A 461,373-nucleotide genomic window follows, 5' to 3' on the forward strand; every position below is an offset into this window, starting at 1 on the left:
GTAAAAATTCATAAGCCTGAAAAGTCACCTTAGATATAAGGTTTTTAGATCTTTTTAATGTGTAAAACATTTTCTTTTCCAGAAATCGGTATTGTAATTTCTCAACAGTATAATTTTTAGCAATTGGTTCTCGGGTTAAATTATCACAAAATCCCGAGCACAAATATTTCTGAAAAATAAAAGGATTATATGGCTTAATATGAGAAAGATCGTCATAGAATCCTTCCCACATTAGAGGTGCGGATATCACAATAGCACCCCCTGGCTTACAGCATCTATCGAATTCCTTAAGTGTATCATATACTTCTTGAGGCTGCAAATGCTCAATAACATGACTCATATGAATTACATCGAAAAAGGTATCGTCAAATGGTAATTCAGGAAGTCGTCCTAAATAGACATTTTTATAATTTGCCTCTAAGGATTTAATACTGCTAGGATTTCCTTCAAATAAATATATATTTTTTTGATTACAAAAATCTGCGAAATTTCCATTACCCGCACCTACATCCAAAACAGTACTCTTTGGTCCAATTAGATCTTTTCCTATTTGAAAAAAAGGTTCTCTGCTATGCGTTACAAATTTCTCATTCATATTTTCTTCCAGTTTGCATCTTCAATTACGGGATAGCCATTTTTACTTGATATAGGACCGCCTTTTCTAATATTTCCTTCTTTAACTAACAAGTTAAAAACTTCTTGTTGAAAATCGTAAACTTGAACAGCTGTCCCAAGCCAAATATTAGCAGTATATAAACCCGAGGTCATCCTAAATTTATCTAATTTTCCAATTATCGTGTTTTTTCCTACCTTTAAATCAAAAATTTCTCCGCTATGCCCAGAATATATTTGATATAAAGGTTGTGATTCTTTTCCTTTTAAAGTAAACGAGAATTCAACTGATGTTTCTATTTTTGATTCTATTATAACTTCAAATTCAAAGCTCTTTCCAGTCGCAACTTCCGAAATGATTTGAAATGACCGCACATAAATATCTTTTTCTGATTCACTATTGCGGTACATTGTGTCCGGTATTAAATTCTGAGAATCCAGATAAAAATCTACAGTTTCAGATGGTTTTCCTTCAAAGACATTTCTACCATCTTCCAAATAAATTGCTTTTGTACAAAGGTTTTGTATTGCTACCATATTATGGCTAACAAAAAGCACGGTCCTCCCTTCCCCGGTAGAAAGGTCCTGCATTTTCCCAATGGCTTTTTTTTGAAATTCGGCGTCACCTACAGCCAACACTTCATCTACCACTAAGATCTCAGGTTCAAGATGAGCAGCAACTGCAAAACCCAATCTCACCGTCATCCCGCTGCTGTAACGCTTTACCGGCGTCTCAATATATTTTTCACAACCCGAGAAGGCGATGATCTCATCCAGTTTAGCTTTAATTTCAGCTTTGCTCATTCCAAGCACAGCTCCATTCATAAAGATATTTTCTTTACCGGTCAATTCTCCATGAAAGCCCGTTCCTACTTCCAATAAGGATGCTATTCTACCTTTAGTTTTTATACTGCCGGTGGTTGGTGCGGTTACCCTGGAAAGAATTTTTAACAGGGTAGATTTACCGGCTCCGTTTTTACCAATAATCCCTAGGACTTCTCCCTGCTTAACTTCAAAATTTATATCCCGTAAAGCCCAAACATAATCTTCGGTAGCTTTGGCGCTTCTATCATTCACGCCACCAACTTTTAAATAAGGATCTTCCTTGCCGCGCAGACTATGCCACCACCTATTTAGATCGTGCTGCAAACTACCGGTACCAACCGTACCCAGGCGATATTGTTTAGAAATATTTTCAGCTTTTAATATTACACCCATATTTCAGTTTGCAGGATTAAAGTAAGCAGTTAGCAGTTAAAAAATTATGGTGGAAAAATAAGAAAATTTTACGGGTTCTTCCGTTTTACAAGTTTCAGTTTTCCAACTCTGTAATTTCATTCATCTGTGCTTTACACCTTCTGAATTAACGCCTACCGACTATAGACTATCGCCTAATAACTAACTTAAACTGTATCAATAAAATTCTTCTCCGTCCGATTAAAAATAATTAAACCTATTAGAAATAGCACGATTGATACTCCTAAAGTATATAAAAAACCAGGCCAGGTGAAGGTCCCGGTATCTAATACCATATACCTAAAGCCTTCAATGATTTGAGTAAGCGGATTATATTTCACCAGCCAGGCCCAGTCCGGCATTTTTTCGGAAACTTCGCTTAAAGGATAAGGTACTGCCGAGATGTACATTAACAAAGTAGTAGCAAAACCTACTAAAACGGTTAGATCACGATATTTTGTAGTTAATGCCGAGATCGTCATTCCCGCACCAAGCCCCAGTAAGGCCATCATTAACACATAAACCGGGAACAAGATTAGATTAGAATTAGGACTTAACTCAGCACCATTAAATAGAAAATAGAAATAGAAAATAATTAATATCAGTAATTGAATTCCGAATTTAAACAAGTTGGAGATCACAGTTTTTAATGGCATAATCAACCGTGGAAAATAAACCTTTCCAAAAATACCCGCGTTGGCGGTAAAGGTATTAGAAGTTCCACTAAGACATTGATTAAAATAATTCCAGGCTGTAATCCCTGTTAGGTTAAAAAGAAACGAAGGTACATTACCCGTGGGAATACTTGCAATATTATTAAAAACCAGGGTAAAGATTATCGAGGTAAAAAGCGGTTGGATAAAATACCACAAAGGACCCAAAATAGTTTGCTTATAAACCGTGACTATATCCCTTTTCACAAAAAGGATCAACAAATCACGATACCGCCAAATCTCCTTAAAGTTAAGGTCTATCAGCTTTCGTTTCGGGGTGATTTCGTATAGCCAGTCGTCGTTTTCGGTCAAGGTGTTTTCGGGAAAAATTTTCTGCAACGAAATTAAGGATTTTTAATTAATAAAATAGTCTTTAGTCGGTAGGCCTTAGTCTTTAGAAATACGTCTTCTATAAATTTCTAACTCCCAATGACTACAAACTATTGACTATCTTCAAAAGATTAGCACGCTCCTGCGTCGCTCGTAAGGACCGGAGAAACAAAGGAAAAAACTGAACTTAGAGAATAGAAAAAAGAGACAAGAATAATTACAAAATATTCATGTATTCGTGGCGAAATTTTTAGAAAAGCGCCATTGCGATGGAGGCACGACTGAAGCAATCTCTTCAAGCTTAAAACTCCTATCTAAAGATTACCACGCTCCTGCGTCGTTCATAATGACGGAGAGAAACAAAAATAAAGACAAAGGAAAATATTCGTGTATTTGTGACGAAAGTATATTTGTTAGATCTTAGTTTTCAGATGCTTACTTAAAGCTTATCGTACCTTTTCAAAAACCACTTATAAGTCATCTTAAGCCCCTCTTCTAATTGTGTTTGAGCGCTCCAACCCAGAGCATTTAATTTTTGAATATCCAGTATTTTTCTTGGGGTGCCATCGGGTTTGGAGACATCCCAAACAATTTCGCCTTTATGCCCCGTGACTTTTTGAATAAGTAGCGCAAGGTCTTTGATGCTTAAATCCTCACCTACTCCCACATTGTACACCGGCTCCTCCAAATTATTTTCAAGCGCAAAGCATACCGCCGAGGCCAGGTCTTTTACATACATAAATTCCCTCATTGGGGTACCGGTACCCCATAACGTTACGCTAGCCTGATCATTGAGTTTAGCTTCGTGGAACTTTTTAATCATTGCAGGAATTACGTGTGAGGAATTTAAATCGAAATTATCCCACTCTCCATAAAGATTGGTAGGCATAAGCGACACAAAATCTTTATCAAATTGGTTTCGAAGTGCTTCACAAGCTTTTAAGCCCGCAATTTTTGCTATGGCATAGGACTCATTTGTTGGTTCAAGAGTACCCGTAAGTAAATAGTCTTCTTTTATGGGTTGCGCACAGAACTTTGGGTAGATACAGGAACTTCCAAGAAATATTAATTTTTGCACCCCAAAGCGGTGTGCATTCTCAATAAGATTATTTTGTATCAGCAGGTTTTTCATCAAAAAATCATAAGGCTGCTCAATATTGGCTAAAATCCCGCCCACCTTTGCCGCAGCAATTATTAATACTTCGGGCTTTTCAATATTGAAAAATTGCGCCACAGTTTTTTGATTTTCTAAATCTAAGGCTGCTGATGTGCGCCCAATTAAATTAGTGTAGCCTGCTTTTTCCAAATGTCGCCAAATAGCAGATCCCGCCATACCTGTGTGTCCCGCAATATATATCTTCTTACTCTTATTCATTCAATCAGTGTAATCTGTTTTAAATCCGTTTAATTTCCTTACTACTATTCGTAATAATTTAAAGTTTTATATCCTCCGTCGCGCAAATGCTGTTCTCTTTGCATGAGCAGTAAATCGCTTTTCACCATTTCTTTTACCAACTCCTGAAGTTCGTGTTGTGGCTTCCACCCAAGTTTTTGGTGAGCCTTGGTGGCATCGCCAATGAGTAAATCAACTTCTGTAGGCCTGAAATACTTAGAATCTATATTCAGAATTTCTTTTCCTTTTTCCAATTGAAATTGAGGATTAGCGCAAGCTTTTACAAAAGCTTTTTCATTTATTCCCTCTCCTTTAAATTCAAGTTCAATTCCCAGCTCCTCAAAAGCCATTTTAACCAAATCTCTAACACTTGTAGTGTTTCCCGTAGCAATAATCCAATCTTCAGCTTCTTCGGCCTGAAGAATCATCCACATCATTTTCACATAATCTTTGGCATGACCCCAATCCCTTTTCGCATCAAGGTTTCCGAGGTGAAATTTATCCTGCAACCCCAAAGCGATCCTGGCGGCTGCCCTGGTGATCTTCCGACTCACAAAAGTCTCTCCTCGCAAAGGAGATTCATGGTTAAAAAGAATTCCATTACAGGCAAAAATGCCGTATGCCTCCCGGTAATTGACGGTGATCCAGTATGCGTAAAGCTTTGCAACCCCGTAAGGACTGCGAGGATAAAATGGAGTCTTTTCGGTTTGCGGACTCTCCTGTGCCTTTCCAAATAATTCAGATGTGGATGCCTGATAAATCTTGGTTTTCTTTTCAAGACCAAGTAATCTTACAGCATCTAGAATTCTAAGAGCGCCGAGCCCATCGGTATTTCCCGTGTATTCAGGAATTTCAAATGAAACCTGCACATGGCTCATTGCAGCAAGGTTATAGATCTCATCGGGTTGAATTTCCTGAATTAACCGAATAAGATTAGAGCTATCGGTCATCTCGCCATAATGCAGAATAAAATTCCTATTTTTCTCGTGCGGGTCCTGGTAGAGGTGGTCTATCCTGGAAGTATTAAACTGTGAAGATCTGCGTTTAATACCATGCACCTCATAGCCCTTTTTAAGAAGAAATTCACTCAAATAAGCTCCATCCTGACCGGTGACGCCGGTTATCAATGCTTTTTTCATCCTTTTCATTTAGTCTCTCGAAGTTAACCGGGAAATTACCGGACGAAGTTAAAAGAATTTTTCTTTTTCTGAGTTTCGACTTCCAGTCAAATTATTTGAATGGATCTTTATAAATAATCAACTAACTTCGAGTTAGGAGTTTGTTTATGATTTTAGGGAGTTTTGTTTCGGTTTTTAATACCTATTTTATAAAGTCATTTTTTTGTTGGTCCCATTTAAAAAACCTACTGAAACGTTCCAGGGTTTCTACCGGGATTATTTTAACTTCCGTAAAAAACTTCTTTCCGACCTTTTCAAAATGAGAAGAACTAAAGCTTCTATCGGGATGAGGAGGATAGTTCTTTTTCCATTCTTTAAAAGCTTCTTTCTGAAATATAGAAGGGCGCTTACCTACAGGAATTTACCAACGAATATTATCCAATAACTTTTAACTTACAGTGGGCTCAAAAAAAAGGGCTTCCCAATCTTCTTTTAATAGTCAGGCGGTTTCTTTTAAAAACTTTTCTCCCACCGGTAATTCTAATGGTGCAAAAAAAGCTTTTCCTACCACAAAATCAAAACTATTTGACGGCAATTCGTTCTCCAGAAAATCACCACTCAAAAAGCGAATAGGATGTTCAAACTATAGGCTTCATTTAAGATTCAACGACCGAATTTCTATTGCGTATAGCACCGAATTAAGAGAACCATGCTAGATTATAGATTGGTTGAATTTGCTTTTTCACAACCAGAAGCATATAAGATATCAAATAGAGTGCAGAAATATTTAATTCGGGAAATTCTTAAAGAAATAGCTCTGAAAGATTTGAGTTATGCACCAAAACGCCCACTACAAACTCCACAAAGGGAATGGCTGGGTGAAGAATTAAAATATTTTACTAGTGAGAATTTAGAAAAGCTAAAATATTCCGAAATTTCACATTGGTTTGATTTTGATGAGATGAAAAAGGAATGGAAAAATTACAAAGCGGGAGATAACCAAAGTAGTTTTCATATATGGCAATGGATTAATGCCGGTTTGTTGCTGGGGGTTTAAGTAAAACAGAAATAAACAAGTTATTTAAAAATCTGTATTGATAAACTTTTGATTACATTAAGTTCGATTCCATATTGAAAGTTTATTTCAAACTATAAACTATAAGGAATTGACCATTGTTCAAAACACTCTAATTTGAGCTCTCTCGAAAGTTAAATTGTAGTGAGATCGATTTTATTTTCCAAAAATCAAAAGTTATAGTTCTATAAGGCTAAATAATAGATTAATAACGGTTAAGAACATTAATAATTCTATTTTAACACTATCCCATAAATTTCATCAAAGTTTATTTATAACCTTTAAAAATTTTCGACTAAAAACTTCATTAGTGAAATTAGTTTCTAAAAATTTTCTTCCCAGCTCACCCATAGCTATCCTTTTATCTTCATTTTTGTAGAGATATACCATTTTTTCAAATAGCTCCTCGTGTCCTCCTGAATACAATAAACCATTTTCCCCATGGTTAATCAATTCAGAAGTTGCTCCATCATCCCTACCAATCACTGGTATTCTCAAGGCCATAGACTCAAGTGCAACTCTTCCTAAACCTTCATTCGTAGAACAAACTAGAGATACATCTAATCGTAAAAATCCTTCAAAAGGATCGTTTAGGTGTCCTGTGAAAACAACATTATTTAATAAATTTAATTCTCGAATTATTTTTTTTAAACCACTTTGTTTTCCGGCTCCTATAATTAGGAGTTTACTTTTAGGGTATAATTTGTGAAAATTAGCAAAAGCTCTAACAGCAATTTCCTGTCCTTTTTCTGGATGGATTAAGCCTACTATCCCAAAAGTAAAAACTTTTTCATCTAACAAAGAGTGATTTCGTTTTCTTTTATCAAGATTTTCTAATTCCCTTTCACTTAATATTGCATTATAAAGTTGCTTTACATTCCATAAAGAGAATTCCTTAACTAAAAATTCTTTCAGAAAATGAGAAATAGCTATTACTACCTCCGATTCCTTTAGACTATTTTGAGTATATTCCTTCTGAAACCATTTAAAACTATAATGATCAGGGTGGGACCTTACAAACCATATATGTGGCTTATTATATTTTTGAGCATATAAAAAACCTATATTAAATATAGAAGTATTCGAACAAACTAAATCTGGTTGAAAATCACCAAGCTTTCTTTTAATTTTTGGAATCTGTTTTAAATTAAAATTTGTATTGCGATTTCCTCTAAAATTATCAATGCAGGAAAAAGATATCTTTGATTCCTTTCCTATCCACCCTTTAAATTTATGAATTTCCCAGGTTACCCCCATTTTTTGAAGCTCTCTTGAAAGCCCCCCTGGTTTGGGCATAATCACAAACAATTCTTTATCTTCTTTTAAACAAATTTCAAGAATTTTAATTAAAGAGCGGTTTGCTCCATATAATGCTGAATAGTGAGTAAAAAATAAAATACTTTTTATCATATAAGACTCTTAGAGTTACTTAATTAACTGCTCATCAAAAAATGAAATAATTTAAAAGCTTCTAAAATTTTATAGCTTCTTTAAAATTAATATGATTTTTTATCTATTAAAATATGGAATTACTCAAAATTCCGCATCGCCTTCTTCCACCAACGTTTAAATTTTCGGGTGGGATCAGATTTTTCTACGTAACCTTTGGAGTAGCGGTTATACCCGTAGCCATAACCATAGCCGTATCCGTAGCCATAGCCGTATCCATAACCATATTTTGCTCTATGTACAAAGTGGTTTAATACAAAACTGATGTTCTTTATTTCCCCTTTAGCGTATTTCTCGTTAATAGACTCCAGCATTCCGCGCTTTGTATAATCCTGACGCACCAGGTAAATGGTGGCATCGGCGTGTTTAACCAGGTTTAAAGCATCGGCAACCATCCCTATTGGTGGAGTATCGAGGATAATATAATCGTATTTCTGTTTTAATTCCTCCATCAGCTTATCCATTTGCTCGTTGATAAGCAACTCTGATGGATTTGGAGGCACCGGCCCGGCGGTGATTACATCTAGATATGGAATCTTACTTTTTTGAATAATCTCATCACTACTTGCCTGGTCTATTAAATAATTTACAACTCCCAGATCATTATTCAACTGGAAGTCATCGAAAATCTTCGGTTTTCTTAAATCGACCCCAACCAGCACCGTTTTCCGTTCACTTAAAGCGAAAACCGTTGCGAGGTTCATCGCACAAAAAGTTTTACCTTCTCCAGAAACAGAGGAGGTTACCAAAAGAGTTTTTGAACCGCTTACTCCCTGTTTTTTATACATGAACTGAAGACTGGAACGCAATCCCCTAAAACCTTCGGCAATAGATGATTTAGGATTATTAAAAACCACCAGGTTCGAGTCACTTTTACTTTTCCCAATCATCCCCAAAATAGGAATTGGCGATAAACGTGTCACTTCCTGGGCATTATGAATATTGGTATTCATAAAAACTAATAAGAATACAAAAGTTAAGGGAATTACGCCCCCAACCAGGACGGCCATTACATAATTTAATTGGGTATTCGGACCAATTTGTCCCCCGCCGGTATCTTTTGCCGAATCTATCACCATCACATCACTTACATTCGCCGCTTTTATTAAACCGGCCTCGCTCCTTTTCTCCAGAAACATATTGTAAGATTTTTCGTTTAAGCTATAACGCCGCTGAATTTTAAGTAAATCCTGTTCTTCCTGCGGCAGGGTGCTTATATCAGCTTCCAATCGCGAAATTTGGCTGTTAATATCCCTTTGCTCCTCCTGTAATAAGCCTTTGGAGGAACTTATATTCTCCAGCAAAATTGATTTCACCGAATTGATTTGCCGGTCTATATCGTCAAAAACCGGGGAGTTTTCTTTTAGCGAATACTGGTAGTTACTCCGTTCTTCTGCCAGGGTGATAATCCGGGAGACGCCGCTGGCGATACTCCCTTCTGAAATTCCCGCTACAGAAGGTGCGGGAACATTGGAGTAATCATTTCTGGTTTCCAGGTAATTTCTTAAGGTTTCATAATAAGAAAGTTGCCGCCTGATGTCTTCTTTTCTAAGATCTAAAGTTGAAAGCCGATTAGAGAGTTGGGAACTTTCCGCAGAAATATCCATAATTGCATTTTCATTCCTAAACTGGTTCAGCTCTGCTTCTACCATTTTTAAAGCTTCCGACTGTACCGCGAGACTGGAATCTATAAACCGAATGGTCTTGGTAGCAAAAAGGTTTTTCCGTGCCAGCATATTATCACTTAGCACTCTTACGGTTCCGTTCAGATAATCTACAATTCGGGCTTTATTCCCTCCCGTTTGACTCATCTTTAAAACCGAAGACCCCTGGGATTCGGGACTCACATTAACGTTTCTATATCTCCCTACCGCCGAGTCAAAATTCATAAAACTCACATAAAAAGGGGTGCCGGCTTGTAAGGGCTGATCTACTCTAAGTATAGTTCCATTGAAAAAAGGAAGTCGCACCTGTTCGCCTGATTTGTAATTTCTACTGAATTCTTTAGCTTCTACCTCACGATACGTTTTTTCTTTGGTTTTATAATTCTGAAGGTTTAAACTCGCCGGCACATTGGCTTTTAAATTGTAGGTTACCGAATCAAGAAATGTGATTGTGAGTGTTACATTATGTGCCTGAGCCATAGTGGTATCGGCAACTACTTTAAAAGGCGTACTTCCATAAGCATCTATGCGTTGATACTCCCCGTCTCTTAAATACTGTGTATAAAACTGAAGTTTTTCTACCACTTCCTCATTATGAGAACGAGATCTTAAGATCGTCATTGCGGTATTCACCTTATCTGAAGTCCCTCCCCAATTAAACGTTAAACTGGTATTACTGGTAAAAAACGGATTTTGATCGTCTTTTATAGAAATGGAATTTCCAAGATTGTAAACAGGCAATTTTCTTACGTTATTATAGTAAGCCACTGCCAAACTAATCCCCACCGAAAGCAATATTAACTTCCAGTAACTTATCACTTTTAGTACAAAACCTTTAAAATCAAAAGTTGAGCCTACATCTGATATGTGATCATCATCGTGCGCCATTTAAATCCTGCTAAATAATAAGATTGTTGTAGTAACGAAAGATAAAATTGTTACTCCCGTTCTAAATATTTCCAGTCCCGTTGAGCCCAATCCTAAAGACTTTTGAGGTAAGGCATTCACCAAAATAAGATCATTGGGTTGAATATAATAAAATTCACTTTTAGTCGCGTTGATATCGGTTAGGTCTATGTGATGTACCCTTTCACCTTCAGGATATTGCCGAATAATCTTTACTTCTTCCATATTACCATATTCGGAAATTCCCCCGGCATTGGCAACGGCTTCCATTATGGTAACTTTATCTTTGTAGATCACCTGGCTGCCGGTTCCTATCTCACCCAATGTAGTATAACGTATTCCAGCCAGTTTTACAGTCACAAAAATATTAGCTTCCTGCCTAAAATAATTTTCTAATAAAAGCTCCTCTATTTTCTCCCGCGCCTCTCTTTCGGTATAACCCAAAACATTTACTACTCCTAAAGTAGGCACGCGAATATTCCCGTGATCATCCACCGTAAACCCATCAAAAAACACGGCCTCTTCTGTAGTTGCATTTGGGTTTGCCTCTCCAACCGGATTAAACATCCCTACCAGTTCCTGATCCAGGGCTTTTACACGAATGCTTAATAAATCGCCGGTTTGAATACGATAAGGTTTTTTGAGTTGTTGAATTTGAATAATACTATCCAGTTCTGCATCATTTTCCTGTAGATAAGTGGTCTTTTTGGCAGAAATACAGGACGAGAAGCTCAAAACTCCCGCCAATAAGATTAGAATTAAATAGTATCTCTTCAGCATATTTTACTATTGATTCGGGACATCAGGATGAATAAGGTCGACAAATGCACTTTTGGGCATCCCATCGGCATCCTAATTTAGATAGTTTTAACAAATATAGTTTTTGTAGGCTAATAATAAAATTAAGTCGCAATTTTCCTTTTATTTTGCACAAAACTCAAGTCTGTGAATTATTTAAGTGTAGAGAATATTGCCAAAGCCTATGGCGAACATGTATTATTCGAAGATATTTCTTTCGGAATTAATGAAGGCCAAAAAGTAGGCTTCATTGCCAAAAATGGAACCGGGAAGACTTCCCTTCTTAATATCCTGGCCGGTTTCGATTCGCCAGATGCCGGCAAAGTGGTATATAGAAAAGATATTACTACGGCATTTCTTCCGCAGGAACCCAATTTAGACCCTAATTTAACGGTGGAAGAAACCATATTTTCTTCAGATAACGAGATCCTGAATATCATTAATCGTTACGAAAAAGCACTTATTAATCCCGATGATGCTGATGTTTATCAAAAAGCTTTTGAAGAAATGGATGCGGCCCAGGCCTGGGATTTTGAAACCCAATACAAACAGATTCTTTTTAAACTGAAGTTAGACGATCTTTCTAAAGAAGTGAAATACCTCTCTGGCGGACAGAAAAAGCGATTGGCGCTAACGGTAATGCTGCTGCAGAAACCAAATTTCATTATTATGGATGAGCCTACCAACCACCTGGATCTGGATATGATCGAGTGGCTGGAGGAATATTTCAAGAAGGAGAATTTCACCATTTTTATGGTCACTCACGATAGGTATTTTCTGGAACGGGTTTGTAATGAAATCGTTGAACTGGACCACGGCAATCTTTACACCTATAAAGGGAATTACGGCTATTACCTGGATAAAAAGGATGCCCGTATGGCCCAGGAGGCTACCAATACCGAAAAAGCCAAACAGCTTTACAAAAAAGAACTGGATTGGATGCGCCGTCAACCAAAAGCACGTACCACAAAATCTAAATCCAGGATAGACGATTTTCAGGATATCAAAGACCGGGCTCATAAGCGTCGCCAGGATCATGAAGTACAACTGGAATTAAATATGGAACGCCTGGGAAGTAAAATTGTAGAACTACATAATATCGGGAAATCGTTTGAGGACAAACAACTTCTGGAAAACTTCAGCTATAATTTTAAACGAGGCGAACGTATAGGAATAATTGGAAAAAACGGTACCGGAAAATCTACTTTTCTAAATATTCTTACCGGGGGAATAACGCCAGATTCCGGAAAAGTGGTCATTGGGGAAACCATAAAATTTGGCTACTACACCCAGGCGGGGATCAATATTAAACCCGGCCAGAAAGTTATTGAAGTAATTCGGGAGTTTGGCGATTATATTCCTTTGAAAAAGGGACGTCAAATTTCGGCACAGCAGCTTCTGGAGCGATTTTTATTCGATCGTAAAAAACAATACGATTTTGTTGAAAAGCTAAGCGGTGGCGAGCGGAAAAGGCTTTACCTGTGTACCGTTCTTATTCAAAATCCCAATTTCCTGATCCTGGATGAGCCTACGAACGATCTTGATATTGTTACGCTAAACGTGCTGGAAAGCTTTTTACTGGACTTCCCGGGTTGTTTGTTAGTGGTTTCTCACGACAGGTATTTTATGGATAAGATCGTAGATCATTTATTCGTGTTTCAGGGAAATGCAGAAGTTCAGGATTTCCCGGGGAATTATACTGATTATCGAGCTTATGAAGATAGCGCTTCCGCAGAACCTAAACAGGAAAACCAAACTACAACTCAGAAAGACAATAAAAAAGACTGGAAAAAAACCAGTTCGGGCAGTAAATTGAGTTACTCTGAACAAAAAGAATATGGAAAACTGGAAAAAGAAATTGCCAATCTGGAAAAGAAAAAAGAGAAACTTCAGCAGAAATTCTTAGAAGAACTGGATCCAGATGAAATTAAAGAAAACTCAATAAAACTCCAGGAAATAGATGACGCCATAGAAACCAAAACCGAACGCTGGTTTGAGCTGGGAGCGAAGATGGAGTAGTTTCAGTTGTGAGTTGTGAATTGTGAGTTGTGAGTTCTGAGTTCTGAGTTGTGAGTTGTGAGTTGTGAGTTGTGAGTTGTGAGTTGTGAGTTGTGAGTTGTGAGTTGTGAGTTGTGAGTTGTGAGTTGTGAGTTGTGAGTTGTGAGTTGTGAGTTAAAATTAATTTTTAAATATAACATATGAAAAGTTACCGGAACTTAGATATTTACAATCTTTCTTTTGAATACGCACTTGAAGTTCACAAAGTCTCACTCAAACTTCCAAAATTTGAATTGTATGAACAGGGCAGTCAGATAAGAAGGTCCTCAAAAAGTATCAAAGACAACATCGTTGAAGGATATGGAAGAAGGGTTTACAAACAAGATTTTATAAAATTTTTGATATACTCACACGCTTCACTTTTAGAATGTTTGTCACAATTGGAAATGATTGATGAGTTATATGAAATTGGAGAAATAAAAGCGTTAAGAGAAAAATATGATCTACTGGGCGGTAAAATTTATTCATTTATTCAATACGTAGAAAAGAACTGGAAATCCTGATTTTACAACCGGAAACTGAAAACCGAGAACCGAGAACTCATAACTGACAACAGCAGGCTTGCAACTAAAATCCTACATAAAATTCCTTCTAAAATCCCAAAATCAACACGGGCTGCATTCGCCTTTTGTTTACGAATTGGTAACGAATTGTTTTTATGATAGAAAGAGATATAAAGAATATAAGCTTCTAGCAAATTATAGAAAGCAGCTTTTAAAAAATAATAAAACTATTCACGTAACCGATTTTGGTGCTGGCAGTAGGGTTTTCACTTCTAGCAAGCGCACAATTTCGGCGGTTGCAAAAAATGTAGGGATTCCGAAGAAGAGAGCGAGGTTTTTATTCCGGTTGGTCAGTTATCTAAAATGTAAAAACATCCTCGAATTAGGCACTTCCCTTGGAATTGGTACTGCTGCACTCGCTGCAAACAAAAAAAGCAAAGTTCTAAGTATAGAAGGTTGCCCCCAAACTGCCAATGTAGCCAGGAATCAGTTAGAGAAATTTGGTTTAAATAATGTGGAACTCAAAGTTGGCGAATTTGAAGAAATTCTTTCAAAATTCGTGGTATTTTCTAATAAAACCACAGGCAATAAACATCAAAAACAGTACGATTTAATTTACTTTGATGGCCACCATATTAAAGAAGCTACCTTAAAATATTTTCAAAAATTATTGCCCACCGTTCATAATAATTCGGTTTTTGTTTTTGATGATATTCACTGGTCTGCTGGGATGGAGGAAGCCTGGGAAGAAATTAAAGCACACCCTCAAGTCCAGGTTACGATAGACACATTTTTTCTCGGACTTGTATTTTTTAGAAAAGAACAGGCGAAACAGCATTTTACGATTAGGTTGTAACAAAAAGTGCAAAGCAGCGTCCTATAATCACAAAATTAATTCTGCATGAGCAAAGTCATTGAAATCAGACAAATTACCCGGGATTTTCCATTAGGAAATGAAATAGTAAAGGTTTTAAAAGGTATAGATCTAGATATAAACCGCGGTGAATATGTTGCGATTATGGGACCATCGGGTTCGGGGAAATCTACTTTAATGAACTTATTGGGCTGCCTGGATACGCCAACTTCTGGAACTTATATACTAAACGGAAAAGATGCAAGCCAAATGGGTGACGATGAACTTGCTGAAATTAGAAATAAAGAGATAGGCTTTGTTTTTCAAACTTTTAACCTGCTTCCAAGGACCACGGCTTTAGAAAATGTTGCTTTACCAATGATCTATGCTGGTTACAGCAAAACCGACCGTAAAAAACGTGCGGAAGAAGTGCTTACGAATGTTGGATTAGGAGACCGAATGGACCATAAACCCAATCAACTTTCGGGAGGGCAACGCCAAAGAGTTGCTGTTGGTAGAGCCCTGGTTAACAAACCTTCCATAATTCTCGCCGATGAACCTACCGGAAACCTGGATTCAAAAACCTCGTTGGAAATCATGAATCTGTTTGATGAAATTCATGCTGCGGGAAATACAGTAATTTTAGTTACTCACGAAGAAGAAGTTGCTGAACACGCCCACCGGATAATTCGTTTACGTGATGGAATAATAGAAAGCGATGAACGAAAAGAGGTTTTTAGCAGCTAGCTAAACTTTTTTACAAATTTGGTTAAGATCACGATTTGCTGGCCATCAACCTTGCCTTCAATTTGTTCTGCATTATCGTGTACTAGAGAAACCCGGCGCACAGCAGTTCCGCGTTTAGCAGTTAAACTACTGCCTTTCACATTTAGATCTTTTGTAAGCACCACAGTGTCACCGGCTTCAATTACTGCGCCGTTACTATCTTTATGAATAACTTCTGCCGTAGTATTTTCTTCTGATGTTAACTGGGATTTAGCAAAAGCTTTTAGATCATCTTCCATATACATCATATCCAGTAAATCCTGTGGCCAGCCTTCAGCTTTAAGCCTGGTCAGCATTTGAAAAGCCGTTACCTGAACAGCAGGAACCGTGCTCCACATAGAATCGTTTAAACAACGCCAGTGATTTACCTCAACTTTATCAAAATCTTCCAGCTGCTCGGTACAAACCTGGCAAGCCATAAAACTTCCATCGGTAACTTCACCCGGAAAATTATCAAGGCTATAAACCTGCAAATTATCGGTAGCGCTGCAAAGTTCGCAGGTACTATCGCTGCGTTCCCTTAATTCCTTTTCTAAATTCATTCTTGATTTTTGGAGTCGCGAAGATAGGATATTATTCTAAACGCTTTGATAACTTGTCTGGATTTTGACGGCTATCCCAAATAGTCAGTATTGAAATTTGATCTTTCTCTACTTCATAAATGAGAAAATAGTCCCTAACAACTTTGATTCTAACATTTACTTCATCAGTAGGCTTTCCAATCTCAGGATAGTTGAAAATGAGTTTTATGGCTTCTTTAAATAGTCTTGCCAGTTTTATACTATAATTCTTAGATTTATTCCTATCAGTCCACTACTTGAGGATTTCCATCCTATCATTCTGCGCTCTTTTAGACCAAATTATTCTCTTAGCCATTCATCTACCACTTTATCGGCTTGTTCATTGGTCAAGTAATCCCCTTTTATAATTTGTTCCCGAGCTTCTGCTATTGCAGAGTTTTGTACGTTACTTAATTTATAAGTTTCCTGGGATTTATTCTCCTGATTTAGATAGCTGTACAATTCCTCCAACAAATTTCTATTTTCGGACAAATTTATTTCTTCAATTAATTTTTTTCTAATTTCTACGGTATTCATAGTGCTGATATTTATTAGAAAGAGAAGAAATTCCGGTTAAATCAAACTTTGTTTTTATATCAATCCTTTAAATTCAATTTAGCTTTTTCGGCAACTATACTGGTTTACGCAAATAATATTTTCCATAAAAAATCCAGTAACCAAACCAACATTACGAAAAAATTTTAATTCTATGTTTGTAGAATTAAATATTTATTCTACATTTGTAGAGAACAATCTAAACTTGTAGAAAATGAGTCTTTCAAAATCTGAAGAACAATTAATGCAAATACTCTGGAAACAGGAAAGGGCTTTTATGAAAGACCTTATAGAAGCCTACCCGGAACCTAAACCCGCACCTACAACTATTGCCACTCTTTTAAAAAGAATGCAGGACAAAAATTTTGTAGACTATAAACAATATGGCCGTTCCCGGGAATATTTTCCACTGGTAAAAAAGAAAGATTACTTCTCTAAACAGTTTAATGGAATTATCAAAAATTTTTTCAATGACTCTGCTTCTCAGTTTGCTTCATTTTTTACAAGGGAGACCAATTTAACTAAAGAAGAATTGGAGGATTTAAAGAAGTTAATAGATAACGAAATAAAAAATAAGTAGTTATGGAATGGTATATTTTAAAATCTGTAACGATCCTGGCTACTTTACTTCTTTTTTACAAGTTGCTTCTTGAGAAAGAGGATATGCATACGTTCAAGCGTTTTTATTTACTTTTTTCGGTAATAGCATCTATTGGAATTCCGCTTATTACCATTACTACCTATATTGAACCTGCTTCTCAAAATTTTAGTCCTACCATGCTTCAATCTTCCGAGGAAATCTCAATAGCAGAAGATCAATCTTTTATGGATTATCTGCCGTTCATTCTTTGGAGCATCTATGCATTGGGAGTGACTTTCTTCAGCATAAAATTTATAAGAAATCTAAGGGAATTATTGGTAAAGATTAGTATAAATCCAAAGGTAAAAAAGGAAGGATTCACGCGAATATTACTGCAAGAGGAAATTGATCCACATACTTTTTTGAATTATATCTTTCTAAACAAAAAGAAGTATGAGCAAAAACAAATCCCAAAGGAAGTAATTATTCACGAAGAAGCACACGCTAACCAAAGACAAAGTTTGGATATTCTTTTCGTGGAATTTCTGCAGATTATTTTCTGGATAAATCCGCTAATATTTTTCTTAAAAGATTTTATCAAACTCAACCACGAGTTCCTGGCCGACCGCGAGGTACTTAAAAAAGGAATCCAAAAAACCGAATATCAAACTACATTATTATCATTTTCATCGGGACATTTACATAGTGATTTTGTGAATCCCATCAATTATTCATCAATCAAAAAACGTTTTACAGTTATGAAAACACAAACATCAAAAAGAACCATCTGGGTACGGAGTTTATTAATCCTGCCTCTCGTCTCACTTTTATTCTTCAGTTTCAGTAATAGAGAACTAGTAGAAAAAGATATTAGTTCTTTTCAGGCTGAATCTTCAAATTCCAAGACTTTAGCGCTTGAAGTTAACGAGAGCGGAAAAGTCTTTTTCCAAAAGAATCAAACAGAGATGAGCGAATTACAAAAATTGATTGATACTGAAAGTTATTCCTCTTATCATGTTGAAGTACCTGAAAATTCTTCACCGGCCATTATAAAAAACTTAATTCAATTGATGGTAGACAATGAACTGAAAGGAAGTGTATCTAGCTGCATTTCTAAGAAAACTCAACAGGACAAAGCCACACCTGAGATGATTTCAGAGTATAATAAAATCATCAGGAATTTAAATGAGACTGGAATGATCAAGCAAAAAGATCTAAACCGGATTAAAAGAATATTAGGTGTAATGACCGCCGAGCAAAAGAAAAATGCTGTGCAATCAAAATATGACATTATTCCTTCTCCACCACCAGCTCCTGAAACTCCCCCTACTCCGCCGGCTCCACCAAGTTTTGAAAAACTATTAGCAGATGATGCAATCTTTTATTATAAAGGAAAAACTATTGAGCCGCAAAAAGCACGTGAATTGGTTGAAGACCAGAAAAAGGTAAATGTTCAAATTACTTATAACAACCAGGAAAAACCAATTGTGAGTTTAACCGATAAAGCGAATTAATAAGTATCATAAAAAATTAAAAAGCCCTCTTCGGTATTCGTACTGAAGAGGCTTAATGATTTAATCTTGTAATATAATTTCTCCTTTCTATTTCAAGTAAAACCATTAATCCCTTCATAAAAAACCGGAAAAAAAATAGTACATCACTGTTTACCCCCTTTTTTCGAATAAACTTTTTCATCAATTATTTTTAGAGAATTCACATCTTTAAAGCCTGGCTTTACGTAGATAAAGTATGAGAGAAACAATTATTTTTGCGTGTATACTATGGTTTGGATTTTCTTCCTATGCCCAAAAAATAGATCATACTTCTTCCTACCGAGAAATAAAAAGCAATTCATATTTTAGGTTTAATTACGATAATGACTTTTTCGCTTCAGCAGATAAAAATTATACTCAGGGATATCAGTTAGAGTTAGTTCTGCCTTTTTTAAAGAAGAATCCGATTAATCATCTTTTTTTTCAACCTAAAAATAACGAGTTTACTTATGGTTTAGCCTTAGAGCATATTGGATTTACACCAGGTGATTATGTAAGTAAAGAAATTCAAGTTGGGGATAGACCATTTGCTTCCGCGATTATGCTAAAAAGCTTTTTAGTCGCCAAAGATACAGTGAATTCTTCAAGAATGCATTCTGCATTAAGTTTAGGAATAATATGGCCTGCTGCTTTTGGCGGAGAAATGCAACGAAGTATTCATGAGGCAACAGGAAATAAAATCCCGTATGGTTGGAGAAACCAAATCAAAAACGATATTGTTCTAAATTATCAAATTGGTTACGAAAAACAATTGTTCCGATATGCAGACTTTTTCTCCTTGCAGGGACAGTCAGAAATCAATCTGGGTACCCTTTTCACCAATTTTTCCGTTGGGGCAAATGCCACTTTAGGAATTATAAATAATGGATTTTCTTCCGTAGAAAATAAAAATAAGTTTGAGGTATATGCTTTTGCGCAACCTGTTTTTAAAGTAGTTGGGTACGATGCAAGCATACAAGGCGGCCTTTTTAATAATGAAAGCGTCTATACAATATCATCTAACGATATAAATAGGTTCACGAGACAGACTCATATCGGGATTATTGTAAAAACACAAACGCTTTACTTTGAATATACAAGAACCACCCTCACTCCAGAATTTGAAGGCGGAAATACTGCCAATTGGGGCGGAATTAAAATTGGGTTCACATTTTAGTTTTCGTTATAAATCATAAATTTTACTGCGCTTGTTTAATATATTCCTTAATCCGTTCTTCTAAAATTGGCAGCGTAACCACACCCTGCTCTAAAATCACTTCGTGGAAATCACGAATATCAAAATCGGAACCAAGGGCTTCTTCTACTTTTTTACGCAATTCCCTGATTTTAATTTCTCCTATTTTATAGGAAACAGCCTGGCCAGGCCAGGAAATATAGCGATCTACCTCTGTATTGATATTATGCATAGAAAGCGCCGTATTTTTCTCGAAATATGCTACCGCTTCTTCCCTGCTCCAACCCATTGCGTGAATTCCGGTATCGATTACCAATCGGCAGGCACGCCATTGCTCGTAGGTGAGTTTTCCAAACAACTCGTAGGGCGTAGTATAAATTCCCATATCTTCAGCTAAGAACTCAGAATACAAGCCCCAACCTTCTCCATAAGCCGATAAATACATATTTCTGCGGAATTTTGGAATACTGTCACCCAATTCGGCATTCAAAGCATTCTGTAAATGATGTCCTGGTACTGCTTCGTGGGCGGTTAAAGAAGGCAAAACATATAGCGGACGATTGGATAAATTATAAGTATTCACCCAATAATAGCCCGGCTGGGTTTCATTGGAAGCGCCAATATAACGCCCCGTGGTATACTTTGGCGCTATAGCATCAGGTACTTTCGCCACGCCGTAAGGTTTTCTTGGTAAAGTTTTAAAATAAGCCGGCAGTTTGGCGTCAATTCGCTTAGCAATATCACGTGCTTCCATTAATAATTCTTCCCCGGTTTTAGCATAAAATTGCTCATCGGTTCTTAAGAAATGAATGAATTCTTCGAAACTACCGTCAAACTCAACTTCAGCTATTATTTTTTTCATTTCTGAATTAATTCGCGCTACTTCCTCTAAACCAATTTGATGAATTTCTTCTGCCGTCAAATCTAAAGTAGTATAATAATCCAGCCTGTTTTGATAATATTCCCTCCCATTTGGAATTTCAGAAACTCCCAAACTTGTTCGTGTATTTGGTAGATATTCAGTTTCGAAAAATGTCTTTATTCTTTTAAACTGCGGAATTACACTATTCCCAATTGCCTCTTCTGCGGCTTTTAAAACAGAATCTTTTTGTTTTTCCGAAAGCGTTTTTGGAAGATTTTCGAAAGGTTCATAGAAATAGCTTTCTTTTGGATCTTCCACGATCTGGTCGTTATAAGTAGATTCGTAACCCTCAAAAATCACCCGTGGCTGTGTATTCCCTTTCTTTAAACCTTCACGTAATAACACAAAATGCTGATCTACATAAGTAGGAATTGCATTTAATTTATTCAAATAGGCTTTCACCTGCTCGTAATTATTTAAATCTCTAACCTGGTAGGCAAGGCTTAAATGAAATCCCGAATCTGAAAGCAACGGATTTAAATAGGCTTCAAATTCGTAACGGTCTATAGTTTCCTGAAGCTTAAACTTTAGCATTTCCAGAGAAATCTGTTCGGTTTCGCTTAAAGAATCGGCTTTTATTTCCTGTAGTTGCTCCAACTGCTTCTCAGCAAATTCTGATTCTTCTTTGTAATATTTCCCGGTATATAATCCCAAAGGAAAATCTTCGCGATCGTAAGCCTTATGATCATCAATTTCCTGAATAATAGTTTTTAAATCTTCTGAAGCTTCCTGCGCAGTTAAGATAGAAATACATAAAAAAGCGAGGGTGAGAGTAAGTATTTGTTTCATAGAAAAATTGAAGTTTTGATAAAGATAAGGTTTCTGAAGAAGTTTGTATGGAATTTGGTTTGTCACGAATACACGAATCTCCTTGTATCGTATACTATTCGATCATCGTTTCTTCTCGTCATTACGAGCGACGAAGGAGCGTGGTAATCTTTCATTTCGAACTTTTATTGTGGTTAGAGATTGCTTCAGTCGTTCCTTCTTCGCAATGACGCGCGGCTGGCTGATTTTTTTTAAAATATCGATATTTTATTGAAAAATTGTGAAGTCTTGGTCTTGAATAATTTAATTCCCCAAAATCCTATTCCCCAGCTGAGATAATAATTCCTTTGCATCCCCTCGGGTTTTTTCAGTTTCTATGGCTTTAATTTCACCATTTTCTTCCACCAGTTTATAGCTAAATGCAAAGTCGGCATCTGCCCTGGCTATTGGGCTTAATGTGCCAAAACGAAGATCATTAAAATAAATTTCTCCATCTTTTTCTGAAATGGTATACCAACCTTCTGAAATATCGATGAGCCGTTTTACATTTCGCTTTTCGATCCAGTCACCAAGCAATTGATGGTTTTTAGGATGTGCTACAAACTCTATTGGTTGTGTATCAAAAATTGAATAGTTTCCAATTAAATATGCATCATCAACCTCCACATTAGCCGACCATAAAACAGCATTTAGCGGGGACGGTTTGGTTTCGATTTTGTAATAGGCAACATCCTGATCTTCCAAAGCTTCCGTAAACTTATCAAACGTGTAAAGTTTTAAGGCCGGGGTAATAACCAACAAATAAATACTACTTATTATAAGGCCAAGATTATTTAGTTTTCTCCTTTTTTTAGTTCCTCGTTCCTGTCGCATTGCCAGGATTAAGAACAACAAAAATGGTAGCGTATATAATGGATCTATTACAAAAATGTTCTTATACGCCAGGCGGACTTCTAAAGGCCAGAATAACTGTGTACCCCAGGTTGTATGAGAATCCAGAAGCGGATGCGTAAAAAAGCCCCAAAACATCAACCAGGACCAGTTTTGCCAGATTGCAATAGATTTCTTTTCAATCTTTGAAATGAGCCAACCAAAGATGGGTGCAAAAAGTATGGAAAACACAATGGAGTGTGTAAAGCCACGGTGAATTTCAATAGCGGTAATAGTATCGGTAAAAGCGCTTGCAAAAGTATCCAGATCGGGAATTGTGCCTGCAATGGCTCCATAAAGCATCGCTTTATTCCCCACTTTTTTGCCGAGAACTGCTTCGCCAACCGCCGCGCCTAATACTATTTGTGTTAGTGAATCCATTTATGACTTTTTTCTTCTCTGATTTGTAACTTCTACTTTTCCAAAAGAAAAACTAGATAGTAATAAAGTTTTTAATCACGTCATCCTGAACTTGTTTCAGGATCTAATGCGTTGATAAGATCAAGTTAGAAGCTGAAACAAGTTCAGCTTGACGAAAATAAGACATTCCATATAACCTCAACTAAAACTTAGAAAAGGTTCCAAAATCCTTAATTCTAGTATTTAATCATCAACAATCTCCATCTTCCTTAGAAGGAATGAGGCATTCATATTCTGGCAAATTCCGTCTTTAAATTTATAATCAAAATGCAGTTCGTCATTGATAATTTCCGCATCAAAATAATGGTTTTTCACCTGGCTTAATTCTGAAGTGATTTCGCATAAACTCAAATCATGTGTAGCAATGATTCCGGTTGAATTAGAGTTCACCAGTTTCCTAATAAACTTTTTAGAGCCTATAGCTTTATCGCTACTATTGGTTCCTTTTAAAATTTCATCAAGAATAATAAAATAACGATCGGTTTTAATTTCGTCTACTATAAATTTTAAGCGCTTTAATTCTGAAAAGAAATAAGATTCATCATCACTTAACGAATCGCTGGTACGCATACTGGTAATGAGTTTAATCGGCGAATACCTACAAGCTTCAGCACAAACCGGAAGCCCAATATTACTCATTAAAATTTGAAGGGAAACCGTTCTTAAAAAAGTACTTTTCCCAGCCATATTCGCGCCGGTAATGATAAAGAATTCTTCATCCCCAATCGCGAAATCATTAGCTACTCTCTTTTTAGGATCTAAAAGTGGATGTGCCAATTTTGTTGCTGAAATTCCTCTTTTCTCGTTTATGGTTTCAGGAAAAACATAGTTTGGATGATTAAATACAAAATTCCCCAGAGAATTATAAGCATCAGTAAGTTCGATTACCTCAAACCATTTTTCGACATTTTGGCGATATGCTGAAATCCATTTTTCTAATTTATAACTCTGGCGAAGATCCCAGAGTAAAAAACCGTTGCCAAAAATCCCAAAAATCATATTGTTTCGCTGGTCTAAGGCATCGATCGCTTTGGAAAATTCTTTAAAAATTGCCGATGCCTTTTTCTTTTCTGAATGAATAAGCGACTGATTTTTCTTTAAAATTTCTGAAGAAAAATCTTCTTTTTCAAGAAGTTCCAATAACAAATGATATTGATGAAAAGTATCCTGGATCTTACTCACGCTACCTGAAAGTAAATTGATTTTCTTCAGGTAAATTCCTGTAAAAAGTAAGCCGGCTAGAAACCACAGAAAAAGATGAATTCCCTTTAAATAATCAAAAGAATAACCCGCGATCACGAGAATGGAAATCACCGAAAAGACAGTAGGCAACCATTTCATATAATTTGGAACAAAATTCTTATAATTTTTAAACCATTTAATTACAGTTTTTGATGCGGTTTCAGTCTTTACCAACCTGGCCAATGCAGTAAACTCCTGTCTCCATTCAGCTTTAGTTGCAAGTTCTTTAACGGCTTCCTGTTTCTGCGAAATATCTTCTATGCTATTTTTAGTAAAAATACCGGCCAGTATTTTTGTACCTTCATAAAGCGCGGTTCGGTTGGAATACTGGAAAAACGAGCCTCGCCCAAATAAGTCGATATCCTGGCTATAAGGATGCATCGGATCTTCAAATTCGTTTCCATCAGGTAAATCCTGAAAATTCCGGGTTTTTAAAATATCAATTTCCAGCTCGTTTAGCTTGATGATTTCCTTTTGCTTATCACTCTTATCTTTAAGATTGCTGTGCCTGGAAACCAGGAATAAAAAAAGTGCAATCCCACCAATAATTACCGGAACGATCACATTCATATTTCCGAAGAAATAATAGATCGTAAAACATATTGCTAGAAAAATGAAAAGCCTGATTAAACTGGATACCAGCAATTTTTTGGAGATCTTGCTTAATTCCTGCTGGTGTATTTCTTTTTGCTTTGAATAAAATTCTAATGGGTTATTCATCTAAATCTTTAAGTTCTTGTTGTTGCTTTTTAGTTAATCCCGCTTCTACCAAATTATAAGAATCGTCTACTAATTGAAAAATAAAATCGGGTTTTAATTGACCATCCAGGATTACGGTGTTCCAATGCTGTTTGTTCATATGGTAACCGGGTAAAATATTATTCTCGTATTCTTCCCGCAATCTTATCGCTGTTTCAGGATCACATTTTAAATTTACACTAAGCGGAAGCGCATCAAGCCCGGCCAATGCAAACATCTTACCCATAACTTTAAAAACCAGGGTATCTGGACCAAAAGGAAGTTCCTCGGTTACGCCTTTTTTGCTAATGCAGTAATTTCTAAGCGTTTCTATGTCCATATGCAATTTTGTCATTTCCGCCCCTCGTAAAATCGGGATAAACTCCGGCGGAAATCTATTAATTAATTAACATGCTAGATCCTGACTTCTCGACTCCGCTCGAAGTGACCAGTTCAGGATAACGTACTTCCACAGGCTATTATTTCTCAATTTTCTTCTGATTTCTATCTTCTAAAGTCAGTGCTGTATAATCGAGTTTCCAACCAATGGTTTCCACAATTTTTTCCATCAATAAAATGGTATCCAGCGCCTCTTTTCGCGCCTGGTCTAGAAGTCCGCTTTGGGGAATCTTGTCAACTATATAATTTTTTGCGTCACGGTTAATATCCGTAAGATCTGAAGTTGTGAAAGGGTTTGCCCAACCTTCGCGCTTATCGTAATATTTAAAATCTGTCTCTACAGTAAGCAGTTCGGGCTGCGGAAAATTAGTGAGTACAATGGTTTTTTTTTCATTTTCGCTATTCATTCGCACTTTACTAAGATCAAAACCCACGTGCGCTTTGGCGTTTACCAAAACTATGGCCTTTTTCTTTCCCAGAAGTAAACTCAGGTATTTTTCCTTTAAATTTTCGTAATGATAAACCTCAGAAAAATCGCCTTCAACGGTTATAAATTTACAAACACTCCTTATTTTATCCATAATCACCAAGGACTGTTCATTGGTTTTAAGCTTTGATTTCTCCTTATTAAACCTGGCAAAAATAAAATAAGCCACGACCGCTCCCACGGCCAATCCGATAAATAAAAATTCCATATTAATTTCCTATTTCTCCCAAATGAGTGAATTTGAAGCCCTTTTCATACTTGAGCCCGTAGCCTAAAATACGATCAAAAGCCGCATGTGAAAACAAAATTACACCTATTAATTGAAATACTTCACTTTGCACATAAAATCCCAGGAACCATATTAAAAGTGCAAGCCCTTTATGATGAAAAAGATTATAAATAAAAGCTCCTGTTTTATTATTGAAGATATACCCCAACATTCCAAAATCTGGTGTAAAAAATAAAACTAAAAACCACCACCAGGCAAAGTCTAATCGGCTAAAAACGAAGATTCCCAATATTAACATTGCGAGCTCTTCAAGTGCGAGTGTTATTTTCATAAGAATTTATATAAAACAGGTTTTGAGGGGCTTGCATCGTTTTCAAAGGAAGCTATTTGTAGATTTAGTAAATAGTCCCCATCCTCAATAGCATTAGGAACATAAACTAGTTCGGTAATAGTAGCATCAAAACGAGTGTTTTTCGGGTAATTCCAAAAAGCTTTATGCGCCAATAACTTCCCGCCATCCTTCTCCTTATCTACTGAAGGTAAATCTATAAGCAAATGCTTGACACCAGAATTTCTAAGGTAAACCGAAGCTTCTTCACTAAGATAAGGCCAATTGGTATGCGAATATTTTTTCGTCTGCTTTTCCCTGAAATTGGGCAGTGTTCGTATAATTAAAGCATCAGTTTCGTTAGGCTGAATTTTCTCCCTCAAAATTGCTTCGGAAATCACACTATCATCTCCCCTAATTTCCGGTTCAACTGAAATCAATTTTGAAAAAAAGAAGAAAGTTTTCAGCGTTTGATTGATGCTATAAAATTCCCTGGAAATATGCCCCACACATTCGGTATGCGTGCCGTGAGCGTGCGGGTTAAACTGAATATTATTAAAATTAACCGAAGCTCCTTCTGAAACTTTCCCAATAAAGTCACCGTCTTTCACCGGTGTTATTTTAGGAGCATCTAAATACCACGCCACCGGATTTTTAGCATCGCCCCGCAAACCAATGGAAATATCGAGGGGTTTGGAAAGATCGGTAATATAATCTTTAGCTTTAAAATTAATAGTGGTTCGCATAAAATCTAATCGATTTTAATTTTGGAAGGATCCTGTCTGTTTGAAAAGAAAGATATTATTTCAATAGATTCATTATGTATTCTATAATATAGGCTGTTGAACTTTGCAACCACAGTTCTTCGAATATTTTTTCTTTTAAATGAAATTGGGAATATCTTGGGGTTTTTAGAAATTAATTCCAGCGTATGATCCAGTTCTTTGGCGAATTTTTCTAATTCCTGTGCGGTCCAGTTTTCTTCTAAATAAGCTATTGTTTCTTCAAGTTCAGAAAGTGCGTGAACGGTCCAAAAAATCTTATAACCATTTTTCATAGAGTTTTCTAACTTCAGATTGTGGTCTTAAGTTCCCGGAATTAGCATCTTCTATTCCATTTTCTATAGATTCTTTTTCGCCTTCACTTATCTCATTCCACCAATCAGCCTTCTCACTCTCTCTTAGTTTCATTAATTTATCTATAATGATTTCGTTATCCAAAGTGGATAACCATTGAATTAATTCTATTTTCTTGTTTTGAAGATCTATAGCCATAACTCAAATTTACGATTTTTGACTTTAATTTCGATATTTATTAATCCAGGAAAAACAAGTCGGCAGCAATACCATCACTTAAAAATTTTCCTTTAGAAGTAATATGAAAAACCCCATTTTTTTTCTGGAGCAAATCTTCCTTTTGCAATGGCTTAGCAAGTTTTACAAAGTGAGCTTTATAAGCTTCGCCAAATTTCCCGGAAATCTCAGCAAGCTCTACCCCAAATTTTGTCCGCAGCCGGGTCATCACATATTCGTTGTACTTATCTGAAAGCGATAAATCTTCCGTTTCCTGCGGAATCTTATCATTTTCCAGGGCTTTTATATATAAAGGATTATTGGAGATGTTCCATTTTCTGGAATTTCCATTGTAAGAATGTGCTGCCGGACCAATTCCTAAATAAGGTTTTCCCAGCCAATAGGCGGTGTTATTTTTTGAAAAATAACCGGGCTTTCCAAAGTTGGAAAACTCATAATGTTCAAAACCATTTCTTTTGAGGGTCTCCACAAGAATTTCGAAATGAAGTTTTGCGGCTTCATCATCTACCGGCTTAATTTTCCCTCTTTCAATAAATTTCTGAAGCGCGGTATTCGGCTCTACGGTAAGTGCATAACTGGAGATATGCGGTACACCCAATTCAAGTGAAATTTCGATATTTCGTTGCCATCGTTCTACACTCATTCCCGGAATTCCGTAAATAAGATCTATGGAAATGTTGTCAAAATATTCTTTGGCGAGATTGATACTTTTTAAGGCTTCCTCGGAATTATGCGCACGGTTCATCAGCTTTAAATCTTCTTCAAAAAAAGATTGAATTCCAATACTCAAGCGGTTGATTTTAGAAGCCTTGAGCATTTCCACCTTTTCTTCCGTCAAATCATCGGGATTTGCTTCCAGGGTGATTTCAGGATTTTCAGCAATTCTATAATTCGAGTAAATGGTCTCAAAAATTTGCTGAAGTTCCTCCGCTTCCAATAAACTGGGTGTTCCGCCCCCAAAATAGATCGTCTGGATTTCAGGGGAAGTGAGCTCATCCTTCCGCAGCACTAATTCCCTACATAGCATCTCCACGAGCTTAGCTTTCTTTTTTAAAGAGGTAGAGAAATGAAAATCACAATAGTGACAGGCCTGCTTGCAAAAGGGAATATGGATATAGATACCTGACATATAGTTGATTTGAAAATTGGAAGAAGATAAATTGAAACTATTTAATTTTCTTCGGGTTTTGCTTTACAAAAGCAGCCCATCCGGAATAACTTTTTCCCACTTCGGTACTACCTGAATTGTAAAAATGACAAACCGCGGCTGCAAGGCCGTCGGTTGAGTCGAGATTTTTTGGTAATGATTTCAAACCGAGTAAACTTTGTAACATTTTTGCCACCTGCTCTTTACTGGCATTTCCGTTACCGGTAATTGCCATTTTAATTTTCTTGGGTAAATATTCAGTAATTGGTATTTCTCTGGAAAGTCCGGCAGCCATTGCCACGCCCTGTGCCCTTCCCAGCTTAAGCATAGATTGTACGTTTTTACCAAAAAACGGGGCTTCAATCGCAATTTCATCTGGATGATAAGTGTCTATCAGTTCTATAGTTCGTTCAAAAATTAATTTAAGTTTCACGTAGGGATCGCTATATTTACTAAGCTGCAATTCATTCAGCTGTATAAATTTCATCTGCTTATTTTCCACTTTTATAAGTCCGAAGCCCATAATCGTAGTGCCGGGATCAATTCCTAAAATGATTCTTTCGCTCTTCAAAATAACTGTTTCTATTTAAAGCTTATCTAATTTCACGTAGCTTCGCAAAGCTAAGCAATTTCATTTCCTTACTCGCCAGGCAAGATTTCAAATACGCCACAGTTTAGATATTTTCTCTTTCTAGGGTTCTTGAATTTGCTGTGTTTTGGTTTACTTTACAGGGAAATTAAGAATTAAAAAACCGGATATGTTCATCTTTATTGTTATCTGTATTTTTTATTCGGTTTTAATGCTCATGCTGCTTTACGGCTGGAAAAAGATCCCTGAATTCTCTTCGGAAAATTTACCCGCGGAAATTCGGTTTTCTATTATAATCCCTTTTAGAAATGAAGCTGGAAATTTACCGATTCTATTGCATTCCCTGGCTGGGATAAATTATCCTGAATCTAAATATGAAATTATCCTGGTGAACGATGAATCTGAAGATAATTCAGCGGAAATCATCGAAGAATTTCAGCATAACCTTGAAAATTTCAATTTAAAAGTTCTGGAAAACAATCGTATTTCAAATTCCCCGAAGAAAGACGCTATTGCGACCGCAATTAATGCTGCCAATTTGGAATATATCATCACTACCGATGCTGATTGCCGGGTTCCTGTAAACTGGTTAAAAAGCTATAATAATTTTATTCTTAAAACCGAAAACAAACTCGTTGCCGGGCCGGTTGCTTTAAATTCTCTTCCAGCAACAAATACAAATAATAAGCGCAAAAATATCTTAAGGAATTTTGAAGAGTTGGATATTTTAAGTCTTCAGGCATCCACTGCCGGAGCTTTTGGAATTGAGCAAGCTTTTATGTGTAATGGCGCAAATTTATGTTATCAAAAAAATGCTTTTATAGAAGTTTCGGGGTTTTCGGGAAACGATAAAATTGCCAGCGGTGACGATGTTTTTTTACTTCAAAAATTTCAACAAAAGAAATATAAAATTGGCTTTTTAAAAAGTTGGGAAGCAATTGTATATACGAAAGCTCAACAAAGTTTTGGTGATCTGGTTTCGCAACGAATTCGTTGGGCTTCTAAAGCTCCGGCCTATAAAAGCTTATTTTCTAAATTTACCGGAATAACTGTCCTTTTAATGAATCTAAGTCTTGTGATCGCCGCCTTTTTAGTCTTCTTTCAGCTATTGCCATACCAACCTATTTTGATCATTTTCCTCATAAAATTCAACCTGGATTTCATCCTGATCTATAGCGCAGCTAAATTTTTTCAACGAGAAACAGTTTTGCGAAGTTATTTCTGGAGTAGCATCTTTTATCCTTTTTTTAGCACTTATGTAGCTGTTAAATCTCTATTTTCGGATTTTTACTGGAAAGGAAGACAATTTAAAAACTAGAGATGCATTATTATATTTTAGAGTATGTAACGGGAGAGAATTACCTTGAAGAAAGGATGAAATTTCGTAAAGAACACTTAAATCACGCAACCGAGTATTTTAATGAAGGCTATCTTAAACTTGGCGGTGCAATAGATTCGGCTAACGAAGCTGTACTTGTTTTTAAAGCGGATAGCGATAAAATTGCGAAAACTTTTGCCGAAAACGATCCGTATGTGAAAAACGGACTGGTAAAAGCCTGGACGGTGAAAAAGTGGAATGTAGTGATTGGGAATTAAATTGATACAGAAAGAAGATCTTCACCTAATTCGTGAATAGCTTTTTCTATTCTTCTTGCCCTTTCTTCTGAAGCATTTGCTTTTCCACTGGCATATTGTCTCATGAGCGAAGGATTGATACCGGATTTTTCGGCGATAGCAGAAATTTTTATTGGAAGAAGTTTGAAAAATGAAGCTATATCCAGCCTATATTCGAATTCAGTTAACCCTTTAATTTCATTTAACCATTCTTCATTAAGATCTTCTGCTACTTCTTTATAATCTTCAAACGCGACTTTGAGATTTTGTTTTAATTCATCTAATGAATTTCCAAAAGCACTTACTCCGCCCGGGAGGTTTTGAGTACTTCCCCAATAAGTCCCATCTTCGGCCTTTTCAACATACACACTAATCTTTTTCATTTTAATTTATTTAATTCCGGCTTGTTTTAAAATTGAATTCACCGTTCCCTTAGGAAGATCCTTTTTCGGATGCGGAATGGTAACAATTCCTTTCTTTTTGGGATGCTTAAAATGATGGTGGCTTCCTTTTGTTCTTACGAGGTACCAACCATCCTTTTTAATTGTTCTAATTAGGGAAACCGAATTCACATTTTAAATTTATAACAAAAATGTTATATAACAAAACTGTTAGGTCTCGAGTTATTACTCAGCTTTAATCAAAATAGGCATTTTAAACACGGTAGAAACCGGTACGCCGCGTTTACTGGCGGGATAAATTTTTGGTAAAGAATCTATACTTTGATCCAGCCACATTCGCAATTCAGGAAGTTGATTATTTAATGTAGAATCAATTTTAACCGAATCTATTTCGGGCCGGCCCGAACTATTTATTTCAAGATAGAGATAAAGCGTATCGTCTATAGATTCTGTAACTACGGGTTGTTGTTTAGAAAGGTAAGCGTAAATATTTTGGGCTACTTCCCTCTCAAAACATTCACGAGCGGCAAGTAGTTCGGTTTCATTCTGGCAATCTTCAAAAGCGGGGTATTCGTCTACCTCTTTCCAGTTTAGTGTTCGGGATTCTAACTCCAATACTTCTTCTGAAGAGATTTTTTTGGTCTCAAAATTACAGGAGAAAATAAGAAATGTAACAAACAGAAGTAAAGCTCTTTTCATTGGCAAACGCACTTGGACTTTGAGCAAAAGTAATGAAATTTAAGTGAAAGTTATGTCGGGATAAAAAGCTAGTTTTCTATGGCTTTAAGATTTAGCGACTTTATTTCCTGCTGCCAGTTTTCGTTATCCATTTCAACATCAGAATATCTTCAAATATTTTCTGGTGGTGATTATTCCAGATTAATAACCCGCCAACATTTTACGATTTACATCCATGATAAATCCGTGTTGCAGATTTTTATCACCATATATATATTAAAAATTACGCTGTCGTATTTTAGGGCCGGCTGATTATACACCAGTTCTTTTACTTCAGTTGAAAGCTCATTAAACTTAAGCTGTTGATCTTCTAAGTAAAAATTTTTTAGGCATCAACAAATACATTTACTTCAAAAGCTTGTTGGGAAAACCCTTGTATTAGCAAGGAGAAAAAGACTGAAGAGAAGTATAGTTGTTTTAAATCTCATAGGTGTTAAATTAAAGTTCTCTCAATATTTCCTAACGCTCGATGTGGGGAAATTAAATTAGTTCTCCGCTAAATGCATCTTTTTCTTCAAATCACTAATCCTGGTTTTTGCACGATAAAGCATCCCATCGTTTCCAATACTTTCATATTTATTAAAATAAGCCCGATAGTAGCCTATCGCGGTTTCGTCATCTGCAAAGTAATTATCGGCTGCCACAGCGCGTTCATACATGGCACGTTCATTATCGGGATTTTCTTCCAGGGCTTTATTAAAATAATCCAGCGCATCTTTATGCTTTTCCTGCATTTTATAGGTTAGTCCTAAGCTCAAATATTCGGCATCCACCGGTTGCTTCTTTATAAGAATAGACATTAATAAATGGGTTTCAGATTTATCTAAATCGCCGGTTAAGGCATACAATTTACCCAGGGTGTAATGCGTCGCTGAATTTTTATCTTCAAAATTAAGAGCTTCATTATACATTTCAATAGCTTTCAAATAATCTCCATCCTGGTAATATGCAAATCCGATTTTAGTATAGATAAATTCGGAATCCTGGCCAATTTGGATCAATTTCTTATAAGGAGGAATAGCTTCCCGATATAATTTTAAGGAAGAATAAGTTTGGGCGAGAATAGAAAGTAAAGATGGATTATTTGCATTTGCTCGCAAACCCTGCTTGCTGTAATGCTCGGCCATAGTGTACTGTCTATTTCTTAATTTATCTTTTGCGATTTTGTAAAGCGCTCCCTGGTGCGTCGTATCCAGTATCATGGTATGCATAAAATAACCCATTGCCGTGCTATCTTTTAGCTTTTCCCTGATTAAGCCCTGCTGAAATTTAAAATTGGCATTTTCAGGATATTTTTCGGTTAGCTCTTTAAAAACACTATCTGCAGCTTTTAGTTTTCCGGTTTTCACCAATAACTCTCCATAATCCACCGCGGTTAAAACACGATCGGGATTTTCATCTAAAACCTTTTTATAGTTATCCAGTGCGATTTCAGGCTGCCGATTAGCCGCGTAATTCTTCGCAAGTTTTAGATATACCTTATCTGTCTTTGGAGCTATTTCCTGCAGTTTGCCTATTGCCTCAGCATATTCTCCCACGGCATACAAACTATCAGAAACCGCCAAGGCCGAAGTTTGAGCTTCGGCTTTGAAGGCTAACATTAAAATGGTTATAAAACTTATTCTACTCACTTTCTCCCATTTGAAAAACTATTGGTAATGAATACATTACGCTAATTTCTTTACCATCCTGCTTGCCTGGTTGCATTTTAGGAAGTTCAGAAATAACTCTTATACCTTCCTCCTGTAACGCTGGATGCGAAGCTCGCGCTCTTACATCTACAACTTCTCCGGTTTCATCTATCCTAAATTGGGTAATTACGCGATTCACTCCCTTAAGGTTTAATTCTTTTCCTAGATTGGTGTTGAAATTTGTGTTTACAAATTGAGAAATTTTGCTCGACATACATTCCTTTCTTTCCTGGTTAGAATTTAAACCTTCACAACCTTCAAAAATGGGTACTTCTTCGATTACTGCAAAGGGAACAGCGTTTGAATTATCTCCAGAGTCTGCTGATTTTTCAAAAGGTGGCAGTGGCGGCGGAGTTGGACGATCTTCATTATCCATTACTACTTTCATTATTTCGAATAACTCTTCTTTCTCTTCAAGCGATAATTCTTTACCATCCTGGACAGCCAATTTAATTTCGGTCAATTGCTGATAGATCGGTTCTTCTTTTTCTATTCCTTCTCTATCATCTGAACATGACACATACGTAAGCATCATAAAAAGTAAGGGGAGTACAAAAAGGTACTTAACTTTTGCGATTGTTTTTGATCTTGATTTTTGTAACATAATAATTCGTTTTTTGATTAATGAATGATTAAAAAATTGATTGATGAATGAAATATTTTGCGTGTTAAACGCGGTGTTAAGCAACTGTTCATAATAGCTGCGTTTGGTTGTGGTTTTCACCACGTTTGCATCGGCGATGAACTCGTGCAAAGTGGCAATCCTGCTTTGGTAGATATATACCAGCGGATTAAACCAAAATAAGATCTTTAAAGCTTCAAAAAACACCAGGTCCAGGCTGTGTTTTTGCTTAACATGAACCAGTTCGTGTGATAAAATTTGTTGCTTTTCAGCTTCAGATAATTTATCGCCCAAAAACACGGTTTTAAAAAAAGTACAGGCAATATTTGAATTCGGAACTTCAATAATTCTAAGCTCTTTATCTTCTGAAATTCTTCGGAAACGAAATAAATGATTTAAATTCTGATACTTTTTTAGCAATAGAATTAAACTAAGCGCTACTCCTGAAATATAGGTGACTAACCACCAGTTTATTTGTAAACCCTGCTCTTGAGCGATATTCACGGCGGGCAACTGTTGAATATTTTCAGGTTCACCGCCAATATAAACTTCCGGAAGCCAAACCTGCGAAAGGGCCGAGATGGATTCTGCCGGCACCAAAGCCGATAAACTTTCGAATTTCAGCATAGGTAGTAAAAGCGAAACCAGCGGTGTCACTAACAAATACCAGCGATTTATTGTGAAAAATGTCTCTTTTTTTAGTAGTAGTTCATACATCAGTAAAAAACCGAGTTGGAACACAACTACCTGAAGTATATACGCTAACATTATTGTTCTTTTTTGTTTATTTCCTTTAAAATTGACTCTAAATCTTTGGTATCCATATCGTTCTTTTTCATAAAAAAGGAAACCATACTTTTAAAGGAGCCGTTAAAATAATTGTTCATCAATTTATTGATGCTTTGATTGCTGTAGGTTTCCCGCGCCAAAAGCGGAAAATACAAATAGCCTTTTCCTTTCTTTTCGTGGTCTACAAAACCTTTATCTTCCAGGATCCTCACAATAGTAGAAACCGTATTATAAGCCGGTTTTGGCTCCGGCATTTCTTCTATAATGGAAGCGACATTGGCTTTCTCCAGTTTCCAGAGAATTTGCATAATCTCTTCTTCGGCTTTGGTTAGTTGTTTCATAATTAATTTTTGTCATTTCCGTGCAGGCGGAAATCTTTTATTATATTCATTTGTCACTCCCATGCAGGCGGAAATCTATATCCAAACCTTTTATTCTTATTACACGTCAAGCTGAATTTATTTCAGCCCCAGGATGAATTGAAACTAGATCCTGAAACAAGTTCAGGATGACGTGAAATTCAAATTCAATACTGCTAATATAAACTAACATTTTAGTTTAACCTAATAATTTAGTTAAAAATTTCTTCGGAATTAATCTATCTTTGAAAAGCAATTTATACTAACACGTATATGGACTTAATATTATTTGGAATTGGAGCGGTTTTAATGATCCTTGGAATCCTGGGAAGTTTTTTACCGGTTTTGCCCGGTGTACCGCTTAGTTGGGTGGGCTTACTCCTACTCTACCTGGCGCCATCGGTGCCAATGAACTACTGGGTTTTAGGAATTGCTTTTGTTCTCGCCGCAATAATTTATGCTCTGCAACTTATTATCCCGGCAATGGGAACAAAAAAATACGGTGGCAGTAAAGCGGGAATGTGGGGCGCTACTATTGGATTGATTATTGGGATTTTTGTCCCAATTCCGCTGGGAATAATTATAGGGGCTTTTGCCGGTGCTTTTATTGGAGAGATAATCAACAAATCTGATTCTAAATCGGCATTGCGGGCGGCTTATGGATCTTTTATTGGCCTACTTGCTTCTACTTTTATGGAGATGGTGGTAGCAGTAGGGTTTTTAATTTTCTTTAGCTATAAAGCCTGGGAGTTTCGGGAGTTGATATTTTAAAAAAGAGACTGCCTAAAAATAGTTCGGGCTTCAAATAGGATAAATTGAGATGAGCCCAAAAGAATTGTAACACTTTTTATTTTCAAACAGTCTCTGCAAGCATCTTAATGTGCTGCGAAAACAGCTTTTCGTTTTTTGAGCTGCTGTTCCAGTTCGAAGACGGTTTTTTTTATGGCTAATTCAAAACTTTCTTCTGTAGAGGAAGCAAAAATCCTTGGTCCGGGCGCACTGAGCTCGATCTCACAAATCTTTGATTTTCCCGTAGGGTCATTTTCCTCTTTAAAGTAAACTTCGGCTCTTATGAGCCAGTCATATTTTTCTGATAGTTTATTTAAGCTTTCTGATACAAATTGAGTTAAAGCTTCACTTCCTTTTGTTTTTATAAATTGAATATTAATGAGCATAATAGTTGTGGTTTTTATGATTACTCAAAATTAAGTTTAAGTCAGTTTCCAGAATATGACGAGGGTCACTTTGCTTTAAATTCAGTGCGTTTACTCAATCATCAAGATATAATGCTCAGCGGTAGTTTACGCTCTAATTCAGGAAAGCGTAGAAAGTTTGTCAGTATCTTTTATATATTCCGTTATCTTAAAAAGTTCCAACCTGTTTAATCTGAAAGCTTTCACGAAACTTGCGATCTCATCTTCCAAATGTTCATGTTCTAACCTGAAAATCCTGGAGTCTTCGATTTTTTCAAGAATCATTTTTCCAATTTTCTCTCTATGCATATTGGTTTTTTCTAACAGATCTTCACAGCGCTCTTTAAGTCTTAAAAGTTCATTTTTCATTTTTAGAGCCACTTTATAATTTTCATCTATATCTATCCAAATAAAATAGCTATCCAAAAGTTTGTGTAAAAAACTGAGATCATCTTTAAAAAAGTGCAGGTCAGCATTCCAGTGTTTAGTGAGGATATAGAGCTGCTCCATATTGGCTTCGGCAATAAAATCGCCTTTTGGTCTTTTTCTTATAGTTTCCATAATTAAAATTTTTAAGTTCTCCTGAAATTAATATAAACCGAGCTCAAAAAGTATGATTTTAATCAGCCTGAGATAATATTAATTAGTTAATTTTAAAAGCTTTAGAAGTTGTGATAATAGTAATGAAGCAACACCAAAAACGATGATAATAGCAAAGTGATTTACCGAAAGAGGCACTAAAGACAAAGCTTCAGCCATCAACGGGATATGGTATACCACAACCATAATTAAAATTGAAAACCCTGATGCAGCCCAAACCCAGGGGTTTGTGGTTACTTCATTTTTCAGGAAAGAAATTTTTCGCCTTGGTAAATTAAAAACATTTAGAAGCTGACCCAGAATTAGCGTGTAAAAGGCAATATTGTTTACCACAATTGCACTTAGTCCTATTTTAAAATGTGTATAAACTACCACTCCAATAACAGATGCTGTAATACTTAATCCATATAAAATGGTGGCAGACCAAAGTTTTTTAGTTAGAATTGGTTCATGCGGATCCCTGGGAGGATCTTTCATAATATTAGGATCACCTTTTCCTACACCAAGAGCTAAGGCCGGGAAAACATCAGTAACGAGGTTTAGAAAAAGAATTTGCAGTGGAAGCAGTGGAAGCGGTAAATTACTCAAAGAAGCAAGCCCTACTGAAATTATTTCTGCCAGGTTACAGGACAGCAAGAAAATTACAAATTGCCTTATATTCTCGAATATAGTGCGACCCTGTCTTATGGCTAATTCTGTAGAGGTAAACTTATCGTCCATTAAGATTACATCGGCAACTTCTTTAGCTGCTTCGGTTCCCCTAATTCCCATCGCAATACCAATATCTGCTTTTTTAAGGGCCGGAGCATCGTTTACGCCATCGCCCAGCATCCCAATAATAGCTTTATTTTTCTGATAGAATTCTACCAAATTCAGTTTTTGACCGGGAACCATCCGGGCAAAAATTTGGGCTTCCAACAACGTTTTTTGCCTTTCTTCAGTTAAATTTTCAATTTCTTCAAAATCTTGACCGTGAACTACCATTTCCCCGGGAGCATCTTCAGACATAAGTCCGATTTCCTCCCCAATTTTTCTTGCGGTATCGGGATGATCTCCAGTAACCATCACTACCCTTATTCCTGCATTTTTATAGGTTTCAATCGCTTGTTTTATATCCTTTCGCGGCGGATCTAAAAATCCAAGAATTCCTACAAAAGTGAGATTATCCATCAAGCTTTCCTTATCTGGCTCTTGGTTACTTTCTCTGTAGGCGAAAGCCAGAACCCGCATTCCTTCGGCAGCGATTAGTTTTGCATGTTGCAGCCATTTTTCCTTATCCTGAAATTCTTTAAGGCCTTCTTTGGTTAAAACCAAATCACAGGAATTGAGCAAAGCTTCCAGTGCCCCTTTTACGCAGATTAAATAATCCCCTTCAAATTGATGTGAAGTTCCCATTTTTTTGATTTCTGCATCAAAAGGAACTTCCTGTATCCTGGGATATTTTTGCTGAATTTCTTTACAATCAAAACCCATTTCTGCAGCGAATTCTACCAGAGCGATCTCTACGGCGTCTCCGACCATTTCACCATTTTTCATTTTTGAATTGTTGCAGAGGCAACCAATATCTATCAACCTTTCAAAAGCAGGATCTTTTTTGAATTTTTCAGCTTCGGTAGCAGGAAATTCTGAAGAACCAAGCATTAAATGATGAACGCTCATTTTGTTTTCGGTAAGCGTACCGGTTTTATCGGTGCAAATTATCCCGGTCTCTCCAAGAGTTTGAACTGCCTCTAATTTTTTAATGATCACATTCCTTTTAGAAAGCCGAAGCATTCCTCTGGCCAGTGCAATAGTTGCCACAATAGGCAAACCTTCAGGAATCGCAGCTACCGCAAGGGCAATCCCGGTTTTTATCATCAGCATCAAGTCCTTGCCCTGGAAATAGCCGGTAACTATAATTAGAATGGCGAAAAATAAAGTGAGCCAAATAAGCCAACGGCTTAACCGCTTTAGCTTTTTCTCTAAGGGTGTAATTTCTTTTTTTGCACTGCTGGTTAGTTCACTAATGCGACCTATTTCTGTATTGACTCCTGTAGCGATGACAATAGCTTTTGCTTTTCCTCTCACCGCAATAGTGCCTTTGAAAAGCATATTTTTTCGATTTGCCAGGGGAATTTTATCTGGAAGGCTTTCAATGTTCTTTTCTACCTGATTACTTTCTCCTGTGAGAATGGCCTCTTTTACAGCAAAACTTTCGGTTTTCAACATACGGCAATCGGCAGGAATAACATCTCCACTTTCCAGAATTACGATATCGCCGGGTACTAAACCAACCGCTTTAATTTCTACCTCTTTTCCATCTCGCAAAACATTGGCCTGGGTCTCTACCATTTTCTGCAATGCCTCTACAGATCTTAGTGCCTGCCACTCCATAAAAAACCCTATAAGTGCGGTGATAAGTATCACGATTAAAACAGCCGTGCCTTCCAGCCATTCGCCAAAGAAATAAGCAACAGCCATCGCGGCTGCCAAAATATAAATTATAGGATCAAGAAATTGCTCTAAAAATGTGAGCCCTATATTCTTGGATTTCGCTTCTTTTAAACGATTTGGACCATATTTTTTTATCCCTTCATCAATTGCAATGGCAGTTAAACCTTTATCAGGATCTACCTTGAATTCTGAAAGGAGTTTTTCAACAGAAATGGCGTGCGGATCTTTCAACATTTTTTGATTTACCGCTCTGATTCGGCTTTATTAATATTCTCTATTCCTTTTAAAAGGGCATCTGGGTTAAAGGAAATACTGCTAATTTTTTCTTCTACCAGAAAAGAAGCAAACTCAGGAAAATCACTGGGAGCCTGCCCACAAAGTCCTATTTTCTTTCCTGCTTTTCGCGCTTTTTGAATTGCAGTAGCGATCATTTCTTTGGCAGATGCATTATTTTCATCAAAAGCATCTGCCATTAATTCTGAATCCCGATCTACCCCAAGCGTAAGCTGAGTAAGATCGTTAGAGCCAATTGAAAAACCGTCAAAATATTCAGCAAAATCCTCTAGTAGAATTACGTTAGATGGAATTTCTACCATCATATAGATTTCCAAGGAATTCTTACCGCGTTCCAGCCCAAATTCTTTCATTAATTCAATTACATTTTTTGCCTCGTTAATAGTTCTGCAAAATGGGATCATTACTTTTAAATTATCAAGGCCCATTTCTTCCCGCACCCTTTTTATCGCATTGCATTCTAACTCAAAAGCATCTTTATAGTTTGGGTGATAATAGCGCGCAGCACCTCTAAAACCTAACATAGGATTCTCTTCTAAAGGTTCAAACTGCCTACCACCAATAAGATTTGCATACTCGTTACTCTTAAAATCACTAAGTCTAACAATCACTTCTTTAGGCGAAAATGCTGCTGCTATTACGGCAATGCCCCGGGATAATTCCTCAACAAAAAAGTCGCTTTTATCTTTATACTGCCAGGTAAGTTCTTCTATACTTTTACGAGCCCCTATATCCTTTAGCTCATCATATTTTACCAAGGCCATAGGGTGAATTCTTATCTGATGAGTAATAATAAATTCCATTCTCAACAAACCCACGCCATTGTTCGGGTAAAAAGAAAGCTGAAATGCCCTATCCGGATCTGAAAGAATGAATTTAGCTTCGGTTTTTGGTAGGGAAATATTTCCGAAATCTATTTCTTTGGTATCATAATCCAAAGCGCCTTTATATACAAAACCAGTTTTCCCTTCACAGGAAACGGTAATCATTTCACCATCTTTAATTTTTTCGGTTGCATTGTTTGTTCCCACAATTGCCGGCACTCCCAGTTCGCGGGCTACAATTGCTGCGTGACTGGTTCTGCCACCTCGTTCGGTTATTACGGCAGCTGCCAGTTTTAAAAGAGGATCCCAATCTGGACTGGTATTATTAGTGACAAGAATTTCTCCATGGTTTAATTTATGCCCTTCGTCGGGAGATTTTAAAAACCGTGCTTTTCCTGTGGCAATGCTCGAACCAATGGCACTCCCGCTGGTTAAAACTTCACTTTTTTGCTTTAAATGATATTCAATATAAAAACGTTTATCCTCTTCCCGGTGAACCGTCTCAGGTCGCGCCTGGGTTATAAAAAGCTCGTTGGTTAAACCATCTTTTGCCCACTCCACATCCACAGGATGATTGTAATGCTTTTCTATAAGTAGGATCCATCGGGAAAGTTTAATAATTTCAACATCGGCAAGCACAAAACTATCCTGTTTCTCCAACGGCGTTTCAATATTCACTGTAGAAGAATGGCCGTTGGATTCGGCGTAAACCATGGAAAGTTCCTTATGCCCTAATTTCTTCTGAATAATGGGATTTTCAGCTTTATCAATATTTGGTTTAAAAACATCAAATTCGTCAGGATTCACAAGACCCTGAACAATATTTTCACCTAAGCCCCATACACCGGACAAATGAATAATATTCTTAAAACCCGATTCGGGTTCCAGGCTAAATCCAATTCCGGAGCAACTAATATCAGACCGCACCATCTTTTGGACTCCTACAGAAAGTGCAATTTCGTGATGTAGAAAATCTTTGTCTTCGCGATATTTTATAGCCCTATTGGTATAAAGTGAAGCGAAACAATTTTTAATAGCGCTAAGTAAAGCTTCAGCCCCTGTAATATTTAAAAAAGTGTCGTGTTGGCCGGCAAAACTCGCATTGGGTAAATCTTCAGCCGTGGCACTGCTTCTAACCGCTACCTGTATATTATCACCATTTCCTAAAGCTATGTATGCCGAAATAATTTCTTCGGAAAATTCTTTAGAAAATTCTCCTGCCAAAATTAATTTACGAGCTTCAGCCCCAACAATACTAAGGTTCTCAAAACTTTTACGATCAAGAGTTTTTAATAAGCCTTTTAACTTTTCTTCAATTTTATTGGTTTTCAAAAAGGTCCAGAAAGCTTCTGAGGTAGTCGCAAAACCATCCGGAACCAGCACCCCTTCCGAAGATAATTCATTGTACATTTCACCCAAAGAGGCATTTTTACCACCAACTTTAGCCACATCTTTTATAGAGATTTCCCTAAATTTTTTAATGAATTTCATATTTAAATTTTTAGTGTCTTCTTGGTTAATTTCAATACAATACGAGTTCGTAGCCCATATTGAGTAGGAAAATTCCTAAAAAAAAAAGCAAGACGTAAATGGTTTGCACGAATTTGAGGTTTAGTACAGTAAGTTTTCTGGTAGTAGATTGAGGGAAAACAAATAAGCCAAGACCAAAAAAAAGTGAACTCCAACCCAGGGCGGTAATTATAAATTTCCAGTTTAGTTCCCAGATATTGTGGAATAAAATATTGACTAAGCCTATAATTATTGCAGCAAAAGCGGCAAGTATCAAAAATTTTTGATCTTTTAAATCTTCAAATATTTGTTGTATTCGCCTGGGGTTGAAACTTAGTACAAAAAAGAAAATTAAGAGGTACCAACCCCAAAATTTAGCGAGAAATAAAGAAGTATCCATCTTAGAAAAGGCTTGGTTATCTCTCAAAGTTAGTCTGTATTTAAAATTTTTAATATGATAAATATCAGCTGTTTAGATATTACACTGGAAATAACTAATAAAACTAAGATGTTAGACTTATGTCAAAATTTAAAGCTCCTCATTCTGGATCAATTAAAATCTTTATTTTTATAAGCGTATGAAAGAACACTACTGGATTTTAGCGGGAATTGGTTTTACCACGCTTATTATGGCCTGGCTACCTTCAATTTCGAAGCGAATAAAAATTAGCGGTCCTATAATTTTACTCCTAATTGGTTTTTTATTATTCTCCCTGGGCTTGCCCATTGGGTGGCCAGATCCCTTGTGGGCCGATAAAGGTCTTATGTATTTTTCTGAAATGATCGTGATTATTTCCCTGATGGGAGCCGGGTTAAAAATTGGAAATAATTATAGCTTTAAAGCATGGAAAAGGCCTTTATTACTGGTTTTTGTCACGATGCCTATTTGTATGGTATCTGCCTATTTTTTAGGAAATAATTTTCTCTTTTTAAGTGTTCCTTCATCGCTTTTACTCGCCGCAATTCTTGCTCCTACAGATCCTGTATTGGCTGCCGAGACGCAGCTTGATGATCCCGAAAGAGAAAAAGAATATAAAGGAAAAATAAGATTCGCTCTTACCGCAGAGGCGGGATTAAATGATGGTTTAGCCTTTCCATTCACTTATATGGCGGTACTAGTAGCCCAGGCCGGAAGTTGGGCCGCCTTTGATTTCACCGATTGGATGTTGGATAAATTCTTTTTAAAAATTATTATTGGGACCATAGCAGGTTTTGCGATTGGAAATGCAATTGGTTTTATTTTAGACAAAGTACACAAGCACGCCGGAATCAATACTTTTGATGGTTTTCTTGCCCTATCACTTACTCTATTTAGTTATGGCGCGACAGAACTTATTCATGGTTATGGCTTTCTTGCAGTATTTTTCACTGGATTGAGCCTTCGGCATTATGAAAAAGTTAGTGGAGATTATAAAACCAAAATGCACGATTTTGTTCACGAAATAGAACGAATTTTACTGGTGGTATGGATTATTCTTTTTGGTGGTTCCATTATGAATGGTATGCTAAGCCTTACCGATTGGCGCGGAATTGTATTTGCTTTTGCTTTTGTACTAATTATTAGACCCCTGGCCGGAGTGATAAGTATGATAGGAATTAAGGACAATTTCAAAAACAAACTGGCAATTAGTTTCCTTGGAATTAAAGGAATTGGATCGGTATTTTATCTCTCCTGGGCATTTGTAGAATTTGACGGATTTGAATATAAGAATGAGCTTTACTCAATTACCGCTTATATTATTTTGATCTCGGTAGTGGTTCACGGACTTACCGCGCCATCAATTATTGAATATTTTAAAAATAAGACAGAAAAGGGTGAAAATGAATCAGGAGAAATTCCCCAAAAATAACTGAAGCAAATAAGGAGTGATTAGCGCTGTGATTATTCCGTTTACACACATAGCAAGGCCGCTGTAAACTCCTGCCAGTTTGCTTTCCTCAAAAGCGCGGGCAGTTCCTATGCCATGAGCCGCGGTTCCTAGTGCCGTGCCAATCGCAATTTTACTTTTAATGCCTAATCTTTTCAGAATAAAAGGGCCAAAAGCATTTCCAAAAATTCCGACGGCAATTACTATTCCGGCAGTAATTTCCGGAATTCCACCGGTAAGTTTCGTAATTTCAATAGCAATTGGTGTAGTAACCGATTTTGCTGCTAGCGATTGAACAATAAAATCGGGAACTTTTAAGAGCAAAAGGAAAATAATCACGGTTAAAATTCCGCTAACTCCACCGACCGCTACAGAAAGTAAAAACACTTTTAAATTCTGTTTTACTTCTTCATATTTCTCATAGAAGAAAACCCCAAGAGCAACTACCGAAGGCCCCAGGAAGAAACTAATAAACTTACCGCCCCGATTATAATCTTCAAAATCAATATTGAAAATTAACAAGAATAGAATTATAGCAACAATAGCTACCAAAACGGGATTCAGTAATACATAATCATATTTCTTGCGAAGTTGGCGCGCACCCGCAAAGGCGATAATGCTTATAAAAACTCCGAAAACTGGAAGTTGAAAGAATTCCTGCATCACTTCCCGAGTTTTTCAATAATTAATGCTGAAATATAAAGTGTGATTACAGTGCTGGCAATTACTGCTATAGAAATTGGCATCCAGTAATCGGCGATTATTTCAAAATACACCATAAGTCCTACGCCATAAGGAATAAAGAATAATACCAGGTATTTTATGAGTTTATCTGAGGCCGGTTTTACATCTTCAAGCTTTATTAGTTTTAAACGCAGCGCTATAAAAATCAAAAACATTCCAAGAATATTTCCCGCGATTGGAATTTCAAAAAAATAGGTTATTAATTCCCCCAAAAGTAAAAATCCAAAAATATACGCTAAAGCTTTAAGCATAGATTTTCCTATAATTAATGATACATATCTTTAAGATCTGCCGAATGTAATTCTACAAAGAAATCAGCGATCATATCGGTTGCTTTTTCAATGAAAATCTTTCCCTTTTCAGCTGTTGCAGCTTTTGGATTTCCTACACCTGTATCTTCTGTTACGCTTTTCCATTCTCGCTGTGCACTTGCCCAACCTTCTTTTAAAGCTTTTATTTTAAATGTTTTAGCCCTACCATCTCCGGCTTCTTCAAGAGGTAAAATCAACTCGGGCCGCAAATGCATAACCGCAGCGGTTTCCAGTTCCCCAGCGTGATCGCCGGGTTCATAAAAATAAGGCGTTGCATCTGTAGTTTGCCACCAGTTTACAGAACAGGCGAAAAGCTTAGGATATTCGAGGCTTAATTCCCTAATCATTTGCTTAAAATTATTTCCACCGTGAGCATTTAGAATCACCAGCTTATTGATCTCATGCTTCTGCAAAACCTGCGCTACATCTTTTAAAATAGCATACTGAGTACTGGGATTAAGATTCATACATAACTTCAAATCCATTTGGCCGGTATTAACCCCAAAAGGAATTGTAGGTAAGACCACTGCCTTAGCTTTCTTTTCCCAGGCTTTTCCCGCAGCACTTATCGCTGCTTCTTCGGCAAGAATATTATCGGTAGCATACGGCAAATGGTAGTTATGTGCTTCGGTTGCGCCCCAGGGCAAAACTGCTACACTAAAATCTTCATCTTTTACGTGCTTCCAGTTTGTTTCTGCCAGAACATAAGGCCTAATATTTCTTTCCATAAACTAAATTTCATTTAAAATTAGCAATTCTAAAGCTTTCCAACAGATTTAGTGGATAGAAATTAAAACTTACCTTTACAAAAAAACCGAATAAATGTTAGATTTTGTAATTGTTGGTGGTGCACAGGCCGGACTTTCTATGGCCTATTATCTTAACCAGCTTGGCAAAAATTATGTTATTGTAGATAAAGAAAATGAAGTTGGCGCTTCCTGGTTAAGTCGCTGGGATTCACTTAAACTCTTTACTCCTTCAGAATTCAATAATCTACCGGGAATGGATTTTCCTGCGGAAGAAGGCTATTATCCAACCAAGAAAGATGTAGCTGAATATTTTAAAAATTATATCGTCGAATTTAATATAGAAATTCGTTTAAACACTTTGGTAGAGCAGGTTAGCAAAGAAAATGATTACTTTATTCTGAAACATCGAAATGGCGAGATTAAATCTAGAAATGTAGTTATTGCTACCGGGCCTTTTCATATTCCATATACGCCATCTTTTTCAAAGAAAATAGCAACAGATGTTTTCCAAATTCATAGTAACTACTATAAAAATCCCAGTCAATTGCAGAAAGGACCTGCTATGGTTGTAGGAGCCGGAGATTCAGGTTTTCAAATTTTAGATGAAATTTCACAAACCGACAGGACTACTTATTTTTCCGGAACTACCGATGTTCGTGTACTTCCACAGGAAATTTTAGGAAAAACATTATGGTGGTGGTTCACCAAAATAGGTTTTCTAAATTTTAGCAGAAAAACCTGGCTAGGAAAAAAGCTGAGTCAGTCTAAGCAACCTATTATTGGAACCGATGTAAAGGGGATCCTAAAAAGAGATAATGTAATACCTGTAGGAAAAACCAAGAATGCAAAAGGCGAAATTATCATTACTGAAAATCGAAAGATTGAAAAACTAAGGAATATCGTATGGGCCACGGGCTATAGACCTAATTTTAGTTGGATAGAAGGTTTGGAACTCACTAAAGACGGATATCCCAAACATAATCGTGGCATTAGTAATATGGAAGGACTTTATTTTATTGGTCTTCCCTGGTTGCATACTCGAGGCTCAGCAACTTTAGGCGGAATTAAAAAAGACGCTCAATATCTTGCTAATTATATTGAGGCTGAAGAAAAAACTTTGGTTTGATTATACCGTAAAAAGGATTCTTTAATCGTCATCCATTTATTTCAAGATCTAAGCTTATATTGATTTATAAGCTGAAAGCAATCTCATAATCTCAGGAATAGTTTAAAGGGAATAAACCTTTTTTAGCGAGCTTTCAAATGTTTACGGCGCGAAGGGATTTAGTTATTCCGAATTTACTTCGAAAATCCCTGACCCTCCCGATAGAAAATCGAGATGCTCTGAACCAACTGAGCGAACTTTCTATAAAAGCGAAAAAGATCTTCAAAATATGGAAATCTTAATTTTGTGTGGGCGCGAAGGGATTCGAACCCCTGACCCCTTGGGTGTAAACCAAGTGCTCTGAACCAACTGAGCTACGCGCCCTAAAAATCAATAAAACTAAAGCTTTCAATAAGCTAAAAAAAGGCTTCCTTTTATAGAAGCCTTTTCAATTCTGTGGGCGCGAAGGGATTCGAACCCCTGACCCCTTGGGTGTAAACCAAGTGCTCTGAACCAACTGAGCTACGCGCCCTATTCCTGAATGCGGATGCAAATATAGATTAGTTTTTAATCTACACCAAGAAAAATTTCAAAAAAATTAAATTATTTCTGCTACGGTAAATGTACTACCTCCAACAAACACCAGGTCTTCGTCTAAGGCCGTTTCCAGCGCAGCTTCGTAGGCTTCTGAAATAGAATTATATACCCTCCCCTCTAACTCGAATTCTGCTGCTTTTTCCTTTAATATTTTAGCTTCAAGTCCGCGGGGGACTTCTGGTTTTGAAAAATAATAAATTGCTGTTTTTGGAAATAATGGAAGTATTTTTTCTAAATCTTTATCATTTACAACTCCCATAACAATATGTAAATGTTGAAATTTCTCTCTTTTTAATTGCTTAAATACCAAAGTTAAACCTTCTGCATTGTGAGCCGTATCACAAATAACCTTCGGTTTTTCTTTTAAAATATCCCAACGACCTTGCAGTGAAGTATGAAGTTTCACACTATTGAGTCCATTCTTCAAAGATTCTTCAGGGATCTCCCAGCCTCTTTCTCTTAACACTTTAACCGCAGCAAGTACACTTTTAATGTTTTTATTCTGGTAATCACCCTTAAGATCGGTATGATATTTTTCAAATTTAAGGGCTTCAGCAAAATAGATTTCTGAATTATTTTCTTTAGCTATTTTTTTAAAAATACCTGTAGTTTCCTTCTGTTTTTCACCAATAATTACCGGAATATTATTTTTAATAATCCCGGCTTTTTCAGCAGCAATTTCGGGAATTGAAGTTCCTAAAAACGCAGTATGGTCTAATCCTATATTAGTGATTACCGAGACTTCAGGCGTAATTATATTAGTAGAATCAAGGCGACCGCCCAATCCTACTTCAATAACCGCAATATCCACCTTTTCCTGGGCAAAATACTGAAATGCCATCCCTACGGTCATTTCAAAAAATGAAAGTTCATTTTCCGTTAGAAAATCTTTGTGTTGCTTAATAAAGTCTACTACAGATTTCTTCGAAATAAATTTTCCATTGATTTTAATTCGCTCCCGGAAATCTTTTAAATGTGGTGAAGTGTACAATCCAACTTTATAGCCCGCTTCCTGTAAAACTGAAGCCAGCATATGGCTGGTGGAACCTTTCCCGTTGGTACCGGCGATATGAACCGATTTGAATTTTTTATGCGGATTATCTAAATGCTCAGCTAACTTAATAGTGCGGGAGAGATCTTTTTTAAAAGCCTGAGCTCCTACGCGCTGAAACATAGGTAACTGCTGAAACATCCAATCGACAGTTATAGTATATGTCTCCACTTATTCTGAAAGTTGAAAATTATAAACGATGGTTCCCACCTGTCTTGAGGGTGCATTACTATCGCTATTGAACTTTGTGGCCATAGCCGCCCTTCTTGCTGGATCTGTGAGGCAGGAAGCACTATTGGTGGTTCCTTTTACTCCAGGTGTAGCATTAATCACCTGTCCGTTTTGGTTTACTTCTATACGCACCACCACAATACCTGATTCATTACAATTCTGAACAAATTTTTCTTTATTTAAGGCCCTTCTACCGCCTAAACGATAATTACCATCACCATCAAGACCAGAACCCGTTCCATAGTAAGAACTTGCATTAGGATCTCCGTCGGGGTCTCCTTTATCGCCAGCCTGGCTGTCATTTCCTTCGCCACCACTTTCGGTGCCAGAACGTTCGGGCCCGTTTAATATACTACTCATCGCATCGGTAGTAGATTGATCAGGCTTTGGTTTTGGTTTTTCTGCAGGTGGTTTTTCTACAGGTTTTTCCGGTTTCTTTTCTACTACTGGCTTTGGCTTCTGCTTTTCCTGAATTACCGGAGCTTCTTCAGTTTGCTGGGTTACCACTTCCTCTTCCACAACCGGTTCTGGTTGTGTTTGTGCTTCGGGCACGGTAGTTTGTTGTGGAGCCGATTTAACAGGCTCGGTAGGCTGCTCGTTTCCGGAGCCCACTTCAGAAGTACCAAAATTTATAGCAATACCACTCTCTGGTGGCGGATCTAAATATTTAAAGCCTAACAGAAATAGCAATGCAATTAACAGCACGTGTAATACTACCGTGATGGTAAAAGATTTTTTTTCGTGTTTGGTTTCTAACATGATTAGGTCTATTCGGGTTTAACCGCTAAAACGATTTTATAACTATTTCGGTTGGCAATATCCATAACATTAACCGCTTTCTCTATAGGCACTCCTTCTTCAGCCCTTAAAATAATGGTTGGCTTTTCTTTGCCAGATAATTTGGTTTTTAAAGTACTTTCTAATGCTGACTGCGTAATACGTTGATCGTCTACATAGAATTGAAGGTCTTTGGTGATACTCACCGCAACATTCTGAACACTGGTTGTTTTTCCTTTAGCTTTTGGAAGTATGAGGTCCAAAGCTTCTGGAGTAATTACCGGCGAGGTGAGCATAAAAAAGATCAACAACAGAAAGACAATATCTGTCATCGAGCTCATACTGAACTCGGGGCTTACTTTATTTCTTCCTCTTAAATTCATATTAAGCGGGCTCGTTTAACAGGTCAAGGAAATCTACCGCAGTAGCTTCCATTTGGTGTACTACTTTATCGGTTTTTACTACTAAGTGGTTATAACCAATATAGGCAATAATACCTACAATAAGTCCGGCAACGGTTGTGGTCATCGCGGTATAAATACCTTCGGCTAATGCTCCCATTTGCGCCTGCCCACTACTGGTGGCCAACTCATGAAAAGCAATTACCATACCGATTACGGTACCTAAAAACCCAATCATTGGGGCGGCTCCTGCGATGGTCGCCAGAACACTAACGTTCTTTTCTAATTTATAAACTTCTAAACGTCCCGCGTTTTCTATAGCAGTATTAATATCCTCTAAAGGGCTTCCAATTCTGGAAATTCCTTTTTCTGTTAATCTTGCCACCGGAGAATCACTTTGTGCACAACGCATCTTGGCCGATTCTATATTTCCGTTTACTACGTTATCCTTAATTTGAAGCATAAAATTCTTATCTACCTGGCTGGCCGATTTTATAGCAAAAAGCCTTTCGAAATAAATATAAACTGCTGCAAACAGCAGGATAAAAAGAATAAAGATAATGATTTGGCCTCCAAGGCCTCCACTAAGCATTAAATCGAATAAAGACAGGGTTTTTTCTTCCACTACCGGTTCTGCCTCCTGGGCGGCTTCGGCAACGCCGTCCTGCTGAAAAAAGTATAGCATAGGTTTCTATTAGGGTTTTTAATGTAACGTGATAAACCAGATTTAATTGTGAATCAAATTTAGTAAAATAATTAGCAGTGCAAACTGCTTTATCTTAATTGGGAGTTTTTTATTTTTTAGAGCGTAATTTCATTCAATTTTGGCCATAAAAAATCCCACTCGAGAGTGGGATCTTCAGAAATAATCTCAATCAACTAAAATTAAAAGATTAATCAGAAATTTATACCAATTGCTTTAACGCAACCTCAAAAGCGGTTTTACTAATATTGGTTTTACTGCTATTATTATCGTAAGTATTCTGAATAGCATTTTTAATGGTCATAGAAGTGTCATTAAAAATAGACTCATCGGTCATTTGTACTCTTCTTTCCATAAAATAAGCAAAAACTCTCGCCATTCCGCAGTTTCCTATAAAATCTGGAATTAGGCTTACTTTTTCATCTGTAGACTCCATAATAGAACCAAAGAAAATTTCTTTATCGGCAAAAGGGACATTGGCGCCACTGGTAATGACCTCTAATTTTCTTTCAATAAGACTATTAATTTGATCCTGGGTGATTAAACGAGAGGCAGCACAAGGTGCAAATATCTCGGCATCAAGTTCCCAAATTTTCTCATTGATTTCTTCAAAAGGAATTAAATTATCGTGCTTAAGGGTATTTCCTTCCTTATTAAGAAAAAGTGTTTTAATTTCTTCAAAAGTGAATCCTTCTTCATTAATTAAACCTCCAACACGGTCTATGATTCCAACTATCTTAACACCCATTTGCGAAAGGTAATAAGCTGCGGCTGAACCAACATTTCCAAAGCCCTGAACAATAGCTCTTTTACCTTTTATATCCCCTCCATAAATATCGTAGTAATGTTTAACAGATTCGGCTACGCCGTATCCGGTAATCATATCTGCGACGGTATATTTTCTGGTTACATCTGGAGAAAAACGAGTATTTTCCAAAACCTTGATCACCCCCTGACGCAACTGTCCAATTCTATTAATCTTATCGGCTTCTGTAGGTTTAAAATGCCCGTTAAAAACACCTTCTTGTGGGTGCCAAACTCCACAATCTTCAGTAATTGGAATTACTTCATTTATTTCATCAACATTAAGATCACCCCCGGTACCGTAGTAGCTTTTCAATAATGGCGAAACTGCCTTATACCAGCGTTCTAAAACTCCTTTTTTACGCGGATCTTTTGGATCGAAGTTTATTCCAGACTTTGCTCCTCCAATTGGAGGTCCTGAAACGGTAAATTTCACCTCCATGGTTTTAGCTAATGAAAGTACTTCATTTTGATCTAAACCTACACGCATCCTGGTTCCACCGCCGGCAGCACCACCGCGTAAAGAATTTATTACGGTCCAACCTTCAGCTTCAGTTTCAGAATCTTTCCAGTTGAAAACGATTTCGGGTTCTTTATTTTCGTATAATTTCAATAATTCCTTCATTAATACTCTAATTTTTCGCAAATATATAAACTAAGTAGTATATTTTTAGTTTTTCAGCAAAAATCTCAAATTTCATAAATCACTCCTGAGGAATGATCTTTTTTAGCACCGGTAACCGATTTTAATACATTTACCTCATCTCTAAGTTTTAAAACTCCCAGTAAACCGAAAATCAGAGCTTCTTTATAGTTAATAATTTCATCTGAAGGAATGGTGAAATGACATTGAGATTCATTTTTAAGCAGTCGCATCAAAAAATTATTAAAAGTACCGCCGCCGGTCATTAATACTTTAGATTCAGGACCATCGTCTAAAGTTTTGGCTATTTGCTGCGCCAGATGAAACGTAAATGTGTGTAGAATATTTGGGATATTCTCCTCGTATTTTTCCAGAATAGGAAAAACTTCAGATTTCACCCACTCAATTCCCAACGATTTTGGGGGTTTTTGAGCATAAAAAGGGAGTTTATTTAATTCTTTAAGTAAATTTTTATTCAATTCACCTGAAGATGCTAATTTCCCGCCTTCGTCAAATTCTTTTCCCAATTTTTGCGAATAGTAATTTAAAACAGTGTTTACGGCACAGATATCATAGGCCAGGCGTTGCCCATTTTTTTCCGTAGAAATATTTGCAAAACCGCCCAAATTCACACAATATTTATAATCTGAAAAAAGCAATTTATCTCCAATAGGCACCAGCGGAGCGCCCTGGCCACCCAATGCAACATCCTGTACTCTAAAATCGCAAATTACTTTTTGCCCAGATAGATAAGCCAATTCAGGTAAGTTTCCAATTTGTAAAGTATAATTATTTTCCGGTTCATGTTTAATAGTATGACCGTGACTGCAAACCGCATCAATATCTTTTATTTGGTGGGTTTCAATAAATCTAGAAATAATCCCAGCCAAAAAATTGGTATATTTCTTATTAAGATCGGTTAATCTTTCTTCGGAATAATTAATTGCACCAGCCAAAGTTTCCTGCCAGTTCAGGGGGTAAGGAACGGTTTCAGCTTTTAAGATCTTGTAACTCCACGAGTTCTTAAAATCAAAATTAACATAAACCAAATCGATGCCGTCCAGGGAGGTGCCAGACATTACTCCGATAACTTTGTAGTTCGCTTTTTTCATATTCGTAAAATTAATGAAACTAAATTGAAAATTACACACCAAAACTTTACCTTTGGTGACCAAAATTAGATTTTCCTAAATTAAAATAATAATATGGATTTCAAACTTACAGAAGAACATATAATGATTCGCGATGCCGCGCGTGATTTTGCAAAAACAGAGTTATTGCCGGGTGTGATTGAGAGAGATGAAAAACAGGAATTCCCTAGAGAGCTGGTAAAAAAGATGGGGGATCTTGGATTTCTTGGAATGATGGCTTCTCCGGAATATGGAGGAGGCGGAATGGATACCATCGCTTACATATTGGTAATGGAAGAGCTTTCTAAAATAGACGCATCTGCATCTGTGATGGTATCGGTAAACAACTCCCTGGTATGTTGGGGCCTTGATACCTACGGAAACGAAGAACAAAAGAAAAAATATCTCACAAAGCTTACTACGGGTGAAAAACTCGGCGCTTTCTGCCTTTCAGAACCTGAAGCTGGAAGTGATGCAACTTCTCAGCGTACCACAGCTATAGATAAAGGAGATCATTACGTTCTTAACGGAACTAAGAATTGGATTACAAACGGTAGTTCTGCCGATTATTTTTTAGTAATCGCACAAACCGACCGTGAGAAAAAACATAAAGGAATAAACGCCTTTATCGTAGAAAAAGGTTTGGAAGGTTTTGAAATAGGGCCAAAAGAACAAAAAATGGGAATTCGCGGAAGCGACACACATTCATTGAATTTTAATGATGTAAAAGTTCCAAAAGAAAATAGAATTGGAGAAGACGGTTTCGGATTTAAATTTGCCATGAAAACGCTTTCTGGCGGAAGAATTGGAATCGCGGCACAGGCTTTAGGAATTGCTTCCGGTGCTTACGAATTGGCTTTAGATTATTCAAAACAACGGAAAGCTTTTGGTACCGAAATTTGCAACCACCAGGCAATTGCTTTTAAACTTGCTGATATGTATACCTCTATTGAAGCTTCAAGGCATTTGGTAATGAAAGCTGCCTGGGACAAAGACCAGGGTGCAAATTATGACCTTACGGGGGCAATGGCAAAAGTATACGCTTCAAAAACAGCTATGGATGTTACTACTGAAGCCGTACAGGTTCACGGAGGAAATGGTTATGTAAAAGAATACCACGTAGAACGTTTAATGCGTGATGCTAAAATCACCCAGATCTATGAAGGAACTTCTGAAATTCAAAAAATAGTAATTTCAAGAGCTATTTTAAAAGACTAAAATTTTAGAATAAATTAGATTAAGCCTGGTTTTTAATAAAACCGGGCTTTTTTTATGTCCAAAATACGGCCCTATATTTTACAGAATTTACAATATATAAAGGGTCTAATTATATAATTAGCATTTATAACAAATTTAATTGTTTTTACTGAATTTCTTCTTACTTTAAGTTGAAAAGGCTTCATATTATTTATCTAATTAGGTAATTTTGAGACGATAACTTAAGGACGAAAAGGACATGAAATTAAAGAAACAGGGGCTCTATTCACCCGAATTTGAGCATGATAATTGCGGCGCAGGTTTTATATGTAATCTTAAAGGAAAAAGAACAAACGATATAATTCATAAAGCCTTAGATATTCTTATTCGCCTGGAGCATAGAGGCGCAGTAAGTGCAGATGGAAAAACAGGTGATGGTGCCGGTATTTTAATTGAAATTCCTCACGATTTTTTTAAGAAAAACTGTGATTTCCAACTTCCAGACTTTGGAGAATATGCTGTGGGAATGGTTTTTCTTCCTCAGTCAAATAATCAGCGTAAAATATGCCGGGAGATTTTTGAAGAAGAAATAATTGGGCAGGGGCTTAACCTAATTGGCTGGCGTGAAGTACCTGTAAACCGGTCATGCCTGGGAAGTATCGCTTCACTTTCTGAACCTAATGTACAACAGGTTTTTATTGGAAAAGGAGATGATGTTTCTGCTGAAAGTTTTAATGCAAAGCTTTTTGCCGCAAGAAAAATCGCAGAACATCGAATTGAAAAGTCAGAACTTTCTGAAGCTGAGTATTTTTATTTACCAAGTTTATCAACCAACACTATTATATATAAAGGCCTGTTGATGCCGCAAGATATCAACACCTATTATCGCGATCTTAATGAGGAAGATGTGGTAACCAAACTCGCACTGGTGCACCAGCGTTTTTCCACCAATACCTTCCCAACCTGGGATTTAGCACAGCCTTTTCGTTATATGTGCCATAATGGTGAAATAAACACGCTACGTGGAAATTTAAGCCGAATGAAAGCCAGGGAAGAGCTTTTTGAAAGCGAAAAATTTGGGGAAGATCTAAAAGAGATTATACCCATAGTTCCTGAAGGAAAATCAGATTCAGCCTCTATGGATATGGTGCTGGAACTGCTTCTACAAACAGGACGTTCACTGCCGGAAGCCATTATGATGATGGTGCCAGAAGCCTGGGAGAAAAACCCTTCCATGGTCGATAATAAAAAAGCATTTTACGAATATAACGCCTGTATTATGGAGCCTTGGGATGGCCCTGCCTCCATTCCTTTCACAGACGGTAAATATATAGGCGCCTTATTAGATAGAAATGGACTTCGCCCTTCAAGATACACGCTTACCAAAGATGGGTACGTAATTATGTCTTCTGAAACCGGAGTTTTAGAGATAAAACCAGAAAATGTAGAATTGCATGGAAGGCTGGAACCAGGAAGAATGTTCCTGGTAGATATGCAGGAAGGTAGAATTATAGGAGATGAAGAAGTAAAACAAAAAATTATTTCTGAAAGACCTTATAGAAAATGGATAGACGAAAATTTACTTAACTTATCTGAGGTTCCTTATACCGGTAACAAAACCCCGGTAGAAAAAATAGATATTAATACCCGGCAAAAACTCTTTGGATATACCCAGGAAGACATTAAAACGATAATTAGCCCAATGGCGCTTCAGGGCAAAGAAGCAATTGGCTCTATGGGTGCCGATATCCCTCTGGCAGTACTTTCAGATAAACCACAGCTTTTATTCAATTATTTCAAGCAATTATTTGCCCAGGTAACTAACCCGCCACTGGATGGTATTCGAGAGGAGATTGTAACCGACATAAGCCTATCTATAGGCGAAGACCGAAACTTATTTGATATTATTCCTGAGCAATCCAAAAAACTGAGGATTCAAAATCCTGTAATTTCAAATGAAGATTTAGATAAGATAAAGTACATAGAACACCCAGACTTTAAAACGGTTTCCATATCAATTTTATATGAAGCCGAAAAAGGGATTAACGGACTGGAAGCAAGACTTGATGAAATTATTCATGAAATTAATAACGCAGTAGATAAGGGTTGTAATGTAATTATTTTAACCGATAGAAATGCTGATCCTAAATTAGCACCTATTCCCTGCTTGCTGGCTTGTTCATTTGTTCATCACGGTGTAAAAAAACATAACCGCAGATCTTCCTTCGGAATTGTTATAGAATCAGCAGAACCCCGGGAACCACACCATTTTGCATTATTATTTGGTTATGGCGCAAGCGCTATAAATCCTTATATGGTTAACGAAATTATCTACAACCTGGTTGAAGAAAAAGAGATAGAAGTAGAAGATCCTGAAGTGGCGGTAGAGAATTTTAATGTAGCCATTGGAAAAGGAATTATAAAGATTATGAATAAGATTGGTATTTCTACATTACATTCATACCGTGGCGCCCAAATATTTGAAATTCTAGGTCTTAATCAAAAATTTGTAGACAAATATTTCACAAATACACCAACCCGAATTGAGGGTATTGGTTTGTATGAAATTGAAAAAGAAGTTCAAAAACGTTTCGAAAACGCTTTTAAAATTAAAAAAACTGATACTGATCTTGATTTGGAAATTGGCGGTGATTACCGCTGGAGAAGGACGGGTGAACGACATATGTTTAATCCCGCAAGTGTAGCTAAACTACAACAGGCGGTAAAACAAAATAGTACTAATGCTTACGAAGAATATGCAAAACTAATTAATGACCAAAGCGAGCGCTTAATGACGCTTCGTGGAATGTTTAAATTTCGTGATTTAAATCCTATTCCTGTTGAGGAGGTTGAGCCATGGACAGAGATCGTAAAACGCTTTAAAACCGGGGCAATGTCTTTTGGTTCTATAAGTAAAGAAGCTCACGAGAACCTTGCAGTTGCGATGAACCGTATGCAGGGAAAAAGTAACTCTGGAGAAGGCGGTGAAGACCCGCAGCGTTTTCACAAAGATCTTGACGGGAACTGGAGAAATTCAGCCATTAAGCAGGTAGCTTCTGGAAGGTTTGGGGTTTCCATTAATTATTTAAGTAATGCGAAAGAGATTCAAATTAAGATGGCCCAGGGTGCAAAACCCGGGGAAGGCGGTCAATTGCCGGGACCAAAAGTTAACCCCGATATTGCAAAAACTAGAAATTCCACTCCTTATGTAGGATTAATTTCACCACCACCTCACCACGATATATATTCTATAGAAGATTTAGCGCAATTGATCTTCGATCTTAAAAATGCAAATCGTGAGGCCAGAATCAATGTAAAGCTGGTGTCGAAAGTTGGAGTAGGAACCATTGCAGCCGGTGTGGCAAAAGCAAAAGCCGATGTAGTTTTAATTTCCGGATATGATGGTGGTACCGGAGCTTCTCCTCTTACCTCACTGCGTCACGCAGGTTTACCGTGGGAATTGGGAATCGCCGAGGCGCAACAAACTTTACTTATCAATAATCTTAGAAACAGGATTGTTGTGGAATGTGATGGCCAGTTAAAAACAGGTCGGGACGTGGCAATTGCCGCTCTACTTGGCGCTGAAGAATTTGGTTTTTCTACTGCACCGCTGGTAGCTTCAGGTTGCATCATGATGCGCGCATGCCATCTCAATACCTGCCCGGTAGGAATTGCCACGCAAGACCCTGAATTACGTAAGAAGTTTAAAGGAACTCCTGAAGATGTAATCAACTTTATGTATTTCATCGCCCAGGAATTAAGAAAAATAATGGCCGATCTTGGTTTTAGAACCCTCAACGAAATGGTGGGTCAAAGCCAGAAATTGGATATGAATAGGGCTATTGAGCATTATAAAGCCCAGGGAATAGATCTTTCTAACATTCTATATAAACCGAAGATCGATGAAGATATGCCGCTATATAATACCGAAACCCAGGATCACAATCTTGAAAACGTTCTGGATTTTGAAATCCTAAAACAAGCGCATCCGGCAATTTATCGAAAAGAAAAGATGAGCCTTGACTTTCCTATTAGCAACATCAATAGGACAACGGGAGCTATTTTAAGCAATGAAATTTCAAAAATTCACGGGGCCAAAGGTTTACCTGAAGGTACGTTAACTTTGAATTTCACAGGCTCTGGAGGACAAAGTTTTGGAGCTTTTGCCACCAAAGGTTTAACGATGAATATCAATGGAAATTCTAACGATTACTTTGGAAAAGGACTTTCTGGAGCAACTTTAAGTGTTAGAAAACCCAAAGAAGCTACGTTTAAATCTAATGAAAATATCATTATTGGTAATGTTGCGCTATATGGCGCTACAGATGGGGAAGCTTATATTAATGGAATTGGTGGTGAACGTTTTTGCGTTAGAAATTCTGGCTCTAAAGCCGTTATTGAAGGAATTGGAGATCATGGTTGTGAATATATGACCGGTGGGATCGCCGTTATCCTTGGGAAAATTGGAAGAAATTTCGCAGCAGGAATGAGCGGGGGAATCGCTTATATCTATAATGCCGATAATAGTTTAGACCATCATAATTTCAATATGGAGATGATTGGTTTAGAAGATCCTTCAGAAGAAAATAAAACAGAACTCAAAGAACTTATCGAAAATCATTATCGCTATACCGAAAGTGATGTGGCCAAAGATATTTTGGAAAACTGGAAAGAAAGTTCAGATAAATTCATAAAAGTAATGCCAACAGAATTCAAAAAAGCATTACAGAAAATGGAAGAAGAGAAAATGAAAAAGGAACAAAAAGAACTCAAAACAGCATAATTATGGGTAAGATAAGAGGATTTATGGAATACGACCGCAAGGTTGAAGAGACTGAAGCTGTTGAGAAACGAGTAAAAGAGTATACTGAATTTACCAAAGAAATGTCTCCCGAAGAATTGGGAGTACAGGGAGCGCGATGTATGGATTGCGGAATTCCATTCTGCCATAGTGGTTGTCCCCTTGGAAATTTAATTCCAGATTTTAATCACGCGGTTTATAAAAATGACTGGAAAAAAGCATTAAATATTTTACATGGCACGAATAACTTCCCGGAGTTTACAGGGAGATTGTGCCCTGCGCCCTGTGAGTCGGCTTGCGTTTTAGGAATTACAGATCCACCGGTTGCGATAGAACTTATTGAAAAATATATTGTAGAACGCGGATTCAAAGAAGGTTGGATTAAACCAAACCCACCGGCATCTAGAACTGGTAAAACGGCTGCAGTTGTAGGTTCAGGGCCGGCAGGTCTTGCCGCTGCACAACAACTTAACCGTGCCGGCCACGAAGTAACCGTGTTTGAACGTGACAACAAGATTGGCGGACTTCTTCGTTACGGTATTCCAGATTTTAAAATGGAAAAACAAGTGATAGACCGTAGGGTTGATTTAATGAAAGAGGAAGGAATTAAATTTGAAACCGGGGTTCACGTAGGCGAAAATTATGAAGCAGAAAAACTTAAGGAATTTGACGCAGTAGTGTTATGTGGAGGTGCTACTAAGAGCCGTAACCTTCCTATTGAAGGTGCAGAAGGCGAAGGTGTGATGCATGCCATGAATTTCCTTAAAAATAATAATGAAGTTGTTGACGGTTTAAAAGACCTGGCGCCAAAGTATTCTGCAGCTGGTAAAAATGTAATTGTGATTGGTGGTGGTGATACAGGATCAGATTGTGTGGGAACTTCTAATCGTCACGGAGCTAAATCGGTGACCAACTTTGAGATTATGCCAATGCCCACCGAAAACCGAAACCAGGATAATCCCTGGCCATATTGGCCTTTCACGCTAAAAACCACTTCTTCTCATGAAGAAGGTGTAGAGCGAAATTGGAGCATTAACACTAAAGAATTTATTCGGGATAAAGAAGGAAATTTAAAAGCTTTAAAAACGGTAAATATAGAATGGGTTAAAGGAGAAAATGGGCGACCCCAACTAAAAGAAGTTGAAGGCTCAGAAAAAGAGTGGCCTTGTGAACTGGTTCTTTTAGCTTTAGGTTTCACAGGACCGGAAAAAACACTAAGCGAACAACTAGGTCTTGAATTGGATAGCAGAACCAACATTAAAGGAGATGAAGCTTACCAAACCAATATTCCAAATATTTTTACTGCGGGAGATATGCGCCGTGGCCAATCATTAATTGTTTGGGCAATTTCTGAAGGTCGTGAAGCTGCCTATCACGTAGATAAATATTTAATGGGAAAATCTATGTTACCTCGCAAAGGGGAAGGAGATCTTCCTGCCGCTTAATCTATTTTTAAATAAATTGTTGCATTAAAAAAGCGCCCAAAATTCGGGCGCTTTTAATTTTTAAAATGAAAGCAAACAAAATTAATAAACCTGGATCTTCGAATAATTTTCCAAACAGGCTCTGAAATAAATTCAGGATGATCTTTAAAGTGTTTTAGCCACTTTATTTACTGCTTCAATAGTAGCATCAAGATCCTTATAAGAAAGTGCGTCGCTTATAAACCAGGTTTCATAGGCACTTGGTGCGATATAAATTCCGTTTTCCAACATTCCGTGGAAGAATTTATTGAAAGTACCAAGATTTGCAGATGTTGCCGCCGAAGCAAAATCGGTTACAGGTTCTTTCCCAAAGTGCACCGAGATCATAGAACCTACTCTATTTATCGTAAACTCAATATTGTTTTGAGCCAGCACTTTTTCCATTCCTTCATGAAGATATGCAGTCTTTTTATCTATACTTTCAAAAATATTTCGGTTTGTATTCAATTCTGTTAACATTGCAAGACCTGCGGCCATTGCCAAAGGATTTCCGCTTAGCGTTCCCGCCTGGTAAACCGGTCCTACGGGAGCCAGGTAGTCCATAATTTCATTCCTGGCCGCAAAAGCACCAACCGGCAAGCCACCACCAATTACTTTTCCGAAGCAAACAATATCGGCGTTTACTCCTAATCTTTCCTGCACACCTCCGGCAGCAAGTCTAAATCCAGTCATTACCTCATCAAAAACAAGTAGAATCCCTGTTTCATCACAGATCTTTCTCAATCCCTCCAGGAAACCTTCAGTAGGGGGAATACATCCCATATTTCCAGGAACCGGTTCGATAATAATACAAGCAATTTCTTCTTTATTCGCTTCAACCAAAGACTCTACATTCTCAAGATCATTATAATTGGCAAGTAAAGTGTCTTTTGCAGTGCCCTGGGTCACTCCGGGGCTGTTTGGTGCGCCAAAAGTAATAGCACCACTTCCAGCCTGAATAAGAAACGAATCACTATGCCCGTGATAGCAACCGGCAAACTTGATGATCTTTTCTTTTCCCGTAAAACCGCGTGCAAGTCTAACCGCACTCATGGTGGCTTCCGTACCCGAATTCACCATTCTAATTTTATCGATATTCGGCACCATTTTCACCGCTAATTCTGCGATTTTGGTTTCAATTTCTGTTGGGGTGCCAAAAGAGGTTCCTTTCCTGGCTTTTTCTACAACTGCCTCTACCACCGGTTTATGGGCGTGGCCCAAAATCATAGGACCCCAGGAATTAATGTAGTCTATTAATTTATTTCCGTCTTCATCAAATAAATAAGCACCTTCCGCTTTCTCAATAAAAATTGGATCGCCGCCAACTGCTTTAAATGCCCTTACGGGAGAATTCACCCCGCCCGGAATTACCTTTTGCGCTGCTGCAAATAGTTCACTACTTCTTTTATAAATCATATTTTTTTATTCTGGTGAGATAATAACCAATACCTGCCCTACGGCAATATTAGCATCTCTAAGATTATTAAATCGCTGTAAATCTTCTACAGTTGTATTATGTTGTTTTGCGATCCCGTAAAGAGTGTCACCCTTCCTAACCCGATAAGTAACCGATTCTGGTGATTCAGGAGTGTGGGTATAACTTGGGGATGGTCTCTTTAAAACATCGCCATCAAAACGATAAAGCTCGTAACGCTCAATTAAACTAATCAACTTATCTGGATAACGTCTATCGGTAGCATAACCGGCTTTTCTTAAACCGCGTGCCCAACCTTTATAATCATCTTTATCAAGATCGAAAAGTTCAGCATAACGCTTTCTTTCGCTTAAAAAAAGTGAATGGTCCCTGTAAGAATAACGTGCATCTTTATATTTTCGAAAGCACTCCCCACGCTCATCATCGTCGTGATAAACCTTAGCGCCTTTCCACTCATGACATTTTATTCCAAAATGATTATTCGCACGCATTGTTAAATCTCCTTTTCCCCCACCCGATTCCAGAATGCCCTGGGCTAGAGTGATACTTGCAGGAATATTATAAAGTCGCATTTCTTCCTGCGCAATGTCAGAAAAATCCCTGATATAATCTTCTACCGTGTAAAGACGCGGATTTACAGGTGGCAACTTTGGCTGGCCTTCAATAATTTTAACTCGCTCGTTTTCTCGCGGAGTTTCAGAAATTACGCCTCTTTTTTCTGCCTCCTTTTTGGTCGTGACTACTTTTTTCTTACCTCCGCAGGAAACTGCGAAAGCTGCCAAAAAAATTAAAATAAAAACCCGGTAAATTCTCATATTAATCAGTGATTAAGGGCAAATTTTTCTTTTCTAAAATCTTATTCATTCCAGTAATTCCCTGCAGACCGCCGGTATGAATAGCCAGAATCTTACTCCCTGAAGGAAAATACCCAGATTCTATTAGGTCAAAAATACCAAAAAGTAATTTTCCTGTATATATAGGATCTAACTGAATTTCATATTTTTTTTTGAAAGTATTAATAAAATTTATCAATTGGGCATTTACTTTAGCATAACCGCTAAAATGGTAGTTTAGTATTAAATCCCAGTTGTTTTTGCTACTGAATTTCCTGATTTCCTTAGAAAGAAAATCCCCTTTTAAAGCAGGAAATCCCAGTATTTTCTGATTTTCGGCAGAGGCGTTTATCAAGCCCGAAAGTGTTCCTCCTGTTCCTACCGAAGCGGCTATAAAGTCGAATTCTTTATCTTTCTCGCTTAAAATTTCCTCACAACCTTTTATCGCTAATTGGTTAGTGCCACCTTCGGGCACCAAATAAAATTCACCGAATTCTTCATTAAGTTTCTGCTGAAACTCTAATGTTTCTTTCTTCCGATACGCTTCCCTCGAAACAAAGCGGAATTGCATTCCGCAGGAATGAGCAAATTGAAGTGTTGAGTTTTGCGCTAAAGTATTTTCCAGGTTTTCACCCAATTCTTCTCCCCTAATAATTCCTATAGTTTTTAAACCCGAAATTTTTCCAGCCGCGGCTGTAGCTGCAATATGGTTAGAATAAGCGCCGCCAAAAGTTAACAAGGTCTTCTTTTCTTGTTTTTCAGCTTCAAGAATATTGTATTTAATCTTCCTGAATTTATTCCCGGAAACTTCTGGATGCAGCAAATCTTCCCGCTTTAGATGAAGGGAAATTCCATCCGAAAAATCAGCTATAAATTGATTTTCCGAAGAAATTTCAGCATTAAAATTTAAGGAATTTAGCATACTACAAAGGTCTTAATTCTGTGATTAATCACCTATACAAATTGCAAAAATGCCCAGAATTTACGCTCCTTTATATAATTCTCTTTCATTTCCTGGGAATAAGCTTCCCGCTCAAAACTAATATTTTTATAAGCCAAAAAACGATCTTTATAATAGATTAAACGAAGAAGATATTCAATCAAATACCAAATATAAAAAGGAAGAATAAGCAATTCTATTTGCTGCCTAAGATGAATTTTTTCGTGATTTATAAAAATTTCATCTTTCTTAAGTTCCGGGTTTTTTAATATCACAAAAGGCCATAAACTCACACCTTCAAAAGATTTCCCCAGGAGATATTTGTTAACGATTAGAATCACGGATGGAAGTTAAGAAATTGTATTTTTGCGATATGAGTTTTTTCAAAAAAAGAATTCCGTTAGAAGAAGGAGATTACTACACCACTCCTGAAGGTTATCGTTGTTTTACCGAGCAATATCACTTAAAACGTGGTTATTGCTGCGAAAGCGGTTGCCGGCATTGCCCCTACGGTTTTAATAAGAAAACCGGGAAACAATCATAATTTATTGGTTTTTGTAAGCCTATATTTTACTGCAGAATCACCCATTACTTTAGATTCATCCTTAAAAACCTGTAAGAGGTAATTTTCACTCACTTGAAAATAAAGCTTTTTTCGTTTTCCTAAACTAACGGTATTCCCCTGTTTATTCCATTCAAATTTTCCGGTTTCATTAAAGTTATTTTCTTCAGTATCATCTCTTCCCATGTAATGCTGCGAAAGCACATAATCTAAATTTTTCTTTAGCTGAATACTGGTTTCAATTCCCTCGCAATCTCCACACGGCAAAACTCCCTCGTAAACACCGTCCCAATCCAATGAGTTTTGTGAATTATGCGCACTATCTGGCTTGGTATTTATTTCCTCATCAGAACTTTCCAGCGAATTACTTTCTGCTGTTTTCTCCTGATCCTTACAGGAAATAAGACAAACAAGTGCAAAAAGAATTATAATAGATTTCATAATTTATTTCTTTAAAAGAGCGCTAAATTTATAGAAAATGTATTTTATAACTTCTTAATTTAACATTTCTTCCTAATATTGAAATCTATTGCAAACAGAAAATCAAATGGACTTTAAAGCGAAAATATTACAGGGAATTCCCAGTGAACTGCCTCCCAAAAAAGAATACGATACCTCGGTAAATCACGCCCCTAAACGAAAGGCTATTTTAAATACCGAAGAAAAACAATTAGCGCTTCAAAATGCTCTGCGTTATTTTGAAGAAAAACATCACCAGGAATTGCTACCTGAATTTAAGGACGAACTGGAAAAATACGGAAGGATTTATATGTATCGTCTGAAACCAGATTATGATATGTATGCCCGCAATATTGAAGAATATCCGGGAAATAGCACACAGGCGAAAGGAATCATGCTAATGATTCAAAACAACCTGGACCCCACGGTAGCGCAACATCCCGATGAATTGATTACTTACGGTGGCAATGGGGCGGTTTTTCAAAACTGGGCGCAATACCTGCTCACTATGCAATATTTAGCCGAAATGGAAAACGATCAGACTTTGGTGATGTATTCTGGCCATCCTATGGGCTTATTCCCTTCTCACGAAAATGCCCCAAGAGTAGTAGTTACTAACGGAATGATGGTCCCAAATTATTCGAAACCCGATGACTGGGAAAAATTTAATGCCCTTGGTGTAACTCAATATGGTCAAATGACGGCTGGAAGTTATATGTACATTGGCCCGCAAGGAATTGTTCACGGCACCACGATCACAGTTTTAAATGCCGGAAGAAAAATATCAAGATCGGGAGAAAGCCTGGCAGGAAAGTTATTTGTGACTTCCGGTCTTGGCGGAATGAGCGGCGCACAACCTAAAGCAGGAAATATTGCAGGTTGTATTACCGTTTGTGCCGAAGTAAATCCCAAAGCTACACAAACACGCCATAGCCAGGGTTGGATAGACGAAGTAATTTCTGATCTAGAAAAACTTGCTATAAGAGTGCAGGAAGCCAAAGCAAACAAGGAAATAGTTTCTATCGCTTTCCAGGGAAATATCGTAGATGTTTGGGAGTATTTTGAAAAGGAAAATATTTATATCGATTTGGGTAGTGACCAGACTTCCTTACACAATCCCTGGGCAGGCGGTTATTACCCGGTAGGCTTGAGTTTAGAAGAAGCCAATACAATGATGGCTGAGGAACCTGAAAAATTTAAAGAAAAAGTACAGGGAAGTTTAAAAAGACAAACTGCAGCGATTAATAAACATACTGCTAAAGGCACCTATTTCTTTGATTACGGAAACGCTTTCTTATTAGAAGCTTCACGGGCAGGAGCAGATATTCTTGCTGAAAACGGAAAAGATTTTAAATATCCGAGCTACGTGCAGGATATTATGGGCCCCATGTGTTTTGACTACGGTTTTGGGCCTTTTAGATGGGTTTGTGCCTCAGGAAAAGAAGAAGATCTTGATAAAACCGATAAGATCGCGACTCAGGTTTTAGAAGAGCTTAAAAAGAATTGCCCGGAGGAAATTCAGCAGCAAATGGCTGATAATATTCAGTGGATAAAGGGCGCAAGAGAAAATAAACTGGTGGTAGGATCTAAAGCCAGGATTCTCTATGCCGATGCCGAAGGCCGAATGAAAATTGCCAAAGCTTTCAATGATGCCATTGGAAATAGGGAAATAGGAACGGTTATTTTAGGGCGTGATCATCACGATGTTTCCGGAACGGATTCTCCCTATCGGGAAACCTCAAATATTTACGATGGGTCCCAGTTTACAGCTGATATGGCGATACAAAATGTAATTGGAGATAGCTTTAGAGGTGCCACCTGGGTGAGTATCCATAATGGCGGCGGAGTTGGTTGGGGTGAGGTGATTAACGGAGGATTTGGTATGATTCTTGAAGGAAATAACGCATCGGAGGAGCGTTTAAAGTCTATGCTTTTCTGGGATGTTAACAATGGAATTGCCCGCCGAAGCTGGGCCCGAAATAAAGAAGCAGTCTTCGCTGCAAAAAGGGCTATGCAAATGGAACCAAAACTAAAAGTGACACTCCCAAACCTGGTAGACCCGGCTCTTTTCGACACTAACACCTAAAACTATTTATTTATGAGAGTCCTAAAAATTACACCGGTCTTATTGCTGCTAGCAGTTTTAATAACTTCCTGCAGTAGCGTAAGAGTTGCTTCAGATTACGATAGAGAAGTTAATTTTGAGCAATATAGCAGTTATGCATTTTTTAAGCCGGGAATAGATAAAGCTGAAATTTCCGATTTAGACAAAAAACGAATTCTTCGTGCTATTGAGGCTGAAATGCAACGTAAAGGCTTTACAAAATCTGATGATCCAGATCTTTTGGTAAGCATCTTTACAAAAACCAATGAAAATATTAATATCTACCAGAACAATATGATGGGCTGGGGATATGGCTGGGGTTGGCACCCGTGGTATTGGGGATCAGGTTTCAATACGGTGAACCGCACCAGTGAAGGCACACTTTACATAGATCTAATTGATGCCGATGGAAAAGAACTGGTTTGGCAAGGAATGGGAACGGCTGCTTTAGCCAGTGATGTGAATAAAAAACAAAAAAGGATAAACGAAATTGTTTCTGAAATACTTGAAAAGTATCCGCCAGAAATCAAGAATTAGCCCCACAAATTTTTTAACTAAAATGCTCCTCTTACGGGAGCATTTTTATTTTTATACAGGTTTAGTTATCATTTTATGAATTTCGGCTTAATTTCTTATCTTTATATTGAATTTTAGTTAATCATAATTATGCTCGATAAAGTTGAATCTAATGCGATTTTAGACCGCTTGCCGGCCCATCTTCAGCAATATATAAAACCACAGAATTACGATGATTATTCCCCGGTAAACCACGCGGTTTGGCGCTATGTAATGCGTAAAAATGTAGATTACCTAAGTAAAGTTGCGCACGAGTCTTACCTTGATGGTTTAAAACAAACCGGGATTTCTATAGATCATATTCCTAATATGTATGGGATGAACCGAATTTTAAAAGAAATTGGATGGGCTGCTGTAGCTGTAGACGGATTCATTCCGCCGGCTGCTTTTATGGAATTCCAGGCTTTTAATGTTTTGGTAATTGCAAGTGATATTCGTCAGCTCGAGCATATAGAATATACTCCTGCACCCGATATTATTCACGAAGGTGCAGGCCACGCACCTATTATCGCTAATCCAGAATATGCAGAATATCTTAGACGCTTTGGCGAAATTGGCTGTAAAGCGATTTCCAGCGCTAAAGATTATGAAATGTACGAGGCTATAAGGCATCTTTCTATTATTAAGGAAGCTGAAGATACACCTCAGCAAGAAATTGAAGAAGCCGAAAAGAAAGTAGATTACCTGCAAAATAATATGGGGAAGCCCAGCGAAATGGCGCAAATTAGAAATTTGCACTGGTGGACCGTGGAATATGGATTGATAGGAAGTTTGGAAGACCCAAAAATCTATGGAGCCGGTTTACTCTCTTCTATTGGAGAAAGCGCCTGGTGTATGACAGATAAAGTAAAGAAAATTCCATATTCTATTGAAGCTTGCAAACAGGAATTTGATATCACAAAACCCCAGCCTCAACTTTATGTAACGCCAGATTTTGCTCATTTAAGCTCAGTTCTGGAGGAATTTGCTAATAAAATGGCTTTAAGAAAAGGCGGTTTGGAAGGAATTCAAAAATTGATAGATTCTAAAAATCTTGGCACTATAGAGTTAAGTACCGGTTTACAGATCTCGGGAGATTTTTCAAAAGTTATTGAACACGATGGTAAACCAATTTATATTCAAACGTCAGGGAAAACTGCCCTTTCCCATCGCGAAAAGGAACTGGTAGGTCACGGTGTGAAAAATCATCCTGAGGGATTTGGCTCGCCAATTGGCTCTTTAAAAGGAATCAATTTAGCGATAGAAGATATGAGTCCGCGAGATCTTAGAGCTTACGATATTTATGAAGCTGAAAAGATTGAATTTGAATTTGAAGGTGGAATAAAAGTAAAAGGAGAAATAATTACCGGCACCCGAAATCTGCAGGGGAAAATAATCCTTATCAGTCTGAAAGATTGTACGGTTACTTATGGAGAGGAAATTCTTTTTAAACCTGAATGGGGCAAATACGATATGGCGATTGGGAAAGAAATTATTTCAGCATTTGCCGGCCCGGCAGATAATCTTTCGTTTGATCTAATTACCCACAAAACCTCAACTACCACAATAAAAAGCAAAAGTACGCCAGAACGGGAAGAGCTGAACTCTCTTTATGATTCAGTTAGAAATATTAGAGAAGGAAAAAATGCCAAATTCTCTTTAGATGCTGCTTTGGATCTGGTAAAAAAACATCACCCAAAAGACTGGTTGCTTTCCGTGGAAATATATGAGCTAACAGTAGGGAAAGATGAAAAACTCGCTAAAGAGGCTCTAAACAATTTAGAAGAAGTAAAATCTCGTAGACCAGATATCTCACATTTAATTGATGGCGGAATTAGCCTTATAAACGGCCAACTGGTAAGCTAATACAGCAATCAAATTTCAAATCCTGAAAAAGCAGCCTAGAGTTTTATTTTTTCGAATTCTTCGGAATTATTAAAATTCTGGTCGTTGTATTGCAGCGTCCAACCCATAGAATTGGTTAAAATATAAATCTTCTGTAATTCGCTAATCAGCCTATTTTGCGCATTTGATTTTAGCGAGGAGGCTTCAACCTTTTCCCGAATAGATTTTTCAATTCGGCCTTTAATTTTATTGTGATCTTCAGCATCAAACTGGTTTAAATAATCCTGGGTAACATCGTAATATTTTATCTCGGGATTTATCGTTATTTCTTCTTTTGGAATAGAGATTATGCGTACAATTTTATTTTCTTCATCAATTTCGGTTTCTAATTTACTTAGATCGTAAGCCACCGTTGCCGTAGCATTTACAATGATAAGCGCTTTCTTTCTTGCCGAAAATATATCGAGATAAAACTTCTTTGAATTTTTATAAGAATAAACCTGAGAAAAAGTGCCTTCGGTAACCACGAGCTTACCAACATTTTTTATTTGTTGCTGTAATAAAGCGGTACTTTCTTCTAATTCATCCTCTTTCTGGTTTCTATTTTCACAAAAACGCACGCCAAAAACCACCAGTAACACCAAAAAGGCTCCAATAAGGAAATTTCTCATTCTTCAATTTTTTCTAAAGGTACAAAGATTGTGAGTTTTGAGGTTTTTTGAAGAAAACACTGGCGTCATAAAATACTTATGGACGGCCCCACCCGTCCATAAGCTTTTAAAATTTCTAAAATCTACCCCAACAAATTTTAGAAAACGAATTAAGACATTTGTCAAAACCTTTGGGCTTTTCAGCCTTTCGTTCTCAACGACTTATATCCCGAATTCTAATTTAAAAGTACGAAATAATTCTATACAAAGTCAAGATAAAAATTATATTAAAGATTATTTTACGCAAATTTAATTTAGAAATCCAGGTGAGGAAATCGCATCTTAAGTGCTGAAATTTGAGTTTCCAGTTTTTCTAAAAAGCGCAAATGCGCTTCAGAATCAGGATTAAACGGGCGATGCGCTAATCCTTTTTGAATATTTTCTACTTCATTTAAAACCAAAAGAGAGGCTTCTGAAAACCAGGCTTCTGTAAATCGTTTCCAAATATAATTTATGGCTGTTTGCGAAGGATGTAACATATCTTCACCATAAAACCGATAATCACGAAGCTCGTCCATCATCAATTCATAAGATGGAAAATAAAGCCCCCTAACCCCCAAAGGGGGAATTGATTTTCTATTTGTCAATAGATTATGAATTGCGGTAATTAAGTGCGCTTTGCTTCTTTGATTTTCAATAAACCCATCTTTGATATGCCGAACCGGAGAAACCGTGAAAATCACCGTAATTGTAGGATTAAATTCTTTGATGAATAATATAATATTACTCAAAGAGGCTTCTATTTCTTCCACTGACTGTAGTTCCTTTCTAAATTGCTTCTGCGGAACTTTATGACAGTTGGCTACGCTCTGCTTGTTTTCCAAATGATAATAACTCCAGGCAGTGCCCAAAGTGATTACCAAATGTGAGCTTTGCTGAAGAAACTCACGAGCGTTTTTTAATGCTGAATTAAGGTTCTCTAGCAAAACCTCAGCCTCAGGATCACTTAATGAAGAGTGCGCATCAAAACAATGCCAGCGCTCCTGGTGCTGAAAAATATCCTTTTCGGTATATAGCGTTTCTTCATTAAGTTTTCGAAAAAACTTTGCAATAGCTAAAGGATGAAAAAGAATTCCGAAGGGATTCTGCAAATTTTGCAACTTATAGAAATCCAGTTTATTCCCGATATTCTCTACAAAACAGGAACCAATAAGAAAAACCTTAGATTCATAATCTATCTTAGGTTCAGCCTCTTTTATAGGTATTTTGGTCCTGAATTCCATAAAATTATATACAAGCTGTCTGAAAAGGTTTTAAAACCGTCATCTTGAATTTATTTCAAAGCCTGTCCCGATTTTTTATCGGGGATCTAACGTACTGGTAATCAAAAAAACATGTTAGAAGCTGAAACAAGTTCAGCTTGACGAAAATAGACTTTTCAGACAGCCTCGTGCTTTATTTTAAATAAGTCTGCGCTTCTTGCAAAGCTTCGTTAATTCCTTCCGGTTTTTTACCACCGGCAGTTGCGAAAAACGGTTGGCCACCGCCACCACCCTGGATATATTTGCCCAGGTCTTTTACAATTTTTCCTGCGTGCAGGTCTTTTTCTTTTGCCAGGTCTTTAGAAATATAGCAGCTTAAAAGTGCTTTCCCATTTTGCTCGGTTCCGAATAATAAAAATAGGTTTTCAAATTCATCTCCAAGTTGAAAAGCAAGATCTTTTATTCCGCCGGCATCAAGATCAACATTCTTTGCAAGGAAATTCACTCCGTTTATTTCTGAAATTTCAGACTTTAATTCACTTTTTAGATTTTTGGCTTTATCCTTTAGTAAAGCTTCAACCTGCTTTTTTAAAGCTGCATTTTCGTCCTGCAAAGAATTCACCGCTTTTACCGGATCTTTGGCGTTTTTCAATTCGGCTTTTATTTGCTCTAGAACCTCATCCTGGTTAGCAAAATAATCTTTTACAGCTTCGCCGGTAATCGCTTCAATCCTTCTAATTCCAGAAGCAACAGCAGCTTCCGAAGTGATTTTAAAATGCCATATTTCTGAAGTATTTTTTACATGGATTCCACCACAAAGCTCCATAGATTCTCCAAAACGAATAGCACGAACAGCATCCCCGTATTTTTCACCAAAAAGCGCCAAAGCGCCCTGGTTCACAGCCTCTTTAAACGGTATACTTCGCTGCTCTTCTAAAGGCAATTGTTCATTAATTCGCTGATTTACCAGTTTTTCAACCTGCTCTAATTCCTCTTTATTTACTTTACTGAAGTGAGAAAAATCAAAGCGCAAATAATCTCCTTTAACCAGAGAACCTTTTTGTTCTACGTGAGTTCCCAAAACTTCCCGAAGCGCCTGGTGCAATAAGTGCGTGGCCGTATGATTAGCCGCAGTAGCCGAGCGATTTTTTGAGTTTACAACCGCTTTAAATTTATCTTTTGGATTCTTAGGAAGCGATTTAGCAAAATGAACAATTAAGTTATTTTCCTTTTTAGTATCGGTAATTTCTATTTTGTTGTTTTCGCTATCAACAAGAAAACCTTTATCTCCAACCTGTCCGCCACCTTCAGGGTAAAACGGGGTTTGTGAAAGCACAATCTGATATAATGCACCTTTTTTGCTTTCCACTTTTCGGTAACGGGCAATTTGGGTTTCAATCTCTAAATAATCGTAACCTACAAATGCTTCAGCATTTACCGGGTTTATTTCTTCCCAGTCTCCCGCCGTAACCTGGGTTGCCGCACGGGACCTGTCTTTTTGTTCCTTTAGCTGAACTTCAAATTCTTTTTGATCTAAATCGAATCCGCGTTCGCGTAATATCAAAGCGGTTAAATCTATTGGGAAACCAAAAGTATCGTACAGCTCAAATGCTTTTTTCCCTGAAACAGTTTTTCCTTTGGTTTCCGAAATTATATTTTCCAGCAAAATTAAGCCCTGATCCAATGTTCTTAAGAAAGATTGTTCTTCTTCCCTAATCACATTTTCACATAAAGTTTTTTGAGATTTAAGTTCAGGAAATGCTTCGCCCATTTGTTTGCTTAGCACTTCTACTAACTTATAAATAAAAGGCTCTTTGGTATCTAAAAATGTAAAGCCATAGCGAATGGCGCGTCTCAAAATTCTTCTAATCACATAACCTGCACCGGTGTTTGAAGGCAGTTGCCCATCGGCAATAGAAAAAGTTACCGCTCTCACGTGATCAGCAATCACCCTAATCGCGATATCGGTTTTTTCAGATTTTCCGTAAGGAGAATTCGTGATTTTTTCCAGTTCAGCAATTAGCGGCGTAAAAACATCGGTATCATAATTAGATTGTGTTCCCTGTAAAACCATACAAAGGCGTTCAAATCCCATCCCGGTATCGATATGTTTTGCAGGAAGTTCAACTAAAGATCCATCGGCTTTACGGTTATATTGCATAAAAACCAGGTTCCAGATCTCTACCACCTGCGGGTGATCTGCATTTACCAATTCTTTTCCGGGTTTCTTGGCCTTTTCAGCTTCAGATCGAATATCAATATGAATTTCAGAGCAAGGTCCGCAAGGCCCCTGGTCTCCCATTTCCCAGAAATTGTCTTTTTTATCACCGTAAACGATGCGATCTTCAGGAACAATCTTTTTCCAAAGTTCCAGGGCTTCGGTATCCAATCCTAATTTATCTTCCTTGCTTCCTTCAAATACAGAAACATAAAGGTTTTCAGGTGCAATTTTAAAAACTTCGGTAAGTAATTCCCAGGCCCAGTTTATGGCTTCTTCTTTAAAATAATCGCCAAAACTCCAGTTCCCTAACATCTCGAACATCGTGTGATGATAGGTATCCATTCCCACTTCTTCCAAATCGTTATGTTTTCCGCTTACGCGAAGACATTTTTGACTATCGGTAATACGGGAGCTGGAAGGCTCGCTATTCCCTAAAAAATACTCCTTGAATTGAACCATCCCAGCATTGGTAAACATTAAAGTGGGATCGTCTTTTAGCACCATGGGCGCTGAAGGAACGATTTTATGGGATTTGGATTTAAAAAATTCTAAAAACTGGCTTCTTATTTCCTGAGATTTCATCTACTGCTTTAATCTAAAAATTATTAATTTATGCTGGTGCTGAAACAATTCCTATATTTGTTCGTTTACCAGACTTAACTTTGCACGGTAATTGCTTAGTATTGTTGGCAAAAATAGTATAAATTTGACTCATGTCGAAGGTTAAATATCATTACGATAGCGAGACACAATCCTATAAAAAAATAGAGCGACGAAAAGGTCGCCGTATAGGGATTGTATTGCTTAGCATCTTAGGATCTTTCCTGGCCGGTTTTTTATTACTGGTTATCTATTTGAATATTCCCCAAATTGAAACCCCGAAAGAGAAAGCTCTCAAACGCGAGTTGCATAATCTGGAGTTACAATATGGTTTGCTGAATAAAAAAATGGGGCAGATACAAAATGTTCTTGCGAATATTGAAGATAGAGACAACAATATTTATAGGGTGTATTTTGAAGCTAATCCTATTCCGGAAGAACAGAGACGCGCAGGTTTTGGTGGGATAAACCGCTATAAAGACCTGGAAGGTTTTGATAACTCCAAATTGATTATTGAAACCAGCAAACGAATGGATATTCTTACCAAACAACTAGTGGTGCAATCTAAATCTTTAGATGAAATTGCAGCATTGGCAAAGGAAAAAGAGAGCCTTTTAGCTTCGGTTCCTGCTATTCAGCCAGTAAAAAATGAAGATTTGAGTAGAATTGCTTCCGGTTATGGATGGAGAACAGATCCGTTTACCAAGGTTAGAAAATTTCATCACGGAATGGATTTTAGCGCGCCGCGTGGGACCCCGGTTTACGCCACCGGAAACGGTAGAATAGAAAGAGCAGACAACCGCGCTACCGGTTACGGAAATCATATTAGGATAGATCATGATTACGGTTATACCAGTCTTTACGCTCATTTATACAAATATAATGTAAGAGTGGGACAGCGAGTTCAACGTGGTGATATTATTGGTTACGTAGGTAGTACAGGAAGATCACAGGGACCACATTTACATTATGAGATCTTTAAAGACGATCAAAGAATTAACCCTATTAATTTTTACTACGGAAACCTGTCACCGGAAGAATTTGATAAAGTTCTTGAAAAAGCACAACAAGAAAACCAATCCCTGGATTAATGCATCTTAATTTACCCGACAAAAGATATTATGGTATTGGCGAAGTCGCTGAAGCATTTAAGGTAAACACCTCCCTAATTAGATTTTGGGAGAAAGAATTTGATGTAATTAAACCAAAGAAAAATGCCAAAGGAAATCGTAAATTTACACCCGAGGATATTAAGAATTTAGAGCTTATTTATCACCTGGTAAAAGAACGCGGTTTCACCCTTGAAGGAGCAAAAACTCACTTAAAAGAAGAAAAACATAAAACCCTTAGCAACTTCGAAATAATTCGTAAGTTGGAAGGAGTAAAAGCAAAACTAATCAACCTAAAAAATCAATTATAGAAATGAAAAAATGGTTAATCCCAGTAATAGTTATCGTAGTTCTAGGTATTATTATTTATAGTCTTACTGCAGGAGTAAATAACACCGCAGTAGAATTAGAAGAAGGAGTTATGAAAAATTGGGCCGATGTGGAAAATTCCTATCAACGTAGAAGTGACCTTATCCCTAATTTAGTGAAGACTGTAGAAGGTTCAGCCGATTTTGAACGAGGAACTTTAACCGATGTTATTGAGGCACGAGCAAAGGCAACTTCGGTGAATGTTGATGCGGGAAATTTAGATCCGCAACAAATTCAGCAATTTCAGGAGGCTCAGGGCGGATTATCTTCAGCATTATCACGGCTTTTAGTCTCTGTTGAAAGATATCCCGATATTAAATCAAATCAGAACTTTCTTCAATTACAATCACAACTAGAAGGAACTGAAAACAGAATAAGCGTTGCAAGAAATCGCTACAATGAAGCGGTGAGACAATACAACACTTATATTAGAAAATTCCCCAATAATATTTTTGCAGGAATGTTCGGTTTCGAAAGAAAACCAACTTTCCAGGCAGAAGAAGGTGCAGAGAATGCCCCAGATGTTGAATTTGATTTTTAAAAGAGATGAGTCAAGTTGAAGATTTTTTAAGCAAAAAAGATGAAGAGGAAATCATTGAAGCCATTAGAACGGCAGAGAGCCATACCTCTGGTGAAGTAAGAGTACATCTCGAAAAAACCACCGGCGACCTAGATATTTTTGATCGCGCCATGGAAGTTTTTCATATGCTGAAAATGGATAATACCAAGCACGATAATGGCGTGCTAATATATGTTGCCGTAGAGGATCATAATTTTGTGATCTATGGCGATAAAGGAATTAACGATGTAGTCCCTGCCGATTTTTGGGAAAGCACTAAAGATGCTATTGTAGAAAAATTTAAAAAAGGAGAATTCAAACAAGGTTTGGTAGACGGGATTTTAACCGCAGGCCAGCAACTTAAAAAACATTTCCCGTATAGCGATGATACACGGGATGAACTCTCCAACGAAATTTCAAAAGGATAAATGCCACAAATTTTTAAAAATCTCAGTTTAGTCATAGTTTGTTTCTTCCTGTTTTTAGGCAGTGTATTCGCCCAGCGCGATATTCCTCCGAAACCTGCAGAAGAAACCAGCGTTTACGATGAAGCCGATATTTTATCTTCTTCAGAAGAAAGTCAACTGAAGCAGAAGTTAATAAACTATGCCGATACCACCTCTATTCAAATTGTTATCGCTACTATAGAATCTTTGCAAGGTGAATACGAAGGTGTTTATGCGCCGGAATGGGCCCAGGAATGGGGAATTGGACAAAGCGAAGAAGATAACGGACTTTTAATTTTGGTTGCTGAAAGTGATAAAAAGATATGGATCACCACAGGCTACGGACTTGAAGAATTTATGACCGATGCCCGCACCAAACAAATCATTGAACAGGTTATTTTGCCCGAATTTAGAAACGAAAGTTATTACAACGGCCTTGATGCAGGCACTACAGCCATTTTTCAGGTGTTGGAAGGCACTTTTCAAGGAACACCACAAAGACGTGGCCAATCTGACGGTATACCCGTACAGCTTCTTGTTATGGGAATTATTCTTCTTGTAATTATTGTATCGCTTGCTAATAAAAATAAAGGCGGACGAAATGGCGGTAGAAGAAGTGCTGGAGGCACATTCCTGGATGCGATTATTTTAAGCTCATTAGGACGCGGTACTTTTGGCGGAGGCAGCTCTGGTGGAGGTTTTGGCGGCGGAGGCGGCTTTGGTGGCGGTTTCGGCGGAGGAGGCTTCGGCGGCGGCGGTGCCGGTGGAAGCTGGTAGTTTACAGTTCGCAGAATATCAGTTTGCAGTTCTAAGTTCTACAGTTTCTGTTATATTTTATTCAGAAAGTAACTTTTTCCTTAAACTCAATTTAGAAAAATTTATAAAGCTCCTCCCCTTATTTCCAAGGAGAGGAGGCCGCATGCCGCAGGGCTCTTTAAAAACTGTATTTAACTGTAAGATTCAACCGAAAAACTTCTAAAAATAAAGACTGTTTGATAGGTCTTGGTTCCGTCAAGCTGAACTTGTTTCAGCTTCTAACATCATTAGATGATCAACATCTTAGATCCTGAAACAAGTTCAGGATGACGATTCAACCTTACCTCTCAAACAGTCTTTTCACTTTCAGAAGAAATTAATCTATCTCCCTCTCCCATTATTATTTGGATCTTTTCCACCAAATTTGCTTAGTTTATAAGTGAAACTCAGCATAAAATATTGTTCTAAAACAAGCTCCTGAGTATCCTGAATAAAATCGTCTCCGGTAAATCTTCGAGTAGCGATGTTTTGATCAAGTAAGTCAAAAACTTTCACTTTTAAGGTTCCATTATCTCCAAGAATTTCATAGCCCAAACTGGCGTTCCATAAGTAAAATGAATTCTGAAAACCTGGTGAAGCATTACCAATAGACTGGTATGCAATATCACTTCCTATCACAAATTTCTCGGGCCAGAATGAAGTAAGAGCCAGGGAAATGTTTTGATTTTTATAATTTTCTTCCCTGTTGTTAAAACTGTATTCAGCATCTACAAATTCTACGCTGTAAAAAGGTTCAATAGTCACCAGATCCCTGAAATTATATTCTACCCCCAAATTGGGCGTAAGCGTTAGAGTTTTTGAAGTAAAACGCTGTTCATTAGTAAAACCAACATTTCTGGTGAAATTTCCATAAAGTCCTCCTCGAAGTTTAATAGAACTCTCATTTTCCAATTCAAAGGTTTTATCTAAATTTCCGCCTCCAAAATAATTATATGCCCCATCAACGTTTGTATAGGTAGTTGTTCTTACCAAATCTTCATCTACAGTACTCCTTGTTACAACTTGATCATCGGTGAAATTCCCTCCTAAATATGCGAAGAAGCCTGAACGGGTTTTGAAATCAAAATTATTGAAGTTAAAATAGAACCTATGTCTTAATGCCGGTCTAAGATCTGGATTTCCGGTAATAATATTCAAAGGGTTTATTGTATTGGTAACCGGCTGCAATTGGGTTAAAGAAGGTGCTTCCCAGGAGTTGCTGTAATTAAAATATACTGATTTACCCTGAGCCAGATTGTACCTGAAATTAGCATTGGCAAAAAGATTCTCATAGGTATTATCTATGGAAGTTTCTGTAAAAAGATCTTCGTTTTTTAATCTTATACTTTGAAAACCACCTGAAATACTTGTCCTTAATTTTTCTCCGTTGTAAACAAGTCCTAAACTTGGGCGGTGAATAAAAGATTCAGATTCAAAATCGTTACTCAATTCTTCATCCAAAAAAGTATATTCTCCTTCTTCGTTAGCATCATATACAAGACGCTCATTTCGACCATTTTCTTTATCAAAATTATAACTTACATCCAGCATTAATTCCTTAGTAATTGGAAAACGGGTCGTTAAATCTACACCATAGTTATTATCTTTATTTTCTTCGGAAATTAACTGATCCTGAACATCGGTATTTACCAATTCCCCGGCCTGGTTATAGATTTCTCTTTCAGAAAAGAAATTATTATCCTGCGATCGCGTGTTATTCTGATTATTGAAACCTACACTATAATAACCGCCGTTCTCCCCGAATTTACGGGTAAAATTTAATCGGTTAGAAAAGTTTACACTGTTTACTTCAGAGTAATTATCGGTTAAAGCCGTGTTTATGGGAGTACCATCTTCTGCTACAGATTCTGTAAAAGATTGATTGGAAGATCGCCCGTTATTGCTGGTTATATTTGGCCTTACCGAAATACGCGTTAATGTATCTGGCTGGATCTCGAAGCCTAAGTTAAAGCGGTGATTGTTGTTAATTCTATTTCCACTAGATTCTGAATTATTAAAAAATCTTCTATTGGGAAGAATATTCTCTCTTTGAGTTCTGGATTCTGTTCGGTTATCGGCACGGCTATAGAAATAATTAGAGGAAAGTTCTGTTTCCTGTGGCCATTCGTTCACAAAACTAAAACCGGCGTTATCAGATTTTGTGATACCATTTCCGCTTCCGAAATTATTACCATTTATGCTAAAATTTCCACCTCTATTCCTGGTAATTGAATAAGCATTTCGCCCCATAGCATCATATACTTCATCAAAAGAAAATCCGGAAGAATTAATGTTGTTAGAACTCGCCAATAGGCTTACTCTCATCTCATCTTTAAAATAATTGCCAATTCCGCTTAATTCATAGCGATCGTTGGTTCCCGCCCCGGCCGTTAATCTGGAGAAAAAACCACGATTTTTATCTTCATCTATGGTAATGTTGATGGTTTTATTTTCTGCATCCCCTTCCTTCCCGGTAAATTCTTCAGATTTGGTTTTACTATCTACCACCTGGAGTTTATTAATTAATTCCTTCGGAAGGTTTTTAGTAGCAATTTTTGGATCGTCACCAAAGAATTCTTTTCCATTTACTTTAATTTGGGAAACCGGCGTGCCGTTAACGGTAATGCTACCATCGGTAGCCACTTCAACTCCCGGTAATTCTTTTAGCAATTCTTCTAAATTAGCGTCTTTTCGTGTTTTGAAAGAAGCCGCGTTAAATTCCAGGGTATCTTTTTTAATGGTAATTGGAGCTCTTGAAGAAGTAATGGTAATTTCATCTAAAGCATTATCGGCAACCTGCATTTTTATTATGCCTAAATCCAGGTTTTCCTGAATTTCCAGTCGTTGGTTATGGGTTTTGAACCCTGCATAAGAAATAAGTAAATTCGCAGTTTTAAGTCCGCCATTTCCAGAAAGTTCAAAGGCTCCTGTATTATCTGATATGGTATAGGTCACCAGGCTGCTATCTGCCGGTTTCTCCAGGTAAACCGTCGCCGATTCCAGCGGTTCCCCTTGCGGGCCGGTTACTTTACCATTAATTTCAAAATTTTGCGCGGTTAAATTTCCTGCCAGAAATAGCAATACAAGGGAAAGTAAAATTCTCATTTAGAGGTTAGGTGTTAAAAATTGAATAAATCAAGACAAAGCGATGCCTTACTAACTATATTGGTAGTTAGACTCTCAATTTGTTACAAAGTTTAACGGCTAATTTATTTTTTCCTAAAATATACTGAAATTGGCACTCCGGTTAGATCAAACTCTTTCCTAAGTTTATTCTCTATAAAACGTTTGTAGGGATCTCTCACATACTGCGGAAGATTACAGAAAAATGCAAACTGCGGCTGCGGCGTGGGCAATTGCGTGCAGAATTTAATTTTCACATATTTGCCTTTATAAGCCGGCGGTGGATTCTGCTCAATTATTGGCAGCATTATATCATTAAGCTCTCGAGTTTTAATTTTCTTACTACGATTCTCATAAACCTTTACAGCAGTTTCTATAGCTTTAAAAATTCGTTGCTTAGTTAGGACTGACATAAAAACAATAGGCACATCGGTAAAAGGTTCTATTTCGCGACGTATCATTGCTTCGTAATCACGCATACTATTGGTCTCTTTATCTTCAACCAAATCCCATTTATTCACCAGGATCACAATTCCCTTTCGGTTTCTTTGTGCCAGCCAGAAAATATTCTGAACCTGACCGTCAAATCCGCGCGTAGCATCTAAGATTACAAGGCATACATCGCAATTTTCTATAGCACGAACAGATCGCATTACCGAATAAAATTCAAGATCTTCCTTAACCTTAGATTTTCTTCTTATCCCGGCGGTGTCTACTAAGTTAAACTCAAAACCAAAACGATTGTATTTGGTATCCATAGCATCACGGGTAGTCCCGGCAATGTCTGTAACGATGTAACGTTCTTCCCCAATAAGGGCGTTGATAAAAGAAGATTTCCCTGCGTTTGGACGACCCACTACTGCAAATCTTGGTAATTCGGTTTCTTCCTCGGCTTCGTGTTCAGGAAGTGCTTCTACTAAAGCATCCAACAAATCTCCTGTACCACTACCATTTGTACTTGCAATAGGAAAATATTCGCCAAGACCTAAAGAATAAAATTCTACAGCGTTTTCCAATCGCTTATTATTATCAACTTTGTTTACGGCAAGAAGTACAGGCTTATCAACTTTTCTAAGTAATTGTGCTACATCTTCATCCATGGGAGTTACTCCACTTTCCACATCTACCATAAAAATGATGGCATCGGCTTCATCTATGGCGAGCTCTACCTGTTTGTCTATTTCGGCTTCAAAAATATCGTCACTGCCAACAATATAACCTCCGGTATCTATAAGCGAAAAATTACGCCCATTCCAGTCAGATTTGCCATAATGACGATCGCGGGTAACCCCACTAACCGAATCTACAATCGCCTCGCGGCGTTGAATTAATCTATTAAAAAAAGTAGATTTCCCAACATTTGGTCTTCCTACAATGGCTACAATATTGCCCATAACATTCTATTCTTTATTCCCCAAATGAGGTTTTTCTCTGAGTTGATTCAGAGAATATAATTGTTTGCAAAATTAGTGTAAAAATTCGGGTTTACCCGAAACTTAGAAAACGGAAGTTTTCTGTAAAAAATTTGAAGTATTTAATTTGAATTTTTAGATAAAAGCTTTTATAAAATTAATCTAGAAGAATTATTCATTATAGCCAAAACGTTTCAATTGCCGTTGGTCGCTTCTCCAGTTTTTGTTCACTTTTACATAAAGTTCAAGATGAACCTGTTTCCCAAAGAATTTCTCAAGATCTTTTCGAGCTTCTACCCCAACCCTTTTTAAAGCGGCACCTTTATGACCAATAATAATTCCTTTTTGAGTCTCGCGCTCTACCATAATCACGCTGCGCATTCTAATTATTTTCTCTTCTTCAAAAAATTCCTGAGTATCAATTTCTACTGCATAAGGAATTTCCTTTTTATAATGCATTAAAATCTTTTCGCGAATAATTTCATTTACAAAGAAACGCTCAGGCTTATCGGTAAGTGTATCTTTTGGATAAAACGCGGGAGATTCTGGAAGTAATTCAATAATTCGGTTAAAAACTTCGGCAACATTAAAACCTTCCAAAGCCGAAACCGGGAAGATTTCAGCATTAGGCACCTTTTCTGTCCACATTTGCACCTGACTTTCTAATTCTTCCTGGTTAGATTTATCGATTTTATTCAGCAATAAAATAACAGGAATATCGGTTCCTATAATTTTATTAAAAAAGGCTTCATCTTTAAGCTCTTTTTCCCCAATTTCTACCATATATATCAAAACATCGGCATCTTCAAAAGCAGATTTTACAAAACCCATCATAGATTCTTGCAACTCGTAAGCCGGTTTTATAATTCCTGGGGTATCGCTTAGCAACATCTGGAAGTCTTCGCCATTTACAATTCCCAAAATACGGTGGCGGGTGGTTTGCGCTTTAGAAGTGATAATAGACAATTTTTCGCCTACAAAAGCATTCATTAAAGTAGATTTCCCCACGTTTGGGTTCCCAATAATATTTACAAATCCTGCCTTATGTGCCATTTTGATAATTTTTATACTGCAAAGGTAAGACGATTCACTTACAGTTATCTGCTTTTGATTTAAATTTATTTCTAAAATAGGTTTTACTTTAATTTTCTAACAAAATTTATTAGCAATTTGATAATCAGATAGCTTCATACTATTAATACATTAAAAATGCTTACTAAAGTAGTTACAAACTTGGCTAACAAAAATAATTGGCTAATTTTGCCCGCTCTTATGAAGCATAGAAGAAACATACAATCATCTCCACTTACGCCGCCCTAGGCAGTTAAGTCTATCTTTCTATTTTATTCCGAAATTTATTTTTCTGCGGAAGAACTTCCGCTTTCCAACTTTTTATTAAAATTATATTCTGATGCAAAAAATCTTCAACCTGTTTGATTTTTCACAAAAAGTAGATTACAAAAATGAAATCCTTGCTGGACTTACCGTAGCGATGACTATGATTCCAGAATCTTTATCTTTTGCTATTCTTGCGGGATTTCCACCACTAGTAGGTTTATATGCAGCCTTTATTATGGGTATTATTACCGCCGTACTTGGGGGACGCCCAGGCATGGTTTCTGGTGGTGCCGGTGCTACAGTTGTAGTTTTAATCGCTTTAATGAATTCTCACGGACTAGAATATGTATTCGCCGCGGTTGCCATGGCCGGGGTCATTCAAATTGCAGTTGGAGTTTTTAAACTGGGTAAATTTATTCGGCTGGTACCGCAACCTGTAATGTTTGGATTTGTAAATGGCCTGGCAGTAATTATATTCACTGCTCAGTTAGAACAATTTAAAGAGGTTATTAACGGCCAGGTACAATGGTTAACCGGAGATACTTTATTAATTATGCTGGCATTAGTGGTGCTAACTATTGGTATTATCCTTATTCTTCCAAAAATAACCAAAACAATACCACCATCTTTGGTAGCCATATTGGTTGTTTTCGCTATCGTTTATTTCTTCGGAATTGAAACAAGACAGGTAAAGGATATTGCTTCCGTTAGTGGTAGCCTTCCACCTTTCCATATTCCACAGGTTCCCCTTACTTTAGAAATGCTGCAGGTCATTTTTCCCTATGGGCTAATTATGGCGGCAGTAGGGCTAACTGAAGGTTTATTAACATTAAATCTTGTTGATGAAATTACCGGCACGCGCGGTCGTAGTAATAAAGAATGTGTAGCCCAGGGAACTGCAAACATTGCCAATGGCTTTTTCTACGGAATGGGTGGCTGCCCTATGTTAGCCCAAACGCTGGTAAATTTATCTTCCGGATCTCGCGCAAGACTTTCAGGAATTGTAGCCGCGTTAACCATCTTGGCTATAATTCTGGTAGGAGCACCGGTAATCGAATTATTACCCATGGCAGCTTTAACCGGGGTGATGATCATGGTCGCCGTAGGAACCTTCGAGTGGACTAGTTTCAGAACTTTTCGTAGAATGCCAAAATCTGATGTTTTAGTGATGATTTTGGTTACCTTGGTGACCATAATTTTACATAACCTGGCATTAGCAGTACTTGTAGGGGTCATTATTTCTGCATTGGTGTTCGCCTGGGATAACGCAAAACGTATTCGCGCCAGAAAACGAATAGATGAAGATGGTATAAAACATTATGAGATTTATGGCCCACTTTTCTTCGGATCTGTTCAGGCTTTTAATGATAAATTTGATGTTTCAAATGACCCTAAAGAAGTAATTATAGATTTTTCTGAAAGCCGTGTAGTCGATATGTCGGGGATTGAAGCTCTAAATAAACTTACCGAAAGATATAACAAACAAGGTAAAAAACTTCACTTAAGATACTTAAGCGAAGATTGCAGAAAATTATTGCATAATGCTGATGCCATAATTGAAGTAAATATTTTAGAAGATCCAACCTATAAAGTTGCGGTAGATAAAGTTTAAGTTTCTTAACTTTATACTCCAACAAAAAAACACAAGATGTCAATAATTGCTGAAGGAGAAAAGGAGTTTGAAGAAATAACTTCTGTGCAGAACAAGGCGATGCGCCTCAATCTAAATGAAAACATATACGGCACCTTTGCTGAAATTGGTGCCGGCCAGGAGACCGTTCGGCACTTCTTTAGAGCAGGAAATGCCTCAGGTACCGTAGCTAAAACCCTAAGCGCTTACGATAAAGATTTTAGTGATGCTATCTACGGAATTGAAGATGATGGGCGCTATGTTACTGAACAACGCCTAACCAGTATGATGCGTTATGAAACAGGACTTATTGAAGAACGTATCTCCCGACTGAAACATCCAAATAAATTATTTTTTAGTTACGCGAATACAGTTGCTACAATAGATTGGGCTAAAAAATATAAGGGTCATGGTTGGCTGGGAATTAGATTTCAAACTAAACCGGGAGAAGATTATAGCGAAATTGTATTACACGTTCAGTTCCACGAAAATAATGCAGCGCACCAGCAAATTAGTTTAGGTACCATGGGAGTAAATCTCATTTATGGTGCATTTTATCACTACGATAATCCTAAGAACCTACTTAAACATCTATTTGATCATCTTAGTACTGATAAAATTGAAATTGACGCCATAAATTTTACCGGTCCTGCTTTTGAAGGTGTAGATAACCGGTTAATGAGCCTGGAATTAGTTAAAAATGGAATTACTGAAGCTATTATGTTTGCTCCGGACGGCAATAATGTACTCCCGGCAAGTATTCTTTACAAAAGAAATATCTTAACGCTTCGAGGAAGTTTTAGACCGGTTACGAAGGTAAACATGGCTATGTATGAAAAGTCACTGGATCTTTTTCTCAATGAAAGAAAGGTAGAAAAAGAAAATGCTGTTGTGATTTTTGAAATCACTCTCTCCAATCTTAAAGGAGAAGGAGAAATAGATGAGCAGGATTTCCTGGATCGCGCAGAATTACTGGGTTCTTTAGGGCAAACAGTTATGCTCTCTAACTTCCAGGAATATTATAAGGTGGTAGAATATTTTGGGCAACATACTAAAGAAAGAATGGGTCTTACTATGGGTGTAAGCACCTTACAGGATATTTTTGACGAAAGATATTATCGCCATTTAAGTGGAGGTATTCTAGAAGCCTTCGGGAAATTATTCTTTAAAAGCCTTAAGATCTATTTATATCCGCTTAAAGATGAAGAAACCGGAGAAATTATTACCAGTGAGAATTTAAAAGTACATCCAAGAATGCAAGAACTTTATCAATACTTCAAGGATAATGGGCGGGTGATAGATATAAAAGATTATGATCCAGAAACTTTAAATATTCATTCACGGCAGGTTCACCAAATGATTCGAGAAGGAGAAACCGGTTGGGAGTCTATGCTACCCGAAAGTACAGCGAAAATGATTAAAGAAAAATCACTTTTCAAAGGAAAATAGAAAATCAAATAAACCTGAGGCAAACTCAAGAAGCATTCGTTGAAAACTAAAAAGCCGTTTGAAATAAAATTCAAACGGCTTTTTTTATTTAAAATTTTTAGTCCCTAATCTTTATAAAAAGAATTCGGCCAGGCATCGTTTCCTGAATTTACATCTGGTAAAATTTTATCTGGATCTAACTCCACAGCTTCAATAGCTTTATCGGTACGGTGCAAGTGATTCCAGGAATCTCCTCGTTGCCAAATCTCTACCGGTAGTGTTACATTTTCTGTAGAACCATCTTCGTAAGAGATTTTCATTTTAACCGGCATTGGTATTTCTCCAGCATTAGAAACTGAAATCAGGTAATTACCCTGGTATTCTCTCACACCATCTATAGCAAGGTCTATATTTCCTGTACCATAGAACCATTTTTTAAAGAACCAGGAAAGATTTTCTCCAGATACATTTTCCATATGGTTAAAGAAATCGGCAGGTTGAGGGTGTTTATATGCCCATGTTTCTATGTAAGATTTAAATGCATTATCAAAACGCTCTTCCCCAAGAATATATTCTCTTAATAATAACAAACCAATTGCAGGTTTGTAATAAGCGATCATCCCAAGGTTTCTCAAGTTAGAAACATCTGGATAAGTATCAATACCTTCACGTTCCTTGCTTGTGAACCAGCCAGTCATATTCCTGGTTTGGTTTAACCTTGTAGGATATTCACCATCGTTAAATTCTTTAGTACTGTAATAGTTGATAAAAGTATTAAAACCTTCATCCATCCAGGCATATCGTCTTTCATTACTACCAACAATCATTGGAAACCAGTTATGGCCGAATTCATGATCGGTTACTCCCCAAAGCGAAGCGCCTTCGCTTTTCCATCCGCAAAAGTTAAGTCCGGGATACTCCATTCCGCCTATATCGGCAGCTACATTAACAGCCACAGGATAAGGATATTCAAACCATTTTTCAGAATAATGCTCTACAGAAGCTTTAGAGTATTCAGTAGAACGGCTCCAGGCATCCTGCCCGTCGCTTTCTTTTGGATATGCCGATTGTGCCATGGCTGTTTTACCACTCGGTAAATCTATTTTGGCGGCATCCCAAATAAAGGCTTTTGAAGAACCAAAAGCTACATCACGAGTATTTTCCATCTTAAAATGCCAGGTAAGCGTTCCTTCCTGTTTCGCACGCAAAGACATATCATTAACTTCTTCCGGCTTAATTAAATAAACAGTAGAGTCGCTTTTAGCAGCCCTATCCATTCTATCTCTAACTTTTGAAGACAACACCTGTCTTGGGTTCTGCAATTCACCTGAAGCTACCACAATATGGCTAGCAGGAGCAGTAACTTTAAAATCGTAATCCCCGTAGTCTAAATAAAACTCGCCGGCACCAAGATATGGTTCTATATTCCAACCTTCTACATCATCATAAACCGCTGCCTTTGGAAACCATTGCGCCAAAGCATAAATAGTACCGTCTTCAACATCAAGTCTACCCATACGATCCATACCATCTACTGGAATTTTATATTCAAAATTCATAGATACAGTAGCTTTTCCTCCTTTAGCAGGAATAGGGTCTTCGAAGAATACCTGCATACGGGTATCGTTAATTAAATATTCTGAAGAAGAGCTTCTTTTAACTTTTGCTTCCAGGTTAGAGATAGTATAACCACCATCAATATCACCGTTATAACGATTTCCCTGAACTGGTGTAGTTAAGGTTCCACGAGAATCTTCTTTAAATCGATTTTGCTCTAAGTGCATCCAGATAAAATCTAATTCCTGGGGACTGTTATTGGTATACGTTAATGTTATTTCCCCCTTTATAGTGTGGTCTTCATCATTTAAAGTAACTTCAATTTCATAATCGGTTTCATTCTGCCAGTATTCAGATCCCGGTTTTCCTGAAGCATCACGGTACATATTACCGCTGCGATCCATAAATTCATTAAAATCACTCTGGTTGTTTCCCACAACCTCCTGTGCTTTTGCCCCGGTGGTAAACATTCCTGCAACCGCAAGGCCAAGCATAGCTCTGGATAAGTATTTCATTCTATTAAGTTTTTAGTGTAATTGCCGCTAATTTAACCAAACTGATTAAAAATCCCGATATAATAAAGCTTATAAAATAAGAGAAAAGGGAATCAGGTGGAAAATTTAGATTTACTGCTACGATCATACATAATTATACTTCCAGCTACAGAAACATTAAGACTTAAGCGAGACTGAAATTTCACCAGAAAGTGTGATTTCTTTATAGCTTCATTAGAAAGACCATGATCTTCCGCTCCCAGCAAATAAACGCAGCGTCTTGGATGGATAAATTCTTCTAAGGCCTCAGCATTATCGGTTAGTTCAACCCCCACAAGCATTGCACCTTTAGGTAAGTGCGCATAAAAATCCTCAAAAGTTTCATAATGAAAATAAGGCATAGCACCAACAGCTTTATGAGTATCACAGGCTTGCTTGGCATATCTATTCCCAATAGTATAAATAAAACTAGCGCCCATATTTTGAGCAGATCGCCAGAGTACTCCCAAATTCTCCGGTGTTTTTCCATTTTGAATACCTATACCGAAAAACCCCTGTTCTAAATTATCTACATTCATAAGTGGGTCAAAAATAGTAGAATTAATTTTTTCTGCGGAATTTCTATCTTAGAAAACCTGATTTTTATCATTTTAATTAGCGTGGAAGCATTTTAACTTTAATAAAAATATTTGGCACCATGAAATATATACTTATACCCACCGATTTTTCAGAATCTGCGATTAATGCATCAGAATTTGGTATAGAAATGGCCAAATTTCTTAAACTTCCTATCCGTTTTTTGCATAGTGTAAAAACGCCTGTAGACTGGCAAAAATTAAATCTAAAGGATGAAAGCAAGTATCCCGAAACTAAGGAAAGAATCAATACTGCAAAAGATCAATTAAAAACCTGGGAGAAAAAAGCGGAAAATAATGGTATTGAGGCAGAACATATCTTAATCTACAACACAGGTCTCGATGAATTGATTAATTATACAAATCCAGAGAACTATGAGTTAGTTATTATGGGAACTCATGGTGCCAAAGGTTTTGAAAAAATCCTGGGTTCAAATACTCAAAAGTTAATAAGACATTCTGAAGTGCCAGTTTTAGCAATCAAACATAAGGTAGATTTAAAAAATCTATCAAATATTCTTATTGCCACAGATTTTTTGAAAGAATCCAAAAATGCATTTGAAAAAGTTTATAAGCTTTTGAAAAAATTAAAAATAAAAATCACCCTGGTATATATTAATACAGCTTATAATTTTAAAGAAACTGGTGAGATTGATGAAATGATATCTATTTTTTTAGATAAAAAAGAATGGAGAAATCTGGAAGTAGAAAGGTTTAACGCAAATAATGAAGCAAGGGGAATAGGAATGGCGATCAACAAACTAAAACCAGATCTTTTTACAAGCATAAGCCATAAGCGTTCAGGTTTCAATACGATTTTTAGCCCGAGTATTACTGAAGAGATCATTAATAATTACCATATACCGGTCTTAAGTATTAACAGGGAGATTTAATTATCCAATCCTTCCAAGTCAGTAAAGAATTCTTTAAAATTGAAACATAAAAAAACCCTTCACTAAATAAATGATGAAGGGTTCTAAAAAAAGGCGGTGACATATTAAATGACCACCTTTGAATACAAGTGCTTGCACGCAGTATGAAAAGCTATGGGAATTAATCCCGCTACGCAGCGGGACCTCATAATTTTATTCCAAAAAAAAGACCCTTACAACTTAATGTAAGGGTCTTTAAAAAAAAGGCGGTGACATACTCTCCCACAAATAGCAGTACCATCTGCGCTAACGGGCTTAACTTCTCTGTTCGGAATGGGAAGAGGTGAGCCCCGTTGCCATAACCACCTTAAGTCTTTGAGTTTGGCATAACACGTCTTTAAACGTCCTATCCAACTCCTAATAAGTTGACATATTTAAGAAACAAAGAATATAGAAGAACTTCAAGATAAAGCATTCAAGTCCCCACACCTTTGCAGGCGTGGGAATCGCATCAAGCTTTACGGATTATTAGTACCACTCGGCTATGACATTGCTGCCTTTACACCTGTGGCCTATCAACGTGGTCGTCTCCCACGGTCCTTTAAAGAAATCTCATCTTGTGGTGGGTTTCGCGCTTATATGCTTTCAGCGCTTATCCCTTCCCAACGTAGCTACCCAGCAATGCTCCTGGCGGAACAACTGGTGCACCAGAGGTTGGTCCAATCCGGTCCTCTCGTACTAGGATCAGGTCCACTCAAATTTCTAACGCCCACTACAGATAGAGACCGAACTGTCTCACGACGTTCTGAACCCAGCTCGCGTGCCACTTTAATGGGCGAACAGCCCAACCCTTGGGACCTTCTCCAGCCCCAGGATGTGACGAGCCGACATCGAGGTGCCAAACCCCCCCGTCGATGTGAGCTCTTGGGGGAGATCAGCCTGTTATCCCCGGCGTACCTTTTATCCTTTGAGCGATGACCCTTCCATGCGGTGTCACCGGATCACTATGCTCTACTTTCGTACCTGATCGACCTGTATGTCTCTCAGTCAAGCTCCCTTTTGCCATTGCACTCTACGCACGGTTACCAAGCGTGCTGAGGGAACCTTTAGAAGCCTCCGTTACTCTTTTGGAGGCGACCACCCCAGTCAAACTACCCACCAAGCACTGTCCCTCAATAATGAGGTTAGGCTTCGAACAAGTAAAGGGTGGTATTTCAACAATGACTCCACACCGCCTGGCGACGGCGCTTCAAAGTCTCCCACCTATCCTACACATCACTTGTCCAAAGTCAATACTAAGCTATAGTAAAGGTGCACGGGGTCTTTTCGTCCCGTAGCGGGTAATCGGCATCTTCACCGATACTACAATTTCACCGAGCTCATGGCTGAGACAGTGTCCAGATCGTTGCACCATTCGTGCAGGTCGGAACTTACCCGACAAGGAATTTCGCTACCTTAGGACCGTTATAGTTACGGCCGCCGTTTACTGGGGCTTCAATTCAATGCTTCGCCGAAGCTAACATCTCCTCTTAACCTTCCAGCACCGGGCAGGTGTCAGGCCCTATACATCATCTTTCGATTTAGCAGAGCCCTGTGTTTTTGATAAACAGTCGCCTGGACCTCTTCACTGCGGCCCCGCCGAAGCGGGGCGACCCTTCTCCCGAAGTTACGGGCCCATTTTGCCTAGTTCCTTAGCCATGAATCTCTCGAGCACCTTAGAATTCTCATCCCAACTACCTGTGTCGGTTTACGGTACGGGTTGCCACCACTCGCTTTTCTTGGAAGTCGATTCGCTAGATTATCACGCCGGCCGAAGCTTTTGTGTACTATCGGGGTGTTACCACTCCCTTCAACGTGCTATTCCGTCAGCACGCACTAACTTTTCGCCTCCGTCCGCTTTAACGTGGGGCAAGTACAGAAATATTAATCTGTTGTCCATCGACTACCCCTTTCGGGTTCGCCTTAGGTCCCGACTAACCCTCAGCTGATTAGCATAGCTGAGGAATCCTTAGTCTTTCGGTGTGCGGGTTTCTCGCCCGCATTATCGTTACTTATGCCTACATTTTCTTTTGTAACCAATCCAGCATACCTCGCAGTACACCTTCATCTCTGTTACAATGCTCCCCTACCACTCTATATCTAAATATAAAGTCCATAGCTTCGGTAATATGTTTATGCCCGATTATTATCCATGCCGGACCGCTCGACTAGTGAGCTGTTACGCACTCTTTAAATGAATGGCTGCTTCCAAGCCAACATCCTAGCTGTCTGGGCAGTCCAACCGCGTTTCTTCAACTTAACATATATTTTGGGACCTTAGCTGATGGTCTGGGTTCTTTCCCTCTCGGACACGGACCTTAGCACCCATGCCCTCACTGATATAAAACATTTTATAGCATTCGGAGTTTGTCAGGAATTGGTAGGCGGTGAAGCCCCCGCATCCAATCAGTAGCTCTACCTCTATAAAACTATCATATCGCTGCACCTAAATGCATTTCGGGGAGTACGAGCTATTTCCGAGTTTGATTGGCCTTTCACCCCTACCCTCAGGTCATCCCAAGACTTTTCAACGTCAACGGGTTCGGTCCTCCACTATGTGTTACCACAGCTTCAACCTGCCCAAGGGTAGATCACACGGTTTCGCGTCTACCATTACCAACTTAAAACGCCCTATTAAGACTCGCTTTCGCTACGGCTCCACAGCTGAACTGCTTAACCTTGCTGGAAACGGTAACTCGTAGGCTCATTATGCAAAAGGCACGCCGTCACCCCGAAGGGCTCCGACCGCTTGTAAGCGTATGGTTTCAGGATCTATTTCACTCCCTTGTTCAGGGTTCTTTTCACCTTTCCCTCACGGTACTGGTTCACTATCGGTCTCTCAGGAGTATTTAGCCTTGGCGGATGGTCCCGCCGGATTCATACAGGGTTTCTCGTGCCCCGCACTACTCAGGATACCACTATCACTGCATTCTTTACCTATACCGGGCTGTCACCGTCTATGGCCAGGCTTTCCAACCTGTTCTAATTCTGTTTGCAACAAATGTTGTGGTCCTACAACCCCATAAGGTCCGTAAACCTTATGGTTTGGGCTAATGCGCGTTCGCTCGCCGCTACTAGCGCAATCACTATTGTTTTCTCTTCCTCCGGGTACTTAGATGTTTCAGTTCTCCGGGTTTGCCTCCTTAAAGGATACTATACCTTCAGTATAGTGGGTTGCCCCATTCGGATATCTGCGGATCAACTTGTATGTGCCAATCCCCGCAGCTTTTCGCAGCTTATCACGTCCTTCTTCGCCTCTGAGAGCCTAGGCATTCCCCATACGCCCTTATCTAGCTTGTATGCTTCTTGCTTATGCTCGAATTTCTCGTGACCTTAATCACAATGTATTCTATTAATTTAATTTACCTCGTTATAAAATTTAACTTCTATAACTGTAGTTTTCTCGTATTCTTTGTTTCTCAATATGTCAATGAACTTTTTTCCTCTCTAACAATCTAATTTCAATGATAACCAAACGAATATGCTTTACGCATTTCCTGATTGTTTAAATTACCTATCTCCCTTAGATCTTAAGGAATCGTGGAGAATATCGGAGTCGAACCGATGACCTCCTGCGTGCAAGGCAGGCGCTCTAGCCAGCTGAGCTAATCCCCCATTTTTCAGTTGTCAGGTATCAGTTAACAGTTATCAGTTAATTGATGACCTATATGTCAACCTGGGATTCCCAACTTCTAAAATTTCCTTTCAATTTGTAATGAACGTTGTTGTCTCAAATTCAAATTACTTTGAACTATGAACCTTTAACTTTGAACTGCGCCTTAGCGCGTCGTAGTCTCAGGCAGACTCGAACTGCCGACCTCTACATTATCAGTGTAGCGCTCTAACCAGCTGAGCTATGAGACTGTCCTTTATTCTTTAAATATTAAATCGACAGCTTAGAATCAAAACCAAAAAAGGTCTTTAAGAACTTCCCTTTTGATTATTGCGCTTTGCCTTAAAAGGCATTGCTCTAGAAAGGAGGTGTTCCAGCCGCACCTTCCGGTACGGCTACCTTGTTACGACTTAGCCCCAGTTACCAGTTTTACCCTAGGCGGCTACTTGCGGTGACCGACTTCAGGTACCCCCGGCTTCCATGGCTTGACGGGCGGTGTGTACAAGGCCCGGGAACGTATTCACCGCATCATGGCTGATATGCGATTACTAGCGATTCCAGCTTCACGCAGTCGAGTTGCAGACTGCGATCCGAACTGTGATAGGGTTTGTAGATTCGCTCCTTCTCGCGAAGTGGCTGCTCTCTGTCCCTACCATTGTAGCACGTGTGTGGCCCAGGACGTAAGGGCCGTGATGATTTGACGTCATCCCCACCTTCCTCGCGGTTTGCACCGGCAGTCTGGCTAGAGTTCCCGACATTACTCGCTGGCAACTAACCACAGGGGTTGCGCTCGTTATAGGACTTAACCTGACACCTCACGGCACGAGCTGACGACAACCATGCAGCACCTTGTAATCTGTCCGAAGAAAAGGGTGTTTCCACCCCTGTCAGACTACATTTAAGCCCTGGTAAGGTTCCTCGCGTATCATCGAATTAAACCACATGCTCCACCGCTTGTGCGGGCCCCCGTCAATTCCTTTGAGTTTCATTCTTGCGAACGTACTCCCCAGGTGGGTTACTTATCACTTTCGCTTAACCACTCAGATCTCAATCGATCCGAACAGCTAGTAACCATCGTTTACGGCGTAGACTACCAGGGTATCTAATCCTGTTCGCTACCTACGCTTTCGTCCATCAGCGTCAGTATATTATTAGTGATCTGCCTTCGCAATCGGTATTCTGAGTAATATCTATGCATTTCACCGCTACACTACTCATTCTAACCACTTCATAATAACTCAAGACAATCAGTATCAATGGCAGTTCTCCCGTTGAGCGGAAGACTTTCACCACTGACTTAACTGCCCGCCTACGGACCCTTTAAACCCAATGATTCCGGATAACGCTTGGATCCTCCGTATTACCGCGGCTGCTGGCACGGAGTTAGCCGATCCTTATTCGCAGAGTACCGTCAAACCCCCACACGTGGGGGTGGTTCTTCCTCTGTAAAAGCAGTTTACAACCCATAGGGCAGTCTTCCTGCACGCGGCATGGCTGGATCAGGCTCTCGCCCATTGTCCAATATTCCTCACTGCTGCCTCCCGTAGGAGTCTGGTCCGTGTCTCAGTACCAGTGTGGGGGATCTCCCTCTCAGGACCCCTACCTATCGCTGCCTTGGTAAGCCGTTACCTTACCAACTAACTAATAGGACGCATACCCATCTAATAGCCATAAATGTTTAATGATGGTCTCAGGTGAGACCTCCATACTATGGGGCATTAATCCAAGTTTCCCTGGGCTATTCCCCGCTAAAAGGTAGGTTGTATACGCGTTACGCACCCGTGCGCCGGTCGTCAGCGAAAGAGCAAGCTCTTCCCTGTTACCCCTCGACTTGCATGTGTTAGGCCTGCCGCTAGCGTTCATCCTGAGCCAGGATCAAACTCTTCATCGTTGTTTCTTAAATATAATTACAACAATCAAATCGTCTGTACTCAAAGATGACTTCTCTAGTCTTAATTCTAAATTATTTGTATCATTCTTCTCTCGAAAAATGTACGCGCTGTCAATTCAATAAATCAATGAACTTTCCCAATATTACTCGGGATATTCTTGTCGAAATTAAAGGACTCGAACCTCTCGCTATCTCACCCACCCGGGATTTCTTTTTCAATATTTCTGGGAACTCGTTTGCGCCGAAAGCGGCTGCAAATATACAACGCTTTTTCTTTATCAGCCAAATCTTTTTTAGAAAAAATTTTGACTTTTTTTAAAGCTTTCCATTCTCAAAAGAACATTAAAAACAACTGCCGTTTTAATTAAAAACCTTCGCTGTTTTTGCGGCTGCAAATATACACCCTCTTTTGATTCTGGCAAGTAAAAAATAAGTTTTTTTTACTTTTATTATTTTAAAGCTTTTTCAACCTTAAAAAATCACCGTATCCCAATATGCAATGAACTTCCCAGCTTCATCCCCAACCCTCGTTGCGTCTCAAAGCGGGTGCAAATATACTGCTGTTTTTTAGATGCGCAACAATAAATTTATATTTAATGATTTTTCAGGATTTCTCATCAAATCACCTAAACTCAGCTAAATTTCGATTCAATAAAAGCTTTGTGCGAAATAATTCAGCATTTAAAAAGTTAAAAAGAGATTTAAAGAAGATTACTTGTAGCTAAAATTCTAGAGAAAAAAGTTCCATACCAGCCCAAAACGCAGCAGAAAATCGGTATAAGGATAATTTGGTGCTACGAAATTATTGTTAGCCTCAATTAGAGAATTGACATTCTCCAGCTTCAGAAAGATTCGTGTTTGATCTACTTTCGCATTAAAAAAGAAATCTACGACCGGATAATTCCCAAATTCAGCTGAATTCTGCACGAAGAATTCGGCTAAAATAGGATCATAGGCATTCATATTATAATTAGTAAAATACTTAAATGTAAATCCTGTTTGAAGATATAGTGCTTTATCAAACCATTCATCTTTATAATATATAGAATTTCGGGTTACAAATTCAGGAAGATTTAATACCGAGGCTCCATCAAGTACATTCTGGTACATAAGTGTATTATCTATTGCAAAAAGACCAAAATCAAACTTTCTATGTGCTTTTAGTTTTAAATACCTAACCTGGTCTCCTGCCTGGAATGGTTTAACTAAGGAATCTTCGCCCCTGGTAAAATAAGTATAGTTTTGAATTTGAGTTAACCTCCCTTCTACATCCAGCAATTTCTTAGAATTTAATTTTCCGTAGATACTTTGCGTATTCACGTTATCAAAATCATTTTGCCAGTTATAATTTATATAGTTGCTTTGATACAATAGAAAATTATAATTTGGCATATGGCTATTTTGGTTTACCCCAAATTCCAGTTTATTCTCCTCATCTAAAGCATAAGAAGCTTGAGCTGCCAGATAACTCCCTGTAAAATCACCAGCAAAACTCAACATTGCATCAGCTTTAACATTAAAACCGGCGATACTTTTATTATACTCACCACCTACAGCATAATTTGTTCCGTTGAGTTTATTATTAATAGTATCATTTTCTCTTATATAGAACGTATTGTAACCATACTCAAAATTTTTAACGGCAGCTTTAGCTTTTACTTCCCCCAGGGTCTTGTTAGACCATTTCACATAAGCTTCATTATAAAATTCACTTAACCTCACTCGATCTCTTAAATTAGATTGTTGAAATGAGGGTCCAAAAATTTGATTCACGGCACTATTTTGCAGGAATTCAAATTTTTTATAATCGTGGTTAAAAGTATGGCCAATTTTCAAGGTATTTGAAGCAAGTGAATCAGGAGCTACCATATTGTAGTAATGATCCAAATAAAATCGCTTGCCATATAAGGTGCTTTCAGCATTTTCAAAATTCATAGCCAATAAAGACCGGTCTTCAAATTCTTCTTCTCTATCTATATATTGCTGAAGGGCTAGTTCTGACAACCCGCCGTTTTCCTGGTTCATTAAATCATGGGAAACAAAATGTGTTCTTAGGTGATACTTCCTATCAAGAGTTTTATAGTTAAGGCCGAACCTAAATATACCGGTACTGGTAAGCTCATTTTGATATCTCCCTAAAGCACGAACTCCTTTGTAAGCGACAGAGAAATTTAAGCGTTCAGCAGTATTAATAGAAAATAAAACATCTAATTGCTGCCCCTGATCTGGTACTGTTTTAAAATAAGCTTCTGTAATTGGTGTAGGAACATGGTAATAAAAAACATCTTCTACTTCCAGGAAATTGTAATGCCTTGCCCGTGCACCAAATTCAGGATATAACTTTTGAGCATCAAAATCGGCACCCAGTCTGTTATAGGTTTGGCCAGTATTGGAAAATGGAAGTAATTCAAAGTTATCTTGGCGGCGGTAATTAAATTTATAGTCTTTTTCTATAGTAAGCGTGGTATCTACAAAAGTAGTATCATTCTTTATAGAAATTATCTTATAAGCAGAGATTGGTGGTTTTATAGTGTCTTCTTGGGTTTCAGTATTTTCATTATTTCCACCCGGAGATCCAGACAACCTGGTTTGGGAGAAACCTAAAAATGGAATAATCAAGAAAAATAACAGTATATAAATTTTCATAGATAAAAAAGACTCTAGCAAAAGTAAAAATAAAAATCACAGGAAACTGAAATTGGACAAAACAAAAAAACCACCCCTAATGGGATGGTTTTCAATTATTAGAGAATATTGATAATTATTCTTCAAACCACATAGGTGAATCCAATGCCATTTGACTAGGCGCATTAGGATTTGAAGTGATTTCACTAACAGGATACTGATACCTTCTAATGATATCATCAAGCTGAGCATTTTCTGGAACCATAAAAGATGGTGTTTTAGTTCTTCTCCAATGCGTCCAACCTTCAATTCCTCTTGTGAATAAGGCAACGTATTGCTCTATATGAACTCTTTCTATAGCATCTTCAGTCGAAAGTCCTTCAATACTACCTCTAGCTGCTAAATAAGCATCCTTTTCCGAAGCTGAAATCTCGCCAGGCTGACCATCATAAGAATCTAAAGAGGCCTCAACTCCCATCATATAATATTCCTGAGCATTTCCAGAAATATATCCTTTTAAGGCAGCTTCTGCCAAAAAGAAATGTGTTTCTGCTGCAGTAGCATAACGATCTTCAAGATCTGGTCGTAAAATATTTAAGCTTACTGGCGAAATACCTGTTACTTCAAACACACCCTGATCCTGGCCAACAATCTCATCATCATCATTTCTGTCAAAGAATACATCCCTACGCGGATCATTGTTCTCATTTAAAATCTCAGTCAATGTACTTCCCGCATAGAAAAATAAATTATCCCCACCAGCAAATAAATCGATCGTTCTCCATAATGGGTTCTCATTACCAATATTATCACTATAAGGCAAATACGCATTCTGAGAATTCTCAACAATTAAAGGTTCCGCTGAAACCGCCTGGATTTCACCTTGTACAGATGAATCTACATTAGCAATCAACATAAGAGCCTTCAACTTAAGTGAATTAGCAAAACGAATCCAGTTTTCCCTATCACCGTTATACATTAAATCTCCCGAAGTCACAATATCAGTTTCCGTTTGCAGGAGTTCAATACCTTCGTCCAACCTGTTAATTACCCCGCGAAGAACATCTTCCTGGCTATCAAAATTAGGATTGGGAAAATCTGCTACTTGAATAGCTTCACTAAAAGGGATATCACCAAAAATCTGTGTTAGGTTCAAATAGGCAAATCCTTCAAATACTTTGGCTTGTCCAATTATATTAAGTGCCTCTGGATTATTAGTTTCGGTCAACACTCTAACCTGCTGTAAATTTCTAAGTACAGTAGTGTAATGACCAACCCAAACATTATTAGTTGTGTTAGGGCTAATAGTATACCTTTCGGGATTAGAAAAAACTCCAGAAGAACCAGTACTCGCCCAATGCTGAGCTTGCATATTAACAGCATTCAATTCAACCGTTCTGTTTTGTGACATTCCAACCATTATAGTCGGAAACAAAAGGCTCGGTTCTACAGTAGTAGCGGCCAGAGGATCTGTATTTATATCAAAATCGTCTGTACAACTAACAAGACCTACACCAAAAACGGCTACGGTAAGTACAAAAACAATTGTTTTATTTATATATTTTTTCATTTTATATGTTTAAAAATTCATATTTACATTAAACCCAATGCTTCTTGGAGAAGGCACTCCACCACGCTCAATTCCTTGAAGGTTACTTCCTGCTCCACCTAAAGATGCTTCAGGATCAACATGAGGTACTTCAGAATTAAATATTGCTAAATTTCTAGCCTGTACTCCAATCCTTAAACCTTCCAAGAAAATGTTATCTAAATAAGAAGAAGGAAGGGTATAAGTCAAGCTCAATTCTCTCCATTTAATAAAAGTAGCATCAAAAACATTACCTTCTACAACACTTGCACTAGAATAGGCAGCCCAGTAATTCTGAGGACTGGCTGCGATATCATTTGGAACAGCTTCCCCACTTTCATTTAATCTGAAAGCTTGAGTGTCCACGATATCTGCACGACCATTCGCTGCAGTTTCAGCTGCAAGCCCATCTCTTCTTAATTGACCAACTGTATTAGAAAACATCTTACCACCATTTCTATAATCAAAAGTAGTTGTTAAGGCAAAACCTTTATATCTCCAGGTAGAAGTTAATCCCATAATAAAATCAGGGAAAATATCTCCCAGGTTATCAGGAGAACCTACTTGTCTCAACCCATCAGAATTCACAAGTATTTGATCCTCTATTGGGTCACCATTTTCATCTTGCACTCTTGCAAATCTTGGGCCATATAACTGTAAGCTTTCACCTTCTACTGCTCTTACCGCAATACCGTTAAAACCAGTTTCTAAGTTTAATGATCCACCAGGAATATCACCTAAATCATCAACTTCAAACCTGTTAGAGGTGAAGTTATAATCAACATCCCACGTAAAATCATCACCATTCAAAACCCTAGCGCCTAATTCCAGTTCTACACCTTTATTACTAACCTGTCCTATATTGGTCAAAAATGAACTAAAACCTGAAGTTTGCGGTGTTGGCAAGAATAAAATCTGATCCGTAGTTTTATTTTCATAATAGGTAGCATCTATTGTAATCCTGTTATTAAAGAATCCAAATTCCAAACCAAATTCAATATTTTCCTGATTTTCCGGCTTCAAATTTTGATTAGCTAGGAAACCCTGAGAACCGAAGGCCAGGTTACCATTAAATGGATAAGTACCACCAGTTCCAAACTGACCAAAGAAAGTAGTCAATGGGTTAAAGTTATAGCTTAACAAATAAGGATCGGTATCTACACCTACATTCGCCCAACTAGCTCTCACTTTACCATAACTAAAGAAGTCACTTTTAATATCAAGTGCATCAGTATAAACTAAACTAGCTGAAACCGAAGGGTAGAAGAAACTTCTATTTTGCTCAGGAAGCGTTGAAGACCAATCATTTCTTCCGGTAGCGTTTAAGAAAGCCCATCCTTTATAGTCGAATGTTATATCACCGAATACACCATGGATTCTACGATCAGAAAAATCTTTAAAAGGACTGTTATTTTCAGCATTTCCTGGATCTAAAAGTCCTGGAACTACAAGATCCGTAGCAATATTTCCCGTTCTATCAATAACTCTTTGATTCCATTGAGTACCTGCCCTTGCAGTGATATTAAAATCATCATTGATAAACCAGTCATAGGTAGCTATGAAATCTAAAGTTAATTCTCTACTTTGAATAAAATCATCTCTATAAGATCCATTAAATCTACCTAAAGTTCCATTTCTATTCTGAGTTAACCTCTTGTCTGTATAGGAGTCATATCCTGCTCTACCTAAAAGACTCAAATTTTCGATAGGAGTAAAATCAATAGTGGCATTCCCATAAAAACGCTCTACACTAGTCTGAGAAGCGTTAGCATTTGCGATCCAGTACGGGTTATTTGTCTGTAAACCAGCTGGGCTCAATTGGTCACCAAATTCATCCGCAAAAGGTTGAAATAATGAGAAATCAGTGGTCCTTGGAAGACCATTTACGATATTAGTTAATACATTAGGATCATTGGCACCAGCAGCAGCAGTCCCTGTTGTATTTGTTCTTACGTAATTAACGTTTACCCTTGATTTCAATTTATCCGTAAGCGTTGCTCCTGCATTACCACCGAGGTTAATTCTATTTAAACTAGAGTTCGGAATAACCCCCTCTTGCTCTGTATGAGAAAGACTCAGCCTGTAATCATCCGCACCACCTTCTGAAGCTCCAGAAACGTTAAAATTATTAATCTTAGTAACACCGGTTCTATAGAAATTTTCAACACCATTTTCAAAAATTTCAAATGGCACTACTTCTCCCGCTACGTTAGTATAAGTTTGACCTTGAACATCACCTATGCTAGGACCCCACCCCGGCAGACCAGGGTTTCCATCATTGATGGCAGTTTCAGTATCCACTTCCCCTTGATCTCCAAATACATATTCATTCTGAAAATCAGGCAGAATAAGAGGGTCATCAAATCGCAGCGATGAATTAACCTGAAAAGATGCAGCTCTACCCGCTTTACCTTTCTTAGTGGTAACCACTATAACACCTCCTGAAGCACGAGAACCATAGAGGGCAGCAGCAGAAGCCCCTTTTAATATAGTTACACTTTCAATATCGTCAGGGTTAATATCCTGCGCTCTGTTTCCAAAATCGAATCCACCGGTAATTCTTGAACCACTCGCTATATTAGCATTGGAAATTGGCACACCATCCACAACCCATAAAGGCTGTACATCACCATTCAATGAAGATATCCCTCGAATTGTAATTCTTGTAGAACCTCCTACGTTTCCACTTTGATTAGAAATCTGAACACCTGAGGACTTCCCTTGTAAAGCATTAAGAACGTTTGTTTCCCTTACTTCGTTAAGTTCTTCCGACTTAACTGTAGAAACCCCGTAACCCAGGGATTTCTCAGAACGCTCTATACCAAGTGCAGTTACAACTACCTCATCAAGAGATGAAGCATCAACTTCCATAGTTACATCTAAAATATTAGACGAACCTACTTGTCTCTCCGCAGATGAAAATCCAATAAAACTAAACACCAAAGTTTCTCCCTGTGATGTAGTTATCGAGTACTCTCCGTCGAAATCTGTTTGGGTCCCTGTGGAACTTCCCTTTACAAGCACATTCACCCCAGGAAGAGGTAAACCTTGATCATCGGTCACCGTACCGGTTACCGTTTTCTGTTGTGCAAACGTAAATTGCACTACGAACGCTAAGAGTAGCGTAAGAATTCCATGTAATTTGTTTTTCATTATTGTTTAAATTTGAATTAGCCTACGCCAAAAATCATAATAAATTCTTAATAAACCAAATGATTTTTTAATTGAATTATTATTTCCTTTATTAAAACATACTTAGAAGATATAAAATATGGCTCCTTCTTAAAGCAATTTTTTTACGAATTCTTCAAAAGCCAATAGAATTCGCAGTTCTTACTTCGAAAAACTTTATGAGGATTTTAATAAGAAAAAGGCAATAAAAGTATTTCTGAGATGTTTCATCGCTCATTTTTAAAGCCTCACTCTATAATACTTACGAGGAAAAAGCGAAAATAGTTTTGTTTAAACCCCAGAATCTTACAATTTTTGCATCATGTTAAAAATGTTTAACCTACCATGTGCAATTGCAGGCACCGATGAAGCTGGACGTGGTTGTCTTGCCGGACCGGTAACAGCGGCTGCTGTGATTTTACCAAAAAATTTTAAAAATCAATTGTTAAATGACTCTAAACAAACAAAGTTAAGCGATCGCAACAATCTTAAAAAAATTATAATGAAGGAAGCAATTGCCTACGGAGTCGCACACGTTTTTATGGAAGAAATTGACAAAATCAATATTCTAAATGCTTCAATTTTGGCTATGCACAGGGCAATAGACCAGTTAACATGCAAACCCGAACATATTATTGTAGATGGCAATAAATTTAAACCATATGGCAAAATTCCCTACGAATGTATTATAAAAGGAGATGGCAAATACCTAAGTATTGCTGCAGCTTCTATTTTAGCAAAAACCTTTAGAGATGAATATATGGAAAATATTCATCTGGAATTTCCGGTCTATAACTGGAAACAAAATAAAGGTTATCCAACAAAAGAACATCGCGCGGCCATTAGAGAATATGGAAGCACTCCTTATCATAGAAAAAGCTTTAAACTACTACCAGAGCAGTTGAAACTTTCCTTATAACACCTATATTTGTTGAAATTTTTAAGTTTTATGAAGAAAATTATCTTCTATACTTTATTATCACTCATACTTAGTTCCTGTCAAAACCAGGAAAAATCTATAGAAACTTTTAAATACATTCCTGAAGATGCCTCGGTTATTATTCAAACCGCTAATCTTAAAAATTTAAAACAGGAATTACGAGATTTTAGCTTCCTAAAAGAAAATAAGCTCAACGCTAAAGACCATATCTACAAGAAACTGGGTTTTCTAAAGTTCGCCGATTCTCTTACGGAAGCCCTTATAACGATTTCAGTATCTGAAAAGGATAATTTGATATATACTTTAATATTTGAGAATGAACCAGGTTTTCAATTAGACTCTATTCAAAATAAATCTGTTGAACAAATAGAAGTGGAAGGCCTAAACTACAGAAAAATGATTTTGGAAGAAAATGAGTTCTTTGTTTCAGAAGAGCATTCTCCATTTGTTATTTCTACTTCAGAGAATAAATTAAGACAAATCCTAAAAAAGGAAAACCTGCTTAGAGATGAAGGCTTCAATAGAATTTATAAAGCTATTTCCCCAAATAAAACTTCCATAATTTTAAACCACGCCAGGCTAAAAGATCTCGAGCAAAGCTTATTTCCAAATTTAAATCTTATAAATTTTAAAAATTATGCCGGTTGGAGTGCTATAGATCTGGACCTTTCTAAAAATGGAATTTCTTTTAACGGCCTAAGCATTCCTCAAAATGGCAAAAATATTCACCAATTATTTAAAAACGCTGGAGCAGTTTCTATAGAATTCGCCAGGATCACTCCTCAAAACGCTACTGGGTTTGTAGCCGCAGCTTATAAAAATCCGGAAATATTTCTTCAAAATTTAAAATCATTTAACCAGGATTCTTCGGAAATCGAGCAGAATAATCCTATTCTCCAAATCACAGAAGCCGGGATAATTTACGCTGAAAAAGATGAGCTATTCGCGATAAAAACCTTAATAAGTACTGAAGCGACCGATTTAATTTCAAATTACGCAGAGTTAGAAGAAAACTATCGTGACTTTCCTATTTATAAAGTAAATAACCCTAAATTTTTTAAAAATATTCTTAATCCTCTATTTTCTCCTTTAAATACGCAATTTGTTGTTGCTATCGACGAATATTTAATTTTCGCCAATAACATCCCACAATTAAGACAATTAATTGGGGACTATGTAAACCAAAATACTCTGGAAAATCATCCAGATTATAAGGAAAATCAGCAAAATCTTGCCGAGGAATCCTCTCTGCTCATAGTAGCAAGAACAGAGGCTTTAACAACTAATCTCGCAAATGCAGTTACAAATAGTTTGAATAGTGAGATGAGGAATTTAAATTTCGGAAATCATAAACTCGCTTTTTTACAATTGGTGGAAGAAGGAGATTTTGCCCATATACACGGTACCTTAGAGGCGCAAAACAACAAAAGTAATTCAAACACCAAAACAGAAGAAATCCTTTCGGTAAACCTGGAAACCGATTTACTAACCGAGCCCGTTCTTGTAAAAAATCATCTGAATAATCAAATGGATATCGCTGTTCAGGACATCAACAATACGCTCTACCTTATTTCTAACAAAGGCACTATTTTCTGGAAGAAAAAACTGGACGGCCCAATTTTAGGTGAAATTGAACAGGTAGATGTATTCAAAAATGGAAGATTTCAGCTCACTTTTGCAACCCCCTATTCTATTGAGGTTTTAGACCGAAATGGAAACGCAGTAAAACCATTTCCTTTAAAATTTAAAGATGAGATTACCCAACCACTATCGCTTTTTGATTATGATAGTAACCGAAAATATCGCTTTTTAATTACTCAAAATGACGAAGTGTTTATGTATGATAAAAACGGAAAAAGTGTCAAAGGATTCGATTTCAGAAAGACCGAATCTGAAATATTAAAAGCTCCAAAACATTTAAGAATTCAAAATAAAGATTATATCGTTTTTCCTGAAAAATCGGGCAAACTAAATATTTTAAGTCGGCAGGGAGAGCATCGTGTAAACGTAAAAGAAAGCATAGCTTTTTCAGAAAACGAATGGTATGAGTTTGAAAATGATTTCGTTTCTACTAATTCTGGAGGAAATCTTATAAAAGTGATGCAAAATGGTCAAATAAATGCAGAAAAAACCAATTTTAGCGAAAATCACAGAATTTCGGCCAGACCGAATTTGCTTGTTAGCTTATCAGAAAATATCCTGAAAATTAGAAATACCGAAGTGAATCTCGATTACGGACTTTACACTGAACCAAAGATATTTTACCTCAACGATAAATATTACATCAGCCTAACCGATCTTCAAACCCAGAAAGTTTATTTATTTGACAGTAATGGAGATTTACTTCATGGCTTTCCGGTTTATGGCACATCTGGTATAAATCTAAATAATGCTGATATAGACCAGCGCCTGGAATTTACGGTAAGGGGCGATGATAATGAAATCTTATTATATAAACTCTAGTCGAATTTAGCTTCAAACAATTCAGCAAAATGCTTCAAAACCTTCTCCTGAACTTCAGCCAGGGGAATTTCTTTTCTACCAAGTTCTACATTCAAAGAAGTAACCGCTTTGCCTTCAATTCCGCAGGGAATAATATGGTCAAAATAGCCTAAATCAGCATTTACGTTTAGTGCAAAACCGTGCATAGTGACCCAGCGACTGGCACGCACGCCCATAGCACAAATTTTTCTGGCAAAAGGAGTTCCCACATCAAGCCAAACGCCGGTTTCACCCTGGCTTCTCTCAGCTTTTAATCCATATTCAGCCAAGGTGAGAATAATGCATTCTTCAAGGAACCGCAAATACTTATGAATATCTGTGAAGAAATTATCCAGATCTAAAATTGGATAACCTACCAATTGTCCCGGGCCGTGATAAGTGATATCCCCGCCACGGTTAATTTTATAATATTTGGCCTGCCTTTTTTCAAGTTCGGCTTCAGAAATAAGCAAGTTTTTAATATCGCCGCTTTTACCCAAAGTATAAACATGAGGATGCTCTACCATTAAAAGGTAATTGGGCGTAATTTCATTTAAATTCTGTCTTCGGTTTTTTATCTTTAAATCTAAAATCTCCTTAAATAGACTTTCCTGGTAATCCCAGATTTCTTTATAATCCTTATACCCTAAATTCTGTAAATTTATATACTTGTTCATACGCCTTTTCTCGGATTATTCAGAATAATAAGTGCCGCTATCACTCCCGGAATCCAACCTAAAATAGTAAGGATTAATACAATTAAAATAGACCCACAACCCCTATCGTAAACCGCAAGGGGTGGAAATAAAACCGAAAGAATTACCCGCCAAACACTCATATAATCTAAAACTTTTATCAAATAGGTCGCAAAGATAAGATTATAAATACAGAAACTTATTTCATAAAGAACTGCATTTTTTATCGTAAAAATTTTATCAAAAATTCAGGTTTATATCGCATTGGTTGGTAGCCACATAGTCACTATATTTGCACTCGTTTTGCCAAAGCAAGTAATTAATTCAAATACGAGTATGCAATTATCTGAACAGGAAATAGTAAGAAGAGAAAAGCTTTCTGCATTGAGAAAAGCTGGTATTAACCCCTATCCGGCAGATTTATTCCCGGTAAAAGACACCAGCAAGGGAATAAAGGAGAATTTTGAAGATGGAAAAAAAGTGGTATTGGCAGGTAGATTAATGTCGCGCCGTATCCAGGGGAAAGCCTCTTTTGCCGAAATACAGGACTCCAAAGGTAAAATTCAGGTTTATTTTAATCGTGATGAAATTTGTACCGGGGAAGATAAAAGCAAGTATAACGATATATATAAAAAATTGCTGGATATAGGCGATTTTATAGGAATTGAAGGCGAACTTTTTAAAACTCAGGTTGGGGAAATGACCGTGATGGTGAAAGATTTCACTTTGCTAAGCAAATCTATTCGTCCTTTACCACTTCCAAAAACAGATAAAGACGGAAACACTTACGACGGATTTACAGATCCCGAGCACCGTTACCGCCAGCGTTATGCCGATTTGGCCGTGAATCCAAAGGTTAAAGAAATCTTTGTAAAGCGTACCAAATTGTTTAACGCGATGCGAAATTTCTTTAATGAAAGGGAATATTTCGAAGTTGAAACGCCAATTTTACAATCTATCCCCGGTGGTGCTGCTGCGAGACCGTTTGTCACTCATCACAATGCGTTAGATATTCCGCTATATTTAAGAATTGCCAATGAATTATATCTTAAAAGATTAATCGTTGGAGGATTTGACGGCGTTTATGAATTCTCGAAAAACTTCAGAAATGAAGGGATGGATAGAACCCACAATCCAGAATTTACGGCGATGGAAATCTATGTAGCCTACAAAGACTACAACTGGATGATGGAATTTACAGAAACCCTTCTGGAACATTGTGCAATTGCAGTAAATAATACTACGGAAACTGTTTTTGGCCAGCATAAAATAGATTTTAAAGCGCCCTACAAACGCGTTACCATGACTGATTCCATAAAAGAATTTACCGGATTTGATATTACCGGAAAATCTGAAGCGGAAATTAGAAAAGCAGCTGAAGATATGGGAATTGAAGTTGATGAAACTATGGGTAAAGGAAAACTCATCGATGAGATTTTTGGTGAAAAATGTGAAGGAAATTATATTCAACCGACCTTTATTACTGATTATCCGAAGGAAATGAGTCCGCTTTGTAAAGAGCACCGCGAAAACCCAGAGTTAACCGAGCGTTTTGAACTAATGGTTTGTGGAAAAGAAATCGCAAATGCATATTCTGAATTAAATGATCCTATAGACCAACGTGAGCGTTTTGAAGAACAATTAAAACTGGCCAAAAAAGGAGACGACGAAGCAACCGAATTTATAGATCAGGATTTCTTAAGAGCTTTAGAATACGGGATGCCTCCAACATCTGGATTAGGAATTGGGATGGATCGTTTAATTATGTTCTTAACCAATAACCAATCAATCCAGGAAGTTCTATTTTTCCCGCAAATGAAACCGGAAAGAAAAGCTGTTGAACTTAGCGAAGATGAAAAAGCGGTCTTTCAGCTATTAAAAAATGACGAAATTCAGGAGTTGGAAACTATAAAAACTAATTCTGGATTAAGTAATAAAAAGTGGGACAAAACCCTTAAATCACTTAGAAAACATAAAATGATCGATGTTTTTAAAGATGACGAAACCATGAAAATAAAGGCGGTTTAAAATATCCTGCTTAAAATAAAATAAGGAATTAAACGTTCGTTAAAATTTTAGAAATATTAACTTCGTTTTAAACCTTTTTAAGTCTATATAGTCAAAAGATCACCATAATGGTGGTCTTTTTTCATTTAAGCATTTCGCTTCAGAAAATCTATCACTTCAAATTAATCACACAAACCAAAATTAAACTTTATGACCAAACGATTTACGCATAAGCTGTTTTTAGTAGCCTTATCGGTATCGGTTTCTAGTTGTGCAGTTTTTCAGCCCAATAAATCTTCGGCTGATGACTCCAAAAAAGAAGCTTCAAAAAAGAATGGTGACCTGGAACCTTACGCCAAGGTAATTACAAAAGACGCTAAAAGCGACGAAGGTTTATTTACTGTACACCGAGTAGACGACAAATATTTTTACGAAATTCCAGATAGTCTTTTTAACCGTGAAATGCTTACGGTAACAAGAATTGCAAAAACAGCTACCGGAATTGGTTTTGGCGGCGGAAAGCAGAACACCCAGGTACACCGCTGGCAGAAAAAAGACGGCCACGTACTTTTAAGAGTTGTTTCTCACGAAATCTACGCAGCAGATTCACTTCCGGTTCATGAAGCAGTGGTAAACTCTAATTTTGAACCAGTTTTACAACGTTTCCCTGTGAAAACTGTAGGAAAAGATTCTGTAAATAAAACTACCGTTATCGAAGTTACAGATCTTTACACTAAAGATGTGCAAGCACTTGGACTAAGGGACCGCTCGAGAAAAGAATACAAAGTTTCCCGATTAGACGATAGTCGTTCTTACATAGATACTATTCGTAGTTATCCTGAAAATATTGAAGTTAGACACGTAAAAACCTATAGTGCAGGCGAACCACCTTCTAATGCCAGTACCGGTTCTATTTCATTAGAGTTTAGCAATTCTATGATCTTACTTCCTAAAGAACCAATGAAACGCCGTTATTTCGATCAGCGTGTTGGTTGGTTTGCTCGCGGCCAAACAGATTATGGGCTTGATGCCCAAAAAAGTAAAGAAGTAAAATATCTTGACCGATGGAGACTTGAAGTAAAAGAAGAAGACAGAGAGAAATTTGAAAATGGAGAATTGGTAGAACCAAAAGAACAAATTGTTTATTATGTAGACCGCGCTACTCCAAAACAGTGGATTCCCTACATAAAACAAGGGATTGAAGACTGGCAGGTTGCTTTTGAAGCTGCCGGATTCAAAAATGCAATTATTGCTAAAGATCCACCAAGTAAAGAAGAAGACCCAGATTGGAGTCCGGAAGACGCCCGTTACTCAGTAGTTCGTTACCTGGCTTCCCCAATTCCAAACGCAAACGGGCCTCACGTTAGTGATCCGCGTTCTGGAGAGATTTTAGAATCAGATATCAATTGGTATCATAACGTAATGACCCTGCTTAGAAACTGGTTCTTTGTACAAACTGCAGCTATAAACGAAGATGCACGTAGCGTTGAGTTTGAGGACGAAGTAATGGGACGATTAATTCGTTTCGTTTCCTCTCACGAGGTTGGGCACACTTTAGGTCTTCCGCATAATATGGGAAGTAGTGTTGCTTACGCCGTAGAAGATCTTCGTGATCCTGAATTTACTGCTGAATTTGGTACCGCACCTTCTATCATGGACTATGCGCGTTTTAATTATATCGCCCAGCCTGAAGATGGTGATGTTGCATTAATGCCAGATATTGGACCTTATGATAAATATGCTATTGAATGGGGTTATCGCCCAATTTTAGATAAAACAGCTGAAGAAGAAAAAGAAATTCTAGATGAATGGATTCTTGCAAAAGCAGGTGATCCTTTATATCGCTTCGGAAGTCAGCAAAGTGGCGGAGTTATAGACCCGAGTTCTCAAACTGAAGATCTTGGTGACGATGCAGTTTTGGCCAGTGAATACGGTATTAAAAACCTGAAGCGCATTATGCCGAAATTAATCGAGTGGACTGCTGAAGATGGTAAAAATTACGACGATCTTGACGATATGTACGGTCAGGTTCTAAGTCAGTTTAATAGATATATGGGCCATGTCACGGCCAATATTGGTGGTGTTTATGAGCATTATAAAACTTATGACCAAGAAGGTGCCGTTTACTCTCACGTAGATGCAGCTCATCAAAAGAAAGCGATGAACTTTTTACAAGAGCAACTTTTTGAAACTCCAGAATGGATGATAGACCAGGAAATCTTCAACAAAATTGAATTTGATGGGCAGGTAGAGCGCATTAGAAATATGCAGGAAAGAACCCTTAATAATCTATTAGACTTTGGTAGAATGGCCCGTTTAATGGAAAATGAAGAGATAAATGGTGATCAAGCTTATGGTTTACTGGATATGATGACCGATGTTAGAACCGGGATCTGGAGTGAACTTTCTTCAGGAAGCGCTACAGATCGCTATCGTAGAAACCTTCAACGTGCCTATATTGGTAGAATGGAGCATTTAATGACAGAGGAACAAAGTAGTATCCCCTCGCGTTACAGAAGCTACATTAGCAGAAGTAACATAGATGTTGCTCAAAGTGATATTCGCCCGGTGGTTAGAGGTGAGTTAAAAACGCTACAAAACCAAATTAGAAGAGCAGTTAACCGCACAAGTGATCAATTAACTAAATATCATCTTCAGGATGCTTTAGAAAGAATAGATTTAATTTTAAATCCTATCAAATAACCTCAACATTTTTTATTTGGAAAACCACCGTCCCTACACGGTGGTTTTTTTTATATTTTATATTAAACCTTTTTCATTTCTTGAAGTCTTATATTAAAAGCCCCACTAAATTGCTATGAAAAAGATTTTTTAGTAGGAGATTACTAAAGATCAAAGTGGATTTTTTTGACTAAATAGTTGAATTTGTTTGAGTGTTGAAATGATAGCAGCATCTGAAGAATCGAAAATCTAAATTTTATATCTGAGCCAAATAAAATTTATCTTCTTTGCTGCTTTCTTTTTATTACAATTTTGCAGCCTTCAACCTTAATGCATTTGCAATCACCGAAACCGAGCTAAAACTCATGGCTAAAGCTGCGATCATTGGAGAAAGTAAAAGTCCAAAAACAGGATATAGCACCCCGGCTGCTATAGGTACTCCAAGGGTATTATAGATCAAAGCAAAAAATAAATTCTGCTTAATATTCCGCATCACTTTTTTACTCAAAGTCTTTGCTTTTTTAACCGCCTTTAGATCCCCTTTCACTAAAGTGATTTCAGCACTTTCTATAGCTACATCTGTACCGGTTCCCATAGCAATTCCAATATTAGCCTGGGCCAGAGCAGGAGCATCGTTAATTCCGTCGCCTGCCATAGCTACTTTTCTTCCTTTTTCCTGAAGTTTTTTTACTTCATTTTGCTTATCCTCTGGAAGCATTCCAGCTTTAAAGCCGGTTAACCCGAGTTCTTCAGCCACAGATTTTGCAGTTTTCTCATTATCGCCGGTAAACATATAAACCTCCAGGCCATCATCCATAAGAGATTTCAAGGCTTCTCTACTGGTTTTCTTGATAGGATCTGTAATTGTGAAATAACCTACTAATTTATCATCTCGCGATATATAGGAAACGGTTTTACCTTTTTCCTGCTCTGCAGTTACTTTTTTATTTATTTCTGAAGGAATCTCAACTTTTTCAGCCTGCATTAGCTTTTCATTTCCAATAGCTATTTTCTGATTGTCTACCATTCCGGTCACCCCTTTTCCGGTAACGGAATTAAAATCTGAAGTTTTTGAAAATTCAAGTTGTTGATTCTTTGCAAAATCTACAGTTGCTTTAGCCAGAGGATGTTCACTCTGGGAATTTACCGCAGCAATAAGTTTTATAATTTCCTCCTTATTTTCTTCAGAAGAAACTACTTCTACTTTTTCTACTTTGGGTTTACCTTCAGTGATGGTTCCTGTTTTATCAATAATCAAGGTATCAATATCATCCATCTCTTCCAGGGCACGGGCATTTTTGATTAGAACTCCATTTTGGGCTCCTTTTCCTACGCCTACCATTACCGACATTGGCGTAGCCAGGCCAAGCGCACAGGGGCAGGCTATGATCAATACCGCAATAGCATTTACAAGAGCATAGACATAGGAAGGTTCAGGGCCATAAATCGCCCAAATCACAAATGTAATTATTGAAATTAGCACCACAATAGGCACAAAATAAGCTGAAATCCTATCGGCCAGTTTTTGAATTGGCGCCTGCGACCTGCTGGCATCATTTACCATTTTTATAATTTGAGAAAGGAGAGTTTCTTCTCCCACTTTTTCGGCTTTCATCGTAAAGCTTCTGTTGCCATTAATAGTTCCCGAACTCACCTTATCTCCCTCTACTTTATCTACCGGAATAGGTTCCCCGGTAATCATAGACTCATCTATGCTGGAATTCCCGTTTTCGATAGTTCCGTCTACCGGAATTTTATCGCCGGGTTTTACTCTTAGAGTATCGCCCTCTTGAATATCATCTATAGCAACTTCTTTTTCCTCCCCATCAACAACTTTAATCGCTTTATTTGGAGCGAGTTTTAGTAATTCTTTAATTGCAGAATTTGTCTTACTATGGGCCCGGGCTTCGAGAACCTGGCCGAGTAAAACTAGGGTTAGAATAACGGTTGCCGCTTCAAAATAAACGTGTACCGTACCACTTTCAGTTTTAAACTGTGGAGGGAAAAAGTCTGGAAATATTAACCCGAAAACACTAAAGATCCAGGCCACTCCTGCTCCAATCCCAATTAGCGTGAACATATTTAGATTCCAGGTCTTTACAGAACGCCAAGCACGTTCAAAAAACATCCAGGTAGCGTAAAAAACAACTGGCAGGGAAAGCCCAAATTGAATCCAATTCCAATATTGTTGATCTAAAATTTCATAAAGTGGATTGCCTGAAATCATTTCAGACATCGCGATAATAAAAATAGGTAGCGTAAACGCTACGGCTATTTTAAACTTCTTAAGCAGTTTTTTATAAGATTTACTTTCCGAAGATTCTTCGGGTTCTTTAGGTACCAGGTCCATTCCGCATTTGGGGCAGGAACCGGGACCATCCTGCTCCACTTCTGGATGCATTGGGCAGGTATAGGTAGTAGCTTGTGGTTTTAGGCTGGCTTCTTCTACCAGATCCATTCCGCAAACAGGACAATCACCGGGCTTATCGTAAGTTTTATCGCCTTCACAATGCATAGGGCAATAGAAAACGCCTGTGCCTTCACCTTTAGGTTTTTTCTTTTTTGGTTTTACTTCTTCTCCGGGTTCGTGAATTTGATAATGCCCACCATCATCCTGTAAAGCCTGCTGTAGTTTCTTTAAAGGAATATTCTCTTTCGAAAAAATCTTAGCTTCAGCCTTTTCAAGACCTACTTTTACTCTTTTTACTCCTTCAACTTTATTTAATGTGGCTTCAACATGATCGCTGCATCCTTTGCAGGTCATTCCACTTACCGAATAAGTTTGTGGAACCTCATCGGCTAAATAAATATCGTAATTGCTATCTTCAAGGGCAGCCTGGAACTTTTCAAGTTCAATATGCTTTTCCATCTCGATCTCAGCACTGGCTTTTTCGAGGTCTACTTTAGCATTGGTAACACCTTCCACGCTCTTTAAGGAATTTTCAACGTGGGCTCTGCATCCCATGCAGGTCATCCCGGAAATTTGATAGGTATGTTTCATAAATATGATTGAAGAAAAAAGACTGTTCGAATTTTTCCTGGTAGACGTCAAACTGAACTTGTTTCAGGTTCTAATTTCTTTCAACCTAGATGCTGAAACAAGTTCAGCATGACGTGATTAAAACTAATAATTCAAACAGCCTTAAAAAATTAAATTCTATGCTAAATAAGCCTCGCAAGCCTTCACGCATTCACGACAAGCTTTTGCGCATTCCTGGCAATGATCGTGCTCGTGTTGTCCACATTCATCTGCACAGGCATTACAAACTTCGATACAATATTTTACGAGTCCGTCTACATTTTTATAATCGGTAGCCAAAACCTGGTTAAGGGTGCTACAAACCTCTGCACAAACCTTATCGGTTCTAATGCAATCTTTCATCATTTTCACATTGTCTTCATCCAGACAGGCATCTGCACAATAATTACAATGGTTAATGCAATTTCCCAATGCTTTCAGCATTTTTTCATTTCTCATAATATTGGTTTTTATTGGTTTACAACGAAATTAACTACTAAAAACAGAAATGGGTTTTAAAATTATGGTAAGAAGTTTTAAGAAAATGGGAAAAGATGGTGATAATTAATTATGGTAAACTACTTCGGAGCAAGCTCACGAAACATTAGTATTGGAAAATACAATTTGATTTCGAGGCAAGCCTTGGAGCATTTAATCTCGATTATCGAGTAAAAGGCCACTAATTCGCGAATTAAATAGAAATCTCTGTCCAGAAATTGTTTATATCCCCGCCCGTGAAACAAGCTTTCTCATTAGGAATGAATCAAACTTAATTTCTAGAAAATATTCGTGTATTCGTGGCAAAAACCCTCTTAAAGTTTATCCAGCGACTTACGATCCTGATGTTGTGATTTAAATTGAGAAGGATTCATCCCTGTTTCTTTTTTAAAGAAAGTAGAAAGATAAGCGGCACTGCCAAAGCCCATTTTATCGGCAATTTCTGAAATATTCAACTCCCCGTATTCCAAAAGTTCTTTAATGCGTTCTGCTTTTATTTTATTCTGAAAACTTTGAATACTATGTCCTTCTGCTTTAGAGAAAATGTTGGTGAGATGACTGTAATCGTAATGCAATTCTTCACTTAAAACTTCAGAAAGTTTTTTGTTTCCTGCATCTTTATGTTCGTAAACCAATTCTATAATCAAGGATTTTATATCGGTTACAATTTTGTTATTTCTTTCAGCTACAATTTCAAAACCGTTCGCATTGAGTTCCTCTTCCAGACTTTGGAATTGAGCTTCAGAAAGTTCGTTTTCAAATTCAATCCTGCCCAAACTTATGTTTATATAATTAAGGTTTTGCTGTTGCAAAGTCTTCTCAACACTCATTAGGCAACGGTCACAAACCATATTCTTTATATGCAGAATGTTTTCTTTCAAAATAGGTATGATTTATAAGAAATAAGGTCGGTTAAAAATTCAGATTGGAGAATCAAAAATGTTTAACCGACCTTAAAAATGATTTAATTATTCAATGGTTGCTTCTACCCTACCGCATTTCAGCATTTTATTTCCGTAGTAAGGATTAAAAATATCTTTTGAATTTGAATACCAATAGTCTCCTTTTCCTTCAAAAGCCATTGGGCAATATTGCTTATAAATTGCTCCAGATTCCAAAGCATTCATTAACACAGGCTCCATTACTTCTGTAAGTTGAGAAAAAGCCTCACGTTGTTTATTCACATCGTCGCTTTCTGCAATGGTATTTGCTATAGCCGCTATACCTTCGTTCTCGCTGGCTTTTTCTGCGAGTTTTGCAGCTTTTTCACCGGCTGCTTCGGCATCTGTATTAACAAAGGCATCCTTGATCTCTACATACAAGGTATAGATTTCTGCGGTGTTTTCATCTTTAAATTCGGCTTGCATTTCTTCGCCCTTATAAGTTTCTGCTTTAGCCTGTTCATCTGGCTGGTGCATCTCATTCTGCATAGGCTCTGGCCCATCTTCTTTATTTTCTTCATTCTTACAGGAGAAAATCACTAAACTTCCAGCAATTAGGCTGAGCATTGTTAAGCTTCTAAGATTTCTTTTCATTGTTTTGATTTTTAATATATAGTTTAATTTGAGGCTCAAAAATTTAATCTTTAATGTTAATTCGGTTGATATTTGCGGTTCCAAAGACCAGCACGAAGAAATAGAGAATTGTTTCCAAAATCACTAAGAATTTAGCCGATAATGACACAGGCACAAAATCACCATAACCAACTGTAGAAAATGAGATAAGCGAATAATAGAAAAACTCAAAGAATAGAAATATTGAGGGTTCTGTAAACACTAAACTCGTTTTAAAATTTGCTGCTTCATTTAAATAAAGCGCATAATAATCTGACGCAAACGAAAGCACAATAAGGCTTATTATTAGCGTAAAAAGGCTTAAAACATGTTCTAAATAATGACTATCTCCTAGTATCTTGCTTAACTGGGTAAAAGTAATTCTTACTATTAAAAATGCCTTGGTAATCGCAATAGCAATGATAAGCCATTTCCAGGCTTCATTATCCAATGATTTTGGCAGAAATAATATATATAATAAAGCTAGAACTACTACTATTCCCAGGGTCCATCCTGCTTTAGAAAACAGTTGACCATAAAACTTCCTGTCAGCTTCTTTTTTATCATCCATACTTCCTTATTTCTGTTTTTCTAATCGTTCAATAAGCTCCTTCATTTGTGCGATTTCTTTTTTCTGAGCTTTTATAATTTCTTCGGCCAGTTTTTTGGTTTCCGGATCCTTTAAATCGGCTTGCTGGCTGGTCAAAATAGCAGATGAGTGATGCGGGATCATCCCTTTCATATATTGAATATCTGAAATCCCGGTTTGGTTTCTCATCATATAATAAGTGGATCCAAAAACCAACACCGAAATTACTAAAATAGCGATATTCACCGCCTTATTTTTATACATTCCCCACATATACAACAACATCACTATGGCCATTGGTGCGATCATTAAAATCGTCATATAAGTTCGCATTGTGCTCAACATAACGTGATCAAAAACATCGGCATTTAAGAACATTATGGCATACATTATTACAAATGACGTTGCCATCATTAATCCAAATTTCAAATATTTATTCATCTTTTTGGGTTTTTGGTTAGTATTAGATTATTCTTTAATCGTATCGGTAACTTCCCCACAGTTAAGCATAGCGCTGCCGTAATATGGATTTCTAATCTCTTCGGAAAAGCTCAACCAGTTGGCACCCTTATCATTATTCGCCATAGGGCAATGTTGAATATAAACGCGCTCATCAAAAGGTTTAAAACTCTTCGCCATTCTAATTATTACTGCTGAAAATTCATCAAACCCATCTCTAAATGCTGAAATATCTTCGGAAGCTTTTAAGTCAGATAAATGCATCTGAAGCTCTCTTTTATAATTTTTGAAAGCATCTGCGGCCGAATTTTCAAATTTAGAATTATCAATAGTTGCCAGGCTATTTTCAAGTGCTTCCAAAGTACCTGAAGCATTTTTAAAATCATCTTCAACCAGGGCATCTTTTAATTCAAAATACTTGTCAAAAACATTGTTTAGCGCCTGCTTTTCATCTTCTGAAACCTCTATTTCTGCTTCCTTAGAATTTTCAAAAGTTTCCGACGGACTCATCATACTTGGTTTTCCCGCGAGTTGCACTGCAGCATCTACGGTAAAAGCTCCGTTCACTACAATTTCATCAGCTTCATTTAAACCTTCTTCAACAATATAAGAATCGCCCAGGGAATTCCCCAAAACCACCTCTCGAATACTAAAACCAGAACGCTCATTCATAGTTTCCTTTATATAAACCAAAGATCTTTTTCCCGTCCATAAAATCGCCGATTTTGGAATTACAATTTCTTTATTTTGCGCATCAAGATTGCTTTCTATTATTCCCGTGGCAAACATTCCCGGTTTAATACGCCTGTCTTGATTATCAATTTCTACCCTGGCTGTAGCCACCCTGGTATTATTATTTAGTAAAGGATCTATAAAATCTACCTCTCCTTCAAAAGTTTGACCCGGGATAGATTTAATGCTATATTTCACTTTACTTCCTTCCTTTACAGCCCCCATCGTACTTTCGTAAAGATCAAAAAGTACCCAAAGTTTATCCAGGTTTGCTATTTCGTAAATTGGCATTCCCCGTTCTAAATAATCACCCTGCTCGGCCATTAATTCGGTTACCACACCACCAACATCTGCTGTTATAGGAAAGCGTTCTATTGCAGCATTATTATTCAAGATATTCTCAATCTGGCCGTCGCTAATTTTCCAGTTTCTAAGCTTTTGTTTTGCTGCTTCAAAAAGTTCCGGCTGACTTTCTTTTATGGCAGCTGCCTGCAATAATTCTTCCTGTGCAGTTACTAATGCTGGGGAATATATGCTGGCTAAAACCTGGCCTCTATTCACTTTTTCTCCTGTAAAATTAACGCGTAACTGCTCTATTCGCCCTGGAATATGTGTAGATTGGGTATAGGTGTTTCGTTCATCTACCTCAACTTTTCCGCTTAGCCTAATTTCTTTTGAAGCGCCACTCCTTCCCACCTGCATGGTTTGCACATTGGCCAGTTTCAAAGCATTGTCACTCATCACAAACTTGTCTGAATCCATTTCTCCCTCATCTTCTGAAACCGGAATAAGATCCATCCCACAAATTGGGCAATCCCCCGGTTCATTTTGTCGTACCGAAGGATGCATAGAACAGGTCCAGGAATGATTTTCTGATGATTTGATGTGCTTATGTGCCGATGCCTCAGGGCTACTTGATGGACTTAGTAGAAAACCCAAAAAGAATCCCAGTAGTAAAATCACAAATCCAATAAAGAATTTGTTATTGGGTATGTTTTTTAAACGTTCCATATTTTTATATATAAATTTATCAAGCGGTTAAATCAGTTATTCAAATTCAAACGCGTACTGTAAATAATTTTACTTAATAGTTTTTGTACCGATAAAAGCACTTGTTTTATTTCTTCTGAAGGCGATTCATAAGTTTTTGACTTTTCACAAAGCAATAACCAGTATTCAGTTTCTTCGGCTTCTTTATGTGCTATTTTTAATTTGTGAATAAAATCGCGTTTGCTCTCACAACTTTGCGCTTCCCTAACATTTGCCCCCACACTTGTGCCCGATTTCAGGAGCTGGCGGGCAATTATATATTTGCGCTTTTCTTCCAGATTTTCAGAAAATTCGATAGTTAGAAGTGCTAGCCTAAAACTCAATTCTAAAACTTCATTCTTTCCTTCCATAATCAAAATAGTTTATAAAATTTAAAAAAACATATCAGCACATCAGCAAATTAATTAATCGTTCCTTCATCAAATAAATAATCCATTTTTGCCTGTGCCGTAAATCCGGTTTTTAAAGCCTCAATTTGCTGGGTTTTTAGCATTAAAATATCCTGATTCATTTGAAGCACTTCTTCAAAATCGCCGTCATTATTACTAAAGGCAGAAATCAAAAGCTTATTGGCCTGTCCTGAACTTTCTATTTGTCGCTTGTAAAGTTTTAGTAATTTATCCGCTTTATTTAAGTTGTAAACAGTTTGCTCAAATTCACTTTGCAGTTGGTTTTTTCGAGCTTCTTTATTCTGAATCGCGGCTTCCTGCATTAATTCAGCTTCCTTTTCTGCTGCTTTATATTTTTTTCTGAAAATCGGTAAACTTACCGAAAGCATGGGCATAATCGCATCCTGCCCGTTTCGTGGAGGATTCGCATCAGTACGCTCTGAAATTACCGCGTAGTCCACACCAATCCCGATATTGGGCAAACCAGATTTTTGGGCGATTTCCAAATTGCTTTCATACGCCTGAAGCTCCAAATCGAATTTGGTAAGTTCCGGATGCATTTTAAAAGCTTCTTCAGAATTAATATTTTCCATTCGGTTTTCAGCATTAAATATCAGGGTATCCTGAATGGCAACTTCGGCTTCCATATTTCTATTCAGCAAAAGATTAAACTGTTTTTTAAAACTTTCCAGCCGTTCTTTTTCAAGCTCGATCTCGGTTATGGCTTCATCCTTTTTAATATCTACCCGAACCACATTCACCATTTTCGAGCTTCCACTTCTAAATTTACTCAGGGAAAGATCGCGGTAAGAATTTAAGATCTCCAGGTTTTCTTCTTTTAAAGCAATAGTTTTCTCAATAGCAAAAAGTTCAGCGTACGACTCTTTTATTTCAAAAAACAAATCGGCGCGCATCGCTAAATATTCCTGAAATCTGGCTTCTGCCAGTAAATCAGCTGATGCTCGTTTGGCTTTTAAAGTTCCGAACCAGGGAAACATCTGCATCAGGCTAAAACGTGCTTCCTGGGCTCCCAAACGAGTTTCTATCATTCTTCCGAACGCACTCATCGTAAGTGTAGGATCGGGAAGCGAAGCCACTTGAGGCGATTGCTGAAGCGCTGCCTCAAATTGCGTATAAGCCGATTCTAACTTTGGGTTATTTTCTGCTGCAATTTGGAGGTAATCGTCCAATTCCTGGGCAAGCCCCCCTGCCCCCCAAAGGGGGAGTAAAAGCAAGGTGAAAATTATATGTTTCGAGTTTATTTTCATTATTATATTTTAAATCAAACCTTAGGGTTATCAATTTCTAAACCCTCCCCTCTTTGGGGAGTTGGAGGGGGCTTCTTTTCTCTCCCTCCAAATGGCCTGCAATACCGGCACTACAAAAATCGTCATGATCTGGATAAGCATTCCTCCTACGATTGGAATGGCCATGGGCACCATAATATCGGAACCTTTTCCTGTGGATGTCAATACTGGGAAAAGTGCGATTATGGTTACCGCGGTGGTCATCATCGCCGGGCGAACTCGTTTTAAACCGGCTTCCATAACTGCTTCCCGAACCTCGTTTACTGTTTTCGGATTTTTACGTTCAAAAACCTGGTGAATGTATGTTCCCATTAAAACTCCATCATCGGTAGCAATTCCGAATAAAGCAATAAATCCAACCCAAACAGCCACACTCAAATTGATCTCGTGCATTTGAAAAAGGTTACGCATATTGGTTCCGAAGAGATCAAAATCCATAAACCAACCCTGTCCATAAAGCCATATCATTATAAATCCGCCAGCAAAAGCCACAAATACTCCTGAAAAGTGGATCGTAGAAGCGATAATGGTTTTAAACTGAAAATACAGCAACAGGAAAATAATCACCAGACAAATAGGAATAAGAATGGCAAGCCGCTCTACCGCCCGCACCTGGTTTTCGTAATTTCCGGAGAATTTATAACTCACTCCCTGCGGCACCTTTAATGTTCCTGCATCAATTTTATCCTGGATATGTCGTTGGGCATCGTTCACTACGTTTACCTCAGCAAAACCATCGCGTTTATCAAAAAGCACATAGCCGGTTAAAAAGGTATCCTCACTTTTTATCATTTGCGGGCCGCGTTCATAGTTGAGTTCAGCGAGTTCCCCTAACGGAATTTGCGCACCCCTGGAAGTTGGCACTAAAATTTGCTTTATACTTTCGGGATCGTCACGTAATTCCCGCGGATATCTTACCCTAACCGGAAATCGCTCGCGACCTTCTACCGTAGAAGTAATTTCCATCCCGCCAATCGCAGTTTCTATGGTTTGCTGTACATCTTCAATACTTAAACCGTAACGTGCAATCGCGATTCGGTCTATATCTATTTCCAGGTAAGGTTTCCCCACTACCCTATCGGCAAAAACCGCTTCCGATTTTACTGATGGCACTTCTTTTAAAAGTTCTTCCAGTTGCATTCCAAAATCCTGAATGGTTTGCAGGTCTGGACCATAAGCTTTAATTCCCATTGGCGCCCGCATTCCGGTTTGTAACATGACCAGTCGGGTTTCTATGGGCTGCAATTTCGGTGCAGAAGTTACCCCGGGAAGTTTTGTGCGCTTCGTAATCTCATCCCAAATATCATCGGGGCTGTTAATATGTTCCCTCCAGTTTCGGTAAAATTTTCCATCTTCATCTTCAATTAATTGTCCTGCGGAAATGTTTTGCCGAATAGCTTCGGAATTCGTCAAAGTATCGTCAGATTTCAGAATAAATCGGTTTTTATCATCAACTTTAAAACGCTGCATCGAGCCGTCTTCCGCATGAATATACTCCGGTTTATAATTGATGATATTTTCAAACATAGAAATTGGCGCCGGATCCAAAGCACTTTCTACCCTTCCCAGTTTCCCTACGGAAATTTCTACTTCAGGAATGTTGGTTACCGCAAGGTCCAATTGTTTTAGGGTTTTAGTGGTTTCTTCCATTCCGGCGTGAGGCATTGCAGTTGGCATTAGCAAGAAGCTACCTTCATTTAAAGAAGGCATAAATTCTTTACCTACACCGGGAAAACTGTGTGCCATTCCGCTCCAAACCTGCGTTGTTCTTACATTCAAGCCTACTTTATCAAATCCGTTAGCTACAAATCCGAATAATTTTGGAAAACCGAACCAGATCATCACCCCAAAAAATATAGTGATAATGGGCAGCGCAAGGAACTTTCCTTTATTGGTTAAACACCAATTTAGGATTGGTTCGTAGAATTTCACCACCATCATTAAAATTACCAGTGTAATACTGAGCAACAGGATTACAAAGAAATAATTAGCAAAAACCGATTTCTGAAAACCGAGTGGCATCCATTCTTCAGCAAGAAAGAAAATAGTTACCGCCAGAATCAATACGGGAATAACCAGTTTGGAATATTTACCCAGAAATTGAGGGTTTCTATCTTCAGCAATTTTCATCAAGCCAATTAGTGTAAGCGCTAAAGGCAACCAGAAACTAAGAATTATTGCCAGTAGAATTCCGGAAACGATTAGGACAGTATTCCAGATTTGTTGCGTCTTATTTTTATTGATTTTGATATTAAAAAAGAAATAAGACAGCATTGGCAATACAAATACTCCAATTAAAAAAGCGGCGACCAGTGCAAAGGTTTTAGTAAATGCCAGGGGGCGAAATAGTTTTCCTTCGGCATTTTCCATAAAAAACACCGGGATAAAACTTACAATAGTAGTCGCTAAAGCCGTGGTTACGGCGGGGGCTACTTCAGCAGTTGCTTTATAAATTATTCCGGCAAGTTTATTTCCGCGGGCATTTTCGTTTTCGGGCATTTCGAGCCAGCGAATGGTGTTTTCAACAAAAACAATCCCAACATCTACCATTACGCCAATAGCGATTGCAATACCTGAAAGCGCCACCACATTAGCATCCACTCCAAAATAGCGCATCGCAATAAAAGTCATAAGCACTGCCACCGGCAGCAAACTGGAAATCAAAATCGAAGCCCGAAGGTTTAAAACCAAAACAATTATCACAATAATACTAATTAGTACTTCGTGAGAAAGCGCTCTCTCCAGCGTATTTATAGTTTCATTTATCAGTTGTGTTCTATCGTAGAACGGCACAATGGTTAACTGACTTTCGGTACCATCGGCAAGGGTTTTAGAAGGTAAACCAGTCGAAATTTCCTGAATCTTATCTTTGGTATTTTGAATAACCTCCAAAGGATTTGAGCCATAACGTGCCACGACAACACCACCAACGACTTCAGCGCCACCTTTATCTAAAACGCCCCGGCGTTCTGCGGGACCTAAACTTACCTGCCCAAGATCCTTAATCAGGATTGGAGTATTATCGGTTTCGGCGACCACGGTATTTTCAATATCTTCAGTAGATTTTATATACCCGAGTCCGCGCACCAGGTATTCCACCTTATTAACCTCTAAAGTTTTCGCGCCGGCATCGCGATTGGAATTCTTTACCGCCATCATGATCTGGTTGATGCCAATTCCGTATGCTTTAAGCGCATCGGGATTAACATCAATTTGGTATTCCTGCACAAAACCGCCAATGGAAGCAACTTCAGAAACTCCTTGAGTTCCACTTAAGCCTAGCTTCACATAATAATCCTGAACTTTTCTCAATTGGTGAAGATCCCAGCCTCCGGTTACATTTCCATCTTTATCGCGACCTTCCAGGGTGTACCAAAAAACCTGACCTAAACCAGTAGCATCAGGCCCCAGGGTAGGTTGAGCATCTTCGGGCAATAAGCCAGCAGGGAGAGAATTCAATTTCTCTAAAACACGGCTTCTCGACCAGTAAAATTCTATATCTTCTTCAAAAATGATATAGATACTTGAAAATCCGAACATAGAAGAACTACGAATAGATTTCACGCCCGGAATTCCCAAAAGAGAACTGGTTAGCGGATAAGTGATTTGGTCTTCAATATCTTGCGGGGAACGCCCCGGCCAATCGGTAAAAACAATTTGCTGGTTTTCACCAATATCGGGAATAGCATCAACCGGCACAGGATCATTTGGAAGAAAACCCGTATCCCAATTAAAAGGAGCGGTCACCAATCCCCAGCCAATTAAAAAAACAAGCAGCAGAATGGAAACCAGTCGGTTATACAGAAAATATTTAATGATCTTATTGAACATGGATGTTGATATACATTTATAAAACAACTAAGCGCTGTAATGAGGAAGTAGCCTCAAAAATGAAACTATAAACGTCATAGCGATGCCCATTTTATCAGGAGCAATAATTTGCTGACATTAACAGCTTGCTTTGTACCTCGCAATGACGATTTATCATTTTGAGACAGTGAGACGTTTACAAAAATGTATATCAAATAAGGAAAACCTGGTCTGTGAGCTGTATGTCTTTGACCAGAAGTGGTGGGGAATAATCTTTAAACGGAAAACTTTCTTTTGAAAGATCTTTAAAAATATAAATATAGGAATAAGTAAAACCGGCAAGAAAAACCTGTTGGTTAAGATCCAGGGAATCAAACTGATGTTTTAATTCATCCTGGCCTTCTACCGCTACTTTTTCATTGGTACAGCAGGAATCTTCAGTTGAAGTTTCCATTTGCATTCCGCAGGTTTTGGCTTCAGAAAAAATGGCTTTATCTACTAAAAAACTTCCGCAGAAATGTTTATCAACCGTAAAAGAAAAGGTTGAAAACAGCACCAAAAATGCCATTGCTACAGAAATGCTATGTTGAAAAGCTTTTTTCATCTAGCTACAAAAGTAGTTAAAATTTTGAAATAAAGTCTTTTCGGTTTTTTGGGATTAAGTTTCAAGATTATAGGTTTTCCCGTTTTTTTAATCGATAATAATAGAAAGCGGGTAGCAAAATGAGTATAAATAATGGATGTATTAAAAATCGGCGTACATAAAATAAGCCCATTACATTTTCTGAATTCAAATTATAATAAAGCACGGTGAATGTTGCCAGACCAATTCCAAAAAGTAAAGCAAAAAGCAGCGCAGCAAATTTCACGATATTTTTATCGCGAAAACTTACATAAAGAATTACCAGGGAAATTATAGTATTAAGCCAGTAGCGTAAACTAACATTCAGCAATAATTTTGGAAAGATAATTTGGGGAACATCCATCGCCAAATACCCACCGTAGCGATAAAAATCAATTAAAGGGTCGTAAAACAACTGATGTTCAAAAAGCCTGACTAAAACCAGTAAAGTCACTAAAACCGCAATTCCCAAAAGTCTTAATAGTTGCTTCATTACTTTTCTTTATGACTATAAATACGCACCCAGATTACCCAGAGTAAGAATACGGTACCGTAAATAATTAAAGGAAAAATGATACTGTGTAAAAATTCTGTATGCTGTGGATATTCGTAAATCCCAACGGCAAGAATGGCGATCCTCATAATATTCATTGCGTAAATAATTACAGAACCTGCAAATAAATACAATATGGTCAATTTTAATTTTCCGAAGAAGGAAAGCACAAAAGAAGTAAATAGAATTATAATACTAATCGCATTACAACCCTCTACGATTCTCGCTAAATAAGCCTCATTTACAATCAATTTCATAGAAAGCTCTGACTGGTGTGGCAAAATTTGCGCATTGTAACCAAAGCTACTTATTAAAGCTTCACTTTGTTTTGCTACGAGATGGGTGAAATAATCGGGGTAATAAACCGGAGATCTAAAAAACTCCAGGTAAAGATTATAAATTAGCGTAAAAACCAGGTAACTCCCTAAAAACATAAAGATGAAACGGAGTACCGATTTATATTTTACGAATAATTTTATCAATTTTAGCGTGGGTTTTTAACAAATTTATATAAATATGAGCCTGCCCTTACTATAATTTTTGAATACTTTTGCACGAAAATATCAACTATGCCTTTTCAGAAATTAAAACCAGAAATCACATCAATTCTTGAAAATGAAAATCTTTCTGTTGACCACAGGTTATCGCAGGTTTGTGAAGTTTTGAAAGAAAATATCCCATATTATAATTGGGTAGGTTTTTATTTCAAAAATGGTGATAAAGAAGAGTTGAAATTACGTTCTTTTGCTGGCGAACCTACAGATCATACTATTATTCCTTTTGGAAAAGGGATTTGCGGACAGGTAGCAGTTTCTAATCAAAACTTTGTGGTACCCGATGTAAAAGCGCAAACCAATTATATAGCCTGTAGTATTAATGTTAAAGCCGAAATTGTGGTGCCGCTTTTCTTAAACGGTGAAAATATTGGTCAGATAGATATTGATTCTCATACTCCAGATCCATTTTCTAAAGAAGATGAAGAGTTTTTAGAATGGATAAACGAAAAGGTAGCTAAAGTTTTGAATTAAATTAATTATTTGCTTCTATAATAACGGCTATTTCTTTGTAGACACGCTCATCTTCGATGGTAATCCTAACTGAAGAATACCTTTCTGGTTTTCCTTTAAAATCCAGAGGTTTTATGGTTTTCAAAACTTCTATTTTTGAAACTTCTCTTAAAACTTCGAATATTCTTAAAACTTTATCTCTTTTAGGATTAGCATCCAGAAGCAGCCGTTCTTCTGCAAAAGCAAAAATGTATAAAGGTCTTGAAGGAGATTCTTTTTGAAAATTAGAGCCAATAAGTTCTTGCTTTTCCTGTTCAGTTTCAAAATCACCATTTCTGTAATTGTAATAAACAGCCGTATCTTGCAACATTCTACGTCGAATTTTAACTAATTGCTCATCTAGGCTCCTGGTGTTTTTAAGATCTTCCAACCACTCCTGGTTTTCTACCTTACTTAATACAAAATCTTCCTGCGCGCTAAAATTTTGAAAAGTGAGAAGTACAATAATAATTAACACTTTTGGAATAAATATCTTCTTCATAAGCCACCTTTAAATCAGGATACTTTTAATCCTTCATTCTTACATTCCTGTCCTAATCGCTTCCACCGGATCTAATTTTGAAGCCGAAATTGCAGGAATAATCCCAGAAATCAAACCAATTATTGCTGATACCGTTAAGCCTATGAACATATTCCATGAGGAAAGTACAAATTGAAAATCGCCGGTAAATTGTGAAGCCGCGAGCGAAACCAGCCATACAAGCCCGAGTCCAACTAATCCTCCAATGACAGCCAGAATAACAGCTTCAAACAAAAATTGAAATAGTATAAACTTATTTTTTGCTCCAAGAGACTTCTGGATTCCAATTAAATTGGTTCGCTCTTTTACACTTACGAACATAATATTTGCAATCCCGAAGCCACCAACCAGTAGTGAAAAACCGCTGATTATCAATCCTATGAAATTTAGTTGTCCGGTAATATTATCTATAAAATCGGCAAAACCCTGTAACTGATTTACAAAGAAATTATTGATATCTCCGGGTTTAATTCCGCGGTAATTTCTAAGTTGTTGCTCTAAAACTGCTATATATTCGGCATTATCAACATCATCTTCAGGCTTTAAAATCAACTGCGGAAAAACGCCCTTATTGTTATCGCCATAAACTCTTCTCACAATATTTGCAGGTACGAATACCTGGCCATCTCTAGAGCCACCAAATAAGCTTGCCCCTTGTTTTTTAAGCACGCCAATCACAGTAAGTTTCCTACCGTAAAGTCGTACTTCTTTTCCAAGAGGGTTAAGGCCTTCGAAAAGATTATTTGCAATTTCGTGTCCAAGAACAATTACCGGCGAACCGCTAACCGATTCCGATTCATTAAAGAAACGTCCATCTTCCAATTCCAGTGCTTCAATATCATAATATTCGTGGGTAATTGCGCCAACTCCAACACCGGTGCTGGTAACATCCTGGTGTTTTATAGATTCATCGGGAACTCCAATGGTAAAACTTATAGATTCTGTATTTGGAAGATTCCTTTTTAAGTATTGATATTCATCATAAGAGACATCTGGAAACTGCTGCCGTTTCCATTGCGGAATCTCGGTAGGCCCAAAAGAAAAACGCATTACAATAATTGTGCTGTTATCCAAAGCGCTTAAACTTCCTTTTACTTCGCGTTCTAAAGAATCTACTGCGGCAAGTACGCCAATAATAGAAAAGATCCCAATAGTAACGCCCAACAAGGAAAGAAAAGTTCTTAGTTTGTTGTTTTTTAATGCGTTGATCGCAAAATTAAAACTCTCTTTAAGTACGCGTAGATATATTAGCATAATTAATAAAGCTCGGGAAAACCCACGAGACATTGGGTTGAATAATTAAATCATTTTAGTGCCTAAGGCGGTACATTTCAAATCCTAATTAGTGCGTAAATAAATTCGGGATTTTTATGTGCTTAGAGGTATGACGCCCGGCTTTAAAATTCGTTACAAAATTTCTGGATAAATAAAAGAAATGCCTTTTATGTTTTTGGCTTAAATACTTACTTTTGCCACTTTAACAAACACAACACAATGAGCGACTTAAAAAAAGCAACATCTGCCTTAATTTCTGTATTTAGCAAAGATGGCCTGGAACCCATCGTAAAAAAACTTAATGACCTGGGAATCACTATATATTCTACCGGGGGAACTGAAAAATTTATTACAGATCTTGGTATTGAAGTAGTACCTGTTGAAGATGTGACTTCATATCCTTCAATTTTAGGTGGAAGGGTGAAAACGCTGCATCCAAAAGTTTTTGGCGGAATTTTAAATCGCCAGGATCATGAAGGTGATGTAAAGGAACTTGCTGAATACGAAATTCCGCAGTTAGACATTGTGATTGTAGACCTTTACCCTTTTGAAAAGACCGTTGCATCGGGAGCTTCAGAAGAAGATATTATCGAAAAAATAGATATCGGCGGGATTTCGCTTATTCGCGCTGCTGCAAAGAATTTTAAAGACGTGCTTTGTGTTTCTTCGGTAGAAGATTATAAAGATTTTGAAAATTTATTGATCGAAAAAAATGGTGAAACCAGTCTTGCCGATCGAAAACTTTTTGCCGGAAAAGCTTTTAATATCTCTTCGCATTATGATACTGCAATTTTCAACTATTTTAATGCTGAAGAAGAGATTGAAGTTTACAAAGAAAGTATTCAAAACGGAAAAACGCTTCGTTATGGAGAAAATCCGCATCAGAAAGGCCAGTTTTTTGGTGATTTTAACGCAATGTTCGATAAACTTCACGGAAAAGAACTTTCTTACAACAACCTGTTAGATGTTGATGCAGCGGTAAACCTCATCAATGAATTTAAAGGCGAAGCGCCAACATTTGCGATTCTAAAACATAATAATGCCTGTGGTTTAGCTCAACGTGACACCGTTCACCAGGCTTATGCAGATGCTTTAGCCGGCGATCCTGTTTCAGCTTTTGGTGGTGTTTTAATTAGTAATGTTGAAATTGATAAAACTACTGCTGAAGAAATTCATAAATTATTCTGCGAAGTAGTGATTGCTCCTTCATTTTCTACTGAAGCCGAAGATATCCTGAAAGGGAAAAAGAACAGAATTTTATTAATTCAGAAAGAAATTGAACTTCCGCAGAAGCAGGTTAGAACCTGCTTAAATGGAGTTTTAGTTCAGGATAAAGATCATAAAACAGATGCAGCTGAAGATTTAAAGCAAGCTACAAACAATAATCCAACCGATGAGGAGTTATCTGACCTGTTGTTTGCTTCCAAAATTTGTAAACACACAAAATCTAACACCATCGTTTTAGCAAAGAACAAACAATTGTGTGCCAGTGGAACCGGGCAAACTTCTCGTGTAGATGCGCTAACGCACAGTATAGCGAAGGCTAAATCTTTTGATTTTGATTTAAAAGGTGCGGTTATGGCGAGTGATGCATTTTTCCCTTTCCCAGATTGCGTGGAGATAGCCGGAAACGCGGGAATTTCAGCAGTAATCCAGCCTGGAGGATCTATAAAAGATCAGCTTAGTATAGATTATTGCAACCAAAATAATATAGCGATGGTGATGACGGGAACACGCCATTTTAAACATTAATTTATTACATTTACCAAACCTCAATACCAAAACAAACCATGGGATTTTTTGACTTTCTCATTGAAGAAATAGCAATAGATTTAGGAACTGCGAACACACTAATTATCCACAACGATAAAGTAGTTGTAGACAGTCCTTCTATCGTTGCACGAGACCGTACTACGGGAAAAATTACCGCAGTAGGGAAAGAAGCTGCGATGATGCAGGGAAAAACCCATGAAAACATCAAAACCATTCGTCCGTTAAAAGATGGGGTAATTGCCGATTTTGATGCCAGTGAGAAAATGCTCACTATGTTCATTAAAGAAATTCCGGCACTTAAGAAAAAGATGTTCACCCCTGCGCTTAGAATGGTGATTTGTATTCCATCTGGAATTACAGAGGTTGAGATGCGTGCGGTTAAGGAGAGTGCAGAAAGAGTTAATGGGAAAGAGGTTTATCTTATTCACGAGCCTATGGCTGCTGCAATTGGTATTGGAGTAGACATTATGCAGCCAAAAGGAAATATGATTGTTGATATAGGTGGTGGTACTACCGAAATCGCGGTAATTGCACTTGGTGGAATTGTTTGTGATAAATCGGTTAAAATTGCCGGTGATGTTTTCACCAACGATATTGTATATTATATGCGTACCCAGCATAACCTTTATGTTGGAGAGCGCACTGCGGAAAAAATAAAAATTCAGATTGGTGCGGCGACTGAAGATTTAGAAGTTCCGCCAGAAGAAATGAGCGTACAGGGGCGTGACCTTTTAACCGGAAAACCAAAACAGGTAAATATTTCATATAGAGAAATTGCGAAAGCTTTAGACAAATCTATTTTAAGAATAGAAGATGCGGTAATGGAAACCTTATCCCAAACTCCGCCCGAGCTTGCAGCCGATATTTATAATACTGGTATTTATCTTGCCGGTGGTGGTTCTATGCTTAGAGGTTTAGATAAGCGGTTATCACAAAAGACCGATCTTCCGGTTTATATTGCTGAAGATCCTTTAAGAGCCGTAGTAAGAGGAACCGGAATATGCTTAAAGAACCTAAGTCGCTATAAGGGGATTTTGATAAAGTAGGAGGAGTAGTTTTATGCAGCAAATTTTCAATTTTCTTATCAGGAATAAGAACACGATCTTATTCTTATTTTTGCTTGCATTGTCTGTATTTTTCACGATTCAAACCCATTCTTTCCATAAAAGCAGCTTTATTAGTTCGGCCAACAGTCTAACCGGTGGGGTTTATTCCTGGGCTAACGATTTCGATAAGTACATGCATTTAGATGAGTACAACGAGCGCTTAATGGAAGAAAATAAACAGCTTCGCAACGTACTCACAAATTTAAACGATACAATTTCTGTAGAAAACTATACAGACACTTCCAGTTTTGATGGTATCTATTATTTTAGAACAGCAAGGGTAATCAATAACAATTACGCTAAACCGAATAATTTCCTCACACTAAATCAAGGAAAAGAAGCAGGAATAAAATCTGAATTTGGAGTGATTACCAGTAAAGGAGTTATTGGTATTGTAGACCGTGTTAATAACCGCTTTTCTCGTGTAATTTCAATTTTAAATTCAGAATCAAAGATTAATGCTCAACTGAATAAAAGCAATCATTTTGGAAGTTTAATCTGGAATGGTGAAGATCCTAATATTGTTCAGTTAGTAGATGTACCCAGGCAGGCCCCGGTAAAAAAAGGTGACACTATTGTAACCGGAGGTAGGTCTTTAATTTTCCCGGAAGGGATACTTATAGGTCGTATTGAAGATTTTAAACTGGATCAAAGTGAAAGCTATTACACCATTAATGTGAAGCTCTTTAATGATATGACCAATATTGGTTATGTATATGTTATTGAAAATCGTGATAAAGAAGAAATAAAGGAATTAGAAGGGGAAGATGAACAATAATATTCTAAAAAATATCATCAGATTTGCAGGGCTTGTATTTTTACAGGTTTTGATCCTGAATAATATCAACTTATTAGGCTACATAAATCCCTATCTTTATGTGCTATTCATTTTACTTTATCCCTTTAACAGCAATCATAGTCTATTTTTAGTTCTTGCTTTCTTACTGGGTTTTAGTATAGATCTTTTTGAAGATAGTGGGGGTATGCATGCCGCTGCATGTTTGGTTACCGCATTTATTAGGCCTAACCTACTAAGGTTCTCTTTTGGGATAAGCTATGATCACCAAAATTTAAGACTTTCTACCACGCCATTTGGTGCCCGGTTAAGCTATATTTTTATCAGTATAATAATTCATCATTTTATCTTATTTTTCTTGGAAATGTTCAGCTTTAGTCATATAATAATAGTCCTTAAAAAAACGTTTCTTTCAGGGATCTTCAGTGTTATTTTGATTATTCTAAGTCTGGCAGTTTTCAGCAAAAAATATAGATGAGAAAATTACTTTTATACATTATCATTCTTACCACCGGCATCATATTTCTTGCCCGGCTTTTCTATCTACAAATAATGGATGATTCTTTTGTGGTTAGATCTCAGGACAACGCAATTGAAGTGGTTTACGATTACCCGCAACGCGGTTATATTTCAGACCGAAATGGAAACCTGATGGTTTCTAACCAGCCGTCTTATGATGTGATGGCAATACCCAGAAATCTCAAACCTTTTGATACTACTGAATTTTGCGAAATCTTAAGTATCGAACCAGAAGAATTGGGCAAACGGCTTGATAAGGCTAAAATCTACTCCCCTATTCTTCCATCGGTTATTATCCCGCAACTCACCAAATCTGAATATGCATACTTGCAGGAGAAAATGCGTAAGTATGATGGGTTTTATATTCAAAAACGTTCCTTGAGGGATTATCAGGTAGATCATAGTGCAAATGTTCTGGGGTTTATTGCCCAGGTAAATCAGAAAAAAGTTAACGAAGATCCTTATTATATTTCTGGTGACCTTATTGGTAGAATCGGAGTCGAAAGTGTCTATGAAGAATTATTGCGCGGAGAAAAAGGTGTAAAATACATCCAAAAAGATCGTTTCAATAGGGACATCGGACCTTTTAAAGACGGAATTTATGATACATTACCTACCAAAGGAAAAGATATTAAAATCACGATTGATGCCGAGCTTCAGGCTTACGGGGAGAAATTGATGGAGAACAAACGAGGCGGTATTGTTGCCATAGAACCTGGAAGTGGAGAAATTTTGTCTCTGGTCACTGCTCCCACTTATGATCCTGCATTGTTAGTGGGCAGAAAAAGATCTCGTAATTATACCAGGCTTTATTATGATTCTATAGCCAATCCACTATATGATCGCGGTATTTTGGCCGAATATCCTCCAGGTTCTCCATTTAAGACTTTAACCGGGTTAATTGGTTTACAGGAAGGCGTTATAGACATCGATGACAGGTTTTCCTGTAATAACGGTTATAATTACGGGGCCAGGCGTCCATTAGGCTGTCATGCACACCCGAGCCCTCTAAATTTGATTCCCGGAATTGCTAATTCCTGTAATTCATATTTCGCCCAGGTTTATCGTAAAACCATAGAAAAATATCCAACACCGCAGGAAGGAATGGATACCTGGAACAAGCATCTAAAAAGTTTTGGTTTGGGACAGTTTATGGGAAATGATCTTAGTACAGGAAGAGCCGGAAAAATTCCGGATGCCGATTATTATAACCGAATCTATAATTACCCAACGTACAAGTGGTATTCTACTGCCACAATATCTAACGCTATTGGCCAGGGAGAGATTCTAATGACACCAATTCAATTAGCCAACATGACAGCTACCATCGCAAACCGCGGCTGGTATTATACCCCTCACATCTTAAAAGAAGTTGAAGGAGAGCCCATAAAAGAAGAAAGGTTCACCGTGAAAAATCATACTAGCGTTGATTCAAAACATTTTGAGCCTATTGTTGTGGGAATGCATGAAGTATATAAAAGTGGAACCGCACGAAGCTTACAAGTACCGGGAATTGAAATAGCCGGCAAAACAGGAACAGCAGAAAATTATACCAAAATAGACGGCAAAAGAACGCAACTTACAGATCACTCAATTTTTGTAGCCTTCGCTCCCGTAGATAACCCCAAAATAGCAATTGCCGTATTTGTAGAAAATGGATACTGGGGAAGTCGGTATGCGGGAAGAATTGCAAGTTTAATGGTAGAAAAATATATCAAAAAAGAAATAACAAGAAAAGATATGGAAGACTGGATCTTAAAAAACAGTCTCGAAGAAGAATATGCAAAACCCTTAAGTGGAGAACCTTTTATAATTAATCGCTAAATGGGTAAAAACGCAGTAGGATTTGATTGGATTACTATATTAATTTACCTCTTGTTAGTAGGTTTTGGCTGGGCTAATATTTATTCAGCATCTTTAATAGAAGGAACTTCGGGTTTCTTTGAGTTCAACCAAATTTATAGCAAGCAGGGACTTTGGATTATCCTGAGTATTTTTCTTATAATTATACTACTATCCATTGAAGCAAAATTCTATCAGCGCTTTTCCAGTGTCATTTATGCCATAAGTTTAATAAGTTTAGCGGGATTATTTATTTTCGGAAGCACCATTGCAGGGCAAACGGCCTGGTACCAGATAGGTCCAATTAGCATTCAACCTGCTGAATTTGCGAAAGCAGCAACAGCACTTGCAGTGGCAAAATATCTAAGTGGAATTCAAACCAATATCAAGGATTTCAAACACCAATTACGGGTTTTTTTTATTATTGGTTTACCCATGATACTTGTACTATTGCAACCTGATGCCGGAAGCGCAATGGTATATTTCTCTTTTGCATTTGCACTTTATCGCGAAGGCTTACATTTTGCGTATTTACTCCTTGGTTTTTTCGCAGCTTCCTTATTTGTAGCCACCCTTGCCTTTGGCCCATTATGGGTAATTGGTGGCGTACTTTTAATTTTAATTCTTACATATTTGAAGAATCTAAAAAGACGCCCTAACATCATTAAATATCTCTTTTTCGCGGCAGTTGCCGTTGGGTTTTCACTTTCGGTTAATTATGTATTTGAGAATGTATTTAAGCAACATCACCGGGATCGCTTTAATATCGTATTAGGCAAAGAAGTAGATTCTCGAGGTATTGGATACAATACCAACCAAAGTGAAATTGCTATTGGTAGTGGTGGTATATTTGGAAAAGGCTGGACTGAAGGCACCCAAACCAAAGGCCATTTTGTACCAGAACAACATACCGATTATATTTTTAGTACCGTAGGAGAAGAATGGGGCTTCCTGGGAAGTACTTTTATTTTAAGCCTTTTTATTTTACTAATGCTAAGACTACTTTATTTGGCAGAAAGGCAGCGTTCTACCTTTACCCGCGTATATGGTTACGGGGTTATTGGTATTATATTTATGCACTTTTTGGTTAATATAGGGATGGTTATTGGCATTTTCCCAACCGTTGGTATCCCACTCCCCTTTTTAAGTTATGGAGGCTCCGGGCTTTGGGCATTTACAATCCTGCTCTTTATTTTTATTAAGCTAGATGCCGATAGGATGTCTTACTAATTGCAGCGCTCAGTCAATATTAATAAGGCTGCCACAGCAAGAATAATTAAAGGATAGATATATTTTCTCTTTGGCATACTGCGAATTTAATTATTTTCCTGCAATTTTTAACTGTATATTTCTTTCAGCAATAATTATAGAGCACAAAAAAAGTGCTCCATTCCTGAAGCACTTTTCCTATCATTTTTATAAACTTCTATTCAATTAGTCCTTCACTTTTGCAAGCTTATCTTCCCTAACAGTATTCTTTCTCATATCAGAAAGTACGTGAATAGCTTCTTCCACATAAACATCTTTACTAAGATTAGTATGCCAACGATCTCTCTTTTCTTTTAAAATAGTATCGTTTTCAAACATCTCTTCTTCAAAAGGTAAAGAGGTAAACGTTAGATTGGTCTTATAGTTTTTAATTGAATCAAAACTCTTTGCTACTTCCTGATTTTTTTCTGCGGCTGCAGCATACTCCTCAATATTTAAAGAATGTACATTGTTATCACTTTGGTCTTTAATCCACCTAGCGTGTTTCTCTATAAGTTTTAATTGCTCATTAGAGTCCATTCTTGCTTTACTTTCAGATATGGTTTTGTCAAAATTTATATTGCCTTCCCAAACATCGTATTTTGCGGGATCAATTTTATCCCAGGGTAGAGGATTATCCTGATCCTTTTCCCCTATATCTACAAAGCTGTAACGATCTGGTACCACAACGTCACTTTTTACACCTTCTAATTGCGTAGAACCTCCATTTACACGGTAGAATTTCTGCGTAGTTAGTTTAAGAGCTCCTACATCGCCAAACTCATTACTGCTCCCTCTTAACCATCTATTTAAATCAATCACATTCTGAACTGTTCCCTTACCATAGGTTTGTTTACTACCAATGATAATAGCTCTTTTATAATCCTGCATTGCAGCTGCAAGAATTTCTGAAGCAGAAGCCGAAAGTTCATTTACCAAAATCACTAGCGGGCCATCCCAAAGCACAGAAGGATCTTCATCTGAAAGAACATCTTTTTTCTGCCCATTAGATTTCACCTGAACAATTGGTCCTTCTTCGATAAAAAGACCGGCAATATCCACTACAGTTTTTAAAGAACCTCCACCGTTATTTCTAAGATCCAGCACAAGCCCGTCCATATCTCTTTCCTTTAGACGAATAATATCTTTTTTAATATCTGAAGCCGCATTACGCTCGTCATAATCTTCCATATTAAAATAGAATTTAGGTAGATTTATTACCCCAAAATTCTTTCCTTCTTTTTCAACCATAGCGGTTTTAGCGTAGGTTTCTTCAATCTCCACAATGTCTCTAATCAAAGTAACTTCTTCGATATTACCCATCAATTTCTTACGGACAGTTAAAATAACTTTAGAATCTTTTGGTCCCTTTATTAAATCTACTGCATCTTCCAGGCGCATTCCAACAATACTAACAGGTTCCTCTTCATCTCCCTGCTGAACTTTTAAAATCTCATCACCTTCAGATAACTCGTCACTTCTCCAGGCAGGTCCACCAGAAATTACTTCAGTTATAGTAATATTGTCACTCTTTTTTTGAAGTCTGGCGCCAATTCCTTCTAATTTCCCAGACATAGCAATATCGAATCTATCTTTATCCTGTGGAGCAAAATAGAACGTGTGAGGATCAAATGCTTCTACAATAGAATTCAAATACACTGAAAAGTAGTCTTTACGATCAAGGTCATCAGTAAAATCATAATACTCATCTAACGAATTTAATGTTACCTCACGGGATTCTTTCTCCAGCTCTTCGTCTGATTTCATTTCATAATCTGCATCTTCTTCCTTCTTTCTAAGCTCATCTTCTTTTTTATCGTGAAATGTAATAAGCGTAGAAAATTTAAGCTGTTTTCTCCATCTTTCTTTCAGCTCTTTTTTTGATTTAACGTATTCGGCTTTAGAAAAATCGGTATTGATATCTTCATTTTCAGAAAAATCAAAAGGAGTTGTCAATATTTCCTTATAAATATCACGCGCTTCATCAGAGCGTTTTAAAAGTCTATTGTAGGTAAGATCAAAAAAATCAATTTCTTTATTTTTTATTTGATCATCTATTTGGTCTCTGTATTTACCGAATTCTTTGATATCACTCGCGTAGAAAAATCGCTTAGAACCATCTAAACCATCTAAATATTTATCATATACCCCTTCAGAAAATTCATCGTTTATCTCTTTGGCATCGTAATGTCCTTCATTTAAAACATAGGTAATAAGATCTATAAGAAGTTTATCTTTATTCGGGTCGTCGAAGTTTTTTGTGGTAAAACTACAAGAGGTGGCAGCCATTAAAAGCATTACCACCAAGATTTTTAAATTCCTTTTCATAAATAGCATAAATTTCATCATTAACAGCTCTCCAAAATACATTAAAAATTGTGCCAATAAAGCTAACAGGTAATAATAATTTGTTAAACTACTAAGATAAGGTTTCTAAGGGAAATTACTATTTTAGCTTGTGTAAAAAATAGGCTATGACGAAGAAAAAACCTTTAATATTAGTTACCAATGATGATGGGATTACCGCCCCGGGAATAAGAACTTTAATTGAAGTGATGAAAGAGCTCGGAGATGTTGTGGTAGTAGCACCAGATAGCCCACAAAGTGGCATGGGCCATGCCATAACTATAAGCGACACACTTTTTTGTGAGCAGGTAACTATTAAAGAGAATTATAAGCATAAAGAATACAGTTGCTCCGGCACCCCCGCAGATTGTGTGAAAATAGCAACCCAGGAAATACTACATCGCAAGCCAGATCTTTGCGTTAGCGGGATCAATCATGGCTCTAATTCATCCATTAACGTAATTTACTCGGGTACTATGAGCGCGGCTGTGGAAGCAGGTGTAGAAGGAATTCCCGCCATAGGATTTTCGTTACTGGATTATTCCCTTAATGCCGATTTTGAGCCTTCCCGAAAATATGTAAAAGCAATAACCCGGAATGTGATTAGAAACGGGCTTCCAAAAGGCGTTGTTTTAAATGTGAATATCCCTAAACTACCTGCTTCAGAAATTAAAGGAATGAAAATTTGCAGGCAGGCCAATGCACATTGGGAAGAAGAATTTGACAAGAGAACTAACCCGCAGGGAAGGGAATATTACTGGCTCACCGGTAAATTTGTAAATAAAGATAAGGGCGAAGATACTGATGAGTGGGCCCTGGAAAAGGGATATGTTTCTGTAGTTCCTGTGCAATTCGATCTAACTGCACATCACTTTCTAGACGATTTAAATAACTGGGAGCTTAATGATTAAGCAAAACATTTTTATAGGATTTTTAACCGGGATTTCAGCCAACATTGGTGGAGTATTCCTTTATATCCTACTTTTTTCTGAAATGGGAATTGATGAAACCCTGGAGCATGCAACGACTGAAGGTTATATTGGTAAAATAATTGCCCTGGGAGCCATATTAAACTTTCTGCCATTTTTCGTATTTATTAGAAAAAAACAGGACTATCACGCAAGAGGCGTGCTTCTCGCCACCATAATTGCTGCGATTGCGATTTTTATCTCTAAAATAGTCTAATATGAAACCAGCAGATTACTGGACCCAAAATTAGGAACACAAATAAATGTGATTATAAATTTGTGCCTAATTCCAAATTGGGATAAAAATTATAAAGATGAAATACTACATAATTGCAGGCGAAGCTTCCGGAGACTTGCACGCATCAAACCTAATGCGAGCCCTGAAGAAAAGCGATTCCCAGGCTGAATTCCGTTTTTGGGGTGGCGATCTTATGCAGGAGCAAGGTGGCGAAATGGTAAAACATTATCGCGAATTGGCTTTTATGGGCTTTATAGAGGTTCTTTTCAACCTCAAAACCATTCTTAAGAATATCGCTATTTGCAAAGAAGATATTACTAGATTCAATCCAGATGCGGTTATTTTTATAGATTATCCCGGCTTCAATTTAAGGATCGCAAAATGGGCAAAAGAAGAAGGCTACCAAACCCACTATTATATTTCCCCTCAAATTTGGGCATGGAAAGAGAATAGAATTAAGGCAATTAAACGCGATATAGATCATATGTATGTGATCTTACCTTTTGAAAAAGAATTTTACGAAGAAAAACATAATTTTCCCGTTCACTTTGTTGGTCATCCACTTATCGATGCTATTGGTCAAAAAGAGCTTCCCGATCTTCCGGCCATTAAAAAAAAATACCAGTTAGACGAAAGGCCTATAATTGCTGTCCTGCCCGGAAGCAGGAAACAGGAAATTTCAAAGATGCTGGAAGTTATGCTAAGCATCACCCCAGAATTCCCCGACTATCAATTTGTAATTGCAGGCGCACCAAGCCAGGACAAAGAATTTTATGCTCCATTCATCAAGCAGAAGAATATAAAATTGATAATGAACAAAACCTACGATGTGCTGAGCCTTTCTCACGCTGCAATGGTTACTTCTGGCACAGCTACTTTAGAAACTGCTTTATTTAAAATCCCGGAAGTGGTTTGTTACAAGGGCAGTTATATATCTTACCAAATTGCTCGTAGAATAGTAAACCTTGATTATATTTCTCTCGTAAACCTTATTATGAACCGCGAAGTGGTCAAAGAGCTAATTCAGGACGATTTTAATACGAAAACACTCAAAAAAGAGTTTAAGAAGATACTGGAAGATGAAAATCGAACCAGGATTTTTAAAGATTATTTTGAATTGGAGAAAAAACTTGGTGGGAAAGGTGCCAGTGAAAAAACGGCACAACTAATTATAAATGCAATCAAAGAGTGATCTATGCAGAAAATTTTTAAAATACTTTTTTTTGGAATTTTTACAATAAGCCTGGTTTCCTGCGGAAGTTCACGCTCAAAAGTTATTACCACCAAAAAAGAAGACAACAGAACTTATAGCGCTAAAAGACCTGCTACTTCAGAAAAGTCTGAAATAAATATTTCTGATAAAAAGGTGCATAATATTATTTCAACAGCCAAAAGCTATGAAGGTACTCGCTATAAATATGGAGGCACCACCAAAAGGGGTATGGATTGCTCAGGTCTTATTTTCACAGCATTTTCAGAAGAAAATATTCCTATTCCACGAACCTCACGTGCAATGTCTTTAGAGGGGGAAAGGCTTTATCTAAAACAAGTTACCCCGGGAGATTTATTATTTTTCGAAACCAATAAAAATAGGAAGGTGATTAATCACGTTGGCTTGGTGGTAGAAGTAGAAAGGGAAGATATTTACTTCATACATTCCTCTACCTCCCGCGGAGTAATTATTTCCTCACTTTCAGAACCTTACTGGACCGGTTCTTTTGTAATGGCTCGTAGGGTGTTATAAATTTTAGTATCTTCAAAGTTCATTGCCGCCCCAGAAAATAAATTCAAGGGGATGCAATTTCTGAATTTCACAATAATTAAACTTTCCATATTCCTGATCCTGGGAATTATTACAGGTTTCTATTTTGAGATTCCTGCAATTCCATTTTTTATATTTCTAGCTTCCCTTTTTATTGTTTTCTGTTTAGCTTTCGTAAGGGCACGCCGTCAGCTATTTGACGATGTTTTCTTCGGAATATGCACCTGGAGTTTCATTTTTTGCCTGGGAATTGCTACCGCTTATCTTCATCAGCCAAAAAACCAGCCAGGACATTATATTCATTTAGAAAATTCTGAAGCTGAAATCCTACAAATTCGTATAACCGAAAAACTGAAACCTAATCTTTACGCACAAACTTATCTCGCCGAGGCGGAAGAAGTGTTTTCTAATAAAAAGTCTACAAGACCAGTTACAGGAAAGATCTTATTGAGTATTTCAAAAGATTCAATTAATAAAGAATTGATTGCGGGAATGAAAGTCCTCGTTCCAAATAAACTTACAAATATTGCTGAGCCTTTAAATCCCTATAGATTCAACTATCGTAATTTCATGCAGCAGCAGCGCGTAGAAATGCAACTACAATTAACTAATACTGAAATCCAGGTATTATCAAGCAAATCAAAAAACATTGTTTCTTATGCTTCGCATCTTAGAGAAATAATAATTGAAAAGCTTTCAGAAACTAAAATTGAGAAAGATCAATTAGCCATAATGCAGGCCTTATTATTAGGACAAAGGCAGGACATTTCAAAAGAGATTTATGATGAATATGCTGCCGCCGGGGCAATTCATATTTTAGCGGTATCCGGACTTCACGTAGGCATTATCCTTCTTATCCTAAACTGGCTTTTTAAACCTCTTCATTTCTTTAAAAAGGGATTGATACTTAAGACCCTTCTTTTAATATTATTAATGTGGGGATTTGCAATTTTAGCCGGGCTCTCCCCTTCCGTGGTTAGAGCTGTGACTATGTTTTCGTTTATTGCAATTGGAATGCAAATGAGAAGAAAAACCAGCGTTCTAAATAGTTTATTTATTTCGCTATTCATCTTACTGCTGGTAAATCCTTATTTTATTTTCCAGGTAGGTTTTCAACTAAGTTATCTCGCAGTTTTTGCCATAGTTAGCATTCAGCCTAAATTATTTAAGCTTTGGAAACCACGATTTAAAATCACAAAATATTTTTGGGGATTAATGAGCGTAAGTCTTGCAGCACAAATTGGAGTTCTGCCTTTAAGTTTATTTTATTTTCATCAATTCCCGGGTTTATTCTTTCTTTCAAATCTAGTTGTCTTACCGGTTTTAGGTCTTATTTTAAGCCTTGGAATTCTTATTATTATACTCGCTTTGCTAAAATTACTACCCGATATTCTAGCTGAAACTTATGGAAATCTTATCGGGGTAATGAATCAATTTATAGGTTGGATTGCCGGGAAAGAAGCTTTTGTTTTTAGCGAAATTTATTTTAATTTCTGGCAAAATATAAGCGCGTATTTACTAATTTTCTTTTTCATACTTCTAATATATAAGCAAAGTTTCAAGAAGCTTGTTTTCTTTCTCTGCGGAGTGATTTTGTTCCAGGGAAGTATGTTTTTCACCAAAATTCAAAATTCATCTTCTGAAAGTATCGTTTTTCATAAACCAAGAAAAACTATGATTGGTATTCAAAAAAACCAAAAACTGAATGTCTATCACAATTTAGATGAAGATCTTCAAAAAGAAATTCGGCTAAAAGATTATAAAATTGGAAAGAATATAAATCAAATTGAAGAAAATCAAATTCCGAATATTTTAGCTTTTTCTAAAACGCATATTTTAATTGTTGATAGCAGTGCGATTTATGAACTGGGTGATCTCAATCCAAATGTGGTATTACTTTGCAATTCGCCCAAAGTTAATTTAGAACGTCTTATTAAACATTTGGAGCCTAAAATAATTATCGCTGACGGCAGTAATTATCATAGTTATGTTGATAGATGGAGAATAACCGCCGAAAAACAAAAAACCCGTTTTCACCATACGGGCAAAAACGGGGCTTTTCGCATCTCAACTGAACCTTAGGCTCACTATCAACTAACACTTAAATCTTACTCGATAATCAAGTTATATTCTATTCGAAAGTGCCTTCAAAATTTTCCTGGTATTCTGCGAAAGCGTCCTTTGTCGTCATTTTTTTATACTCATCTTTGGCAAAAAGCTTTAGGTAAAGTTCTAACTGCTTTGGTGTTCTGTAACCGGGAATTGGCGCAAGTAATTTAGCTTCTTCATCGAAGAAAACAAGACTGGGATAACCTGTGATTTTTAAGGCTTTTGCCAATTGGTGAGACGAGTTTCTACCTTTTTTTTCCGGATCATATTGAGGGTTTTTAAACACCTGCCCTTTAAAATCAATTTCTTCGGGACCTTCAGCATTAAACTTTACCGGATAATAATTTTCGTTTACAAATTCAATTACATCCTTATTGGTAAAGGTGTTTTTATCAAGCATCTTACAGGGGCCGCACCAAACGGTATAAGCATCCATAAAGATCTTTTTAGGCTCCTTTTCCTGAGCTGCCAAAGCCTCGTTCATACTCATCCATTTGATCTCCTGGGCTTGTGTATTTATCCCAATAAAAAGAAAAACTATTGTAATTACTCTAATCATATATTTCTTTTGAAAAATACTTAAAACAAAAAACGTTCCTAAAATTAAAGAACGTTTTTTGATATTATTACTGATTCCAGATTATTTTCTATCCCTTTCAGTATCCGCAATTTCGTATTGCTCCTGTTCCAGCATTTCCCGTTCTTCATCTTCTACCCCATGCGTAAGTCGTTTTAAAGGTTTTAGCATTACTAAAACGATTACTGCAAAAACAATAGTAAAGATGGTGATTCCTGAAAATATTGCTAAATCCCCTGCATCTGATGCAAATTCACCTAAAATTCCTGCAAGCTTGTTTCCAAGACCTGTAGCTGCAAAGTAAACTCCCATCATTAAAGAGGCATATTTAACTGGAGCTAATTTGGTTATAAAGGATAGAGCCACTGGGGAAGAACTTAATTCTCCAATGGTGTGGAATAAATATGCCAGCACCAACCAGTACATTGCGGAAGAACCATTAGCCTCAAACTGAATAGAAGCTGCCGCCATAAATACGAAACCAAGTCCCATTATAATAACTCCTATAGCCATTTTAAAAATAGATGAAGCCTCTTTACTTTTTAACTTTCTACGCGCCCAGAAATTAGCTACCAGCACTCCAAAAGAAATTATAAACAATGCATTTAACGACTGAAACCAGGAAGCGGGAACTTCATCTCCAATAAATGGGATCGCAAAAGGTAAAGACCTGTTTGTTTTATCTAAAGCATAGATATTCATCAAACCACCAGCCTGCTCAAAAGCACCCCAAAAAACAATTACCAGTATAAAAGATAACAGCATCACTACGTATCTATCTTTCATCACTTGTGTAGTGAGATCTCTATAAACCATAAGCATCATCGCGATTACAAGGGTTAAAAAGATACAAAGCAAGCCGTAAGAAACAGATTCTGCAAGAAGCACATAAATAGACCCAATCATTAAAAGTGCAGAAATCACCAATTGCACTGGAGATTTAAATAAATCTGTAAACAGGCCTGTTAGGGAAGCTCCTTCGCTACGCTCTGCTTTAGATAATAGGTTCCCTACATTAACCAGGTACTTTTGTCCCCATAAATACACTATAAGACCAAACGCCATTGCAATACCTGCAAGGCCAAACCCCCAGTGCCAGCCTACAAACTCTCCTACGCCACCTACAATAAGGCTGGAAAGAAAAGCCCCAAGATTAATCCCTATGTAAAAAATAGTAAAACCTTTATCTCGCCTAATATCGCCGGGTTTGTATAACCCTCCGACCATTGTGGAAATATTAGGTTTAAGCATCCCTACACCCACAATAATTAATCCCAGACCACTATAAAAAGCCCACATTTCTTCAACAGCCAAAATTCCATGACCTGCAACCAGGATAATTCCTCCCCAGAGCACCGTTTTTTTCTGTCCTAATAATTTATCTGCTATAATTCCTCCGGGAATGGAAGCTACGTAAACAAGCATCGTATACCAGCCGTAAAGTGCTAATGCTTCCCCCTGGGTCCACCCGAGTCCGGCGTTACCGTCTGTAGTAGCACTTACTAAATATAAAACCAGGATAGCACGCATTCCATAATAGGAAAAACGTTCCCACATTTCGGTAAAAAATAAAATATAAAGTCCTACCGGGTGCCCAAAAAGTTCTTTTTGAGGAACTCTGTTTGTTACTGTTGCCATTTAGATTATAGTTTTTCTTTGATAAAATCGGTCATCATTGTATAAAGGTGTAGCCTAGTATTTCCACCGTAAATTCCGTGATTTCTGTCTGGGTAAATAGCCCAGTCAAATTGTTTGTTGGCCTGTACCAAAGCTTCTACCATTCTCATGGTATTTTGTAAGTGCACATTATCATCTCCCCCTCCGTGAATTAAAAGATAATCTCCTTCTAATTTCTCTACGTGGTTTATAGGTGAGTTTTCATCATAACCTGAAGGGTTTTCCTGTGGCGTGGTCATATATCTTTCGGTATAAATACTATCGTAGAATCTCCAGCTAATCACTGGAGCTACAGCAATGGCCATAGAAAAAGTATCGTTCCCTTTAAGAATAGCATTAGAAGACATAAATCCGCCATAACTCCATCCCCAAATACCAATTCGATCTTTATCTATATAATCTCTCTCGGCAAGTTTTTTTGCAGCAGCAATTTGATCTTCTACTTCATATTTACCGAGTTCATTTTGAGTTACTTTTTTAAAGTCTACTCCTTTATAACCGGTACCGCGACCATCTACGGTAATAATTATGTAACCTTCATTGGCAAGCATTTGGTACCAGTAATCGTTAGTTCCAAAGTAAGAATTTGAAACAGATTGTGAACCGGGACCTGAATATTGAAACATCAATAATGGATATTCTTTATTCTCATCAAAATCATTAGGCTTTATAGTCCACATATTAAGTTCGTTCCCGTTAACTTCAATAGTGCTCAATTCTTTTGGAGAAAAATTATAAGCTTTTTCTTTTTCCAGTAAAGCTGAGTTATCCTTAATCTTTCTTACCAGTTTTCCATTCTTAGCATTGTGAAGCGTAAATTCATATGGAGTCTCAGTGCTGGTAAATGAATTAATAAAATAGGTATAATCAGCACTAAAATCTGCACTATTCATTCCTTCTTTTTCAGTTAAACGGGTTTTGTTCTTCCCGTTAATTTTTATGGAATATACATCACGGTTTACGCTTCCGTTTTCGGTGCTCTGAAAGAAAATTCTTTTTGATTTCTCGTCATAGCCATAATAGTTGGTCACTTCCCATTCCCCCTTGGTTACTTGGTTTTCTAACTCCCCATCTTCATCATAAAGATAAATATGGTTCCAACCGTCTTTTTCGCTAGTCCAAATAAAGCTATTATCCTCAAGGAAAGTAAGGTTATTGGTAATGTCTATGTAAGCTTCATCAGTCTCATTCATTATCACTTCAGCTTCATTATCTTCAGCATCAACAAAAATAAGATCAAGATCGTTTTGGTGCCTATTCAAAACCTGAACGCTTAAAACATCAGCATCCTGAGTCCATTTGATTCTTGGAATATAAAAATCTTCATAATCTCCAAGGTCTACCTTCTCGCTTTCTTCAGTATCTAAATCGTAAATAAACAGGGAAACTTCAGAATTCTTTTCTCCCGCTTTAGGATACTTAAAAACCTGCTGACTTGGGTATAAATCCTGCCCAAACATATCCATTGAAAACTGCGGAACTTCGGTTTCATCAAATTTTAAGTATGCCAAATGGGTTCCGGCTTTATTCCAATCAAAAGCTCTTACAAAGGCAAATTCTTCTTCATAAACCCAATCGGTCACACCATTAATAGTGACATTTTTTTCACCATCTGTAGTAACTTGAGTTTCTTCGCCTGAAGCGATATCGTAGGTATAAATATTATTTTCAAAAACGTAAGCTACTTTAGAAGCATCAGGTGAGAAAGTAGGTTCCTGTACTTTTTTGTTGCTTAATTTGGTAAGACTTTTATCGGCTACATCGTAGATATAATAGATCCCACGGGAAGACCGGCGATAAATTTGTTTCATTTCTGTAGAAAGCAAAATTTTATCTTCATTTTCACTAAGTTCAAATCCCTGGAAACCGGAAATTTCACTAAGATCACTACTACTTAGAAGGCTCCTAAGTTTTTCACCACTTTTATAAGAAAATACATCGATATTGCTGGTATTCGCATCGCGATCGCGGTTTAAAACAACATATTCATTACCATTATTTAAGGATTGTAGGGATTGCAAACGTTCCTGACTAAAGGTGCCATTGTAAATTTCTTCAAGGCTAATTTCTTTATCCTGCGCGTAAATTGTTGAGGTTGCAACAACTAACAACCCAACCAGTATTTTTGAGAACTTCATAAAATTTATAGAATGAATTTTGAATGCCAAGTTTACTAAAATTTCAGCAAAAAAAGTAGCATTTGAGTGTTAAATACTAAGGATTTGTTAAAGAAATTTTACGCTGAATATTCTAAAAATTCAAAGCCTTATTCCCTGAAATAACAATTGTATCTTTGCTCCTCTATAAATTAGCTTTTAAAATGATAAAACCTATCAGCGGCTTTTCCAGGCTCAATAAGAAAGAAAAAATAGACTGGCTTGCCGAAACCTATCTTAAAGACCGCCCGGAAGACGTGGCAATTCTTAGACAGTACTGGAACGAAGATTCCAGGTTACAGCAGTTGCACGACGAATTTACAGAGAATACACTCTCTAATTTCTATCTTCCTTTTGGTCTTGCGCCAAATTTCCTAATCAATGATCAATTACTTGCTATCCCAATGGCCATCGAAGAAAGCTCAGTAATTGCAGCGGCGAGTAAAGCAGCAAAATTTTGGAGAACCCGTGGCGGATTTAAAGCTGAAGTGATTGATACCAAAAAAATTGGGCAGGTTCATTTTAATTTCTTCGGAAATAAAGAAAAACTAGCTGCTTTTTTCAAAGCGACCAAACACAAACTCCTGGAATCGGTAAAACCTATTACCGCTAATATGGAAAAGCGTGGTGGCGGTGTTCTAGACATAAAATTGAAAAATAAAACAGCCGAAATTCAGCATTATTATCAGCTGCATTGCGAATTTGAAACAAAAGATTCCATGGGCGCGAATTTTATAAATTCCTGCCTGGAAAAATTCGCTGAAGTTTTTCAAAATGAAGCCCAGAATTATCAGAATTTCTCTTCAGAAGAAAAAAACATAGAGATCATCATGAGTATTCTTTCTAATTATGTACCAGAATGCCTGGTGCGTGCAGAAGTTTCCTGCCCGGTGGAAGAACTCGATGAAAATAAAGACTTAAAAGGGGAAGATTTCGCAAAGAAATTTATCCAGGCAGTAAATATTGCTGAAGTAGAACCATATCGTGCTGTAACCCACAACAAAGGGATTATGAACGGGATAGACGCTGTAGTTCTGGCTACCGGAAACGATTTTAGAGCAGTAGAAGCAGGAATTCACGCCTATGCTGCCAGAAACGGAAAATACTCCAGCTTAACCCACGCCAGCCTGGAAAACGGAATATTTAAATTCTGGATTGAAATCCCTCTGGCTTTGGGAACTGTTGGTGGTTTAACAAGTTTACATCCTTTGGTAAAATTAGCTTTAGATATTTTACAGCAACCCACAGCCAGGGAATTAATGAAAGTGGTGGCCGTTGCCGGACTTGCGCAAAACTTTGCAGCGATTAATTCATTAACCACCGTGGGAATTCAGCAAGGACATATGAAAATGCATTTAATGAATATTTTAAATCAGCATAATGCCACCGAAGCCGAAAAGAAAATACTTACCCAATATTTTATAAAACATACGGTAACCCATAGTGGTGCCGTTGAGCAACTCAAAAAATTACGTGAGTCATGAAGGAGTTTTACAGCAACGGAAAACTATTAATAACCGGAGAATATGCTGTTTTAGATGGTGCAAAAGCATTAGCGTTGCCTACTAAATTTGGGCAGTCGCTGGAAGTTAAAAATATTGAAGAAAATAAAATTCGCTGGAATAGTTTTGATGAAAATGATAAACTTTGGTTTCAGGGTGAATTTGAGTTTGAAAATGATCAGTTTCAGCTTATTACTGAAAACAACGAAACTTCAGAAAAATTACTTCAAATTTTAAATGAAGCTCATAAGCTAAACCCGAACTTGTTTTCTGCAAAAAAAAGCGGAATTGAAGTAAATACACGTTTAAATTTTAATAGAAATTGGGGCCTGGGAAGCTCTTCTACTCTAATTAATAATATTGCCAAATGGTTTGAAGTTGATGCCTTTAAATTGCTTAAAAACACCTTTGGCGGAAGTGGTTATGATATTGCGGCTGCGCAAAATAACCAGGCAATAACTTATCAAATTACCGAAAATGGAGCTTCAGTTTTAAAAACCAATTTTAAGCCTGATTTTTCACAAAACATCTTTTTTATTTTCCTAAACGAGAAAAAGAATAGTCGTGAAGCCATTGCACATTACTGGGAACTTCCTGCAAATAATAGGAAAGGACTTATTGAAAAAGTTTCTTCAATTACTGAACAAGTTACCAATTGCCAGTCTTTAACCGAGTTTGAGCTACTAATTAATATTCATGAGACTTTAATATCCAAAACTCTTCAAACCCCTAAAGTAAAGCAAGAACGTTTCCCAGACTTTCCAGGTGCGGTTAAAAGTCTTGGTGGTTGGGGCGGAGATTTTGTGATGGTAACAGGTGAAAAAGTTGAAGTTTTTGAGTATTTCAATAAAATAGGCTACTCGACAATATTTGCTTTTGAGGATATTATTCTTTAAGTGAATAATTCATAAAGATCTTAGACCTCCGAATAAATTTCGGAGCAGGCTGTGAAATAAATTACCATTGACGTATTTTTAAAATGGTATTATCCATTATAATTTAAATCGAAAATTTTCTTGATTTAGAAGTTTCCTCTTTCAGACTTTATTCCGAATTTTCTTCAGGAATCTAAGTCGTTTTAAAAACTAATGAGATGAAAGTTTTAGGCATAAAAAAAGCCCCGGTAAAATGTACCGGGGCTTTGTGTCTAAAAGCTTATTCTACTAGTAGAATCTAGCTCTATTATCTTCAATATCTGCTTTTTTACGCAAAGCCTCAAAAAGTCTTTCTGAAGCATTTTGTCTTCTACTCTGAGTTTCCTGTTCTGCAATTCCGCGGTAAGAATTCATTTCTGGAGCTTCATTTTTACTTTCAAGTTCCACAACATACACTCCTTTTTCTCCAGCAATAGGCTTACTAATACTTCCTGGCTCTAATCCAAATACCGATCCTACCACTTCCGGCTCTCTTCCTGCACCCGGTAAAGTTGGGCTAGACAGGTTTACTGCATTTGCAGTTTGAACCATGGTATTGTTAGCTGAAGCGATCTCCTGAAGATCCTGGCTATTTATTTTCCCTTTTAGAATTTCAGCTTTCTTTTGTTTAGTAAGAATAGGAATTACTTTAGACGATGCATTTTCAGCAGTCATAAGTCCTTTTTCGTTTTTAGCCGTTATTTGTGCAACAACATAGCCTGAAGGAATATCAAAACGTCTAATGTCTCCAACGCTTGCGTCATCTTCAAAAGCCCATTGTACAATTCTTCTTTGATTGCCAACTCCCGGAATATTTTCTTCCAGTGCTTTTACATTATTTACTGTTCTAACATTATAATCACCTTTTTTGGCAACTTCAGCAAAATCTCCTTCGCCTGCCGCGATTTCAAATTTCGTGGTTTCGTTAAAAAGATTATTTATAGAACGTTCTGAAGGTTCTAATTCTCTCGCAATAGTAGCAATTTTAACCGCTTTCTCTCTTTCTGATTGCTCTTCAATATGAATTACGTGGTAACCAAAATCAGTTTCAACCACATCAATATCTCCTTGATTATTCTCTAAAACAAAGTTATCAAATTCGGCAACCATATCTCCTGGACGAAAAAATCCTAGGTCTCCCCCATCTTGATTGTTTGAACGGTCTGAAGAAAATTCAGCAGCTAACTCAGCAAACTTATCTTTATTTCCTTTTAAAACGCCTGCAAGGCTATCGGCTAATGATTCTGCATCAGCTTTGCTTCTGGTTACATCTGGAGCAAATTGTTGCCCCTGGTAGGCTACAAGAATATGACTTGCTTTTATAGAATCTGGAATTTGTTTGGTTTCTACCAGTTTAGATATTTTGAAGTATCCATTATGTTGATAAGGTCCAAAAGTTTGCCCTTCTTCCAGGTTGAAAAGATCGTCAGCAAATTCTGAAGGTAATTGGTTTTTAAAAACAAATCTATCTTCATAAGGAAGATCTGAGTTTCCTTCTACGAAATCTTCATAATCATTTGTACTATTGAAGCCAGGAAGCGTATCGTTGCTGCTCGTTACTGCATTATATTCAACGCGGTTTTCAAGTAAAGAAGTCAAAGCTTCTTCGGCTTCCTTAACGTCTTCATCTGATGCCTCCTCTTCAAAATAAACATATCTAATATTTCTTGAAGCTTCGCTTTCAAATTGAGCAGAATTCTTTTTAATGTAATCGCGGATTTCATCTTTGCTAACATCTACTTCATCATCTGAAACAGAAGAATAAGGCAACTGTACAAATCTAAGATCTACGCTGTTATTACCAAATCTATGAGCCTGCTCAGCCTCTGTAATGGTCGCACCAATTCCTGCAGTTACCATAGAGAAATACATGTTTTGGCGGGCCATATCACCCATACTACTTTCCATTTGCAACCATTGCTGGTAAGCTTCTGGTTGGGTAGATCTAATGCTGGCAATATATTCACGAACGCGATTTTCATCAAAAACCCCGGCTTCGTTTCTAAATGCAGGATTATTTCCCATTTGGGCACGCATCACTTCCCTAATTTGAGCTTTGCCGGCTCGAATACCAAGTTTTTCCATTTCTTCTTTAAGAATGGTTTCCCTTAAGGTTTGATCCCAAACCTGACTTACAGCCTGAGTAGTGCTTGCATTTGAACCCATGTTACGCTGGTAGGATTCTACCTGACGGGCAAAATCTTCCCTACTTACCTCTTCACCATTTATGGTTGCAATGGTATTTTGGTCCTTTTGCGAAGAAAAACCGCCGTTACGAATTACATCGGCAAGCACGAAAGAGAAAAGTGCTAGTGCAATGATGATAATCAAGAAAACAGAACGCTGTCTGATTTTATTTAATACTGCCATTTGTAGTTGTTATTTATCGAAATATAGTGGGCGAAAATAATGTTTTTAACCTAATTATAAAACTTATAATTAGCAAAATATTAACTAATCACCATTTAATCTGTGGGTTTTATTTTTAACTCTACCAATTCTATTTTAGTATTGGAGACTTCAAGGATCTTAAATAAAAAATTATCTATCTGTAATTCTTCATCTTGCTGCGGAATTTCCTCGGTGTGATTCACAATATATCCACCAAGGGTTTCATAATTTTCACCTTCGGGGATATTAAGTTTATAGGTTTCATTCAAGTAATCTACTTCTAAACGTGCTGAAAATTTATGATGATCTTCCCCTATTTCTTCTTCGGTAAGCACTACAGGGTCATGTTCATCCTGGATTTCTCCAAAAAGTTCTTCTACAATATCTTCTACGGTAATCATACCACTGGTTCCACCATACTCATCGATAACAACCGCAATACTTTTACGTTTTTTAGTAAGATTATTTAAAACATCTTTTACCCACATGGTTTCGGGTACGAAAACAACTGGCAGGAGAATAGATTTTATTGACTCTGGTTTTTTAAAAAGTTCAAACGAATGAACGTAGCCAATAATATCGTCTATTGTTTCATTATAGATCAATAATTTTGAAAGTCCTGTTTCTGTAAATGTGTTGACAAGGTCTCGAGGTGCCTGGTGTTGATCTACCGCAATAATTTCGGTTCGCGGGATCATAACCTCCCTGGCCTTAATATCTGAAAACTCTAAAGCATTTTGAAAGATTTGAATTTCAGAATCTACTTCTTCATCATCTTCCACGGTTTCCATTTGTTCGTTGATAAAATTTCCTAATTCAACTTTGCTAAAAGCGAGTTGCACTTCATCCCCTTCAGTTTTGAAAAACCTCTTCAGAATAAAATCAGAAACCCAGATTATAAAAGTTGAGATAAGACCGAAAAGCACATAGAACATGTATGCCGGCACCGCGAAGAATTTCAGCATAGAATTCGCGTAAATTTGAAAAAATACCTTCGGAAGAAATTCAGCAGTAAGCAAAATTAGCAGCGTAGAGATTACCGTTTGGGTAAAAAGATTTAGATCTACCACTAAATATTCTAAAAAAGCACTATCCAAAGGCTGAAGCCCTTGCAGCCAATTCATAAGCAAATCGCCCATAAAAAATCCATAAACCACCAGGGCAATATTATTACCCACCAACATGGTTGCGATAAATTTTGAAGGTTTTTTGGTTAATCTTTTCAGTACTGTGGCCAAAAAATCGTTTTGGCGTTTCTCTATTTCAATATAAATCTTATTGGAAGAAATATAAGCAATCTCCATCCCAGAAAAGAAAGCTGATAAAATTAAGGAAAGGACAATAATAAGTATTTCAACTTCCATTATTCCTGTTTATTACGCTCTTCTATCTTGCGTCTAAAACGTCTTTTAAAAAAGAACATAAAGATGGATATGAAGACAAAAAAAATGAATAAATATGCTCTGCTACGCTCGGTGTTCCAGATTCTCACACCTTCAAACAGGAAAAATGCAGCTATAAATAAATAAGCGAATTCAAAGTATTTAAAATATTTACTCATCGGGTTTGTTGTCTTTTATTATTTGAATCCCAATATTGGTTCGTGACCGAAAATTACCGAAATTTTGATTAGCATCAAAACCTTCACTTTCATTAAGCGCTCCATTTGGAAATTCTATAGTATTAGGCTTATCTGTGAAAATCCAGTTAATACTTTGATCCCAGAACAGTTGTGAGGCCTCTAAACGCATACTATCGGCGGTATAGATTACAACATTCTCCTGCAAGTCTATGAGATTAGTACCATCGTAGATTATTCCATAGTCTGAAGTAACTGTACTTTTCTCATTATTTTCATCGTAAATCTCCAATTCTAAACCATCGGGAAATTCACGATAAGGAAATTCTTTGTTGGTAAAGTCTATCATCCTGGGACTTTTTAAATTAGCCACCATTCGGCCTGAGTCGGTATATTTAAGGTTTATCCCTTTTGCAATAGCCTGCGGTGCATCCCCTTCTAAATCTAAAGCCCGAATCTCTTCCAGATTACCCTGACATGAAAAAAGCATTGTCACACCGGTGAGCGTGACAATGCCTGTTATTATTTCCTTATATGTTAATCTCATATTACATTTGTGGGATACGCACGGTTTCCCCAATCCAACATCCAATTTGAATTGCTTCACCGCTACTTCTACCTTGTTGGAACACATCAGATTTTTGTGGTGCTCTACCTCTGTAAGCAGTAGCCGTTTCATTTGCATTAGATGAAATAGATGGATCTACCCTTGCAGCTCTAGCAGCATAATCTGCAGCTAACCAATAAACAGCTCTTTTATCAAAAGAATTTTCTCCACAATCGTTAGCACTTTGCGCGATCATATTGGCGATTTGCAAGTATGCATTTCCTAAAGATGGCTTTGAAGAAATCGCTTTTCTATAGAAATTTCTCGCTTGAGAGAAACTTCCTCTTTCTTTATAGTTAGAAGCAATTCTATAATAAATTCTAGCCTGATCGTTAGGATCTTCTTCTAACTCTGCAGCTTCATTATAATATTCCAAAGCTTTAGTTCTGTCTCCATCAGCTTCAGCTAACTGTCCTAAAGAGTAAGCTGAATTAGCAGAAGGCTCTAATTGGTGTAATGCTTCAGAAACCTGGAAGAATAATGGATCTTCGGTACAATCTTTAGCCGATAATCTTGCGTTGGCATTCTGTAACCAATCTACGTCAGATTTCTTTGCATCAAAATCTTTCTTGTAAAGTGGTATAAGATTATCACAATCTGCTCTCGCACCAAGTTTGGCGTTTAAAGCATTTTTTACACTGTTATAGTTATTAAGATTGATCTCAGCATTACTAATTTGCTTTTTCTCTTTCGCAGTAAGGTCTTCACCATCTTCCTGTTTTTTCAATAATGGCGCTAACTTTTCAGCTGCATCATTTTCTTCTTCTTCAATCTTCTGCATTACTTTATCGTAATTATCAAAGACATCCTGAAGTTCTCTTTCTCCCTCATCCTGCATATCTACCATTAACTGGAAGTAAGCATAAAGCCCCTTTGGACTTTTAAAGTTTTCACGATCTTCTGTGTAAGCTTTGTCAAAAGCATTATAACGATCTTCAACGGTTCCAAGTTTATTGTCAAATCTTAACTGAGCGATGTCTGAATAAACTTTACCCTTAGAAGTTTTACCCGGGAATAACTCCAAACGTTCTTCCCAAAGACCAATTAGTTCTTCAATATATTGGTTCTTTTCTTCACCTTCAGCGTTTTCAATTTTATATTCAAGCGCTCGCTCTCCATATTGAAAAGTCGCCAAACTATATTTAGGACATTCTTCTCTTACTTTCATTAGCGGCTCATAGGCAGCTTCATAATTTTTAGCCTTGGCATCGTCATAAGCCAACGCTGCCATTGTTGCACAATCATTAGACTGTGCGCTTAGAACACTTGAACCCATAACGGCTCCCGTAATTAATGCTATAAATCTCGCTTTCATTTTCTTGTTTTATTATTGTGGTTAATTAAATTTTCGTCTTTCAAACCATCTTCTGGCTTCGGTTAGGGAAAGCCCTACTGAAAGCCTAAAGAAATCTTCCTGAATTAAACCTGAATCGGTTGTACCGCGCTGACCATACTCAAATCCAAGGTTAATATTAGAAAATCCCGGTCCTACAGGTAGTCCAACTCCAAAAGTGATGCCAAACTCATTAATGTCCTGATTATTGATGCTAAGCCCAGTTTCTTCATATCTAAAACCGGCCCTGTAAACAATACGATTAAAATAATTTGTTATAGAATTATATTGAGGAATAAAATACCCTCCAAATTTATATTGTGCAGCATCTGCAAAATTAGTATCTGCACCTCCAATACCACTTACACTTAAAAAAGAATTATCATCTGTACTCACATATTCCCCACCGAAAAACCATTTATTTGCACTTCCCAGCCCTAAACCAATCGTATATTTAGCCGGAAGCGTTAATTCTGAGTCATTAACATTTACATCCCTTTCTTCCACTACTCGTTCTCCATTAGGAGAAAATGCTATAGTTGCCAATTGTCTTGAATTCTCAGCATCTATAGTTGTAGTTGGAGCATATGTTGCGGCGGCGTGTAAATTAAGCCCATTTTTTAATTTTTGCTGAAAATCGACACCAAAGTTATAGCTAAATCCTTTTAGATCAGATCTGCTCACATCACGCGAACCTAACTGAACCTGCTCCCGTATAAGCGTTCTCTGGTTTTGAAGATTACCAAAATTGTAATTAGCATCAACACCAATACTCAATGAAGGAATTATTTGATATCCTGTTGAAAGAAAAACCTTATTCATTCCTCCACGGCCTTCTAACCTACTGGCTACGTCATCTCTAATATCTAGAATTTGATAACCTACCGAAGAATATGGCAAGACTCCAAATCCGAAACCTAAATTTCCCCCAACCGGAATACCAATTCCCAGGTAATCCAGGGAAGAAACTTTGGCATTATCTTCAGCACTTGCAGAGTTTAGGGTAAGCCTCTCGTGAGAACCTCCCAGGGCATAAGTAGTTCTTCTCAACCTACCATAACCGGCAGGATTTCTAAGATTAAGATGAATACTATCTGAAAACATACTTAGCCCACCCATAGACCTGTTTTCTACAGTTCCTTTAAAAGTGTTTAATCCAATTCCATAATAAGAATAGGGTGATGAGACATTTTCCTGAGCTGTAGCAACCACTGTAAAAAAAACAGCTACGATTACTATAAATCGTTTAATCATTGAGTCTTGTTAAATTCTAAAATGTAGTTTAAACCCTCTAAAAGAAAATTCGGGTTGGCAAATATGCCATTTTTTACCCGCTTTGACAAAATTTGAGTATCACCTCCTGTTAAAATAACTGTTAAATATTTATAATCAGTCTTGTAGCGATCTATTATTCCATCAAGCTCTGCCGAGACCCCATTTAAAACCCCCGAAAGAATACTTTTACTAGTAGAATCCCCTATTAATGCTACGTTTTCGTCAAGTTGAACCAAAGGTAGTTTGGCAGTAAAATGATTCAGCGCTTTCAATCGCATTTGTAAGCCGGGCGAGATAGCACCCCCTAAATATTCATTTCTACTATTCTTAAAATCGAAAGTAATACAAGTACCGGCATCAATAATAAGTAAATCTGAATCTTTATAATGCATTGAGCCCGCAGCAACCAAAGCTAATCTATCTTTACCCAGAGTTTGAGGGGAAGCATATTTATTATTGAAGGGTAAACGCGTTTTTTCATCTAAAATCAGTAATTCAGTATATTCAGAAAGAAAACTTTCCACAGTTGAAGTATCTTTAAGTACTGAAGAAATGATAGAAAAATCAATTTGCGGATATTTTTTTCTTATTTCCTGAAATTTTTCAGAAAAATTTTCAAGCGAAAAAATAAAAGACTCCAAAAGTTTAGAATCCTGAAATACAGCGGTTTTTACTGCAGAATTACCTATATCTATAATTAAATTCATAGCAAAATGATTGTGCCGGCTAAATTACAAAAGCATTTTTTTAATTTTTCCTTTGTGAGATTATAAAAATGAATATATATTTGCACCCGCTTACAACAATAAGCAACTGGTGCCTTAGCTCAGTTGGTAGAGCAAAGGACTGAAAATCCTTGTGTCCCTGGTTCGATTCCTGGAGGCACCACCTTAAAAGCCCGATACACTTTGTGTTTTCGGGCTTTTTTAATTTCATCTGCGAATAAACCCTTACAACTTCCCGATACCAAATTATTAAAAACAAAAAAGCCTCTTTCCGAATACACGGAAAAAAGCTTCTCATTGGTTAGCCAAATCCTCACAACATAGGATATACCTGGCCAACTACACATCCTGATTTCTCAGGACAAACAACACAACTTATTGTAGCGAAAAGATCGCCTAATTTTTTAATAATCCCTAAAATATCTCAAAGTGGAATAATTTGGGCGGACAAATATAATTATTTTTTAGGTTTCAGCAAGAAAATCTCACTCTAGCTATTTCAATGAAAATCACTCATACCACTGATAAAATTGAAAAAAGGAAACTGATTTAGAAAAAACAGTAAAGATCAAAATGTCATAAACAATAACCTATGCTTTAGGAAGTAGGAAATGAGAAATAACCAAAATATATTCTTGCATTATTAGATCCTAAAGGCAAAGCAAATTTTGGCAAAAAAGATTTCTAAAAATACTACTACCTTTAGAATCAAAATTTTTTAATATGAGTTTACTTAACAAAATAATTGGGAATGCAGCCAGTATTTCTAAAGAGGAATTAACCGAAAAATATGGTCGCTTACTTACCACGTCAGAAGAAATTGAATTAGGTTTCTCCTTACTTCGCGATATCTTTATGTTCACCAATAAACGCCTTATTCTCATAGATATTCAAGGTTTAACGGGTAAAAAACAGGAATATCTCTCCCTTCCTTACAGGTATATTTCACGTTTTTCGCTGGAGACCGCTGGGACTTTTGATCTAGATGCTGAACTTAAGATCTGGATTTCCAATGAAAACGTTCCCAGTGTAAGTAAAAAATTTAATAAAAGTATTGACATTTATGCTGTGCAGCGCTACCTGGCAGAAAAAGTAATTTAAAATATGTAAACTCGATAATTAATATTCGAGTACACCGGGGTAGTCTCTAAAAGTTTAGCTTTTGAAGGAAGAAAGAGGCATTTTTAAATAACGAAGGGTAGAAATTAAAAACCTCCCGGAAAAGGAGGTTTTATAAGCATTACTTTTTAGATTCTGCAACTGAAACCTTACGGAATTCTTTCAGAAGTTTCTCCAATTCTAAAGAAGATTTTCTTGCTCTTGTTCCAGCACTTTTATTGCCAGTTTCTAATTGCGCATTAGCTTCTGTTTGGAAATTTTCAAAAGTACTTTGGATGTTTTCAACTAAATCTTTCATTATGGTAGTTTTAAATTTGAAATGCTAAAATAGTAGAATAATACACGGTCCCCCAAATTTTAAAATATTTCTTATAAAATATTTGAAATAAAAGTCAGAATTAGTGTAGCCCCAATAATTGCACCCTCAACTTATCTTAATATAATTAACATAAGGCATTCTCTTTATAACTCTATTAGAATTAATCTGAACACTATTGGAATAATGGGCTTTATAAGGTTAAAGTTTGTGTAAAGCATTTTTTATAACTGTCTCTTATAAATAGCTTTGTTCTATGATTGAGAAGAAAATATTTAATAATACAGCAGTAGCATTTAGATTAAAATCCGATTTAGAACTAAATAGGGCCTTACTCCTATTTAATGTAATGGGAATTCCTCCATTAATTAAACCGGGTATAGCCCTCACCAGGTTTTCTCTAAAAGCGAAACTTCCTATCCAACCCCTTATTAAACATACAATATTCGATCAATTTTGTGCCGGAACCAGTAAGGATGACTGTAAGCCAGTTATTAAAGAAATGCACGAAGTAAACCTCTCCAGCATTCTGGATTATTCTGTAGAGGGTAAAAAAACCGAAGCAGAATTTGATTCTGCTTTCAGGGTAAAGAAAGACCTTATAAAATTTGCTAAAGAAGAGACCGAAGTGCCTTTTGCTATTTTTAAACCTACTGCTTTAGGTCGTTTTGAAATATGGCATAAACTAAGTTCACACGTTAATCTTAGTAAAAATGAAAAAGAGGAATGGGAAAAAACTAAAGCCAGAGTTGAAGGTTTGTGCGAAGAAGCCTCAAAACAAAAGGTTAGGTTGTATGCTGATGCAGAAGAATCCTGGATGCAGGATGCGGCAGATAAACTAATGGAAGAAATGATGCGTAAGTACAATCGTGAAAAAGCATTAATATTCAACACTTTTCAGTGTTACCGATGGGATAGACTTGATTACTTAAAAAAATTACATGTCCAGGCTAAAGAAGAAGGATTCAAAATAGGCGCCAAAATAGTTCGTGGAGCTTATATGGAGAAAGAGAATAAAAGAGCCCGGAAATACGGTAAGGTTTCTCCTATTTGCGAAAATAAAAAAGCAACTGATCTACATTTCAACAACGTACTTGCCTATTGTCTTGACAACATAGAAGATATTGCAGTTTTTATTGGAACACATAATGAAATGAGCAATTATTTAGCCCTACAAATAATGGAAGATCAGGGAATTGCTAAAGATGATCCAAGAGTCTGGTTTAGTCAGTTATATGGTATGAGTGATCAAATTAGCTATAACCTGGCTAAAAGAGAGTATAATACTGCAAAGTTGGTTCCATTTGGCCCAGTAAAAGATGTGGTACCATATCTATTAAGAAGAGCTGAAGAAAATTCTTCGGTAGAAGGACAAACTAATAGAGAATTAAATTTACTCAAAGAAGAGAAAAGAAGAAGAAAAGCTGAGAACCAGTAGTTAGATGGTATAACCTTTTCTATTCAGGCTAGCTACAATTATGCTTTGTTCTCAATAATCATATGGGTTTTGAAAATTTAGCTTAGATCTCAACTTAGATTAAAGCCATAATTTCTCCAGAATTAATCTATGAAAAAGCCTCAATTTAACGAAACTTTTTAAAGTATCCATTTTTGTATTCGAAATGGAATATGGTTAAATTACAAATAGATTGCGAACCACTCGAAAAAAAGGTAGTTATTATTCCATACTGAAGCCCTAAAACCCTTTTCTTGAGGAAACCAATAAATACCACCTTATGTAAGCTAAGGAAAACTTGGATCACTATATGCTTTATATATTCTAATGCAGTATTAAAAGACCTGTCCCAATCAAATTTCTATTATAAACATCTACACAAAAAAGAATACCCAGATTCTCAGAAATTTTTCAGGTCAAATTCATACCGTGCACCTGTTCAAAATAGAACACTTTAGAAAAATTGCTATTCAGTAAAATTACTACCACCGACCTCTATCACGACTGTTGGTCCTACGGCGGAAGTAGCATTCTCTTTAGTTGATTGCCCCTTGCCCAATTCATAGTAATTATTCGACGCCACCAATACTACCAAAGCTTTTCCTTGCTATATAAACCATTGCAAAAGCTTCCTGCTACTCCTTGTTTGAAATATTCTCAGTGGTATTTAGAAATATAATTAAATTGAATTTTTCTTAAAATTCAGCATTAAAATTTCTCAAATCTTATTCTATACTAAAACTATGAATTTCAGCAAGTTTTTTATAGCTGCTAAACTTTGATTTATAGATTCATGAGGTCAGCTCACAGTTAGACCTTTAATTTGTTTTGATGAATAACAAGGTTTAAAAAATGGTAAAACCCCGGTAACTAGAATATTTCTGAATTTTCAGATATTAAAAGTAAAGATGGTTAAAAATAAATACCAATATCATTGCTACTCTTTTAATTACAAGATATACAAACTATAATAAAATGTTCTGTTTAGAATTCTATCATTACTTTTTTCGGTTCATAGCCATATTGTTTAACATCCTACTTTACTTAAATATAAATATTGGCGATATAATTTAACGATAATGAAAAATAATATAAAAATAATAGTATTTTTCATGAATTTTGATTTCTTTTATGTTTGTTAAAAAAAACTAAATTTTATGAATAGCTTAATACTGGTTCTATTTCTAAGCCTGCAATCGGGACCAGAAATTAACCAACAGATTGATATTTCTTATACCGATACAGAAGCTCGTATAAATGACCCCAGGGGAAAAGAAAACCTGGCGTATAAATGGGGGGAAATTGCTTTAAAGGCAACTGCTAATGATACTGATAAATTCAATCCTAGGCCAACTATAAGTTCCCGATTTCTCGGACTAATTTTTACGGCGGTTTTTGATGCCTGGTCGAGATACGATGAAAAAGCAATCCCCGTATATATGCAAAATATAGATCGGCGCCCGAAGCCTGAGCAAACTTTGCAAAACAAAGAAATTGCAATAAGCTATGCCGCTTTTAGAACAATGAATGAGTACTACTATTCAGACGAGGATCTATTCACCAGTTTTATGCTTGAATTAGGTCTTGATCCTAACGATAATACCTTAGACCCAACTACACCTGCGGGTATTGGGAACCTTGCGGCTAAAGCTATTATTGAAGCAAGACGTAATGATGGAGCAAACCAATATGGTGATGAAAACGGATCAAACGGCCAGCCTTACTTCGATTATATAGGCTACAAACCAGTAAACTCTGCCGATGAGAACATAGATCTTAATAGGTGGCAGTCTAAATACTTTTCAGATGGAAAAGGCGGACAATTTCTACCATCTTGTTTAACTCCTTATTGGCACAAAGTTGAGCCTATCGGACTGCAATCTGCAGACCAGTTTAGACCAGGGCCACCACCAAAAGTAGGCTCTGATCAACTTGAGAAAGAAGTGAAGGAAGTTGTTGAACTTCAGGCAAGTCTAACAAATAAAGAGAAAGCGCTGGTGGAGTTTATGAGAGATGGGCCCCAATCTGTTCAACAGGCCGGGCATTGGTTAAAATTTGCTCAGGAAGTTTCTATTAGAGATAACCATACTCTTGATGAGGATGTAAAAATGTATTTCTATAATCAAGTTACCGCCATGGATGCCTTTATTGCCTGTTGGGATAGTAAAATGTTCTATGATTTTGCCAGACCTTATGCGCTGGTTCACGAATTTTATAAAGATAAAGAAATTGTGGGTTGGGGAGGGCCTGAAAAGGGAATGACAAAAATGTTAGGACAGGACTGGAGACCTTATTCTCCCGACACCTTTTTATGCCCTCCTTTTCCAGGCTATGTATCTGGCCATAGCGCTATAAGCGGTGCCTGCGGTGAAGCTCTAAAGCTCTTTACCGGAAGTGATGAGTTTGGTTCTGAAGTAAAATTAATACCAGGAATTCTTACAGAGCCAGACCGGCTTGGAGAAGAAGTTACTATAGATTTCCCAACATTCACCCAAACCGCAGAAATGGCCGGATTCTCAAGAGTATTAGGAGGTTACCACATCCAGTCTGACAATCTGGAAGGCCTGGAACTAGGAAGAAAGGTTGCCAGAGAAAATTGGAAATTCTTTATGAAGCATATTGGAGAACCTATAGCAACTAATAAGAGTATTTCCAACAAATAAGGACGCTGCTACTAGTAGATTACAGAATACTCGCAAACAAGACTAATTACCAAAACCCTATACCTTTTAATATAATTCTTCTTACCATGAAAGTAAATTATATCTCAATTTTGTTAATCTTATTTTCCTTATTTATTTCCTGTAAAGATTCGAAACCTCGGGAAGAAGAATCTGAGGGAAACACTAAAATTTTCAGAAATGTTTCTGCGGATAATTCCGCAATCGATTTCCAAAATAATTTAACTGAAAATGACTCCCTAAATTACTTCACCTACTCCTACATCTATATGGGTGGTGGTGTTGCTACAGGTGATATCAACAATGACGGACTACCCGATCTCTTTTTCACCGGGAATCAGGTTCCCAACAAATTATACTTAAATAAAGGAAATCTTGAATTTGAAGATATAACCGAATCTGCCGGAGTAGCGGGCGATGATAGATGGTATACCGGAGTGACCATGGCCGATGTGAATCAGGATGGTTATCTAGATATTTACCTATCTGTAGCTGGTAAATTTGGCCCTAAAAACAATCAACTTTTCATTAATAATGGAGATGGAACGTTTAGCGAAAAGGCTAAAAAATATGGCCTTGATGATCCAGGTAATAGTGTTCAGGCCACATTCTTTGATTATGATGGAGATGGAGACCTTGATGTTTATATCGCTAACTATCCACCTACCCGGTTTGACGCACCAAATTTTGTCTACAAATATGAAATGGATAATGTTACTGATTTAAAAACTGATCATTTATTACGTAACGATGGAGGGAAGTTTACCGATGTCACAAGTGAAGCAGGTGTGAAAAGTTTTGGATTAACACTCTCGGCCACTGTTGGCGACTTAAATAATGATGGCTGGCCAGACCTATATATTTCAAACGATTTTAGCTCTCCAGATTTTATGTATGTAAATAATGGCGATGGTACTTTTAGGGAAGTAGTAAAAGATGCAACTTCTCACACTTCGTTTTATGGAATGGGTGTAGATATAGCCGATTATAATAACGATGGATTACTGGACATCTACCAGGTAGATATGTCGGCGAAAAAAAATAGGAGAAAGAAAGCCAATATGGCTAGTATGAATCCTGAATTATTTTGGAGCACAGTAGATGCAGGTTTTCATTATCAATATATGCAGAATGTCTTACAAACTAACACGGGAGTTTTTAATGATGGTAATCCGTTCTTTTCAGACCTTTCTCGCATTGCAGGTGCCTCTTCAACCGATTGGAGCTGGGGACCTCTTTTTGCCGACTTTGATAATGATGGGTACAAAGATCTTTTCGTTACTAATGGCACAAGAAGGGAAATTAACAATAACGATTATTTTAATGAGCTCAAAAATGTTAGAATGAACGAAGATAACCTCCTGGAGAAAAGCTTAAATATTCCCTCAGAAAAAATAGATAATTTCATCTTTAAGAATAACGGTGATCTCACTTTTAGTATCGCTAACGAAAAATGGGGAATTAGTTATGAAGGTTTTTCCAATGGTGTGGTTTACGTAGATTTAGATAACGATGGTGATCTGGAAATAGTTACTAATAATATAGACGATAAAGCATCGGTTTTTGAAAATTTAAGTTCAAAAATCAATAACTATGTCCAAATAAAACTTGAAGGTCAAGAGAAAAACAGGTTTGGCTTGGGTAGCAGAGCTTATGTAACTGCTAATGGCATGCAGCAAATGCAAGAACTCACCTTAACCCGGGGATTTCAATCATCTGTATCACCCCAACTTCATTTTGGGCTTGCGAAAGCTGATATTATTGAAGAAATAAAAGTTGTATGGCCAGATGGCAAAGAAGAAATAAGGGAAAATGTTGCGGCAAATCAGCTTTTAAGCTTTAAATATGAAAATGCTTCAGAAGCAGCGCCAAAAGCAATAAACATGAAACCAGAAATCTTATTTACCACAGTTTCAGACACTACTTACTATCCGGCTCATAAACATATTGAAAACGACTACGACGATTTTAAAAAGGAAGTACTTCTTCCACATCGCACCTCTACCTTTGGGCCAAGTATAGCCGTTGGAGATTTAAATGGTGATGGCAAAGAAGATTTTATTATTGGAGGGGCCGCAACTTATGAAGCAGGTATTTATTTTTGGACGGAAACCGGTTACGAAAAACAAGACATCAAAGCTTTTGAAACAGATAAAGGCTATGAAGATCTTGATGCCTTAATATTTGATGCAAATGGTAACGGCCACAATGATATCTATGTAGTAAGTGGTGGAAATGAATTTGCTCCAAATTCTGAAATGCTTCAGGATAGGTTATACATTAACGATGGTAATGGAAATTTCACCAGAGATTTAAATGCTCTCCCTGTAATGCGTGATAGTGGTTCAAAAGTCTATAAAGCAGATTTTGATAAAGATGGAAAAGAAGAGTTACTTGTGTTGGGTAGGCTTGTTCCTGGGAATTATCCAAGCCCGGCAAATAGTTATATTTTAAGAAACAACAGCAAAAATGGAAAGGTTTCTTTTGAAGATATAACTCAATCGGTTGCACCTTTTCTTACTTCTTTAGGTATGGCTACCAGTGCAGAAATTGCAGATATAGACAACGATGGCTGGGATGATATCATTATTGTAGGGGAATGGATGCCCATTAAAATTTTTAAGAATATTAAAACCGGGTTTAAAGACATTTCAAAACAAATGGGGATAACCGATGATACCGCAGGCTGGTGGTGGAGTATCAAAAAAGGTGATTTTGATAATGATGGCGATCAGGATTTTATTGTTGGAAACCTGGGGAAGAATTATAAATATACCGCCAGTGATGATGAAACTTTTGACATCTACTTTAATGATTTTGATGGAAATAATGAAAGTGATATCGTACTTAGCTATTATAACGAAGGTAAAAAATACCCATTAAGAGGAAGGGAATGTTCCTCCCAGCAAATCCCGGGATTAAAAGAAAAATTTCCAGATTACGAGTCTTTTTCTACTGCCACATTGGAAGATGTATATACCGAAGAAGAGCTGGAAAATTCACTTCATTACCAGGTAAAATCCTTTGCAAGTATTTATTTGGAAAACCACGACGGAAAATTAAAAATTCATGAATTACCCAATATTGCCCAAATATCTTCAATCAATCAAATTTTAATTAAAGATTATGACAAAGATGGTCATTTAGACGCTTTAATTGCCGGTAACTTATTTTGGAGCGAAGTAGAAACCACAAGGAACGATGCTGGCTATGGTATGTTTCTAAAAGGCAATGGCGCTGGTGAATTCCATGCTATTTCAGCAGTAGAAAGCGGGTTTTTCGTGCCAGGCGATGTAAAAGATATGACCATTCTCAAAGATGGTGAGAAAGAGATAATCATAGTCGCTAAAAATGATGACTATTCGCAGTTTATAAAAGTCTTATCGGACTAGAATTTCATATAGAGATTAAGTTTTTGAAGAAATATTAAATGTGGTTTCAACATTTTTTTTACTATTTCGATTGCGTAAAAGAATTTTTTGTTTACTTTTAAGACCAAATAAACTAACTACTAACAAATTATGAGAAACAATTACTTAAAAAGGGGATTGTTTTTGTTAACGATATTATGCTATGGCTTTACATATGCCCAGCAAACCGTTACAGGAACAGTAAGTGATGAAACCGGACCAGTGCCAGGGGTAAACGTATTGGAGCGTGGAACCTCAAATGGAACAACTACAGATTTTGACGGAAACTATTCAATAGAAGTAAATGATGATGCAGTTCTTGTGTTTAGCTTTATAGGTTATCAAACAAAAGAAGTTTCTGTAAACGATCAATCCGTTATTAATGTAAATATGGTTACCGATTCAGAGTCATTAGACGATGTTATAGTTGTAGGTTAAGGTACCCAGTCACGAGCAGAGGTTACCGGGGCAATTTCTTCTATTGGCACAGAAGAAATCAACGCTCTTCCAGTAGCTACTGCGGAACAGGCACTTCAGGGAAGGGCTTCAGGGGTAACCGTGATAAATTCAGGTTCCCCAGGAAACGCACCTGCGGTAAGGATTAGAGGTCTGGCTTCCCCAAATAACAATGATCCTTTATATGTGATTGATGGTATTATAGCGGGTGGTTTAGGTAGTCTAAACCCAAATGATATTGAAAATATACAGGTATTAAAAGATGCCTCCACCACAGCGGTTTATGGTTCTAGAGGAGCAAATGGTGTGGTACTCGTTACTACAAAATCTGGAAAAGGTACGCAAAAAGCTCAGCTCAGCCTGGATGCTTATACAGGGGTTCAGTTTAACAGCAATCGATACGATTTATTAAACCGAGAACAATATATTCAATATGCCAGAGAAGTAACCGAAGTAACTCCAGAACGGATTACGAATCCACAATATGCTGATTTTATCGACAATGACACTGATTGGCAAGATGAAATTTTTAGAACAGGAGTTCTAAGAAATATTAACCTAGGACTTTCCGGAGGTGGTGAAGGTAGTAATTTTAGATTCTCAGGGGGTTATCTAAACCAGGAAGGGGCTATGATAGAAACAGAATTTGAACGGTTTAACTTTAGATCTAATAGCAATTTTAAATTCGGAAAACTTAGTTTCGGGCAAACTTTAAACGTGGCCTTTACAGTCCAAAATCCTGAAAGGGAGTCTGGCGGTAGATCTCTAATCGAGCATGCTATAAAGTCTGCTCCATATTTAAGTGTTTACAACCCAGATAACCGAGGTGGTTTTCAAGGACCAAATTCAGCCTTAGACGGCCAGGATGCAGACAACCCTGTTCGAGTACAAACACTTGGAAATGCAACAAATAGAGGACTTACTGTTCTGGGAAGCTTCTTTGCAGAATATGAGGTTATTGAAGGTCTTGTTTTTAGAAGTCAGGTAGGTTTGGATTACTATAAATTTAATAATGACAACTTTATACCTTCTTATAATGATGACAGTAATGGAGCAACCCATCAATTTGAATTTGCACAAATCACTAAAAATAGCGGTACTAACCAAAATCTTACGCTTACCAATAGCTTGAATTACAAGTTTGATATTGATGATTTACACAATTTTGAGTTATTGGCTCTAGCAGAAGATCAAAGAATTCAAACAGAAAATCTTAATGCAAGCAGCCAAAATCCAATTACCGATAATGTAGAGGAATTGTCCTTAAATCAAGCCGGACTGGAATCATTTTCTTCAGAATACAGGAGAGTAGGTTTCTTAGGTAGGGTAAATTATAATTTTGATCAAAAATATATTTTAGCCGGTTCCTTACGTAGGGATGCATCCACTCGCTTTGGCGCCAATAATCGTTGGGGTACTTTCTGGTCTGTTGCTACAGGTTGGAATATCGCTAAAGAAAGCTTTATGGAAGATTCAGAGATAAACAACCTAAAAATTAGGGCAAGTTTAGGTACGACCGGTAATGATAATATTGGCAATTACAGATATGCTTCAACTTTGGTTACAAGTTTTATTTATCCAATTGGAGGTTCACCAGTACAAGGTACAACCGCTGAAGGACTTCCTAATCAAAACCTTAAATGGGAAGAAGTGACTATGACCAATATTGGTTTAGATTTAGGGGCCTGGAATAATAAATTTACATTATCCCTGGAATATTATAATAATCGAAGCGATGATCTACTTTTTGAATTACCACTCCCGTTAAGTTTAGGATACAATGTACCTACCATAGCCTCCAATGTAGGCTCGGTAGAAACCGATGGTTTTGAACTGGATTTAGGCTATAATGATTATGAAGGTGATTTTACCTGGTCTGCTAATTTAAATTTAGGAACCAGCAGAAATGAAGTTTTATCCATTGGGGCACTTGATCAGGTTCAGGGAGGATTTTTCGAAAACGAATTTCTAACAAGGATCTCACCAGGAGAACCCCTATTCCATTTCTTTGGTTTAAGAACTGATGGTATTTATCAGAATCAGGCAGAGATTGATGAGGTATTAACGGCAAATCCAGATCAAACGGCAATACAACCAGGAGATATACGGTTTGTAGATGTTAATGGTGACGGCCAAATAACTGCTGCAGATAAAACAAAAATTGGAAATCCATACCCAACGCTTACTATGGGACTTAATTTAAGTGCCCAGTATGGAAATTTTGATGCTTCCCTTTTTATTCAAGGTGCCTATGGTCACGATATTTATAATACTAACCTATATGACCTCGAAGGGATGCCAAGACTATTTAATAGTGGAGTTGCTGTACTTGACCGGTGGACTGGACCAGGAACCTCAAATACAATTCCACGAGCCCTGGGAGCGCCTCAAAACCTCAACGCTTCTGATCGATTTATAGAAGATGGAGCTTATACCAGATTAAAGAATTTTGATATTGGATACACTTTTAATGATAGTGTATTTGGTGAATCTCTTTCTAATTTAAGAATATATTTGAGTGGACAGAACCTAATTACATTGACAAATTACTCAGGCCTCGATCCAGAAATTGGGGTTGATAATGTCCTACAACAAGGTGTAGGCGCTGTAGGTATAGATAGAGGTTTATATCCGCAACCTACTTCTATAACTTTCGGAGTTCAATTAGGATTTTAAAAAAAAAATTATGAAAAAAATAAGAATACTATTGATGACCTTTGTTGCACTGTTCGTTGTAAATGGATGTGATGAAGAAGAATTTGAACTAACAAACCCTAGTGGTCTTTCACCAGAAACTTATTTCGCCAATGAAGCCCAGGTAGAATCAGCCGTAAATGCAGCTTATGCTAATTTGCAGACGATAGGTTTATACACCAGAACTTATTTCTTTGCGATGGATCTTATGTCTCGTGAAGCTCTGGGAAACCCCCAATTAGAAGCCGATAAAAGAGTTTATCTTGAATGGTCTTTTGATGCCAGTCATCCTCCAATTAATTGGTATTGGGATTCATGTTACAGGGGAATAAACAAAGCAAATTTTGTTATTAGTAATGCAGATAGAATCAATGATATACCATCTTCACTTTTAAGTGAAGAGCTTAAAGCAAGATTTATTGGAGAGGCTAAATATATGCGAGCTTTCTATTATTTCTTACTGGTAACCCGTTTTGGTGATATTCCTTTAATTCTTAATGTTCCGGAAGATGGGTCAGGTTTTCCACGTACTCCCCAAGCGCAGGTTTATGATCAAATTATAGCCGATTTAAATGATGCAAGCCAAGCTTTATGGGACAAAGGCCGAACTGTTGATGGCAGAGCCACTCAGGGAGCAGCTTATGCTCTTTTAGGTAAGACACACCTTTACAGAGAACAATACCAGGAAGCTAAAAACGCTTTCGAAAATGTTACCGGTTACTCTCTAGAAGAAGATTATTTTGCCAATTTTAGAGAAGCTGATGAATTTGGACCAGAATCTATTTTTGAAGTTCAATTTGATGACGACATGGGGAACTCTGCAGTATGGAATTCCAATTCATCTGGTGAAGGTGCAAATGAAGTAACTTTCCGAGGCCAGGAATATGGTTTTAACGACTGGTTCAATGCATATCCAAATCCCGAACTTCTTGATGAATACGAGGATGGTGATATTAGATATGATGAAACTTTCTATTTTGTTGGAGATACTTTTGCAGGTGGTGTTATAGAAGAAATACCGTTAGAGAGACGAGCTGCCTGGAGAAAGTATCAAAATTATTATAAAGAAGCCAATGAAGATCAGGCTTCTGGAATTAATTTTAAAGTGATAAGATATGCTGACGTTCTTTTAATGATGGCTGAAGCTGAAAATGCTTTGGGTAACCAATCTGCTGCTATCGGTTATATTAATCAAGTGAGAGAAAGAGCGGAATTAGCTCCTCTATCAATGGATCTTTCTCAAACTGCAGTATTTGATGCTATAGTACATGAAAGGATGGTTGAATTGGCCGGAGAACAGGTAAGATTTCCTGACCTTGTAAGATGGGGGCTTGCAGACGAATTGCTATCCCCATTTGGATTCCAAGCAGGTAAAAATGAAATTTGGCCTATTCCAAATGATGAAATTTCTGCAAATGAGGGAATAAGTCAGGGAGATCAAAATCCAGGATTCTAATATCATTTGTATTTCATTATTAATGCTTAAGCCCTTTCATAAAATTGAGAGGGCTTTTTGATTTAATCGCTTATAAAAATTACTCCCTTGAAAATCCCAAGAGTTATTTAATGTATCATATTTTAAATTCATAATAGAAGACAACTTCAGAATTAATTGAAAGCTAAGAAAACACTAACCATTAAAGAGCCTTAAAAAACTCCTCCAATCAAATCAGAAAACCTTTTAGGCATTTTAAATTAAAAGTATTCAGCATAATATTATTAAATCAGAACTAAGCTTTCAAAAGAGTCTTATGAAAGTGTTCTATATAAAAGTGAGCAAAAAATTTCTAATCCTGAACAGCTTTCGATAAGCGTTGATCTCCTTTTGTAATTTCACTATTATGCTTTAGGTAATTATTCGAACAAATTACTGAGCATAACTTGAGAAAACCCACCTGGCCTTTCACCCCAAATTATCGATTATATAGAATAAAAAATAATTCAATCTTCTTTTTAATAAATAATCTTAAACAAGCCTACGGAATATTAGGGGAAGAAATAATTTTTAAATTTCGAGGCAAGTCCAGGAGCATTTACTCTCGATTATCGAGTAAATCCTGTACTGCATTGACTAGATAGATATAAGCCCCTCCAACACTTACCACATACTCGTTTTCTCCCCAAAGGAATGGCCAGTCTTCTTTATTCTCAGGAAAATCTGGTTTTAAAATAAGCACGCCTGGTACTATTCCCCCCGCAATAAAAGAGAAATCGGCTCGATTCATTCCGTAAGCTACTTTTTTAGATTTAGTGCCTACTCCAGAAACGAATGAAATATCGGAATCTGGATGCGTTCCATAAAGATAATTGAGCCCTTTAAAGACTTCTTCTTCACTAATAATATCAGGAAATTTCTTATGAAGATGATAATTATTTATAGCATAGGCAACTATTTGACCGTTACCTGCCCATCCTCCTCTTCCAATAGGTACACCATAAGGATTTTCCTTATAATGTGCATCAATTTCATTTTTATAAGTTCGCACCCTACTTTCAAGTTTCCGTCTAAAATCTTCATTCAAAAATGGTAATACCTTTACCAATCTGCCCGCGTGAAGATTAAAGTTTTTATCTACTGTTAGCCACATTTCCTGAATTCGCTTAGCATACATTTTTTCTTCTGTAGCAAGCAATAATTCTACTGCTGCTTTTAATTCTTCGTCTTCTAAAGATCCGCCGGTGGTATTACCGTGATGAAAAAGATCTGGCTCTTTTGAATGTTCTTCTTTCCACACATTTTTAGCAGTTGTAATGCATTCTTCAGCTAAGCTATCATTATAACCTTTCAAGACTCTGCTTGCTGCAGCAAGAGCTGCAATAGAACCATAATTTAAGGGCGTGCTTTTACTTGTAAAGGCCCATCGATCATCAAATTTTCCGCTTTTAAAACCATCGGTTTCCAAAGGATCCATGTTCTTATCGTAAATAAGATTATCTGTCATAGTTAAGCCGTCGCCTAAATGTGTATACTGAGAAATATCTGGAACGATTATTCCGGGGATAGCTCTACCTAAAGCACGGTGTTGGGCAATTAATCCTAAAGTTCCGTGTTCAATTTGCTGAAGAATATCTGGTTTTCCATCGGGATTATGCAGATCTACATATTTGGATTCGTAATCTACGGTTGTTTGATCCCTTTGCAAATTAAAATCTTCGTATGCGTGCGCCAGGTTGGAAACCACGTAATATTGAGTTTGTGTCCTAATATCATAATCTCCTGCATCATACCAGCCTCCAATATTTAACCCGGGAATGTGTTCCCCTGGTTTATAATCTGTATCTGTGGTAGGACCCTGTGCATAAAGGTCAAAATGTTCTTGATTAACCGGGGCTTGAAGCGCATCATCTAAATGCGAAGCCCCATGCCAAACCCTATAAGCTTCATTAACCAACATATGATCCATTTGTACCGGAAAAAACACATCGTTGGTTGGATACCAGGCTTTTTCATAAACATTCTTAGCAATACGGAAAGGAGCTGTTGTTACATCGCTATAGGAAATAACATACAAGCCTTCTTCTACAACATCAGAAAAATTGAATTCAAAATAATTATACCTTGTGTATTTTCCCCAATTTGACAATTCTGCTGAATAAACTTCTTCTTCCCCATTATTGGTTAAACGATGAAGGCTGGCCCTGCTAGCGGGAGTATCATTTTTATCCAGCTCAATAACGGCAACTTTTTTCTGATTTGGATGATAACCTACCTGCGAATGGCCAATTACCGGCTTCCGTATCCAATTGGGAATTGAATTTGCCTCAAGCCGCCATTCCAACACTTTACCGGTTTTTCCGGCAGGCAATAAACTTCTTACCACAAACCAGCCATTTTGAGCTTTATCTCTTCCATCATGTAAAAGCAACTGGGCATCATTTGATGTAATTGTTATTTTTCGTTCAGGGTCAGCTGGTGCTACTACAAGTTTTTGACCTTTAGCAAAAGGTGTTGGTGCTGTGTAGCCACTCTTATCCTTAACCATTGTACTATGTGGATACAGCGGAAAATTCCCTCCTTCGTCGTCCATATAATAGGTCTTTTCTGAATAAGCCGAGGGAATAAACTCCAAATTAAAACCAGCTTTACCAATTAAAGTATCGGGAATCGGTTCTTCTAAATGAACACTTAATAATACAGCATCTCCATCCATCTCTGCCCGAATCATATATTCAAAATTATAATCAGGATATTTTTCATAGGTATCAATACGATTGCTTTCCCTGTCTACTTCACGTCTTACAAAGGTGGGAATCGCATCCCATTGTTCTGGTGTAGCATGTAATCTTACATCTCCATTGGTAACTGTCCTTACCCCGTGATGGATTATTTCTATCCCGCTAATTTTAGAATCACTAAACAAACCATCATACCAATTGCTGAAAGCCAAAATATTCACTCCCGGTTTTTCGAAATACTCTTCTTCATTGAGTGTTAATCCCGAATTTTGGGCATTTATTCCACCACCAATAAAAATTAAAGCCAATAGTGGTAAAACCCTTTGAATAGGGATAAGTTTGGAGAAATGACAAATAACGGAAAGAAATTTAATTTTGGTAAAATTGCTCATATCGTACACCATATTTTTAAGCATTAAAATATTTTATTTCCAAAAAGCACAATCGATTGTCTTGAATGGCTTGAAGATGTTTAATATACAGTAAATGTTACAATTAACTTATTTTCATTTCTATTTATAATGGATATTAAATCGTGATTTCTCAGAAACTACCAGAGAGACTTCCCATTTATTTGCTCCAGGGCTTCACCTGCACTTGTAACCGGATATTTACATACAAAATCTTTACAAACATAGATCGTGGTCTGCCCGGCAACCAATTTGCCTTTAAGTAATTCTAAGGTTCCTTCTTTTTCTCCTCCCATAAAAAGAATATTAGGAAGATAGGTTTGGTTTATTTCCTTCTTTAATTGTTTGGCATTATTGCCCAAAATAGCAACTTCAAAAGGTGGTTTTACAAAATGAGCTTCTACGCTTGCCCAGTTTGCATAAAAAGTCGGGTATTCTTTTAAATTTTCTTGCACGTTTTGCAGCATTTGCTCAGCGACATTCTTTTTATTTTCATCATAAAAATAATGGGAAAGAAATAGTAGGCTCTTAGCCATCTCAGAATTTGATGACGGTATAACATTGTCTAAAATTTCCTTCTGGCGGGTAATTAAGCCTGAGTGTTCATTATGACTATAAAAAAACATTTTTGAAGCCGAATCAAAAAAATGTTCCTGGGTATAATTAGCCAGATCATTAGCCTGAAGCAACCATTTTTCACTAAAAGTAGCCTGGTAAAGATCAATGAATGCTGAAATTACAAACGCATAATCATCAAGAAAACCAGGAATACTTGCATTACCATCTTTAAAATTTCTTGTTATGGCGCCTTCTTTTGATATAACCTCTTTCTCAAGAAACCGGGCATTTTTAAGGGCGGCATCTAAGAATTGTTTTTCTCCAAAAACCTGATAGGCATTTAAGTAAGCTTTTATCATCAAAGCATTCCAGGAAGTCAGCACTTTATCATCCAGTGCTGGTTTAGTTCTCTTTTTCCTTTCAGCTATTAGTTTCTGTTTCGCATCAGAAATTTTATTTCTTAGCTCTGCGATTGAAACCAATTCTTCTTCAGCGAAATCCTCATCACTGGTATTCCTGTATAATATATTCTTGTTTTCTTCCCAATTCCCATTTGCTTCAATATTAAAGTATCTTTTAAATAAACATGAATTTCCACCTAAATTAACATCAATTTCATCTGCGGTCCACACATAATACTTCCCTTCTTCCCCATCGGTATCTGCATCAAGCGAAGAAAAAAATGCACCGTTAGAAGCGGTAAGTTCTTTTTCTACAAATTCAAGACTTTCATAAACTACCTGCTTATAAAGCGGATTTTTTGTTTTTTGCCAGGCCTGGGAATAAAGGCTTATAAGCTGTGCATTATCGTAAAGCATCTTTTCAAAATGTGGAACCCGCCAATCTTCATCTACAGTATATCTGGAAAAACCGCCACCCAAATGATCATAAATGCCACCAAAAGCCATATTGGTCAAGGTTATGTCAACAGCCTGTAATGCACTATCATCATCACTTAAATAATTATAATGGAGCAAAAAGTTCCATAATGCCGGTAAAGGAAATTTCTCTGATCCAATCTTTCCTCCTTTTTCAAAATCTATTTCAGGTTTAATTTGGCTATAAATACTATCTAGGTTATTTAATGAAAAAGATGGCTCCTTTTGAATTAATGGAACTTCATCTAAAGAATTTATCCCTTGAGTAACTTTTTCGGCTTGTTTTTCTATAGCAGCCGAATCGTTTTTATAAAGATTAACATAATGCTTAAGCACTTTTAACCAGTCATCCTTTGGATAATAGGTTCCTGCAAAATAAGGTTTCCCGTCTGGTAAGGCTAAAATATTCAGAGGCCAACCGCCCCCGCCGGTCATTAATTGGGCGGCGTTCATGTAGATATTATCTACATCGGGACGCTCCTCTCTATCAACTTTTATTGCAATAAAATTCTCATTCATTATCCTCGCAACCTCAGGATCTTCAAAGCTCTCTTCTTCCATTACATGACACCAGTGGCAAGCCGCATAACCTATACTAATTAGCAATGGCTTATTTTCCTCCTTTGCCTTTTTAAGGGTTTCCTCATTCCAGGCGTGCCAGTTTACTGGATTATGAGCGTGTTGAAGTAAATATGGACTGCTCTCATTAATAAGATTATTAGTAAACTCATGATCCACTTCCACTGTACTAGCTTGTTCCTTTCTTTCATTGGCACAAGAGACCAAACATAAATTCACTAATAAAATCCAAATTAACTTGAGAGGCTTCATGTGGGTGTATTGTCTTGACAAATGAGAGAATTAGTATAGAAAGAAAGATGGTTGCTTTTTCAAGTAACTTGTGTGAAACCTAAATTCACAACTTTAAGTTTTAAAAATACACTTATCTATCCACGAAACAAATGAATTTTCGTAGATTTTTCTAAAAAACAGATCTAATCATTCTTTCTTTTGGCAGAATTAGAAAGAAAATAGAAATTTAAAAGTTTAATTTAGATTATTGCTTATTCGTACCATCGAGCAATAAGTATTGTTTTCTAACTACGAAAATTATATTAAATTGAAAATATATTCTTCACCCTACTATAAACGAATATAATTTTTCCCTATTCACGTTTTTAAGGCATCCTAAATAAAACATTATTATGAGATCACTACTATCTATTCTAGCAATTTTAAGTTTTCTTCCCTCACTTGCGCAAAAAAATTCCAGTGAAATATTATCTATAAATGAACAGGAATACCTTGAAATGAGAGGTCTAAATGTGATGTTGGCTCACGATTTTTACCCTGAAAGTCACCAGGGTGGCGTTGGAATTATACAAAATGGAATACGTGTAGCTACCAATGGGGATCTACGTCTTGAACCTGCACCTGGACAATGGCAGCCGGTTCCAAAAGTGGGAGAAAGGCAGGTTGATTGGAAAAAACAGGAGATAAGTGTAAAAATGAGTTACCCCGATCCCGATAAGAATAGAAAAGGTTTTAACCCTATTGAATATCCCGACCTGGATCTTTCTTACACCCTAAAAGTTGTTCCGCAGGGAAAATCCTTTAAGATCATAATTGATCTTGAAGAACCATTACCACAGGAATGGGTAGGAAAAGTAGGAATGAATATTGAATTATTTCCCGGAATTCTCTTCGGAAAAAGCTACTATATGGATAACTCGTTCGGGATATTCAATAGACAGGCAAACGGCCCTGGTTTTTATAGTAAAGAAGGAGAATACCGGATGAAACCTATGGCTGCCGGAAATGAGCTCGTAATTGTTCCTGAAGACGAAAAACAAACCCTTAAGATTGAAAATCTCAAAAACAATGAACTACAATTGCTCGACGGACGCGCAAAACATAGCAATGGCTGGTTCATCGTCCGCTCCCTCGTACCGGCAGGAGCTACAAATAATGCCATTGAATGGCTTATTAGCCCAAATGCTGTTGAAAATTATACTTATAGTCCTGTAGTGCAGGTTTCCCAGGTAGGGTATCACCCGGCTCAGGAAAAAATTGCAGTGATAGAGACAGATAAACTGGATAAAAATCCTCAACAAGTAACACTTCTCCGTATCGAAAATCAGGGTGGAAAAACAGAAGTAATTTCGAAATCTCCGCAGGAATGGGGTGATTTCTTGAGGTATAAATATTATCAGTTAGATTTTTCGGCAATTAAAGAACCCGGAATGTACCAGTTACAATATGGCGATTATGTAACAGAACCTTTTCAAATAGCTGAAGATGTATTTCAAAGAGATGTCTGGCAGCCAACTTTGGAATATTTCCTGCCGGTGCAAATGTGCCATATGCTGGTTAATGACCGCTATAAGATTTGGCACGGTCGCTGCCATCTCGATGATGCAAGAATGGCTCCTTTAGATCATAACCATTTTGATGGCTATATTCAAGCCAGTAAAACCTTCACTGATTTTCAACCAGGAGAGCACGTGCCAGGCCTAAATATGGGAGGATGGCATGATGCGGGAGATTTTGATCTACGGGTAGAATCACAGGCTTCTACTATCCAGGGTCTATCACACATTTATGAATTATTCAATGTAGAATATGACAATACTACAATAAATCAGGATACAAAAACAGTAGATATGCTTCAACCAGATGGGAAGGCGGATATTCTTCAGCAAATAGAACACGGGGCCTTATCTGTTGTGGGAGGATATAAGGCGCTAGGGAGATTCTACCGGGGCATCATTGTTCCTACTAATGACCAATATATTTTGTTGGGCGACCCGGTAAATCATTCAGACGGGATAGCTTTTGACAAAGTGTTTAAACAAGACTTTTTAGAAAATATATCCTGGGGTGAAAAGGGAGACCAGGATGACCGTTGGGTTTTTACAGAAGAAAATCCGCAGAGAGAACTTAGTGCAGCAGCAGGATTGGCAGCAACCGCCAGAGCCCTAAAAGATTTTAATCCATTATTAGCAGAAGATTGTTTAGAAATTGCCAGTGAGGTATGGGATATTACCGAAACCGATAATCCTTTACATAAATTGGAGCTCGCTGTTGAATTACTTCAAACCACCGGGGAAAAAAAATATGCCGATTTCCTTACCGGAAATACCCAATTGATAACTGAAAATATTAATAGAACAGGATGGATAGTGGGGCGTGCTTTTTCACAAATAAAAAATGAGCAGTTTAAAGAGGAAGTAAGAACTGCTGTTAAAGGATACTTGAGTGAAGTAAAAGAACTGGAGAAGAAAACACCATATGGATTGCCTTACGAACCCGATATTTGGGGAGCAGGTTGGGGAATCCAAAGTTTTGGGGTTCAGCAGTATTTTTTACATAAAAATTTCCCTGAAATATTTCCTAAAGATTATATGCTACACGCTATGAATTTTATTCTTGGTGTACATCCTGGGGTAAACACCTCATCCTTTGCATCTGGAGTTGGTTCCAGATCACTTTTACAAGCTTACGGAATTAACCGAGGAGATTTCTCTTTCACGCCGGGGGGAATTGGTTCAGGAACTGCTTTAATAAGACCAGATTTTCCTGAACTTCTAGAATGGCCCTTCCTTTGGCAACAAACCGAATATGTTCTGGGTGGTGGGACTACAGATTATTTATTTCTTATTCTCGCGGCAGATAATTTATTGAGTAGTGAAAATTAATTATCCCTGTAATCAATATCAACATTATAATTTAAAGTCTGAGAAATGAAGTATTTTTTTAGTTTTTACTATGTTTTATATTCATAGCATGTAGTAATGATGGCTCTACGCGTTAGAAAATGATGTGAAAGGATGATCCCAAATGGCTGGTTTTCTTTTTAATTTCAAGCCTATCTTTACAGAAAATTAATAATAATTGACATAAAATAAGTGGGAAAAAACTAAATTTATACTTCATCTTAAAAAACTATGATAGTGTTTGATTTATTGAAAAACAAATTCATCTTTCACCCGCAACCGATTGCAATTTTACTGCTTCCTAAAACAACCTATTACTTTTGAAAAAAAAAACAGTATTTAAGCTAATTGCTATTGTCTTCCCCGTTTTTGTAATTCTAGTGGTGGAAGTAATGCTCCGAGTATTTGGATATGGCGAAAATTATGAGCTTTTTCACAAGGTAATCTCTGAAAATGACACCGAATATTATGAAATGAATTCTGATATTTCTAAAAAATATTTTAAGAATACAGGATTTAGTTCAGATAATCAATCAGATTTGTTCTTAAAGAATAAATCTGATAGTACATTTAGAATTTTTGTTCAGGGGGCGTCCACAGTAGTAGGTTTTCCTTTTTATAAAAATGGTTCCTTTCCCAGGATACTGAAACATAGACTATCAAGAACTTTTCCTGACAAAAATATAGAAATAATAAACACGGGAATTACCGCAGTTAACTCTTATACATTATGGGATTTGACAGATAAAATAATCGAACAAAAACCGGACCTCGTCATCATATATGCGGGACATAATGAATACTATGGAGCATTAGGTGCAGGATCTACTGTTTTCACAGGGAATCATCCATTCCTGGTAAGATTTTATTTAAAGTTAAAAAACTTACGTTTCTTTCAATTATTAGAAAATGCCTACTCCCAGATTTTTGAATCTGTAAATGATACTGGTTATAAAGTTGGAGAAACAACACTGATGGAGGTGATGGCCAGAGAACAGCAAATCCCTTATAATTCAGAAGTGTATCATGCTGGTATAAATCAATTTAAAAGCAATTTAAAAAAAATCATATCGAAATATCAACACAACGATATCCCTGTGTTTATATCAACCTTGGTATCTAACGAGAAAGATACTCCACCTTTCATAAGTGATGATTTTCCTGAAGATGATTTTGAACAGGCTTTAAAGAAAAATAAAACAATAGCTTCTAAAATTGCTGGGCATAATGCTAAAGCCGCTTACCAATTGGGCCAATTTTATATTAATAAGCAAGAGGATTCTGCAAAGAAATACTTCCATATTGCCAAAGAATTGGATTTACTAAGGTTTCGGGCTCCAGAAGAAATAAATAATGCCATTATCGAAGTATCGAAGAATAAAAATGTACATCTGGTTGACACAAAGAAAGATTTTAGAACTAAATCCCAATTCGGAATTATTGATAATGAATTCATGACAGAGCATGTGCATCCGAATGTAAAGGGTAATTTTATTATAGCTGATGGTATTTGTAACAAATTAAAAGAACTAAAATTTATAGGCAGTTGGGAAAATTTTATTTCTTACGACGAGGCATTCCAGGACATTCCAATAACTCGTATAGATTCTATTAGGGGAAAATTTATTGTAGATGATTTAAAACAATCCTGGCCCTATGTTTTAGAAATGTCTGGAAGGAATCCGGTAAGAATGTATCATTCCATTCAGAATCCTACCTATGAAGAGAGAAAAGCAATCAGTCTTTATTCTGGTAAAGAAAAATGGGAAAATGTAATGAGACAGGCCTATCATACTTATAATAATGAAGGTGATTTTGAAAATGCTCTTCGAGTGGCGCAATCCTTAATTTCGGAATTCCCTGAACAGTCAAAGGTATACGAAATGGCCGGTAATATGTGTATGAAGATGGGTAAGGTTGACTATGCCCAATTTTATTTCGAGAAAGGGAATAAACTAAAACGAAAGTAATTACCAGGGTTTATTAATATCCTTACTGGTAAATAAATGATTCCTTTTGTAAAAATATGAATCCCCTAGCTGTTTTTTTGAAATTTGATTTCCACCAAATAATTTTTGCAGAAAAGATAAAGGGACTAAGAAAAGATAAAAGCAAATGAACATTATAAAGTAGTTCATTACCAAACCCAAATAATTAGAAAAACCGAACCATATTTGGGAGATAATCAACGCTACTTTTACTGAAATTATTGGAATTATAAGTAATGCTATTGATAAGTAAATGAGCCATATCTTTTGATATACCAAAAAACAAATTAGCACAGCTAAGGCTAAAACAATTATGGTTTCAAAGGCTTTTTCTAACTTCACTAAAAGAGGCTATAAATAAATGGAGCTAAAGCAGATCCATTTGTAATAAATATAAAACTTCCTAAAATCAAAAAAATTAACATTAATGGCACCAACCACCACTTTTTGCGTTCCTTTAAAAAAAGGAAAAATTCTTTTATAAACTCCATCTACTTTACAATTAAATAATTCTCTATCACCAGTATATCCATCCCTGAGTTCATAAAACAAAGATAGGCATTTTCAGGAGTATTAACTATAGGTTCATCTTTAACATTGAAACTTGTGTTAATTATTACAGCATTTCCTGAACGTTTTTTATAAGCTTGAATTAAATTCCAAAACCTTGGATTCATGCTTTTTTTCACAACTTGCACTCTGGCAGAAAAATCTATATGGGTAATCGCAGGCAACGTAGACTTAACTAAGTTTCGCTTTTTCTCAAGACTAAACCCATCAAAGTTATTTGGTAATTCATTTACCAGTGATTGTTTAAGTTCATTGGTAAACAACATATAATGAGATTGTTTTCCTGGTTCAAAATAAGTGGCATAATCTTCTTCACATACAGCTGGGGCAAAGGGTCTGAAACCTTCTCTAAATTTAATTTTTAAATTAAGTTTAGATTGCATATCTACATCAGTTGCATCTGCCAAAATACTTCTATTACCCAATGCTCTTGGACCAAATTCTGTTCTTCCCTGAAACCACCCGACCACTTTTTTTTCAGCGATGTAATTGGCGGTTATACTTAATAATTCTTCTGACGATTTAAAGTATTGAAAATTGCATTTATTTTTTCTTAGGATCCTTTCAATTTCGAGCCTGGAAAAATTAGGCCCCAAATAATTATTAAAAGCTTCGTTCAAACCAGTAAATATCAAATCTGATTTAAGGTAATTTGTTACCAATGCAGCTCCTAATGCGCCTCCGGCATCTCCTGGAGCAGGTTGAATATAAATATCCTTGAAAATTTTCTGGTTATATAAAACAGAATTAGCAACACAATTAAGAGCAACACCTCCTGCCATGCATAAATAATTGGCCTTTGTTTGCTGTTTAACATGGTTTATTATCCTAACTAACACTTGTTCCAAAACTTTTTGAACCGCAAATGCTAAATCGGCATGGATTTGTATTAGTTTTTCATTGGGCTCCCTCTTTCTAAATCCGAATAAGCTTTCCCATTTTTTTGGATTTACCATCCTTAATCCCACTGGAAATTCAAAATAATCTCTATTCAACTTAATTGAACCATCCTTTTTTATATCAATTAATTTTTCTTTTATAATCTCAATAAACTGTGCTACCCTATTAGATTGTATATTACTATAAGGAGCAAGCCCCATCATTTTGTATTCTCCTCTATTCACTTCAAATCCCAGGAAATAAGTAAATGAAGAATAAAATAAACCTATTGAATCTGGAAATTGTAATTCTTCTAATACTTCAATACCCTTTTCACCGCACGCAATTCCATAAGATGTTGTAGCCCATTCCCCCACACCATCAACTGTTATAAAAGCACTTTTTTTAAATGGAGAAGTATAGAATGCACTGGCTATATGAGATAAATGATGCTCTGGAAAAACTATATCAATCTTTGAATTTTTAAAGTTTGTATCTATCTGCTTTAATTTTTTTCTTATAATTTGTTTAATAAAGAGTTTTTCCTTCAACCAAACAGGCATTGCTTTCACAAAAGATTTAAAACCTCTAGGTGCAAAAGCATAATAGGTTTCTAAAAGTCTTTCAAATTTTAAAAAGGGTTTATCATAAAATGCGATAACATCGATATCAGATAGATCAAATCCCGATTCATCAAGGCAAAATTTAATGGCTTCTTCAGGAAAAGAAGCGTCATTTTTAATTCTGGTAAATCGTTCTTCTTGAGCTGCGTATAAGACTTTTCCGTTCAAAATAATGGCAGCAGCCGAATCGTGATAATATGCAGAGATACCAAGTATTTTCATTTAAATTGAGCGGGCTGTTTTCTTAAAGTTAATTAAGTCGTATTCAAAGTTACTTATCTGGAGTTATTTAAAATAAAAAAGGCTGCCTAATATTTCAAGACAACCTTTTTACATAATCGAATTCCTTTGACTAATTCAGGAAAAAATTCGTTTTAAAAATTAATATTACATCAAAAACTTTCTTAATATCCAGGATTTTGATATGCATCCTTTTCAGCTTCACTCATATCCAAGTCGTCTAACTGGTTTATAGGAATTGGCCTTAAGTAATGAAAATCTTCAATAGTTCTGGTAAATGTTTCAGGATCATGGTCTGTCGCATCATTACCTCCAATAGTATAAGTGCCTGCAAGTTCAGCCCATGTTTGGGTGCGCACCAGGTCATACCATCTTATTTGCTCACCAAAATACTCTCTTGAGCGTTCTGCTAAAATATAGTAGATATCGAGATCCATTGGGGTTTCAGCTACCAATTCATCACTAAAATCCTCATTTCTGTCCTCCTGTTCACCATTATCAAAACGCCATTTCCCAGCACGTGCACGGATAACATTGATTAAATCGTAAGCAGAATAACTTCCAGACGCACCTTTTACTGCGGCTTCTGCAGCTACAAAGTAAAATTCAGAATACTTTGCTATAGGGAAAGGACGTGTTAAAGCTCCGTTTGGTTGCCCCAAACCACCTTGATTATCGGTACGGTAAGTTCCCAGCTTCCATAGACCTGGATAAAACCTTCTGTTGATTTCATTTGGGTTTATAACATAATCAGATCTACCAGGGAGCTCTCCCCCTCCAATATTAGCACCGTTAACGTAATTTACATTTGGATTATATTCATCTAAGAATGAAATGACAGCATCGCCGGGTGCTATTTCCATACCATTCGCAGCGGTTAATGTTGGTTCTTGAACTCCACCTTTATCCCAGTTACCTCTATAACTACTTACAAAGGTACCATCATAACGAGAATCCATATCTTTATTATCAAATGTCTCTGTAAGCACTTCCACTGTAGGAGCCATACGTGTCCAGGGTCTTCCATAGCTTTGAGATGCTTCACGTTGTACCGCAGCAACGCCATCAACACTCATTGTAGTATAGTTAGGTGTAACCATCCAAACTGCTGTATTGGCACTACCATCAGTCCCACTCCATCCTAAATCAGCTCCATTATAAAGTTGACTTTCTTCTGTACGATCTGCATATAACATCCATTCGCTATTGCGATCATTAGATCCTAAATGTACATCGTAATAAAATTCTTGTAAAGAATAAGGCCCTGGATTTTCAATTCCTTCAACCGCCAAATTATAAGCTTCCTGAAAATAGTATGAAGCATCATTGCCATCAGGATCTGTTCTAGATGTTTCTGGATATGTTGGAATATTATTTGGATTCTCTAACCACCATGCATAAGTTAAATAGGCTTTCGCTAATTTCAACCTGGCTACATTTTGCGTAACAGTTCCTGTTAACCTGGGATTCACAGGAAGATTTTCAACGGCTGTAATTAAATCTGGAAATATGGCCTTAGTGTATACTTCAGGCACAGTGTTACGTACTGAAGTTCTTACTGCAGAATTATTAAATGCTAATTCTCCTGAACCTAAATCCAATGGCACACCCCCATATTGTTGAACTAATATAAAATAGTTGAAAGCACGGAAAAATCTGGCTTCGGCAACTAAAGATTCATTAACTCCAACTGCTTCAGCATTTTCAATAATTCCATTGGCTGTATTAATAGCAGGAAATGCAGTATTCCAGGCAATACCGGTTACATATGTATCTGATTGGATAGGAGCACCCTGACCCGATAAATCTGGAGTTATAAAGTTATTATCAGCACTTTGGGCAAAGGTATATTCATCGGTCCCGGTTTCCAAAGCACTATAATAATAGGCATGACCGTATAAGTACCTCATATTTTCATATAAAAAGGTTATTCCACCCTGGACACCTATTTCAGTTGTGAAAAAATCTGGAGTAAAAACACTCCTTGGTTTCTCTTGTAGTATATCTTCTGAACAAGATGCAAAACCTATGAGCAATACCATTGACAGCATCGCAAATAGTCTCATTTTAGATTTAATGTTTTTCATAATTTTCATATTTTAAAATGTAAGGTTTAATCCTAACAGATAATTTCGTGTTGAGGGCACATTTGCTCCTATTGTAGGAATTCCTGCGGAAACATTTCCGAGATCTCCTGTAGCAGTATTCCGATCTCCTTGCGTAGAGTTGGTAATCTCTGGATCTAAGCCAGATTCATCATGAAAAGGTGAAAAGAATACAAATGGATTCTGCGCAGAAGCATAAATACGTAAATTTTTTATCCCAATATCCCCAATGAAGTCCTGGTTGAAATTATATCCTAAGGTTATGGACCTAATTTTCACATAGGAGGCGTCAAATAAACCTAAAGTACTTCCATATTTTTGATTATCGCCACTTTGTATTCCTCCAGGTGCGGGAAATCTGGCATCTGTATTGGTAGGTGTCCAATAATCCACATCAACATTATTTTGTCTTCCGGTTAGTAAATTTAAATAACCTGCAGATCCATACAGTGTGCTATAAACAAGTCCCCCGTTTTGGAAGGTTCCAACCATATTTAAATCAAAATTTTTATAAGCTAAACGCGTATTAAAACCACCTTGAAAATTGGGTGTAGGATCCTGTATAACTCTATCATCAGGATTGATCGCTCTAACCGGTGATCCGTCATCATTAAATTCTCCGGTGTATCTCACTCTTACCATTCCGGCGTTACCACCTGGCTCGTAAGTATCCAGATATTGAAAATCTGGGTCTGATTCATTCCAAAGCCCAATTTTTTCGTAATCATAGATTACGTTAATGGGTGAACCAACAAACCAAAGCTGTCCTTCATTTCTAGTCTCTCCGGAAGCTAAAGAAACAATTTCATTTCTATTAGAATAAAGATTTAAACCAGCATCCCAAGTAAAACCATCTGGATTATCTATAATAGTACCATTAAGGGTGATTTCGTAACCTTTATTTTGTGTTTCTCCAATATTACTGGTTACACTGCCTACCCCAGATGTTGCGGGAAGTCCCAAACCATATAATACATCATTAGTATTAGTAATATAATATTCTACAGAGCCGGATAAGCGATGGTTAAATAGCCTGAAATCCACTCCATAATTGTAAGTTTCTGAAAACTCCCAGCCTAAATTAGGATTAGGTAACTGGTTCACAAAATAACCCGTAGCAAAGTTACTACCAAAGTTATAATTTCTTTGAGCTAACCTTCCTTGTGTAGAAAAAGGGGCTATTGCCTGGTTAGAGGTTTGCCCGTAACCCGCACGAAATTTCAAAACATTAACAGCATCAACATTTTCCATAAAGGCTTCATTGGCAATATTCCACCCAGCGGAAACTGCAGGGTAAGTAACCCATTTTTTACCGGGTGCTAAACGAGATGAACCATCAGAACGTACTGTAGCAGTAAAGAGATAACGGTCATCATATTGATACATAACCCTACCCATATAAGACAGTAATCCGGTAGCTGAATAATTGGTTCCAAAACCCAGGATATCTTCAGTAAGAGCTGAATCTAAATTGTACCATAAGGATTGTTCGTCCGGTATATTTCGAACGGTTAAGCCTACATCATCATATTCGGTGTGCTGAGCTGAGAATAATCCTACAAAATTCACCTTATGTTTATCAGCGAAAGTTCTGTCAAAAAGTAATTGGTTCTCAACAACGTAATCTCTTGTATTAGAACTGTTGTAACTTGCAGATGAAGGATTGTTGGGATTAAAGCTGAATACTCCCTGACCCGTAAAATTCCCATCTCTACTGGCACGGAAATTTAAACCGCCATTAATTCGAAATTTCAATCCTTCAACCCAGGGTATTCTAACCTGAGCATACACGTTATTATAAGAACCATAATCTAATTGCTGATTTTTTCTCCCATCCCCAATTCGGTCTATCTCATACCTGGTAGGAATCCAAAGATCGTCAGATTGAGTTTGAAGTCGAACGGGTGTTACGAAATTTCCATCTTCACCGTAAGGACTTAAAAGGGGTGATGCAGCCAGTGCACCAAATACACCAACGACACTACTTGTTTTATTGAAGTTCATTACCGAATTTAAACCAAAACTGAATAAGGAACCAACTTCCTGATCAACCTGAGCTCTCAATGTAATCCTCTCAAAAGAATCATCGGGCACAACAGAAGTTTCTTTAAAGTATCCCATTCCTACATTATATGAACCTGATTCAGAACCACCCCTCACACTAAAATCATGAGTAGTTTGAAGACCTGGACCATATAATAGGCTTTGCCAATCAGTATTATTTGCAGGGTCTTCATCTCCTGCTAAATCATAAATAGGAACTCCATCATTATTAGCTGCAACATCAGCTCGCAATTGTGTTAATTGAGATCCACTCATCATAGGATACTTATTAAAAACTTCCTTTACAGCATAGTATGTGTTATAAGAAAATGTTGCTTCTTGTCCTTCTCTTCCTGATTTTGTTGTTATAAGAATAACACCATTTGCCCCTCTGGAGCCATAAATTGCTGTTGCAGAAGCATCCTTAAGTATATCAAGACTTTCAATGTCATTCGAATTAATATCACTTAAACCTCCAGCAAAAGGAATACCATTAAGCACAACTAAAGGATCATTATTTCCTGAAAGCGAACGAACACCACGAATACGAACTTGTGGTGAGGCTCCAGGCCTGGTGCTAGTTGTTTGGATATTAACACCAGCTGCACGACCTATAAGGGCTTCCTGGAAGTTTGCCGTTTTTACTTCATTCAATTCCTCTCCTTTTACCGAAACGACTGAACCTGTTACCGATTCTCTACTTTGCGTACCATACCCCACCACCACAACTTCACTAAGGGCTTGAGCATCATCTTGCATGGTTACATTTATTTCAGTTCTATCATTCACAGCAACCTGCTGTGCTTCATAGCCCATGAAACTAAATCGCAAAGTCGCGTCAGAAGGCACACCAGAAAGACTATAATTTCCATCAAAATCGGTCGTAGTTCCTTTATTAGTCCCATCTACAAAAACATTCACACCGGGTAGCGGCATAGTTCCATCTGTAACAGTCCCTGAGACTGTAATTTCCTGAGCATAGATTGATCCTGTTATCAATAAAAAAACAGGGATCAAAAAACAATGTCTCATTTTTAAACAATAATTTGATAGTTTTTCTTTCATTTTCTCGAATATTTAATCATTTGCGTTTTAGTTTAGTTAATCGATAAAAAACAGGTTTTAAATTTCTTAGAATGATAAATATACAAGAATTCATGTTTTACGCAATCGTTTGTGTTAAAAAATCTCTAAATTTCTTTACAAAAACATAATGATCATTATTAAATAATTGATAATAAGGTATTTAAGTTTTTTACAATCTACGAATACGATTGAATTTTTAAACAATATGTTTAAATTTTATATGCTTTTTTTGAAATTCAGTAATCTCAGCCGCCTAAAAATACATATAACCAAAAAATACCCCCCTTTAAATCCATTTTTAAAAACGTAAATCGAGGTATATAATTGAAAGGAAAGATTATACGGTTTAGAAATTTAACCTTCCGATTTCCAGAACTTTAAAAGAACCAGACAATATAATTTTACATAGAACTTTGACCCTTTTAGCCCTAACAATTAAAAAAACTTTATCCCTTAAGAGCAACTCTGCATGATTTACCAATGAAGATAAATGATAGAAGTTCTCTTGAATTTCATCTTTCCTATTTCAAATTGGTTTTATATGCAATATCTATAAATCCAGTCTCCACCGGGCCCACTAAATTGCTCCGTAGCCCAGTTTCCGCAAAACCATACAATTATCGAGGGATAATTTCTACATTCTACAATAAAAGCTTTTGAATCATGCTTCTACCAATAGAGGATATAAGGGAAAATCAAGCGATACTTTATTTCTTTCTCAAACATCAGAAATTTCATCAACTAACAGAAATCCATTTCATTCGTCAAATCAAAAAAAATAGAAACAGGCTATAGCGCAATCGTTTGTTTATTTTTCAATAAATAGCTACCACTAAATTTTACAAAATACTATTTAACAAGCATATATTATTAATCAAACCTACGAATACGATTGATTTTTTATATTTTTACCCGAAACATTAAAACCAATTTAAAAATGAATTTAAAACAAAGCCTTCCAATTTTATTACCGGCGCTTATCGCCTTTGGTTGTAAGGATAACAACAAACAGGAGGAAAAAAATGAGGCATATGAAGATTCTATAGCTCAACAAGATACTATTAAATATCACTCAGAGCCTTTAATTACTGACCATTTTACTGCAGACCCTTCAGCTCACGTATTTGAAGATAAAATATTTATTTACCCTTCTCATGATTGGGATTCCGGAGAACCTGAAATGGACGACGGAAATCATTTTAACATGAAAGATTATCACGTGTATTCTATGGACGACCCTGATGGTGAAGTAACCGATCATGGTGAAGTTCTTAACGTAGAAGACGTAGCCTGGGCAAAACGCCAAATGTGGGCACCTGATGCGGCAGAAAAAGATGGTAAATATTACCTTTTCTTCCCTGCAAAAGATAAAGATGACATTTTTAGAATTGGAGTAGCAATATCTGATAAGCCGGAGGGTCCTTTTACCCCGGAAGAACAACCAATTGAAGGCAGTTACAGTATAGATCCCGCGGTTTACAAAGATACCGATGGGGAATATTATATGTATTTTGGCGGAATTTGGGGCGGCCAGTTACAGCGTTGGCAAACCGGAGAATTTGTTGAAGAGGACGAGTATCCTGCTGATGATGAACCTGCACTTAGTCCGAAAATCGCTAAAATGAGCGATGATCTATTGAGTTTTGCTGAAGAACCAAAAGATGTTGAAATATTAGATGAAAACGGAGAGCCTATCACTACGGGTGATAACGACCGTAGATTCTTTGAAGCAGCCTGGGTTCACCAATATAACGGTAAATATTATTTCTCTTACTCTACTGGAGACACCCACAATATCGCGTACGCTATTGGTGATAGCCCTTATGGGCCTTTTACTTATCAGGGAGTAATTTTAGAACCGGTTGTAGGTTGGACCAACCACCACTCTATAGTTGAATACGAGGGGAAATGGTATTTATTCTACCACGATAGTTCACTTTCAGATGGAAAAACCTACTTAAGAAGTATGAAAATGATGGAAATTGAATATGATGAAGATGGCAAGATTAAAACAATGCAGTCTTATACTGAATTAGACTAAAATAAACTGAACTTGAAAAGAGGGCTAATAATTAATTTTATTAGCCCTCTTTTTTTTGGTTAAATATTAGCAGCTTTTAAAAATAAAAACCGGTGTTATGCAACACCGGTTTTTATTAATCTATATTAAATAATTCCTTAATTAATCTCTATAAACCTCATCATCTCCAGTGTAATTGAACCAATTAAAGAAAGCTTCGTTGTCGCTATCCTTTTGGTTCGAAGTTGTATAAAGACCTAAGTTAACACCTACAAATCCACCGGCTACCTGGGTACTAAGAAATTTCCCATCCTGAATTTCTCCCAATTGCTGCCATTCACCTTCGGTTTTGTAGTAGAAGGTATATTCATCTTCTTCAAACTTCAGCTTAAATTCAACTTCAGATACTGAATTGTCTAAAGAAATAGTTTCTATTAATTTATCCGATTTGTACAACTGTACCACGGGCTTTCCATTCTCTTTAGAAAGGGCTGCGTAATAATAATGGGTTTCCTTTTGAAAAGCGAGCAAGCCGGCCTTTTCATTATCATTTTCAGCTTTGAATTTTAATGACAGTGAAGCTTCTCCAGTAATATGTTGTTGCCGACGACCAATAAAACTAGGGTTAGCCTCGCCTTCTACAGTTTCAGCACGGGTTTTAAGGCTAATTCCTTCAGCTCCATTTTTTAGATCATACCAGTTAGTTTTTGGGTTTCTAAGCATCATCCAATGCAAAGGCAACTCATCTTTATCAAATTTTTCTTCTAACGTAAAATTACCGTTTAGCGGCATTAAATCTTTATCAACTTCAACACCTTTCGGCAAAGGGTAGGAATATTTAATTTCTTCGCCCCCTAAATCGAAAATAGGCCAGTCGTTTTCCCATTTCACCGGAGTTAAGAAAGTTTCCCTTCCCGTATTATATAAATCGCCTTCATATGGTCTCACGGCAAGGAAAACTCCGTACCAATCACCATTTGGATGTTGTACAATATCGGCATGGCCCGCAGAAGTAATAGGGTTTTCCCTATTGGGATCTAAATGCCGCTGAGTTAAGATCGGATTTTCTTCAAAAGGAATAAACTCGTCATCAATATTAGTGTTTCGGTAGATCATTTCTGAGTGGTTCACAGCGGTACCCCCTTCAGCAGTCATTAAATAATAAAAACCATTAAGTTTATAAATTCTTGGACCTTCAGCCCAAACCGGTTTGGTAGAAATATCTACACCTCCATCTACCAGAATTCGATTCTCTCCAATTGTTTTTAAATTTTCCTTATCAAATTCAATCATCCTAATAGTTCGATGCCCCTGATATTTCGATTCATTATTTGGCGGCTCACTATTATAAACCATATAGGATTTACCGTTATCATCAAAAAACAATCCGGGATCTATTCCACTAACCTCTGGAAGCCAAACGGGATCTGACCAGGGTCCGGCAGGATCTTTTGCGGTCATAACAAAATTACCTTTTCCATCAACGATAGTGCAGGTTAAATAATAAGTACCATTATCATAACTAATATCTGGAGCAAATACAGCACGGGAGGTTCCAAAGCCATGTAGGTCTACCTGGTCGGGCCTTTGAATTACATTTCCCACCTGCTCCCAGTTGACCAAATCGGTGCTATGGAAAACCGGTATTCCCGGATAAAAAGCGAAGGTAGAATGTACCATATAAAAATTTCCCTCTCCGTCATCGGTTATGGCAGGGTCGGGATACCATCCAGCTAAAATGGGGTTTAAGAATTTATCCTGGGCTAATGCGGTAGTTAAACAGAATATTGCTAATAAACTAGCAAGTGCTTTTTTCATAATAAATGCAATCGGTTGTAATTTCAAATATAAATTAATAATCCCATTTAAGTGTGTTTTACACATTAAAAAATAAGAGCTTTTTCACAAAAAAGATCAATTTATGCAACTCTAAACAATTGTTTCGTAAGTTTGTTGCGTAAAATTCTGCCCAACTAATGAAAAAGAAAAAAGAAGTTACTATATACGATTTAGCAAAAGAACTCAACTATTCTCCCTCCACCATTTCAAGAGCTTTAAACAATCACAAAAGTATTGGGAAGAAAACCATAAAGAAAATTCAAAAAACAGCGGAGGAATTTGGTTACCGACCTAATGCACTGGCTGCGAGTTTAAGAAACAATTCTTCCAAAACCATTGGTATAATGATGTCCCGCATTAATCGTCCTTTTCAGGCTTCATTAATTACTGGTATTGAAAAGGCAGCTCGAAAGTCTAATTACAATGTGATTATTACTCAATCTGAAGACAAATACGAGAACGAAGTAAACAACGCCAAAGCCTTATATGATGCTCGAATTGGCGGTCTTATTGTTTCTTTGGGAATGGAAACTCAGGATATGAGCCATTTTGATCAATATGTACAGCAAAATATTCCAATAGTTTTTGTTGACAGGGTGCCAGAAAATTTTAATTCGTATCGGGTTATTATAGATAATTATACCGCTGGATATCGAGCTACAAAACACCTAATAGAACAGGGTTGCAAAAGAATTGCCCATTTTGCCGGTGCCCAACACGTTAATGTATACAACCTTAGAAAAAAGGGATATTTAGATGCCCTTAAAGAATATGGACTTCAAGTTGATGAGGCTTTAATTCTGGATTTGAAAACCCTGAGTTTTAAAGAAGGAAAAAAAGCGACTAAGAAATTATTAAAACTTGAAACTCCACCTGATGGAATATTTTCCGCCAACGATACTGCTGCAGTAAGTGCAATCTTATATGCTAAAGAAAAGGGAATAAAGATTCCGCAGGAACTTGCAATCATTGGTTTTAACGACGACCCTATTTCTCGAATAGTTGAACCAACACTTTCTACTGTTTCACATCCCGCTATTAAAATGGGAGAGATTTCTACAAAACGAATTTTAGAGCACGCTACCCGAAAATTAGATGCTGCGGTCTCTGAAATAACTATGTTGGATACCGAAGTTATTGTTAGAAATTCCAGTAATAGAAATTTAAAATAATTAAAACCCAAATAACTCAGGCAACCATAAGCTTAGAAAAGGAAATACTATAACTAGGATTAAAGATATTAGCATTCCTATAAAAAGCGGCAATAAAGGTTTTACAACTTTTTGAATAGTAGTATTGGCTACTCCCACTCCAATAAACAACACAGATCCTACAGGCGGTGTACATAGACCAATGCATAAATTAAGGATCATGATCACCCCGAAATGTACCGGATCTATTCCCATAGCTACTGCTACGGGCAGAAATATGGGTGTAAAGATCAAAACTGCAGGTGTCATATCCATAAATGCACCCACGAATAACAGGATTAAGTTTATTAAAATCATAACCACAATGGGGTTATCACTAAAACTTAATAAAGTGGCCGTTACTTCTTGCGGAATATTTTCATAAGACATCACCCAGGACATGGCTATAGACATAGCTATTAAAAGCATTACCAAAGAAATTGTTCCAACTGATTCTATCAATACCCTTTTAAGTTTAGGCAGATCCAGCTCTTTATAAATAAAAGCCAGTATAAGACAATAGACCACTGCTACAGATGAAGCTTCAGTTGCGGTAAAAATACCTCCAACGATACCACCTATAATTATAATTAACAAAAGTAAACTGGGAAGCGCGTCAAAAAAAGATCTGACAATATGTTTAAAAGAACTTCTTTCCCCCTTTGGAAAGCCTTTTCTCTTTGCCCAAATTAAAGCGATAATCATTAAGATTAAACCGGTAAGGATTCCGGGCAAATAGCCCGCTAAAAATAATGCACCTATACTTACCCCGCCACTGGCAAGAGAATAAATAATAAAAATATTACTTGGCGGAATTAAAAGGCCAGTGGTGGCCGAAGTCACATTTACCGCCACACCATATTCTTTGGTGTATCCCTCTTTTTCCATCCTTTCAGACATAAAACTACCAATTGCCGCTGCAGCAGCTCCCGCTGAACCTGCTATTGCACCAAACATCATCGCGGCTACAATATTAACGTGGGCTAGGCCTCCAGGCAATGCGCCTACCAAAGATTTAGCAAACTCGATTAATCTTTTTGCTATACCGCCACTATTCATTAAATGCCCGGCAAGTATAAAAAAAGGAATGGCAAGAAGTGAAAAACTATCAAGACCTGTAGCCACCCTTTGAGAAATAGTTGTAAAAGCAGGAATGGTATCAATGCTAAATAACAATGTTAATACTGAAGCTATGCCAATACTCCAGGCGATGGGTACCCTAATGGCTACCATAACAATAAAGCTGAAAACAAGAATAAAAATTTCCATTTATCGATTTGCTTTTAATTCCTGAAGAGTCTCCCGCATTTGAACACTTTTAAAATAAATAATCATTAGACCCGAAATTGGCAACACCATATAAACAAAGCCTATAGGTAGGCCAAGTGCCGCAGAAGTCTGTTCAAGCTTAAAAGACACATATACATATCTCCCTCCACCTATTACGAAAATAGCGGCGGTAAAAAGTATAATAATAAGCTGTACAATTATATCTAGTTTCAGCTTAGCTTTTTCGCAAATTGATTTAGGAAGTAGGTCTATGGTAATATGGGTATTCCTACCGGAAATATAAACAGCTCCGAATAAACTTACCCAGATAAGCATAAACCTGGCAAGTTCATCTGTCCAGGAGCTTTGGTCTGCTAACAAATAGCGGCTACAAACTCCCCACAATACACTAAATAGCATTACTGTTACGAGAATTACTACCAACCACTCTAAAAACCAATTTAGCTTCTTATTCATTTCTTAAATCTTTAATTTCCTGGACTATAGAATATAAAGCAGGTTCTTCTTCCTTTAAATCTTTAATTATATGCTCGCTTTGCTTTTTAAATAACTCTTTATCAGGATAAGTTATATTAACCCCTTCTTCTTTAATTGCTTCTAAAGCTTCTTTTTCAGCAATTTCCCATAACTCTCTCTGTTTCACAGCAGCTTCCTGTGCCGCCTCCTGAATCCATTTTTTTTCTTCCGAAGATAACTTGTTATAAATCAATGTGCTAATCACCAGGATATCAGGGATAGCAGAATGCTCATCCATCGAGAAATTCTTACAGATTTCATAATGCCTTGAGGTGTAAAAACTAGGCAAATTATTTTCTGCTCCTTCTACAACACCCTGCTGCAATGAAGTATATAATTCTCCCCAGGAAACCGGGGTTGGTGAACCTCCCAGGCTTTTAATAAGACTAATTGAGGTAGGACTTTGCATAACCCTAATTTTTAGTCCTTTTAAATCACTGGGTGTTTTAATAGGAGTGTCTGTAGTGTAAAAAGAACGGCTGCCTGCATCAAAATAAGTTAGCCCCCTTAACCAGTACTGCTCCCCATCTAAAAGCAGTTCATTTCCCAGCCCACTATCATAAAGTTTATAACGATGCTCCTTATCCTGAAAAATATATGGATACCCGAAAACCCTTAATTTAGGAGAAAAATTTTCCATTACTGCAGAGGAGACTTTTGTCATAGCCAAACCTCCGAGTTGTAATAATTCCAAACTTTCCCTTTCAGACCCCAATTGTCCTCCTGGATAAACTTCCACTATTAATTCCCCATTAGATTTTTTCTCAACCCGCTCGGCAAAAAATGCTAAAGCCTGGTGTACCGGATGGTCAAGACTTAAACCATGGGATAGTTTTAAAGACTTAGTCTCTTCCTTCTGGCTACAGGAAACAAAAAGAAAAATGGCGAGAAAAAACTTAATAAATGATCTCATTTAGACCTTATTTCTGAAATTATTTCCAGTACTTTTTCTACATTATTTTCTATGGATTTAAAATCAGCTTTTTTCACTTTTTCTTTCGGAATAAGTGCTGAACCCATCCCCACACAAGTTACACCGGCATCAAGCCATTGAGTAATATTTTCCTTTTCCAGGGTAACGCCGCCGCTGGGCATAATCGATGTCCAGGGTTGCGGACCTTTTACGGCTTTAACGAAGTCTGGTCCTAAAACTGCGGCAGGAAATAATTTTACGATTTCACAGCCTAATTCTTCTGCCTGGCAAATTTCGGTTAAGCTTCCACATCCGGGCAGGTATAAAACTTTCCGGCGGTTACAAACTTTAGCTACGTCTTCTCGCAAAGCCGGGCTTACCACGAATTCTGCGCCCAAATTCATATAAAGCGCAGCAGTACCGGCATCGGCTACAGAGCCTACTCCCAGTATCATTTCAGGGCATTCTTTTCTTGAGAATTTCACCAAATCGATGAATACTTCGTGAGCCAATTCTCCCCTATGCGTAAATTCAAAAAACCTCGCGCCACCTCTATAAGCGGCGAGAACAACTTTTTCAACCAGGGCATAATCTTCATTATAGAACAAGGGCACTAAGCCAGATTCTTTCATCTTTATCGCAATTTCCGGTCTCGATAATCTTTTCATATGTTTAAAATTTATGCCCCGATGGGAAAATTAGTAGCAGGTTGTTATTCTTTCAATTTGCGTCCAGCTTCAAGCTGGTTTTATATTTTATCTTTTAATTCGTCCTGAGCCATCGCCCTCAATCAGTTCCAGCACTTCCTCCTTACTCACCCTATTAAAATCACCTATAATTGAATGTTTTAAACAAGAGGCAGCGGTAGCAAAATCAAGGGCTCTTTGATTATCAAAATGTTGAAGCCCGTAAATAAGTGCTCCCATAAAACTATCGCCCGCGCCTACACGATCTACAATTGGATAAATATCATATTCTGACGATGATAGTAATGTTGATCCCGTAAAAAGATCGGCAGACCATTTATGATGAGAAGCGTTTAATTCATTCCTGTTCGTAATCGCTATTTTTTCTAATGAAGGAAATTTTTCTGCAAGGGCTTTAGAAAGTTCAGTATTATTTTGAGCATTTTTTATATCAAAAAATTGACTACACGCATAAGATCCCGCAAGTAAAACATCGGTTTTTTCTACCAACTCACTCATAATTTCTTTTGGATTGGCTCCTTCATATTGCCAAAGATTTCCACGATAATTAAGATCTCCTGAAATTTTAATCCCTTTACTTTTCGCTACTTCAAGTGCCTGTAAACAAACTTTTGCTGCATTTGCTGAAATTGCGGGTGTAATCCCAGACCAATGAAACCAGTTACAACCTTCAAAAATCTCATCCCAATTAAAATCTTTTGGATCTATTGCTGAAAATGCTGAATTCTCGCGGTCATAAATTACTTTCCCGGGTCGATTAATCGCTCCTGTTTCTAAAAAATAAAGTCCTAATCGGTTTCCCTGAAATTTGATATGATTTAAACCAACCTTGTTATTTCTTAGATCGTTTAGCGCTGACTTACCTAAATCGTTTTCGGGTAAAACACTAATAAACTCTGTCTCTAAGCCGAAGTTTGCAGCAGTAATAAGCACATTGGCTTCACTACCCCCATAAACCACTTTAAAATTATTTACCTGCGAAAATCTATGTGCGTCTTCACAAGAAAGTCGCATTAATAATTCCCCCAGGCTTACCAGCTTTTTCATAAACTTACTTTTTGTTCATTTCTGGAAATTGAAAATAAGATGCTGCATTATAATAACATATATCCTGGATTATTTTTCCAATCCATTCCATATCTTCAGGAAGTTCTTTAGCTTCTATGTCTTTTCCAAATAAATTACATAAAACACGTCTAAAATATTCGTGACGAGGCACTGAAAGAAAGCTTCTACTATCGGTTAACATACCCACGAAACAGCTTATTAAACCCATATTTGATAACGAATTCAATTGTTTTTCCATTCCATCTTTTTGGTCTAAAAACCACCAGGCAGAACCGTGCTGGATTTTCCCTTTTGGGGTGTCTCCCATAAAATTTCCGGCCATTGTCGCCATAACCTCATTATCAGCCGGGTTCACATTATAAAGAATGGTTTTTGGTAACTTATCTTCTTTATTCAATGTATCTAAAAACTTCGCTAAAGGCTTTGCCTGGTTTAGATCGCCAATACTATCTACACCCGCATCTTTTCCTATTTGGTTGAGTAATTTAGAATTAGTATCGCGAACAGGACCAAGGTGTAACTGCATGGTCCAGTTTCTTTTTGCGTAGAATGCTCCCATTTTTAGCATTAGAGCAGACTGATATTTTTCAGCTTCTTTAAGAGTAATAATTTCTCCTACCAGTTTCTTTTTAAGCAAGGTATCTATTTCATTTTCTGAAAAATCTTCAGAACACATTCTTTCCAAACCGTGATCTGATAGTCTGCATCCATGCTGATGGAAATATTCAATCCTGGCTTCAATGGCTTCTAGAAGTGAACTAAAGTTTTCAATATTCACCTCAGTTTGCTTTCCAACTTTCTTTAAATATGCTGAAAAATTATCATTTTCAATATTTAATAAGGAATCGGGCCTAAAGGTTGGAAGCACTTTTACTCCAAAATCATCTTCGGCTATTTTTTTATGATACTTTAAATCATCGGCAGGATCATCGGTAGTGCAAACCACTTTTACATTCATTTTCTTTAGCAAATTCCGGGTAGAATAAGCCTGAGTAGCCAACAAAGAATTGCATTGATTGTAAACTTTTTTGGCATTTTTCTCACTTAACAAATCTGTTATTCCAAAATAGCGTTGCAATTCTAAATGCGTCCAGTGATAAAGCGGGTTTCTTAGCGTATAAGGAATCGTCGCCGCCCATTTTTCAAATTTTTCTTCATCGCTGCTGTCTCCGGTAATGTATTTTTCTTCAATCCCCAGCGCTCGCATTGCACGCCATTTATAATGGTCTCCGGCAATCCATATTTCGGTCAGATTTTTAAACTGCCTGTCTTCGGCTATATCTTCTACAGGCAGATGGCAGTGATAATCTATAATAGGCATATCTTTGGCATAGCGCTCGTAAAGCTCTTTGGCAAACCTATTTTCAAGAAGAAAATCTTCTTCAATAAAATTCATCATTTTAAATAATATTTTCGGTTATTATCTTAAAGTGAACACAGCTTCTTTAAATTGGGCTGCTCCTAATTCCAGGCTTCTTGACGAAGGACTGGATCCTCCAATGTATATTTTAAATTCTCCTTTTTCTAATACACTCTCCCCCTCATCATCTACCAATTCCATCATTTCGGGAGTAATGTCAAAGGTGATTTCTTCGGAACTTCCACCTTCCAGGTTAATTCTTTTAATACCATAAAGTTGATATTTTGGAGCATCTACAGAAGTTTCCATATCTGAAACATACAATTGCACCACTTCTTCTGCTTCATAATCCCCGGTATTGGAAACCTCAATACTCGCTTCCAAACTTTTTCCTTTTCTTATTCGTTCTTCAGATAATTTTATTTCTGAATATTCAAAATTCGAATAACTCAATCCATAACCAAAGGGGTACATAGGATCTACCTCCATATATTTATAAGTTCTTCCTTTCATTGTATAATCTTCATAATCGGGAAGATCGTCTAATGATTTAGGAAAAGTAATTGGCAGTCTCCCAGATGGTGAAACATCACCAAAAATGATATCGGCTACAGCATTTCCACCTTCCTCACCGGGATACCAAACCAGCAAAACCGCATCTGCAAGTTCGTGTACTTCTTCCAAATTCATAGGGCTTCCACCAGTAATTACGGCAATTACCGGGTTATCTCCTGCTGCTTCGTTCAATTTACGTAAATAATCCAATTGGTTTTCCGGTAAATTATAATCATAACGATCTCCAAAAGTTTCTGAAGCGATGGATTCCCCTTCTTCTCCTTCCAAAACACCTGAAATTCCCAAAACAGCAATAGTCGCATCGCTGTTTGCAGCATTTGGTGAAGCCCAATCCTGCGGATTAGCATTAGGGCGATCCAGCAACGTTCCCTGGCGATACTGCAACTGGCTTTGAGGTTCTATAGCCCCAGCAATTCCTTCAATAATAGTTACCAAATTAGGATTTACACCGTGATAATTCCCCAGTAGAATTTCTATACTGGTGGCATTTGGCCCAGTGATAAAGTATTTGGCCAAATCATTTTTTAAAGGTAAAACATCATCATTCTTCAACAAAACCATAGATTTTTGCGCGGTTTCCCTTGCCAAAGCTCGATTTTCTTTGGTATTAATGTCTTTCGCACTTAATTTTGAATATGGATTTTTATCGGGCGAATCAAAAAGCCCCAGTTTAAATTTTGTTTTCAATAAAACAGCAAGCTGCTCATCAATTTCTTCTTCTGTAACTAAACCTTTTTCTACTGCTCCCACTAATGAAGGATAAACGCTCCCACAATTAAGGTTAACACCACTTTTTATTCCCAGAGCCGCAGCTTCTTCAGCAGTTTCAACAACATCGTGACCGCCGAAAAAATCTTCCAAAGCCCAACAATCACTAACCACGTGCCCTTTAAAACCCCATTTTTCTCGCAAAACATCGGTAAGCAAATATTCGTTGGAGCAGCAAGGCTCTCCATTTGTAGCATTATAAGCGCACATTATGGTTTCCACATTTGCATCTACCAATGCTTCGAAAGCGGGTAAATACGTTTCCCACATATCTTTTTGGGTAGCTACTGCATTAAATTCATGTCTCAACTTTTCCGGGCCACTATGTACCGCATAATGCTTAGCAGCTGCGGCAGTTTTAAGGTATTTATCATCATCTCCCTGAAGTCCTTTTACAAAAGCTACTCCTAATCTTGAAGTCAGAAATGGATCTTCCCCATAAGTCTCCTGACCTCTACCCCAACGCGGGTCACGAAAAATATTGATGTTTGGTGTCCAAAACGTAAGTCCGCTATACTGTCTTCTATATCCGTTTTCTACAGCGGTGTTATGCGTTCCTCTTGCTTCGTCTGAAATTGCAGAAGCAACTTCAAAAATTAGATCTTCATCAAAAGTAGCTCCCATCCCAATTGCCTGCGGAAAAACTGTAGCCACGCCAGAACGCCCTATCCCGTGCAGCGCTTCGTTCCACCAGTTATATTCAGGAATACCCAAACGTTCTATCGCCGGACTGTCATGCATCATTTGCATGGCCTTTTCTTCTAAAGTCAATCGATTGACTAAATCAGTTACTCGCTCATCTATACTTAAAGATTCATCATTAAAATCATAATTTTTAGGTTCTCCCTGAGCAGAAACTACACTCCAGCAAAGCAGGATAAAAACCGAAAAAACAGTAGTCAACACATTATATTTCATAATAATAAAGGTTAAAAGTTGAAGTCTCCTCAAAAATGCGGCTTTTTCTTAAAAAAGTCCTAACAAATAAAGGCTAATTTTATTATAAACACAACCGATTGCATAAAAAATTTTGATTACATCCTTTTTTTGTCTAATTTTCGAGTCACAATCGTTTGAAAAAATAATAATGAAGTTAAAAAAATATTTAGTCCTGGCCCTTGTTGGCTTTTTCGCTTTTAATATCCAGGCTCAACAAGGTTATGATCTCTGGTTGGATTATAAGAAAATTGATAATCCTCTTTACCAGGAAAAATATAGCCCTTATTTTAATAATGTAGAACTCGTGGGCAATTCTTCAACCATGAACGCTATTAAAGAAGAATTACAACTAGCAAAAACGGGATTCGCATTTGGGGATTCCACCTCAAATTCCAATCATAAAATAATTATAGGAATTCAAAGCAATCTGCCTCCCGCAATTAAAAACAAGATCAATACTGAAAACATTGGAGAGGAAGGCTATACCATTAATACTTTAGATAACGGGGAAACGATAGTAGTAAGCGGAAATTCTGAAGTCGCCTTACTTTACGGGACCTTTGGATTACTTCGCGAGATACAGCAAGGCAATGAGATTTCAGATTTAAATATTGAAGAAGAACCTAAAATTCAAAAGCGCGTACTTAACCATTGGGATAATCTAGATCGTACTGTAGAACGTGGTTACGCCGGTTTTTCCATTTGGGATTGGCATCAATTACCTGGTTTAATCAAACCTGAATATAAAGACTACGCCCGCGCAAATGCAGCCATAGGAATTAACGGAACTGTTCTAGTCAATGTAAATTCAAACGCGCTAATACTCACACCTCATTATATTGAAAAAGTTAAAGCCCTTGCAGAAGTTTTCCGCCCTTACGGTATTCAGGTTTACCTTACGGCAAGATTCTCTGCACCTATAGAACTTGGTGATTTGGACACTGCTGATCCTTTAAATGAGGATGTAAGAAAATGGTGGAAAGATATTGCTGATGAAATTTACGCGGAAATTCCCGATTTCGGCGGTTTTCTGGTTAAAGCAGATTCTGAAGGGCAACCCGGGCCTTTTCAATATGACAGAACACACGTAGATGGGGCCAATATGTTGGCCGAAGCAGTTGCTCCTCACGATGGAATTATCATGTGGCGCGCATTTGTTTATTCAGAAGAAGATACCGACGATAGGGCAAAACAAGCCTATGATCAATTTATTCCTTATGATGGTAAATTTGCCGATAATGTGTTGGTACAGGTTAAAAATGGAGCGATAGATTTTCAACCACGAGAACCTTTTCATCCAATGTTTGGGGCAATGCCCGATACTCCACTAATGATGGAATTTCAGATTACCCAGGAATACCTTGGCTTTAGTTCTCATCTGGTTTTTCTTCCAAAATTGTTTGAAGAAGTACTGGATGAAGACACCTTTTCTGATGGCGAAAATTCTACCGTAGCTAAAGTTATAGACGGTACTAATTCAAATAAAAAATTAACCGGAATTGCAGGGGTAGCCAATATAGGAACTGAAAAAAACTGGACCGGTCATCCTTTTGGACAGGCCAACTGGTATGGTTTCGGAAGATTAGCCTGGGATCCTTACATGGATTCTAAGGATATCGCAAAAGAATGGTTGAAGATAAAATTTTCTAATGAAGATAATTTCGTAAAACCAATGACCGAATTATTATTGAATTCTCGTGAAGCAGTTGTAAATTATATGACTCCGCTGGGCTTACATCATATTATGGCGACTAGCCATCACTATGGCCCAGGGCCTTGGGTAGATGATTTAGGACGTCCAGATTGGAATCCGGTTTACTATCATAAAGCCGATGAAAATGGTGTTGGTTTTGATAGAACTAATTCTGGTAGTGATGCTCTTTCGCAGTATGCTAAACCTATTCAAGAAAAATACAGTTCCCCTGAAACTACTCCAGAAAAATATTTACTTTGGTTTCACCATCTGCCCTGGGATTACGAAATGGAAAATGGAGAATCGCTTTGGAACAATATTGCTTTACACTATCAGACAGGAGTTGAACAGGTTGAAGAAATGCAGGACACCTGGGCAACTATGGAACAATATGTTAATGAGCAGGAGTTTGAAAAAACTTCGATGTTGCTTGAAATTCAGTTAAAAGAAGCTAAGTGGTGGAGAGATGCCTGCTTAAGCTATTTTAAGCAATTTTCTAAAATGAAATTGCCAGCAGGAGTACCAGAACCAGAGCACGATCTTGAATATTATAAATCAATTGAACGTCCTTATGCACCAGGCATAAATCCTTCCTGGTAAATAAAAAACAAATTATGAGCAAACAACTAACAGCAATAGTGACCGGTGCCAACGCCGGACTTGGGTATGCAACCGCAAAAAAGTTTTGTGATAAAGGCATTAAAACCTATGTAAACGGAAGAAACAAAGAAAAGACAGAAAAGGCCTGTAAGGAATTAGGCGAAAACGCTATACCTTTTATATTGGATTTAAACAATTTAGATCTAATTCCCGATGCTATAGAAAAAATAGGCCAGGAAGCCGGGAGTGTTGATATTCTAGTAAATAACGCAGGTATCAATATGAAAAAGGAATTTCTGGAAGTTACTAATGAAGAATTTCAGAATATTTTACACACCAATGTTTTGGGACTTTTCGCAATCAGTCGCGAAGTGGCAAAAATAATGAAAAAGCAAAATTCGGGTAGTATTATAAATATCAGCTCAATGGCTGCACAATACGGAATTCCAAAAGTTATTGCCTATTCTGCCAGTAAAACAGCAGTTGACGGGATGACAAGGGCAATGGCCGTAGATTTAGCTCAATTCGGAATTCGGGTAAATGCCGTGGCTCCTGGATTTATTGAAACCAATATGTCCAGAAAAGCTTTGGATAATGATCCTGAACGAAAAAATAGGGTTTTATCAAGAACCCCAATGGGTAAATTAGGCCAACCCTCAGATATTGCTGATTCAGTGTATTATTTCGCCACTGCAGAATCTTCGTTCGTTACAGGAACTATTTTGCCCGTAGATGGTGGAAATTCAATAGGATTTTAGGATGATTTCAATGCAACAAACCATGCGATGGTACGGCCCCAACGACGTACTATCGCTAAAAGATTTAAAACAAGCCGGAATAAGCGGAATTGTAACCGCTTTACACGAAATCCCGGTAGGAGAGATTTGGACCGAAAATGCCATTTTAGAACGCAAAAACTTAATTGAAAGTTTTGGGCTGCAATGGAACGTTATTGAAAGTCTTTCCGTGCACGAAGACATCAAAAAACGATCGGGAAATTATAAAGAATACATAGAAAATTATAAAATAAGCCTTCAGAATATTGGCAAATGCGGTATTCCAGTGGTGGCCTATAATTTTATGCCCGTTTTAGATTGGGTTCGTACCGATCATTTTCACGAGAACAACGAGGGGGCTTCAGTTTTGAAGTTTGATCCTATAAAATTCGCCTATTTTGACCTGTTTTTGCTGAAAAGAAAAAATGTTGAGCAGGATTACTCCGATGAGCAAACCACCGCGGCCAAAATGCTGGGCGATAGTCTTTCTTCAGAAGAAAAAGAAGAACTTTTTAGAAGTATTTTATTGGGACTTCCAGGAAGTACCGAAAATTTTACTGCGGAAATCATTAAAGAACTTCTGGATTCCTATTCGCATATTACCGATGAAAAATTACGGGAAAACCTGGTTCATTTTCTTTCTGAAGTTACTCCGACAGCTAAAGAAAGCGGCGTAAACCTGGCAATTCATCCTGATGATCCACCATTTTCGGTTTTAGGATTACCACGTGTAGTGAGCAATCATAAAGACCTAAAATTTATCTTCGAAAACGTAAAAAGCAAAGCCAACGGACTCTGTTATTGCACAGGTTCGCTGGGAGCCAATCCAAATCACGACCTGCTGGAAATTTACGATGAATTTGAGGAGAGAATTCATTTTTTACACCTAAGAAATGTAAGAAAAAAAGTGACCGGCGTTTTTATGGAATCAGATCATTTAAATGGCGATGTTCCAATGACTGCTGTGGTGAAACGCATTATAAAAACAATGCAAAAGAGGAATCAAAGTATCCCCATGCGACCAGATCACGGCTATTTACACACCATGGAAGCCGATAAAAATTATTATGCCGGTTATTCCTTTATCGGGCGATTAAAAGGCCTTGCTGAATTACGCGGCCTCGAATTAGGATTACAGGAAAACCTTAAATAAAACAATATGCTACAGTTAAATACCTTTAGAAAATCGGCTTTCGTACTGCTTCTAGCCGCATCAATAATCAGTTGTAAATCTGATAAAGATGCTGAAAAAGAAAACCAGGAAGTCGCCGAAGATGAAAACAAGGAAATGGGGCTTAAAGATTATTACAAAGACTATTTCCCTATAGGTGTTGCGGTGGCGCCAAATACCGTAAAAGGAGAAGAAGCTGAATTACTAAAAAAGGAATTCAACAGTATTACTCCCGAAAATGTGATGAAAATGGGTCCAATTCATCCTGAAAAAGATAAATTCTATTGGGACGATGCTGATGCTATTGCTGAATTTGCCGAGGAAAACGGAATAAAAATGCGGGGACACGCTTTGGTTTGGCACCAACAAACCGGCGGATGGATCTTTGAAAATGAAAACGGAGGAAAAGTAAGTAAAGAAGAATTGCTAAAGCGAATGAAAAACCACATCGATTCTGTGGTTCCTCGCTATTCAGAACATATTTACGCCTGGGATGTGGTTAACGAAGCCGTTGCCGATGATTCTACTAAAGTATATCGGGAATCGGAATGGCTGGAAATTGCAGGAAAAGACTTTTTAGTAAAAGCTTTTGAATATGCTCGCCAGGCCGATCCAGATGTACAACTTTTCTACAACGATTATAACGCGATTATCCCTGAAAAAAGGGATAGAATTATTGAATTATTAAAGTTTCTTCAGGAAAATAATGCCCCAATTGATGGTGTGGGAATACAGGCACACTGGTCAATTTATGGCCCAACAGAAGAAGAGCTTCGCGAAGCCCTGGATCTTTATTCAGATTTAGGACTGGAAATTCAAATTACTGAACTTGATGTTTCCCTTTATGAATGGGAAAAAGAACGCCGCGAACTTAAAGAAGGTGAATCAGACGAATTTACACCAGAACTCGAGCAAAAGCAAATTGAAGCTTACGATATGTTTTTCAAAGTTTTCAGGGATTACAAAGACGTGATTACCGGCGTGACTTTCTGGAACCTTTCTGATAAATATTCCTGGCTGGACACATACCCAGTAGCCGGCAGAAAAAATTATCCGTTGTTATTTGATGAAAATTTTGAACGGAAAAAGGCTTACGAGAAAGTGGTTGAATTTGAAACCGAACCTGAAACAAAAACTCCATAATTATGCAAGCTTCCTTTAAAGTATTTTCTAAATCATGCTTATTTCTGTTCTTAATTTTTGGAAACCTGAGTTTGATTTTCGCACAGGAATCTTATATAAGCACTACTAAAGTTAGCAACGGATTTTCACTAAGTAGTGGCGATAGAATTTCGACTTTATATTTAGATGAAAAGGATCACGAAGGGGTTCATCTAGTAGCAGAAGACCTTAAGCAAGACTTAAAAAAAGTAACCGGAAAATCTACTGAAATTTCTTCAGAAGAAATTAATGGGGTGTACCCTGTTATTATTGGGACCCTTGGAAAAAGTAAATTAATTGATGAGCTGGTTTCCAGTAATAAATTCGATGCCTCAAAGATTGAAGGAAAATGGGAAAATTTTGTAATTGAAGTTATTGAAAATCCATTTCCAGATGTAGATAAAGCTTTAATAATTGCCGGAAGTGATAAACGCGGAACCATTTTCGGAATATACGATTTAGCTGAAGGAATAGGGGTTTCTCCCTGGCATTGGTGGGCCGATGTTCCAGTGAAAAAATCAGAAGAAATTTATGTAAAGCCGGGAAGTTATTCCGCAGGCACTCCAAAAGTAAAATACCGTGGAATTTTTATCAACGATGAAGAACCCGGTTTGGGAAATTGGGCACGGGAGAAGTTTGGAGGAATCAACAGCAAAATGTATGAACATATGTTTAAACTCATCCTCCGCCTGAAAGGAAATTTTTTATGGCCTGCAATGTGGGGGAAAGCCTTTTATGATGACGATCCACGAAATCCCGAACTGGCTAATACCTATGGAGTGGTAATTAGCACCTCCCATCATGAACCTTTAATGCGCGCTCACGTTGAATGGGACCGGTATGGCGAGGGCGACTGGAATTACGAAACCAACCCTGAACAACTTCAGAAATTTTGGAGAGAAGGGATGGAGAGAACCGGCGAAAATGAAAGTATCGTGACCATAGGAATGCGTGGCGATGGTGACGAAGCGATGACTGAAGGTACTGCTATCGGTTTACTGGAAGGCATTGTTGAAGACCAGCGCGAAATAATTGCTGAGGTTACTGGAAAACCAGCCGAAGAAACCCCGCAGGTTTGGGCACTTTATAAAGAAGTGCAGGATTATTACGACCAGGGAATGCGAGTTCCCGATGATGTAACTTTATTATTGGCCGACGATAATTGGGGAAACATCAGGAAATTACCAGACCCGAAAGAAGAAGCGCGCGAAGGTGGTTATGGCATTTACTATCACTTTGATTATGTAGGTGGCCCAAGAAACTATAAATGGCTAAATACCACTCAAATTGAACGGGTTTGGGAGCAAATGAATCTGGCTTATCAATACGACGCCACAGAATTATGGGTGGTAAACGTAGGCGATTTAAAACCTATGGAATTTCCAATTAGTTTCTTTTTAGATTTTGCCTGGGATCCGGAAGCTATAGATGCTAATGATCTTAAAGATTATTCGAAAGATTGGGCTAAAAAACAATTTGGGGATGAATATGCTTCGCAAATCGGTGAAATCTTAGATACCTATACTAAGTATAATAGTCGCAGAAAACCTGAAATGCTAAGTCCGGAGACTTATAGTTTAGTCAATTATAACGAAGCGGAAAATGTGGTAAAAGACTATAATGCGTTAGTTGAAAAAGCGGAAGAAATAAACAACAGACTTCCTTCGGAATATAAAGACGCCTATTTTCAATTGGTTTTATTTCCGGTAAAAGCATCTGCCAATCTAAATGAATTGTATGTAGCCACCGCCAAAAACCGGTTATATGCAGAACAGGGACGCGCCACGGCAAATTCTTATGCCGAAAAAGCAAAAGAATTATATCAAAAGGATTCCGAATTAACTGAAGCATATCACAACATCTCCGATGGAAAATGGAACCATATGATGTCGCAAACCCATATTGGTTACACTTACTGGCAACAACCGGAAGAACAGGTGATGCCAGAAGTTAAAACTATTGACGTTCCTGAAAAACCAGAAATGGGTGTTGCAATTGAAGGCTCCAAACAAGCCTGGCCAGCCTCAAATGAAATGGCAAAACTGCCAGAATTTACTTCGGTAGCCGATGAAAAATTTTATGTTGAAATTTTCAATAAAGGGAAAAAAGAATTTGATTTTAAAATCAAGAATAAAGATAATTGGATTAAGGTTTCGGAAGAATCTGGTTCAGTTTCAGATCAAAAAAGGCTTTCTGTAAGTATTGACTGGAACAAAGCTCCAAAAGGAAAATCTACTGGGACCTTCAGCATTCAACAAAAACGAAATTCAGTAGACATTGAAGTGCCTATCCATAATATCAATGCTGAAAATGTAAAAGGTTTCGTAGAAAGCAATAATTATATTGCTATAGAAGCTTCTAATTTCACAGGAAAAGGGAACGATGAACAAGGCTGGACCTTAGTGCCGAATTTAGGAAAAACAGGCGCAACCATGACTGCTTTTGCCGAAACTCCCACCCACGAGAAATTATCTAAAAACAATCCTTACCTGAAATATGATTTCCATAATTTCAGCACCGGGGAAATGAAAATAGAATTTCTGCTCTCTCCTACCCTGGATTTTCAAAATCAAGGTGGTTTGAGATTTGCTTATTCCATTGATAATACTGAACCAAAAATCATCAATATGCACAAAGACACCGATGACGATTGGGGTACTTCAGTTGGAAATAATACCACACGGGTAATTTCAGATTTAAACCTTGAAAATAGCGGAAATCATAGCCTAAAAATTTGGGCGATAGATTCCGGAGTGGCCATTCAGAAAATAATCATTAGAAAAGGTGAAATTGGAGATTCTTATTTAGGTCCACCGGAAAGTAGAAAAATAGAGTAGAATCAAAACCCATGAAAGCAATTTTTAAGTTTGCAGCTTGCAGTCTATTCATTTCCTTTTCACACCTTAATGCGCAAGAGACTGAACAAATAGACCATAAAGATTTAAATTATAAACCCCGCGTAATTAATACTACCGATCTCGGTGCCGATCCTGATGACAAACAATCTATGGTCCGCCAATTGGTAAGCGCCAATGAATTTGACATTGAAGGATTAATCGTCTCAACCGGATGTTGGAAAAAGTCGCAAAGCAATACAGATTTGCTGGATGACCTTGTAGATGCCTATGCACAGGCTTATCCTAACCTAAAAGTACACGCTGAAGGTTATCCCACACCTGAATATTTAAAATCTATATCTGTTATGGGGCAGGATGAATATGGAATGGGAGATGTAGGAAATGGAAAAGATAGTCCTGGTTCAGACTTGATCATTAATTCTGTAGATAAAGATGATCCCCGACCGGTTTGGGTAATGGGGTGGGGAGGTATGAATACCGCAGCTCAGGCTATTTGGAAAGTTAAGGAAACCCGAACCAAAGCTGAATTTGAAAAATTTTTAAGCAAATTGCGTCTAATAGACATTCTTGGTCAGGGCGATTCGGGAGCCTGGATTGCAAAAAATTTTCCAGAAGTATTTTACATACGCGCAACTGGGGTTTATGGATGGGCTCCTTCTGATGACTATTTAGATAAAAACATCCAAAACCACGGACCTCTGGGTGCGGCTTATCCAGATAGGAAATATGCTACCGAAGGAGATACACCTGCATTTATGCACGTATATCCCAATGGCCTAAATGACCCAGAGCAAATTGATCAAGGAGGCTGGGGTGGCCGTTTTAGTTTTACAAAAAAAGAGGGTATTCGTAGTATGTCTTGTGTGGAAAAAGAAAATGAAACAAAATATGATCCCTACTATATGTACGGAAACACTTCAGAAGGCTCTGAAGCTATAAAGCGATGGAGTGAAGCTTATAATAATGATTTTGCCGCAAGAATGGACTGGAGTATTACCGAAGAATATTCAGATGCGAACCACCATCCTATCGCCATTTTAAATGGTGATAAAACAAAAGAGATTTTGGAATTTGAAGCTACTCCAAGTTCTTCTTTGAAATTTAGCGCTGAAGGATCGAGCGATCCAGATGGAGATAGTTTAGCCTACTCCTGGACCTTTTATGATGAACCCAGTTCTTATGATGAAGCTATTACTATTCAGAATAATTATACATCTTCCGCTAATGTAACAATCCCAGAAGATGCAGCAGGTAAAAACATTCATATTATTCTGGAAATTAAAGATGATGGAGAACCTGGCCTATATGCTTACCGACGTGCGATTATAAATGTAAGGTAGTTTTAAGGCAACTATATTATCAAGAAAATCTTTCAAAACGTTTCTAGGAATCTATGAAAGTTTCATTTCGGAATCAAAATCTCAATTTTAAATGTGAAATAAACACTAAAAGTACTAAATTGTTTAAGATAAACCTCATAAGGAAAACACAATGAGTAATATACCAAGAAGAAAATTTTTACAACAAACAACTTTAGCTGCCGCGGGCTTAAGTTTATCAGGATCACTATTGGCCAACCCAATGTCTATTTTTTCAGCAAATGACAGGGTGAATTTTGGGGTAATTGGTTGTAAAGGTATGGGATGGGCAAATATGCAGGCGCATTTAAAATTACCGAATGTAAATTGCATAGCTCTGGCTGATATTGATCAGCGTGTTTTAGATGAAAGATCGGCCCAGGTAAAAGAAATAAGCGGCAAAGCACCAAAACAGTATAAGGACTATCGCAAAATGTTGGAAAACAAAGATATTGACGCGGTAATTATAGGCACGCCAGACCATTGGCATTGCTTAAATATGGTAGATGCCCTGCAGGCCGATAAACACGTTTATGTAGAAAAACCTCTTGCTAACAGTATTGAAGAATGCAATGTAATGCTTGATGCCGGAAAAAAATACGATAAAATGGTTCAGGTTGGTCAATGGCAACGTAGTGGTAAACACTACGATGATGCTATAAATTACGTGCAATCTGGCGAACTTGGGCAAATTCGATTAGTTAAATGCTGGGCTTACCAGGGTTGGATGAATCCGGTTCCGGTTAAACCAAACAGCACTCCTCCAGAGGGAGTAGATTACAAAATGTGGTTGGGTCCTGCACCTGAAAGACCGTTCAATGAAAATCGGTTCCATTTTAATTTTCGTTGGTTTTGGGATTATGCAGGCGGCTTAATGACAGATTGGGGTGTGCATGAAATTGACATCGCACTTTATGCTATGGGCGCAAAAGCACCAAAATCTATTTTAGCTTCAGGTGGTAAATTTGCTTATCCTAATGATGCTTCTGAAACTCCTGACACCCTACAAACCGTATATGAATTTGAAGATTTCAACCTATTGTGGGAACATGCCACCGGTATAGATGGCGGAAATTACGGAAGACCAGAAGGCATCGCGTTTATTGGAAATAACGGCACTCTAGTTGTAAATCGCAATGGCTGGGAAGTTATTCCTGAAGGAGAAAATAAAAATGATAAATGGGTGACTAAAACCAAAAGAATAGATTTGGTTTCACCTGAAGGCAATGCGTTGGAAAACCATGCAAAGAATTTTGTTTCAGCGATTCGGGCAAACGATAGTTCTAAGCTTAATTGTGGAGTAGAAACCGGAAGTATCGCCGCAATTACCGCACATATGGGAAATATTGCCTATAAAACCGGGAAAAAATTGTACTGGAATGCTGAATCTGGATCATTTGAGGATGCCGAAGCAGATGCCCTGGTGAAAGCTAATTATCATAACGGCTGGAAACTACCAAAGGTTTAAAAAATCCACGTCTAAAAATTTACCAGCGAACGCCTTTTACATTCATCTCCAGGCTGTATAGGGCCTGTTGAGCAGTGATAAAAAGTGTTTGTTGGTTTTTACCACCAAAGGTCACATTCGCCGTCCAATCTCTATCTATTGGAATATGCTGAATTTTTTTTCCAGATTTATCGAAAACCGTCACGCCATTTCCGGAAAGGTAAACGTTTCCCCTATTATCTATAGTCATCCCGTCTGAACCTAATTCAGTAAAAAGTTTTTTACCTGAAAGACTTCCATCGGAATTAATTGTATAGGAATAGGTTTTATTAGCTCCAATATCGGCGATGTACAAGGTTTTCCCATCAGGAGTTCCAATAATTCCGTTAGGTTGTTCCATATCCTCTACCACAATATTTATTTCGCCCTCTGAATTTACATAATAAACACGTTCTTCTTCAATTTCCTTCTCGGTACGTTCCCAATAATCACGTTGATAGTAAGGATCTGTAAAGTAAAATCCGCCACCCGGAGCAATCCATAAATCATTTGGCCCATTTAAACGATTGCCTTCAAAAGATTCAATTAAAACCTCAACTTGTTTTTTAGGATTAATTTTCCATATTTCAGAATTTTCATCGGCGGCAGCTAGAAGGTTTCCCGCATCATCAAAATAAAGTCCGTTTGCCCGGCCCGAATTTTCCATAAAAACCGAAATAGCACCTTCTTCTGCAGACCATTTATAGATTCTATTATTCGGCTGATCGGTAAAATATACATTCCCCTCAGCATCTGAAGCAGGACCTTCGGTAAACTCAAACTCGTTTGAAATAAGCTGCAGTTTCTGCCCTTCTTTTATTAATTCTATTTGAGAGCTACAGGAAGTAACCACAAAAATCAGGATAAAAAACGATAAAAACCTTAATTTAACAGTATTCATAAAAAAGCCTTTCCCTAAAGATAGGGAAAGGCTTTTAAAAGTAAATTAAACTACTGACTTATAAATTTTCTCATCTCTTCCTGCCAGGCTTTTTACACCTCGCAGGTATATAATTACAAGAAAACCTACAAGGTCAAAAAAAGACCTTACAGGAATAAAAATTACCATCTGTGGTGAATATCCTGTTTTAGGTATTCATTATAGATCTTATTCATTTCTTTAATTTTTTCGTTGCTTAGCTCGGGCCTATCATAGATAGATAAATTAGAAAGCAGTTGCTCTTCTTTTGAAGCTCCAGGGATCGTACAACTAACCTCAGGAAATTTAAGAATCCACTGCAGCGCAATTGGAGCAAGGTTTTGAACTTCAGGAAACAATTTTTTAAGTTTTTCTACCGCATTTAAACCACGATCGAAATCTATTCCAGAAAAAGTTTCGCCTTTATCGAAAGCTTCTCCATTTCGATTAAAATTCCGGTGATCCTCTTTATCAAAACTGTCGCTTTTATCGAATTTTCCAGTTAATAAACCACTAGCAAGTGGAACGCGGGCAATAATCCCGATATTTTTCTTTTTAGCCTGTTCAAAGAAAAGTTCTGAAGGGCGCTGCCTGAATAAATTAAATATAATTTGAACGGTTTCTACATTATCGTATTCAACGGCTTTTAAAGCCTCTTCCACTTTTTCAACACTAACACCAAAATGTAATATTTTTCCCTGATCTTTTAGTTTTTGAAAAGTTTCAAAGATCTCGGGACGATAATAAACTTCGGTAGGTGGGCAATGTAATTGTATTAGATCCAGGGCTTCAAAACCTGTTCTTTTAAGGCTTTCTTCTACATAAGCGGTAAGTGCTTCAGGCGTATAATTCTCTGCCGTATGCGGGTTGATTTGTCTTCCGCATTTGGTAGCGACAAAAACACGTTCAGACCTTGAACGCACCACACGGCCTACAGCGGCTTCGCTTAAACCGGCTTCGTAAACATCGGCCGTATCAATAAAATTAATTCCTTTATCTATGGCGGTATTAATGGTTTTTTCAGCAGTTTTATCACTAAAATCTGATCCCCACTTTCCACCTATTTGCCAGGTTCCGAGGGAAATCTCTGAAATTTCAAAACCTGTTTTTCCTAATTTTCTGTAATTCATCTAATTTTTTTCTTTCTTTCCTTCTAAAGATAGCACCCGAAAGTAAAATTCCGGGCGTTATCTAATTTGTAAACTTAATAGCATTATTGATTATGCCAATATCCTATGGCTAAATTATTCCTGAGTTTCTGCTTTCAAAAATTTATTAACCTTCAACCAGTGAATAAAAGCATCAAACCAGCGGTTACTGGTACGGTCTGGATTTCCAAGTCCGAAACCATGGCCTCCGTTTTGATAAAGGTGAAACTCCACCGGTTTCCCGGCCTTATGCCATGACTCGATTAAACCAAACTCACCGTGGAAGAGAAAATCATCGGCAGCAATAACATTGAACATAGGAGGAGCATCTTCTGGAACCTCTACTTCATTTAAACCTCCATAAATTGGAGCTATAAATGCCAGATCCATGGTTTTGGAATTAAGTGTTGAATGCATGGTAAGACCGGCACCGGCCGAGAAGCCCATCATCCCTATATTATTTGTATCTACTCCCCATTCTTCAGCACGTTCAACAATCATCGCGTAAGCGGCTTCGGCATCCTCAAGCTGGTTAGAAAGGTTAGAACGCGGTCTTTCCGGGCGTGTTTCTGGCTCGTCATCTGAGGATTCAGACGGAGGAGTGACAGGTCTTTCCATGGACGCCCTAAAATCATCCAGCGATTCAGGAGTTGGGTGTAAACGATATTTTAGCACAAAAGCGGTGATTCCCTGTTCTGCAAGCGCTTCGGCAACTTCCCAGCCTTCATTACCCAAAGAAAGCCACCTAAAGCCCCCACCGGGTGCCACAATTACGGTTGTTCCGTTGGCTTTTTCAGGATTGGGCAAAAATGGAGTAAGAGTCGCTTTGGTTATATTTCTCGCCATGGGGTCTCCCCACTGGCGAAACCAGGTTTCTGAAGCGGGTTGATCTTCAACCCCACCCGTTTCTAACGGAATAGCATTAGGTTCTTTAGGTGTTTCAAGAGGGTAGATTGTTCCGTCTTGCGCCATTCCCGATGCGGCAACGAAAAATAAAATCGACCAGATGGCAGACTTCACTAAGTTAATTGGTGTGTTAGACATAATAAATTAGTTTTAAAGTTAGTAATTCAAAAAAATATAATTCACATTTTAAGGTTCACTTATTATTAATCGCTATCTCCAATACTTCCTGCTCAACATGGTCGATTTTAATCTATCTATATAAGTTCCATTTTAGGTCAATTATTTACTCAGCAATTATCTTCCGTTAAAGAAAATCATCACTCCAATAACCAATACTACTACAAGAATAGAAACTACAATATCAACCCAGTTATAGCTGTTTTTGTTGTTTTTCTTTTCTTCTTCAGAAATTGTCTGGAACGTAAGATTATCGGTTTTAATTTTTGAAGGAATACTGGTTAAGAAACTTACCACGGTAATTAGCACTACACAGAAAAGGAAGAACCAGGCCGCGAAAGTCAAAAAGTTAATATCTCCTACCAGGAATAAGAACCCGTCTGGATCTAAAGAGTCTTTAAATAATTCCAGAATAATCCTGAGAGCTCCTACAATAAATCCAACTACTAAAGTCACAAAAGCACCCTGTGCGTTTATACGCTTATAGAAAATACCCAGTAAGAATACAGCGGTAATTGGAGGTGCGATATATGATTGTACTTTCTGTAAATATTCATATAAAACTCCGGAAATATTCGCCATAATCGGGATCCAAATAATTCCAATGATCACGATAATCACAGTTGCGATTTGCCCGGTTCTTACCAGTTTTTTCTCCTGGGTATTCGGTCTTAATTTCTTATAAATATCTACCGTAAATAGTGTAGAGCAGGAATTAAAAACTGAAGCTAAAGAACTCATTAATGCCGCGAGTAATCCGGCAGCTACAAGTCCGCGTAATCCGGAAGGTAACAAGTTACTCATCAAAACAGGAAAAGCTTCATCTGGGCTATCCCAATGCAATTCTCCACGCATCTTAAGCGTAAGGGCGATAATACCTGGGATTAAGAATAAGAACACCGGAAGTAATTTCAGCAAAGCGCCAAAAATAGTTCCTCGTCTTCCTTCTTTAATATTCTTTGCAGTAAGTGCACGTTGTACAATATACTGGTCTGTACACCAATACCAAATACCTACAATTGTACTGGTAATTAAAAGGGACGGCCAGGGAAAATCGGGATCTGAAGCAGAGCGCCACATATTAAGATATTCAGGCGTTACGGTTTCTTTCATACTTGCCCAACCTCCTACTTCACCTAAGCCGATAAACGTAAGGGCGGCAGCACCAAGCACAAGAATAATAGCTTGCAGGGTTTCCGTATAAACAACTGCTCGCATTCCGCCTAGAACCGTATAAATACCGGTTAAAATTACTGTAGAAAGTGCACCGGTCCAGAAATTGATTCCGAGTAAAGCAGAAACCACAATACCTCCCGCATAAATTGTTACCGAGATTTTTGTAAGTACATAGGCGATTATAGAAAATACAGATAACACCCATCTTGACCTGGCATCAAATCGTTTTTCGAGAAATTCGGGCATTGTAAAAACGCCACTCCTGGCGTAAAATGGTAAAAATACCCAGCCAAGAATAAGCACTACCCAGGCCTGTATTTCATAAATAAGCATTGGTAATTTATCCCCCGCCCCTGCTCCGGCCAAACCAACCACGTGTTCTGACCCGATATTGGATGCAAAAATTGATGCTCCAACAACAAACCATCCCACATTTCTACCGGCCAGAAAATAATCTTCGGTATTAGACTGTTTTTTTCTAATTACCCAAACAACAATACCTGCTAAAATTAGAAAGTAACCGGCAATCGCAATCCAGTCATAAATATCTAATGCTTTCATAAACTTATTTTACTGAAAATTTAAAACTGGTTTTTGAAGAATAAGTCTCTCCCGGCTCCAATACAACAGAAGGAAAACCTTCCTGATTTGGAGAATCTGGGTAATGCTGTGTTTCAAGGCAAAAGCCACTTCTATGACCGTAATTTCCTTCGCCATCTGCCTGCGGAAGTGTCCCGTCTAGAAAATTCCCAGAATAAAACTGAATTCCCGGCTCATTGGTGTGAACCTCCAGCATTCTACCACTTTCTTCGTGATAAGCTGAAGCAGCAAAGCGCATCCCGCTATCCTGTTCGTTAAGTACCCAATTGTGGTCGTAACCTTTACCACGTTCCAGTTGTTCGTTTTTTTCTTCAATATGCTGTTCCACAGTTTTCGCTTCGCGGAAATCAAAAGGAGTTCCTGCCACATCCTTTAGTTCGCCCGTAGGGATTAAAGTCTCGTTTACTGGTAAAAATTTATCGGCATTTATTTCAATTTTATGATCTAAAATAGTTTCAGAAAAATCTCCTGAAAGGTTAAAATAAGCGTGCTGGGTTAAATTCAATACTGTTTTCTTATCGGTTGTAGCATTATAATCAACTTCCAGGGCATTATCCTCAGTTAAAGTGTAAACCACCGTAGTTTCCAGGGTTCCAGGATAACCTTCTTCCATATCTTCACTAATATAAGAAAGGGTTAGGGAATTTGTACTGGCATCATCAACAGTCCAAACCACTTTATCAAAACCTTTTTCCCCACCGTGCAAATGGTTCTGCCCATCATTTTGAGCCAAAGTATACTCTTCACCGTCTAAGGTGAATTTTCCGTTTGCAATTCGATTTCCAAAACGGCCAATTAAAGCTCCAAAAAACGGATTGTCTTTGGTGTATTGTTCTAAAGAATCAAATCCTAAAACTACATTCTCAAATTCGTCGTTCTTATTGGGAGCTTTTAAAGAAGTAATTCTGCCACCATAGGTGATTATTTTCACTTCCATTCCATTTTCGTTGGTAAGCGTATATTGCGCTACTTTTTCACCATCAGAAGTGGTACCGTAGTCTTCTTTTTGCATTTCCGTTTTTTGGCTTTTTTCGGTATTCATTTTATTTGCTTTAGTTTCAGCTTCCTGGTCGCTATTTTTACACTGAATAAAAAACAAGGACAGAAAAACTATCCCGAAGCCGAAAAGATTATTTGTTGAAATTTTCATAATTAGATACGTTAGGTTAGAAATTACATTCCGTGTTGAAACATATGGTAATAAGCCTCATTAGCGTTTATTTTATCCTTGAATTCCCTAATACTGGTTTTGTCATCAATAACCAGTAGTTCAATCCCGGCGATATCGGCAAAGTCTTCTAAGAATTCAGTGGTTAATGCCTGGGTGTAAACCGTATGATGCGCTCCTCCGGCTAAAATCCAGGAGGTAGCGGCAACTTCAAGGTTGGGTTTTGCATCCCATAATACACGTGCTACCGGTAAGTTTGGTAAATCGGCTTCCGGTGCAACTGCTTCCACTTCGTTTACAATTAACCTAAACCTGTTGCCCATATCTATTAACGATGCATTTAAAGCATCGCCCTTTGGAGCGTTGAAAACCAATCTCACGGGGTCTTCTTTTCCCCCAATTCCAAGCGGATGAACTTCACAGGTTGGCTTAGCATCAGCAATTGAAGGACAAATTTCCAACATATGCGAGCCTAAAACATAAGATTTTTGTGGGGTGAAATGATAGGTATAATCTTCCATAAAAGAAGTTCCTTCTTCTAATCCCACTGCCATAACCTTCATTGCTCTTAGTAATGCCGCGGTTTTCCAATCGCCTTCTGCGCCAAAACCGTAGCCATCTGCCATTAGCCTTTGTACGGCAATACCAGGAAGTTGTTTTAGCTTTCCAAGGTTTTCAAAAGTATCGGTAAAAGCTTTAAAACCACCTTCGTCTAAAAATGATCTTAATCCTAATTCAATTTTAGCTGCATCAACCAAAGAATCTCTTTGTGAACCACCCTCTTTCAGGTCTTCGCTTAAGTTATAATCAGTATCGTATTTCTTTAGTAATTCATTTATTTTCTCTTCGGAAACTTGATCAATATGGGCAACTACTTCTGAAGAATCATAACCGTTTACGGCCATTCCAAATTTCATTTCCGCAGCGACTTTATCACCTTCGGTAACGGCTACATTACGCATATTATCACCAATACGAGCAACCTTTAAGTGCTGAAGCTCGTCCCAACCTAAAACCACTCGAGACCAAATCCCTAGTTTTTGCTGAACGCGATCGGTCTTCCAATGGCCAACAATTACTTTACGCTTTTTGCGCATTCTACTCATCATAAAACCAAATTCCCTATCGCCGTGGGCAGATTGGTGAAGATTCATATAATCCATATCAATTTTACCCCATGGAATTTCAGCATTAAATTGTGTATGTAAATGGCAAAGTGGTTTTTTAAGTAAGCTTAGGCCTTTAATCCACATTTTAGCCGGAGAAAAGGTATGCATCCAGGCTACGATTCCAATACAATTTTTATTGGCATTGGCGTCCTGACAAATATCAGTGATCTCATCGGCGGTTTTAACAGTATCTTTCCATACTATTTTCAGCGGAAGATGTTTCGATTCGTTAAGGCCGTTTACAATTGCTTTTGAATCTGCTGCAACCTGGTTTAAAGTTTCATCTCCGTATAAATGCTGGCTACCAGTGACGAACCAGATTTCTTTTGTTTCTATATTGATCATTTGATTTCAGAATTATTTAGATTTTTAAAAACCTCACAGGTTTTTTAATCCTGTGAGGCGAATTGGGATAGCTATTATTTCTGACCGTAATAGGCATTTTTGCCGTGCTTACGTTCGTAATGTTTTTTGATTAAGGAATCCTTCATTCTTGTCGCTTCCGGATTAATTTGCTTGGTAAGCAATGCCATCTTAGCTACCTCTTCCAAAACCTTACTATTGTAAACCGCTTTAGCTGCATTTTTTCCCCAGGTAAAGGGACCGTGATTACCAATTAACACCATAGGTACTTCCTCATAAGAAAGATTTTTATCTTTAAAACAATCCAAAATCTGGATGCCGGTATTATGTTCGTAATTCCCTTCTATTAGTTCATCACGCATTGGCGGCGCACAAGGAATATCAGCGGTAAGATGATCGGCGTGTGTGGTTCCAAAAATAGGAATATCTAATTGCGACTGAGCCCATGCTACGGAATATGTTGCGTGAGTATGGGCAATCCCACCAATGTTTTCCCAGTTTTTATAAAGAAAAGCGTGGGTTTTAGTGTCAGAAGAAGGCCGCATTTCGCCTTCAATCACATTATTTTCAAAATCCAGGATTACAATGTCTTCCGGTTTTAGTTCTTCATAGGGAACACCACTGGGCTTTATGGCAAAAACCTTTTTTTCACGATCTACAGCACTTACGTTTCCGAAAGTGTAGATCACCAGGTTTAAGGCATCAAGTTCCATATTGGCCTCGTAACATTCCTGTTTTAATGCTTTGTAACTAGAGCTCATTTACAGTAGATTTTCGGTTTATATTAGTTTCAACAAAAGCGCCCAATTCTCTATACTCTTCCATTAAAGTGGCATAGGTTTCCAGAGCTTCTGCTTCGGGGTGGTATTCTGCTTCAAAATCGCTACCCAGTTTTTTACTGGCCTCGATCACATTTGGATAGATACCGGCAGCAACGGCAGCATAAACTGCAGCGCCAAGCGCGGGAGCCTCATCTGAAGAAGCTACTTTTATAGGCATATTAAGCACATTGGCCAGGGTTTGCATAATAAACGGAGATTTTCTGGCAACGCCTCCAATCCCAATCACACTATTAATCTTCACTCCTTCTTTTTCAAAACGATCTACAATTTGTTTTGAACCAAAGCAAATCGCATTGATAAGCGCTTTAAAAATATGTGGTGCTTTTGAACCAAGAGATAGTTTGGTGATTGCACTTTTTAATTCCTGGTTCGCATCCGGAGTTCTTCTGCCATTAATCCAGTCTAAAGCAATTGGAATACTTTCTGAAAGCGGAATTGCTTCAGCAGCTTCACTAAGTTTTTTAATAAAGTCTTTTTCAAATTCAGCTCTAAGCTTTTCTTTTTGTTCTTCGGAAATACTATCAGAATTTAAAATAATATTTTCCATCGGCCAGGAAAGCACATCTTTGAACCAGGCCAAAACATCTCCAAAAGCCGATTGTCCCGCTTCTAAACCGATCATCTTTGGAATTACCGACCCATCTACCTGTCCACAGATTCCGCGAACGGTTTTATCACCAACATTTTCCTGTTCTGAAACGATAATATCGCAGGTTGAAGTTCCCATAACGCGAACTAAAGTATGTTTATCGATTTTTGCACCTACCGCGCCCGAGTGGGCATCAAAGGTTCCAACAGCGATCACACAATCGGTAGAAAGACCTAGTTTTTCAGCCCACGCTGCGCTTAAGTTCCCAGCAACTTCATCTGAAGTATAAGTTTCTGTATATAATCTATCACGCAGTCCACCTAAAGATGGATCCAGTTGATTGAGGAAAGCTTCAGAGGGAAGTCCGCCCCAGCTTTCGTGCCACATCGCTTTGTGACCGGCGGCGCAACGGCTTCGTTTAAAAGAAGCTAAATCCTGATTTTCAATAAGCATAAACGTCATAAGATCGCAATGCTCCATCCAGGAATATGCGGCATTTTTTACAGCTTCATCCTCACGAACTACGTGAGCGATCTTTGCCCAAAACCATTCGGAAGAATAAATTCCACCTTCATATTTGGTATAATCTTCCCCGGCCCAATTTCTGGCCAATTCATTAATTTCGTTGGCTTCATCAATTGCGGTGTGGTCTTTCCAAAGCACCATCATCGCGTTTGGGTTTTCCTTGAAACCTTCTTCAAAGGCCAAGGGCGTACCTGCTTTGGTAACCGCAATTGGGGAAGAACCGGTGGTGTCTATGCAAATTCCTTTTACAAGCGCACCATCAATCTTAGTTTTGGTTAAAACACCTTTTATGGTTTTCTCTAATCCTTCAATATGATCTGCCGGATGTTGGCGAAACTGGTTGATTGCTGCATTACAATATTTTTTATCACGCCATTGCGGATAATAAAATGTATCGGTGGCCAATTCTTCTCCACTCCCTGTATCTACAAGTACCGCCCGAACAGAGTCGGTACCGTAATCCAGGCCTATAACGTAGTTCTTCATTATTGGTATGCTATTTAAATCTTTTTTATTGCTATTTTTTTAATAATCTTATATCATAAATACCTGCTGTTCTGGAACCTGTTTTAGCTTCAAAACGTATTGTAATTTTTTCCTCATTATTATATTCTAATTTTTTTGGCAGTTTATATTCTTTAGAAAAAAACCGGTCACCTACTTCACCATTAAAATTTTCTTCAACCAGAACTTTATCATTTATATAAATACTGAATTCCCTATTTGCATCTTTTCCGTAATAAGTAATTTGAAGTTTTTTGGCATTATTCTCCCTGTCTTTTAAATCGTAACTAAACCATCCCTTAGCATCACGCCAATGCCGATCTTGATGGACCCCGGTATTAGAATCTTTACTTTGAATAAAATGATCTGATTCCGGTTGTTGTTCACCGGGAACTACCCTGTCTATAGTATTTGCTTCCAGTGCACGCTCAACTATCTCCTTTTCCCTTAAGTCTTTTTGCTTTTTCCGGTAACTTTCTTTTGTTTCCAGGGGAAGATAAATGGCATATCTGGACTCGTGAATATTATAAAAAGGAATAAATTCAAGTCCTTTAAATTTTTCAGGATAAATGCCATTTGCTACTGAAAAACTTAAATTTTCACCTGGATTTTTTCTCGTTTTCTTCACCAGTTCATCCACGTTTTCAGATAAAAATACCGGCATTTGAGAGATTGGTATTTGAGTACCATCTGCAATATGACCACCCCGACTGTCATCGGCAAAAACTCCTTTTTGATCTTGCTCCCCGGTTTTTGTTCCCAAAACAATTGGTCCATACTTTAACGCAGCATAGTCTGAACCATCAGGAAGTTTTTCAGCAGTAATATGCATAGGTAATTCCACTCTTATTTTATCTCCGTTTTTCCAGGTTCGGTTGATTTTCACATAGGATCCCGGCTCCTGATTTACTGCAAAAGATTCTTCATTTATAAATATTTTAAACTGATCTTTTTTTACCCAGGAAGGATACCTGAGATTCAGGGTGAAATTTTTCTGTTCCTTAGTCTTAATGCTAAGATTCGTAGTTTCTTGTTTAGGGAAATCAGTTTGCTGCAGTATTTCTACATCTTCTTCTTTCCACTTTAAAGTTGAAGGAATAAAAAGATTTACATACAATTCATTTTCAGAATGGGTATAAATAAATTGGTTATACTTCCCGTGATTTTCAATTCCGGAACCTACACAGCACCAAAAACTCGTTTCCGGCTGGGAATAAACCCGGTAATGTCCGGGACGCATAGGAGTAAAATAAACAAAACCTCCTTTTTCCGGATGCTGGGAAGAAAGGATATGATTATATATTGCCTCCTCATAATAATCTATATATTTTTCATCTGGATTAGTAAGAAATAATTTCTCACTTAACCTTAACATATTATAGGTGTTACAGGTTTCTGGCCCCTGCTCGCTGGATATCATTTCCGAAAAATCTGTAGTAGGATGAAAATGCTCCCTTACACTATTTCCTCCAATGGCTACCGAGCGTTTATTGACAACGTTATCCCAGAAATAAGTCGCCGCATCGTGAAAATCTCTATTGTTATCTAAAGTAGCAATTGTTTCAAAACCAATTACTTTAGGAATTTGGGTATTAGCATGCATCCCATTTAGAATATCATTATTGGAAGCTAATGGTTTGAGCAGTTTTTGATGTGAAAATTTATAAGCCAATTCCAGGTATTTTTCTTCTCCCGTAATTTTTGCCACATCTGCAAAAACTTCGTTTAAACCACCGTGTTCGGAAACCAATAATTCCTGAATTTGTTCTTCTGAAAGTCCGCTGGTGACCTTCAGCATCCAGTCAGAAAAACTGATCAACATATCTTTGGCCTTAGATTTTCCCGCAATTTGATAAGCATCCCGAAGTCCTGCGTAGGTTTTATGAATGTTATATAAAGGCACCCATTTTCCATTTAAGCTAAAACTTGCAGCATCAATTTTGCCTTTAGAAATTTCGCGCCATAATTCTTTACTGCCGGGAACGCCACCTATGTATCCGTTAGCATTCGCTTGCTGTGCCCTTTCTAATTCATTTAAACTATAGGTAAGCAATGAATCGGCTTTTTCACTATTTGCTGAAGCCTGCATCTGGGACAGGGCGGTAAGATAATGCCCCCCAATATGACCATCTAAACCTGAATTCTCCCAATTGGTATAACTTTCTGCCTTTGGGTCTAAGCCCGCCTCACGTAAAAAAGGTGCTAAAAGTTTATCGGGATTTAATTCTAAAATATACTCGAGATCGACCAGCATCGCGTTGCGAAAAGGACCTTCTTCTAGGCTGATATCCTGAAGCTTAAAAGTTTCTAATTTGGTTTGCTGGCCAAACATGAATGTGGAGACCAGACAAATTAATAAGCTAAAAAGACTTCTTTTAAAATCAGCCAAGGAAAATTTCATTTTAAATTATTTAGATGATAATACTACTACAGAAAAAGGTGGGAGGCTAACCTCCAATTTGCCTTTTCTCAATTTAAAATCTTTAAATTCAGCAATATTTATTTTATCCGGATTATCAAAAGTATTATGATCTTGGATTTTCCCTGATTTCAGGATTTCAGCTTCAATATCATTAACATCTAAACCATCCAAATCTATTTCTACTTTGTGTTCAGCACCTGCATCAATATTTACTAATGAAATATTAGTATTTCCTGTTTCATCTTTAGAAGCTGAAACAGAAATTGCAGGTAATGATTTTCCATTGTAGTTATATTCAGGAGAATCAAACTCAACGGGTAATAACTGCGCATCGTGGTGTACGGTGTACATTTTAAATACGTGGTAGGTTGGAGTAAGAATCATTTTTTCACCTTCGGTAAGCGCCACTGCCTGTAAAACATTTACGGTTTGCGCCAAATTGGCCATTTTAACCCTATCACTATGATTATTAAAAATATTTAAGGTTGTCCCGGCAATCATAGCATCTCTCATGGTATTTTGTTGATATAAAAATCCGGGATTAGTACCTTCTTCTACATCGTACCAGCCGCCCCATTCATCTACCACAAGATCTATTTCATTTTTAGGGTCATGCTTTTCCATCACTTCTATATGCCCTTTAACAAACTCATCCATTTTAAGCGCTTCTTCCATACTTTTAAAATAGATCTCCTCGTCATAGCCCGTAGCTGGACCTTTATTTTCCCAATCTATTACTGCATAATGGTGAAGACCAACCGCTTCAATTAAAGATTTTGGAACTTCTTTCATCAAAACGTCTGTCCAGTGATAATCGTCTCCGGAAGCTCCGGCGGCAATTCTGTAAAGATTGTCTTTATTTTCGCCGGCGGTCATAAATGTTGAATACTGCTTATATATGTTCGCATAATATTCAACGGTCATATTACCACCACAACCCCACATTTCATTTCCAATACCCCAATATTTTACTTTCCAGGGTTCATCTCTTCCATTTTCTTTCCTCAGCTTAGCCATAGGACTTCCTTCTGGATGGTTTGTATACTGTACCCAGTCCATAAAATCCTGAACTGTTCCGCTTCCTACGTTGGCAGAAATAAAAGGCTCTGCTCCCAGTTCTTCACACAGGTTTAAAAAATTATGGGTACCAAAGCTGTTGTCTTCGGTTACCCCTCCCCACCAGGAGTTTACCATAGTAGGTCTGTCTTCCTGGGGGCCAATTCCATCTTTCCATTGGTAAGTATCAGCAAAACAGCCACCAGGCCATCTTAAATTCGGTATTTTAATTTCTTTTAAAGCTTCAATAATATCAATTCTAACCCCATCTTTATTTGGGATAGAACTGGTATCTCCAACATAGAAACCATCATAAATAGATCTCCCAAGATGTTCTGCAAAATGACCATAGATATGTTTACTTATTTTTGGTGCATCTGAAGAAGATTCTACTTTAATAGAAGTTTGTTGTGCATTCAGGTTGAAAATCAAACCTAACATAAGTGCAGTAATTATTTTTATCTTCATAGTCTTTTGGTACTGATTAATAAGTTATTATGTCTAATTAGCTTCTTAAGTGTTTTATCTACATTTCCAAATATAATTAAAACAAGTATTGAAATGCAATCTTTATTTAACAAATTTTTAATTTTGTAGCTTTAAGATTTTAATATAACCTTAGCATTCTAATATTAGATTTTAAATTTCGAAAATAAATGGCTCCTAAATATCAATTAGAAGATAAAGTACTTTTAGCAGTAGACTGTATAATATTCGGGTTTGATGAGGAAGACCTAAAAATTCTTCTCATTAAAAGGGACTTCGAACCAGAAAAGGGTAAATGGTCTCTAATGGGCGGATTTTTAAAAAGAGAAGAGAATCTCAATAGGGCTGCTAATAGAATTCTTTTTACACTCACGGGTATAGAGCAAATATATATGGAACAGTTGTATGCTTTTAGTGAGGTAGATAGAGATCCAGCCGAAAGGACAATTTCTGTTGCTTACTATGCATTAATCAATATTAATGAACACAATAAAGCTTTAAGTGAAAAATATTCAGCTAAATGGTATAGTATAACTGAATTGCCTGAATTAATTTTCGATCACCCTGAGATGATCTCTAAAGCCATAAGGCGGCTTAGACGTAGGATTTCTACAAAGCCTATTGGGTTTGAACTTCTTCCTGAAAAATTTACAATGCGACAACTTCAAAAACTATACGAAGCCATTTTAGGTGAAGAATTAGATAAAAGGAACTTTATTAATAAAATAAATGCTTTAGACATCCTAATTAAACTTAAAGAGAAAGACATGAAATCCTCACGAAAGGGCTCGTTCTTATATAAGTTTGACGCCAAAAATTATAACGAAAAGGTAGAAGAAGGATTTTCTTTTAAATTATAAAAATCCTTTTGAGAGTTGTTTTAGAACTTAAATGGTTTTCAACTGTAAAATTAAAACGATTGCTCCCAAAAGGACAGAATATTTAAGAAAGAACCTGATTTTATATTAAATACTTAATAGATTGCTAAAGTAATAAATAAAATATAACTTGTGGTCATAAAAACCATAAGTTTTTTAGTCAATCTTTTTCTAAAAATTAAACTTCACTTATGGACAAAAATTAGAATTAATCAGCCTTAAGATTTTTGATGGATTGTATAGTTAAATTTGGTAGCAAAATAGCTTGCAGTAAGAAAACTGTGCTTCTAGTATTTTTATTAATTCCACTTCTTTGCCAGGGCCAAATAGGTAAGTTATTCTCAACAGATACCGAACTCTCCAGTAGTTTAATAAACCAAATCTACCAGGATAACAAAGGTTATATCTGGATTGCTACAGAGGATGGTTTAGACCGATATGATGGCGCAAAAGTCTCTATTTTTAAACAGGAAAAACAGGATTCTACTTCTATTCTAAATAATTACGTAAAATCAATATTTCAGAATACAAAAGGCACATTGTATTTTGGTTTTTTTAATGGGCTACAATATTTTGACCATGCTACCGAAGAATTTCATCAGATCCCACTTTTAATAGAAAATGATTTTATCTATCCCGCCCACGTTACCGGAATTATCGAAAGAAAAAACGGTGAAATATTAATAAGCTCTTCGGGCCAGGGTATTTTTAAATTAGAACAGGAAAACGGGAAAACAGTAGGGCGAAAACTATTAGAATTTCTTCCTAGCAGCTATTTTGAAAATATTTTTGAAGATAGCAAACAAAATTTATGGGCTTTAAGCCAGGATAGCGGTTTATTTAAAGTCTCTCCCAGGGGTGAAATCACAGAATACTTTAATGATGAATATGACACTCAAATTTCCAGTATTTGTGAAGTGAAAAATGGGAAAATTTACGCAGGCAGCTTATCTAAAGGGCTTTTCAATTATAATAAGGATAAGGATGAATTCAATTTTATAGAAGAATCAAAAAACCTACCGGTAAAATCGCTTTTTGTAAATAAAAAAAATGAAGTGATGATTGGGACAGATGGGATGGGGCTTAAAATTTACGATCCTGTGGAAGAAAAAATGAGTTTGAGCGATTTTAGCATCTCGAATTTCGATTTTTCCAAAACTAAAGTCCACTCCATTATTGAAGATAATTCTGATAATCTTTGGCTGGGAATTTATCAAAAAGGGGTATTATTAGTTCCAGATAAGGTCAATAATTTCGATTACCTAGGTTATCAATCGGTTAAGAATAATATTATAGGGTCAAACAGTATTGTTTCTATATTCAAAGACAATCAGGATATTTTATGGGTAGGAACAGATGGTGACGGCTTATATGGAATTTCAGAAGAGAAAACTCAAGAATTCCATCTTGGCACCAACAACATGCAGGGTTCTTCCAGTATTATGAGTATTTATGAAGATTCTGATAACGAATTGTGGATTGGTACTTACCTTCAAGGTTTAGCTAAGTTAGATCGAGAAAACAAGGAGTTAATTTATGTTGAAGACTTAAAAGATGAACAAAACAATCCGGTAGAAAAAATCTACAGCATTATTGAAGATAAAAAAAAGAAACTTTGGATAGGTTCCCTGGGATATGGGCTTTTTTCTTATAACCTTAAAGAAGAATCTTTTACCAATCATAACTTAATAAAAAATGAGAATCAAGATGATCGTTTACACAATAAATGGATAAACTGTCTATTACTTTCTTCAGATAACAAATTATATATTGGTACCTACGACGGACTTTCCACGCTGTATTTAAACGATAACACATATTTAAACGAAAAAGGGCAAAACCATATTTTAACAAATAAGATTGTGTATAGCCTTTATGAGGACAAACAACAAAACCTGTGGATAGGCACTTCTGAAGGTCTTTTGCTTAAGCCAAAGAATGACACCATTACGAAAAGATATACTACAGCAAACGGACTTCCAAGTGATGTAATTAGTGCTATTGAAGAAGATGCTAATAACAATTTATGGATTAGCACAAACCACGGAATTTCAAAATTTCAACCTAGTCCTGCAGAGTTTACAAACTACTATTTTAGGGATGGACTTCAGGGGAACGAATTTAACAAAAACGCTTCTTTTTCTGAAAATAAAGAACGCTTATATTTTGGGAGCACCAATGGAGTTACTTATTTCCAACCTTCAGAAATAACTTCTACTGGCAGTAAAATAGACCTTAGAATTACTGGTTTTTATCTACAGGACCAACCAGTTAAAAAAGGAATGAAATCTGGTTCCTACTCTATTCTAAATAAAGCAATTATTGAGGCAGACACTATAGAACTTGCCCATAATGATAATGATTTTAGTATCGAATTTTCTTCTTTTGAATTTAAAAACCAACAATGGATTAGCTATTCCTATTCCTTAAATTCAGAGAATTGGGTGAAATTAAGACCGGGAATGAATACAGTTACCTTTAATAACCTTGAACCGGGAACCTACAATTTTAAAGTTAGAGCGAAAGATTACGGGGAATTTTCAAACACCAAAGGACTAAGTATTATAATTCATCAGCCCTGGTATTTTTCAACCTGGGCAAAGATTTTTTATCTATTTATAATAGCTATTATTACCTATCTCATTACCCAACAAATCCTTCAACGTAGAAAGACAAAAAGGAAACTCCAGGAGCATTTGCAATCTGAACAAATAAACGAGGCAAAACTTCAATTCCTTACCAATATATCCCACGATATTAAAACCCCCATTTCCTTAATTATAAATCCCTTAAATAAATTATTAAAAACAGATCAACAAGAAGAGCGGCAAAAACTTTATAAAGTGATGGAAAGAAATTCTGAAAGAATTCTTCATCTCATAGATCAATCACTAAATGCCAGGAAATTAGATAAAGGCCAGATAAAATTAAAATTCAGGGAAACTGAGATTATTGGGTTTGTAAAATCAATCGCCTCATTATTTGAAGATCAAACCGAAAGCCGTAAAATCAATTTCAATATTCATCACAAACTACCGGAAATCTATGCCTGGATAGATCCTAACCATTTTGATAAAATCATTCAAAATATAATTTCAAATGCCATAAAATTCACCCCTGAAGATGGGACTATAGATGTTTATATTGACCGTGAAGAAGGGAAAGACCAGTTTTATATCACAATAAAAGATAACGGAATTGGGATTAATGAAAGTGAAACCAATGAGATCTTTAATAGGTTTTATCAGGTTTCCAATCAGGATACCCGCCAATTTCAAGGAACAGGAATTGGCCTTCACCTAACCAGGGCCATTGCAGAACTTCACCACGGTACGGTAAAAGCTGAAAACAATAAAAATGAAAAAGGCTGCAAGTTTATAATTACTGCTCCCGTTGGGAAAGATCATCTTAATGAAGAAGATGTTATTTTAGAACAAAACAATATAGCAAATACACCCAAAGTCAAAATCAAAGCAGTTGATACAAAAAATGAAGAAAATTCAGAATCATTGACCCATGACAAAAGCCGCCCAACAGTTTTGATCGTAGATGATGATAATGAAATTAGAAATTACATAGCAGAAGAATTTAAATCTCATTATAATATTCTCAAAAGCATTAATGGAAAAAAAGCTTTTCCATTAGTACTAAAATATCTTCCAAACTTAATAATAAGCGACGTTAAAATGCCCGAAATGGATGGGATTACGTTTACCAGGAAAGTTAAGAAGAACATTAATATTAATCATATTCCCATAATTTTATTGACAGGAAAAACAGATAAAGAAACCAACCTGGAAGGCTTGGATATTGGAGCAGATGCCTACCTCAACAAACCATTTAATATAGATATCCTAAAGAAAACGGCTAAAAACCTAATAAGGACAAGAGAATTACTTAAAAACACCTACTCCGGTAACCAGTTGCGCGAAGATAAAATTGAAAAACTTGAACTAAAATCGGGTGATGAAGCCTTACTGGAAAAGTTTATGGAAGTGGTTAACAAGAATATAAACAACAACGATCTAAATGTAGAAATGATTGCCAGCGAATTGGGGATTAGCCGTGTTCACCTTTATCGTAAATTAAAACAATTAACCAACCAATCGGCAGGGGAACTAATAACCAACATCAGGCTAAAACAGGCTGGCGACTTGTTAATCTCCAAAAAGATAAATGTTGCTGAAGTAGCTTATGCCGTTGGTTTTTCCAGCACCTCAAAATTCTCTACAAAATTCAAAGAATTATACGGACTTCCGCCAAGCAATTACCGAGAAAAAAATAAAGTTAATTAACCTGAAATTATTCTGAATTAAGACAAATATGAATTCCTGCCTATCCAGCTTTCAGTCTCCAGACTATTTATAGAAATTCAGGAATTTACCTTATAAAAAAAGCGGAGACCAGAAATTGATCTCCGCTTTCCAGACATAAACAAACACACATAAAATTAAATACGCCTAGAAACTTCAAAAGAAGTTAAAATCAACATTCTATTTCAATTCGATTGCGGCGTAATAATTTGGTAATTTCCGCTTAAATGCATTAAGCTAAATAAGTATAGTATTCCGTCAAAATACGGATCAAAATAACCATCTTCATAAGGTTCTAATTTTGCATTCCAAACCTCATCTACAAATTTCCAACCTTTGGTATGAGTTGACGCTAAAGAGACCGTTGCAGCGGTAGAAACCAAACCAAGAGAATGCCTCAACTTTTGAAATCCTCCAGCCGGAAGTATCCAATCAGGTGTTGAACCATCTATGTTGTATTGATCTACATAAGTATCTAAACCTTCACAATAAAGAAAATTTTGTATTCGGTTGGCATATTCCTGTTGCCATTCAATATCCTTTGCATACCAGCTATAATCCATAGCGATATTCATAGGAACGCGCCAGGAATCGTATCTAAAGGCATCGCCCATTTTACCACGGCTATGTGGTTCCCCACTAAATTCAGAGTAGTCTGGAGTAAGTCCGGTTTCCGGATGTGTCGCGCGGTGCAGAAAAACCCGGGAAGTATCGGCAACATCCCTGTAAAATTCTTCGTGACCATCATTGGCATATTCTGCCCAAACTTCAAAGAAAGCCGGTACGTGATAAGAAGGGTCGGTCCAATCATAACCACCTTCGTGGGGCACAAAATTGATTTGTTTGTGTTCTACATTTAGTACATTCATCACTCCATCAGTCCCATCTTTGCTCCACATCGCATCAAGAATTCTTCCGGCTTCCCCATAATAATCTATCCCGGTCTCATTTCCCCAAAGATTAGACGCAAAAAGTAATGCCGTAACAAAATACAATTCCCCATCTGAAGCTGAGCCTTCGGCATTGTGCTCTCCGGTTTTTGGATCTACGCTCCAGGCAAAATAAGCCTCACTGGGCCCTTCCTGGTGTTGCATATATTTTACGGTCCATCGCCAAAGCTTATCGAAAACTTCTTTTTTATCAAACTGAACCGCTACCATAAGTCCGTAGGAAAGTCCTTCTGTACGGGCATCTTCATTCTTTAGATCAGACACATAAGCCAGAGAATCTTCAACTTCAAAATAAACCCTGTCTGGACCTTCAAAAACATCATAATAGGCTTTTTCAAGTTTAGCATCAATCTCAGCTTGAGAATAACCAGCTTCTAAAAATAGGTTCCGGTATTCCCCGGTTTCCCAGGCTCCCTTTTCCCAGGGCTGCATTTTTCCCCGAGGATCTTTTACCTCCTCATCACAATCCTGCCCTGTAATATCTCCTGATAATAACATCAAGCCGATAAAAAATAGCGTTAATAAATAAATTCTTTGCTTCATATTCCTGTATTTTTATAATTCATAGAAATTTTTATTCTGAAGGTTATTCAGGAACAGCATCGTTTGATGATGTGGCGTATAAACCAATCATATTCCCCGTGAAACCTCCCGCTACATTAGTTGAAAGAATATCTCCTGAAACCGTGCCTCCCAGGTTTTCAAAATTTTCACCATCTAAAGCATAGCTAAATTTAAAATCATCTTCCTCTGCTTCCACTTTCAGTTTCAAATCATTTTTTAATTCTATTTCTTTACTTGCCAATATTTTAGACGAACCTTTCTCTGTTCTTTCTAAAACCAAATAATATTTTTTGTCTTTTCTGGTAAGGCCAAATACATAATTAAATGTCTCACTTTGAACAGTAGTAATCCCCGCGAGATCTTTTTCAGATTTCGGCTTATAACTCATTGTGGTTGTAAACGAAAAATCTTTATGTTGCTGGCGATGAAATAAGGTTGAAGTAGGCTTTACCTCTTTAATGTTCACTTCAAACGGATTAATTTTAAGTCCATTTTTAGTAAATTCAATAAAATCTTCGCGTGGCCCTCTTAATCCTATCCAACGATAATCGAGTTTTTCAGAAGAAAAATCTTCGGTGTAGGTGAAATTACCATTCGGAAAATAATTCCCTTCCCCGGTTTTATTTTCAACACCTTCGGGCATTTCAAGCTTTGGTTCCATAGGAACTAACCCGTTCTCAAAAACCGGAAATTCCCCAGACCAATCTACAGGCAAAATAAAAGTTTCCCTACCAGTATTAACCCTGTCTTTCTCATTGGGACGTATTCCCAAAAACACCCCGTAATATTTATCATCAGGTCCAACCACCAAATCGGCATGGCCCGCCCAATCTACTTTATTTTCCCGGTCTTTGTTTAAATACCTTTGTGATAAGATAGGGTTTGATGGGGCCGGCTCATAAGGTCCCATTGGGTCATCACTTACAAAAATCACTTCACTGTGCCATCCTCCGGTACCGCCTTCGGCACACATTAAATAATAACGATCGTCTTTTTTATAAATATGGGGTGCTTCAATCCAAATTGGTTTTTTGGAAAGGTCTACCCCACCATTTACAATAATTTTATCGGTTCCTTTAATCACCTGATCGTTCTCTACATCATATTCCCAAATTTTAATTACACGATGTCCCTGGTAGAGTTCTTCCCCCTCGTTTGGCGCATCGTTATGAACCACATAGGCTTTACCATCATCATCAAAAAAGATTGCGGGGTCAATTCCCTGAAAATCCAGTTTTATAGGATCGCTCCAGCCCTCTTTTGGATCCTGGGTTTTAACCACAATATTCCCAAACCCACCGGCAAATTGCGTAGTGATCATATAAAAAGTATCATTATTAGGATTGTAGCGAATATCAGGAGCATAAATTCCCGCGCTTATCCCTGTATCGTGTACTTTTAATTGAGATTTCCGGTCCAGTACATGCCCAATTTGGGTCCAGTTGACCAAATCGTTGGAATGAAAAATAGGCACACCCGGGAATACTGCAAACGAAGAGGCTACCAGGTAATAATCATTCCCCTTCCGAGCAATTGCGGGATCTGGATAAAATCCCTGTAAAATTGGATTATAGAATTCATCCTCTTCCAAAGGGTTTTCGTTATAAACATCATCATTTCCTTCATATACCGCACTGGAAAATACCGGGGTATTTTTTTGTGCACTACAGCCAGTAAAGACAAACAAAGCCAGTAAGACTTTGACTAAAACAAGTTGATTTTTTTTCATTATTGATTTTTTGATAATTTATTTTAATTAGAAATTACTTCGAAAACAGCCAGTAATCAAAGTGTAGAATTTTCCTGGGAGCTTTTCCTTTAAACACAAAGTATACATCGTGAACTCCGCTTACTTTTTCAGTAACTTCAGAAGAGATTAATTCCCAGCGATCTTCACCGCCGGTTAAAGGAACTTCAATTTTGGCTATCTTCTTTCCGGTTTTATCATCCAACCTGACTTCTAAGGTGACGTCGCCATTATGGACGGTTCCAACTCGGGCTGTGAATTTAGAAGGCCCTTCTTTCCTGAAATCTACTTCTCTTATCTTTGTAAAAGCTTCATTTTTTTCTGCGGTGATATACACCCCCACTATTTCATTTTCTTTAGCTTTTACATTTTCCGACCATGCAATTGTTTCTGCTTCATTCTTTACATAAGGGTTGAGGGTTTGCAAAGCTTCCTCAATTCCGTCTGTCATTTGCATTTGTTCAATAGCATCCTCTTCATTAAAATTGGCTTTTTCTACAGCTACAGATCTAGTAAAACCGCTTCCACCCGGAAGTGCCGCATTGTGATAAAAGAAATAGGTGTTTCCTTTAAAATCTATAATTCCAGGATGATTTGTAAAAGCGCCACCTTCCTGCGGCATCACTTTTCCCTTATATTCATAAGGCCCGGTTATATTTTTGCTTGTAGAATAACCTATATGTTCCGGTAAAGGACCGGCTGCAAAAAATAAATAATAGAGATCGTTTCTTTTGTATAACCACGGACCTTCTTCGTAAGTAGTAGGCCGGCGCTCATCTTTTTCACCTTCACGTTTTCCAAAGGCTTCAATTGTATTTGGAATTTTACTTATTTCACCTTTCAGGCTTATCATATCCTCATTCAGTTTTACGTAATAACATTCAGGATTCCCCCAAAAAAGATAAGCCTGCCCGTCATCGTCAATAAACACCGAAGGATCTATATCAGCATTACTATTGCTGATTAGTGGTTTTCCTAGCGGATCTATAAACGGACCGTAAGGACTGTTTGCTACCGCTACTCCAATACCATTTTTCCCTTCACGAGAAGTGATTGGAACATACATATAGAATTTACCATCCCTTTCTATGGCCTGGGGTGCCCAGGCATTTTGTTTGGCCCAATCAAAATCGTCATAAGCTAATACTGCACCGTGGTCTGTCCAGTTTACCATATCTTCGGTTGTATATAAACGCCAGTCGTTCATCGTAAACCAGGTAGATTCATCTTCGTCGTGAGAAGTATATAAATACAGCTTATCGTTATAAACCAATGGTGCAGGGTCTGCCGTATAATTGGTTTGAATAATCGGATTTTGTGAAATACCTGTTTTAGAAATAAATAATATACATAAGTATATTAAGGTTCTTTTGATGGTCATAATTTTCAACTTTTTTGTAACCAATTAGGTTTTATATGGTCGATTTCAATAAGCTTTGTTTAAGGAAATAACATATTAATAGCGCTATAACTTTAAAAAATGATATCCAAAAAATCATCTATTGAATATTATTAGTAATAGTTTTCCGGAAACTTAATCTACTGCTTTTACACCCTCATCAGTTTGCTCTACTTTTTGAATAGTACCGTCATCATTGTAGTACATATAATCTACAGCAATGGAACGGCGGTAACTTCCGCCTGTAGGCAAGACGCCATTATGATAAAAGAAATAGTCTTTTCCTTTGTACTCAATAATCCCCGGATGAATAGTAAAACTGTTCGGGGCGCTGTCTGCTAATATTCCCTGATACTCCCAGGGTCCCTCAGGACTATTGGATGTGGCATATTCGATCCTTTCCCGTTCTTCTCCCTGGCTGGCATATACCAAATAATACAATTCCTTTCTTTTGTAAACCCAGGGGCCTTCTATAAAATTCTTTGGATTATAATATTGTATCTCTCCATCTAATTCCACCATATTATCTTTCAATTTGACCATCTTCATACTGCCATTACCCCAGTACATATACGCCTGGCCATCATCATCTACAAAGACCGAAGGATCTATGTCATCCCACCCATGTGGGTTATCGGTAGTCATTTCATTGTAAATTAAGGCTTCTCCTATTGCGTCCTTAAATGGTCCTAAAGGTGAATCGGCAACAGCCACTCCTATCGCAGCACCACCGTTACTACGTTCATCATCTTTATGGAAGGTGGATACATAAAAATAGAATTTCCCATCCCTTTCTGCGACCTCGGCCGCATAGGCATCCCCGGTTGCCCAGGAGAAATCTTTTGGCGAGAGTTTGGGACCGTGATTTTTCCAGTTTACCATATCGGTAGAAGAAAACAACAACCAATCTTTCATTTCATAATTTGTTGAAGATACCGAAGCGGTATCGTGACTGGTATATAAGTATACTGTATCGTCATAAACCAGCGGTGCGGGATCTGCGGTGAATACATCCTTTATTATAGGATTTTGAGCTAGTAAAATTTGCGATGAAAATAAAAAGCCCAGACCAACTACTGATAACATCTTAATTCTTGTATGCATAATTTTTAGTTTTTATGGTTTATAATATAGAATCAGAATTCCTTTTATTCCGTTCCATTGTCATTTTTAGAAGCCGGTATACCCAGCAAACTATATTTATCGAATTTTGCTTGATCTACGGGTTTAAACAATAGTTTAGAGAACATATACAAACCGTTTTTCCAAACTTTAAAATCGTGTCCTCCAGGTTCCAGGTAATAAATATGAGGTACATTCTTTTTTGCTAAATATTCATGAGTCCGCTGACTAAACGATAGCAAGTCGTCTTCATCGCCACAGGAAATCCATAAAAGATTGAGTTTTTCCTTTGCTTTTTCCGGCTGCGGAACCAATTCTTCCGGTTTTTTAGTATTTGGTGCTGCAGAAAATGCCCCTACCCAGGAGAACATATCCAAATTTCCAAGACCAAAATTTAGGGTTTGCCCGCCGCCCATAGAAAGTCCGGCGATTGCCCGGTTTTCACTGTTTTTAATTACTGGATAATTCTTTTCTATAAATGGAATAAGATCATTGAGCAGGTCCTTTTCAAAGTTCGCGAACGCAGCGACTTTTGTACTGTCAAAAATATTTCCCACTGCGCGATCATCTTTCATCGCCCTTCCGTTTGGCATCACGACAATCATTTGTTCTAACTTTTCATCGGCATAGAGATTATCTAAAATAACCTGTGGATTTCCACCTCTAAGCCATTCTTTTTCATCGCCGCCAATGCCGTGTAAAAGGTATAAAACCGGGTATTTCTTATTTTCTGAATAGTTCGGGGGAGTATAAATTAAGGCCTTTCGGGCATTGCCTACTGTTTTAGATTTATAGCTAATACTATCAATTTTTCCGCGGGCAATATTTTCCCTTTTTGAGTCGAAACCTTCTGGCGCTTCTCTTTCAAGGCCTTTAAAACCTTGAACCTCCAGCATTTTCTTCGCATAGCGCCTTCCAAGTTTCCGGTAACCTTCTGCTGAAAAATGAAGCTTATCATCTACCGCCGTGCAACCTTTAGAAGAAATAACATAACTATTAGGAATCACCTCGGGCAGCCTGGCGATAATCTCATTCATACTGGCGCAGATATCTCCTTCTTCTTTACTCACCATTTCCCCGGCGAGTAGTGGCACTTTTTTAGGATCAAGTTTAAGGTCTTTTATAAGATTATTGTAAACCTCTTTTACCTTTTGTGGCCACAGGCTGTCACCGGTATTTGATTCTCCCTGATGCAATAAAATTCCTTTTATAATCCCATCTTTTTGTGCTATTCTAGCCATTTCCACCAGGCGACCGTAAGGATTACCATCATATTCCTTTACCGTATTTTTTAGCCAGTCGGGTGAAGATGCTACATAAGATTCATAATTTTCCTTGTCGAAAAGTTCAATTTTACTGCCACCTACAGGTACATTTATCACCCCTACTTTAATACTATCCGGTAAATTTTCGATCATTTCCCTTCCGAAATAATCAGTAGGTGTTAAACCGGTATTACATCTTGTTAATGGGGGTTTAGCGGTGTACCACTCCCCTTTTTTTCGATCCAAATCGGGACAATCGACTGTCTGAAGCACTTTAAATCTATCATTCAACGCAACCGTATCCTGTGGTTCAAATTTGGCGTGGCCTTCCATATTTGATTGCCCAAAAGCGAGGTAAACGTGAAAATTTGAATCCTGGGCGGAAGCCTGGTAAACTGCCAGAAAAAGTCCCAGAAAAATGAGCATTTTTGTTTTCATAATTTATATATTTATCTAATTTCAATCACATATTCTTCTCCTTTTGAGGTATCGAGATCATATTCGTAAACTTTTTTAAGCTTCGGTTCTTTAAGATCTAACTCATCAGATATTATTGGATCCTTTATTTCCGGAATACTGTAGTAAGGGTTTTCATTATCACCCATTGCTTTCTCCAGTCCTTTCCCTGAAAGTGGATGATAAGATCTAATTCTGCAATTGCCACCTAATTCAGATTTAATAATAACATTGTTCGGCTTATTATTCTCCCACTCAAGAGCTACTTCAAAACCTCCACGAGCTCTTAAACCGGAAATTTTTCCTTTGCTCCAGTCTGCAGGTAATGCAGGCAGAATATGAATGGCGCCATCGTGACTTTGTAAAAGCATCTCAGCAATCCCGGCGGTGCAACCAAAATTTCCATCTATTTGAAAAGGGGGATGCGCATCAAAAAGGTTAGGATAAGTACCACCTTTTTCGCTATGGCCTTCCTGCATTGAAGGAGTTAACTGGTCTTTAATTAATTTAAGAGCGTGATCCCCGTCAAGTAATCTCGCCCAAAGGTTCACCTTCCAGCCCATAGACCAGCCGGTAGACTCATCGCCCCTGGCCACCAAAGATGTTTTTGCAGCCTCAAATAATTTCGGGTTTCGGTACGGGGAAATTTGGTTTGACGGATAGAGTCCGTATAAATGAGAGACGTGTCTGTGATTGCTTTTGGGGTCGTCCCAGTCTTTTATCCATTCCTGTAACTGGCCCCAGTTTCCAATTTGCATAGGAGGCAATTCGTGAAGTTTCTCATTTAATTCGGCTATAAATTCTTCATCATCTCCCAGTATTTCCGCGGCTTTGGCTGTTCTTGAAAACAGGTCAAAAATGAGTTGATTATCCATCGTTGTTCCATAAGACAATGAGGATTCCGGATGTGCGGTTGGCGCGTGTTCCGGGGAAATGGAAGGAGATACCAGCAGCCAGTTATTTTCCGGCTCCCTGATCATAAAATCCAGATAGAATTTAGAAGCTTCTTTTAATATTGGATAAACAGATCTCAGGAATTCTTTATCTCCTGAAAAATCATATTTATCGAATAAATGCTGGGAAAGCCAGACTCCACCCATTGGCCACATTCCCCAATAAGAACCGTCTATCGCTCCGGTCATTCGCCAAATGTCCGTATTATGATGCATCACCCAGCCTTCTGCGCCGTACATATCTTTGGCTGTCTTCCTTCCGACTTCTGAAAGCTCCTTCACCATTTGGATCAATGGCTCGTGAAATTCCGGCAAATTCGTGATCTCCGACGGCCAGTAATTCATTTCGGTATTAATATTTACTGTGTATTTACTATCCCAGGCAGGAGTTAACTGGTCATTCCAAATTCCCTGCAAATTGGCGGGTTGCGTTCCCGGCCGGGAAGAGGTAATTAAAAGATAGCGCCCAAATTGGAAGTACAGGGAAACAAGGGCTGGATCATTTCCGGTTTTGAAATTTATGATCCTTTTATTGGTGGGTAGCTTCGCAGCTTCCGTTTCACCAAGGTCCAGGGATACGCGATTGAAATAGGTTTGATAATCTTCCAGGTGGGTTTCGTAGATCTCGGCTGATTTCTTTTTTTCTATTGCTGAAAGATATTCTTCTGCTTTTGCTTCCTCATCAATACTGAGATCTTTATAGTTTTTAAAATTAGAAGCGATGGAAATATATAGCGTAGCACTATTGGCATTCTGAATGTTCAGAGATTCATTTTCTGAATTAATTTTTCCGCCTTCAGTCTGAATTTTAGTGATCGCCAGGAATTCAACTTTCCCTTTTATTCCTTCAAAATCGCTGGTTTTACCGTGTAGTTTTAATGTCCCATTTTCAGCTGAAACTTCAGCACCTCCGGGACGATCCATCGTAGCTGTGAAATTTAAAGCTCCGGGTTTATCTGCCGTAATTTGTACCACGATCACCTGATCGGGATGTGAAGCGAAAACTTTCGTTTCATAACCTACACCTCCAACTGTATAGCGGGTTGTGGTAACTGCAGATTCCAGATCCAGTTCCCGGTAATACTCAGTGTAATTTTGGTGATTCAAAAAAGATAATTTCAGGTTCCCTGCGGTTTGATAAGGCATTCCGTGGGAAGATTTGCTTATGAAATACTGATTGACGAGCTCTTGGGCTTCTGCGCTTTTTCCTTCAAACAGAAGTTTCTGAACTTCAGATAAATAGGTTTTGGCTTCAGGATTATCATTCCGGTTAGGTTGTCCTGCCCAGATAGTGTTTTCATTTAACTGAATAATCTCTTCCTGGGGATCTCCATAAACCATCGCCCCCAAGCGTCCATTCCCAACAGGAAGTGCCTCTACCCATTTTTCAGCAGGCTTATCATACCAGAGTTTTAATTGGGAATCTTCCTGACTCCAGGATTTGAAAGGTGAGATCAAAAACAGTATTCCCAGGAATACGGAAAAACCGAAACCGGAAAACCTGCTTTTTGAAATTTTAATCTTACTAATGCTCATCCCTTTTTATTTTTCAAATTGAACCCAGTCCACTTCAACCCCGGCACCGCTTTTAAGTTGCAAAATCAGATCCTGAACAGCGGTTGCTTCAGATTTTACAGGAGCCGAAAAAACATCCCAATTTCCACCTTTTTTGACGGGCACTTCAGGAAATTTCTGATCGTTCTCACCTGCCAGTTTCAGCTCAACAGTTGCGCCCTTTAAAGATCTTGCTCTAATTTTGACATTTTTTGGTCCTTCATTACCAAAATCAACCCTGTTATAACTTACCCAGGCATCAGGTTTATTTAAAACTACTTTCCAACCCTGGAAAGGATCAAGCCGATCTAAAAACACCGAAGCAGCTCCATAGTTGCTTTTCGCGCTATATCGGTCTATCTGAATTTTAGAAGTACTGGAGGTAATTCCCACTCCACGTTTGGTTGGAATCACTTTTTTGATCTTTCCATTCTCTTCAAAGAATAAACTATCGGCACGAATGGAGCGGTTCTTATCGAAATCGGGAGAAAGATCATTATCGTGATAGAATAAGTACCACTGATCTTTATAATTTACGATGGAATGATGATTGGTCCAGGTACCCGAAGCCGATTCATCCATAATAACACCTTTGTGAGTAAAAGGTCCCATTGGATTATCGGAAGTTCCATATTCGAGTCTTTCAGTATTATTGGCAACGTGCGGATAAGTCATATAATATGTGCCATTTCTTTCAAAAACAAAAGGCCCTTCAATATGCCCTTTTTGAGGGATCTCCTCGAAGGTCTTTATTTCTGAAGCCAGCTCCAGCATATTATCCTTCAGTTTTGCACCATAAATTTTTCCACGGGACCAGTACAAATAAGCCTGCCCGTCTTTATCAATAAAAACATTGGGATCTATGCCTTCTACTCCCTCAATATGATTTGGCTGTGGCTTATAAGGCCCTTCAGGTTTGTCGGTGACTGCCACGCCGATAGAAAAGCCTTTTTCCCCGTCTCCGGCGTCTTTGAGTTTGGTGGGAAAATAGAAGTAAAATTTGCCATTTTTGGATACCGCATCAGGCGCCCACATACTGTAAGCCTTAGGATCGGCCCAGGGAACATCTTTTTGATCCAGAATTTTTCCGTGGTCTGTCCAATTGGTAAGATCTTCCGAAGAAAAAACGTGGTAATCGGCCATATTGAACCATTCGGCACGGCCTTCGCCTTCCGGCGGCACAATATCGTGGGAAGGAAATACATATAGTTTTCCGTTAAATACCCTTGCCGTAGGATCTGCTGTAAACTGATCCATTATCAGCGGATTTTGTGCAAAAGCATTTACTGACAGAAAAAATACAATCAGACTAAGAGATATCGTTTTCGGAATATTTAATTTTTTCATTTTAATTATTTTTTTCAGCTTCAATTTTAAAGTAATCGAAATCGACGTGACCCCCTGCTTCTTCTGTAGCGTAGTTGAACAACGCAAACCTGTAGCCCATAAAGTGCGGAAGCGTGTAAGACATTTTAAGCTCGTTGCCTATAGCTTTCCAGTTTTCACCATCCAGGCTGTAGTAAAATTCTGCTGTATCTTTCCTGTTTTGAAAATCACCCACAGCCTTAAGGTAAAGCTCCTCTTGATTCAAAGGAATTCTTTCCACCTCAACAGTTTCTTCGGAAGCTCCATTGACCATAATAATGTGCTTCTTATTATTTCGCATTTTAGCCCCTACAAATCCAAAATTCTTCTGAAGCAATCCAAGGCCGGCATAATCCCCTTCCTTCATTCCGGAAAGATCAACTTTTGTAATTGCAGAACTTTCCGGACCAATGGTTCTTTGGGTTAATGTGTTACGGGTATTTAAAAATGAAGAATCTACCCTATCTGTAGTCAGCCTTAAATAACCTTCACGATCTTTTACAGACCAGTAATCATTTTGCGGATTATGATTCCACTGCCATACCAGAGGCAAATCTTTGTCTCCTGATTTTCTACTAAATTCATCTGAAGCAACGATACCCGGAATCCATCCTTCATTTGCAGGGAGATCCAGGGTTTCAGGCACTTTGCCGTCTTCACCCAAAACAGGCCAGCCGTTTTCCCATTTTACTGGAACCAGATAAGGAATACGTCCTACTGCGCCATAATCCCGGAATAAATAGGCAAACCAATCCCCTTCAGGCGTATCAATTAAACCACCCTGTGCCACTCCTTTATCCTGAAAAGCTATTTTTCCTTCGTAAGGTCCGGTTATTTTATCGGCACGATGAGTAATCACCGTTCTCATCCCGTCTCTTGGCCAGGCGATGTTGAATAGATAATACTTACCGTTAACCTTAAATATTTGAGATCCTTCCGCAGGTAAAATAAAATTAGAACCTATAGGTTCAGTAGCGTTCTCAATTAGAACCCGCTCTGTATCTTCCTTCACACCTGAAAGGTCATTTTTAAGTTCTGCTATATTCAGTTTTCCTCCACCCCAAATGAGATAAGTCTTTCCATCGTCATCAAAAAATAAAGTATTGTCGTGAAGAGATGGGGTAAAAGAAATCTCTTCAAAAGAACCATTTTCAATATCTTTTGTTTTGAAAATATAAGTTTTTCCTGTGGTACTCGAAAAAGTGGAAACGTAAAAAGTATCATTATGGTAACGAAGGCTGCTTGCCCAGGATCCTCTCCCATATGCATTTTCTCCATTTTCCATATTCAGGGCATCTGAATCCCCCAAAGTATTGTAGGCATAATTCATTATTTCCCAGTTTACCAAATCCTTGGATTTCATTATTGGTACCCCTGGACTCATATGCATCGTGGTGCTGCTCATATAATAGGTATCATCAACCCTAATTATAGAAGCATCGGGAACATCGGCGTGGATTATAGGATTTTGACCCTGCTGTTGCGCAACGACTGAATTTCCTAAAAACAGGCTTAAAATTATAATGAGTAGATTTCTCTTTTTCATATTCTTTATTTGAAATAGGGTTTGGCAAATTCTATAAAATATGGCCAGTTAGGGACTACAGTATGGCCGCCTTCGTGTATTCTAAAGACGAGTTTACCTTCAGATAAAAACTCCCCAACTTGAGGAAATTCCGTTTTTAACAGTGCTTTTTCATCATAGATTTCATAAGCAGGGCTGGCGTGGACTCCGGCTAAAAACATCCCTTTAGCATCAATCCAATTCCCTTCAACTTTAGGATCTCCACTGCTGATAAAAACCGGACGTGGCGCTGCAAGCGCAATCAAATGATGTGCATCTACCGGAAGATCTTTTGTTTTTAAAGGACCGCCGTATTTTATAAAATTGGGAGCAAACCAGTGATATTGGGAAGCGGAAACCAAATTCTCTACCTGTTCTCCAAAATTACGTCGCAGGATCTTTGTTCCGCCTGCCCCGGCAGAACCTATGAACCCAACAGCAAATCTATCATCGTAGGCCATAGTGACCATTGCAGCTTTCCCGTAGCGGGAAAGTCCTTCTATAGCTACTTTTTTTGCATCAACTTTTGAATCATTTTCAAAATAATCTAATGCACGGCTGGCACCCCAGGCCCAGGCTTTCAAAGCGCCCCAATCATCCAGTTTTCGCGGTTCGCCTTTATTCACTAATCCGATGATTCCTTCCCGAAGTCCGGCACCATTATCAGCTTGATAACTTGTCGGGATCAGACTGGCATAGCCCCAGTTCTGAGCCAGTAATTGTTCCTGCCAGGGTTTTTCCTGCTCGGGCTCAGGGAAAAACCCAGCCGGAAAATTCCAGTCGAATTTCAAGATTACCGGCACTTTTTTATTGGTGTTTTTAGGAAGGGTCAGGATCATTTCGATTTCAACCTCGATCTCTGGGTAAGCAGAGTTATCTACCACTCCTAAAAGTTTCTCAACCTGCACCGGGCATTCGCCAATAATTGAATCTTTCCGGGAAACAACTTTCCAGTTTACAGCAGGCATATTTTTAGGGAATCTTCCATAGACTTCAGCATTAAAATCTTCTTTGATCTCCTGCCTGCGTTTTTCCCATTCAGAAACTGAAGTGACTTTTGATCCGTCTTTAAAATCCAAAAGTTCGGGCAAGCTGTAATCTACAACTTTAGATTCGTCAGAATTCGCTGCATTAGGATCATTCGGATTTCCGGAAGGTCCGGGTCGTAAGGATTCTATTCCTAATTCCTTCAGCATTAACTGATGATCCTGCGAACTTAAACGATAAATACTATCCCGCTCCTGTTGAGAAAACTGCGCCATCGATTGATTAACGCAGCTAAAAAAAACGATAATGACAAATAATTGTTTCATTTTAAATATTTTACAGGAGGAGAAACCTGTGCTAATCTGTAATCAAAAATCCACCCTGAGGTTGAATGGTCACTTGAAATTTCCCTCTTTTTTGTTTTATTTCTTTCTTTTCAGTTTTCCCCTTTTTAGAGTCATTAATAATACTGAATGTATTTCCTTTCAGTTCCGGAAGGGAAAAGCTCACTTTTTTTGCTTCTTTTGACGCATTGATCCCGGCGACATACCATTGATCCTTATGCCTTCTTGCTAATACGCTATACTCTCCGGGATATCCTTCAATAAAAATGGTCTCATCCCAGGTGGTAGGGACATTTTTCATAAAGTCTACTGCGAATTCCGGAGCGTCTTCGAGATTATTCGGCGTTAACGCAAAGAATTGTACCGGAGTTTGAAATAGAACTGCAGTTGCCAGTTGAAAAGCATCAGAGGTTCTTCTAAAGTTTCCGCCGTCATTGGTTCGGTTGTATCTTTCGTTGAGAACAGTTCCACCAAAATCCATACTTCCCACCGTATTTCTTATAAAAGGATGAATGGCTGCACTTCGGGCTTCCTGGTCGTTTGCATACTGACTGAACATTAGATTTTCTGAAGCAAGAACTGCTTCAGTACTTATAAAATTAGGATACATTACCTCCCAACCCCTTGGAATTGTGGCACCGTGAAAGATCATCATTAACCCGTAATCATTAGCATCAGACATAATATCCTCATAAAGCTGAATGGTCTCTTGTTTATCACCACCCATAAAGTCAACTTTCAGGCCTTTTACTCCGCTTTCCTGCAACCACTGCATTTCCTTTTTACGGGTTATAGCCCTGTGCATTTTATTCCGCGGAGTCATAGGTGCGTCATTGGCTACTCCGTTGGAATTGTACCACAAGAAAACATCAACGTTTTTGCTGTTGGCGTAATCAACGAGCTCATCCATCCTGTCGTAGCCGATATTCTGGTCCCAAAGCGCATCAATCAAGATGTATTCATAACCCATTTCAGCAGCAAAGTCGATGTAGGTTACCTGGTCATCATAGTTCATACTGCCATCCTGCCACATAATCCAGCTCCATACGCCGCGCCCGAATTCATAATCCTTAGAGGCTTCATAAAGCGGCTCCACCACATCAAAAGGAATGGTGGTTTCTACAATAGGTTTTAAACTTTCACCAATTGTGATAGTCCGCCACGGAGTGCTAAATGGAAGGGAAATGGCCGCGCCTGTGCTACCAAAATCATTATTTTCAGTACTGTCGGGAAAAGCGATGGTATACTCCCCTTCAGCATTTGGATCGCTTAGATGAGCACCCACGTAGGTGCCGTCAACCCCAGTTTCAGAGAGAAGAATCCAGTGATCTTCGGTTTTAAATAATCCCGGAAAGGTATATCCCAGATTATTGGAGGAAGCTTTAGTAATCTCCTGATCTAAATAATAGCCCTCTTCGTAACTAGGTTTGGTACGCTGAAAACCTACCATAGATTTGGACTGAGGCGTAAGGAAACTTTTTGCTGAATTTGGGAAATTGAATCCTGTAAATTCTTTCGTCACCACGTGGGCTATGGTATCGCTGTATTTTTGAAGATGGTACCTAAAAGCGATGTCATTATTACTAACCCTGAAAATTACATCCATTTTTTGCCCTTTTTGAGTGGTAAAAGTGGCGGTTAATTCACGTGCGTTATAATTGATCTCTGAACCTTTGAGCTTTTTGGATTCATAACTCTTTTCTACGGAAGTGGTTTTACTTTCTTCAAAACTCAAAGCTTCGGAATAGTCTGAAATATTTGTTTTTAGTCCAAGTCGGGATTTTTCCAGCACCACTTCATTATTGTAGAACACGGAATAGGTTGGTATTCCAGATTCCAGGTGTACTTCCAATTTCAATGCTTCGTCAGGACTGTTGACTACAGCTTCCTGTGCAGAAATTGAAAGAAATGCACTTATAAAAGTAATTGCAACTATGATTTTATGAAATATCAACATTTAAAATAAATTTGGTTAGTCTTTTGAAGCTAGATCAATTAATTCTTTTACCACCGGTTTAGCATTATTTTCACGATCGAATAACAATGGATAGTCGGTTCTTCCCCGTACCGGCCAGTTATTCTTCCAGGAATTTCCATCGTTCACTCCCCAAAGGGCTACCCTTTCAATTTTATCCTGATGTTTTAAAAACAGTTCGAAAAACTCCACATATCTTTTCGTGAATTGTTGCTGAACTTCTTCCGGTAAACCATCAGGGAACGGATTCATTTTATCATCATAATCATAATTATCTGAAATTTCTGCCCCGGCATCCCCCCAGGGGGAAGGTAAGACACTAAGGTCTAATTCAGTAATCATCACTTTTCCCAGGTCTCCATACGCTTCCAGGCTTTTTTCAAATTCACCAATATCGGGATGGTTTAATCCAATATGTCCCTGCATCCCAATCCCGTGAATAGTCACTCCATCTTCTTGAAGTTTTTTAACCATTTTTACTACTCCGGCACGTTTTCCCGGTACTGCCATAGAATAATCATTGTAATAAAGCTGGGCTTCGGGATCGGCTTCGTGGGCAAATTCAAAGGCCAGTTTTATAAAATCTTCGCCTAAAATTTGATAGAACTTACTATTTCTATAATTCCCGTCATCTTCTATAGCCTCATTAACCACATCCCAGGAATGGATTCTGCCTTTATACCTGCCCACAACGGTATGAATATGATCTTTCATTCTTTGGGTAAGCACTTCTTTAGACACCGTATTTCCATCTTTATCGACAAAAAACCAGTCAGGAGACTGAGAATGCCATATCAATGTGTGCCCGTGGATATGCATATTATTTTCTTCGCCAAATTCAACAAAATTGTCTGACACTGAAAAATTGAATTCTCCTTCTTCCGGCTGTATCCTGGCGCTTTTCATCTCGTTTTCAGCAACAATAGAATTAAAATGTATTTTAGCTACTTCTAACTCTTCAGGCTTACCTCCCATAATTTGCCGTCCATTTAGTGTAGTTCCTATATAAAATTTCTCTTTAAAAGCTTCTTTTAATGTCGCCTCAGATAAATCATTATCAACTGATTTTTTATTAGAATTACAACTGTGAAATGTAAAAACAACACTTAATAATAATATAAAAATAGGGAAGTTTTTTGATTTAAGCATAATAGTTAATTTTTTAATTAAATGATACCTGAAGAACTAAATAATTTGGTTCGATAAGTTATGATTTTTTTCTTAAAAAGAATTAAGTAACGATAATTTTAGAAAAATCATACAGATTTCCATACCTCGAAATATATAATAAAAGTTCTCCTAACATCCAGAAAAGGCTAACTCATACCGGGCTATAAGCGTTGCTAATCCAACCGGTATCCAGACTTCTTGGGTTAGGAGAACTATTCAGTAAAAAAACACAAAATTAAAATTCAGTAATGGATCGCAACGCGTTCTTAATTATTATCAAGTTTTAATATTCTAAAATATTTATTCTAATTCCCCAGTAAAATCTTCGCTTACATCACGTCCAGCAAGACCGTCTGCTACTCCCTTATAAGCGGGTTTTCTTTCGTAATTTGCATCCCATACGTTAGGGGATTCATCGGGCAACCAAAATTCATGCTCCTGTTCGTTATCCGATATATTCCAAAGCGTGATACCATATTGCTGAGAACTTGGAACATATTCTCTATAGGAGTCTATTATAAATTGGTACATATCTGCCTGCTGTGTAAGCTGATCGGTTGTTGGGGAAGCGGTACCAAGCCTTACATCCAATTCTGAAACTTTTATCTGTTTTCCAGTAGCTGCCATTTTCTGGAACATTTCAACAATATTTTCCCTACTCGTAGTTAAAGATACATGCATTTGTGTACCGATACCATCTACTGTAGCCCCCTGACTTTCTATATATTGGGTAAATTCAATCAATCCATCTAATTTTGCAAGGCTCGCTTCCAGGTTATAATCGTTTATAAAAAGTATATCTGAAGGATTTCCATATTCCCGGGCGAGTTTAAAAGCGGTTACTGCATAATCTTTACCTAAATATTTCACCCAATAAAAATCGTCGCTTGCAAGATCTGTTACATTACCATCACGAAGCGAACCGCCCTCTTTCATCGGCTCATTCACAACATCCCAGGCAGTTACATCATCTTTATATCGGGTTACCATTCCAGAAATCCAGTGTTCCAGGGCATCGCCAATAATTTCAGCTTTTTCTTCATCAGACATTTCAATGACAACTGTTTCAGATCCTGTTGCTATTTCACCAGAAGTTAACACAACATCATCGATAAAAACAGTCGCTGGGGTTAGCCCAAAATCAAAAACGAAACTATTATTGCCTGCTGTAGGTGTGAAAGTCCTTTCAATTTGAGTCCAGGTTGTTCCTATATCAATGGGTCCAGAATATTGGGCAGTACCTCCTTGAATTTGGACCTGCACAGTTGCTGGAACATCTGCTTTTACATAAAAAGAATAAGTATATTCAGTTCCTTCTTCCAACGGCTCGTTTAAAGCAAAAACCTGTTGGGCGCTATATAATTCAGCTTCAGCAGGGTTGGTTAAAACCATGGCGTATCCGGTATTACCATATCCTTCTCCTTGAGCAGAGACTGCTCGGGTAGATTCATTTCCATAACCATTCCAACCGTCTAAGTTGCCACCTTCAAAATCCCCATTTGAAATAAGGTTTACAGTTTCTGATCCTGTGTTTGGATCTACTACGCTTATAGTAGCTACATCAATATAGTAAGTAACACCCGGAACATATCCAAGATCAAAGAAAAATCCAAAACTTGTATCTGTAAAATCACTGACCGTAAATGTAACTTGTTGCCATTCAGAAGTGGTTTCAAAAGCTTCGGTACCTTCACCCGTATTATACCAGTCTTTATAAGGATAGTTATTTTCTAATCCGCTAAAAGATATACGTCCCTGACCAGGTTGATCTGATTTAATATAAAAAGAAACTTCATATTCATTGCCTTGAACAATTGGAATATCTGGAGTTGCAAGTTGTAAATTAAATGGTTCTGAAGCCCCTGAGCCTGCAATAAGTTCTATTGCGGGGGAATCACTTCCCAAACCGGCATTTTCAACGATAGTTATACCATCTCCAGGATTATTTTTTGGCCAACCAGTAAAGGTACCATCCTCTAATGCTGATCTATCAAGGATATTAGCACCGCTAGATCCAGGAATTATAGTAGGGGCTATTAAACTATTTAAATAGCTCGCGTTTTGGTTGGCATGCCAATTTAGGGTATGGCCATATACACTCAACCCGCTTTGGTTTGTTAGTGCAATAAAATCATCTATAGGTTCAAAATTAATTTCCCCATCTGCATTGACCATCGCGCCATGTTTCATGGCATAACCTACAGTAACTTCATCAAAATTTTCATTTACTATAGACCTATAGTTTTCATCGTTCATGTAAAGATCCAATATTATACCGGCTCCCAATACATAATCTGAATAGGTCTTTAAAGCATCGTACCTACTAATCTTCTCTTCAAGTTCCAAAGGAATCTCTGCCGTGGTTATCCGCTGTTCTTCAGATCTTTCTTCCCATTCCATTATTTCCTCTTCACAAGAGGTAAAAAAAATAGAAGCAAGAAATAAAATGGATAAAATTTTTATATTTTTCATCTCTAATGTTTTTTATTAATTATTCAGGAAAATCAGTTACAGTAGGGGTTTCTGAAGGAACAATGCGCCAATTATCGGTGTAGACCTGGACTGAAGTTTCGGCCGAAGGAAAATCTACATCACTGCTATAACCAGGAATATCACTCAAGTTAAAATCTGAATTTTCGAAGAATATCCCAAAATTTTTAAAATTGGCAGACTCCCTAAATTGTAAAACGTCATCAAAAGTATATTCTTCACCATCATTGAATAAATAAAAATCAGTGAAAGGAATGGTAACTGTAGTCCAGCCTTCTGTTTCAAATGGCTCCACTTCTCCCTCTACTATCCAGGGCACATAATTATAGACGCCCCCGGCCCATTCGCCTCCATTAAAGTTGTTTATGAGTAAAATTTTAAGGTAACCACTCTCAGACCAAGGCTCTGGAACATAAATATCAAATTGAAAGGCCACTTCTTCCAATGGTGTTGAAGCAGGAATAAAAGGGGTGAATTGAGAACGCCAACTTTCGTTCCCCGAGGTGAATACTTCAGAAACACGATTTCTACCGGCATCAAAAGCCTCAATACTATCTGGGCGGTGGGCTACATAATTACCCTGGGAAACATTGCCCATCCCCATCGGTTCAGATATTAATGCATCCTGACGAATGGTATTACCAAATTCACCCAGCTCCCCCATACCATCAAAATTAAGTATAACCCCATCTTGTACGTTGAAATATGAAGGGGAGTAAGCTGCGCCGTTGGCAGATTCTATATATAGGGATCCGCCATCTTCTGAAACACCTTCAGGAACGGTTACGGTAAAAAATTCACCATCTTCCTCATCAAATGTGATTCCTTCTGTTACTTCTACATCACCTGGAAAAACCACCCTGTTAACCTCAATTAAACCAGTACCGTATACTGTAATTTCTTCCCCGGGATTAGGAAGGGTATGAGAAATTTTATTGATGCCTGGGGCTGAAGATCGGATTTCAAATTCAATTGTAGCTTCTGAATTGTCTTTTACCAAACGAATTGTGTTACGAACATCTTCTTCGGCCTCGATTGTAGGCGTATCTCCTGAAACTCTTATTAGCATTGAAGTTTCGGAAACATAAACAGGGTTGAAAGATGTCTCAAAACCATTTATATAAATTCTCCTCATTCCCGTAAAACCCGAACCTTCCAGACGCAAAAGCTGGCCCAAACGTGCAAAACTAACTTCCCTATCCTGAACTTCAGAATCCACGTCTTGTAAGTAAATTGCATTGACCACAACCTCACCGCCGTCTTCATCTTCATCATCATTGGAGCATGCCATTACCAGAAGTCCTAAGAGGACTATCCCAAAAACAGATATCCTTTGCCACCAATTCTTGCTTAATATATTCTCCTTCATCTTATATATATTTTATTTAATTATCATTTTTTCTCTAAAATAATTCTTCAGTTAGTCGTTCTTCTGTAAACTCATAGGGCACAGGATCCTCCCTAAGTAATGGGTTCTGGACCACTTCAGATTCGGGATATGGCAAAAGGAATATGCTCTCATCAACATCTCCTACTGCCCGTGTTGTTACATCCCGTGTTTCATCGACAGAAACTGTATTGGTTTCGGCTTGATAAGTAAAAGGTGTGATAACAGCCCTTTCCTGGTCATCTATATAACTAACGACCTCTTGTTGCTCGTAATATGCCCATCTCACTAAATCATACCAGAACTGTCCTTCCATAGCTAACTCTACTCTTCTTTCGTGTAGAATATCTTCAAAAGTTAGACTGGATTTTGATTCTAAACCGGCTCTTTCACGCAATTCATTTACATACATGAGAGCCATAGGGTCACTCGTAGATGCACTATTACCTAAAACCGCTTCTGCATAATTCAAATAAACTTCACCTAATCGCAACATATATGTATTTAGACCTGAATTCTGTCTAGTAATATCAGGGTTATCCCTATTGGAACCTACCACGCCCTTTTTTACATTCACATAAGTGTTTTCGTGATCTACTTCGTAACCACCATTTGCCTGATTTATTTCAGGATAAAAATCGCCATCTGCCATCCAGGTTGCTCGCCGTCGAAGATCGTTAGGTTCATATTCTTGAAGAACATCGTAAGAGGCTCGGGTATAAAAGCCATATGCCGCATCGTCTCCCGTAATTTCCGATCCAAGCGCAAAATATGATTGATGTGTATTATTTACCCCATATTCCCCATTTGGAACCCATTGAAGAGCAAATAAAGATTCAGAATTATTGTTATTCTCTATGAGGAACAAATCTTCGTAATCTTCCATTAAAGAATAGGGTCCTTCATTAATAACCTTTTCTGCTGACATTTCAGCTAAATTAAGAAGCTCCTGATCTCTTGAACCACTATTGGGATTATCGCTAAGACCTGAGTAAGAAAGATAAAAACGGGATAGCATTCCATAAGCACTATACCTGGTTAATCTTCCTGCCTGGCCGGCTTGTTCCGGTAAAAACATAGCGGCATATTCTAAATCACGTAATGCAAATTCATAAACATCACTTCTCGGACTTTTATTAACAATAGGATTACTAATAATTTCTGCCTGACTTGTTGTAATTATTGCATCACCCCAAAGCGAAGCAATATACCAATAAGCAACTCCCCTCATAAACCGAGCTTCAGCTACGTAACGTTTTTTTATTTCCTCATCAACACTGCTTTCGTTGATTGAAGATATTGTGTTATTTGACTGTTGAATAACCACATAGAATGATCTCCAGGCTTCCACCAGCGGGCCAGTTAAACCTGTTTCAGTTAAATCGCTGAATGGATATACATAGTCAGAAAACGGTGCATATAAATTGTATGAGCGACCATCCCCTAATCCAAAGTAAAATTTGTCATTAAAAGAAAACCAAACTCTATTGTAAAGTGGTGCCGTTGCAGCCTGAAAATCTTCTTCAGACTGGAAAAAATTTTCTTTGGCTATTTGATCGTTTGGTTCTATATCCAAGTCATCACTACAGCTAAAAAAACTGATGAGAAACGTAGCTACAAAAAGCTGGTGAATTATTTTATTTTTACGCATAGTATTTTTTTTAAAAGTTTACGTTTAATCCCAGGGTATAAATACGAGGTGAAGGATAACGACCGTTATCTATACCCGTAAGAAGAGCATCCTGGTTAATCGATCCTATTTCAGGATCAAAGCCTGAGTATTTTGTAAATGTGTATAAATTTTGAAGGTTCGTGTATAGCTTCATATTTTGCAAACCAAACTGCTCAATGAAATCACGCGGAAAATTATATCCAAAAGAAATGTTCTGTATTCGCAAATAAGAACCATCTTCAAGAAATTTATCACTATACCTAAAGTTGGAAGTGGAAGCTGCTGAAGAAGCTGCTATTCTTGCCATATATGGATCTCCACCCACAACTTCAATATTACGATAATCGTTAGGGCCATTAGGGTCTATAAGTCCCAATTCAGCGTAACCAAGGGCTGACTGCAATAGGTTAGTGTTCTCCCTGGGATTTTCTAAGAATCGTCTCTGATAATTAACAACCTCATTACCATATTGTCCTGAAAGTTGGATATTTAGATCAAAGCCCTTATAGCTAAAGGAATTACCTATACCAAAGCTAAAATCTGGTAGTGGATTTCCAATATAGTCCCGGTCCTGCTCGTTTATAACACCATCGTTATTAACATCATCAAAAATATAATCTCCAATCCATACTCCATTTTCTCCAATTTCCATATCTTCAGGCAACGCAGTAGGAACCACTTCCCCCTCCTCATTCCTGTAATAAAAGTCTGTAGCATCTTCAAAACGGCCAATTACTTTATAGCCATAAAACTGGCCGATAGGCTTTCCAACTGCAGTTCTAGTAACAATTGTGATGTCTGATCCTTGTTGAAGGGTTCTGTTTAAAATACCCGTTTCAGTTGCCAGAGCCAATACTTTATTTCTATTTAATGTAAATACAAGATTAGAATTCCAGGAGAAATCATCTCTATCTATATTATAAGTATTCAAAGTTAGTTCAACACCTTTATTTTCAAGCGAACCAATATTCACATATGGAGCTGATGTAGCACCTACCCCAGTAGTTCCAGAATAATCGGGATATGGGGCTAGAAGCAATAAATCTTCGGTTTTCTTGTAATAAACATCGGCAATAAATTCCAGTCGGTTATTAAACATATTCAAATCCAAACCTATATTACTTGAATAGGTTGTTTCCCATTGTAAATCGGGGTTTGCTGTATTTGCCGCTAGCAGTCCCGCGCCAAATGGTGTAGCAGATGCTCCATAAATTGAAGTAAAGGCATAATCAGGAACACTCTGATTACCTACTGCTCCATAACCTAAACGCAATTTCAAATTATTGATGTACTCATGGTCTTCAAGAAATTCTTCATTTGAAATCTTCCACGCAAATGCAGCAGAAGGAAACCAGCCCCAGCGATTCTCTTCCGCAAATTTAGAAGACCCATCGTACCTAATAGTTGCGGTCAATAAATATCTATCATCAAAAGAGTAAAAGCTTCTTGCAAAATAAGAACTAAGAGCACTATTAAAACTCGCATTAGAATTTCTTGCCGTTGTAGCATCACCTGCATTTAAATCGGTAGCTCCATTGGTTAAATAACCAGAGCGAAACCCGGAAAGACTTTCAAAAAATGATTCCTGATATTCCTGTCCCAGGATGGCATTAATACTATGCTTATTAAAAGTTCGATCATAGGTTAAAACATTCCTTACATTAAAATATTTATTGTAATTTTTTGCCCTAGTCCCTTCCCTAATATCGTTGACAAGTGCTCCAAACTGATAGGAAGGATTAAAGGTATAGCCATTTGAAACGCCATAATCTATAGAATATTCAGATCTTAATTTTAGCCCTTCTATAAATTCAATCTCAGCAAATGTATTCGCTCTAATTCCTGCACTCTCATTTCGGTTTTCCCTAATTGTTGCGAGTCCAACCGGGTTATTTTGTACGAATTCATCTGTAACAGGTCCATCAAATGTGCCTTCAGAATTACGCACAGCAACATTAGGAGTTTGTCTTAACGCTGTAAGAATTAAGGCTTGGTCAGAAAAGGTTGTATTTTGATTTATATTGTTGAAAGCAAAATTTATTCCTGTCTTTAAATAATCTTTTAGCTGGGAGTCCACAGTTCCCCTTAGGTTTAATCGGTTAAATGAAGAACCTAACGCTATACCTTCTTGATCCAAATAACCTACGTTCATGGCATAATTTGTTTTCTCATTACCACCGGTAATAGATAAATTATGACTTTGCATCATAGCTCTTGTAAACATTTCATCCTGCCAGTCAGTTCCCTCGCCCAATAACTCTGGACGAATAAATTCCGGATCTCTCTGAACGATATCCAAATCGGCTCTGGTGTTCTTATGTATTGCATATTCCTGAAGGTTAAGAAGATCTAACTGTTTCGGAATCTCTTGATAGCCGATATAACTATTTAGGTTAATTGTAGCTTCCCCATTTTTACCTCTCCTGGTTGTAATAAGAATAACACCATTAGCTGCCCTGGAGCCATAAATAGCAGTAGCAGATGCGTCTTTTAGGATATCTATGGAAACAATATCTGCAGGATTAATAGAAGCAAACGCGTTCTGGCCTGTTTGCCCGGTATTGCTATCAACAATAACCCCATCTATCACAAAAATTGGTTCATTGGAACCAGTTATTGAACTTATACCGCGAATGCGGATTGAAGAACTAGCTCCAGGAGCACCACTGTTTTGCTGTATTTGTACCCCCGCGGCACGACCTTGTAATACTTGATCTACCGTTGTGGGAACAGATTCTTGAATAGCTTCCTCAGACACAGAAACCATTGCACCGGTAACATCGCTCCTTTTCATTGTACCATAACCCACTACTACAACTTCATCTAATGAAGAGACGTCTGATTTTAAGGTAATATCAATTTCTGTCCTATCGTTAACATTCACCTCCTGCGTTATATATCCCACGAAACTAAAAACGAGTATTCCATCAGAAGGAACATTATTAATAGAGTAATTACCATCAAAATCTGTAACCACACCATTATTGGTGTCTTTTACCATAACAGTTACTCCCAGAACTGGTCCATCTTCATCTGTAACAGTACCCGTAATGGCGTTTTGCCCAAATGAACTTAAACAAGTAAAACACATAAGAACACTTACGTAAGTTTGAAGGGGTTTTAGAAATAAACCGTTGCATAAAAAATTTATCATTGTCTAATTTTATTAAAGGGATTGAAGATTTATTTGAATTCGAAAAAAACCGATACAAATTAAGGATTTACTAAAGCGAGTCTATTAAATGTGAAAAATCCTTAAAATTTGAATTCAAATATATCCGTTAATTCAGCTTATCAGTAATTGTGATGTTACAAATACTTTACGGTATGTTACATGAGAGTAAAAAAATGGTAAAATCAATGTAAATAAGGTTAAAATAGAACATATTTTAGGAGTAATTATCGGCGTTGAAGCCTATAAAACCTATAGCTTCCAAGAATCGGGAGATTTGATAATTAAAGGTGAATTTTAAAATGTTAATTTTAAAATTAAATAATAATTTAAGACCTGAATAAGTGATTAACCGGCAGGAATTGATTTAAAATTCGTCGTTTATAAAATGATTTTGAGACAAAAAAGAGGTAATTCTCTTCTTAATTTCTCGAAATTTGCTTTTCTATAAAATAGAATTCGGTTATTCTAAATGTTTGAATGAAGAAAGAAAATTTTATTGAAATAGCTGAAAAAAAAATACAACTACCCTTTTTACTTTAAAATAGCACTTAAGTACATTTTGTTTTAGGAAAATTGTTTTGAAAGAAAATGAAATATTTAACCCATTTGAAATGTACTTTGGAGGTAATTTTTATTAACTCAAACATTTAGGCACAATAAAAATGATTTATTAGCCAAAAGTACTGCGACTACCTGTTTATTTCTACATTAGATTGTAAACATCAAAAAGCCAATGAAGTATGTCTTCATTGGTTTTTTTGAAATAATATTGAAGAAACTACTTCCTCTTAATTACTTTTTGAGCTGCTTTTAAAATAGCCTCAGAATTTAAACCATATTTTTCAAATAATTGTTCTGGTGTTCCGCTTTCACCAAAAGTATCCTGAGTGGCCACAAATTCTTGCGGTGCAGGATTATTCTCGGCTAAAGTACGGGCTACACTTTCTCCAAGTCCGCCAAGGAAGTTATGCTCTTCGGCAGTTACTACACAACCTGTTTTCTTAACCGATTTGATAATGGCTTCTGCATCTAAAGGTTTTATGGTGTGGATGTTAATCACATCGGCACTAATTCCTTTTTCTGCAAGCTTTTGTGCTGCCTGTATCGCTTCCCAAACTAGGTGGCCGGTAGCAATTATAGTCACATCTTCTCCTTCATAAAGTTGAACAGCTTTCCCTATTTCAAACTTTTGACCTTCTGCGGTGAAATTAGCTACTTTTGGTCTTCCGAATCTTAGGTAAACCGGGCCATCGTGCTCAGCGATCGCTAAAGTGGCTGCTTTGGTCTGGTTAAAATCGCAGGTATTGATTACCGTCATTCCCGGTAACATTTTCATAAGACCTATATCTTCAAGAATTTGGTGGGTTGCCCCGTCCTCTCCCAAAGTTACTCCCGAATGTGAAGCACAAATCTTTACATTTTTTCCTGAATAGGCGATAGATTGACGAATCTGGTCGTAAACCCTTCCAGTTGCAAAATTGGCGAAGGTCCCGGCAAAAGGAATTTTCCCGCCTATGGTGAGGCCGGCGGCCATTCCCATCATATTGGCTTCAGCAATTCCTGTCTGGAAAAAACGCTCTGGATTTTCATCAATAAAATCCTGCATTTTAAGCGATCCTACAAGGTCGGCACAAAGTGCTACCACATTAGGATTGGTTCTGCCAAGCTCGGTAAGTCCCGCACCAAAACCGGAACGGGTATCTTTTTTTCCTGTATCTGTATATGTTTTCATTCTTATAATTCTTTGTCATTTCCGCGAAGGCGAAAATCTATTTTAATAATCTCCTAAAGTTTCAGGATTTTGAGAAAGCGCGGTTTCTAATTGCTCATCATTAGGCGCTTTTCCGTGCCAGGCGTGAGTATGCATCATAAAATCTACACCATTACCCATAACGGTAGTCATTAGCACACAAACCGGTTTTCCTTTTCCGGTTCGGGTTTTAGCTTCATTTAAACCGTCAATGACCTGTTGCATATTATTGCCATCTTCAATCTCCATCACATCCCAACCAAAAGCTTCAAATTTGGCTTTTAAGTTACCCATTGGTAGCACGGTTTCTGTACTTCCGTCAATTTGCTGGCCATTTACGTCTACTGTTGAAATAAGATTATCTACCTTATTTCCGGCCGCATACATAATAGCTTCCCAGTTTTGGCCTTCCTGCAATTCACCATCACCGTGAAGGGAGAATACTAAATGATTATCCTTATTAAGTTTTTTTGCTTGCGCTGCTCCAAGAGCAACTGACATTCCCTGGCCCAGTGAACCTGAGGCTACGCGAATGCCCGGTAGGCCTTCGTGCGTTGTAGGGTGTCCCTGTAACCTGGAATCTATAAGACGGAAAGTATTTAATTCATCTACAGGGAAATAACCGCTACGGGCTAAAACGCTATAAAATACAGGAGAAATATGACCGTTGGAAAGAAAGAAAAGGTCCTCGTCTTTCCCGTCCATATTAAACTCGGGTTTGTGTTCCATAATTCCGCCCTGGTACAAAGCGGTAAAAAATTCAGTACAACCCAGTGAACCTCCGGGGTGACCCGAATTCACTTTATGAACCTGCCTTAAAATATCCCGGCGAACCTGGGTAGCAAAATCTTCTAATTTTTTAATTTCCATAATCTATACATTAAATGATTTAGCATCTTCTAAAAATTTCGCAAGTCCGCTATCGGTAAGTGGATGTTTCAATAATCCATCTATCGAAGATAATGGGCCCGTCATTACATCGGCACCTATTTTCGCACAATTAATTACGTGCATGGTATGGCGAATTGATGCTGCAAGGATCTCGGTCTCAAAACCGTAATTATCATAAATAAGTCGGATATCGGCTATCAGGTCTAACCCATCGGTAGAAATATCGTCCAATCTTCCCAGGAAAGGTGAAACATACGTTGCTCCAGCTTTTGCTGCAAGTAAAGCCTGCCCGGCTGAAAAAACGAGTGTACAGTTGGTTTTAATTCCTTTATCTGAAAAGTATTTAATAGCCTTTATACCTTCTTTTATCATAGGAACTTTTACAATAATTTGCTTGTGTAATTTTGCCAGTTCTTCACCTTCACTTACAATTCCGTCAAAATCGGTGGCAACAACTTCGGCAGAAACATCTCCGTCTACGATTTCGCAGATATCCAGGTAATGCTGAAGAATATTTTTCTTCCCGGTAATTCCTTCTTTTGCCATTAAAGACGGATTAGTGGTTACTCCATCTAAAACGCCCAGGTCCTGAGCTTCTCTAATCTGGTCTAAATTTGCTGTGTCTATAAAAAATTTCATATCAAGTTTAGTTTTAATTATTTTTCTTTAGTTAATTCTATTTCAAACGGGACTGCCGGTAAATCTTCTTTATTATAAAGATTGGCATCCCCGGGATTATTTGCCCAGGCATATCTTACAACACCTGGATTTTTCACTTCTGTATTATAGATCTTCAAAGTATCATCATCCAACACTTCAACCTGAGCCTTATAAAAAGTTTTGCCATCTTCAGAAATGATAAAACCAGTGGGCTTATCTTCTCCTTTAAACTTCCAACCTGAGCTAAGGTTTTCAAAATCTATTATTACGGTTCCGTTTTCAGTTTTCCAATTTGAGGGAGCAGGACCCGAACTAATTATATCCTCTTCTCCATAAATAATCTTCCTTGCTTCTAATGCAAGCCGTTCACCCACATCCTTTTTATTTAAAGGGTGAATATCATTCCATTCCCCAAGGTCTATGGTAACTGCCATTCCAGTATTTGCAATATTTAAATTTGCATTTCTTTGAACTTCTCTAAATTCTGCCCAATTACTTTCCTGGGGGCCTGTGGTTTCTTCCATAAAATTAGGAAGCTGTACTAAAACAAACGGAAGCTTAGTATCACCTAAATGTTTACGCCAGTTTTCTATCATTTTTGGAAAAGTTTTGGAATAAAGTTCCGGGTTGCTGGAATCAGATTCGCCCTGGTACCATAAAACACCTTTTAATTTAAAATTCTTTAAAGGAGCAATCATCGCGTTATAAAGTCCGCCCGGTTTCCATCTAATAAAAGTTTGCCCGGGAGTATTTGGTGCCACAGCTGCCTGTTTAAATTTCCAGGTTCCGGTAATATCAAGGGTGTCTTTATCTAAGATTAATTGATAGGATTTGTCTTTTACGAAACCCGTGGGGCCGCCGTTGTTAACCAAACGAACAACAATCTCATTTTCTCCTTTATTTAAAAGCTTTGCATCAAAATCATATTTCCTTGGTGGATATTGATAACTGGTGTGTCCTACTTGTTTTCCGTTTATATAGGCATAATCCATATCTATTAACCTTCCCAAATGTAATTTTGCGGTATCAGAATCCGGCAATTGGGAAATATTTACTTTTTTTGAAAACCAGGCTACCCCGGCACTATCACTTCTATCTTCTTCTGAAACAAAGCCGGGAACCTCAACTTCTTTCCATGAAGATTTATCCACTTCGCTTTTAAACCATTCTTCCTTTAAACCGGTATCTTTTTTATCCAATTCACCATACCAATTATTTATAGCTTGTTGCTCTGCAGTTGATACAGAATCTATATAATCCTGGTTCGCCCATTTTAAGTGTTCATCATAAAAATCAGGGAATTCCTTTAATGCTTCTTTATCCATCCAGGCTGAAACCGGGGAACCACCCAGTGCCGAATTGATCAAACCAACAGGCACATTTTTTTCTTTAAAAATCGACTTTGCAAAAAAGTAAGCAACTCCAGAAAATTCAAGTATGTTTTCTTTATTTACTTCTTTCCAGGATCCTGAGGAAAAATCCTCATTTTCCTTAGAAAACTCGTACTCATCAGGCACCTCAAATTGTCTGATTTTTGAATTATCTGCATTTTTAATTTCTTCAGAATAAGTATCTGCCAGACGACTCATAGGCAATTCCATATTAGATTGCCCGGAACATAGATATACGTCACCAAACAAAACATTTTTCACATCAACAGTATTTGATGCTTCAAAGCTCATAGTATATGGGCCTCCTGCTTCCTGCTCAGGTAATAAAATCTCCCATTTACCTTCCTTATTTGCTGTGGTTTCAAATTGGTTTTCCTTAAAGTGTAAAGTTACTTTTTCATTCTCGGAAGCCCAACCCCATAATTTAAGCTCGGTCCCTCTTTGTAAAATAGCGTTATCACTTATTAATTTCGGAAGCTTCACCTGTGCAAATGTATTTCCTACACTTGTGATTAATAGAACCAGAAATATATTTTTAAAATTGGAGATTTTCATAAATAATATTTTAAATTGAAAAAATTAAAATTCAAAGTTGAAGCCCTTCCGGGTTAGATTTTTATAAATCTCCTCGTCAAACTTGTATAATTTTGCAGCTCTGTGCGAAACCCCTTGCTGTTTATCCCCTACATCTTGCAGAAGTTTCATTTTCAAAAACTTTCTTCTGAAATTGCTTTTATCCATTTCAACATCCAGTATCTCTGTATATAACTGCATTAATTGAAGTAACGTAAATTTTTCTGGTAATAGGTTAAAACCAATAGGAGCACGTTTTACTTTTCCCCGCAAACGGGTTAGCGTGGCTTGCAAAATTTCATTATGATCATAAATAAGATCTGGAATATCCTTTACCCGATACCATTTAGCCTCTGAGGCTGTAAAGCCAGCTTTCACATTAAAATCCTCCCTATTTATAAGGGCATAATAACCTACGGTAATAACCCGACCTAAGGGAAATCTATCTGGCTTACCAAAAGTTTTCACCTGTTCCAAATAAATATCGTTTACCCCTGTAAGCTCAGATAGCAACCTATCTGCGGCTACGTCTACATCTTCTTCCTTTTTTATCCATCCACCGGGTAATCCCCATTTTCCTTTACTAATACCTTCCCCATGCTGTACTAATAAAACTTCCAGGCTTCCCTTTTCAAAGCTAAAAACACAACAGTCAATGGTAATGGAACTCATCACTTCAGATTCCAAAAGATCATTTGTTGGGAGAAAGGGCAAGGGGTTTTTCATAAGTGTAAGTAGTAAGTATCTTTATAGAGATTTCAATAATATTAAGTCTATTTTTTTACAATCCTACTTTAATTAAGTCTTGTAAATTGCTAATATAAAAAAAAATCTCTATACTTGTAGTCAATTAAACCATAAGATACTTATAAATGTCAAATTTCAATAAAAGTGGGATTGTTTTAATCACCATAGTTGCCAGCCTTGGGGGTTTACTTTTTGGTTATGACACCGCCGTTATTTCTGGGGCTGTAGGAGCCCTCGAAGATTATTTTGTAGGAGCTTTAGAAACCGACAAGGAGTTAGCAGTTTCAGCTATTTTTCAATTTAAAGTGATTATCAGCATCTGTGTATTGGCACTTGTCATTTTATTTAGTTCGTTTCTTCTCAAATTCTTTAGTAAAAGGAAAGCTTTTACTATCATTGGCCTTTTTGTTTTAATAGGAGGAGCGGCTTTCTATTTTTACTTTCTAAATCTACCGGGAGTATTAACAGAAAACTTAAAAAATTCAATCCTTGGCTTTATGGTAAGTAGTGCCCTGGTTGGCTGTATTATAGGGGCTTCACTGGGTGATAATGTTGCAAATTCACTGGGTCGCCGTAATGGCTTGTTAGTAGCGGCTGCGCTTTTTGTACTTTCAGCTATAGGTTCTGCATATCCAGATACCATGAATATCTTTTTTGGGGATTCCCTTTCAGCCTTTATTGTTTACAGGATTGTAGGAGGAATGGGAGTTGGTTTGGCAAGTATGCTAGCACCGCTTTATATTGCTGAAATGGCACCGCCTAAAATACGCGGTAAACTGGTTAGTTTTTATCAACTAGCTATTGTAAGTGGGATGATGGTAGTTTATTTTGTTAACTATTTTATCGTTCAGGGTCAACCAGAAAGCTGGATAAATACTATCGGGTGGAGGTATATGTTTCTTTCGGAAGCAATTCCCGCGACTATTTTCTTTCTCGCCTTATTATTAGTTCCTAAAACCCCAAGGTTCCAGGTGATGAAAGGGAATGACCAAAATGCACTTAAAGTTCTTAGCAATTTGAACGGGCCAGAAAAAGCCCCCGGTGTTTTAGCTGAGATCAAAAAATCTTTTGGTAAGAAAAAAGCACACTGGCTCTATTTTGGGGGCACGGTGGTTATTATAGGCTTGTTACTATCCATATTTCAACAATTTGTTGGGATTAATGTAGTACTATATTATGCCCCCGAAATTTTCAGGGGAATGGGTATGGAGACCGATGCATCTATGCTACAAACAATTATTGTAGGGGCCATTAATATGATCTTTACCGTAGTAGCGATTTCTACTGTAGATAAGTTTGGACGTAAAAAATTAATGATGATAGGTAGTGCCGTTATGGCGCTTAGCATGATTGGACTTGGTTTTGCCTTATATCTGGAAACCACCGGTATTACTGCCTTAATGTTTATGCTTTTTTATATCGCCGCTTTCGCTATGTCCTGGGGTCCTGTAGTTTGGGTATTACTTTCAGAAATTTTCCCAAATTCTATAAAAGGTGTTATGGCTGTTGCCGTCGCAATACAATGGCTTGCGAATTTAATGGTTTCATGGACCTTCCCAATGATGAATAATAATACTGAATTAATTGCTTTATTCAATAATGGATTTCCATACTGGATATACGGGATAATGGCGATTCTTTCTGGCTTGTTTATTTGGAAATTTGTGCCAGAAACCAAAGGAAGAACCCTGGAAGAAATGGAACATATTTGGGCATCAAAATAAATTTAAAATAAGAATTAAGCATATGTATTTTTTAGGAATAGATTTAGGAAGCTCTTCAATCAAATTATCGGTATTAGATGCTGAAAAAGGAACAACTATAGCTTCGGCTAAAGTTCCCGAATTTGAAATGGAGATCGCGGCCCCAAAATTTGGATGGGCAGAACAAAACCCAGAAGATTGGTGGGAAAACTTGAAAAAAGGGTTTGATATTCTTAAAAACAAAAAAGGAGTCGACCTTAAAAAAATTAAAGGAATTGGTATTGCATATCAAATGCACGGACTTGTTTTAACCGATAATAATTTAAATCCGGTTAGGCCATCTATAATTTGGTGTGATAGTCGTGCCGTTGAAATTGGAGAGGAGGCTTATAAAGCTATTGGAGAAGAAATTAGCCAAAATCAAATATTAGGCAGCCCGGGTAATTTTACGGCTTCTAAGTTAAAGTGGGTAAAGGAAAACGAACCCGAAATTTTTAAAAAAACATCTTATATGATGCTTCCCGGGGATTATATTGCGGCTAAATTATCCGGGGTTCCTCAAATAAGTACATCAGGCTTATCTGAAGCGGCTTTATGGGACTTTTCAAAAGGAAAATTAGCAACTGAGGTTTTAGACAAAATGGGGCTTTCCGAAGATTTTATCCCGGAAATTGTTCCGAGTTTTGGAGACCAGGCTACAGTAAGTTCAGATATTGCAAATGAACTTGGACTTGATCCCGACACAAAAATAAATTACCGGGCTGGAGATCAACCTAACAATGCTTTTTCACTTAACGCTTTAAAGCCTGGTGATATTGCTACCACCGCTGGGACCTCTGCAGTCATGTACGCAGTAAGTTCAGAAAACACTTTTGATCCTGAAAGCCGGGTGAATACGTTTTTACACGTTAACAACACCGAAAAAGCTAAACATAATGGGGTTCTTTTATGTATTAATGGTTCAGGTATTCTTTATCAATGGCTACGTAAAATAATTTCAGTGGGAAGGGAAGAACTTATTCCTTACGAGAAATTAAACGAAGAAGCTGCAAAAGTAGAACCGGGAAGTAAAGGCCTTCGCTTCTATCCTTTTGGAAATGGTGTAGAACGTATTTTCAGCAATAAAGAAGTGAATTCAGGCATAGAAAACCTTAACTATAATATTCACCAACCGGCACACCTCATAAGATCTGCCTGCGAAGGGATTGTTTTCGCCATGAATTATGGCTTTGAAGTGATGCAATCTATAGGTATAGAAGGCAAAGTAGTAAGAGCGGGAAAGGACAACCTGTTCTTAAGTCCAGTGTTTCGGGAAATTTTTGTAAACACGACTCAAACTACTCTAGAACTTTACAACACCTCTGGTGCCGAGGGTGCAGCTCGTGGCGCAGCTGTAGGCTATGGCTTTTACAAAGAAATGGACGAAGCTTTTAGCAGCCTAGAGTGTTTGGAAAGAATGGAACCTGAAGAAAAATTAAGTAAGCAGTATCAGGAGATTTATCAGGAATGGAAACAAAATATTAAAATTAAAGAATAAAAATTATGAGTAACAACACATTTTTTAAAGGAATAGATAAGATCAAATTTGAAGGCAGGGAGAGTTCAAATCCTTTGGCTTACAAATGGTATGATGAGAATAAAGTAGTAGCAGGCAAAACGCTTAAAGAGCATCTAAGATTTGCTGTAGCTTACTGGCATACGTTCAATAACAAAGGTGGAGATCCTTTTGGTGCCGAGACTGAGACTTTTGAATGGGATAAAAAGGAAAACGTAATAGACCGTGCGAAAGATAAAATGGACGCCGCTTTTGAGTTTATTGAAAAACTGGGAATTCCATACTATTGTTTTCACGATATAGATGTAGTGGACGACTGTTCTTCGCTTTCTGAATTTGAAAAGCGTATGGAAACTATGGTTGATTACGCTAAACAAAAGCAACAGGAAACCGGAATAAAATTATTGTGGGGAACATCTAATCTATTTAGCGATCCACGGTATATGAATGGTGCTTCTACTAACCCAGATTTTAATGTGGTAGCCCGTGCCAGTGCACAGGCAAAAATTGCTATAGATGCTACCATTGCTTTAAATGGTGAAAATTATGTATTCTGGGGAGGTCGTGAAGGTTATATGAGCCTTTTAAATACCGATATGAAGCGTGAACAGGATCATTTAGCACAATTCCTTACTACTTGCCGTGATTATGCAAGAAAACAAGGTTTTAAAGGAAATTTCCTTATTGAACCAAAACCTATGGAGCCAACAAAACACCAGTATGATTATGATACTGCTACTTCAATAGGATTTTTAAAGAATTACGGCCTGGAAAAAGATTTCAAAATAAATATTGAAGTAAACCATGCTACGCTGGCAGGCCATACTTTTCAGCACGAATTACAAACCGCTGTAGATGCGAATATGCTGGGTAGTATTGATGCCAACCGTGGAGATTACCAAAATGGTTGGGATACTGATCAATTTCCTATAGATGTTTATGAAGTAACCGAAGCTATGTTGGTAATTCTTGAAGGTGGAGGAATTCAAGGTGGAGGAATCAATTTTGATGCGAAAGTTAGAAGAAATTCTACCGATCTTGACGATAAATTTATAGCACATATTGCTGGTATGGATGCTTTTGCACGCGGACTTATCGCTGCAGACAACGTACTACAGAACACCAACTACAAGAAGCTTAGAAAAGATCGTTACGCTTCTTTTGATAGTGGTAACGGAAGCAAATTTGAGAAAGGAGATCTTTCTCTTGAAGAAATTAGCAAAATAGCTAAAGAGCTTGGTGAGCCAAAACAAATAAGTGGCAAGCAAGAGCTTTATGAGTCAATTATTGCAAATTCTTATTAATTAATATTTGCATACCCCTCAATAGGAAAATAAGCATTTAGTTTAAATTTCCTTTTCAAAAAATTAGGCTGTCTAAAAATGAATTTAGATGGCCTATTTTTATTTAAAAGAATACCGCAAAATTTTAAATTTAAAGAGTTGAAGTGTTGAGCTCCTTTAAACAGCGTAAAGAAAATCACCAATTTTGATTTACTGTAATTCAATTGGCTGAATGTCCAATCTTTCTGCTTCTCCTTTATCTTCTGTAATTTTATAGAACGTATTCAACCTCAGGTTTCTGAACAACTGCTTGGTACCACTGCCAGCCCAAAGCACTTTAACCTGGTTTATCTTTGATGCCTTGCCTAATCCTATTTGTGCTCTTAAAGTAGAACTGCCGAAACTCCCTCCTGAACCTACAGTATGGAATATAGACCGTTTAGCACCTTCTTCCTCAACTATAATCTCGATTTTGCTACCAATACCTGCCCTATTCGCCCTTGTCCCTTCTAGTTTTAGTGTAATCCAGTTATTTTCATCCTGATAGGGATTTATATAAACTGAATTAAAAAAGTTATCTCCTTCGTAGGCTCCACCCATAACAACATGAATATCCTGATCTCCATCGTTATCAATATCGGAAAATGAGACCGCATGACCTTTTTGAATATGTCCAAATCCTCCTGCAGTAGTAACATCCTGAAATTGTTCTCCAGCATTATTTCTGAAAACCCTGTTGGGAATAATCGATTCGAAATTTACTTCACCGGTGCTTAAATAAATATCTGGATACCCATCGTTGTCTAGATCACCATAATTGGCACCCATAGCATAGCCTATTCTATTCAATCCAACTTCAGCAGAAACATCAGAAAATACGCCCTCATTGTTTTTATAAAGTCGCATGGTTTCTGCTCTATTTGATTCTCCTAGAAATTCTTTAACCACATCTGGCACAATGGTATAAAAACCACTCCTTTCATATCCTGCTACAAAGATATCCATCCATCCGTCGTTATTATAGTCGAAAGACCAGGTAGGGAAACTCGATATATTCTCATCTAATCCCAAATCGGCTCCAGATTCTATAAAACTAATGTTACCTGTTTCATCAATCCCCTGGTTTATAAATAATAAATTCTTACTTGAGGGCTGAAGCGTTGAGACATATAAATCTACCCATCCATCATTATTAAAATCTCCACTGGTTACTCCCTTTACAAAATAAGGTTCCTGAGCGGTGCTAACAGTAAGTCCTGCGCTGGAAGTTTGGTTAGAAAAAGTACCATCTTTGTTATTAATATATAATTCAGAAGGATTTATATCATCTTTTTCCGATTCATTGCCTATGAATAGATCTATCCATCCATCATTGTTAAAATCGGCCCAGGTTGCGGTCTGGGTGGGATGATAAGAAAGTAAACTGGCTTCAATAGTAACGTCTGTAAAAGTATTATCACCGTTATTTCTTAAAAGGGAATTGGGGTGTTTGCCTAAAGTTCCCATCCAGGCGCCTCGTAAAACAAATACATCCAGAAAACCATCATTATTGTAGTCGGCTTGTATTATATTCAAACCTCCTGTTTCTTTTTGAATACCTGCAGTTTCGGTTTTTTCTGTAAAAGTACCATCCCCATTATTTATAAAATAGCGTAAATTATAAGTAGGGAGCCAGCTGGAAACTATTACGTCTAAAAACCCATCATTATTAAAATCATCTACTATACCGCCTCCAGATAATTCATTAACATTAAGTCCTAATTTTGGAGCTACGTCTTCAAACTTCTTCAATGGAAATTCCGATTCGAACGCACTTTCCGGAATCAACCATTTTTCCGGAACACCTTCAGGATATTCTCCCAGGGTCATATAAGCAATATTTAATAGCCAGCGACTATTATAATCATGAGAATTCTGTTTCAGGAATTCCTCATATAAACTAATAGCCTTTCTCGAACCCTCCGGAACCTGGTGATAGCCTTCTGGCTTAATTGGAATAATGCAGGATGCTGAAGCATCATGATGATGTATGCAATTTTGTTGTTCCCCCAATCGCATATAGGCAAGTGCTAACTGCGGCCCTATCTTTTCTTCTTCATAGGCCTCTAATTTATACCGTAAAGCACCATTTTCACTCTTTTTCCTTAAATTTTCTAATATATTGATCGCCTCTTTTGTCCTGCCCGCATAAAGCAATACATCTGCTTTTTTAAGCTGATAGCGTTCTTTTTGATTTTCAGGGCCTACTTTGGATAGACTATCGAAATAGGCGATTCTTACTGTGGATGCATAAATATTATCTGATATAAAAAACTGATTATCGGCTGTTTCTTTTAGAAGCTCGGGCATTGTTTTCTTTTTGCTGCATGAGATGAACATTAGAAATAACAATAAAATAATTTGAGTTACGGACTTCATGATATCAGAGGTATTACCACCTTTTATTATTTCTCACCATAAAAATTTAATCTACAAACCATTTATAATTTGACAAATATATAGGAGAAATCCTAACTAAGAGCCAATTTACTAATAGCTGAATTGTGTATTTAGTCAAATCTAAGACTACCTGTTTATTTATACTCATATAAAGTAAACCTCTGTATAGAAGCATCATCAATAAAAGAACGAATGTGCCTTCCCTGATGGGTTTGATCTCCATTTAAATGCTGAAAAACCTTCCATTTTCCTTCTTCAAAATATCCGCGATCTGTTTTTAAAATTCCTATCCGGGAATTAGGTTTTTCCAGGTTTTTCATCTTTAGAGAAACGCCATATCCCGCATAGAAAAACTCATTATCAGCTGTTTGAACAATAATTGCTGCAGCTGGCTCCCAAATATCCTCACCCGAATTGGGTTCCCAACCTAAATTAAAGGTATGCTCTGCGGTAAATTCATAGTCCCCCAATCTAAATGTCATTTCATTTACTTCCTTATCTAATAAAACCCCCTCTATTCGGTTTTGCCCTTTGTTTGCTTCTAAAATCGGTTTTATTTGGTGAACTATTTCATAAACCTGAGCCAGCTTTTGTTCTTTTGGAGTTAATGGCTCATCGGGTAATTGTTCCACAGAGAATGGAGCAAATCCTAGGGCCTCATAATGCCCAATGGCGAAGAGGGCTTTTGCTGCTACGGTATTATCAAAATTATGCTCCGGAATAAACAAAGGGTTCCCCTGTCTCACATACAAATCGTTCCAGTGTTTAAACCTCGGGTTATAAAAATCGGGAGCGTAGAAATCGATATTAGGAGATGCTGCCTTCCATACATCAAGAATATGAGGAAGCGGCCCAGCGCTTGGATAATCTCCCGGCTTTACATCGGGACGATTGAGTGCCGCATTGACATAAGCGGGTAATGGATATTCTTTTTTTCCAGCTTCAGTTACCTTATCAACAAAGCGAGCAAAATAATAAGCCATGAAAATTTCATCTGTATGCAGTCCTTTTCCAAAGATTTCTTCCCAGCTACCATTCATCTTAGAACCATTATTCTTCCATATTTTAGAAAATTCAGAATTTAATGTCCCTTTATTCTTAACCATGTAATCCATGAGATCCCCAGGGACTTTTTCCTTAAACTTCTGGTTTGCCAAAGGATGATGATCTCTTGCTGATGGTAGCATTCCGATTTCATTTTCAGGCTGCATTAAGATTACTGTTTGTTGTGAGTTATCTACTTCTTTAATGAACCTAAGCAGGTTCTGATATGCCTTTAAATCTGCCCTTAAATTATTATCGGAAAAAGGTGTGAGAATCTCCTGTAACTCCCCTTCTTTACTTATAGCGCGTGGAAATCGCTTCTGATCTAATTTCACCCAGGATGGTACGTGACTAGACATGCTATTCTTCCAGGCACCAAACCAAAGGACTACCAGTTTGAGATCATGTTTTCTTGCTTCCAGAATTAAATCTTCTATTAACTGGTAATCATATTTTCCTTCCTCAGGTTCAAATAACTCCCAATAAATGGGCAGTAAAACAGTATTGAGATTTAACTCTTTAAGCCTGGGCCAAACCGGCTCCATAGATTCCATAGTAGTCCCTGTAGAATTTCCAAGTTCTCCTGCCAGCATTAGAAAGGGTTTTTCCTCGACCACCAGCTGGTATTTATTCCCAACTTGTTTTAAGTGAGGAATTTGTTCCTGTGCTAACACACCATAAACCTGAAAAAATAATATAAACAAGGGAAGAAATAAAATTCTTTTCATAGGACAGTTAATTCATTTTTTTGAAAACCTATTATAATCGATCATACTAAACTAAGATTTATAAATACAATAAGGAAATTATATGATGCAAACTATACCTGAATATGAGAGAGATTAACTACAATTTTTGCTTAAACACAACAATTAGGCTTGATCCTTGATCCCAATTCTGTACTTATTCTGTACTATATGAAATAAAAAAAGGCTTCACATTTCTGTGAAGCCTTGTCTTTGCTAGTAGCGGGAACTGGACTCGAACCAGTGACCTTCGGGTTATGAGTTTTCAACCTCCACCCTTCAAATACACTTAAAATACCTGTTTTTCAATGATTTACGATTATTTCAATATTTTTCAATATTAAAAAATAAGGCTTTAAACTAATAAATGTTGTACCTATGTTGTACCCATAATTCACTATATTTATAATTCAATGTATTTATTATGGCAACCATTAGAGCAGTTTTACGCAAAAAAAAGAACTCAGAAAATAAATTTCCGATAGCAATTAGGATCACAAAAGACAGAAAAAGTACGTTTCTGGGTACCGGTCAATATATTGAAGAAAAATACTGGGATAAAACAAATAGGTGTGTGAGGAAAAAACATCCTAATGCCAATTACATCAACAATTTTATTATATCGAAAATTGCCGAAGCAAATAAGAAAGTTCTCGAAGCTGAAAGCAGTGAAGAATACCAAAACGTTAGATCCATAAAAAGGAAAATCACACAGAATAAAAAAGTCGATTTTTTTGAAATTGCAGATAAGCATCTGGAAAATTTAAAAAACAGGAATCGACATCATCAATATGATACTGAGGTAGGTCGCTTAAAAAAGCTAAAAAAATTTATAAAGAAAAACGAATTAGGTTTTAATGAGATAACTGTTTCACTTCTTAAAAAATTTGAAGCCTATTTACTTCATGATAAAAAGCGTTCACCGCGTACGGTAGTGAACTATCTGATTTTAATACGAACTATTTACAATCTTGCCATATCTGAATCTTTAGTTGACAGAGGTATGTATCCCTTCGGAAAAGGAAAAATTCAGATCAAAATTCCAGAAACCCAGAAAATTGGTTTAAACCTTAAAGAGATACAACGCCTGGAAAATGCCGCCGATCTGACAGAACCTCAGCAAAAAGCCGTGCATGTATGGCTTATCAGTTTTTATTTTGCCGGGATCAGGGTAGGTGATGTATTAAAATTAAAATGGTCAGATTTTAATGATGGAAGGTTAATGTACCGAATGAACAAAAACAGTAAATTGGTAACCCTTAAAACACCAGAAAAGGCTGAGGCTATATTCAAACAGTATCGAAAGAAAGATTCCCTACAGGATTTGATTTTTGATTATCTCAAAGACACAGACCTATCAGATACCCATAGAGTTTCTATTAGAACCCAAAGTGTAAACAGAAACCTAAACCGGCTCCTAAAAAGGGTGGCATCAAAACTAGAGATTAAGAAAAAAATGAGCATGCATATCGCCCGTCACAGCTTCGGGAATATTTCTGGCGATAAAATTCCAATTCAAATGTTACAAAAACTCTACCGCCATTCCTCGGTAACTACCACCATAAATTATCAAGCGAATTTTATTCATAAAGAAGCTGATGAGGCTTTGGATAGTGTCATCAATTTTTAGATGATACCTATGGTTAGTTAAGAGATAAATTCAATAATTACAAATCCATTCCTGCCCCATTTAATTTAAGCCAGGATTTATGCCGGTGGTAATCTGGCATTACTTTGTCCAGCTCGTTCCAGAATGCTTCAGAATGGTTTGGATGGATTAAATGGGTTAATTCGTGAGCAATGATATAGTCTATTATCGTTAGAGGCGCCATTATGGTTTTCCAGTGGAAATTCACATTGCCCTGAGATGTACAGGAGCCCCAGCGGTTTTGCAGTTCCATAATCTTAACTTCTTTTGGGGCTACCCCTATTTTTTCCTGCCAGAATTTTACTCTTTCCAGAATCTTTGTTTTTCCTTTCTCGCGATAAAATTCTTTAAAAACTTCTTTGGCCTTTGACAGATCTTTTTTTCGCAACTGGAATTGACCATTTTTAAGTTTAAGAGGAACTTCCTGCTCATTAACAATCTCCAACTTATAAGATCTGCCCAAATAATAGAAACCTTCACCACTAACAAATTCCCGGTAAACACGGTTGTAATTAGCATCTTCCCAATCGGCCAGGTGTTTGTAGATCTGGAAGCGTTTTTTCTCCAGCATATCTTCCACCTGAGTATCGCTCAGGTTTTCGGGTACCATAACCGAAATGCTCCCATCCCTCTCAATATAAATACTAGAGGTTTTACGCTTACTGCGTTTTAAGGCGTAGGATATGTCTTTATACTCAGGCATCTTTTACTAATCTTGAGTGTCTTATTTTGGCCAGGGCCAGCATTTCAGTTGAAATTTTCCCGGCTTTTTCTATTACCGGGTCCAGATCAAGGTCTCCGGCAATTGCATAAATAATGTCTTCCAGGGCTGCACCAAGCTTTTTAACTTCTTCTCCCTTTTTCCAAAAACCGGATATTCTGATTTCTTGTTTAATGAGCGGCAGAGCTTCTTTAATGATAGGCTTTAATTGCAGCTTTATCTCATCACTGGCATCCTTGCCATAGGCGGTATGCAGGATCAAATCATAAAAAGGTGCTTCTTCCAGGCTAATGCCTTCTACAGAACCTTCTTTTCTACCGGCTGCCATTTCCTCGCGAAGTTTGGTTTCTTCTCTCAGGATAGTATCCCAATCATTCCAGTGAATTTTGATGATGTTATCCAGTTTTTCACTCATCGTTTTGTAATATACCGGGTCGTCCTGCATATTCACTTTGATGTGTTTTCGCATCGCGTGTTCCATCTCACTGGCTTTGGCCTTGGAGGTCTTATTTTTATCGAGTTCCTTCTGAAATTCTTTTGAGAAGAGCTCAGTGGGCGGAATCTTAGGATTAATTCCAAGACTTATAAGATGCTCGTTCACCAGGCGTTTTACCTTATTTCCTTCTCCACTAATATTTAAGGTATCATCTTTATACCGCTCTTTTACCTTACTCAGCAGATAAGCAAATCGCTTTAGCGGTATTTTATATGGGGTAGCGGCTTCATTAGGCAGAATGACATTCATACTTTCCTGAAAGGTATTGTAGTAGCTGGTGAAGCCGGCTCTAAGTTTTATATCATCCAATAATTCAATACAGTCTTCAAGGATTTGATATTCGCGGACTTTATCTTTTATTCGCTGATTCACAAAATCTTCAATCTCAGGAATTTTGTTTTCTGAAAATAATTGAACCAAACGCCGGTAACGGGTTTCCAAAACGGGTACTTCCGAAGAAATATCCCGGAAACCATCAAGAATCTCATCACTTTCCTCTCCGGCATAAATAGCCAGGGCATCACGAAGGTTTTCTGTTAGTCCGATATAATCTACAATATAACCCCTGCTTTTTCCGGGGTGTACACGATTTACCCTAGCAATGGCCTGAAGTAAGTTGTGTTCCTGAAGTTTTTTATCCAGGTACATAATCTGTTCGATGGGAGCATCGAAACCGGTAAGCAGCATATCGCACACCACCATAAAAGCAATCCCCGTGTAGGATTCCTCAAAATTGAATTTCTTTTTGAAATTCTCCACAGCATTCATCGCTTTAGCTTCCTTTCGTGCCTGGGTGATCACCGCTTCTTCATTGGTATCATCACTGGATACCACCACGGCCGATTTCAAAAACTTAAGCAGTTTTAGTTTTTCGGAATCGTAAGTTTCATCTTCTTCCTTTTCTGAAATCCGGTTTTGCAGGGCGAGATCTATGTATTTTTTATAGCGTACTGCAGCTATTTTAGAAGAACACACCACCTGGGCCTTGAAGCCATCATCCAGAATATTGCGCTCATAATGCCGCACCATATCGTTGGCGATAAGCTTAATGCGCTCTTCGGCTTCGAGGATATCGCCGTAGGTACCGTATTTCTTTTTGATCTCCAGAAGTTCCTCTTCAGTACGATCTTTAAAGAGGTTTTCGAATTTGCGATCGAATTCAGATTTTTCATTGAGGGCAGTATCGGCGGTTTTGCCTTCGTAAAGGATCTGAACGGTTGCGCCATCGTCTACTGCATCCTGGAGTTTATATTTATCTATATACTCTTTATAAGTTCCGAAGCGCTGCAGGGTTTTAGTCTTATGTCTGTCGGTTATAAGCGGAGTTCCGGTAAAGGCTATTTTAGTGGCATTCGGAAAGGCTGAAAACAGGTTATCTCCCAAATCGGAGTTCACGGTTCTGTGGGCTTCATCCTGCAGGATAAGGATCCTTTCTGAAGTATTTACCACTCCGAAATTTTTAAATTCCGAGATGGGTTCTGCCACGCGGTCCAGGATATACTCCGGCAGTTTATTTTTTTCTTTTTCCTGGAACTTCTGAAGCATTACCATTGTAATATTGGAAGCTTCAGAAGAGAGTTTTGGTTTCAGCTCCTCAATTCTGCTAATGTAATCTACTTTCTCTCCCGTGTAGTTTGCGGTTTTTCCAAGCTGAACTTCCAGATCGTTACGATCGTTAACTATGATCACCTTGTAATCATTAAGCTCCTGAACACTGCGAAGTTTCTTGATGAGAAAGACCATAGTAAGCGATTTCCCAGAGCCCTGGGTATGCCAGATCACTCCGGAACGCTCATCGAGGGTCTCACCATTCAGCAACCGGTCTTTGATCTTTTGTACCGCTCTAAACTGCTGGTAACGGGAAACGATCTTGATCTCCTTGTTTTCCCCAATTTCCATAAAGAGGGTGAAGTTTTGCAGAATATCCAGAAGGTTTTCAGGAGAGAGCATTCCCTGGATAAGTTTCTCCTGCATTCGCTCTTTCCCAAGGGGTGCATCATAGTCTTTTAAATGCTCCGGATGTATGTCTTTCCAGTTGAGGTAATATTGATCGGTGGCCGTTAGGGTGCCGTAAGTGGCATCCTCGCCATAGGTGGCAATGCAAAAATGATTGAAATGGAACAGCCTTTCCTCGCCTTCTTTTAGGCCGGCTTCGTGGGTTTCGATGCGCTGATTGCTGTATCTTCTTAACTGCTCATAGGCTGCGGTGAGTGGATTAGCGGTAAACTGATTCTGATCTTTACATTCCACCACTACCAAAGGGATACCGTTTACAAATAGGACGATATCGGGTAACACAAAGCCTTTGGGCGAGCCCGGGGTATCAATGCGAAACTGGTTGATGGCGATAAAAGAATTCTCCAGTGGATTTTTGAAATCTATAAACTGCACCTTAGGAAATTCTTCGCCGGTGAGTTCATTTTCATCTACAGAGGTGCCATTTAGCAATAATTCAAAAACCGTTTTGTTGACTTCCATCAGGTTTTTGGTGGGATGATCTGTAAGTTCGTGGTACAGATCTTCCAGCTGATTGGGAGTGAGCCATTCCCGACCGTTAGCTTTATTGATCTTACGAACCGAGTTTAAAAAGGTATCTTTTAATACCACTTCCCTGAAAGAAGACCTCAGACTTTTTGCAGGATCGGTTGGAATACCGAAGCCCTGGTCTATACTCGTCCAGCCCAGGTTTTCCAACTGCTCTAAAAAGGGTTTTTCTACGAAGTGGTATTCAGACATAATAGTTGTTTTAGCTAACCTTTCTTAATTGTTTTAAATCCGGTTTTTGTAATACTGATTGCATATTCCGGATGAACTTTTCACTACTCTCCTTCATCTTTGAATAAAAATCCTTACCATCACCTTCGGGGATTTTTAGGAATATTATATGAAAAGGTATTTCATTATCCATTATTTCCAGACTTTGAGTGGTAATACCTTCCCCTGCTGAAAACATTTGATTGAACTTCTCTTCTTTTAAAGGATAAATGAACCCACAACCTTTTATCTGTCTTTTGTTTCCCCACTGCCCGATGTAGGTATGCAACTGGAAGAGATCTTCCCTTTTTACCCCAAATCTACCATCGAAATTTTTGTATTTAACATCAAAGACATAAGTGTGGCCGTTATCTTCAAAGACTATGTCTGGTTCAAGGTTTCGATAACCTGGTTGACCGGTTGGGATTTTTATTTCCTTCGATTTACTTTCAATTGCGAAGCCATTTCTCAATAAAAGCTTGTGTATAAAATATTCGAAGAGCATTGAAACATCAAATAAAAATGCGCTGGTATCTGAATTCTCCCCAAAGGAGGATATTTCATCTTTAAGGATTTTCCGACTTAAGTCGATAACCTCATTATACTCGAGGTAAAAAGGATTGGTAAAGGCTTTCGTGTTATATAATTGCTGTTTTGAGTATTTCTTACCCTCTAGAGCAGTTTTAAAAGCTAATTTTAAGGGGTGCATATCTGAAAGAAATGATTGTGTTCCCAACTTATCAAAGGCCGCATCGATCAAGCCGGTAACTTCATTGATATAACTATGTTCCCGGTAAGTACATTTATATTTAGCGTCCCTACTTAGATAAAAACTAAGGGGATCTATTTGGCCTTTTACCCTGGTTGTTCTTTCTGTTTTAGAAATGTAAGATTTTGGAATACCGAGGCGAAAAGCTTTTTTTAATTTGATTTTCCAGAGGTATATAAGCAGCCATTCAAAGCCATTGTAATCTTTCTTTTCACCGCCGAAATCCTGAATTTCCAAGAAACCATCAGCATCGGAAATGATGTATTTAAGAAAATCATCTCCAAAGCGAGAAGAGATTTGAATTGAATAGTCTCCAGCTTTGGCAAAGCCTACAATATTTCCGGTGCTTAGATGAAAGTTCCTTGCGTCTCTACCTTTTAAATTTATAAATGGATCACTTGAATTATGTTCGTACAAGCCCTCATTTATAAATTGAGTGTTGGTAAGCTTTTTAAGTGCTTCTGAGGAACTCAGTGAAATATTTAGCAAAAAATCCCATATTCTTTCATCATATTGACGGGCGTGAGTTCTGTAATTTCTTTTAAACCACAAAGGGGTATGCATATTTTGAAAATGATTAGAAAACATACCATCCACTGCCTGGTAAGATGAATTATCCTTTAATTCTCCCTCCTTTAATATGTTATACAACCATTTCCCCATTAGTTCAGGCTAAAGGATTTTTTAAATTTCCCAAGTAATTCAGCTTCTCTGCCGGTTCCCCTAAGATATTCCTGCAATAAGGGTTGAATATTATCCTCCCAAACGGCTTTCCTCACTTCAGAAACCGATGAGTTTTCTGCGTAGTTCAAGTTCCACAGGTAAGCGTGGCCTATGCAGTAATCTTTCCCAAGAAGTTCCTGGTTTCTTATGTTATCGTTTAAGTTTTCAAGATTTTTCGCTAAATCACTCCAATTTTTAAAATGAGGTTTATCGGTATTTTCAGTGAGGTGATATCTCAAAATGGAAGTATCGGGTTGTACTTCTTCCCACCTAAACCTTCTACGCAGAGCAAAATCAAAGCTTTCCACACTTCGGTCTATGGTGTTCATCGTGGCGATTATAAAAACATTGTTAGGAACAAAAAACCGGTATTCTTCACCTATTTTAATCATTCCTGTACTATCAGTATTTAAGTGGGAATATTGAGTTTTGATCATACCTTCATAACCACGATATTCTAAGCAATACATCAATTCACCGAAAACCCGGCTTAGTTCTGCGCGGTTTATTTCATCGATAATTATAAAAAAGGGAGGGACTATAGATTCCAGTTTTTTTCCTGGATCAGCATTAAAGATGAATTCCCAATGAACTCCATTTAATTTATCTTTATAGGAATGAATGTCTTCAACTTTAAGGTCTTCCCATTTACGGTTTTTATTGATTATTTTTTGCTCAATAAGATCCTTTTCCCATTTACCCGCTTTAATGCACAAATCTTTAAAAACACCATTTTGTAAAGCAAGCTGGGTTTGGTTCTGATTATCTATAGTGGGACGTAAGCCTTCCATAAAATCTTCATAAGTAAAGGATGGATGAAACTGAACTACCTTTACTAATTCATCATAAGTGATGTCTGAACCGGCTTCAATTTCACCACACCAAAGCTCATATTGTAATTCAGTAGTCTTTTTGGCATTATAGGTTTTTCCAGTGCCGGGAGCACCATATTTGACTACCTGTTTTTTAAGGCTAAAGGGATTGGATAGGTTTGTATATATTTCCCAGTAAAAAAGCCCTATCCAGTGATCGTCTATTTCAACCTCATCATCATTCCAAAGGTCTTTTAAGCCTTCCCGTATTTCACTTATAGCATATTTATTTTTATGGAACCAATCTGTTTCTGTGGCGTTGTATGTTGGAATAAGGTTACGATCTTGTAACCATTTAAAGACCTGATCAAACTTGCCGTTATCTACAGTAGTGGTAACATCAAGGGTAGCAGCCCCCATTATCCTATTTATTAATACCGGATTGTTACCTACCTCACGGTCACTCCAGTATTTTTTAAGCTTCTCAAAGCCGGTAAAATCGGGTTGCAGGATTATTTCCTTAATGGTTTCTCTGAACAGGGAGTCTTCTTTAAAAGAATTGAAGTTTTCTTTACTAAGTACCGATTGCCCCCGGGAAGAAACCCCATTCGATTTTTCATAAACCAAATCCTTAATAAATACGTCGTAGGGATTATCAGATTTGGAATAGTAAGTCTCCGCGTAAAGTTCTTTAGAATTTAGATCTATGCTATTTTCAGAATTCTCCAGGGCGGTCTTAACCTTTTGAACAGCACCGGTGATATCTTTATATGATTTGTACCAGCCAATAAGGTGGTGCTTTCGGTTATTAATTAAGTGCCTATATAAATTTTGTAATTTTTTGCTCATATATATTTCTTTAAACCTCAACCTCCACTTTCCCGGTTAACAAATCCTGCATCAGGCCTTTTTTAAGGCTTTGGTGCTTGGAGAGGTTGGTTTGTTCTTTATGAATTAAAGACATAATCCTGTTTAATTTTTTACTGATTTCGAATTGCTCTTCAAGATTTTGAGGAAATGGCATCCTCATTTTTTTGATATCTCTCAAGGTGATTCTTTTTAAGGCACTTCCGGACACTAATTTGTAAAGTTCAAGATCGAAATACCCTGACTGTAATACAAAAGATAAGTACTCCGGATTTACTTTTTTTGAGGGACGAATAATTGCAATAGATGACAATAAAACTATATCTCTGCTTCCACTAAATAAAATGACTTTTCCAATGGTACCATCTTTAGATAAAAGAACATCATCTTTAATTGGTGAACAATTTTGTCTTTTTAACTCCCGAAAAACTTCCTTTTTAATTTTGGTGCATTTTTCATAATTAAACCCATATGAAGTCATATCCTTCACATTCCCTATAGGTAAACCATCTTCTTGTGGTACAGGACTAAAGTGAGCACCATCTGTTATTAAATTCGCCGAATTTTCAAGATTGGTTATCATCCATTCCTTCGGAATCCACCCCAATTCGGTTTCTTTATAAAGCTCAGGTGCGTCTTTCTGGGAGGGGCGGAGTTTGCCGGTTTGGGGGTCTATGCCGCGGGTAAAGAGGTCCTGCATCATTCCCTGCTTTAGGGCCTTATATTTGGCAATGGCCGCCTCCGTTTTTTCAATCACCGCATCTATCGTGTTGAGAATTTTTGCGATTTTACGTTGGTGAGGTAAAGGAGGTAAAGGAATTAAAGTTGAATCAATTAAATTTTTACTCAAGTTAGGCTGACCTGAACCTTGGGCAAAGAATAAAATTTTTTCCTTTCGTAATTTTAGTTGATGATATATAAAATCATTATCATCTTTCCTGGGAATTAAAGCTAAGACAGCTTGATTTGATGTAGCTCTAATCTTCAATTTAGAAACCTGACCAGCTGTTGCTCCGTACATTGCCATTAACACAGCGTTTTCAGGTATCCATTTAGCACTGGATAATTTCAGTGCTTTTTCTGTAATATGCTCTGATGTTTTTGTAATAGTAGCTTGGTTGACTTCTCCAGAGGAAATCCAAGGAATATCACCATTATAAAAAGAAGGGTTACTTCTACTGGGCGTACCTCCTGCGAAAGTTGTACAAACAGCACCTAATTTTACTTCCGTCCAACTATCCCTCATAGCCCAACTCCTTTAAATAGTTATTCAGCTGTTCGGCTTCCCGGTCGCGTTTCTCTAAAATATCTTTTAAGGTAACCGCGTATTTGATGTGAAGGTTTTGCACCGTAGCGATATACTCGTTCACGAAAGCTTTTACATAATTGCTATAACGGTTTTGAAGGAGTTGCAGCCAACGCTCCAGGATAAGGCCTTTGGCTTCGGCTTCGGTGATCTTTTCCCGGGCGGCTTCTAACAAAGTATCTTTTTTGGCTTCGGTAGCTTTTATACCGGCTTTCAGGTCCTTTAGTTCTTTGTCCAGCTTGCTGTGCTTTTGCAGTTGGGCATCAATTGCTTTTTTGCGCTTATTGGCCGTCGGGATCTTTTCTTCCAGGTCGGTTATTTTCTGTTTTAAGTCTTTGATTTCCGCAGCATCGCCATTTGCATTTAGTAAAGTGCTTAAGGCTTTCTGGTATTCCTTAAGCTGTTTTTTATAAGTACGTACATCGGCATTGAGTTCTTTGAGTCGGCCTTTGAGCCCTTTTAAATTTTCTTTGGAATAAATTCCTGTTTCCTCCTCATCTTCATAATCTTCGGCTTCAGCAGCTTCAAAGAGGCTTTCCAGTTCGGCTATCTTGTTGCGATCTTCTTCCATTTGTGCCAGAACATCGGGAAACTGGCTCTGAAGGATATCCATTTCTGGAATAAGTTCAGGACCCCAGCCACTCGCCGCGACCGATTTGAATTCAGTTTTCAGGTCATCCCAGAAACCGGCAAAAGCTCCACGAATTTCGTGCTCGTCCAGGGCGTTGAGTTGGTTTAATTCAGCAATAACAGAAGGCATCACTTTTTTGCGCAGCAGGGCAGCATTACCCGAGTGGGGCAGGTTTTCAAATTCATCCTGTACATTTTGCCACCAGGATAAAACTTTCTCCTCATACAAGCGATAGAGCTCTTTTACTTTAGGATTGTTTTCAATAAAGTCCTTGATCTCTTCTTTAGAAGTAAGGTTTTCAGCAAAATCATAGAGCTCCTCATCCCGGGCTACAAAAAGTTCTTTGTTCATCCCCAGCATTGCCTTAGAGGAGGCTTCCAGCACGTCTACCTCATCGGCCGGCATTCCACCATTAAGGTGCGCCTTTACATTTTGAGGTTCGGCTTCGGGAGAATTATCTACATAACGGCGAATGTTGAGGTTGTAAACTTCTTCCTCAATTTCCTCCAGCTTTACGAGTCGACTGTATTTTGAAATTTCAGCTTTAGAGAAATAGGCATTAGTGATCTTCTCAATATCCTCGGGCCGTAGTTTGTTCTGGTTCTTGCCTTCCTTGTATTCCCGGTCGGCATTGATGAAAAGCACCTCCTTGTGGTCTTTGGCTTCTTTTTTATCGAAGACCAACACACAAGCAGGGATTCCTGTTCCGTAGAAGAGTCCGGAAGGCATTCCAATCACGGCTTCTAGGATACCGCGTCTCAGGAATTCCGCACGGCATTCCTTTTCATCACCCGAGCGGAAAAGCACCCCGTGGGGCATAACCACCGCCATTTTTCCGTCATTCTTAAGTACGCTAAGCATATGCTGCACGAACATCAGGTCGGCTTTTTTACCATTTTCAGGCATAAAAGTGTGAAAACGCTCAGGGAATTTCATTTCCTTTTTGGAGTAATTCTGCGAAAAAGGCGGATTGGCAATAACACGATCGAAGCTCATCAAGCGCCCGTTTTCGGTGTGATCAGGATTCTTCAGCGTATCGTCATTACGGATATCGGCATTGCGTACCCCGTGCAGGATCATATTCATTTTACAGATAGACCAGGTGGTACCATTGTCTTCCTGTCCGTACAGAGAAAGATCCCGGGGGTCGCCTCCATTTTCAGAAACATAATCCTTGGCCTGAATAAGCATCCCGCCCGAGCCAACCGTGGGATCGTAGATGCTCATTCCCTGTTGCGGGGCGATGATGCGGGTAAGTAAACCCACCACTTCGGAAGGCGTATAGAACTCGCCACCTTTCTTTCCGGCGCTATCGGCAAAATATTTAATCAGGAATTCATAGGCCGCACCAAGGAGATCGGGGAATTCAAAATCCTCATCACGTAAAGGAATTTTATCGAATTTCTCAATAAAATCAACCCAGCGGGCATCGTCTATGGTCTTCTTTCCAACTTTCCGGTTATAGTTGATGCTTTTCAATACATCTTCCAGCACCTCCGGCTTGGCTTCTTCAATTGCGTGCAGGGCTTTGTTAAGCGCAGAGCCTACATCTTTTTTCTGATGAAGGATACCTTTAAATTTTCGAAGCTCTTCATCAGATCCCTGTTGAAGTTTTTGTTTTTCCTCTTCAGTAAGCGTCCACCGGGCGATTGGCGGTACGTAGTAATCGTATTTTGCAGGGTTGCTTAGCTGCTTTTCGATAAGGTCTTCGCGGAAGCCTTTTGTTTCATATTCCTTTCGGAGCCGGTTGCGTTGTTCCACGAATTTATCGTTGGCACGTTTGAGGAAGAGCATTCCGAAGATGAATTCTTTATATTCAGAAGCGTCCATTTTACCCCTCAGGCTGTCACAGGCATTAAGCAAGAGGCCTTCGAGTTTAGAGAGGGTAAGCTTTTGGGTATGCGTTATGGTCATTGAATTTTTTGGCTGAATTAATTAAATATCAAGCTCTTACCTATTTTCAGCAAAACCTGATAGGCTTAACGGGTGTAGGGAGTTGTTAAGCGTGGTACAATTTAGGAAAAATTAAGAGAATTTAGAGTATATTGGTTTGGAACCAACCACGTAAAAATCTGGTTGTTCTAAAAATCATTATATTTGAATTCAAGTTGAAGATAGCGGTTAAGGAGTGGCCAACACCTGGCAGATGATGGGGGCAACTTTCGGCTAATAAGGACGGCGTTATCTGATATTAATCTGCAACTAAGCTCCGTGTGAGGCGGGGCTTAATTATATTTGCCGCGGAGGAGAGTGTTTCCAGAATACCCCAAGATACAAGAAAATCTCCCCGAAAAGATGTTATGCAAGCATTCGCTTTTTAAATTGAGTAATTGAAACTTTAAGTCTTATATTCAGCCTCGGATGGCATTTCCCTGGTGATGGTATAAGACTTATCTTATATGCCTTAAATGCGGCTTTGGATTGCAGTTCCTTATGGGACGGTTTTAGGCTTTAAAAGCAGCTTTAGATAGTTTTGTAGATTATAAAAATCAATTCTATCTGATGAGCTGGTTTTTACTTAACGATTACCAAACTATTTCAGGGTAATCATCGTAATTTAATTGGTCTACTTTACAACCTAATTCTTTGGCCCTACTTTCCATATCAGACTTCCACATTTTATAAGCCGGTGAAAATTGGGAATAAGCAATTAATAAATCGGGTATACCACGAAATCTTCTTTTTCCCGGGGTCTTGCTCAAATATTCTATATTAATACCCTGCAGCACTAAAAAAACCAGGTTATTATGTATATCAATTTTTTGACCTATGAAAAGTTGAATTTGTTGTGCGCCCTGGGGATCATATTCAAATAAGGCTTTCTTACAATTATATTCAAGGATATAAAGATTTGCCTGATCCAGGGCATCCAACACTACATAACCTGCATTATAGCGAAGAACGGAAATTAAATAAAGTAAGTCTATCCACAGGTATCTAAAGCCTAAATATTCAACCTTATTTTCCGAATCAAAAACAAACTTTTCTTTTAACCTGGAATGCTGGAAAGCTTTTCGAACCTCATAAGCAAAGCCCATTATTATATCTGCCTGCCCCTTCTCTTCCTTCTTATATTCATTTAACCGCTCTCCTATTTTGTGAATGGTTTCATACAGGCTTGTTAAGTCACGGTAATCACCCCATAATTCTATTCCTGTCCCTTTCTTGGTTGGGTTACTTTGAAGCATAAAAGAGCATTTTAATTTTGTATTCTTTTTTCAAATATCACCATTTAAATCAATTTGGTATATTTAGTAATCACCAAATTTTTGATAGTTATGGAAGCCCGGAAAAGGCGAGCACGGAGCTTCAATCCGAGACAGGTTTGAGGATTGTTTTTATACTTTCTTAGCTTTTCATTTTTTCCCATTCAAGATCTTCAAGTTTCCACGTATAATTTCTCACTTCATCTGCAACTTCTTTTAGTTCTTTATCATCATCAACAGACATTAAAAGCTCATCACTAATTTTAGAAAGTGTTTTATAAGCAAAAAATGCTCTTCGCCTTAATTCTTCAAACCTATCCGGGTTAATATCCGAGTCTGTTTCATTGAGATTTTCATTATTCCAATTAAACTGAGTTTTATTTAATTCAAATTCTGTTTCTATTTCGTTAATTGCTTTAAATCCAAGTTTGATAGCTACACCTTTAGAGCCTGAATAATTTTTATCTCCTATTGCTCTGTAATCAATAGTTAATCTTTGAACTTCTCGATCATCATAAAAAATATAAGGAAGAATTGCTTCCCTCAATGCTGTAGTCAAATATCCTTTCTTTCTGTGTTTAGGAACTATGTACCAATGTAAATCGTTGTACATGTCGAGAACAGCCCCGACATATTCCTGTAATTCATTTTTTAAGAAAAAGAACCTGTATGAACCGGAATTCCCAATAATGTCATCTGTGATTTTTGGTTGTTCCGACCATACCTTAGCAACATCAACGTATTTGTTTATTTGTCGGGTGAAAATTGATTCACCTACCTTTCCCTTATTTAGGCGGTCAATATATTTTCTGATTTCTCTTTCAGTCATTTAAACGATTTTTTTCAAATGAAAGTTAACAAGTAATATCCCTACTAAAATACTTCATAAACCCAATTTTCTAAAGCTAAAGATATTTATTAAAAGTTGATTACGGAAAACCGTAACGACTGGCATATCTAAACTAAAAAAATTTAGATATAAGCAAAAACCGGTTTAGTCAACAATGTGTGCTTATTGGGCTGTGCCGTCCACACTGAATCTTAGTTATTGTAGACAGTTGTTTTTACTAGATTTAAAATTAATTCTAAGTTGATGATTAAACTCTTAGGTGTAAAATAAAGTATATTAGCGTTCAATACTAACCTAAATACGCTAAATGGAAAATTCTGATGAACCCTCAATCGGTGATTTTGAAATTTTATTAGATGATTTTTTCTGTAATTTAAATCCGGACACAAAATTACAAGATATTGATCGTAAACGAGTATTAAGTGTGGTCAATAGTTTTGAAGAAGGAAAGTGGAGATACCAAGAATTTCAAAACTTTATTTGGGATAATATAGCGGAAACCGCACTTTCATATCAAGATCGAAATGCTTTAATAAATCAATCACATTCTTCTTTAATCGAAGCAGCGAAAAATTTACGTTTAATAGATAATCCTTACGGAGAAACAGAAGGCAGTGAGTTGGCTGAAATTCTTTTATATGGGTTTATGAAGCACCATTTCAAAGCTCTTACTGCAGTTCCAAAAATTTTTTATAAACAGAATCCAAAGGATAATGCAAAAGGGGCGGACAGCGTTCACGTGGTTTTGGAAGATGATGATAGTTTTACGCTTTGGTTCGGGGAATCTAAATTCTATAATTCTATAGAGGATGCGAGGTTAAGCACCATTATCAAATCTGTTGAGGAATCATTGACGAAAGAAAAACTACAAAAAGAGAACCGTATTATAACTAACGTTCAAGACTTACAGGCAATTTTACAGGACAAAAAAGAAGTTTATGAAAAAATAAAAAAACTATTATCAAAAAGCACATCTGTTGATAAAATTAAAGCAAAACTGAATGTTCCAATTTTAATATTGCATCAATGTGATATCACTAATTCTTGCATCGAAATGACAGAAGATTATAAAAAGGAAATTATGGAACATCACATAGAACGTGCTGAGTCGTATTTTAAGAAGCAAATTAAGAAACTCAATTCTAAAGTTTTTAAATATTCAGAAATATCTTTTCACTTAATCTTATTTCCTATACCTGAAAAAAAGCCAATTGTGGAAAAGTTTCTAAATAATGTTGAATTTTATAAGAATCAATAATTATGGCAATAGATGTATTCCAAAAATGTAGTGAAATAAATGACCTGCTTATTGATAATAAAGAGAATGATGCTAGGAATGAATTGATAAAACTTTTAGATTATCATCAATCTGAGGAACTTGAGTATACACCACTAATTAATAACTTAATACGGCAAACTGGTTTATATCCATATATTGATTATGAAAACGCTAATTGGCAGGAGAAATTTTTATATGATATTTTTAAAGTAGACACTGGTGAAAAAGACCAATTACCTTTACATCGAGAACAATCTAGGCTTCTAAAAAAATTATTGAACAATGAAAGCATAGCAGTAAGTGCTCCAACTTCGTTTGGGAAAAGTTTTGTAATCGATGCTTACATTTCAATAAACAAACCGAATACTGTTGTTATTATTGTTCCTACAATTGCTCTTACGGATGAAACTAGAAGGAGATTATATAAAAAATTCTCAGATTCTTATAAGATTATAACTACTGCGGAAGCAGATTTAGCTGAAAAGAATATTTTAATTTTTCCTCAAGAAAGAGCGATAAATTATGTCAATAAATTAAAATCTATTGATATGTTGATCATTGACGAATTCTACAAAGCAAGTTCTAATTTTGACAAGGATCGTTCTTCAACATTAATAAAAGCTATTCTAAAATTAGGTAAAGTTGCCAAACAAAAGTATTTCTTAGCACCTAACATTTCTAAACTGACGAATAACCCTTTTACAAAAGGTATGGAATTCGTTGAATTAGATTTCAACACAGTCTTTCTTGAGAAGCATAACTTATATCAAGATATAAAAAAGGATGAGGAAGCTAAAAGTATTGCATTAGTAGGTATTCTGAGTAATAAGCAAACCAAGACGTTAATTTACGCTGGCACCTATAAAAATATAGATAATATTTCCAATTTACTACTAACATCTTTACCAGATAAAGAAAGAAAAGTACTTATTGATTTTTCAAAATGGCTAAGTAAAAACTATAGTTATAATTGGAGTTTGACAAAATTGGTAAAAAAAGGTGCAGGTGTGCATAATGGTAAATTACATAGATCTATAAGCCAAATTCAGGTAAAGTTATTTTCTGAAAAGCATGATGGTATTGATGATTTAATATCTACTTCATCAATTATCGAGGGTGTCAATACATCTGCAGAAAATGTTGTAATATGGGCTAATAGGAGTGGAAAGGGTAATGCTAAACTAAATGATTTTACCTATAAAAATATTATGGGTAGGGGCGGTAGAATGTTTAAACATTTTATTGGTAAAATCTACATCCTGGACGAACCACCAAAAGAATCACAAACACAATTAGATATTCCATTTCCTGACGAGATTCTTGGAGATATTGATGAAGAAAAATTTAAGGAAGAACTTACCACAGACCAAATAGCTAAAATAATATCCTATAAAGAAGAAATGCGGGTTATTTTAGGTGATAAGCAGTTTGAACAATTAATTTCTGAAAATAGTTTTCAAACTAGTAACATGGATCTTATTAAGGATGTTGCTTTAGATATGAAAAGTAATCCGGATAATTGGAATGGCTTAGGTTATTTGAATGCATCAGCTCCTTCAAAATGGGATCGTATGCTATATAAGGTCATTAAATTGCAACCTGGAGGATGGGAAATAGAATATTCCAAATTTGTTGAATTTGTAAAAAAGTTAAAATATAATTGGTTTAAACCTATACCCGTTTTATTGGGTGATTTGGAAAAAGAAAATATTGGGATTGATGATTTTTTCAAATTGGAAAGGAAAGTGACATTTAAACTCTCATCCCTTTTAAGTGATATTAATATTTTACAAAAGGAAATTTTACCTGATAAAAATTACGACATTTCTCGATTTGTGTCATTAACATCTCATGCGTTCTTACCCACAGCAGTCTATCAATTAGAGGAATATGGACTCCCAAGAATGTTGTCAAGAAAAGTACATAAGGCAGGTTTAATAAATTTTCATGATAAAGAATTAGATATTCATTCCTGTCTAGAAAAATTTAAATCACTTGGTTTAAAGACGGTAAAAAATAATGTTGAAATTGATGTTTTTGATGATTATATACTTGATTACTTTTTTGAAGGAATTACTCTAAATCGGAATGATGAAAATTAGTAAATCGAACCTGTATTAACAATTGCGAACAACTCGTATATCCATTACAATTTATCTTTTTAATGATAAATATACCGGGACAAACTCAATTTTATAAAGCTAAACATCTTTAACCAAAAGATATTACGAAAAAACGTAAAGGGAATTATTTTCCATCGAGACTACGATAATATTCTTTAAAATCATAATCAATATTTAGTAAATCCATTGGATGCACCCTTAAGCCAATTGCAATGTCGATCAAAGTGGTAAGCTGACAATCAATATTATTATTGGCTACATCACTAATTCTTGCCGCTGTAGTGTGGCACTTTCCTGATATCTCATTATAAGGAATATCTCCTTTAATTTGCTTCAATCTAGCTGCTATCAATGCTTTAATTTCTTCCACTTTATTGTCCTTCATATTTTGCTTTTCTGCAATTTGAAGGATCACGGTAAAAATTCTATTACCGAATTCGGTAATATTAAAATAAATTATTATATTTGATTAACATTAATATATTTGCGAAACTTCTTAAAGTAAAATATTAGAAGCATTTCGCTTTGAATCTCGAATCAAAAACTGGTAATTTTTAACGACGAGAGGATAAGCATTATGCTCACGACCCGGGCGTGGGCTTGCTTATTGTCGTAAGGTATACCAGTACCCTGATTCGGTAAGTTGAGCCGCGCCCTTTTTGTTTTTGCAAACAAGGCAATTTCTCTTCATAATTTTCAAAGTGATTTTCTACAATTTTTAAGTTCCGCAACATCAAAATAACTGTTTTGGTTATCTAAAAGTATGTCTAATCTTAAGCTTGTTGCGGGACAGGCCAAAATTTTTACAATCCCGTGGGTGCTGTAATGCCCTATATTTTTTTACAGCTTTGGGTGGGAAAAGCCTCTACAAGGGCTTTGGGAACATTAGTAATAGGTTTGCAGTTTCGGCTATAGGGAGCCGGAAATCCCCTTCATTTTATAATAAATGTATTCGGGGCTATTTGAATTAAGCTAAAAGCCTTCCCATACTAAAGATTGGCGTCTGAGTGGGGAAGGCCTAAGCTTAAGTAAAACAATGTTTCACTTAAATCACACGTAAAATTATGAAAAATAATTACTCGCGCCTTAAATGGGTGGCGCTAATTATTATAGGCGGGATACTCTTCTTCTTGTCCAAAACTGCTACTGCAGCAACAGCTACTCCCCTGCCCTTGCAGCAAGAAATCTCTGGTGTAGTACAAGATCAAAACGGCCTTCCTATTCCGGGGGTAACTGTAACAGTTAAAAATACTAACAGAGGGACAGTAACTAACCTGGATGGCGAATACAGTATCTCTGCTCCTGCCAATGGGACTTTGGTTTTTTCTTATATAGGTTTTAAAACTGTAGAAATCCCGGTAGAAAACAACGAAGAAATTAGCATTCAATTAGAGGAGGATGTTTCTGCCTTGGGCGAAGTAAAAATTAATGCTGGCTATTACAATATTACACAGCGGGAACGAACGGGAAATATTTCAAGAGTTACCGCAGAGGAAATAGAATTACAGCCCGTGGTAAGTCCTATACAAGCATTGCAAGGGAGAATGGCGGGGGTAGAAGTTACTTCTGGTGGCAGCCATCCCGGGATGGCTCCTACTATAAAGATTAGGGGAACCAATAGTTTACGAGAAGAAGGAAACTATCCTTTATATATTATAGACGGTGTTCCTATCAATTCAACCCCGGTAGAAAGTAGTTCCCTTATGTCTAGTTCAGGGATAGATCCCTTAAATAACCTTGATGTTTCCAACATTGAAAGTATAGAAGTTTTAAAAGACGCTGATGCAACAGCCATCTATGGGTCGAGAGGGGCTAATGGAGTTGTTTTAATTACTACTAAACAAGGCAGAGCAATGGGTACAGGTTTGGAGACAAGAATCTATACAGGAGTGGCCAGCGTACCTAATAGACTGGAATTACTGAATACCGAAGAGTATTTGGAGGTACGAAGAACAGCTTTTGAAAACGACGGGGTTGAGCCGACAGAGAGTAATGCTTTTGATCTTTTATTGTGGGACCAGGATCGTTACACCGACTGGCAAGATTTTCTGTTTGGTGGCACTTCGGAGACTACTAATGCTAATATAACCTTTAAAGGAGGGAATGAAAATACCTCCTTTAGATTGGGTAGTTCTTATTTTTCTCAAGGCACAGTTTACCCTGGAGATTTTGATTACCAAAAAGTTACAGGAAATTTAAATTTAAATCACCGTTCAAAGAACGATAAATTTATTTTAGCCCTTTCAGTAAATTATGGTGTAGATGTAAATAATTTGGTGGGCAACGTTAGTTTTAATTCGTCTATTTCCTTTTTACCGCCAAATGCACCTGCTATTTTTAACGAGGATGGAAGTTTGCATTGGGATGAATGGGGAGAAGCCGGTTTAGACAATCCATTTGCCGGATATTTTAACCGCAGTACTACCAACACCAATAATCTTATTTCGAATATTGGTTTATCTTATAAATTACTCCCGGGTTTGGAATTTAAATCTAGTTTAGGATACACCTATTATAATTCCCGCGAACTTCGTAAACAGCCCAGGCGGTCTTACAATCCTTCCGATGCTATTTATCATAGGTCGTCACATTTAACCGCTATTAGAGATTCCTGGATTATTGAACCCCAATTGAACTATAATAAATCTTTCAAAGACCTAAACTTAAATTTCCTGATAGGGGCTACTTTTCAAGAAAATAATGATTTTTCAGAAAGATTTCAAGGTGATGGTTATGCTTCCGAATCCCTTATAGGCAATATTGGAGCCGCGGAAAATATAACCAATGCAATACGTGAAAATACCGAATATCGATATGCTGCAATTTTCTCAAGAATTGGGCTTAACTGGGATAGTAAATATTACCTGAATTTTACGGGTAGACGGGACGGATCTTCTCGGTTTGGACCTAATAACAGGTTTGCCAATTTTGGTGCAGTAGGAACTGCCTGGATTTTTAGTGAAGAAAAATTTATTAAAAAAATATTTCCTTTCCTGAGCTTTGGAAAACTTAGGGGAAGTTACGGAACCACCGGAAATGATCAAATTGGCGATTATGGTTATTTAGATGCCTACGAAGCCACCATAGGGCCTGGAGGTTTGTACCCCACAGGCCTTGCAAATCCGAATTATTCCTGGGAAGTAAATAAAAAACTTGAAGGTGGCTTAGAATTAGGGATTATAAAAGATCGAATTCGACTGGGCACAAGTTATTATCGAAACCGATCTTCAAACCAATTAGTGGGTTATCCACTTCCGCACATAACAGGTTTTACCTCTGTACAGGCAAACTTACCCGCTACCGTGGAGAATAGGGGTTTGGAATTAGAGTTTAACAGTTTAAATATTAAAACAGAAAGTATTAGATGGGAAAGTTCAATTAACCTAACAATACCAGAAAACGAATTGATTAGTTACCCCGATATTGAGCAATCCTCTTATGCAAATACTTACCGTGTTGGTTCGCCTTTAAACATTTCATTACTATATGATTATACCGGGTTAGATCCTGAAACAGGGTTTTATAGCATTCGGGATGTAAACGACGATGGTAGTTATGATTATCAGGACCGATTGATAGTGCGTGATCAAAATCGTGAGTATTACGGCGGTATCAATAATAACCTATCCTTCAAAAATTTCTCATTACAGTTTCTTTGGGAATTTGTAAAACAGGATGGAAGACTTACTTCTTTTGCAGCTGGCACCGCCAGTAACTCCACTGAATTAATTTTATCAGAACTTCAAGGAGAAAGTCCCTATCAGCAAATATCCCAATCTATTGCTTCTCAAACAGCATACAACCGGGTACTTAATACAACTTTTCCTATTCGGGATGCTTCTTATATAAGACTTAAAACGCTATCCCTTTCTTATCAATTTCCTGGAAATCTGCTAAAAAATACGGGGATTAGAAATGCACAATTTTTTCTTCACGGACAGAACCTACTTACTATCACCAATTATGATGGGATGGACCCCGAAAGGCCTGGTTTCGGCCTAGGAAATTTAAGAACAATTACAGGCGGATTGGAAATTAACTTCTAAAATATCTCTTATGAAATTTAAATATAATCATATCATAGTCACTTTATTACTATCAGTTTATCTCTTTTCTTCTTGCGAAGATTTTGTAGAAGTCGCTGCTCCGGAAAACAAAATGGTTCGGGATGTAGTTTTTGAAAATGAAGGTACAGCAAAAAGCGCAATGACAGGAATATACAACGAACTGTTTAGGGCTGAATTTTCTAATGGCCAGCGCAATAGTATTACTATTTTGTCTGGTTTCTCTGGTGATAATATTAGTAATATTTATGATACCAATATTGAACGAATACAATTTGAACAAAATGAAATTATCCCTGACAACAGTGGCAACCTAAGTATTTGGTCTAGTGCATATAATATAATTTATATGACTAATTCTTTACTCGAAGGCCTGGAAAATTCAGGAGGAATATCGGAACAGGTCAAAACTCAATTAGAAGGTGAAGCTCGCTTCATCCGAGCCTTTTCATATTTCAACCTGGTTAATTTATACAGTGATATTCCATTGCTTTTAACTACAGATTATGAAGAAAACCAACTTTTATCAAGAACACCAATGAGCGAAGTATATGAAGAAATAATTAATGATTTGTTGTTAGCTGAGGAATTATTGGGAGGTGAATTTCCCGAAAATGAAAGAACCAGGGTAAATAGTTACACCGCAAGTGCATTATTGGCCAGAGTCTATCTATACCTCGAAGATTGGGATAACGCTGAAACTTTTAGCAGCAAGGTAATTGAGGCAACATCCAACTACGAAATTTTAAATGATCCCGAAGAAGTATTTCTGGCAAATAGTAAGGAAGCAATTTGGCAAATCTCCCCACTTGGTGGAGGTGGTCTTTCCACCCATACAAATGAAGGTAATCTTTTAATTGTAGATCCTGTGCTTTCTTTTCTGGCCGGTATTGAATTAGAAGAGGAATTGGCTGCTATTTTTGACCAGGAAGATAAACGCCTAGCCAATTGGATAGGATATGATTCCGGGCTAGAAGTTTTTTTTGCGCATAAGTACAAAATCAGGAATAGTAATGATTACCCAATAGAAGAATATTCCATGGTAATGCGTCTGGCAGAACAATACCTCATACGGGCAGAAGCCCGTGCGCACTTAGGAGACCTCCCCGAAGCTTTACAAGATATTGATGTCATTCGAGAACGCGCAGGGATTTCATTAATTTCTGAGATCAGTCCAGAAATTGGCCAACAAGCACTCCTTGATATCATAATGCTAGAACGCAGAAAAGAATTATTTACAGAATGGGGTCATCGTTGGTTTGATCTAAAACGTACGGGAAGGGCAGGTGAAGTTCTTGGGAGCCAAAACCCATTATGGGAAGCTACTGATATTTGGTACCCCATCCCTTCTGAAGAACGTATGCGGAATCCTAATCTAAGTCAGAATGAAGGTTATTAAATATAAACAGATGACACATTTAAAATTATGCCTGCCAATTATATTTAATTTCCTTTTTGGAATAAGTTGCCTGTCTCAAGAATCTAATCAGGAAAACCTTCAAACTTTACCTTTGGATCCCACGGTAAAGTATGGAAAATTGGATAATGGATTTACATATTATTTAAAAAGAAATAAAAACCCGGAAGAAAAAGTCATTCTAAGTTTGATTGTAAAAGCAGGATATATCAATGAAGATAAAGATCAACTGCAATATGCTCATTTATTAGAACACCTGGTCGCTAAACAAACCCGAAGTTATCCAAATGTCAGTGAGTATTTTAGTAATGCCGGGGGATTTAAGAATGCCTACACGACTGGCACTTATACATTTTATAAAGCAACTATACCATCTTCCGACAAAAAAATCCTAAATGGAAGCCTGCATATATTTAAGGAGTTCGCACAAGGAAATGAATGGAACAAAGAATCTATTGCTACCGAACGCGCTGCGGTTCAAGGTGAAATGAGAACTTCAAATCCTTATAGAAGATGGCGAGAACTTAGCAGAAAAAAAGAATTATTTCAGAATTCAGGAAACAGGATGTTCAATGAAAAAGAACACATTGAAAACCTACAACAATACAACCATCAGGCTTTACGGAGATTTTACGAAGATTGGTATCGACCTGATTTACAGGCCGCCGTTATTGTTGGAGATATAAATGTTGACAGTCTCGAGTATGAAATTATAGACTTGTTTTCAGATCTAAAAAACCCACCGGTTCCTGTACCTAAACAACAAATCGAAAGAATTGATAAAATACTTAATAATAAAAATCAGTTTTCTATAGTAACTGACAGTATTGGTTCGGGTATTCAACTCGAAATTATTCGCAAACGACCTAATTTCGATTTAGAAGCCAAAACGGAAGATGACTATAAAGATATGCTACTACAGCAACTTTATGAAAATGTGCTAAGTGAAAAACAAAAGATATTTGAAGTACAGTATGATTCTCCCTTCGAATATTTTGACCCCGATTTTAAAATTGATCATTATCCAGGCCGATATTTAAAGACAAGTCTTATGAGACTTGAGTTAAGAGAAGGCAACCTAGAAGAATTAAATTCAAGTTTCCGTAGAGGATTAATTGCCTGGAAACAATTGCACGTTGGGATTCAGGAAAATGATTTGATCCAGGCAAAAAAGAGGGTTTATCAATATTATAAAGACCAAAGGCGTAAAGGTTCCGATTTTATCACCCAGCGTCTTTTAAAGCATTTCACAGATGGTAAGGTAGCTCCAGGGCCGCATATGGAAGCAAAAGTAGCTTCTAAAATTCTAGCTCAAATTGAACTTAAGGATTTCCATAAGTTTATTAAAAAATATGGCGATTTTTCCCGGAATACCCATTATATCTTCTACAAAGGGAAAAATAAAGATTTGCCGGAAAGTGAACTACTAAAAGAATGGGTTAAAGAAGTAGAAAAAATGCCTGTCGAACCTTTTACCAAACCTAACCCTGCTATAAAAAGTTTAGATGATGTAGCGAATATCCCCAATAACGAAGCAATGGTTAGAGCTGAACTTTCAAAAAACCTGGTTGGAGTATCAACTATCATACTTCCCAATGATGTAAAAGTTATGCTCAAACCCAGCAACCCCATTTCAGATCAGTTCGTAAATTCTATTTCAATCAAAGCCTTCCGCCCCATCCCGGCCCCATTAAATAAGAAAAGAGAATATCTCCTGGGACAGGTTTCCCCAGAAGTAATTCAATACAGTGGCGCTGGATCCTATAATAAGTTTGAACTAGAAAGTTTTATGGATGATAACAATATCAACCTTCATTTATATGCAGATCCGGAATATCAGCATATTAATGGGGAAGCTAACGAAGGAAATCTTACAGAGTTTCTAAATCTTTTATATCTATACTTTGACCAGCATCGAAAGGATGAGAAAGCATTTAAAGCCTGGAAAGAAAATAAATCCAAAAAATTAAGAGGAATGGGACTAAGAGGATCCACAGAATTTACTATGGATAAAATAAAAACCGCTTGGTATCCTGAGTTATCGGTTTTAAACATCCGGGATTTAAGAAGGCTTGAAATGAAGGAGGTATTTAGAGCTGCAAAAGATAATTTTTCAGATATCGGAGGATTTACTTTTATAATTACCGGTGATTTTGATAAGGACAAAATCTCAAAAATATTGATAAATACGCTTTCGAAGTTTCCGGCGCATAAAAAAGAAAATCTGACCAGGAAGAAATTAATATTCCCATTAGAACCAATAAAAGAAAACCTGGAATATAAGAACACCAATCAGGTGTACGCCCGGCTTTTTTTTCCGGTTAAAGCCAAAAGGACTATTAAAACTCAAATAGAACTTCAATTGCTATCAAAGGCTTTACACGAACGAATCTATGAACGATTGCGGAATGGTTGCTACGCCCCATCAGCCCGCGGGCATTGGGTAAATACCGATACATATGCCTTTGAGATTGTATTTGATAGCGCCCTTGGAAATGAAGATAAGCTTCTACAATATGCTATAGAGGAATTTGAAGAATTACAAAGGGATGGTGTGGATCAAGAATGGTTAGATATTGCGATTAGGAAGGAATTGAATTCTTATGAAGCCAGGTTCAGCAATTTTGGGTATTTCAATTTTTGGCCAAACTATTTAGAACGTAAAACAGTATTCGAAGAAGATATAGTCCAGGAAGTCTTGAAATATGGGACAATTTTGGAGCACTTTATCAATTTGAATGACATCAATAACGCCGTACAGCAATTTATGACCCAAGAAAATTATCAGGAATTTTTAGGGTATCCTGAAAATTATAAAGCCTCAAATAATTTGATTATTAACAATTAAAAAAACACCTCAGGAAAATACTCCTGAGGTGAAAATAATTATGAAACACTAAAATTATGTTTAGGCTGTTCTCATTATTATGGGTTAATGACAGTTGGTGTTTCTGTACCACTAGGTTTTGGCTCCTCATCCCCCATGGCATCATAAACTTCTAAAACAGGCCCATTTTGTCCATAACGTACCTGACAGTCAAATTCTCCAGCTTCACAATTCTGTTCAGGAATCGCTTCCCAAGAGCCATTTAATATGACATAATCATTGTCCGGATCATTGTCCTCAGTGGGAGTTGCAAACATCAATCCTATGGCAAATATCATTGCCAACATCGGTAATAAAAATTTTAAATTTTTCATTGTATTAAATTTATAGATTAATAAATAATGCCGTTGCAAAACAGGTAATCGGCTTCCACCTGCATCATCGCGCAATAATATCTTTAGGAGTGTTACTGAAAATGAAGTAGCGCTTATAGTTTTTTGCCTCTTAACTTCATTCTTCAAAAACTCCATTTAAAAGCTTTTAATTCATTGATCATCAACAGTGTAAATATCAGTAAAAATACTTAGCTAAAGTGGAGGCAAACTTGTCAGATCAGTATAAATTCACCCAAAATTTATGAATTTCGGGTGATTTTTTTGTAAAATCTAGGAGTTACATGAGTTTCCTTTTTAAAACTCTTCGAAAAATGGGGGTAAGAACTAAAGCCCATCTTAATTGAAATTTCCGTTAGGGAGAGACTCGTATTTTCAATGAGTATTTTACACTCCCGGATGCGCTGCTTATTATAATATTGCGTTGGGGTACATCCAAAAATCTCTTTGAACCCAGTCTTTATTTTATATTCATTAGTATTAAAAAGCATTGCTAATTGATCTAAAGTTTTAGGAGGCTCATCCAAATGGTGAATAATATAGATATGGATTTCGTGAAATAATTTTTGGTCCCATTTTGAAAACGTTTTGATTTCGGAATTTTCTGGTAATTCTGAGAAAAAATCTTTAGAGCCATCCATAAGATAAGAAGTCACTATATATTTTTCCTCCAGTACACCGGTTAACCTCGAGACAACAGTATGCAAATTTATTTTTAGTAGTTCATCAAAATGATATTCCAGACGGATATCAAAAGATTGTTCTTTGCCTGCCATGAACTTCAGGATTTTTTTCTCCCAAGTATGCTGAAATTTTCTAACAAGTAGTTCAGAAAATGCTTTGCCTAAAATATTATTTTCGGCAACTTCAATATTATCAGGATGCTTATAGCTATAATCCATCACCCTTAAATTTTTGTCCAACAGAAAGTTCGCCGTTCGGATCACCATAGCTTCGGTATTTCTATTAAGCCATAAAAATTGATGCCGCTTTCTATAAAGTTCTTCTGAAGTTTGATTTGCATAAGCATTGAGCCCTTCGAGCTCATCCCGGTGGTAGGTGCGTTTGATTTGAAAGGCAAAATTGCCTTTAGCTATTTCGGTAAGCATGCGGTATATACCACGTAAATTTGCCCTATTAAATTCACGTTCCATAATTGTAGGTTTAGATTAATATTTCACTGGGTGTAAGGTTTTAAATAATGTATAGCCTGGTATTTATGTTTAAAAATCTGAGTCGGTATTTTATGATTGTGAATTTTGAGATAGAATTCGGTAAGCCGGAGAGCAACCGGAGATGTGGAATGAAGTGCCAGGGCATTTATTAGCAATGTCCCTTCTTGAACAAGGTAGTGCCGGGCATCTGAGTGTGAATCAATAATACCGTCAAGATTACAAAAAACCGGATATTCCTTGTTCTGCTGAAATTCCATCCGGTCGCGTGCAATTCTTTTGGCAACTTTTAGGGAGACTATAAGTTCTGGCTTATAATCTACGAAAAGAATACCATTCTCAATCCAATATGTACCATACTTACCTTTAAACATAAGGGGCTGTTTATATGAGTTAAGTAGGGTTTTTTAAGGGAGTATCTGGAAGAACCAGTTTTACACATATCAAATATAAAAGATAAAAATAAATTAATACTTATACATTCTGGAAGTAAACTTGTGAATTTCATTAATATTTAGCATTTTTTCTGCTTTTAACCTCTAAAAGCATATAATTTGAGCTAATTTATTGCCAATTAGGGTCCCCTGGTATAATATATTTAAACAAAACCAAACTTGAAAAGAGCCCAACAACGATTTTATATATTCTCATTTACTACTAGCATGTTCGAAAAGACTATGTCGACATTTAGCCAAAAGGTTGAAGACCTAATCAAGTCGGAGGATTCCGATTTGAAAAAGGCTGAATGCGGTATAAATCTTTGTATCAAAACTTTATCCCGATTACAAAAGTTGGTGGACCGGGAAGATTTTGAGGATAGCCAATCAGAAATTGATTTTTTCAAAAATATCAAACCCTACCCGATGAGCTACCTTATCTATTTCACGGAGGTTCGTTCCTGTGAACTCCTTTTGCCTAAAGCAGGAAATTCCAATAAGGTTAGATTTCTAAAAAAGGAAATCAAAAAAATTAATAAGTTCTTTTCAACTAATAACGGTTTTGTTCATTATATGGAACAAAACCATAGTTATTTAGATCATCAGTTTTTTAGCCGTCAGGGTCAGGTGGACTTTTCCCTCAGCCCTTCCATTAATTATTACGAAAATCCTGAGTTTTCTACCAGTCACGATATGCTCTGGGCCAAAGTACAGGCTTTGTATCGTTATATTCATTATATCCGAGAACAATTAGAACGGCTAGAGCCCGGCAGTAGTTCTGAATTTAGAGAACGCCAACCTAGCATTTTAGTATGGTCGGGCGGAAAAACCGATTTAATTGAACTTATTTATGCCTTATTTGCCAGTGGTTATTTAAACCACGGAACGACCGACATTATTACCATTTGTAAGGCTTTCGAAGATATTTTTAATATCAAGCTGGATAATCCCTATAAAACCTACTCCAATATTAAAGCTCGAAAAGGTGACCGCACTAAATTCTTAAATCTATTAATAATGCTGCTTGAGGCCAAAATGAATAAGGATGATGATTAATAGTGCCAATTAACCCTGTACCCCTGCCCTGCTAGTAAATTATCTTTCTCCATCTCATTATCCAATACTTTTCGATTCTTGTAAAGGAGTGCAACCACTTTCAATTTCCTTTTATTTTCTATTCTAAAAACACGTAAGTAACCACGTAGTTACGTGTTTTCGGTTTTGTCTATTATTTCCGGCACAAAATTCATTTTTCAAGGCACTGAATTTACCAAATTATCTCAAATCGTATCAAAAACTATGAAACGTTAAAGTTTTACGTAGTTACCACATCCCTATATAAAAACTCTCAAAGGTTAATTACAATTTTGAAAGGAGACTTCTTTAATAACCTGAAGGGGGCTATTTAAATTAATATAACCTATAGTCCCCTTTTTAAAATCCATTGTATTATGCCTACATCAATTATTACCACCGACGATTTAAGAGAATTTAAAATGGAACTGCTGGATGACATTAAAAAACTGCTTGCCCAGCAAAAGTCAGGAAGGATTAAAAAGTACCTGAAATCTGCTGAAGTTATGGATCTTCTCAAGGTAAGTCCTGGAACGCTTCAAAACTTAAGAATAAACGGTACGTTGCCTTATACCAAAATAGGTGGGCTCATTTATTACGAGATGGATGAAATCCAAAAAGTAATGGAAGAGAATCGCGTGCATCATTTAGAATATTAAGCGATGAATTATATAAAGCTTTTAAACGCCGCTTTTGAAAAATTTTATTTTGATGATCGTCTAAATCCAACGCATATCAGCTTGTATATGGCTTTATTCCAGGAATGGAATAGCAGCAGGTTTGCGTCGGGTTTTTTCGTGAACCGAAGGGATTTGATGAATGCTGCAAAGATAGGATCTAAATCTACCTATCACAGATGTATAACCGATCTTGACACCTGGAATTATCTGAAATATTTTCCTTCCAATAACCCATACAAAGGCAGCAAGATCAAGATGTCCATTATTGAGACAGGTGATGAACCTGAGGAAGCTCATTACGATCCCAAATTGGAACAGCTTGCGGAACGCTACCATCCCAATAGGGAACTAGTAATAGACCAACACTGTCCCGTCAGTGGACAAGCTTTGGTATCTACTATAAACAATACTAAACCAATAAAACATAATAAACATCCAAACAGTTTGAAGGTGGTACTGGATTTTTTTAGTAATAAAAATTTTAATCCTGATTATGGAAAAGAGTTCTACGAGTACTATGAAGACCGGAAGTGGCAAACAAGCGATGGTTCTGATGTGAGAGATTGGCGCGCTCTGGCAAAATATTGGGTTGAACAGAAATCGCTTATGAAACAAAAAAAGAAATTAAATAAAAAGCAAGTATCCCATTTCAGGGACAACCTGCGAACCACTAAAAATAAAGATTATGGACAACCCCTCTAAAATAATTGAAGGTGGCATTGAATATTCCTTAGGCAGGTTTGACGGAAAGTGTGTGCACTATGACTTTGAAAAAATTCTGGTCTACCTTGATGCCAAAGGAAAATTGCTCTTCGGGAAGAATTTCAAAATTTATAAGAAAGACAAAAAAATCCTATTGAAGTTATGTTCTTATTTCATCAGGGACAAGGCTACCTGCGATAAATTTGAAATTGATATCGAAAAAGGGATACTACTTTCAGGTCCAGTAGGCTGCGGTAAAACTTCTTTGATGAAATTATTAAGGCACCTGGTGCCCGCACAACGCCCTTACGAAATGATCCCTTGCCGAAATGTAACCTTTAGTTTTAATCATTTGGGATATAAAACTATAGAAGAATATGGAAGTTCCAGGTTTTTCTGTTTTGATGATATGGGCGTTGAACCGCCCGGTAGATTTTACGGTAAAGACCTGAATGTTATGGGAGAAGTACTACTCTCCCGATATGACCTTTTCCTGGAAACCAATAGAAAAGTAAAAACACATGCTACCACTAATTTGAATGCTGAAGAATTGGAAGAACGTTACGGTAACCGTGTTCGCAGCCGGATGCGGGAATTGTTTAATTTAATTGCTTTTGAAAAAGTGGTTAGAGATAAGAGAAAGTAGAAGCCTATTACTAGTAGTGTCACTGGTAATGATAACTACCTTATAAAATATTTCTTAAAGTAAATAGGCTTGTTTAAACATCCGAATTGTGACGTTAAATTTTATCTTTGTGTAAAAATCTTAACCTTTTGCAACTATCTCAAACTTTTAAAGACGGATTGAATTCTCTTGGTTTTAACCAAGAGAACAATCATTGTCTTTTCTTTACTGATGATTATAAGCAAACAGAAGATTTATCAGTAAAACTTCAACTTGAAAAAGCAATAAAGTTTGAGGCTTCGGCAGTTTTTTTCCGAAATGAAATTAACAAGTTCAAAGCGCAAATTTATATTTACGACTTTACTCAATCAGATTCTGATGAGAGCCATTTGAGCAATATTCAAAAAATGGTATGGAGCAACGGTGCTGTTCCTATTGTCTGTATTTTTTACAAGACGGAAATAAAAATACTCGATTGCACACAACATATTCAAGATGATAATAAGCCTGTTTATTTGGCGAGTTTAAATAATATAGCCAAGGCTCATCAACTTTATAACGCAAATTTTGCCGTTAAGATAAAAACAGGAACGTTCTGGGAAGAATCTAGTGTTAAAAATAAATTTAAATTCAATGCATCTTCCTACGATATCCTTATACGATGGATAAGAGAGATAGCTAAACAAATTGCATTCTCAAATTCCAATGCCGATGAGCGAATAATAAAAAAAATCATTATTCAGTCGATAATGATTAAATATTTAGAGGAAAGAAAAGACCCAGATGGTAATAGCTCTTTTAACCAAAAATATTTCCAGAAATATGGCAGTTGCCAAGAATTTGTAGACGTTCTGTCTAATGGAAATTTTGTGGCTCTGTTAGATGATTTACAGCACGATTTAAATGGTAATCTTTTTGAATGGAACTCCGAAGAGAAGAATTTAATACCTACTTTAAATTTAAATGGTCTTGTTGAAGCTTTGAAAGCTTATAAAAGACCCGAAGAAAGCCACAATCAGATTCTTGAACTAATAAGATATTACGAATTCAGTTATATTCCCGTAGAATTGATAAGTCGTATCTACGAAGAGTTTTTGGCTGGGGGCGATGATACCTTGTTTAGCCAAAAAGAGAAAAAACAAAAAGATGGCATCTTTTACACACCATCCCATTTAGCGCAGTTATTAGTTGATGAAATTATGCCGTTACATCAGTATGGCAGTATTGACATCAAATCATTTACAATCTTGGATCCTGCTTGCGGATCGGGAATTTTCCTTGTATTGGCTTTTAAAAGATTGGTACAATGGTGGCGCTTACAGAACGACCTAAAACAACCAAATATTCAAACTTTAAAGACTATTTTAGAATGTCTTTATGGTGTTGATAAAGAGTATCAGGCAACCAAACTTGCAGCCTTTAGTCTTTGTCTCGCACTTTGCGACGAGCTTTCTCCTAAACAGATTATCAACGAATTAAAATTTAGTGACCTTACAGAAAATCAAATTTTACATTCTGACTTTTTTATAGAGCACTTATTGGTTAAAGAAGATAAAGATTCTGAACAAAGAGCTGACTTCAAAAAAATAAGTAATAAGAAGTTTTCAAGAATTATTGGCAATCCACCTTTTGACCGTGGAGCCCTTAACTTATATAATAAAAAGTGGGAGAAGGAAAACATAGATGTTCCGCAAGGTCAAATTGCGTTGAAGTTTTTATCCGAAGCTTTAGAATTTTTAGAGCCTGGCGGATTGCAATGCCTCATAATCAAATCATCCAGTCTTCTCTACAATACAAGTTCAACGGAATTTAAGGATAGGTTGTTTTCAAATTATAATGTGCTTCAAGTCCTTGATTTCACCCCACTAGGGCGTAATAACAGTCTGTGGGATGGCGCAGATGTAGCTAGTGCCGCTATATTTCTACGTAATGAAAAACCAGATTTTAGTAAAAATATCCTGCATTTAATCTTTAGGAGAACTAAAGCGGTCAAAGAACGTATAGTTTTTGAGGTGGATGAATACGATTTTCATTTCGTTAATAGAAATGATGCGGTAAATAATCACTTTATTTGGAAAATCAACTTATTAGGTGGTGGTAGGATTGCAAGTTTGATAGCTAAATCACAAGTGCTAGATGATTTTGAAGACTATCTGAAATCTGAAGATTGTGTTTCGATGGAAGGCTATCAAAAAGGGTCTCATGGGAAAATGCAACCGAGCTATATGTACGAACTCGAAACCTTGCCTACGTCAGCTATCACTGCAAGAGGGATTGATTACCGACAGTTAGAATCGATACCTAATAATACTATTTTTTCAAAAGTCCCTCAAAGACTATTTTTTGAATCACCTAATGTAATTCTATGGGAAAATATGGGTACAGAAAAATTACCAGTTTTTCTGAATACCCAAAAGTCTTTTTCGTTCAAGGACAAATTAATATCCGTAAAATCAGAAACTAATAATTTAAAGGTTTTGCGGAGTATTGCTAATAATTTTGAGAAAAACTCTGACTTTTATCGCTTTTTTATATTCTGTACAAGTAGTCAAGTATTAATTAATTTGAATTCCGCTATCCTAAAAAAAGATTATATGACCTTGCCATATGTTGAGGATAGGAAAGAGTTTTTCAGCCATATAGATCTCAATATCATAGATGACGTCAACACATATTATCAAGACTTTTTACGGCACGGAGAACGTTCTGTGATTTTGGATAAACTTGAAGGAAATGAACTAAAAAATACAATTGAGTTATATGGTATTGAATATTGTAAACTACTAAACAACATACAAAATAATCGAAAGCAAACTTTTAAAGTTTATGAAGTTTGCGAGCTTTATGATAGCAGTTATATATGTGTAGTTTTTAAATATAGTTCGGCATCATCTAAAAATGAAATAAACTGGAAAAAAGATGGTCTTCAAGAGATTGAATCATTATCCAATTTTCAGATTTCAAGTAGATTAAACTCCCAAAGGATTGTTCGGTATTATCATTCCGACAATACGATAGTTATTGTTAAACCAAATCAAAAAAGGTACTGGCTTTCTCATAAAGCTTACAGGGATGCTGATAAGACCTTAATTGATTTAGTGAAAAATATAAATTAAGAATGGTGGTCGATGATTTTTCTGAAGACAGCATTGAGGCTTCTTTAAGTATAGACATTTCTGCAGAAGATATTCGTCGTAAGATTTTGGAAAGTATTTCGAATACCGCAAAACCCTTCATTCATTCCATACATACGCATAAAAATTCCGATTGGAATGAGGATAGTTTAACTCAAGTCTTCATAGCACAAAACACTGTTCAACTACAAAAGCTTTCCACATCGTTAATGGTTGCTACTCAATACAGGGATATTTATCATAAAACTAAAGGTATTCCCGATGTATTTTATTCAATGATTGAAGAAGGCAGAGACCATAAACCTTCTTTTGTAATGGAAGCTAAACGATTACCCACACCCATAAGTTCTCGTGAAAAAGAATATGTTGTAGGTAAAACAACAGCTGGAAATCCAAACGGTGGAATCGAACGATTCAAATTAGGAAAACACGGAGCTGGTCATTCTCATTGTGGAATGTTGGCATTTGTAGAGAAAGAAGAATATCAATATTGGTTAAAAAATATAAATTCTTGGATAGCGGAATTATACCCTATTTGGTCTGAAAGTGAGTTATTAAAACTACAAAAAAACTATGCGCATTACAGTCATTACAAGTCCAAAGTGGAAAGAGAGAAAGATGAAGTTAATCTCGATCATTTTTGGATAAAAATTTAAAATATATTCTTCCGAAACTTAATTATTTAACAACCTCAAGAAAGCTGAATGTTATATGGCTTGGACAAGACGTTTTAATAAACCTGGAGATCCTGAAGAAGGGTATTATTTCAATATTGGGTCTTTTGTCTGTCAAAACCATTTTTACGATGATTACATCAATAATCATATAGAGGAAAATGGAAAAAAAAGCCGCTGCTCTTATTGTGGGAAAGTGAGGGTTGTAATAGAGTTAGAATCAGTTCTTGAGATATTAGCAGATGGACTAAACTACATTTACGAAGATCCGGCTAATAGTCGATTTTTAGAGAAAGATTCAAAATATGGTTACGGCGGAAATGTAATGCCATTTAGTGAAGTGTGGTGGAATGATCCCTTTGATTTACGAATTGAGGACGACCAACTAATAGAAGATATTTATAATCAATTAGAAACTGACCAGTTATACTGTAAACGAGACGAATTTGGTTCTCACGAGGATTTTCTTCACGACCTATGGAATCACTTTAAATTAGTTCTAAGACATAAAGCTCGCTTCGCTTTTCATTTTCCCAATACTTTCAAACAATGGAATTTATCTGACCCCGCGGACATACTTCATCAGGTTCAATATGCCATTTTAAAGAACAATATGATAATTGAACTTCCTGAAAACTCAAAGTTTTATAGAACTAGACAACACCAAATAATAGATGAAGTATCTGAAGCTTCGCATATTGCCTCCTTGCCAAACTCTCTCAATAAAACATCAGGTAGGATGAATGCTGCGGGAATATCTTTGTTTTATTGTAGCCAAAACAAAGATCTAACTATCAAAGAAGTAGTTCGTAAGAGTCGCACCTCAAGTCCTTACTATACAACTGTAATATTCAAAAACAATAAGAAATTACAACTTGTAGACCTTACGAAGCTTCCGGATATACCTTCAGTTTTGGATAGAGATAACAATCGATTTAGGGACATAATTTTTTTTATGAAAACTTTTATGAAAGAAATTAGCCTGCCTATAAAAAATAAAAATTCTGTTCTCGACTATTTGCCAACACAAGTAATTACAGAATATCTACGATATAATCCCGATTTAGATGTTCAGGGTATGGTCTATTGGTCATCTAAAAGTACTCTCAAAAAGAATATTGTGCTTTTTTATGACCACGAAGAGTCCTTAAAAAAATTAAGTTTTGACGATTCCAGCTTAAAGACCTATCTAATTCAAGATTTATAAGGAGTATTTATAAGCTTCAATTAAAATCTCTTTTAAACATTTAGTAATTTCCATCCCTAACTCACTCCTAGTTAATATAATTTTTATTATCCAATCTAGTACTATAAGAGACAAAGCTCGAAAATTAACTGAATCCCAAAAGCGCAGTTAAACATTCATAAACAGTTTTAATTAACACGTGACAATTCGAACTTTCACACCCCTACTTTCAAACCCTAATTGCTTTTTGGTTCTGCAATTGATAGGCAAACCATACAGCTTCCTTTTGAATTTCCAGATTCGTTCTTGCCAACGTTTACCACTATCCTCTGAATTATCCGAATAGTTAAAATGCTTGGCCAAATTATAGCTCTTTCTTATAAGAAGAAAAGCTTGTGGTTATAACGGGTCAATAAAATATCCAATGGTGTTTCTGACTTTTTGTTGGGCCTTAAAATTTCCAATCCAATATTCAACATAATTTCTTCCTTCAATGTCATTTATTCCAATGGTGCCTGAATTGAATCTTTTCCCCCGTGTCCAACTTCAATAACAATTCGTTTTCTGGTTGCCGGTTCTTGTCAAAATTGATGCACATATTCTGGAACAAAATCACAAAATTGATGTTTTTGTCCCCTCCTCCCCTTTCCACATTTCCAGTTATTAACAAGCCTCTTCCAAAAACTAATATTATTTAATGCTAAATGAAAGCATTGAAAATCAATCTAATACAAATAATATTTTATTCACAATTTATTGATTTTCAATTATTTAAGTCATTAAATTTCTAATTTTCTCATAATGAAAACGAGTCAAAAATTTAAAATCCTTCGTTATGAAAAAATCAATCTTTCTGGCAACATTCTTCTCGTTGCTATCCACGTCACTTTTTGCGCAAATCGGTGGGATCGAAGATTCCGTAGCCGATATTTCCGATACTATAAGGAATATATTTCCAATCATTCTTGGAGTCATCTTTTTAGTCGGCTTTCTTTTTAATGCCGGTCACTTCTTTGGGGAAAACTCCGATCTCAAAAAAGGAATAACCCGAGTGTTGGTCTTTGTTCTAATCGCAGGCGCTGTGGTGGGAATCTTCACCTATTTGATCACCATTGTAGTCTAGATCGGAAGCTAAGCCAGATTTAAAAATACACAAAGGAACAATTATGAAAAAGTATGAACCTTATAAGAACATTCGAAAAGGTGCGGTAATCTTTGGGCTTTCCCTTCCCCTATTCGCGCTAATGATGCTTTCGATAATCGCGTCCCTACTGGTGATCATTTTCTCCTTCAGTCTGGGTGTGATTATTAGCGCCCTGCTCTTTAATGCATTCTTGTATATCGGGTTAAACCGTATCAGTAGGCTCCTGGAATTTCTACAGATGACCGGGGCATTTCCAAAAATGATCAGTAATAAAAGAAACTCAGGTATCCATTATGAAAAAGATTAACCTCGCCTCTCACTGGCCTATTACCGATATTCGGGACAATGTTGTTTTTGCCGCAAACGGTAACGTTGTCCTATGTTACCGGCTTGACCTTCCTGAAATTTACTCCTTATCGGAAAAAGATTTTGAAGACCTGCACGCCACTTGGTTTCAGGCGCTTAAAACCCTGCCGGTGGGTACAGTAGTGCATAAGCAGGATATTTATGAGAAGAAAGCATTCACTGCAACGTCACTTCCAAACAAAACCTTTTTAGAAAAAGCCACACGGGATCATTTTAAAGATCGGGAATATATAGCGCACCGCTCTTTAATATTTTTCACCCTGGCCAGGAACAAAGCTTTAAACAACTCCAAATACCTAAACCCTTTTCGAAAAGTTTCCAAAGAAATTATAAGGGAACTGGATGCCAACCTTAAAAGCTTTATCGGCTCGGTCAACGATTGTGTTTCCTTTATCGCTAACAGCCGAAAGGTTTCTATACAAGCGTTTCAAGCAAAGGAAATCCAAAACCTCACTACGGAATATTTTAATGGTTTCAATGAGGGTTTCGATACCGATATCCTACTCGAAAAACAACATATTCAAACTGGGGATAATTATTTTGATGCCCTGGCTATCAATAGCGAGCTGTGCTTTGGCGAAAGGGTACAGTCGAGCAAGACCAATGAGAAATTTACATCCGATGATTTTGTATTTCACCAGGGGTTTATTGATGGGCTGGGGCTTCATTTAAGAGAAAACCATATAGTCAACCAGGTACTCTACCTGGATGATAAACACAAATGGCGCAAGCTACTGGATAAAAAAGTAGAAGAACTTAGCAAAAGTTCCAACTTTGGATCACAAAACAAAGTCGTTCTAGGAAAGATTCAGGAAATCCTGGAAAAGATTAATAGCGATGATAACGCGCGGATTATTCGTGGCCATCTCAATGTTATCTTCTGGGATCGTGATCTTCGTAATTTGGAAGGCATTGCTTCTAAAATTAAGGCTGAGCTCAAGGAACTAGACATTACCCCTTACGCTCCAAGAGGCGAAGAACGAAAGAATTACCTGCTGAACAGCTACTGCTGCTTCTCTTCCAATTTTTCCGATGAAGATCTCTATGTGACCGATCTAAAACATGCCTTGTGCCTTTTTATCAATAACACCAATTATAAAACGGACCCTACAGGTATCATTTTTAATGACCGTGAGCATAATATCCCTGTGCTAAAAGATGTTTGGGACGAGGGAAAGAAACGCATTAAGGCACGGAACTTTGCCATCTTCGCCCCTACCGGGGAAGGGAAATCCTTTCTGGCCAATAACATTCTACGTCAATATTTTGAAAACGAGGTTCGGCTGGTGATTATCGATCTTGGAGGTTCTTATACGAAGTTCGCAAAACTCTATCCTGATAAGTACACTGTCTTGCGCTACGAGAGCGGAAAGAATTTAGGGATCAATCCTTTCTACATATCCAATCCCAATGATGTTAGCCCAGAGCGGTTAGAAGACCTTTCGGTTTTTCTATTAGAACTCATTGCTTCAGATGATAAGGTTACCAAAGCGCAATCCGTAGCCATTAAAAAGATCCTCCGTTACTATTACAAAAACAACAAGGAAAACCATTCCTTAGATAGTTTTTACCGTTTTATCGAGCAGCGAAAAGATGAGCTGCTGGAGACCCTTAAAATCCATCCCGACTACTTCAATGTTACCAACTTTTTGCACGTGCTCTCGGAGTATGTCGCCGATGGTCTATACAGCTTCTTATTTGAAGTTAGCGAAGATCAAACTTACAAGATTGAAGATAAGCGGCTGATTGTCTTTGAACTCGATGAAGTCAAAGACAATAAAGAAATCCTCTCGGTGATGCTCAAACTAATCAAGTCAGCGATCCAACGCACGATCTGGAAAAACAGGGCAGAAAAGGGAATTATTCTTTTTGATGAATTTGCCAAGCAACTCAAATTTGAAAATGTCCTGGAAAGCGTTGAATTCTACTACCAGGCCATTCGTAAACAGAACGGTGCCATTGGAATCATCTTGCAATCCATAAACCAGCTTCCTAATAATGCGACTTCCTCAAGCATCCTGGAAAACACCCAGGTGATTTACAGCCTGAATAATGAAAAAGGTTATGAAGAACTGGCCAGGCGCTTGAGCCTTTCCAGCCACGATCTCAACCAGTTGAAATCGATCAGGAATAATTTGACCGGCAAGCGCAAGTACACCGAGATCTTCATCAAGATCGGAAAAGAAAGTAACATTTTCCGCCTGGAAGTACCACCCGAAGTCTATGCTGCCTACCTCACCGACGGTACCGAAAACGAGGCCATAATGGCCATTTATAAAAAAACCAAAAATATGGAAAAGGCAATCAAGGAATTCATCAGGAAGGCCGAAACGCTAATTAACAATTAAAACAATTCGATATGAAAAACAAACACAAAACCTTGGTTCTCTCACTGGCCTTAGCTTTATGCTTGCCTGCAGGCGCTGCCTGCCAGGGGATGCCGGTGTATGATAATACGAACTTTGTCAGCCTGGTTAAATCCCTGGTGGAATCGGCCAAGCAAACTGCTAACTTGGTCAAGACCGTCAACTTTTTAAAGGCACAGAAAGAGAATATTGAGAAGGTCAATAGCGTGGTACAGGATTTAAAAGCCGTTCGTGAGATAGGTCGTAACAACCAACGCCTTATTGCGGTAATGCAGGATGACCTTCGGGATATCTTGAATTCCCCTTATATCAAACCCGACGAAATAAGCAGGGTGACCCAATCCTTCAGTGACGTGGTAGATAACTCCCTGGAAACCGCAAGCTTTATCGATGAGATTTTATCAAGTGATCATTTAAAAATGAGTGATGCCGAGCGGGCGGAGATTTTAAAGCAAAAAGAACTCGAGTCGAAAGAGATGGTCACCGATGTGCGGCTAAAGACCAAGCGTTACCGAGAGATCATTTCTTTTCGGGAAATGCAGGACAGGATTAATAACCGGGAAACAGGCTTTTGATGATGGAAGGGGTAATTATATTGGCCGTAGGAGTCGAATATATCGATAGTGTTTTCCAAACCATCCAGGAAAGCGAATTTTCTCGGTATACCATTGTCGGCATGAAGACCTTGGCGGTGCTCTTCTTTTTGGTCAACATCCTTAAAAAGTATAATGAAGGCATAGCCGACAGGCAGGGCTATACCTGGGGGCTTTCCCCCGCGGATCTGGCCAAGAACTTTGCGGTGGTCCTGCTGGTTATTTTTTCAACGCAAATCCTGGGCTTCTTTGACAATATTCTTGTGGCTATTGAAAACCAGTACCGAGATACAGCCCCTGCCCTTCTTCCGCTGCAGATGCAGGAGATCCCCATCGAGGAAGATGTCTCCCCTATGGGGGCGATGCGTAAAGCTATGGCTTTACTCTATGAGGCCTTAGTCACACCACTATATGGCTTTAAAACCTTTGCATTTTTAATTAGCCTGTTTCTATGGATTCTGGATTTATTCATCTATCCCTTATTCCTTGCGGAACGTTATTTCCTCTTGGGTATTATGCAGGCCTTTTTTCCGCTGGTACTAAGCCTGGCGGTATTTGAAAAGTTTCGCTCGATGGCCTATGGTTTTTTCAGGCTGTATGCCGCAGTATATATGCTGGTGCCTGCATTCTTCCTGGTTAATGTGTTTATTAATGCTCTGTATACGGAGATCAACACCAATTTTTGGGAAAACCTATTCGGTACGGATTACGGGAGCGGTTTTTTTGCACCGGTTGTAGAGCTGGGTTCGATAGTTTTTATCGTGTTTTTAAAATTCAAACTCTACCGGCGGGCCATTTCATTTACCCTAAGACTTTTCACCACTTAATCAGCAGCAACCGATATAACCAATTTAGTCATTGAAAAATATAGTTCAAAAATGAAAACACCATATAAAAATATCTATTTGATATTAAAACTCAACCGCTTTATCGTGCTGGCCGTAGTGCTTTGCTCAATGGGCTGCAGTGTTTTTGCCATTTGGATGGCCATCTCAACAAGAAACAAAGCCTTGAACAGTGCCTTTGCCATCAATACCGACGGCAGTATAATTCCATTAAAACTAGTGACCCAAAAAGAAAACTTCCAGGTAGAAGCCCTGGCTCATTTGGAGCTGTTTCATACCTATTTCTATAATATTGATGCCAGCAACTATGAGAAAAACCTGGAAAAAGCATTATGGCTGGGCAATAGTTCTGTAGACAACCTATACAGGCAGAAAAAGGCCGAAGGGGTTTACAACCGCTTATTGCAGTACTCGCTGGTCCAAAAGATATTAACGATCGATTCGCAGCTCGAAGAAAAGGAGGAATCGTACCATTTTAAAACCACTGTTATTTTTGAAATCAACCGCGGCAATATAGTAGACACCTATGAACTAGTAAGCACGGGAAAATTACTCATCGTAGATCGTCACTTTCCCCATAACCCTCACGGACTCCTCATTACGGATTATTTCGAAAACAGTTTAAGAAAAGTACCCTCACAAAATTAAAATTAGAACCGATGAAAATTGAAAAGAACAAAATCGTATTCATTAGCGTCCTGGTGGTCATTGTGATTTTTCTTGTCACCTATACCTTAATGATCACCGGGGAGGATGAAGAGCACCAGGAAAACCTCCGGCAAACTGAGATCCCTGATCTTGAAGAAGAAAGCCAGGAAACCTATGAGTCCAAACTGGAGGCTATTGATAACCTCAAAGAAGTTCGGGATAAGAATGCGCCAAGTATTTATGATGAAACGTTCTTGGATTCTTTAGGCTATTACGATACCGAGCTTTTGGAAAAAGAAAAAGAGCGCAAGATCGATAGTATTTATGAATTGGGAAAAGCACGGCAAGCACAAATCGCAAACCTCAAGCAAACCCCGCAAACCAGTCCATCGGAGAATAACAGCCCCTCACTAATAGAAAGAGCACCAAAAGTAGATACTGCGGAAATCGAGGAAAAGCGAAAAATCGAAGCCAAAGAAATGGGACTGGAGCATCAATTATTCTTTGCTTCTGCTCCCGAAGCACCTAAAGATGGTACTACCAGCAATACAGATAAGGAAATTAACGTGATGGTTGATGGTACCCAGGTAGTTAAAGCCAACTCCAGGCTTCGGATGCGACTTTCGCAGCCTGCCAGGATTGGTGATAAACTTATTCCCAAAAACACCCCGGTTTTTGGTTTTGTTAGTTTTCAGCCTAATCGTGTCCTGATTGAGATTGAAAATATCAATAAGCATCAAACTAGCCTAAAAGCCTTTGACCTTGAAGATGGTAGCGAAGGTATCTACATCGAGAACAATTTCCGGGCGGAAGTAACCACGGAAGTCCTGGATGATGTAATCGGTGATATTAATATCCCAAGTGTACCACAGGTCACTGGAATAAGCAAAGTATTCAGGCGAAATAACCGCAATGTGAAAGTGACCATTCTAAATAATTACAGATTAATTCTCAAAGCCAGCAAACCAAAGGCTAACTGGGGAACAGCTAACCTATAAAAACAATTCTTATGAAAAATTATCTTTTAACAACAGCCGCTTTACTGGTGATAGTTTTCACCAGTGCACAAGCCCAAGAAAAACTGGACACTATTTACGCTAATGAGTACAAGAATGTTGCGCTATTTTTTCCAGAGGAAATTAGCCAGGGTATTACCGGTGCTGAGCATTTTGTCTTTACCTACAACCGGGAAAAGCAGCAACACTTCGGACTGCTGCAGGCCAAGCCCGGCAGAGAAAGTAATTTACTTGTTATCGGAACAAATGGTTCGGTATTCTCCTATATCCTGAAGTATAAGAAACAGCTTTCCCGGCTGAACTATTTTATCCCTGAAGCGGAAAGTATTGGAAAAGAAAAGCCAGTTGTCAAGGATTCAGTTAAGGACAAAAAAACGCAAAAGAACTTAAACAAGAAGGAAGATCATTACCGCAGATTCTGCAGCTACCTGCTGAGTAAAAAGCAACGCATAGGCCGCATAAAAAAACGCAAGAACGGTATTATTTTAAGTGTTGAGAATATCGTTTTTAATAAAGAGCAGCTCTATTTTGTGATCGAAATTGAGAATAGATCCAGCCTGGATTATGATCTTAATTTCTTAAACCTGGCGATTGAAACCCGCAAAAAGGGAAAGAAGAAATCCCTGCAGCGTTTATACCAGGATCCGGTTTTCAAGTACAACTTGCCGGCTAAGATTGGAAAAAAACAAACGGTAAGATTGGTTTATGTTATGCCAAAATTTTCCTTGTCTAAAGAAAGGAGGGCGATATTGGAACTTAATGAAAAGGATGGGGAACGTAATTTAAAACTAAAGATCTCCCATCGGTTTATTAATAATCCTAATTGATAATTTTGAAAAATTCCGACTTTAAAAGTTTAAATTTTTCTGGCTTTTGCACCCCTGGCAGTCAGCCTATAACGCTGTTTACTACTTTGTGGTTTCTCGGGAATGGTCATTTCAATCAAGCCTTCGGCAAGGGCAGGTTGCAAATAATTTTTTCTAAAATTTTCTCTATCGGAAAGTCCTAAATGATATTGCAACTCACTTCTGCTATCTTCACCATTAATCACATTTAAGAGATCCTGAACTTGCGGGGTTACTTGCGGGGTCTCTTGCAGGGTTACTTGCGGGGTTTCATTAGTAGTTTTATCAAAAACTTCTTCTGAAGCTGGAAAAACCATTCGTAAAAAGTTCTCAGAGAACCGGAAGGAATCTTTACTATAGGATTCTAATATTCTGGGGATCCCCGATCCAAGTTGTTCTACCAAATCCAAGTCTTTATAAATGCGCATTAATTCTTTGTTGCGGGGAATCGAAAAACCTTCAAAAAATTCATTTTTACTTAAGCCATCCGGTAAAGAACCTGCAGAAGTGATTTCTATCCGATCACTAAAAATTTCAAATTTTGGAGCTATTTCACGAGTGTAATCATTATGGACAAAGGCATTTATAATGGCTTCCCGCAGTGCAATGGCATTCCAAAGACGACGTTCTTTTCGTTCACTATGGGTGATTTTGGTAATCGTTCGATTTTCCAAGTTCATTTTATCCAATACGCTCTTAGTGGCTTTTATTAAAGAGCAGTAACCATATTCATTACTTTCAACTAAATCGACCCGTGTATTCCCTTTATACTTAGCCAATTTAACAGAAACATTATTCTCATCTGCTAATAAATATGCTGCATAATTCAAGTCACCTCCTGTCGTAGTTAGCTCTAAATTTTTTCTGAATTGTTTGTTGAGGGGCTTTTGTTTTTCCTGGTAATAAATATGAAGTTGCTCAAACCTTAAATCCTGTCGGTGTGCTTTTATTTTTCCGATAGAATTTCGGGTACGTGTAGCAAAAAGTTCTTCAATGAGTTTTTGTGACATAGGCTCTGCCGCAGAACCAAGCCGTATAAAACAACCTTTTTCACTCATTCCAAATTTTTTGAGATGGTAAGGTTTTTCTGAACCGCTTGCTACGATAATTTTCAGAATATCTTTCCCATCCCGTTCCTCAGTTACAATATCAAATAACCCAAGTGCAGAAGGCCGTATATTGTTCCTTACCCTATCCTTAATTTTCAATTGCACACTATCAGGATCTTTCACCCCAAAAGTTCTTCCTTCCTTATCAATCCCTATATAGATAATACCGCCTTCACGATAATTTAAAAAAGCAACAACTTCTTTCTCCAAACCATCGGAAAGCTCCCTTTTATATTCTATACGGTTGGTTTCACTCATAAAAAAGATTTTAACGCCACAAATATACTTATAATTACTGGTCAAATATAGACCTGGCCTCCTTATACACCCGCTCAAAATTCGATTCCAAATCAGCTTTGGAATAAGGTTTTTGATCTTTAGCCGAAGGCAGATCGCGTCTAATATTCTGCAATCTAAACTGTACCTTTTTATCCTTTCCATCTGCATAGGTTATAAATTCTCCCTGGTTCAGGCGAAAGAAAACATCGGCTCGGATTTTTGGGATTTCCTTCTCCCCGGTGGTTACCCTCGTATCAAAATCAAGGCTGTACCCGCGGTTGACACTGGTTGTGGGCTTTTTCACAATTTCAAAAAAGCGCTCGTAATATTTGGCAGTATCGGGATCGTTCACCTTTCCAAAAAACTGATAGGACAAATTGCTTAAAATAGCCTTACTGGCTTTATCCCCATACATCATATCGTTTTGGATCTTATCCTGCATTACATAAATAGTAGCGATATCATAACTCCTCAGGGTTGCCGGGATCCGGTGCATATTCAACAAACGAAGGGTGGGGGCTTCTTCCATCAGTAGGAAAGAAGCTTTAGCATTTCGAACACTCATTTGTTTGGTAATGGTATGGATGATTGTGGCTATGACCGGGGAGTAGGAAGCTTCATATTTGGGATTGTTCACTACGGAAATAACCGAAGGCTTTTCCTCACTATTAATATGAAGCGGAACCTCATCTTTAGAAAGTACCATAAAAATCTGTTGGGTACTGATTCTTTTAAGCGCATTGGCCAGCGTACTTTTTACTCCCGCCGTTTGCCGTTCAGAATCTTTACCGCTAATAAAGGCATCGGCCATTGCACGGGAAGTGGTATTGGTTTCCAAAAATTGGATCAGGCTATCGGTATTTAAAAACTGATAAATAGCGATAAGATGCGGAAGGGTACAAAACTTAGGATAATCCGTTTTTAATTTCCAGATCAGTCCCCCGATTAGCCCTTCTGCGGCATCATTAAAAAATTTTGTAGTTCCCGAGGTACCTGATTCCCGTTGCTCGAGAAGGTTTTCCACCAGAACCCGGGAAACTTCATTGACACTTTCCTCGTTCTCCAGGTATCGTGGAGCGATGGGATTCACCCTATGGATGATTTTATCAAAGGAAATAATCTTAAAGGGAATTTCCCGGTCCTTAAAAAGGGGATAGGCCATTTCGGTAAGCTCAAAATCTTTATAGTCGTGAATCACCCCACAAAAATTCTCCTTTTGAAAATGCTTTAAAAAGCCATACACCACGCTTTCGGTCTTCCCGCTCCCGGCAGAACCAATAATGGAGGCGCCGCGTTTAATATTTTCCAGTTTAAATTTTCCTTTTGTGGTCGCAAAACCGACCTGGTATCTTTTATCGATCTTTTTATTATCCTGATCGGTATGCAAGAAAACATACATCAGTGTATTGACCAGGAGCAACGGACACCCCAGGAATAATAAAGCCGGAATCCACTGGTTATCCTGGACCCCACAAATGCCAAGGGCCAGCATCAGGAATAAATTCAAAACAAAAGCAAACCGGTTGATAAGCCTAAAACATATATAGAATAATATGCTTACCAGCCCGGTAATCAGAAGCAGTCTAACAAGATTTTCTATGTCCATAACAATTAAAATTAAATACCGATTGAACTTGATTTAACGGCTACCTCTACCCCTTTTTTGAGCCTGTTAAAAATTTTGAGGGCAAGTTGTGCCTGTGAAGTTGGAATACTAGGCATCATCGGGATACCTGATTCCCGGATCAGCTTAAAAGCAAGTGCTTTTTCGTTAGCCGGTAATCCCATTAGCGCGGTAAAATAGTGGTTCGGGTTTTTGATAAATTCCTTTCGTGCCGTATAGGTTTCCACAAAATTGCGCTGGTAACCGAAGGTTTTATCAAAGGTCTTTTCTGCCTTTTCAAAAAATCGGTCCCTGTCAAATCCGCGTTTAACCGTCTTACCATTAAAGTTAACTTCTGAAGCTTTGTATTTACTTCCCGGGGACAAGCTAACCGAATTAGAGGCATCTTTTCTACTTACGATAATATGGATATGGCTTTGGTTTCCTGCTTTGGGCATCCCCTGTACGATTCGTTTACCATCTTGCCGGTGTGGAGCCCGGGCTTCCAGTTTCTCAATTTCCTTTTCCCGCTTTTGAATACTTCCCTTCATCAGCCCGTTTTCTATTTTTCGGATTTCACTTTTGAGTTGAAGGATTTTAGTGGAATAAGGCTGGTTTTCGCGAACCTGGCGATCTGTACCTTTAAAACTCCGGCTATGTTCAATTTTAGCGTAATATTTAATATCATTAATATTAATCGGCCTTCCGTCTATTTCCCGGTTAAAGCAGGCAACATAATCTTTCATCAGTTCCCGGATATACCTTTTTAAATCTGCGCTACTGTTCTGCAGGCGTTTTAATTCGTATTTGGAAGGGCTGACCGTTATGGAATAAAATTTCGGTTCTTTCTTTTTGAGCTTGGCGGTATTGTTATCAATTTCTTTGACAACTTTCTCAGGTGTGATGGCATCCTTATATTGATTAAAGAAATGTTCCTTTGCCCCTTCCGCTACTCCTTCATTTTCCTTTTCGAGGTAGCTAACAAAACCGGCGGAACTTTTGGAGTAATTCCCCCCTAACTTCTGAGGTGTCATGGTGATATACATAGCAAGAAATTTTACAGGTTATTATCAGAATTATCTTTCTTCTCCAGACTATGTTGTTCCCGTTTTGAAACACCCTCTTTTTTCTCCCGGAGGATTTTCTTTTCCAGGATGAGTGGTTTCTTTTGAGGTACTTCGGTTTGAAAAAGGGAGGCGATCATCGCCGCGGTGGGTTTGGTTTGTGTTTTCTCCATATCACGCACAATGGCAATAACTGCATTAATACGTTTCTTAAAAGAAGCTTCGATAGTCCTTCCGGTTGGGCCCAATCTTTCGTGGGGAGAAATTTCATTATAGAAGAAAAAGTCGAGCATTGTTTCCAGAGCTTCGGTGTGTGATTTGAAGTGTGTTCTTGAAAATTCCTGAAACCGTTTTGCTGTTTCCTTTTTGAACCTGATGCCGATAAATGATTCCATAATTCGCCGATTTGTCGCAAATTCTTCCCTAGAAATGGGCGCTGGCGGGCCATTTGTCGCAAATTGCTAAAACTCAGGAATTTAAATATAATTTAAACAACTGATTTACAGTTATTTAAAAACGAAAAGGAGTGTTTAACATCGCGTAGCGTGTTACCCTCTTGCTACTCCTTTTCGTCCCGCAGCGCGGGACAAAAATTCCGTACAATTTGGACTGTTGGCTGTCTTAATAGACAGTCAAAAGCCACTTGCCAATTCCCGGAAAAAATTTCCGGATTAATATTTTTTTTGATGTGCAGGTTTATCGGCGAAAGTCAAAAATAGATAGCCCTGCGTAAATTTGAATGCTGAAGATCAGCGAAATAAAGATACATTTTTTTTATAAAATCAAGACAAAGAATACCTAACGAATAATTTTTTTCTATATTTATAATCATTTGAATTTTTCATTTAATGATAGAAAGGAAAATCCAGGTAACAGCGGATTTTCCTTTTTTACTTGAACTGAATGTGAAATGCTCCTTATTTTTGAGCACAACCAACCAGACTATTTTTGTGTTTCTTTTGGAGCTGCTTTGCTTAAGATTCGTTGAGAAATCTTAAGCCAAAAAAACACCTCTAAAAATAGAAGTGTTTAAAATCTGGTTAGCATTGGCCAGGTAAATTACAGAATTCCCTCATCCGCAAAACTGTAATAATTACCATCAGGAATAAGAATAATATGATCCAGTACTTTAACATCAAAAAATGATGCCGCATTTTTAATTTTTCTGGTCAGGCTTTTATCTGCTTCACTTGGTCTAAGGGTTCCGCTGGGGTGATTGTGCAATAAAATTATTGCCGTGGTTAAGGACTTTAATACTACTGCAAATAGGATTCGAACATCGACCAGGGTTCCGGTAATACCTCCATTCGAAACTTCATAAATTCCTTTAACCTTATTAGCATTATTGAGCAGTATAATTTTAAAAGTTTCCTGCAATTCAATATTATTTTTATTCCATTGCTCAAAGGCTAATTCTGCCGCACACCTGGAACTGGTTATTTTTGGAAGCAAATTTGTTTTTAAACTTCCGCTGTAGCTTATCGCTATTTCATTAACTTTGGATTTCATTATTAGCTTATTTAAAGGGTTAATAATTAAAAGAGGGCGCAACTTTCGAAGGGAACGCCCTCTTTGTTTTTTGGGTTCTTAATCAGTAATTTCTCTATTTCCAAGAAAGAGGATTTCACTTACTAAAATTTCGGTAACATATCGTTTCTCTCCGCTTTGGGTTTCATAGGATCTGGAAGTTAGTTTGCCACGGATAGCCACTTCTTTACCTTTATCAACATATTTCTCGATAAGCTGTGCCTGTTTTCCCCAGGCCACTACATTGTGCCAGTCGGTTTGTTGAATTTTCTCTCCTTCCTTGTGATAGTATTCATTGGTAGCCAGTGAAAAACTGCTTACTTTTTTACCACTTTCGAAGTTTTTAATTTCAGGGGCATTCCCCACGTTTCCGATTAACTGTACTTGATTTCTTAGATTACTCATAATTAAAAGATTTAGATACCTGCTTTTTTATATAGGTTGATTAAACATTGATTTACTTATTATATCCGGAGCGTTTTCCTTTTTTAATTTTTTTATTTCGCTTCCGGGTATGTTGTTTTGAAATGATTTCATAATTGTTATTTGTTGATTTACTTCCTATAGAGCCGTTTGCTGTTACCTTTTTTGATGCTGATACATTTTCAATATTTAGAATTAGGGAAGGTTTATAAAAAGGAGGGACGACTGGCTTATGCAACCTGTACTAACTTCTAAATATTGGTATTTTGCATTACAAAAAAGGTAGGGACAGCAACGGCCGGGAAGGAAATGGAAATACTGAAATTGAGAAACAACCGGAAGCGAAGTAAATGAATAAATGGAATTCCTATTAAGCGGGCGTCCTTTGTTACTTAGTTTATAGAATAAGGCTATAAGATTAGCACAACTTATTATTTATCGAATACATCAAGAGAAAAAATGAAAAGGATGCTCAAGATATTCTTAAGAAAGCTCTTTACCCAAAATGGAGTATTTAGCGAAATGAAGCGGTAATGTGCTGACTGCTATACAACTCATAGATAATGGTCATAATCTCTTAAATGTATAAAGCAGAATATGTTAATTACATTATTTAAGTATTTGCTTAAATACGTATTTTATTATACCTTTGAAATCTAAATAATAAATTAACCATGGAAATTTCGTGTACAAGAGCCCAAGCTGATCATCAACAACTTCTCAATTGTAAAAATGTTCTTGAAAAAATGGATGATAATTTTCAGGATATGACCAAACTACTATCTATTGCTGGTAGTGAGGTGCGTTTAAAAATTTTATTCCTCTTGAACATGGAAGACGAATTATGTCCCTGTGATATTGCTGATATTTTAGAAATGAGCGTACCGGCAATCTCTCAACACATCCGGAAAATTAAAGATGCGGGTTTTATCTCCTCAAGAAGAGATGGGCAAACCTTATATTATTCTTTAGTGAAGGATAAAACAGCTGTACTTGATGCTGTTTTCACTACTATCAAAATGGTTAAAAAAACTGCGTAAAATGAAAACTTCCCAAAAATCAAATAGTCCGGCATATTTGAGCATAATTACTGCAGTAACAGCTTCCGTATGTTGTATTACTCCCCTCCTGGCAATTTTAGCAGGTAGTAGTGGACTTGTAACCACTTTTTCCTGGATAGAACCTTTTCGTCCTTATTTGATTGCGCTTACTATAGGAATTCTTGGTTTGGCCTGGTATTTAAAATTGAAACCTAAAACACAAGAAGAAATAGATTGTGCCTGCGACGAGGAAGCAAAACCATCTTTTTGGCAGTCCAAAAATTTTCTATTCATAGTTACAGTATTTGCCGGATTGATGCTGGCTTTCCCTTATTATTCCAATATATTTTATTCACAGCCCAGTAAGGATATAGTGTATGTTTCTCAATCAAACATAATAAAGCACACCTTTGAAGTTGAGGGAATGACCTGTGCAGGATGTGAAGCCCACGTAGAAAGTGAGGTAAATAATCTGGATGGTATTTTATCAGTCAAGGCGAGTTACGAAAATGCCAATACCGTGGTAGAATATGATAAAACTAAAGTTGATTTGGTCGCAATTCGAGAAGCAATAAATAAAACTGGTTATAAAGTAATCGTTACAGAAAATAAAGAAGAGAAGTAGATGAAAAAATATGATGTATTTGTAATAGGTTCCGGGATGTCAGGTATGACCGTTGCTAATAAATGTGCCTCCAAAGGCCTTAAGGTGGGAATTACCGATGAACTTCCCTACGGGGGAACCTGTGCCCTAAGAGGCTGTGATCCTAAAAAGGTGATTATAGGAGCAACTGAAGTACGTGATTTTGCGCAAAGGCTTAAAGGAAATGGAATAGATACCGTACCTGAAGTCAATTGGGAAGATATTATGGCTTTTAAGCAATCTTTTGTGGATGCCATGCCTCCTAAAATTGAAAAAGGATATAAGAATAAAGACATAGACACCTATCACACTTCAGCTAAATTTGTATCTAATAACACCTTACAGGTAGGAGATGAAGTTATTGAAGCAGATAAATTCGTAATCGCAACAGGTGCAAAACCCCGGGTACTGGATTTTGAAGGTGGAAATTTGGCACTTTCAAGTACAGAATTCCTTAACCTGAAAAAGCTACCTAAATCACTTTTATGTATTGGAGGTGGCTACATTGCCTTTGAATTTGCTCATATCGCTGCGCGGGCCGGTGCCGATGTAACTATATTACATCGCGGAGAATTTCCATTGGAAAACTTTGATCGTGACATTTTACAACATCTTGTGGATGCAACCCGAAAGCTAGGAATTAAACTGGTTTTGAAAACCGACGTCTCTAAAATTGAAAAGAAAGAAGGCCATTATGTAGTAACAGGAAAATCAGATGGAAAAGAGTCAGCTTATAAGACAGCATCTGTCTTTAACTCGGCCGGTCGTCCTCCAGCGATTTTTGATTTAGATTTGGAAAAAGCAGGGATATCTTTTTCAAAAAAAGGAATCACAGTCAACGAATATCTTCAAAGCACCTCTAACTCCAATATTTATGCAGCGGGAGATTCGGCAGATTCTAAAGGCTTGCCCCTTACCCCTGTTGCGGTGATGGAAGGACATGTTGTGGCTTCAAACCTCATTAAAGGGAACAAGAAAAAAGTCAATTATCCCCCAATGCCTTCCGTAGTTTTTACGTTACCCACACTGGCATCAGTAGGATTGACCGAAGCAGAAGCCAAATCACAACAAATTGAATATCAAGTTAATTATAACAATGCGGAAAGCTGGTTCAATGCAAAACGATTAAATGTTCAGGAATATGCCTACAAAACCATTATTGATAAAGAAAATCAGACTATTCTTGGCGCCCATTTAATAGGCCCTAACGCGGAGGAAACCATCAATTTATTCGCCATGGCGATAAAGACCAAAATAAAAATCAATGAGTTAAGAACAATGATATTTACATATCCAACATTGTCATCAGATATCCCTCATATGCTTTAAAAATAAAAAGATTATGGAAATAGAACTAGTATCTACCATTACATGTCCTGGTTGCGGACATACAAAAGAAGAAGAAATGCCCACAACAGCCTGTCAGTTTTTTTACCAATGCGAAAATTGCAGTCAATTATTGAAACCAAAGGAAGGTGATTGCTGCGTTTATTGTTCTTATGGTACTCTTGCCTGTCCACCCATTCAGGAAGGAACAAATTGCTGCTAAAAATTTAAAATACTTTTGGAGACCTCCCCCACACCAGATGTATCTTGCTGAAAATTAAAAATATGATTCCTAGAGATCTAAGTAAAGATATAAAAACCCGCTTGCAGAGCATCAGCGGCCAGCTTAACGGACTTATAAAAATGCTGGATGAAAATAAAGATCCAGAAAAGATCCTGATCCAGTTCAAAGCTGCGCAAAAAGGGCTTGATAAGGCGCATTTTCTTCTTTTAGATGAAGTGTACCGCAAAGCGCTGGCGATTACAATTTCAGAAACGGTGGAGGCCTGTCCCGGTAATTGCGGTAATGAAGAGCGAATTGAATTCATAAGAAAACAATTCCCTGATCTTGAGCTTAACAGCCTTACCGATAAAATGAAGGAGGTTGATGAACTTAAACGAAGACTAGAATCTTATATTTCTGAAAATAGACCAGAGTAAAATATTCTTCTATTTAATTTAATACTATTTAAAATCTGTTTTACAAAAACAGGTTTTTTTATTTGGAGACCACCCTGGTTCCGCTCTTATCTTTGAACTGTTCTTTGAAAATAAGGATAAAACTGATTGTTAAATTAAATTCATATAAATGAAAAGACAAGTAGAAATATTTACGGCAAATTGTCCGGTATGCGATCCGGTAGTGAAAATGGTAAAAGAATTATCCTGCGATAGTTGCGAGATTACCACCTATAACCTGGTGGAACAATGTGAGGATAAGACCTGTATAGATAAAGTGCAGGAGTACGGTGTAAAGAGAATTCCCGCGGTGGCGGTTGATGGAAAATTGCTTGAGTGCTGTACAAACAATGGTATAAGCAAAGAAAAACTTATCGAAGCAGGAATAGGAAAAGCCAGTTAGCAAAACCATCGTACTGAAATTAAAATCTGAAACTTTTTATGGCAGCCATTTTTGGCTGCCTTTTTTTTTAATCAAATTAAAATGTTAAATCTTTATTAATCGGCTTGCCTACCCCCCGGGCTATGAGTCGATATTTGAAAAGAGGTTCGGCTCTTAATCTTTTATTTCTGATTTCCGAACAGATCAGGAAGTAACTAAAACCATTTAAATTATGAAACCATTAAGTTCAGAAATGCAAAAATGTATCGATGATTGCAACGCCTGCATTACTGCGGCGAGAATTTGCCTTGACCAACATTTGGGGGAACCAGACATGAAAGAATGCCACAAATTTTGTCTGGATTGTATTGCTTTATGCAGTGCGTGCGTCCAGCTGTTAGCCAGCCAGTCTGATTACTCAAAACGGCTATGTGCTATTTGTGCCGACTTATGTAAAGCCTGTGCTGATGAATGTGCAAAGTTTGACAGTGAAGTTTGCAAGCAATGCGCAGAAAAATGCAATGCCTGTGCCGAGAGCTGTAAAAAAATGGCAGCTTAAAAAACAGTTGTAGGATTTTTTTTTCCAATAGGAGCGGCTAAAAAGTTGCTCCTTTTTTTAATAAGGAAGCTAACATTAGGATACCACCCCAGGTTAGATTTTATGTTTGACATCTTTATAACTGTGAGATGGCAGTTTATTCAAGAAGCCAAATAAATATAACAGCTTTAAAATTCCCAGTAAAAATAATACAGAGTAATGGAAAATCCCAATTCAAATAAACCATTAAAAACCATTTTTCCACCCCTGGTCATGGCAGCGGGCTTAATATTTTTTCAGGCGTATATGATAGCGCCACTTATTCCTAAACTGGCAACTATTTTTAATGTATCAGAACAGCGGATTGGTCTTATAGTACCCGCTTACATGCTGGCTTATGGAGTTTCAGTACTTTTTTATGGCCTCCTATCCGATAAATTTGGAAGAAAACGCATACTTCAAATATCCCTCCTGGCTTTTATTGTATTAACAGCGATAACCGCCCTGGTGCAATCTGCTTCACAACTCATCCTGTTACGATTGCTCACGGGTTTAGGGGCAAGCGGTGTGGTGCCAATGTCCCTGGCCCTTGTAGGAGATATGTTCAAACCTTCGGAAAGGGGGAGACCCCTGGGACTTTTATTTGCCGCTATGGAAGGAGGAATGGCTTTAGGTTCTACCGCCGGGGTAATGTTGGAACCTTATACAGGCTGGCGCATGTTATTTTTGGCAACTGCACTATTGGCCGCTTTGGCATTATGGATACAAGTAGCCCGAATGGGCTGGAAACAGGAACCTCATAAATCCGGCCATACTTCATTAAAAAACATGTTAGGTGGGTTTTACAGGCTACTTGCTTTCCGGCGGGGGCTAAGGACGTATTTATTCGTATTCTGGAACGGGATCTTCCATTCAGGTATTTATACCTGGTTAGGGGTCTATTTTGTGCAAAAGTATGATCTGGGGCCAATAGAAATTGGTTTGGCCATTCTCGGTTATGGCCTGCCAGGATTTTTCTTTGGTTCCCTTATAGGGCGCACAGCTGATCGTAGGGGGCGTTATCCGATTATTTTAATAGGTTTGGCAACAGCAGCCATAGCAACAGCCAGTCTCGCTCTGGAAATACCCGTTCTTGTTGCAGCCCTTGCAGTCACCTTGATTTCTTTCGGATACGACCTCACGCAACCTTTATTTGCAGGTATAGTAACCGAATTGGGCGGCAAAAAACAGGGTGGACAAGCAATGGGACTCAACGTTTTTGCATTGTTTACGGGCTTTGGTATCGGTAGTCTGATTTTTGGGGAATTATTGAAACTAGGGTTAGATCAGGCGTTAATTATTTTTGCGGGCGTACAGGTAGTATTTACGATTGTAGCCGCACAACTTTTAAAAACAGAAATAAAATTATCAACTAAATGATAAAATACAAAATCCATTTTAATTCTGGTAAGGCCATAACCTTTTTAAGGTGGAGCATTGGCATAATTTTCATCTGGTTTGGGATGGTTAAATTTTTTGTTGGGCTAAGCCCGGCGGAAGATTTGGCTTCCTCAACCATTTGTACCCTCACCGGCCAATTCTTTCCACAAGGAAGTTGTATGCCTATATTGGCTATTTTTGAAAGCCTTATTGGCATATCCTTGTTATCGGGGAAGTTTTTGAAATGGGCTTTAGGCTTACTTTTCCTGCATATGTTAGGAACTTTTTCAACCTTCTTCATTTTTCCCGAACAAATGTTTTCCCATTTCCCATTTGTATTAACCATGAAAGGTCAGTATGTCATGAAAAATATAATCATACTGGCAGCAGTGATCGGTATTTGGAACTCAACAAGAAAAATGGTGTCCATAAGGGATGATCCCAAAAAATAGAATGTGCTGCAAACAATTTTTTAAAGCCTAGTTTAAATATAAAATTTTTAGCCTATGAGAACTACAGAAGAAGTATTAAAAGATCATCTGGAACTTTCTAAAAAGGGATCTATAGAAGAGGATCTGCAGAAAAACTTTTCCAAAGATTTGATCCTGCTTACTACGCATGGTATTTATAAAGGACATGAAGGACTAAGGGAATTAAATAAAATGCTGATAAAGGATTTCCCCGAAGCGGAGTTTAACTATATCAATTTTCTTTCTGAAGATGAAATAGCTTTTCTGGAATGGACTGCATATTCAGACAGTTCACAAATAGATGACGGAGCAGATTCCTACATAGTGCGCGAGGGGCTGATAATTGCCCAGACCATTCATTATACTATCCGAAAGATAAACTAATCATGCTACCCCGAGCAGCCCACTCCATTAGTTAAAAAAGCATATCATTCTTAAAAATAGGTGCTAAAACCTAGGTACCAGGTGGCCGTTTTTGTGGCTGGATTATTTAAAATGTCATTCTGCCACTGATAACGATAATTCAACCTTAAAACCGTTGCAGGTGACGGTCTAAAACTTATGGAAGGAGTAACCGCAATTAAATCATCCCCTATATTTGTATTAGTTTGAGTGAAGTTACCAATATTAAAATCAACATAATCTGTCCGAGCGGAGACGTTTAAGGATGCATTTTCCCAACCGAACATTTTCTTTTGCAACACTGGTTGAACTACATCCAGAAAAAATCCTGCTTGTTTATTTCCAAACTGTTGCGTAAATGTTTTTGGCACATCCACCCACACATAAGCGCCTTCTCCAACAATATAAGTGCCGGTTGATTCAATAGTAGTGCTAAGATCAATAGCGAAGACATCCACCCTCCTATTCTTTTCATCTATCTGTAGTCCATCTTCCATTACACGATTGTATGTACCGCCCATATAAGAAAAACCAACCTCACCTATATTTCTATTTCCTATAGCGAGTTTTGTAGTAATTAAAGGGTCACCGCTGAAATTTTCTTCAAAACGCTCTTCATTTTCTTTAACGGATGAAAGAGAGGTTCGATCTTTTGAATTATTAATTATACTATTGTCAAATCCATTTGAGAGGTATGCTTCATATCCGATAATCCAATCTCCAGTATTTGTTTTACCATACATTCCAAAACCTGCATTAGAAAAAGTGGCGGGTAGTAATTTTACTGCCACATCAGGTCTTTCTACAAACTCCCATTTAGGACCATCGTGATTTTGATTAAAAGCACCGATTGGATTCAAGATTATTCCACCTCGTAAATTGAGAAGAGGATCAAAGGAGATATCCATAGCAGCAAATTCTATGGCAATCTCTTTACCTCCCTCTTCAAACTCTACTTCCGTTAAAAATTTAATTCTTTTGTTAATTGAGGCAGACAGAAATAATGTTAAACGTCGTGCTTGAAAAGATAATCCTTCTGTCAATCCATCTTCCACTGCATATATCGAATTGGCTTCAAGATATCCCCCAATAGATACCGGAGCTTTATTTATTGTTAGAGCTGGTCGATTGTATACCGCATCCATGTTAAGTTGAGTATCTGTTGTATCTGACTTCGTTCTTTTAAGTATATCATCCTCGTTTTGGGCTATTAAATTTCCACTGAGGGTGAACAATATTAAGGTAATGATCAAATAATTAGGAGAATAAAATATAGATGTTTTCATCGTCTGTTTTCGTTGGAAATGTTTTTAGTTTTTGTTCAGCAGGTCCTTGTAATACGGTTCCTTCATTGGAAAATTGGCTTCCATGGCAAGGACAACTATAGATACCCCCACCAACATTAAGCTCGCACCCTCGATGAGTGCATTTTAGTAAGGAAGCTATATAGTCTTCACCAACTTTATATAGACAAATAGGGAATCTGTATTTGTTATTTTGTATAAGGACAAACTCTCTTTTAGACACCTTGTTATTTTTTTCAAGAATAAACTCATGCTTCGCTATGGTTAACTTATCTACCTCTTCCTTTGCTGTAGCATAGTAAATTCCACTGCATGAATGTAAAAAACCTAAACTTGGTATTGTTATAGCAACAGAGGAAAGGGTTTGGATAAATTTTTTTCTTTTCATCATAATGAATTTATAAATTCAAGTAGTTGCTTTTTTTCCTGATTCGATAGGGCATTGAACTCATCCCTTGAATTTTTGGCTTCACCGCCATGCATCAAAATGGCTTCCTCAATACTTCTTGCCCTGCCATCATGTAAAAGAAACAAACCTCCTCCTTGTGAGTTTTCAGAAAGGCCAATTCCCCATAGCGGAGGGGTTCTCCATTCGGATGTTTCAGCAAAACCTTCGGTATATCCATCGTCCAGACCAGGACCCATATCATGAAGTAGTAAATCTGTATAGGGATGAAATCCTTTATTAGATAGTGCTTCGATAGGCGAATATCCCGTTTTCATGCTTGGGGTATGGCAGGCAGCACATTGAATTCGGGAAAAAATTTGTTTGCCAGATACAACATCAGGATCATTTTGATTTCGAGGTATCGGAGCTTTTAAGGTTTTTAAATAAAAAACCACCTCGTTAACTACCTGAGTACTGATTTCCGGGTCCTCTTCCAGCCCGCTATAAGGATCTATAGGTTCAAATAATGATGTAATACCTATATCTTGATTATACGCACCTACTGTTTGATGCAATAAGTCATAACTAATTGCCTTTTTACCAAACCTAAAAATATATTTACCTCCACGTGAAATACTATTTGGCCGAATTTGAACATATTCAGGAGGATATGCGAAATGAGCTCTACCACTTATTCCGTCGCCATTCTCATCATAAGGATCGGCTAGAGAAAGTATACTTTCATCTGGAACAGCATCCAAAAAACCTAATCCTGTGACCGCAGGCGCAACCAAGGTTGTGAAGGGTGCTCCTGGAGGTAGCTTTTCAGGCTGAAACCCCTGAATTGCTTTATTCTGTAATTGATTTTTACCATCCCCAAAGTCTGCAAAAGGATTTCCTAAAGTATCACTTTGACCGAATCTTATAAATTGATTAAACGGGTGACCTTTACCATCCCCAGAATGACAACTAACACAGCTAGTACCTACGAAAACGGGGCCGAGTCCAGTTTCTGCGGTAAATACTTCATCATTGAACGCTATATCCCCATTCAAGAACTGAATCTGCTCTTCAACTGATAATCCTTCTACAGGGCCATCAAGAAGTTCATTTTCCTTTGGAGGAACAGGACCATATTCATCAGCTAATTTTTCACAGGATGTAAAAAAAGCGATAAAAATAATTAGACTTAACCATTCTATTTTCATTACCTAAAATATTATTTAGACAAATCTAAAATTTATTTTTTAATAATCTAAATATTGAAAGTTATTATCTTAAGAATATATTTTTAAAGTTGTAGGAATATATAGTATTAAGCTTCTTAAAAGATTTACCAACGGCGAAAACCTCGTTTGTACGTTTAAAGTTTCTAACTTGGAAGCTTTGTATTTACTCCTATGAGACAGCCTACCTATTAGGAGTATTATGAAGGTTCTCAATAATATGAGTATAATTCTGGTCGCCCCTCCTTTAGAAGTACTTGAATTGAAATACCAGAGAACTCCCGATTCCTTATATTACAGGGAATCGGTTTTTAATTGAAGTATTTTGTTTACAAAAGGTCAATTTTCTACGCCTCTTAAAACTTCAACTTTTAAAAAGAAAAATAATGAATTCCATAGAATCATTAGATTAAGAAAAAGTTGGTAGGTAAACATTTTTAAATAATCAGGGCTTATGAATAAAGTCTTTTAAGACAAAAAAATACAATAAAAATGATGCAATGACCAAAAGGATTAATGAAAAAATTCCAAAAAGCTTTTCTTTTTTAGTTATTTTATTCCGGGAAGATTTTTGACCCTTCTTCTTTCTTCTATTTCTCCTATATTTTGACATTTTTCTTCTACACTTTCTTTTGGGTAAATTGCAAACTTATCGCTTTAAAAAGGGTTTATTCCCTCTAATTAGATAAAAATTCATTGTACTGTAGTCTTACAATTGCCTTAATTTAGGGCACCTAGGATACCATAGGAATATTTCACAAATAATTCTGTGGTCTTACTGAAGGTATGAAGCTCAGGAATTCAGTTAATTTCTAAAAAATAGTGACTTCATAAACTTAAAAATGCAGATTTGTTTTCAATCCTACTATCATTTTAAAATAAGTACAGGAACTTCTGATTTGAAAATCATTTTCCGTCTCAGCCCCAGTTCAGTTAGTTTTTCTATAAAGGCATGTTTCCTGTAAAGTAGCGCCAAAATATCTATGGCATTATCTTTCAAAAAACCGGTTATTTTATCTTCAGTTTTCCCTTCGGAAAAAAGGTGAACAGAAATATTCTGTAGATTAAAAAACTCCTCATAATAGTTTTTTATCTCCTGTTCTTTAATAACTTCATCTTTACTTTTAGCAAAATGAAATATAAAAAGGCGCGCGTTAAATGCCTTTAATAGATCAGCCAGAACCTTTAGTTCCCTATCAGGTTTCAGATTATCTGAATCCAGCGCCAGACAAATTCTTTTTAAACCAAAAGTTTCTAAATCTTCAGGTACAACCAGCACAGGGCAGGGTACATCCTTGCTCACTTTTTCACTGGTAGTTCCTGCAAGGTAACCTTCTACCTCACCTGCACCTTCTGTCCCCATAATTATCAAACCTGCTTTTTCTTCTGTTGCTAATTGATAAATTATATCTGAAGGTCTTCCTGGGGCTACCATACTCTTATATTTTATTGTCGCCAGACGTGGAAAATTTTCGAGAAATTCCAGCATTTTTTCTTTGTACAATTTCTGATAAGAACTAAAGTTGTCGGGAACCGGATAAACTATAGCCCCGTATCCGGCATATTGATAACCTTCAGAATAGGCATGAACAAAGATAATTTCTGAATTTAAAGATTCGGCCACCTTTATGGCATACTCAACTCCAATTTTGGAACTTTGACTAAAATCAATCGGAACTATTATTTTCATGGTTTTTTAATTTTAATTATACATTCAGTTTTTCAATTAATTGTTTAAATAAAAGCTTTATTGTTTAATCCACTTTTTGGCAATCTCCTTTTCCTCTAAGTCAAAATATTTTACTTCAGCATTGGTAAAAGGTTTCATGAACTTTGTAATCCAGTCCTGCCATTTTTTATCACCTACCATGGCGATTTTTTCATAATCTTTTGCGTGGGCAGTATCCATTTTTAGATCTTCCCACAGGCCTGGAAAATCCCAGCCGGTAAAATTCTCCATTTCAAAATACCAGCGTACGTTTAATCCTTTGTCCAAAATAGCATGAATAATGGGATGTACCTTCTCAATATCCATTTCGGATAAATCTCCCGATGCTCTGGTTGCAATAATATTATCTCCTGAAATCTCTATAATTTGTAACATATCTATTTTTATTAATTATTAACCGCCTAAATCGTAAAACCATTCTTCAGCTTTCATAATTCCTTCTTTTATGGCATTTCCCTTAGTATAATTCTTTTCTATAACCAGACTTTTAGCAATTTCCAGGGCTTTTTGCTTCACTGCAGGATGGAGGCCATCCAAACTGGTTTTAAATTCTTCAAAGGTCCATTCCATAGCTTCATTTTAATGGTTGAACAGTTCTTTTTCTTTTTCGGGATCCATCTCATTCTTTGACTTTTTGTCCAAAAAATAATCCAGCACGATGCCCACTATAATTGCTCCCACAAAAGCAACATACACCTGCCAGTTAAACTGAACTACCAGAGACAGGCTAATAATTATGGCCAAAATGGGTAGGATAGGTACTTTCCCTATGGAAAGGGGAACTTTAAAAGGTCTTTCTTTGTCAGGTGCTTTATAACGCAAAACGATGAGTGCAATATTCACAGCTACAAAAACGAGTAACGCCCCTAAAGAGGACATTCCTGCGACAATTTTAATATCTCCCAATAACAAAAATGCCGCTACCGCAGCCATAACCACCAGTGTAGTTACCCAGGGTACTTTCTGTGCATTGGTCTTGGTCATAAATTTTGGAAGCTCGCCCACGCTTGCCATACCGAAAAGCAACCTGCTAATGGAAATAATGCCACTAAAAGCCGCATTAGCCGTAGCAAAAAGTGCCGCAACTGCCAGGGCTACGGGCAACCAGGAATTTAAATTTGAAGCGGCCAGCGACAATGGGGAATTTACCTTTGCTATTTCTGCGGGGTCACTTATATTGAGTACCGTAAAAGATATTAGTAGGTATATAATTGTGGTAAACACCATTGTCAATAAAAATGCCCTCGGAATCGTCTTGCCCGGATTTTTTACCTCGGAACCCAATGCTGCCATATGCTCAAAGCCGGTATAAACAAAAAATAAGGTAGCAGTCGCTGCCAGGGTGCCGGAAAAGGACTCCACTTTAAAAAATTCTGATTTTGGTGGTCCTGTTTCCAAAAGTCCGACCGCAATAAGAATAAACAATCCCAATAGCTGAATACTGACCATAATGATATTGGCGGTAGATGATTTTTTGATGCCCGTAATGCTTATAAATGCAAGAATCAGTAGCACAGCATAGCTAACCAGTAAGGAAGGGATGTTAAAAAACGTATTGAAATACCCTGAAAAAGCAAGTAGCACCGCGGCGATGGTGGCCGAACTGTGAAATGCAATCGTCCAACCTGTTAGAAAAGATGGAATGTCGATTTTTGGAAAAGCTTTCCGTACAAAAATGAATTCTGCACCGGCATTAGGATAGGTAGAGGACAGCTCTGCATACGACATTGCCGAGACACTGGCCGCAATGGCGGCAAAAATAAAACTCAACCAAAGGTCTGTTCCCGCCTGTCCAGCGGCTGCACCAATTACAGTATATATTCCAGCACCAACAATGGTACCTACACCATAAAAAGTAAGGCGAAGAGTACCCAGAGATTTTTTTAATTCTGCCATAATACTATTAGTAATATATTATCCATTTCTATCTAAATTCCTTTTTTCCATCTCTGCCTTTACGATGCCACGCTCAATAGCCTCTTCTTTTGAACAATTTTTGTTCAAATAGAAATCCCTTGCATATTTTAATGCTACTGCTCTAATATTTTCATCCAGCACATTAAGCCTCTCCTGGTAATCCTTAAATAAATCCTCCTTCATTTTTTAAAATAGTTTTAGAACAAAAAACACCATAGTTAAAAGATATACAATATACGCTGCATCGAAAACGAATATCTGCCATCTGCTGAACCCGTGAAGTTCCTTGCTTTGATGGACAAATACTGAATATAAAAGCGGCATCAGTCCTACAAAAGCCAGGTTGACCCAAAACAACTGGAAATCTTCGATTGGGGTCGTTACCAGTGCCAGGGGGAAAAATGCCACTGTCATGGTAACGGCATTATCTGCAATCACACTGGTGGTACCCGCAGTCACTTCACCTCCCTTTACCACACTCCATGTTTTGAATATTTCAGGGGCGGTAGTCATAATTCCGGTGATAAACAACCCTCCAACAATTTCGGAAATATTCAGTGCCGAAACAATATTTTCGGTAGCTTTTACAATAAAAAAAGCCCCCACGGCTATGGCCAGGGCCCCTGCAACCGAAAGCCATATTTTCTTTTTATCCCATTCTACCTTCTGACCCTTTTCCCTGCCTTTTATAATGGCATGCGTTAAAAAAGCCGCATAGGCAGCCAGCATGATCCACCCATCAATGGGTTGTAATCCACGCCAGGCTTTGGGAAGCGTTAATATAGCCACCAACCCGATAATTACCAGATAGGGGATAGATAATACCGAGACGGAACGTTTGTTCAGGGCCAGCAGGTTGGCATCCAGATGTTTTTGGTGTTCCTTATTATTTTTAAATTGCTTTCTGGAAGCGAAATAGGCTATGCTAACCATCAACGGAATGGAAATTATATTGGAACCCAAAAGGTTGCCCAGACCAATTTCCGATACTCCCCGGGCTGCACTGGTAACGTTTACAGCTACCTCGGGGCTGGCGGTCACAATGGCAAGTAAAGCTGCTCCTGCAGAAGCTGTAAGCCCCCATTGCTTACGGAGCATCTTTAAAGGCGTCAAGAGTTGGTCCGCACCCCAATGGGCAGCCCAAGCTGCCAATCCCAATACTACTACCCAAAGCCAAACGTTCATAACTAATCGATTTATATAATTGTCCTGTTACTTTCAGTATATTTCAACTTTTTATTTTCCGATATTTTCTGGTCTTTTTTTTGTTGGCTTTGAAAGATCAGGAGTAAAATCACTCCCGTGCTAATCCAAACATCTGCGGTATTGAATACAGGGTCGAAAAAAGTAAATTCATTGCCTCCCCATAATAGCAGCCATTCCGGAAGCCTTGTTTCAATAATTGGAAAGAACCACATATCCACCACATTGCCATTTAAAAATCCCGCATAACCACCGCCTGAGGAGAATATTTCTGCAATATTACGAAGTGCGGGATCACTTTTTTCAAAAATCAGTCCGTAAAATGCACCGTCAATCAAATTGCCCAATGCACCTGCGTATATAAATGCGGCACAGATTATAAAGACTTTTGCATATCCTTCACGTATCATTTTTTTGATATAAAAGGTCCCCCAAATAACGGCTACGAAGCGAAATAGTATTAAAACAAATTTGGCCAGATATCCCTCGCCAAATTTAAAGCCCCAGGCCATGCCGGGATTCTCCAAAAAATGTAAGCGAAACCAATCCAGGCCAAACACAAAATATTCCTCGCCATAATAAAAATGGGTCTTCACATAAATTTTTATGACCTGGTCTATTACCAACAACAGTAAAATCAATAATGCTACACTACTTTTATTCATAATTTCCTTATTGTTGCCCAACGTCTTGTGCAACATATATTTGCATTATTTAGATAATTTTAAAATTCTTATGGCACCCCGCATTACAAACGTAAAAACGATGCCGCCAATTACCAAATCAGGCCATTTGCTATCCAGAAAATAGACCAAAACACCGGCCAGTATCACCCCGCCGTTTACGATGATATCATTCGACGTAAAAATAGCACTGGCCTGCATATGCGCCTCCTTACTTTTGGCCTTATTTATCAACCAAAGCGAAATAAGGTTACCCAGAAGGGCGAAAATGGAAACAATGATCATCAATTGGAAAATTGGTGTTTCACTACTGGTAAAAAACCTTCTTAATACCTCTGCAAAACCAAGTGTTGCCAAGGCCATCTGAAAATACCCGCTGAATTTTGCCACCTTCTTTTTTCTGGAAATGGCACCACCTACTGCAAATAAACTTAGCGCATATACTATCGAATCTGCCAGCATATCCAACGAATCTGCAATAAGACCCATAGAAGAAGAGATCCACCCCGTGGTCATTTCGATAATGAAAAAGCCGAAATTTATCCCAAAGACCCACCAAAGGATTGTTTTCTGTTTGGATTGGTCTTCTATTACGGGAGGATCGGCTTCTTCGGTCCCTTGGAAGGAATCCCCAAGGTTTAAACCGGCTATTGATATTTGTATATCTTCGATTCCATTCACATGATATACTTCCAATTTCCTGTTGGGAATATCAAAATCCAAATATTTCACTTGTGTATAAGCCTCCAACTTCATCCGGATCATCTGTTCTTCTGAAGGACAGTCCATTTGACTTACTATAAAAGTACTTTTGTTCATTTCTCCCATATCACTTAACTATATTTTTCTTTCCTTTATTGGAAGTTAATAAGAGAATTACCGCACCGCCAATAGCTGCAAGTAATGAAGCTATCAAAATGCTTATTTTCGAAATTTTAATCAATTCCTGATCATTAAATGCGAGATTGGTAATAAAAAGGGACATGGTAAAGCCAATTCCCGCAATCATACCAATTCCAATTATATGTTTCCAGTTTAGTGTAATATGAAATTCGGAAACTCCAAGTTTTTGCCCAATCAATGTAAAAATACCAATCCCTGTTACTTTGCCAATTGCTAATCCCAAAAGGATCCCCAGCCCTAAAGAACCGGAAACAACCTCAATTAAATTTACATCGAGCTTTACTCCCGCATTCGCGACTGCAAAAATTGGAATGATAAAGAAAGCATTGAAATCAACAAGGGAATTTTCCAGTTTGAGCAAAGGAGGCCTTGAATTCTCAGTATCTGTTTTAATGGCTTTTAAAATTATTTGTTGTTTTTTATCCTGAAGAGGATTTAATTTTTCCAGCTCTGTTTTCTCAAGATTAGTAACGTTTGTGGCAGTCCTTTCTTTTAATATTTTACTGTCTAATTTGGGCACTATTGGAATGGTAATGGCAAAAAGTACTCCCGCAATAGTTGGATGGATCCCCGAATTAAGGAAGCAATACCATAAGATGATCCCAATAATAATATACCAAATCAAATTTTTGATCCCAGTCCAATTCATTAATAATAATAACCCAAATGCCCCCATGCCCGATCCAAGGTATATCCAGCTCAACTCGTTGCTATAAAACAATGCTATCACCAATATGGCACCTATATCGTCAGCAATAGCGAGGGCTATTAAAAATGTTTTTAACTGCCTGGGGACATTTTTTCCCAGTAGGCCAATAATCCCTAGTGAATATGCGATATCGGTAGCCATAGGGATGCCCCAACCCTTTATATTTTCAGTGCCTAAATTTAGGCTAATAAAAATGAGGGCCGGAACTGCCATACCACCTAAAGCTGCCAACAAGGGGGCTGAGGCTTTTTTAATTGAAGATAATTCCCCCACCATAACCTCCCTCTTCAATTCAAGGCCGGCAACCAAAAAGAAAATTGCCATTAGGCCATCATTGATCCATTCTTCAATTGTTAGCCCAAAACTAAGATGCTCGGAAAATTCAAAAAGCAATTCATCGCCAAGAAAATGATGATAGGCACCTGCCCACTGTGAATTAGCTAAAAGAAGGGCAACTATAGTAGCAATTATTAAAAAAATCCCCCCAGCTGTTTCCCTGTCGAGGAACTTTGTTGCCGTTTCCCTGATATACCCAATAGTGGATTGATTTCGAACTGATTGCCCCATTTTATCTTATCTGTTTTTTGAGTTCATTACTTAAACCTTAATATTTCAAAAAGCTCAGTAGCGTCTTAATTTTTAAGAACTTACTGTTAGGTCAACTTTAAATATGCAACGCCCTGTCTTCGGTGGCTGCCAAACAGGCTTCTTTAAAGGTTTCTGAAAAGGTGGGGTGCCCGTGTGACATTCTTGCAATATCCTCGGCAGCCGCCCTAAATTCCATCGCTACCACCGCTTCGGTATAACTGTCTGCTATGCGAGGGCCTATCATATGCACGCCCAATATCTCATCGGTTTCCTTATCTGCGATTACCTTGATAAAACCATCCGTATCCATACTTATCTTCGCCCGTGCGTTTGCCTTATAGGGAAAAGAGCCCGTTTTTATACTTCTATTGGTCTTCTTCAGTTCCTCTTCCGTCAAGCCTACACCGGCGACCTCAGGCTGGGTGTACACGATATTTGGGATAAGCGAATAATTGATATGGGGCTTTTGGCCAACAATCCGTTCGGCTACAAAAACGCCTTCTTCACTGGCTTTATGGGCAAGCATTGCCCCCCGGATTACATCCCCAATGGCATACACACCCTTGACGTTGGTTTCAAGGTTTTTATCTACCGTTATCTGTCCTTTCTCATTGGTCTCCACTCCTATATTTTCAAGCCCTAAACTGGCGGTGTATGGTTTTCGGCCAATGGCCATAAGACAGTAATCGCCATCTAAACTCATTTCTTCTTTATCGGAAAGATTTTCCGCTTTCAATTCTACTTTATCCTCAGTTGCCGTTGCGTTTGTCACCTTATGTTCCAAATAAAAATCAATTCCCTGTTTTCTAAGGGAACGGTGCAATTGATGTCCCAGTGCGCCGTCCATAGTGGCGATAAGGCTATCAAAATATTCTACTATGGAAACCTTTGAACCCAGGCGGGCGAATACGGAACCTATCTCAACACCGATAACGCCACCCCCAACGACCATTAAGTGCTTGGGGATTTCCTGTAGGGCAAGGGCTTCGGTAGAAGAGATGATACGCTTTTTGTCTATTTTAATATTGGGCAATGAAGCGGGTTTGGACCCTGTGGCAATGATGATTTTATCGGTTGCTATGCTTTCCGTTTTATCTTCTCCCTTAATTTCAATCGTGTTTTTGTCCTTGATGGTGCCATGACCTTCATAAACGGTAACCTTGTTCTTTTTCATCAGATAATCAACGCCATTGATGATTTCCTGTACCACATCCTGAACCCTTTGGTTCATTTTCAGGATATCGACATTGGCCTCTTTAACATCAATCCCAAATTTTTCGAATTGATGCTTGAGTTTGTAATAATGCTCAGAGGCTTCCAACCAGGCTTTTGACGGGATACAGCCCACGTTTAGACAGGTGCCGCCCAGGGTACTATACCTTTCAACAATGGCTACTTTTAATCCTAATTGGGCGCAACGGATCGCACTTACATACCCGCCCGGGCCAGATCCTATTATAGTTACATCAAATTTTTCCATATTCATATTTTTTTTAAGTTAGTTACGGTGGAAAAAACCTTAAGCTTGACCATTGGGGGCTGGGATTCAGGCTTAAGGCACTCTCACCTATTATTTTTTACTACAATTTTTACATATCCCTTTTAATACCAGGTTCACATCGTTCACCTCATACTGGTTTGGCAAACTCTCTTCCGATATTTTATTTGGTAAACAGATTGTTTTCTTACAATCGGTACAATGAAAGTGCATATGTAAATCTGTACTGTGTTTACCTTTGGCGTTTTCATCGGAAATCGCATATTTTGCAAAAGCAGTTCCATCGTCAATTTGGTGCACCATGCTTTTTTTCTCAAAGAGCTTTATCGCCCTGTAGAAAGTGGTCTTATTGGCTGTTTTGATATCTTTATTGATAAAGACTTTTTGCATTTCATTTAAACTTACTGCATAAGTTTTCCTTTTGAGGTATTTGTAAATTTTCAACCTCATTTCAGTGGGACGTATCCCTTTGGACGATAATTTTTTTTCCGTTTTTGTCATTTTATATTCTTTCGAAAAACAGTCTAAGTCCGGATCTAATCTTTTTTATAAGCCAAAAGCCTTAACGCATTAAAAACCACCAGAAGCGTCGAACCTTCATGGATTACTACCGCCACTCCAATATTTGCCAAGCCGAATATGGTTGAAGGTATAAGCAGGGCCACAATACCAAGGCTAACCCAAAGGTTTTGCCTGATAATCGCCTTTGCTTTCCTGCTTAAGCCTATGGCAAAGGGCAGGGTTTCCAATTTATCGGCCATTAGCGCAATATCCGCCGTTTCCAGGGCTACATCACTTCCCGCAGCACCCATAGCTATTCCTACAGTGCTGTTTGCCATGGCAGGGGCATCATTAACGCCATCGCCCACCATTGCCACCTTGGATTCCTTTTCTTTTAATTCTTTTATAGCATCCACTTTTTCTTCCGGCAATAGGCTCCCCCAGGCATCGGTCAATCCTATTTCTTCTGCTACAGCGTCTGCTACCTTCTGGTTATCTCCGGTAAGCATGATCATTCGTTTAATGCCGATTTCTTTTAATTTTTTGAGGGTTCCCTTGGCGGCTTCACGAGGGGTATCCATTAATGCAATGATGCCTATATATTCTTCATTTTTTCGTATAAGCATTGTTGTATTTCCACCACCTTCAAGACCACGCACTTTCGTAGCTATTTTTTCGGAAGGTGTACTCTCATCAAGCCCTTCGTACAGGTCGAGGTTACCTATATAGATTTTATCATTGCCAAACGATGCTTTAATCCCTTTACCCAGAACTGCCTCCAAATTAGAGGCATTTGGGATTTCCTCGCCTTCCAGACGCTCTTTTCCATCACGAACTACAGCTTTGGCCAGGGGGTGATCACTAAGACCTTCCACGGCTACTGCTATTTTGAGAAGTTCATTTTCTGAAATATCCCCAAGTGGCACCACTTGGGTAAGTTTTGGCTTTCCTTCCGTTAGAGTTCCGGTTTTATCGAAGGCGAGGGCGGTAATAACCCCCAGGTCCTCCAGAGGGCGCCCTCCTTTAATTAATACCCCGCCACGGGCGGCCCTGGCCACTCCACTCAATACAGCACTTGGGGTCGAGATTGCCAACGCACAGGGACTTGCAGCTACCAATACGGCCATCGCCCTGTAAAAGCTAGCGCTAAAGGGTTCGTCAATAACTAAAAAAGCAAACAAAAGAATCCCGACCAAAATAAGGACGGACGGCACAAAATATTTTTCAAATTTATCGGTGAGCAACTGGGTAGGCGATTTTTGAGTCTGAGCTTCGTTAACCAGTTTCACCAATCGGGAAAGCGTTGAATCTTTGGCTGCTTTGATAACTTTAATCTCCAAAGTATTGTTCCCATTGATCGTTCCTGCAAAAACGCGGTTTTCATCTTTAATATCATCTACCTCTGAGTAATCCTTCTCAACATCTTCTACGGGAACTTTATCTACCGGTACACTCTCCCCGGTTATTGGAGCCTGGTTAACACTACTCTGCCCATCTACCACTACGCCATCTGCAGATATTTTACTATTTGGTTTCACCACAATGATATCCCCAATATTGAGTTTTTCGATACCAACTTCTTCCGTTTTACCATTTTTCTTAACCAAAGCTGTTTTTGGCGCCAGTTCTGCCAGTGCAGCTATAGATTTTCGTGCTTTGTTCATTGCATAATGCTCCAGGGCATGCCCCAGGCTAAAGAGAAATAATAACAAAGCTCCTTCAGCCCATTCCCCAAGAATAGCTGCTCCTATAGCTGCGACCAACATGAGAAAATCAATTTCAAATCCACCTTTGGCTACGGTCTGTATGGCTTCTTTTGCTGTAAAGTAACCTCCAAAAAAGTAGGCACCTATGTATAGGGATAAGCTGACCCATTCCGGTATTGATGTTACGTAGGACAAACCAAAACCAATACCCAAAAGAGCACCGCAAATAATAGCAAAAATAAGTTCGGTGTTTTTCCCAAAAATACCTCCGTGGGCGTGGGAATTTTCTTCCCCGGCCCCGTGGCTATCCGCTTCTCTATGATTCTGGAGATCAGTATCTTTATGCTTTTGTTCTTCTATATCCCTTACCTTTTCTTTATTTAAATTTTGAGGATTCTTTTCGGCAGATTTAAAGCCCTTATTCTCAGCAGAGGAGCTTTTTTTAACTTGTAGGTTTTCTTTTTCGAGCTTTGTAGTTATCTCATCAAAACTTGTTTCCCGTTTATCATATTCTAAACGGATCATTCCTCCGGCATTGGCGGAAGCTTCCAAAACACCATTGATATTCAACAGACTCTTTTCTATAGTCCTTGCATGCCGGGTATGTCTAATCCCCTCAACCTCTATAAGCAAATGTCCATATTTCGCGGTAATTTCAGCCCCGGTTCTTTCTGCCAATGATTGAATGCGGTCAATAGAAATTATATCCGGATCGTAATGAAAGCACAATTGTGGAACCGTATCTTCCTGATCATCTTTTATATGCACTTTTTCAAGACCTTCTTTGGCTTCTAATTCCTCAATAAGTCTTTGTACACAGGTATCTTTTTCATTTGGCACCTGAGGTAGCAGTACCGGAATTTTAAGTTGTAATTTTTTCATTTTAGGTATTGTTTGTTTTATGTTTTTTCAAAAAAGGGAAATGATGTGAAACCAATAATAGAATAAGAAAAGCGGATGTAACACTTCCAATGAGGTACATACCAAACCCAATTGATATACCAACCGCGGCAGTGGCCCAAATTGTAGCTGCGGTAGTCAAACCGGAAATTAAATTTTTCGCGCTATCCCTAAAAATAATTCCTGCACCAAGGAACCCAATACCGGAAACAATATTGGCGACAATGCGGGTTTGGTCAGTTACTTCAATATGAGTATTGATTATTGTAATTAATGCGGCCCCAAGGCAAACGGCTGCATACGTTCTAATTCCTGCCGCATTTCCGTCAATTTCCCTATCGAGTCCTATCAGGACACCTAGTAAAAGAGCGACAAATAATCTCGGTATCAGTGTTATTTCAGTTTGAAAATCCATTGTATTCATCTTGTATTATAAAATATAATAATCTGTTGGCTCTTTCTTTACAGGAACATCTGTTTCACCTATCATTTGTTTAATGTTTATTTCTATCGTTTCGGCCAAATCAGTCATGGGTGTATCCAAAGGGTCGTTTTCAAAGGGATCCTGCATGAGTATGGATGTTTTTTCAATGGCAATGAAAATGACTGGTATAATAAATGTTATAGCGATTTCAACTGCTATATTTTTATCGTCCAATCCAAAAGGCAACATTGTAGCAAAAACGTAGATGATCAAATGAATCAATAAGCTGTGTGCTTTGGGGAAGACAGTATTTTTTATACGTTCGCATTTGCCCATTGAATCACATAACCTGGCTATAGTACTGTCTATCTGTACCTGCTGAAAATCATTGACCATACCAATTTCTTTTGCCTTTAACAAAGTTTCAGAGTGTTGTGACAATAAAGCATTAGGAATATTAAATGCTTTAATCCCATAGGATTCTGAGTATACCTTAACCCGAGTGGAAAAGGGTAGTTTCCTCAACGATTCCCCTAGGGCATAGCACCAGATTACCTGACGATCGGTCATCTCTTTCACCATCTTTTGATAGCCTCCTTGATCCCTTGCAAAAAAAGACACACACTGCCTGACCAGTGTTCTGGAATCATTGACAATAGCCCCCCAAATAATACGGGCTTCCCACCACCGTTCATAGGCTTGATTGGTTCGAAAACCCAAAAGTAGAGCCACCGCAGTACCAAAAACGCCGGTTATTGCAATTGGAATAGAGATTTTTGACAAAAAACCATATTGGTCCATATAGCCAACCAGAATTGAATAACTACCGATAAATATCAGGTCAAATTTTATGGTTTTCAAGAAGTCAAAAATTGATATCCGCTTATTTAAGAGCATATTTAAAAATTATTTAAGTCCGTTCAATAAGTTGTTTGCTTATTCTCATAATGTAAACTATACTTCATTGCCACATTTAGAACAAAATTTTGCATCCATAGGTATTGGTTCTTGACAACTTATGCATTTTACTTTACCTAAAGGCTCGCCATAATGTTGACAAAAAGAAGCATTTTCAGGATTGTCTTTGCCGCATTTTGTACATCTCACAACAACCTTGGGTTCATTAAATCTTGGGTCATTATTTTTACGTTGATGCTTGTTGGAATGATGACCATAATTTCCTCTTAATAAATGTTTTAAAAATCCCATATTGTTTAGTTTAAGTATGTTTCCATATATTCCAACGCCTCGGGCATATCCAACTCGCGGGTTCCGTTCCCTGTTCTGATAAAGAAATGCGAACGATCGCCCAAATTCAAATACACAGGTTTTTGTGATTTGTGAACCCTTACATAACAGATATCCTTTTCTTCAAATTGGTGAAAAGACACTTTAACCAAAGTGCAAAAATGGGTACCCAACTTGAGGGACACCAATTGCATTATATATTGCTCAAACCCGTCCTTGCCAGGTTTTTTTAAAGTACCATAATCCTGTTCCAGCCCCAGAATACTACCTTCATCATCAATTCCGATAATTAAATGCCCTCCTTGGGTGTTCATAAACCCGGCAATTGTTTTTGCTATTACGTCTTCCAAAGCCTTATTCGGTTTAAACTGCCTCAAATCCCATCTCAAGGTAGATTTAAATTCTACTTGCTGGTTTTCTCCTGCCGCAATCAGCTCTCTGATCTCCTCCAGCTTATCTTTTCTTCCGGTCAATTGAAATATTCTTTGCCTGACCATAAACATAAGCGACAAGGCAATGCCCAGCAGTCCAAATAGCAATTTGATTATGGCTTGATCCAAATCCCATGAACTAAATTCCTGCTGATATGAAGCAAGCAGAGATTTCCACCATTCGCCATTACCTCCCTGCATGTCATACATGTGGAGTGAAATAACCAGGGGCTGTATTATAAATAAGCCAAGGGCTAATCCAATGAATATAAAAACAAATACTTTGCGTTTTTTCATTTTTACCTTCTTTTATAAGCCATAGGTGCCATCGCTTTCGATGCCTGTGCCTTATAACTACTTCTTCTTATCCTGAAGGACTTTCTTCTTTTGTTCAAATTCCTCATCGCTTATCTTCTGTTTAAATTTATTTAACTTTTTTAATGATTTTCTTTCTCCATCCATTCCTTGGCCAAATCTTTTTCTTCAGGGCTAAAGAATTTAATATGTGTCCTTGTAAAGGGAATCAAAACTTCCGTAAACTGTTCCTTCCATTTTGTATTTCCCACCAATGCAACCTTTTTAACGCGTTCTTCATTCGGAAGTTTCAGTTCAATGCCCTTCCAATACGCACTTGCGGTCCACCCCTCAAAATTTTCCATTTCAATATACCAGTACACTTTATGGTTTGCCTGTATATGGTTTTTTAATTGAGATATCAAATTGTCATAATCGGTAGCATCCAATCTATTTTGAGCTACCATATATACCTTGCTTTCTTTCTTATAAATTTTCATCATTGTTCCAATTTTTTAAATCAAAAAACTTAATCCAAGTCATTGCTACATTTCTCACAGACTCCCTTGGCCACCAGATTGATATCCTCTGCCACATAGCCTTCGGGCAGGTTTATCTGAGGGATTTTGTGCTCTGTAAGGCACACGGTTTCCCCGCAACTATTGCAATGAAAATGTAAGTGAAGGTCGTTGCCAACCTCGCATTCACAATTGTCTTCGCACAGGGCATATTTAATGATGCCGGTGCCATCCTCAATTTGATGCACGATTCCTTTTTCTTCAAATGTCTTCATAGTACGGAAAAGCGTACTCCTTTCCGAGCTTTCGAAATCCTTTCCAAGGTCGCCTAAGCTAACGGCCACATTCAGTTGTGCCAGCCGTCTATAGGTCATCAGGCGCATTGCCGTAGGGCGGATGCCTTTGCTTTCCAACTTTTTTACTATTTTTTCCATTTGCTATAAAAGTATTTAGGGATCGTAACGCTTTATGGATTCCCCGGTTTTTATCTGGAAGGCATCTTCAATATCGGAAAGATAAATTATTCCGTCACCGGGTTCAGTTGTTTTTGCATTCTCAAGGATAATATCTATTGCTGATTGTGCTTCTTCGTTTTGACATACCAGTTCTAACTTTACAACCGGACTGTCTGTTACACGGAAATCTAAAGAAGGTGATGCGCCTTTTGCTTTAAAAGCCCCGGTACCTTCCCCCTGGGAAAGCGTCATACTTTTGAATCCACTTTCACTAAGGGATTCTATCACTTTTTGAACTCGTTTCGGTTTTATAAATGCTTTTATTTCTTTCATTGCTGTAATATTAATTTTAGTATTAAGGATGAACCCTCTGGAATTTTAATTAAGACAAACATTTAACAGAGAGTCCATCCATCTAATTTTTTTAATTTAATGACCATGGGAAGTCTGGCTTTTCTGCATTTCAGAAACCAGATAATAGGCATTATTATAGGCAACCAACGTACCTTCAGGCAGAGGCTCCAGCAGTTTAATTTCAACCCAACCATCTTCATTTATTCCCGTTCTAACCTGCACTGGTTTTAATTCCCATTCGGTTTCACCATCTTCCTGGTGTTTTTGGGCCGTAAAGATGTAGGGATTTCCTTCTTCTTCAATTATTGCTTCTTCCGGTAAGGCAGGAACAGCTTCTTCACCGGTCCTGATTTTTCCGTTTATATACATCCCCGGAATTAGAAAATCTTCTTTATTATCGATTTCTGCATGCACATGTACCGCTTTGGGGTTTTGTTCAAATTGTTTCCCCACTGAATAAATTTCCCCGGTTAAATTACTGCCTGGAACCGATTCCAGTGTAAACGCAATCTTTTGGCCTTCTTTCACCTTATAAATATCTTTTTCAAAAACCATTAGATCGGCATGCACATATTCATTATCAACTACCATAAACATACTGGTCTGAGGGTCTACATATTGTCCTACCTGTACCAGTACTTTTTCAATATAACCTCCAATTGGGCTTACTACCGGAATATATTCATATAATTCACCGTCTCTAACCTGGGAAGCATTTAGGTTTAACTGCCGTAACTGTGATTCATACCCCCGCACTTCACCTTGTACAGACTGGTAATCTGATTGGGTTTGTTGAAAAGATTTTCCAGATCCTACCTCTGCTTCATATAAACGTTTCTGTCTTTCAAATTCCTTTTCCAAAAATTGCATCCTACTATATGCATTAATATAATCAGACTGCATTCTGGTTAAATTTGGGTGAGAAAGATAAGCCAACACCTGACCTTTATTTACCTTATCCCCCTCAATAACCTTTATAGAAGTTATATTACCGCCTAAAATTGCCGTAACGGTAGCTTCATATTGTGGCGGCACTTCTAACTGGCCATTGGCTTCCACAATACCCGACAAAGCTTTTTTAGGCAAGGTATCTACTTTAATCCCCAGACTATTGAATTTCATTTCTGAAAGATGTACCGAACGCATCCCACCTTCTTCTTCACCGTGTTCTTCATCTCCTTCCTCACCGTGATTTTCACCTTCTTCGGTATTAGTAGTTGCAGTTTCACTGGAAGCATCTTCCCCTGCCGCAGGATTTTCTTTACATCCAAAGAATATGCTGAGCGTTAAGGCAAGCATTAGAATATTTATTGATCTTGTATTCATATCGATTTTCTTATTTTAATTTTTAATTTGAATTCTTAAGGTAATATTCCAGTTGGTAGCGGCTGTCGAGATAATCGTTAAAAGCACTCCAGGCATTTACCTCGATTCTAATGGCATCTCTTATATTTTGGAGAAATGTCACATAATCGATAGCGCCTTCCTTAAAGGCCAGCACTGATCCACCTTGTTGCTCTTTGGCCAGCGGAAGTGCTTCATCCCTATAATAATTCCATGAGTTTCTCCATTTGATGTAGTCTTCACGCATATTTTTATAGGCGGTTTCCAGTTCGATTTTATCCTGATAAAAGTTTTGCTCTGCAATCTGTCTATTTACTTGTGCTTCCTGTGTACGGCCTAATTCCGGCCCAAAAAACAGCGGAATTTGAATTCCTATTTGATATTGGAAGAAACCCGATTGCCCGGCTATTTCCTGCCTACCGTACTGACCCTGAAATTTGGGCAAAAATTCAGATTTTCGTTCTCTGGTAACCGCTTTGGCAACATCTATCCTTTGTTCCGAAACCTGCAGCAACGGATGATTTTCAAGCGACTCTACCAGAAAGTTTAAAGGTTCGTCTAAAGTTTCAACAGGCAAATCTGGTACATCATAGATTGTGTCACTAACGAACCATAGGTTTAAACGCTGTATTGATTTCAGGTAATCTCGGTACGATTGTTCCAGCTGTATTTTAACCTCATTCCCCTGATTTGAAGTAGCAAGATACTCCAGTTTAGAGGTAGCTTCTGTTTCATACCTGATTCGTGCTGCTCTTTCAATGTCTTCAAAAATTGAATCCATTTTCTTATATACCCGATACCTCTTTTTACTTGTATAAACTGAAGCCCAGGCCCTGCTTACTTCACGTTCCACTTCTAAGGTATTTAGTTCTAAAGCATTTTCAGCAAGGGCCACCCTTTCTTTCTGTAATTTCAAACGGGGAGCTATTCCAAAAACATCTATGCCTTGTTGTTGAACACCAATTTGGGTATAGATCCCATCAGAGCCATTTCCTACCTCTTCTTTTCCTGTAAAGATTTGGGTATTCCCAAAATCATAGGCGGTTTTACGCAATACTTCCTCACTTTCAATTTCAAGTTGGGCAGCTTTTAATTGTGGAAAGTTTTGGATTGCCATTTCTTTAGCCTCTTCCAAACTAATAGTTTGTAAAGAATCCTGTATTGGATTTTCCGATGACATTTCATCAGATTGTGCATTTACGGAAAAGGTTCCGCCTAACATCAAGCCAATTATCAAAATTGTGGCTAAAGATCGTGAATTGGAAGAACCAAGCTTGTTCTGTTCCTTTTTCTCTCGTCTCTTCTCTACAAATGTATAAAGGACAGGAAGAACAACCAGCGTAAGTAAGGTAGCTGTAAGCATGCCACCAATAACAACCGTAGCAAGGGGTCGTTGTACTTCAGCTCCTGCTGACGATGAAAAAGCCATCGGCAGAAATCCAAAAATATCTGTTGTTGCTGTTAACATAATGGGACGTATTCGTTCTTTGGTTCCTGTAAAAATTCTATCTTTTATACTGGTTACCCCTTCTTCTTTTAAGGAATTAAACCTGTTAATAAGCACCAGCCCGTTTAAAACGGCAACCCCAAACAATACAATGAAGCCTACACCAGCTGAAATACTAAACGGCATATCTCTTAACCAAAGAGCAAATATTCCTCCAATAGCCGCCAGTGGAATGGCTATATAGATCATAATTGATTGGGAAAAAGATTGGAGTGCAAAGTACAGAAGCACGAATATCAGAAATAGAGCGATGGGCACTACTATTTGTAAACGCCCTTTTGCTCTTTGAAGGTTTTCAAACTCCCCACCATAAGTAATGTAATATCCTGGAGGTAAATCTAACTCTTCATCCAATTTTTGCTGGATGTCATTTACCACAGATTCCACATCCCTCCCGCGGGCATTAACTCCCACATAGGTTCTTCTAAAGGTGTTATCCCTGGAAATTTGCATAGGACCCGGTACATAACTAATATCAGCTACTTCCTTAATCGGAACCTGGGTTCCATCCGGCAGATCTATATAGAGGGTACGTAAATCATCAATGCTTTGGCGGTGCGCCTCATCAAAACGTATTACCATATCAAACCGCTTTTCCCCTTCAAAGATCACTCCGGCCGTTCCTCCGGCAAAAGCTGCACTTATATAATCGTTAATCTTTTCAATGTCCAATCCATATTGCGCAATTTTTTTACGATTAAACCGCACCGTCATTTGTGGAAGACCAGATGTTCGTTCAGGGTTCACATCTCCTACGCCCGGTATAGTCTGTATTATTTCAGCCATTTTATCAGCTTTTTCAGCAAGAAGGTCTAAATCTTCACCATATAATTTTACCGCAACATCTTCCCTGACCCCGGTAAGCAGTTCATTAAAACGAAGCTCTACAGGCTGGCTAAAAACCAGGTTGACTCCCGTAAGTTCTTCATTAAGTTTCTCTTTGATCTTTTCTATCAATTCCTCTTTAGAACTTGCCGAAGTCCAATTATCCATATCCTTCTCTAATACAATAAACATATCGGCAATATCCATAGGCATTGGATCAGTAGGGATATCGGCAACCCCAATCCTCGCTACGGCGGTTTCTACTTCCGGGAAATTCTCAAGAAGGATATCTTCTATTTTTGTGGAAACATCAATTGCTTCACTCAAACCACTTCCAGGTCTTATTAAAGCCTGCATGGCGATATCCCCTTCATCAAGTTGAGGGACAAATTCCCCTCCCATTCTGGAAAAGATAAAACCGGCTACTATAAGTAAGACAACCGCAGACCCCAATACTATGAACTTCAATCTTAAAGCTCCTTTTAATAAAGGCATGTATCCTTTTTGAATCCCTCCAATAATTTTATCACTAACTTTTTCCAGCCAGCGTTCAAACTTTCCAAACCAGTTCTTTTTATTCTGAATTGGTTTCATAAATAAAGCAGACATCATAGGGACATAGGTAAGGCATAAGAAAATAGCACCTATCATGGCAAAACCAAAAGTAAATGCCATTGGCCGAAACATTTTCCCTTCTACCCCCGTTAGAAAAAGAATGGGCGCAAATACGATAAGAATGATAATTTGTCCAAAAAAGGCGGAACCCATCATCGTACTTCCGGCATCATAGGCTACTTCATCCATTTTAGCCTTATTAAATTTTATTTTGCCGGAACGCATCCGTTTTTGTATTTCATATACCGTACCCTCAATGATGATCACAGCACCGTCTATAATAATTCCAAAGTCAATAGCTCCCAAACTCATTAGATTGGCCCAGACATTGAATTGCTTCATCAATATAAAAGCAAAAAGAAGTGATAATGGAATGGTAGTAGCAGTTATAAGACCGCCTCTCAGACTACCTAATAATATTACTAAGGCAAAAATCACGATTAAAGCACCTTCCAGAAGATTCTGGGTCACGGTACTCGTAGTTCTTTCAATTAAAACACTTCTGTCAAGGAAGGGTTCTATTGATAAACCTTCAGGCAAAGATTGTTCTACCGTCTCCATACGATCCTGAACATTTGCAATTACTTTATTAGGATTTGCACCTTTCAACATGAGCACCATACCGCCAACAGCTTCACGGCCATCCTGGGTAAAAGCACCATAGCGTACCTGGCTACCAAACTGGACCTCTTCAGCTGCATCTCCAATTGTTACAGGCACTCCATTTTCATTCTTGATAACAATAGATTTTATATCATCTAGTGACCTGATTAAACCCTCACCACGGATAAAATTGGCCATATTATTTTTTTCTATATATGCACCGCCTGTATTAACATTATTTTTTTGCAGGGCATCGAAGACTTGGGAAATAGAAACGTTTAACGCATTCAGTTTTTCGGGATTAATGGCAATTTCATATTGTTTTATAGAGCCCCCAAATGAATTTACCTCTACTACACCTTCGACGAGGGTCATTTGACGCTTTACGATCCAATCCTGGATGGTACGCAATTCCGTAGGGGAATAAACGGTGTCATACTCTTTTTGGGGCTTTATCGTATATTGATAAATCTCACCCAAACCTGTAGTAATGGGTCCCATAGCGGGACTTCCAAATTTTTCAGGTATTTGGTCCCTGACTTCGTTTAGTTTTTCCTGAACCAGTTGACGGGGTTTGTAAATGCCCATATCGTCCTCAAAAACAATTGTAACCACGGAAAGGCCAAATCGGGAAACAGATCGTATTTCCGTAACCCCGGGCAGGTTCCCCATTGAGAGTTCTACAGGATAGGTTACAAATTGTTCAATATCTTCTGTTGCAAGATTAGGTGATTGGGTGATCACCTGAACCTGGTTGTTAGTAATATCTGGCACCGATCCCAGGTTGACGGTCATCATGGACCAAATACCCGTCCCTATCAGCGCTAAGGTAAGTAGTCCAATAATAAATTTATTATTAATGGAAAATGCGATTATCTTATTAATCATATAAATAAAAATTTAATTCAGTTAAAATTCTTGATAATAATTTTGTGCCTAACAAAATCTATCAATAGGACCAAGGATCTAGTATGAGAACCAGGATTTGGTCAAAAAAGGATATAATTATCCTTTAAAAAAACTGAATTAAACTTTTGGAGGATCTAAAAAGGAAAGAATAGGTTCTTCCACTGAGCTGTCAAAATGGACAAAGGCTTTTGATGGAATTTCAATAATCAAAGCCTTGAAATTTGAAGAACCGAAATCTACTGTATGCACATGGCAGCAATGGCAACTACAAAAAGGAGGGCATAAATCTGCTACTTTATCATGTGAATAGTCGATATCTAAATTCTGCGTAGCAACCACTGTTACTTCTGAATCAGAAATCACTTGTGAAGTGTCACTATCATTACAGGCTAATAAGTTAAGCCCGAATATATATAGAGATAATATGACAGCGATAATTTTCACACTACAAAGATAAAAAAAAATCAATGCACAGATTGTGCAAAAAGAATAGGAACAGATTTCAAAAGGTTTATCACATAATTTGATAATAATTTCAATTAAAAAATTACCAAGATCTTATACTGAAGAATTAGAACATTGTTTTTTAATAAGCTATTTAATGAAATAGAGAATTATACAAATCCTTCAAATTACTAAGTTACACTTCGAATGAGATAGGAAATATCCCCAAATAATGTTAATTAACATTATTTTCTATTCAAATTTGGCTTTCCAAAAATGTTGTACCTATGTTGTACCCAGTCCATAAAAAAAGGCCTTACATTTCTGTAAAGCCTTGTCATTGCTAGTAGCGGGAACTGGACTCGAACCAGTGACCTTCGGGTTATGAGCCCGACGAGCTACCTACTGCTCTATCCCGCGATATCGACTGCAAATATAAGACAGTTTTTAAGTTCCTACAAAGCTTTTTCAATAAAAATTTAAAGAAAAAAATATAAGAATATTGCAAAGCTGGATATCAGCAAATTAAGCCTAAGAATTACTGTTCAATACTATTCGCCTCGAAAGATTGAAGCTCATTCTCACTAAAAGAAACTGTAAATTCAATAGGATTACAGCAATTTTCGCAATCTTCAATATAAGTTTGCCGACTTACCGATGGATCTAGTAAAATCGAAATCTCTTCCCAACAATATGGGCATTGAAAAAAATGCTCAAACATAATTTATAATTCAATATTCAATAATTGCCCTGTGAGTTGTAGCAATTCTAACTCTGCAATCTTGGCATCGTATTTTGCAAGATTTAGACTGGTTTTTGCATCTAGCAAATTAACCTGTGCCTGCCTGAATTCAATAGAAGTAATTCTGCCAAGATTAAATTGTTCTTCTGAACGTTCAAAATTATCACGGTTGGTGTCTACATTTTCTTCCTGAACCCTATATACATACAACCTGTTTTCATAATTTCCCAAGGCATTGGCGATATCCCTTCTAATTCCTAATTCCACCTGTTTCTTTTGCAATTCTTGATTCTCATGGGTTATTTTAGCATTTTGAATCTGTACAATGGTATTCCCGCCATCAAAAAGATTCCAGGTTAAGCTTACTCCACCAGAGATCCCATCTGTAGTTTGTCTACTACCCGGAAAGAAGGCCGTAGCTGCACTTCTGTTAAAATTCCAACCATAGGATCCCGTAAGATCTACAGCAGGTAAATAACCAGATTTGCTAATTTTTATATCATAATCTGTTATAGCCAGGTTTCTATCGAGTTGTAATAAGGATACATTATTAGCTTCTGCCTCATCTATAAAGGCTTCCAATTGTAATTTCTGGATGAAATTAACCGTGGTATCTACCTCAAAATCCTTATCGGTAACCTGCCTATTTAATAAAACATTTAAATCCCGTTTGGTATTATTAAGTTGTTGCCTGGTTTGAAGTAAAGTAACACTATCGTTATTCACATCTACCCTGGCATTAAGCACCACAAGATTATTGCTTTGTCCATAATCAAACTGATATTCCGCCCGTGTAACCCGATCTTTTGAAGTTTGTAAAACATCTTTCAAAACTTCAACATTTTCAGTAAGCCTGGCAATTTCGTAATAAACACTTAATAGCTGAAGCATCGTGTTCTCAATAGTTTCCCGTGCCTGAAGTTTAGAAAGATCGTATTGCTCTTTTAAACTTTTATAGTTGTAATATCTACCTAAACCATCAAATAGAGTATAACCTACATTAATAGAAGCATTGTAAGAATTACTTTCTATCCCACGCTGGTCTAAAGGATCTCCTTCTTCGGGTTCTGTGAATCTATCATTTAAATCGTAACCGGCACCGGCACGACCTGTTAAAGTTGGTAAATAACCCGAATTAAAAATCCCCTGGTTATTTTCTGCAATTTCTACTTCATTTTTAGCTATTTCAATACCGTAATTACGCTCTAATGCGAGTGCTATGGCTTCTTCTTTGGTTATAACTTCATTTTCCTGAGCTGTGACAGCGCCCATAAAAAATAAAGCGATCAAAAGGATTAAATTACCCGATCTCTCCATGCGCTTTTTCTTCTTTTTGTTCTTTAATAGCTCGTTCAACCTCTTCATTAGTCACTCTATTCCCCGTAGCAAGCCATTTACTGCCTACTTTAATATTATTACTTATCGATAACAGCAATGGTAGCAAAAGTAATGTGAGGATTGTAGCAATAGCGATTCCGTAAGATATAGAAATTGCCATTGGTTTTAAAAACTGTGCCTGCCTGCTTTTTTCTAAAAGCAATGGCGCCATACCGGCAATAGTAGTTAATGATGTTAGAAAAATAGCCCTAAATCTTGATCTTCCAGCTTCATAAAGGGCATCTTCAAACTTGGCTCCATCACGCAAATTTCCGTTGAATTTACTAATGAGTACGAGCCCATCATTCACCATAATTCCCACCAGAGCAATAATACCCAATGCTGAAAGTACATTTACAGGAAAATCGTGAATCCAGTGTCCCCAGGCTACTCCAATAATACTGAAAGGAATCATTATCATTAATAATAAAGGCTGGCTGTAACTTCTAAAAGTAAATGCGATTACTGCATATATTAGAAACAATATCACCGGTAAAACTCCCTCAGCTGAACTGGTTAATTTATTAGCTTCCCTGTTTTGCCCTTCATATGAAACTGAAAGGCTTGGATATTTTGAAAGTAATTCAGGCATTACATCGCTTCTAATATCTGCCAGAATATCGGTAGAACTTCCATTAGGATCTTCCATATCTGCACTTACTCTAATTTCACGCAAACCATCTAAATGACTAATAGATTCGGTACCGCGAACAATTTCGTAATTTGCAATTTCGTCAAACGGAACCCGATCTCCACCCGGGGTGGTAAGGCGCATATCATCTAAATCATTAATCGATGAACGGTTTTTTAGATCGTAGCGCACCCATACCCTAATTTCGTCCTGGCCCCGCTGAAAACGTTGTACGGGGGTTCCAAAAAATCCATTTCTAACCTGCCGCATTACTTCACTAAGATCAAGACCAAGCGCATAAGCGTTTTCCTTCAGCTTAATATTGATCTCTTTTATTCCCTGCGGATCGTTATCTTTTACATCTTTTAAAAGCGGACTATTTTCAAAATTTTCTTTTAATTCTTCTTTGGCAGCCTCTAATTCCTGCAGGTTATTGCCTAATAGTGAAACCGAAACAGGATCTCCACCAAAATTACCTCCAGATCCAAAAGTAAGATTCTCTACCCCGAAAACAGGGCCAACTTCATCCCGAATTGCATTGGTGATCTCTGGCGATCCAAAATCCCTTTCTTCCCCGGGTAGTAAATTTACCTGTAATGAGGCTTTATTGTTTCCGGGTCCAACTCGTTTAATGGTATTTTCAACCACCTGTTTACCCCCACTCTGCCTTTTAGAAAAATCTTCGTTAACGCGCCAGGCCGCCTCTTCAACCATAGAAATAATAGAATCGGTTCGCTCTGGGTTTACTCCTTCAGCCATTAACAAATCTATACTCACACGATCACTGGCAATACTGGGAAATAAAGTTACCCTAATCCAATTCCCACCAATAGCTCCAATGGTTAGAATCAAAACAGCCACAAGAATTCCTAAAGCAAGCATTTGCTGTCTAAGTACAAATTTGAGCACAGGACTGTAAAGCTTATCTCTTAAATAATTCATTCCGCGGTCTCCCATTCGGTTTACTACTCGCATTTTAACGAACAGCTTTGCCAAACCTTTTTTCTTTTTATCTTCTTCAGGATCTCTAGCCTGTAAAGCCTTGGAATGTGCAATATGCGCCGGTAAAATTATGAGTGCTTCCACCAGGGAAACTCCCAGGGTAAGAATGACGACAGTGGAAACTTCTCCAAAGAACTCTCCAATCCTACTATCCAGAAACAGAAATGTAGAAAATGCTAAAACCGTAGTTAAAATTGCTGAAATAATTGGCGGAATCACTTCCATAGTACCATCTAAAGCAGCCTGAACAGGAGTTTTCCCCATCTCATAATGCTGATAGATATTTTCGCCAATTACAATCCCATCATCAACCAGGATTCCAATTACAATGATCATCCCGAATAAGGAAAGCACATTTATGGTAACCCCGAATTGACCTGCAAACATAAACATTCCCAAAAAGGCCACCGGGAGTCCAAAAGCAACCCAAAATGCCAATCTGGTATTTAGAAAAATAGAAAGGAATAATAGTACGAGAAATATACCCATCGCACCATTCTCAAGAAGTAATTGCGTTCGTTGACCTAACGTTATAGAAGAATCTGAAACTACATCTAATCGAATATTACTACTTTTCGAGTTATAATCTTTGATATAGGCTTTTACCGTTTTTGCAGCCGATAAAAGATCTTCATTATTGGTATTGCTTATTGCTACGTTTACGGCAATATTCCCATTGAAATAAGAAGAGTTGGAAGTTTCACCAAATTGATCCCTAACTTCTGCAATATCGCTTAACCTTGTGGTTTGACCTGTAACTGTAGATCTTATTACAAGATCATTCAAAGCATCAGCGTAGTAACTTCTACTATTCGCCCTAATTAGGTAATCTTCAGCTTCTGTTTTAATAGTACCACCTGTACTAAGAATATTTGCAGCCCCAACCGTTCTGGCTACTTCTTCAAAAGTTAAGTTGTAAGCTAAAAGATCGTCCTGGCTAACCGCTATTTCAATTTCTTCCTCGGGAAACCCTGAAATCTCAATTTGCGAAATACCGTCTAGCTATCTTAGATCGTTTTCAATTTGTTCGCTAATACGCTTTAATGTCACTAATGGAACACCATCCCCGCTAATTGCAAAGCTTATAGAAGGCCTTACCCGTTCTTCTTTAGAAACCACAAGTGGTTCCATTCCGCCGGGAAAAGTAGGCACACGATCTACTGCATTCTTAACTTCAGTGAGCATCACGTCTATATCCTCATCCTGCTCAATTTCAACGGTAATTGAGCCCCCGCTTTCCCTTGCCGTAGAGGTTACCCGGTCTATTCCAACCAGCCCCTTAAGGTTATCTTCTATTTTTAGAATAATTCCCTCTTCTATCTCCTCGGGAGCCGAACCTGGATAATTTACATTGATATTGATGATACGGGATTCTTCTAAAGGAAAAAAGGAAGAATTTAAACTGAAGACCCCAACTAAACCAAAAATTAAAAAGGCAAGAATCACCACATTTACGGCGACATCGTACTTTATGAAGTAACTAATTAATTTTCTCAAAATTCCTCGGCTTTAGCGGTATCCTTCTCTTGCTGAACCTGTACTTTCATCCCGGGGTAAGCACCAGGCACAGTGGCAGAAACTAATTTTTCGCCGTCTTCAAGACCTTTAATCACCACCTTATTGGTTGAGAAATAAACAGGATTAATTTCTTCTAAAACCAGAAGGCTATCTTTCACGATATAAACTTTAGAACGATCTACAAGCAGTTCTCTTGCAATTTCTATCGCATTATCTTCGTCCCTGGCATCTAGTTGTGCTTCCAGGTACATCCCTTCCCTAACGCGGGAATCTTCAATTCTTATAAACACCTGGATTGTTTGAGAAGCCTGATCTATCCTGGCATTAATTCGGCTTACGGTACCGGTAAAGGTTTGATCACCATCAAGATTCTGAAGCGCTACATCCTCACCAATTTCTAATAAATCTGAAAACTTTTTACCTACTGCCACTTCCAGTTCGTAAACCGATGGATCTATAAATTCCCCAAGTTTTTGGCCAGGCCTTACCAAGGTACCGGGATTAACTGAAGCTTCAGTTAAGACACCATCAAACGGTGCTACGATTCTAAATTTACGAAGCCGTTCTTCCAGGTTCTTTATTTGATAATAGGCCGATTGGATTCCGCGACCAGTAATAAAATATTTTTCTTTATCTGAATCTGGCTCAGGTAATGGTTGCGTTACACTATTTACATCAAAATTATTGAGATAGTCCTGCCATTTTTGAAAGGATTCTGGATAATCCATTCTAAGGTCTGGCATAATTGAAGTGATATTATTGAATAATTCACTTTTAGAAGACCGAACACTTGCAGAATATTCGTCTGAATTAATACTTAAAAGAACCTGGCCCCTATTGTATTTCTGCCCGGGACGAAAATCTTTACTGCTGGATTGAAAAATACCTTCAACTTCAGAAAATAGCTCTAACTTTTTTAAAGCGGTAACATTTCCGTTGGCGGGTACTACAATTGGTACAGTGCGATTCTGTACAGTTTCTACAAATACATTTTTAACGGTTTTAGTATTATCGGGCACTTCCTGAACATTACTGTCAATTATTGCCTTTGCACCAAAAATAGCCAGAACTATTAGCAAAATTCCAAGAATGGAAAGTATAATTTTTCTTTTATCCATGTGAGTAGGACACCTATTTGCCCGTTTGGTTTAATTTTATTTTGAAAAAATATGAAATAACTATTCTATACTTTCCAGGCTTTCCTGAATTTCTTCCCATTCTTTCATTAGAGAATTCAATTCTTTCTTCTTTGTTTTGTATTTATCTAAATACCCAGATTTGGCAACCACTTCATCATAATTTGTAGCCAATTCCATATCACGTGTTTCCAATTCTTTTTCCAGTTTTGTAATCTTAGATTCAGTATTACTCAACCTGTTTTTTAAAGATTTGACTTTCTTTTGATCTTTATATGCTTTCTTGTTATTAGAACCAGAAGTATCTTTTTGAACTTTTGCAGCCTTTTCCTTTTTCTCAACGCTACGCATGTCTTCCAATTTACGCTGGTCTAAGAAATAGTTGATATCACCCAAATATTCTTTAATCTTACTATCCTTAAACTCATAAACCTTATTAGTAAGCCCCTGAAGGAAATCCCTATCGTGAGAAACAATAATTAGAGTTCCTTCAAACCTGTTTAAAGCCTCTTTTAAAACGTTCTTAGATTTAATATCAAGGTGATTGGTTGGCTCATCCATTATAAGCACATTGAATGGCTGTAACATAAGTTTACAAAGCGCCAGGCGGTTCCTTTCACCTCCAGAAAGCACTTTCACCTTCTTCTCAACTTCATCTCCTCTAAAGAGAAAAGAACCTAGCATATCACGAACCTTGCTTCGGTTCTTTTCGTTAGCCGCATCAATCATAATATCATGTACGGTTTTTTCACCTTCCAGGTAATCGGCTTGATTTTGAGCAAAATACCCTAGCTGAACATTATGCCCTAACTTTAAATGCCCTTCATAAGAAATTTCATCAATTATAATTTTGGCAAGTGTGGTTTTACCCTGGCCGTTTTGACCAACAAATGCAATTTTACTACCACGTTCAATTAAGAGGTCTATGCCTTTTAAAACCTGATTTTCACCATAAGCTTTAGCTATATTCTCAGCCTCTATAACTACCTTTCCGGGTTGTATAGAAAGCGGAAAACTTACGTTCATTACCGCATTGTCGTCTTCATCTACCTCTATCCGGTTTATTTTATCGAGCTTTTTGATAAGCGATTGTGCCATAGAAGCTTTTGAAGCTTTAGCACGGAACTTTTCAATAAGTTTCTCCGTAGTTTCAATCTCTTTTTGCTGATTCTTTTGTGCAGCAAGCTGTTGCTCCCTTAATTCTTCTCTTAATACCAGATATTTTGAATAAGGTTTATTGAAGTCATAAATTTGACCAAGTGAAATCTCTATCGTTCTATTAGTTACGTTATCGAGGAACATCTTATCGTGAGAAACAATTACCACGCAGCCCGAATAATTATTCAAGAAATTCTCCAGCCAGATAATACTTTCAATATCCAGGTGGTTGGTGGGCTCATCCAGCAACAGAATATCATTATTCTGAAGTAAGAGTTTTGCCAGCTCTATACGCATTCTCCATCCTCCCGAAAATGTTTCAGTAAGTTTATCAAATTGCTCCCGCTGAAAACCAAGCCCAAGTAATACCTTTTCAGTATCACCTTGATAATTATAGCCGCCTATAATTTCGTAAGTATGCGTTATCTCACTTAGATCCTGAATTAGCTGAGTGTAAGATTCACTTTCATAATCAGTTCTGGTAGCTAACTGATGGTTAATCTCCTCTAATTCCTTTTCGAGCTTTTTTATTTCAACAAAAGCCTGTTGCGCTTCTTCTAAAACACTTCGGCCCTGCTCAAAATCAATATCCTGCTTTAAAAAACCAATATTTAACTCCTTATCCCGGGCAATTTGGCCCTCATCATATTCCTGTTCTCCAGAAAGGATTTTAAGCATTGTAGATTTTCCGGCACCATTCTTTCCTATAAGTCCTACGCGATCTCCCGCGCCAAGTCTAAAGGTAATTTCTTCAAAAAGATATTCTCCGCTAAAAGAAACAGAGAGATTATGAATATTAAGCATTTGCAAATTTTATTTTTGCAAATATGCTTAAATTTACAATGTGAAAAAAATATGTTTCACATCATTATAGCCGCAATTAACTCCTATAACTTCCTGAAAACCAATTATGAAATTTTTAAAAGGAACTAAAATTTATAGTATTCTTACCGGGACCTGCCCCGTTTGCCAGGAAGAAAGTATGTATAAGGAAAATAATCCTTATCATTTAACCCGTATTTTTGATATGCACGAGCATTGTTCTCATTGCGGCACAAAATATAAAATGGAACCCTCCTTCTTTTTTGGAGCTATGTATGTAAGTTATGCAGTAGGAATTGCCTTTGCCGTTGCCGCTTTCACCATTGCCTATTTTTTTCTTGGTGGTGGTTTAATGACCTCCTTTTGGGTAATTATAGGCACGCTGGTAGTATTTATGCCGCTAATTATAAGATTATCCCGAAATATATGGATCAATTTCTTTTTAAATTACAAACCAGGCGCTGGCAAAAACTAGGAAGGAAAATGCTTTTTACTGAATCTTTGTAAATCAATTTCCTGCGGAAGCTGTATATCTTCCTCTATAAATTTTATTAATTGTACTGAAACCGTTGGGGAGATCAATACGCCCCTGCTTCCAAATCCATTGCAGCAATAGAGATTCTTATGTTCCGGATGCCTCCCAAGCATAGGCTTTCTATCTTTACTGGCCGGTCTAATACCTGCCGATTGATCTACGACCTCGAACTTGCAGGTTATAAGCTTCGCTAATTTTTTCTCCAGTTCTTCCCTGGCCGCTCTACTAGGCTGCGGATCTTTATCCTGATTATTATAAGTTGCCCCAACTTTATATAAATTATTCCCTAACGGAATAATAAAAACCGATGATTTCACAGCCGCCTCAAGCTTCAATTCTTCAGAATAGATAGTGATATATTCACCTTTGTTTCCGCGAAGCGGAAGATAATTAAAGTAAGGATTATACTGCAATCCAAAACCTTCGCAAAAAATAATCTGTTTTGCTGAAACACCCTTATAACTCACCGAATCTTCGTTTACTTTAAGGGCATTATAATCGAATCTTTCAAATTGAATTTTTTCAGTATTCTTTAGATTATCGCGATACTCCTTTATCAGCACATCGGTATCAATAACACCGGTATGAAGCACCCGTCCAAATGAGAATTCAGAAGGAATACAGGCGTTTATATCCTTAACCAGGTTTGTGTCTAAATATTTAGAAAGAAAAGGCTTGTCAGTCGCTGCAAACCAGTTATTCTGTTCTTCAGCCGAAAAGAATTTCCTGCAAATTTCTACGTGATGTAAGATTTTTGCCTGTAAAAGTGCCTCCATTTCTTTATAAAATGGAATAGCGATCTCCATTTGTTCATTGGCATTCCAGGCGAGTGTAAAACGTTTAAGAATAACAGGATTAAATAATCCGCCCGCCACAAGCGAAGATTTTTGGGAATTATCTTCAAAAACTACAAACTGCTTATTTCTTTTTTCCAGGTTTCGGCTAATTGCTATTCCACTTAACCCCAATCCAACTACGATATAATCTAACATAGCATAAAATTAAAAATTTATCAATTAACAAATAGCTATTAATGAAAAAAGCGCTCCGGTTGGAGCGCTTTTTCTTATTATTAGAATAAATGGTTTTAATAATTCCACATATCCAATTCAAAGTTTCTTATTTGTTCTTTGATACGTTCTGCCTCCAGAAGTTCCATAAAAGCATTATCTACAATATATTCATCTACCTCACGATCTCCGTAAACATTCTCCTCTTTGTAAATCACCGCATTAAATCTTCTCGAATTCAGCAAGTGATCAAAAGTAACCGTCTGCGCCGAACTGTTACCGGTAAAGGCTTTATTTTCATGTAAGACTTCCCTGGCATCTGGAAACCAAACCCAGAATAATTCCACAAGATCGGTTTGACCAGAGTCAATGAAGTTAATATCTGGAGCTACAGGAGCAATTCCTAACAATCTAAATTTCATTTCGGCCTGGCGCTTGTCAAAATACCACATTCCACGAATATGATATTCGGCAATATCAGCAGCACTTAGATCTCTTCGATCTATAAATTGTTCTTCAACTTGTTCCCCTGCATTATATTGCTCAATACCAAGATCTGTAGTATCTACTTTAGATAAGGTTGCTTCAATATCCCTTAGCGTTCTCTTTTGCGTAAAATAAGAATCGGCATAAATATTTTTGATCTTACCATTTTTAATAGCAGTTACCAAAACATCATACAACGCACGACGATTATTGCCAATATTATTAGTGTCTATTGGATAGTACAGCGGGAAATTCACCCTTTCATCAAGATCTATAACCTCCCAGATATTTTTAGACCATAATACATCACGGTCTTCAATATATCCATATTCAAGTGGTTTATCATTCTTATCACTTTGAATCTGGGCTTCAGTCTTTTTACCAATTTCTTCCGGGCTTTTAGCGTTTAAAATATTTGCCTGCCCATAAGATGCTATAGTAAAAACCAACACCAATGCGTTCACTAAAAATCCTCTCCAACTCATCTTCTAAAATTTATTAGTTTGTTAACTCTATAATAACCGGAGAAACTTTCTTCAGTTTATATCCAGAGTTACCAGAAATACCAGCTTGTATATCAAAAATTGTTACACTCTCGCCTCTTCCCGCTCTTCTTAAGGCATCTTTTGCCCTGTTATCAAGTTTATTTCCATTTACCTGAACAGTAGGTTGTCCTGGTACTTTAAAACTAAAGCCAGTGACATTTAGATTAAGCTCGAAATCAAAATCTGGTAGGTTAGCACCAACAGTAGAAACTTCTAAGCTATTGCGCTGCATTTTTACAGATCCATCTTCACCTCTAATAGTACCTGCAGGTCTTGGAATATCCTTAATTCTAAAAGTAGAACTGGAAGGATAACTTTCTCCATCTATGGTTCCTGTTACATTAATTTTCACTTCTCTTGCCTGAAGACTTGTAACATCCATCATATAACTACTTCCAGATCTCTTAGACAATCCGGGTGCAGAAGCACTTACATTGTTATCGGAAACTCCGGCCATAGAAATTGTTAATGGATTTTGAACTCCACGGTAAAGTACATTCATTTTATCGGCAGAGATTGTAGCTGAATTTGGCTTTGGAATTACAGAAAACTCCTGGCTTACTGGCACAGGCACTTCCTCTCCATCCTGCATAAAAATTAATTGTCCTTCTATCTTATGTTGTCCTGCGTTTCCAGTAGGAACATTAAGTACAACTTTACCACCTTTTATAGAGTAATCTGATTCGCTCAATTTTCTTCCATCCAGGCTTAATTCTACCCTGTTTGGTTTTGTAGTTGCATCAGTTCTACCTAAAACAATAGCTCCGTTAAATTCCTCTCCCTGATAATAAGCAGATTTAGGAGTTTCTAATAAAGTACTGTAATTCGTCATTGCAACTTCACTCTGTAATTGACCAGAAAGCATCGCTGATAAAATATCGCTTTCTACCGATTTGATATCAGACTGTGTTTGAGTCATTTTTGTTAAAGAAGCAATTAAAGGATACCCCTGATAATGATACATCAGCCAGGGTTGTGTTACGTTTTCGTTATCGGTAACCTCTTCAGTAGAAAATTCAGCATTAACTTCTTGAGCAATTTGAGGATATTCATCTCCAATTACCTGGGTTACACCTTCTCTGTAAGTGGCAATCGCATCAAGGAACTCCTGTCCTTTAGGACTTATTCTTCCGCTGGCAAAAAACATATTGTCCAACTTATCAGAGCGATCCATACTTTCGTAATTCTCGGCATCTTCAACATCAGCCATTAAATCATTCTTTAGCCCGGTGATATATTCATCCAAATTACTGGATAATTGATCAATTTGTTCAGCCTTTTCTTTAAGACTTACGTATTTTTCAGGTTGTTCTTCAGCTTTAGATGCTAAACCAGCCATGGCCGCGTCATTACGTGCTTCAGTAGAAATATTAGATGCGGCAAGCTTTTCGTTCATCAACCCAAAGGCTGTTAAGACCTCTTTAGACATATTTAGTGCCATCATTGCGATGAAAACCAGATACATCAGGTTAATCATCTTCTGTCTTGGTGTTTGTTTTCCAGACGCCATGTGCTAATTAGTTTTGTTCTTTAATAATTTAGGTTTTCAGGTACTGCAATTAACTAATTAGTCGCCATGCTACGGGTACCATTCATAGCAGTAAGCATACCGCCATAAACTCCGTTTAAAGAGGAAAGGTTAGCCGCAAGCGATCCCATTTCCTGGTTTAATTTACCGGCATTTTCCACAACCTCCTGGTTGATTTCTGCCTGGCGTGAGGCCGATTCTACCTGAACCTTATAAATATTGTTTAATGTTTCCATTTGCGTAGCAGCTGTAGTTAGCTCTTCGCTATATTTCTTTTGAGAAGCCATAGCATCTACGGTTGGAGCAATTCCTTTTGCTGCTCCTTCAAAATTGCGAATGCTGTCTCCAAGACTATGCATTAAATTTGCATCAATCTTAGCTTCTTTAAGCATTTCATCTAATTTCTTAGAAAGCTGTCCCTGCGTTTCTTTATCTTCCTCAATTACCGTAGCGGTACGACGGCTTCCCTGGCCACCGGCCAATTCAGGATATACTAAAGACCAATCAAGGTCATCATCTGTTGGTTCAAAAGCAGAGTATGCAAATACAAGAGCTTCTACAATAAGTCCTGCAATAAGCATTGGGTTTGCTCCAGGCCAGTGCATAATTTTAAAAAGCGCACCTAATATTACAACTGATGCACCTAAACCGTACACCATGTTTGTTATTCTCTTAGTTGAATTTGATTTTGCCATAATAATAAAATAGATTTAGATTTTCTACTGGTTAAATAGGTTGTTAATTATCTGTTAGGTTGATTTAGGGTAACATCTGTGCCAAGGTAATCCTGAACTGTTCTAAAGCCGATATAGCTTCTTGCTGAATCTGCATACTCATAATCTCTTGAGCTTACCTGTAAGAAATATGCTACATCTTTCCAGGAACCTCCACGTACTACTTTTCGCATATCATCAGGATTATTTACGGTAGGATTCATAGAAGACATGTATTCGTAGGAAGCAGGATCATAAGAAGAATCTACCCACTCAGCAACATTTCCAGCCATATTATAAAGGCCATAATCGTTAGGATCGTAAGATTTAGCTTCTACTGTATAAAGTGCCTGATCTGCCGCGTAGTCACCTCTCAAAGGTTTAAAATTCGCCATAAAACATCCTCGATCGTTTTTGGCATAAGGCCCGCCCCATGGGTAGGTTGCTCCTTCCAAACCACCACGGGCAGCATATTCCCACTCCCCTTCGGTTGGCAAACGATAAGAAGGCACATTATGCTCTCCTTTTTCTCTACGGTAGTAGTTATGATATAAGGTTCTCCATTGCGTAAAAGCTCTTGCCTGTTTCCAGGTAACTCCTACTACTGGGTAGTCATCAAAAGCACTATGCCAGAAATAATCATTATGCATAGGCTCATTATAAGAATAATTAAAATCTCTAATCCAAACGGTCGTATCAGGATAAACAGAAATTTCTTCCTTATTAATATAATCTGTTCGCTGCCCCTGTTTTTTGGCTGCGTTTTGCACATCCATCCAGGTATAAGTGAATTTCAATTTATCAACATCAATTGTACGCTGCCCATTGTAAACTTCCTCCATAGGGATATAAAGCATATCCATTACCTCGGCGTAGTACACATCTGGATAATCATCAGTATCCCAAATAATATCAACATCTTTATTTAGACGACGATTTTCATAAGTATCTGAAGGGCCTCCCTGGCCATAAGTATTTAACATATACTCTTCGTAAGGAGTCATATCACCTTCTTCCGAATCCATAAAAGCATAATCACCAATACCGCCAGAACCTTCAGCTTCACCCATATTTTCTGCCATGATAGCTAATTCTACCCTCACGATAGAATCCTTCACATAGTTAACAAATTGGCGGTATTCAGCATTGGTTATTTCGGTTTCGTCCATATAAAACGAACGAACTGTTACCGTTTTAGGTGGCGCATTACGTTGGCCTGCGATATCATCGTCAGACTTACCCATAATAAACGATCCTCCCGGAATTAATGTCATCCCTAGCGGCTTCTCCGGATTCCATTTCTCCCCTTTCGCACCAACCAGCTGTCCACGATCTCCACGCCCACAGCTTGAAAGCAAGGCTAGAACAGCTATTAGCGAAATAAATTTCTTCATAGTATTTCTTAGGTTAAGACATCTCAATTTACGGCAGTAAACCTATCTAATTATTTTTTAAAAAACAATAATTTGGGTAAAAATACAGTAAATCAAATTAATGCATGAATTTATTTTAAACTTCGTTTTTTCTTTTTGCTTTATACCACCTTTCAGGAATCACCTGATTGCAAGCCTCCAGGTAATCTTCTTCACTGCAAGGTAATAACGTACTCCTTTTTAATTTAGTATCTATATGTGACAGAAATGGGATTTCTATCCACCACCTCCCACTCACAGGACTTTTATAAAAAACCAAAACCTCATCATCTATTGGCACCTGGTACTTTATAAACTCTTTTTTTGCAGAAATAGTATTTTCGTTAGTACGGTAATTAACTCCTTCAGCAAAATACCATATCATCTGAGCCATTAACATCGTGCCCAAATTTCCGAATTTCAAATTGTCATATTCGTAAATTCCGAAGGAAGTTACTTTATCACTAATGCCGGCATAACGGGAAAGCGCACATATTTCCTTACCATCAAAACCATTAGGAGAAGCGATATCGCGAGAACCTGATGAAGGCGCACTAACTGCAGCTAAATCTACAGCTACCATATTCGCATCCCGCATTACGGGCTCTACTAATTTAAAATTATTAGTGATCTCCCCTAAACGATAGGCATCAAAAAAAAGACGCTCCATCAACTCTATCTCGTCCTGCGAATTAAAATACGTTTGATAGCCAATATTCGAATAATTAAACAAATTATAAGGCTGATTTACAACGATCTTCCCAACGTAAGATTTATTACTTATTGGCTTCTCTGCATCGCCCAAATCAAAACGACTATCTATATTCACAAGATTAACCATTTGATCTAGAGTATCGTAAGCCCGGTATTGTGCATAAACTAAATCCTGACTTCCACCAAGAAGTACAGGAATCACATCCTTTTTCACCAATTGAGCAACCAAATTCTGAACCGCAAAATAGGTGTCTTCTACCGTTTCTCCTTTTTCAATATCTCCAAGATCGGCAATATTTAGATGCCAGTTTCCAGGAAACAAACTATAAAAAGCCTTTCTTACATCGTCAAAATCAAGAAAATCTATCTCGTCTCCAAGGCGATTTTCTTTTACACCCACAATAGCTATTTCAACGCCTTCTAAATCTGGAAAGCCCTGAACAACACTATGTTTTTTAACCGAATTACCTAGTGAATGCTCACCAAAACCGGTGATCTCCTTAAGCAATTCTTCAGAAAGGGGACTCAGAAAATCTAAATCCATATATTATTTCTTCTTTTTGGTAGTGGTTTTCTTTTTAGCCGTGCTCTTTTTAGCAGTTGACTTTTTTGCCGGAGCTTTCTTTTTGGTGGTCTTTTTCTTCTTTTTAGATTTCTCTTCAAGAATTTCCTGCACCTCCTGCAAACTCAAATTTTCGGCATCTGTGGTTTTTGGCAATTCAATTTTAGTCTTGCCTTTTATGATATTAAACCTTCCCCAGCGCGCTTTTTCAACTCTAATCCCTTCTTCTTCCCAGTTGTGGATTAATTTCTCGCGTTCTTTCCGTTTTTTATCCTCAATCAAAGTTTCAATATCTTCAATAGAAAGATTATCAAAATCGTATTTCTTATTTACATTGATAAAAATACCATTCCACTTTAGGAAAGGACCAAAACGACCTACGCCTTTTTGCACCGGCATATCTTCGTAATGATGAATTGGCGCATCTGCCTTTTCCTTTTCTTTTATCAACTCCATCGCGCGTTCAAAATCTACGTTTAATGGATCTTCCCCTTTTTCAAGGGAAACATATTTTTTACCAAATTTCACATAAGGACCAAATCGGCCGTTATTAACCTCAACTTTTTCGTCCTTATATTCTCCTAATTCCTTTGGAAGCTGGAAAAGATCCATCGCTTCTTCGTAAGTAACCGAATCTAAAGTTTGGTCTGGTCCAAGACTGGCAAATTTCGGCTTTTCATCGTCTTCTACAGAGCCAATTTGAACCATAGGCCCGAATTTCCCTAACCTTACACTTACAGGTTTACCGGTTTCAGGATCTTCGCCTAAAATTCTTTCTCCAACTTCCCGGTCGGCATTTTTCGCCACATCCTCAACCTGCGGATGAAAGTCTTCATAGAATTCCTTCATCATATGCGTCCATTCTTCATTTCCTTCTGCGATATCATCAAAGCTCTGCTCAACTCTAGCGGTAAAATTATAATCAAGAATGTTTGAAAAATGATTTACAAGAAAATCGTTTACTACCATTCCCACAGCGGTTGGCACTAATTTCCCTTTATCACTTCCAACGGTTTCAGTTAATTTATTTTCTTTAATGTCAGATCCTTTCAATACAAATTGCAAATACTCGCGCTCTGTACCATCTACCGATCCTTTTTCGATATAATTCCTATTCTGAATGGTAGAAATTGTTGGCGCATAAGTAGAAGGACGACCAATCCCCAATTCTTCCAGTTTCTTCACTAAAGAAGCTTCTGTATATCTATAAGGAGGTCTCGTAAACCTTTCGGTTGCGGTAATATATTTGTTGTTAAGCGGCTGATTTTCCTTTAAAGCCGGTAACATTCCGTTTTGTTCTTCGGCATCTTCATCATCGTCTGTACTTTCTAAATAAACTTTTAGAAAACCATCAAACTTAAGCACTTCTCCATTTGCGGTAAACTGCTTATCGTGTTTAGAAGCTTCAATTTTCACATTGGTGCGCTCTAATTGCGCATCGCTCATTTGGGAAGCGATAGCTCGTTTCCAAATAAGCTCATATAAACGTTGTTCGTCACGATCTGCTCTTACCGAGTGGCTGGCAAAATTTGTAGGTCTAATCGCTTCGTGAGCTTCCTGAGCGCCTTTTGTTTTTCCTTTAAACTGCCTGGATTTTGCGTATTTATCTCCGTAAGCCTTTAAAATTTCTTTGTTGGCACCTTTTCTTGCATCTTCTGAAAGGTTAACCGAATCTGTTCTCATATAAGTAATATGACCGGCTTCGTATAAACGCTGTGCCATAGTCATGGTTTTACTTACTGAAAAATATAATTTCCTTGCTGCTTCCTGTTGCAAGGTTGAAGTTGTAAATGGTGGAGCAGGTGATTTTTTTGCTGGTTTAGTAGTAAGTTCTGCAACTTTAAAATCCGATCCCAGGTTTTGCTGAAGAAATGCTTCAGCTTCCTTACGGGTATCAAAATTCTTAGGAATTTTTGCTTTGAAAGATTTACCATCTTTCGTTGTAAACTCTGCATCGATTCTAAAAGAAGCTTCCGCAGTAAAGTTTTGGATTTCGCGCTCTCTTTCTACAATAAGCCTAACCGCCACCGATTGAACTCTTCCTGCTGAAAGACCGCCTTTTACTTTTCGCCATAAAACAGGCGAAAGTTCGTAACCCACCAACCTATCTAAAACCCTACGAGCTTGTTGAGCATTTACCAGGTTATAATTAATATCTCTTGGATTATCTATAGCCTTAAGAATAGCCGTTTTAGTAATCTCGTGAAAAACAATTCTTTTAGTTTTATCGCTCTTTAGATTGAGTTCCTCAGCAAGATGCCAGGCAATGGCTTCCCCTTCCCGGTCCTCATCACTAGCGAGCCAAACCATTTCTGCAGTTTTGGCAAATCCCTTTAGTTTTCTAACTACATCTTTCTTGTCTTTAGAAACTACGTATTTTGGAGTGAAATTCCCTTCGGTATCTACCCCTAACTCTTTAGTAGGTAAATCGGCAATATGCCCAAAACTCGAAGCCACTTTATAATCTTTTCCTAAAAATTTTTCGATGGTTTTCGCCTTGGCAGGGGACTCTACAATCACTAAATTCTTTGCCATAACTCTCTTTTTCTAGCTGCAAAAGTATATCAATTTTTTTTTAACAGCCTACATGATTTCACAAAACAACATGAAAAAGCTTGTAAAACAGCCACATTCAAGCATTCGCGATTAAAAAATTCTTTTTCAAACAGGTTAATAAAAAAGCCCCGCTGGTTGCGGGGCGTCCTTAAAAAACAAAATAAAATCAATTGAGATTAAAACTGCTTAATAAATTGATCTCATTACCCTTATAAGTATATTGGAAAAGTGTATTATCCCCAACCATTAAGAGCACATCTTCTAAAGGGATGACGTCATAGGTGTTAATGTCCTGAAAATGGTCTATAAGTTCCAGGTTGGGGGTATTTTTTGTATCATATATTTTTAAACCAGCGGTACCGTCGCAAACAAAAAGCCAGTCGTCTTTTACGCCCAGGCCGTAAGGGTTTTCCATATCATAAGTTTGTAATAACTGCGGATTGGACTTATCAGCTACATCTATTACATCAAGTTGGCTCCATTCCTGCCCGCAAAGATTACCTCCACGTATTGTTACATAGGCGATATCACCTTTAACTACTACGGGATCGCAACCAAGGATATGTCTAAACATAGATCTAAACTCTGGTACCTCAGGGTTTTCTACACTATAAATATACATTCCGGTAGAACTTCCTAAATACAGGTGGTTTTCTTTATAAAAGATGGTTTCAATACCTGTTCCCACCCAATCGGTTTTTAATAATTCAGGCGTACTTAATCCCTCAATATTAAAAACTGAAAGCTGATTTTGATCTACAACATATAAAAAGTCCTCGTGAATATTGAAACGAGCTAAAGAACCTCCTGTACCAGATCCTCCTGACGAATTCCCTGATTCTGAAAAAGATGCTCTATCATTAGTTAACCACCCTGTATCGTTTGCCATTTCTATTTTTCGGGTTTCCATTACATAACCCACGACTACTTCTGTTTCAGCATTAAAATTGTCGCTATCTACAAAAGAAGCACCGGCTGGAATCCTACTATTATGATTTGGAAATACGTTCTTTATACTTTCCTCCTGGGAAATATTATTGATATCGCTTATATCAAAAACCACTAAATCCATCGCCGAATTTGCAAAAAGCATATCATCCTTTACTGCGATATCGGTATTCTGCGGAATTTCCAGAAATTTAATTTTCACAGGACTCCGATGATCGCTATTATCTATAATATGCACTCCTTTCTGATCGTCGTTCACAAAAACATAGTCGCCATGAGTATAAATTTTCCCTGCTTCAGAAATCGCTCTTGGTTCAGAGATCTTTACCATTGCCCTAAATTCTTCAATAGGTTTTACAACAGGAACAGCAACATTATAAAATTCATCCTGGGCATCATCTTTCTCGCAAGAAGTGAATAAAGCCATTAATGCTAAAAGCAGCAGCGTGATTAAACTGTAGAAAAATCTCATTATTTCTGGGTTAGTTATTATATAGATGCAGTTAATACGAAAAGGTTGCGTGAGAAAATTAAAAAAATTGCTGTCACTTTGTCAGAAGTTCGTTTTACCCTTATCTTTGCAATTCTTAATCCTGAAAAGGAAGTTTGAATTATGGAGAAGACAATAGACGAAAAACAACAGGGAAATACGCTGGTAATGGAGCCCAGGACAGAAAACAACCGTAAACTTTTTATTGAAAGTTACGGCTGTGCAATGAATTTTAGCGATAGTGAAATCGTTGCTTCTATTCTTGCAAAAGAAGGCTTTAACACTACTCAAAATTTAGAAGAAGCAGATCTGGTTTTAGTAAACACCTGTTCTATTAGAGAAAAAGCCGAACAAACCGTTCGTAAAAGGCTTGAAAAATATAACGCAGTTAAAAAAATTAATCCAGGGATGAAAGTGGGTGTTTTAGGCTGTATGGCCGAGCGTCTTAAGGAGAAATTCCTGGAAGAAGAAAAGATCGTAGATCTTGTAGTTGGGCCAGATGCCTACAAGGACCTTCCAAATCTTATAAATGAAGTTGAAGCAGGCCGGGATGCAATAAATGTGCTTCTTTCTAAAGAAGAAACTTATGGCGATATTTCTCCTGTTCGTTTGCAATCTAATGGGGTTTCAGCGTTTGTTTCTATCACCCGTGGTTGCGACAATATGTGCACCTTTTGCGTGGTTCCCTTTACCCGCGGTAGAGAACGAAGCCGCGATCCGCAAAGTATCGTGGAAGAAGTAAACGATCTTTGGGACAAAGGCTTTAAGGAAATCACACTTTTAGGTCAGAATGTGGATAGCTACCTTTGGTATGGCGGCGGACTTAAAAAAGATTTTAAAAATGCTTCGGAAATGCAAAAGGCTACGGCCACAGATTTCTCCGCACTTTTAAGACTGGTTGCCGAAGCACAGCCAAAAATGAGGATTAGGTTCTCTACTTCAAATCCGCAGGATATGACGCTGGAGGTGATTGAAGTTGTAGCGGCTTATCCAAATATTTGCAAGCATATTCATTTACCGGTTCAAAGCGGAAGTGATAGAATCTTGAAAGAGATGAACAGGCTGCACACCCGCGAAGAGTATTTTAAACTTATAGACTATATAAGAGAACTAATGCCAGAATGTTCTATTTCTCAGGATTTAATTGTGGGCTTCCCTACAGAAACCGAAGAAGATCACAAGGATACTTTATCATTGATGGAATATGTGAAATATGACTTTGGATATATGTATGCATATTCTGAAAGACCCGGCACCATGGCTGCACGGAAACTGGAAGATGATGTCCCTGCAGAAACAAAACAGCGAAGATTAGCTGAAATAGTAAAACTTCAAAGGGAGCATAACCATTTTAGAACACAGCGATTTCTTGGTGATACCGTAGAGGTTTTAATTGAAAGAGAATCCAAAAAATCCAACGAACACTGGAGCGGCCGTACCACCCAAAATACGGTAGCTGTTTTCCCAAAGGAAAACTATAAAGTTGGGGATTTTGTAAATGTAAAAATAAACGATTGCACCAGTGCAACCCTAATTGGTGAGGCAGTGGGTTATAGTGAAAACAACTAAAAAAAGTAGTTATTTCAGGCTAAAGGAAAATCAGTTATTATTCCTTCAGAAATAACAGGATTTATATATGGAATCAATTCAGGCAGTAAAACAGCGGTTTGGAATAATTGGCGACGATCAAAGTCTTAACCGCGCTATAGAAAAAGCAATCCAGGTTGCGCCTACAGATATTTCGGTTTTGGTAACCGGGGAAAGTGGGGTTGGTAAAGAAAGTATTCCAAAAATAATCCATTCTTTATCTCATAGAAAACACGGGAAATACATCGCGGTAAACTGTGGTGCAATTCCCGAAGGAACTATAGATTCTGAACTTTTTGGTCACGAAAAAGGTGCTTTTACCGGCGCTACTCAAACTCGTAGCGGTTATTTTGAAGTGGCCGATGGCGGTACTATTTTTTTAGATGAAGTTGGGGAATTACCCCTTCCCACACAAGTTAGATTACTTCGTGTTCTGGAAAACGGGGAATTTATAAAAGTAGGTTCTTCTAAAGTGCAAAAATCTGATGTTCGCATTATTGCGGCTACCAACATCAATATGCAGGAATCTATAAAAAAAGAGCGTTTTCGTGAAGATCTTTATTATAGATTAAGTACAGTAGAAATTAACTTACCACCACTAAGAGATCGAAAAGAAGACATTCATTTATTATTCAGAAAATTCGCTTCAGATTTCGCATTGAAATATAAGATGCCCACCATAAAACTTCAGGATGATGCCGTAAGTTTATTACAAAAATACCGATGGGGCGGAAATATTAGACAGTTAAGAAATATAGCCGAACAAATTTCGGTTTTAGAACAGGAACGCATTATTGGCCCGGAACGTTTAAAAGAATACCTCCCAAATATTGGCAGTAATTTACCAGCCGTGATCGCCGATAAAAAGAAGGAAAGTGATTTTAGCAATGAACGTGAAATTCTTTACAAAGTGCTTTTTGATATGAAAAGCGACCTTACCGACCTAAAGAAACTTACCTTAAAACTTATGGAAAGTGGAAACTCCAAAAAGGTTCAGGATGAGAATGAAAGTCTTATTCAAAAACTGTATGGAGATGATGACGGGGAAGATGTTGATGCAGAAGAATTGGAAGCTTTAAATGATGAACGTCTGGAAGTACTTCAAATTCCGCAGAACAGTCCAAAATCTGAAATTAACAGAGAAAAGGATAAATATTATTTTGCGGAAGAAATTCAGGAAGAAGAAACCCTTTCTTTGCAGGATAAAGAATTAGAGCTTATCAAAAAATCTTTAGACAGGCATAGCGGAAAACGCAAAGCTGCCGCCGAAGAATTAGGTATAAGTGAGCGCACACTTTATAGAAAAATAAAACAATACGACTTGTAATTTAGTCCCCGATTTTATGAAAAAATCTGCTTTTCTTTTATGCTTCGTGCTTCTATTTTGCACCCAATCCTGCGGAATTTACTCCTTTACAGGTGCCGATACCGGTGATGCCGACTCTTTCCAGGTAAATTTCTTTCAAAACCAGGCCGATTTGGTAGAGCCGGGAATTGATAGAACTTTCACTTTACAATTACAGGATCTTATTCAAAACCAAACCAGCTTAAGCCTGGCAAACAATAATGCTGATCTTATTTTTGAAGGAGAAATTATAGATTTCTATATAGCGCCAATTACAGCTACTTCTGAAAATACAGCCGCTGAAAACCGACTTACAATCGCAGTTAATGTTCGTTATTACAACACCCTGGAACCAGAAAAAGATTTTGAAAGACGCTTTTCTTTTTATTACGATTATCCGGCCAACGCACAGCTTGTTGGTGATGTGTTGGCAACTGCTTTAGATGAAATTTACAACCGGCTAACCCAGGATATTTTTAATGCTGCATTAACCGATTGGTAATATGGAAGCAACCGAATTCATACAACTATTGCAACAACCGGCAGGCATTACCGCCGGGCAAACCACCGCTTTAGAAAAGTTAATTCAAAAAGCACCCTATTTTCAGGCGGCGCGTGCAGTTAGGCTCAAAGGATTAAAGGAACACCAGGAATTCAGTTACAACAGTGCACTAAAAAAAACCGCTGCTTATACCACTAATCGCAGTGTACTTTTCGATTTTATTACTTCAGAAGAGTTTAATCAGAACAAGATTGCAAGACAAATTCAGGATCAGGAAGAGCAACTTCGCAATATTACTGTTTTTGAGCCCGAAGAGGTCTTTGCCAAAAGAAGTATAGCCATAGACGAGGCCATTAAAATGCGCCAATCTGAATCTGAGCAAGTCATGGACCCCGAGTTATTTTCAGAAAAAGAAAACAAGGCTGAAGCTGAAACAGCTGAGCTAGAAGATTCCGCTGAAAATAAATTAAAGTTAGGAGAACCCTTAGAATTTAACGCTTCAGAATCACATTCGTTCTCAGAGTGGTTACGACTTACTTCAGCAAAACCTATAGAACGGGAAGAAATTGAAGACGAATATCAAAAAGATGATGTTCAACATAAAAAGTTTGAACTTATAGACAGGTTTATTTCCAAAAGTCCTAAGATAAAACCCGGCAAACCTACCAATAAATCCAATCTTGCCGAAGTGAGTACAACTCCCGCTGAATCCTTAATGACAGAGACTTTAGCCCGGGTTTATTTAGAGCAAAAAAACTATAAAAAAGCAATACAGGCATATAAAATATTAATTTTGAAAAATCCCGAAAAAAGTGGTTTCTTTGCTGACCAAATTCGGGCAATCGAAAAATTACAAGAAAATAATTCAAAATAAGAATGAGCACCTTTACAATTTTTTTAGCATTAATAGTTATTGTAGCCTTTTTACTGGTAGTGGTAATTATGGTACAAAACCCTAAAGGCGGTGGTTTATCTTCCTCTTTTGGTGGTAGTGGACAACAAGTTGGTGGTGTTAAGAAGACCGGAGACTTTTTAGATAAAAGCACCTGGACCTTAGCAACGCTTTTATTGGTCCTTATTTTACTTTCTAATGTAACTATTATGGATGATTCCAGTTACGGTGAATCCAGGGTTTTTGACGAAGACGCAATGCCTGAAAACAATACTACTCCACCGGCACAAATGCCAGGACAACAATCAGAATCTGACAACGATCAATAAAAGGTTTCGTTCTATATAAAATTCTAAAATGCCAGCTTATGACAAGCTGGCATTTTTTATTGGTAATTGGCAGTAAAAGCGAGGTGGCATAATTTTAGAATTAGGCTTAGTCGCTTATTTAAAGATTAATTAACCTAAATAAATTTATAAAAAATGGGACTAAACATTAAACCGCTCTCAGACAGAGTTCTTATCGAGCCTGAAGCCGCCGAAACTAAAACGGCATCTGGAATTTACATTCCCGAAACAGCTAAAGAAAAGCCACAACGTGGTAAAGTTGTAGCTGTAGGTAAAGGAAATAAAGATCACGATATGACTGTGAAAGTTGGTGATACTGTACTTTACGGAAAATACTCCGGTACAGAATTAAAACTTGAAGGTTCAGACTACCTGATTATGAGAGAAGACGATATTCTTGCAATAGTATAAGACTTCTTTCCCCACTTACGGGGAGATTTTCAAAATAAATAATAGTATTAATTAGATTTCCGTCTTCACGGAAATGACAAAACATAATTTACAATGGCAAAAGATATAAAGTTTGACATTAAAGCCCGCGATGGAATAAAGCGTGGTGTAGATGCATTGGCGAACGCTGTAAAAGTAACCTTAGGTCCAAAAGGACGTAATGTAGTAATAAGTAAATCTTTTGGTGCACCAACTGTAACTAAAGACGGTGTAACCGTAGCAAAAGAAATTGAGCTGGAAGATCCTTTAGAAAACATGGGGGCTCAAATGGTTAAGGAAGTTGCTTCTAAAACCAACGACCTTGCAGGAGACGGTACCACTACCGCTACAGTACTTGCCCAGGCAATCGTAAAAGAAGGCCTTAAAAATGTTGCAGCAGGCGCAAGCCCAATGGACCTTAAAAGAGGTATAGACAAAGCTGTACTGGCTATCACGAAAGATTTGGAGAAACAAACCAAAGAAGTTGGTGATTCTTCAGAAAAAATAAAGCAGGTAGCTTCTATTTCAGCAAATAACGATGAGCATATTGGTGATCTTATCGCCCAGGCTTTCGGTAAAGTTGGAAAAGAAGGAGTAATTACTGTAGAAGAAGCTAAAGGTACCGAAACTCACGTAGAAGTTGTTGAAGGTATGCAGTTTGACCGTGGTTATCTTTCTCCATATTTCGTAACGAATTCAGAGAAAATGACTGCAGATCTTGAAGATCCGTACATTTTATTGTTCGACAAAAAGATCTCTTCTATGAAAGATTTGCTTCCTGTTCTTGAGCCGGTAGCACAATCTGGAAAGCCACTTTTAATTATTGCTGAAGACGTAGACGGCGAAGCCCTTGCTACTTTAGTGGTAAACAAACTACGTGGTTCTCTTAAGATCGCTGCTGTTAAAGCACCAGGATTTGGAGATCGTAGAAAAGCAATGTTAGAAGATATCGCTATCCTAACCGGTGGTACTGTGATTTCTGAAGAAAGAGGATTCTCTTTAGAAAACGCTACTATTGATATGTTAGGTACTGCTGAAAAAGTAGCTATCGATAAAGATAATACTACTATCGTAAACGGTGCTGGTGATAACAAGCAAATTGAAGAACGTGTAAACCAGATCAAAGCTCAGATCGAAACCACTACTTCAGATTATGATAAAGAAAAACTTCAGGAGCGTTTGGCTAAACTAGCCGGCGGTGTTGCCGTACTTTATGTAGGTGCAGCTTCAGAAGTTGAAATGAAAGAGAAAAAAGACCGTGTAGATGATGCACTTCACGCAACCCGTGCGGCTGTAGAAGAAGGAATCGTTGCCGGTGGTGGTGTGGCTCTTGTAAGAGCTCAAGCCGTTCTTGCTAAGATCAAAACTGAAAACGATGACGAAGCAACCGGAGTTCAAATTGTATTTAGAGCAATCGAGTCTCCGCTTAGAACTATCGTAGAAAATGCAGGTGGTGAAGCTTCAGTAGTAATCAATAAAGTTCTTGAAGGCAAGAAAGAATTTGGTTACGATGCGAAGACTGACACATTTGTAGATATGATGAAAGCCGGAATTATAGATCCTAAGAAAGTAACAAGAGTTGCGCTTGAAAACGCTGCTTCTGTTGCCGGAATGATCTTAACTACCGAATGTGCTCTTGTGGATATCCCAGAAGACGACAAAGGTGGTGGAATGCCAGGTGGAATGGGCGGCGGAATGCCCGGAATGATGTAATGGCTCAGCCATAACAATAAATATTAAAAACCCGTTTCTTCATTGAGACGGGTTTTTCTTTTTTATAAACATTTGTTAAGCTGAATTTATTTCAGGCTTTATCCCGAATTCCCTTAGGGATTCTAATATCATCTAAAGTTGTGTTATGTTATATCTCCGAAATAAATTCGGAGCAGGCTCTGAAACGAGTTCAGTATGATTATGACGTATTGGTTCTACGCCCTCATAAAATCAAACCCACCTTTTCTAAGGTTAATTCCAAATTCCAAATAAGCTTTTAAACAGGCAAGGAAATTTGCCCAACCTTCAGTATTTCCACCAAACCATTGAATGCCCATCTCATCTGCTTCCATCTTTCCTTCGGTTATTTTTACCAGCGTACTGGTTTTAGAAACTTCTTTAAGGCTAATTTCGACCAAAAGGTTTTTATCTTTTGCACCTTCCCATTCAAAAGAAATCAATTTATTGGGAACTAATTTGCGTACATTCACCGGCACATATTCTTCAAATTCCAGAAATTTCCAGCTAATAGACTTCCTCTCTTCCATCATTCCAGAGCTTTCCGCGATAAAATAATGCTTCATTTTTTCAGGATCTATAATCGCTTCAAAAACCTCAGCTTTTGGTTTTGCGATTTGTAAAGCGGTTTTAATTTCCAGCATTTTCATAGGTTGAAATTTACTAAAATAGGGGAGATTTCAAACAAACTCTCAAGGATTCAGAAACCTGAGATTAGAGCGACAACATAAGAATTATTCACAATTTAATTTTAATTCAATTTCTTCGAAATAAATTACACGAATTCAAAGTTAAACCAAGATCAATAAAAATAAATTTTCTCATATTTATGTCTAAATAATTCTACCAATTCTACTTAAGGGAAATTGACTTAATACTAATTACAACTCTTTATATCTCTAGAATAACCAAAAAATTAAGCTCTGATGATACTTCACTTATTTCTAAAGTTTCTTTCTTATAGCTAGCAACAACCGGGGTATAATAAGTTGCTCCACAAATCTTTCTTGATTGGTCTGTTTCAAGTTGAACATTAATAATTTCCTCTATATCATCTAAATAAATAGTGTATTCGTATTTTGACCTATGTGGCACCGTTAACATAAGCGAGTTATCCAGCACTCTAATTTCAGCATCAGGGTTTGCAAATTCATTTCCTGGAATAAATTGAAAATTAATAAGTTCTTCTGAATGATCAGCTTCTACCCTGATATTATTTGGATCAATAGTCCCATTTTCAAAGAGATTAGCACCTGAGTCATCAACTATCCTGAGATGCAAGGAAGGTACTGCCATATCTAAAATACAGTCGTCTCCTTCATCGTCGTTGTTGGAACAACCGGAAAGTAAGAGACCAATTAAAATAAGCGTAATAATTTTTTTCATAATTCAGTATTTATAAAAAATTAATATTATTCGTTCTATTTATTAGATCCAATTCTTCCCATTTGGTTGCGTCAAATGGCATTTAAATTATAACAGTTATTTTGTGGTAATTAAAAACTAAACCATAAACTCACGAAATACAAAACTTATAATTCACTCAGGCTTAGATTTTGAAATATATTTAGATGGATGCCTAGTTAGAGACTAAATTTTAACGTTGCTAAAACCTGCGAAGGCCTCAATTGATAGCTGCTCTGCACATAATAATATTGATTGTTATATGCATTTATAAAAGTCTCCGTATTCAAAATATTTCGCCAGCTTAAATTCAAGTCCATTTTGGGCTTTTTAAAAGTAAACTGATAGCCCAGGTTTACAAAATAATTATCCCCATTTTCAGAAAGTGAATTCCCATAATATTCTCCACTCAAACTCAAATATTGATTATCCTTAGGATAAAAATAAAGATCCATAATATGCTGATGGGTTTCTATTTTTTGAAAATTGTTCCCTTCAAAACCCGAAGTATAAGTAGAGAAATTACCTGAATAATTCGCAATTAGCCAACTCCAAATATCGGCTTCCAAACTTCCTCGTAGATTCAAATTTTGTGTATTCACCTCAGCCAGCGTATTATTTAAAAACTGTTGCCGATTTGATAAATTATATGAAGCATTTAGTTTAAGTGTTGTTTTTAGTTTCCTAAAGTACTTACTTCCGCCGGCTTTGAAACTATGATTATCAAAACTATTATTACGAGCTACAGCTTCTAAAATTGTTGTTCCATTTTCACCAATATTAGAACTGTACAATAGGTTATTTTCAGAATAATTATACGAGTAAGACGCATTTAAAAATAATTGATTTAACGGATTTCGATAGCGTAGGCCTCCGCTATAATTTTGTGTTTGTTCTTCGGAAATTGGTGCATTGTAACGATTTAAATTCCGGTAGCCATTCAGTAAAAATCCGTAATATAATTGCTGAATTTCACCAAAATTATAACTCAATCCTGCTGAAGCATTTGCTTCCCAAAATGCTGAAATTTTCTTTCTTACATAAAAATTAGGTTCAAAAACCAAACGATCCAGATTTCTGCTATCCTTAAAATTATCATCTTCAAGGTGAAAGCTTTTAAATTCAAGCGGTGTACTTAAACGCAAATTCCAGGTTTCATCCTTACTTTCAAACCTGAAAGCGTTTTTAAAATACACCGAAGATTGTACAAATTCGGTTCGGTTTTTAAAATTCACATCCAAAACTTCATCGATCTCATTAAGAAAAACATCGCTATCTAACTGCTGATGTTGAAATGAAAAGCCAAATTTTGGGGAGATAGTGAATTTTCCCAGTGCTTTTGTGAATCCGGCAGAATTATCGGTATAAATTTTTATGGCTGATACCAATTGCTGAATTTCATTATAAGGATCTCCATCATTGAAAATAGCTTCAAATTGTCCCGGCTGAACCATGAGATCCTGATTATTTTCCGTAAATCCTGTATTCGAATTAAAAGTGAATAATTGTTTACCCACGGTCCTAAGCAAACTTAGATCGTTTTTAATTCCGAAGAAAGGATTATCCAGCTGCTGCTTTATTTTTGTATCGGGACGATCTAGAACACCTCGTGCAGCATTCCAAAATCCGTTAAATTCCAATTGATTTTTCAGGTAATTTTTATCGGCATTATTTTCCAGGGTTAGTTTCCCCTGAAGTGTACTCACATAAATATCGTTGTTGGTATTCTCGATCACATCTATCGTATCTGTAGGGGTAAAATAGCGGGTTTGCGTACTCCCATCCTGTTGCTGGTAATCATTAAGATAAGAGATATTCAGTTTTAGATCTATATTCTCTTTGATACGCTGTAAAATATTTGCAGAACCCAAATGCACATTATTATCCAACCAACGCTCCTGAGAAAAAGGGGGCTCTGATATGTTCTGAATCGAAAGCCAATCGGTTTTATCGATCGTAAACTGATTGCCCGAAAAATTGATCGAAAAATCACGAATCTCCCGGGAAACATCACTACCGGTATTATTACTTTGATAAGTAACGATCGCCTGTTGTTTTTTAGTAAAAATCATGGGCGTTACCTTTGTTTGCCACAGCAGAGGCGCTGCACCAATCCCGGCGGTGGCCGTTCCGCTATACGTAACATCTTTTTTAAGCTTGATATTTATTGAAGCGCGCTCTGAAAACTCCAAACTATCCAAAACTTTTACTGGCTGATGATTTTCCAGGATCTCGACTTTAGAAACCGCCTCGACAGAAAGGTTATCATTCGCAAGATTATAACGCCCTTCTAACAGATCTAAACCTTCGATATAATATTTCTGGATAGGCTCATCTCTATAAAAAATCTGTCCGTTTGGTCGAATATCGATACCCGGTAATTTTTTTAGAACATCGGCAATCACACGGTCGTTTTTACCTTTAAAGGCTGCTACCGAAAAACTAAGCGTATCGCTACGTTGCCGCAAAATTTCAGATTTTACGAGCACCTCTTTTAAAGATTCTGAAGAAGGCGAAAGCTTAACGTCCAGTCTCTGTGCTTTATTCTGAATCGTTTTTTTAAACGTACCAAAACCTATGTAGGAAACTTTTAAAAACAGGGAATCACTCTCATTTTTGACAGCTATTTTAAATTTTCCATTCGAATCTGAAATACCATAAGCTAATATCGGAGAAACAGAATCTTTACTAACCATCACCGTTGCCCCACTCAGTTTTTCATCCTGATCGTCAAGAACCTGTCCCGAGATTTCTTTTTGAGAATAACCTACAGAAATGATAAATATCGATATGAGGAATAGGAAAATCTGTCTAAAATGATCCAATTGATTATTTTTTTTGATTGATGATGATTTATTATGGATGAAGCTCGATTGGATTATTTCGTTTTTTATATTTTTCGCTTAGTTCTTTTCTTGTTTTAGTTTCATCTTCTTCGCTCCAACCGAATTTTACGCCTGCCTTTTGCATGGTACCAATAGGATCACGATCATAATCGTCCCGAACCTGATCAAGTTCTTGCTGAGAAACAGTTTTATAATTATCCAAATTCAATAGTTTATCTACCGGATTTGCTAATTCCTGAAATGCCGTTAAGCTAAAATGATAATGATTTTTTAGGTCTGAAATCTCTAAAATGAGTCCCGGCAACCCACTAAACTTATAAGGTCCATCAGAGAATGGTAATTCTGACGCAAACCAGGCGACATAATTTCTACCGGCAAAAGTACCTGTGGCTTTCTGAACGCTAAAGCCTAAAATTTCTTTATTCTCTGGCTGAATTTCCCAATCAATCTTTTTTAGATCCTGTTTATATTTTAATTCATATTGAAAAACCTTTTCGGCTAAAATAAGTTCGTTTTCCTGATAATTTTTAAAGATCTTGTATTTAAAATCGGTCATTTGATTATACTCATCCATCCTCGTGCTTACAGGATTTGTCATATTTTCTAAAGAATCTTTAACTGCTTTACCCAGGCTGGAATATCGTGATTGCTCCTCACTTAAATAAAGTACACCGGTTTCAGATTTTATGGAATTTTCATCTGTCGAATCCTCCTGGAATTCGAGTTGATACGTAGCTTTATAGGAATACTGATTCTGTGCCTGCAAATTCCCTAAACTAAGGAAAAGCATAGCGATTATAAGACTTCTCATTTTTGTAGTTCTATTTGGTTATTCATTTTCGCAAATCTTTCTTTAAAGCTTTCAGCATATTTTTTCTTGTTTTCTTCAGAGATAATTACATTAGGGGGAGTGGGCGCATACCCCATAGGATCTTCCATATATCGTTTCCAAACTTTATATAATTCAGTTTTATTGGTTTCAGCGTATTGGTTAAGATTGATCTTGTATTTAAGTTTTGGACTGAGTTTTTCCAGACCGAAAAATTCAAATACATAATGCTGCTGGGTATCTTCAAGCTCCAATATTAAACCCGGCAAACCACTAAACTTATAAGGCCCATCTGAAATAGGAACTTCGGAAGTAAACCAGGCTACATAATCTCTTCCGGCAAAAGAAGTTTTAGCTTTTTGAACCTCAAAATCTTTAATTTTCTTCTTCTCCGGTAGAATTTCCCATTCAAATTGATTCATTTTCTGGATATAGTAAAATTGATCACGTGAAATAGTCCTCGTGAAAAACAGCTTATTTTCACTCCTATCCTTCAAAATGGCATATTGAAAATCTGTAACCGCTTCCCGGGAAGTATGTGCGGTATTCCCTTTTCTAACAATAGGATTGGCCAGAGTTTTTGCCCGACTGGAAAATTTAGAAAGTTCATCTCCAGCAAATAAGATCATATATTCAGATTTGGATTCATCGAGATTGGTGGAATCCAATTTGTAGGTGAGTTTATAGGTGACTTTATATTCGAATTTATCAGCTAGCTTTTGGGCGCTACAAATTGCGGAAAATAATATAAGAAAGAAGGTAAAATAAGTGTGTTTCATTGATTTAAATTTATTCCAACTCTATGGGATTATTTCGGCTTTTATAGTTTTCTTTTAATTCTTTTTTGGCTTCTTTCTCACTTTCTTTAGACCAGCCAATTTTAACACCGGCTTTTATTAATGCTCCCAAAAGATCACGATCATGATTATCTTTAACGGATAGAAAATCTTTCTTGGAAACAAGGGTAAATCGATTCTTCTCAATACTCACTGCAACAGGTTTTTTTAATTCGTGAAATCCTGTCATTTTAAAATGATAATAATTTTGGGTATCAGAAATTTCAATGATCAAACCCGGCAAACCGCTAAATTTATAAGGCCCATCAGAAATTGGAATTTCAGAAGTAAACCAGGCAACATATTCCCTCCCCGCAAAATTAGTAGTTGCTTTTTGTACCTTATAGCCAGAGACGTTTTTTGCTTCAGAATGAATTTCCCATTCCTGAAGTGGGAGTTTTTCGTTATACTTAAAGCTATCTTTAAAAATCCGTTCAAAAAATAGAATTTCTCCTTCAGTAAAATTTTTAAATATTTTATACTTGAACTTTGTTTGCGGTCGAGCCATAAACCTACCGGTCTTTTCAAAATTCTTTTTTCTAATCTTGTTGATAGAATCATGCTTCAAAAAATTTTCACTGGTAAACCTGGAGATATTATCCCCCATATAAAGTACCATGGTTTCATTTTGAATAGATTCAGCATCGGTTGAATCTATTTGCCATGTTAACTCATAAGTAGCTTTGTATTTAAACTTTTCGTTTAATTCCTGTGCTTTACAAATTGGAAAAGCCAGAATAAACAAAAGAGAAAAGTAAACATATTTCATAAGATAGGGGTTTTATTGCAGTTCTATGGGATTATTCTGCTTCTCCAATTTTTCTTTGTATTCCCGCAAAAGCTTTTCTTTTTGTCCATCTTTAAAACCTATAGTAATATTTTTTTCCGGAGTATTATTTCGTTCTAAAACAGCAAAAGGATCTAGCTTATATTCTTTAATTCGTTCTAAAATTTCCTTTTTATCACTTTTTATAAAATGAGAAGCTTTAAGCTCTACGCTAACAGGGTTCTTGAACTTTTCGAAACTTTTTAGTTTATAATTATAATGATTTTGAGTGTCGCTAATTTCAAGGATAAGTCCCGGTAAACCATTAAATTTATAAGGTCCCTCCTGCATTGGAATTTCTGAAGTAAACCAGGCGATATAATTTCTTCCGGCAAAAGTGGTAGTCGCCTTTTGTGCCTGATAGCCTTCTATCAGCTTATTCTCCGGCAAAATCTCCCAACTAAATTGGTTCAGGTCTTCTTCGTACCTCAGGTTATCCCTAAGAATTTTATAGGAGTAAGATATTTTTTCTTCCGGAAAACCTTTGTAAATCACCGATTCAAACTCGGTTTTAGTTTTTTTAGCACGTTCTTCAAAATCCATACTTCCAATATCTCTTCCCTGTAAATTCATTTTTAAAGAATCACTCATCGTTCGGCCTTTACTGGCAAAAATAGAAACCTTATTACCCAGGTATAAATTGAAATCTTCTGACTTCACTTCCTCAATATTTGTAGAATCGGGGAAATAGGTTAACTCGTAGGTAGCTTTATACTTAATTTGATCTTGTATTTTTTGATTTTGAGCAAAGACAGATGAAAAAATTAAACTGAAAATTATTAAAAGGAAATTCTGCATTAGTGATGCTTTTTTAGATGAATAATTAACGAATATGAAGAATAAAATCATCGCATCAAAAATTTTAACTATAAAATTAGTAGTCAAACTAAAAAACACGGTGATCTATGCAGAAACCTCTTTATTCACCGGCAGTGAACTTACCTGGGTGCCAGTCGCCCGGTAAATTGCGTTTAAGATCGCGGCGGCCGATGGGCCCTGTGCAGCCTCCCCTGCACCAAGAGCTTTTTCATTTGGCCTGTCTATTACCTCAACATGAATCTCTGGAATATCGGCAAATCTAAAAATAGGATAGCTTTCCCAGTCGGTACTGCTTACATGAGTTTGATCAAATTTTACCGCTTCCTGCAAAGTCCAACTCGCCGACTGGATCATTCCGCCTTCGGTCTGATTTTTTAATCCGTTAGGATTTATAACTTCCCCGCTATCTATGGCGCCCCACATTTCTTTTACTAAAATTTTAGCGTTAGCAGCACTAACCCTTGCAGCTACCGCAAAGTATGAAGCCGAATTTTTATAGCGTGCAAATGCAAATCCTAAACCTTCGTTAGCCTGTAAACTTACTCCCGCTGTCATTTCCTTTACTTTATTCAGCACATCTTTAGCGCGTTGATCCTCCAGGTGTTTTATTCTAAAATCAACTGGAACTTCGCCTGCTTTTTCTGCCAGCCTATCCATAAAATTCTCGATAGCCAAAATATTAGAATAAGCCCCTAAACTCCGTAAAGCTGAAACCCTTAAGGGACCTTTAAAATAATGTGCATCTATTTTTTGATGGGGAATACTATAATAAGGCTCTGAATTCCTATAAGCACCTCCAAAGTAACCTTTTGGTCTTTTTGCAGTTGTACCATTATAGAAACTCGAAGGCAGCAGATTTTGTTTATCGCCTCCCGGTCTTGTACTGTGTGTATCTGACCAAACATTATATTTCCAGTTTTTAATTTTCCCGTCGGAATTCAAACTTCCTTCCAGTTCCATTATCATCGCACTACCATAAGGTTCCCAGGCGTGTTCATCGGCACGGGTCCATTGCAGCCTAATATGTTTTTCGGGATTTTCTATGGCGAGAATAGCGGCTTCAGCAGCTACATCGTCGGCGCCATTATGCCCATAACATCCCGAACCCGGCACACCGGTAATTTGTATATTTTCTTCATTTAAATTTAGTAGATCGGCTATAGTTTCTCTAAGCGGATAAACGCCCTGGGTATGCGACCAAATGTGTAGCTTTTTATCTTTAAAAATTGCTACTGCACAAGATGGTCCTATCGCACCGTGCATTACATAGGGTTTAAAATAACTGGCTTTTATCGAGTTTCCATCAAGATCTAAACTTCCTTTATTCACAACATTTTCAGTTTCTCTACTTAAACTTTTTAAATAATCTGCTGAAAATTCCTCTGGCTTTAGGCTTTCTCCTTTACTCCATTTACAGTCACGCTCTAAAATATTCTTAGCTTTTTCTGCCTGGTATTCATCTTCAGAAAGCACCCCGATAAAATCATTGACTTTTATGATCTTAACGTCTAATTTTTCGACATTTCCTTTATTAAATGAAGTAAGCTTGGCATCGTAAGCAGCAGGACGTACAATTCTTGCATGTAACATTTTTGGGAATCTAAGGTCCTGCACATAAACCGGAAGCCCTCTAACCATTTGACCAATATCCTTTCTTAGTACGGGAGTTCCCACTACCTGGTGATCTTTTTTGGATTTGAGCCTGGCATTTTCCGGAACCACTTCTTCAATTTGCTCTCCATCAAGAATATTGAAGAAATTCTCCTGAAAATTGCCATCTTTTGAAAGTACCATCCCATCTTTGAGGTACAAATTATTGGCATCGATTTGATGTTTATCTGCTGCACGCGCTATTAAAATGCTTGCTGCGGCTGCGGCTGCTTTTCTAACAGCCATAGCACTTTGCGCAACAGATCTACTACCGGCGGTATAACCTTCATTTGGAGTGGTAGATGTTTCGGCGAGTTTTACTTCAATTAAATCTACATTCATATTTAACTCTTCCGCAGCTACCTGAGCGATCGCGATGCGGATTCCCTGCCCCAATTCCATTTTTCCTGAAAATATTCTTACACGGCCATCTTCTAAAACCTGCAACCAGTCTTTAATCCTGGGTTGCTGTACTATTGATGCTAGTGATTCATCTTTAAAAGGACTCCACGCCAGGCCTGGCACTAAACTGAAACCAATAGCTACATACCCGGTACTTTTTATAAAATTTCTTCTTGAAGTTTTCATGATTATTTAGCTATTGCCGCAGCTTGAATTGCCCTAATTATTCTCGTATGAGTTCCGCACCTACATAGAACCCGCTTTAATTTTTCATTTATTGCTGCACGATCTGGATTTGGATTTTCATTAAGTAACCAGGCACCAGAGATCAGCATTCCGTTTAGACAAAATCCGCATTGGGCAGCCTGTTCTGCTACAAAAGCTTCTTGAAGAGGATGTAAATCGCCATTTTCTGAAGTAAGGCCTTCCAGGGTAGTAATTTCCATTCCTACCACATCGGCCACAGGAATTTTACAACTGGGATCTGCCTTACCATCCATAAGTACCATACACGCGCCGCATTGCTCTAGGCCGCAGCCGTATTTAGGTCCGTTGAGTTCGAGTTCATTACGCAGTACATACAGTAAAGGGGTTTCTGGATCTACGTTTACACGATATTCCTTAGCATTCACTTTAAGGCTTAATTCTTCTTTCATAGCACTTTAATTAAAACACAGAGCTACTAAATATAAGTAATTACTCAGGTTTAAGAGGAAATTGCTAACATTCAAATTATTTTTTAACATCTTAATTACTATTTTCTTTAAAATATTCAGCATTAATAATTTTAATACCTTGTCAGGGTTTAAAATTTTAGAATGAACAAATTCACAAGAGCTTTAATTCTAATAGCGGGCCCATTAATATTTATTATACTTCAAATACTGGGCGCGCCAAAATCTATGCCTCCTGCCGCTTTTGATATTTTATGTATTACAATTTGGATGGCGCTCTGGTGGGTTACCGAGGTGATTCCGATTTCGGTTACAGCATTGCTTCCAATCGTAATGTTCCCACTCACCGGGGCTTTGGATATTGAAACCACTACTGCCGCCTTTGGTCATAAATATGTTTTTTTATATCTGGGCGGATTTGTTCTAGCGGTAGCTATAGAAAAATGGAATTTACACCGAAGAATTGCCTTGAATATTATTAACCTAATTGGGAGCAAAATAAAATTCATCATCCTTGGCTTTATGATTGCCACAGCCTTTCTTTCTATGTGGATTTCCAATACGGCTACCTCCGTAATGATGTTACCTATTGGCACCGCGATAATAAGTCAGTTAAAAAACAATCCTTTTAGTGAAGAAAACGAAACGGAAGTTTTTGGCAAAGCATTAATGCTTGCTATTGCTTATAGCGCCTCAATTGGAGGAATTGGAACTTTAATTGGGACACCGCCAAACCTTGTGTTTGCAGGAATTGTAGAAGAATTATATGGTATAGAGATCAGTTTTATGAAATGGGCTCTTCTGGGCATACCAATCTCAGTTTTTCTTCTTTTTATTTGCTGGAAATATTTAACTGTTTTCGCCTTCAAATTTAATAAAGCTGAATTTCCAGGGGGCAGGGCAGAAATATTAAAATTGCTGAAATCTTTAGGAAAAATAAGCAAGCAAGAGAAAAGGGTACTTATCATCTTTACCTGTACCGCATTTTTATGGATTACGCGCTCGTTTTTAGTTCAGCCGTGGCTTCCTTTTATAGACGATACAATTATAGCAATTATAGCTGCCATTGCGCTTTTTATTGTTCCATCAGGAAAAGAAACAAAACCATTATTAAACTGGGAAGAAGCAGTTAAAATACCGTGGGGAATTATTTTACTTTTTGGAGGCGGGATGGCACTGGCGAAAGGTTTTAGTGAAACAGGTTTAGCCGTATGGATTGGCGAACAATTAACTTACCTCCAGGCATTACCCCTATTTTTACTAATTTTAATACTGGTAGCGGCGGTTAACTTTCTTACTGAAGTTACTTCAAACCTGGCTACAACAGCTATGCTACTGCCTATCTTAGCGCCAATGGCTTTAGCTATGGGGCTTCATCCCTATTTACTATTAATAAGCGCTACACTGGCAGCATCCTGCGCTTTTATGTTACCGGTAGCAACTCCGCCAAACGCTGTGGTTTTTGGTTCGGGTTATTTAAAAATTCCCGATATGATAAAAACCGGATTATGGATGAACCTGTTTTCTATCCTTTTAATAAGCATCCTGGTGTATTTCTTCCTACCCAGCATCTGGGATTTTAAAATTGAAGAAATCCCGGAAATATTTAAATAGCTTATTCAGAATCTGCATCTATGCGCTTTCTCGTTTTCAAGAAATATTTCGGGTTCACTCCGTATTTTTCTTTAAAGATCTTTGAGAAATAGCTTCTATTATTAAGACCTATAGCGATTACAATTTCAGAAATATTCTTTTCTGAAGTCATTAGCATTTCCTTAGCGGCTTCAAGTTTCTTATGCTGCATATATTTATTCACGGTAAGGTCGTAAACATATTTAAAGCCTTCCTGAAGTTTGTTTACGTTAGTACCGGCTTCTTTAGCCAGCGCTTCTACCGTTAAATTGCTGCCAAGATCGCCCTGAATTCTTTTCACTACATAATCAACTTTTTCAATATCAGATTGTCTTAGAATTTGGGGAAGCTTATCTCCAGATTCATCATCCTGGTATTGAGAAATTTGAATCACCAACATTTGAAAGGCTTTGGCTTCAAGAAAAAGAGATCTTAAAAACCCGGAAAAATCCTTGGTATTGATCTCGTTCATAATATCGGCAGCTTTGATACTATAATTCCCCTGGTAGAAGAATTGCCGCTCTGCAACGGCATCTTTAAACAAATCTTTTAAAGTGGGATCCAGATCTTTAAAATCGTAATTTCTACGGTGTGCAAAAACCGACCTTATAATTTCCAAACTGGATATATGTGTGGCCTCATTAGCCTTAAAATATAAAACATGACCATTATAACCACTGCTGGAAACAATGATATTTTGATAAGATTTAATTTCATTCACCTTTTTTGTATCCTGAAAAGAATGCCCTATGGTCCCGGTGGAACAAAAAATAAATTTAAGCGGGTGCACAGTATTGAGCGCAAAATGAATTTCTACATCCTCATAAAACTTACAATTATATGTAATAAATCCCATGCCGGAATCAAAACTGATCCCTCTAATAAATCCTTCACCAATATTCTTTGGTAATTCTATAGTATATTCTCCACTTCCGTTTTCAACGGGTGCATTAAGGTTTTCAGATATATCCTGAATAATTTCATCTACCGGTAAGGTCTTTACATTTATTCTCATAAAAAAAATACTAAGGGAAAACCCCTGTAAACCAATATTTTAAGCTCAAACTATATCGAACTAATCTAATTTAAGCAGAATTTAACATTTCAGAAATTAGCGTAAAGTTAAAATATACCACCAAATACAATTAACATTTCCTATTTAAGGCAATGTTAGTGCGAAAAACGGTAGTAATGCAAATTTCTTAATCAAGGGCTTAAAATACATAATTGAAATCAAAGAAAGCGTATAAAGCGTAATAATTATTCTAAAAGCGTCAAGCAAAACAAATTAACTATCAGATATTTACATATTACTAATCACGCCCTCTCCTACCCTGGTTAGGTACCTAAATACCAATAAACTATGGATGTTATCTTTCTCCTTTTGGGTCTTGAAGCTTTAGCTATTATAATTGTTTCTGCATTTTTTGTAAAAAAAATAATTAGAACTTTAAGAAAAAGATAGCTGAAACCCGCAATTTTCTTCTTTTAAGTTTACATTTTTTATTTAGACTTTAAGCATTAAACTCGCTATTTTAAATAGAACAATCATTGGTTACGTAAGTTTTAATAGATATTTTAGACAAAAATTGTACTAATTAATTTATTAATACTATGTCTAAGACTTATTACAACCCTGATGACCTTCGAAAATTTAGTAAAATCACCGAATGGAACGAAGATCTGGGAAATAAATTTTTTGATTACTACGGGAAAGTTTTTGAAGAAGGCGCTCTCTCTGCTCGCGAAAAATCTTTAATTGCATTAGCTGTTTCTCACGTGGTACAATGCCCATATTGTATTGATGCCTATACTAAAGATGGCCTGCAGCGTGGTATTGAAAAAGAGGAGATGATGGAAGCCGTTCACGTAGGAGCCGCAATAAAAGGTGGAGCTACCCTGGTTCACGGCGTTCAAATGATGAATAAATATGAAAAACTATCTATGTGATGTTTCAAATTTATTTGAAAACTTTATACTTAGCTCCTTTTCGAATTCTTCAACCTTAGATCCATGCCTTTATTAAAATCTTTAGCAGCAAGAAAAGACGATCTTTCCAAACCTGCCAATCAACTTAAATTTTTGAGCAATGGAATTTTTAGAGAAGAGGAACTTCCTCTTTTCAAAGATAAAATTGCTGAAAGCGGAAACTATCCATTAAAGCCTAAAAAACTGGAAATTCTGCAGCTTAATTTAGGTTATATGTGCAACCAGGTTTGTTCGCATTGTCACGTAGATGCTGGTCCAGACCGTAAAGAGATTATGACTAAGGAAACTATGCAACAATGCCTGGAAGTTATAAAAACAACCGGGGCACATACCTTAGATCTTACCGGTGGCGCGCCAGAAATGAACCCCAATTTTAGATGGTTTGTGGAAGAAGCCTCAAAAGCAGGCATTAAAGATTTTATAGTTAGATCTAATCTTACAATTATTCTTGCGAATAAAAAGTATCACGATTTACCCGAATTTTTCAGAAAACATAAGGTGCACGTAGTTTCTTCGTTGCCATTTTATAAAAAGGAAAAAACCGATAAGCAACGCGGCAGCGGAGTTTTTGATAAATCTATAAAAGCTTTACAAATGCTTAACGCTGTTGGCTATGCACAGGAAGATTCAGATTTAAAACTGGATTTGGTTTATAACCCCGCCGGTGCCTTTCTACCTACCAACCAACAAGCATTGGAACAGGATTTTAAAACCGCACTTAAAGAAGATTTCAATATAGATTTTGATAATTTATTTGCTATCACAAACCTTCCCATAAGTAGGTTTTTAGAATTTTTGATCGCCTCAGAAAATTATGAAGATTATATGTATGCGCTAGTAGAAGCCTATAATCCAGCCGCAGTTGAAAATGTAATGTGCACCAATACCATTTCTATAAGTTGGGATGGCTGGTTATATGATTGTGATTTTAACCAGATGCTGGAATTAAAAGTGGACAGCAAAGTGCAGCATATTAGCGATTACAATGAAGATTTATTGAACAACAGGGAAATAAGAATTTCCCAGCATTGCTATGGTTGTACCGCCGGTGCCGGAAGTAGTTGCCAGGGTTCTGTTGCTTAAATTCATAATAAAGTTGGAAAGAAATATTTCAGAATCACTACTTATAATTTTTACTAAAAATCCTGAAATTGGAAAGGTAAAAACAAGATTGGCGGTAACTACCGGTAATGAAACTGCGCTTAATATTTATAAGTTTCTGCTTCAGCATACACTTTCGGTTACCAGTAATCTTAATACTGATAAATGGATTTATTATTCTGAAGAAATCCCGGAAAAAGATATTTGGCCTTCAGAAATCTTCAGCAAAAAATTGCAACAGGGAGAGGATCTAGGCGAAAAGATGGAAAATGCATTTCGCGAAGCTTTCAAGCATAATTATGAAAAGGTAATAATTATTGGAAGCGATTTATACGACATAGTACAAAACGATCTTGAAAATGCCTTTTTGGAGCTCGAAAAAAATGATTTTGTGATAGGTCCCGCTAAAGATGGAGGCTATTACTTATTAGGCATGAAATCTTTAATCCCGGAACTTTTTAAAAATAAAAAATGGAGTAGTTCTTCGGTGCTAAGCGACACCTTAAAAGATTTAAAAAATAAAAAAATAAAACTCCTGGAAACCCGCAACGATATTGATGAATTTCACGATATTAAAAATGAGCCGGCTTTCAGCAAATTTTTGAATTAACTCATGATAAAAGAACTAAAAGAATCTACCAATTATCTTATTTCCCAAGGATTTGACTCCCCTGAGATAGGCGTGATCCTGGGTACAGGACTTGGAAAACTGGGAGAAGAAATCGAAATAATAGCAGAAGCAAGCTATAATGATATTCCACATTTCCCAACTGCCACAGTAGAATTTCATAAAGGGAAACTCATTTTTGGAATTTTAGAAGGCAAAAAAGTAGTCGTAATGCAAGGCCGATTTCATCATTACGAGGGCTATTCTTTACAGGAGGTAACTTATCCCGTACGAGTTATGAAAATGCTCGGGATTAAAAAATTATTGGTGAGCAATGCCTCTGGATCAATCAACCTCGACTATAAAAAAGGAGAGTTAATGCTTATTGATGACCACATTAACCTACTGGGAGATTCGCCTTTAGCTTTTAACGGGGTAGAAAAATTAGGCGAGCGCTTTTTGGATATGAGTCGGCCTTATAATGCCGAAATGAATGCAATTCTAAAAGATTCAGCAAAGAAAAATAATATTGTATTACATACAGGAGTTTATGCTTCGGTATTGGGACCTCAACTGGAAACCCGTGCAGAATATAGAATGCTTAAAATAATTGGTGCCGATGCAGTAGGTATGAGCACAGTTCCCGAAATTATCGTGGCCAATCATTTAAAACTACCCGTTTCGGCTATTTCTGTAATTACAGATGAAGGCGACCCCGATAACCTAAAACCGGTAAATATTGACGAAATTATCGCAATGGCCGAAAAAGCAGAACCAAATATGATTAAGCTTTTTAAGGAAGTAGTGAAATCTGTTTAAACCGGTATGGAACACATCGTTATTATAGGAAATGGGATTTCAGGAATTACCTGTGCGCGGCATATCAGGAAAAATTCCGACGCAAAAATTACCGTAATTTCTGCGGAAAGCGAGTATTTCTTTTCCCGTACCGCCCTGATGTATGTGTATATGGGCCATATGAAATGGAATCACCTAAAACCTTATGAAGACTGGTTTTGGGAAAAAAACCGCATTGAACTTAAAACTGGTTTTGTTGAAAAAATTGATTTTGAAGAAAAAATGCTTCATTTTTCTTCGGAAGAAATGATGAATTATGACAAACTGGTTTTGGCAACGGGTTCGGTTTATAATAAATTCGGTTGGGAAGGTCAGGATTTAAAGGGTGTTCAGGGATTGGTTTCTAAACAGGATCTGGAGCTGCTGGAGAAAAACACCAAAAATTGCAAAAAAGCAGTAATTATTGGCGGCGGACTTATTGGCGTAGAACTCGCCGAAATGCTCAAAACCCGAAATATTGAAGTTACTTTCCTGATTCGGGAAGAAGCTTTTTGGCATAATGTCCTGCCCATCCAGGATGCTGAAATGATCTCTAAACATATCAAATCCCACGGCGTAGATCTTAGAGAGAAAACAGAACTGGATAAGATTGTTGCGAATGAAAATGGAAGAGTTAAATCTATAATCATAAATTCCGGAGAAGAAATTGAATGCCACCTGGTTGGGCTTTGCACTGGCGTTAGACCAAATATAGATTTTCTTAAAAATTCGCATCTGGAAACCGATAAGGGAATTCTGGTAGATACATTCCTACAAACCAATATCAAAGATGTTTATGCTATTGGCGATTGTGCACAATTAAAGCAGCCATTATCCCATCGCAAACCTATTGAAGCTGTTTGGTATGCCGGCCGTATGATGGGAGAAGCCCTGGCGCAAACTTTAACCGGAAATAAAATGCCCTACAAACCCGGAAACTGGTTTAATTCGGCTAAATTCTTCGATATTGAATATCAAACTTACGGCAATGTTTCAGCAAAACCGGGCGATGACGAAATGCATTTTCATTGGCAGCATAAAGATAATACCAAAGCAATTACTATCGCTTTTGATGCGAATTCAAATAAATTCCTGGGAATAAACACTTTTGGAATCAGAATGCGCCATTCAGTTTTCGATCAATGGCTTAATGAAAACCGAAAAATAAATCACGTGTTGGCCAATTTAAAACAAGCCAATTTTGATCCCGAATTTTACACTCGTTACGAGAAAGACATTTTTAAAAGTTTTAAAGAGAATCTAAAGAAAGCATGAGCAAACTAGAACATAACATGTCTCTTACGGCAGAAGCACCGGCAAAACTTTCTACCACGCAAAGACTGGCCAGCGGTATTGGTTTGGTTGGCCTTTTTATCTTAGTTCTTGCTGTCGCCAATGTGAATTTCCCAAATAAAACTTTATTCCTAAGTTTATCCTTAGGACTTATCGCAGCTGGTACTATAATTTTTGCAAACGATCTCTATCTAGGGAAACACGAAGGAATAAAGAATGATGGTGTTTGGTTTAAATCGCTTACCGGTCGTGGGTTTTGGGCCTGGATTCTGGGAATTACGCTCACGCTTTTTTATATAGTTTTATATTGGTATCCACAATATTTAGGATTAAATGCCGATGGCGAAAACACCGGTATCATCTCACTTTTTGATCCGTTAAGCCAATTCATTAGCGGAAATCCTGCTAGTCAGTGGTTCGTTTACGGTACGCTTTATACGCTGGCTATTCTAATTTTCGGCTATAAATTTATTCTCAAATATCGCAATAATCGATATGAAGTAATTCGCACTTTCTCTGTGATGTTCTTTCAGTTAGGTTTTGCATTTCTACTTCCCGAAATTTTAATTCGGTTAAATCAGCCCTATTATAATCCCGCTAATATCTGGCCTCTTAACTACGATTTGTTTACCGATTATAAGATCAACGAATTCCTTTCGGCAGGCAATGTTGGAGTAATTATGCTAGCTTTTGGTTTGATCTCCATTTTTGTAATCACTCCAATTTTAACTTATAAATACGGTAAACGTTGGTATTGCAGCTGGGTTTGTGGCTGTGGCGGTCTCGCAGAAACCGCCGGCGATCCTTATCGCCAACTTTCGAATAAATCTCAATATGCGTGGAAAATTGAACGCTGGGTAATTCATAGTGTTTTAGTTTTTGTTACCGTAATGACTATCGCGGTTTTATATTCATTTTTAGGCGACAGCGCCAATGACTTCTGGCTTACCAAAGACGTTTTCCTTTGGGGCACGGCTGGTTTCCTTACTTTACTTTTTGCCGTAATTATGATCTTTAAACGTAAAGAATTGGCGCAGGATGCTAAATATGGTGCGATTGGTTATTTAGTGGTGATCTTGTCAATAATAAGCCTCAATTATTTCAGCGGAAATGGAAACATCTTTTCCTTCGGCGGTTACCAGCTTAGGGAATGGTATGGCTTTCTGATTGGCGCCGCATTTTCAGGTGTAATCGGAGTAGGCTTTTACCCGATATTTGGAAGTCGCGTTTGGTGCCGGTACGGTTGCCCAATGGCAGCGATCTTAGGAATGCAGCAACGCCTTTTTTCCAGGTTCAGAATCACAACAAATGGTGGCCAATGTATTTCCTGCGGAAATTGCTCTACCTATTGCGAAATGGGAATTGATGTTCGCGCTTATGCTCAAAAAGGAGAAAATATTGTGCGTTCCAGTTGCGTTGGCTGCGGAATCTGCTCGGCAGTTTGCCCACGTGGCGTTTTAAAACTTGAAAATGACGATATGGACGGACGCATAAATTCTGAAGAAGTGATGTTGGGAAATGATGTAGATCTAATGGATCTGGTAAACCAGAAATCGAAGTAAATGCCGCAAAAAAAACACGCAAGTCGGGGCAGAAGAACGAAATACGAATCAGAAAACAATCCCCTTAATGAAGCTAAACTTCAAGGAATTATAATAAAAGTTATTATTCCGGCTTATAACGAAGAAGAGTCCATAGCTAAAGTCATTGCAGAAATTCCGGAAATTGTTCAGGAAGTAATTGTGGTAAGCAACAAATCTACCGATGCCACAGAAAAAAATGCTAAAAACGCCGGCGCCACGGTGCTACAGGAAAACCGCAAAGGTTATGGTTATGCCTGCTTAAAGGGAATGGATTATATATCAAAACAAGAAAACAAACCCGATATTATTGTTTTCCTTGACGGTGATTACAGCGATTTCCCAGCCGAACTAACTAAAATTATCGCTCCAATTATTAAGGAAAACAAAGACCTGGTTATTGGCTCCCGGGTTAAAAGATGGCGTGAAAAAGGCTCGATGACTTTGCCGCAGATATTTGGAAACTGGCTGGCGACTTCCCTAATGAAATTATTCTTCAACGCCCGCTTTACCGATTTAGGTCCTTTTAGAGCAATTAAATACGATAAGTTGCTTGAACTTGAAATGCAGGATAAAACTTACGGTTGGACGGTAGAAATGCAATTAAAAGCCTTAAAAAAAGGATTTTCTTGCACTGAAGTTCCCGTCCATTACAAAAACAGGATTGGCACTTCTAAAGTTTCGGGAACCGTTAAAGGTGCTATCTTTGCAGGAGTAAAAATCCTGGGTTGGATCTTTAAATACAGTTTTAAGTAATGGATTTAGCCATTATCATCATATATACCCTTGCCCTGCTGCTTATTTTCTTCTATAGTATTTCGCAGCTGCAATTATTATTGAATTATCTGAAAGCAAAAAAACAGGTAGATGCTTCGGAAAAATTCAACCTGGATAATCCTGCAGAAATTCCGTTTGTTACCATTCAACTTCCACTCTACAACGAACTGTATGTAGTAGAACGCCTTTTGAAAAATATCGCCAAAATTGAATATCCACTTGAAAAATTAGAAATACAGGTTTTAGATGATTCTACCGATGAATCTATTGAGAAAATCAAAACCCTGGTAGATCAACTTCAAACAACCGGGCTCGACATCCAACACATTACCCGAAAAGATCGCAGCGGTTTTAAAGCCGGCGCATTAAAAGAAGGCTTAAAAATCGCTAAAGGAGAGTTTATCGCGATATTCGATTCAGATTTTATGCCGAAAAAAGATTGGTTACTCCGAACTGTACCATATTTCAAAGATCCTGAAATTGGGGTGGTGCAAACTCGATGGGGCCATATTAATCGGGACTATTCCTTGCTTACCAAAATCCAGGCATTCGCTTTAGATTTTCATTTTATCCTGGAACAAACCGGTCGTAATTTTGGCAGGCATTTTATCAACTTTAACGGAACTGCAGGAATATGGAGGAAAGAATGTATTTTGGACGCAGGAAATTGGAGCGGAGACACCTTAACTGAAGACCTTGATCTAAGTTATCGAGCACAACTAAAAAACTGGAAATTTAAATACCTGGAAGATGTAGAAACTCCCGCCGAATTACCGGTAGCAATAAGCGCGGCTCGTTCGCAACAATTTCGATGGAATAAAGGTGCTGCAGAGAATTTTAAAAAGAATTTTAAGAATTTAGTGAAAGATAAATCGGTTCCCTTTGGCACTAAATTTCACGCGTTTTTTCACCTCCTAAATTCCAGTATGTTTTTAATCATTCTGGTCCTGGCGGTTTTAAGTATTCCGGTATTGTTTATTAAAAACAACAATCCGCAGTTTGGCTGGTATTTTAATTTGGTGGCTTTCTTTTTAGTGAGCACAGTAATTTTCTTTTTGTGTTATTATGCGGCTTATGCGAAGATTCACGGGAAGAGTTTTAAAAGCTTTTTGAAGTTTATAGGCATGTTTTTTACGTTCTTTTCGGTAGCCATGGGATTTTCGGTTCACAATTCCCTGGCGGTTTTGGAAGGTCATCTGGGTAAAAAATCAGCTTTTATTAGAACGCCAAAATTCAATGTAAGTTCCCTCAACGATTCCTGGAAAAAGAATATTTATATTCAGCAGAAATTCTCTTTAAGCATCGCCGTAGAATTTGCTTTATGGCTGTATTTTGGTTTCGGACTTTATAGCGCTTTTATGCTGAACGACTTTAGCCTGGCCATTTTTCACCTGATGTTGTTTATAGGCTTTGGATTTGTGGTTTTTAGATCGGTGAAGATTTGAAAGGCTAAATAGATTAAATTCAAAATTATTGTCATCGTCATCCTGAACTCGTTTCAGGATCTAACAAGATTTGAATATCCACATCTTAGATCCTGAAATAAATTCAGATGACGTTTATAAAAAGTAAATGCAGGGTTTTCTTAAAAATCATAAATTCTCCATCCTCCTGCTCTTAGCGGGAATTGCTTTTTATTGGTCGTTTGCTTACGATTTGGATCGAAGTGATTTTATAAAATTGATCAGTCTTTATACAGGATTGTTTTTTATCAGTTTTAAGCTTATTCAATTAGAAAAGAATAATTTCTGGTTCCTGGCCGGGGTTGCAGTTTTATTCCGACTTGTTTTTATCGCAGCCACGCCAAACCTTTCGCAAGATTTTTACCGTTTTATCTGGGACGGAAAATTGATTCTGGAAGGAATAAACCCATATTTGTCCGTTCCTAATGACTTCTCGCCTACGTTCTCGCTAATGCAACAGAATTTAATAAAAGGAATGGGCAGTTTAAGTGCGGGAAACTACACCAGTTATCCGCCGGTAAATCAACTGCTGTTTGTAATTTCAGCTTTTTTAGGAGGAAAGAGTATTTTGGGTTCTGTGATCGTGATGCGATTTTTTATCATTTTAGCAGAGTTGGGGATCCTTTATTTTGGCAGAAAATTATTGTTAAAATTAAAGCTACCCACTCACCAGATCTTTTGGTTTATTTTAAATCCGTTTATCATCATAGAGCTCACCGGAAATCTTCATTTTGAAGGTGTAATGCTGTTTTTTTTAACCTGGTCTATTTATTTATTACATCAGAAAAAATGGATTTGGAGCGCAATTTTACTGGGGATTTCAGTTTCGGTAAAATTGTTGCCTTTGTTGTTTTTACCGCTTTTATGGAATTATTTTTCAGCCTTTAAAAAGAATGAAAATTCGGCAAGTGAATTTTTAAACTTCAAAAAACTGCTACTTTATTATTCAATTACTGGCTGCACGGTTTTAATAAGTTTCCTTCCGTTTATTTCTTCGGAATTTATCTCCAATTTTTCGGCAAGTATCGCGCTTTGGTTTCAGAAATTCGAGTTTAACGCGAGTATTTATTATATGATTAGATGGATTGGCTTTCAACTGAAAGGCTACAATATTATTGCAACCGCAGGAAAAATCTTGCCATTAATAGTTATTTTAATTCTCGCAGGACTGGCCTTTTTCAGAAGAAATAATTCAACCGAAAAGCTGATTTATACTATGCTTCTGGGAGTTTCAGCCTATTTTTTTCTAGCTACCACTGTGCATCCCTGGTATATTGCTACGCCACTTTTGCTCTCGGTTTTTACGAAATTCAGGTTTGCGTTGGTATGGTCTTTTTTGGTGATGCTAAGTTATTCGGCCTATACCGTAAATGGATTTCAGGAAAATCACTGGTTAATTGCAGTTGAATATATTCTTGTAATTGGAGTTTTTCTCGTAGAAATTTTCAAACCTCAACTACTCTTCAGATTTTCTAATAATAAATAGATTTCTAATGTAAACAATTGCTCCAAAGAAATGAGCCGCGATTAAAACCGGGTCATTTCTAAAAATGCCATAAGTAAAAATTAGACTTGAACCTACCAAACTAATAACCCAAAAATTCCAGGGTAAATCGGACTCCTGATTTCTTTCGGCATGAATCCATTGATAGATGAAACGAGCGGTATAAATTAATTGACCCACAATTCCCAGAATAATTAACCAGGTAGAAATATTATCGCCTTTTACAAGATCGGCCCAATCTAATTGACCTAAAAAAATAAGATATAAAGCGATTAGAATTGGTAGGGCGATCACATAAATCTTAAACATTATTCCAGACTTTCCCCATTCTCCCTGGAGCTGCAAGTTTCTAAAATAACCTCCATATACAAGAAATTGCCCTAGCATAATCGCCATATCGTCCCTTAAATATCCATAGATAAAGAGCAAAACAGCACCCTGCAGGCTGAGTTTCCAAAAGAGTGTTGGTGTTTCAATTTTTTTGGTTTTTTCTGATTTTATCCACTGCATTACAAGTCTTGCAGAAAATAAAAGTTGGGCTAAAAAGCCAATTGCATAAACAAACCAACTACTACTCATACATCCATTTTATCATGTTTCAAAAGAGCGTAAAAAAAGCTGCTCAATAATACACTAATTGTATTTCTGAACAGCTTTAATCTCTAATAATTCTTTGTTAATTACATATCTAGCAAATAGGCGAAAATTAAAGGTGCAACGATGGTGGCGTCACTTTCTATAATATGCTTTGGTGTTTTAATATCGAGTTTTCCCCAGGTAATCTTTTCGTTCGGAACAGCTCCCGAATAAGATCCATAACTGGTAGTAGAATCTGAAATCTGACAGAAATAGCTCCAAAAAGGTGTATCTGTTCTTTCCATATCTTGATATAGCATTGGGACTACACATATTGGAAAATCTCCCGCGATGCCTCCACCAATTTGGAAGAATCCAATTCCTTCTTTAGAATTGTTGGTATACCAATCGGCAAGAAAGGTCATATACTCAATTCCAGATTTCATTGTGCTGGCTTTTAATTCACCTTTTAACACATAAGAAGCAAAAATATTCCCAAGCGTACTATCTTCCCAACCGGGAACAACCATTGGCAGATTTTTTTCTGCTGCAGCATACATCCAGGAATCTTTCAGATCTATTTCGTAATGTTCTTCCAAAACCCCGGAAAGTAATAATTTATAAAGAAATTCGTGCGGAAAATAGCGTTCGCCATTCGCTTCTGCATCTTTCCAAATTTTCACAATATGTTCCTGAATTCTTCTAAAAGCTTCTTCCTCTGGAATACAGGTGTCAGTTACCCGGTTTAGGCCCTTTTCTAAAAGATCCCATTCGTCCTGAGGGGTTAGGTCCCTATAATTGGGAACTCTTTTATAATGCGAATGCGCAACCAGGTTCATTACATCTTCCTCCAGGTTAGCCCCGGTACAGGAAATAATATGCAATTTATCTTTGCGAATCATCTCGGCAAAGATCTTACCTAATTCAGCGGTACTCATTGCTCCTGCTAGCGAAACCAACATTTTTGAGCCACCTTCCAGCTGTTTTTCGTAATCTTTTGCAGCATCTACAAGCGCTGCGGAATTAAAATGTAAATAATATTTTTCTATAAATTGGGAAATCGCTCCTTTACTCATCTTCGTCTTCTTCGTTATAATTTTGGTATTTGAATTTGTAGCTCAACATTTTATAGTAAAGCTTTGCCGCTAGAAAGTCTGATGATTTTTCATTCTCATTTGGACAAAGTTCTACAATGTCAAAACCTACAACATTTTTCTTTTTAAACATCATTTTTAGGAATTCCAGCGTTTCGTACCAGAAAAGTCCGCCGGGTTCCGGGGTGCCCGTAGAGGGTAAAATAGAAGGATCAAAAGCATCTAAGTCTATGGTAATAAAAACATTTGGTGTCATTTGGCCAATGGCATCATCTTGCCAATCTTCGTAAAGGTCGTGGGCAAAATATACCTGATTTTCATCCATATGCTCTACCTCAGAAACATCCATAGAACGAATTCCAACCTGCAATAAGTTTGTCTTTTTACTAGCCTCGTGCAATGCGCAGGCATGATTACAAGTAGAACCTTCATATTCTGGTCTAAGATCGGCATGGGCATCTAATTGCACCACGGTAAGATCTTCAAAACTCTCATTAAAAGCACGAATAGTCCCGATGGAAACTGAGTGTTCTCCTCCAAAAATGGTTACAAATTTCTCTTGCTTGATATAATTCTTCACGGTTTTATAAACGGTATCTACCATTTTTTCCGGGGAAGAATTTTCTGTAACTGCTGGTGCAAGGTAAATTCCTTTTTTATAAACTTCAGATTTGGTTTCAATATCGTAAAGCTCCATATTCTCTGAAGCTTCGAGAAAAGCTTCAGGACCTTTATCTGCGCCCTTTTGCCAGCTACTTGTTCCATCGTAAGGAACCGGGATCAATACCACTTTCGCTTCATCTATTCGCGAATATTTATCTGGTATTCCGGCGTAATTCTTTTTGCTCATTGTAATGCTAAATTGGTTGTTGTTGGTTATATAAATTTATAAAAAATTAATTGCTTCCATTATAACCCAGAATTTTAAGCATATCCTCGGCATTTTGTTCCGGGCTAAATAAACTGGTTTCAATATTTCCATCCTTATCCTTATCGATAAGCAGATGTTTTGGCTGCGGAATTAAACAGTGATGTAAGCCACCGTGACCACCAATAGTTTCCTGGTAAGCCCCAGTATTAAAAAAGCCAATATAAAGCGGTTTATCCTTTTTATACTTCGGAAGATAAATTGCGTTTACATTCTGCTCTGAGTTATAATAATCGTCGCTATCGCAAGTTAACCCTCCAAGTAAAACGCGTTCATATTCATCGTTCCAACGGTTTACCGGCAACATCACAAATTTCTTACTAATAGCCCAGGTATCCGGCAAAGTGGTGATAAATGAAGAATTAATCATATTCCACTTTTCACGATCATTTTGTTGCTTTTGATATAAAATCTCATAGATTGCGCCGCCACTTTCTCCAACGGTAAAACTTCCAAATTCGGTGAAAATATTAGGAACATCAACTTCAGCTTCTTCGCAATATAATTTGATCTGATTAATGATCTCGTCTACCATATAGGCGTAATCATACTCAAAATGCAGGGAATTTTTAACCGGAAAACCTCCCCCAATATTCAAACTATCCAAATCTGGGCAAACCTTCTTCAGGTTTACATAAACACGTAAACATTTCTGTAATTCGTTCCAATAATAGGCTGTATCTCGAATACCTGTATTGATAAAGAAATGAAGCATTTTTAGAGAAACCTGGTCGTTTTCCTTTATTTGTTTATTGTAAAATGGTACAATATTCTTATAACCTATTCCCAACCTGGAAGTATAGAACTCAAATTTTGGTTCTTCTTCAGAAGCAATCCTGATTCCGATAGGAAATTTACCGTTAATCTTTTCAGATAAAAGGTCTATTTCTTCGTAATTATCGATAATTGGAATACAGTTCTTATGACCATCGTTTAACAGTCTGGAAATATTTTCAACGTATTGATCACGTTTAAAGCCATTACATAGCACGTAAGTATCGTTGGTAATTTTCCCAGATTTCTTAAGTTGCTCCACAATATTAATATCGAAAGCCGAAGAGGTTTCAATATGAATATCATTTTTTAAAGCTTCGTTCAAAACGTGCTGAAAATGTGAACTCTTAGTGCAATAGCAATAATTATAGCTTCCTTTATAATCATGTTTTGCCATAGCATCTGCAAACCATTTCTTCGCTCGCCCAATATTTTCTGAAATTTTAGGGAGATAAGTAAATTTTAAAGGAGCCCCGTATTTTTTTACAAGTTCCATTAAATCGATGTCATGAAATTTTAATTCTGTACCCTCCAGGGTAAACTCTTCCTGGGGAAAATAATAGGTTTGGTCTATTAAATCGCTGTATTTAGTATTCAATTGTTTGGTTTATATATTAAAGGTAAAAATTTAGGCATTAATTTTTCGCACCAAAAGAAATGACTGGTAAATTAATGTTAAGAAAAATTTGAAAAGGTTTGCATTCAAGACCTGAAAAAGCTCAAACCAGAAAATTTGCACCAATGGGTTTTCCCCTGCTGTGTATTGATTGTAAAATCCTGTCAATTAATTGTATGCATTAAATATTTAAAAATAAAGAACCGGAAGGAGCGATCTCAATCCGGTTCAAAAATATTAAAAAACTTAATACGGAATCACTTTTTTTAAAGCATTCCTAAATTTATAACTTCCTGATCTGTAAGCCTTCTAAATCGGCCACGCGGAAGGTCTTTTTTCGTTAGTCCGCCAAAAACCACACGATCCAGTTTTTCAACTTCATACCCCTGACTTTTAAAAAGTCTTTGTATGATATGATTTTTGGTGCTATTGGTTTCAATACCAATTTCGTTCTTAGGCCTATCGGCAATAAAGCTAATATCCTGAATATTTACTTTACCGTCTTCGAGAATAACACCACTTCTAATTTTATCTAAATGTTCTAAAGAAAGTGGTTTCGTAAGATTAACCTGGTAGATTTGTCTAATTCCGTTTCTTGGTTTCCCTAATCTTTTCGCCAAAGTGCCATCGTTAGTAAAGACCAAAAGTCCCATTGCTTGGGTATCTAATTTTCCCACAGGATCTAATTTTGCTTTGGTAGCCTTAGCCATTATATCCATTACGGTCTTCCCTCCTTTTTCGATACTTCCGGTTACATAAATACCTTTTGGCTTATTCAGGACAAAATATTCTGGCTTATCGGGATTTACTCTTCTTCCATCAAATTTAACCTCATCGGTTGGCGCAACCTTATAGCCCATTTCGGTTACTATATTTCCATTCACGGTTACATTTCCGGCAGAAATAAAAATATCGGCATCACGTCGGGAACAAATTCCGGCATTGGCAATATATTTATTTAAACGAATTCCATCGGTTTTGGAAGGAGTTTTAGGAGCCGACTGCTGCTTTTTAATAGGCGCATTGCCGCGGGCCATAGACTTTTTGGAGTTTCCTCCACCCTGTCTTCCGCTAACTTTTCCACCTTTAGATTTATCGTTTCTACTCATATCGCTAATTTTTTGCAAAGGTACTCTATTGATTTATAGTGACGTTCTATTTAATTGAAAGATTTTAACATCCAAAACATGAGAATTGCATAATTAATAGTCAATTCTATCGCCCTTAGCTTCCCACTTTTGAAAAACCGGAAGTCCTTCTTCTCGCATTAGATTTTCAAAAGGGATTTTACGATCACCCATTTTCAAGGCAATCTCATCATAAATAAATTGATCGTCAAATCCAATTTTAGCTGCGTCTTCCCGTGTAAGCGCATAATACACTTTTTCTGGTCGCGCCCAGTAAATTGCTCCTAAACACATTGGACAGGGTTCACATGAAGTATATAAAATACAATTTTCAAGTTGAAAATCCTGTAATTTTTCGCAGGCTTTTCTAATAGCCACAACCTCAGCATGAGCAGTTGGATCGTTACTGGCGGTTACTTTATTGTTAGCTTCAGCTATAATTTCACCATCTTTAACGATTACAGCACCAAATGGGCCGCCATGGCCTTTATCCATTCCTTCTTCGGCTAATTGAATAGCCCTTTTCAGAAAATAGCTATGATCTTTTTTCATATAAATTTTTAATAAAAGTAATTAAAATACCCTGTTTAGCACTTCTTCAATATCTATCAATAAAATACTAAAAACCCCCACTACAATTATTAGTTTTAAAATATTATGAAGCAATAAATATTGCCATTTGGCTTTGCTGAAGTATAGAAATAACAGGAAAAAAATAAGCAACACCAGGGAAACATAAAAGTAATAGTTCATATAACCGGTGTCAAAACGTGTGACCAAAAGCAAAATTGGAACCACCGCCAGAACGCTTAAAATTGAAAGGAAAAACTTACTAAGTCGTTCGCCATAGACAATCGGGATAGTTTGATAATTTTGAAGCAAATCACCCTGCATATTTTCCAGGTCCTTCACCAGTTCCCGCATTACAATCATTAAATAAAGGAAAGTAGCGTGGATAAAGATTACCGTTTCAAAATTTTTATAATAAACAAAAACCACAAAAAATGGCGTAATTGTGAGAATAGAAGCTACCAGGTTTCCAAGGAATAAAATTCGTTTTAGCCTATGGGAATACAGCCAGATCGCAAAAATATAAATCGAAAAGAAAACAACTGCTTTAAACGAAACATAACTCGCAAAGAAAATAGCAAGTAAATTTAGAATAAAATAGACTGAGAGTTTGGTTCGCTGACTTACAAACCGGTCTAGCATCGTTTTTTTAGGCCTGTTAATAAGGTCTTTTTCGCTATCGTAAAAATTATTAATAATATATCCCGAAGCGATTACGGTTGCTGAAGACAGGATTAGAAAAAATAAATTGTCGTCAAATAAAATTTGTCTTAAAGGCAACTCTGGCGCTAAAATAAAAGCGGAGGTAAGGTATTGTGCTACAATAAGCACCAAAATATTATAACCACGAACCACCGAAAACAAACTAAGCATTTTCAGCAATAAGCGCTTGTTAGAAGTGGACGCCATGAAGGGGTTATTTAGAAGTTATAAACCACTTCTAATTTGTAATCTTTAAGAGATTTTCTGGCTTTTTCAATATCTTCAGTAAAACCTAGAATATAGCCACCGCCACCAGAACCACAAAGTTTCAGATAGTAATCATTGGTATCTATTCCGTGCTTCCATAATTTATGAAATTGGGCAGGAATCATTGGTTTAAAATTATCAAGCACCACGTGAGAAAGTCTTTTCACATTGGTGAATAGAGATTTTACGTCACCTTTAAGAAAATCGTCAACACAGGCATCTGTATGTTTTACAAATTGGTCTTTAAGCATTTGACGGAAACCTTCCTGCTTCATATTTTCCATAAAAATCCCAACCATAGGTCCTGTTTCGCCAGTGCTTCCACTATCTAATAAAAATACGGCGCCCTGACCATTTTCGGTTTGAGACGGAATGCCGGCCGGCTCAATATTATCTTTAGAATTTATAAGAATTGGAATACTTAAATAACTATTAAGCGGATCTAAACCTGAAGATTTTCCGTGAAAAAAAGATTCCATTTCCCCAAAAACTTTTTTCAGCTTTAATAATTTCTCTCGGGTAAGATTTTCTAAAACGGTAATCTTTCCAGTGGCATATTTATCATATATCGCTGCAACCAAAGCACCACTGCTTCCTACACCATATCCCTGTGGAATGGTAGAATCGAAATACATGCCTTTTTCAATATCTGTATTTAAAGCAGCTATATCAAATTGCACAAGCTCTGGATTGTTTTTCTGAAGTTCGTTAAGATAATCGGCAAAACGTCGTAAGCTTTTATTAGAAGCAATAGCTGCTTCAGAAGGATCTTCATCTACTTTAAGTGCTCCGTTATAAAAATTATAAGGAATGGATAAACCTTTGGAATCTTTGATGATCCCGTACTCTCCAAAGAGTAGGATTTTTGAATAAAATAAAGGTCCTTTCATAAGCTTTCGAATAATCTTTTTTCAGATCAAAAAAGAATAATGTAAGTAAATCTACAATTTTTCTGCTCCCTTTCCAACCTGGTCGCAAATATACTGCCCTTTTTCACAATAGGCAACAAGCTCATTCTTAATGAATTCTAAAATTTTTTCTTTATACATCTCTGGATAAAGCAAATGTACATTGGCGCCTGCATCCAGCGTGAAACAAATTGGAGTTTTAGTGCTTTCCCTAAACTTCCATATTTTATTGATAATTTCCAGTGTATTAGGCTTCATTAAAATAAAATAAGGATTGCTGCTCATCATCATCGCATGCAAAGTGAGCGCCTCACTTTCTACGATAGAAATAAATTCGTCTAAATTTCCGGAAGCGAAAATCTGCTTCAATTTATCTAAATTTGAATGTGCCTGAGCAAATCGCTCTTTAGCAAAAGGATGACCGTGCATTAAATTATGACCAACACTGCTGCTTACCTGTTTTTGACCTTTATCTACCAGCAAAATAGTATCCTGAAAAGTTTTAAAAACCTCGTTTATTTCAAAAGGATATTTAATCCCAAAAAGGTCACTGCTTCCCTGAATATCTTTATGTTCTCCCCATTCAATTAATTCTCCTTCAATACTTCTGCAAGCACTTCCTGAACCCAATCGGGCCAAAAAGGAGGCTTTTTGATTGAAATAATCTTCGTTTTTCAAATCATTAGAAGCTAATTCCTTTTCTAAACTCATAATACACAGTGCTAAAGCGCTCATTCCGCTGGCGGAAGAAGCAATCCCGCTGCTGTGTGGAAAAGAGTTTTCTGTATAAATTTTAAACTTATATTCCTTCAGAAATGGACAATAGAGTTCAATTCGCTCAAAGAATTGCTGAATTTTTGGTTTAAAATCTTCTTTCTTTTTTCCTTCAAAATAAAGCTCAAAATCAAAAGAATCAGATCTCTTTGATTTCTTCTGAAATTCCAGTTTCGTAGTAGTTTTGCAATTATTCAGCGTAAAACTAACCGAAGGATTCGCAGGAACCTGATTTTCCTTTTTCCCCCAATATTTCACCAAGGCAATATTACTTGGAGCCTGCCAGGTAACTTCTCCCTTTTCTATTTTATTTGAAAATTGCGTTGGAATAAAATCCTTTTCGGTCATAGCAAAACTATTAATAACCTTCCCCGGGAAAGCCGAAGCCGGTATATTCTAAAATTAAAATCTCATTTATGGAACAAAGATATGTTTTAAGTTTTGGGAAATTAATTCTATAATTCAAATAAATTTCTATTTTAGTAACTACAAACGACCTCAAAGTCTAAAGATCAAGATGTTGATTATTCATAAAAACAATTAAATATACTAGTAAATGTATTTCTAATTGTTTTCAATACTAACCAGGAATGACCAGAAAACTCTTTTTAAGAAGCTCAATGGCCATTGGCATTTGTTTGCTTTTCGGTTTTATGGGCGCTATTGCTACCCAGGCCGGCATAGAGGGTTGGTACCCTGAACTCAACAAGCCCTGGTTTAATCCGCCAGACTCAATGTTTGGACCGGTTTGGTTGTTTATGTATATTTTAATGGGCGTGGCCGCAGGTATAGTTTGGAGCAAAGGATTTTATCATAAATGGGTAAAAACAGCCCTATACCATTTTGGTTTTCAGCTTTTATTAAATGGCTCCTGGTCGTTACTCTTTTTTGGGTTGCAAAAACCATTTCTAGCTTTTTTAAATATCATCGCTCTATTTATTCTGATTCTCCTTACCTTTAAATGGTTTAAAATAGTGAATAAAATCGCTGCTTATTTGCTTATTCCCTATGCCGTTTGGGTACTCTATGCGATGGCACTCAATTTTGAAATCTGGCGGTTAAATTAATTTCCAGTCATTGCTTTTGCTGCAAGAAAACCCCCCGTCCAGGCATTTTGGAAATTAAAGCCACCGGTAATTGCATCTATATTCAATATTTCCCCGGCTAAAAAAAGGTTCTTATGTAATTTACTTTCAAAAGTTTTAAAATTAACTTCCTTGAGATCCAGCCCGCCGGCCGTTACAAATTCTTCTTTAAAAGTGCTTTTCCCGTTTACGTGGAAAGCCCCTTCCGTAAGTTGCTCGCTTAAATTTTGCAACTGACTTTTATTTAAATCGGCCCAGGTGGTTACTTCATTTACTTCGGAAGCCAACACCAGGCTTCTCCATAATCGTTTAGGTAAATCGAATTGTGCATTTTTCACAACCTGCTGTTTAGCAAATTTGGTTTTTAATTCTTTTAGTTGATCTAAAATTTCTTCGGAAGAATAACCCGGAAGCCAGTTCACCATTATTTGAAATTGATAATTTAGCTTCTCTAAATCTCTTGCGCCCCAGGCCGATAGCTTTAAAATTCCTGGCCCGCTCATTCCCCAATGGGTAATTAAAAGCGGCCCTTTACTTTCTAAATTTACTTTTTTAGAATTTATTTTTACAACGGCTTCAGTCGCAATTCCCGGTAAATCTTTAATTCGGTCGTCTTTTATATTGAAGGTAAAAAGCGAAGGTACTGGTTCAATAATTTTATGATCCAATTTTTTTAAAATATTCCATATTTTAGGATTACTGCCGGTAGCGAGCATCATTTTTTCTGCTGAAAATTCTCCTTTACTGGTTTTAATTTCCCAAAAATTATTTTTTTGCTCAAATGCCTGAACTGCATGACTTTTTAAAACCTGAATTTTTAATCTTTCAGTTTCCTGCAAAAAGCAATTAATTATACTTTGAGAATCATCTGAAACCGGGAAAATACGGCCATCATCTTCAATCTTTAATTGAATTCCGCGCTTTTCAAACCATTCCATGGTATCACCGGTCATAAAACTGTGAAACGGCCCCAACAATTCCTTTTCTCCACGAGGATAATTGGTGCTTAATTCTTTCGGAATAAATTCGGCGTGAGTCACATTACACCGGCCACCTCCAGAAACTTTTACCTTAGTAAGCACTTCCTTTCCCCGTTCTAAAATCGCAATTTTTAGATTCGGGTTAAATTCAGCAGCGTTAATTGCCGTAAAAAATCCCGCTGCGCCGCCGCCAATAATAATGATGTCAAAATGCTGCATATCCAGGTTTAAAGTTTTTTTACTCTTTTCTTTTGAATCTTGAATATTTAAAGCCTATCAGGAAAATCTGAAATAATTCCATCTACACCAAACTCTCGCATTCTCGAAATATCCTCGGGCTCATTTACCGTCCATACATTTACTTTAAACCTGGCGTCGTGAGAAGCTTTTACATTATCTCTCGTAATTATTCCTAAAGAAGGATGAATTGCCGAGGCGTTTAATAATTTCCCGAGTTCTATAGCTTCAGTAACACTAGCCTTACTTAAAATTCCCAGGGGAACATTTTCATCAAGCTTACGCATTTGAAACAATTCATTTTTTTGGAAACTGGAAACGATAAAATTTTCATACTTCCAGTTTCTTTCAGCAATATACTTTTTAATTATTTCTGAAGTTTCGCTGGCAGTATTTAACCCTTTCAACTCAATATTTATAGTGCATTTTCCTTCAATAAGATCTAATACTTCAGTAAGCAAAGGGATTTCAAACTTTTCTTCAACCTTTAAAACTTTTAATTCGGTTAAAGTCTTTTTTGCCACCTCTCCACTTCCATTGGTAGTTCGATCTAGCGTAAAATCGTGAATCACTACTAATTCACCAGTTTTGCATCTATGAACATCTATCTCAATAGCATCCACTCCAAAATCCAATGCTTTTTGAATGCTCTCCAGGGTATTTTCAGCGAGATGCGCTTTCGCACCACGATGACCTATTTTAAGAATTTTACTCATAACACAAATGTATAGAAATAGCCTTAAAGCTGCGAAATAAGCAAACTACTTATTAAGAAAGACTTATCAGGATTTAACATTTACTTAGAGGGATACTTTTTAATTTTATTATTCTATCTAACTAATAATACGAATTATGGAAAAATGGTTTGAAGCTTCTTTAAGCTCTCTTATTGCTATTACTATATCTGCCGTAGGAATTTACGCTGCGATCATAATTTTTACACGACTGGCAGGAAAGCGTAGTTTTTCTAAAATGTCCAGTTTTGATTTTGCCATGACGGTTGCTGTAGGTTCTATTGTTGCTACTACGGTACTTTCTGCATCGGTAAGTTTATTACAGGGAATTGTAGGCTTGGCGGCAGTATATATTTTGCAAATTTCAGCGGCATTTTTTAGACGTTTTTCCTGGTTTCAGGAGGCGATAGATAATTCGCCATTACTCCTCATGGACGGAAAAAACATTCTTTATAAAAATTTAAAGAAGGCAAGGGTTACTGAAGGGGACCTTAGATCTAAACTTAGAGAGGCTAATGTTCTAGATCTCTCACAAGTTCGAGCTGTTGTTTTTGAAACTACTGGAGATATATCAGTTTTACATACTTCCAACGAAAATCAGGAGTTAGAAAATTGGCTTACTAAAGATGTAATGGGTAAATAATTAGAAAATTACAACCCCTTGTTAATCTTTTAAAATTTTGCTCTAATTTATTCTTAAACCGTATTGAACGATAGTCAAAACCCAATAGTTTTACAAAAATAAGCATTCTAAATTATGATTTCTACCGGAGTAAAAGCTAAAGTAAAACATTGGAAAGTATCTGATGAAAAGGCCATGGAACTCGCTTTTAAAGATTTTGTGGTAACAAAAGATCATCCTTGTATGATGGCACAAACAGTATTTGCTCAAGATCATTTAGACCTGCATACTTATGATGAATTCCCAAGCCGAAAAACCGCTCAAAAAATTTATGTCGATTTAAAAAAATATATAGAAAATTACGATTTTGAGTCTAATGAATTTTATACATTTTTAGCGGTTTTTAAAGACAGCAAAGTATTTTCTGAAACTGCTTTTGAAACCGCGCTGTGGAAACAACTGGAGTTTCTTCATAATATTGATGATTTTGCCTGGGATCCTCACGTAAGTAGTAATCCAGAAGCCAAAGAATTTAGCTTTAGCATTGCGGGAAAAGCTTTTTATATGGTAGGTATGCATCCAAATAGTAGCCGTAAGGCGAGACAAAGCCCTTACCCGGCAATTGCTTTTAATTTACATTGGCAGTTTGAAAAGTTAAGGGAAATGGGTGCCTTTAATACCGTTCGGGATAAAATTAGGGAAAGAGATATCGCATTACAGGGCAACATAAATCCTATGCTTGAAAATTTTGGTGAAAGTAGTGAAGCTCGCCAATATAGTGGTCGAAAAGTTGGAGAGGAATGGAAATGTCCTTTTCTTCACGGAAAAAAATAATATGTACCAGCCAAAGAAATATAAAAAGGATGATCCTAAATTCCTTTTTGAATTTATAAAGCATCATCCTTTTGCAACTTTTATATTAACCGGCGATCGAATTTTAGCAACTCACATACCGGTTTTAACTAAGGGAACAGCTAAAGATTTTATTCTTTTCTCCCACATTGCAAACCATAATGAGCAGTTTAAATTTCTAAAAGATGGCGTAGAAGCTTTACTGATATTTCAGGGTGCACACGGCTATGTTTCTTCTTCCTGGTACAAAGAGAAAGATATTAGTACCTGGGATTATTCAGCAGTACATGTGAATGTAAAATTGAAATTACAATCACGCGAGGAACTTGAAGATTCCTTAAAAGAACTCGTAGCCACTTTTGAAAAACCCCAGAAAAATCCTTTGTATTATAAAGATATCCCAAAAAAAATGCGGGAAGATCATTTACCGTTGATAACGGGATTTTGGTGTGAAGTAGAGAAAATTCAGGGCATTGCTAAATTGCATCAGGGTTATGATAAAGAGGATATTAAATCAGTAACCTCTCATTTAGAAAAACAACAAAATAATTCCGCGTTAAGCGAAAACATTAAACAAGAGCATAAATGCAAGTGATTAAAAAACAATCTGGAGCCGCCTTTAAATTAAAAAAAGGCCAGAAACTGAAGGTGATAGATCCCAAAGGCGAACAGGTTAGCGATATGGTTTTATTTAATGCAAAAGACCGACGAGAAAAATTATCTTCCGGTAAGACAATGGATTTTGAAGAGTCTATTTTAATAAGTACTGGGAATTTTCTTTGGAGCAATCGCAGCCACAAAATGATGGAAATCCTGGAAGATACCAATGGAAGAAATGATTTCTTATTAGCACCCTGCAGTCCGGAAACATTTGAAGTGATGTATGATTATGATGGATACCACCCCAGTTGCTTCGAAAACTTATATACCAGTCTGGAAAAATTCGAAATTCAGCCAGACGACATTCCCACGGCTTTCAATATTTTTATGAACGTTCAGTTTGATAAAAAAGGAAAATTAAGTGTAGATCCGCCTTTAAGCAAAGCCGGCGATTATGTATTATTTGAAGCCAAAATGGACTTAATTGTGGCTCTTACCGCCTGTTCTGCCGAAGATAGTAACAATGGTAGCTTTAAACCTATTCACTACGAACTATTAGATTAAAAATATTTCGAACTCTGAATTATTACTAAATAAAAAAGCCCCAGAAAATTTAAATTTCCGCGGCTTTTTTAATGAAATAATCTTACAACTGAGTTTAAGAAACTGCCTTAAGTTTATTTATAGTAGACTTGTTCAATTTCTCTTCTGCATAAGCACGTGTTACCTTTAATTTGCTATGGCCGCTTTCTGGCATTTCAAACATGGCATCTGTTAAAATCGCCTCGCAAAGCGATCTTAAACCACGAGCTCCAAGCTTATATTCTACAGCTTTTTCAACTATATAATCCAGGGCATCATCGCTCATCTCAAACTCAATATCGTCCATTTCAAACAATTTTTGATATTGCTTTACGATGGCATTTTTTGGTTCGGTTAAAATAGAACGCAATGTGCTCTGATCCAACGGATTCATATAAGTTAGCGCCGGTAATCTTCCTATAATTTCAGGAATAAGTCCGAAATCTTTCAAATCCTTCGGAATAATATATTTCAGCAAGTTGGTTCTCTCTATACTGTCATCGCTTTTTGAAGCGCTGAAACCAACTGCCTGCATATTCAGCCTCTTACTGATGTTTCGTTCAATACCATCAAAGGCACCTCCCGCAATGAAAAGAATATTTTCAGTATCTACCTCAACAAATTTCTGATCGGGGTGTTTACGACCTCCTTTTGGCGGAACGTTAACCGTAGTCCCCTCCAGTAATTTTAGTAAAGCTTGCTGAACTCCCTCCCCTGAAACATCACGTGTAATGGAAGGATTATCACTTTTACGAGCAATTTTATCTATTTCATCAATAAATACAATTCCACGTTGTGCTTTTTCAACATTATAATCGGCTGCCTGAAGCAATCTCGTTAAAATACCTTCAACATCTTCACCCACGTAACCAGCCTCTGTAAGTACCGTAGCATCTACAATAGCTAAAGGAACATTAAGCATTTTTGCGATGGTTTTCGCGATAAGGGTTTTACCCGTACCGGTTTCCCCAACCATGATAATATTTGATTTTTGAATTTCAACATCATCATCGCTTGCCGGCTGTAACAACCTTTTATAGTGGTTATAAACGGCTACAGACATCACTTTCTTGGTCGCTTCCTGGCCAATTACGTATTGATCTAAAAATTCTTTGATCACTTTTGGTTTGCTCAACATAAGATCTGAAGACAATTCCTTGGCTTCTCCCTGTTTAAGCTCTTCCAGAACAATGCCGTGCGCCTGCTCTATACATTTATCACATATATGAGCGTCCAGCCCTGCTATAAGCAAGTTGGTTTCGGGTTTCTTTCTACCGCAAAACGAACATTCTAATTCTTCTTTCGCCATTTCGTCATTTTTCAACTTTCAGTAAATAAAATAATAAACTGAAAATTAATTTCTATCCTTCTCTTGTTAAAATCTCATCGATCATACCATACTCTTTAGCTTTATCAGCCTTCATCCAGTAATCACGATCACTATCTTCTTCAATTTTCTCGTAGCTCTGTCCAGAATGTTTAGCGATGATCTCGTATAATTCCTTTTTAAGGGTTAAGATCTCTCTCGCAGTAATTTCTATATCACTGGCCTGTCCCTGCGCACCTCCAAGAGGTTGGTGAATCATTACTCTGGAATGCGGTAAACCACTTCTTTTTCCTTTTTCACCAGCACAAAGCAACACTGCGCCCATTGAGGCTGCCATTCCTGTACAAATTGTGGCCACATCTGGTTTAATAAACTGCATGGTATCATAAATCCCCAAACCTGCATAAACGCTACCTCCCGGAGAGTTAATATAGATTTGAATATCTTTAGAAGCATCTGTACTTTCTAAAAATAACATTTGTGCCTGGATAATATTAGCAACCTGATCGTTTATTGCGGTACCCATAAAGATAATTCTATCCATCATTAATCTGGAAAAAACATCCATAGCAACTGCATTCATTTGTCGCTCTTCAATAATATTAGGAGTCATCCCTGTAGGAGTCACGCTGCTCACTATCTTTTGGTAATAATTACTATTTATACCGTGATGTTTAGTGGCGTATTTTTCAAATTCTTTTCCGTAATCCATCAATTTTTCTGTTTTTAAGCTTTTTCTCTTAGCTGCCTTTCAAGTGAAAAGGCGTTAACCCGAATGGTTTAACGCCTTAAATATAAGTATAAATTTATAGAAAAAGCTTACTCGTAAATCTCTTTCACAAATTCGTCGTAAGTCACTTCTTTTTCTTCAAAAGACATTTTTTCTTTGTAAAAACCAAGCAATTTCTCATTCATTAATTGCTCTGACATTCTTTTTACTTCGTCCTGATTAGAAAGAATTCTTGCCGCAATATCGTCAAGTTCTTTATCTCCAGGATTCATTTGGCCAAACTGTGCCATTTGTTCTTTGATCTTTTCTTTCGCAAAAGTTTTAAGATCTTCAAACTCTACAGTAAGATTATTTTCGTTTACTATTTTACCTTCAATCAATTGGTAACGTAAACCTTCTTCACTCTTTTCATATTCTTCTTTGGCTTCTTCTTCGGTCATTGGTTTTTCACCAACTGTCTGAATCCACTTTTGAAGAAATTCTTTAGGAAGTTCAAATTTAGTTTGCTCAATAAGTTGCTTGGTCACATCGTTCATTAACTGCTGATCGCTCTGCTGCTTAAATTGCTTTGCTGCATCTTCCTTTATCTTTTCTTTAAGCTCGTCTTCACTAGTCACCTTTCCTTCACCAAAAAGCTTATCAAATAACTCCTGGTTAAGTTCAGCAAGTTCTCTATGACTAATTTCATTTACCGTAAACTCAACTTCAATATCAAGATCGTGGGCTTTATCGTGCTCTACATCTAAATGCTGAACAAGATCATGATCATCTTCAAAAAGACTTTTGGTCTTTAATGTGATCACATCTCCAACTTTAGCTCCAACAAATTTATTTAGATTTCGTTTTCCCTTGATTTTCTCTAATTCAACTGAAGTGCTCTTTTCAATTCCTTCTTCTTCATTTTTGAAAGTTCCGGCAACGATATCTCCTTCTTCAGCTTCATCTTTAGAAGTGATTTTCCCATATTGCTTGCGCATAGATTCAATTTGGTTATTCACCATTTTCTCGTCTGCAACAATATTATAATGGGTTACCGGCTTCTCAAGCTCAAGTTTTACCTCAAAATCTGGAGCTAAACCAAGTTCGAACTCAAAAGTATATTCTTCTTTGTTCCAATCGAAGTTTTCCTGTTCCTTAGGAATAGGATTTCCAAGAACATCAAGTTTTTCTTCGGTAAGGTATTTATTTAAGGAATCCTGTAAAAGTTTGTTTACTTCATCTACCAAAACAGCCTGACCGTATTGTTTTTTCACCATTCCCATAGGTACGTGACCTTTTCTAAAGCCAGGAATATTGGCGTTTTTACGGTAATCTTTAAGGATTTTATCAACTTTACCGGCATAGTCTTCTTTGGCGATATCTACTTTTACCACCGCATTCAATTCATCAATATTCTCTCTGGTAATATTCATCTTGACTTGTTATAAAAATTGGTGTGCAAAATTACACTTTTTTCCTAAGCCAACAAAGTTTCAATTTATTGAATTCCAGCATAGTTCCTAATCTTTTCCCAATAAAGAAAATAAGAGAGATTGAAAGAGGGACAAAAGCAAACTAAAAAGCAAGGCGATAAAAAAGCCACTAACCCCAAAACCAGATACAAATGCATCTGCCAGTAAGATAATTATGGCGTTAATCACTAATAAAAACAAGCCCAGGGTTAAAATAGTAACTGGCAAGGTAAAAAGCACCAAAATAGGCTTAACAATTAAGTTAAGAATTGCAAGAACAACAGCTACGATAATAGCAGTTAGGTATCCTTCAACTTCTACACCGGGTAAAAATTTAGCCAGAATCACAACGGCCAGCGCGGTAAGCAATATTCTTAGTATAAAATTCATAATATTTAGATTGGTTAATTTCTGAAAAATACAAAAAACGCCGGGAAAATCCCGGCGTTTCATTTTTTAGCAATAAACTGTATTCAATTTACTGAACGTCGTTGTTTGCAGTTACCGTATTATAAGTACCCACGTTTACTTTAGGCACCTCTGAATTATATGTTGCGTTAATTTCTTCAATCATTTGGTTTGCAACTATAGCATAACCACGTGGCGTAAGATGAACACCATCTAAAGAGAAAGCACCTCCAGTTGCAAATTGCGAAGTCACAGTGCCACCATCAAAAGAAATCCCGCCTTCTGCTAATTGGTTTAGCATGGCATTTGCATCTACAAGTGCAAGACCGTTAGCCTGGGCTAATCCAGAAATAACCTGGTTATATCTCGTAGTAGCATTTCTAACTAATTGTTGTTCTGCATTGGTTAATACGTGCTCATCTCCTAAAGGAACAGAAACTCCATTTACCATATTTGGATTATCCCCTACGGTAGTACCAAGAAATCCTGCACTGGTTAAAGGAATAAGATCTGTAGGCGTAGCCTGTCTTAACTGACTTAATAAACCTGCTGTTTGAGGATCAAGGTTAAATGGAGCGCCCTGAATAGCCTGGCTAATATTTGTTAAAGATTCATCTTGAAGAGTTACATAATTTTGACCTTCAGCAAAATTGATTTGTCTTGACTGAGCTTCTTCTGCAGTAATAAATCCAGCCTGAACCAAACCTGGAAGAACCTGGGTATTATAAGCTGAAAACTGCTGATTTAGCGCTCCAGCAGTTGCTGCATCTAATGGAATTGGATTTGAAGAAACCGTGGTGAAAAACGGAACAGAAGCTACATCTGGAATATTTATAAGCACTCCTCCACTTGCATTTGCAGCTAAACTTTGCACCATTTGACTGTACACGCTAGCAAAAACATTAGGATCTGTAATATCATTTTCTCCATAAGTTGTAGGATCGGTATTGTTAGTTTGATCTACACCGGTTCCTCCAGAAGTTGCATAACCTAACACATCGTTATTCCCAATCCATAAGGAAAAGAACGTTGGATCTTGCGCGAGTGCGTCTTCCAAAACTGAAGCGTTTGGAGCAGATGCGAAACGGGCAAAATAAGGATTTGCAGTTCCAACGGCAACCCCCTGAATATTTCCATAACCAGGTGCAGCTAAATGATAAGATTTAGCTCCCGGAACCCCCATATTATTGAATGGCCCTTGTTGCACATTCCCAACCTCAGTTGTAGCCTGCATCCCTGTATAAACTTGTGGCGAAGGATCACCATTCGCCCCTACAGCCAATACCAAACGGTTAGAAGTAATTTGATTTCCACCTAATAAAAGTCCACCGGCATTATCACTCATATAAGGAATCGTAAACTCTTCGGTATCCTGAGTTTTTGCGAATTGTTGTGCAACTATATTTGGATAAGAAGTTTCCTGGCCTGTAATATAAAGTGCATTATCAGCATAACCTGCAGTAAGGGAATTACCAAGAGCTACGTATGTTGAAAAATCGGCTTCGCCATTGCTATAGGCTCCCGGCTCATCTACCGGGTTATCAAATTCTGGCTCGCAGGAAACTATTCCCAGCGATAATATTGCAATATATTTAAAATACTGTTTCATCTTCTAAATTTTATAATTTATAGGTAATCCCAAGTCCTGGAATAAATGCTGAAGTTTTATAAGTTCCTTCAAATGGCACACTCTCTCCATTTTCAGTATAAAAATCGTAAGATTCATCGATTTCCTCATACCTGTTATAAAGGAAGGCAGCGTCTATTGAGAACCTATCGTTAACATTGAAAGAAAGTCCTCCGGTAAATCCATGAGCATCGTTTCTTGGTGTTTCAGGAGCAAAATAACCTGATTGCACGGGAGATTCGTCAAAGTAATACCCAACCCTTAGTGTTATGGTTTCGTTAGCCAAATATTGCAAACCAAACCTGTAAGAAGCAGAATTTTTATAATTTCTTGGATTATTAGAATCTGGGGTTGCATTTGCAAAATTTATATCTAAAGACTCATATACATCCCAATATGTCATATTGTAATCAAATGCAAAAAGCCATTTATCCAGTAATTGATAAGAAACCCCTACTGAAAGCTCTGCCGGCAATGGTAAAGAAGCATCAAATTGCGTGTTTTGGAAAGGAGTTAATGGTGAGTTTGGAACATTTTGAAAAGTAGCATCACCATCTTCAGCATCTACCATAATTTCACTTCGGTAATTTATACCAAAACGCAAATCTTCTGTAGCATTGAACATTGCACTTGCAGAGTATCCAAAAGCACTCACACCGCTGGCGTCTACAGTTACATTTGATCTATTTCCATCAATATCGGTTAAAGTACGGTTTAAGTTGCGATTAAAGTTAACAGAACCACTTACATAAATGGGACCACCACCAACACTTAATTTTTCTGAAATTTTCACAGAAGCTAAAGCCTGAACGTAAATAGCCTGAAGATCTATATTATTCACCAGGTGAGAACCAGCCCAATCTGTTGGCCATTCTACACTACTCCCGTAGGGCGTGTAAGCCGCCAAACCTAAAGTTAACCAGTCGTTTACACGATAAGAACCGTAGGCATAGAATGGAGTTCCTACGTTACTATTGGTCTCAGAACTAAGACCGAATTCTGAATTTTGATATTTTACGTTAGAAAATACCGCACTTGCACCGGCAGCGAAATTCATCTTATTTTCAAGATAAACAAGCCCTGCAGGGTTGAAAAAGGCAAGTTCAGCATTGTTAACCACTGCTACACCTGTGTGACCCATAGCAAGCGATCTCTGCCCCTGAAGACTCACCCTATACCCACCTGCATAAGTTACCGCAGCCATTAGACCGAAAAGGCCCAGGAAAAGTAATTTTTTCATAATTGAATTGGATTTTATTGTATTCTAATAATTTGTTGCTTTCAAATTTAGCATAAATTACATATTACTCAACAAAATTGCATTATTTATTATGCGCACATAATAAATTTAGAAGGATTTTAAAGAAAGTTAACTACTGTTTTATAGAAATCGTTCATTTTCTCAGCGTGAACCCAATGTCCTGCATTTGCAATTTCTTTGAATTCTACTTTTGGGAATTGCTCTTTAATTTTCGGCTTATCGTTTTCTTTTATATAATTTGAATTAGCGCCTTTTATAAAAAGCGTAGCCCCGCTAAAAGTTTTATCTTGCGGAAGAGCCCTTCCCACTTCTTCAATATTATCTTTTAAAGTCTCCAGGTTTACTTTTAAGCGATAATCACCTTTAGAGGTACGATTAAGGTTTTTAAGAAGAAAAAGTCTAACCGGCTTTTCTGAAATAAATTCGGATAGTAATTTATCGGCTTCCTGACGAGATTCCAGCTCGGCTTCTTGCAGTGCAGTTAATCCATCTAAAATTTGCTGATGATGTGGTTCATAATATTTTGGAGCTATATCTACCACAATTAGCTTATCTATAAGATCTGGATACTTTGCTGCCGTTAACATTGCTGTTTTGCCGCCCATAGAATGCCCCATTAAAAGAATTTTTTCCAAGGAATGCTGCTCACAGTATTCTTTCAAATCTTCAGCCATTAGTTCATAGCTATGATTATCTGTATGCGGACTTTTCCCATGATTTCTTTGGTCTATTAAATGCACCTGGAAATCTTTTTCTTCAGCAAGTTTATTACCAATAGTTTTCCAGTTATCGCTCATTCCTAAAAAGCCGTGGAGAATTAAGAGCGGTGCACCCTCTCCTATTATTATGGAATTTAATTTCATTATAGTTGGTGTTTTAAACTTGAATTATTTAAGTTGGTCCAGATATCTTTTAATAGTAGTTTCCAGGCCAAGATACAAAGCTTCAGCAATTAGTGCGTGACCAATAGAAACCTCATCTAAATGCGGTATATTATCTTTAAAGTACTTGATATTATCTAAAGAAAGATCGTGACCTGCATTAATTCCCAGGCCAAGCTCGTGAGCCAAAGTCGCACCTCTTTTATAAGGTTCTATTCCAGTTTTATCTCCTTTAGCATAGCTAACCGCGAAATCTTCAGTGTATAATTCAATTCGGTCGGTTCCGGTTTCTGCGGCTCCATTGATCATTTTCTCATCTGGATCTACAAAAATGGAAGTTCTAATACCATTATTTTTAAACTCCTGAATCACTTCCTGAAGGAATTTTTTATGTTTAATTGTGTCCCAACCGGCATTTGAGGTGATTGCATCTTCTGCATCTGGCACTAAAGTAACCTGTGCAGGCCCGGCTTCCATTACCAAATTTAAAAATTTCGCAACCGGATTTCCTTCAATATTAAACTCTGTAGTAACAATATTCGAGAGATCTCTAATATCCTGGTAAGTAATATGACGCTCATCTGGTCTTGGATGCACGGTGATCCCCTGCCCACCAAAAGATTCTATTTTCTTTGCAGCTTCTACCACATTAGGAATATTACCTCCACGGGCATTTCTCAAAGTGGCAATTTTATTAATATTTACACTTAATTTCGTCATTTTCTAGGCTTTTGTTTAACAAAAATACAAACTTGTAAATGCCCTAATGAATTTTATTTTAATTAATTTGCATAAAAAGAAAGCGACATCATGGAGATGGATGATTTTATTATTAACGATGTTTCCATTAGGCATTTTTCTGAAAAAATTGGGGAAGTACAGGACTTGTTCAATCAGCTAACCTATTCGCATTTACCGGTACAAAACAACGGAATCTATATGGGTTGTATTTCAGAAAATGATATTCGTTGCTTTGAAGTCGAAAAAACTCTGGAAGACTACCAATATGCTTTAGAAGGTTTTTTTGTGAGAGATACCGATTTTTGGCTGGATATTTTAGAAAGATTTGCACAGAACAACACTAATATTCTACCGGTTTTAGATGAAGAAAATCATTATTTAGGTTATGTTGAACTGAATGAAATTATAGCGATTTTTAATGAAACTCCATTTTTAAGTGAAGCCGGAAATATTATAGTTATTCAAAAAGGAATAAAAGACTTTTCATTTAGTGAAATCATCCAGATCATAGAATCTAATAACGTAAATATCTTAGGGTGTTTTATATCGAAAATTGAAAACGATGTGGCTCAAATCACCGTAAAATTAAGTCCTTCTGGAATCAATGAAATTATTCAGTCTTTCCGCAGGTATGGTTATAAAATTATTTCAGAACACCGGGAAGACAATTTCAATAAAAATCTTAGAGATCGCTCTAAGTACCTAGACAAATATATGAATATATGAACCCAGCAGAATGCTGAAAAAATTGCCAGATTACAGGTTGTTAAATAGTAGCTTGCAAAAAACTATTGGGATCTAAAAACTATAAACTAATGAAAGTAGGCATCTATGGCCAATTTTACCACACAAATGCCGGCACTTATATAGCGCAGCTTCTGGAATTACTGAAGCGTGAAAAAATTAATGTGATTATTGAAAAGAATTTCCTGGAGTTAATTCATCTAAATAAGACCATAGAAGAGAATTATTCCCATTTCAGCACGTTTGAAGAATTAGATAATAGTTTCGACCTCTTTTTTTGTATTGGTGGTGATGGTACTATTTTAAAGTCTATAAATTACATCAGGAATTTAGATATTCCCATTGTTGGAATCAACACCGGGAGATTGGGTTTCCTTGCCACAATTCAGAAAGAAGAAATTAAAAAAAGTCTCAAAACCATATTGGAAAAAAATTACAGCATTTCTTCGCGCAGTGTATTAAATATTAGCACCAACCCTTCCAACCACGATCCTGTTTTTAAAAATATCGCGCTAAACGAAATTGCCGTAAGCCGTAAAAACACCACATCTATGATTACCGTAGATACCTGGCTTAACGACCAATATTTAAATTCTTATTGGGCAGATGGTTTAATTGTATCTACGCCAACCGGCTCTACAGGATATTCCCTTAGTTGCGGTGGCCCCGTGATTACGCCAGATGCTGGCTCCCTTATTATTACTCCAATAGCGCCGCATAATTTAAACGCACGGCCTTTAGTAATTAAAGACGATACTAAAATAACACTTCGGGTTTCAGGCCGGGAAGAATCTCACTTGGTTTCTATGGATTCTCGTATTGCCACCCTGGAAAATGATACCGAAATTATAATTGAAAAAGCACCCTACGCTATAAATCTTGTTGAACTTAAAGGCGATAGTTTTCTTCAAACCCTACGTAAAAAGCTGATGTGGGGAGAAGATAAGCGCAATTAAACAATAAAAGATTTTAAAAACTGTTTTAAGAATGTACAAACTTGCTCAAATTATTGTAGAGCAAACATAATTGTTATATTTGCAAACTTTTGAAAGCCTATGAGGTACCTATTAGTTTTTGTTATTATGCTTGTTTTTGCTCCAAAAATTCAATCCCAAACATTTGAAGTAGGACCATATATTGGTGGAGCTAATTACATTGGAGATGTGGGACGAACCAATTTCGTGCTTCCTAGCGGTTTGGTAGGAGGCGCACTTCTTAAATGGAATCGAAGCCCCCGTCACGCTTTTAGATTTTCGCTTTTATATGCTGAAATAAATGCCGACGATGCGAATTCTAACGATGCTCGTAGAATTAATCGTGGATATTCATTTAGCAATACTATTGCAGAAGCTTCTCTAGGTATAGAATATAATTTTTGGAGTTTTGATCTTCATGAAGGTCATCCACAAAGTACACCCTATCTTTATACAGGAATTACATATTTTAGAGCAGATCATATTGTTTTAGACGCTGATTTCCCTGACGGAAATCTACAAAATCAAGGTGCTAACTGGGATTTTGCTATTCCGGTAGTTTTTGGTTACAAAGAAAGTATTACCCGTCATATTGTGGGAGCCCTTGAAGTTGGCGTGCGTTATACATTTACAGATAATTTAGACGGAAGCTGGCCTGAAGAAGTTTTTGGAAATAGAATGCCCCAAAGGGAATTTGGAAATAGAAATACCAATGACTGGTATGTTTTTACAGGAGTGAATTTCACATTTTCCTGGGGTAGAGAACCTTGCTACAGCAGATTTTAAAATGAATTATAAAGACAACATAGATCTTAAAAAATTACCTAAGCACATTGCCATAATTATGGATGGTAATGGCCGATGGGCTCGTCAAAAGGGTTTTTTGAGGGCTGCAGGTCACGAAGAAGGCACAGCCGCCGTACGCGATGTTGTAGAAGCCTCTGCTGAAATTGGTATAGAATATTTAACCCTCTATGCTTTTTCTACAGAGAATTGGAACCGTCCAAAATTGGAAGTAGACACTTTAATGCGGCTACTGGTTTCCTCCTTGAAAAAGGAAATTAAAACCCTACAAGACAATAATATTAGGCTAAATGCTATTGGTAATTTAAAAACTCTGCCTAAAAAAGTATTTAGAGAACTTCACGAAGTTATCGAGAAAACTAAAGCTAACGACCGTATGGTGCTTAATCTTGCACTAAGCTACGGTTCACGGGAAGAATTAACCTCGGTAATAAAAGAAATTAGTCTGAAAGTTAAAAATAACGAAATAACCGCTGATGCTATTGATGAATCGGTTATAAATCAGCATCTTTACACCCGAAATTTTCCGGAGGTGGATTTATTAATTAGAACCAGTGGAGAACAACGCATAAGCAACTTCCTGTTATGGCAAATTGCTTATGCCGAATTATATTTTACAAAAATTTTGTGGCCAGATTTTAGAAAAGAAAATCTTTTTGAAGCCATTTACAATTATCAAAATAGAGAACGACGATTTGGAAAAACCAGTGAGCAACTCAGTTAGCGCATTCATGACGAAGAAAGTACTTACCCTCTTAGCAGTAGCATGTAGTTTAATTTTCAGCATTTCTTCACAGGCTCAAGGCTTACCATTAGCCGATGGAAAAAAATATATAATTGGAGATATAAAAGTTACCGGTACCATTAGCTTCAATGAGCAAACCGTTATTGCTTACACCGGCCTAAAAAAAGGTGAGGAAATTTATATTCCAGGCGACAAAATTAGTAGCGTGATCAATAAACTATGGGATATTGATCAATTTAGCGATATCAATTTTTATATCACCCAGATAAGAGATGGTAATGTGGCTGATCTGGAAATTGAGATTCAGGAAGTTCCAAAACTTAATAAAGTACAGGTTACCGGACTTAAAAAGCGAGAGAATGAAGAAATCATCAAGGAAAACAAACTAAGAACTGGAGCTAAAGTTTCTGAAAACCTTATCACTACCACTAAAAATCATATTGAAAGCAAATATCGTAAAGAAGGTTATTTTAATGCAAAAGCAAAAATAAGCACCAGCGAGGTTACCGATACTACTGAAAACAAGAACCTGGTTAATATGCTAATTGATATAGACCAGGGTGATCGAGTAAAAGTTGCAGATATAAACTTTTCTGGCAATGAAAAGTTTTCTGATTGGAGACTTAGAAGAGCTTTAAAGAATACAAAGCAGAAAAATTTTGTGCGTTTCTGGAAAAGATCAAAATTCGTAAGAGCCGATTACCAGGAAGACAAAGAGAATTTAATAGACAAATACAAGGAAAGCGGTTATCGTGATGCCAGAATTGTTACAGATTCTCTAGTAGAAATTGATGATAAGACCATAGCCTTAAATCTAAAAATAGAGGAAGGAGATCAATATTATATAGGTAATATAAATTTCCTTGGAAATTCTGTGTATAGCGATGCTCAACTTCAACGTGCGTTAGGTATTAATAAAGGTGATATTTATAACGGAGTTCTTTTAGACGAAAGAATTGCAGATCAAACCAAACCAGATGGAGAAGATCTTTCTAATCTCTATAAAAACAATGGTTACTTATTTTCAACCATAAATCTTGTTGAAACCAATGTTTATAATGATACTATAGACTTCGAGATTAGAATTATAGAAGGAAAAGAAGCCTACTTCAATAATATTTCAGTAACCGGAAATGATAAAACAAAAGACCACGTAATATATCGTGAACTAAGAACAAAACCGGGACAAAAATATAGCCAGGAAGATGTTGTAAATACGGTAAGAGAACTTGGTCAACTTGGTTTCTTTGATGCTGAGCAACTTGAACCAAAATTTGTAGATCCAGATCCACAAGCCGGTACTCTGGACCTTGAATATTCTGTAGTAGAAGCAGGAGCTAGCCAAATAGAACTGCAAGGTGGATATGGTGGCGGTGGTTTCATCGGGACGCTGGGACTTTCTTTCAATAATTTCTCTTTATCAGGTATTTTTGATAAAGAAGCCTATCAACCAGTACCTATGGGAGACGGGCAAACTCTTTCCCTTAGAGCACAAGCAAGTACATTTTACCAAACGTATAGCCTTTCTTTTCAGGAACCATGGTTAGGTGGTAAAAAACCAGTAAGCCTTCAAACTTCTTTTTCATACACCAGACAGTTTTTATTTGATTATATAAACAGGCAGGCAGATAGAAGTAGAAGTTTTGATATTCTAGGAGTTAATGTTGGTTTAGCAAAACGTTTAACTGTGCCAGATCCTTATATGACGGTATCCCACTCGGTAGGTTTCCAACGTTACAACCTTAATAACTACAATACCGGGCTATTTACCTTTGGAGATGGTCACTCGAATAATTTCACTTATACCTTTGGGCTTACAAGAGATAACACTTATGTTAACCCAATTTTCCCAATGGGAGGTTCTAAATTTAAACTAACTGCTAAATTCACTCCTCCTTATTCTTTATGGAATGGTGTAGATTATGGCAATTTAGCCGAACAAAGGGAATATCAACTTGAAGATGAAAACGGAAATCTTATTAACCGACAGGGTGATAGGGTAACTCCAGACAATGCGGTGGGTGATCAACGTTTAATAGACCAAAAGAAATTTAATTGGTTAGAATTCTATAAAGTTAAATTTAGCGGAGAATGGTTCACTCAAATCTATGATAAACTAGTCTTAAGAACCAATGCCGAGTATGGTTTTCTTGGAGCCTACAATAACGATCGTGGGGTACCACCCTTTGAAAGATTCTTTCTTGGAGGTGATGGCCTTGGAGCGTTTAGTTTAGATGGTAGAGAAACTGTTCAGTTAAGAGGTTATCCAAACCAATCTGTAGTACCTTTAGATCGTCCCGCAGGTGTTAATGATGATGGAGCTACTATTTACAATAAATATTCATTAGAACTTAGATATCCTATAACCTTAAAACCTTCAGCCTCTATTTACGCACTTACTTTCTTAGAAGCTGGGGCATCTTATGACAACTTTAGGGATTTCAACCCATTCCAGGTTAATAGATCTGCCGGTGCAGGTTTAAGAATCTTTATGCCAGCCTTCGGTCTACTTGGTATAGACTTTGGTTATGGATTTGATTCCATTGGTGGTCAACAAGGAGCTAATGGTTGGGAAACGCATTTCATAATCGGGCAACAATTTTAATTTGGCACGATATTTTCTATAATCGATTTAAGTATGCTTAAAAGAACATTTTTATTCACACTTTTAATATTGATTGGCATTGGAGCTTCAGCTCAAAAACCAATAAATATAGGCTTTGTGGATATGGAGTATATCCTTGAAAATGTTCCTGAATACCAGCAAGCTTCCACTCAATTAGATCAACGAGTAGAAGAATGGCGAAATGAAATCGAGCAGAAAAGAAGAGAGATTGGTGAAATGAAAGTTAGCCTTCAAAATGAACGTGCGCTACTTACCCCAGAGCTTATTGAAGAGCGGGAAGAGGAGATTGCATACCAGCAAGAACAGGCTACAAATTATGAACAAAAGCGGTTTGGCCCGAAAGGTGATTATATGATTCAAAAGAGGCAATTAATCAAGCCAATCCAGGATCAGGTTTTTACCGCCTTACAGGAAATTGGTGAAACCAGAGATTTCGATTATATTTTTGATAGAAATGCTGAATCGGGTATGTTATTTGCAAAAAAGCGGTTTGATTTAAGCGACCAGGTTTTAAGAAGTATCAATAGAGCTTCTAACCGTAAGCAAATTACAACAAAGCAGGAAGAAAGAGAACTTGAAAGAGCAGAAGCTAGAACTCTTGAAGAGGATAAAGAAATAACTGACCGGGAACAGGCTATTGAAGAGCGAAAAAGTGATCGGGAAGCTTTAATAGAAGAAAGAAGAAGAAAACAGGATTCTATAAAAGATGCAAGGCAAAAAGCTTTTGAAGAGCGTAGAGAAAGAATTCTAAAAGAAAGACAGGAGAAAAGAGATTCTATTCAAGCAGCCCGTGCAACAAAAGACACAATAAACTAAATAATTTTAAACCTTAATACTTAACAATTAATATCAATTAAAATGAAACAATTCAGAACACTTTTTATAGCCCTTGCATTAACAATAGGAGCTACTGCATTTACAAACGCACAAACCAAGGTTGCGCATGTTGCAACCCAGGAACTTGTAGAAACTATGCCGGCTTATAAGGATGCAATGTCGCAACTTGAAAAGCTTGAGAAAACTTATGATGCTGAAATTAAGGATATGCTAACGGAAGCTCAAAACACTATGCAACGTTACCAATCTGAAGCAGAAACAGTAACAGAGGAAGAAAATGCGAAAAGAGCAAGTGAGCTTCAAGCTACCGAAAGAAGAATCCAGGAGCACAGCCAAAGAGCGCGTCAGGAACTTCAGAAAAAAGAAAACGACCTTATTAGACCTGTAATTGAAAAAGCTCGTGAAGCTATCCAAAAAGTAGCTAGAGCACAAGGATTTGATTATGTACTTGATTCTACTACAGGAACTGGAGTAATTCTTGCTGATGGTAAAGATCTTATGGCTGATGTAAAAGCCGAATTGGGAATGTAATTTAGCCCAATACACAAATAAAGATTAAAAGCTGCGCCCCTTTTCGGCGCAGTTTTTATTTTTGTACTAATGAGCAACACCAATCCAATAGGCATTTTTGATTCTGGCGTAGGAGGAACTTCTATATGGAGAGAGATTCACGAATTACTTCCAAATGAAAAAACCATCTACCTCGCCGATAGTAAAAATGCACCATACGGTGAAAAGCCCATTGAAACAATTAAAAATTTGAGCAGGAAAAATACTGAGAAATTGCTCGATATGGGCGCAAAAATTATTGTGGTTGCCTGCAATACCGCAACTACCAATGCCATTAAAGATCTCCGGAATGAATATGCAATTCCATTCATAGGTATAGAACCCGCAATTAAACCGGCGGCTCTAAATACTAAAACAAAAACTATAGGTATTCTTGCTACACGCGGAACTTTAACCAGCACCCTTTTTTCTCAAACTTCAGATTTTTATGCCAGGAATATAAATGTAGTTGAAGTAGAAGGTCGCGGCCTGGTAGAACTTATAGAATCAGGCGATTTAGATTCTCCTCAAATGAGAAGTCATCTTCTAAAATTACTGGAACCCTTTTTTGTGAATAAGATAGATTACCTGGTTTTAGGCTGCAGCCACTACCCTTACCTCATCCCTATTCTAAAAGAACTACTACCAAAGGAAGTAATAATTATAGATTCAGGAGAAGCAGTCGCTAAACAAACCAAATCTATACTTAAGGAAAACAATCTATTAGTGCAGGAAGCATTAGCCCAGAAACCACTCCCAGAGTTTTTTAGCAATACAAATCCTCAAGTTTTAGGGAATTTAACCGAGGCCGAACAGCATGGCTATAAAGTATCTTACCTGGATTTTTAATTAACTGCCGGGACATTTTTATCCCATTGCCATCTACTTTTTCCAAAATTATATCCAATAGTGATTTGATGGAAGCCATTATTACTCAAAACCACAGAGTTTAATTGGTAGCTAAAAGTATAGCCAAATATAAAATTCTTGTAATCTAAACCAACAAATGGAGTAATATACCGCAGTTGCTGACTCTGAATTGCTTCCCCTTCAGCAGTATATTCAGCGCCTTCAAAACTATTACGATAAGAAAGTCCGCCCCATAATTGCCCAAAATCAACCTCCCGGTAAACTTTCATATTTAAATCTATATTCATTTCATTAGTGGCCTCCCGTAGTTGATATAAAATTGAAGGCTCATAACTCCAGTCAGAATTACTATCAAAAACATAACCTGTAGAGAATAAATATTTACGTTGATTGCTTGGCACGGCATCAGAATAAAAAAGCTCCCGGCTTACGGAAATCATATTCTTAGCTGCAAAATGAGCATAAAAATCGAGATAATAATAAGACATACCTATATCCATATTTCCAAACATATCAGATACATTGTTCCCATTTACTATAGGATCAAATTCCGTAAATCCACTTTGGTCCAACCTATGCTGAATAATCCCCGCGCTAATTCCAAAAGAAAGCTGATTTAGAAATTTATTTCTGGAAAAAAGCAAATGATAAGCGACAGTTCCATAAGCGCCAATTTTCGAGAAATTCCCATTTTGGTCGTTAAAAACCACCCCTCCAACGCCAAGCTTATCTCCTATTCTACCATTTACTGCCAGTGTCTGTAAGCTGGGAGCGTTATCTACGTCGAACCATTGCTGTCTTGCAGTAAGTCTAATTTGATTTCTATTCACCGCACCGGCCATAGAAGGATGAATAAGATAAAGATTATCGGTTAAATAATCTGAATATACAGGAATCACCTCCTGGGCTTTTAAAGAAGATCCAGATAAGAAGAAAAAATAGATAAAAAGGAAAGCAATAGAAATTCGCCGTTTTATAAAATACCAATTAAAATTTTCCATAAATAAAGTTCGAATCCCCATAAGAAAAGTAAAGATATAGATTAACTAAGTTTTCTTTAGTACTTTTGCAAAAAAATTGATATGAGCAATTTCACCATAAATATACAAGCAACAAATAAACCGGGAATCATAAAATTTGAAACCAACAAATTTTTAACCCGCCACGAAAATTACGAATTCAATAATATAGATGAAGCCTCGAAATCTCCCCTGGCTCAGCAGTTATTTTATTTGCCATTTGTAAAAACAGTTTATATCGCGCAAAATTTTATCGCGATAGAAAAATACGACATTGTTGAATGGAATGATGTTCAGGAAGAAGTTGCCGCTCAAATTGAAGACTTTTTAAATAAAGATGGCATCGTAATAAAAGATGAAACTGATACATCATCTAAAGCTGTACCGGTTACTGTTTATGCTGAAAGCACACCGAACCCGGGAGTAATGAAGTTTGTTGCCAATAAAAAATTGGTGTTAAAAACGGCTGAATTCAAGAATATAGATGACGCTAAAGACGCGCCGCTTGCGCAGCAACTTTTTCATTTCCCATTTGTAAAAGCCGTTTTTATAGATTCTAATTACGTGTCTATCCATAAATATGACGTGGCCGAATGGGAAGAAATCACCTTAGAATTAAGGGAATTCATCACCAATTACCTACAGGACGGAAAAGAGGTTTTAAAAGCTGAAACTTCAGCGCCTCAGCAAACTGAATCAGCGAGTCATCCTGCAAATCCAGAAGTAAGTCAGGAGATTAAAGATCTTGATGATACTTCAAAACAGGTAATTGCTATTTTAGATGAATATATCAAGCCTGCTGTAGCCAGTGATGGCGGTAATATTCTTTTTGATTCTTATAATTCTGAAAGTAAAACCGTAAAAGTAATTCTACAGGGAGCTTGTAGTGGTTGTCCTTCTTCTACCATGACGCTTAAAAGCGGAATTGAAACGATGTTAAGAGATATGCTGCGCGGCAAAGTAGATTATGTAGAAGCGGTAAATGGATAAATGCTAAAGCGTTGTTTTAGCTTCCACATAAAATTCCCTAAATAACTCAATAAGATTAAGCGTAGACGAAATAAGGTCTTTAGATTCCAGTAAAAGCCCAAAATAGAGCTTGGTGTTTTTCGGGCTACTTTCTGAAGTCCTTATGCGTTTAATTTGCTTTTCTATCATTTCTGAAACCATATCGAGCAGCTGTTGCTTTTCAGCAAGAATATTGTCTAAACGCTCGAAATCATGCTCATCGAAAGTATATTTTATTTCTGCAAATAACTCCTGAAGTTTCTTGTCTATTCTCTTCAAATCCCGAATTTGATTGAATTTCAGGTTCTTATGGTTATTATTTACGTGTTCAAAAGAATTTCTTGTAATGTATCGAGTAGAATTCACCATTTCCTGCAAGTAATCAAGCAAATGAATATAGAAACGACTCGCCTCTACTGAATCTTCATCTAAAGATTTTATAAAATAAAATATATTTCCCTTTAGATCGTCTACCTCTTTTTCAAGGTCCCCAACTCTTTTATTGTTTTTCTTAAGTTTTCCTAAGTCGTGATAGCCTAAATTATCAACGGTTTTAGTATAACGCCTGCTGATCCCGGAAATCACCTGGGAAATATTTACTGAGCTTTCAGCTGTAATTTCATTAATCGTAATGATATCGGTACGTTTATATCGCTTCTGGCGTTTATCGGCTTTAGATTTTTTAGCGTGGGAAAGGGTGTTTCTAATAATAAAAAAGGCGGTAATACAAACCAAAACAGCGATTGCGATCAACCCGCCATAATAAATTATTACCGCAAAAACCGCTGCTCCCAAAAAAGCTACAAGGGCAGTAACAAACCAACCTCCAATAACATTTAGCACTCCTGCAACCCGGTAAACTGCACTTTCCTGGTTCCAGGCCCTATCTGCCAGGGAAGTTCCCATAGCCACCATAAAAGTAACGTATGTGGTAGATAGCGGAAGTTGCAAATTTGTACCCATAGAAATTAGAATACTGGCCACCACTAGATTTACAGAAGCTCTTACAAGATCAAAAGCCGGTGGTGCAATTTCTCTTACCTGGGTTTTAGTTTTAGGAACTTCAAACTGTTGGTTTATTCTCTTTCTGAGCTTTTTAGGTACTGTCTCTGAAACCGCAGTACCAAACATTATTGAATATCTAACAATGGTTCGTGATAAATAATTGGCTCCAAATCGTTCAGAACCTTCATTTTGCCTGGACAATTTCACCCCAGTATCTACAACCGCTTTTGCTTTACCAGAGAACCAAATAGTCAATACCATAACCCCCCCGGCAAAAATTAAAATAATCTCTGGTGTAGGCACACTTCCGGCCAGGTCACTCATAAGCAATTCTGAAGGCGCCAAACCAGATGCAGCCCAAATTTCATAAGATTGCCAGGCCGCGATTGGTACGCCAATAAAATTTACCAAATCGTTACCTGCAAAAGCAAGAGCCAGGGCGAACGTACCAACGATTACAATAATTTTGAGAATATTAACCCTAAAGAAACTTATTAATACTTTAGAAAGAATAGTAAAACCAAGCAGGCTAAAAATAATTATCTGTAAGCGATTATTATTTACATCTTCTACAAAATGATCTGATACAAAAGCCATACTATTTAACCCCTTAATAAGGATAAAATAAAAGATTGCAGCAAGCGAGACCCCACCAAAAATAGCTCCACTATATTTTAGCTTTTTTTCATATTTAAAAGATAACACCAAACGAGAAAAATACTGGACTATCGCCCCGGTAATAAAAGCGATAACAATGGCCAGTAAAATACCAATAATAACTTCAGAAGCTTTTTCAACATTTATAAATTCAACCAGTTGTGAAATATCATTCGTGGTGCTAAAAATTTTAATTAAAGCTACACTTACAGCTGCTCCCAACAATTCGAACATAATGGAAACTGTAGTAGATGTTGGTAAGCCCATGGAATTAAAGAAGTCTAAAAGCAAAACATCGGTAAGCATAACGGCCATGAATATGACCATGATCTCTTCAAAGTAAAACTCTTGCGGAAGAAATATCCCTTTCCTAGCGACTTCCATTAAACCACTGGAAAATATAGCTCCTACCGCAACTCCCAGGCTGGCGATAATAAGTATAGATCGCAAGGAAACGGCTTTGGAGCCCACAGCAGAATTCAGGAAATTTATAGCATCGTTACTTACCCCAACCACCAGATCGGTAATGGCTAGAACAAATAAAAGACCTAAAATAATTAGATATACATCCTGCATGGAAATGAGATCCTTTTAACCGGCAAAATTCAATTAAATATTTCTAAAAAGACGATTTCGAAAGTTATTAAAACTTTAATTCGAAGAGATAAGTGCGATTATTTTGTATCTTTAAGACAGTTCACTGATTACCAACCAATAAAACCATTAATTATGTCTATTATTAAAGTTATTGAAGTTTTAGCTAATTCTACCGAAGGCTGGGAAGATGCCACTAAAAAAGCTGTAAAACACGCAGCCAAAACCGTAAAGAACATAAAATCGGTTTACGTAAAAGAACAAAGTGCAATTGTAAATGGAGAGAACATTACCGAATTTAGAGTAAATGTAAAAATCACTTTTGAAGTCAGTTAGCATTAATTTATAGAAAATAGTGACGCTCCCTGGAATTTCAGGGGGCGTTTTTCATTTAAAAACACTAAGATGTCATCACCAAAATTCTCAAACAGCTTAATAAACGAAACCAGCCCATATCTTTTACAACACGCACACAATCCTGTAAACTGGAAGGCATGGAATGATAAAAGTCTCGAAGAGGCAAAAACACAAGACAAACTACTACTCATTAGTGTGGGATATTCCGCATGCCACTGGTGTCATGTAATGGAACACGAAAGTTTCGAAGACGAAGCTGTGGCGCAAATAATGAATGAAAATTTTATAAATATTAAAGTTGACCGGGAAGAAAGGCCCGATATTGACCAGGTTTACATGAATGCTGTTCAGGTAATGACGGGTGCCGGGGGATGGCCCATGAATATTGTTGCTCTTCCTGATGGTAGGCCGGTTTGGGGTGGCACCTATTTTAGAAAAGAGCAATGGAAAGATGCCTTAAAACAACTTTCGGGACTATATAAAACCAAGCCCGAAAAAATGAAAGAATATGCTTCCAGGCTGGAAGATGGCCTGCAAAAATTACAACTTATTGATCCTCCAAAAGAGGTAACGATTTTCAATTCTGATTTTTTAACTGAAAATCTTGAAAAGTGGAAAAAAGGATTCGATAAGAAAAATGGAGGTTCACGTGGAGCCCCAAAATTTATGCTTCCGGTCAATCAAAATTTTTTATTCAGGGCGGCGATTCAGCTAAACGATAAAGAATTAAAGGATCACACTATTCATAGCCTCAATAAAGTCTCTTATGGTGGTGTTTTTGATCATATAGGTGGCGGATTTTCGCGTTATTCGGTAGATGAGCGCTGGCACGTACCTCACTTTGAAAAAATGCTTTATGATAACGCGCAAATGGTTAGCCTTTATAGTAAAGCCTTCGCCTACACCAAAGATAACTGGTACAAGGAAGTTGTTTATAAAACATTAGATTTTGTAAAAGAGGAACTTACCGATAATACTGGAGTTTTTTACTCTGCCCTGGATGCCGATAGTGAAGATGCAAATGGAAATAAAACAGAAGGCGCTTATTATGTTTGGAAAAAAGAAACTTTACAGAAATTGCTAGAAGCAGATTTTCAAATTTTTGAAGCTTATTATAATATAAATTCCTTCGGAAAATGGGAGGAAGAAAACTATGTTCTTATCCGGTCTAAAAGCGATGAAACAATTGCTGAAGAATTTAAGCTTCATCTTAGCGAATTAAAGTCAAAAAAAGAGGATTGGTTAAAATTATTAAAAAAGGAAAGAGAAAAACGAATAAAACCAGGATTAGACGATAAAAGTTTAACCTCCTGGAACGCATTAATGCTAAACGGGTATGTAGAAGCCTATAAAACTTTCGGCGAGCCAGAATTCTTAGAAAAAGCACTAAAAAATGCTGAATTTCTACAGAAGAATCAGCTTAAAAAAGATGATCGTCTTTGGCATAATTTCAAAAATGGAAAAAGTACTATAAATGCTTATTTAGAAGATTATGTTTTTTGCACTGAAGCGTTTCTTAATTTATATGAAGCCACTTTTGAAGAAAAATGGCTGGAGCTTGCCGAGAAATTAATTGAGGTTTGCCTGGAAGATTTTCAGGATCAAAAAACCGGATTATTTTATTTCACCTCATCAAAAGATAAGGCTTTAATCACAAGAAATTACGAACTGAATGATAATGTAATCCCGGCTTCAAATTCTGTAATGGCTAAAAATCTTTTTAAACTCTCAAAAATAAAAGGAAATTTGAAGTATTCTGATTTAGCTGAAACTATGCTTAAAACGGTGCAGAAACAAATTAAAACACAACCACAATCTTATGCCAATTGGCTGGACCTCATGCTTAATTTCACCAATACTTTTTATGAAATAGCCATTATGGGGGAAGATGCACATGCTATTCAGAAAAAATTACAACAGGAATATTTACCTCATACCATTTTTGCGGGTAGTACAGAGCAGTCAGAAATTTCAATATTAAAGAATAGGTTTAAAGAAAATAGCGATCTAATTTATATTTGCAATAACGGAAAATGTGAACTTCCCCTAAATTCTGTAGAAGAATCTATTCAAAAAATAAAACATTTTTAACAAAAATTAAACAGGAAAATTTATTATAAATAAAATATTTATAGTCAATTTGCTTTCTAAAATAATCGAAATATGGATAAATTAAACGATTGGGGCGCCATCGCCAAAGAATATGCTGAAAAGTTTATAGACTATTTACCTACTTTATTGGGAGCGCTTGCGCTTCTTTTTATTGGGCTTTGGGTAATTGGTTTAATAGTAAAATATGTAGAAAAATTATTCAAAAAGAAAGATTACGATAAAACGTTAGAAATTTTCACTTTAAATGCACTAAAGTGGGGCCTTAAAATAATCTTATTTGTTCTTTTTATTACACAACTTGGCGTGCAGAGTGCTTCACTTGTAGCCGCAATTGGTGCTGCAGGTCTTGCTATTGGTCTTGCCATGCAGGGATCACTCTCAAATTTGGCCGGTGGTGTAATTTTAATCATATTAAAACCCTTTAAAGTAGGAGATTGGATAGAAGTTCAGGGCGTTTCAGGTAGTGTGGTAGAGATCTCTTTATTTTATACAAAATTAGACACATTCGGGAATCAACGTGCAGTAATTCCAAATGGGGAATTAAGTAACGACAATATTATAAATTACAGCTTCAACGGTACAAGAAAAGAAAATCTAAGTTTTGGAATTTCTTATGATGACGATTTGAAAAAAGCTAAAGAAGTACTTAGAAATCTTGTAGAAGAACAGGAAAATGTGCTAAAAGATCCTGCACCGCAAATTATTGTGTCTGAACTGGGAGCAGATTCTGTAAACTTCTCGGTAAGATATTTTGCTGAAAACAGTAAATTCTGGGATCTACACTGGTTTATGATCGAGGAAGGAAAAATAAGACTGGAAGAAGCCGGTATGACTATTCCTTATCCTCAACGTGATGTTTATCTTTACGATCAAACCAAGATGAACGGAACTATAGAGAAGCGATCAAAAAATAATAACAATAAAGACACGGCCGATTAACCGGCGATAAAATCTTTTAAGTAATAAGGTTCAAAATAAGCGACATCTTCGGTGTCGCTTATTTTGTATTTAGCTTCTGCTAAACTGCACATTTCTTTTGCAGAGGGTAACTTATCTACCATAAACTCAGCGTTTGGATGTGTACATATTTCCTGAAATTTTTCCACTCCATTTCCTATAAAAATAGTTTTAGCTTTTTCCAGATAATCAAGAAAGGAATTTTCGTCTAAAACTTCAGCTTTAGTTTCCCTAATTTTTAATTCTGCATCAAAAACTGCTGAATAAACTTCCATTCTACGTGCATCTAACATGGGGATTACAAATCCTTTTTCAGATTTCACCTGCGCGCTTAGAGCGGTTAAAGTAGCAATAGAAATCAAGGGAATATCTAATGAAAAACATAGACCCTTGGCCGTAGAAACCCCAATTCTCAAACCTGTATAGGACCCCGGACCTTTACTTACGGCAATCGCATCAAGATCTGCTACACTTAAATCATTTTCCTTCAAGACTTCATCTATAAACACATGTAACTTTTCAGCGTGAGAATAGTTATTGCTTTTATCTTCTTTTAAAGCTAAAAGAGTCCCGTCTTTTGAGAGTGCTAAGGAGCAGTTTGTAGTTGCTGTTTCTAAACAGAGTATTAAAGCCAATTATTTATGATTTTGATTCCCCATTATTTACTTCAACCTTATCCCCTTCTTTCAGGCTTTTAGTTACCGTATTGTACGGGCCGGTAATTACTGTTTCACCTTCAGTTAAACCTTCGGTAATTTCAATATTACTATCATCCTGAATTCCAGTTGTAACTTTTCTAAGTTGGGCTTCTTCCCCATCCTTTAAAAATACGGCCTCGTATTTTTCATTAGAATTTTTACCAGCAGTGGTATCATTTTTAATCACAATAGCACTAATTGGAACACCAATTATTTTATTTTTTCTATTGGTAATAATATCTACTGTAGCCGTCATTCCAGGTCTAAAAGGCGAATAATTTTCGTCCTTTCCTTCAATAAGGTCGGTATAAGATTCCTCTAAAATACGAACTTTCACCTTAAAGTTTGTTACTTGATCTGTGGTTAGTGCAGCATCAGCCGAGTTAGATATTTCAGTAACAATTCCTTCAAATTCTTTACCTAAATAAGCATCTACTTCAACAATTGTAGAATCTCCAACTTCAACCTTTACAATATCATTTTCGTTTACATCTACTTCAACTTCCATATTGGTAAGATTGGCAACTCGTAAAATTTCGGTACCAGCCATTTGTTGGGTTCCGACTACACGTTCACCAAGTTCTGCATCAAGCTTTGAAATTGTTCCGCTCATAGGAGCGTAAATATTGGTTCTTCCAAGATTATCGGTTGCTTCTTTTACGGTAGCTGCGGTACTTTGCATATTGTAGTAAGCCGATTCTTTATTGGCCTGCGCCACCTCATATTCAGAAACAATTCTATCCCACTCTGCTTTAGAAATAACTCCTTTTTCAAAAAGGCTTTTATTTCTATTATAGTTTGCTTCTGCTTGCTTTAAACTTGCCTGAGATTGAGAATAGTTAGCTCTTGAGGTTTCCAATCCTGCCTGAGCTCTGTTTACATTAGATTGATAAATATCTGGATTTACTCTAACCAATAAATCTCCTTTTTCTACTGCCTGTCCTTCTACAATTGGAAGTTCTATTATTTCTCCAGAAACTTCTGAAGATAATTTTACTTCGATTTCTGGTTGAATCTTTCCTGTAGCCGAAACGGTTTCTATAATATCTATAGGTTCAATTTTGGTTATTTCTACTTCTTTAAAATTACCAGATTTTCCAAACCAACCGGCCTTTTTACCTACAACCAATAGTACAATAAGTGCAAGAGCAATTCCGATAATTATAAATAGAGTCTTTTTTTTCATAGTTTAAAATTTAAGATCGGTCACCGGTATTCCAAAATAAAGTTCCAGAACTTTTAGTTTAAAAATATAATCGTATTTGGTACGAAGCACTTCACTTTGAGCATTTTCATACCTTAGTTTTGCCTGGCTAAATTCAAAAGCATTAGAAATTCCTACATCAAAACGCTGGGTAGAATAATCAAAGGCCTGCTCCTGTGCGTTAGCTGCAACCAGTGCGGCTTCATAAGCCTCAAAAGCTCCTTCTGCATCTACATAGGCCTGATATACATTTGCTTCAAGATCCAGTTCAGCCTGTTCCAATTCGAACTCAGCACGTTTGGCATTTACCTGGCTTCTTCGAACCTGGATTCTGGTAGCTAACCCATTAAAGATTGGAACGCTAACCTGCACCCCATAAGTAATACCATCATTTCGCTGTAATTGTTCGAAAAACGGAAGTGGGCTTCCTAGGGTTGTAATAGTGTTTGGTGTTACTACAATATCACCTGTACTTTCAACAACCCCAATTTCTCTGGTAGGGTCATTAGGATCTATTTCTGCGCCTACAATTCTACCCTGGCCAGATTCCCTTGTATTATAGTTGAAGAAAGCCCCTACACTAGGATAATAAGCTCCTTTGGCTATTTCTACATCTTTTTGAGCAAGTTCACTATTAGCTTCAGCAATTTTAATTTCTGAACGCTCTTCTTTCGCCTGCGCTACAATATCATCTACCGAATTATCAAGAATTTCGGTTCCAAAAATACTGTAGTCTCTTTCTACAATATCAAAATTCTCGTAATCTTTTATAAGCAAGGTTTGGGCTAAACTAATAAGTGAAATCCTAATATTATTTTGAGCTACAATTATTCGCTGACGCTCATCTGCATTTGTCGCTTCAATCTCCAGAAGATCACCTTGAGGCAAAGAACCAGCTTCTACAAGCTCCCTTGTTCTTTCCATTTGTTCTTTGGTAACTTCATTTTGCATTTTAAGAACTTCCAGGTTTTGTTTATTAAATAGCACCTGTAAATAAGAATCGGCTACAAATAACGTAATATCATCCTTCATCCTATCCAATGCGTATTGGCTGGCTAGTTCAGATATTTTAGCGCGTTGCAATTGCTTGAAATTCCTAAGTCCGTCAAAAACATTAAGACTTGCGGTAACCCCTGCAGAAAAGTTTCTGGTGGTTTGCGTTTGTAAAATACCGGTGGTTACGTTTTGGGTAAGACCCGTGTTCCAGGAGTTGGTTGCGGAAGCGTTTACGTTTGGAAGAAAATTACCAATGGCATCTCTTCTACCTAACTCTGCCAACTCTACATCGAGTTCACTTTGTTTTACTGAAATATTATTTTCCAGGGCATAATTAACACACTCCTGGAGTGTCCATTTTTTGCCTTCCTGAGCTTTTGTAAATAAAGCGGAAAATAAAAACAGGATTAATAAGCTGTATTTTTTCATAATCGGAATTGTAGTTGATGAGTCTGTGAAATTCTAAACTTGTTACATTTTGATTTAAAAATCTACCTACCGGCAAATTCAGGACCTGGTTTTACTTTGTTCCAAACCTTGATCTTATCGTCTTTAGAAATCCCATTTTTCACTTCTACCTGAATGCCATCGCTAATTCCTAATTCTAAATCTCTTCTTTCAAATTTTTGATCTCCGGTTTGAATTTCCACAAAAGGCTCCTGACTTTGAGGATCAAACTGAACCAAGGCTTCTTTAATTGCTAAAACTTCGTCTGCACGATCTAAAATAATTGAAGCGTTGGCACTTAAGCCGGCACGGATAAAGGTGGTGTCGGCCTTATCTAAAGTTCCTTTTATTTCAAACTGAATCGCTCCATTTTCATCTACTCCTTTGGGAGCGATATAATCTAAAACCGCATTAAACGTTTTATTTTCTATGGCACCAACGGTTACTTCCAGCGGCAAATCTTCCTTAATTTTCCCCACTTCACTTTCGTCTACTTTTCCTTCAAAAATCATTTCATTAACATCAGCCAGAGTAGCTAAAGTAGTACCGTCATTAAAATTGTTACTTTCTATCACCTGGTTACCAACACGCACTGGCACATCCAGTACCATCCCATCTACGGTAGATCTAATTAGCGTGTTTGCTGCGCTTCCAATTCCGCTAGTAGTTCCAGTTTGTACAATCTCAAAATTTTGTTCTGCAGATCTAAAATTTTGCTGCATTCTTTTATAATTGGCTTCAGCATTATCAAAATCATTTTGAGAGATCACTCCTTTTTCAAACAAAGATTTTTGTCTATCAAAAGTTTTCTTCTCGTTTTCTAAATTGATTTTAGCGGTAGCTACTGCATCTTTAGCGCTTTGCAAGGAATTCACATTCGGAATTACCCTAATTTTCGCAATAAGATCTCCAGCCTTAACTTTTTCCCCGGCTTCAATATATATTTCATCTATAATTCCTGAAATATTAGGCTTGATGAGTACTTCCTCTTTTGGAACAATATTGCCCGTAGCCACCGTTTTTTTGATGATGGTTTCTATGGAAGCCTGCTCGGTTTCATAAACTGTAGGATCCTCCTGGTTTTTTTGAAACAAATAGTATAATGCCCCAACAAAAACTACGACGATCAATACTAAAATTGAGATGGTAACTGTTTTTTTCATTTTATTTTGATTGTATTTATCTTCTTTATTCTTTTCTTTTTATTCGGTCCTAAGAGCGTCCACAGGTTTTATTTTAATCGCATTTTGTGCAGGAATAAGTCCTGCTAGAAGCCCTGAACAAACTAAAATTGCCAATGCAGTAAGCACTACCCCCAAATCTACGCTTGGGTTAGCAAACATCATTTCTGAAGTATCCATCCCGCTTAATGCATAATTGATTGCGGCGATTATTCCCGTAGCGAAAATAATCCCGGCCATTCCTGAAATAATGGTTAGAAAAATAGACTCCATTAAAATTTGACCTCTAATAGACCAGGGTGTTGCGCCAAGGGCACGTCTTACGCCAATTTCGTTAGTTCGCTCTTTTACAACAATCAGCATAATATTACTAATGCCAATAATACCGGAAAGCAAGACCAGAATTCCCACAAAATAAGCCACGGCTTTTAAAGCTACGAACAGCCCGTTTATCTTGTTGAATTCTTCGTATAGATCAAAATTACCAACGGCGCGATCGTCATCCGGATGAATGGAATGACGGCTTTTAATTAAGTCCAAAACACTAGATTTAAGACTCGTTATAGAATTTTCATCGTTAGCGGTGATTGCCATCCATCCTACAGTATCTCCCATATTAAACGCCTGCGAAAATGCAGTAAACGGAACATAAATCTCTTTTTGAGCTTCTTCGGAATTTCCACCTCCACCACCTTTTTTCTTATAGGTGCCAATTACCATAAAATTGACCCCGTTTATTTTAAGATAGGTTCCTATAACTTCTTCATCTTTATCATAGAGTTCTCTCCTAACCCCATCTCCAATAATGGCAACTTTTCGCTTTTGTTCTATATCCAGGTAATTGATAAACCTTCCGGAAGTAACATCCATAGGTTCCTGCTGGATTATTTCGGGATAATCTCCATAGACATTAAATGCCCCGGTCTGCAAGCCACGAACCACGTTGTTATTTCCGCCAAAACCGCCTAACTGATTACGCGGAGAAATAAACCGAAGGCCAGGTACATTTTCTCGTAGTGCTTCTACATCTCCGGTTTTAAAATTATAACGACGTCCTTTAGGGAGGCCTTTATAAGGCTTTGAAGGAGTTTGGGTCCACATAAACATGGTATTGGTAGCAATCCCTCCAAACCCCTGTTTCACGCCGTTTTCAAGGCCTTTACCGGCCGCCAGTAAAATAACCAGAATAAAAATCCCCCACATAACGCCAAAAGCGGTGAGTAAGGTTCTAAACCAGTTAGCACTTAATGCTTCAATTATTTCGCTCCACTTATCCCTGCTAAACATATTATTCGTCTCTAAGTGCTACAATAGGTTTAATTCGCGCAGCCCTCCAGGCTGGGAAAAATCCGGCAATGGCTCCCGCAATTACTAAAATAAAAACAGTGGTAATTGCCACATTAAAGTTTACAGCTGGATTGGAGATATAATCAGTTTCGATAAGTGGCCCCACAAATTCTAGTAACAATAAGCTTGAAATCAAACCTATAAAACCGGCAATAGCGGTTACAAAAATAGATTCGTGAAGCACCATTCCTACTATTGAAAGTGGCTCAGCCCCCAGGGCTTTTCGAATACCTATTTCCCGGGTTCTTTCTTTTACAATAATGAGCATAATATTGCTCACTCCAACTACCCCCGCGATTATGGTACAAATTCCCACTCCCCAAAAGAAGAATTTAATCATGTCCATTAGGTCGTAGAACCGCTTGGCATTTTCCAGCGAATTATTAATACTCACTGCGCTTTCATCGTCTGGGGCGATAGTATGTGTTTCCTTAAGTTGATTCTCTATATCTGCTGAAAATTGATTGGATTCAGCAAGTGCATCTTCAAAACTTTCACGAGGCTCCAGAGTAAATGCCATGTTCGCAATATTGTTCCCTCCTCCAAACACTCGTTGGGCAGTAGAAATAGGCATAAAAACCCTACTTTCCTCTCTTTCCCCACCTGGATCTGTATAAACACCTATTACTTTAAAATTTATCCCGGAGATTTGAACATATGCTCCAACGGGATCTCTGGAATCTTTAAAAAGATCGTTTCGTACCTTATTCCCAATCACCAACACTTTTTCGAAATTTTCATGATCTTTATAGTTTACAAATCTACCGTTAATCATCCCACTGTTTTCCAAAAATTGATAATCAGGGTAAACACCCTCTACACGGTAGGAACCAGATTCCTGCCCGTAATTTACTATCCCGTTCCAGATACGGTAAATGGAAGATTTATATTCTAAATCGTCTTGATATTTTAAAGCTGCATAGTTGAAATCTTCATTTTTCATCTGAATTCTTCTACCCGGATTCAAACCTTTGTATTCTTTAGAAGTAACACCGGTGTAGACGTACATAATATTTGCGGCGTCCCTTTTGAATTCCTGCGAAATACCATTGCTCATTCCCTGGCCTATTCCTAAAAGGATAACCAAAATAAAGATGCCCGAAGCTACCGAAAGTCCGGTTAAAAAAGTTCGTAATTTATTCTTACGAATCGTATCAAAAATCTCTTCCCAACGTTCTAAATCAAACATTTTGCAAAGCTCTTATTTGATTAACCTGGGTATCCTGAATTATCCTACCGTCTTTTAAATTCACGATTCTCTTTGTCATTGCAGCAATATCGGGTTCGTGAGTTACTACAAGTATGGTTCGACCTTCATCATTAATTTCCTGAATTAGATTCATAACGTCATAAGATGTTTTTGAATCTAAAGCACCGGTAGGTTCATCGGCTAGAAGTACTTTTGGATCGCTGGCAAGAGCTCTAGCAATGGCTACCCTTTGCTTTTGCCCTCCGGAAAGCTCATTTGGCAAATGCCCTGCCCAATCGGCGAGACCAACTTTTTCCAAATAAGACATTGCTTTATCTATACGCTCTCCTCGTTTAATTCCTTGATAATACAGCGGAAGTGCCACATTATCCAGGGCGTTTTTATAAGAAATAAGGTTGAAGGATTGGAAAATGAATCCCAGAAATTTATTGCGATAACGGGCAGCTATTTTTTCATTTAAGTTTTTAATAGGAACGCCATCTAAGGTATAAGAACCCTCATCGGCTTCATCTAACATGCCCAGAATATTCAAAAGTGTAGATTTCCCAGATCCTGAAGAGCCCATAATAGAAACGAGTTCTCCTTCGGCCACGCTAAAATTGATTCCTTTTAAAACGTGCAGTGAATTACTACCCATTTTATAGGATTTGTGAAGATCTTTAATTTCTATCATCGCAGTGAAATTATCGGGTTGTTTGCTTTTTATCTAAAAGCGTCACCCATAAGACTCCGGGAATCAAAAAATGTTACAGGAAAAAAAGGAATATATTTAAGAAATGTTAAGCTTATTCAGATTTCTTAGCTTTTTTACGAGAGCGATAAATGAAATAACCTAAGCCGCCAACCAGTAGATAAGGAAAAGCCATGAGGTAAAGAATTCCGTTATTGATACCTTCTGCTGCGCTTTGATCGGTATCACTTTCCAAAACTGCTCTACACATAGAACACTGTGCTTCTGCAAATTGCGGAAGTAAAACTAAGAAGGCAAAGAAAAATAAAATCCTGAATTTCATAGCAATAATTTCTGAATACAAATTTAATAAAATCGGTGGTTAAAATTGCAGGTACACTTGTTAAGACTTTTTAGCTCAAAGCATGAACTAAATTTTAATAATAAGGCCACATAAAAATATAAACCAAAACACCGGTAACAGCTACATATAACCAAATAGGAAATGTCCAGCGAGCAATTTTAGCGTGCTTCTCATACTCTCCCGTTAACCCCCTATACATAGTAAAAAGCACCAAAGGAACTATAATTGCTGAAAGTACAATGTGCGTAATTAGAATAAAGAAATATGCTGTTCTTAAAAAGCCTTCCCCTCCATAAGGAACAGGATCGTTACTAATTTTAGAGATCACATAGCTTACCAAAAAAATAGCCGAAAGCCCAAAAGCAGTAATCATTACATTTCGATGCATTTTGTATTCCTCAATATTCATAAAGAAGTAGCCCAGCATTAACAAAACGGCTGTTGAACCATTTAAGACTGCATGAAAAAATGGAAACGTGCCGGTTTGAGCGCCAAAAATATTATACCGCTCTGGCAGGTACATAAGAATAAGCACTATAATAGGCACGAGCACAGATAAAGCGATGATAACGGGCACCGCAATCTTATCGGTTTTAGTTAGCGTTGTTTTCACAGTAGTTTTTTAATATCCTCAATTAAAATATCAATTTGTGGTTCTTCCTCTCCTTCGACCACCGATTTATTTCGCTCTACCGAGCCACGGTAATAAATAAGGGGATTTCCATAATCATCCTGCCGGGATCTAATATACCCCTCTTTATCTACCAGTGCAAATAACCCCTGGTGAGCAAAACCACCAGGAACTTCACTGTCTTCTCCTGCGTAAATATTAAAACCACCATTAGCAAGACCGTAAATAGCATCTTTCTCTCCGGTTAATAAATTCCAATGTGGATGATCTATACCATAGTTTTTAGCATAAGATTTTAAAACTTCCGGGGTATCGTGTTTTGGATCTATACTGAAAGAAGCTATCCCAAAATCTTCTTTATCCTGAAATTCTTCCTGTACTTCCACCAGGTTCTGGTTCATTATTGGGCAGATAGTGGGACAGGTGGTGAAAAAGAATTCGGCCACATATACTTTACCCAAATAATCTTTATTAGTAATAGTATCACCCTCTTGATTTATCAACTCAAATTCTGGAGCTTTTCTCTTTTTGCCATTGATCTCTATATAAGATAAGGCTGCATCAGATTCTTTTTTTGCTCCCTTTACATTAAGTCTATCCGACTTTACTATCTCATCACTACTAATAGTTTCTACGATCTTTGGAATAATGATTATTCCAAAGATCAGGATGATAATTGAAAGCCCTATATAGGAATATTTTCTTTTCATGCTAATTATTTTTTCTTTCGGCGTTATTCTTTTTTAAAGCCAACCTGTATTCAGCAAGAATCACCTTTACATCATCATTCATCTTATCACTAAGTTCAGCAACAGATCGCGAATCATAACCGTACACTTTCCCAAAATCTTCATCATCGGACCGTCCTCTCAAGTCAAGGTCTTTATCAATGATAAAAACATAAGGCGTATAGGTGTCTTCTAATTGATGTGGACTTTTAAAACTTTTAAATACATTTTTCACTTCGGCTGAAGTTCCAAAGATAAATTTCCATTTACTGGTTTTAGAAATACCGCTAAATTCATTTTTGAATCTTTCAGCTTCCTCTCTAGCTTCTTCCGGAAGCACCACTACAAATTGAAAATCGTTGAATTCATAATACTTTTCAAGTATTTTCTGATCCAGGTTAAAGGTGTTCCCCTTTAGATTATCAAGATCTTTTCCGAAGAAAGCAACAATACTTATTTTATCTTCTAAAGTTATAGATTCACCATCCAGGCTTTCAAAATCTGAAACATCTTTAACATCCTCAGTTAATACAGGTAATTTGGCGAAATTATTTTGCCCTGAAGCAAAAAACATATAGGCAATGATAGGCAACGCGAAAAGCACTAAAAGCACTAAAAACTTTTTCATAGTCCTGTCTATAGAAGTGGGTGCAAAAATAAAAAGACGGTTTAACAAAACCGCCTTTCTATACATTTTTAACTTTTGTGCCTTTTAGAAATCCCAGGCGACGTGGTTAGTATTGAATACCTCGTAGATATAATCACCTTCGGTTAAAAGGATGAAAATAAGATAACTTATAAGAAAAACCGCCGTCCAAACTATAGCGCGACGCAAGCCTTTTGTTTCCCCTTCAAGGTGCATAAATGCCCAGGCGATATAATAAGCTTTATATATTGTAAGAATTATAAAGATCCAGTTAAGGAGTGACATACTTAAGAAAGAAGTTTCTGTTAAGAAGGCGGGCTTTAAAATACCCAAAACAACTTCTACAAGTGTAACTATGGAAAGGATTATAAAAACCATCCATATCCTCTTAGTATTAGATTCGTGATGATGTGCTGTACCGTGTGCCATTTTTAATATTTTCTGAAATTATACCAGGTAAAAGAATGTAAAAACAAATACCCAAACTAAATCTACAAAGTGCCAGTAAAGACCTACTTTCTCTACCATCTCGTAACTTTTTCTTCGCTCGTAAGTACCAAGAATCACATTAAAGAAGATAATGATATTGATAAGCACCCCAGAAAGAACGTGAAAACCGTGAAAACCGGTAATAAAGAAAAAGAAATCAGCAAATAATGGCGGCCCATATTCGTTACGGGTAAGGTTGGCGCCTTCTACTACCCCTGCAGCTTCACTATCTAATTTAGCTAAAGACTCTTCGCGGGAAAGCGTAGTTTTTTCACCGTCTTCACCCATCATCTGGGTTCTAATTAGAAGATCGGTATTTTGCGCAAAACCTGCTTTTACTTCCTCAATAGAGTAAGTTGGAAGCGATTTTTCGCTTTCAAACCAGATTCCATTTTTAGCCTCATGCTCAACTCTTTCTGATGCTCCCGGAACTGCAATGTCTGCAAGAGCGACTCTATGGCCTTCGTTATCTACAAATTGAAGAATATTACCTCCATTGGTATACACTGCTCCATAAGTACCGTTGATAAAATTTTTCCATTCCCAGGCTTGAGAACCAAGGAAAATAACACCACCTATAATGGTTAAAAACATATAAAAAGTTACTTTTCCTTTCTTTAACTGGTGGCCGGCATCTACTGCCAAAACCATAGTTACGGAAGAAAAAATAAGGATAAAAGTCATTAAGGCCACATAGTACATAGGCGCATCTACGCCGTGTAAAAATGGGAAGTGATTAAAGACCTCGTCGGCAATTGGCCAGGAGTCCATAAATTTAAAGCGGGAAAACCCATAAGCTGCAAGAAAACCAGAGAAGGTAAGTGCATCGGAAACGATGAAGAACCACATCATCATTTTGCCATAGCTGGACTTTAAAGGCTCATTTCCACCACCCCAGGTTTTACCTTCGGTGCCTGTTCTAACAACAGTAGCTTCCATAGAAGAGTATTTAAATTTTAAGTATTGCGCAAAAATACGTATTTTTCTTATCTAAAGAAATATAAAAACACAAACAGGTAAATCCACATAAGATCAACAAAGTGCCAAAAAGTCGCACCCAGCTCAATTCCAAGCATTTGACCTTTTCTATACCGTTGTTTAAAATGGTTATAAATTACTACCAAAAGCGTGATTATGCCTGCCAGCAGGTGGGCCATATGTACTAAGACCAATACATAAATAAAAGAGGTAGTAATACTGCTTTCGCTTCCCGTGAAATAATAACCATTAGATATAATTTCTGAAAACCCATAAAATTGAAATACTACGAAAAGTATAGCCAAAACAAGTGTACCTATTAACATCGCCGAGGCATTCCTGCGATTTCCCGATAGAATACTTTGCTTTGCAAGAATAAATGTTAAACTACTCAAAACAATAACGAGTGTACTCCAGAAAAAGGCGCCTGGCAGTTCAAATTCTGTAAGCCAATCTGGTCTTGTTTTGCTCACTACATAAGCACTCGTTAAACCGCCAAAGGTCATTATCATGCTTATAATCCCAAACCAGAGCATCATTTTCTTTGCCCGGTCGTATTTGTGCTTGTCGCCACCCTGAGTTAAATCCATCCTCTTAAAAATTTGTCCAAAACATATACGATTTGTAGCAGCGTAATATAAGATACGCTTGCAAACATTAATTTCTTAGCTGCCTGCGCAGTTTTCTCTTTATACAACTTTAAGGCATAATACATCATACCCAGCCCAAGAAGTAGAATTATTGCCCCGGCAACCGGAGAAAGAAACAGTTTTCCAGTAACTCCAAATACAGGAATTAAGGAAACCAAAATCGTCCACACCGTATAAAGAATAATTTGTATTGCAGTTCCTCTATCTCGTTTTCCAGTAGGCAACATAAAGAAACCTCCTTTTTTGTAGTCGTCATAAAGCCACCAGCCTATCGCCCAAAAATGAGGAAATTGCCAGAAAAACTGAATCATAAATAAGGTTCCCGGTTCTATACTAAAATCTCCTGTTGCCGCTACCCAACCTAACATAAATGGGATAGCTCCCGGAATAGCCCCAACGAAAACCGATAAAGGTGTCTTGGTTTTAAGTGGGGTATAAACACTTACATAAAGAAAAATACTAATCGCCCCGAACATAGCCGTCTTGGGGTTTATTATATACAAAACAAAAAGCCCGGCAATAGTAAATACACTCGCTATTAGAAAAGCCGTACTTACAGACATTCTCCCATCGGGAATTGGTCGTTTCTTTGTACGATCCATAAGCGCATCAAGATCACGCTCAATAATTTGATTGTAGGCGTTTGAAGCGCCTACCATAAAATAACCACCTATAGCCAATAAGAAAACTGTAACGAAATCTACACTATCGGCGCCAAGAAAATAACCGGCAATAGAAGAAAACACCACGCTCACAGCAAGCCGTACCTTGGTAATTTCTTTAAAGTCTGTTAGGATAGAAGCCGAGGGAGTATGTACACCGGTGCTGCTCAAAAAATAGGGGTTTTTCAATTGGCGCAAAGATACTCCTTAATTGGGTTTTGGCAAGGGGGCAAAAATGTTAATTTTCAGGACTTAGCGAATAGGTATTTTAATTCCTATAAAAACTTAGAAAATCGAAGCTCTTAAAGTAAAAACTATTAATAATCGTAATACCAGTTAAAGATATCTGTGCGTAAACCAAAATTTATCCAGGAGGTAGTATTTTCAAAGTTCTGAGCGGTCTTTACATCTGGATTAAAAGACCGATAAATAAAACTTCCGTAGAGTTTAAGGTTAGTTGCGGGATTTATAATATAACCGGCTTCAACGCTAGAAAATAAGGAATAAGCAGTATTGCCCTGCCCAATTTTCACTCCAGTATCAAAAGGGCGTTGGCGTTCACTAGTATAAATATCCCCGCCATAGGCACTTTGATTAAAGGCATTGTTAAAATCAAAACCTCTTTTACCGTAGATTACCTGAGCATCTCCATACCATCTGTCTTTTTTATAACGTGCGATAGCCATTATCTCTCTGAAATTAGAACCCCACAAATGCGCCATAGATTGGTTATTATGCCCATAATTTAAAACTCCGGTATTATGCGAATAAGTGTATGGCCTTACCTGGTTATATTCTGCTTGCAGAAATAACCCAGGGATTTTAAATGCATCAAAATATTTCACTCCTAATTGATATCCCAGCTTATTTTTCCAACTTTGCTGGCCTCCAAAAATATCTGAAGTAGAGAATTCATCTATAATCCATTGCCCATAAACATTTATTTCATCTGAAAATTTATATTTCGAAGTTAAACCTATAAGAGCATTACCCCCACGAGCTCCGGTTGAAAATTCTATAGCCCGATAAAAAATCACCGGATTCAAATAATTTAAGTCGAATCCTCTATTATTATCATTTTCCCAAACTACAGATTCAAACAGACCAATATTAAGTCTCTCTGTAACGTTATAACTCAGGTAATGATTTGCCATATATTTGGTTCTAAAAGAACCATTTTCAGTAACTGCAGGACGCACGTCACGCAAAGACATCCAGGTATTGGTATATTTCAGTTTCCAAAAAGTAGTATTCAGCTTAAAATAGGGATAGGGCGTGGCATTGTCACTCATTAGAAGCGAACGATAACCATCCCCAATAAAATTCTTACCGTGCCCAAACTGAAGATTGAAAAATTTATTAGGCGTGTAAGACATATAACCTTCAGCTACCGGATAATCATAACCTTCATCCATAAACGGTTTTGCAATCCCGCGGCCTGGAATTATTGCCGGATCGCCACCATCTGGCCTTAAAGATTCAGCGAAACGATTGTAATAATCAGCAAAACGACCCTGGTTTTCATAAATTACGGTATAGAAATTAAAGTTTTTCACCAAACCTCCCTGGAAAATAAGTGCACGGGTATTATTATAGGTAAAGTCGAAATCTGTTTGCTGAAAATCTTTTCCTAATTGAAGATCGAGTGCAAAATCTACCGTGAACCAATAATCCTCTGTTTGATATTGGATTAAATGTTCATTCCATAATTTTCTACCAAACCAGGAATTGGAATCACGGAGCATTTTATCTTCCTCAGCTTTAAAATCATAATACCTGGAAACTTCAGAAAATAATAAAGGTTTTGAAGCCGCATGAGTATTCACGCCAATTTTATTAAATTGGGCATCAAAACGGCTATAAAATTCATGAGAAAGCGGAATGTTTATCTGGCTTTCATAACGAGGCCGTGTAAATTCTCCAGATTTAATTTTTTCGTATTCCCTGGTCACATCCTCACTCTCTTGGTCTGGCTGAAAATTTATTGTAGCAATTTCTGTTTCTAAATTAGAAGTTTTTCTAAATTCTTCAAGATTTAAACTTAATGGGATTTTAAGCGGCATCTTAAATTGAACAAAGATGGGTCGGGAATTGTAAGTTGCCGGATTAATTTGGGGCAGTAAATTAAAAACGCGTTGTATTTCTTCTTTTAATTCGGCATAGGCCGCATCAGTATATATAATTTCAAACTTCCCTGCTTTATTCACTTCAAAAATCACAGTGATTTCCCCCCGGTAATTTTCACGGATAACCTGAGCAGGAACTTTATAATTATTTAAAACAAATTCTCTTAGTGTATTTTTGAAACAAATCTCTTTATTAGCAAAATTCACTTCTTCACATTGTGGGAATTCAGGAAAGCGCTGGCTATTGTTTTGGGCTCGGGAATTAAAATTTATAGCACTTAGCAAGACCAGAAGAAACAGATAGTTCTTCATACTAACGGTAGAAAAGATTGGTTACACCCTCGAAATATACAGTTTTTTACAGAGTAAACCATTTTAAAATAAAAAATCCCGGGGTGTGCCCGGGATTTCTATATCAAGTTAAAGAATTTATTAGTCTTGAATTTGGAATACAATTGGTAAAGAGTACATAACTCCAACTGCTTTACCACGTTGTTTACCAGGTTGCATACTTGGTAGTTTATTAATTACCCTTTGTGCTTCACGCTCTAACCTTGGGTGTGGCGCTCTAGACTGCACATTAGTAATATTACCTTTTTCATCAATTTTAAATTGAACGATTACCCTGTTTACTCCAGAAAGTCCAAGTTCTGCCCCAAGATCTGTATCGAACTCACGGTTTACAAACTGGCTAATTTTCTGACTCATACATTGCTTACGCTCTTCATTATTTTTAAGGTTTTCACAACCCGGGAAAATTGGCACATCTTCAATTACGGCAAAAGGAACATCTTCAATCACCTCATCAGTAGGTGCTTCAACAACCTCTTCTACCTCAACGATATCATCCATACTGGTTTCAGTAGACTCGATTTCATCTTCTTCTACTTCTTCCTCATCCTCTACAACTTCAATAATTTCTGGTGCCGGTGGCGGTGGCGGTGGAGGCG

At 37.3% G+C, this 461,373-nt stretch carries 367 protein-coding genes, 6 tRNA genes, 3 rRNA genes and 2 pseudogenes (2 of these 378 only partly in view); 133 read left to right on the forward strand and 245 right to left on the reverse strand.

The window, feature by feature from the left end; all coding sequences use genetic code 11:
• The 5 genes from FG27_RS05475 to gmd all read right to left on the reverse strand — a co-directional run.
• Nucleotides 1–595: the 5' portion of a bifunctional 2-polyprenyl-6-hydroxyphenol methylase/3-demethylubiquinol 3-O-methyltransferase UbiG gene (locus FG27_RS05475; protein WP_037316575.1), read on the reverse strand. Its footprint begins 65 nt before the window's first position; the window shows 595 of its 660 coding nt (coding positions 1–595); its start codon is at nt 593–595; the stop codon falls past the left edge of the window.
• Nucleotides 592–1,830 carry an ABC transporter ATP-binding protein gene (locus FG27_RS05480; protein WP_037316578.1) on the reverse strand — a complete coding sequence of 413 codons (1,239 nt, stop codon included), beginning with the start codon at nt 1,828–1,830 and terminating at the stop codon, nt 592–594. Before FG27_RS05480 ends, FG27_RS05475 begins: the two co-directional genes overlap by 4 nt.
• Nucleotides 1,831–2,015: 185 nt before the next feature.
• Nucleotides 2,016–2,900, reverse strand: a complete 885-nt coding sequence (locus FG27_RS05485) for an ABC transporter permease (RefSeq protein ID WP_231563286.1) — start codon at nt 2,898–2,900, stop codon at nt 2,016–2,018.
• Between the two features lie 430 nt (nt 2,901–3,330).
• Nucleotides 3,331–4,266: a GDP-L-fucose synthase gene (locus FG27_RS05490; protein WP_037316581.1), complete on the reverse strand. Its 936-nt coding sequence runs from the start codon at nt 4,264–4,266 to the stop codon at nt 3,331–3,333.
• Nucleotides 4,267–4,310: 44 nt separating this feature from the next.
• Entirely contained in the window at nt 4,311–5,423 is a 1,113-nt protein-coding gene (gmd, locus tag FG27_RS05495; RefSeq protein WP_037321971.1) for a GDP-mannose 4,6-dehydratase, read from the reverse strand.
• 688 nt (nt 5,424–6,111) lie between these two features.
• On the opposite strand from gmd, the gene FG27_RS18930 reads away from it, so the two are divergent.
• Nucleotides 6,112–6,459: an asparagine synthase-related protein gene (locus FG27_RS18930; protein ID WP_037316584.1), complete on the forward strand. Its 348-nt coding sequence runs from the start codon at nt 6,112–6,114 to the stop codon at nt 6,457–6,459.
• 279 nt (nt 6,460–6,738) lie between these two features.
• Here FG27_RS18930 and FG27_RS05510 read toward each other — a convergent pair whose 3' ends face one another.
• From FG27_RS05510 to FG27_RS05520, 3 genes are all read right to left on the reverse strand, one after another.
• A complete protein-coding gene (locus tag FG27_RS05510; protein ID WP_037316587.1) occupies nt 6,739–7,887 on the reverse strand; it encodes a glycosyltransferase family 4 protein in 1,149 nt (382 codons plus the stop codon).
• Between the two features lie 119 nt (nt 7,888–8,006).
• The gene (locus FG27_RS05515) at nt 8,007–10,478 is read right to left on the reverse strand and encodes a polysaccharide biosynthesis tyrosine autokinase (protein WP_037316590.1); all 2,472 of its coding nucleotides are present in this window, start codon (nt 10,476–10,478) and stop codon (nt 8,007–8,009) included.
• On the reverse strand, nt 10,479–11,276 hold the full coding sequence (locus FG27_RS05520; RefSeq protein WP_037316593.1) for a polysaccharide biosynthesis/export family protein: 798 nt from the start codon (nt 11,274–11,276) through the stop codon (nt 10,479–10,481).
• A 165-nt stretch (nt 11,277–11,441) separates the two neighbouring features.
• Between FG27_RS05520 and abc-f the strand changes: the two genes are divergently transcribed.
• The 4 genes from abc-f to FG27_RS05540 all read left to right on the forward strand — a co-directional run bounded on the left by abc-f (nt 11,442) and on the right by FG27_RS05540 (nt 15,455).
• Nucleotides 11,442–13,313, forward strand: coding sequence for a ribosomal protection-like ABC-F family protein (gene abc-f, locus FG27_RS05525; RefSeq protein WP_037316596.1), 1,872 nt, complete (start codon nt 11,442–11,444; stop codon nt 13,311–13,313).
• A 179-nt stretch (nt 13,314–13,492) separates the two neighbouring features.
• Entirely contained in the window at nt 13,493–13,855 is a 363-nt protein-coding gene (locus FG27_RS05530; RefSeq protein ID WP_037316601.1) for a four helix bundle protein, read from the forward strand.
• Between the two features lie 58 nt (nt 13,856–13,913).
• Nucleotides 13,914–14,711, forward strand: coding sequence for an O-methyltransferase (locus FG27_RS05535; RefSeq protein ID WP_037316604.1), 798 nt, complete (start codon nt 13,914–13,916; stop codon nt 14,709–14,711).
• 45 nt (nt 14,712–14,756) lie between these two features.
• Nucleotides 14,757–15,455: an ABC transporter ATP-binding protein gene (locus tag FG27_RS05540; RefSeq protein ID WP_037316607.1), complete on the forward strand. Its 699-nt coding sequence runs from the start codon at nt 14,757–14,759 to the stop codon at nt 15,453–15,455.
• On the opposite strand, the gene FG27_RS05545 is transcribed toward FG27_RS05540, so the two are convergent.
• The 3 genes from FG27_RS05545 to FG27_RS05550 form a co-directional block, all read right to left on the reverse strand.
• Complete coding sequence (locus FG27_RS05545) at nt 15,452–16,036, reverse strand: alkylphosphonate utilization protein (protein ID WP_037316610.1); 585 nt, start codon at nt 16,034–16,036, stop codon at nt 15,452–15,454. The two genes, FG27_RS05540 and FG27_RS05545, sit on opposite strands and share 4 nt — an antisense overlap.
• A 31-nt stretch (nt 16,037–16,067) precedes the next feature.
• Nucleotides 16,068–16,274, reverse strand: a complete 207-nt coding sequence (locus FG27_RS19595) for a type II toxin-antitoxin system RelE/ParE family toxin (protein ID WP_197051706.1) — start codon at nt 16,272–16,274, stop codon at nt 16,068–16,070.
• Nucleotides 16,275–16,354: 80 nt separating this feature from the next.
• A complete protein-coding gene (locus FG27_RS05550; protein WP_037316613.1) occupies nt 16,355–16,591 on the reverse strand; it encodes a hypothetical protein in 237 nt (78 codons plus the stop codon).
• Between the two features lie 232 nt (nt 16,592–16,823).
• Between FG27_RS05550 and FG27_RS05555 the strand changes: the two genes are divergently transcribed.
• From FG27_RS05555 to FG27_RS05565, 3 genes are all read left to right on the forward strand, one after another.
• Nucleotides 16,824–17,189, forward strand: a complete 366-nt coding sequence (locus FG27_RS05555) for a BlaI/MecI/CopY family transcriptional regulator (protein ID WP_037316616.1) — start codon at nt 16,824–16,826, stop codon at nt 17,187–17,189.
• 2 nt (nt 17,190–17,191) lie between these two features.
• Complete coding sequence (locus FG27_RS05560) at nt 17,192–18,703, forward strand: M56 family metallopeptidase (RefSeq protein ID WP_037316619.1); 1,512 nt, start codon at nt 17,192–17,194, stop codon at nt 18,701–18,703.
• Nucleotides 18,704–18,938: 235 nt separating this feature from the next.
• A complete protein-coding gene (locus tag FG27_RS05565) occupies nt 18,939–19,898 on the forward strand; it encodes a lipid A deacylase LpxR family protein (protein ID WP_037316622.1) in 960 nt (319 codons plus the stop codon).
• A 22-nt stretch (nt 19,899–19,920) separates the two neighbouring features.
• On the opposite strand, the gene FG27_RS05570 is transcribed toward FG27_RS05565, so the two are convergent.
• The 11 genes from FG27_RS05570 to ruvC all read right to left on the reverse strand — a co-directional run bounded on the left by FG27_RS05570 (nt 19,921) and on the right by ruvC (nt 29,410).
• A complete protein-coding gene (locus FG27_RS05570; protein WP_037316625.1) occupies nt 19,921–21,627 on the reverse strand; it encodes a DUF885 family protein in 1,707 nt (568 codons plus the stop codon).
• Between the two features lie 282 nt (nt 21,628–21,909).
• Nucleotides 21,910–22,917 (reverse strand): metal-dependent hydrolase, encoded by a 1,008-nt coding sequence (locus FG27_RS05575; protein ID WP_037316630.1) that lies wholly within the window; start codon nt 22,915–22,917, stop codon nt 21,910–21,912.
• Between the two features lie 222 nt (nt 22,918–23,139).
• Nucleotides 23,140–24,918 (reverse strand): DNA mismatch repair protein MutS, encoded by a 1,779-nt coding sequence (locus FG27_RS05580; protein WP_037316633.1) that lies wholly within the window; start codon nt 24,916–24,918, stop codon nt 23,140–23,142.
• Entirely contained in the window at nt 24,911–25,276 is a 366-nt protein-coding gene (locus FG27_RS05585; protein WP_037316635.1) for an MmcQ/YjbR family DNA-binding protein, read from the reverse strand. Before FG27_RS05585 ends, FG27_RS05580 begins: the two co-directional genes overlap by 8 nt.
• A 139-nt stretch (nt 25,277–25,415) precedes the next feature.
• Nucleotides 25,416–26,030, reverse strand: a complete 615-nt coding sequence (locus tag FG27_RS05590) for a DUF4230 domain-containing protein (protein WP_037316639.1) — start codon at nt 26,028–26,030, stop codon at nt 25,416–25,418.
• Nucleotide 26,031: 1 nt separating this feature from the next.
• Nucleotides 26,032–26,382 (reverse strand): DUF4260 domain-containing protein, encoded by a 351-nt coding sequence (locus tag FG27_RS05595; RefSeq protein ID WP_037316642.1) that lies wholly within the window; start codon nt 26,380–26,382, stop codon nt 26,032–26,034.
• A complete protein-coding gene (locus FG27_RS05600; RefSeq protein ID WP_037316645.1) occupies nt 26,379–27,125 on the reverse strand; it encodes a cyclase family protein in 747 nt (248 codons plus the stop codon). Before FG27_RS05600 ends, FG27_RS05595 begins: the two co-directional genes overlap by 4 nt.
• Before the next feature lie 5 nt (nt 27,126–27,130).
• Nucleotides 27,131–27,436, reverse strand: a complete 306-nt coding sequence (locus tag FG27_RS05605) for a type II toxin-antitoxin system RelE/ParE family toxin (protein ID WP_037316648.1) — start codon at nt 27,434–27,436, stop codon at nt 27,131–27,133.
• Entirely contained in the window at nt 27,420–27,653 is a 234-nt protein-coding gene (locus FG27_RS05610; RefSeq protein WP_037316651.1) for a hypothetical protein, read from the reverse strand. The genes FG27_RS05605 and FG27_RS05610 overlap by 17 nt, the downstream gene beginning before the upstream one ends.
• A 40-nt stretch (nt 27,654–27,693) precedes the next feature.
• Complete coding sequence (hemW, locus tag FG27_RS05615) at nt 27,694–28,821, reverse strand: radical SAM family heme chaperone HemW (protein ID WP_037316654.1); 1,128 nt, start codon at nt 28,819–28,821, stop codon at nt 27,694–27,696.
• Between the two features lie 37 nt (nt 28,822–28,858).
• Entirely contained in the window at nt 28,859–29,410 is a 552-nt protein-coding gene (gene ruvC, locus FG27_RS05620; protein WP_037316657.1) for a crossover junction endodeoxyribonuclease RuvC, read from the reverse strand.
• Nucleotides 29,411–29,597: 187 nt separating this feature from the next.
• Here ruvC and FG27_RS05625 point away from each other — a divergent pair, with 187 nt between their 5' ends.
• Both FG27_RS05625 and FG27_RS05630 read left to right on the forward strand, forming a co-directional pair.
• Complete coding sequence (locus FG27_RS05625; RefSeq protein ID WP_037321972.1) at nt 29,598–30,746, forward strand: glycosyltransferase; 1,149 nt, start codon at nt 29,598–29,600, stop codon at nt 30,744–30,746.
• Between the two features lie 2 nt (nt 30,747–30,748).
• Complete coding sequence (locus FG27_RS05630; protein ID WP_037316660.1) at nt 30,749–31,024, forward strand: YciI-like protein; 276 nt, start codon at nt 30,749–30,751, stop codon at nt 31,022–31,024.
• Here the strand turns inward: FG27_RS05630 and FG27_RS05635 are convergent.
• The 6 genes from FG27_RS05635 to FG27_RS05660 all read right to left on the reverse strand — a co-directional run bounded on the left by FG27_RS05635 (nt 31,021) and on the right by FG27_RS05660 (nt 35,624).
• Nucleotides 31,021–31,425 (reverse strand): type II toxin-antitoxin system HicB family antitoxin, encoded by a 405-nt coding sequence (locus tag FG27_RS05635; protein WP_037316662.1) that lies wholly within the window; start codon nt 31,423–31,425, stop codon nt 31,021–31,023. The genes FG27_RS05630 and FG27_RS05635 overlap by 4 nt on opposite strands.
• A gap of 6 nt (nt 31,426–31,431) precedes the next feature.
• Nucleotides 31,432–31,614, reverse strand: a complete 183-nt coding sequence (locus FG27_RS05640) for a type II toxin-antitoxin system HicA family toxin (protein ID WP_037316665.1) — start codon at nt 31,612–31,614, stop codon at nt 31,432–31,434.
• Between the two features lie 54 nt (nt 31,615–31,668).
• Nucleotides 31,669–32,169 (reverse strand): hypothetical protein, encoded by a 501-nt coding sequence (locus FG27_RS05645; protein WP_231563287.1) that lies wholly within the window; start codon nt 32,167–32,169, stop codon nt 31,669–31,671.
• Between the two features lie 497 nt (nt 32,170–32,666).
• Nucleotides 32,667–33,812, reverse strand: a complete 1,146-nt coding sequence (locus tag FG27_RS05650) for a lipopolysaccharide assembly protein LapB (RefSeq protein ID WP_037316672.1) — start codon at nt 33,810–33,812, stop codon at nt 32,667–32,669.
• Entirely contained in the window at nt 33,805–35,262 is a 1,458-nt protein-coding gene (locus tag FG27_RS05655) for a M56 family metallopeptidase (protein ID WP_037316675.1), read from the reverse strand. The genes FG27_RS05650 and FG27_RS05655 overlap by 8 nt, the downstream gene beginning before the upstream one ends.
• On the reverse strand, nt 35,262–35,624 hold the full coding sequence (locus FG27_RS05660) for a BlaI/MecI/CopY family transcriptional regulator (RefSeq protein WP_037316678.1): 363 nt from the start codon (nt 35,622–35,624) through the stop codon (nt 35,262–35,264). The genes FG27_RS05655 and FG27_RS05660 overlap by 1 nt, the downstream gene beginning before the upstream one ends.
• Before the next feature lie 291 nt (nt 35,625–35,915).
• Between FG27_RS05660 and FG27_RS05665 the strand changes: the two genes are divergently transcribed.
• Nucleotides 35,916–36,413, forward strand: a complete 498-nt coding sequence (locus FG27_RS05665; protein WP_037316681.1) for a DUF456 domain-containing protein — start codon at nt 35,916–35,918, stop codon at nt 36,411–36,413.
• Between the two features lie 104 nt (nt 36,414–36,517).
• Here the strand turns inward: FG27_RS05665 and FG27_RS05670 are convergent, their stop codons facing one another.
• The 5 genes from FG27_RS05670 to FG27_RS05690 form a co-directional block, all read right to left on the reverse strand.
• Nucleotides 36,518–36,817, reverse strand: coding sequence for an HPF/RaiA family ribosome-associated protein (locus FG27_RS05670; RefSeq protein WP_037316685.1), 300 nt, complete (start codon nt 36,815–36,817; stop codon nt 36,518–36,520).
• Between the two features lie 138 nt (nt 36,818–36,955).
• A complete protein-coding gene (locus FG27_RS05675) occupies nt 36,956–37,396 on the reverse strand; it encodes a hypothetical protein (protein WP_037316688.1) in 441 nt (146 codons plus the stop codon).
• A gap of 78 nt (nt 37,397–37,474) precedes the next feature.
• Nucleotides 37,475–40,102, reverse strand: coding sequence for a cation-transporting P-type ATPase (locus FG27_RS05680; protein WP_037316691.1), 2,628 nt, complete (start codon nt 40,100–40,102; stop codon nt 37,475–37,477).
• An 8-nt stretch (nt 40,103–40,110) separates the two neighbouring features.
• Nucleotides 40,111–42,477 (reverse strand): phosphoenolpyruvate synthase, encoded by a 2,367-nt coding sequence (gene ppsA, locus FG27_RS05685; RefSeq protein WP_037316694.1) that lies wholly within the window; start codon nt 42,475–42,477, stop codon nt 40,111–40,113.
• Between the two features lie 31 nt (nt 42,478–42,508).
• On the reverse strand, nt 42,509–42,922 hold the full coding sequence (locus FG27_RS05690) for a hypothetical protein (protein ID WP_231563288.1): 414 nt from the start codon (nt 42,920–42,922) through the stop codon (nt 42,509–42,511).
• Nucleotides 42,923–43,073: 151 nt separating this feature from the next.
• Between FG27_RS05690 and FG27_RS05695 the strand changes: the two genes are divergently transcribed.
• Entirely contained in the window at nt 43,074–44,345 is a 1,272-nt protein-coding gene (locus FG27_RS05695; RefSeq protein ID WP_037316699.1) for a sodium:proton antiporter, read from the forward strand.
• On the opposite strand, the gene FG27_RS05700 is transcribed toward FG27_RS05695, so the two are convergent.
• The 3 genes from FG27_RS05700 to FG27_RS05710 are packed head-to-tail and all read right to left on the reverse strand — an operon-like array spanning nt 44,322 to nt 46,146.
• The gene (locus tag FG27_RS05700) at nt 44,322–45,026 is read right to left on the reverse strand and encodes an LrgB family protein (RefSeq protein ID WP_037316700.1); all 705 of its coding nucleotides are present in this window, start codon (nt 45,024–45,026) and stop codon (nt 44,322–44,324) included. The genes FG27_RS05695 and FG27_RS05700 overlap by 24 nt on opposite strands.
• On the reverse strand, nt 45,026–45,358 hold the full coding sequence (locus FG27_RS05705; protein ID WP_037316702.1) for a CidA/LrgA family protein: 333 nt from the start codon (nt 45,356–45,358) through the stop codon (nt 45,026–45,028). Before FG27_RS05705 ends, FG27_RS05700 begins: the two co-directional genes overlap by 1 nt.
• A 14-nt stretch (nt 45,359–45,372) precedes the next feature.
• On the reverse strand, nt 45,373–46,146 hold the full coding sequence (locus FG27_RS05710) for a creatininase family protein (protein ID WP_037316704.1): 774 nt from the start codon (nt 46,144–46,146) through the stop codon (nt 45,373–45,375).
• A gap of 94 nt (nt 46,147–46,240) precedes the next feature.
• Here FG27_RS05710 and FG27_RS05715 point away from each other — a divergent pair, with 94 nt between their 5' ends.
• Nucleotides 46,241–47,293, forward strand: coding sequence for an NAD(P)/FAD-dependent oxidoreductase (locus FG27_RS05715; RefSeq protein ID WP_037316706.1), 1,053 nt, complete (start codon nt 46,241–46,243; stop codon nt 47,291–47,293).
• 288 nt (nt 47,294–47,581) lie between these two features.
• Here the strand turns inward: FG27_RS05715 and FG27_RS05720 are convergent.
• From FG27_RS05720 to FG27_RS05755, 8 genes are all read right to left on the reverse strand, one after another.
• A tRNA-Val gene (locus FG27_RS05720) sits at nt 47,582–47,656 on the reverse strand.
• Nucleotides 47,657–47,729: 73 nt separating this feature from the next.
• Nucleotides 47,730–47,804, reverse strand: a tRNA-Val gene (locus tag FG27_RS05725).
• A gap of 66 nt (nt 47,805–47,870) precedes the next feature.
• Nucleotides 47,871–49,061, reverse strand: a complete 1,191-nt coding sequence (locus FG27_RS05730; protein WP_037316708.1) for a folylpolyglutamate synthase/dihydrofolate synthase family protein — start codon at nt 49,059–49,061, stop codon at nt 47,871–47,873.
• A gap of 30 nt (nt 49,062–49,091) precedes the next feature.
• Nucleotides 49,092–49,910: a hypothetical protein gene (locus FG27_RS05735; protein WP_037316710.1), complete on the reverse strand. Its 819-nt coding sequence runs from the start codon at nt 49,908–49,910 to the stop codon at nt 49,092–49,094.
• An 8-nt stretch (nt 49,911–49,918) separates the two neighbouring features.
• Nucleotides 49,919–50,311, reverse strand: coding sequence for a biopolymer transporter ExbD (locus FG27_RS05740; protein WP_037316712.1), 393 nt, complete (start codon nt 50,309–50,311; stop codon nt 49,919–49,921).
• Between the two features lies 1 nt (nt 50,312).
• Entirely contained in the window at nt 50,313–51,014 is a 702-nt protein-coding gene (locus FG27_RS05745; RefSeq protein ID WP_037316714.1) for a MotA/TolQ/ExbB proton channel family protein, read from the reverse strand.
• Between the two features lie 220 nt (nt 51,015–51,234).
• On the reverse strand, nt 51,235–52,461 hold the full coding sequence (locus FG27_RS05750; RefSeq protein ID WP_037316716.1) for a Glu/Leu/Phe/Val dehydrogenase dimerization domain-containing protein: 1,227 nt from the start codon (nt 52,459–52,461) through the stop codon (nt 51,235–51,237).
• A gap of 65 nt (nt 52,462–52,526) precedes the next feature.
• Entirely contained in the window at nt 52,527–53,591 is a 1,065-nt protein-coding gene (locus FG27_RS05755; protein ID WP_037316718.1) for an anhydro-N-acetylmuramic acid kinase, read from the reverse strand.
• A gap of 93 nt (nt 53,592–53,684) precedes the next feature.
• Here FG27_RS05755 and FG27_RS05760 point away from each other — a divergent pair, with 93 nt between their 5' ends.
• The 3 genes from FG27_RS05760 to FG27_RS05770 all read left to right on the forward strand — a co-directional run bounded on the left by FG27_RS05760 (nt 53,685) and on the right by FG27_RS05770 (nt 61,052).
• Nucleotides 53,685–54,827, forward strand: a complete 1,143-nt coding sequence (locus tag FG27_RS05760; protein ID WP_037316720.1) for an acyl-CoA dehydrogenase — start codon at nt 53,685–53,687, stop codon at nt 54,825–54,827.
• Nucleotides 54,828–55,065: 238 nt separating this feature from the next.
• Nucleotides 55,066–59,589 carry a glutamate synthase large subunit gene (gltB, locus tag FG27_RS05765; protein WP_037316722.1) on the forward strand — a complete coding sequence of 1,508 codons (4,524 nt, stop codon included), beginning with the start codon at nt 55,066–55,068 and terminating at the stop codon, nt 59,587–59,589.
• A 2-nt stretch (nt 59,590–59,591) separates the two neighbouring features.
• Nucleotides 59,592–61,052: a glutamate synthase subunit beta gene (locus tag FG27_RS05770; protein ID WP_037316724.1), complete on the forward strand. Its 1,461-nt coding sequence runs from the start codon at nt 59,592–59,594 to the stop codon at nt 61,050–61,052.
• A gap of 144 nt (nt 61,053–61,196) precedes the next feature.
• On the opposite strand, the gene hemL is transcribed toward FG27_RS05770, so the two are convergent.
• Genes hemL through FG27_RS05790 form a run of 4 tightly spaced genes read right to left on the reverse strand, consistent with a single transcriptional unit; the run spans nt 61,197 to nt 64,619 of the window.
• On the reverse strand, nt 61,197–62,486 hold the full coding sequence (gene hemL, locus FG27_RS05775) for a glutamate-1-semialdehyde 2,1-aminomutase (protein WP_037316726.1): 1,290 nt from the start codon (nt 62,484–62,486) through the stop codon (nt 61,197–61,199).
• Between the two features lie 6 nt (nt 62,487–62,492).
• Nucleotides 62,493–63,320 carry a glucosaminidase domain-containing protein gene (locus FG27_RS05780; RefSeq protein ID WP_037316728.1) on the reverse strand — a complete coding sequence of 276 codons (828 nt, stop codon included), beginning with the start codon at nt 63,318–63,320 and terminating at the stop codon, nt 62,493–62,495.
• A 1-nt stretch (nt 63,321) separates the two neighbouring features.
• Nucleotides 63,322–64,260, reverse strand: a complete 939-nt coding sequence (locus FG27_RS05785; RefSeq protein ID WP_037316730.1) for a 1-aminocyclopropane-1-carboxylate deaminase/D-cysteine desulfhydrase — start codon at nt 64,258–64,260, stop codon at nt 63,322–63,324.
• Nucleotides 64,261–64,292: 32 nt separating this feature from the next.
• A complete protein-coding gene (locus tag FG27_RS05790) occupies nt 64,293–64,619 on the reverse strand; it encodes a membrane protein (RefSeq protein ID WP_037316732.1) in 327 nt (108 codons plus the stop codon).
• A gap of 32 nt (nt 64,620–64,651) precedes the next feature.
• Here FG27_RS05790 and FG27_RS19225 point away from each other — a divergent pair, with 32 nt between their 5' ends.
• Nucleotides 64,652–64,822, forward strand: a complete 171-nt coding sequence (locus tag FG27_RS19225; RefSeq protein ID WP_177195671.1) for a DUF5522 domain-containing protein — start codon at nt 64,652–64,654, stop codon at nt 64,820–64,822.
• Here FG27_RS19225 and FG27_RS05800 read toward each other — a convergent pair.
• Entirely contained in the window at nt 64,817–65,281 is a 465-nt protein-coding gene (locus FG27_RS05800; protein ID WP_051935771.1) for a copper resistance protein NlpE, read from the reverse strand. The genes FG27_RS19225 and FG27_RS05800 overlap by 6 nt on opposite strands.
• A 106-nt stretch (nt 65,282–65,387) precedes the next feature.
• Here FG27_RS05800 and FG27_RS05805 point away from each other — a divergent pair, with 106 nt between their 5' ends.
• The 3 genes from FG27_RS05805 (at nt 65,388) to FG27_RS05815 (ending at nt 69,824) form a co-directional block, all read left to right on the forward strand.
• The gene (locus tag FG27_RS05805) at nt 65,388–67,385 is read left to right on the forward strand and encodes a urocanate hydratase (protein ID WP_037316736.1); all 1,998 of its coding nucleotides are present in this window, start codon (nt 65,388–65,390) and stop codon (nt 67,383–67,385) included.
• A gap of 12 nt (nt 67,386–67,397) precedes the next feature.
• On the forward strand, nt 67,398–67,940 hold the full coding sequence (locus FG27_RS05810; RefSeq protein WP_037316738.1) for a DUF4136 domain-containing protein: 543 nt from the start codon (nt 67,398–67,400) through the stop codon (nt 67,938–67,940).
• A gap of 129 nt (nt 67,941–68,069) precedes the next feature.
• A complete protein-coding gene (locus tag FG27_RS05815; protein ID WP_037316740.1) occupies nt 68,070–69,824 on the forward strand; it encodes an aromatic amino acid hydroxylase in 1,755 nt (584 codons plus the stop codon).
• A 35-nt stretch (nt 69,825–69,859) separates the two neighbouring features.
• On the opposite strand, the gene FG27_RS05820 is transcribed toward FG27_RS05815, so the two are convergent.
• From FG27_RS05820 to alaS, 3 genes are all read right to left on the reverse strand, one after another.
• On the reverse strand, nt 69,860–70,474 hold the full coding sequence (locus FG27_RS05820; RefSeq protein ID WP_037316742.1) for a DUF4230 domain-containing protein: 615 nt from the start codon (nt 70,472–70,474) through the stop codon (nt 69,860–69,862).
• A 293-nt stretch (nt 70,475–70,767) separates the two neighbouring features.
• A complete protein-coding gene (locus FG27_RS05825; RefSeq protein ID WP_037316744.1) occupies nt 70,768–71,736 on the reverse strand; it encodes a GSCFA domain-containing protein in 969 nt (322 codons plus the stop codon).
• Nucleotides 71,737–71,908: 172 nt separating this feature from the next.
• Nucleotides 71,909–74,518 carry an alanine--tRNA ligase gene (gene alaS / locus FG27_RS05830; RefSeq protein ID WP_037316746.1) on the reverse strand — a complete coding sequence of 870 codons (2,610 nt, stop codon included), beginning with the start codon at nt 74,516–74,518 and terminating at the stop codon, nt 71,909–71,911.
• Nucleotides 74,519–74,649: 131 nt separating this feature from the next.
• On the opposite strand from alaS, the gene FG27_RS05835 reads away from it, so the two are divergent.
• The 5 genes from FG27_RS05835 to FG27_RS05855 are packed head-to-tail and all read left to right on the forward strand — an operon-like array spanning nt 74,650 to nt 77,796.
• Entirely contained in the window at nt 74,650–75,627 is a 978-nt protein-coding gene (locus FG27_RS05835; RefSeq protein WP_037316748.1) for a M23 family metallopeptidase, read from the forward strand.
• Nucleotides 75,627–75,956 (forward strand): MerR family transcriptional regulator, encoded by a 330-nt coding sequence (locus FG27_RS05840; RefSeq protein ID WP_037316749.1) that lies wholly within the window; start codon nt 75,627–75,629, stop codon nt 75,954–75,956. Before FG27_RS05835 ends, FG27_RS05840 begins: the two co-directional genes overlap by 1 nt.
• A 2-nt stretch (nt 75,957–75,958) precedes the next feature.
• Complete coding sequence (locus tag FG27_RS05845; protein WP_037316752.1) at nt 75,959–76,555, forward strand: LemA family protein; 597 nt, start codon at nt 75,959–75,961, stop codon at nt 76,553–76,555.
• Between the two features lie 5 nt (nt 76,556–76,560).
• Nucleotides 76,561–77,001, forward strand: a complete 441-nt coding sequence (locus FG27_RS05850) for a TPM domain-containing protein (RefSeq protein ID WP_037316755.1) — start codon at nt 76,561–76,563, stop codon at nt 76,999–77,001.
• On the forward strand, nt 77,002–77,796 hold the full coding sequence (locus FG27_RS05855; protein ID WP_037316757.1) for a YgcG family protein: 795 nt from the start codon (nt 77,002–77,004) through the stop codon (nt 77,794–77,796). It begins immediately after the preceding gene.
• Between the two features lie 360 nt (nt 77,797–78,156).
• Here the strand turns inward: FG27_RS05855 and FG27_RS05860 are convergent, their stop codons facing one another.
• The 3 genes from FG27_RS05860 to era form a co-directional block, all read right to left on the reverse strand.
• On the reverse strand, nt 78,157–80,919 hold the full coding sequence (locus FG27_RS05860) for a TonB-dependent receptor (protein WP_037316760.1): 2,763 nt from the start codon (nt 80,917–80,919) through the stop codon (nt 78,157–78,159).
• Between the two features lie 104 nt (nt 80,920–81,023).
• Nucleotides 81,024–82,331 (reverse strand): ribosome biogenesis GTPase Der, encoded by a 1,308-nt coding sequence (der, locus tag FG27_RS05865; RefSeq protein WP_037316764.1) that lies wholly within the window; start codon nt 82,329–82,331, stop codon nt 81,024–81,026.
• A 189-nt stretch (nt 82,332–82,520) separates the two neighbouring features.
• Nucleotides 82,521–83,402, reverse strand: a complete 882-nt coding sequence (gene era, locus FG27_RS05870; RefSeq protein WP_037316766.1) for a GTPase Era — start codon at nt 83,400–83,402, stop codon at nt 82,521–82,523.
• A gap of 358 nt (nt 83,403–83,760) precedes the next feature.
• On the opposite strand from era, the gene FG27_RS05875 reads away from it, so the two are divergent.
• Both FG27_RS05875 and FG27_RS05880 read left to right on the forward strand, forming a co-directional pair.
• On the forward strand, nt 83,761–85,299 hold the full coding sequence (locus FG27_RS05875) for a SulP family inorganic anion transporter (RefSeq protein ID WP_037316769.1): 1,539 nt from the start codon (nt 83,761–83,763) through the stop codon (nt 85,297–85,299).
• 36 nt (nt 85,300–85,335) lie between these two features.
• On the forward strand, nt 85,336–86,766 hold the full coding sequence (locus FG27_RS05880) for a hypothetical protein (protein WP_037316772.1): 1,431 nt from the start codon (nt 85,336–85,338) through the stop codon (nt 86,764–86,766).
• A 104-nt stretch (nt 86,767–86,870) separates the two neighbouring features.
• Here the strand turns inward: FG27_RS05880 and FG27_RS05885 are convergent, their stop codons facing one another.
• Nucleotides 86,871–88,817, reverse strand: a complete 1,947-nt coding sequence (locus tag FG27_RS05885; RefSeq protein ID WP_037316775.1) for a M1 family metallopeptidase — start codon at nt 88,815–88,817, stop codon at nt 86,871–86,873.
• A 92-nt stretch (nt 88,818–88,909) separates the two neighbouring features.
• Nucleotides 88,910–89,374, reverse strand: a complete 465-nt coding sequence (locus FG27_RS05890; protein WP_037316778.1) for an RNA methyltransferase — start codon at nt 89,372–89,374, stop codon at nt 88,910–88,912.
• Between the two features lie 119 nt (nt 89,375–89,493).
• Here FG27_RS05890 and FG27_RS05895 point away from each other — a divergent pair, with 119 nt between their 5' ends.
• Nucleotides 89,494–90,324: a universal stress protein gene (locus tag FG27_RS05895; protein ID WP_037316781.1), complete on the forward strand. Its 831-nt coding sequence runs from the start codon at nt 89,494–89,496 to the stop codon at nt 90,322–90,324.
• 240 nt (nt 90,325–90,564) lie between these two features.
• Here the strand turns inward: FG27_RS05895 and rrf are convergent.
• From rrf to FG27_RS05935, 8 genes are all read right to left on the reverse strand, one after another.
• Nucleotides 90,565–90,673 (reverse strand): 5S ribosomal RNA (gene rrf, locus FG27_RS05900).
• A 137-nt stretch (nt 90,674–90,810) separates the two neighbouring features.
• A 23S ribosomal RNA gene (locus tag FG27_RS05905) occupies nt 90,811–93,644 on the reverse strand.
• Between the two features lie 239 nt (nt 93,645–93,883).
• Nucleotides 93,884–93,957 (reverse strand) — tRNA-Ala (locus tag FG27_RS05910).
• Nucleotides 93,958–94,132: 175 nt separating this feature from the next.
• Nucleotides 94,133–94,206, reverse strand: a tRNA-Ile gene (locus FG27_RS05915).
• Between the two features lie 110 nt (nt 94,207–94,316).
• A 16S ribosomal RNA gene (locus FG27_RS05920) occupies nt 94,317–95,846 on the reverse strand.
• The 16S, 23S and 5S rRNA genes sit together here with 2 tRNA genes alongside, the layout of an rRNA operon.
• Before the next feature lie 729 nt (nt 95,847–96,575).
• Nucleotides 96,576–98,492: a putative porin gene (locus tag FG27_RS05925; protein WP_037316784.1), complete on the reverse strand. Its 1,917-nt coding sequence runs from the start codon at nt 98,490–98,492 to the stop codon at nt 96,576–96,578.
• 115 nt (nt 98,493–98,607) lie between these two features.
• Nucleotides 98,608–100,041 carry a SusD/RagB family nutrient-binding outer membrane lipoprotein gene (locus FG27_RS05930; protein WP_037316787.1) on the reverse strand — a complete coding sequence of 478 codons (1,434 nt, stop codon included), beginning with the start codon at nt 100,039–100,041 and terminating at the stop codon, nt 98,608–98,610.
• A 9-nt stretch (nt 100,042–100,050) separates the two neighbouring features.
• The gene (locus FG27_RS05935; RefSeq protein WP_037316789.1) at nt 100,051–103,212 is read right to left on the reverse strand and encodes a SusC/RagA family TonB-linked outer membrane protein; all 3,162 of its coding nucleotides are present in this window, start codon (nt 103,210–103,212) and stop codon (nt 100,051–100,053) included.
• Nucleotides 103,213–103,552: 340 nt separating this feature from the next.
• Between FG27_RS05935 and FG27_RS05940 the strand changes: the two genes are divergently transcribed.
• Both FG27_RS05940 and FG27_RS05945 read left to right on the forward strand, forming a co-directional pair.
• Nucleotides 103,553–104,149: a ribonuclease HII gene (locus tag FG27_RS05940; protein ID WP_037316792.1), complete on the forward strand. Its 597-nt coding sequence runs from the start codon at nt 103,553–103,555 to the stop codon at nt 104,147–104,149.
• Nucleotides 104,150–104,179: 30 nt separating this feature from the next.
• Nucleotides 104,180–106,633, forward strand: coding sequence for a hypothetical protein (locus tag FG27_RS05945; protein ID WP_037316795.1), 2,454 nt, complete (start codon nt 104,180–104,182; stop codon nt 106,631–106,633).
• Here FG27_RS05945 and lipB read toward each other — a convergent pair.
• Together lipB and FG27_RS18940 are read right to left on the reverse strand one after the other, a co-directional pair.
• Nucleotides 106,630–107,328: a lipoyl(octanoyl) transferase LipB gene (gene lipB, locus FG27_RS05950; protein WP_037316797.1), complete on the reverse strand. Its 699-nt coding sequence runs from the start codon at nt 107,326–107,328 to the stop codon at nt 106,630–106,632. The two genes, FG27_RS05945 and lipB, sit on opposite strands and share 4 nt — an antisense overlap.
• Entirely contained in the window at nt 107,325–107,489 is a 165-nt protein-coding gene (locus tag FG27_RS18940) for a YqaE/Pmp3 family membrane protein (protein ID WP_075327910.1), read from the reverse strand. The genes lipB and FG27_RS18940 overlap by 4 nt, the downstream gene beginning before the upstream one ends.
• A gap of 193 nt (nt 107,490–107,682) precedes the next feature.
• On the opposite strand from FG27_RS18940, the gene lysS reads away from it, so the two are divergent.
• Nucleotides 107,683–109,374: a lysine--tRNA ligase gene (gene lysS / locus FG27_RS05955; RefSeq protein ID WP_037316800.1), complete on the forward strand. Its 1,692-nt coding sequence runs from the start codon at nt 107,683–107,685 to the stop codon at nt 109,372–109,374.
• A gap of 189 nt (nt 109,375–109,563) precedes the next feature.
• Nucleotides 109,564–112,056, forward strand: a complete 2,493-nt coding sequence (locus FG27_RS05960) for a zinc-dependent metalloprotease (RefSeq protein WP_037316803.1) — start codon at nt 109,564–109,566, stop codon at nt 112,054–112,056.
• A gap of 283 nt (nt 112,057–112,339) precedes the next feature.
• On the opposite strand, the gene FG27_RS05965 is transcribed toward FG27_RS05960, so the two are convergent.
• From FG27_RS05965 to xrtF, 13 genes are all read right to left on the reverse strand, one after another.
• Nucleotides 112,340–115,036 (reverse strand): heavy metal translocating P-type ATPase, encoded by a 2,697-nt coding sequence (locus tag FG27_RS05965; RefSeq protein WP_037316806.1) that lies wholly within the window; start codon nt 115,034–115,036, stop codon nt 112,340–112,342.
• Between the two features lie 156 nt (nt 115,037–115,192).
• Entirely contained in the window at nt 115,193–115,513 is a 321-nt protein-coding gene (locus FG27_RS05970) for a four-helix bundle copper-binding protein (RefSeq protein WP_037316809.1), read from the reverse strand.
• Between the two features lie 353 nt (nt 115,514–115,866).
• The gene (locus FG27_RS05975; protein ID WP_231563289.1) at nt 115,867–116,433 is read right to left on the reverse strand and encodes a helix-turn-helix transcriptional regulator; all 567 of its coding nucleotides are present in this window, start codon (nt 116,431–116,433) and stop codon (nt 115,867–115,869) included.
• 87 nt (nt 116,434–116,520) lie between these two features.
• On the reverse strand, nt 116,521–117,087 hold the full coding sequence (locus tag FG27_RS18640; RefSeq protein ID WP_051935772.1) for a DUF3347 domain-containing protein: 567 nt from the start codon (nt 117,085–117,087) through the stop codon (nt 116,521–116,523).
• Nucleotides 117,088–117,130: 43 nt separating this feature from the next.
• Nucleotides 117,131–117,676: an ion channel gene (locus tag FG27_RS05985; RefSeq protein ID WP_037316815.1), complete on the reverse strand. Its 546-nt coding sequence runs from the start codon at nt 117,674–117,676 to the stop codon at nt 117,131–117,133.
• A gap of 6 nt (nt 117,677–117,682) precedes the next feature.
• Nucleotides 117,683–118,135, reverse strand: a complete 453-nt coding sequence (locus FG27_RS05990; protein WP_037316818.1) for a DUF305 domain-containing protein — start codon at nt 118,133–118,135, stop codon at nt 117,683–117,685.
• 27 nt (nt 118,136–118,162) lie between these two features.
• On the reverse strand, nt 118,163–119,896 hold the full coding sequence (locus FG27_RS05995) for an efflux RND transporter periplasmic adaptor subunit (protein WP_051935773.1): 1,734 nt from the start codon (nt 119,894–119,896) through the stop codon (nt 118,163–118,165).
• Nucleotides 119,897–119,928: 32 nt separating this feature from the next.
• Nucleotides 119,929–120,285, reverse strand: coding sequence for a four helix bundle protein (locus FG27_RS06000; RefSeq protein ID WP_197051666.1), 357 nt, complete (start codon nt 120,283–120,285; stop codon nt 119,929–119,931).
• Between the two features lie 50 nt (nt 120,286–120,335).
• The gene (locus tag FG27_RS06005; protein WP_037316824.1) at nt 120,336–121,592 is read right to left on the reverse strand and encodes a TolC family protein; all 1,257 of its coding nucleotides are present in this window, start codon (nt 121,590–121,592) and stop codon (nt 120,336–120,338) included.
• 30 nt (nt 121,593–121,622) lie between these two features.
• Nucleotides 121,623–125,462: an efflux RND transporter permease subunit gene (locus FG27_RS06010; RefSeq protein WP_037316827.1), complete on the reverse strand. Its 3,840-nt coding sequence runs from the start codon at nt 125,460–125,462 to the stop codon at nt 121,623–121,625.
• A gap of 190 nt (nt 125,463–125,652) precedes the next feature.
• Nucleotides 125,653–126,045 carry a hypothetical protein gene (locus FG27_RS06015; RefSeq protein WP_037316829.1) on the reverse strand — a complete coding sequence of 131 codons (393 nt, stop codon included), beginning with the start codon at nt 126,043–126,045 and terminating at the stop codon, nt 125,653–125,655.
• Nucleotides 126,046–126,112: 67 nt separating this feature from the next.
• Nucleotides 126,113–126,556: an exosortase F system-associated protein gene (locus FG27_RS06020; protein ID WP_037316832.1), complete on the reverse strand. Its 444-nt coding sequence runs from the start codon at nt 126,554–126,556 to the stop codon at nt 126,113–126,115.
• Nucleotides 126,556–127,098, reverse strand: a complete 543-nt coding sequence (xrtF, locus tag FG27_RS06025) for an exosortase family protein XrtF (RefSeq protein ID WP_037316836.1) — start codon at nt 127,096–127,098, stop codon at nt 126,556–126,558. The genes FG27_RS06020 and xrtF overlap by 1 nt, the downstream gene beginning before the upstream one ends.
• Before the next feature lie 87 nt (nt 127,099–127,185).
• On the opposite strand from xrtF, the gene FG27_RS06030 reads away from it, so the two are divergent.
• Nucleotides 127,186–127,644, forward strand: a complete 459-nt coding sequence (locus tag FG27_RS06030) for a GAF domain-containing protein (RefSeq protein ID WP_037316839.1) — start codon at nt 127,186–127,188, stop codon at nt 127,642–127,644.
• Nucleotide 127,645: 1 nt separating this feature from the next.
• Here FG27_RS06030 and FG27_RS06035 read toward each other — a convergent pair whose 3' ends face one another.
• Together FG27_RS06035 and FG27_RS06040 are read right to left on the reverse strand one after the other, a co-directional pair.
• Nucleotides 127,646–128,164, reverse strand: a complete 519-nt coding sequence (locus tag FG27_RS06035) for a hypothetical protein (protein WP_037316842.1) — start codon at nt 128,162–128,164, stop codon at nt 127,646–127,648.
• 39 nt (nt 128,165–128,203) lie between these two features.
• Entirely contained in the window at nt 128,204–129,457 is a 1,254-nt protein-coding gene (locus tag FG27_RS06040) for an ABC transporter permease (protein WP_037316845.1), read from the reverse strand.
• A 240-nt stretch (nt 129,458–129,697) separates the two neighbouring features.
• Between FG27_RS06040 and purH the strand changes: the two genes are divergently transcribed.
• The 5 genes from purH to rodA all read left to right on the forward strand — a co-directional run bounded on the left by purH (nt 129,698) and on the right by rodA (nt 136,744).
• A complete protein-coding gene (gene purH / locus FG27_RS06045) occupies nt 129,698–131,230 on the forward strand; it encodes a bifunctional phosphoribosylaminoimidazolecarboxamide formyltransferase/IMP cyclohydrolase (protein WP_037316848.1) in 1,533 nt (510 codons plus the stop codon).
• Nucleotides 131,231–131,268: 38 nt separating this feature from the next.
• Nucleotides 131,269–132,297, forward strand: coding sequence for a rod shape-determining protein (locus FG27_RS06050; RefSeq protein WP_037316851.1), 1,029 nt, complete (start codon nt 131,269–131,271; stop codon nt 132,295–132,297).
• Between the two features lie 13 nt (nt 132,298–132,310).
• Complete coding sequence (gene mreC, locus FG27_RS06055) at nt 132,311–133,135, forward strand: rod shape-determining protein MreC (protein ID WP_037316854.1); 825 nt, start codon at nt 132,311–132,313, stop codon at nt 133,133–133,135.
• Between the two features lie 492 nt (nt 133,136–133,627).
• A complete protein-coding gene (gene mrdA / locus FG27_RS06065; protein WP_037316859.1) occupies nt 133,628–135,496 on the forward strand; it encodes a penicillin-binding protein 2 in 1,869 nt (622 codons plus the stop codon).
• Complete coding sequence (gene rodA / locus FG27_RS06070; RefSeq protein WP_037316862.1) at nt 135,497–136,744, forward strand: rod shape-determining protein RodA; 1,248 nt, start codon at nt 135,497–135,499, stop codon at nt 136,742–136,744.
• A gap of 204 nt (nt 136,745–136,948) precedes the next feature.
• Here rodA and FG27_RS06075 read toward each other — a convergent pair whose 3' ends face one another.
• Nucleotides 136,949–139,090, reverse strand: coding sequence for a carboxy terminal-processing peptidase (locus FG27_RS06075; protein ID WP_037321978.1), 2,142 nt, complete (start codon nt 139,088–139,090; stop codon nt 136,949–136,951).
• 146 nt (nt 139,091–139,236) lie between these two features.
• On the opposite strand from FG27_RS06075, the gene surE reads away from it, so the two are divergent.
• The 5 genes from surE (at nt 139,237) to FG27_RS06100 (ending at nt 144,158) form a co-directional block, all read left to right on the forward strand.
• The gene (surE, locus tag FG27_RS06080) at nt 139,237–140,019 is read left to right on the forward strand and encodes a 5'/3'-nucleotidase SurE (RefSeq protein WP_037316865.1); all 783 of its coding nucleotides are present in this window, start codon (nt 139,237–139,239) and stop codon (nt 140,017–140,019) included.
• A complete protein-coding gene (locus tag FG27_RS06085) occupies nt 140,012–140,293 on the forward strand; it encodes a hypothetical protein (RefSeq protein ID WP_037316868.1) in 282 nt (93 codons plus the stop codon). The genes surE and FG27_RS06085 overlap by 8 nt, the downstream gene beginning before the upstream one ends.
• A 97-nt stretch (nt 140,294–140,390) precedes the next feature.
• Entirely contained in the window at nt 140,391–141,506 is a 1,116-nt protein-coding gene (gene lpxB / locus FG27_RS06090) for a lipid-A-disaccharide synthase (RefSeq protein ID WP_037316871.1), read from the forward strand.
• 3 nt (nt 141,507–141,509) lie between these two features.
• A complete protein-coding gene (locus FG27_RS06095; RefSeq protein ID WP_037316873.1) occupies nt 141,510–142,058 on the forward strand; it encodes a C40 family peptidase in 549 nt (182 codons plus the stop codon).
• A 51-nt stretch (nt 142,059–142,109) separates the two neighbouring features.
• Entirely contained in the window at nt 142,110–144,158 is a 2,049-nt protein-coding gene (locus FG27_RS06100) for a ComEC/Rec2 family competence protein (protein WP_037316876.1), read from the forward strand.
• A 49-nt stretch (nt 144,159–144,207) separates the two neighbouring features.
• On the opposite strand, the gene FG27_RS06105 is transcribed toward FG27_RS06100, so the two are convergent.
• The 3 genes from FG27_RS06105 to FG27_RS06115 form a co-directional block, all read right to left on the reverse strand.
• A complete protein-coding gene (locus FG27_RS06105) occupies nt 144,208–144,744 on the reverse strand; it encodes a thioredoxin fold domain-containing protein (RefSeq protein ID WP_037316879.1) in 537 nt (178 codons plus the stop codon).
• Nucleotides 144,745–144,825: 81 nt separating this feature from the next.
• A complete protein-coding gene (locus FG27_RS06110) occupies nt 144,826–146,400 on the reverse strand; it encodes a peptide MFS transporter (RefSeq protein ID WP_037316882.1) in 1,575 nt (524 codons plus the stop codon).
• A 5-nt stretch (nt 146,401–146,405) separates the two neighbouring features.
• Nucleotides 146,406–148,577 carry a S9 family peptidase gene (locus tag FG27_RS06115; RefSeq protein WP_037321979.1) on the reverse strand — a complete coding sequence of 724 codons (2,172 nt, stop codon included), beginning with the start codon at nt 148,575–148,577 and terminating at the stop codon, nt 146,406–146,408.
• Between the two features lie 182 nt (nt 148,578–148,759).
• On the opposite strand from FG27_RS06115, the gene FG27_RS06120 reads away from it, so the two are divergent.
• Both FG27_RS06120 and FG27_RS06125 read left to right on the forward strand, forming a co-directional pair.
• The gene (locus FG27_RS06120) at nt 148,760–150,079 is read left to right on the forward strand and encodes a hydroxymethylglutaryl-CoA reductase, degradative (RefSeq protein WP_037316885.1); all 1,320 of its coding nucleotides are present in this window, start codon (nt 148,760–148,762) and stop codon (nt 150,077–150,079) included.
• Nucleotides 150,076–150,993: a GYDIA family GHMP kinase gene (locus tag FG27_RS06125; RefSeq protein WP_037316888.1), complete on the forward strand. Its 918-nt coding sequence runs from the start codon at nt 150,076–150,078 to the stop codon at nt 150,991–150,993. The genes FG27_RS06120 and FG27_RS06125 overlap by 4 nt, the downstream gene beginning before the upstream one ends.
• Before the next feature lie 267 nt (nt 150,994–151,260).
• On the opposite strand, the gene FG27_RS06130 is transcribed toward FG27_RS06125, so the two are convergent.
• The 6 genes from FG27_RS06130 to FG27_RS06160 form a co-directional block, all read right to left on the reverse strand.
• Complete coding sequence (locus FG27_RS06130; RefSeq protein WP_037316892.1) at nt 151,261–153,381, reverse strand: peptidylprolyl isomerase; 2,121 nt, start codon at nt 153,379–153,381, stop codon at nt 151,261–151,263.
• Between the two features lie 95 nt (nt 153,382–153,476).
• Nucleotides 153,477–154,766 (reverse strand): hemolysin family protein, encoded by a 1,290-nt coding sequence (locus tag FG27_RS06135; RefSeq protein WP_037316895.1) that lies wholly within the window; start codon nt 154,764–154,766, stop codon nt 153,477–153,479.
• Nucleotides 154,767–154,955: 189 nt separating this feature from the next.
• Nucleotides 154,956–155,528 carry an LPS export ABC transporter periplasmic protein LptC gene (lptC, locus tag FG27_RS06145; protein WP_037316901.1) on the reverse strand — a complete coding sequence of 191 codons (573 nt, stop codon included), beginning with the start codon at nt 155,526–155,528 and terminating at the stop codon, nt 154,956–154,958.
• A 1-nt stretch (nt 155,529) separates the two neighbouring features.
• A complete protein-coding gene (locus FG27_RS06150) occupies nt 155,530–156,903 on the reverse strand; it encodes a tetratricopeptide repeat protein (RefSeq protein WP_037316904.1) in 1,374 nt (457 codons plus the stop codon).
• Between the two features lie 21 nt (nt 156,904–156,924).
• Nucleotides 156,925–158,175: a membrane protein gene (locus FG27_RS06155; protein ID WP_037316907.1), complete on the reverse strand. Its 1,251-nt coding sequence runs from the start codon at nt 158,173–158,175 to the stop codon at nt 156,925–156,927.
• Complete coding sequence (locus FG27_RS06160) at nt 158,172–158,903, reverse strand: type III pantothenate kinase (protein ID WP_037316910.1); 732 nt, start codon at nt 158,901–158,903, stop codon at nt 158,172–158,174. The genes FG27_RS06155 and FG27_RS06160 overlap by 4 nt, the downstream gene beginning before the upstream one ends.
• A 108-nt stretch (nt 158,904–159,011) precedes the next feature.
• On the opposite strand from FG27_RS06160, the gene FG27_RS06165 reads away from it, so the two are divergent.
• Both FG27_RS06165 and FG27_RS06170 read left to right on the forward strand, forming a co-directional pair.
• Nucleotides 159,012–159,084 (forward strand) — tRNA-Phe (locus tag FG27_RS06165).
• Between the two features lie 560 nt (nt 159,085–159,644).
• Nucleotides 159,645–160,022, forward strand: coding sequence for a PH domain-containing protein (locus tag FG27_RS06170; RefSeq protein ID WP_037316913.1), 378 nt, complete (start codon nt 159,645–159,647; stop codon nt 160,020–160,022).
• A gap of 139 nt (nt 160,023–160,161) precedes the next feature.
• Here FG27_RS06170 and FG27_RS06175 read toward each other — a convergent pair whose 3' ends face one another.
• A complete protein-coding gene (locus FG27_RS06175) occupies nt 160,162–160,338 on the reverse strand; it encodes a histone H1 (RefSeq protein WP_037316915.1) in 177 nt (58 codons plus the stop codon).
• Nucleotides 160,339–160,612: 274 nt separating this feature from the next.
• Between FG27_RS06175 and FG27_RS06180 the strand changes: the two genes are divergently transcribed.
• The 6 genes and pseudogenes from FG27_RS06180 to FG27_RS06200 all read left to right on the forward strand — a co-directional run bounded on the left by FG27_RS06180 (nt 160,613) and on the right by FG27_RS06200 (nt 172,509).
• Entirely contained in the window at nt 160,613–161,794 is a 1,182-nt protein-coding gene (locus tag FG27_RS06180) for a proline dehydrogenase family protein (RefSeq protein WP_037316916.1), read from the forward strand.
• A 1,175-nt stretch (nt 161,795–162,969) separates the two neighbouring features.
• Nucleotides 162,970–164,475: a vanadium-dependent haloperoxidase gene (locus FG27_RS06185; protein WP_197051667.1), complete on the forward strand. Its 1,506-nt coding sequence runs from the start codon at nt 162,970–162,972 to the stop codon at nt 164,473–164,475.
• 86 nt (nt 164,476–164,561) lie between these two features.
• Nucleotides 164,562–167,885, forward strand: coding sequence for an FG-GAP-like repeat-containing protein (locus FG27_RS06190; RefSeq protein WP_037316917.1), 3,324 nt, complete (start codon nt 164,562–164,564; stop codon nt 167,883–167,885).
• 129 nt (nt 167,886–168,014) lie between these two features.
• On the forward strand, nt 168,015–168,341 hold the full coding sequence (locus FG27_RS19365; RefSeq protein ID WP_231563290.1) for a carboxypeptidase-like regulatory domain-containing protein: 327 nt from the start codon (nt 168,015–168,017) through the stop codon (nt 168,339–168,341).
• A gap of 12 nt (nt 168,342–168,353) precedes the next feature.
• Nucleotides 168,354–171,035, forward strand: a pseudogene (locus FG27_RS06195) (SusC/RagA family TonB-linked outer membrane protein); the annotation flags it as partial.
• A gap of 10 nt (nt 171,036–171,045) precedes the next feature.
• Nucleotides 171,046–172,509: a RagB/SusD family nutrient uptake outer membrane protein gene (locus FG27_RS06200; protein ID WP_037316918.1), complete on the forward strand. Its 1,464-nt coding sequence runs from the start codon at nt 171,046–171,048 to the stop codon at nt 172,507–172,509.
• Between the two features lie 577 nt (nt 172,510–173,086).
• Here the strand turns inward: FG27_RS06200 and FG27_RS06205 are convergent.
• Nucleotides 173,087–175,645, reverse strand: coding sequence for a glycoside hydrolase family 9 protein (locus FG27_RS06205; RefSeq protein ID WP_197051668.1), 2,559 nt, complete (start codon nt 175,643–175,645; stop codon nt 173,087–173,089).
• A 134-nt stretch (nt 175,646–175,779) separates the two neighbouring features.
• The gene (locus FG27_RS06210) at nt 175,780–177,906 is read right to left on the reverse strand and encodes a thioredoxin domain-containing protein (RefSeq protein WP_037316919.1); all 2,127 of its coding nucleotides are present in this window, start codon (nt 177,904–177,906) and stop codon (nt 175,780–175,782) included.
• A gap of 374 nt (nt 177,907–178,280) precedes the next feature.
• Between FG27_RS06210 and FG27_RS06215 the strand changes: the two genes are divergently transcribed.
• Complete coding sequence (locus tag FG27_RS06215) at nt 178,281–180,773, forward strand: glycoside hydrolase family 9 protein (protein WP_037316920.1); 2,493 nt, start codon at nt 178,281–178,283, stop codon at nt 180,771–180,773.
• A gap of 338 nt (nt 180,774–181,111) precedes the next feature.
• On the forward strand, nt 181,112–182,761 hold the full coding sequence (locus tag FG27_RS06220; protein ID WP_051935774.1) for a hypothetical protein: 1,650 nt from the start codon (nt 181,112–181,114) through the stop codon (nt 182,759–182,761).
• 359 nt (nt 182,762–183,120) lie between these two features.
• On the opposite strand, the gene FG27_RS19370 is transcribed toward FG27_RS06220, so the two are convergent.
• The 4 genes from FG27_RS19370 to FG27_RS06240 form a co-directional block, all read right to left on the reverse strand.
• Nucleotides 183,121–183,270 carry a DUF5989 family protein gene (locus FG27_RS19370; protein ID WP_231563291.1) on the reverse strand — a complete coding sequence of 50 codons (150 nt, stop codon included), beginning with the start codon at nt 183,268–183,270 and terminating at the stop codon, nt 183,121–183,123.
• Nucleotides 183,271–185,073 (reverse strand): carbamoyltransferase N-terminal domain-containing protein, encoded by a 1,803-nt coding sequence (locus FG27_RS06230; protein WP_037316923.1) that lies wholly within the window; start codon nt 185,071–185,073, stop codon nt 183,271–183,273. It lies immediately after the preceding gene.
• 182 nt (nt 185,074–185,255) lie between these two features.
• Nucleotides 185,256–187,178: a RagB/SusD family nutrient uptake outer membrane protein gene (locus tag FG27_RS06235; protein ID WP_156101210.1), complete on the reverse strand. Its 1,923-nt coding sequence runs from the start codon at nt 187,176–187,178 to the stop codon at nt 185,256–185,258.
• Nucleotides 187,179–187,190: 12 nt separating this feature from the next.
• Nucleotides 187,191–190,304: a TonB-dependent receptor gene (locus FG27_RS06240; RefSeq protein ID WP_037316926.1), complete on the reverse strand. Its 3,114-nt coding sequence runs from the start codon at nt 190,302–190,304 to the stop codon at nt 187,191–187,193.
• 958 nt (nt 190,305–191,262) lie between these two features.
• Between FG27_RS06240 and FG27_RS06245 the strand changes: the two genes are divergently transcribed.
• Nucleotides 191,263–192,366 (forward strand): glycoside hydrolase family 43 protein, encoded by a 1,104-nt coding sequence (locus FG27_RS06245; protein ID WP_037321985.1) that lies wholly within the window; start codon nt 191,263–191,265, stop codon nt 192,364–192,366.
• A gap of 141 nt (nt 192,367–192,507) precedes the next feature.
• Here FG27_RS06245 and FG27_RS06250 read toward each other — a convergent pair whose 3' ends face one another.
• Nucleotides 192,508–194,163 (reverse strand): glycoside hydrolase family 43 protein, encoded by a 1,656-nt coding sequence (locus FG27_RS06250; protein WP_037316929.1) that lies wholly within the window; start codon nt 194,161–194,163, stop codon nt 192,508–192,510.
• A gap of 158 nt (nt 194,164–194,321) precedes the next feature.
• Between FG27_RS06250 and FG27_RS06255 the strand changes: the two genes are divergently transcribed.
• Entirely contained in the window at nt 194,322–195,356 is a 1,035-nt protein-coding gene (locus FG27_RS06255) for a LacI family DNA-binding transcriptional regulator (RefSeq protein WP_037316932.1), read from the forward strand.
• Here the strand turns inward: FG27_RS06255 and FG27_RS06260 are convergent, their stop codons facing one another.
• From FG27_RS06260 to FG27_RS06290, 7 genes are all read right to left on the reverse strand, one after another.
• Complete coding sequence (locus FG27_RS06260; protein WP_037316935.1) at nt 195,357–196,643, reverse strand: TRAP transporter large permease; 1,287 nt, start codon at nt 196,641–196,643, stop codon at nt 195,357–195,359.
• Nucleotides 196,644–197,120, reverse strand: a complete 477-nt coding sequence (locus FG27_RS06265; protein WP_037316938.1) for a TRAP transporter small permease — start codon at nt 197,118–197,120, stop codon at nt 196,644–196,646.
• The gene (locus tag FG27_RS06270; protein ID WP_037316941.1) at nt 197,113–198,093 is read right to left on the reverse strand and encodes a TRAP transporter substrate-binding protein; all 981 of its coding nucleotides are present in this window, start codon (nt 198,091–198,093) and stop codon (nt 197,113–197,115) included. The genes FG27_RS06265 and FG27_RS06270 overlap by 8 nt, the downstream gene beginning before the upstream one ends.
• Entirely contained in the window at nt 198,090–198,761 is a 672-nt protein-coding gene (locus FG27_RS06275) for a bifunctional 4-hydroxy-2-oxoglutarate aldolase/2-dehydro-3-deoxy-phosphogluconate aldolase (protein WP_037316944.1), read from the reverse strand. Before FG27_RS06275 ends, FG27_RS06270 begins: the two co-directional genes overlap by 4 nt.
• An 87-nt stretch (nt 198,762–198,848) precedes the next feature.
• On the reverse strand, nt 198,849–199,847 hold the full coding sequence (locus FG27_RS06280) for a sugar kinase (protein WP_037316947.1): 999 nt from the start codon (nt 199,845–199,847) through the stop codon (nt 198,849–198,851).
• Between the two features lie 4 nt (nt 199,848–199,851).
• Nucleotides 199,852–201,267, reverse strand: a complete 1,416-nt coding sequence (gene uxaC / locus FG27_RS06285) for a glucuronate isomerase (RefSeq protein WP_037316949.1) — start codon at nt 201,265–201,267, stop codon at nt 199,852–199,854.
• Nucleotides 201,268–201,288: 21 nt separating this feature from the next.
• Nucleotides 201,289–203,490 carry a glycoside hydrolase family 3 C-terminal domain-containing protein gene (locus FG27_RS06290; RefSeq protein ID WP_037316952.1) on the reverse strand — a complete coding sequence of 734 codons (2,202 nt, stop codon included), beginning with the start codon at nt 203,488–203,490 and terminating at the stop codon, nt 201,289–201,291.
• Nucleotides 203,491–203,659: 169 nt separating this feature from the next.
• Between FG27_RS06290 and FG27_RS06295 the strand changes: the two genes are divergently transcribed.
• The 7 genes from FG27_RS06295 to FG27_RS06325 all read left to right on the forward strand — a co-directional run bounded on the left by FG27_RS06295 (nt 203,660) and on the right by FG27_RS06325 (nt 214,596).
• A complete protein-coding gene (locus FG27_RS06295; RefSeq protein WP_037316955.1) occupies nt 203,660–205,804 on the forward strand; it encodes an alpha-glucuronidase family glycosyl hydrolase in 2,145 nt (714 codons plus the stop codon).
• A gap of 14 nt (nt 205,805–205,818) precedes the next feature.
• On the forward strand, nt 205,819–206,562 hold the full coding sequence (locus FG27_RS06300) for an SDR family NAD(P)-dependent oxidoreductase (RefSeq protein ID WP_037316958.1): 744 nt from the start codon (nt 205,819–205,821) through the stop codon (nt 206,560–206,562).
• Between the two features lies 1 nt (nt 206,563).
• Entirely contained in the window at nt 206,564–207,733 is a 1,170-nt protein-coding gene (gene uxuA / locus FG27_RS06305) for a mannonate dehydratase (RefSeq protein ID WP_037316962.1), read from the forward strand.
• A gap of 6 nt (nt 207,734–207,739) precedes the next feature.
• Nucleotides 207,740–208,894 (forward strand): endo-1,4-beta-xylanase, encoded by a 1,155-nt coding sequence (locus FG27_RS06310; protein WP_037316965.1) that lies wholly within the window; start codon nt 207,740–207,742, stop codon nt 208,892–208,894.
• Nucleotides 208,895–208,896: 2 nt separating this feature from the next.
• The gene (locus FG27_RS06315; RefSeq protein WP_037316968.1) at nt 208,897–211,749 is read left to right on the forward strand and encodes a glycosyl hydrolase 115 family protein; all 2,853 of its coding nucleotides are present in this window, start codon (nt 208,897–208,899) and stop codon (nt 211,747–211,749) included.
• 11 nt (nt 211,750–211,760) lie between these two features.
• The gene (locus FG27_RS06320; RefSeq protein ID WP_081912596.1) at nt 211,761–213,110 is read left to right on the forward strand and encodes a nucleoside hydrolase-like domain-containing protein; all 1,350 of its coding nucleotides are present in this window, start codon (nt 211,761–211,763) and stop codon (nt 213,108–213,110) included.
• Nucleotides 213,111–213,261: 151 nt separating this feature from the next.
• The gene (locus tag FG27_RS06325) at nt 213,262–214,596 is read left to right on the forward strand and encodes a Gfo/Idh/MocA family protein (protein WP_037316971.1); all 1,335 of its coding nucleotides are present in this window, start codon (nt 213,262–213,264) and stop codon (nt 214,594–214,596) included.
• Between the two features lie 19 nt (nt 214,597–214,615).
• Here the strand turns inward: FG27_RS06325 and FG27_RS06330 are convergent, their stop codons facing one another.
• The 10 genes from FG27_RS06330 to FG27_RS06375 all read right to left on the reverse strand — a co-directional run bounded on the left by FG27_RS06330 (nt 214,616) and on the right by FG27_RS06375 (nt 228,646).
• A complete protein-coding gene (locus FG27_RS06330) occupies nt 214,616–215,515 on the reverse strand; it encodes an SMP-30/gluconolactonase/LRE family protein (protein WP_037316974.1) in 900 nt (299 codons plus the stop codon).
• Nucleotides 215,516–215,676: 161 nt separating this feature from the next.
• Nucleotides 215,677–216,663, reverse strand: a complete 987-nt coding sequence (locus FG27_RS06335) for an aldo/keto reductase (protein WP_037316976.1) — start codon at nt 216,661–216,663, stop codon at nt 215,677–215,679.
• 114 nt (nt 216,664–216,777) lie between these two features.
• Nucleotides 216,778–217,725, reverse strand: a complete 948-nt coding sequence (locus FG27_RS06340) for an alpha/beta hydrolase (RefSeq protein WP_037316979.1) — start codon at nt 217,723–217,725, stop codon at nt 216,778–216,780.
• Between the two features lie 156 nt (nt 217,726–217,881).
• A complete protein-coding gene (locus FG27_RS06345; RefSeq protein WP_037316982.1) occupies nt 217,882–219,501 on the reverse strand; it encodes a sodium:solute symporter in 1,620 nt (539 codons plus the stop codon).
• A gap of 4 nt (nt 219,502–219,505) precedes the next feature.
• Nucleotides 219,506–220,690 carry an aldose epimerase family protein gene (locus tag FG27_RS06350; protein WP_037316985.1) on the reverse strand — a complete coding sequence of 395 codons (1,185 nt, stop codon included), beginning with the start codon at nt 220,688–220,690 and terminating at the stop codon, nt 219,506–219,508.
• 23 nt (nt 220,691–220,713) lie between these two features.
• Nucleotides 220,714–222,222: an L-arabinose isomerase gene (gene araA, locus FG27_RS06355; protein WP_037316988.1), complete on the reverse strand. Its 1,509-nt coding sequence runs from the start codon at nt 222,220–222,222 to the stop codon at nt 220,714–220,716.
• A gap of 74 nt (nt 222,223–222,296) precedes the next feature.
• Nucleotides 222,297–223,001 (reverse strand): L-ribulose-5-phosphate 4-epimerase, encoded by a 705-nt coding sequence (locus FG27_RS06360; protein ID WP_037316991.1) that lies wholly within the window; start codon nt 222,999–223,001, stop codon nt 222,297–222,299.
• Complete coding sequence (locus FG27_RS06365; RefSeq protein WP_037316994.1) at nt 222,991–224,682, reverse strand: ribulokinase; 1,692 nt, start codon at nt 224,680–224,682, stop codon at nt 222,991–222,993. The genes FG27_RS06360 and FG27_RS06365 overlap by 11 nt, the downstream gene beginning before the upstream one ends.
• Nucleotides 224,683–224,713: 31 nt before the next feature.
• Entirely contained in the window at nt 224,714–227,101 is a 2,388-nt protein-coding gene (locus FG27_RS06370; protein WP_037316997.1) for a glycoside hydrolase family 127 protein, read from the reverse strand.
• A 6-nt stretch (nt 227,102–227,107) separates the two neighbouring features.
• Nucleotides 227,108–228,646, reverse strand: a complete 1,539-nt coding sequence (locus FG27_RS06375) for an alpha-N-arabinofuranosidase (RefSeq protein WP_037317000.1) — start codon at nt 228,644–228,646, stop codon at nt 227,108–227,110.
• A gap of 188 nt (nt 228,647–228,834) precedes the next feature.
• On the opposite strand from FG27_RS06375, the gene FG27_RS06380 reads away from it, so the two are divergent.
• The gene (locus FG27_RS06380; RefSeq protein ID WP_037317003.1) at nt 228,835–229,524 is read left to right on the forward strand and encodes an NUDIX domain-containing protein; all 690 of its coding nucleotides are present in this window, start codon (nt 228,835–228,837) and stop codon (nt 229,522–229,524) included.
• A gap of 299 nt (nt 229,525–229,823) precedes the next feature.
• On the forward strand, nt 229,824–233,837 hold the full coding sequence (locus FG27_RS06385) for a hybrid sensor histidine kinase/response regulator transcription factor (RefSeq protein ID WP_197051669.1): 4,014 nt from the start codon (nt 229,824–229,826) through the stop codon (nt 233,835–233,837).
• Between the two features lie 203 nt (nt 233,838–234,040).
• Here FG27_RS06385 and FG27_RS06390 read toward each other — a convergent pair whose 3' ends face one another.
• From FG27_RS06390 to FG27_RS06485, 20 genes are all read right to left on the reverse strand, one after another.
• Entirely contained in the window at nt 234,041–235,348 is a 1,308-nt protein-coding gene (locus FG27_RS06390; RefSeq protein WP_037317006.1) for a glycosyl hydrolase family 8, read from the reverse strand.
• Between the two features lie 43 nt (nt 235,349–235,391).
• Nucleotides 235,392–237,098 (reverse strand): glycoside hydrolase family 43 protein, encoded by a 1,707-nt coding sequence (locus FG27_RS06395; RefSeq protein WP_037317009.1) that lies wholly within the window; start codon nt 237,096–237,098, stop codon nt 235,392–235,394.
• 34 nt (nt 237,099–237,132) lie between these two features.
• Nucleotides 237,133–238,497: a glycoside hydrolase family 43 protein gene (locus tag FG27_RS06400; protein ID WP_037317012.1), complete on the reverse strand. Its 1,365-nt coding sequence runs from the start codon at nt 238,495–238,497 to the stop codon at nt 237,133–237,135.
• A 153-nt stretch (nt 238,498–238,650) separates the two neighbouring features.
• Nucleotides 238,651–239,619: a glycoside hydrolase family 43 protein gene (locus FG27_RS06405; RefSeq protein ID WP_081912597.1), complete on the reverse strand. Its 969-nt coding sequence runs from the start codon at nt 239,617–239,619 to the stop codon at nt 238,651–238,653.
• 44 nt (nt 239,620–239,663) lie between these two features.
• Nucleotides 239,664–241,340, reverse strand: a complete 1,677-nt coding sequence (locus tag FG27_RS18945) for a sialate O-acetylesterase (RefSeq protein ID WP_197051670.1) — start codon at nt 241,338–241,340, stop codon at nt 239,664–239,666.
• Between the two features lie 11 nt (nt 241,341–241,351).
• Nucleotides 241,352–243,847 (reverse strand): glycoside hydrolase N-terminal domain-containing protein, encoded by a 2,496-nt coding sequence (locus FG27_RS06415; protein WP_081912598.1) that lies wholly within the window; start codon nt 243,845–243,847, stop codon nt 241,352–241,354.
• A gap of 6 nt (nt 243,848–243,853) precedes the next feature.
• Nucleotides 243,854–245,122, reverse strand: coding sequence for a family 43 glycosylhydrolase (locus tag FG27_RS06420; protein WP_231563292.1), 1,269 nt, complete (start codon nt 245,120–245,122; stop codon nt 243,854–243,856).
• A gap of 91 nt (nt 245,123–245,213) precedes the next feature.
• On the reverse strand, nt 245,214–246,776 hold the full coding sequence (locus FG27_RS06425) for a glycoside hydrolase 43 family protein (protein ID WP_037317015.1): 1,563 nt from the start codon (nt 246,774–246,776) through the stop codon (nt 245,214–245,216).
• Nucleotides 246,777–246,781: 5 nt separating this feature from the next.
• Complete coding sequence (locus tag FG27_RS06430) at nt 246,782–248,107, reverse strand: S9 family peptidase (RefSeq protein WP_037317018.1); 1,326 nt, start codon at nt 248,105–248,107, stop codon at nt 246,782–246,784.
• A 31-nt stretch (nt 248,108–248,138) separates the two neighbouring features.
• Nucleotides 248,139–250,082, reverse strand: coding sequence for a glycoside hydrolase family 97 protein (locus FG27_RS06435; RefSeq protein WP_037317021.1), 1,944 nt, complete (start codon nt 250,080–250,082; stop codon nt 248,139–248,141).
• A gap of 15 nt (nt 250,083–250,097) precedes the next feature.
• On the reverse strand, nt 250,098–251,249 hold the full coding sequence (locus FG27_RS06440) for an endo-1,4-beta-xylanase (RefSeq protein ID WP_037317025.1): 1,152 nt from the start codon (nt 251,247–251,249) through the stop codon (nt 250,098–250,100).
• Between the two features lie 321 nt (nt 251,250–251,570).
• On the reverse strand, nt 251,571–253,742 hold the full coding sequence (locus tag FG27_RS06445; RefSeq protein ID WP_037317028.1) for an endo-1,4-beta-xylanase: 2,172 nt from the start codon (nt 253,740–253,742) through the stop codon (nt 251,571–251,573).
• A gap of 19 nt (nt 253,743–253,761) precedes the next feature.
• On the reverse strand, nt 253,762–255,129 hold the full coding sequence (locus tag FG27_RS06450; protein WP_037317031.1) for a glycan-binding surface protein: 1,368 nt from the start codon (nt 255,127–255,129) through the stop codon (nt 253,762–253,764).
• Nucleotides 255,130–255,163: 34 nt separating this feature from the next.
• The gene (locus FG27_RS06455) at nt 255,164–256,798 is read right to left on the reverse strand and encodes a RagB/SusD family nutrient uptake outer membrane protein (protein WP_037317034.1); all 1,635 of its coding nucleotides are present in this window, start codon (nt 256,796–256,798) and stop codon (nt 255,164–255,166) included.
• A gap of 10 nt (nt 256,799–256,808) precedes the next feature.
• Entirely contained in the window at nt 256,809–259,973 is a 3,165-nt protein-coding gene (locus FG27_RS06460; protein ID WP_037317037.1) for a TonB-dependent receptor, read from the reverse strand.
• Between the two features lie 799 nt (nt 259,974–260,772).
• A complete protein-coding gene (locus tag FG27_RS06465) occupies nt 260,773–261,726 on the reverse strand; it encodes a transketolase family protein (protein WP_037317042.1) in 954 nt (317 codons plus the stop codon).
• Between the two features lie 42 nt (nt 261,727–261,768).
• On the reverse strand, nt 261,769–262,614 hold the full coding sequence (locus FG27_RS06470) for a transketolase (RefSeq protein WP_037317045.1): 846 nt from the start codon (nt 262,612–262,614) through the stop codon (nt 261,769–261,771).
• A 3-nt stretch (nt 262,615–262,617) separates the two neighbouring features.
• Entirely contained in the window at nt 262,618–263,274 is a 657-nt protein-coding gene (gene fsa, locus FG27_RS06475; protein WP_037317048.1) for a fructose-6-phosphate aldolase, read from the reverse strand.
• A 17-nt stretch (nt 263,275–263,291) separates the two neighbouring features.
• Complete coding sequence (locus FG27_RS06480; protein ID WP_051935777.1) at nt 263,292–265,241, reverse strand: sialate O-acetylesterase; 1,950 nt, start codon at nt 265,239–265,241, stop codon at nt 263,292–263,294.
• Nucleotides 265,242–265,265: 24 nt separating this feature from the next.
• Nucleotides 265,266–265,985 (reverse strand): NUDIX domain-containing protein, encoded by a 720-nt coding sequence (locus FG27_RS06485; RefSeq protein WP_051935778.1) that lies wholly within the window; start codon nt 265,983–265,985, stop codon nt 265,266–265,268.
• 146 nt (nt 265,986–266,131) lie between these two features.
• Here FG27_RS06485 and FG27_RS06490 point away from each other — a divergent pair, with 146 nt between their 5' ends.
• The 3 genes from FG27_RS06490 to xylA are packed head-to-tail and all read left to right on the forward strand — an operon-like array spanning nt 266,132 to nt 270,568.
• Complete coding sequence (locus tag FG27_RS06490; RefSeq protein WP_037317051.1) at nt 266,132–267,730, forward strand: sugar porter family MFS transporter; 1,599 nt, start codon at nt 266,132–266,134, stop codon at nt 267,728–267,730.
• A 22-nt stretch (nt 267,731–267,752) separates the two neighbouring features.
• Complete coding sequence (locus FG27_RS06495; protein ID WP_037317054.1) at nt 267,753–269,246, forward strand: xylulokinase; 1,494 nt, start codon at nt 267,753–267,755, stop codon at nt 269,244–269,246.
• A gap of 5 nt (nt 269,247–269,251) precedes the next feature.
• Complete coding sequence (xylA, locus tag FG27_RS06500) at nt 269,252–270,568, forward strand: xylose isomerase (protein ID WP_037317057.1); 1,317 nt, start codon at nt 269,252–269,254, stop codon at nt 270,566–270,568.
• Nucleotides 270,569–270,757: 189 nt separating this feature from the next.
• On the opposite strand, the gene FG27_RS06510 is transcribed toward xylA, so the two are convergent.
• Both FG27_RS06510 and FG27_RS06515 read right to left on the reverse strand, forming a co-directional pair.
• Nucleotides 270,758–272,896 carry a CRTAC1 family protein gene (locus FG27_RS06510; protein ID WP_051935779.1) on the reverse strand — a complete coding sequence of 713 codons (2,139 nt, stop codon included), beginning with the start codon at nt 272,894–272,896 and terminating at the stop codon, nt 270,758–270,760.
• Between the two features lie 224 nt (nt 272,897–273,120).
• Nucleotides 273,121–274,758 (reverse strand): DUF5597 domain-containing protein, encoded by a 1,638-nt coding sequence (locus FG27_RS06515; RefSeq protein WP_037317062.1) that lies wholly within the window; start codon nt 274,756–274,758, stop codon nt 273,121–273,123.
• Nucleotides 274,759–275,200: 442 nt separating this feature from the next.
• On the opposite strand from FG27_RS06515, the gene FG27_RS06520 reads away from it, so the two are divergent.
• Nucleotides 275,201–276,406 carry a site-specific integrase gene (locus tag FG27_RS06520; protein ID WP_037317065.1) on the forward strand — a complete coding sequence of 402 codons (1,206 nt, stop codon included), beginning with the start codon at nt 275,201–275,203 and terminating at the stop codon, nt 276,404–276,406.
• A gap of 37 nt (nt 276,407–276,443) precedes the next feature.
• Here FG27_RS06520 and FG27_RS06525 read toward each other — a convergent pair whose 3' ends face one another.
• The 8 genes from FG27_RS06525 to FG27_RS06560 all read right to left on the reverse strand — a co-directional run bounded on the left by FG27_RS06525 (nt 276,444) and on the right by FG27_RS06560 (nt 289,538).
• Nucleotides 276,444–277,127 carry a M48 family metallopeptidase gene (locus tag FG27_RS06525; RefSeq protein WP_037317067.1) on the reverse strand — a complete coding sequence of 228 codons (684 nt, stop codon included), beginning with the start codon at nt 277,125–277,127 and terminating at the stop codon, nt 276,444–276,446.
• Nucleotides 277,120–280,377 carry a type I restriction endonuclease subunit R gene (locus tag FG27_RS06530; protein ID WP_037317070.1) on the reverse strand — a complete coding sequence of 1,086 codons (3,258 nt, stop codon included), beginning with the start codon at nt 280,375–280,377 and terminating at the stop codon, nt 277,120–277,122. The genes FG27_RS06525 and FG27_RS06530 overlap by 8 nt, the downstream gene beginning before the upstream one ends.
• A gap of 10 nt (nt 280,378–280,387) precedes the next feature.
• Nucleotides 280,388–281,827, reverse strand: coding sequence for a hypothetical protein (locus FG27_RS06535; protein ID WP_037317073.1), 1,440 nt, complete (start codon nt 281,825–281,827; stop codon nt 280,388–280,390).
• Nucleotides 281,827–283,548 carry an McrB family protein gene (locus tag FG27_RS06540; RefSeq protein ID WP_037317076.1) on the reverse strand — a complete coding sequence of 574 codons (1,722 nt, stop codon included), beginning with the start codon at nt 283,546–283,548 and terminating at the stop codon, nt 281,827–281,829. The genes FG27_RS06535 and FG27_RS06540 overlap by 1 nt, the downstream gene beginning before the upstream one ends.
• A 10-nt stretch (nt 283,549–283,558) precedes the next feature.
• The gene (locus FG27_RS06545) at nt 283,559–284,812 is read right to left on the reverse strand and encodes a restriction endonuclease subunit S (protein WP_051935780.1); all 1,254 of its coding nucleotides are present in this window, start codon (nt 284,810–284,812) and stop codon (nt 283,559–283,561) included.
• Nucleotides 284,802–287,417: an N-6 DNA methylase gene (locus tag FG27_RS06550; RefSeq protein WP_037317079.1), complete on the reverse strand. Its 2,616-nt coding sequence runs from the start codon at nt 287,415–287,417 to the stop codon at nt 284,802–284,804. The genes FG27_RS06545 and FG27_RS06550 overlap by 11 nt, the downstream gene beginning before the upstream one ends.
• Nucleotides 287,418–288,028: 611 nt before the next feature.
• Nucleotides 288,029–288,691 (reverse strand): hypothetical protein, encoded by a 663-nt coding sequence (locus tag FG27_RS06555; protein WP_037317082.1) that lies wholly within the window; start codon nt 288,689–288,691, stop codon nt 288,029–288,031.
• Nucleotides 288,692–288,851: 160 nt separating this feature from the next.
• On the reverse strand, nt 288,852–289,538 hold the full coding sequence (locus FG27_RS06560) for a hypothetical protein (protein WP_037317085.1): 687 nt from the start codon (nt 289,536–289,538) through the stop codon (nt 288,852–288,854).
• 328 nt (nt 289,539–289,866) lie between these two features.
• Here FG27_RS06560 and FG27_RS06565 point away from each other — a divergent pair, with 328 nt between their 5' ends.
• Nucleotides 289,867–290,817, forward strand: a complete 951-nt coding sequence (locus FG27_RS06565; protein ID WP_037317088.1) for a DUF1837 domain-containing protein — start codon at nt 289,867–289,869, stop codon at nt 290,815–290,817.
• A gap of 2 nt (nt 290,818–290,819) precedes the next feature.
• Nucleotides 290,820–292,940 carry a DEAD/DEAH box helicase gene (locus tag FG27_RS06570; protein ID WP_037317091.1) on the forward strand — a complete coding sequence of 707 codons (2,121 nt, stop codon included), beginning with the start codon at nt 290,820–290,822 and terminating at the stop codon, nt 292,938–292,940.
• Nucleotides 292,941–293,085: 145 nt separating this feature from the next.
• Here the strand turns inward: FG27_RS06570 and FG27_RS06575 are convergent, their stop codons facing one another.
• Complete coding sequence (locus tag FG27_RS06575) at nt 293,086–293,346, reverse strand: hypothetical protein (protein ID WP_156101212.1); 261 nt, start codon at nt 293,344–293,346, stop codon at nt 293,086–293,088.
• Nucleotides 293,347–294,025: 679 nt separating this feature from the next.
• Between FG27_RS06575 and FG27_RS06580 the strand changes: the two genes are divergently transcribed.
• Genes FG27_RS06580 through FG27_RS06590 form a run of 3 tightly spaced genes read left to right on the forward strand, consistent with a single transcriptional unit; the run spans nt 294,026 to nt 301,290 of the window.
• Entirely contained in the window at nt 294,026–297,007 is a 2,982-nt protein-coding gene (locus FG27_RS06580; protein ID WP_037317098.1) for a SusC/RagA family TonB-linked outer membrane protein, read from the forward strand.
• A gap of 10 nt (nt 297,008–297,017) precedes the next feature.
• Entirely contained in the window at nt 297,018–298,424 is a 1,407-nt protein-coding gene (locus FG27_RS06585; RefSeq protein ID WP_037317100.1) for a RagB/SusD family nutrient uptake outer membrane protein, read from the forward strand.
• Between the two features lie 10 nt (nt 298,425–298,434).
• Nucleotides 298,435–301,290 carry a M16 family metallopeptidase gene (locus tag FG27_RS06590; RefSeq protein WP_197051671.1) on the forward strand — a complete coding sequence of 952 codons (2,856 nt, stop codon included), beginning with the start codon at nt 298,435–298,437 and terminating at the stop codon, nt 301,288–301,290.
• 77 nt (nt 301,291–301,367) lie between these two features.
• Here the strand turns inward: FG27_RS06590 and FG27_RS06595 are convergent, their stop codons facing one another.
• The 3 genes from FG27_RS06595 to FG27_RS06605 form a co-directional block, all read right to left on the reverse strand.
• Nucleotides 301,368–301,790: a DUF6520 family protein gene (locus tag FG27_RS06595; RefSeq protein WP_231563293.1), complete on the reverse strand. Its 423-nt coding sequence runs from the start codon at nt 301,788–301,790 to the stop codon at nt 301,368–301,370.
• A 113-nt stretch (nt 301,791–301,903) separates the two neighbouring features.
• On the reverse strand, nt 301,904–302,815 hold the full coding sequence (locus tag FG27_RS06600) for an AraC family transcriptional regulator (RefSeq protein ID WP_037317106.1): 912 nt from the start codon (nt 302,813–302,815) through the stop codon (nt 301,904–301,906).
• Nucleotides 302,816–302,838: 23 nt separating this feature from the next.
• Entirely contained in the window at nt 302,839–303,207 is a 369-nt protein-coding gene (locus FG27_RS06605; RefSeq protein WP_037317109.1) for a hypothetical protein, read from the reverse strand.
• Nucleotides 303,208–303,510: 303 nt separating this feature from the next.
• Here FG27_RS06605 and FG27_RS06610 point away from each other — a divergent pair, with 303 nt between their 5' ends.
• From FG27_RS06610 to FG27_RS06680, 15 genes are all read left to right on the forward strand, one after another.
• Entirely contained in the window at nt 303,511–304,326 is an 816-nt protein-coding gene (locus tag FG27_RS06610) for an RteC domain-containing protein (protein ID WP_369794099.1), read from the forward strand.
• 395 nt (nt 304,327–304,721) lie between these two features.
• Nucleotides 304,722–305,003: a helix-turn-helix domain-containing protein gene (locus tag FG27_RS06615; protein ID WP_037317115.1), complete on the forward strand. Its 282-nt coding sequence runs from the start codon at nt 304,722–304,724 to the stop codon at nt 305,001–305,003.
• Nucleotides 305,004–305,006: 3 nt separating this feature from the next.
• Entirely contained in the window at nt 305,007–305,726 is a 720-nt protein-coding gene (locus tag FG27_RS06620; protein ID WP_037317118.1) for a hypothetical protein, read from the forward strand.
• Nucleotides 305,710–306,372, forward strand: coding sequence for an ATPase (locus tag FG27_RS06625; RefSeq protein WP_037317120.1), 663 nt, complete (start codon nt 305,710–305,712; stop codon nt 306,370–306,372). The genes FG27_RS06620 and FG27_RS06625 overlap by 17 nt, the downstream gene beginning before the upstream one ends.
• Before the next feature lie 128 nt (nt 306,373–306,500).
• Nucleotides 306,501–309,467, forward strand: coding sequence for a class I SAM-dependent DNA methyltransferase (locus FG27_RS06630; protein WP_037317122.1), 2,967 nt, complete (start codon nt 306,501–306,503; stop codon nt 309,465–309,467).
• A 2-nt stretch (nt 309,468–309,469) separates the two neighbouring features.
• Nucleotides 309,470–310,141 (forward strand): hypothetical protein, encoded by a 672-nt coding sequence (locus FG27_RS06635; RefSeq protein ID WP_051935781.1) that lies wholly within the window; start codon nt 309,470–309,472, stop codon nt 310,139–310,141.
• A gap of 55 nt (nt 310,142–310,196) precedes the next feature.
• Entirely contained in the window at nt 310,197–311,366 is a 1,170-nt protein-coding gene (locus tag FG27_RS06640; protein WP_037317124.1) for a HEPN-associated N-terminal domain-containing protein, read from the forward strand.
• Between the two features lie 814 nt (nt 311,367–312,180).
• Entirely contained in the window at nt 312,181–312,468 is a 288-nt protein-coding gene (locus FG27_RS06645) for a hypothetical protein (protein WP_037317126.1), read from the forward strand.
• Between the two features lie 43 nt (nt 312,469–312,511).
• A complete protein-coding gene (locus FG27_RS06650; protein WP_037317128.1) occupies nt 312,512–312,796 on the forward strand; it encodes a hypothetical protein in 285 nt (94 codons plus the stop codon).
• Nucleotides 312,783–315,203: a TraG family conjugative transposon ATPase gene (locus tag FG27_RS06655; RefSeq protein ID WP_037317130.1), complete on the forward strand. Its 2,421-nt coding sequence runs from the start codon at nt 312,783–312,785 to the stop codon at nt 315,201–315,203. Before FG27_RS06650 ends, FG27_RS06655 begins: the two co-directional genes overlap by 14 nt.
• A gap of 11 nt (nt 315,204–315,214) precedes the next feature.
• Entirely contained in the window at nt 315,215–315,796 is a 582-nt protein-coding gene (locus FG27_RS06660; RefSeq protein ID WP_037317133.1) for a conjugal transfer protein, read from the forward strand.
• Between the two features lie 2 nt (nt 315,797–315,798).
• The gene (locus tag FG27_RS06665) at nt 315,799–316,641 is read left to right on the forward strand and encodes a hypothetical protein (protein WP_037317136.1); all 843 of its coding nucleotides are present in this window, start codon (nt 315,799–315,801) and stop codon (nt 316,639–316,641) included.
• 51 nt (nt 316,642–316,692) lie between these two features.
• Entirely contained in the window at nt 316,693–317,307 is a 615-nt protein-coding gene (locus tag FG27_RS06670) for a conjugal transfer protein TraK (protein WP_037317140.1), read from the forward strand.
• Nucleotides 317,308–317,318: 11 nt separating this feature from the next.
• On the forward strand, nt 317,319–318,305 hold the full coding sequence (traM, locus tag FG27_RS06675) for a conjugative transposon protein TraM (protein WP_037317143.1): 987 nt from the start codon (nt 317,319–317,321) through the stop codon (nt 318,303–318,305).
• Nucleotides 318,306–318,316: 11 nt separating this feature from the next.
• On the forward strand, nt 318,317–319,150 hold the full coding sequence (locus tag FG27_RS06680) for a DUF4138 domain-containing protein (RefSeq protein WP_037317146.1): 834 nt from the start codon (nt 318,317–318,319) through the stop codon (nt 319,148–319,150).
• Nucleotides 319,151–319,179: 29 nt separating this feature from the next.
• Here the strand turns inward: FG27_RS06680 and FG27_RS06685 are convergent, their stop codons facing one another.
• From FG27_RS06685 to FG27_RS06710, 6 genes are all read right to left on the reverse strand, one after another.
• Entirely contained in the window at nt 319,180–320,535 is a 1,356-nt protein-coding gene (locus FG27_RS06685; protein WP_037317149.1) for a Fic family protein, read from the reverse strand.
• A gap of 34 nt (nt 320,536–320,569) precedes the next feature.
• A complete protein-coding gene (locus tag FG27_RS06690; RefSeq protein ID WP_037317153.1) occupies nt 320,570–322,162 on the reverse strand; it encodes a type IV secretory system conjugative DNA transfer family protein in 1,593 nt (530 codons plus the stop codon).
• An 11-nt stretch (nt 322,163–322,173) separates the two neighbouring features.
• Entirely contained in the window at nt 322,174–323,205 is a 1,032-nt protein-coding gene (mobB, locus tag FG27_RS06695) for a MobB family relaxase (protein ID WP_037317156.1), read from the reverse strand.
• An 11-nt stretch (nt 323,206–323,216) separates the two neighbouring features.
• Nucleotides 323,217–323,618, reverse strand: coding sequence for a BfmA/BtgA family mobilization protein (locus FG27_RS06700; RefSeq protein ID WP_037317159.1), 402 nt, complete (start codon nt 323,616–323,618; stop codon nt 323,217–323,219).
• A gap of 664 nt (nt 323,619–324,282) precedes the next feature.
• Complete coding sequence (locus FG27_RS06705; protein ID WP_037317162.1) at nt 324,283–324,732, reverse strand: RadC family protein; 450 nt, start codon at nt 324,730–324,732, stop codon at nt 324,283–324,285.
• Between the two features lie 78 nt (nt 324,733–324,810).
• Nucleotides 324,811–325,155: a single-stranded DNA-binding protein gene (locus FG27_RS06710; RefSeq protein WP_037317165.1), complete on the reverse strand. Its 345-nt coding sequence runs from the start codon at nt 325,153–325,155 to the stop codon at nt 324,811–324,813.
• A 692-nt stretch (nt 325,156–325,847) separates the two neighbouring features.
• Between FG27_RS06710 and FG27_RS06715 the strand changes: the two genes are divergently transcribed.
• The 7 genes from FG27_RS06715 (at nt 325,848) to FG27_RS06745 (ending at nt 331,199) form a co-directional block, all read left to right on the forward strand.
• Nucleotides 325,848–326,213 carry a metalloregulator ArsR/SmtB family transcription factor gene (locus FG27_RS06715; protein ID WP_037317168.1) on the forward strand — a complete coding sequence of 122 codons (366 nt, stop codon included), beginning with the start codon at nt 325,848–325,850 and terminating at the stop codon, nt 326,211–326,213.
• A 1-nt stretch (nt 326,214) separates the two neighbouring features.
• Entirely contained in the window at nt 326,215–326,838 is a 624-nt protein-coding gene (gene merTP / locus FG27_RS06720) for a mercuric transport protein MerTP (protein ID WP_051935782.1), read from the forward strand.
• Complete coding sequence (locus FG27_RS06725; protein WP_037317171.1) at nt 326,839–328,185, forward strand: NAD(P)/FAD-dependent oxidoreductase; 1,347 nt, start codon at nt 326,839–326,841, stop codon at nt 328,183–328,185.
• A gap of 13 nt (nt 328,186–328,198) precedes the next feature.
• Nucleotides 328,199–328,405, forward strand: coding sequence for a GDCCVxC domain-containing (seleno)protein (locus FG27_RS19375; RefSeq protein ID WP_081912600.1), 207 nt, complete (start codon nt 328,199–328,201; stop codon nt 328,403–328,405).
• Between the two features lie 62 nt (nt 328,406–328,467).
• Entirely contained in the window at nt 328,468–328,842 is a 375-nt protein-coding gene (locus FG27_RS06730) for a metal-sensitive transcriptional regulator (RefSeq protein ID WP_037322012.1), read from the forward strand.
• Nucleotides 328,843–328,990: 148 nt separating this feature from the next.
• Nucleotides 328,991–329,263: a thioredoxin family protein gene (locus FG27_RS06735; RefSeq protein ID WP_037317174.1), complete on the forward strand. Its 273-nt coding sequence runs from the start codon at nt 328,991–328,993 to the stop codon at nt 329,261–329,263.
• A 736-nt stretch (nt 329,264–329,999) separates the two neighbouring features.
• Nucleotides 330,000–331,199, forward strand: a complete 1,200-nt coding sequence (locus FG27_RS06745; protein WP_037317179.1) for an MFS transporter — start codon at nt 330,000–330,002, stop codon at nt 331,197–331,199.
• Here FG27_RS06745 and FG27_RS19380 read toward each other — a convergent pair.
• On the reverse strand, nt 331,192–331,500 hold the full coding sequence (locus tag FG27_RS19380; protein ID WP_156284927.1) for a hypothetical protein: 309 nt from the start codon (nt 331,498–331,500) through the stop codon (nt 331,192–331,194). The two genes, FG27_RS06745 and FG27_RS19380, sit on opposite strands and share 8 nt — an antisense overlap.
• Before the next feature lie 205 nt (nt 331,501–331,705).
• Here FG27_RS19380 and FG27_RS06755 point away from each other — a divergent pair, with 205 nt between their 5' ends.
• Complete coding sequence (locus tag FG27_RS06755; RefSeq protein ID WP_037317185.1) at nt 331,706–332,053, forward strand: nuclear transport factor 2 family protein; 348 nt, start codon at nt 331,706–331,708, stop codon at nt 332,051–332,053.
• A gap of 50 nt (nt 332,054–332,103) precedes the next feature.
• Here the strand turns inward: FG27_RS06755 and FG27_RS06760 are convergent, their stop codons facing one another.
• The 31 genes and pseudogenes from FG27_RS06760 to FG27_RS06900 all read right to left on the reverse strand — a co-directional run bounded on the left by FG27_RS06760 (nt 332,104) and on the right by FG27_RS06900 (nt 365,665).
• On the reverse strand, nt 332,104–333,357 hold the full coding sequence (locus tag FG27_RS06760; protein WP_037317188.1) for a hypothetical protein: 1,254 nt from the start codon (nt 333,355–333,357) through the stop codon (nt 332,104–332,106).
• The gene (locus tag FG27_RS06765) at nt 333,329–333,766 is read right to left on the reverse strand and encodes a ubiquinol-cytochrome c reductase iron-sulfur subunit (RefSeq protein ID WP_013073437.1); all 438 of its coding nucleotides are present in this window, start codon (nt 333,764–333,766) and stop codon (nt 333,329–333,331) included. The genes FG27_RS06760 and FG27_RS06765 overlap by 29 nt, the downstream gene beginning before the upstream one ends.
• Nucleotides 333,763–334,971 carry a di-heme oxidoredictase family protein gene (locus FG27_RS06770; RefSeq protein WP_013073438.1) on the reverse strand — a complete coding sequence of 403 codons (1,209 nt, stop codon included), beginning with the start codon at nt 334,969–334,971 and terminating at the stop codon, nt 333,763–333,765. Before FG27_RS06770 ends, FG27_RS06765 begins: the two co-directional genes overlap by 4 nt.
• A gap of 886 nt (nt 334,972–335,857) precedes the next feature.
• Nucleotides 335,858–336,679: a universal stress protein gene (locus FG27_RS06775; RefSeq protein WP_013073440.1), complete on the reverse strand. Its 822-nt coding sequence runs from the start codon at nt 336,677–336,679 to the stop codon at nt 335,858–335,860.
• Between the two features lie 57 nt (nt 336,680–336,736).
• Complete coding sequence (locus FG27_RS06780; RefSeq protein ID WP_008615606.1) at nt 336,737–337,093, reverse strand: STAS/SEC14 domain-containing protein; 357 nt, start codon at nt 337,091–337,093, stop codon at nt 336,737–336,739.
• A gap of 18 nt (nt 337,094–337,111) precedes the next feature.
• Nucleotides 337,112–337,288, reverse strand: coding sequence for a hypothetical protein (locus FG27_RS19230; RefSeq protein WP_013073441.1), 177 nt, complete (start codon nt 337,286–337,288; stop codon nt 337,112–337,114).
• Nucleotides 337,289–337,297: 9 nt separating this feature from the next.
• A complete protein-coding gene (locus tag FG27_RS06785; protein ID WP_013073442.1) occupies nt 337,298–338,614 on the reverse strand; it encodes an APC family permease in 1,317 nt (438 codons plus the stop codon).
• Nucleotides 338,615–338,632: 18 nt separating this feature from the next.
• Nucleotides 338,633–338,818: a hypothetical protein gene (locus FG27_RS06790; protein WP_013073443.1), complete on the reverse strand. Its 186-nt coding sequence runs from the start codon at nt 338,816–338,818 to the stop codon at nt 338,633–338,635.
• A 3-nt stretch (nt 338,819–338,821) separates the two neighbouring features.
• A complete protein-coding gene (locus tag FG27_RS06795) occupies nt 338,822–339,820 on the reverse strand; it encodes a sodium:calcium antiporter (protein ID WP_037317197.1) in 999 nt (332 codons plus the stop codon).
• 11 nt (nt 339,821–339,831) lie between these two features.
• Nucleotides 339,832–340,503, reverse strand: a complete 672-nt coding sequence (locus FG27_RS06800; protein ID WP_037322013.1) for a lipoprotein signal peptidase — start codon at nt 340,501–340,503, stop codon at nt 339,832–339,834.
• 45 nt (nt 340,504–340,548) lie between these two features.
• Nucleotides 340,549–341,349 carry a cation transporter gene (locus FG27_RS06805; protein ID WP_037317200.1) on the reverse strand — a complete coding sequence of 267 codons (801 nt, stop codon included), beginning with the start codon at nt 341,347–341,349 and terminating at the stop codon, nt 340,549–340,551.
• A gap of 1 nt (nt 341,350) precedes the next feature.
• Nucleotides 341,351–342,700, reverse strand: coding sequence for a Na+/H+ antiporter NhaA (gene nhaA / locus FG27_RS06810; RefSeq protein ID WP_037317202.1), 1,350 nt, complete (start codon nt 342,698–342,700; stop codon nt 341,351–341,353).
• Between the two features lie 97 nt (nt 342,701–342,797).
• Entirely contained in the window at nt 342,798–344,201 is a 1,404-nt protein-coding gene (gene lpdA, locus FG27_RS06815; RefSeq protein ID WP_037322015.1) for a dihydrolipoyl dehydrogenase, read from the reverse strand.
• Nucleotides 344,202–344,291: 90 nt separating this feature from the next.
• Nucleotides 344,292–344,720, reverse strand: coding sequence for a Fur family transcriptional regulator (locus FG27_RS06820; RefSeq protein ID WP_037317205.1), 429 nt, complete (start codon nt 344,718–344,720; stop codon nt 344,292–344,294).
• 35 nt (nt 344,721–344,755) lie between these two features.
• Entirely contained in the window at nt 344,756–347,308 is a 2,553-nt protein-coding gene (locus tag FG27_RS06825) for a heavy metal translocating P-type ATPase (protein WP_037317207.1), read from the reverse strand.
• Nucleotide 347,309: 1 nt separating this feature from the next.
• Nucleotides 347,310–347,741, reverse strand: coding sequence for an MgtC/SapB family protein (locus tag FG27_RS06830; protein WP_173362634.1), 432 nt, complete (start codon nt 347,739–347,741; stop codon nt 347,310–347,312).
• Nucleotides 347,742–347,756: 15 nt separating this feature from the next.
• Nucleotides 347,757–348,647 carry a bestrophin family protein gene (locus FG27_RS06835; protein ID WP_008613747.1) on the reverse strand — a complete coding sequence of 297 codons (891 nt, stop codon included), beginning with the start codon at nt 348,645–348,647 and terminating at the stop codon, nt 347,757–347,759.
• Between the two features lie 57 nt (nt 348,648–348,704).
• A complete protein-coding gene (locus FG27_RS06840) occupies nt 348,705–348,959 on the reverse strand; it encodes a zinc ribbon domain-containing protein (RefSeq protein ID WP_008613749.1) in 255 nt (84 codons plus the stop codon).
• Between the two features lie 5 nt (nt 348,960–348,964).
• Nucleotides 348,965–349,726 (reverse strand): helix-turn-helix domain-containing protein, encoded by a 762-nt coding sequence (locus FG27_RS06845; protein ID WP_008613751.1) that lies wholly within the window; start codon nt 349,724–349,726, stop codon nt 348,965–348,967.
• A 140-nt stretch (nt 349,727–349,866) separates the two neighbouring features.
• On the reverse strand, nt 349,867–350,226 hold the full coding sequence (locus tag FG27_RS06850; RefSeq protein ID WP_008613752.1) for an STAS/SEC14 domain-containing protein: 360 nt from the start codon (nt 350,224–350,226) through the stop codon (nt 349,867–349,869).
• A gap of 26 nt (nt 350,227–350,252) precedes the next feature.
• On the reverse strand, nt 350,253–350,675 hold the full coding sequence (locus tag FG27_RS06855; RefSeq protein WP_008613756.1) for a Fur family transcriptional regulator: 423 nt from the start codon (nt 350,673–350,675) through the stop codon (nt 350,253–350,255).
• A gap of 15 nt (nt 350,676–350,690) precedes the next feature.
• A complete protein-coding gene (locus FG27_RS06860; protein WP_008613762.1) occupies nt 350,691–351,029 on the reverse strand; it encodes a P-II family nitrogen regulator in 339 nt (112 codons plus the stop codon).
• 96 nt (nt 351,030–351,125) lie between these two features.
• Entirely contained in the window at nt 351,126–352,376 is a 1,251-nt protein-coding gene (locus FG27_RS06865) for an efflux RND transporter periplasmic adaptor subunit (protein ID WP_187288243.1), read from the reverse strand.
• 22 nt (nt 352,377–352,398) lie between these two features.
• Complete coding sequence (locus FG27_RS06870; RefSeq protein WP_037317221.1) at nt 352,399–356,832, reverse strand: CusA/CzcA family heavy metal efflux RND transporter; 4,434 nt, start codon at nt 356,830–356,832, stop codon at nt 352,399–352,401.
• A 138-nt stretch (nt 356,833–356,970) separates the two neighbouring features.
• Nucleotides 356,971–357,297, reverse strand: a complete 327-nt coding sequence (locus FG27_RS06875; protein WP_225573949.1) for a DUF6660 family protein — start codon at nt 357,295–357,297, stop codon at nt 356,971–356,973.
• Between the two features lie 347 nt (nt 357,298–357,644).
• Nucleotides 357,645–357,717 (reverse strand) — tRNA-Met (locus tag FG27_RS06880).
• A gap of 118 nt (nt 357,718–357,835) precedes the next feature.
• Nucleotides 357,836–358,018 carry a CPXCG motif-containing cysteine-rich protein gene (locus FG27_RS18960; protein WP_081912602.1) on the reverse strand — a complete coding sequence of 61 codons (183 nt, stop codon included), beginning with the start codon at nt 358,016–358,018 and terminating at the stop codon, nt 357,836–357,838.
• A gap of 3 nt (nt 358,019–358,021) precedes the next feature.
• Nucleotides 358,022–359,356, reverse strand: coding sequence for a TolC family protein (locus FG27_RS06885; protein ID WP_037317227.1), 1,335 nt, complete (start codon nt 359,354–359,356; stop codon nt 358,022–358,024).
• Nucleotides 359,340–362,546 (reverse strand): annotated as a pseudogene (locus FG27_RS06890) (efflux RND transporter permease subunit). The gene FG27_RS06885 and the pseudogene FG27_RS06890 overlap by 17 nt, the downstream one beginning before the upstream one ends.
• Nucleotides 362,543–363,685 carry an efflux RND transporter periplasmic adaptor subunit gene (locus FG27_RS06895; RefSeq protein WP_037317230.1) on the reverse strand — a complete coding sequence of 381 codons (1,143 nt, stop codon included), beginning with the start codon at nt 363,683–363,685 and terminating at the stop codon, nt 362,543–362,545. Before FG27_RS06895 ends, FG27_RS06890 begins: the two are co-directional and overlap by 4 nt.
• Nucleotides 363,686–363,745: 60 nt before the next feature.
• On the reverse strand, nt 363,746–365,665 hold the full coding sequence (locus tag FG27_RS06900) for an ABC-F family ATP-binding cassette domain-containing protein (protein WP_037317233.1): 1,920 nt from the start codon (nt 365,663–365,665) through the stop codon (nt 363,746–363,748).
• Nucleotides 365,666–365,771: 106 nt separating this feature from the next.
• Here FG27_RS06900 and FG27_RS06905 point away from each other — a divergent pair, with 106 nt between their 5' ends.
• Complete coding sequence (locus FG27_RS06905) at nt 365,772–366,158, forward strand: DUF983 domain-containing protein (protein ID WP_037317236.1); 387 nt, start codon at nt 365,772–365,774, stop codon at nt 366,156–366,158.
• On the opposite strand, the gene FG27_RS06910 is transcribed toward FG27_RS06905, so the two are convergent.
• From FG27_RS06910 to FG27_RS06945, 8 genes are all read right to left on the reverse strand, one after another.
• Entirely contained in the window at nt 366,155–367,210 is a 1,056-nt protein-coding gene (locus FG27_RS06910; RefSeq protein WP_037317239.1) for an FAD-binding oxidoreductase, read from the reverse strand. The two genes, FG27_RS06905 and FG27_RS06910, sit on opposite strands and share 4 nt — an antisense overlap.
• Before the next feature lie 95 nt (nt 367,211–367,305).
• Nucleotides 367,306–368,199 (reverse strand): gliding motility protein GldN, encoded by an 894-nt coding sequence (gldN, locus tag FG27_RS06915; protein WP_037317242.1) that lies wholly within the window; start codon nt 368,197–368,199, stop codon nt 367,306–367,308.
• A 13-nt stretch (nt 368,200–368,212) separates the two neighbouring features.
• A complete protein-coding gene (gene gldM, locus FG27_RS06920) occupies nt 368,213–369,769 on the reverse strand; it encodes a gliding motility protein GldM (RefSeq protein WP_037317245.1) in 1,557 nt (518 codons plus the stop codon).
• 53 nt (nt 369,770–369,822) lie between these two features.
• Entirely contained in the window at nt 369,823–370,482 is a 660-nt protein-coding gene (gldL, locus tag FG27_RS06925) for a gliding motility protein GldL (protein WP_037317248.1), read from the reverse strand.
• Nucleotides 370,483–370,529: 47 nt separating this feature from the next.
• The gene (gene gldK, locus FG27_RS06930) at nt 370,530–371,894 is read right to left on the reverse strand and encodes a gliding motility lipoprotein GldK (protein ID WP_037317250.1); all 1,365 of its coding nucleotides are present in this window, start codon (nt 371,892–371,894) and stop codon (nt 370,530–370,532) included.
• Between the two features lie 115 nt (nt 371,895–372,009).
• Nucleotides 372,010–373,170, reverse strand: a complete 1,161-nt coding sequence (locus FG27_RS06935) for a formimidoylglutamase (RefSeq protein ID WP_037317253.1) — start codon at nt 373,168–373,170, stop codon at nt 372,010–372,012.
• Between the two features lie 3 nt (nt 373,171–373,173).
• The gene (topA, locus tag FG27_RS06940) at nt 373,174–375,723 is read right to left on the reverse strand and encodes a type I DNA topoisomerase (protein WP_037317256.1); all 2,550 of its coding nucleotides are present in this window, start codon (nt 375,721–375,723) and stop codon (nt 373,174–373,176) included.
• Nucleotides 375,724–375,910: 187 nt separating this feature from the next.
• Nucleotides 375,911–377,164 (reverse strand): LVIVD repeat-containing protein, encoded by a 1,254-nt coding sequence (locus tag FG27_RS06945; RefSeq protein ID WP_037317259.1) that lies wholly within the window; start codon nt 377,162–377,164, stop codon nt 375,911–375,913.
• 141 nt (nt 377,165–377,305) lie between these two features.
• Between FG27_RS06945 and miaB the strand changes: the two genes are divergently transcribed.
• From miaB to groL, 7 genes are all read left to right on the forward strand, one after another.
• Nucleotides 377,306–378,751, forward strand: a complete 1,446-nt coding sequence (miaB, locus tag FG27_RS06950; RefSeq protein ID WP_037317262.1) for a tRNA (N6-isopentenyl adenosine(37)-C2)-methylthiotransferase MiaB — start codon at nt 377,306–377,308, stop codon at nt 378,749–378,751.
• Between the two features lie 67 nt (nt 378,752–378,818).
• A complete protein-coding gene (locus FG27_RS06955; protein WP_037317265.1) occupies nt 378,819–380,096 on the forward strand; it encodes a sigma-54-dependent Fis family transcriptional regulator in 1,278 nt (425 codons plus the stop codon).
• A 16-nt stretch (nt 380,097–380,112) separates the two neighbouring features.
• Nucleotides 380,113–380,616: an LptE family protein gene (locus tag FG27_RS06960; protein ID WP_037317268.1), complete on the forward strand. Its 504-nt coding sequence runs from the start codon at nt 380,113–380,115 to the stop codon at nt 380,614–380,616.
• Between the two features lies 1 nt (nt 380,617).
• On the forward strand, nt 380,618–381,490 hold the full coding sequence (locus FG27_RS06965) for a hypothetical protein (protein WP_037317271.1): 873 nt from the start codon (nt 380,618–380,620) through the stop codon (nt 381,488–381,490).
• A gap of 2 nt (nt 381,491–381,492) precedes the next feature.
• Complete coding sequence (secG, locus tag FG27_RS06970) at nt 381,493–381,837, forward strand: preprotein translocase subunit SecG (protein WP_037317274.1); 345 nt, start codon at nt 381,493–381,495, stop codon at nt 381,835–381,837.
• A 153-nt stretch (nt 381,838–381,990) separates the two neighbouring features.
• A complete protein-coding gene (gene groES, locus FG27_RS06975) occupies nt 381,991–382,266 on the forward strand; it encodes a co-chaperone GroES (RefSeq protein ID WP_037317277.1) in 276 nt (91 codons plus the stop codon).
• A gap of 93 nt (nt 382,267–382,359) precedes the next feature.
• Nucleotides 382,360–383,997: a chaperonin GroEL gene (groL, locus tag FG27_RS06980; protein ID WP_037317279.1), complete on the forward strand. Its 1,638-nt coding sequence runs from the start codon at nt 382,360–382,362 to the stop codon at nt 383,995–383,997.
• A 215-nt stretch (nt 383,998–384,212) separates the two neighbouring features.
• Here groL and FG27_RS06985 read toward each other — a convergent pair whose 3' ends face one another.
• From FG27_RS06985 to FG27_RS07025, 9 genes are all read right to left on the reverse strand, one after another.
• Complete coding sequence (locus FG27_RS06985) at nt 384,213–384,665, reverse strand: SRPBCC domain-containing protein (protein WP_037317281.1); 453 nt, start codon at nt 384,663–384,665, stop codon at nt 384,213–384,215.
• A 241-nt stretch (nt 384,666–384,906) separates the two neighbouring features.
• A complete protein-coding gene (locus tag FG27_RS06990) occupies nt 384,907–385,401 on the reverse strand; it encodes a hypothetical protein (protein WP_037317284.1) in 495 nt (164 codons plus the stop codon).
• A gap of 197 nt (nt 385,402–385,598) precedes the next feature.
• The gene (locus FG27_RS06995) at nt 385,599–388,244 is read right to left on the reverse strand and encodes a carboxypeptidase-like regulatory domain-containing protein (protein ID WP_037317287.1); all 2,646 of its coding nucleotides are present in this window, start codon (nt 388,242–388,244) and stop codon (nt 385,599–385,601) included.
• A 31-nt stretch (nt 388,245–388,275) separates the two neighbouring features.
• On the reverse strand, nt 388,276–389,076 hold the full coding sequence (locus tag FG27_RS07000) for a GLPGLI family protein (RefSeq protein WP_231563294.1): 801 nt from the start codon (nt 389,074–389,076) through the stop codon (nt 388,276–388,278).
• Nucleotides 389,073–389,873: a GLPGLI family protein gene (locus tag FG27_RS07005; RefSeq protein WP_037317290.1), complete on the reverse strand. Its 801-nt coding sequence runs from the start codon at nt 389,871–389,873 to the stop codon at nt 389,073–389,075. The genes FG27_RS07000 and FG27_RS07005 overlap by 4 nt, the downstream gene beginning before the upstream one ends.
• 10 nt (nt 389,874–389,883) lie before the next feature.
• On the reverse strand, nt 389,884–390,699 hold the full coding sequence (locus FG27_RS07010) for a GLPGLI family protein (protein WP_037317293.1): 816 nt from the start codon (nt 390,697–390,699) through the stop codon (nt 389,884–389,886).
• Between the two features lie 12 nt (nt 390,700–390,711).
• Entirely contained in the window at nt 390,712–391,554 is an 843-nt protein-coding gene (locus FG27_RS07015; protein WP_037322020.1) for a GLPGLI family protein, read from the reverse strand.
• Nucleotides 391,555–391,659: 105 nt separating this feature from the next.
• Nucleotides 391,660–393,813, reverse strand: a complete 2,154-nt coding sequence (locus FG27_RS07020; protein WP_037317296.1) for a molybdopterin cofactor-binding domain-containing protein — start codon at nt 393,811–393,813, stop codon at nt 391,660–391,662.
• A 2-nt stretch (nt 393,814–393,815) separates the two neighbouring features.
• On the reverse strand, nt 393,816–394,283 hold the full coding sequence (locus FG27_RS07025) for a (2Fe-2S)-binding protein (protein WP_037317299.1): 468 nt from the start codon (nt 394,281–394,283) through the stop codon (nt 393,816–393,818).
• Nucleotides 394,284–394,445: 162 nt separating this feature from the next.
• On the opposite strand from FG27_RS07025, the gene FG27_RS07030 reads away from it, so the two are divergent.
• Nucleotides 394,446–395,915, forward strand: a complete 1,470-nt coding sequence (locus FG27_RS07030; protein ID WP_037317302.1) for a DASS family sodium-coupled anion symporter — start codon at nt 394,446–394,448, stop codon at nt 395,913–395,915.
• Between the two features lies 1 nt (nt 395,916).
• Here the strand turns inward: FG27_RS07030 and FG27_RS07035 are convergent, their stop codons facing one another.
• Nucleotides 395,917–396,948: an AraC family transcriptional regulator gene (locus FG27_RS07035; protein WP_037317305.1), complete on the reverse strand. Its 1,032-nt coding sequence runs from the start codon at nt 396,946–396,948 to the stop codon at nt 395,917–395,919.
• A gap of 599 nt (nt 396,949–397,547) precedes the next feature.
• On the opposite strand from FG27_RS07035, the gene FG27_RS07040 reads away from it, so the two are divergent.
• The 9 genes from FG27_RS07040 to FG27_RS07080 all read left to right on the forward strand — a co-directional run bounded on the left by FG27_RS07040 (nt 397,548) and on the right by FG27_RS07080 (nt 407,066).
• Nucleotides 397,548–397,883, forward strand: coding sequence for an arsenosugar biosynthesis-associated peroxidase-like protein (locus tag FG27_RS07040; protein ID WP_037317309.1), 336 nt, complete (start codon nt 397,548–397,550; stop codon nt 397,881–397,883).
• A 63-nt stretch (nt 397,884–397,946) separates the two neighbouring features.
• Complete coding sequence (arsS, locus tag FG27_RS07045; RefSeq protein WP_037317312.1) at nt 397,947–399,005, forward strand: arsenosugar biosynthesis radical SAM (seleno)protein ArsS; 1,059 nt, start codon at nt 397,947–397,949, stop codon at nt 399,003–399,005.
• A gap of 13 nt (nt 399,006–399,018) precedes the next feature.
• Nucleotides 399,019–399,633 carry a TIGR04282 family arsenosugar biosynthesis glycosyltransferase gene (locus tag FG27_RS07050; protein ID WP_231563295.1) on the forward strand — a complete coding sequence of 205 codons (615 nt, stop codon included), beginning with the start codon at nt 399,019–399,021 and terminating at the stop codon, nt 399,631–399,633.
• 3 nt (nt 399,634–399,636) lie between these two features.
• Entirely contained in the window at nt 399,637–400,449 is an 813-nt protein-coding gene (locus FG27_RS07055; RefSeq protein ID WP_037317315.1) for a purine-nucleoside phosphorylase, read from the forward strand.
• A gap of 6 nt (nt 400,450–400,455) precedes the next feature.
• Nucleotides 400,456–401,742 carry an NAD(P)/FAD-dependent oxidoreductase gene (locus FG27_RS07060; protein WP_037317318.1) on the forward strand — a complete coding sequence of 429 codons (1,287 nt, stop codon included), beginning with the start codon at nt 400,456–400,458 and terminating at the stop codon, nt 401,740–401,742.
• A complete protein-coding gene (locus FG27_RS07065; protein ID WP_037317320.1) occupies nt 401,739–403,322 on the forward strand; it encodes a 4Fe-4S dicluster domain-containing protein in 1,584 nt (527 codons plus the stop codon). Before FG27_RS07060 ends, FG27_RS07065 begins: the two co-directional genes overlap by 4 nt.
• Nucleotides 403,323–404,096, forward strand: coding sequence for a glycosyltransferase family 2 protein (locus FG27_RS07070; protein WP_081912603.1), 774 nt, complete (start codon nt 403,323–403,325; stop codon nt 404,094–404,096).
• Nucleotides 404,096–405,562 (forward strand): cellulose synthase family protein, encoded by a 1,467-nt coding sequence (locus FG27_RS07075; protein ID WP_037317322.1) that lies wholly within the window; start codon nt 404,096–404,098, stop codon nt 405,560–405,562. Before FG27_RS07070 ends, FG27_RS07075 begins: the two co-directional genes overlap by 1 nt.
• A gap of 127 nt (nt 405,563–405,689) precedes the next feature.
• Nucleotides 405,690–407,066 (forward strand): hypothetical protein, encoded by a 1,377-nt coding sequence (locus FG27_RS07080; protein ID WP_037317324.1) that lies wholly within the window; start codon nt 405,690–405,692, stop codon nt 407,064–407,066.
• On the opposite strand, the gene FG27_RS07085 is transcribed toward FG27_RS07080, so the two are convergent.
• The 9 genes from FG27_RS07085 to FG27_RS07125 all read right to left on the reverse strand — a co-directional run bounded on the left by FG27_RS07085 (nt 407,037) and on the right by FG27_RS07125 (nt 415,768).
• Nucleotides 407,037–407,663 (reverse strand): lipid-A-disaccharide synthase N-terminal domain-containing protein, encoded by a 627-nt coding sequence (locus FG27_RS07085; protein ID WP_037317326.1) that lies wholly within the window; start codon nt 407,661–407,663, stop codon nt 407,037–407,039. The two genes, FG27_RS07080 and FG27_RS07085, sit on opposite strands and share 30 nt — an antisense overlap.
• 101 nt (nt 407,664–407,764) lie before the next feature.
• Nucleotides 407,765–408,736 carry a deoxyhypusine synthase family protein gene (locus FG27_RS07090; RefSeq protein WP_037317329.1) on the reverse strand — a complete coding sequence of 324 codons (972 nt, stop codon included), beginning with the start codon at nt 408,734–408,736 and terminating at the stop codon, nt 407,765–407,767.
• Nucleotides 408,729–409,604 (reverse strand): agmatinase, encoded by an 876-nt coding sequence (speB, locus tag FG27_RS07095; RefSeq protein ID WP_037317333.1) that lies wholly within the window; start codon nt 409,602–409,604, stop codon nt 408,729–408,731. The genes FG27_RS07090 and speB overlap by 8 nt, the downstream gene beginning before the upstream one ends.
• A 46-nt stretch (nt 409,605–409,650) precedes the next feature.
• Complete coding sequence (locus tag FG27_RS07100; RefSeq protein WP_037317335.1) at nt 409,651–411,054, reverse strand: arginine decarboxylase; 1,404 nt, start codon at nt 411,052–411,054, stop codon at nt 409,651–409,653.
• Between the two features lie 284 nt (nt 411,055–411,338).
• Nucleotides 411,339–412,181, reverse strand: a complete 843-nt coding sequence (locus tag FG27_RS07105) for a pseudouridine synthase (RefSeq protein ID WP_037317338.1) — start codon at nt 412,179–412,181, stop codon at nt 411,339–411,341.
• Between the two features lie 93 nt (nt 412,182–412,274).
• Nucleotides 412,275–412,751: a nucleoside deaminase gene (locus FG27_RS07110; protein ID WP_037317341.1), complete on the reverse strand. Its 477-nt coding sequence runs from the start codon at nt 412,749–412,751 to the stop codon at nt 412,275–412,277.
• Nucleotides 412,752–412,772: 21 nt separating this feature from the next.
• Complete coding sequence (locus FG27_RS07115) at nt 412,773–413,678, reverse strand: geranylgeranylglycerol-phosphate geranylgeranyltransferase (RefSeq protein WP_037317344.1); 906 nt, start codon at nt 413,676–413,678, stop codon at nt 412,773–412,775.
• A gap of 11 nt (nt 413,679–413,689) precedes the next feature.
• Nucleotides 413,690–414,628, reverse strand: a complete 939-nt coding sequence (locus FG27_RS07120; RefSeq protein WP_037317347.1) for a mevalonate kinase — start codon at nt 414,626–414,628, stop codon at nt 413,690–413,692.
• A 51-nt stretch (nt 414,629–414,679) separates the two neighbouring features.
• On the reverse strand, nt 414,680–415,768 hold the full coding sequence (locus tag FG27_RS07125) for a diphosphomevalonate/mevalonate 3,5-bisphosphate decarboxylase family protein (RefSeq protein WP_037317350.1): 1,089 nt from the start codon (nt 415,766–415,768) through the stop codon (nt 414,680–414,682).
• A 242-nt stretch (nt 415,769–416,010) separates the two neighbouring features.
• Here FG27_RS07125 and FG27_RS07130 point away from each other — a divergent pair, with 242 nt between their 5' ends.
• The gene (locus FG27_RS07130) at nt 416,011–416,487 is read left to right on the forward strand and encodes a TspO/MBR family protein (protein WP_037317353.1); all 477 of its coding nucleotides are present in this window, start codon (nt 416,011–416,013) and stop codon (nt 416,485–416,487) included.
• Here FG27_RS07130 and FG27_RS07135 read toward each other — a convergent pair.
• Complete coding sequence (locus FG27_RS07135) at nt 416,484–417,704, reverse strand: NAD(P)/FAD-dependent oxidoreductase (RefSeq protein WP_037317356.1); 1,221 nt, start codon at nt 417,702–417,704, stop codon at nt 416,484–416,486. The two genes, FG27_RS07130 and FG27_RS07135, sit on opposite strands and share 4 nt — an antisense overlap.
• A 47-nt stretch (nt 417,705–417,751) precedes the next feature.
• On the reverse strand, nt 417,752–418,438 hold the full coding sequence (locus tag FG27_RS07140) for a glycerophosphodiester phosphodiesterase family protein (RefSeq protein ID WP_037317359.1): 687 nt from the start codon (nt 418,436–418,438) through the stop codon (nt 417,752–417,754).
• Between the two features lie 136 nt (nt 418,439–418,574).
• Here FG27_RS07140 and FG27_RS07145 point away from each other — a divergent pair, with 136 nt between their 5' ends.
• The 4 genes from FG27_RS07145 to FG27_RS07160 all read left to right on the forward strand — a co-directional run bounded on the left by FG27_RS07145 (nt 418,575) and on the right by FG27_RS07160 (nt 421,094).
• On the forward strand, nt 418,575–419,099 hold the full coding sequence (locus FG27_RS07145) for a DUF421 domain-containing protein (protein WP_037317362.1): 525 nt from the start codon (nt 418,575–418,577) through the stop codon (nt 419,097–419,099).
• A gap of 114 nt (nt 419,100–419,213) precedes the next feature.
• Nucleotides 419,214–419,912 carry a guanitoxin biosynthesis heme-dependent pre-guanitoxin N-hydroxylase GntA gene (gntA, locus tag FG27_RS07150; protein WP_037317366.1) on the forward strand — a complete coding sequence of 233 codons (699 nt, stop codon included), beginning with the start codon at nt 419,214–419,216 and terminating at the stop codon, nt 419,910–419,912.
• Nucleotide 419,913: 1 nt separating this feature from the next.
• Nucleotides 419,914–420,525: an FMN-binding negative transcriptional regulator gene (locus FG27_RS07155; RefSeq protein WP_037317369.1), complete on the forward strand. Its 612-nt coding sequence runs from the start codon at nt 419,914–419,916 to the stop codon at nt 420,523–420,525.
• On the forward strand, nt 420,516–421,094 hold the full coding sequence (locus FG27_RS07160) for a DUF1989 domain-containing protein (protein ID WP_037317372.1): 579 nt from the start codon (nt 420,516–420,518) through the stop codon (nt 421,092–421,094). Before FG27_RS07155 ends, FG27_RS07160 begins: the two co-directional genes overlap by 10 nt.
• Before the next feature lie 94 nt (nt 421,095–421,188).
• On the opposite strand, the gene clpX is transcribed toward FG27_RS07160, so the two are convergent.
• From clpX to FG27_RS07200, 8 genes are all read right to left on the reverse strand, one after another.
• A complete protein-coding gene (gene clpX / locus FG27_RS07165) occupies nt 421,189–422,421 on the reverse strand; it encodes an ATP-dependent Clp protease ATP-binding subunit ClpX (RefSeq protein WP_037322027.1) in 1,233 nt (410 codons plus the stop codon).
• 52 nt (nt 422,422–422,473) lie between these two features.
• Nucleotides 422,474–423,151: an ATP-dependent Clp endopeptidase proteolytic subunit ClpP gene (clpP, locus tag FG27_RS07170; RefSeq protein ID WP_037317375.1), complete on the reverse strand. Its 678-nt coding sequence runs from the start codon at nt 423,149–423,151 to the stop codon at nt 422,474–422,476.
• A 107-nt stretch (nt 423,152–423,258) separates the two neighbouring features.
• Nucleotides 423,259–424,581: a trigger factor gene (gene tig, locus FG27_RS07175; protein ID WP_037317378.1), complete on the reverse strand. Its 1,323-nt coding sequence runs from the start codon at nt 424,579–424,581 to the stop codon at nt 423,259–423,261.
• Nucleotides 424,582–424,668: 87 nt separating this feature from the next.
• The gene (locus FG27_RS07180; RefSeq protein ID WP_037322029.1) at nt 424,669–425,010 is read right to left on the reverse strand and encodes a phage holin family protein; all 342 of its coding nucleotides are present in this window, start codon (nt 425,008–425,010) and stop codon (nt 424,669–424,671) included.
• Nucleotides 425,011–425,098: 88 nt separating this feature from the next.
• Nucleotides 425,099–426,637, reverse strand: coding sequence for an SGNH/GDSL hydrolase family protein (locus FG27_RS07185; protein ID WP_037317381.1), 1,539 nt, complete (start codon nt 426,635–426,637; stop codon nt 425,099–425,101).
• Nucleotides 426,638–426,647: 10 nt separating this feature from the next.
• Complete coding sequence (locus FG27_RS07190; RefSeq protein WP_037317384.1) at nt 426,648–427,895, reverse strand: OmpP1/FadL family transporter; 1,248 nt, start codon at nt 427,893–427,895, stop codon at nt 426,648–426,650.
• 119 nt (nt 427,896–428,014) lie between these two features.
• A complete protein-coding gene (locus FG27_RS07195) occupies nt 428,015–428,779 on the reverse strand; it encodes an alpha/beta fold hydrolase (RefSeq protein WP_037317387.1) in 765 nt (254 codons plus the stop codon).
• Nucleotides 428,780–428,803: 24 nt separating this feature from the next.
• Nucleotides 428,804–429,517: a pyridoxine 5'-phosphate synthase gene (locus tag FG27_RS07200; RefSeq protein ID WP_037317390.1), complete on the reverse strand. Its 714-nt coding sequence runs from the start codon at nt 429,515–429,517 to the stop codon at nt 428,804–428,806.
• 90 nt (nt 429,518–429,607) lie between these two features.
• On the opposite strand from FG27_RS07200, the gene FG27_RS07205 reads away from it, so the two are divergent.
• The 8 genes from FG27_RS07205 to murI all read left to right on the forward strand — a co-directional run bounded on the left by FG27_RS07205 (nt 429,608) and on the right by murI (nt 437,666).
• Nucleotides 429,608–430,264 carry a CBS domain-containing protein gene (locus FG27_RS07205; protein WP_037317393.1) on the forward strand — a complete coding sequence of 219 codons (657 nt, stop codon included), beginning with the start codon at nt 429,608–429,610 and terminating at the stop codon, nt 430,262–430,264.
• Nucleotides 430,265–430,353: 89 nt separating this feature from the next.
• Nucleotides 430,354–431,238: an NAD kinase gene (locus tag FG27_RS07210; protein ID WP_037317396.1), complete on the forward strand. Its 885-nt coding sequence runs from the start codon at nt 430,354–430,356 to the stop codon at nt 431,236–431,238.
• Between the two features lie 99 nt (nt 431,239–431,337).
• Nucleotides 431,338–432,042 (forward strand): DUF6089 family protein, encoded by a 705-nt coding sequence (locus tag FG27_RS07215; protein WP_037317399.1) that lies wholly within the window; start codon nt 431,338–431,340, stop codon nt 432,040–432,042.
• A 1-nt stretch (nt 432,043) separates the two neighbouring features.
• Nucleotides 432,044–432,784: an isoprenyl transferase gene (locus FG27_RS07220; RefSeq protein WP_037317402.1), complete on the forward strand. Its 741-nt coding sequence runs from the start codon at nt 432,044–432,046 to the stop codon at nt 432,782–432,784.
• Between the two features lie 7 nt (nt 432,785–432,791).
• Entirely contained in the window at nt 432,792–435,410 is a 2,619-nt protein-coding gene (locus tag FG27_RS07225) for an outer membrane protein assembly factor (RefSeq protein ID WP_197051673.1), read from the forward strand.
• Nucleotides 435,411–435,443: 33 nt separating this feature from the next.
• Nucleotides 435,444–436,247, forward strand: a complete 804-nt coding sequence (locus tag FG27_RS07230) for an OmpH family outer membrane protein (RefSeq protein WP_037317408.1) — start codon at nt 435,444–435,446, stop codon at nt 436,245–436,247.
• A 42-nt stretch (nt 436,248–436,289) separates the two neighbouring features.
• Nucleotides 436,290–436,799: an OmpH family outer membrane protein gene (locus tag FG27_RS07235; protein ID WP_037317411.1), complete on the forward strand. Its 510-nt coding sequence runs from the start codon at nt 436,290–436,292 to the stop codon at nt 436,797–436,799.
• Between the two features lie 69 nt (nt 436,800–436,868).
• Nucleotides 436,869–437,666, forward strand: a complete 798-nt coding sequence (gene murI, locus FG27_RS07240) for a glutamate racemase (protein ID WP_037317414.1) — start codon at nt 436,869–436,871, stop codon at nt 437,664–437,666.
• Here murI and FG27_RS07245 read toward each other — a convergent pair.
• The gene (locus FG27_RS07245; RefSeq protein WP_156101214.1) at nt 437,663–438,688 is read right to left on the reverse strand and encodes a type IX secretion system membrane protein PorP/SprF; all 1,026 of its coding nucleotides are present in this window, start codon (nt 438,686–438,688) and stop codon (nt 437,663–437,665) included. The two genes, murI and FG27_RS07245, sit on opposite strands and share 4 nt — an antisense overlap.
• 81 nt (nt 438,689–438,769) lie before the next feature.
• Here FG27_RS07245 and FG27_RS07250 point away from each other — a divergent pair, with 81 nt between their 5' ends.
• A complete protein-coding gene (locus tag FG27_RS07250; RefSeq protein WP_037317417.1) occupies nt 438,770–439,696 on the forward strand; it encodes a NifU family protein in 927 nt (308 codons plus the stop codon).
• Between the two features lie 3 nt (nt 439,697–439,699).
• Here the strand turns inward: FG27_RS07250 and FG27_RS07255 are convergent, their stop codons facing one another.
• The gene (locus tag FG27_RS07255; protein ID WP_037317420.1) at nt 439,700–441,952 is read right to left on the reverse strand and encodes an inorganic phosphate transporter; all 2,253 of its coding nucleotides are present in this window, start codon (nt 441,950–441,952) and stop codon (nt 439,700–439,702) included.
• Between the two features lie 153 nt (nt 441,953–442,105).
• On the opposite strand from FG27_RS07255, the gene FG27_RS07260 reads away from it, so the two are divergent.
• The 3 genes from FG27_RS07260 (at nt 442,106) to FG27_RS07270 (ending at nt 445,378) form a co-directional block, all read left to right on the forward strand.
• A complete protein-coding gene (locus tag FG27_RS07260) occupies nt 442,106–442,306 on the forward strand; it encodes a dodecin family protein (RefSeq protein WP_037317423.1) in 201 nt (66 codons plus the stop codon).
• Nucleotides 442,307–442,375: 69 nt separating this feature from the next.
• The gene (locus tag FG27_RS07265) at nt 442,376–444,418 is read left to right on the forward strand and encodes a thioredoxin domain-containing protein (RefSeq protein ID WP_037317426.1); all 2,043 of its coding nucleotides are present in this window, start codon (nt 442,376–442,378) and stop codon (nt 444,416–444,418) included.
• Nucleotides 444,419–444,490: 72 nt separating this feature from the next.
• Nucleotides 444,491–445,378 carry a mechanosensitive ion channel family protein gene (locus FG27_RS07270; protein WP_037317429.1) on the forward strand — a complete coding sequence of 296 codons (888 nt, stop codon included), beginning with the start codon at nt 444,491–444,493 and terminating at the stop codon, nt 445,376–445,378.
• Here FG27_RS07270 and tsaB read toward each other — a convergent pair.
• The 17 genes from tsaB to FG27_RS07355 all read right to left on the reverse strand — a co-directional run.
• Nucleotides 445,375–446,031 (reverse strand): tRNA (adenosine(37)-N6)-threonylcarbamoyltransferase complex dimerization subunit type 1 TsaB, encoded by a 657-nt coding sequence (gene tsaB / locus FG27_RS07275; RefSeq protein ID WP_037317432.1) that lies wholly within the window; start codon nt 446,029–446,031, stop codon nt 445,375–445,377. The genes FG27_RS07270 and tsaB overlap by 4 nt on opposite strands.
• A 4-nt stretch (nt 446,032–446,035) precedes the next feature.
• On the reverse strand, nt 446,036–447,280 hold the full coding sequence (locus tag FG27_RS07280) for an efflux RND transporter periplasmic adaptor subunit (protein WP_037317435.1): 1,245 nt from the start codon (nt 447,278–447,280) through the stop codon (nt 446,036–446,038).
• Nucleotides 447,281–447,283: 3 nt separating this feature from the next.
• Complete coding sequence (locus tag FG27_RS07285; RefSeq protein ID WP_037317438.1) at nt 447,284–448,723, reverse strand: TolC family protein; 1,440 nt, start codon at nt 448,721–448,723, stop codon at nt 447,284–447,286.
• 62 nt (nt 448,724–448,785) lie between these two features.
• Nucleotides 448,786–449,904 (reverse strand): efflux RND transporter periplasmic adaptor subunit, encoded by a 1,119-nt coding sequence (locus tag FG27_RS07290; protein ID WP_037317441.1) that lies wholly within the window; start codon nt 449,902–449,904, stop codon nt 448,786–448,788.
• 39 nt (nt 449,905–449,943) lie between these two features.
• Nucleotides 449,944–451,209, reverse strand: coding sequence for an ABC transporter permease (locus FG27_RS07295; protein WP_037317444.1), 1,266 nt, complete (start codon nt 451,207–451,209; stop codon nt 449,944–449,946).
• A 1-nt stretch (nt 451,210) separates the two neighbouring features.
• A complete protein-coding gene (locus FG27_RS07300) occupies nt 451,211–452,458 on the reverse strand; it encodes an ABC transporter permease (RefSeq protein ID WP_037317447.1) in 1,248 nt (415 codons plus the stop codon).
• On the reverse strand, nt 452,451–453,152 hold the full coding sequence (locus FG27_RS07305) for an ABC transporter ATP-binding protein (protein WP_037317450.1): 702 nt from the start codon (nt 453,150–453,152) through the stop codon (nt 452,451–452,453). Before FG27_RS07305 ends, FG27_RS07300 begins: the two co-directional genes overlap by 8 nt.
• 112 nt (nt 453,153–453,264) lie before the next feature.
• Nucleotides 453,265–453,492, reverse strand: a complete 228-nt coding sequence (locus FG27_RS07310) for an LPXTG cell wall anchor domain-containing protein (RefSeq protein ID WP_037322031.1) — start codon at nt 453,490–453,492, stop codon at nt 453,265–453,267.
• A gap of 94 nt (nt 453,493–453,586) precedes the next feature.
• On the reverse strand, nt 453,587–454,126 hold the full coding sequence (locus FG27_RS07315) for a DUF420 domain-containing protein (protein ID WP_037317453.1): 540 nt from the start codon (nt 454,124–454,126) through the stop codon (nt 453,587–453,589).
• Nucleotides 454,123–454,854, reverse strand: coding sequence for an SCO family protein (locus FG27_RS07320; protein ID WP_037317456.1), 732 nt, complete (start codon nt 454,852–454,854; stop codon nt 454,123–454,125). Before FG27_RS07320 ends, FG27_RS07315 begins: the two co-directional genes overlap by 4 nt.
• A gap of 1 nt (nt 454,855) precedes the next feature.
• Nucleotides 454,856–455,500: a hypothetical protein gene (locus tag FG27_RS07325; RefSeq protein ID WP_037317460.1), complete on the reverse strand. Its 645-nt coding sequence runs from the start codon at nt 455,498–455,500 to the stop codon at nt 454,856–454,858.
• 84 nt (nt 455,501–455,584) lie between these two features.
• Complete coding sequence (locus FG27_RS07330; RefSeq protein ID WP_037317461.1) at nt 455,585–455,947, reverse strand: cytochrome C oxidase subunit IV family protein; 363 nt, start codon at nt 455,945–455,947, stop codon at nt 455,585–455,587.
• A gap of 18 nt (nt 455,948–455,965) precedes the next feature.
• Nucleotides 455,966–456,946 carry a cytochrome c oxidase subunit 3 gene (locus FG27_RS07335; protein WP_037317463.1) on the reverse strand — a complete coding sequence of 327 codons (981 nt, stop codon included), beginning with the start codon at nt 456,944–456,946 and terminating at the stop codon, nt 455,966–455,968.
• Nucleotides 456,947–456,993: 47 nt separating this feature from the next.
• Complete coding sequence (locus FG27_RS07340) at nt 456,994–457,575, reverse strand: cytochrome c oxidase subunit 3 (RefSeq protein WP_037317465.1); 582 nt, start codon at nt 457,573–457,575, stop codon at nt 456,994–456,996.
• Nucleotides 457,566–458,468, reverse strand: coding sequence for a heme o synthase (gene cyoE / locus FG27_RS07345; protein ID WP_037322032.1), 903 nt, complete (start codon nt 458,466–458,468; stop codon nt 457,566–457,568). The genes FG27_RS07340 and cyoE overlap by 10 nt, the downstream gene beginning before the upstream one ends.
• A gap of 146 nt (nt 458,469–458,614) precedes the next feature.
• On the reverse strand, nt 458,615–460,735 hold the full coding sequence (locus FG27_RS19235) for a hypothetical protein (RefSeq protein WP_037317467.1): 2,121 nt from the start codon (nt 460,733–460,735) through the stop codon (nt 458,615–458,617).
• A 120-nt stretch (nt 460,736–460,855) separates the two neighbouring features.
• Nucleotides 460,856–461,373, reverse strand: the 3' portion of a protein-coding gene (locus tag FG27_RS07355; protein WP_037317470.1) for an energy transducer TonB. The gene runs 205 nt beyond the window's last position; 518 of the gene's 723 nt are visible here — the last part of the coding sequence; its start codon lies beyond the right edge, outside the window; the stop codon is at nt 460,856–460,858.

The organism is Salegentibacter sp. Hel_I_6, assembly GCF_000745315.1.
Classification (GTDB): domain Bacteria; phylum Bacteroidota; class Bacteroidia; order Flavobacteriales; family Flavobacteriaceae; genus Salegentibacter.

Coding starts and splice junctions, on each gene's coding strand:
- FG27_RS06705 (WP_037317162.1), bottom strand. CDS start 324,732: ATGAAATCCAAAGTTAATGAAATAGCGATAAGCTACAGCGGAAGTTTA.
- FG27_RS07215 (WP_037317399.1), top strand. CDS start 431,338: ATGAGGTACCTATTAGTTTTTGTTATTATGCTTGTTTTTGCTCCAAAA.
- merTP (WP_051935782.1), top strand. CDS start 326,215: ATGAAAACTTCCCAAAAATCAAATAGTCCGGCATATTTGAGCATAATT.
- FG27_RS07110 (WP_037317341.1), bottom strand. CDS start 412,751: ATGAAAAAAGATCATAGCTATTTTCTGAAAAGGGCTATTCAATTAGCC.
- miaB (WP_037317262.1), top strand. CDS start 377,306: ATGGAGAAGACAATAGACGAAAAACAACAGGGAAATACGCTGGTAATG.
- FG27_RS06580 (WP_037317098.1), top strand. CDS start 294,026: ATGAAAAATAATTACTCGCGCCTTAAATGGGTGGCGCTAATTATTATA.
- uxaC (WP_037316949.1), bottom strand. CDS start 201,267: ATGATGAATTTTATTGAAGAAGATTTTCTTCTTGAAAATAGGTTTGCC.
- FG27_RS06965 (WP_037317271.1), top strand. CDS start 380,618: ATGGAAGCAACCGAATTCATACAACTATTGCAACAACCGGCAGGCATT.
- FG27_RS05705 (WP_037316702.1), bottom strand. CDS start 45,358: ATGCTTAAAGCTTTAGCGTATATTTTTGGATTTTTACTTTTGGGGGAA.
- FG27_RS07130 (WP_037317353.1), top strand. CDS start 416,011: ATGACCAGAAAACTCTTTTTAAGAAGCTCAATGGCCATTGGCATTTGT.
- FG27_RS05940 (WP_037316792.1), top strand. CDS start 103,553: ATGTTAAAAATGTTTAACCTACCATGTGCAATTGCAGGCACCGATGAA.
- FG27_RS06105 (WP_037316879.1), bottom strand. CDS start 144,744: ATGATTAGAGTAATTACAATAGTTTTTCTTTTTATTGGGATAAATACA.
- clpX (WP_037322027.1), bottom strand. CDS start 422,421: ATGGCGAAAGAAGAATTAGAATGTTCGTTTTGCGGTAGAAAGAAACCC.
- FG27_RS07085 (WP_037317326.1), bottom strand. CDS start 407,663: ATGAGTAGTAGTTGGTTTGTTTATGCAATTGGCTTTTTAGCCCAACTT.
- FG27_RS07145 (WP_037317362.1), top strand. CDS start 418,575: ATGGAAAAATGGTTTGAAGCTTCTTTAAGCTCTCTTATTGCTATTACT.
- FG27_RS06250 (WP_037316929.1), bottom strand. CDS start 194,163: ATGAAAAAAGCACTTGCTAGTTTATTAGCAATATTCTGTTTAACTACC.
- FG27_RS06435 (WP_037317021.1), bottom strand. CDS start 250,082: ATGTTGATATTTCATAAAATCATAGTTGCAATTACTTTTATAAGTGCA.
- FG27_RS05970 (WP_037316809.1), bottom strand. CDS start 115,513: ATGAGAAATGAAAAAATGCTGAAAGCATTGGGAAATTGCATTAACCAT.
- FG27_RS06210 (WP_037316919.1), bottom strand. CDS start 177,906: ATGAAGCCTCTCAAGTTAATTTGGATTTTATTAGTGAATTTATGTTTG.
- FG27_RS07205 (WP_037317393.1), top strand. CDS start 429,608: ATGGAGATGGATGATTTTATTATTAACGATGTTTCCATTAGGCATTTT.
- FG27_RS06215 (WP_037316920.1), top strand. CDS start 178,281: ATGAGATCACTACTATCTATTCTAGCAATTTTAAGTTTTCTTCCCTCA.
- FG27_RS07155 (WP_037317369.1), top strand. CDS start 419,914: ATGTACCAGCCAAAGAAATATAAAAAGGATGATCCTAAATTCCTTTTT.
- FG27_RS05890 (WP_037316778.1), bottom strand. CDS start 89,374: ATGAATGTAGATAATTTAGAACAGGGGTTTTTCGGTATAGGTATTCAA.
- FG27_RS06570 (WP_037317091.1), top strand. CDS start 290,820: ATGGCAATAGATGTATTCCAAAAATGTAGTGAAATAAATGACCTGCTT.
- FG27_RS06785 (WP_013073442.1), bottom strand. CDS start 338,614: ATGGCAGAATTAAAAAAATCTCTGGGTACTCTTCGCCTTACTTTTTAT.
- FG27_RS07245 (WP_156101214.1), bottom strand. CDS start 438,688: ATGGAAAATTTTAATTGGTATTTTATAAAACGGCGAATTTCTATTGCT.
- FG27_RS06735 (WP_037317174.1), top strand. CDS start 328,991: ATGAAAAGACAAGTAGAAATATTTACGGCAAATTGTCCGGTATGCGAT.
- FG27_RS06545 (WP_051935780.1), bottom strand. CDS start 284,812: ATGAGGGATAGTTGGACGGAAGTAAAATTAGGTGCTGTTTGTACAACT.
- FG27_RS06655 (WP_037317130.1), top strand. CDS start 312,783: ATGAAAAAGATTAACCTCGCCTCTCACTGGCCTATTACCGATATTCGG.
- FG27_RS06430 (WP_037317018.1), bottom strand. CDS start 248,107: ATGAAACAATTATTTGTCATTATCGTTTTTTTTAGCTGCGTTAATCAA.
- speB (WP_037317333.1), bottom strand. CDS start 409,604: ATGAGCAAAAAGAATTACGCCGGAATACCAGATAAATATTCGCGAATA.
- FG27_RS06620 (WP_037317118.1), top strand. CDS start 305,007: ATGAATTATATAAAGCTTTTAAACGCCGCTTTTGAAAAATTTTATTTT.
- FG27_RS06680 (WP_037317146.1), top strand. CDS start 318,317: ATGAAAAATTATCTTTTAACAACAGCCGCTTTACTGGTGATAGTTTTC.
- FG27_RS06550 (WP_037317079.1), bottom strand. CDS start 287,417: ATGACCATAACGCATACCCAAAAGCTTACCCTCTCTAAACTCGAAGGC.
- FG27_RS06100 (WP_037316876.1), top strand. CDS start 142,110: ATGCAATTTCTGAATTTCACAATAATTAAACTTTCCATATTCCTGATC.
- FG27_RS06830 (WP_173362634.1), bottom strand. CDS start 347,741: ATGGATTTTCAAACTGAAATAACACTGATACCGAGATTATTTGTCGCT.
- FG27_RS05550 (WP_037316613.1), bottom strand. CDS start 16,591: ATGAATACCGTAGAAATTAGAAAAAAATTAATTGAAGAAATAAATTTG.
- der (WP_037316764.1), bottom strand. CDS start 82,331: ATGGGCAATATTGTAGCCATTGTAGGAAGACCAAATGTTGGGAAATCT.
- FG27_RS06770 (WP_013073438.1), bottom strand. CDS start 334,971: ATGAAAATAGAATGGTTAAGTCTAATTATTTTTATCGCTTTTTTTACA.
- FG27_RS06170 (WP_037316913.1), top strand. CDS start 159,645: ATGAGTTTACTTAACAAAATAATTGGGAATGCAGCCAGTATTTCTAAA.
- FG27_RS07010 (WP_037317293.1), bottom strand. CDS start 390,699: ATGAAATATGTTTACTTTTCTCTTTTGTTTATTCTGGCTTTTCCAATT.
- FG27_RS05935 (WP_037316789.1), bottom strand. CDS start 103,212: ATGAAAAACAAATTACATGGAATTCTTACGCTACTCTTAGCGTTCGTA.
- FG27_RS05595 (WP_037316642.1), bottom strand. CDS start 26,382: ATGAAAATAACACTCGCACTTGAAGAGCTCGCAATGTTAATATTGGGA.
- FG27_RS06085 (WP_037316868.1), top strand. CDS start 140,012: ATGATTAAGCAAAACATTTTTATAGGATTTTTAACCGGGATTTCAGCC.
- FG27_RS06945 (WP_037317259.1), bottom strand. CDS start 377,164: ATGAGATTTTTCTACAGTTTAATCACGCTGCTGCTTTTAGCATTAATG.
- FG27_RS07195 (WP_037317387.1), bottom strand. CDS start 428,779: ATGAAATTAAATTCCATAATAATAGGAGAGGGTGCACCGCTCTTAATT.
- groES (WP_037317277.1), top strand. CDS start 381,991: ATGGGACTAAACATTAAACCGCTCTCAGACAGAGTTCTTATCGAGCCT.
- FG27_RS06820 (WP_037317205.1), bottom strand. CDS start 344,720: ATGACAAAAACGGAAAAAAAATTATCGTCCAAAGGGATACGTCCCACT.
- FG27_RS05840 (WP_037316749.1), top strand. CDS start 75,627: ATGCATCTTAATTTACCCGACAAAAGATATTATGGTATTGGCGAAGTC.
- FG27_RS19230 (WP_013073441.1), bottom strand. CDS start 337,288: ATGGAATGGACCTTTGAAGAATTTAAAACCAGTTTGGATGGCCTCCAT.
- FG27_RS06400 (WP_037317012.1), bottom strand. CDS start 238,497: ATGACCATCAAAAGAACCTTAATATACTTATGTATATTATTTATTTCT.
- FG27_RS06885 (WP_037317227.1), bottom strand. CDS start 359,356: ATGGAGAGATCGGGTAATTTAATCCTTTTGATCGCTTTATTTTTTATG.
- FG27_RS05545 (WP_037316610.1), bottom strand. CDS start 16,036: ATGAATTTAGAAAAGGAATTAAGGGAACGCAGCGATAGTACCTGCGAA.
- FG27_RS06035 (WP_037316842.1), bottom strand. CDS start 128,164: ATGAAGAAGATATTTATTCCAAAAGTGTTAATTATTATTGTACTTCTC.
- FG27_RS05760 (WP_037316720.1), top strand. CDS start 53,685: ATGGATTTCAAACTTACAGAAGAACATATAATGATTCGCGATGCCGCG.
- FG27_RS06870 (WP_037317221.1), bottom strand. CDS start 356,832: ATGATTAATAAGATAATCGCATTTTCCATTAATAATAAATTTATTATT.
- alaS (WP_037316746.1), bottom strand. CDS start 74,518: ATGAAATCTCAGGAAATAAGAAGCCAGTTTTTAGAATTTTTTAAATCC.
- FG27_RS07080 (WP_037317324.1), top strand. CDS start 405,690: ATGCAGGGTTTTCTTAAAAATCATAAATTCTCCATCCTCCTGCTCTTA.
- FG27_RS06245 (WP_037321985.1), top strand. CDS start 191,263: ATGAATTTAAAACAAAGCCTTCCAATTTTATTACCGGCGCTTATCGCC.
- FG27_RS06585 (WP_037317100.1), top strand. CDS start 297,018: ATGAAATTTAAATATAATCATATCATAGTCACTTTATTACTATCAGTT.
- gldL (WP_037317248.1), bottom strand. CDS start 370,482: ATGGCAAAATCAAATTCAACTAAGAGAATAACAAACATGGTGTACGGT.
- FG27_RS05670 (WP_037316685.1), bottom strand. CDS start 36,817: ATGCTCATTAATATTCAATTTATAAAAACAAAAGGAAGTGAAGCTTTA.
- FG27_RS06960 (WP_037317268.1), top strand. CDS start 380,113: ATGAAAAAATCTGCTTTTCTTTTATGCTTCGTGCTTCTATTTTGCACC.
- FG27_RS05930 (WP_037316787.1), bottom strand. CDS start 100,041: ATGAAAAAATATATAAATAAAACAATTGTTTTTGTACTTACCGTAGCC.
- FG27_RS07015 (WP_037322020.1), bottom strand. CDS start 391,554: ATGCAGAATTTCCTTTTAATAATTTTCAGTTTAATTTTTTCATCTGTC.
- FG27_RS06290 (WP_037316952.1), bottom strand. CDS start 203,490: ATGAAATATAATGTGTTGACTACTGTTTTTTCGGTTTTTATCCTGCTT.
- FG27_RS06000 (WP_197051666.1), bottom strand. CDS start 120,285: ATGGAAGGAAAGAATGAAGTTTTAGAATTGAGTTTTAGGCTAGCACTT.
- FG27_RS06175 (WP_037316915.1), bottom strand. CDS start 160,338: ATGAAAGATTTAGTTGAAAACATCCAAAGTACTTTTGAAAATTTCCAA.
- FG27_RS06685 (WP_037317149.1), bottom strand. CDS start 320,535: ATGAGTGAAACCAACCGTATAGAATATAAAAGGGAGCTTTCCGATGGT.
- FG27_RS07030 (WP_037317302.1), top strand. CDS start 394,446: ATGAACAAATTCACAAGAGCTTTAATTCTAATAGCGGGCCCATTAATA.
- FG27_RS05735 (WP_037316710.1), bottom strand. CDS start 49,910: ATGTTAGAAACCAAACACGAAAAAAAATCTTTTACCATCACGGTAGTA.
- FG27_RS06050 (WP_037316851.1), top strand. CDS start 131,269: ATGGGATTTTTTGACTTTCTCATTGAAGAAATAGCAATAGATTTAGGA.
- FG27_RS05580 (WP_037316633.1), bottom strand. CDS start 24,918: ATGAATAACCCATTAGAATTTTATTCAAAGCAAAAAGAAATACACCAG.
- FG27_RS07075 (WP_037317322.1), top strand. CDS start 404,096: ATGGATTTAGCCATTATCATCATATATACCCTTGCCCTGCTGCTTATT.
- FG27_RS06660 (WP_037317133.1), top strand. CDS start 315,215: ATGAAAAACAAACACAAAACCTTGGTTCTCTCACTGGCCTTAGCTTTA.
- FG27_RS06420 (WP_231563292.1), bottom strand. CDS start 245,122: ATGGATCAGTTTACAGCAGATCCTACGGCAAGGGTATTTAACGGAAAA.
- FG27_RS06160 (WP_037316910.1), bottom strand. CDS start 158,903: ATGAATTTAATTATAGATATAGGTAATTCTGCAGTAAAAACCGCTGTA.
- FG27_RS06345 (WP_037316982.1), bottom strand. CDS start 219,501: ATGAAAGCATTAGATATTTATGACTGGATTGCGATTGCCGGTTACTTT.
- FG27_RS06095 (WP_037316873.1), top strand. CDS start 141,510: ATGCAGAAAATTTTTAAAATACTTTTTTTTGGAATTTTTACAATAAGC.
- FG27_RS05655 (WP_037316675.1), bottom strand. CDS start 35,262: ATGTTAGCGTATATACTTCAGGTAGTTGTGTTCCAACTCGGTTTTTTA.
- FG27_RS07140 (WP_037317359.1), bottom strand. CDS start 418,438: ATGAGTAAAATTCTTAAAATAGGTCATCGTGGTGCGAAAGCGCATCTC.
- FG27_RS06835 (WP_008613747.1), bottom strand. CDS start 348,647: ATGCTCTTAAATAAGCGGATATCAATTTTTGACTTCTTGAAAACCATA.
- FG27_RS06185 (WP_197051667.1), top strand. CDS start 162,970: ATGAATAGCTTAATACTGGTTCTATTTCTAAGCCTGCAATCGGGACCA.
- FG27_RS06710 (WP_037317165.1), bottom strand. CDS start 325,155: ATGAGTAATCTAAGAAATCAAGTACAGTTAATCGGAAACGTGGGGAAT.
- FG27_RS05695 (WP_037316699.1), top strand. CDS start 43,074: ATGAAAGAACACTACTGGATTTTAGCGGGAATTGGTTTTACCACGCTT.
- FG27_RS06590 (WP_197051671.1), top strand. CDS start 298,435: ATGACACATTTAAAATTATGCCTGCCAATTATATTTAATTTCCTTTTT.
- FG27_RS06365 (WP_037316994.1), bottom strand. CDS start 224,682: ATGAAGAACTACGTTATAGGCCTGGATTACGGTACCGACTCTGTTCGG.
- FG27_RS07235 (WP_037317411.1), top strand. CDS start 436,290: ATGAAACAATTCAGAACACTTTTTATAGCCCTTGCATTAACAATAGGA.
- FG27_RS05985 (WP_037316815.1), bottom strand. CDS start 117,676: ATGGATGATAAAAAAGAAGCTGACAGGAAGTTTTATGGTCAACTGTTT.
- FG27_RS06450 (WP_037317031.1), bottom strand. CDS start 255,129: ATGAAGGAGAATATATTAAGCAAGAATTGGTGGCAAAGGATATCTGTT.
- FG27_RS07295 (WP_037317444.1), bottom strand. CDS start 451,209: ATGTTTAGCAGGGATAAGTGGAGCGAAATAATTGAAGCATTAAGTGCT.
- FG27_RS06205 (WP_197051668.1), bottom strand. CDS start 175,645: ATGCTTAAAAATATGGTGTACGATATGAGCAATTTTACCAAAATTAAA.
- FG27_RS05510 (WP_037316587.1), bottom strand. CDS start 7,887: ATGATAAAAAGTATTTTATTTTTTACTCACTATTCAGCATTATATGGA.
- lipB (WP_037316797.1), bottom strand. CDS start 107,328: ATGAACAAGTATATAAATTTACAGAATTTAGGGTATAAGGATTATAAA.
- FG27_RS19370 (WP_231563291.1), bottom strand. CDS start 183,270: ATGGAGTTTATAAAAGAATTTTTCCTTTTTTTAAAGGAACGCAAAAAG.
- lysS (WP_037316800.1), top strand. CDS start 107,683: ATGCAATTATCTGAACAGGAAATAGTAAGAAGAGAAAAGCTTTCTGCA.
- FG27_RS05715 (WP_037316706.1), top strand. CDS start 46,241: ATGTTAGATTTTGTAATTGTTGGTGGTGCACAGGCCGGACTTTCTATG.
- FG27_RS19375 (WP_081912600.1), top strand. CDS start 328,199: ATGGAAATAGAACTAGTATCTACCATTACATGTCCTGGTTGCGGACAT.
- FG27_RS19380 (WP_156284927.1), bottom strand. CDS start 331,500: ATGAAGAAGGTTGAAAAAGTTCCTAACATATGCAGGAAAAGTAAGCCT.
- FG27_RS06150 (WP_037316904.1), bottom strand. CDS start 156,903: ATGAAAGCGAGATTTATAGCATTAATTACGGGAGCCGTTATGGGTTCA.
- FG27_RS07020 (WP_037317296.1), bottom strand. CDS start 393,813: ATGAAAACTTCAAGAAGAAATTTTATAAAAAGTACCGGGTATGTAGCT.
- FG27_RS06390 (WP_037317006.1), bottom strand. CDS start 235,348: ATGAAGCAAAGAATTTATTTATTAACGCTATTTTTTATCGGCTTGATG.
- FG27_RS06990 (WP_037317284.1), bottom strand. CDS start 385,401: ATGAAAAAAATTATTACGCTTATTTTAATTGGTCTCTTACTTTCCGGT.
- FG27_RS06405 (WP_081912597.1), bottom strand. CDS start 239,619: ATGCATACAAGAATTAAGATGTTATCAGTAGTTGGTCTGGGCTTTTTA.
- clpP (WP_037317375.1), bottom strand. CDS start 423,151: ATGGATTACGGAAAAGAATTTGAAAAATACGCCACTAAACATCACGGT.
- FG27_RS06370 (WP_037316997.1), bottom strand. CDS start 227,101: ATGAAATTTTCCTTGGCTGATTTTAAAAGAAGTCTTTTTAGCTTATTA.
- FG27_RS05630 (WP_037316660.1), top strand. CDS start 30,749: ATGCATTATTATATTTTAGAGTATGTAACGGGAGAGAATTACCTTGAA.
- FG27_RS06825 (WP_037317207.1), bottom strand. CDS start 347,308: ATGAAAAAATTACAACTTAAAATTCCGGTACTGCTACCTCAGGTGCCA.
- FG27_RS05635 (WP_037316662.1), bottom strand. CDS start 31,425: ATGAAAAAGATTAGTGTGTATGTTGAAAAGGCCGAAGATGGGACTTAT.
- FG27_RS05780 (WP_037316728.1), bottom strand. CDS start 63,320: ATGAGAATTTACCGGGTTTTTATTTTAATTTTTTTGGCAGCTTTCGCA.
- FG27_RS05805 (WP_037316736.1), top strand. CDS start 65,388: ATGGACTTTAAAGCGAAAATATTACAGGGAATTCCCAGTGAACTGCCT.
- FG27_RS05945 (WP_037316795.1), top strand. CDS start 104,180: ATGAAGAAAATTATCTTCTATACTTTATTATCACTCATACTTAGTTCC.
- purH (WP_037316848.1), top strand. CDS start 129,698: ATGAGCGACTTAAAAAAAGCAACATCTGCCTTAATTTCTGTATTTAGC.
- FG27_RS06335 (WP_037316976.1), bottom strand. CDS start 216,663: ATGAATTACAGAAAATTAGGAAAAACAGGTTTTGAAATTTCAGAGATT.
- FG27_RS06330 (WP_037316974.1), bottom strand. CDS start 215,515: ATGAATACTGTTAAATTAAGGTTTTTATCGTTTTTTATCCTGATTTTT.
- FG27_RS06460 (WP_037317037.1), bottom strand. CDS start 259,973: ATGATAAATTTTTTATGCAACGGTTTATTTCTAAAACCCCTTCAAACT.
- FG27_RS06255 (WP_037316932.1), top strand. CDS start 194,322: ATGAAAAAGAAAAAAGAAGTTACTATATACGATTTAGCAAAAGAACTC.
- FG27_RS06935 (WP_037317253.1), bottom strand. CDS start 373,170: ATGGATTTAGATTTTCTGAGTCCCCTTTCTGAAGAATTGCTTAAGGAG.
- FG27_RS07300 (WP_037317447.1), bottom strand. CDS start 452,458: ATGTTTGATTTAGAACGTTGGGAAGAGATTTTTGATACGATTCGTAAG.
- FG27_RS06640 (WP_037317124.1), top strand. CDS start 310,197: ATGGCTTGGACAAGACGTTTTAATAAACCTGGAGATCCTGAAGAAGGG.
- FG27_RS06615 (WP_037317115.1), top strand. CDS start 304,722: ATGCCTACATCAATTATTACCACCGACGATTTAAGAGAATTTAAAATG.
- mrdA (WP_037316859.1), top strand. CDS start 133,628: ATGAGAAAATTACTTTTATACATTATCATTCTTACCACCGGCATCATA.
- gntA (WP_037317366.1), top strand. CDS start 419,214: ATGATTTCTACCGGAGTAAAAGCTAAAGTAAAACATTGGAAAGTATCT.
- FG27_RS06540 (WP_037317076.1), bottom strand. CDS start 283,548: ATGAGCAAAAAATTACAAAATTTATATAGGCACTTAATTAATAACCGA.
- FG27_RS05660 (WP_037316678.1), bottom strand. CDS start 35,624: ATGAAACAACTAACCAAAGCCGAAGAAGAGATTATGCAAATTCTCTGG.
- FG27_RS06985 (WP_037317281.1), bottom strand. CDS start 384,665: ATGAAAATGCTGGAAATTAAAACCGCTTTACAAATCGCAAAACCAAAA.
- FG27_RS06700 (WP_037317159.1), bottom strand. CDS start 323,618: ATGGAATCATTTATCGGCATCAGGTTCAAAAAGGAAACAGCAAAACGG.
- FG27_RS05555 (WP_037316616.1), top strand. CDS start 16,824: ATGAGTCTTTCAAAATCTGAAGAACAATTAATGCAAATACTCTGGAAA.
- murI (WP_037317414.1), top strand. CDS start 436,869: ATGAGCAACACCAATCCAATAGGCATTTTTGATTCTGGCGTAGGAGGA.
- uxuA (WP_037316962.1), top strand. CDS start 206,564: ATGATTTCAATGCAACAAACCATGCGATGGTACGGCCCCAACGACGTA.
- FG27_RS05845 (WP_037316752.1), top strand. CDS start 75,959: ATGAAAAAATGGTTAATCCCAGTAATAGTTATCGTAGTTCTAGGTATT.
- FG27_RS07270 (WP_037317429.1), top strand. CDS start 444,491: ATGGATAAATTAAACGATTGGGGCGCCATCGCCAAAGAATATGCTGAA.
- FG27_RS06230 (WP_037316923.1), bottom strand. CDS start 185,073: ATGAAAATACTTGGTATCTCTGCATATTATCACGATTCGGCTGCTGCC.
- FG27_RS05605 (WP_037316648.1), bottom strand. CDS start 27,436: ATGAAAAATGGTTATAAGATTTTTTGGACCGTTCACGCACTTTCTGAA.
- FG27_RS06905 (WP_037317236.1), top strand. CDS start 365,772: ATGAAATTTTTAAAAGGAACTAAAATTTATAGTATTCTTACCGGGACC.
- FG27_RS05750 (WP_037316716.1), bottom strand. CDS start 52,461: ATGAAGGAATTATTGAAATTATACGAAAATAAAGAACCCGAAATCGTT.
- FG27_RS05850 (WP_037316755.1), top strand. CDS start 76,561: ATGAGTCAAGTTGAAGATTTTTTAAGCAAAAAAGATGAAGAGGAAATC.
- FG27_RS06425 (WP_037317015.1), bottom strand. CDS start 246,776: ATGAAAAAGAGAAATCTACTCATTATAATTTTAAGCCTGTTTTTAGGA.
- FG27_RS05800 (WP_051935771.1), bottom strand. CDS start 65,281: ATGAAATCTATTATAATTCTTTTTGCACTTGTTTGTCTTATTTCCTGT.
- tig (WP_037317378.1), bottom strand. CDS start 424,581: ATGAATATTACCAGAGAGAATATTGATGAATTGAATGCGGTGGTAAAA.
- FG27_RS06375 (WP_037317000.1), bottom strand. CDS start 228,646: ATGAAGATAAAAATAATTACTGCACTTATGTTAGGTTTGATTTTCAAC.
- FG27_RS06300 (WP_037316958.1), top strand. CDS start 205,819: ATGAGCAAACAACTAACAGCAATAGTGACCGGTGCCAACGCCGGACTT.
- FG27_RS05880 (WP_037316772.1), top strand. CDS start 85,336: ATGTCAATAATTGCTGAAGGAGAAAAGGAGTTTGAAGAAATAACTTCT.
- traM (WP_037317143.1), top strand. CDS start 317,319: ATGAAAATTGAAAAGAACAAAATCGTATTCATTAGCGTCCTGGTGGTC.
- FG27_RS06605 (WP_037317109.1), bottom strand. CDS start 303,207: ATGTTTAAAGGTAAGTATGGTACATATTGGATTGAGAATGGTATTCTT.
- FG27_RS05965 (WP_037316806.1), bottom strand. CDS start 115,036: ATGAAACATACCTATCAAATTTCCGGGATGACCTGCATGGGATGCAGA.
- FG27_RS07190 (WP_037317384.1), bottom strand. CDS start 427,895: ATGAAAAAATTACTTTTCCTGGGCCTTTTCGGTCTAATGGCTGCGGTA.
- FG27_RS06530 (WP_037317070.1), bottom strand. CDS start 280,377: ATGTCTGAATACCACTTCGTAGAAAAACCCTTTTTAGAGCAGTTGGAA.
- FG27_RS06795 (WP_037317197.1), bottom strand. CDS start 339,820: ATGAACGTTTGGCTTTGGGTAGTAGTATTGGGATTGGCAGCTTGGGCT.
- FG27_RS06780 (WP_008615606.1), bottom strand. CDS start 337,093: ATGTTACAAATTATAGAGATTTCAGGAGATAATATTATTGCAACCAGA.
- FG27_RS06040 (WP_037316845.1), bottom strand. CDS start 129,457: ATGCTAATATATCTACGCGTACTTAAAGAGAGTTTTAATTTTGCGATC.
- FG27_RS07250 (WP_037317417.1), top strand. CDS start 438,770: ATGAGCAATTTCACCATAAATATACAAGCAACAAATAAACCGGGAATC.
- FG27_RS06465 (WP_037317042.1), bottom strand. CDS start 261,726: ATGAAAACATATACAGATACAGGAAAAAAAGATACCCGTTCCGGTTTT.
- gltB (WP_037316722.1), top strand. CDS start 55,066: ATGAAATTAAAGAAACAGGGGCTCTATTCACCCGAATTTGAGCATGAT.
- FG27_RS06325 (WP_037316971.1), top strand. CDS start 213,262: ATGAGTAATATACCAAGAAGAAAATTTTTACAACAAACAACTTTAGCT.
- FG27_RS06790 (WP_013073443.1), bottom strand. CDS start 338,818: ATGAAGGAGGATTTATTTAAGGATTACCAGGAGAGGCTTAATGTGCTG.
- FG27_RS06005 (WP_037316824.1), bottom strand. CDS start 121,592: ATGAAAATAAACTCGAAACATATAATTTTCACCTTGCTTTTACTCCCC.
- FG27_RS05810 (WP_037316738.1), top strand. CDS start 67,398: ATGAGAGTCCTAAAAATTACACCGGTCTTATTGCTGCTAGCAGTTTTA.
- FG27_RS06190 (WP_037316917.1), top strand. CDS start 164,562: ATGAAAGTAAATTATATCTCAATTTTGTTAATCTTATTTTCCTTATTT.
- FG27_RS06360 (WP_037316991.1), bottom strand. CDS start 223,001: ATGAGCTCTAGTTACAAAGCATTAAAACAGGAATGTTACGAGGCCAAT.
- FG27_RS06845 (WP_008613751.1), bottom strand. CDS start 349,726: ATGAAAAAACGCAAAGTATTTGTTTTTATATTCATTGGATTAGCCCTT.
- FG27_RS06455 (WP_037317034.1), bottom strand. CDS start 256,798: ATGCGTAAAAATAAAATAATTCACCAGCTTTTTGTAGCTACGTTTCTC.
- FG27_RS05855 (WP_037316757.1), top strand. CDS start 77,002: ATGCCACAAATTTTTAAAAATCTCAGTTTAGTCATAGTTTGTTTCTTC.
- FG27_RS05960 (WP_037316803.1), top strand. CDS start 109,564: ATGACCAAACGATTTACGCATAAGCTGTTTTTAGTAGCCTTATCGGTA.
- araA (WP_037316988.1), bottom strand. CDS start 222,222: ATGATCAATATAGAAACAAAAGAAATCTGGTTCGTCACTGGTAGCCAG.
- FG27_RS07310 (WP_037322031.1), bottom strand. CDS start 453,492: ATGAAATTCAGGATTTTATTTTTCTTTGCCTTCTTAGTTTTACTTCCG.
- FG27_RS06395 (WP_037317009.1), bottom strand. CDS start 237,098: ATGAAAAAAAATCAACTTGTTTTAGTCAAAGTCTTACTGGCTTTGTTT.
- hemW (WP_037316654.1), bottom strand. CDS start 28,821: ATGTCAGGTATCTATATCCATATTCCCTTTTGCAAGCAGGCCTGTCAC.
- FG27_RS07325 (WP_037317460.1), bottom strand. CDS start 455,500: ATGAAAAAGTTTTTAGTGCTTTTAGTGCTTTTCGCGTTGCCTATCATT.
- FG27_RS06235 (WP_156101210.1), bottom strand. CDS start 187,178: ATGAAAAACATTAAATCTAAAATGAGACTATTTGCGATGCTGTCAATG.
- FG27_RS06020 (WP_037316832.1), bottom strand. CDS start 126,556: ATGAAGCAACTATTAAGACTTTTGGGAATTGCGGTTTTAGTGACTTTA.
- FG27_RS05815 (WP_037316740.1), top strand. CDS start 68,070: ATGCTCGATAAAGTTGAATCTAATGCGATTTTAGACCGCTTGCCGGCC.
- FG27_RS06315 (WP_037316968.1), top strand. CDS start 208,897: ATGCAAGCTTCCTTTAAAGTATTTTCTAAATCATGCTTATTTCTGTTC.
- FG27_RS06495 (WP_037317054.1), top strand. CDS start 267,753: ATGTATTTTTTAGGAATAGATTTAGGAAGCTCTTCAATCAAATTATCG.
- FG27_RS18930 (WP_037316584.1), top strand. CDS start 6,112: ATGCTAGATTATAGATTGGTTGAATTTGCTTTTTCACAACCAGAAGCA.
- FG27_RS06755 (WP_037317185.1), top strand. CDS start 331,706: ATGAGAACTACAGAAGAAGTATTAAAAGATCATCTGGAACTTTCTAAA.
- FG27_RS07255 (WP_037317420.1), bottom strand. CDS start 441,952: ATGCAGGATGTATATCTAATTATTTTAGGTCTTTTATTTGTTCTAGCC.
- FG27_RS06320 (WP_081912596.1), top strand. CDS start 211,761: ATGAAAGCAATTTTTAAGTTTGCAGCTTGCAGTCTATTCATTTCCTTT.
- FG27_RS06120 (WP_037316885.1), top strand. CDS start 148,760: ATGATAAAACCTATCAGCGGCTTTTCCAGGCTCAATAAGAAAGAAAAA.
- FG27_RS06645 (WP_037317126.1), top strand. CDS start 312,181: ATGAAAAAATCAATCTTTCTGGCAACATTCTTCTCGTTGCTATCCACG.
- gldK (WP_037317250.1), bottom strand. CDS start 371,894: ATGAAGAAATTTATTTCGCTAATAGCTGTTCTAGCCTTGCTTTCAAGC.
- FG27_RS06125 (WP_037316888.1), top strand. CDS start 150,076: ATGAAGGAGTTTTACAGCAACGGAAAACTATTAATAACCGGAGAATAT.
- FG27_RS06470 (WP_037317045.1), bottom strand. CDS start 262,614: ATGGAAATTAAAAAATTAGAAGATTTTGCTACCCAGGTTCGCCGGGAT.
- FG27_RS05600 (WP_037316645.1), bottom strand. CDS start 27,125: ATGCGAACCACTATTAATTTTAAAGCTAAAGATTATATTACCGATCTT.
- FG27_RS06650 (WP_037317128.1), top strand. CDS start 312,512: ATGAAAAAGTATGAACCTTATAAGAACATTCGAAAAGGTGCGGTAATC.
- FG27_RS06625 (WP_037317120.1), top strand. CDS start 305,710: ATGGACAACCCCTCTAAAATAATTGAAGGTGGCATTGAATATTCCTTA.
- FG27_RS07035 (WP_037317305.1), bottom strand. CDS start 396,948: ATGAGAATAAATGTAAAGACCTTACCGGTAGATGAAATTATTCAGGAT.
- FG27_RS07040 (WP_037317309.1), top strand. CDS start 397,548: ATGTCTAAGACTTATTACAACCCTGATGACCTTCGAAAATTTAGTAAA.
- FG27_RS06075 (WP_037321978.1), bottom strand. CDS start 139,090: ATGAAAAGGAATTTAAAAATCTTGGTGGTAATGCTTTTAATGGCTGCC.
- FG27_RS06130 (WP_037316892.1), bottom strand. CDS start 153,381: ATGGCAGTATTAAATAAAATCAGACAGCGTTCTGTTTTCTTGATTATC.
- surE (WP_037316865.1), top strand. CDS start 139,237: ATGACGAAGAAAAAACCTTTAATATTAGTTACCAATGATGATGGGATT.
- FG27_RS06555 (WP_037317082.1), bottom strand. CDS start 288,691: ATGCTTCAAAGTAACCCAACCAAGAAAGGGACAGGAATAGAATTATGG.
- topA (WP_037317256.1), bottom strand. CDS start 375,723: ATGGCAAAGAATTTAGTGATTGTAGAGTCCCCTGCCAAGGCGAAAACC.
- FG27_RS18960 (WP_081912602.1), bottom strand. CDS start 358,018: ATGTTTGAGCATTTTTTTCAATGCCCATATTGTTGGGAAGAGATTTCG.
- FG27_RS06135 (WP_037316895.1), bottom strand. CDS start 154,766: ATGGAAGTTGAAATACTTATTATTGTCCTTTCCTTAATTTTATCAGCT.
- FG27_RS06280 (WP_037316947.1), bottom strand. CDS start 199,847: ATGAAAAAGCTGGTAAGCCTGGGGGAATTATTAATGCGACTTTCTTGT.
- FG27_RS05785 (WP_037316730.1), bottom strand. CDS start 64,260: ATGCTAAATTCCTTAAATTTTAATGCTGAAATTTCTTCGGAAAATCAA.
- FG27_RS05835 (WP_037316748.1), top strand. CDS start 74,650: ATGTCGAAGGTTAAATATCATTACGATAGCGAGACACAATCCTATAAA.
- FG27_RS05675 (WP_037316688.1), bottom strand. CDS start 37,396: ATGGAAACTATAAGAAAAAGACCAAAAGGCGATTTTATTGCCGAAGCC.
- FG27_RS07135 (WP_037317356.1), bottom strand. CDS start 417,704: ATGCAGCATTTTGACATCATTATTATTGGCGGCGGCGCAGCGGGATTT.
- gldN (WP_037317242.1), bottom strand. CDS start 368,199: ATGAGTTGGAGAGGATTTTTAGTGAACGCATTGGTGTTGGTTTTTACT.
- FG27_RS07060 (WP_037317318.1), top strand. CDS start 400,456: ATGGAACACATCGTTATTATAGGAAATGGGATTTCAGGAATTACCTGT.
- FG27_RS05755 (WP_037316718.1), bottom strand. CDS start 53,591: ATGAAAAAAGCGAACTACAAAGTTATCGGAGTAATGTCTGGCACCTCC.
- FG27_RS05730 (WP_037316708.1), bottom strand. CDS start 49,061: ATGTTTCAGCAGTTACCTATGTTTCAGCGCGTAGGAGCTCAGGCTTTT.
- xylA (WP_037317057.1), top strand. CDS start 269,252: ATGAGTAACAACACATTTTTTAAAGGAATAGATAAGATCAAATTTGAA.
- FG27_RS05860 (WP_037316760.1), bottom strand. CDS start 80,919: ATGAGAATTTTACTTTCCCTTGTATTGCTATTTCTGGCAGGAAATTTA.
- FG27_RS06515 (WP_037317062.1), bottom strand. CDS start 274,758: ATGAAAAGAATTTTATTTCTTCCCTTGTTTATATTATTTTTTCAGGTT.
- FG27_RS06715 (WP_037317168.1), top strand. CDS start 325,848: ATGGAAATTTCGTGTACAAGAGCCCAAGCTGATCATCAACAACTTCTC.
- FG27_RS06565 (WP_037317088.1), top strand. CDS start 289,867: ATGGAAAATTCTGATGAACCCTCAATCGGTGATTTTGAAATTTTATTA.
- rodA (WP_037316862.1), top strand. CDS start 135,497: ATGGGTAAAAACGCAGTAGGATTTGATTGGATTACTATATTAATTTAC.
- FG27_RS06690 (WP_037317153.1), bottom strand. CDS start 322,162: ATGGACATAGAAAATCTTGTTAGACTGCTTCTGATTACCGGGCTGGTA.
- FG27_RS07005 (WP_037317290.1), bottom strand. CDS start 389,873: ATGAAACACACTTATTTTACCTTCTTTCTTATATTATTTTCCGCAATT.
- FG27_RS07225 (WP_197051673.1), top strand. CDS start 432,792: ATGACGAAGAAAGTACTTACCCTCTTAGCAGTAGCATGTAGTTTAATT.
- FG27_RS07230 (WP_037317408.1), top strand. CDS start 435,444: ATGCTTAAAAGAACATTTTTATTCACACTTTTAATATTGATTGGCATT.
- hemL (WP_037316726.1), bottom strand. CDS start 62,486: ATGATTTATAAAAGAAGTAGTGAACTATTTGCAGCAGCGCAAAAGGTA.
- FG27_RS07305 (WP_037317450.1), bottom strand. CDS start 453,152: ATGATAGAAATTAAAGATCTTCACAAATCCTATAAAATGGGTAGTAAT.
- FG27_RS06010 (WP_037316827.1), bottom strand. CDS start 125,462: ATGTTCAATAAGATCATTAAATATTTTCTGTATAACCGACTGGTTTCC.
- FG27_RS06440 (WP_037317025.1), bottom strand. CDS start 251,249: ATGCTTAAATCAAAAAACTTCCCTATTTTTATATTATTATTAAGTGTT.
- FG27_RS07340 (WP_037317465.1), bottom strand. CDS start 457,575: ATGGATTTAACTCAGGGTGGCGACAAGCACAAATACGACCGGGCAAAG.
- FG27_RS05520 (WP_037316593.1), bottom strand. CDS start 11,276: ATGCTGAAGAGATACTATTTAATTCTAATCTTATTGGCGGGAGTTTTG.
- FG27_RS05990 (WP_037316818.1), bottom strand. CDS start 118,135: ATGAATAAATATTTGAAATTTGGATTAATGATGGCAACGTCATTTGTA.
- FG27_RS07200 (WP_037317390.1), bottom strand. CDS start 429,517: ATGACGAAATTAAGTGTAAATATTAATAAAATTGCCACTTTGAGAAAT.
- FG27_RS05540 (WP_037316607.1), top strand. CDS start 14,757: ATGAGCAAAGTCATTGAAATCAGACAAATTACCCGGGATTTTCCATTA.
- FG27_RS06910 (WP_037317239.1), bottom strand. CDS start 367,210: ATGTTAGATTATATCGTAGTTGGATTGGGGTTAAGTGGAATAGCAATT.
- FG27_RS06520 (WP_037317065.1), top strand. CDS start 275,201: ATGGCAACCATTAGAGCAGTTTTACGCAAAAAAAAGAACTCAGAAAAT.
- FG27_RS05610 (WP_037316651.1), bottom strand. CDS start 27,653: ATGGCTATAGATCTTCAAAACAAGAAAATAGAATTAATTCAATGGTTA.
- FG27_RS06760 (WP_037317188.1), bottom strand. CDS start 333,357: ATGAAAACATCTATATTTTATTCTCCTAATTATTTGATCATTACCTTA.
- FG27_RS05625 (WP_037321972.1), top strand. CDS start 29,598: ATGTTCATCTTTATTGTTATCTGTATTTTTTATTCGGTTTTAATGCTC.
- FG27_RS05770 (WP_037316724.1), top strand. CDS start 59,592: ATGGGTAAGATAAGAGGATTTATGGAATACGACCGCAAGGTTGAAGAG.
- FG27_RS06575 (WP_156101212.1), bottom strand. CDS start 293,346: ATGAAGGACAATAAAGTGGAAGAAATTAAAGCATTGATAGCAGCTAGA.
- FG27_RS06265 (WP_037316938.1), bottom strand. CDS start 197,120: ATGAATAAGAAGCTAAATTGGTTTTTAGAGTGGTTGGTAGTAATTCTC.
- FG27_RS07120 (WP_037317347.1), bottom strand. CDS start 414,628: ATGAAAGGACCTTTATTTTATTCAAAAATCCTACTCTTTGGAGAGTAC.
- nhaA (WP_037317202.1), bottom strand. CDS start 342,700: ATGGGGCAATCAGTTCGAAATCAATCCACTATTGGGTATATCAGGGAA.
- FG27_RS07125 (WP_037317350.1), bottom strand. CDS start 415,768: ATGACCGAAAAGGATTTTATTCCAACGCAATTTTCAAATAAAATAGAA.
- FG27_RS06485 (WP_051935778.1), bottom strand. CDS start 265,985: ATGAAAAACCCCTTGCCCTTTCTCCCAACAAATGATCTTTTGGAATCT.
- fsa (WP_037317048.1), bottom strand. CDS start 263,274: ATGAAATTTTTTATAGACACAGCAAATTTAGACCAGATTAGAGAAGCT.
- FG27_RS06765 (WP_013073437.1), bottom strand. CDS start 333,766: ATGATGAAAAGAAAAAAATTTATCCAAACCCTTTCCTCTGTTGCTATA.
- FG27_RS05745 (WP_037316714.1), bottom strand. CDS start 51,014: ATGCTATACTTTTTTCAGCAGGACGGCGTTGCCGAAGCCGCCCAGGAG.
- FG27_RS19235 (WP_037317467.1), bottom strand. CDS start 460,735: ATGAAGAACTATCTGTTTCTTCTGGTCTTGCTAAGTGCTATAAATTTT.
- lpdA (WP_037322015.1), bottom strand. CDS start 344,201: ATGGAAAAATTTGATGTAACTATAATAGGATCTGGCCCGGGCGGGTAT.
- FG27_RS06535 (WP_037317073.1), bottom strand. CDS start 281,827: ATGGGGAAATGGTTGTATAACATATTAAAGGAGGGAGAATTAAAGGAT.
- FG27_RS06510 (WP_051935779.1), bottom strand. CDS start 272,896: ATGCCCGAGCTTCTAAAAGAAACAGCCGATAATCAGTTTTTTATATCA.
- FG27_RS18940 (WP_075327910.1), bottom strand. CDS start 107,489: ATGAGTGTTTGGCGGGTAATTCTTTCGGTTTTATTTCCACCCCTTGCG.
- FG27_RS06260 (WP_037316935.1), bottom strand. CDS start 196,643: ATGGAAATTTTTATTCTTGTTTTCAGCTTTATTGTTATGGTAGCCATT.
- FG27_RS06900 (WP_037317233.1), bottom strand. CDS start 365,665: ATGCTTAATATTCATAATCTCTCTGTTTCTTTTAGCGGAGAATATCTT.
- FG27_RS06665 (WP_037317136.1), top strand. CDS start 315,799: ATGGAAGGGGTAATTATATTGGCCGTAGGAGTCGAATATATCGATAGT.
- FG27_RS07335 (WP_037317463.1), bottom strand. CDS start 456,946: ATGGAAGCTACTGTTGTTAGAACAGGCACCGAAGGTAAAACCTGGGGT.
- FG27_RS06380 (WP_037317003.1), top strand. CDS start 228,835: ATGGCTCCTAAATATCAATTAGAAGATAAAGTACTTTTAGCAGTAGAC.
- FG27_RS05925 (WP_037316784.1), bottom strand. CDS start 98,492: ATGAAAATTTATATACTGTTATTTTTCTTGATTATTCCATTTTTAGGT.
- FG27_RS07000 (WP_231563294.1), bottom strand. CDS start 389,076: ATGAGAAGTCTTATAATCGCTATGCTTTTCCTTAGTTTAGGGAATTTG.
- FG27_RS19365 (WP_231563290.1), top strand. CDS start 168,015: ATGAGAAACAATTACTTAAAAAGGGGATTGTTTTTGTTAACGATATTA.
- FG27_RS06275 (WP_037316944.1), bottom strand. CDS start 198,761: ATGAAAAGATTATCGAGACCGGAAATTGCGATAAAGATGAAAGAATCT.
- FG27_RS07180 (WP_037322029.1), bottom strand. CDS start 425,010: ATGAATTTTATACTAAGAATATTGCTTACCGCGCTGGCCGTTGTGATT.
- ppsA (WP_037316694.1), bottom strand. CDS start 42,477: ATGAAATTCATTAAAAAATTTAGGGAAATCTCTATAAAAGATGTGGCT.
- FG27_RS06295 (WP_037316955.1), top strand. CDS start 203,660: ATGAAGTTAAAAAAATATTTAGTCCTGGCCCTTGTTGGCTTTTTCGCT.
- FG27_RS05885 (WP_037316775.1), bottom strand. CDS start 88,817: ATGAAATACTTATCCAGAGCTATGCTTGGCCTTGCGGTTGCAGGAATG.
- gmd (WP_037321971.1), bottom strand. CDS start 5,423: ATGAAAAAAGCATTGATAACCGGCGTCACCGGTCAGGATGGAGCTTAT.
- FG27_RS06745 (WP_037317179.1), top strand. CDS start 330,000: ATGGAAAATCCCAATTCAAATAAACCATTAAAAACCATTTTTCCACCC.
- FG27_RS05710 (WP_037316704.1), bottom strand. CDS start 46,146: ATGGAAAGAAATATTAGGCCTTATGTTCTGGCAGAAACAAACTGGAAG.
- FG27_RS07065 (WP_037317320.1), top strand. CDS start 401,739: ATGAGCAAACTAGAACATAACATGTCTCTTACGGCAGAAGCACCGGCA.
- FG27_RS06490 (WP_037317051.1), top strand. CDS start 266,132: ATGTCAAATTTCAATAAAAGTGGGATTGTTTTAATCACCATAGTTGCC.
- FG27_RS07260 (WP_037317423.1), top strand. CDS start 442,106: ATGTCTATTATTAAAGTTATTGAAGTTTTAGCTAATTCTACCGAAGGC.
- FG27_RS06865 (WP_187288243.1), bottom strand. CDS start 352,376: ATGAATACAAGATCAATAAATATTCTAATGCTTGCCTTAACGCTCAGC.
- FG27_RS06610 (WP_369794099.1), top strand. CDS start 303,511: ATGTCGACATTTAGCCAAAAGGTTGAAGACCTAATCAAGTCGGAGGAT.
- FG27_RS06955 (WP_037317265.1), top strand. CDS start 378,819: ATGGAATCAATTCAGGCAGTAAAACAGCGGTTTGGAATAATTGGCGAC.
- FG27_RS06800 (WP_037322013.1), bottom strand. CDS start 340,503: ATGAATAAAAGTAGTGTAGCATTATTGATTTTACTGTTGTTGGTAATA.
- FG27_RS07055 (WP_037317315.1), top strand. CDS start 399,637: ATGATAAAAGAACTAAAAGAATCTACCAATTATCTTATTTCCCAAGGA.
- FG27_RS07220 (WP_037317402.1), top strand. CDS start 432,044: ATGAATTATAAAGACAACATAGATCTTAAAAAATTACCTAAGCACATT.
- era (WP_037316766.1), bottom strand. CDS start 83,402: ATGGCACATAAGGCAGGATTTGTAAATATTATTGGGAACCCAAACGTG.
- FG27_RS06525 (WP_037317067.1), bottom strand. CDS start 277,127: ATGCCTGAGTATAAAGACATATCCTACGCCTTAAAACGCAGTAAGCGT.
- FG27_RS19225 (WP_177195671.1), top strand. CDS start 64,652: ATGAGTTTTTTCAAAAAAAGAATTCCGTTAGAAGAAGGAGATTACTAC.
- FG27_RS07280 (WP_037317435.1), bottom strand. CDS start 447,280: ATGAAAAAAAAGACTCTATTTATAATTATCGGAATTGCTCTTGCACTT.
- FG27_RS07290 (WP_037317441.1), bottom strand. CDS start 449,904: ATGAAAAAAACAGTTACCATCTCAATTTTAGTATTGATCGTCGTAGTT.
- mreC (WP_037316854.1), top strand. CDS start 132,311: ATGCAGCAAATTTTCAATTTTCTTATCAGGAATAAGAACACGATCTTA.
- FG27_RS05480 (WP_037316578.1), bottom strand. CDS start 1,830: ATGGGTGTAATATTAAAAGCTGAAAATATTTCTAAACAATATCGCCTG.
- FG27_RS06445 (WP_037317028.1), bottom strand. CDS start 253,742: ATGAAAAATATAAAAATTTTATCCATTTTATTTCTTGCTTCTATTTTT.
- FG27_RS05875 (WP_037316769.1), top strand. CDS start 83,761: ATGCAAAAAATCTTCAACCTGTTTGATTTTTCACAAAAAGTAGATTAC.
- FG27_RS05490 (WP_037316581.1), bottom strand. CDS start 4,266: ATGAATAAGAGTAAGAAGATATATATTGCGGGACACACAGGTATGGCG.
- FG27_RS07210 (WP_037317396.1), top strand. CDS start 430,354: ATGAAAGTAGGCATCTATGGCCAATTTTACCACACAAATGCCGGCACT.
- FG27_RS06670 (WP_037317140.1), top strand. CDS start 316,693: ATGAAAACACCATATAAAAATATCTATTTGATATTAAAACTCAACCGC.
- mobB (WP_037317156.1), bottom strand. CDS start 323,205: ATGTATATCACCATGACACCTCAGAAGTTAGGGGGGAATTACTCCAAA.
- secG (WP_037317274.1), top strand. CDS start 381,493: ATGAGCACCTTTACAATTTTTTTAGCATTAATAGTTATTGTAGCCTTT.
- FG27_RS05995 (WP_051935773.1), bottom strand. CDS start 119,896: ATGGAACGTTTAAAAAACATACCCAATAACAAATTCTTTATTGGATTT.
- FG27_RS07090 (WP_037317329.1), bottom strand. CDS start 408,736: ATGAGTAAAGGAGCGATTTCCCAATTTATAGAAAAATATTATTTACAT.
- FG27_RS07105 (WP_037317338.1), bottom strand. CDS start 412,181: ATGAGTAGAAACGATAAATCTAAAGGTGGAAAAGTTAGCGGAAGACAG.
- FG27_RS06155 (WP_037316907.1), bottom strand. CDS start 158,175: ATGATTAAACGATTTATAGTAATCGTAGCTGTTTTTTTTACAGTGGTT.
- FG27_RS05895 (WP_037316781.1), top strand. CDS start 89,494: ATGAAATATATACTTATACCCACCGATTTTTCAGAATCTGCGATTAAT.
- FG27_RS06180 (WP_037316916.1), top strand. CDS start 160,613: ATGATTGAGAAGAAAATATTTAATAATACAGCAGTAGCATTTAGATTA.
- FG27_RS06030 (WP_037316839.1), top strand. CDS start 127,186: ATGCCTTTTCAGAAATTAAAACCAGAAATCACATCAATTCTTGAAAAT.
- FG27_RS07115 (WP_037317344.1), bottom strand. CDS start 413,678: ATGGCGTCCACTTCTAACAAGCGCTTATTGCTGAAAATGCTTAGTTTG.
- FG27_RS05515 (WP_037316590.1), bottom strand. CDS start 10,478: ATGGCGCACGATGATGATCACATATCAGATGTAGGCTCAACTTTTGAT.
- FG27_RS05665 (WP_037316681.1), top strand. CDS start 35,916: ATGGACTTAATATTATTTGGAATTGGAGCGGTTTTAATGATCCTTGGA.
- FG27_RS07185 (WP_037317381.1), bottom strand. CDS start 426,637: ATGAAACAGTATTTTAAATATATTGCAATATTATCGCTGGGAATAGTT.
- FG27_RS07160 (WP_037317372.1), top strand. CDS start 420,516: ATGCAAGTGATTAAAAAACAATCTGGAGCCGCCTTTAAATTAAAAAAA.
- FG27_RS05560 (WP_037316619.1), top strand. CDS start 17,192: ATGGAATGGTATATTTTAAAATCTGTAACGATCCTGGCTACTTTACTT.
- FG27_RS06855 (WP_008613756.1), bottom strand. CDS start 350,675: ATGGAAAAAATAGTAAAAAAGTTGGAAAGCAAAGGCATCCGCCCTACG.
- FG27_RS05530 (WP_037316601.1), top strand. CDS start 13,493: ATGAAAAGTTACCGGAACTTAGATATTTACAATCTTTCTTTTGAATAC.
- FG27_RS06200 (WP_037316918.1), top strand. CDS start 171,046: ATGAAAAAAATAAGAATACTATTGATGACCTTTGTTGCACTGTTCGTT.
- FG27_RS06480 (WP_051935777.1), bottom strand. CDS start 265,241: ATGAAAATCTCCAATTTTAAAAATATATTTCTGGTTCTATTAATCACA.
- FG27_RS06635 (WP_051935781.1), top strand. CDS start 309,470: ATGGTGGTCGATGATTTTTCTGAAGACAGCATTGAGGCTTCTTTAAGT.
- FG27_RS07285 (WP_037317438.1), bottom strand. CDS start 448,723: ATGAAAAAATACAGCTTATTAATCCTGTTTTTATTTTCCGCTTTATTT.
- FG27_RS06340 (WP_037316979.1), bottom strand. CDS start 217,725: ATGTCTAACACACCAATTAACTTAGTGAAGTCTGCCATCTGGTCGATT.
- FG27_RS06840 (WP_008613749.1), bottom strand. CDS start 348,959: ATGGGATTTTTAAAACATTTATTAAGAGGAAATTATGGTCATCATTCC.
- FG27_RS05565 (WP_037316622.1), top strand. CDS start 18,939: ATGAGAGAAACAATTATTTTTGCGTGTATACTATGGTTTGGATTTTCT.
- FG27_RS06560 (WP_037317085.1), bottom strand. CDS start 289,538: ATGACTGAAAGAGAAATCAGAAAATATATTGACCGCCTAAATAAGGGA.
- FG27_RS05590 (WP_037316639.1), bottom strand. CDS start 26,030: ATGGAATTTTTATTTATCGGATTGGCCGTGGGAGCGGTCGTGGCTTAT.
- FG27_RS05820 (WP_037316742.1), bottom strand. CDS start 70,474: ATGAGAAATTTCCTTATTGGAGCCTTTTTGGTGTTACTGGTGGTTTTT.
- arsS (WP_037317312.1), top strand. CDS start 397,947: ATGCCTTTATTAAAATCTTTAGCAGCAAGAAAAGACGATCTTTCCAAA.
- FG27_RS05825 (WP_037316744.1), bottom strand. CDS start 71,736: ATGGAATTCAGGACCAAAATACCTATAAAAGAGGCTGAACCTAAGATA.
- lpxB (WP_037316871.1), top strand. CDS start 140,391: ATGAAATACTACATAATTGCAGGCGAAGCTTCCGGAGACTTGCACGCA.
- FG27_RS06860 (WP_008613762.1), bottom strand. CDS start 351,029: ATGAAAGAAATAAAAGCATTTATAAAACCGAAACGAGTTCAAAAAGTG.
- FG27_RS06270 (WP_037316941.1), bottom strand. CDS start 198,093: ATGAGATCATTTATTAAGTTTTTTCTCGCCATTTTTCTTTTTGTTTCC.
- FG27_RS07070 (WP_081912603.1), top strand. CDS start 403,323: ATGCCGCAAAAAAAACACGCAAGTCGGGGCAGAAGAACGAAATACGAA.
- FG27_RS05570 (WP_037316625.1), bottom strand. CDS start 21,627: ATGAAACAAATACTTACTCTCACCCTCGCTTTTTTATGTATTTCTATC.
- FG27_RS07320 (WP_037317456.1), bottom strand. CDS start 454,854: ATGAAAAGAAAATATTCCTATATAGGGCTTTCAATTATCATCCTGATC.
- FG27_RS05575 (WP_037316630.1), bottom strand. CDS start 22,917: ATGGATTCACTAACACAAATAGTATTAGGCGCGGCGGTTGGCGAAGCA.
- FG27_RS06415 (WP_081912598.1), bottom strand. CDS start 243,847: ATGAGCATTAGTAAGATTAAAATTTCAAAAAGCAGGTTTTCCGGTTTC.
- FG27_RS06115 (WP_037321979.1), bottom strand. CDS start 148,577: ATGAAGTTCTCAAAAATACTGGTTGGGTTGTTAGTTGTTGCAACCTCA.
- FG27_RS05740 (WP_037316712.1), bottom strand. CDS start 50,311: ATGAATTTAAGAGGAAGAAATAAAGTAAGCCCCGAGTTCAGTATGAGC.
- FG27_RS18945 (WP_197051670.1), bottom strand. CDS start 241,340: ATGAAAACAAAAATGCTCATTTTTCTGGGACTTTTTCTGGCAGTTTAC.
- FG27_RS06350 (WP_037316985.1), bottom strand. CDS start 220,690: ATGAAAATTTCAACAAATAATCTTTTCGGCTTCGGGATAGTTTTTCTG.
- FG27_RS18640 (WP_051935772.1), bottom strand. CDS start 117,087: ATGAAAAGAAATCTTAGAAGCTTAACAATGCTCAGCCTAATTGCTGGA.
- FG27_RS05700 (WP_037316700.1), bottom strand. CDS start 45,026: ATGCAGGAATTCTTTCAACTTCCAGTTTTCGGAGTTTTTATAAGCATT.
- lptC (WP_037316901.1), bottom strand. CDS start 155,528: ATGAGATTAACATATAAGGAAATAATAACAGGCATTGTCACGCTCACC.
- FG27_RS07265 (WP_037317426.1), top strand. CDS start 442,376: ATGTCATCACCAAAATTCTCAAACAGCTTAATAAACGAAACCAGCCCA.
- FG27_RS06240 (WP_037316926.1), bottom strand. CDS start 190,304: ATGAAAGAAAAACTATCAAATTATTGTTTAAAAATGAGACATTGTTTT.
- FG27_RS06775 (WP_013073440.1), bottom strand. CDS start 336,679: ATGAAAATAATAGTTCCGATTGATTTTAGTCAAAGTTCCAAAATTGGA.
- FG27_RS06015 (WP_037316829.1), bottom strand. CDS start 126,045: ATGAAAAAAGCTTTTCAACATAGCATTTCTGTAGCAATGGCATTTTTG.
- FG27_RS06805 (WP_037317200.1), bottom strand. CDS start 341,349: ATGGGAGAAATGAACAAAAGTACTTTTATAGTAAGTCAAATGGACTGT.
- FG27_RS06730 (WP_037322012.1), top strand. CDS start 328,468: ATGATTCCTAGAGATCTAAGTAAAGATATAAAAACCCGCTTGCAGAGC.
- FG27_RS05585 (WP_037316635.1), bottom strand. CDS start 25,276: ATGGACATAGAAACGCTTAGAAATTACTGCATTAGCAAAAAAGGCGTA.
- FG27_RS06600 (WP_037317106.1), bottom strand. CDS start 302,815: ATGGAACGTGAATTTAATAGGGCAAATTTACGTGGTATATACCGCATG.
- FG27_RS07330 (WP_037317461.1), bottom strand. CDS start 455,947: ATGGCACACGGTACAGCACATCATCACGAATCTAATACTAAGAGGATA.
- FG27_RS06110 (WP_037316882.1), bottom strand. CDS start 146,400: ATGGCAACAGTAACAAACAGAGTTCCTCAAAAAGAACTTTTTGGGCAC.
- FG27_RS07025 (WP_037317299.1), bottom strand. CDS start 394,283: ATGAAAGAAGAATTAAGCCTTAAAGTGAATGCTAAGGAATATCGTGTA.
- gldM (WP_037317245.1), bottom strand. CDS start 369,769: ATGGCGTCTGGAAAACAAACACCAAGACAGAAGATGATTAACCTGATG.
- FG27_RS06895 (WP_037317230.1), bottom strand. CDS start 363,685: ATGGATAAAAGAAAAATTATACTTTCCATTCTTGGAATTTTGCTAATA.
- FG27_RS06725 (WP_037317171.1), top strand. CDS start 326,839: ATGAAAAAATATGATGTATTTGTAATAGGTTCCGGGATGTCAGGTATG.
- FG27_RS06310 (WP_037316965.1), top strand. CDS start 207,740: ATGCTACAGTTAAATACCTTTAGAAAATCGGCTTTCGTACTGCTTCTA.
- groL (WP_037317279.1), top strand. CDS start 382,360: ATGGCAAAAGATATAAAGTTTGACATTAAAGCCCGCGATGGAATAAAG.
- FG27_RS05680 (WP_037316691.1), bottom strand. CDS start 40,102: ATGTTGAAAGATCCGCACGCCATTTCTGTTGAAAAACTCCTTTCAGAA.
- FG27_RS06850 (WP_008613752.1), bottom strand. CDS start 350,226: ATGATGAAAATTTATAAGAAAGAAAGCAAGGTATATATGGTAGCTCAA.